Annotated in this window: 442 protein-coding genes, 3 tRNA genes and 1 pseudogene (1 of these 446 only partly in view); 176 read left to right on the top strand and 270 right to left on the bottom strand. The window is 60.9% G+C overall.

The features are described from left to right. Positions 1-94 precede the first annotated feature (94 nt). The gene (fadD2, locus tag AD666_RS15035) at positions 95-1783 is read right to left on the bottom strand and encodes a long-chain-fatty-acid--CoA ligase FadD2 (RefSeq protein ID WP_053153195.1); all 1689 of its coding nucleotides are present in this window, start codon (positions 1781-1783) and stop codon (positions 95-97) included. 223 nt (positions 1784-2006) lie between these two features. Between fadD2 and AD666_RS15030 the strand changes: the two genes are divergently transcribed. Then, positions 2007-2951, top strand: a complete 945-nt coding sequence (locus AD666_RS15030) for an alpha/beta hydrolase (protein WP_053153192.1) — start codon at positions 2007-2009, stop codon at positions 2949-2951. A gap of 62 nt (positions 2952-3013) precedes the next feature. Then, complete coding sequence (locus AD666_RS15025) at positions 3014-3484, top strand: MaoC family dehydratase (protein ID WP_003227420.1); 471 nt, start codon at positions 3014-3016, stop codon at positions 3482-3484. 131 nt (positions 3485-3615) lie between these two features. Here the strand turns inward: AD666_RS15025 and AD666_RS15020 are convergent, their stop codons facing one another. The 4 genes from AD666_RS15020 to AD666_RS15005 all read right to left on the bottom strand — a co-directional run bounded on the left by AD666_RS15020 (position 3616) and on the right by AD666_RS15005 (position 7359). After that, positions 3616-4479: an HlyD family secretion protein gene (locus AD666_RS15020; protein ID WP_053153189.1), complete on the bottom strand. Its 864-nt coding sequence runs from the start codon at positions 4477-4479 to the stop codon at positions 3616-3618. Between the two features lie 10 nt (positions 4480-4489). Further along, a complete protein-coding gene (locus AD666_RS15015; protein ID WP_003198565.1) occupies positions 4490-4696 on the bottom strand; it encodes a DUF1656 domain-containing protein in 207 nt (68 codons plus the stop codon). Next, entirely contained in the window at positions 4683-6683 is a 2001-nt protein-coding gene (locus AD666_RS15010) for an FUSC family protein (RefSeq protein WP_053153186.1), read from the bottom strand. The genes AD666_RS15015 and AD666_RS15010 overlap by 14 nt, the downstream gene beginning before the upstream one ends. Before the next feature lie 211 nt (positions 6684-6894). Next, complete coding sequence (locus AD666_RS15005) at positions 6895-7359, bottom strand: PA2169 family four-helix-bundle protein (RefSeq protein ID WP_053153183.1); 465 nt, start codon at positions 7357-7359, stop codon at positions 6895-6897. A 205-nt stretch (positions 7360-7564) separates the two neighbouring features. On the opposite strand from AD666_RS15005, the gene AD666_RS15000 reads away from it, so the two are divergent. Both AD666_RS15000 and AD666_RS14995 read left to right on the top strand, forming a co-directional pair. Continuing rightward, positions 7565-7801: a DUF3820 family protein gene (locus tag AD666_RS15000; protein ID WP_053153178.1), complete on the top strand. Its 237-nt coding sequence runs from the start codon at positions 7565-7567 to the stop codon at positions 7799-7801. A 12-nt stretch (positions 7802-7813) separates the two neighbouring features. After that, positions 7814-9001, top strand: a complete 1188-nt coding sequence (locus tag AD666_RS14995) for an aminotransferase class V-fold PLP-dependent enzyme (protein WP_053153175.1) — start codon at positions 7814-7816, stop codon at positions 8999-9001. 120 nt (positions 9002-9121) lie between these two features. Here AD666_RS14995 and AD666_RS14990 read toward each other — a convergent pair whose 3' ends face one another. The 3 genes from AD666_RS14990 to zwf are packed head-to-tail and all read right to left on the bottom strand — an operon-like array spanning position 9122 to position 11974. After that, the gene (locus AD666_RS14990) at positions 9122-9787 is read right to left on the bottom strand and encodes a bifunctional 4-hydroxy-2-oxoglutarate aldolase/2-dehydro-3-deoxy-phosphogluconate aldolase (RefSeq protein ID WP_053153172.1); all 666 of its coding nucleotides are present in this window, start codon (positions 9785-9787) and stop codon (positions 9122-9124) included. 17 nt (positions 9788-9804) lie between these two features. Continuing rightward, the gene (pgl, locus tag AD666_RS14985; RefSeq protein ID WP_053153169.1) at positions 9805-10518 is read right to left on the bottom strand and encodes a 6-phosphogluconolactonase; all 714 of its coding nucleotides are present in this window, start codon (positions 10516-10518) and stop codon (positions 9805-9807) included. After that, the gene (zwf, locus tag AD666_RS14980) at positions 10505-11974 is read right to left on the bottom strand and encodes a glucose-6-phosphate dehydrogenase (RefSeq protein ID WP_053153166.1); all 1470 of its coding nucleotides are present in this window, start codon (positions 11972-11974) and stop codon (positions 10505-10507) included. Before zwf ends, pgl begins: the two co-directional genes overlap by 14 nt. A gap of 197 nt (positions 11975-12171) precedes the next feature. Here zwf and AD666_RS14975 point away from each other — a divergent pair, with 197 nt between their 5' ends. After that, the gene (locus AD666_RS14975; RefSeq protein WP_172679636.1) at positions 12172-13032 is read left to right on the top strand and encodes a MurR/RpiR family transcriptional regulator; all 861 of its coding nucleotides are present in this window, start codon (positions 12172-12174) and stop codon (positions 13030-13032) included. Between the two features lie 130 nt (positions 13033-13162). Here AD666_RS14975 and AD666_RS14970 read toward each other — a convergent pair whose 3' ends face one another. From AD666_RS14970 to edd, 11 genes are all read right to left on the bottom strand, one after another. After that, on the bottom strand, positions 13163-14017 hold the full coding sequence (locus AD666_RS14970; RefSeq protein WP_053153160.1) for a D-hexose-6-phosphate mutarotase: 855 nt from the start codon (positions 14015-14017) through the stop codon (positions 13163-13165). A 186-nt stretch (positions 14018-14203) separates the two neighbouring features. After that, positions 14204-15550, bottom strand: coding sequence for a carbohydrate porin (locus tag AD666_RS14965; RefSeq protein WP_053153154.1), 1347 nt, complete (start codon positions 15548-15550; stop codon positions 14204-14206). Between the two features lie 135 nt (positions 15551-15685). Next, complete coding sequence (locus tag AD666_RS14960) at positions 15686-16846, bottom strand: ABC transporter ATP-binding protein (protein ID WP_053153151.1); 1161 nt, start codon at positions 16844-16846, stop codon at positions 15686-15688. A 2-nt stretch (positions 16847-16848) separates the two neighbouring features. Continuing rightward, positions 16849-17694, bottom strand: coding sequence for a carbohydrate ABC transporter permease (locus AD666_RS14955; protein ID WP_053153148.1), 846 nt, complete (start codon positions 17692-17694; stop codon positions 16849-16851). Next, positions 17687-18595, bottom strand: coding sequence for a carbohydrate ABC transporter permease (locus AD666_RS14950; RefSeq protein WP_053153146.1), 909 nt, complete (start codon positions 18593-18595; stop codon positions 17687-17689). The genes AD666_RS14955 and AD666_RS14950 overlap by 8 nt, the downstream gene beginning before the upstream one ends. A 176-nt stretch (positions 18596-18771) precedes the next feature. Then, complete coding sequence (locus AD666_RS14945; protein WP_053153266.1) at positions 18772-20058, bottom strand: ABC transporter substrate-binding protein; 1287 nt, start codon at positions 20056-20058, stop codon at positions 18772-18774. Positions 20059-20172: 114 nt separating this feature from the next. Then, positions 20173-21432, bottom strand: a complete 1260-nt coding sequence (locus AD666_RS14940; RefSeq protein ID WP_053153145.1) for an AGE family epimerase/isomerase — start codon at positions 21430-21432, stop codon at positions 20173-20175. A gap of 172 nt (positions 21433-21604) precedes the next feature. Further along, the gene (locus AD666_RS14935; RefSeq protein ID WP_053153142.1) at positions 21605-23074 is read right to left on the bottom strand and encodes an ATP-binding protein; all 1470 of its coding nucleotides are present in this window, start codon (positions 23072-23074) and stop codon (positions 21605-21607) included. Continuing rightward, positions 23064-23795 (bottom strand): response regulator, encoded by a 732-nt coding sequence (locus AD666_RS14930; protein ID WP_053153139.1) that lies wholly within the window; start codon positions 23793-23795, stop codon positions 23064-23066. The genes AD666_RS14935 and AD666_RS14930 overlap by 11 nt, the downstream gene beginning before the upstream one ends. Before the next feature lie 183 nt (positions 23796-23978). Further along, on the bottom strand, positions 23979-24938 hold the full coding sequence (locus AD666_RS14925) for a glucokinase (protein ID WP_053153136.1): 960 nt from the start codon (positions 24936-24938) through the stop codon (positions 23979-23981). Next, entirely contained in the window at positions 24935-26761 is a 1827-nt protein-coding gene (gene edd, locus AD666_RS14920) for a phosphogluconate dehydratase (RefSeq protein WP_053153133.1), read from the bottom strand. Before edd ends, AD666_RS14925 begins: the two co-directional genes overlap by 4 nt. Before the next feature lie 219 nt (positions 26762-26980). Here edd and gap point away from each other — a divergent pair, with 219 nt between their 5' ends. From gap to AD666_RS26630, 12 genes are all read left to right on the top strand, one after another. Then, positions 26981-27982 (top strand): type I glyceraldehyde-3-phosphate dehydrogenase, encoded by a 1002-nt coding sequence (gene gap, locus AD666_RS14915; protein ID WP_053153130.1) that lies wholly within the window; start codon positions 26981-26983, stop codon positions 27980-27982. 201 nt (positions 27983-28183) lie between these two features. Further along, complete coding sequence (locus AD666_RS14910) at positions 28184-28702, top strand: RNA polymerase sigma factor (protein WP_053153126.1); 519 nt, start codon at positions 28184-28186, stop codon at positions 28700-28702. Positions 28703-28764: 62 nt separating this feature from the next. Next, positions 28765-29727: a FecR domain-containing protein gene (locus AD666_RS14905; protein ID WP_053153123.1), complete on the top strand. Its 963-nt coding sequence runs from the start codon at positions 28765-28767 to the stop codon at positions 29725-29727. Positions 29728-29846: 119 nt separating this feature from the next. Continuing rightward, positions 29847-32441 (top strand): TonB-dependent receptor, encoded by a 2595-nt coding sequence (locus AD666_RS14900; RefSeq protein ID WP_053153120.1) that lies wholly within the window; start codon positions 29847-29849, stop codon positions 32439-32441. A gap of 89 nt (positions 32442-32530) precedes the next feature. Next, positions 32531-33109, top strand: a complete 579-nt coding sequence (locus AD666_RS14895; RefSeq protein ID WP_053153117.1) for a biliverdin-producing heme oxygenase — start codon at positions 32531-32533, stop codon at positions 33107-33109. 105 nt (positions 33110-33214) lie between these two features. Beyond that, positions 33215-34561 carry a CoA transferase gene (locus AD666_RS14890; RefSeq protein WP_053153115.1) on the top strand — a complete coding sequence of 449 codons (1347 nt, stop codon included), beginning with the start codon at positions 33215-33217 and terminating at the stop codon, positions 34559-34561. A gap of 85 nt (positions 34562-34646) precedes the next feature. Beyond that, positions 34647-36074, top strand: coding sequence for an arginine-ornithine antiporter (gene arcD / locus AD666_RS14885; protein ID WP_053153113.1), 1428 nt, complete (start codon positions 34647-34649; stop codon positions 36072-36074). A 31-nt stretch (positions 36075-36105) separates the two neighbouring features. Beyond that, entirely contained in the window at positions 36106-37362 is a 1257-nt protein-coding gene (arcA, locus tag AD666_RS14880; protein WP_053153110.1) for an arginine deiminase, read from the top strand. Between the two features lie 67 nt (positions 37363-37429). After that, positions 37430-38440 carry an ornithine carbamoyltransferase gene (locus AD666_RS14875; protein WP_053153107.1) on the top strand — a complete coding sequence of 337 codons (1011 nt, stop codon included), beginning with the start codon at positions 37430-37432 and terminating at the stop codon, positions 38438-38440. Between the two features lie 151 nt (positions 38441-38591). Beyond that, the gene (gene arcC / locus AD666_RS14870; RefSeq protein WP_053153104.1) at positions 38592-39521 is read left to right on the top strand and encodes a carbamate kinase; all 930 of its coding nucleotides are present in this window, start codon (positions 38592-38594) and stop codon (positions 39519-39521) included. 63 nt (positions 39522-39584) lie between these two features. Then, on the top strand, positions 39585-39944 hold the full coding sequence (locus AD666_RS14865; protein ID WP_053153101.1) for a DUF5064 family protein: 360 nt from the start codon (positions 39585-39587) through the stop codon (positions 39942-39944). A 171-nt stretch (positions 39945-40115) separates the two neighbouring features. Continuing rightward, a complete protein-coding gene (locus tag AD666_RS26630; RefSeq protein WP_172679631.1) occupies positions 40116-40292 on the top strand; it encodes a hypothetical protein in 177 nt (58 codons plus the stop codon). A 7-nt stretch (positions 40293-40299) separates the two neighbouring features. On the opposite strand, the gene AD666_RS14860 is transcribed toward AD666_RS26630, so the two are convergent. Further along, positions 40300-41193, bottom strand: coding sequence for a helix-turn-helix domain-containing protein (locus AD666_RS14860; protein ID WP_053153095.1), 894 nt, complete (start codon positions 41191-41193; stop codon positions 40300-40302). Between the two features lie 162 nt (positions 41194-41355). Here AD666_RS14860 and pobA point away from each other — a divergent pair, with 162 nt between their 5' ends. Both pobA and AD666_RS14850 read left to right on the top strand, forming a co-directional pair. Further along, positions 41356-42546: a 4-hydroxybenzoate 3-monooxygenase gene (pobA, locus tag AD666_RS14855; protein ID WP_053153092.1), complete on the top strand. Its 1191-nt coding sequence runs from the start codon at positions 41356-41358 to the stop codon at positions 42544-42546. A 120-nt stretch (positions 42547-42666) separates the two neighbouring features. Continuing rightward, positions 42667-44121 carry an MDR family MFS transporter gene (locus AD666_RS14850; RefSeq protein WP_371259594.1) on the top strand — a complete coding sequence of 485 codons (1455 nt, stop codon included), beginning with the start codon at positions 42667-42669 and terminating at the stop codon, positions 44119-44121. 63 nt (positions 44122-44184) lie between these two features. Here the strand turns inward: AD666_RS14850 and AD666_RS14845 are convergent, their stop codons facing one another. Then, a complete protein-coding gene (locus AD666_RS14845; protein WP_053153087.1) occupies positions 44185-45534 on the bottom strand; it encodes an MFS transporter in 1350 nt (449 codons plus the stop codon). A gap of 357 nt (positions 45535-45891) precedes the next feature. On the opposite strand from AD666_RS14845, the gene AD666_RS14840 reads away from it, so the two are divergent. Beyond that, positions 45892-48069 (top strand): hypothetical protein, encoded by a 2178-nt coding sequence (locus AD666_RS14840; protein WP_053153085.1) that lies wholly within the window; start codon positions 45892-45894, stop codon positions 48067-48069. A gap of 298 nt (positions 48070-48367) precedes the next feature. On the opposite strand, the gene AD666_RS14835 is transcribed toward AD666_RS14840, so the two are convergent. Beyond that, a complete protein-coding gene (locus tag AD666_RS14835) occupies positions 48368-48673 on the bottom strand; it encodes a DUF2288 domain-containing protein (protein WP_053153083.1) in 306 nt (101 codons plus the stop codon). A gap of 340 nt (positions 48674-49013) precedes the next feature. On the opposite strand from AD666_RS14835, the gene AD666_RS14830 reads away from it, so the two are divergent. The 5 genes from AD666_RS14830 (at position 49014) to AD666_RS14810 (ending at position 54021) form a co-directional block, all read left to right on the top strand. Beyond that, positions 49014-50141 (top strand): branched-chain amino acid ABC transporter substrate-binding protein, encoded by a 1128-nt coding sequence (locus tag AD666_RS14830; RefSeq protein WP_053153081.1) that lies wholly within the window; start codon positions 49014-49016, stop codon positions 50139-50141. 228 nt (positions 50142-50369) lie between these two features. After that, the gene (gene livH / locus AD666_RS14825) at positions 50370-51293 is read left to right on the top strand and encodes a high-affinity branched-chain amino acid ABC transporter permease LivH (protein ID WP_053153077.1); all 924 of its coding nucleotides are present in this window, start codon (positions 50370-50372) and stop codon (positions 51291-51293) included. After that, a complete protein-coding gene (locus AD666_RS14820; protein WP_053153074.1) occupies positions 51290-52555 on the top strand; it encodes a high-affinity branched-chain amino acid ABC transporter permease LivM in 1266 nt (421 codons plus the stop codon). Before livH ends, AD666_RS14820 begins: the two co-directional genes overlap by 4 nt. Then, the gene (livG, locus tag AD666_RS14815) at positions 52552-53319 is read left to right on the top strand and encodes a high-affinity branched-chain amino acid ABC transporter ATP-binding protein LivG (RefSeq protein WP_053153072.1); all 768 of its coding nucleotides are present in this window, start codon (positions 52552-52554) and stop codon (positions 53317-53319) included. The genes AD666_RS14820 and livG overlap by 4 nt, the downstream gene beginning before the upstream one ends. Next, positions 53320-54021, top strand: coding sequence for an ABC transporter ATP-binding protein (locus AD666_RS14810; protein WP_053153070.1), 702 nt, complete (start codon positions 53320-53322; stop codon positions 54019-54021). A gap of 172 nt (positions 54022-54193) precedes the next feature. On the opposite strand, the gene AD666_RS14805 is transcribed toward AD666_RS14810, so the two are convergent. Continuing rightward, positions 54194-55108, bottom strand: coding sequence for a LysR family transcriptional regulator (locus AD666_RS14805; protein WP_053153066.1), 915 nt, complete (start codon positions 55106-55108; stop codon positions 54194-54196). A gap of 103 nt (positions 55109-55211) precedes the next feature. On the opposite strand from AD666_RS14805, the gene AD666_RS14800 reads away from it, so the two are divergent. The 3 genes from AD666_RS14800 (at position 55212) to AD666_RS14790 (ending at position 58280) form a co-directional block, all read left to right on the top strand. Next, on the top strand, positions 55212-55811 hold the full coding sequence (locus tag AD666_RS14800) for a short chain dehydrogenase (protein ID WP_053153064.1): 600 nt from the start codon (positions 55212-55214) through the stop codon (positions 55809-55811). A 74-nt stretch (positions 55812-55885) separates the two neighbouring features. Beyond that, positions 55886-56560: a COG3650 family protein gene (locus AD666_RS14795; RefSeq protein WP_053153264.1), complete on the top strand. Its 675-nt coding sequence runs from the start codon at positions 55886-55888 to the stop codon at positions 56558-56560. 106 nt (positions 56561-56666) lie between these two features. Next, positions 56667-58280 carry an NAD(P)/FAD-dependent oxidoreductase gene (locus AD666_RS14790; protein ID WP_053153061.1) on the top strand — a complete coding sequence of 538 codons (1614 nt, stop codon included), beginning with the start codon at positions 56667-56669 and terminating at the stop codon, positions 58278-58280. 122 nt (positions 58281-58402) lie between these two features. On the opposite strand, the gene AD666_RS14785 is transcribed toward AD666_RS14790, so the two are convergent. Next, positions 58403-59497, bottom strand: coding sequence for a PLP-dependent cysteine synthase family protein (locus AD666_RS14785; RefSeq protein ID WP_053153059.1), 1095 nt, complete (start codon positions 59495-59497; stop codon positions 58403-58405). A gap of 260 nt (positions 59498-59757) precedes the next feature. Here AD666_RS14785 and nhaA point away from each other — a divergent pair, with 260 nt between their 5' ends. Beyond that, entirely contained in the window at positions 59758-60942 is a 1185-nt protein-coding gene (gene nhaA, locus AD666_RS14780; protein ID WP_053153055.1) for a Na+/H+ antiporter NhaA, read from the top strand. Between the two features lie 251 nt (positions 60943-61193). On the opposite strand, the gene AD666_RS14775 is transcribed toward nhaA, so the two are convergent. Next, positions 61194-61658 (bottom strand): glycine zipper 2TM domain-containing protein, encoded by a 465-nt coding sequence (locus AD666_RS14775; protein WP_053153052.1) that lies wholly within the window; start codon positions 61656-61658, stop codon positions 61194-61196. Between the two features lie 171 nt (positions 61659-61829). Between AD666_RS14775 and AD666_RS26070 the strand changes: the two genes are divergently transcribed. Further along, positions 61830-62114, top strand: a complete 285-nt coding sequence (locus AD666_RS26070) for a hypothetical protein (protein WP_082339786.1) — start codon at positions 61830-61832, stop codon at positions 62112-62114. Here AD666_RS26070 and pdxH read toward each other — a convergent pair. The 4 genes from pdxH to dinG all read right to left on the bottom strand — a co-directional run bounded on the left by pdxH (position 62062) and on the right by dinG (position 67263). Beyond that, on the bottom strand, positions 62062-62709 hold the full coding sequence (gene pdxH / locus AD666_RS14770) for a pyridoxamine 5'-phosphate oxidase (protein ID WP_053153050.1): 648 nt from the start codon (positions 62707-62709) through the stop codon (positions 62062-62064). The two genes, AD666_RS26070 and pdxH, sit on opposite strands and share 53 nt — an antisense overlap. Before the next feature lie 24 nt (positions 62710-62733). After that, a complete protein-coding gene (locus tag AD666_RS14765; protein ID WP_053153047.1) occupies positions 62734-63744 on the bottom strand; it encodes an OmpA family protein in 1011 nt (336 codons plus the stop codon). A gap of 116 nt (positions 63745-63860) precedes the next feature. After that, entirely contained in the window at positions 63861-65006 is a 1146-nt protein-coding gene (locus AD666_RS14760; RefSeq protein ID WP_053153044.1) for a serine hydrolase domain-containing protein, read from the bottom strand. A gap of 112 nt (positions 65007-65118) precedes the next feature. Beyond that, entirely contained in the window at positions 65119-67263 is a 2145-nt protein-coding gene (dinG, locus tag AD666_RS14755; protein WP_053153042.1) for an ATP-dependent DNA helicase DinG, read from the bottom strand. Positions 67264-67363: 100 nt separating this feature from the next. Between dinG and AD666_RS14750 the strand changes: the two genes are divergently transcribed. Further along, complete coding sequence (locus AD666_RS14750) at positions 67364-67828, top strand: CopD family protein (protein ID WP_053153039.1); 465 nt, start codon at positions 67364-67366, stop codon at positions 67826-67828. A gap of 118 nt (positions 67829-67946) precedes the next feature. Here AD666_RS14750 and AD666_RS14745 read toward each other — a convergent pair whose 3' ends face one another. The 3 genes from AD666_RS14745 to AD666_RS14735 form a co-directional block, all read right to left on the bottom strand. Next, positions 67947-68705 carry a hypothetical protein gene (locus AD666_RS14745; protein ID WP_053153036.1) on the bottom strand — a complete coding sequence of 253 codons (759 nt, stop codon included), beginning with the start codon at positions 68703-68705 and terminating at the stop codon, positions 67947-67949. Beyond that, positions 68698-68970, bottom strand: a complete 273-nt coding sequence (locus AD666_RS14740; protein WP_053153033.1) for a DUF1145 domain-containing protein — start codon at positions 68968-68970, stop codon at positions 68698-68700. Before AD666_RS14740 ends, AD666_RS14745 begins: the two co-directional genes overlap by 8 nt. A gap of 138 nt (positions 68971-69108) precedes the next feature. Then, on the bottom strand, positions 69109-69804 hold the full coding sequence (locus AD666_RS14735; RefSeq protein ID WP_053153027.1) for an OmpA family protein: 696 nt from the start codon (positions 69802-69804) through the stop codon (positions 69109-69111). Positions 69805-69996: 192 nt separating this feature from the next. On the opposite strand from AD666_RS14735, the gene AD666_RS14730 reads away from it, so the two are divergent. The 4 genes from AD666_RS14730 (at position 69997) to AD666_RS14715 (ending at position 71748) form a co-directional block, all read left to right on the top strand. Beyond that, positions 69997-70494, top strand: a complete 498-nt coding sequence (locus AD666_RS14730; protein ID WP_053153020.1) for a DUF6231 family protein — start codon at positions 69997-69999, stop codon at positions 70492-70494. 16 nt (positions 70495-70510) lie between these two features. Further along, positions 70511-70984 carry a YchJ family protein gene (locus AD666_RS14725; RefSeq protein WP_053153261.1) on the top strand — a complete coding sequence of 158 codons (474 nt, stop codon included), beginning with the start codon at positions 70511-70513 and terminating at the stop codon, positions 70982-70984. A 69-nt stretch (positions 70985-71053) separates the two neighbouring features. After that, positions 71054-71539: an LEA type 2 family protein gene (locus AD666_RS14720; protein ID WP_053153018.1), complete on the top strand. Its 486-nt coding sequence runs from the start codon at positions 71054-71056 to the stop codon at positions 71537-71539. A gap of 5 nt (positions 71540-71544) precedes the next feature. Further along, positions 71545-71748: an SEC-C metal-binding domain-containing protein gene (locus AD666_RS14715; RefSeq protein WP_053153014.1), complete on the top strand. Its 204-nt coding sequence runs from the start codon at positions 71545-71547 to the stop codon at positions 71746-71748. Positions 71749-71867: 119 nt separating this feature from the next. Here the strand turns inward: AD666_RS14715 and AD666_RS14710 are convergent, their stop codons facing one another. Beyond that, a complete protein-coding gene (locus tag AD666_RS14710) occupies positions 71868-72425 on the bottom strand; it encodes a cysteine hydrolase family protein (protein WP_053153010.1) in 558 nt (185 codons plus the stop codon). A gap of 186 nt (positions 72426-72611) precedes the next feature. On the opposite strand from AD666_RS14710, the gene AD666_RS14705 reads away from it, so the two are divergent. The 10 genes from AD666_RS14705 to pdeM all read left to right on the top strand — a co-directional run bounded on the left by AD666_RS14705 (position 72612) and on the right by pdeM (position 85781). Beyond that, positions 72612-75062: a penicillin acylase family protein gene (locus AD666_RS14705; RefSeq protein WP_053153007.1), complete on the top strand. Its 2451-nt coding sequence runs from the start codon at positions 72612-72614 to the stop codon at positions 75060-75062. Positions 75063-75211: 149 nt separating this feature from the next. Beyond that, entirely contained in the window at positions 75212-76246 is a 1035-nt protein-coding gene (locus AD666_RS14700) for a ligase-associated DNA damage response exonuclease (protein ID WP_053153004.1), read from the top strand. Next, entirely contained in the window at positions 76243-77931 is a 1689-nt protein-coding gene (locus AD666_RS14695; protein ID WP_053153001.1) for an ATP-dependent DNA ligase, read from the top strand. The genes AD666_RS14700 and AD666_RS14695 overlap by 4 nt, the downstream gene beginning before the upstream one ends. Before the next feature lie 246 nt (positions 77932-78177). Further along, positions 78178-78960, top strand: a complete 783-nt coding sequence (locus tag AD666_RS14690; protein WP_053152998.1) for a transporter substrate-binding domain-containing protein — start codon at positions 78178-78180, stop codon at positions 78958-78960. A 57-nt stretch (positions 78961-79017) separates the two neighbouring features. Then, complete coding sequence (locus tag AD666_RS14685; protein WP_053152995.1) at positions 79018-79746, top strand: ABC transporter permease; 729 nt, start codon at positions 79018-79020, stop codon at positions 79744-79746. Then, positions 79743-80453 carry an ABC transporter permease gene (locus AD666_RS14680; RefSeq protein WP_053152992.1) on the top strand — a complete coding sequence of 237 codons (711 nt, stop codon included), beginning with the start codon at positions 79743-79745 and terminating at the stop codon, positions 80451-80453. The genes AD666_RS14685 and AD666_RS14680 overlap by 4 nt, the downstream gene beginning before the upstream one ends. An 11-nt stretch (positions 80454-80464) precedes the next feature. Next, the gene (locus AD666_RS14675) at positions 80465-81583 is read left to right on the top strand and encodes a succinylglutamate desuccinylase/aspartoacylase family protein (RefSeq protein WP_053152984.1); all 1119 of its coding nucleotides are present in this window, start codon (positions 80465-80467) and stop codon (positions 81581-81583) included. A 13-nt stretch (positions 81584-81596) separates the two neighbouring features. After that, a complete protein-coding gene (locus tag AD666_RS14670; protein ID WP_053152982.1) occupies positions 81597-82361 on the top strand; it encodes an ABC transporter ATP-binding protein in 765 nt (254 codons plus the stop codon). Positions 82362-82638: 277 nt separating this feature from the next. Further along, entirely contained in the window at positions 82639-85125 is a 2487-nt protein-coding gene (locus tag AD666_RS14665; protein ID WP_053152977.1) for a ligase-associated DNA damage response DEXH box helicase, read from the top strand. Beyond that, positions 85125-85781 (top strand): ligase-associated DNA damage response endonuclease PdeM, encoded by a 657-nt coding sequence (gene pdeM / locus AD666_RS14660; RefSeq protein ID WP_053152975.1) that lies wholly within the window; start codon positions 85125-85127, stop codon positions 85779-85781. The genes AD666_RS14665 and pdeM overlap by 1 nt, the downstream gene beginning before the upstream one ends. A 25-nt stretch (positions 85782-85806) precedes the next feature. Here the strand turns inward: pdeM and AD666_RS14655 are convergent, their stop codons facing one another. Further along, a complete protein-coding gene (locus tag AD666_RS14655) occupies positions 85807-86022 on the bottom strand; it encodes a hypothetical protein (protein WP_053152974.1) in 216 nt (71 codons plus the stop codon). A 101-nt stretch (positions 86023-86123) separates the two neighbouring features. Beyond that, on the bottom strand, positions 86124-86690 hold the full coding sequence (gene dcd, locus AD666_RS14650; RefSeq protein WP_017126297.1) for a dCTP deaminase: 567 nt from the start codon (positions 86688-86690) through the stop codon (positions 86124-86126). A gap of 352 nt (positions 86691-87042) precedes the next feature. Between dcd and AD666_RS14645 the strand changes: the two genes are divergently transcribed. Then, a complete protein-coding gene (locus tag AD666_RS14645; RefSeq protein ID WP_024780123.1) occupies positions 87043-87252 on the top strand; it encodes a cold-shock protein in 210 nt (69 codons plus the stop codon). A 191-nt stretch (positions 87253-87443) separates the two neighbouring features. Here the strand turns inward: AD666_RS14645 and AD666_RS14640 are convergent, their stop codons facing one another. Then, the gene (locus AD666_RS14640) at positions 87444-88451 is read right to left on the bottom strand and encodes a DUF481 domain-containing protein (protein WP_053152973.1); all 1008 of its coding nucleotides are present in this window, start codon (positions 88449-88451) and stop codon (positions 87444-87446) included. A gap of 134 nt (positions 88452-88585) precedes the next feature. Here AD666_RS14640 and AD666_RS14635 point away from each other — a divergent pair, with 134 nt between their 5' ends. From AD666_RS14635 to AD666_RS14620, 4 genes are all read left to right on the top strand, one after another. Next, positions 88586-88963 (top strand): MGMT family protein, encoded by a 378-nt coding sequence (locus tag AD666_RS14635; RefSeq protein ID WP_371259593.1) that lies wholly within the window; start codon positions 88586-88588, stop codon positions 88961-88963. A gap of 44 nt (positions 88964-89007) precedes the next feature. Further along, on the top strand, positions 89008-90567 hold the full coding sequence (locus AD666_RS14630) for an AmpG family muropeptide MFS transporter (protein WP_053152970.1): 1560 nt from the start codon (positions 89008-89010) through the stop codon (positions 90565-90567). A 129-nt stretch (positions 90568-90696) separates the two neighbouring features. Beyond that, positions 90697-92412, top strand: coding sequence for a proline--tRNA ligase (locus tag AD666_RS14625; RefSeq protein WP_053152967.1), 1716 nt, complete (start codon positions 90697-90699; stop codon positions 92410-92412). Between the two features lie 17 nt (positions 92413-92429). Next, on the top strand, positions 92430-93383 hold the full coding sequence (locus AD666_RS14620) for a hypothetical protein (RefSeq protein WP_053152964.1): 954 nt from the start codon (positions 92430-92432) through the stop codon (positions 93381-93383). Positions 93384-93454: 71 nt separating this feature from the next. Here the strand turns inward: AD666_RS14620 and dinB are convergent, their stop codons facing one another. Then, a complete protein-coding gene (dinB, locus tag AD666_RS14615; RefSeq protein WP_053152962.1) occupies positions 93455-94516 on the bottom strand; it encodes a DNA polymerase IV in 1062 nt (353 codons plus the stop codon). A 282-nt stretch (positions 94517-94798) separates the two neighbouring features. Here dinB and AD666_RS14610 point away from each other — a divergent pair. From AD666_RS14610 to AD666_RS14595, 4 genes are all read left to right on the top strand, one after another. After that, positions 94799-94875 (top strand) — tRNA-Met (locus tag AD666_RS14610). Between the two features lie 218 nt (positions 94876-95093). Then, a tRNA-Met gene (locus AD666_RS14605) sits at positions 95094-95170 on the top strand. Positions 95171-95340: 170 nt separating this feature from the next. After that, positions 95341-97980 (top strand): bifunctional lysylphosphatidylglycerol flippase/synthetase MprF, encoded by a 2640-nt coding sequence (gene mprF, locus AD666_RS14600; protein WP_053152960.1) that lies wholly within the window; start codon positions 95341-95343, stop codon positions 97978-97980. Then, positions 97980-99269, top strand: a complete 1290-nt coding sequence (locus AD666_RS14595) for a virulence factor family protein (protein WP_053152958.1) — start codon at positions 97980-97982, stop codon at positions 99267-99269. Before mprF ends, AD666_RS14595 begins: the two co-directional genes overlap by 1 nt. Before the next feature lie 107 nt (positions 99270-99376). Here the strand turns inward: AD666_RS14595 and AD666_RS14590 are convergent, their stop codons facing one another. From AD666_RS14590 to AD666_RS14575, 4 genes are all read right to left on the bottom strand, one after another. After that, positions 99377-101137 (bottom strand): L-tyrosine/L-tryptophan isonitrile synthase family protein, encoded by a 1761-nt coding sequence (locus AD666_RS14590; protein WP_053152956.1) that lies wholly within the window; start codon positions 101135-101137, stop codon positions 99377-99379. Positions 101138-101164: 27 nt separating this feature from the next. Beyond that, complete coding sequence (locus AD666_RS14585; protein WP_053152953.1) at positions 101165-101884, bottom strand: HAD hydrolase-like protein; 720 nt, start codon at positions 101882-101884, stop codon at positions 101165-101167. After that, complete coding sequence (locus AD666_RS14580; protein ID WP_053152950.1) at positions 101881-102876, bottom strand: isocyanide synthase family protein; 996 nt, start codon at positions 102874-102876, stop codon at positions 101881-101883. The genes AD666_RS14585 and AD666_RS14580 overlap by 4 nt, the downstream gene beginning before the upstream one ends. Positions 102877-103149: 273 nt before the next feature. Further along, entirely contained in the window at positions 103150-105051 is a 1902-nt protein-coding gene (locus AD666_RS14575) for a potassium transporter Kup (RefSeq protein WP_053152947.1), read from the bottom strand. Positions 105052-105323: 272 nt separating this feature from the next. Between AD666_RS14575 and rimO the strand changes: the two genes are divergently transcribed. From rimO to tsaA, 5 genes are all read left to right on the top strand, one after another. Continuing rightward, positions 105324-106664, top strand: a complete 1341-nt coding sequence (gene rimO / locus AD666_RS14570; RefSeq protein WP_053152944.1) for a 30S ribosomal protein S12 methylthiotransferase RimO — start codon at positions 105324-105326, stop codon at positions 106662-106664. 113 nt (positions 106665-106777) lie between these two features. After that, positions 106778-107251: a GNAT family N-acetyltransferase gene (locus AD666_RS14565; protein ID WP_053152941.1), complete on the top strand. Its 474-nt coding sequence runs from the start codon at positions 106778-106780 to the stop codon at positions 107249-107251. Positions 107252-107326: 75 nt separating this feature from the next. Further along, positions 107327-108037, top strand: a complete 711-nt coding sequence (locus AD666_RS14560) for an rRNA pseudouridine synthase (protein ID WP_053152937.1) — start codon at positions 107327-107329, stop codon at positions 108035-108037. Positions 108038-108094: 57 nt separating this feature from the next. Continuing rightward, entirely contained in the window at positions 108095-108556 is a 462-nt protein-coding gene (locus AD666_RS14555; protein WP_053152934.1) for a DUF1456 family protein, read from the top strand. Positions 108557-108567: 11 nt separating this feature from the next. Next, entirely contained in the window at positions 108568-109266 is a 699-nt protein-coding gene (tsaA, locus tag AD666_RS14550) for a tRNA (N6-threonylcarbamoyladenosine(37)-N6)-methyltransferase TrmO (protein WP_053152932.1), read from the top strand. 207 nt (positions 109267-109473) lie between these two features. On the opposite strand, the gene fpr is transcribed toward tsaA, so the two are convergent. After that, positions 109474-110253 carry a ferredoxin-NADP reductase gene (gene fpr / locus AD666_RS14545; protein WP_016966062.1) on the bottom strand — a complete coding sequence of 260 codons (780 nt, stop codon included), beginning with the start codon at positions 110251-110253 and terminating at the stop codon, positions 109474-109476. Positions 110254-110375: 122 nt separating this feature from the next. Between fpr and AD666_RS14540 the strand changes: the two genes are divergently transcribed. Continuing rightward, entirely contained in the window at positions 110376-111302 is a 927-nt protein-coding gene (locus tag AD666_RS14540) for a LysR family transcriptional regulator (RefSeq protein WP_053152929.1), read from the top strand. Between the two features lie 4 nt (positions 111303-111306). On the opposite strand, the gene AD666_RS14535 is transcribed toward AD666_RS14540, so the two are convergent. The 3 genes from AD666_RS14535 to AD666_RS14525 all read right to left on the bottom strand — a co-directional run bounded on the left by AD666_RS14535 (position 111307) and on the right by AD666_RS14525 (position 113366). Next, a complete protein-coding gene (locus AD666_RS14535; protein WP_053152926.1) occupies positions 111307-111669 on the bottom strand; it encodes a diacylglycerol kinase in 363 nt (120 codons plus the stop codon). 72 nt (positions 111670-111741) lie between these two features. Then, positions 111742-112395: a response regulator transcription factor ErdR gene (gene erdR, locus AD666_RS14530; protein WP_053152923.1), complete on the bottom strand. Its 654-nt coding sequence runs from the start codon at positions 112393-112395 to the stop codon at positions 111742-111744. Positions 112396-112619: 224 nt separating this feature from the next. Further along, a complete protein-coding gene (locus AD666_RS14525) occupies positions 112620-113366 on the bottom strand; it encodes a tRNA-uridine aminocarboxypropyltransferase (protein ID WP_053153258.1) in 747 nt (248 codons plus the stop codon). Between the two features lie 184 nt (positions 113367-113550). Here AD666_RS14525 and AD666_RS14520 point away from each other — a divergent pair, with 184 nt between their 5' ends. Beyond that, the gene (locus tag AD666_RS14520) at positions 113551-113973 is read left to right on the top strand and encodes a quorum-sensing-regulated virulence factor family protein (protein WP_053152920.1); all 423 of its coding nucleotides are present in this window, start codon (positions 113551-113553) and stop codon (positions 113971-113973) included. Here the strand turns inward: AD666_RS14520 and AD666_RS14515 are convergent, their stop codons facing one another. Then, a complete protein-coding gene (locus AD666_RS14515) occupies positions 113974-114168 on the bottom strand; it encodes a hypothetical protein (RefSeq protein ID WP_053152917.1) in 195 nt (64 codons plus the stop codon). Positions 114169-114617: 449 nt separating this feature from the next. On the opposite strand from AD666_RS14515, the gene AD666_RS14510 reads away from it, so the two are divergent. After that, entirely contained in the window at positions 114618-115736 is a 1119-nt protein-coding gene (locus AD666_RS14510) for a TIGR00730 family Rossman fold protein (RefSeq protein ID WP_053152915.1), read from the top strand. Between the two features lie 45 nt (positions 115737-115781). Here AD666_RS14510 and recX read toward each other — a convergent pair whose 3' ends face one another. The 3 genes from recX to AD666_RS14495 all read right to left on the bottom strand — a co-directional run bounded on the left by recX (position 115782) and on the right by AD666_RS14495 (position 117894). Further along, positions 115782-116249, bottom strand: a complete 468-nt coding sequence (gene recX, locus AD666_RS14505; RefSeq protein WP_053152910.1) for a recombination regulator RecX — start codon at positions 116247-116249, stop codon at positions 115782-115784. Between the two features lie 8 nt (positions 116250-116257). After that, positions 116258-117310: a recombinase RecA gene (gene recA / locus AD666_RS14500; protein ID WP_053152907.1), complete on the bottom strand. Its 1053-nt coding sequence runs from the start codon at positions 117308-117310 to the stop codon at positions 116258-116260. An 83-nt stretch (positions 117311-117393) separates the two neighbouring features. Beyond that, positions 117394-117894, bottom strand: a complete 501-nt coding sequence (locus AD666_RS14495) for a CinA family protein (RefSeq protein ID WP_053152904.1) — start codon at positions 117892-117894, stop codon at positions 117394-117396. A gap of 182 nt (positions 117895-118076) precedes the next feature. On the opposite strand from AD666_RS14495, the gene AD666_RS14490 reads away from it, so the two are divergent. After that, positions 118077-118739, top strand: coding sequence for a hypothetical protein (locus AD666_RS14490; RefSeq protein ID WP_053152902.1), 663 nt, complete (start codon positions 118077-118079; stop codon positions 118737-118739). Positions 118740-118780: 41 nt separating this feature from the next. On the opposite strand, the gene AD666_RS14485 is transcribed toward AD666_RS14490, so the two are convergent. The 40 genes from AD666_RS14485 to AD666_RS14300 all read right to left on the bottom strand — a co-directional run bounded on the left by AD666_RS14485 (position 118781) and on the right by AD666_RS14300 (position 149151). Further along, entirely contained in the window at positions 118781-119314 is a 534-nt protein-coding gene (locus tag AD666_RS14485) for a lysis system i-spanin subunit Rz (protein WP_053152899.1), read from the bottom strand. Further along, positions 119296-119859, bottom strand: coding sequence for a glycoside hydrolase family 19 protein (locus AD666_RS14480; protein WP_053152896.1), 564 nt, complete (start codon positions 119857-119859; stop codon positions 119296-119298). Before AD666_RS14480 ends, AD666_RS14485 begins: the two co-directional genes overlap by 19 nt. Before the next feature lie 14 nt (positions 119860-119873). Continuing rightward, the gene (locus tag AD666_RS14475) at positions 119874-120323 is read right to left on the bottom strand and encodes a phage tail assembly chaperone (RefSeq protein WP_053152893.1); all 450 of its coding nucleotides are present in this window, start codon (positions 120321-120323) and stop codon (positions 119874-119876) included. Next, positions 120324-121223 (bottom strand): hypothetical protein, encoded by a 900-nt coding sequence (locus AD666_RS14470; RefSeq protein ID WP_053152890.1) that lies wholly within the window; start codon positions 121221-121223, stop codon positions 120324-120326. A 115-nt stretch (positions 121224-121338) separates the two neighbouring features. Continuing rightward, positions 121339-121899, bottom strand: a complete 561-nt coding sequence (locus AD666_RS14465; RefSeq protein ID WP_053152887.1) for a tail fiber assembly protein — start codon at positions 121897-121899, stop codon at positions 121339-121341. Between the two features lie 7 nt (positions 121900-121906). Next, the gene (locus tag AD666_RS14460) at positions 121907-123010 is read right to left on the bottom strand and encodes a phage tail protein (RefSeq protein ID WP_053152884.1); all 1104 of its coding nucleotides are present in this window, start codon (positions 123008-123010) and stop codon (positions 121907-121909) included. Between the two features lie 30 nt (positions 123011-123040). Beyond that, the gene (locus AD666_RS14455) at positions 123041-123550 is read right to left on the bottom strand and encodes a hypothetical protein (RefSeq protein WP_053152881.1); all 510 of its coding nucleotides are present in this window, start codon (positions 123548-123550) and stop codon (positions 123041-123043) included. Then, positions 123547-124701, bottom strand: coding sequence for a hypothetical protein (locus AD666_RS14450; RefSeq protein WP_053152878.1), 1155 nt, complete (start codon positions 124699-124701; stop codon positions 123547-123549). Before AD666_RS14450 ends, AD666_RS14455 begins: the two co-directional genes overlap by 4 nt. 11 nt (positions 124702-124712) lie before the next feature. Continuing rightward, a complete protein-coding gene (locus tag AD666_RS14445; RefSeq protein WP_053152874.1) occupies positions 124713-125312 on the bottom strand; it encodes a YmfQ family protein in 600 nt (199 codons plus the stop codon). Further along, complete coding sequence (locus AD666_RS14440; protein WP_053152871.1) at positions 125300-126340, bottom strand: baseplate J/gp47 family protein; 1041 nt, start codon at positions 126338-126340, stop codon at positions 125300-125302. The genes AD666_RS14445 and AD666_RS14440 overlap by 13 nt, the downstream gene beginning before the upstream one ends. Beyond that, positions 126330-126728 (bottom strand): phage GP46 family protein, encoded by a 399-nt coding sequence (locus tag AD666_RS14435; RefSeq protein ID WP_053152868.1) that lies wholly within the window; start codon positions 126726-126728, stop codon positions 126330-126332. The genes AD666_RS14440 and AD666_RS14435 overlap by 11 nt, the downstream gene beginning before the upstream one ends. Next, complete coding sequence (locus AD666_RS14430; protein ID WP_053152865.1) at positions 126728-127237, bottom strand: phage baseplate assembly protein V; 510 nt, start codon at positions 127235-127237, stop codon at positions 126728-126730. The genes AD666_RS14435 and AD666_RS14430 overlap by 1 nt, the downstream gene beginning before the upstream one ends. Before the next feature lie 149 nt (positions 127238-127386). Further along, on the bottom strand, positions 127387-128427 hold the full coding sequence (locus AD666_RS14425; RefSeq protein ID WP_053152862.1) for a phage baseplate assembly protein: 1041 nt from the start codon (positions 128425-128427) through the stop codon (positions 127387-127389). Positions 128428-128430: 3 nt separating this feature from the next. Then, positions 128431-129669 (bottom strand): DNA circularization protein, encoded by a 1239-nt coding sequence (locus AD666_RS14420; RefSeq protein ID WP_053152859.1) that lies wholly within the window; start codon positions 129667-129669, stop codon positions 128431-128433. Further along, positions 129656-131230 (bottom strand): phage tail protein, encoded by a 1575-nt coding sequence (locus AD666_RS14415; RefSeq protein ID WP_053152856.1) that lies wholly within the window; start codon positions 131228-131230, stop codon positions 129656-129658. The genes AD666_RS14420 and AD666_RS14415 overlap by 14 nt, the downstream gene beginning before the upstream one ends. 130 nt (positions 131231-131360) lie before the next feature. Continuing rightward, complete coding sequence (locus tag AD666_RS14410) at positions 131361-131657, bottom strand: phage tail assembly protein (RefSeq protein WP_053152853.1); 297 nt, start codon at positions 131655-131657, stop codon at positions 131361-131363. Beyond that, positions 131654-132001, bottom strand: a complete 348-nt coding sequence (locus AD666_RS14405; protein ID WP_003198314.1) for a phage tail tube protein — start codon at positions 131999-132001, stop codon at positions 131654-131656. Before AD666_RS14405 ends, AD666_RS14410 begins: the two co-directional genes overlap by 4 nt. Before the next feature lie 67 nt (positions 132002-132068). Continuing rightward, positions 132069-133565 (bottom strand): phage tail sheath subtilisin-like domain-containing protein, encoded by a 1497-nt coding sequence (locus AD666_RS14400; RefSeq protein WP_053152850.1) that lies wholly within the window; start codon positions 133563-133565, stop codon positions 132069-132071. Beyond that, a complete protein-coding gene (locus tag AD666_RS14395; protein WP_053152846.1) occupies positions 133565-133747 on the bottom strand; it encodes a DUF2635 domain-containing protein in 183 nt (60 codons plus the stop codon). Before AD666_RS14395 ends, AD666_RS14400 begins: the two co-directional genes overlap by 1 nt. After that, the gene (locus AD666_RS14390; protein ID WP_053152843.1) at positions 133744-134328 is read right to left on the bottom strand and encodes a hypothetical protein; all 585 of its coding nucleotides are present in this window, start codon (positions 134326-134328) and stop codon (positions 133744-133746) included. The genes AD666_RS14395 and AD666_RS14390 overlap by 4 nt, the downstream gene beginning before the upstream one ends. A 157-nt stretch (positions 134329-134485) precedes the next feature. Then, the gene (locus tag AD666_RS14385) at positions 134486-135502 is read right to left on the bottom strand and encodes a contractile injection system protein, VgrG/Pvc8 family (protein WP_053152839.1); all 1017 of its coding nucleotides are present in this window, start codon (positions 135500-135502) and stop codon (positions 134486-134488) included. 9 nt (positions 135503-135511) lie between these two features. Continuing rightward, entirely contained in the window at positions 135512-135724 is a 213-nt protein-coding gene (locus tag AD666_RS14380; RefSeq protein WP_053152836.1) for a tail protein X, read from the bottom strand. Beyond that, positions 135717-136100, bottom strand: coding sequence for a phage tail protein (locus AD666_RS14375; RefSeq protein WP_053152833.1), 384 nt, complete (start codon positions 136098-136100; stop codon positions 135717-135719). Before AD666_RS14375 ends, AD666_RS14380 begins: the two co-directional genes overlap by 8 nt. Beyond that, the gene (locus tag AD666_RS14370; RefSeq protein WP_053152830.1) at positions 136100-138169 is read right to left on the bottom strand and encodes a phage tail tape measure protein; all 2070 of its coding nucleotides are present in this window, start codon (positions 138167-138169) and stop codon (positions 136100-136102) included. The genes AD666_RS14375 and AD666_RS14370 overlap by 1 nt, the downstream gene beginning before the upstream one ends. Before the next feature lie 5 nt (positions 138170-138174). Continuing rightward, positions 138175-138300 carry a hypothetical protein gene (locus tag AD666_RS26795; RefSeq protein WP_256222647.1) on the bottom strand — a complete coding sequence of 42 codons (126 nt, stop codon included), beginning with the start codon at positions 138298-138300 and terminating at the stop codon, positions 138175-138177. Beyond that, positions 138297-138866, bottom strand: coding sequence for a phage tail assembly protein (locus tag AD666_RS14365; RefSeq protein WP_053152826.1), 570 nt, complete (start codon positions 138864-138866; stop codon positions 138297-138299). Before AD666_RS14365 ends, AD666_RS26795 begins: the two co-directional genes overlap by 4 nt. 161 nt (positions 138867-139027) lie before the next feature. After that, a complete protein-coding gene (locus AD666_RS14360; protein WP_053152823.1) occupies positions 139028-139534 on the bottom strand; it encodes a phage major tail tube protein in 507 nt (168 codons plus the stop codon). Beyond that, entirely contained in the window at positions 139534-140700 is a 1167-nt protein-coding gene (locus tag AD666_RS14355) for a phage tail protein (RefSeq protein ID WP_053152820.1), read from the bottom strand. Before AD666_RS14355 ends, AD666_RS14360 begins: the two co-directional genes overlap by 1 nt. 2 nt (positions 140701-140702) lie before the next feature. Beyond that, on the bottom strand, positions 140703-140912 hold the full coding sequence (locus AD666_RS14350; protein ID WP_053152817.1) for a hypothetical protein: 210 nt from the start codon (positions 140910-140912) through the stop codon (positions 140703-140705). Between the two features lie 88 nt (positions 140913-141000). After that, positions 141001-141405 (bottom strand): phage tail assembly chaperone, encoded by a 405-nt coding sequence (locus tag AD666_RS26680; RefSeq protein ID WP_082339784.1) that lies wholly within the window; start codon positions 141403-141405, stop codon positions 141001-141003. 10 nt (positions 141406-141415) lie between these two features. Beyond that, a complete protein-coding gene (locus AD666_RS26790; protein ID WP_256222646.1) occupies positions 141416-143527 on the bottom strand; it encodes a phage tail protein in 2112 nt (703 codons plus the stop codon). After that, positions 143528-144163, bottom strand: a complete 636-nt coding sequence (locus AD666_RS14335; RefSeq protein WP_053152814.1) for a phage tail protein I — start codon at positions 144161-144163, stop codon at positions 143528-143530. It lies immediately after the preceding gene. Next, positions 144160-145155, bottom strand: a complete 996-nt coding sequence (locus AD666_RS14330) for a baseplate J/gp47 family protein (RefSeq protein WP_053152811.1) — start codon at positions 145153-145155, stop codon at positions 144160-144162. The genes AD666_RS14335 and AD666_RS14330 overlap by 4 nt, the downstream gene beginning before the upstream one ends. Further along, positions 145152-145484 (bottom strand): phage baseplate protein, encoded by a 333-nt coding sequence (locus AD666_RS14325; RefSeq protein WP_053152808.1) that lies wholly within the window; start codon positions 145482-145484, stop codon positions 145152-145154. The genes AD666_RS14330 and AD666_RS14325 overlap by 4 nt, the downstream gene beginning before the upstream one ends. 11 nt (positions 145485-145495) lie before the next feature. Continuing rightward, positions 145496-146107 (bottom strand): phage baseplate assembly protein V, encoded by a 612-nt coding sequence (locus AD666_RS14320; RefSeq protein ID WP_053152805.1) that lies wholly within the window; start codon positions 146105-146107, stop codon positions 145496-145498. A gap of 3 nt (positions 146108-146110) precedes the next feature. Then, positions 146111-146623 (bottom strand): hypothetical protein, encoded by a 513-nt coding sequence (locus AD666_RS14315; RefSeq protein WP_053152802.1) that lies wholly within the window; start codon positions 146621-146623, stop codon positions 146111-146113. 36 nt (positions 146624-146659) lie between these two features. Next, positions 146660-147010 (bottom strand): phage holin family protein, encoded by a 351-nt coding sequence (locus AD666_RS14310; RefSeq protein ID WP_053152799.1) that lies wholly within the window; start codon positions 147008-147010, stop codon positions 146660-146662. Between the two features lie 94 nt (positions 147011-147104). Beyond that, positions 147105-147746: a hypothetical protein gene (locus AD666_RS14305; RefSeq protein WP_053152796.1), complete on the bottom strand. Its 642-nt coding sequence runs from the start codon at positions 147744-147746 to the stop codon at positions 147105-147107. 18 nt (positions 147747-147764) lie between these two features. Then, entirely contained in the window at positions 147765-147947 is a 183-nt protein-coding gene (locus AD666_RS26785) for a Com family DNA-binding transcriptional regulator (RefSeq protein WP_232776133.1), read from the bottom strand. A gap of 469 nt (positions 147948-148416) precedes the next feature. Beyond that, positions 148417-149151 (bottom strand): XRE family transcriptional regulator, encoded by a 735-nt coding sequence (locus tag AD666_RS14300; protein WP_053153253.1) that lies wholly within the window; start codon positions 149149-149151, stop codon positions 148417-148419. A gap of 552 nt (positions 149152-149703) precedes the next feature. Here AD666_RS14300 and mutS point away from each other — a divergent pair. Further along, on the top strand, positions 149704-152271 hold the full coding sequence (gene mutS / locus AD666_RS14295; protein WP_172679630.1) for a DNA mismatch repair protein MutS: 2568 nt from the start codon (positions 149704-149706) through the stop codon (positions 152269-152271). A gap of 134 nt (positions 152272-152405) precedes the next feature. Further along, a complete protein-coding gene (gene fdxA / locus AD666_RS14290; protein ID WP_053152788.1) occupies positions 152406-152729 on the top strand; it encodes a ferredoxin FdxA in 324 nt (107 codons plus the stop codon). A gap of 485 nt (positions 152730-153214) precedes the next feature. On the opposite strand, the gene rpoS is transcribed toward fdxA, so the two are convergent. The 8 genes from rpoS to AD666_RS14250 form a co-directional block, all read right to left on the bottom strand. Then, complete coding sequence (rpoS, locus tag AD666_RS14285; protein WP_053152784.1) at positions 153215-154225, bottom strand: RNA polymerase sigma factor RpoS; 1011 nt, start codon at positions 154223-154225, stop codon at positions 153215-153217. Between the two features lie 105 nt (positions 154226-154330). Further along, on the bottom strand, positions 154331-155179 hold the full coding sequence (locus tag AD666_RS14280; RefSeq protein WP_053152782.1) for a peptidoglycan DD-metalloendopeptidase family protein: 849 nt from the start codon (positions 155177-155179) through the stop codon (positions 154331-154333). Between the two features lie 207 nt (positions 155180-155386). Next, entirely contained in the window at positions 155387-156022 is a 636-nt protein-coding gene (locus AD666_RS14275; RefSeq protein ID WP_172679635.1) for a protein-L-isoaspartate(D-aspartate) O-methyltransferase, read from the bottom strand. A 41-nt stretch (positions 156023-156063) separates the two neighbouring features. Further along, entirely contained in the window at positions 156064-156813 is a 750-nt protein-coding gene (gene surE, locus AD666_RS14270; protein ID WP_053152778.1) for a 5'/3'-nucleotidase SurE, read from the bottom strand. Beyond that, positions 156801-157859: a tRNA pseudouridine(13) synthase TruD gene (gene truD, locus AD666_RS14265; RefSeq protein WP_053152776.1), complete on the bottom strand. Its 1059-nt coding sequence runs from the start codon at positions 157857-157859 to the stop codon at positions 156801-156803. The genes surE and truD overlap by 13 nt, the downstream gene beginning before the upstream one ends. Continuing rightward, positions 157856-158329, bottom strand: coding sequence for a 2-C-methyl-D-erythritol 2,4-cyclodiphosphate synthase (gene ispF, locus AD666_RS14260; RefSeq protein ID WP_053152774.1), 474 nt, complete (start codon positions 158327-158329; stop codon positions 157856-157858). Before ispF ends, truD begins: the two co-directional genes overlap by 4 nt. A 43-nt stretch (positions 158330-158372) precedes the next feature. Continuing rightward, entirely contained in the window at positions 158373-159218 is an 846-nt protein-coding gene (gene fghA / locus AD666_RS14255; RefSeq protein WP_053152772.1) for an S-formylglutathione hydrolase, read from the bottom strand. A gap of 8 nt (positions 159219-159226) precedes the next feature. Next, a complete protein-coding gene (locus tag AD666_RS14250) occupies positions 159227-160339 on the bottom strand; it encodes an S-(hydroxymethyl)glutathione dehydrogenase/class III alcohol dehydrogenase (protein WP_053152770.1) in 1113 nt (370 codons plus the stop codon). A 106-nt stretch (positions 160340-160445) separates the two neighbouring features. On the opposite strand from AD666_RS14250, the gene AD666_RS14245 reads away from it, so the two are divergent. After that, positions 160446-161342 carry a LysR substrate-binding domain-containing protein gene (locus AD666_RS14245; protein ID WP_053152768.1) on the top strand — a complete coding sequence of 299 codons (897 nt, stop codon included), beginning with the start codon at positions 160446-160448 and terminating at the stop codon, positions 161340-161342. Positions 161343-161507: 165 nt separating this feature from the next. Here AD666_RS14245 and ispD read toward each other — a convergent pair whose 3' ends face one another. From ispD to rpsB, 23 genes are all read right to left on the bottom strand, one after another. Then, complete coding sequence (gene ispD, locus AD666_RS14240; RefSeq protein ID WP_053152766.1) at positions 161508-162215, bottom strand: 2-C-methyl-D-erythritol 4-phosphate cytidylyltransferase; 708 nt, start codon at positions 162213-162215, stop codon at positions 161508-161510. Continuing rightward, on the bottom strand, positions 162212-162490 hold the full coding sequence (gene ftsB / locus AD666_RS14235) for a cell division protein FtsB (protein WP_030139474.1): 279 nt from the start codon (positions 162488-162490) through the stop codon (positions 162212-162214). Before ftsB ends, ispD begins: the two co-directional genes overlap by 4 nt. 170 nt (positions 162491-162660) lie before the next feature. After that, positions 162661-163950 carry a phosphopyruvate hydratase gene (eno, locus tag AD666_RS14230; protein ID WP_053152764.1) on the bottom strand — a complete coding sequence of 430 codons (1290 nt, stop codon included), beginning with the start codon at positions 163948-163950 and terminating at the stop codon, positions 162661-162663. A 162-nt stretch (positions 163951-164112) separates the two neighbouring features. Beyond that, complete coding sequence (gene kdsA, locus AD666_RS14225; protein ID WP_053152762.1) at positions 164113-164958, bottom strand: 3-deoxy-8-phosphooctulonate synthase; 846 nt, start codon at positions 164956-164958, stop codon at positions 164113-164115. Positions 164959-164962: 4 nt separating this feature from the next. Then, the gene (locus AD666_RS14220) at positions 164963-166594 is read right to left on the bottom strand and encodes a CTP synthase (protein WP_053152760.1); all 1632 of its coding nucleotides are present in this window, start codon (positions 166592-166594) and stop codon (positions 164963-164965) included. A 274-nt stretch (positions 166595-166868) separates the two neighbouring features. Beyond that, the gene (gene tilS / locus AD666_RS14215) at positions 166869-168194 is read right to left on the bottom strand and encodes a tRNA lysidine(34) synthetase TilS (RefSeq protein WP_053152758.1); all 1326 of its coding nucleotides are present in this window, start codon (positions 168192-168194) and stop codon (positions 166869-166871) included. Positions 168195-168321: 127 nt separating this feature from the next. Further along, positions 168322-169269, bottom strand: a complete 948-nt coding sequence (locus tag AD666_RS14210) for an acetyl-CoA carboxylase carboxyltransferase subunit alpha (protein WP_053152756.1) — start codon at positions 169267-169269, stop codon at positions 168322-168324. Positions 169270-169419: 150 nt separating this feature from the next. After that, the gene (dnaE, locus tag AD666_RS14205; RefSeq protein ID WP_053152754.1) at positions 169420-172941 is read right to left on the bottom strand and encodes a DNA polymerase III subunit alpha; all 3522 of its coding nucleotides are present in this window, start codon (positions 172939-172941) and stop codon (positions 169420-169422) included. Positions 172942-173020: 79 nt separating this feature from the next. Continuing rightward, positions 173021-173656 (bottom strand): ribonuclease HII, encoded by a 636-nt coding sequence (rnhB, locus tag AD666_RS14200; RefSeq protein ID WP_053152752.1) that lies wholly within the window; start codon positions 173654-173656, stop codon positions 173021-173023. Positions 173657-173667: 11 nt separating this feature from the next. Beyond that, positions 173668-174798 carry a lipid-A-disaccharide synthase gene (gene lpxB, locus AD666_RS14195; RefSeq protein ID WP_053152750.1) on the bottom strand — a complete coding sequence of 377 codons (1131 nt, stop codon included), beginning with the start codon at positions 174796-174798 and terminating at the stop codon, positions 173668-173670. A 2-nt stretch (positions 174799-174800) separates the two neighbouring features. Beyond that, complete coding sequence (gene lpxA / locus AD666_RS14190; protein WP_053152748.1) at positions 174801-175577, bottom strand: acyl-ACP--UDP-N-acetylglucosamine O-acyltransferase; 777 nt, start codon at positions 175575-175577, stop codon at positions 174801-174803. Further along, a complete protein-coding gene (fabZ, locus tag AD666_RS14185) occupies positions 175574-176014 on the bottom strand; it encodes a 3-hydroxyacyl-ACP dehydratase FabZ (RefSeq protein ID WP_053152746.1) in 441 nt (146 codons plus the stop codon). Before fabZ ends, lpxA begins: the two co-directional genes overlap by 4 nt. A gap of 107 nt (positions 176015-176121) precedes the next feature. Continuing rightward, positions 176122-177177, bottom strand: a complete 1056-nt coding sequence (lpxD, locus tag AD666_RS14180) for a UDP-3-O-(3-hydroxymyristoyl)glucosamine N-acyltransferase (RefSeq protein WP_053152744.1) — start codon at positions 177175-177177, stop codon at positions 176122-176124. A gap of 3 nt (positions 177178-177180) precedes the next feature. Continuing rightward, positions 177181-177684: an OmpH family outer membrane protein gene (locus AD666_RS14175; RefSeq protein WP_024779019.1), complete on the bottom strand. Its 504-nt coding sequence runs from the start codon at positions 177682-177684 to the stop codon at positions 177181-177183. A gap of 45 nt (positions 177685-177729) precedes the next feature. Then, positions 177730-180117 (bottom strand): outer membrane protein assembly factor BamA, encoded by a 2388-nt coding sequence (bamA, locus tag AD666_RS14170; RefSeq protein WP_053152742.1) that lies wholly within the window; start codon positions 180115-180117, stop codon positions 177730-177732. Positions 180118-180191: 74 nt separating this feature from the next. Beyond that, complete coding sequence (gene rseP / locus AD666_RS14165) at positions 180192-181544, bottom strand: sigma E protease regulator RseP (RefSeq protein ID WP_053152741.1); 1353 nt, start codon at positions 181542-181544, stop codon at positions 180192-180194. 52 nt (positions 181545-181596) lie between these two features. Beyond that, positions 181597-182787 (bottom strand): 1-deoxy-D-xylulose-5-phosphate reductoisomerase, encoded by a 1191-nt coding sequence (gene ispC / locus AD666_RS14160; protein ID WP_053152739.1) that lies wholly within the window; start codon positions 182785-182787, stop codon positions 181597-181599. Further along, a complete protein-coding gene (locus tag AD666_RS14155) occupies positions 182784-183590 on the bottom strand; it encodes a phosphatidate cytidylyltransferase (RefSeq protein ID WP_053152737.1) in 807 nt (268 codons plus the stop codon). Before AD666_RS14155 ends, ispC begins: the two co-directional genes overlap by 4 nt. Continuing rightward, complete coding sequence (gene uppS / locus AD666_RS14150; RefSeq protein WP_053152735.1) at positions 183590-184345, bottom strand: polyprenyl diphosphate synthase; 756 nt, start codon at positions 184343-184345, stop codon at positions 183590-183592. The genes AD666_RS14155 and uppS overlap by 1 nt, the downstream gene beginning before the upstream one ends. A 13-nt stretch (positions 184346-184358) precedes the next feature. Further along, on the bottom strand, positions 184359-184916 hold the full coding sequence (gene frr, locus AD666_RS14145; protein WP_053152734.1) for a ribosome recycling factor: 558 nt from the start codon (positions 184914-184916) through the stop codon (positions 184359-184361). Then, a complete protein-coding gene (pyrH, locus tag AD666_RS14140; RefSeq protein ID WP_003198235.1) occupies positions 184913-185656 on the bottom strand; it encodes a UMP kinase in 744 nt (247 codons plus the stop codon). Before pyrH ends, frr begins: the two co-directional genes overlap by 4 nt. 213 nt (positions 185657-185869) lie before the next feature. Beyond that, a complete protein-coding gene (gene tsf, locus AD666_RS14135) occupies positions 185870-186736 on the bottom strand; it encodes a translation elongation factor Ts (protein WP_053152732.1) in 867 nt (288 codons plus the stop codon). Positions 186737-186930: 194 nt separating this feature from the next. Then, complete coding sequence (gene rpsB, locus AD666_RS14130; protein ID WP_003198231.1) at positions 186931-187668, bottom strand: 30S ribosomal protein S2; 738 nt, start codon at positions 187666-187668, stop codon at positions 186931-186933. 367 nt (positions 187669-188035) lie between these two features. Here rpsB and map point away from each other — a divergent pair, with 367 nt between their 5' ends. The 3 genes from map to dapC all read left to right on the top strand — a co-directional run bounded on the left by map (position 188036) and on the right by dapC (position 192902). Continuing rightward, entirely contained in the window at positions 188036-188818 is a 783-nt protein-coding gene (map, locus tag AD666_RS14125) for a type I methionyl aminopeptidase (protein WP_053152730.1), read from the top strand. 37 nt (positions 188819-188855) lie between these two features. Then, entirely contained in the window at positions 188856-191558 is a 2703-nt protein-coding gene (locus AD666_RS14120) for a [protein-PII] uridylyltransferase (RefSeq protein ID WP_053152728.1), read from the top strand. Positions 191559-191702: 144 nt separating this feature from the next. Next, entirely contained in the window at positions 191703-192902 is a 1200-nt protein-coding gene (gene dapC, locus AD666_RS14115; protein WP_053152726.1) for a succinyldiaminopimelate transaminase, read from the top strand. A gap of 79 nt (positions 192903-192981) precedes the next feature. Here the strand turns inward: dapC and AD666_RS14110 are convergent, their stop codons facing one another. Further along, positions 192982-194628, bottom strand: coding sequence for a Na+/H+ antiporter (locus AD666_RS14110; RefSeq protein WP_053152724.1), 1647 nt, complete (start codon positions 194626-194628; stop codon positions 192982-192984). Between the two features lie 273 nt (positions 194629-194901). On the opposite strand from AD666_RS14110, the gene AD666_RS14105 reads away from it, so the two are divergent. From AD666_RS14105 to AD666_RS14090, 4 genes are all read left to right on the top strand, one after another. Beyond that, positions 194902-195264 (top strand): ArsC family reductase, encoded by a 363-nt coding sequence (locus tag AD666_RS14105; RefSeq protein WP_053152722.1) that lies wholly within the window; start codon positions 194902-194904, stop codon positions 195262-195264. Positions 195265-195297: 33 nt separating this feature from the next. Further along, a complete protein-coding gene (dapD, locus tag AD666_RS14100; RefSeq protein ID WP_053152720.1) occupies positions 195298-196332 on the top strand; it encodes a 2,3,4,5-tetrahydropyridine-2,6-dicarboxylate N-succinyltransferase in 1035 nt (344 codons plus the stop codon). A gap of 74 nt (positions 196333-196406) precedes the next feature. After that, the gene (locus AD666_RS14095) at positions 196407-197612 is read left to right on the top strand and encodes a cysteine desulfurase (RefSeq protein WP_053152718.1); all 1206 of its coding nucleotides are present in this window, start codon (positions 196407-196409) and stop codon (positions 197610-197612) included. Continuing rightward, positions 197609-198019 (top strand): SufE family protein, encoded by a 411-nt coding sequence (locus tag AD666_RS14090; RefSeq protein WP_053152716.1) that lies wholly within the window; start codon positions 197609-197611, stop codon positions 198017-198019. Before AD666_RS14095 ends, AD666_RS14090 begins: the two co-directional genes overlap by 4 nt. A 115-nt stretch (positions 198020-198134) precedes the next feature. Here AD666_RS14090 and tcdA read toward each other — a convergent pair whose 3' ends face one another. Further along, the gene (gene tcdA / locus AD666_RS14085) at positions 198135-198947 is read right to left on the bottom strand and encodes a tRNA cyclic N6-threonylcarbamoyladenosine(37) synthase TcdA (RefSeq protein WP_053152714.1); all 813 of its coding nucleotides are present in this window, start codon (positions 198945-198947) and stop codon (positions 198135-198137) included. 252 nt (positions 198948-199199) lie between these two features. Between tcdA and dapE the strand changes: the two genes are divergently transcribed. Genes dapE through AD666_RS14070 form a run of 3 tightly spaced genes read left to right on the top strand, consistent with a single transcriptional unit; the run spans position 199200 to position 201586 of the window. Further along, entirely contained in the window at positions 199200-200351 is a 1152-nt protein-coding gene (dapE, locus tag AD666_RS14080; RefSeq protein WP_053152711.1) for a succinyl-diaminopimelate desuccinylase, read from the top strand. After that, the gene (locus tag AD666_RS14075) at positions 200351-201160 is read left to right on the top strand and encodes a putative RNA methyltransferase (RefSeq protein ID WP_053152709.1); all 810 of its coding nucleotides are present in this window, start codon (positions 200351-200353) and stop codon (positions 201158-201160) included. The genes dapE and AD666_RS14075 overlap by 1 nt, the downstream gene beginning before the upstream one ends. 48 nt (positions 201161-201208) lie before the next feature. Continuing rightward, positions 201209-201586 carry a hypothetical protein gene (locus AD666_RS14070; protein ID WP_053152707.1) on the top strand — a complete coding sequence of 126 codons (378 nt, stop codon included), beginning with the start codon at positions 201209-201211 and terminating at the stop codon, positions 201584-201586. Between the two features lie 144 nt (positions 201587-201730). Here the strand turns inward: AD666_RS14070 and AD666_RS14065 are convergent, their stop codons facing one another. Beyond that, a complete protein-coding gene (locus AD666_RS14065) occupies positions 201731-201940 on the bottom strand; it encodes a cold-shock protein (RefSeq protein ID WP_053152705.1) in 210 nt (69 codons plus the stop codon). Between the two features lie 221 nt (positions 201941-202161). Here AD666_RS14065 and plsB point away from each other — a divergent pair, with 221 nt between their 5' ends. The 3 genes from plsB to AD666_RS14050 are packed head-to-tail and all read left to right on the top strand — an operon-like array spanning position 202162 to position 205833. Continuing rightward, positions 202162-204663: a glycerol-3-phosphate 1-O-acyltransferase PlsB gene (gene plsB, locus AD666_RS14060; protein ID WP_053152704.1), complete on the top strand. Its 2502-nt coding sequence runs from the start codon at positions 202162-202164 to the stop codon at positions 204661-204663. A gap of 53 nt (positions 204664-204716) precedes the next feature. Then, positions 204717-205115 (top strand): YbaY family lipoprotein, encoded by a 399-nt coding sequence (locus AD666_RS14055; protein WP_053152702.1) that lies wholly within the window; start codon positions 204717-204719, stop codon positions 205113-205115. Between the two features lie 28 nt (positions 205116-205143). Then, positions 205144-205833, top strand: coding sequence for a DUF4197 domain-containing protein (locus AD666_RS14050; protein WP_053152700.1), 690 nt, complete (start codon positions 205144-205146; stop codon positions 205831-205833). Between the two features lie 70 nt (positions 205834-205903). Here the strand turns inward: AD666_RS14050 and AD666_RS14045 are convergent, their stop codons facing one another. After that, positions 205904-208969: an efflux RND transporter permease subunit gene (locus tag AD666_RS14045; protein ID WP_053152698.1), complete on the bottom strand. Its 3066-nt coding sequence runs from the start codon at positions 208967-208969 to the stop codon at positions 205904-205906. 5 nt (positions 208970-208974) lie between these two features. Continuing rightward, positions 208975-210075, bottom strand: a complete 1101-nt coding sequence (locus tag AD666_RS14040) for an efflux RND transporter periplasmic adaptor subunit (RefSeq protein ID WP_053152696.1) — start codon at positions 210073-210075, stop codon at positions 208975-208977. Positions 210076-210168: 93 nt separating this feature from the next. On the opposite strand from AD666_RS14040, the gene AD666_RS14035 reads away from it, so the two are divergent. Next, positions 210169-210804, top strand: a complete 636-nt coding sequence (locus AD666_RS14035; RefSeq protein ID WP_053152694.1) for a TetR/AcrR family transcriptional regulator — start codon at positions 210169-210171, stop codon at positions 210802-210804. A 111-nt stretch (positions 210805-210915) separates the two neighbouring features. Here AD666_RS14035 and AD666_RS14030 read toward each other — a convergent pair whose 3' ends face one another. Further along, positions 210916-211698: a class I SAM-dependent methyltransferase gene (locus AD666_RS14030; RefSeq protein WP_053152692.1), complete on the bottom strand. Its 783-nt coding sequence runs from the start codon at positions 211696-211698 to the stop codon at positions 210916-210918. Between the two features lie 92 nt (positions 211699-211790). Here AD666_RS14030 and AD666_RS14025 point away from each other — a divergent pair, with 92 nt between their 5' ends. Further along, positions 211791-212411, top strand: a complete 621-nt coding sequence (locus AD666_RS14025; protein ID WP_053152690.1) for a hypothetical protein — start codon at positions 211791-211793, stop codon at positions 212409-212411. 24 nt (positions 212412-212435) lie between these two features. On the opposite strand, the gene AD666_RS14020 is transcribed toward AD666_RS14025, so the two are convergent. The 7 genes from AD666_RS14020 to ppc all read right to left on the bottom strand — a co-directional run bounded on the left by AD666_RS14020 (position 212436) and on the right by ppc (position 219720). Beyond that, the gene (locus tag AD666_RS14020) at positions 212436-213134 is read right to left on the bottom strand and encodes an extensin family protein (RefSeq protein WP_082339790.1); all 699 of its coding nucleotides are present in this window, start codon (positions 213132-213134) and stop codon (positions 212436-212438) included. Positions 213135-213150: 16 nt separating this feature from the next. Then, positions 213151-213972, bottom strand: a complete 822-nt coding sequence (locus AD666_RS14015; protein WP_053152685.1) for an oxaloacetate decarboxylase — start codon at positions 213970-213972, stop codon at positions 213151-213153. A gap of 32 nt (positions 213973-214004) precedes the next feature. Continuing rightward, positions 214005-214865 (bottom strand): DUF72 domain-containing protein, encoded by an 861-nt coding sequence (locus tag AD666_RS14010; RefSeq protein WP_053152683.1) that lies wholly within the window; start codon positions 214863-214865, stop codon positions 214005-214007. After that, positions 214865-215173: a hypothetical protein gene (locus AD666_RS14005; RefSeq protein WP_053152682.1), complete on the bottom strand. Its 309-nt coding sequence runs from the start codon at positions 215171-215173 to the stop codon at positions 214865-214867. The genes AD666_RS14010 and AD666_RS14005 overlap by 1 nt, the downstream gene beginning before the upstream one ends. A 203-nt stretch (positions 215174-215376) precedes the next feature. Continuing rightward, positions 215377-216054: a tRNA (adenosine(37)-N6)-threonylcarbamoyltransferase complex dimerization subunit type 1 TsaB gene (tsaB, locus tag AD666_RS14000; RefSeq protein WP_053152679.1), complete on the bottom strand. Its 678-nt coding sequence runs from the start codon at positions 216052-216054 to the stop codon at positions 215377-215379. A 93-nt stretch (positions 216055-216147) separates the two neighbouring features. Continuing rightward, complete coding sequence (gene adk, locus AD666_RS13995; RefSeq protein ID WP_053152677.1) at positions 216148-216798, bottom strand: adenylate kinase; 651 nt, start codon at positions 216796-216798, stop codon at positions 216148-216150. A 291-nt stretch (positions 216799-217089) separates the two neighbouring features. Further along, positions 217090-219720 carry a phosphoenolpyruvate carboxylase gene (ppc, locus tag AD666_RS13990; protein WP_053152676.1) on the bottom strand — a complete coding sequence of 877 codons (2631 nt, stop codon included), beginning with the start codon at positions 219718-219720 and terminating at the stop codon, positions 217090-217092. Between the two features lie 193 nt (positions 219721-219913). Between ppc and AD666_RS13985 the strand changes: the two genes are divergently transcribed. The 3 genes from AD666_RS13985 (at position 219914) to AD666_RS13975 (ending at position 221786) form a co-directional block, all read left to right on the top strand. Next, positions 219914-220258 carry a hypothetical protein gene (locus AD666_RS13985; protein ID WP_053152674.1) on the top strand — a complete coding sequence of 115 codons (345 nt, stop codon included), beginning with the start codon at positions 219914-219916 and terminating at the stop codon, positions 220256-220258. A 276-nt stretch (positions 220259-220534) separates the two neighbouring features. Further along, a complete protein-coding gene (locus tag AD666_RS13980) occupies positions 220535-220948 on the top strand; it encodes a DUF4398 domain-containing protein (RefSeq protein WP_053152672.1) in 414 nt (137 codons plus the stop codon). Between the two features lie 49 nt (positions 220949-220997). After that, the gene (locus tag AD666_RS13975) at positions 220998-221786 is read left to right on the top strand and encodes an OmpA family protein (RefSeq protein ID WP_053153250.1); all 789 of its coding nucleotides are present in this window, start codon (positions 220998-221000) and stop codon (positions 221784-221786) included. A gap of 91 nt (positions 221787-221877) precedes the next feature. On the opposite strand, the gene AD666_RS13970 is transcribed toward AD666_RS13975, so the two are convergent. The 15 genes from AD666_RS13970 to AD666_RS13900 all read right to left on the bottom strand — a co-directional run bounded on the left by AD666_RS13970 (position 221878) and on the right by AD666_RS13900 (position 238156). Then, complete coding sequence (locus AD666_RS13970; protein ID WP_053152670.1) at positions 221878-222207, bottom strand: hypothetical protein; 330 nt, start codon at positions 222205-222207, stop codon at positions 221878-221880. Continuing rightward, positions 222204-223109, bottom strand: coding sequence for an alpha/beta hydrolase (locus AD666_RS13965; protein WP_053152668.1), 906 nt, complete (start codon positions 223107-223109; stop codon positions 222204-222206). The genes AD666_RS13970 and AD666_RS13965 overlap by 4 nt, the downstream gene beginning before the upstream one ends. Positions 223110-223254: 145 nt before the next feature. Then, positions 223255-224532 carry a flavohemoglobin expression-modulating QEGLA motif protein gene (locus AD666_RS13960; RefSeq protein WP_053152666.1) on the bottom strand — a complete coding sequence of 426 codons (1278 nt, stop codon included), beginning with the start codon at positions 224530-224532 and terminating at the stop codon, positions 223255-223257. Between the two features lie 35 nt (positions 224533-224567). After that, a complete protein-coding gene (locus tag AD666_RS13955; RefSeq protein WP_053152664.1) occupies positions 224568-225119 on the bottom strand; it encodes a hypothetical protein in 552 nt (183 codons plus the stop codon). A 56-nt stretch (positions 225120-225175) separates the two neighbouring features. Next, positions 225176-225892: a TetR/AcrR family transcriptional regulator gene (locus tag AD666_RS13950; RefSeq protein WP_053152662.1), complete on the bottom strand. Its 717-nt coding sequence runs from the start codon at positions 225890-225892 to the stop codon at positions 225176-225178. A gap of 101 nt (positions 225893-225993) precedes the next feature. Next, the gene (gene lysS / locus AD666_RS13945; RefSeq protein WP_053152660.1) at positions 225994-227496 is read right to left on the bottom strand and encodes a lysine--tRNA ligase; all 1503 of its coding nucleotides are present in this window, start codon (positions 227494-227496) and stop codon (positions 225994-225996) included. 88 nt (positions 227497-227584) lie between these two features. Then, a protein-coding gene (prfB, locus tag AD666_RS26440; RefSeq protein WP_156315945.1) for a peptide chain release factor 2 occupies positions 227585-228680 on the bottom strand; the annotation gives its coding sequence in 2 pieces (ribosomal slippage) (positions 227585-228607 and positions 228609-228680; 1095 coding nt in all). Between the two features lie 139 nt (positions 228681-228819). After that, on the bottom strand, positions 228820-229821 hold the full coding sequence (locus tag AD666_RS13935) for a diguanylate cyclase (protein ID WP_053152657.1): 1002 nt from the start codon (positions 229819-229821) through the stop codon (positions 228820-228822). A 43-nt stretch (positions 229822-229864) separates the two neighbouring features. After that, complete coding sequence (locus AD666_RS13930; protein ID WP_053152655.1) at positions 229865-230875, bottom strand: chemotaxis response regulator protein-glutamate methylesterase; 1011 nt, start codon at positions 230873-230875, stop codon at positions 229865-229867. After that, a complete protein-coding gene (locus AD666_RS13925) occupies positions 230872-233139 on the bottom strand; it encodes a hybrid sensor histidine kinase/response regulator (protein WP_053152653.1) in 2268 nt (755 codons plus the stop codon). The genes AD666_RS13930 and AD666_RS13925 overlap by 4 nt, the downstream gene beginning before the upstream one ends. After that, the gene (locus AD666_RS13920) at positions 233136-233807 is read right to left on the bottom strand and encodes a chemotaxis protein CheW (protein ID WP_053152651.1); all 672 of its coding nucleotides are present in this window, start codon (positions 233805-233807) and stop codon (positions 233136-233138) included. The genes AD666_RS13925 and AD666_RS13920 overlap by 4 nt, the downstream gene beginning before the upstream one ends. Further along, positions 233804-235078 carry a protein-glutamate O-methyltransferase CheR gene (locus AD666_RS13915; protein WP_053152649.1) on the bottom strand — a complete coding sequence of 425 codons (1275 nt, stop codon included), beginning with the start codon at positions 235076-235078 and terminating at the stop codon, positions 233804-233806. The genes AD666_RS13920 and AD666_RS13915 overlap by 4 nt, the downstream gene beginning before the upstream one ends. Further along, complete coding sequence (locus tag AD666_RS13910) at positions 235075-235611, bottom strand: chemotaxis protein CheW (protein WP_053152648.1); 537 nt, start codon at positions 235609-235611, stop codon at positions 235075-235077. Before AD666_RS13910 ends, AD666_RS13915 begins: the two co-directional genes overlap by 4 nt. After that, positions 235611-237233 carry a methyl-accepting chemotaxis protein gene (locus AD666_RS13905; protein ID WP_053152646.1) on the bottom strand — a complete coding sequence of 541 codons (1623 nt, stop codon included), beginning with the start codon at positions 237231-237233 and terminating at the stop codon, positions 235611-235613. Before AD666_RS13905 ends, AD666_RS13910 begins: the two co-directional genes overlap by 1 nt. Before the next feature lie 215 nt (positions 237234-237448). Further along, positions 237449-238156 (bottom strand): tellurite resistance TerB family protein, encoded by a 708-nt coding sequence (locus AD666_RS13900; RefSeq protein ID WP_053152644.1) that lies wholly within the window; start codon positions 238154-238156, stop codon positions 237449-237451. A gap of 176 nt (positions 238157-238332) precedes the next feature. Here AD666_RS13900 and AD666_RS13895 point away from each other — a divergent pair, with 176 nt between their 5' ends. From AD666_RS13895 to AD666_RS13865, 7 genes are all read left to right on the top strand, one after another. After that, the gene (locus AD666_RS13895; protein WP_053152642.1) at positions 238333-239247 is read left to right on the top strand and encodes a LysR family transcriptional regulator; all 915 of its coding nucleotides are present in this window, start codon (positions 238333-238335) and stop codon (positions 239245-239247) included. Between the two features lie 97 nt (positions 239248-239344). Next, positions 239345-240802, top strand: coding sequence for a gamma-aminobutyraldehyde dehydrogenase (locus AD666_RS13890; protein WP_053152639.1), 1458 nt, complete (start codon positions 239345-239347; stop codon positions 240800-240802). Positions 240803-240891: 89 nt separating this feature from the next. Next, positions 240892-242043: a putative ABC transporter substrate-binding protein YdcS gene (gene ydcS, locus AD666_RS13885; RefSeq protein ID WP_053152637.1), complete on the top strand. Its 1152-nt coding sequence runs from the start codon at positions 240892-240894 to the stop codon at positions 242041-242043. Positions 242044-242181: 138 nt separating this feature from the next. Further along, positions 242182-243219, top strand: coding sequence for an ABC transporter ATP-binding protein (locus AD666_RS13880; RefSeq protein ID WP_053152635.1), 1038 nt, complete (start codon positions 242182-242184; stop codon positions 243217-243219). A 1-nt stretch (position 243220) separates the two neighbouring features. After that, a complete protein-coding gene (locus tag AD666_RS13875; RefSeq protein ID WP_053152633.1) occupies positions 243221-244168 on the top strand; it encodes an ABC transporter permease in 948 nt (315 codons plus the stop codon). Then, positions 244158-244979, top strand: a complete 822-nt coding sequence (locus AD666_RS13870; RefSeq protein WP_053152631.1) for an ABC transporter permease — start codon at positions 244158-244160, stop codon at positions 244977-244979. The genes AD666_RS13875 and AD666_RS13870 overlap by 11 nt, the downstream gene beginning before the upstream one ends. A 60-nt stretch (positions 244980-245039) precedes the next feature. Next, positions 245040-246464: a gamma-aminobutyraldehyde dehydrogenase gene (locus AD666_RS13865; protein WP_053152629.1), complete on the top strand. Its 1425-nt coding sequence runs from the start codon at positions 245040-245042 to the stop codon at positions 246462-246464. Positions 246465-246522: 58 nt separating this feature from the next. Here AD666_RS13865 and AD666_RS13860 read toward each other — a convergent pair whose 3' ends face one another. Next, positions 246523-246708: a hypothetical protein gene (locus AD666_RS13860; RefSeq protein WP_053152627.1), complete on the bottom strand. Its 186-nt coding sequence runs from the start codon at positions 246706-246708 to the stop codon at positions 246523-246525. A gap of 377 nt (positions 246709-247085) precedes the next feature. On the opposite strand from AD666_RS13860, the gene AD666_RS13855 reads away from it, so the two are divergent. Next, complete coding sequence (locus tag AD666_RS13855) at positions 247086-248714, top strand: glucan biosynthesis protein D (protein ID WP_053152625.1); 1629 nt, start codon at positions 247086-247088, stop codon at positions 248712-248714. Between the two features lie 79 nt (positions 248715-248793). Here the strand turns inward: AD666_RS13855 and AD666_RS13850 are convergent, their stop codons facing one another. The 3 genes from AD666_RS13850 to AD666_RS13840 all read right to left on the bottom strand — a co-directional run bounded on the left by AD666_RS13850 (position 248794) and on the right by AD666_RS13840 (position 252572). After that, positions 248794-249900, bottom strand: a complete 1107-nt coding sequence (locus tag AD666_RS13850) for an NADH:flavin oxidoreductase/NADH oxidase (RefSeq protein WP_053152623.1) — start codon at positions 249898-249900, stop codon at positions 248794-248796. A 247-nt stretch (positions 249901-250147) separates the two neighbouring features. After that, entirely contained in the window at positions 250148-251857 is a 1710-nt protein-coding gene (gene recJ, locus AD666_RS13845) for a single-stranded-DNA-specific exonuclease RecJ (RefSeq protein WP_053152621.1), read from the bottom strand. A 172-nt stretch (positions 251858-252029) separates the two neighbouring features. Next, on the bottom strand, positions 252030-252572 hold the full coding sequence (locus tag AD666_RS13840; protein WP_053152619.1) for a YaeQ family protein: 543 nt from the start codon (positions 252570-252572) through the stop codon (positions 252030-252032). Between the two features lie 130 nt (positions 252573-252702). Here AD666_RS13840 and AD666_RS13835 point away from each other — a divergent pair, with 130 nt between their 5' ends. Next, complete coding sequence (locus AD666_RS13835) at positions 252703-253902, top strand: CaiB/BaiF CoA-transferase family protein (protein ID WP_053152617.1); 1200 nt, start codon at positions 252703-252705, stop codon at positions 253900-253902. A 167-nt stretch (positions 253903-254069) separates the two neighbouring features. On the opposite strand, the gene AD666_RS13830 is transcribed toward AD666_RS13835, so the two are convergent. From AD666_RS13830 to ffh, 13 genes and pseudogenes are all read right to left on the bottom strand, one after another. Continuing rightward, positions 254070-254357: a DUF3509 domain-containing protein gene (locus tag AD666_RS13830; protein WP_053152615.1), complete on the bottom strand. Its 288-nt coding sequence runs from the start codon at positions 254355-254357 to the stop codon at positions 254070-254072. A 187-nt stretch (positions 254358-254544) separates the two neighbouring features. Then, a complete protein-coding gene (locus tag AD666_RS13825) occupies positions 254545-255903 on the bottom strand; it encodes a transporter substrate-binding domain-containing protein (protein WP_053152613.1) in 1359 nt (452 codons plus the stop codon). Between the two features lie 122 nt (positions 255904-256025). Then, the gene (gene thrC / locus AD666_RS13820; RefSeq protein ID WP_053152611.1) at positions 256026-257435 is read right to left on the bottom strand and encodes a threonine synthase; all 1410 of its coding nucleotides are present in this window, start codon (positions 257433-257435) and stop codon (positions 256026-256028) included. A 104-nt stretch (positions 257436-257539) separates the two neighbouring features. After that, positions 257540-258844, bottom strand: coding sequence for a homoserine dehydrogenase (locus AD666_RS13815; protein ID WP_053152609.1), 1305 nt, complete (start codon positions 258842-258844; stop codon positions 257540-257542). A gap of 132 nt (positions 258845-258976) precedes the next feature. After that, positions 258977-259708: a DsbC family protein gene (locus tag AD666_RS13810; protein WP_053152607.1), complete on the bottom strand. Its 732-nt coding sequence runs from the start codon at positions 259706-259708 to the stop codon at positions 258977-258979. 215 nt (positions 259709-259923) lie between these two features. Next, positions 259924-260106 (bottom strand): annotated as a pseudogene (locus AD666_RS26045) (tyrosine-type recombinase/integrase); the annotation flags it as partial. A gap of 103 nt (positions 260107-260209) precedes the next feature. After that, positions 260210-260728 (bottom strand): RICIN domain-containing protein, encoded by a 519-nt coding sequence (locus AD666_RS26040; RefSeq protein ID WP_082339780.1) that lies wholly within the window; start codon positions 260726-260728, stop codon positions 260210-260212. 295 nt (positions 260729-261023) lie between these two features. Next, the gene (gene xerD, locus AD666_RS13800) at positions 261024-261920 is read right to left on the bottom strand and encodes a site-specific tyrosine recombinase XerD (protein WP_053152603.1); all 897 of its coding nucleotides are present in this window, start codon (positions 261918-261920) and stop codon (positions 261024-261026) included. Between the two features lie 134 nt (positions 261921-262054). After that, positions 262055-262405 carry a 50S ribosomal protein L19 gene (gene rplS, locus AD666_RS13795; RefSeq protein ID WP_003175895.1) on the bottom strand — a complete coding sequence of 117 codons (351 nt, stop codon included), beginning with the start codon at positions 262403-262405 and terminating at the stop codon, positions 262055-262057. Positions 262406-262414: 9 nt separating this feature from the next. Further along, positions 262415-263224: a tRNA (guanosine(37)-N1)-methyltransferase TrmD gene (trmD, locus tag AD666_RS13790; protein WP_172679629.1), complete on the bottom strand. Its 810-nt coding sequence runs from the start codon at positions 263222-263224 to the stop codon at positions 262415-262417. Continuing rightward, positions 263206-263742, bottom strand: coding sequence for a ribosome maturation factor RimM (rimM, locus tag AD666_RS13785; protein ID WP_053152601.1), 537 nt, complete (start codon positions 263740-263742; stop codon positions 263206-263208). Before rimM ends, trmD begins: the two co-directional genes overlap by 19 nt. A 5-nt stretch (positions 263743-263747) precedes the next feature. Continuing rightward, the gene (gene rpsP, locus AD666_RS13780; protein WP_007927680.1) at positions 263748-263999 is read right to left on the bottom strand and encodes a 30S ribosomal protein S16; all 252 of its coding nucleotides are present in this window, start codon (positions 263997-263999) and stop codon (positions 263748-263750) included. A 230-nt stretch (positions 264000-264229) separates the two neighbouring features. Continuing rightward, positions 264230-265606, bottom strand: a complete 1377-nt coding sequence (ffh, locus tag AD666_RS13775; RefSeq protein ID WP_053152599.1) for a signal recognition particle protein — start codon at positions 265604-265606, stop codon at positions 264230-264232. 203 nt (positions 265607-265809) lie between these two features. Between ffh and AD666_RS13770 the strand changes: the two genes are divergently transcribed. The 8 genes from AD666_RS13770 to cmoB all read left to right on the top strand — a co-directional run bounded on the left by AD666_RS13770 (position 265810) and on the right by cmoB (position 274941). Beyond that, positions 265810-266622, top strand: coding sequence for an inner membrane protein YpjD (locus AD666_RS13770; RefSeq protein ID WP_053152597.1), 813 nt, complete (start codon positions 265810-265812; stop codon positions 266620-266622). Between the two features lie 12 nt (positions 266623-266634). After that, on the top strand, positions 266635-267876 hold the full coding sequence (locus tag AD666_RS13765; protein ID WP_053152595.1) for a transporter associated domain-containing protein: 1242 nt from the start codon (positions 266635-266637) through the stop codon (positions 267874-267876). Positions 267877-267994: 118 nt separating this feature from the next. Further along, positions 267995-269308: an MFS transporter gene (locus AD666_RS13760; protein ID WP_053152593.1), complete on the top strand. Its 1314-nt coding sequence runs from the start codon at positions 267995-267997 to the stop codon at positions 269306-269308. Between the two features lie 163 nt (positions 269309-269471). Beyond that, the gene (gene lon / locus AD666_RS13755) at positions 269472-271886 is read left to right on the top strand and encodes an endopeptidase La (protein ID WP_053152591.1); all 2415 of its coding nucleotides are present in this window, start codon (positions 269472-269474) and stop codon (positions 271884-271886) included. Positions 271887-272094: 208 nt separating this feature from the next. After that, the gene (locus tag AD666_RS13750; protein ID WP_053152589.1) at positions 272095-272487 is read left to right on the top strand and encodes a protease inhibitor I42 family protein; all 393 of its coding nucleotides are present in this window, start codon (positions 272095-272097) and stop codon (positions 272485-272487) included. Positions 272488-272489: 2 nt separating this feature from the next. Then, complete coding sequence (locus AD666_RS13745) at positions 272490-273158, top strand: lysoplasmalogenase (protein WP_053152587.1); 669 nt, start codon at positions 272490-272492, stop codon at positions 273156-273158. An 86-nt stretch (positions 273159-273244) separates the two neighbouring features. Further along, positions 273245-273988, top strand: a complete 744-nt coding sequence (cmoA, locus tag AD666_RS13740; protein WP_053152585.1) for a carboxy-S-adenosyl-L-methionine synthase CmoA — start codon at positions 273245-273247, stop codon at positions 273986-273988. Further along, positions 273985-274941 (top strand): tRNA 5-methoxyuridine(34)/uridine 5-oxyacetic acid(34) synthase CmoB, encoded by a 957-nt coding sequence (gene cmoB / locus AD666_RS13735; RefSeq protein WP_053152584.1) that lies wholly within the window; start codon positions 273985-273987, stop codon positions 274939-274941. Before cmoA ends, cmoB begins: the two co-directional genes overlap by 4 nt. 28 nt (positions 274942-274969) lie before the next feature. Here cmoB and tadA read toward each other — a convergent pair whose 3' ends face one another. The 4 genes from tadA to AD666_RS13715 form a co-directional block, all read right to left on the bottom strand. Next, complete coding sequence (gene tadA, locus AD666_RS13730) at positions 274970-275467, bottom strand: tRNA adenosine(34) deaminase TadA (RefSeq protein ID WP_053152582.1); 498 nt, start codon at positions 275465-275467, stop codon at positions 274970-274972. Further along, on the bottom strand, positions 275467-276843 hold the full coding sequence (locus tag AD666_RS13725; RefSeq protein ID WP_053152580.1) for a multicopper oxidase family protein: 1377 nt from the start codon (positions 276841-276843) through the stop codon (positions 275467-275469). The genes tadA and AD666_RS13725 overlap by 1 nt, the downstream gene beginning before the upstream one ends. Positions 276844-276953: 110 nt before the next feature. Beyond that, positions 276954-277817, bottom strand: a complete 864-nt coding sequence (locus AD666_RS13720; RefSeq protein ID WP_053152578.1) for a class I SAM-dependent methyltransferase — start codon at positions 277815-277817, stop codon at positions 276954-276956. A gap of 39 nt (positions 277818-277856) precedes the next feature. After that, positions 277857-278750, bottom strand: a complete 894-nt coding sequence (locus AD666_RS13715) for an NAD(P)/FAD-dependent oxidoreductase (RefSeq protein ID WP_053152576.1) — start codon at positions 278748-278750, stop codon at positions 277857-277859. A 106-nt stretch (positions 278751-278856) separates the two neighbouring features. Between AD666_RS13715 and AD666_RS13710 the strand changes: the two genes are divergently transcribed. Next, positions 278857-279516, top strand: a complete 660-nt coding sequence (locus AD666_RS13710) for a TetR/AcrR family transcriptional regulator (protein WP_053152574.1) — start codon at positions 278857-278859, stop codon at positions 279514-279516. Positions 279517-279585: 69 nt separating this feature from the next. On the opposite strand, the gene guaA is transcribed toward AD666_RS13710, so the two are convergent. The 4 genes from guaA to AD666_RS13690 all read right to left on the bottom strand — a co-directional run bounded on the left by guaA (position 279586) and on the right by AD666_RS13690 (position 284254). Then, on the bottom strand, positions 279586-281163 hold the full coding sequence (gene guaA / locus AD666_RS13705) for a glutamine-hydrolyzing GMP synthase (protein WP_053152572.1): 1578 nt from the start codon (positions 281161-281163) through the stop codon (positions 279586-279588). 79 nt (positions 281164-281242) lie between these two features. Continuing rightward, positions 281243-282712 carry an IMP dehydrogenase gene (gene guaB, locus AD666_RS13700; protein WP_053152570.1) on the bottom strand — a complete coding sequence of 490 codons (1470 nt, stop codon included), beginning with the start codon at positions 282710-282712 and terminating at the stop codon, positions 281243-281245. A 157-nt stretch (positions 282713-282869) separates the two neighbouring features. Further along, entirely contained in the window at positions 282870-283418 is a 549-nt protein-coding gene (locus AD666_RS13695; protein WP_053152568.1) for a sugar ABC transporter ATPase, read from the bottom strand. A gap of 68 nt (positions 283419-283486) precedes the next feature. Beyond that, positions 283487-284254 (bottom strand): sulfite exporter TauE/SafE family protein, encoded by a 768-nt coding sequence (locus tag AD666_RS13690; RefSeq protein WP_053152565.1) that lies wholly within the window; start codon positions 284252-284254, stop codon positions 283487-283489. Between the two features lie 215 nt (positions 284255-284469). Between AD666_RS13690 and xseA the strand changes: the two genes are divergently transcribed. The 3 genes from xseA to leuA all read left to right on the top strand — a co-directional run bounded on the left by xseA (position 284470) and on the right by leuA (position 288791). Continuing rightward, entirely contained in the window at positions 284470-285849 is a 1380-nt protein-coding gene (xseA, locus tag AD666_RS13685; protein WP_053152564.1) for an exodeoxyribonuclease VII large subunit, read from the top strand. A 3-nt stretch (positions 285850-285852) separates the two neighbouring features. Then, positions 285853-286674 carry a M23 family metallopeptidase gene (locus tag AD666_RS13680; RefSeq protein ID WP_053152562.1) on the top strand — a complete coding sequence of 274 codons (822 nt, stop codon included), beginning with the start codon at positions 285853-285855 and terminating at the stop codon, positions 286672-286674. Positions 286675-287111: 437 nt separating this feature from the next. Next, entirely contained in the window at positions 287112-288791 is a 1680-nt protein-coding gene (gene leuA / locus AD666_RS13675) for a 2-isopropylmalate synthase (RefSeq protein ID WP_053152560.1), read from the top strand. Positions 288792-288979: 188 nt separating this feature from the next. Here the strand turns inward: leuA and AD666_RS13670 are convergent, their stop codons facing one another. The 22 genes from AD666_RS13670 to trmJ all read right to left on the bottom strand — a co-directional run bounded on the left by AD666_RS13670 (position 288980) and on the right by trmJ (position 308340). Further along, positions 288980-289384 carry a hypothetical protein gene (locus tag AD666_RS13670; RefSeq protein WP_053152557.1) on the bottom strand — a complete coding sequence of 135 codons (405 nt, stop codon included), beginning with the start codon at positions 289382-289384 and terminating at the stop codon, positions 288980-288982. Positions 289385-289451: 67 nt separating this feature from the next. Beyond that, positions 289452-290243, bottom strand: a complete 792-nt coding sequence (locus tag AD666_RS13665; protein ID WP_053153244.1) for an amidohydrolase — start codon at positions 290241-290243, stop codon at positions 289452-289454. Further along, positions 290231-291379, bottom strand: coding sequence for a pyridoxal phosphate-dependent aminotransferase (locus AD666_RS13660; protein WP_053152555.1), 1149 nt, complete (start codon positions 291377-291379; stop codon positions 290231-290233). The genes AD666_RS13665 and AD666_RS13660 overlap by 13 nt, the downstream gene beginning before the upstream one ends. 291 nt (positions 291380-291670) lie before the next feature. Beyond that, positions 291671-293143: a ribosome biogenesis GTPase Der gene (gene der, locus AD666_RS13655; protein ID WP_053152553.1), complete on the bottom strand. Its 1473-nt coding sequence runs from the start codon at positions 293141-293143 to the stop codon at positions 291671-291673. Positions 293144-293245: 102 nt separating this feature from the next. Next, a complete protein-coding gene (gene bamB, locus AD666_RS13650; protein ID WP_053152551.1) occupies positions 293246-294397 on the bottom strand; it encodes an outer membrane protein assembly factor BamB in 1152 nt (383 codons plus the stop codon). Beyond that, positions 294390-295031, bottom strand: coding sequence for a tetratricopeptide repeat protein (locus tag AD666_RS13645; RefSeq protein WP_053152548.1), 642 nt, complete (start codon positions 295029-295031; stop codon positions 294390-294392). The genes bamB and AD666_RS13645 overlap by 8 nt, the downstream gene beginning before the upstream one ends. A gap of 40 nt (positions 295032-295071) precedes the next feature. Continuing rightward, positions 295072-296361 carry a histidine--tRNA ligase gene (hisS, locus tag AD666_RS13640; protein ID WP_053152546.1) on the bottom strand — a complete coding sequence of 430 codons (1290 nt, stop codon included), beginning with the start codon at positions 296359-296361 and terminating at the stop codon, positions 295072-295074. A gap of 23 nt (positions 296362-296384) precedes the next feature. After that, entirely contained in the window at positions 296385-297494 is a 1110-nt protein-coding gene (gene ispG / locus AD666_RS13635) for a flavodoxin-dependent (E)-4-hydroxy-3-methylbut-2-enyl-diphosphate synthase (protein ID WP_053152544.1), read from the bottom strand. A gap of 3 nt (positions 297495-297497) precedes the next feature. Continuing rightward, entirely contained in the window at positions 297498-298523 is a 1026-nt protein-coding gene (locus AD666_RS13630) for a RodZ family helix-turn-helix domain-containing protein (protein ID WP_053152542.1), read from the bottom strand. Beyond that, positions 298523-299281: a type IV pilus biogenesis/stability protein PilW gene (pilW, locus tag AD666_RS13625; protein ID WP_053152540.1), complete on the bottom strand. Its 759-nt coding sequence runs from the start codon at positions 299279-299281 to the stop codon at positions 298523-298525. Before pilW ends, AD666_RS13630 begins: the two co-directional genes overlap by 1 nt. A gap of 12 nt (positions 299282-299293) precedes the next feature. Further along, entirely contained in the window at positions 299294-300439 is a 1146-nt protein-coding gene (gene rlmN / locus AD666_RS13620; RefSeq protein ID WP_053152539.1) for a 23S rRNA (adenine(2503)-C(2))-methyltransferase RlmN, read from the bottom strand. Between the two features lie 28 nt (positions 300440-300467). Beyond that, positions 300468-300893 carry a nucleoside-diphosphate kinase gene (gene ndk / locus AD666_RS13615; RefSeq protein ID WP_053152537.1) on the bottom strand — a complete coding sequence of 142 codons (426 nt, stop codon included), beginning with the start codon at positions 300891-300893 and terminating at the stop codon, positions 300468-300470. Positions 300894-300985: 92 nt separating this feature from the next. Further along, positions 300986-301186, bottom strand: coding sequence for a Fe-S cluster assembly protein IscX (gene iscX, locus AD666_RS13610; RefSeq protein ID WP_053152535.1), 201 nt, complete (start codon positions 301184-301186; stop codon positions 300986-300988). 14 nt (positions 301187-301200) lie between these two features. After that, complete coding sequence (gene fdx, locus AD666_RS13605; RefSeq protein ID WP_053152534.1) at positions 301201-301542, bottom strand: ISC system 2Fe-2S type ferredoxin; 342 nt, start codon at positions 301540-301542, stop codon at positions 301201-301203. A gap of 3 nt (positions 301543-301545) precedes the next feature. Continuing rightward, complete coding sequence (gene hscA, locus AD666_RS13600; RefSeq protein WP_053152531.1) at positions 301546-303408, bottom strand: Fe-S protein assembly chaperone HscA; 1863 nt, start codon at positions 303406-303408, stop codon at positions 301546-301548. 50 nt (positions 303409-303458) lie between these two features. Continuing rightward, positions 303459-303980: a co-chaperone HscB gene (gene hscB, locus AD666_RS13595; RefSeq protein ID WP_053152529.1), complete on the bottom strand. Its 522-nt coding sequence runs from the start codon at positions 303978-303980 to the stop codon at positions 303459-303461. An 8-nt stretch (positions 303981-303988) separates the two neighbouring features. Continuing rightward, complete coding sequence (gene iscA, locus AD666_RS13590; RefSeq protein ID WP_030139597.1) at positions 303989-304312, bottom strand: iron-sulfur cluster assembly protein IscA; 324 nt, start codon at positions 304310-304312, stop codon at positions 303989-303991. Between the two features lie 24 nt (positions 304313-304336). Beyond that, entirely contained in the window at positions 304337-304723 is a 387-nt protein-coding gene (gene iscU / locus AD666_RS13585) for a Fe-S cluster assembly scaffold IscU (RefSeq protein ID WP_003185157.1), read from the bottom strand. Positions 304724-304766: 43 nt separating this feature from the next. Beyond that, positions 304767-305981 (bottom strand): IscS subfamily cysteine desulfurase, encoded by a 1215-nt coding sequence (locus AD666_RS13580; protein WP_053152527.1) that lies wholly within the window; start codon positions 305979-305981, stop codon positions 304767-304769. A 50-nt stretch (positions 305982-306031) separates the two neighbouring features. Next, positions 306032-306523 (bottom strand): Fe-S cluster assembly transcriptional regulator IscR, encoded by a 492-nt coding sequence (gene iscR, locus AD666_RS13575; protein WP_024777044.1) that lies wholly within the window; start codon positions 306521-306523, stop codon positions 306032-306034. 268 nt (positions 306524-306791) lie between these two features. After that, positions 306792-307568, bottom strand: a complete 777-nt coding sequence (gene cysE / locus AD666_RS13570) for a serine O-acetyltransferase (RefSeq protein ID WP_053152525.1) — start codon at positions 307566-307568, stop codon at positions 306792-306794. A 1-nt stretch (position 307569) separates the two neighbouring features. Further along, positions 307570-308340 (bottom strand): tRNA (cytosine(32)/uridine(32)-2'-O)-methyltransferase TrmJ, encoded by a 771-nt coding sequence (gene trmJ / locus AD666_RS13565; protein ID WP_053152523.1) that lies wholly within the window; start codon positions 308338-308340, stop codon positions 307570-307572. Between the two features lie 145 nt (positions 308341-308485). Here trmJ and suhB point away from each other — a divergent pair, with 145 nt between their 5' ends. Beyond that, positions 308486-309304: an inositol-phosphate phosphatase gene (suhB, locus tag AD666_RS13560; protein ID WP_041023393.1), complete on the top strand. Its 819-nt coding sequence runs from the start codon at positions 308486-308488 to the stop codon at positions 309302-309304. Positions 309305-309613: 309 nt separating this feature from the next. Here suhB and AD666_RS13555 read toward each other — a convergent pair whose 3' ends face one another. From AD666_RS13555 to queA, 6 genes are all read right to left on the bottom strand, one after another. Continuing rightward, on the bottom strand, positions 309614-310162 hold the full coding sequence (locus AD666_RS13555) for a glycine zipper 2TM domain-containing protein (RefSeq protein WP_053152520.1): 549 nt from the start codon (positions 310160-310162) through the stop codon (positions 309614-309616). Positions 310163-310279: 117 nt separating this feature from the next. After that, positions 310280-311194, bottom strand: coding sequence for a protein translocase subunit SecF (secF, locus tag AD666_RS13550; protein WP_053152518.1), 915 nt, complete (start codon positions 311192-311194; stop codon positions 310280-310282). Between the two features lie 9 nt (positions 311195-311203). After that, on the bottom strand, positions 311204-313072 hold the full coding sequence (secD, locus tag AD666_RS13545) for a protein translocase subunit SecD (protein ID WP_053152516.1): 1869 nt from the start codon (positions 313070-313072) through the stop codon (positions 311204-311206). Between the two features lie 63 nt (positions 313073-313135). Beyond that, positions 313136-313471, bottom strand: a complete 336-nt coding sequence (yajC, locus tag AD666_RS13540) for a preprotein translocase subunit YajC (protein WP_007956696.1) — start codon at positions 313469-313471, stop codon at positions 313136-313138. A 43-nt stretch (positions 313472-313514) separates the two neighbouring features. After that, the gene (tgt, locus tag AD666_RS13535) at positions 313515-314630 is read right to left on the bottom strand and encodes a tRNA guanosine(34) transglycosylase Tgt (protein ID WP_172679633.1); all 1116 of its coding nucleotides are present in this window, start codon (positions 314628-314630) and stop codon (positions 313515-313517) included. A gap of 14 nt (positions 314631-314644) precedes the next feature. Next, positions 314645-315694 carry a tRNA preQ1(34) S-adenosylmethionine ribosyltransferase-isomerase QueA gene (queA, locus tag AD666_RS13530; RefSeq protein ID WP_053152512.1) on the bottom strand — a complete coding sequence of 350 codons (1050 nt, stop codon included), beginning with the start codon at positions 315692-315694 and terminating at the stop codon, positions 314645-314647. A 108-nt stretch (positions 315695-315802) separates the two neighbouring features. On the opposite strand from queA, the gene AD666_RS13525 reads away from it, so the two are divergent. Both AD666_RS13525 and AD666_RS13520 read left to right on the top strand, forming a co-directional pair. Next, a tRNA-Leu gene (locus AD666_RS13525) sits at positions 315803-315887 on the top strand. Positions 315888-316174: 287 nt separating this feature from the next. Then, on the top strand, positions 316175-316498 hold the full coding sequence (locus AD666_RS13520; RefSeq protein ID WP_053152509.1) for a hypothetical protein: 324 nt from the start codon (positions 316175-316177) through the stop codon (positions 316496-316498). 278 nt (positions 316499-316776) lie between these two features. Here AD666_RS13520 and AD666_RS26025 read toward each other — a convergent pair whose 3' ends face one another. Continuing rightward, entirely contained in the window at positions 316777-317307 is a 531-nt protein-coding gene (locus AD666_RS26025; protein ID WP_172679628.1) for an RICIN domain-containing protein, read from the bottom strand. Positions 317308-317882: 575 nt separating this feature from the next. Between AD666_RS26025 and AD666_RS13510 the strand changes: the two genes are divergently transcribed. After that, a complete protein-coding gene (locus AD666_RS13510; protein ID WP_053152505.1) occupies positions 317883-319235 on the top strand; it encodes a HEAT repeat domain-containing protein in 1353 nt (450 codons plus the stop codon). A 240-nt stretch (positions 319236-319475) separates the two neighbouring features. On the opposite strand, the gene AD666_RS13505 is transcribed toward AD666_RS13510, so the two are convergent. Together AD666_RS13505 and AD666_RS13500 are read right to left on the bottom strand one after the other, a co-directional pair. After that, the gene (locus tag AD666_RS13505) at positions 319476-319835 is read right to left on the bottom strand and encodes a DUF6124 family protein (protein WP_053152503.1); all 360 of its coding nucleotides are present in this window, start codon (positions 319833-319835) and stop codon (positions 319476-319478) included. A 416-nt stretch (positions 319836-320251) separates the two neighbouring features. Continuing rightward, positions 320252-320641, bottom strand: a complete 390-nt coding sequence (locus tag AD666_RS13500) for a MerR family transcriptional regulator (RefSeq protein ID WP_053152501.1) — start codon at positions 320639-320641, stop codon at positions 320252-320254. Positions 320642-320713: 72 nt separating this feature from the next. Between AD666_RS13500 and AD666_RS13495 the strand changes: the two genes are divergently transcribed. Then, entirely contained in the window at positions 320714-321805 is a 1092-nt protein-coding gene (locus AD666_RS13495; protein ID WP_053152499.1) for an SDR family oxidoreductase, read from the top strand. Between the two features lie 82 nt (positions 321806-321887). On the opposite strand, the gene AD666_RS13490 is transcribed toward AD666_RS13495, so the two are convergent. After that, positions 321888-322757, bottom strand: coding sequence for a LysR family transcriptional regulator (locus tag AD666_RS13490; RefSeq protein WP_053152497.1), 870 nt, complete (start codon positions 322755-322757; stop codon positions 321888-321890). Between the two features lie 158 nt (positions 322758-322915). Between AD666_RS13490 and AD666_RS13485 the strand changes: the two genes are divergently transcribed. Both AD666_RS13485 and AD666_RS13480 read left to right on the top strand, forming a co-directional pair. Then, positions 322916-323890: a hypothetical protein gene (locus AD666_RS13485; RefSeq protein ID WP_053152495.1), complete on the top strand. Its 975-nt coding sequence runs from the start codon at positions 322916-322918 to the stop codon at positions 323888-323890. 125 nt (positions 323891-324015) lie between these two features. After that, positions 324016-324783 (top strand): TSUP family transporter, encoded by a 768-nt coding sequence (locus AD666_RS13480; protein ID WP_053152493.1) that lies wholly within the window; start codon positions 324016-324018, stop codon positions 324781-324783. Positions 324784-324812: 29 nt separating this feature from the next. On the opposite strand, the gene AD666_RS13475 is transcribed toward AD666_RS13480, so the two are convergent. After that, positions 324813-325769: an AraC family transcriptional regulator ligand-binding domain-containing protein gene (locus AD666_RS13475; RefSeq protein WP_053152491.1), complete on the bottom strand. Its 957-nt coding sequence runs from the start codon at positions 325767-325769 to the stop codon at positions 324813-324815. A 66-nt stretch (positions 325770-325835) separates the two neighbouring features. On the opposite strand from AD666_RS13475, the gene AD666_RS13470 reads away from it, so the two are divergent. Beyond that, positions 325836-326690, top strand: coding sequence for a sterol desaturase family protein (locus AD666_RS13470; protein WP_053152489.1), 855 nt, complete (start codon positions 325836-325838; stop codon positions 326688-326690). Then, entirely contained in the window at positions 326687-327280 is a 594-nt protein-coding gene (locus AD666_RS13465) for an NADPH-dependent FMN reductase (protein ID WP_053152488.1), read from the top strand. Before AD666_RS13470 ends, AD666_RS13465 begins: the two co-directional genes overlap by 4 nt. A gap of 40 nt (positions 327281-327320) precedes the next feature. Here AD666_RS13465 and AD666_RS13460 read toward each other — a convergent pair whose 3' ends face one another. Continuing rightward, positions 327321-328178 (bottom strand): AraC family transcriptional regulator, encoded by an 858-nt coding sequence (locus AD666_RS13460; RefSeq protein ID WP_053152486.1) that lies wholly within the window; start codon positions 328176-328178, stop codon positions 327321-327323. A 101-nt stretch (positions 328179-328279) separates the two neighbouring features. On the opposite strand from AD666_RS13460, the gene AD666_RS13455 reads away from it, so the two are divergent. Further along, positions 328280-329032 (top strand): hypothetical protein, encoded by a 753-nt coding sequence (locus AD666_RS13455; protein ID WP_053152484.1) that lies wholly within the window; start codon positions 328280-328282, stop codon positions 329030-329032. Between the two features lie 50 nt (positions 329033-329082). Here AD666_RS13455 and AD666_RS13450 read toward each other — a convergent pair whose 3' ends face one another. Beyond that, positions 329083-329649: a helix-turn-helix domain-containing protein gene (locus tag AD666_RS13450; protein ID WP_053152482.1), complete on the bottom strand. Its 567-nt coding sequence runs from the start codon at positions 329647-329649 to the stop codon at positions 329083-329085. Positions 329650-329799: 150 nt separating this feature from the next. On the opposite strand from AD666_RS13450, the gene AD666_RS13445 reads away from it, so the two are divergent. The 7 genes from AD666_RS13445 to AD666_RS13420 all read left to right on the top strand — a co-directional run bounded on the left by AD666_RS13445 (position 329800) and on the right by AD666_RS13420 (position 334114). Next, on the top strand, positions 329800-330582 hold the full coding sequence (locus tag AD666_RS13445; protein WP_053152480.1) for an aldolase: 783 nt from the start codon (positions 329800-329802) through the stop codon (positions 330580-330582). Positions 330583-330601: 19 nt separating this feature from the next. After that, complete coding sequence (locus AD666_RS13440) at positions 330602-331489, top strand: dihydrodipicolinate synthase family protein (protein ID WP_053152478.1); 888 nt, start codon at positions 330602-330604, stop codon at positions 331487-331489. A gap of 122 nt (positions 331490-331611) precedes the next feature. Next, a complete protein-coding gene (locus AD666_RS13435) occupies positions 331612-331878 on the top strand; it encodes a Rho-binding antiterminator (RefSeq protein WP_053152476.1) in 267 nt (88 codons plus the stop codon). A 142-nt stretch (positions 331879-332020) separates the two neighbouring features. Then, a complete protein-coding gene (locus tag AD666_RS13430; RefSeq protein WP_053152474.1) occupies positions 332021-333241 on the top strand; it encodes a colicin E3/pyocin S6 family cytotoxin in 1221 nt (406 codons plus the stop codon). Between the two features lie 7 nt (positions 333242-333248). Then, complete coding sequence (locus tag AD666_RS26015) at positions 333249-333509, top strand: colicin E3-like toxin immunity protein (protein WP_082339772.1); 261 nt, start codon at positions 333249-333251, stop codon at positions 333507-333509. Between the two features lie 75 nt (positions 333510-333584). Next, a complete protein-coding gene (locus AD666_RS13425) occupies positions 333585-333881 on the top strand; it encodes a hypothetical protein (RefSeq protein ID WP_172679627.1) in 297 nt (98 codons plus the stop codon). Positions 333882-333889: 8 nt separating this feature from the next. Continuing rightward, complete coding sequence (locus AD666_RS13420; protein ID WP_053152472.1) at positions 333890-334114, top strand: hypothetical protein; 225 nt, start codon at positions 333890-333892, stop codon at positions 334112-334114. 256 nt (positions 334115-334370) lie between these two features. On the opposite strand, the gene AD666_RS13415 is transcribed toward AD666_RS13420, so the two are convergent. After that, positions 334371-335072 carry a class I SAM-dependent methyltransferase gene (locus AD666_RS13415; RefSeq protein WP_053152470.1) on the bottom strand — a complete coding sequence of 234 codons (702 nt, stop codon included), beginning with the start codon at positions 335070-335072 and terminating at the stop codon, positions 334371-334373. A 303-nt stretch (positions 335073-335375) separates the two neighbouring features. On the opposite strand from AD666_RS13415, the gene AD666_RS13410 reads away from it, so the two are divergent. After that, positions 335376-336461, top strand: coding sequence for a sensor domain-containing diguanylate cyclase (locus AD666_RS13410; protein ID WP_053152468.1), 1086 nt, complete (start codon positions 335376-335378; stop codon positions 336459-336461). Here the strand turns inward: AD666_RS13410 and AD666_RS13405 are convergent. From AD666_RS13405 to AD666_RS13385, 5 genes are all read right to left on the bottom strand, one after another. Further along, positions 336445-338805: a TonB-dependent receptor gene (locus AD666_RS13405; protein WP_156315944.1), complete on the bottom strand. Its 2361-nt coding sequence runs from the start codon at positions 338803-338805 to the stop codon at positions 336445-336447. The genes AD666_RS13410 and AD666_RS13405 overlap by 17 nt on opposite strands. A gap of 1 nt (position 338806) precedes the next feature. Continuing rightward, the gene (locus tag AD666_RS13400; RefSeq protein ID WP_053152466.1) at positions 338807-341209 is read right to left on the bottom strand and encodes a hybrid sensor histidine kinase/response regulator; all 2403 of its coding nucleotides are present in this window, start codon (positions 341207-341209) and stop codon (positions 338807-338809) included. Continuing rightward, entirely contained in the window at positions 341209-341997 is a 789-nt protein-coding gene (locus AD666_RS13395) for a helix-turn-helix domain-containing protein (protein ID WP_053153235.1), read from the bottom strand. Before AD666_RS13395 ends, AD666_RS13400 begins: the two co-directional genes overlap by 1 nt. A gap of 311 nt (positions 341998-342308) precedes the next feature. After that, on the bottom strand, positions 342309-343376 hold the full coding sequence (locus AD666_RS13390; RefSeq protein ID WP_053152463.1) for an SDR family oxidoreductase: 1068 nt from the start codon (positions 343374-343376) through the stop codon (positions 342309-342311). 3 nt (positions 343377-343379) lie between these two features. Next, entirely contained in the window at positions 343380-343799 is a 420-nt protein-coding gene (locus tag AD666_RS13385; protein ID WP_053152461.1) for an ester cyclase, read from the bottom strand. A gap of 115 nt (positions 343800-343914) precedes the next feature. Here AD666_RS13385 and AD666_RS13380 point away from each other — a divergent pair, with 115 nt between their 5' ends. Both AD666_RS13380 and AD666_RS13375 read left to right on the top strand, forming a co-directional pair. Then, positions 343915-344790 carry a LysR family transcriptional regulator gene (locus AD666_RS13380; protein WP_053152459.1) on the top strand — a complete coding sequence of 292 codons (876 nt, stop codon included), beginning with the start codon at positions 343915-343917 and terminating at the stop codon, positions 344788-344790. 119 nt (positions 344791-344909) lie between these two features. Next, positions 344910-345497, top strand: a complete 588-nt coding sequence (locus AD666_RS13375; RefSeq protein ID WP_053152456.1) for a hypothetical protein — start codon at positions 344910-344912, stop codon at positions 345495-345497. Between the two features lie 56 nt (positions 345498-345553). On the opposite strand, the gene AD666_RS13370 is transcribed toward AD666_RS13375, so the two are convergent. Next, positions 345554-346099 carry a DUF4256 domain-containing protein gene (locus tag AD666_RS13370; RefSeq protein ID WP_053152454.1) on the bottom strand — a complete coding sequence of 182 codons (546 nt, stop codon included), beginning with the start codon at positions 346097-346099 and terminating at the stop codon, positions 345554-345556. 131 nt (positions 346100-346230) lie between these two features. Between AD666_RS13370 and AD666_RS13365 the strand changes: the two genes are divergently transcribed. The 3 genes from AD666_RS13365 (at position 346231) to AD666_RS13355 (ending at position 348263) form a co-directional block, all read left to right on the top strand. Next, a complete protein-coding gene (locus AD666_RS13365; protein ID WP_082339770.1) occupies positions 346231-347511 on the top strand; it encodes a colicin E3/pyocin S6 family cytotoxin in 1281 nt (426 codons plus the stop codon). Next, positions 347508-347741 carry a hypothetical protein gene (locus AD666_RS13360; RefSeq protein ID WP_053152452.1) on the top strand — a complete coding sequence of 78 codons (234 nt, stop codon included), beginning with the start codon at positions 347508-347510 and terminating at the stop codon, positions 347739-347741. The genes AD666_RS13365 and AD666_RS13360 overlap by 4 nt, the downstream gene beginning before the upstream one ends. Positions 347742-347858: 117 nt before the next feature. Next, positions 347859-348263: a DUF488 domain-containing protein gene (locus tag AD666_RS13355; protein ID WP_053152450.1), complete on the top strand. Its 405-nt coding sequence runs from the start codon at positions 347859-347861 to the stop codon at positions 348261-348263. A gap of 42 nt (positions 348264-348305) precedes the next feature. On the opposite strand, the gene AD666_RS13350 is transcribed toward AD666_RS13355, so the two are convergent. Continuing rightward, entirely contained in the window at positions 348306-348677 is a 372-nt protein-coding gene (locus tag AD666_RS13350; RefSeq protein WP_053152448.1) for a PH domain-containing protein, read from the bottom strand. A 173-nt stretch (positions 348678-348850) separates the two neighbouring features. Between AD666_RS13350 and AD666_RS13345 the strand changes: the two genes are divergently transcribed. Both AD666_RS13345 and AD666_RS13340 read left to right on the top strand, forming a co-directional pair. Continuing rightward, a complete protein-coding gene (locus tag AD666_RS13345; protein WP_053152446.1) occupies positions 348851-349846 on the top strand; it encodes a TRAP transporter substrate-binding protein in 996 nt (331 codons plus the stop codon). A gap of 198 nt (positions 349847-350044) precedes the next feature. Continuing rightward, positions 350045-351961 (top strand): isoleucyl-tRNA synthetase, encoded by a 1917-nt coding sequence (locus tag AD666_RS13340; RefSeq protein WP_053152443.1) that lies wholly within the window; start codon positions 350045-350047, stop codon positions 351959-351961. A 76-nt stretch (positions 351962-352037) separates the two neighbouring features. Here the strand turns inward: AD666_RS13340 and AD666_RS13335 are convergent, their stop codons facing one another. Together AD666_RS13335 and AD666_RS13330 are read right to left on the bottom strand one after the other, a co-directional pair. Beyond that, positions 352038-352772, bottom strand: a complete 735-nt coding sequence (locus AD666_RS13335) for an OmpA family protein (RefSeq protein WP_053152440.1) — start codon at positions 352770-352772, stop codon at positions 352038-352040. Between the two features lie 142 nt (positions 352773-352914). Beyond that, positions 352915-353367 (bottom strand): helix-turn-helix domain-containing protein, encoded by a 453-nt coding sequence (locus AD666_RS13330; protein WP_053152438.1) that lies wholly within the window; start codon positions 353365-353367, stop codon positions 352915-352917. Between the two features lie 103 nt (positions 353368-353470). On the opposite strand from AD666_RS13330, the gene AD666_RS13325 reads away from it, so the two are divergent. Further along, entirely contained in the window at positions 353471-354703 is a 1233-nt protein-coding gene (locus AD666_RS13325; RefSeq protein WP_053152436.1) for an MFS transporter, read from the top strand. Here AD666_RS13325 and AD666_RS13320 read toward each other — a convergent pair. After that, complete coding sequence (locus AD666_RS13320) at positions 354669-355844, bottom strand: aspartate aminotransferase family protein (RefSeq protein WP_053152434.1); 1176 nt, start codon at positions 355842-355844, stop codon at positions 354669-354671. The two genes, AD666_RS13325 and AD666_RS13320, sit on opposite strands and share 35 nt — an antisense overlap. A 98-nt stretch (positions 355845-355942) precedes the next feature. On the opposite strand from AD666_RS13320, the gene AD666_RS13315 reads away from it, so the two are divergent. The 3 genes from AD666_RS13315 (at position 355943) to AD666_RS13305 (ending at position 358565) form a co-directional block, all read left to right on the top strand. Further along, a complete protein-coding gene (locus tag AD666_RS13315) occupies positions 355943-356863 on the top strand; it encodes a LysR family transcriptional regulator (protein WP_053152432.1) in 921 nt (306 codons plus the stop codon). Between the two features lie 114 nt (positions 356864-356977). Then, entirely contained in the window at positions 356978-357769 is a 792-nt protein-coding gene (locus tag AD666_RS13310; RefSeq protein ID WP_053152430.1) for a DUF72 domain-containing protein, read from the top strand. A gap of 91 nt (positions 357770-357860) precedes the next feature. After that, on the top strand, positions 357861-358565 hold the full coding sequence (locus tag AD666_RS13305) for a hypothetical protein (RefSeq protein WP_053152427.1): 705 nt from the start codon (positions 357861-357863) through the stop codon (positions 358563-358565). Positions 358566-358685: 120 nt separating this feature from the next. Here the strand turns inward: AD666_RS13305 and cyoE are convergent, their stop codons facing one another. The 7 genes from cyoE to hmpA all read right to left on the bottom strand — a co-directional run bounded on the left by cyoE (position 358686) and on the right by hmpA (position 366298). Beyond that, complete coding sequence (gene cyoE / locus AD666_RS13300; protein ID WP_025211928.1) at positions 358686-359573, bottom strand: heme o synthase; 888 nt, start codon at positions 359571-359573, stop codon at positions 358686-358688. An 11-nt stretch (positions 359574-359584) separates the two neighbouring features. After that, the gene (gene cyoD, locus AD666_RS13295) at positions 359585-359920 is read right to left on the bottom strand and encodes a cytochrome o ubiquinol oxidase subunit IV (RefSeq protein WP_039591596.1); all 336 of its coding nucleotides are present in this window, start codon (positions 359918-359920) and stop codon (positions 359585-359587) included. Next, positions 359921-360547, bottom strand: coding sequence for a cytochrome o ubiquinol oxidase subunit III (locus tag AD666_RS13290; RefSeq protein WP_047228598.1), 627 nt, complete (start codon positions 360545-360547; stop codon positions 359921-359923). Positions 360548-360550: 3 nt separating this feature from the next. Next, the gene (gene cyoB, locus AD666_RS13285) at positions 360551-362581 is read right to left on the bottom strand and encodes a cytochrome o ubiquinol oxidase subunit I (protein ID WP_053152424.1); all 2031 of its coding nucleotides are present in this window, start codon (positions 362579-362581) and stop codon (positions 360551-360553) included. Positions 362582-362584: 3 nt separating this feature from the next. After that, complete coding sequence (gene cyoA / locus AD666_RS13280; protein ID WP_053152422.1) at positions 362585-363532, bottom strand: ubiquinol oxidase subunit II; 948 nt, start codon at positions 363530-363532, stop codon at positions 362585-362587. A 793-nt stretch (positions 363533-364325) separates the two neighbouring features. Then, positions 364326-364835 carry a disulfide bond formation protein B gene (locus AD666_RS13275; RefSeq protein ID WP_053152420.1) on the bottom strand — a complete coding sequence of 170 codons (510 nt, stop codon included), beginning with the start codon at positions 364833-364835 and terminating at the stop codon, positions 364326-364328. Positions 364836-365119: 284 nt separating this feature from the next. Next, positions 365120-366298 carry an NO-inducible flavohemoprotein gene (gene hmpA / locus AD666_RS13270; protein WP_053152418.1) on the bottom strand — a complete coding sequence of 393 codons (1179 nt, stop codon included), beginning with the start codon at positions 366296-366298 and terminating at the stop codon, positions 365120-365122. Positions 366299-366449: 151 nt separating this feature from the next. On the opposite strand from hmpA, the gene norR reads away from it, so the two are divergent. The 4 genes from norR (at position 366450) to AD666_RS13250 (ending at position 371032) form a co-directional block, all read left to right on the top strand. Beyond that, positions 366450-368003, top strand: a complete 1554-nt coding sequence (gene norR / locus AD666_RS13265) for a nitric oxide reductase transcriptional regulator NorR (protein WP_053152415.1) — start codon at positions 366450-366452, stop codon at positions 368001-368003. A 162-nt stretch (positions 368004-368165) separates the two neighbouring features. Beyond that, a complete protein-coding gene (locus AD666_RS13260) occupies positions 368166-369068 on the top strand; it encodes a chemotaxis protein CheV (protein WP_053152413.1) in 903 nt (300 codons plus the stop codon). 133 nt (positions 369069-369201) lie between these two features. Next, positions 369202-369951: a YkgJ family cysteine cluster protein gene (locus AD666_RS13255; RefSeq protein ID WP_053152411.1), complete on the top strand. Its 750-nt coding sequence runs from the start codon at positions 369202-369204 to the stop codon at positions 369949-369951. 109 nt (positions 369952-370060) lie between these two features. Then, the gene (locus AD666_RS13250; RefSeq protein WP_053153229.1) at positions 370061-371032 is read left to right on the top strand and encodes a D-glycerate dehydrogenase; all 972 of its coding nucleotides are present in this window, start codon (positions 370061-370063) and stop codon (positions 371030-371032) included. Between the two features lie 45 nt (positions 371033-371077). On the opposite strand, the gene AD666_RS13245 is transcribed toward AD666_RS13250, so the two are convergent. Continuing rightward, positions 371078-371980 (bottom strand): DMT family transporter, encoded by a 903-nt coding sequence (locus tag AD666_RS13245; protein ID WP_053152409.1) that lies wholly within the window; start codon positions 371978-371980, stop codon positions 371078-371080. Positions 371981-372115: 135 nt separating this feature from the next. Here AD666_RS13245 and AD666_RS13240 point away from each other — a divergent pair, with 135 nt between their 5' ends. The 4 genes from AD666_RS13240 (at position 372116) to fecA (ending at position 377040) form a co-directional block, all read left to right on the top strand. Beyond that, positions 372116-373003 (top strand): AraC family transcriptional regulator, encoded by an 888-nt coding sequence (locus tag AD666_RS13240; RefSeq protein WP_053152406.1) that lies wholly within the window; start codon positions 372116-372118, stop codon positions 373001-373003. Between the two features lie 113 nt (positions 373004-373116). Next, positions 373117-373605: a sigma-70 family RNA polymerase sigma factor gene (locus tag AD666_RS13235; RefSeq protein ID WP_053152404.1), complete on the top strand. Its 489-nt coding sequence runs from the start codon at positions 373117-373119 to the stop codon at positions 373603-373605. 4 nt (positions 373606-373609) lie between these two features. Continuing rightward, complete coding sequence (locus AD666_RS13230; RefSeq protein WP_053152402.1) at positions 373610-374557, top strand: FecR domain-containing protein; 948 nt, start codon at positions 373610-373612, stop codon at positions 374555-374557. A 143-nt stretch (positions 374558-374700) separates the two neighbouring features. Further along, positions 374701-377040, top strand: a complete 2340-nt coding sequence (gene fecA, locus AD666_RS13225) for a TonB-dependent Fe(3+) dicitrate receptor FecA (RefSeq protein WP_053152400.1) — start codon at positions 374701-374703, stop codon at positions 377038-377040. A gap of 96 nt (positions 377041-377136) precedes the next feature. Here fecA and AD666_RS13220 read toward each other — a convergent pair whose 3' ends face one another. Beyond that, positions 377137-377544: an HPF/RaiA family ribosome-associated protein gene (locus AD666_RS13220; RefSeq protein ID WP_053152399.1), complete on the bottom strand. Its 408-nt coding sequence runs from the start codon at positions 377542-377544 to the stop codon at positions 377137-377139. Positions 377545-378040: 496 nt separating this feature from the next. Between AD666_RS13220 and AD666_RS13215 the strand changes: the two genes are divergently transcribed. Then, positions 378041-378358: a DUF3509 domain-containing protein gene (locus AD666_RS13215; protein ID WP_053152397.1), complete on the top strand. Its 318-nt coding sequence runs from the start codon at positions 378041-378043 to the stop codon at positions 378356-378358. 41 nt (positions 378359-378399) lie between these two features. Here AD666_RS13215 and AD666_RS13210 read toward each other — a convergent pair whose 3' ends face one another. Further along, positions 378400-378900, bottom strand: coding sequence for a phosphate-starvation-inducible protein PsiE (locus tag AD666_RS13210; protein WP_053152394.1), 501 nt, complete (start codon positions 378898-378900; stop codon positions 378400-378402). Between the two features lie 315 nt (positions 378901-379215). On the opposite strand from AD666_RS13210, the gene AD666_RS13205 reads away from it, so the two are divergent. After that, positions 379216-379476 carry a YebG family protein gene (locus tag AD666_RS13205; protein ID WP_053152392.1) on the top strand — a complete coding sequence of 87 codons (261 nt, stop codon included), beginning with the start codon at positions 379216-379218 and terminating at the stop codon, positions 379474-379476. Between the two features lie 61 nt (positions 379477-379537). On the opposite strand, the gene AD666_RS13200 is transcribed toward AD666_RS13205, so the two are convergent. Continuing rightward, complete coding sequence (locus AD666_RS13200; protein ID WP_053152390.1) at positions 379538-380557, bottom strand: Glu/Leu/Phe/Val dehydrogenase dimerization domain-containing protein; 1020 nt, start codon at positions 380555-380557, stop codon at positions 379538-379540. Positions 380558-380743: 186 nt separating this feature from the next. Here AD666_RS13200 and AD666_RS13195 point away from each other — a divergent pair, with 186 nt between their 5' ends. Beyond that, positions 380744-381547 carry a SirB1 family protein gene (locus AD666_RS13195; RefSeq protein WP_053152388.1) on the top strand — a complete coding sequence of 268 codons (804 nt, stop codon included), beginning with the start codon at positions 380744-380746 and terminating at the stop codon, positions 381545-381547. A gap of 49 nt (positions 381548-381596) precedes the next feature. On the opposite strand, the gene maiA is transcribed toward AD666_RS13195, so the two are convergent. From maiA to hmgA, 3 genes are read right to left on the bottom strand one after another with little or no spacing between them, the layout of a single operon-like run. Next, on the bottom strand, positions 381597-382232 hold the full coding sequence (gene maiA, locus AD666_RS13190; protein WP_053152385.1) for a maleylacetoacetate isomerase: 636 nt from the start codon (positions 382230-382232) through the stop codon (positions 381597-381599). A gap of 11 nt (positions 382233-382243) precedes the next feature. Then, on the bottom strand, positions 382244-383548 hold the full coding sequence (gene fahA / locus AD666_RS13185; protein WP_053152383.1) for a fumarylacetoacetase: 1305 nt from the start codon (positions 383546-383548) through the stop codon (positions 382244-382246). A 3-nt stretch (positions 383549-383551) separates the two neighbouring features. Beyond that, positions 383552-384856, bottom strand: a complete 1305-nt coding sequence (hmgA, locus tag AD666_RS13180; protein ID WP_053152381.1) for a homogentisate 1,2-dioxygenase — start codon at positions 384854-384856, stop codon at positions 383552-383554. A 116-nt stretch (positions 384857-384972) separates the two neighbouring features. Here hmgA and AD666_RS13175 point away from each other — a divergent pair, with 116 nt between their 5' ends. Then, complete coding sequence (locus AD666_RS13175) at positions 384973-385767, top strand: IclR family transcriptional regulator (RefSeq protein ID WP_053152379.1); 795 nt, start codon at positions 384973-384975, stop codon at positions 385765-385767. Here AD666_RS13175 and AD666_RS13170 read toward each other — a convergent pair. The 3 genes from AD666_RS13170 to AD666_RS13160 form a co-directional block, all read right to left on the bottom strand. After that, entirely contained in the window at positions 385757-388309 is a 2553-nt protein-coding gene (locus tag AD666_RS13170) for a LuxR C-terminal-related transcriptional regulator (RefSeq protein WP_053152377.1), read from the bottom strand. The genes AD666_RS13175 and AD666_RS13170 overlap by 11 nt on opposite strands. A gap of 164 nt (positions 388310-388473) precedes the next feature. Further along, positions 388474-389841 carry a DUF1329 domain-containing protein gene (locus AD666_RS13165; RefSeq protein WP_053152374.1) on the bottom strand — a complete coding sequence of 456 codons (1368 nt, stop codon included), beginning with the start codon at positions 389839-389841 and terminating at the stop codon, positions 388474-388476. 22 nt (positions 389842-389863) lie between these two features. Continuing rightward, positions 389864-391657, bottom strand: coding sequence for a DUF1302 domain-containing protein (locus tag AD666_RS13160; RefSeq protein ID WP_053152372.1), 1794 nt, complete (start codon positions 391655-391657; stop codon positions 389864-389866). Between the two features lie 607 nt (positions 391658-392264). On the opposite strand from AD666_RS13160, the gene AD666_RS13155 reads away from it, so the two are divergent. The 3 genes from AD666_RS13155 (at position 392265) to AD666_RS13145 (ending at position 395454) form a co-directional block, all read left to right on the top strand. Beyond that, on the top strand, positions 392265-394238 hold the full coding sequence (locus AD666_RS13155; protein WP_053152370.1) for an S-type pyocin domain-containing protein: 1974 nt from the start codon (positions 392265-392267) through the stop codon (positions 394236-394238). After that, the gene (locus tag AD666_RS13150; RefSeq protein WP_053152368.1) at positions 394235-394492 is read left to right on the top strand and encodes a hypothetical protein; all 258 of its coding nucleotides are present in this window, start codon (positions 394235-394237) and stop codon (positions 394490-394492) included. Before AD666_RS13155 ends, AD666_RS13150 begins: the two co-directional genes overlap by 4 nt. Positions 394493-394686: 194 nt before the next feature. Beyond that, a complete protein-coding gene (locus AD666_RS13145) occupies positions 394687-395454 on the top strand; it encodes an N-acetylmuramoyl-L-alanine amidase (RefSeq protein ID WP_053152366.1) in 768 nt (255 codons plus the stop codon). Positions 395455-395496: 42 nt separating this feature from the next. Here AD666_RS13145 and AD666_RS13140 read toward each other — a convergent pair whose 3' ends face one another. The 4 genes from AD666_RS13140 to AD666_RS13125 all read right to left on the bottom strand — a co-directional run bounded on the left by AD666_RS13140 (position 395497) and on the right by AD666_RS13125 (position 398884). Next, complete coding sequence (locus AD666_RS13140; protein WP_053152365.1) at positions 395497-396408, bottom strand: SDR family oxidoreductase; 912 nt, start codon at positions 396406-396408, stop codon at positions 395497-395499. Between the two features lie 182 nt (positions 396409-396590). Next, a complete protein-coding gene (locus tag AD666_RS13135) occupies positions 396591-397493 on the bottom strand; it encodes an alpha/beta fold hydrolase (protein ID WP_053152362.1) in 903 nt (300 codons plus the stop codon). Next, positions 397493-398275, bottom strand: a complete 783-nt coding sequence (locus tag AD666_RS13130; protein ID WP_053152360.1) for a class II aldolase/adducin family protein — start codon at positions 398273-398275, stop codon at positions 397493-397495. Before AD666_RS13130 ends, AD666_RS13135 begins: the two co-directional genes overlap by 1 nt. A 153-nt stretch (positions 398276-398428) precedes the next feature. Continuing rightward, positions 398429-398884 carry a flavodoxin gene (locus AD666_RS13125; RefSeq protein WP_053152358.1) on the bottom strand — a complete coding sequence of 152 codons (456 nt, stop codon included), beginning with the start codon at positions 398882-398884 and terminating at the stop codon, positions 398429-398431. A gap of 156 nt (positions 398885-399040) precedes the next feature. Between AD666_RS13125 and AD666_RS13120 the strand changes: the two genes are divergently transcribed. Then, a complete protein-coding gene (locus tag AD666_RS13120) occupies positions 399041-399517 on the top strand; it encodes a PAS domain-containing protein (protein ID WP_053152356.1) in 477 nt (158 codons plus the stop codon). A 52-nt stretch (positions 399518-399569) separates the two neighbouring features. After that, on the top strand, positions 399570-400175 hold the full coding sequence (locus AD666_RS13115; RefSeq protein ID WP_053152354.1) for a hypothetical protein: 606 nt from the start codon (positions 399570-399572) through the stop codon (positions 400173-400175). A gap of 52 nt (positions 400176-400227) precedes the next feature. Here the strand turns inward: AD666_RS13115 and AD666_RS13110 are convergent, their stop codons facing one another. Beyond that, positions 400228-401187, bottom strand: a complete 960-nt coding sequence (locus AD666_RS13110; protein ID WP_053153226.1) for a MerR family transcriptional regulator — start codon at positions 401185-401187, stop codon at positions 400228-400230. 162 nt (positions 401188-401349) lie between these two features. Here AD666_RS13110 and folM point away from each other — a divergent pair, with 162 nt between their 5' ends. The 6 genes from folM (at position 401350) to AD666_RS13080 (ending at position 405201) form a co-directional block, all read left to right on the top strand. Continuing rightward, entirely contained in the window at positions 401350-402060 is a 711-nt protein-coding gene (gene folM, locus AD666_RS13105; protein WP_053152352.1) for a dihydromonapterin reductase, read from the top strand. Between the two features lie 19 nt (positions 402061-402079). Continuing rightward, positions 402080-402640 carry a GTP cyclohydrolase I FolE gene (folE, locus tag AD666_RS13100; RefSeq protein ID WP_053152349.1) on the top strand — a complete coding sequence of 187 codons (561 nt, stop codon included), beginning with the start codon at positions 402080-402082 and terminating at the stop codon, positions 402638-402640. Next, a complete protein-coding gene (folX, locus tag AD666_RS13095) occupies positions 402641-403021 on the top strand; it encodes a dihydroneopterin triphosphate 2'-epimerase (RefSeq protein WP_053152347.1) in 381 nt (126 codons plus the stop codon). It begins immediately after the preceding gene. A 97-nt stretch (positions 403022-403118) separates the two neighbouring features. Beyond that, positions 403119-403415, top strand: coding sequence for a DUF1244 domain-containing protein (locus tag AD666_RS13090; RefSeq protein ID WP_053152345.1), 297 nt, complete (start codon positions 403119-403121; stop codon positions 403413-403415). Continuing rightward, on the top strand, positions 403408-403746 hold the full coding sequence (locus AD666_RS13085) for a HopJ type III effector protein (RefSeq protein WP_053152343.1): 339 nt from the start codon (positions 403408-403410) through the stop codon (positions 403744-403746). Before AD666_RS13090 ends, AD666_RS13085 begins: the two co-directional genes overlap by 8 nt. Positions 403747-403947: 201 nt before the next feature. Beyond that, positions 403948-405201, top strand: a complete 1254-nt coding sequence (locus tag AD666_RS13080; protein ID WP_053152340.1) for an aspartate aminotransferase family protein — start codon at positions 403948-403950, stop codon at positions 405199-405201. Positions 405202-405270: 69 nt separating this feature from the next. Here AD666_RS13080 and trxB read toward each other — a convergent pair whose 3' ends face one another. Beyond that, entirely contained in the window at positions 405271-406233 is a 963-nt protein-coding gene (gene trxB / locus AD666_RS13075) for a thioredoxin-disulfide reductase (protein WP_003205459.1), read from the bottom strand. Between the two features lie 310 nt (positions 406234-406543). On the opposite strand from trxB, the gene cysZ reads away from it, so the two are divergent. Continuing rightward, on the top strand, positions 406544-407299 hold the full coding sequence (gene cysZ / locus AD666_RS13070) for a sulfate transporter CysZ (protein ID WP_053152338.1): 756 nt from the start codon (positions 406544-406546) through the stop codon (positions 407297-407299). A gap of 39 nt (positions 407300-407338) precedes the next feature. Continuing rightward, positions 407339-408538, top strand: a complete 1200-nt coding sequence (locus tag AD666_RS13065; protein ID WP_053152336.1) for a glycosyltransferase family 1 protein — start codon at positions 407339-407341, stop codon at positions 408536-408538. Positions 408539-408602: 64 nt separating this feature from the next. On the opposite strand, the gene AD666_RS13060 is transcribed toward AD666_RS13065, so the two are convergent. The 3 genes from AD666_RS13060 to AD666_RS13050 all read right to left on the bottom strand — a co-directional run bounded on the left by AD666_RS13060 (position 408603) and on the right by AD666_RS13050 (position 410980). Next, positions 408603-409706, bottom strand: coding sequence for an NADH:flavin oxidoreductase (locus tag AD666_RS13060; RefSeq protein WP_053152334.1), 1104 nt, complete (start codon positions 409704-409706; stop codon positions 408603-408605). A gap of 185 nt (positions 409707-409891) precedes the next feature. Continuing rightward, a complete protein-coding gene (locus AD666_RS13055) occupies positions 409892-410374 on the bottom strand; it encodes a glutathione peroxidase (protein ID WP_053152332.1) in 483 nt (160 codons plus the stop codon). 120 nt (positions 410375-410494) lie between these two features. Beyond that, positions 410495-410980: a peptidylprolyl isomerase gene (locus AD666_RS13050; RefSeq protein WP_053152330.1), complete on the bottom strand. Its 486-nt coding sequence runs from the start codon at positions 410978-410980 to the stop codon at positions 410495-410497. Between AD666_RS13050 and AD666_RS26005 the strand changes: the two genes are divergently transcribed. The 3 genes from AD666_RS26005 (at position 410949) to AD666_RS13035 (ending at position 414357) form a co-directional block, all read left to right on the top strand. Then, complete coding sequence (locus tag AD666_RS26005; protein WP_082339788.1) at positions 410949-411287, top strand: DUF3565 domain-containing protein; 339 nt, start codon at positions 410949-410951, stop codon at positions 411285-411287. The genes AD666_RS13050 and AD666_RS26005 overlap by 32 nt on opposite strands. A 61-nt stretch (positions 411288-411348) precedes the next feature. Further along, complete coding sequence (pta, locus tag AD666_RS13040) at positions 411349-413448, top strand: phosphate acetyltransferase (RefSeq protein WP_053152326.1); 2100 nt, start codon at positions 411349-411351, stop codon at positions 413446-413448. After that, on the top strand, positions 413449-414357 hold the full coding sequence (locus AD666_RS13035; protein WP_053152324.1) for an acyltransferase: 909 nt from the start codon (positions 413449-413451) through the stop codon (positions 414355-414357). A 167-nt stretch (positions 414358-414524) separates the two neighbouring features. Here AD666_RS13035 and cysN read toward each other — a convergent pair whose 3' ends face one another. The 3 genes from cysN to AD666_RS13020 all read right to left on the bottom strand — a co-directional run bounded on the left by cysN (position 414525) and on the right by AD666_RS13020 (position 418370). Further along, the gene (gene cysN / locus AD666_RS13030; protein WP_053152322.1) at positions 414525-416423 is read right to left on the bottom strand and encodes a sulfate adenylyltransferase subunit CysN; all 1899 of its coding nucleotides are present in this window, start codon (positions 416421-416423) and stop codon (positions 414525-414527) included. 9 nt (positions 416424-416432) lie between these two features. Further along, a complete protein-coding gene (cysD, locus tag AD666_RS13025; RefSeq protein ID WP_041020852.1) occupies positions 416433-417350 on the bottom strand; it encodes a sulfate adenylyltransferase subunit CysD in 918 nt (305 codons plus the stop codon). A gap of 261 nt (positions 417351-417611) precedes the next feature. After that, a complete protein-coding gene (locus AD666_RS13020; protein ID WP_053152320.1) occupies positions 417612-418370 on the bottom strand; it encodes a Nif3-like dinuclear metal center hexameric protein in 759 nt (252 codons plus the stop codon). Between the two features lie 104 nt (positions 418371-418474). On the opposite strand from AD666_RS13020, the gene algW reads away from it, so the two are divergent. From algW to AD666_RS13005, 3 genes are all read left to right on the top strand, one after another. Then, positions 418475-419641, top strand: a complete 1167-nt coding sequence (gene algW, locus AD666_RS13015; RefSeq protein ID WP_053152318.1) for a Do family serine endopeptidase AlgW — start codon at positions 418475-418477, stop codon at positions 419639-419641. 246 nt (positions 419642-419887) lie between these two features. After that, on the top strand, positions 419888-421993 hold the full coding sequence (locus AD666_RS13010) for a TonB-dependent siderophore receptor (RefSeq protein WP_053152315.1): 2106 nt from the start codon (positions 419888-419890) through the stop codon (positions 421991-421993). Between the two features lie 12 nt (positions 421994-422005). Continuing rightward, complete coding sequence (locus AD666_RS13005) at positions 422006-422725, top strand: DUF4198 domain-containing protein (RefSeq protein WP_053152313.1); 720 nt, start codon at positions 422006-422008, stop codon at positions 422723-422725. A 142-nt stretch (positions 422726-422867) separates the two neighbouring features. Here the strand turns inward: AD666_RS13005 and hisC are convergent, their stop codons facing one another. The 10 genes from hisC to AD666_RS12955 all read right to left on the bottom strand — a co-directional run bounded on the left by hisC (position 422868) and on the right by AD666_RS12955 (position 430828). After that, positions 422868-423920, bottom strand: coding sequence for a histidinol-phosphate transaminase (gene hisC, locus AD666_RS13000; protein ID WP_053152311.1), 1053 nt, complete (start codon positions 423918-423920; stop codon positions 422868-422870). Positions 423921-423922: 2 nt separating this feature from the next. Then, positions 423923-425245: a histidinol dehydrogenase gene (hisD, locus tag AD666_RS12995; protein WP_053152309.1), complete on the bottom strand. Its 1323-nt coding sequence runs from the start codon at positions 425243-425245 to the stop codon at positions 423923-423925. Between the two features lie 122 nt (positions 425246-425367). Beyond that, entirely contained in the window at positions 425368-426003 is a 636-nt protein-coding gene (gene hisG / locus AD666_RS12990; RefSeq protein ID WP_053152307.1) for an ATP phosphoribosyltransferase, read from the bottom strand. Positions 426004-426132: 129 nt separating this feature from the next. Beyond that, a complete protein-coding gene (gene murA, locus AD666_RS12985; RefSeq protein WP_053152305.1) occupies positions 426133-427398 on the bottom strand; it encodes a UDP-N-acetylglucosamine 1-carboxyvinyltransferase in 1266 nt (421 codons plus the stop codon). Between the two features lie 22 nt (positions 427399-427420). Next, positions 427421-427660, bottom strand: coding sequence for a BolA family protein (locus AD666_RS12980; protein WP_053152302.1), 240 nt, complete (start codon positions 427658-427660; stop codon positions 427421-427423). 116 nt (positions 427661-427776) lie between these two features. Beyond that, entirely contained in the window at positions 427777-428094 is a 318-nt protein-coding gene (locus tag AD666_RS12975; protein ID WP_053152300.1) for a lipid asymmetry maintenance protein MlaB, read from the bottom strand. Further along, on the bottom strand, positions 428091-428744 hold the full coding sequence (locus tag AD666_RS12970; RefSeq protein ID WP_053152298.1) for a phospholipid-binding protein MlaC: 654 nt from the start codon (positions 428742-428744) through the stop codon (positions 428091-428093). Before AD666_RS12970 ends, AD666_RS12975 begins: the two co-directional genes overlap by 4 nt. Before the next feature lie 10 nt (positions 428745-428754). Beyond that, entirely contained in the window at positions 428755-429222 is a 468-nt protein-coding gene (gene mlaD, locus AD666_RS12965) for an outer membrane lipid asymmetry maintenance protein MlaD (protein WP_053152296.1), read from the bottom strand. Continuing rightward, positions 429222-430019 (bottom strand): lipid asymmetry maintenance ABC transporter permease subunit MlaE, encoded by a 798-nt coding sequence (gene mlaE / locus AD666_RS12960; protein WP_053152294.1) that lies wholly within the window; start codon positions 430017-430019, stop codon positions 429222-429224. Before mlaE ends, mlaD begins: the two co-directional genes overlap by 1 nt. Beyond that, positions 430019-430828: an ATP-binding cassette domain-containing protein gene (locus tag AD666_RS12955; protein ID WP_053152292.1), complete on the bottom strand. Its 810-nt coding sequence runs from the start codon at positions 430826-430828 to the stop codon at positions 430019-430021. The genes mlaE and AD666_RS12955 overlap by 1 nt, the downstream gene beginning before the upstream one ends. 276 nt (positions 430829-431104) lie before the next feature. Here AD666_RS12955 and AD666_RS12950 point away from each other — a divergent pair, with 276 nt between their 5' ends. The 10 genes from AD666_RS12950 to AD666_RS12905 all read left to right on the top strand — a co-directional run bounded on the left by AD666_RS12950 (position 431105) and on the right by AD666_RS12905 (position 438101). Then, a complete protein-coding gene (locus AD666_RS12950; protein ID WP_053152290.1) occupies positions 431105-432079 on the top strand; it encodes a KpsF/GutQ family sugar-phosphate isomerase in 975 nt (324 codons plus the stop codon). After that, positions 432079-432603, top strand: a complete 525-nt coding sequence (locus tag AD666_RS12945; RefSeq protein WP_053152288.1) for an HAD family hydrolase — start codon at positions 432079-432081, stop codon at positions 432601-432603. The genes AD666_RS12950 and AD666_RS12945 overlap by 1 nt, the downstream gene beginning before the upstream one ends. A 7-nt stretch (positions 432604-432610) precedes the next feature. Then, positions 432611-433180 (top strand): LPS export ABC transporter periplasmic protein LptC, encoded by a 570-nt coding sequence (lptC, locus tag AD666_RS12940; protein WP_053152286.1) that lies wholly within the window; start codon positions 432611-432613, stop codon positions 433178-433180. Beyond that, on the top strand, positions 433167-433712 hold the full coding sequence (gene lptA, locus AD666_RS12935) for a lipopolysaccharide transport periplasmic protein LptA (RefSeq protein WP_053152283.1): 546 nt from the start codon (positions 433167-433169) through the stop codon (positions 433710-433712). Before lptC ends, lptA begins: the two co-directional genes overlap by 14 nt. Continuing rightward, complete coding sequence (lptB, locus tag AD666_RS12930; RefSeq protein WP_053152281.1) at positions 433712-434437, top strand: LPS export ABC transporter ATP-binding protein; 726 nt, start codon at positions 433712-433714, stop codon at positions 434435-434437. Before lptA ends, lptB begins: the two co-directional genes overlap by 1 nt. Before the next feature lie 155 nt (positions 434438-434592). Continuing rightward, positions 434593-436089: an RNA polymerase factor sigma-54 gene (locus AD666_RS12925; RefSeq protein WP_053152279.1), complete on the top strand. Its 1497-nt coding sequence runs from the start codon at positions 434593-434595 to the stop codon at positions 436087-436089. A gap of 76 nt (positions 436090-436165) precedes the next feature. Continuing rightward, positions 436166-436474, top strand: coding sequence for a ribosome hibernation-promoting factor, HPF/YfiA family (gene hpf / locus AD666_RS12920; RefSeq protein WP_053152277.1), 309 nt, complete (start codon positions 436166-436168; stop codon positions 436472-436474). Positions 436475-436486: 12 nt separating this feature from the next. Then, complete coding sequence (gene ptsN / locus AD666_RS12915; RefSeq protein ID WP_053152275.1) at positions 436487-436951, top strand: PTS IIA-like nitrogen regulatory protein PtsN; 465 nt, start codon at positions 436487-436489, stop codon at positions 436949-436951. 1 nt (position 436952) lies between these two features. Further along, a complete protein-coding gene (rapZ, locus tag AD666_RS12910) occupies positions 436953-437810 on the top strand; it encodes an RNase adapter RapZ (RefSeq protein ID WP_053152273.1) in 858 nt (285 codons plus the stop codon). A 15-nt stretch (positions 437811-437825) separates the two neighbouring features. Further along, the gene (locus AD666_RS12905; protein WP_053152271.1) at positions 437826-438101 is read left to right on the top strand and encodes an HPr family phosphocarrier protein; all 276 of its coding nucleotides are present in this window, start codon (positions 437826-437828) and stop codon (positions 438099-438101) included. A 7-nt stretch (positions 438102-438108) separates the two neighbouring features. Here the strand turns inward: AD666_RS12905 and AD666_RS12900 are convergent, their stop codons facing one another. From AD666_RS12900 to pmbA, 6 genes are all read right to left on the bottom strand, one after another. Continuing rightward, the gene (locus tag AD666_RS12900; protein ID WP_053152269.1) at positions 438109-438999 is read right to left on the bottom strand and encodes a ZIP family metal transporter; all 891 of its coding nucleotides are present in this window, start codon (positions 438997-438999) and stop codon (positions 438109-438111) included. Positions 439000-439018: 19 nt separating this feature from the next. Beyond that, positions 439019-439642: a superoxide dismutase gene (locus tag AD666_RS12895; protein WP_053152267.1), complete on the bottom strand. Its 624-nt coding sequence runs from the start codon at positions 439640-439642 to the stop codon at positions 439019-439021. Positions 439643-439644: 2 nt separating this feature from the next. Next, positions 439645-440085, bottom strand: a complete 441-nt coding sequence (locus AD666_RS12890) for a hypothetical protein (RefSeq protein WP_053152265.1) — start codon at positions 440083-440085, stop codon at positions 439645-439647. A gap of 27 nt (positions 440086-440112) precedes the next feature. Beyond that, positions 440113-441489 carry an aspartate ammonia-lyase gene (locus AD666_RS12885; protein WP_053152263.1) on the bottom strand — a complete coding sequence of 459 codons (1377 nt, stop codon included), beginning with the start codon at positions 441487-441489 and terminating at the stop codon, positions 440113-440115. Next, entirely contained in the window at positions 441482-441877 is a 396-nt protein-coding gene (locus AD666_RS12880) for a hypothetical protein (protein ID WP_053152261.1), read from the bottom strand. The genes AD666_RS12885 and AD666_RS12880 overlap by 8 nt, the downstream gene beginning before the upstream one ends. Positions 441878-442049: 172 nt before the next feature. Further along, on the bottom strand, positions 442050-443396 hold the full coding sequence (pmbA, locus tag AD666_RS12875; protein ID WP_053152259.1) for a metalloprotease PmbA: 1347 nt from the start codon (positions 443394-443396) through the stop codon (positions 442050-442052). 152 nt (positions 443397-443548) lie between these two features. Here pmbA and yjgA point away from each other — a divergent pair, with 152 nt between their 5' ends. Continuing rightward, positions 443549-444073: a ribosome biogenesis factor YjgA gene (yjgA, locus tag AD666_RS12870; protein WP_053152258.1), complete on the top strand. Its 525-nt coding sequence runs from the start codon at positions 443549-443551 to the stop codon at positions 444071-444073. A 45-nt stretch (positions 444074-444118) separates the two neighbouring features. On the opposite strand, the gene tldD is transcribed toward yjgA, so the two are convergent. The 6 genes from tldD to mreD form a co-directional block, all read right to left on the bottom strand. Continuing rightward, positions 444119-445561: a metalloprotease TldD gene (gene tldD / locus AD666_RS12865; RefSeq protein WP_053152256.1), complete on the bottom strand. Its 1443-nt coding sequence runs from the start codon at positions 445559-445561 to the stop codon at positions 444119-444121. 5 nt (positions 445562-445566) lie between these two features. Continuing rightward, the gene (locus tag AD666_RS12860) at positions 445567-446430 is read right to left on the bottom strand and encodes a carbon-nitrogen hydrolase family protein (protein ID WP_053152254.1); all 864 of its coding nucleotides are present in this window, start codon (positions 446428-446430) and stop codon (positions 445567-445569) included. Between the two features lie 136 nt (positions 446431-446566). Beyond that, entirely contained in the window at positions 446567-450370 is a 3804-nt protein-coding gene (locus AD666_RS12855) for a YhdP family protein (RefSeq protein WP_053152252.1), read from the bottom strand. 61 nt (positions 450371-450431) lie between these two features. Next, positions 450432-451889, bottom strand: a complete 1458-nt coding sequence (rng, locus tag AD666_RS12850) for a ribonuclease G (protein WP_041024433.1) — start codon at positions 451887-451889, stop codon at positions 450432-450434. A 56-nt stretch (positions 451890-451945) separates the two neighbouring features. After that, a complete protein-coding gene (locus tag AD666_RS12845) occupies positions 451946-452542 on the bottom strand; it encodes a nucleoside triphosphate pyrophosphatase (RefSeq protein WP_053152250.1) in 597 nt (198 codons plus the stop codon). 32 nt (positions 452543-452574) lie between these two features. Next, positions 452575-452629, bottom strand: partial view of a rod shape-determining protein MreD gene (mreD, locus tag AD666_RS12840; protein ID WP_053152248.1) — the 3' portion only. The gene runs 434 nt beyond the window's last position; only the last 55 of its 489 coding nucleotides appear in the window; its start codon lies off the right edge, out of view; the stop codon is at positions 452575-452577.

The following is a 452629-nucleotide window of genomic DNA, read 5'->3' as shown; positions in this document are numbered from 1 at the left end:
TGCTCGCGAATGCAGTGTGTCAGGCAATGAAAGTCGACTGACACACTGCATTCGCGAGCAAGCCCGCTCCCACACGTTTTATGAAACTCCCAAGTCAGGCGATATCCCGCAACTCCCGCCGCAGGATCTTGCCCACCGGCGTCATGGGCAGGGACTCTCGCAAGACGATGTGCTTGGGTATCTTGTAACCGGTGAAGTTCTCCTTGCAGTAAGCCTTGAGTTCTTCAACGCTTACACCTGCCTCGCGAGCCACCACGAACAGCTTCACCGCCTCCCCCGAACGCTCGTCCGGTACACCGATCACCGCGCAGTTAGCGACCTTCGGGTGAGCCATGACCACGTCTTCGATTTCGTTGGGGTACACGTTGAAACCCGAGACGATGATCATGTCCTTCTTGCGGTCGACGATGCGCACGAAACCGTCCGGGTCGATCACGGCGATGTCGCCGGATTTGAACCAACCCTCGCTGTCCATTACTTCAGCGGTGGCTTCGGGCTTGTTCCAGTAGCCCTTCATGATCTGCGGGCCCTTGATGCACAGCTCGCCGCGCTCGCCCAAGGGTTGTTCGACGCCGTCGTCGTTGATCACTTTCATCAGCGTGCCCGGCACCGGGAGCCCCACCGTACCCAGCCGGGACTTGTTACCGTAGGGATTGGCACTCGCCACCGGCGATGTTTCGGTCAGACCGTAGCCTTCGGTAATGCTGCAACCGGTAAGTTGCTTCCAGCGTTCGGCGGTGGCCTTGACCAGAGCGGTACCGCCAGAATTGGTGACCTTGAGATGGGAAAAATCCACGGTCCTGAAGTCCGGATGGTCCATCAGTGCCACAAACAACGTGTTCAGGCCCAGCAGCAGCGAGAACCGCCAGTTCTTCAGCTCCTTGATGAAGCCACCGATGTCTCGCGGATTGGTGATCAATACGTTGTGGTTGCCGGTGACCATCATGCACATGCAATTCGCTGTAAAGGCATAGATGTGGTACAGCGGCAATGGCGCGATCATCACTTCCTGGCCTTCGCGCAGCAGCGGATGACCATCGTCGCCGAACTGCCCCAGGCACGCCCTGGCCTGTTGCATGTTGGCCACCAGGTTGCCGTGGGTCAGCATCGCGCCCTTCGCCAGCCCGGTCGTGCCGCCAGTGTATTGCAGCACCGCGATGTCATCGAGGCTGACGTTCAGTGGCCGGATGGCCTGGCCGCGCCCCAGGCGCAAAGCGCTCTTGAAAGAAATGGCCTGGGGCAGCGAATAGTCCGGGACCATCTTCTTGACCTTGCGCACCACGGTGTTGACCAGCCAGCCCTTGGCGGTGGGCATCAGGTCGCCCATCTTCGCTTCGATCAGGTATTGCAGGTCCGTGTCGGGCAGCACTTCCTGGACTTTGCTGCCGAACAGGTTCATGTACACCAGCGCCCGGGCACCGGAATCCTTGAACTGATGGCGCATCTCCCGTGGGGTGTACAGCGGGTTGGTGTTGACCACGATCAGCCCGGCGCGCATGGCCCCGAACACGGCGATCGGGTATTGCAGAACATTGGGCATCTGCACCGCGATGCGATCGCCGGGGGCCAGGTCAGTGTGGGTTTGCAGGTAGCCGGCGAATGCCGCGCTGTAGCGCTCCAGCTCGGCATAGGTCAGGGTCACGCCCATGTTGCTGAACGCCGGGCGATCGGCGAATTTCTTGCAGGAACGCTCGAACACCTCGATGACCGACTTGTAGGCCCCCACGTCAATGTCGGAGGGCACGCCGGCCGGGCGTTTGTCATTCCAGAAATCAGGCTGCATTGTTTTTGTCCTCTTTACCTGAACTGTCCCGGGCCGCCTCCGAGCTGTGCGAGAAGCGGAGCTCTTGGGACACTAGCAGCTCTGGCCAATCAGGCAAATACGGCAATTTGTGTCATAGATTGTGTGAATCTTGCTGCCTTCGCATGGCCTGATCAGGCGGAACGCAACGGATGGGCTATACAATGCAGCAACAGCGCGCATGCTCCCCTGCAAAGGAATCGTCATGATTCATGAAACGTTCTGGCTGACCACGACCGACCACAGCCGCCTGTTCGTCAATCAGTGGCTGCCCGAAAGCGCGCCCCGGGCGGTGATCATGGTGGCCCATGGGATGGCCGAACACAGTGGCCGCTACGCACGCCTGGCCCAGGCGCTGTGCAACGAAGACTATGGCGTCTACGCCCCGGACCTGCGCGGCCACGGCCGCACCGCCGAGAACGCGATCCTGGGCCATTACGCCGACCATGACGGTTGGGCTAAAGTGGTGGGCGACCTGGCCAGTCTCAATCAGCACATCGGCCAGCAACATCCCGAGACCCCCATCCTGCTGCTGGGGCACAGTATGGGCAGCTATATCGCCCAGGCTTACCTGCTGCATCACAGTGCAAGCCTGCATGGGGCGATTCTCAGCGGTTCCAACTTTCAACCGGTGACGCTTTATCGCGCCGCTCGCCAGATCGCCCGTTTCGAACGCTGGCGCCAGGGTGCCACCGGGCGCAGCGCCTTGATCGAGTGGCTGTCGTTCGGCAGTTTCAACAAGGCATTCAAACCGACGCGTACGGCCTTCGATTGGCTCAGTCGCGACCCGGTCGAAGTGGACAAATACGTTCAGGACCCACTGTGCGGCTTTCGTTGCACCAACCAGCTATGGGTGGATCTGCTCGGCGGATTGCAGCAAATCAGCAAAGCGTCCAATCTCGCCCAGATCGATCCGGGCCTGCCGCTGATGGTTATTGGCGGCGAATGTGATCCGGTGAGCGAAGGCAAGCGTCTCAAGGATCTGGCCGATGCCCTGTGCGACGCTGGCAACCGGCACTTGCAATTGAAGATTTACCCGCAGGCCCGGCACGAATTGTTCAACGAAACCAACCGCGATGAAGTGACGACCGACGTGCTTGCCTGGATCGCCCAGGCGTTGAGCCACAAACGGCCGCCACGAAGCGAGTAGTGTTCTTGACGCGGCCCGCTGGCTGCGTTTCTCCTTTTTACCCGTTACAGGATTTGAGACAGATGACCCAGGTTACCAACATCCCTTACGAAGCCCTCGAAGTGGGCCAGACTGCCAGCTACAGCAAGACCGTCGAAGAGCGTGACATCCAGCTGTTCGCAGCGATGTCGGGCGACCACAACCCGGTGCACCTGGACGCCGAGTTCGCGGCGGCGAGCATGTTCAAGGAACGCATCGCCCACGGCATGTTCAGCGGTGCACTGATCAGCGCGGCGGTGGCTTGCGAATTGCCTGGGCCGGGCACCATCTACATCGGCCAGCAGATGAGCTTTCAGAAACCGGTGAAAATCGGCGACACCCTGACCGTGCGCCTGGAAATTCTGGAAAAATTGCCAAAGTTCCGCGTGCGCATCGCCACCCGCGTGTTCAACCAGCGCGACGAGCTGGTGGTCGATGGCGAGGCCGAAATCCTTGCGCCGCGCAAACAGCAGACCGTGACCTTGCCGACTTTGCCGGCCATCAGCATCGGCTGATGATGCACGCACCTGTGGGCGCAAGGCTTGCTCGCGATGAACGATGATACTGTCCTGAAGTTGAACCGTGTCGCCTGTATCGCGAGCAAGCTTTGCTCCCACAGACTCCCGGTTTTGTTCCCACAGGCCAATCAGCGGGCACCGTCCTGCACCTGCACACTCGCGGTCATGCCTGCACTGAGGCTGACCCCGTCCGGCACCTTGTCCAGCTTGATCCGCACTGGAATCCGCTGGGCCAGGCGCACCCAGTTGAAGGTCGGCTCAACCTCGGCCAGCAACTGGGTATCGGGGTTGGTGTTGCGGTCGGTGATGCCGCGGCTGATGCTTTCCACGTGTCCCTCCAGCGCATGGTCGGCGCTCATCAACCAGACCTTGACCGGATCGCCCACGCGGATCCTCGGCAGTTTGGTTTCTTCGAAATAAGCCTGGACATAAAACGTCGAGTCGTCGATCAGCGCCATGACCGGCTGCCCGGCGTTCACGTAGTTGCCTTCGGCCAACCGCAGGTTGGTGATGTGGCCGCTGCGTGGGGCCAGCACCTGGCTGCGGGCCAGGTTTAGCTCGGCGACCTTGGCTTCGGCCTGGGCTTCGCGCAGTTCGCCCCGGGCGATGCCCGCATTGATCTGGGCGTTTTCCCGCAGCTCGGCGCTGATGGCCTGGGGTCCAAGGGCGGCGCGGCGACTGGCTTCGTGTTCGCGCAAGCTCAGTTGCTGCTGACGGGTCTGGACCACGGCCCGGGCCTTCTCCACTGCAGCCTCGAACCGCTCGCGGTCGATGCTCAATAAAAGGTCGCCCGCCTTGACCTGCTGGTTGTCCACAGCCTTGAGTTCGCGCACCCAGCCCGATACATCAGGGGCAATCACCACCACGTCGGCGCGGATCCGCGCATCCCGGGTCCAGGGGGTGAGCATGTAGTATTGCCACAGATGAAAGCCGGCGAAGATGGCCACCGCCACCACGCTCAACGTGACGGCGACGCGTACGGAGGTCCGCATATTCAACTCCTTATAACGGCCCGAGGACCACTGTAATGACAGTCAGGACGCAGACATACAAGGCGCAGTCGAACAGCGCCTCATGCCAGATCCAGCGCCCGGCCGGCACGAGGCTGAGCAACAGGCGCAAGGCACCGGTCACCAGCAGAGCCAGCACGACATAAATCAGAAACGGGCTGAGCAACACCCCGCCGATCGACCATTCACGCAAGCCCATGGCTGTGCTCCCGTCGTTCAGGTTCGTGCTGGCGGCACCAGGCACGCCAGCTGTTTTGCAATTGCACCACCGCGCCCTGGGCCAACTTCAACGCATCGCCCGGCGGCTGCGCCGACAGCACCTTCAGGAACTCGGCGCTCGCCGGAGCCAATGCCTCGGCCTGCTCACCGTTGGGGCCCCGTTCGAGCACCCGCTCCAACGCGTCGAAATAACGCTTCTGCGCCAAGTGATCGGGCACCTGGGCAACAGCCAGGCTCAGGCGCAGGTGCAACAACTCATCACCGATGTCCAGGCCCAACAACCCATCATCCCAACGGCTGCGTGCCGGTACCGGCAGCTCAGGATAATGCCGCGCCAGCTGCAGCAACCGGTCGGCCATGCGTCCACCGAACCAGCTCTCGGCGCCGCGCAGGTTGCGATGGGTCAGGCGCACCAGGTCGTCGAGCGTCGCCTTCAGCAGTCGACGGCTGTGCCAGGCAGGATCGCGCAAGATCAACAGATTGAACGCCAGCACCGCCGCCCCCACGCCGATCATCATGGCCTGAGCATTATTGAAGAACGCGGCAACGTCGTACTTCATGGTATTGAGCGGCGACACCAGCACGATAAAGTGCAGAACGAACGAGGTGGCCGTGGCGAAAATCGGCGGCTTGGCCATGCCCAGCGCCCCCAGGAACAGCGGCACGCCCATGGCCATGCAGAGCATCGCGAAACTGCTCCACTGCGGCAGCACGATCTCGCCAACCACGAAGGCCGTCGGCACGGCCAGCAGGATGCCCCGCAGGAAACTCAGGCCGATCTGCGCACCGTTTTCGCGACTGGCAAACAGGCTGCACACCACGCAGGTGAGTAACAGCGCACCCGATGCGGCGGGCCAGGCCGTCGCCAGCCAGAAACAGCTCACGGCGAGAAACGCCAGGGCGCTGCGGGCGCCGAACACCATCGCCAGGGACAGGTCACGGTGCGGCGTGAGGGTACGTGGCGGATCCGCCGCCTCCCTGCCCTCCTGCACCGCCGATAGCGCAGCGCAGGCAGCCAGGGCGGTATCGAGCAACAAGGCGAAGCGGGCCAGGCAATAGCTTTGCGCCGAGCTGATCTCTGGATCATGGGAGGCGTCCAACACCCTGGGCCGCAAGGCGTGCAGCGTTGCGCTGTCGGCGGCGAGGGCGTGTTGCACATCGTCCATCCAAGGCTTCAAGGCCTCGGCTTCCTGCGGCTCGAGCTGCTTCCATTGCCGGCGCACCGAACGGGATATACGCAACAGCATCAGCAGCTTCTGGCTCAAGCCGCTGATGGCCCGGGCACGCTGACGGCCGAGGCGGCCTTCGAACCAGGCATGTTCACGCTGGGCGTCCACGGCGACGATTTTGCCGAGGATTTCCAACAAGCCTTTTCGCGCCTGGGCGTCGCCGGCCAAGGTGGCACGGGCGGCCTGCATCCCACTTTGCCAGGCGGCACGGGCCTGATCCGCCAGTTGCCGCTCGACCCGTAACGGCCACAGCAAGGCGCTGGTCGCCGTCGCACAGACAATGCCCAGACTGATCTCGGTGCAGCGCGCCACCGCTTGGTCGAACACGGTCAATGGATGGGAAATGGCCGGCAAGGCGATGATCGCCACCGTGTAGCCGGCCAGTACGAACGAATAGGACCAAGCGCTGCGCAGCAACGTGGAGCAGGCCGTGCACAGCCCCAGCCATAGTGCCAGCGCTAGAAGGAACAACCATGGCGCCTGGGCGAACAGCCCCATGAACACCACTGACATGACCGTTCCCACCAAGGTGCCGAGCAAACGCGCCAGTCCCTTCTGCACCACCATACCGGACAAGGGCTGAGCCACGATGAACGCGGTCATCAGCGCCCATGACGGCTGCTCCAGGCCCCAGCGCAGAGCCAGCCATAGCGCTAGCCCACCACCGAGCACGGTTTTGATGGCGAATTGCACAGCGAGGCGGTCGGGGGCAAACAAGGCCTGCAAAGTAATGGGCACGCAAGAAACTCTTCGAGGATTGCAGTAACAATAGTCGCAACGACAAATGCAGGGAGAGCGCAATTATTAGCTAGCTATCTACTTGAGTCCATAGGCAATTACCCCAGAATCGGGCAACACACTTTTACGTATCCGGAGGCAAACGCCGTGGCGCAATCGCAACCACAAAAAAACGCCAGACTAGCTGGCGTTTTTTGGTCAAGAAGCGTACTCAGCTGGCTTTCGCCCGATTACGCAGGGCCTTGACCTGATCATGGTTGCGTTGCACGCCGTGATACTGGCGCTCTACCAGGTCACGAATCCCGACCAGATTGTGCTTGTTGATCTTTTCAAGCGCTTCCTGATAGGCCTTCTTCGCATGGTCTTCGCCACGCTCGGCCTCGTTGAGCACCGCCTCTTCATCCTTGCCGGTGAACATCGACTTCACATCGACCCAACGGCGGTGCAAGTCACCGGCCACGCTGGTGGAGGTTTCCGGATCTCCGCCCAGGGAGCGAACAGCGGCTTGAAGCTCAGACGCAGCAGTGGCGCAATCGGCGGCGCGCTGAACGAACAGAGCCTTGAGTTCGGGGTGCTTGATATCTTCAGCACAGGTCTTGAAACCTTCCTGACCGTCCTTGCTGGTTTGGATCAGGTCGTTGAGGACGGAAATGGCTTCTTTGTTCATATCGGTCATTTTTCAGTTCCTTTGCTGGTGAATAAAAAACCTGCAAGGAATGTTGCATCGGCCATGCCAGGTCAAATCAAAACTCAAATCCATTAAAAATCAAATAGTTAATTTATAACCAGCCAACTGTATCCGCGTTATTTGCATGATCTGTCATTTGGCCTGCATGCAGAATGCCTGTATTTTTCAAGGCTGTTGAATCAAGACATTTGCCATGAATCCGGAAACCCTCGAACTGCTGGTTACGCGCCAGATGCCCTTTGGCAAATACAAGGGCAGAATCCTGGCCGACCTGCCCGGTCCATACCTCAACTGGTTCGCCCGCGAAGGCTTTCCGCACGGAGAACTGGGTGGCTTGCTGGCATTGATGCAGGAAATCGATCACAACGGTCTTTCCGAGCTGCTCGATCCCCTGCGCCTCAAACACGGCAAACCCAAGCCCCATCCATGACTGAGCCCCACCATGCCCGAGAATACGCTGCGCGCCCACGATGAAGCTTTCTGGCAGACCTTTGTCGGCCGCTACGATGTTGACCCCGATGGGCCGTTGAACCTGGAGAACGGCTACTTCGGCCGCATGTCGCGGACGGTGGTGGAGGAATACCAGCGCAACATCGAATTCATCAACCGCAGCAACTCGGTCTATGTGCGCCAGCATTTCGACCGTGAACATGGCGAGGCGATTCGCCGTCAGGTCGCGGAGCTGATCGATGTCGCCCCGCAAACCGTGGCGCTGGTCCGTAGCGCGGTCGACGCCCTCCACTCCTTGATCCGCAACTATAACGGCCTGGTGCCAGGCGATCAGATGCTGATATGCGACCTGGAGTACCCATCGGTCAGGGACGCCATGCGTTGGCTGGCCCGCCAGCGTGGCGTGGAAGTGATCGAACTGGTCCACCAGCACCCCGCCAGTTTCGAGAGTCTGGTAGGGACCTATCGCGAAGCCTTCATCCGCTACCCGCGCCTGAAGCTGATGACGCTGACCTACGTCAATCACCTGACCGGGCTGGTCATGCCGGTCCAGGCCATTGCCGAAACGGCGCGGGAATTCGGCGTCGACATCATTCTCGACGGCGCCCATGCCCTGGGGCAGATCGACTTCGATCTGAAGAAACTGGGGATCCCGTTCGCCGGCTTCAATTTGCAGAAATGGATCGGTGGCCCGCTGGCCCTCGGCTTCCTGTATATCGCCCCACAGCGGCTGGCCGACATCGACCCGGACATGGGCGATGCCAGTCATCCGTTGAGCGACATTCGCTCCCGCACACCCCACAGCACGCCCAACATTCCGGCCCTGATGACCCTGCCCCTGGTATTCGAAGAACACCATGCCCTGGGTGGCGCTCCGGCCAAGGGCGCACGGCTCGCCTACTTGCGTGACTTGTGGGTGAGTGCCGTGCGTGACCTACCGGGCATCGAGGTGATGACTCCGGATGACCGGCGACTCTACTGCGGCATCACTTCCATGCGCTTTACCGCTCGGACAGACCAGCAGGCGATGGCCGATCGATTGCTCAACGATTACGGAATCTTCACGGTGGTACGCAACACCCATGTTGGACCCTGCATCCGTATCACGCCGGGGTTGATCACGCTGGCCAGCGACATCGAGCGGCTGACCCAGGCCCTGATCGAGCTGAGCCATACGTAGCGGTTGCTTCCACAGCGTTTTTTCAGGGCGAACTCAAGCAAAACTCAGGGCAAAAAAAAACGGTGCGCCGACCAAGCGCACCGTAAAGCCGTAGATACACCCAACGAAATTCGGTCGGATTCAGTCCAGCAGCGCCAGGGCTTCGGCGGTGCATTCCTGGATGCGGGCCCAGTCGCCGTTCTTGATCCACTCGGGATCGAGCATCCAGCTACCGCCCACGCACATCACGTTCTTCAACGCCATGTAGCTCTTGATATTGGCCGGCCCCACACCGCCGGTAGGGCAGAATTTCACTTCGCCGAACGGACCGCCCAGCGCCTTGAGGGCCGCGACGCCGCCGCTGACTTCCGCCGGGAACAACTTGAAGCGGCGATAGCCCAGGCCATAGCCTTCCATGATGCCGGATGCGTTGCTGATGCCCGGCAGCAACGGGATCGGGCTCTGGACGCTGGCTTCGAGCAGATCGCGGGTGATGCCCGGGGTCACGATGAACTGCGAGCCGGCCGCTTCGGCAGCCGCCAGCATGTGGCGATCGAGCACGGTGCCAGCGCCGGTCACCAGCTCCGGGCGCTGCTCGCGCAGGACCTGAATGGCCTTGAGGCCATACTGGGAGCGCAAGGTCACTTCCAGCGCCGTCAGGCCACCGGCGGCCAACGCATCGGCCAGCGGCAGGATGTCCTGTTCACGGGCAATGGTAATCACCGGCAGGATCCGCGCCTTGGCGCAGAGGTTGTCGATCAGGGTAACTTTGTCCGCCATGGAAACGGTCGGGGATGGGTTTTTCATAGCGGCTGATCCTTGGTTCATGGGCACCAGTAAATCTCTAACGTAGGTTGCAGAAACGCACGGATCGGCATCTCGGCGACATTGTCACCGGCCACCGCGGTGTTCAGGGTGGTCAACTTCGATTGACCGGAAATCGACAGCACCTTGTGCTTCGCCGAAGCCAGCAAGGCGCGGCTCATGGTCAGACGCTGGTGCGGCACGGTCGGTGCCAGCATCGGCCAGCAACGACGGGATCCTTTGCGGTCCAGGGCTTCGGCCAGGTTCGGGCTGTCGGGAAACAGGGAAGCGGTGTGCCCGTCATCCCCCATGCCCAATACCAGCACGTCGATGGGCGGCAACTCGGCCAGCAAGCGATCCGCCTGTTCGGCAGCCGCCTCCAGGTTGGCGCTGGCGCTGTAGAGACTCAGGAACTGAGCCTTGGCTGCGGCCCCCTGCAACAGGTAACGCTTGAGCAAGCCGGCGTTGCTGTCGGCGTGCTCGACCGGTACCCAACGTTCGTCGGCCAGGCTCACCACCACTTTCGACCAATCCAGCGCCTGCTTGGCCAGGCTTTGGAAAAACGCCACCGGGCTACGACCGCCGGACACCACCAGGGTTGCCGCACCACGTGCCTGGATCGCTTCGCGCAATTGCTCGGCCACTTTCAACGCCAACCCTTCGGCCAGCAGCACCGGGCTCTTGAATTCAAGGGCGCTGACGCCCTGGGGCAGTTTCAGTTCAGATATCGCCATACCATGACCTCCCGTCCCGCGTGATCAGTGCGATAGAGCTCATCGGCCCCCAGGACCCGGCCGCATACGGCTTGGGCGCATCACCGGATTTCTTCCATCCAGCGATCAACTGGTCACACCACGTCCACGCGGCTTCGATTTCATCTTTACGGACAAACAGGTTCTGATTGCCGTTCATGACTTCCAGCAACAGCCGCTCATACGCATCGGGAATCCGTGCGCTGCGCCAGGTGTCGGAAAAATTGAGTTGCAACGGACCGCTGCGCAATTGCATGCCCTTGTCCAGGCCTTGCTCCTTGGTCATCACCCGCAGGGAAATCCCCTCGTCCGGTTGCAGGCGGATGATCAGTTTGTTGCTGATCTGCAGACGCTGCTCGGGAGCAAAAATGTAGTGGGAAGGTTCCTTGAAGTGGATGACGATCTGCGAAAGCTTTTGCGGCATGCGCTTGCCGGTACGCAGGTAGAACGGAACGCCGGCCCAGCGCCAGTTGCGAATGTCGGCGCGCAGGGCGACGAAGGTTTCGGTGTCGCTCTGGGTATTGGAATTGGGTTCTTCGAGGTAGCCAGGCACCGCCTTGCCCTCGCTGTGACCGGCGATGTACTGACCGCGCACCACTTGGGTGGTCAGGCCTTCCGGGCTGATGGGCGCCAGGGCCTTGAGCACCTTGACCTTCTCGTCACGGATGCTGTCGGCGGACAGGTCGGCCGGCGGGTCCATGGCGATCAGGCATAACAGCTGCAACAGGTGGTTCTGGATCATGTCCCGCAGTTGACCGGCCTTGTCGAAATAGCCCCAGCGGCCTTCGATGCCGACTTTCTCGGCCACGGTGATTTCCACGTGGGAAATGTAATTCTGGTTCCACTGGGTTTCGAACAGGCTGTTGGCGAACCGCAGCGCGATCAGGTTCTGTACGGTTTCCTTGCCCAGGTAGTGGTCGATGCGATAGGTACGGTTCTCCGGGAAAAACTGCGCCACGGCATCGTTGACCTTGCGCGACGATTCCAGGTCCGAGCCGATGGGTTTCTCCAGCACGACACGGGTGTTTTCGCTCAGGCCGACCTTCGCCAGGTTCTCGCAGATCGCGCCGTACACCGCCGCCGGCGTGGCGAAATAAGCGATGACTTGTTGGGCGGAACCGGCCTGCTCGGCCAGGGCGACGTAATCGTCAGCCTTGAGGAAATCCACGTGCAGGTAGGTCAATCGTGCCATGAAGCGCTCGACGACGGTTTCGCTCAGGTCCTTGTCGCCCACGTAGCGGCGCAATTCAGTGCCGATGAACGCCAGATGCTGCTGCTCGCTACCCGGTTCCCGCGCCAGGGCGAGGATCCGCGTGTCCTCGTGCAGCAGGCCCGCCGCATCGAGTTGGTAGAGGGCGGGGAACAGCTTGCGCAGGGCCAGATCGCCCAGCGCGCCGAACAAGGCAAAGGTGCACGGTTCAACCGTAATCGGAGGCATGATGTTTGTTCTTTTATCAAGTTAAGCTACAAATACCTTTTTTCAAGGCATCACTCAAGGAAAAATGTAGTAATAACCACAACATTTTCCGAAAATACTGATTCCGAGTGGTGGTCCGCCGGAGCCAACAGTAGGATAGGCCACCACAAAGGGTCGTATCAAAGACCCGTCTTTCCTAGGAATCTTTTATGGACCGCGTGCGAAATCTCCTGGAGCAGATCCAGAGTCGCCTTGAAGACCTCAACAAGGCCGAGCGCAAGGTGGCCGAGGTGATCCTGCTCAACCCACAGCAGGCCACCCGCTTCAGCATTGCCGCCCTCGCCCAGGCCGCGTCGGTGAGCGAACCCACGGTAAACCGTTTCTGCCGCTCGTTCGGCGTCAGCGGTTACCCGGAACTTAAGCTGCAGCTGGCGCAAAGCCTGGCCAGTGGCGCGGCTTACGTCAGTCGTGCAGTAGAAGCCGACGACAATCCGCAAGCCTATACCCAGAAAATATTCGGCAGTGCCATTGCCTCGTTGGACAGCGCCTGCCAGGCACTCGATCCAAATTTGATCAGCCGTGCCGTGGACCTGTTGATCCAGGCCCGGCAGATCCACTTCTTCGGTCTCGGCGCCTCGGCCCCGGTGGCGCTGGACGCCCAGCACAAGTTTTTCCGCTTCAACCTGGCGGTGACCGCCCATGCCGACGTGCTGATGCAACGCATGATCGCGTCGGTAGCCCATACTGGCGAGCTGTTCGTGATCATTTCCTACACCGGTCGCACCCGTGAACTGGTGGAAGTGGCCCGCATTGCCCGGGAAAACGGCGCTTCGGTGCTGGGCCTGACCGCCGAAAATTCACCCTTGGCCAAGGCCAGCACCCTGAGCCTGAACATTCCGTTACCCGAAGACACCGATATCTACATGCCGATGACTTCGCGCATCATCCAGCTCACCGTGCTGGATGTACTCGCCACCGGCATGACCCTGCGCCGTGGCGTGGATTTCCAGCCGCATCTGCGCAAGATCAAGGAAAGCCTGAATGCGAGCCGGTATCCGGTGGGGGATGAGTTCAATTGATGCGGCTCAGGAGCTTTGGCGTCTGTTAATCCCTCTTCGCGAGCAAGCCCGCTCCCACAAGGGAATGCATTTCAAATGTGGGAGCGGGCTTGCTCGCGAAGAGAGCGGTAGCAACACTACAAATCCTGAATCAAGCCCCCACCCGCGCCTGCAAGCTCAAATGCGCCCGCTCCCCCGGCGCCAGGCATAGGCTGTCCGTGCCGCCACTGGCCGCCTCGACGCACACGAACTCATTGACTTCATCCCAACTCACCCCCAACAACGGCCGGGCACCGGGATGCCACACCACCGTGTCGGTACCGTCGCCTGTGTCGATGCACAATTGGCGCTGCCAGGCACGGTCCTTGAGCTGCAACTCCCCTTCGTGCTGGAACACACGCTGACAGCCGCCTTCGATCCGCAACTCGCCTTCCTGCCGACAAACCGCGCGGCTCAGATGGTCGTAACCCTGCGCGCCATCGAGCCCAGACAGCGCTACCTCACCGACGTCACCAATACGCCAATAAGCGTGCAACGCCTGGCTCAACTGACAGGGCAGGCTGTCCTGATGCTCGGTGCTCAAGCGCAATTCCATGCGCTCGCCCAGGTCTGCATGCAGGTCGACTTGCCAATCGCACAGCTGTAACTGCCAGTGCAGGTGCACGCCGTCATCGTCGCTGCGGCTGTCCATCAACTTCCAATCGATCAAGCGCGCCCAACCATGGGACGGCCAGGCGTTCTCGCTCGGATGGCGGCCATACCAGGGCCAGCACACTGGCACTCCGCCCCGTATCGCGCCGACTTGCGGCCATTTGGACGCGCACCACAGCCACGGCTTCTGGCCACGAGGCTGGAAATGCAACAACTGCGCACCCTGGCGACTGAACACCGCCTGGCACAGCGGATGATCGATCACCAGCACATCGCGCTGGCGATAGCGCTCCCACGCAAACACCGGGCGCTCGCGCAAGGATCTGAAAAAGCGTTGTAGCGGATGCTCATGCATGTGCCGCATTCCTGGAAATCATTGAACTCTCAACCGGACAACCGGGTGAAGCGCGTTGCGGTGGCGAGGGGATGTATCCCCTTGCCCCACAGGGTGCTGTTTCAGCCAAGTGCTTCACAAAAAAAAGCGGACAGCCTTGGCCGTCCGCAAATATGCGCACATAGAGAGGAGCTTATCGCAACAGCGTTAGAACACCGACTGAATTTTCAGGCCGGCCACCAGTGCGTTATCGACTTCATCGACACCGCCCGGGTGAGTGACGTATTGCAGGTTGGGACGAACGGTCAGCCAGTTGGTGACATGGAAGCCGTAGTTGATTTCATAGTTGTACTCGGTGTTGCGCAACGGCGAGAACAGCGGATCGTCGTAGTCCGTGACACCGTTGGCCACGTTGGTCAGCTCGGCGTTTTTCTTCACGTCATCGTTGACATGGATACGGGAGAAGCCGATGCCGACGTCATCTTTCGGACGTGCGTCGAACGGCCCCTTGTACACGAACATCAGCGACTGGTAGTTGTCGACGACGTTGGTGTCCTTGTCGTGGAAAGTCGCGTTGGCCGCGATGTTCAGGCCGCGGGAAGCATCGCCATTGTGGGTGGTGAGCTGCTGCTGCACCACGAGCCAGTAGCCATGCTTGCTGCTGTGGCTGCGATAGGCGAGACCGGTGGTCGCGGCATCGTTGCCGTTTTCGTCCTCGCGTACGTCATCGGCCTTGGCCGTGCTCTTGTAGTAACCCACGCGGTATTCGCCCGGCAGGTTATTGAGTTTAGGCGACCAGACCAACTCCACCGGAATCAGCGTACCTTCAGTGCCGCTGCCGCTGAGCTTGTAGCGGTTGTTGTTTTCCAGTTGCGAAGGGTTCTGGTTGTAGGCGCCGATCTGTGCATAAAGTTCAGGCGTGATGTTGTACTTGAACCGGATGGCCGCCTGCATGATTGGCCAGTTGTACCAGATGTTGGTCGCCCAGTTGCCTGCTTGCGAACCGCAGAACGCCAGGTTCTGAAACTCGCAAGGGAAGGTGTTGAAGTCTTCACCCACGCCGTAGTAACCGGCCTTGACGTCCAGTTTGCTGTCGAAGTACTTCTGCTTGATCCACAACTGGGTCAGACGGGTGGTTTGCCCACGACCCCAGACTTCCTGGGAAGAACTGAGGGTACCGGCACGTGGATCACCGATACGGTCGTTGGAAATGTTGCGACCGTCCCGGCGAGTGAATTGGATCTTGGCTTCCGTGTCGTCCCAACCTGCCAGCTTTTCAAGATCGAGCGCTACGCCCAGGCCAAACTGGCCCGACCAGCGCGCGGTCTTGTCGTCGTTGTAGCCGCCATGGAGATTGGCGCCCATTTCGCCGACGTAATCGGCCTTGATGTCGATACCTTGCTCAAGCAGCCGGGTCCGCTCGCCGCCCCAGTCACCCGTCATCCACTTCGAATTGGCGCTGAACGCTTCGTCAGCCTGTGCGCTACCCACCAGCATCATCGCCGCAACGGCTGACAACTGGCAGATAAGCTGGGCGTTGTTTTTCTTCTTCATCCCTACTTCCCTCGTCTTTATTGTTATTGACTGTTTTTATTTTTTCTAACGCGGTTTACAACGATTGCGGTGGACGGTTTCCCACCCACCGCATACTCCTGTGGGAGCAGGCTTGCTCGCTCCCGCATTGATCTCTCATCGACCCTTGAACTGCGCAACGTTCGCCGTGCGGGTATCGCCTTGTGGCTGAGCAGTTACCCCCAGGCGTTCACCGGTCTGCGCATCAAATAGTAATACTTTTTGAGGGTCAAACTGAAGCGTCATTGTTTCCCCGGCCTGTGGAGCCACGTCCGGAGCCAGGCGACAGCAAACCTTGGTGTCATTTAGACTGACAAATACCAGGGTATCGGGGCCGGTGGGCTCGGTGACCTGGACTTCGGCGCGAATGGTCGGCAGGCCATTCGGCTCGCTACCCGCCAGCGCGATCTGCTCCGGACGCAGGCCCAGGATCACTTCGCGATCCTCCAGACCGGCGTCCTGCATGCCCAGCGGCAGCTCGCAACGGGCCTGGCCGCTGTCGAGCAAAGCCAGCAGGCGACCGTCCTTGCGTTGCAGGCGCAACGGGATGAAGTTCATCGGCGGCGAACCGATGAAACTCGCCACGAACTGGTTGGCCGGGTTGTTGTAGATCTCCTTCGGCGTGCCGAACTGCTGGATGATCCCGTCCTTCATCACCGCCACCTTGTCGCCCAGGGTCATGGCTTCGATCTGGTCGTGGGTTACGTAGACCGTGGTGGTCTTGAGGCGCTGATGCATCAGTTTCATTTCAGTGCGCATCTCGACCCGCAGCTTGGCGTCGAGGTTGGAGAGCGGTTCGTCGAACAGGTAGATCTTCGGTCGCCGCGCCAGCGCACGGCCCATGGCCACGCGCTGTTGCTGGCCGCCGGAGAGCTGGCCGGGCTTGCGGTTGAGCAGGTGTTCGATCTGCAACAGCTTGGCGACCCGGGCCACTTCTTCGTCGATGGCCGACTGCGGCATCTTGCGGATCTTCAGGCCGAATTCGATGTTCTCGCGCACACTCATGGTCGGGTACAGCGCGTAGGACTGGAACACCATGGCGATGTCGCGATCCTTGGGACTCATGCCGCTGACATCCTGGTCACCGATCATGATCGCGCCGCCGGTAATGGTCTCCAGGCCGGCGATGCAGTTCATCAAGGTCGACTTGCCGCAACCCGAAGGGCCGACGAGGATCAGGAACTCACCGTCCTTGATGGACAGTTCGATGTTCTTCAGGGTGTCGGGCAGGCCGGCGCCGTAGGTCTTGTTTACATTGCGAAGTTCGAGCGTTGCCATGATTACCCCTTGACCGCGCCGGCCGTCAGCCCGCGCACGAAATACTTGCCTGCGACCACATAGACCAGCAGGGTCGGCAGCCCGGCGATCATCGCCGCCGCCATGTCCACGTTATATTCCTTGGCCCCGGTGCTGGTGTTGACCAGGTTGTTCAGCGCCACCGTGATGGGCTGCGAATCGCCGCTGGAGAACACCACGCCGAACAGGAAGTCGTTCCAGATCTGCGTGAACTGCCAGATCAGGCAGACCATGATGATCGGCGTCGACATCGGCAGGATGATCCTGCGGAAGATCGTGAAAAAGCCCGCACCGTCCAAGCGCGCCGCCTTCACCAGCGCATCGGGAATGCTGACGTAGTAGTTGCGGAAGAACAGCGTGGTGAACGCCAGGCCATACACCACGTGTACGATCACCAGGCCGGTGGTGGTGCTGGCCAGCCCCATCTTGCCGAGGGTGAACGAAGCCGGTAGCAGCACGGTCTGGAACGGCAGGAAGCAGCCGAACAGCAACAGGCCGAAGAACAGCTGCGAACCACGGAAACGCCACATCGACAGCACGTAGCCATTCAACGCACCGATGGCGGTGGAGATCAGCACCGCCGGAACGGTGATCATGATCGAGTTCCAGAAGTAACCGTTCACCGTGGCCCAGGCCTTGGCCCAGCCGATGCCACTGACCACGGTCGGCCAGCTGAGCAGGTTGCCGGTGCTGATGTCTTCCGGCGTCTTGAAGCTGGTCAGCAACATGACCACCAGCGGCACCAGGTAAAGCAGTACGGCGAGGATCAGCACTGCATGGATCGCGATGCGACTCAGGCTGATACCCGGTTTGGCGACGAGACTAGTCATGGCGCTTGGTCCTCAGCTCGGAATACAGGTAAGGCACGATGATCGCGAGGATCGCACCGAGCATCAGGATCGCACTGGCCGAGCCCATGCCCATCTGGCCACGACTGAAGGTGAACGAATACATGAACATGGCAGGCAGATCGGACGAGTAGCCGGGGCCACCGGCCGTCATCGCCGCCACCAGGTCGAAACTCTTGATTGCGATGTGCGCCAGGATCATCACGGCGCTGAAGAACACCGGACGCAGGCTCGGCAGCACCACTTTCCAGTAGATCGTGGGCATGCTCGCGCCATCGATCTGCGCTGCACGGATGATCGACTGGTCGACACCCCGCAAGCCGGCAAGGAACATCGCCATGATGAAGCCCGAGGCCTGCCACACGGCCGCGATCACCAGGCAATACACCACGCGGTCCGGGTCGATCAGCCAATCCAGGCGAAAGCCCTCCCAGCCCCAGTCACGCAGCAGCTTGTCCAGGCCCATACCTGGGTTGAGCAGCCACTTCCAGGCAGTACCGGTGACGATCATGGAGAGCGCCATCGGGTACAGGTAGATGGTGCGGATGAAACCTTCGCGGCGGATGCGCTGATCGAGCAATACCGCCAGCAACACGCCAATGACCAGTGTGATGCCGATGAACAGTCCGCCGAAAACGGCCAGGTTCTTGCTCGCCACCCACCAGCGGTCGTTATCGAACAGCCGCGCGTACTGCGCCAGGCCGACCCATTTGTAGGTCGGAAGAAAAGTCGAATTGGTGAACGACAGGAGAAACGTCCACAGGATGTAGCCGTAAAAGCCCACCAGGACGATGAACATGCTGGGTGCCAGCACCAGTTTTGGCAGCCAGCGTTGCAGTGCATCGAACGGCGAGGCTTTGCTGAACACAGCAACAGAACTCATGGGAAGATCCAGTACTTGAAAAACTACAGTGGCATCCCTTGTGGGAGCCGCTTGTGTGGGAGCCGAGCTTGCTCGCGATGAAGGCGCCTCAGTCTTTCGACGGACCGCGTTATGTTCATCGCGAGCAAGCTTTGCTCCCACAGGCCCGCTCCCACAGGGACAGCGTTGCTACCCGTTTACTTCGCCGACTGAACCGCCGCGCCAAGCTTCTTCGCAGCATCGGCCGGGTCGGCTTTCGGGTCGTTGATATAGTTGGTCACCACGTCAAAGAACGCGCCTTGTACAGCCAGCGTGGTCGCCATGTTGTGCGCCATGCTCGGTTGCAGGCCGCCGGTCTGGGCGTCCGCCAGGAAGTCCTTGGCCGCGGTCTGGGCACAGGAGTCGAAACCGTGCTTGGCCATGTCCTTGAGCATGTCGTTACGCACCGGGATCGAACCCTTGTTGATGCTGAAGACCTTCTGGAAGTTTTCACCCAGGACGACCTTGGCGATATCCTCCTGACCGGCCGAAGTGCCCTTGTCCTTCTGCTTGAACACCGCAAGGGAGTCGATGTTGTAAGTGAAGGCCTTGTCGGTGCCCGGGAAGGCTACGCATTCGTAATCCTTGCCGGCGACTTTCTTGGCAGCGGTCCACTCGCTCTTGGCCCAGTCGCCCATGATCTGCATGCCGGCCTTGCCGTTGATGACCTTGGCCGCTTCCAGGTTCCAGTCCTGGCCCTTGCCGTCCGCGTCCATGTAGGTCGCGACTTTCTTCAGCTGTGTCAGCGCCTCGATCATGTCAGCCCCAGTCAGAGCGTCCTTGTCCAACTCGACCAAGGCCTTCTGGTAGCCCTTGGGGCCCATGACCGACAGCACCACGGCTTCGAACACCGTGCTGTCCTGCCAAGGCTGGCCGCCATGGGCCAGGGGAATGAAGCCCGCTGCCTTGAGTTTGTCGCCGGCGGCGTAGAATTCCTGGAGGGTGGTCGGCGCTTTTTCGATGCCGGCCTTCTTGAAGACTTCAGGGTTGATCCACAGCCAGTTGACGCGGTGGATGTTCACCGGCACGGCGACGTAATCACCCTCGTACTTGACGGTGTCGGAGACTTTCTTGTCGAGCAGCGAATCCCACTTCTCTTGCTTGGCAACGTCCTTCAGGACGTCGCTGTCAAGCAGGCCTGTAGATGCCCACTCCTGAATGTCCGGACCTTTGATCTGGGCAACGCCTGGCGGGTTGCCGGCCACCGCGCGGCTTTTCAGCACGGTCATGGCCGTGGCGCCACCGCCACCTGCGACGGCACCGTCTTTCCAGGTGAAGCCGTCTTTCTCGACCTGGGCCTTCAGGACATCTACAGCCGCCTTCTCACCACCCGAGGTCCACCAATGCACCACTTCGACCGTCCCTTTCGAGTCGGCGGCAAAAGCACTGAGGGGGAACAACGAGGCAATGGAAACAGCAACGGCGAGGCGATTGATCGCGTTCATCTGAGTACCTTTCTTGTTGTTATGCATGCAAGTCTGATGCTTGCGCTGCATGGATTCTAATCAGGGGAAATCCCTTCGCAGGTAACGAAGGGATGCGTCTATGTCACGACACGGTTACACAGCGACCAGGCTGGAATATTCCGCCAGGGCCGACGCCATGCTGGGCGCCAGGGGCAGTCGCGGAATCAGTACCGCCTGCCAGGCGTGATACAGGTCCGGCTTCCCCGGCCAGATATCGGCGCTTGGGCGGTTCTGTGGATCGAGCTCGTGGTGCCAGCTGCCGTTGCAACGGTCGATGAAATGGCGCTCACAGAACTCCCAGAAGCATCGGTACCAGGTTTCGTATTGAGCTTCATCGGTCCGTTTGAGCAAGGCACTGGCAGCGGCGGCCGCTTCGGCATGCACCCAATGCAGCCGATGGCGGACCACGGCGCGATTATCCCAGTCCAGCGTGTAGACAATGCCGGGCGCACCATCGACCTCCCAGCCGTGGCGGCAGTTCCGTTCGAAGAGTTTTTGCGCGTCCTGGACCAGCCAACCCGGGGTCAGCATGCCGATCCGCACCCGCGCCGCTTCGAGGTGCAACAGCAGGCGCGCCCACTCGAAACCATGGCCGGGCGTGGTGCCGTAGGGCCGGAAGCCATCAGCGGGGTTGTCGTGGTTGTATTCGCGCAGCGGTTGCCAGTCGCGGTCGAAATGTTCCACCACCAGGTAGTCGTTGGCGGCGGCATGGCCATGGATCACCCGTTCGACGATACGCAGCGCACGGGCCAGCCAGCGGGGGTCATCAGTGGCATCGGCCAGAGCAAGAAAGGCCTCAGTGGCGTGCATGTTGCTGTTGGCGCCGCGATAGGCCTCTTCGTCACGCCAGTCACGGGAAAAGGATTCGCGCAGGGCGCCCTCCTCCTCGCTCCAGAAATGCTCGTCGATGACCCGCACGGCTTCGTCCATCAACGCTTGGGCGCCGGGACGCCGGGCCACCACGGCTGAACTGGCAGCCAGGGCGACGAACGCGTGGAGATAAGCGGCTTTGCCGGCGTTGTCCTCGGTGGGTTGCGCAGTGGCGAACCAACCGCCGTGCTCGGCGTCCCGCAGCGGGCCGCTGAGGGCCTCGATGCCGTGATCCACCAGCTCGGCGAAGCCTGGCAGGCCCTGGATGTGGGCCATGGCGAAGCTGTGGGTCATGCGTGCGGTGTTCATGGTTTCGGCCTGGGCCCCGGCCGGCAAACGGCCCAGTTCGTCAAGGTTGCCGAAGCCGACCGGCAGCCTCGACGCTCTGGCGAATGCCAGCAGCCGCAAGCCTTCGGCGGCGAGCCATTGCTGGTGGGCAGGAGCGTTCAGCCAACTGCTGAAAGCCGGTTGGAAGGTGTCCATCGGGAATACCTTTTTTGTTGTTTTGACGCAGGGAGTCTAAACAAGGGGTCGGTGCGGGCAGGTAACGAAAGGGGGGAGTTATGTCACCGTCTTGTGACATTTACCTGAGAAGAGTGGTGAGGCTACTGACGTCATCGCGAGCAGGCTCGCGATGAACGATAACGCGGCGTGATCAATCAGCACTGCGCGGCAACTGCAATGTCACTCGCAACCCCCCTTCGCGCAGATTCTGCAAGCTCACCTCGCCACCATGGCTATGGGCAATGTTGCGGGCGATGCCCAGGCCCAGACCATAGCCCTGCTGTTGCCCGGCCAGGCGGAAGTGTGGTTCAAAGACTTGTTCCAGGCGCTGCTCCGGTACACCCGGCCCCTCGTCGTCGACGTGCAGGATGAATGCGGTTTCATCGTCATCGATGTGCAGGTGGGCGTTCTGCCCGTATTTCAGCGCGTTGTCGATCAGGTTACCAATGCAGCGCTTGAGGGCCAGCGGCTTGCCGGGATACGGCGCCAGCGCCCGGCCATCCTGGGTGACGCGACCGTTGCCGTTGGGTGCCACGTAAGGTTCCACCAGGCAATCGAGCACATGGTTGAGGTCCACCGGTTCGATGTTCTCGTGGATATCGGTGTCCTTCACACACTGCAGCGCGCCCTTGACCAGCAGTTCCAGCTCGTCCAGGTCACGGCCGAACTTGGCTTGCAGGTTCTCGTCCTCCAGCAGTTCGACCCGCAGCCGCAGGCGCGTGATGGGTGTCCGCAAGTCGTGGGAAATGGCGCTGAACAATTGGCTGCGTTCGGTCAGGTAACGGCTGATGCGCTCGCGCATGGCATTGAAAGCCCGCCCCACCTCTACCACTTCGCTGCCGCCGCCCTCGGGCACCGGCTCCACTTCAGCGCCCAACGACATGTTCCGCGCCGCCCGGGCCAAGCGCTTGAGGGGCCGGCTCTGCCAATGCACCAGCAAGCCGATGAACAACAGCAACAGACTGCTGGTGAGCACGATAAAGCCGACCTGCTGCTTGGGCAGGTCTTGCTCTTCGAGACTGGTGTAGGGTTCGGGTAGCAGCGAAGCGATGTACAGCCATTCACCCGGCGCCATCTGAATTTGCGTGACCAGTACCGGCGGGTTCACCGGCTCAAGGGTCAGGGCGTAATGAGCCCATGAACGGGGCAACTCATCGAGCTTGAGTCCACCATTGAAGATCCGCAGGTCTTCGGGGCTGACAAACTTGACGGAAATATCGGCGTTATTGCCCAGGGAGCGTCGCAGCACCTCGTCCACCGCCTGGAGCACCGCCAGTTTACGCGGTGTAACGGGCAGGACATCCATGCCCAGGGGTTTGTCGTTGAGCGTGACGACAAACCGCGTTCCGCCCATGCTGCGCAACTGGTCCAGCACCAGCGGCCGGTACGCGACCGGCAGCGAACGCAAATAACTGACACTGGCGGTCATCGAATGAGCGAGGCTGCGGGCGCTGGTCACCAGGCCCTCAAGCTGAGTGGCGCGCAGTTGCGACACCCAGATCAGGCTGGACAAGGTCTGGGCGAACAACACCACCAACAGGGTCAGCAGCAGCATCCGTCCCAACAACGAACGGGGCACCGGCAGCCGTCGGGCGAGTTTCCGAAGCCAGTCAGTGACCATTGCTGGCAACCACATTGGCCGCCAATTGATAACCGCTGCCGCGCACCGTACGGATCAGCCGTGGCGGTTTGTCGGTATCGCGCAGACGCTGGCGCAGCCGACTGACCGCCATGTCGACGATCCGGTCCAGCGGCATCAACTCCCGGCCGCGGGTCGCGTTGCCGATGGTGTCGCGGTCGAGGATTTCCTGGGGGTGATCGAGGAACAACTTGAGCAGGGCAAAATCGGCACCGGAAAGGATCACCTCTTCCCCGTCAGCGTGAAACAGCCGATGGCTGACCATGTCCAGCCGCCACTCGTCGAAGGCCAACACTTCGCTGCCCCCACGCTCCTGTCCGAACTGGGCCCGCCGCAGCAAGGCCTTGATGCGCGCCTGGAGCTCCCGCGGGCTGAACGGCTTGCCCAGGTAGTCGTCGGCCCCCAGCTCCAGGCCGATGACACGGTCGGCTTCGTCGGAGCTGGCGGTGAGCATGATGATCGGCACATGGGCCTGGCGCGGGTGCTGGCGAACCCAACGGCACAGACTGAAACCGTCCTCGTCGGGCAGCATCACGTCGAGGATCACCAGGTCGCTCGGCGCTTCGTTCAGCGCCTGGCGAAACCCGGCTCCATCGGGGGTAGTCCGCACCTGGAATCCCGCACGGCTGAGGTAAGTGTCCAGCAGCTCGCGAATCTCCTGGTCGTCGTCGACCAACAAAATCGATTTGTTCACTGAACTCACGGGGCCTCATCCTTGTTGTTTGGGTTGGGGCGGATTATGCCTGATGAGCCGGATCTATAAACACCGCAACCCCTTGTGGGAGCGGGCTTGCTCGCGAAAGCGGCGTGTCAGTCGACGAAAATGTTGAATGAAACACCGCTTTCGCGAGCAAGCCCGCTCCCACAGGGGATTGCATTTCAAATCTTAAACTTGTGCGGACTGCTCCAAGGCCACCCCAGCCCCCATCAGGCCAGAGTACGGTGCGGTGACCAACCAGACCGGAATCCCCTTGAAGTAATCGCTCATGCAGCCCTTGTCGGCGAAGCAACGGGCGAAACCGCTTTCGAGAAAGAAATCGGCAAAGCGCGGAACCACGCCACCGACGATGTAGACACCGCCGCGTCCGCCCAACGTCAATACGTTGTTGCCAGCCACGCGCCCCAGCCAGCGGCAGAACTGCTCGAGCACTTCCAGGGCGATGGGGTCGCCGGCCAGGCCGGCCGCGGTAATGGATTCGGGGGTATCGAGTACCGGCACATGGCCGTCCACTGCGCAAATGGCCCGGTACACCCGAGGCAAACCGCTGCCGCTCAAGGCGGTTTCGGCGCTGACGTGGCCGATCTCGTTGTAGATGTGCTGCCACAGTTGGGTTTCCCGCGGGCTGCTCAGGGGCAGGTCGACGTGGCCGCCCTCCCCCGGCAACGCGGCGAAACGGCCCTCACCCAGGTCCAGCAGCGTGCCGACGCCCAGCCCGGTGCCCGGCCCGATCACCACCGCCGGACGCATCGGTTCCGGGGTGCCTTCGCACACGACCCGATATTCGTCGGGACGCAAACGGGTCATGCCCAGGGCCATGGCCGAGAAATCGTTGACCAGCAACAGCTTCTCCACCTGCAGGGTCCGGCAGAACGCCAGGTTACTCAGGCGCCAGTGATTGTTGGTAAAACGAAACTCATCGCCGCTCACGGGACCGGCCACCGACAGGCACACCGAACCGATGGCGCCCGGCTTCAGGCCCAGGCCGCTCAGGTACACCTGGATCGCATCTTCCGGGCAGGCGTAATCCGCCGTCGCCAGCACCTGGATGTTTTCCAGGGTGTCGTTTTTCCACAGCGCAAAGCGTGCGTTGGTCCCACCGATGTCACCGACCAAAGCCAGTTTCAATTAAGCGTCTCCAGGGCAGAAGTGAAGGCGCTGGCGCCCTGCTCTGCCGAGCTGAACGCCATGCGCATGAAGCCGAACAGCTCGCGACCGGTGCCGATGTTGTTGCCCAACAGGCCCTTGGCAGGTTCGCGTGCGGCGAATTCCTCGGCGTCCACCTTCAGTTCCAGGGTGCCTTTGACGCCATCGACGCGGATGATATCCCCCTCCTGCACCCGAGCCAACGCGCCACCGACATAGGCTTCGGGGCTGACGTGGATCGCCGCCGGGATCTTCCCCGATGCGCCGGACATCCGCCCGTCGGTTACCAGCGCCACCTTGAACCCACGATCCTGCAGCACACCCAGGAACGGCGTCATCTTGTGCAGTTCCGGCATGCCATTGGAGCGCGGGCCCTGGAAGCGCATGACCGCGACAAAATCCTTCTCCAGCAACCCGGCCTTGAACGCATCCGCCAGGTCCTGCTGATCCTGGAACACCATGGCCGGCGCTTCGACGATCTGGTTTTCCAGGGCCACCGCCGAAACTTTCATCACGCCGCGCCCCAGGTTGCCTTCCATCACGCGCAGGCCGCCTTCGGGAGAGAACGCCCGAGCCACCGGACGCAGGATATTTTCATCGAGGCTTTCGATCGGACCATCGCGCCACACCAGCTTGCCATCCTCCAGGAACGGCTCCTGGGTATAGCGGCTCAGGCCGCGGCCGAGCACGGTGTTGACATCCTCGTGGAGCAGACCGGCTTCCAGCAGTTCGCGGATCAGGAACGACATGCCCCCCGCCGCCTGGAAATGGTTGATGTCGGCCTTGCCGTTCGGGTAGACGTGGCTGAGGGTCGGCACCACCTCGGAGAGGTCGGCCATGTCCTGCCAGGTCAGCTGGATGCCCGCCGCCATGGCGATGGCCGGCATGTGCAGGGTGTGGTTGGTGGAACCGCCGGTGGCGTGCAGCGCAACGATGGAATTGACCAGCGCCCGCTCGTCGACGATTTCGCCGATGGGCATGAAGTTACCGCTTTGCTTGGTCAGACGCGTGACCTGGAACGCCGCTTCGCGGGTCAGCGCATCGCGCAACGGCGTGTTCGGGTTGACGAACGAAGCGCCCGGCAAATGCAGGCCCATCACTTCCATCAGCAACTGGTTGGTGTTGGCGGTGCCGTAGAAGGTACAGGTGCCGGGGCTGTGGTAAGACTTCATCTCCGATTCCAGCAGCTCCTCGCGGGTGGCCTTGCCTTCGGCGTAGCGCTGGCGCACGTCGGCTTTTTCCTTGTTGGAAATGCCCGAAACCATCGGCCCGCCGGGCACGAAAATCGTCGGCAAGTGGCCGAAGCGCAGCGCGCCCATCATCAGGCCCGGCACGATCTTGTCGCAGATGCCCAGCATCAGCGCGCCGTCGAACATGTTGTGGGACAACGCCACCGCCGTGGACAGGGCAATCACTTCGCGGCTCGGCAGACTCAGTTCCATCCCGGCCTCGCCCTGGGTCACGCCATCGCACATCGCCGGCGTGCCGCCGGCGAACTGGCCGACCGAGCCGATCTCGCGCAGGGCTTTCTTGATCTGTTCCGGGAAGGTTTCGTAGGGCTGATGGGCCGACAGCATGTCGTTGTAGGAAGACACGATGGCGATGTTGGCGGCGTTCATCATCCGCAAGTGGTGCTTGTCTTCACTGCCGCAACCGGCCACACCGTGGGCGAAGTTGGCGCACTGCAACTTGCCGCGCATCGGCCCGTCGCTGGCTGCACCGCGAATCAATGCAAGGTAGGCCTCGCGCGTGGCGCGGCTGCGGGCGATAAGCCGTTCGGTGACCTCAAGTACGCGGGGATGCATGTGTAGAACTCCAGGCTAACGGGTGTGGCGACCTGATTGTCTATGCTGGTCAAAACCCCTCGGCGCGTTGGGCGACGGACGGTTTGATGACCACTCGGACCAGTTGATTCAGGTCACTCGTTGTAGATAAAACAAAATATTGCCATCAAAAAGGCTTGTTTTCTATTTTTATGCGAATAATCTTGTAATTCCAACAACAAATCGACGGCGGCGCAGTTAATGACTCTTCGAATCGCAATCAATGGTTTTGGCCGCATCGGCCGCAACGTCCTCCGTGCACTGTATACCCAAGGCTACCGCCGCGACTTGCAGATCGTCGCGATCAACGACCTGGGCGACAGTGCAATCAATGCTCACCTGCTCAAGTACGACACCGTTCACGGCACATTCGATGCCGATGTACAGCACGATCATGAAAGCCTGACGGTCAATGGCGACCGCATTTCGGTCAGCGCCATCCGCAACCCGGCCGAACTGCCCTGGGCCGCCGAGAAGATCGACGTGGTGTTCGAATGCACCGGCCTGTTCACCGACCGCGCCAAGGCCGCCGCGCACATCAGCGCCGGCGCCCGCAAGGTGATCATCTCGGCCCCGGCCAAGGGCGCCGACGCCACCGTGGTGTATGGCGTTAACCACGACATCCTGCGCCAGTCCCACCAGATCATTTCCAACGCGTCGTGCACTACCAACTGCCTGGCCCCGGTGGCCCAGGTGCTGCACCGCGAGCTGGGCATCGAAAGCGGCCTGATGACCACCATCCATGCCTACACCAACGACCAGAACCTGACCGACGTCTACCACAGCGACCCGTACCGCGCCCGTTCGGCCACCCAGAACATGATCCCGAGCAAGACCGGCGCCGCCGAAGCGGTGGGCCTGGTGCTGCCGGAACTGGCAGGCAAGCTGACCGGCATGGCCGTGCGCGTGCCAGTGATCAACGTGTCCCTGGTGGACCTGACCGTGCAGCTCAAGCGCGACACCTCGGCCGACGAAGTCAACGCCCTGCTGCGTCAGGCCAGTCAACATTCCAAGATCCTCGGCTACAACACCCTGCCGCTGGTTTCCAGTGACTTCAACCACAACCCGCTGTCATCGATCTTCGACGCCAACCACACCAAGGTCAGCGGCAAGCTGCTCAAGGTACTGGCCTGGTACGACAACGAGTGGGGCTTCTCCAACCGCATGCTGGATAACTGCCTGGCGTTGTGTAACGCCGAGTAAACCACGAACACGACTGAGCCGTTCTGTGGGAGCGGGCTTGCTCGCGAAGAGGGTGGGCCAGGCAACATGGGTGTTGAATGTGAAATCGCTTTCGCGAGCAGCCCGCTCCCACAGGATTCGGGAGCGGCCCTTGATTCGAGGCTTGACCATTTGCCTAGATGATAAGCATTATCATCTAGGCAAACCGAATCGGGCCCTACCGTGAGTCAATCGCACTTTCACCATGTCTTCCTCGCCCAGCGCATACCGCTGCTGCGCACCCTGGAGCGAATGGTCAACAACCCCAGCACTGCCGAAGACCTGCTTCAGGAAACGTACCTGCGGGTCACCCGTGCGTTGAACGAACGTACGGTCGATCACCTCGAACCCTTCGTCTTCCAGACCGCGCGCAACCTGGCGCTGGATCATTTGCGCGCCCGGCGCATCCAGTCCCGGACGCTGCTGGAAGATGTGCCGGTGGAGGTCGTGAACAATGTGGTCGCCCCTCAGGGCAGCGCCGAAGATGCCGCTCACGCCGGGCAGATGCTCGAACGGCTCAACGCCAGTCTGCAAGCGCTGAGTCCGCGCCAGCAGCAGATCTTCATTCTCAACCGCCTGCAGGGTTACGGTTACCAGGACATCGCCGAACGGTTGGGTGTGTCACTGAGCACCGTGCAAAAGGAACTGAAGCTGATCATGGCGATCTGTATCGGCGTGGCCGAGCGTCACGCCGATAGCTAGCTGCAAGCCACAAGCCCCAAGCGGTAAACTGCGCCACTTGCCGCCCACGACGAGGTCTTACCGTGACAGACTCTCACCGCGCCGCTGAGCCGACGACGCGCCCGGACACCGCCCATGCCATGGAGCAGGCGCTGGACTGGCTGATCCTGTTGGAGAACCCCAGCCAGGAGCAGACACGGCAATTCCAGGACTGGTTGGCGGCCGATCCGCGCCATGGCGAAGCGTTTGTCAGGGCACAGACCATCTGGGACGGCCCGCAGGTACTGGAAAGTGCGCGCCAGTTGCAGGCCCGGCCAAGGGTCACCGCGCTGTCACGTTTGCGTAGCCACTGGAAACCGCTGGCCACAGCGGCCGTGCTGTTCCTGGGCCTGTTCAATTTCAGCGACCTGCCCCTGCGCTTCCAGGCCGATCACCTGACCGTGGTCGGCGAGCGCCAGCGCCTGCAACTGGAGGATGGTTCCAAAGTTCTGCTCAACACCGACTCAGCCTTCTCCAGTACTTTCAACGGACAACGGCACATGGCCCGGCTGTACAAGGGCGAAGCGTTCTTCGAGGTACCGGGCAATCACAGCCTGCCCCTGGAAATCGAAGCCGGCCCGGTCATCGCCAGCGTCAGCGACACTGCATTCGCGATGCGCTATCTCGACGGCGTCACCCAAGTCCAGGTGCAGCGCGGCGATGTGGAATTGCGGGCCAACCGCAACGACACCCATGTACGACTCTCGGCCGGGCAAAGCATCCGCATCGGCCCCAACGGCTTCGATCGCCCGGCTAGGCTCGATGCCGGCACCGATCTGGCGTGGGTCCAGGGACGGCTGGTATTCGAAAATCGACCGCTGGACCAGGTATTGGCCGAACTGCAGCGCTACTATCCCGGCTGGATCATCAATCGCAACGAGCAGTTGGCCCATATCACGGTGACCGGCAATTACCGCCTCGACCAACCGCTGGACGTGGTGCGCTCGCTGGCCCACATCACCTCGGCACGGGTCCAGGAATTCCCAGCCCTGGTCATCCTGAACTGAATGAGCATTATTTTTACTCGATAGCGTGAGCTGGTTCGTCTCGTTATAGCCAATGCAATTGATTCGCATCTACAGATGCCGATCTGCACCTATAACAGATGCGACACGGAGCGCTATCGATGTCCTCTCGCCTTACTTGCCGGTTCCTCGCCCCTACCCGCACGTTGTCATTGCTGACCGCCGCCATCCTGATGGCCGGCAGCGTCCCGGCCGCCCTGGCCGCCACCGCCGCGCAATCGTCGACGCACAACATGGGCGACTACACCTTCACCATCGCCCAGCAACCGCTCGTTTCGGCCCTGAATGCCTTTACCGCGGTCACGGGTTGGCAGGTGGGTCTGTCGGCCGAACTGGCCGAAGGCGTCGCCTCGCCCGGCGTGAACGGTTCGCTATCGCCGGAAAAGGCTCTGGAGCGCCTGTTGGTGGGGACCAACCTCGGCTATCGCAAACTGAGCAGCAACAACGTTGTCCTGGTAAAGAACGACACCGGCAGCGTGCTGAACCTGGAGCAGGTGACCATCAGCGCCACCCGCCAGGAACAAGCCATCACCCGCGTACCCAGCACCGTCACGGTCCATGATCGCCAGGCGCTGGACCGTCACAACGTCAACACCATCAAGGATCTGGTGCGTTACGAACCCGGTGTCTCAGTGGGGGGTGCCGGCCAGCGCGGCGGTATCAGCGGCTATAACATCCGCGGCATCGACGGTAACCGGATCCTGACTCAGGTCGACGGCGTGGAAATCCCCGACAGCTTCTTCAACGGCCCCTACGCCAAGACCCAGCGCAACTATGTCGACCCGGAAATCGTCAAGCGCGTGGAGATCCTGCGCGGCCCGGCCTCAGTGCTGTACGGCAGCAATGCCATCGGCGGTGCCGTCAGTTACTTCACCCTGGACCCGGACGACATCATCAAGCCGGGCAACGACGTCGGCGCCCGGCTGAAAACCGGCTACAGCTCCGCCGACGAGAGCTGGCTCAAGTCCGCCACCGTCGCCGGCCGCAGCGGTGCATTCGATGGCCTGCTGCACTACAGCCAGCGCGACGGTCATGAAACCGAATCCTACGGCAGCCACAACGGCACCGGCCTGGAGCGCACCGCGGCCAACCCGGAAGACGTACGCGCCAACAATGTACTGGCCAAACTGGGCTGGAATTACAACGAAGATTCGCGCCTGGGGCTGGTCTACGAGAAGTACAAGGACGACCGCGACAGCGATCTGAAAAGCGCCTATGGCGGCCCCTATGCCAACGGCCAGCCGGCCATTCCCCCTTTCGTGCTGCCTGGTGGCATGTACCAGTGGCGCACCGGCAACGACACCATCAGTCGCGAGCGCTTCGGCCTGGAACACAGTTTCGCCCTCGACAGCCTGCTGGCCGACCGCGTGAAATGGAGCCTGAACCACCAGATCGCCAAGACCGACCAGAGCACCGCCGAGTTCTATTTCCCCATCACCCGCCAGGTGTTGCGCACCCGGAATACCCTCTATGAAGAAAAACAGTGGATCTTCGACGCGCAGTTGGAAAAAGCCTTCAGCATCGCCCAGACCGACCACGCGCTGACCTATGGCACCACCCTCAAGCAGCAGAAAGTCACTGGCTCGCGCAGCGGCAATGGCGTCTGCCTGGCGGTCGGCGTGGGCTGTCCGACTGTAGGAGCCATCAGCACCCGCGACGTGCTGGCAAAAGCCAGCGACTTCCCGGACCCGACCATCAATACCTATAGCCTGTTCGCCCAGGACCAGATCAGTTGGGAGAAGTGGACCTTCACCCCGGGCCTGCGCTACGACCACACCCGCCTCAAGCCGCACCTCACCGAGGCATTCCTCAGCACCGTTGACCCCACCGGTGGCGGCGAAGTCAGTGACAGCAACAAGACCTGGCATCGCGTCTCGCCCAAGTTCGGCCTGACCTACGCCTTCACCGACCAGTACACCTGGTACGGCCAGTACGCCGAAGGGTTCCGCACACCGACCGCCAAGGCCCTGTACGGGCGCTTCGACAACCCCGACGCCGGCTACAGCGTGGAACCCAACCCCGACCTGGAGCCGGAAAAAAGCAAAAGCTACGAGACCGGCCTGCGGGGGCGTTTCGACGCCGGCTCGTTCGACGTAGCCGTCTTCTACAACAAGTACCGCGACTTCATCAACGAAGATGCAATCACCCCGGGGGCCAATCAGTTGACCTTCCAGAGCAACAACATCAAGCACGCCACCATCAAGGGCGCCGAGGTCAAGGGACGCTTGAATCTGGACGTGTTCGGCGCGCCGCAGGGCCTGTATACCCAGGGTTCGGTGGCCTATGCCTACGGTCGCAACAACGACACCGGCCAACCGATCAACAGCGTCAACCCGCTGACCGGCGTGTTCGGCCTGGGTTATGACCAGGACGATTACGGCACCCTGCTCAGCTGGACCCTGGTCCGGAAAAAGAACCGCGTCGACGACAGCAACTTCAACTCCCCCGATGGCGTCAGCAGCCAGTTCAAGACACCGGGCTTCGGCATCCTCGACCTGACCGGGTTTTACAAAGTGACCGACGACGTCACGCTCAGTGGCGGGCTCTACAACCTGACCGACAAGAAATACTGGCTGTGGGACAACGTGCGCGGCTACGACAGCGTCGGCGAAGCAGCGGTGCTGAACCCCGCCAACCTCGATCGCCTGACCGCGCCGGGGCGCAATTTCGCGGTGAATCTGATCTGGGACATCTGACCCGGTCACTCCGCCAGACGAATCCTTTGCAGGCGAACGCTTGCGCCTGCAAAGGAACCGAGTACCTGCTTTCATTCAAAGGAATATTCATGAGTCCCCAACGTTCCCAACGCCTGAACCAGATCACCCACGAACCGCACAGCAAGCTCGACGCCCTGGTCAAGGCCCACGCGCCGTTCGAAACGCCGGCCAGCTTCGCTCGCTTCGTCGTCGCCCAGTACCTGTTCCAGTCGGAACTGATGGATCTGTACAACGACCCGGAGCTGTCCGCCCTGATTCCCGACCTGCCGGCCCGCTGCCGTGCCGAAGCGGCCAAGGCCGATCTGGCGGACCTTGACACTGAAGTGCCGGCGGCAGTGGCCGGCGCCGTGAAAAACCCGACCCAGGCCGAGGCCCTGGGCTGGTTGTTCGTGTCCGAGGGTTCCAAGCTTGGCGCTGCGTTCCTGATCAAACGCGCCGTGGCCCTGGGCATGAGCGAAACCTTCGGCGCCCGTCACCTCGCCGAACCGCCGGGCGGTCGCGCCGAAGGCTGGAAAACCTTCACCCGGATTCTCGACGGGCTGGCATTGACCGAACAGCAGGAAGCCGAGGCGGACAAAGGTGCGCTGGATGCCTTCAACCGGTTTACCGTGTTGCTGGAGCGGGCTTACACAACTGAACTGGCCTGAACGGTTACCACAACCTGATGTGGAATGCGTTGTACCTGAAACACCGCGCCCGCCCTCGCAAAGCATTTTGATCTATGCTCGAACCCACGTTCCGGAGGGCCTTCGATGACAGACCTGCTCACATCCATGCAAGCCGCACTCGGGTTGCCGACAACGCCGGTTCCTTTCATCGCTGAAGGCGCCCTGCCCTCCGCGTTCGACGTCACCGGACTGGCCTGCGCCAGCATCGCCGTTGCCGGCCAGGCCACCGCCGAACTCATCCGTCAGCAAACCGGCCGGCTGCCGCCGGTCGAAGTCGACCGGCGCCTGGCCTCGTTCTGGTTCTCCACCTCCCTGCGCCCCATTGGCTGGAGCGTGCCACCGATGTGGGACCCGGTGGCCGGCGACTACGCCACCGCCGATGGCTGGATTCGCCTGCACACCAATGCACCGCATCATCGTCTTGCCGCGGAAAAAGTCCTCGGCACGTGCCGTGATCGCGACGACATGGCGAGTAAAGTGGCCGGCTGGAACAAGGTCGAACTGGAACAGGCCGTGGTGGACGCCGGTGGCTGCGCCGCCGAAATGCGCTCGTGGCCGGTCTGGCAGACGCATCCCCAGGGCATGGCGGTGAACGCCGAGCCGCTGGTGCATTTGGCTGAATCCGTCGAGGCACGACCTGGACTCTGGCTCGGTTCCGTGGCGCGACCACTGGCGGGCCTCAAGGTGCTGGACCTGACCCGCGTATTGGCCGGTCCCATTGCCAGTCGTTTTCTCGCAGGCCTGGGGGCCGATGTGCTGCGCATCGATCCGCCCACCTGGAACGAACCCGGCGTGGTGCCGGAAGTCACCCTCGGCAAACGCTGTGCTCGCCTCGACTTGCATCGACCTGACGACCGAACCACGTTCGAGGCGCTGCTGAGCGATGCCGACATCCTCCTCCACGGCTACCGCGCCGATGCCCTGGAACGGCTGGGCTACGGCGCCGAAGCCCGCCGGCAGATGGCGCCGGGCCTGATCGATGTCAGCCTCAATGCCTACGGCTGGAGTGGCCCGTGGCAGCACCGTCGTGGCTTCGACAGCCTGGTACAGATGAGCAGCGGCATTGCCGAAGCCGGCATGGGCTGGAAACCGTCGGACAAACCGACACCGCTGCCCGTACAGGCCCTGGACCATGGCACCGGCTACCTCATGGCAGCCAGCGCCATTGTGCTGTTGTCCCGGCGCCTGGAGAAGGGCCAGGGTGGATCGGCACGCCTGTCGCTGGCACGTACGGCGAAGCTGTTGATCGAGCACGGCCCAGGCACCAGCACGGCGCTGCCTGCCGAGACACCCGACGATCAGGGCCTGCTGGTGGAACAGACGCCCTGGGGCCCGGCCCATCGGTTGCAGGTGCCCCTGAAGATAACCGGTTCGCCATTGCAGTGGGCCTATGGGGCGAGCGAGCTCGGCGCCCATAGAGCCCACTGGTAATCCGCCCCCTCCTGATCTGGATCAGCTAACCCGACGGCGAATGGACCTAGGCTGTGACTCTCTTCTGCAGCATTGGAGTCTCGCCATGTCTGACACCCCCGGAAAACTCCGACTCGGCGCCCTGGTCGCACTGGTCGTCGGCTCCATGATCGGCGGCGGAATCTTCTCCCTGCCGCAAAACATGGCCGCCAGCGCCGATGTCGGCGCCATTCTCATTGGCTGGGCAATCACCGCAGTGGGCATGCTGACCCTCGCGTTCGTGTTCCAGACCCTGGCCAATCGCAAACCCGATCTGGACGGCGGTGTCTACGCCTACGCCAAGGCCGGATTCGGCGACTACATGGGTTTCTCATCGGCGTGGGGCTACTGGATCAGTGCCTGGTTGGGCAACGTCGGCTACTTCGTGTTGCTGTTCAGCACCCTGGGCTACTTCTTCCCGATCTTTGGCGAGGGCAATACCGTCGCAGCGGTGATCGGTGCGTCGGTGCTGCTGTGGGCCGTGCATTGGCTGGTCTTGCGAGGGATCAAGGAAGCGGCGTTCATCAACCTGGTGACCACCGTCGCCAAAGTCGTGCCGCTGCTGTTGTTCGTGCTGATCGCGCTGTTCGCGTTCCGTCTCGATATTTTCACCGCCGACATCTGGGGCGTGAACAACCCGGACCTGGGCAGCGTGATGAACCAGGTGCGCAAGATGATGCTGGTCACCGTCTGGGTGTTCATCGGCATTGAAGGCGCGAGCATTTTTTCCGCCCGCGCCGAGAAACGCACGGACGTGGGCAAGGCCACGGTGATCGGGTTCATTACCGTGTTGTTGTTCCTGGTACTGGTGAACGTCTTGTCGCTGGGGATCATGACCCAGCCGGAACTGGCAAAACTGCAGAACCCCTCCATGGCGGCCGTGCTGGAGCACGTAGTGGGTCACTGGGGCGCGGTGCTGATCAGCGTGGGTCTGATCATCTCGCTGCTCGGCGCGCTGCTGTCCTGGGTGCTGCTGTGCGCCGAGATCATGTTCGCCGCCGCCAAGGACCACACCATGCCCGAGTTCCTGCGCCGGGAGAACGCCAACCACGTACCGGCCAATGCCCTGTGGCTGACCAACGCGATGGTCCAGCTGTTCTTGGTCATCACCCTGTTCTCAGCCAGCACTTACCTGTCACTGATCTACCTCGCCACCTCGATGATCCTGGTGCCGTACCTGTGGTCGGCGGCCTACGCCGTGCTGCTGGCGATGCGCGGCGAGACCTACGAAGGCTTCGCGGCCGAGCGGCGCAAGGATCTGATCATCGGCGCCATCGCCCTGATCTACGCGGTGTGGCTGCTGTATGCCGGCGGAATCAAGTACCTGCTGCTCTCCGCCCTGCTCTATGCCCCCGGCGCGATTCTGTTCGCCAAGGCCAAGCGCGAATTGGGCAAACCGGTTTTCACCTCTGTCGAGAAGCTGATTTTCGCCGCAGTGATCGCAGGCGCCCTCGTGGCCGCCTATGGGCTCTACGACGGCTTCCTGACCTTGTAGCTGGCTGACTGTTTTAACGGGAGGATTTGTAATGACCACGGAAAAAGTGAAGTACGGCGTTCATTCCGAAGCCGGTAAATTACGTAAAGTCATGGTGTGTTCCCCAGGCCTGGCCCATCAACGCTTGACCCCGAACAACTGCGACGAGCTGCTGTTCGACGACGTGATCTGGGTCAACCAGGCCAAGCGCGACCATTTCGATTTCGTCACCAAGATGCGCGAGCGTGGCATCGACGTGCTGGAAATGCACAACCTGCTGACCGATATCGTCGCCATCCCAGAAGCCCTGGACTGGATCCTGCAGCGCAAGATCACCGCCAACTCGGTGGGCCTGGGCCTGGTGAATGAAGTCGGTTCGTGGCTGCGCAGCCTTGAGCCACGCCATATCGCCGAGTTCCTGATTGGCGGCGTCTCGGCCGACGACCTGCCAGACAGCTTCGGTGGCAAGACCATCCAGATGTTCCGCGACTTCCTCGGGCACTCCAGCTTCATCCTGCCACCGTTGCCCAATACCCAGTTCACCCGCGACACCACCTGCTGGATCTACGGCGGCGTGACCCTGAACCCGATGTACTGGCCGGCGCGGCGCCAGGAAACCCTGCTGGCAACGGCCATCTACAAGTTCCATCCCGAGTTCACCGACGCCGACTTCCAGATCTGGTACGGCAACCCGGACCTGGACCACGGCAGCGCCACCCTGGAAGGCGGCGACGTGATGCCTATCGGCAACGGCGTGGTGCTGATAGGCATGGGCGAGCGCTCATCCCGCCAGGCCATCGGCCAACTGGCGCTGAACCTGTTCCAGCACAAGGCCGTGGAGCGGGTAATCGTCGCCGGTTTGCCGAAGTCTCGCGCGGCCATGCATCTGGACACCGTGTTCAGCTTCTGCGACCGCGACCTGGTGACGATTTTCCCGGAAGTGGTCAGCCAGATCGTCGCCTTCTCCCTGCGCCCCGATGAGAGCAAGCCCGGCGGCATCGATGTGCGTCGGGAGGAAGGCAGCTTCCTCGACACCGTGGCGGCAGCCCTCAAGTTGCCCGCATTGCGCGTGGTGGAAACCGGCGGCAACAGCTTCGCCGCCGAACGCGAGCAATGGGACGACGGCAACAACGTGGTGGCACTGGAACCTGGAGTGGTGATCGGCTACGACCGCAACACCTACACCAACACGCTGCTGCGCAAGGCCGGGGTGGAAGTCATCACCATCAGCGCCAGCGAGCTGGGACGGGGTCGCGGCGGCGGCCATTGCATGACCTGCCCGATCCTCCGCGACCCGATCGACTACTGACTTTGAGCCTGGGCCGGTGTTGACCGAACACCGCCCAGGGGATTACCGAAACCCAAGGAGATCCATCATGGCGTTCAACATCCACAACCGTAACCTGCTCAGCCTCGAACACCACACCCCCCGCGAATTGCGCTACTTGCTGGACCTGTCCCGCGACCTCAAGCGGGCCAAGTACACCGGCACCGAACAGCAACACCTCAAGGGCAACAACATTGCGCTGATCTTCGAAAAAACCTCGACCCGTACCCGCTGCGCTTTCGAAGTGGCCGCCTATGACCAGGGCGCGAACGTCACTTACATCGACCCCAACTCTTCGCAGATCGGCCACAAGGAGAGCATGAAGGACACCGCCCGCGTGCTGGGGCGCATGTACGACGCCATCGAATACCGGGGCTTCAAACAGGAAATCGTCGAAGAACTGGCGAAGTTCGCCGGCGTGCCGGTGTTCAACGGCCTGACCGATGAATATCACCCGACGCAAATGATCGCCGACGTGCTGACCATGCGCGAGCATGCCGACAAGCCAATCCATGAAATCAGCTACGCGTACCTGGGCGATGCACGGAACAACATGGGCAACTCACTGCTGCTGATCGGCGCCAAACTGGGCATGGACGTGCGCATCTGCGCGCCGAAAGCGTTGTGGCCCCATGACGACCTGGTGCAACGCTGCCATCAGTACGCCGAGGAAAGCGGCGCACGCATCACCCTGACCGAAGACCCGAAAGCGGCGGTCAAAGGCGTGGACTTCATCCACACCGACGTCTGGGTGTCCATGGGTGAGCCGGTCGAAGCCTGGGCCGAACGGATCGAGCAATTGCTGCCCTACCAAGTCAACGCCCAACTGATGAAAGCCACCGGCAACCCACGCACGAAGTTCATGCATTGTCTGCCGGCGTTCCATAACAGTGACACCAAAGTCGGCAAACAGATCGCCGAGCAGTATCCACACCTGGCCAACGGCATAGAAGTCACCGACGACGTGTTCGAATCACCGGCCTGCATCGCCTTCGAGCAAGCGGAAAACCGCATGCACACCATCAAGGCGATCCTGGTGTCGACGTTGGCGGATCTCTGAACCACGCGCCGCCCCCTCTGTGGGAGCGGGCTTGCTCGCGAAAGCGCAGTATCAGCCAACACATCGATAACTGACACACCGCTTTCGCGAGCAAGCCCGCTCCCACAAGGGCATGCGTTGTCAGTTCCATTTTTTGTAGAAGGACAACACCATGCGCATCGTCGTTGCCCTGGGCGGAAACGCCCTCCTGCGTCGGGGTGAGCCCATGACCGCAGACAATCAACGCACCAATATCCGCATCGCCACCGAACAGATCGCCAAGATCCACCCCGGCAACCAGCTGGTCATCGCCCACGGCAACGGCCCGCAAGTCGGCCTGTTGTCGTTGCAAGCCGCGGCCTACACCTCGGTGACGCCTTATCCGCTGGACGTGCTGGGGGCCGAAACCGAAGGCATGATCGGTTACATCATCGAGCAGGAACTGGGCAACCTGCTGGACTTCGAAGTACCGTTCGCGACCCTGCTGACCCAGGTGGAAGTGGACGCCAATGACCCGGCCTTCCAGAACCCGACCAAACCCATCGGCCCGGTCTACAGCCAGGAACAGGCACAGAAACTGGCCGCCGAAAAAGGCTGGGCCATCGCCCCGGACGGTGACAAGTTCCGGCGGGTGGTCGCCAGCCCGCGCCCCAAGCGCATCTTTGAAATCCGTCCGATCAAATGGCTGTTGGAAAAAGGCAGCATCGTGATCTGTGCCGGCGGCGGAGGCATCCCGACGATGTACGACGCCGACGGCAAGCTGCAAGGGGTCGAAGCGGTGATCGACAAAGACCTCTGCTCGGCGCTGCTGGCCGAACAGCTGGAAAGCGATCTGCTGGTGATCGCCACGGACGTCAACGCCGCGTTCGTCGACTTCGGTAAGCCAACCCAGAAAGCCATCGCCCAAGCCCATCCCGACGAAATGGACAAGCTCGGTTTCGCCGCCGGCTCCATGGGACCGAAGGTACAGGCTGCCTGCGAGTTTGCACGCAACACTGGCAAGGTGGCGGTAATCGGTTCACTCTCGGACATCGACGCCATCGTCCAGGGCACCGCCGGCACCCGTATCGGCACGGCGACACCCGGCATCGCTTATCGATAACAGGAAACTTGCGGGGCAGATCCAGGGTCTGCCCTTCTCCAGGCTTTCAAAGGAGAGATGTTTATGGCCATGTTCCAACCCGGTCACCTGCACATGGAACGCCATGCGCTGAATAAGGACGATTTCAGCTACAACCTGTGCATCGATTATGAAACGGCGCAGGATCCCAAGGAGGGCGAAGGCATGTCGTTCCGCTTGCACGGCACGGTCGAGGACAAGACCGTGGACGAGACGTTCTTCCTCGCCAAGGACCTGGCCTTCGACTTCGCCCGCCACGCCACGCGCATCGCCCAGACATATGGCCTGCCCAAGCACGCCAGCATCGGCTCGATGCACAAGTATTACGATGAAATGTTCGAAGACGTGCGCAAACAACTGGATGTGAAACCGGGGGATCCGGTGCGGCCTGAGCACTTGGCGTAACCCACTTGAAGGTCACGCCGAGCCCTGTGGGAGCGAGCCTGCTCGCTCCCACAAGGGGGATATCGGTGTTCTGAATATCGGATTACATCCCGTGCTGTTCGAGTGGCAACTCCCCCACGCTGACCTATGCTCAACGTAGTACCCCCGGGTATTCGTTCAGAGGTCACCGCCATGAACATCAGAACAAAAAGGCGCTTCGCCATTTTCATCACCTGCGCTGCCACGCTTGCGCTCTATGGCACCGCGGCCTATCGGGTCGAACAGGCCAGGCAACAACCCCGCGAATACGCCAGCTGCAACCTGGAACGCTGTATTCCCCACAACGCGACCCTGAACGCCCTGCGCTGAAGCGGGTTCAGTCGTCCGGCTGATCGGTCTTGAGCCGGTCGCGGAAGGCCTTGGGTGAAATACCGACCCGCCGGCGAAACAGCCGGGTGAAATTGGTCGGGTCGGAAAACCCGAGCATCTCTGAAATCTCGTAGATAGTCAGGCCGGTATAGGTCAACAGTCGCTTGGCTTCCAGCAATTGACGCTCATGCATGATCTGCAACGCCGGTTGCCCCGCCAGCTCGCGGCAGGTGCCGTTGAGGTGCGACACCGAAATGCCCAGGCGATGAGCCAGGTCCTCGACCTTCACGTGCTGGCGATAAGTTTCTTCCACCAACTGGATAAACCCGTTGAGGTATTCCCGGGCCCGCTGTGGACGCTGGGCCTTGGTGCGCCGCTGCATCACCTGGCGACTGACCCAGACCATGATCACGCTGACCAAGGCGTGCATGAGCATTTCCCGGGCCGGTTGATGCCCCAAATATTCGTCCTGCAAGGCACTGAACAGGCTGTTGAGGTATTCGGCGTTGTCCCCGGCCGGATAGCTGTCGGCCTGGGCCAGGATATTGACCGAATGGCCAAGTTGCGCCTGCAAATGCGTCACCAGCGGCGCCGCCAGGGTCACCACGTAACCCTCCACATCCTCGGAAAAACGAAAGCCGTGGACCGACAGTGGCGGCAGGATCTGCACCGTGGGCGGGCTGAGCAGCGCGCGCTGCCCCTCGATTTCCAGCTCCGCTTGTCCCTGGTACACAAACAGCAACTGGCAGAGATCGGCATGCCTGTGCGGTTTGATTTCCCATTGATGCTCGCGGCTGCGCTTGGAAATGGTTTCGCAATGCAGAAGATCCGGCGTCGGCCAATCCTGGCTTTCACCGTAGAGTTTGAACACCGGGATCGAAGGCAGGTCGGTTTTCTTCATAACGAGGATCGGCCTTGGGTTGCGGGCGATAATCGCACCGATTGGCAGAAAGTACAGGAATCGGCTCAGTTTTCCCCTTCAATCGACAGGTCTGCAAGCAAAAAATGCACGTACCAATCATCACCGACCCTGGTCGCGTGCTTCGTGAGAGTCATAACAACAATGAGAACCCTCAAGACCCAAGTCGCCATTATCGGCGCCGGCCCCTCTGGACTGCTGCTTGGCCAGCTATTGCACAATGCCGGAATCGACACGTTGATCCTCGAACGCCAGGCCCCGGATTACGTCCTGAGCCGCATCCGGGCCGGGGTGCTGGAGCAAGGCATGGCCGAACTCCTGCGCAAGGCCGGCGTCGGCCACCGCATGGACGCCGAGGGCCTGCCCCATGACGGTTTTGAACTGGCGCTCAACGGTCGTCGGGTACACATCGACCTCAAGGGCCTGACCGGCGGCAAACATGTGATGGTCTACGGCCAGACCGAGGTGACCCGCGACCTGATGGCCGTGCGCGAAGCGGCTGGCGGCCGCACGCTGTATCAGGTCGACAAGGTCCAGCCCCACGACATCCAGACCGACCACCCCTTCGTTACCTTCGAGCATCAAGGGCAAACCTGGCGCCTGGAGTGCGACTACATCGCCGGTTGCGACGGTTTTCACGGCGTCACCCGGCAGTCGATTCCGGCGGAAAACCTCAAGGTCTTCGAGCGGGTCTACCCGTTCGGCTGGCTCGGCATCCTGGCCGACACGCCACCGGTCCATGAGGAACTGGTCTACGCCCGCCACGAACGCGGTTTCGCCCTGTGCAGCATGCGCTCCAGGACCCGCACCCGCTACTACTTGCAAGTGCCCGCCGAGGAACAGATAGCGGACTGGCCGGACGACCGTTTCTGGGCCGAACTCAAGCGCCGCCTGCCCAGCGACCTGGCCGAAGCGCTGGTGACCGGTCCTTCCATCGAAAAAAGCATCGCGCCACTGCGCAGCTTCGTGGTCGAACCCATGCAGCACGGGCGCCTGTTCCTGGTGGGCGACGCTGCTCACATCGTCCCGCCCACCGGCGCCAAGGGGCTGAACCTGGCGGCCAGCGATGTCAGCACGCTGTTCGACATCTTGCTCAAGGTCTATCGCGAGGGGCGCGTGGACCTGCTGCGGCAGTATTCGCCCATCTGCCTGCGCCGGGTCTGGAAAGCCGAGCGCTTCTCCTGGTGGATGACCTCGATGCTGCATCGTTTCGACGACGATGCCTTCGGCCAGCGTATCAGCGAAGCGGAGCTGGAATACTTCGTCGACTCCGAGGCCGGGAGAAAAACCATCGCAGAAAACTACGTCGGGCTTCCTTACGAGCCTATCGAATAGCCGCCTACCGATTTACACTGCGGGCTCCGGCCCCGGCGTGACGCCCGCAGGTTTACCTTGAATCACCTCAACACTGCCCAAGCCCAACAACCCGCCATTCACAGCATCCTGATCGCACTGATGCTGGCGATTTTCCTGGGTGCCCTGGACCAGACCATCGTCGCCGTCTCGATGCCTGCCATTTCCGCCCAGTTCAAGGATCTCAGCCTGCTGGCCTGGGTGATCTCCGGCTACATGGTGTCCATGACCGTGGCGGTGCCGATCTACGGCAAGCTCGGTGACCTCTATGGACGGCGCCCGCTGATGCTGTTCGGCATGGGCCTGTTTACCCTGGCCTCGCTCTTCTGCGGGCTGGCGCAAAGCATGGAGCAGTTGGTACTGGCGCGGATCGTCCAGGGCATCGGCGCCGGCGGCATGATTTCCGTCAGCCAGGCAATCATCGGCGACATCGTGCCGCCCCGCGAGCGGGGTCGCTACCAGGGCTATTTCAGCAGCATGTACGCGGTAGCCAGCGTCGCCGGGCCGGTGCTGGGTGGCTACATGACCGAGTACCTGTCGTGGCGCTGGGTGTTCTGGATCAACTTGCCGCTGGGCCTGGGCGCCTGGCTGGTGGCCCGGCGCACCCTGGTCGGGCTGGCGGTGCCGCAACGTACGCCGATCATCGACTACCTGGGCACCGTGCTCCTGATCATCGGCCTGACCGCGTTGCTGCTGGGCATAACCCAAATCGGCCAGGGATACGCCTGGCACAGCCAGGACGTGCTGGCGTTGCTGGGTGGTGCGGTGGTGGCACTGGCAGTCTTCGTCTGGCATGAGCGCCGGGCAAAGGAGCCCCTGTTGCCAATGCACTTGTTCGTCAACCGCAGCGCGGTGCTGTGCTGGTGCACCGTTTTCTTCACCAGTTTCCAGGCGATTTCCCTGACCGTGCTGGTACCGTTGCGCTTTCAGAGCGTGACCGGTGCAGGCGCCGACAGCGCAGCGTTGCACCTGTTGCCGCTGGCGATGGGATTGCCCATGGGCGCGTATTTCGCGGGGCGGCGCACATCGGTCACGGGCCGTTACAAACCGATGATCCTCAGCGGCGCCCTGCTCTTTCCTTTCGCCATTCTCGGTATGGCCTTCACACCACCCGGCGCGTTCTGGCTCAGCAGCCTGTTCATGCTGCTCGGTGGCATCGCGTCCGGCATGCAGTTCCCCACCTCGCTGGTGGGCTCGCAGAATTCAGTGCAACAGCAGGACATCGGCGTCGCCACCAGCACCACCAACCTGTTCCGTTCCCTGGGCGGCGCGGTGGGCGTGGCGCTGATGTCGGCGTTACTGCTGGCGTTGCTACAGGACTCCAGCTTTGCCCAGCTCAGCGGTTCGGCGCTGCTGGGCGAAGGACATTCGGGCAACGTCCTGCTGGACGGCCTGAACGCCGCTCCGGGCGCGGCGCAGAACGCCTTGCGCCAGGAGTTGCAGAGCACGTTCCAACACCTGCTGTTGATCAGCGCGGCGGTATCGCTGCTGGGGCTGGCGGCCGCGGTGGCGATGCCCAATCAACTGCTACGTGGGCGGGATGAGAAAGTGCGGTAACCAGGCTTAGCGCAGAAACCCGTGGCGAGGGGTTGTGCAGGGCTTGCTTCTTGTGTGCGGCATTTATGCTGTCGCCGCTGTGCCCACCGGGTCGACCACCCCACTCATCCCCTGCTTCATCCTCTTCGCATCGCGGGTGAAACAACGCGACGCCAGGAACAGGAACAGCATGGTCATGAACAACGCCACCGGGATCAGGTACATCGCGTCATGCAAGCCAATGGCCTTGAAGGCCTCGGTCATCTGGTCAACGCCGGCCGCGGCCATGGCGGTGCGGGCGAAATAATCCGACAAGCCACCGACCACCACCGGCCCCAGGCCACCGCCGAGCAGGTACAGGCCGGCGAAGAACAACGCCATCGCTGTCGCCCGCAAGCGCGGTTCCACCACGTCCTGGATCGCGGTGTAAACACAGGTATAGAAGGTGTAGGCAAACAGCCAACCGACGCTGAACACCGCGACGAACACGCCGATTTCAATGCGTCCGGCGTGCAGCGCCCACGCCGTGGTGAGCGTAGAGATCACCAGGCTGAACGCCGCGAACAGCAGGCGACCGTTGGGCACCCTTTGATGAATCTTGTCGGCGATCCAGCCCCCCAGGGTCAACCCGAACAGCCCGGTCACACCGACCATGATCCCCGTGGCAACGGCGGCCTCATGCAATGGCATCAGGAAATAGCGTTGCAGCATCGGCACCAGGAAGGAGTTGCAGGCATAGGTAGCAAAGTTGAAGCACAACCCCGCCAGCACCAGCCACAGGAACGTGGGAATCGCCAGCACCCGACGAATCGGCCGGTCGATTTTTTCCTGCGACACCTGCACGGTTTCCGCCGCGCCGCGCTTGGGCTCCTTGATGAAAAACATGAACACCGCCAGCACCAACCCCGGCACCGCGGCGATAAAGAACGGGGCCCGCCAACTGTCGAAGGCCTTGACCATCGCCCCGATGGTGAAGAAGGCCAACAGCAGCCCGATTGGCAACCCCAGCATGAAGATACCCATGGCCCGCGCCCGGCGGTGGGCCGGAAACAAGTCGCCGATTAACGAGTTGGCCGCTGGCGCATAACTGGCCTCACCAATCCCCACCCCCATGCGCACCACCAGGAATGCCCAGAAGCTGCCCACCAGGCCATTGACCGCCGTCAGCCCGCTCCAGGCCGCCAGCCCCCAGCCCATCAACCGGCTGCGCGAACCGGTATCGGCCATGCGCCCCAACGGCAGGCCAGCGATGGCGTAGACGATGGTGAAGGCCGTACCGATGATGCCAATCTGGAAGTCGCTGAGGCTCCACTCCATGCGAATCGGCTCGATGATGATGGCCGGGATGGTGCGGTCGAAAAAGTTGAACAGGTTGGCCAGGAACAACAGGAACAGAATGCGCCAGGCATTCGCCGCTTGGGTCGAGTTCTGCATGGGTCCGTCTCTTTATTGTTATGGGGCAACGGCGAGGCATCCGGGCCCTGAATCTGCAATCTAGATAGCGCAGCGCGGGCTGTCTCCAATCATTCGCCCCGCTGATACCGGGCCATGGGTGCGGCGGGTTTATTGACGGCAATCAAGTGACTGTGACAATTGCCATCATTTTGCCCAATCCTGATTAAAGATCATCCCTCGCTGGCCGATCCAACATGAATAGATTTACCCGAGCGCTGTCAGGCTGCTGTCCTGAACGCTTGGGCCGACCTTCGCGCCAACCAGGGCGCGAGCTCCCATCAGCGATGGTTCGATGACAACGATTGTCGAGCCGAACAGCTCAGGCATACGCGCACCATGACCTCAAAAAAAACCTCCACTGCGTTATCCGATCTGACCCTGAGCCCGGCCGCCAACGGACCTGAAACCTCAAAGTCCCCGGGTGGCCTGCGCGCCCTGTCGTCCCAGCAGTACCTGTACTTCACCGAAACAAACACCGACCGTATCCTCGATAACCTCGACGGCCTGCGTGACACCGTTTTCCCGCGCCCTGCGCATCTGGTGGACGAGGAAAGCGAACGCGACCAGCAGGAATTCCCGTCGGTGTGCCTGATCGGCCTGGGTCGTTGCGGTTCAAACATTGCCCTGGATGTGGCGGAGCTGGTGTACAACGCCCGCAAGTTCTACCTCAACGAATTCAATGCCGAGGACAAGGGCTACAACGACAAGGGCTACCGGCCTGCACAGTGGATCCGCACCAACCTGCGCCTGGGCACAGGCAAGGCAACCAAGCCGGTGTTCCTGGTGGAGCCTCTGGTCATGCTCGGCGACCTGGACAAGGACATCGCCGGGCGCATCCGCTTCTCGCGCAAGGGCGAAAAAAGCGGCTTCCTGCGTGACTACAGCAAGATGAAAATCATGGACCTGTCGGAGGTTCATGCCGGGGGTGCCGGTAACGCTCCCATCCTCGGCCAGTACCTGGCCAAGATCATCCTGAACAAGGACACCCAGCGCTTTTCCAGCCCTGACTGGAAAATGATCCACTCGTACCTGATCGACAGCTGCGGCATCAAGGCCAACCAGTCGCGCCTGTATTTCTCGATCTTCAGTGCCGGCGGCGGTACCGGTTCAGGCATGGCGTCGGAGTTCGGCCTGGCCCAGCAATACTCCTACATGAACAAGACGTTCGACACCAAGCCGATGGACGAGCATGACAGCAAGAGCGGCCACTCTTTCGTCTTCGAGCCGATCTTCACCAGCGGCATTTGCGTGCTGCCGAACATTTCCGATCACCGCAGCGAAATGTCCGAGGCATTGCACATCAACGCCGGACGCCTGCTGTGCAAATACCTCTCGGAAGAATGGGATTTCTCGTACAACTTCGCCAATGAAGACAGCAGCGAAGCCAGCGTCATGGGCCGTATCCGTCCCTGGAACGCGATGATGCTGATTTCCAACGACATCATGCGCTACGCCGAAGAAAGCGATGACGGCAACATCCAGAACATCGATGTCAATGCCATGGAGAAGCACGCCAACCAGTACATCTCCCAGCAGATCTTCAACATCCTGACGGCCCAGGCCGTCACCACCGACTACGACCAGAACTATTTCCGTCGCGCCGGTATCGATATCGGCGAAACCATCCGCCTGGATGCCAACGACCTGTTCATGAGCCTGGCCGGCCCTGTGGCGATTGCCTACGCCGAATCCGTCGTTCCGGAAACCCCGGCACCCAGCAACGACAAGTTCAAGGTGTTCGATAAAGAGCCGCCACGCCTGAACATCGATGACCTGTTCTTCCGCTCCATCGATCTGCCGCATTTCAACAAGGTGACCCAGGCCATCGAAGGCATCAGCCTGCTGCCGATCGAATCCAAGCGCTACCGGGCCTCGCTGGAGCAGTACAAGAACTCCGGCTACGATGCCGCGGCCCTGCACGACCTGCATTTCTTCAAGAACTGCTCGTCGGTGGTCTCCATCGTCTCGCTGCCCAAGGACTACAAGCTGTCCTATATGGACCTGAACCGGCTCAAGACCCACCTCAACAGCCTGTTTCCCAATACCACCCTCAAGCGCTATGCCCTGGTGATCGGCGCCTCGGCCAACCTGTCGCTGACCACCCTGATCGCCAAGAGCCCATGCCTGTCGGACGATTTCCTGACGCTGATCGTGGCCTTCATCAAGCGCTGCTTCGCCCGCAACCCGTATCGCTTCGACGACACCCTGGACAACTCGATCCTGGACTTCATCATCAACGAAGACTTCGACGAGGAACGGATCGACGACCTGCTCAACGAATTCGAGAACCCGGCAAAGATCCTCGACACCAACTGGTATGCGATCAAGCCGATGTACGAAAAGAAATACCGCGAGCTGATCAGCGACAAGGAGAAGTTCGTGTCGATCAACGATATCCGCCTGTCCCGGGACTGCGTGAAGAAGGCCATCAAGTACCTGCGCGAGATCTACCGGCACCGCATTGGCAAGACCAAGGTTATTTCCCTTAATAACCATACCGGGCGGACTTACTGAGCCAGGCTTGGTACCGCGTTGCCCCGAATCGCGAGCAGGCTCGCTCCCACATTTGACCGCGTTTCTTCCTGATGGACGCGGTCCCTGTGGGAGCGAGCCTGCTCGCGATAGCGATCTTGAATCCGTTACCGTTACAACATTCAGAAACAATTAAGCAGCCCACCGGCTGCTCAATAAACTGTTCCCGTTACGTATACGTCACCCTCCCCTGTGGCGTTTCACCACGGCACGGCGCCATCACGCTACTCAGCTACACACTTTCCTCTCACTCAATAAGCGCACTTATTTGGTGCATCGATCATTTCGACGCCCTTTCCTGGATCATGATCCAAGGAGAAACCACCACCGCCCAGAGCAGCGGATCGCGCTCCACGAAATCCAGCGCCCGCGTTTCAGACAGCTTGGCGACATGCCCGGCGGCCAGCCAGGCGGCGACTTTGTCCCCTTCGTCCTGGGCCACGGCCTCGGCGGCGGCGATCAAATCCAGTGCCGGGTCGACCCACAATAGGGCACCCTTGGCAAAGAACGGTTCCAGCTCCTTCCAGGTAATGGAGGCCGTTTCACCAAGCAGCTTGGCATAGAGGGTGCTAGGTTCTTGATTCATGGGCACTGTCCGGAAAAGAAATCGGCGCGAATGATAACGTCGGTGGTCCGGCAGAAAAACCCGGTAGCAACAGGAGTGACCATTGAAAAGAAACAGCATTGCCAGGGATTGCCGATCAGACCGGACACCGCCCGCCGCTTTTCTGTCTTTTTCTTTCAATAAAGCGACACCCTCTGATTTTGTCCCCAAGCGCCAGCTTCCCTTGCCAACAACGGGCGCTCTACACTGTACCGGTACAGTTGCCGGGGGCATTTTCCGTGGGGATATCCAGCATATCTGACCCGGTTCTGCCGCTGCGGCGCCAGGACTATAAAAACTACAACAGCATGAGTGGAGCACTATGACTAAGGCTACTAAGCAGATTTCCAAACTGTTTGCCGCTATGGTTCTGGCTGGGGTTGCCAGCCATTCGTTCGCCGCCGACACCATCACGATCGGCATCGCCGGTCCGAAGACGGGTGCAGTCACCCAATACGGCGACATGCAATTCGCTGGCGCAAACCAAGCCGTCAAGGACATCAACGCCAAGGGCGGCGTCGATGGCAAGATGCTCGAAGTCAAGGAATACGACGACGCCTGCGACCCTAAACAGGCCGTTGCCGTGGCGAACAAAGTGGTCAACGATGGCGTCAAGTTCGTCGTCGGCCACCTGTGCTCCAGCTCCACCCAGCCAGCTTCGGACATCTACGAAGACGAAGGCGTGATCATGATCACCCCGGCCGCCACCAGCCCGGACATCACCGCCCGTGGTTACAAGATGATCTTCCGCACCATCGGCCTGGACAGCGCCCAGGGTCCTGCCGCCGGCAACTACATCGCCGACCACGTCAAGCCGAAAGTCGTGGCTGTCCTGCACGACAAGCAGCAGTACGGTGAAGGTATCGCCAGCGCCGTGAAGAAAACCCTCGAAGCCAAAGGCGTGAAAGTGGCCGTGTTCGAAGGCCTGAACGCCGGCGACAAGGATTTCTCCTCGATCATCCAGCGCCTCAAGCAGAACAATGTCGACTTCGTCTACTACGGCGGCTACCACCCTGAACTGGGCCTGATTCTGCGTCAGTCCAAGGAAAAGGGCCTGAAAGCCAAGTTCATGGGGCCTGAAGGCGTCGGCAACGAGTCCATCGCCCAGATCGCCCAGGACGCTTCCGAAGGCCTGCTGGTGACTCTGCCGAAGTCCTTCGATGCCGACCCGGCGAACAAGGCCGTCGTCGATGCCATCAAGGCCGACGGCAAGGATCCAAGCGGTCCGTTCGTGTTCCCAGCCTACTCCGCCGTCCAACTGATCGCCGAAGGCATCAAGGCCGCCAAGAGCGACGACACCGCCAAGGTCGCCGAAACCATCCATAAAGGCACCTTCAAGACGCCGACCGGCGACCTGTCGTTCGACGAGAAGGGCGACCTGAAGGACTTCAAGTTCGTGGTTTACGAATGGCATTTCAACAAGCCGAAAACTGAAGTCTCCCCTCAGTAAGCCAGGCATTACTGGTCAACAAGCCCACTGTGCAAGCAGTGGGCTTTGTTTTACGAGGTTTATGGGCCAGGCACCCGCGATCCGGGCGCTGGTTCACCTGAAAATCTTAAAACCGTCACCAGCGGTTCGCTGGCAAACGCTTGGAGCAAATGTGATCAGAGAACACAGCACCGGGCCGGAACATGACTCCACCAGTGAAATGCGTATCGGGTTTTTAGGAGCGCTGTAATGCCTGAGATCTATCATTTTTTCCAACAGCTGGTTAATGGCCTGACCATTGGCAGCACCTATGCCTTGATAGCCATTGGCTACACAATGGTTTACGGCATCATTGGAATGATTAACTTCGCCCATGGCGAGGTCTACATGATCGGTTCCTATGTGGCCTTCATTGCCCTTGCCGGGCTGGCCATGATGGGTATCGATTCACTGCCGCTGTTGATGACCGCCGCGTTCGTGGCATCGATCATCGTAACCAGTGCCTACGGCTACAGTATCGAACGCGTTGCCTATCGCCCCTTGCGTAGCAGCAACCGGTTGATCCCGCTGATTTCCGCCATCGGCATGTCGATTTTCCTGCAGAACACCGTATTGCTGTCCCAGGACTCCAAGGACAAATCGATTCCCAACCTGATCCCGGGGAGCTTCTCCTTCGGCCCGGGCGGCGCCGAAGAAGTACTGGTGTCCTACATGCAGATCCTGGTGTTCGTCGTGACCCTGGTCGCCATGCTCGGGCTGACCCTGTTCATCTCCCGTTCCCGCCTTGGCCGCGCCTGTCGCGCCTGCGCCGAGGACATCAAGATGGCCAACCTGCTGGGCATCAACACCAACAACATCATCGCCCTCACCTTCGTCATCGGGGCCGCGCTGGCGGCTGTCGCCGCGGTACTGCTGAGCATGCAGTATGGCGTGATCAACCCGAACGCCGGTTTCCTGGTGGGCCTCAAGGCCTTCACCGCGGCGGTACTGGGTGGCATCGGCAGCATTCCGGGCGCGATGCTCGGCGGGCTGGTGCTTGGGGTAGCCGAAGCGTTCGGCGCCGATATCTTTGGCGACCAGTACAAGGACGTCGTGGCGTTCGGTCTCCTGGTCCTGGTCCTGTTGTTCCGGCCGACCGGCATCCTGGGCCGTCCGGAGGTTGAGAAAGTATGAACAAATATCTTAAACAGGCGCTGTTCAGCGCCGCGCTGGTCTGGGCCGTGGCCTTCCCCGTGCTGGGCCTCAAGCTGAGCATCGTCGGGGTCAACCTCGAAGTGCACGGCACCGGTCCCCTGACACTGAGCGTGATTGCCCTGTGCTCGGTACTGATGTTCCTGCGGGTGCTGTTCAGCCAACAGGTCGGCACGCTGCTGCGTTCCAACCGCGGACCGCTGGTTTCACCCAAGGTCAGCCAGTTCCTGACACTGCCACGCACCCAGCGCCAGATCATCATCGGCCTGATCGTGGTTGCCCTGGTCTGGCCGTTCTTCGGCTCCCGGGGCGCGGTGGATATCGCCACGCTGATCCTGATTTATGTCCTGCTGGGACTGGGCCTGAACATCGTGGTCGGCCTGGCCGGGCTGTTGGACCTGGGCTACGTGGGTTTCTACGCGGTCGGTGCCTACAGCTACGCGCTGCTGTCCCATTATTTCGGCCTGAGCTTCTGGATCTGCCTGCCGATCGCCGGCTTGATGGCGGCCACCTTCGGCTTCCTGCTGGGCTTCCCGGTGCTGCGGCTGCGGGGCGACTACCTGGCCATCGTGACCCTGGGCTTCGGCGAGATCATCCGCTTGTTCCTGCGTAACCTCACCGACCTCACCGGCGGCCCCAACGGCATCAGCAACATTCCCAAGCCGACGTTCTTCGGTCTGAGCTTCGACCGCACCGCGGCCGAGGGCATGCAGACCTTCCACCACTTCTTCGGGCTGACTTACAACCCGGTGAGCAAGGTGGTGTTCCTCTACCTGGTCGCACTGCTACTGGCCCTGGCCGCGCTGTTCGTCATCAACCGCCTGCTGCGCATGCCCATCGGTCGCGCGTGGGAAGCGTTGCGTGAAGACGAAATCGCCTGCCGCGCACTGGGTCTCAATCCGACCGTGATCAAGTTGTCAGCCTTTACCCTCGGCGCCGCATTCGCCGGTTTCGCCGGCAGTTTCTTCGCCGCCCGTCAGGGCCTGGTGACGCCGGAGTCCTTCACCTTCATCGAGTCGGCGATCATCCTCGCCATCGTGGTGCTGGGCGGTATGGGCTCGCAGTTGGGTGTGATCCTGGCCGCGATCGTGATGATCCTGTTGCCTGAAATGATGCGTGAATTCAGCGAATACCGCATGTTGATGTTCGGCGCCTTGATGGTGCTGATGATGATCTGGCGTCCTCAAGGTCTGCTGCCTATGCAACGCCCCGAACTCAAACTAAGAGCGGAGCCGCACAAATGAGCCGCGAGATCCTCAAAGTTGAAAATCTGAGCATGCGCTTCGGCGGCCTGCTGGCGGTCAATGGCGTGGCCCTGACCGTGAAAGAAAAACAGGTCGTGGCACTGATCGGGCCGAACGGCGCGGGCAAGACCACCGTGTTCAACTGCCTGACCGGTTTCTACCAGCCTACCGGCGGCACCATCCTGCTCGATGGCGCGCCGATACAGGGCCTGCCGGGCCACAAGATCGCCCTCAAGGGCGTGGTGCGCACCTTCCAGAACGTGCGGCTGTTCAAGGACATGACGGCGATCGAGAACCTGTTGATCGCCCAGCACCGGCACCTGAACACCAACTTCTTTGCCGGCCTGTTCAAGACCCCGTCGTTCCGCAAGAGCGAGCGCGAGGCGATGGAGTACGCCGAGTACTGGCTGGAAAAGGTCAATCTCAAGGAATTCGCCAACCGCACCGCCGGCACCCTGGCCTACGGTCAGCAGCGTCGCCTGGAAATTGCCCGCTGCATGATGACCCGCCCGCGGATCCTCATGCTCGACGAACCGGCCGCCGGTCTGAACCCGAAGGAAACCGAGGACCTGAAAGCCCTGATCAGCGTGCTGCGTGAAGAGCACAACGTCACCGTGCTGCTGATCGAGCACGACATGAAGCTGGTCATGAGCATTTCCGACCACATCGTCGTGATCAACCAGGGCACGCCTCTGGCCGACGGCACGCCGGAGCAGATCCGCGACAATCCTGAAGTGATCAAAGCCTACCTGGGGGAAGCGTAAATGCTGCAGTTCGAAAACGTTTCCACTTTCTACGGCAAGATCCAGGCCCTGCACAGCGTCAACGTGGAAGTTCGCCAGGGCGAAATCGTCACGTTGATCGGTGCCAACGGCGCCGGCAAGTCCACTCTGCTGATGACGCTCTGCGGTTCGCCACGGGCCCACAGCGGCAGCATCCGCTACATGGGTGAGGAACTGGTAGGCCAGGACTCGTCGCATATCATGCGCAAGAGCATCGCCGTCGTGCCGGAAGGCCGTCGGGTATTCGCCCGGCTGACCGTGGAAGAAAACCTCGCCATGGGCGGATTCTTCACCGACAAGGGCGACTATCAGGAACAGATGGACAAGGTGCTGCACCTTTTCCCACGCCTGAAAGAGCGCTTTACCCAGCGTGGCGGCACCATGTCCGGTGGTGAACAGCAGATGCTCGCCATTGGCCGTGCGCTGATGAGCAAGCCCAAGCTGCTGCTGCTCGACGAGCCGTCCCTGGGCCTGGCGCCGATCATCATCCAGCAGATCTTCGACATCATCGAACAGCTGCGCAAGGATGGCGTGACGGTGTTCCTCGTGGAGCAGAACGCCAACCAGGCATTGAAAATCGCTGACCGTGCCTATGTGCTGGAAAACGGCCGGGTGGTGATGCAGGGCACCGGTGAAGCGCTGCTGACCGACCCGAAAGTGCGCGAGGCCTACCTGGGCGGCTGAGCGGTTGCGGTAAACCCAAAAAAACGGCCTTCGGGCCGTTTTTTTGTCTGGGCCACTCGCCACAGGGTTGCGCGTATCTAAAAACAAAGAGGCCCAGGGATCGTTGTCGATCGATCACCTGATCGCCAAGCGCTACGCCCACTGACTGCGACTGGAACGCCTGTGGAGCGGGCTATCGCTGTAGCCGATCCAGCACCTCGCCACTGCGCTTGAACCAATCGATCAGATAGTCGGCCAGCACCTGGGTGCGCTTGGGCAGGCCGCCCTGGTACGGGTGGACCAGGTACATCGGCATGCGCCGGGTCTGGTAATCGTGCAGCACATTGCGCAGGCGCCCGTCGGCCAGTTCTTCATGCAGCAGGTAGGATGGCAGCCGGGCAATTCCGGCACCGGCCAAGGCCGCTTTTTTCAACAGGCTGTAGTGATTGCTGGCGAACGGCCCGCAGACACGCACCCGCAGCAGCTCATGCCGTTGGTGGTACAGCCATTCCTCGCGGCCGCTGTAATGGCTGTTGAGCAGGCAACGATGTTCGGCCAGCGCCTGGGGCGTCTGGGGTTCGCCGTATTGATCGAGATAGGCCGGGCTGGCGCAGGTCATCTCATGCCAGGCCAGCAGCGGTCGCGCCACCAGCCGTTCATCGATGGCGGCATCGGAACGGATCGCCAGGTCGAAACCATCCCGGGACAGATCGCGGTAGCCGTTGTTGAGTTCCAGTTCGATCTGCACGTCGGGATAGGTGCGGGCAAATTCCGTCAACAACCCATCAAAGAAGGTTTCCCCCAGCGAAACCGGAACCGTCATGCGCACCGGACCGCAAATGTCATCCTTCAACCGGGCCAATGCCTGACGCGCACGCTCCACCTGCACCAGCAATGCCTGGGCCTGGGGCAGCAACGCCGCCCCCGCCGCCGTAAGACTCAGGCGTCGCGTGGTGCGCTGCAACAACACCACCGAAAAACGGCTTTCCAACAGACTGATGCGCTTGGACAACTGCCCCTTGCTGCACCCCAACTGCTGGGCGGCCAGAGTAAAACTACCCGCCTCGATCAACACGGCGAACGCCGCCAGGTCATCCATTTCGCTCATTGGATTGTTTCCAGATGAAAACCAAAGGTTGCCTATTAGCATGATTATCAGCGTAAAGAATCCCTCTAGACTGAAAACTCGTTCAACCCAGTGAGGAATCCCCATGAAAATCCTGTTGATCGGCGCCAACGGCACCATTGGCTCGGCCATCGATAACGAACTGTCGCCGCGTCACGAAATCGTCCGCGTCGGCCGCCACAGCGGTGACTTGCAAGTGGACATCAGCGACAGCACCTCGATTCGCGCCCTGTTCGAAAAGACCGGGCGCTTCGATGCGCTGGTCTGCGCGGCGGGCAATGTCACCTTCGCCCCCTTGGGCGACATGACGGAGGAAAGCTTTGCCCTCGGCCTGACAGACAAGCTGATGGGCCAGGTCAACCTGCTGCTGATCGGCCGGGAATTCGCCAATGACGGAGCCTCCTTTACCTTCACCAGTGGCGTGCTCAGCCATGACCCGATCAAGAGCGGCGCCTCGGCGGCCTTGGTCAACGGCGCTCTGGACAGTTTCGTCCGCGCAGCAGCCATCGAGTTGCCAAGAGGCTTGCGAGTCAACTCGGTGAGCCCGAACGTGCTGCTGGAGTCCATGGACAAGTACGCTGCCTATTTCCGCGGCTACAAACCGGTGGCCGCCGCCGACGTCGCATTGGCCTACGCCAAGAGCGTCGAAGGCCTGCAAACCGGCCAGACCTTTCACGTCGGTTAAATAAGAGCTCGCCTACGGGTTGTGGTGTAGGACCAGTCTGAGTAACGTGGCGGCACCTGTCTGGAGACCCAATGATGCGTGCCGCCCGTTCCGTTCTGCTTGTTGCCCTCCTACCACTCTTCGCCGGCTGCCAATTGCTCGACGGCACCCGCCAGAGCGCTTCCCACGCTGGCCAGATGCGCATGCAGGGCGAGCTCACCGCGGCCGATGGCAAGCTGATTTTCCAGCCGTGCCAGGAACAACGTCGCTACCTCGTCAATGACAGCGGCGCTACCAGCGTGCTGCAACAAGCCGCGACCCTGGCCAATGACCAGGGCAAGCTGTTTGCCGATATGCGAGGCCCTATTGTCTCCAGTGCAGCGGCCGGTACGGACAGCCAGTTCAACGTAGAGCAACTGTATCGCCTGGAGCGTTCAAGCACGGCGTGCGATGACGAGAACTTCAAGCGGCTGGTCCTGCGCGCCGCCGGTCATGGCCCCGAGTGGAGCCTCAACGCCAGCGGCAAGGGCATGGTACTGGAGCGTGAAGGCCAACCGACACTGGCGGTGCCCTACCTGGAAGAGCAATTGGGTGATGGCCGCTTCAACCTCAGCACCGAAGCCAACGGCCAGACAGTCGAACTTTGGGTCGCACCGCAACGCTGCGTCGATCCCGTCACCGGAAGCGTCCAGCACATGAGCGCCGAAATCCGGGTCAACGGCCAGGTCCAGCGCGGCTGCGCCTACTTCGGCGGTGCCCGCGACGACTGATTCGACGAGCGACCGTTTTAACCTCACGGGCGTTGCGGATTGCAGCTTATAATCGCCGGTTTGAACGCCCTGGCGCAGTTGTGCGCCCCGCGAACCGGATCCCGTCATGTTACGAATCACCGAACTCAAGCTGCCGATCGATCATCCCGAAGAAGACCTGCGCGCTGCCATCGTGCAGCGCCTGGGCATCACCAACGATGATCTGCTCGACTTCACCCTGTTCAAGCGCAGCTACGACGCGCGCAAGAAATCCTCCGAGCTGTGCTTCATCTACACCCTCGACCTGACGGTGCGCGATGAGGCCGGCCTGCTGCGCAAGTTCGCCGATGACCGTAACGTCAACGAAGCACCGGATGTCAGCTACAAAATGGTCGGCCAGGCACCGGCGGACCTGAGCGAGCGGCCGATTGTGGTGGGTTTCGGCCCATGCGGGATCTTCGCAGCGCTGTTGCTGGCGCAGATGGGTTTCAAGCCGATCATCCTCGAGCGCGGGCCGGAAGTCCGCCAGCGCACCAAGGACACCTGGGGCCTGTGGCGCAAAAGCGTGCTCAACCCTGAATCCAACGTGCAATTCGGCGAAGGTGGCGCGGGGACGTTCTCCGATGGCAAGCTCTACAGCCAGATCAAGGACCCGAAGTTCCTCGGTCGCAAAGTGCTGCACGAGTTCGTCAAGGCCGGCGCGCCGGAAGAAATCCTGTACGTCAGTAAGCCGCACATCGGTACGTTCCGTCTGACAGGCGTCGTGGAAAACATGCGAGAGCAGATTCGCGCCTTGGGCGGCGAAGTACGCTTCCAGCAGCGGGTAACCGACGTCCTGATCGAAGACGGCCAACTGGTCGGCGTGGAACTGGCCAGCGGCGAACGGCTTTACTCCCGGCACGTCATCCTGGCCTTGGGCCACAGCGCCCGCGACACGTTCCGCATGCTCCACAGCCGTGGCGTGTACATGGAAGCCAAGCCGTTCTCGGTGGGTTTCCGCATCGAACACCCGCAGTCGCTGATCGACAGTGCGCGCCTGGGTAAATACGCCGGCCATCCGAAACTCGGCGCCGCCGACTACAAACTGGTGCACCACGCCAGGAACGGTCGTTCGGTGTACAGCTTCTGCATGTGCCCGGGCGGGACCGTGGTGGCGGCGACCTCCGAACCGAATCGCGTCGTCACCAACGGCATGAGCCAATATTCGCGCAACGAGCGCAATGCCAACTCCGGCATCGTTGTCGGCATCACCCCGGAAGTGGACTACCCCGGCGGACCGCTGGCCGGGATCGAGCTTCAGGAACGCCTGGAATCCCACGCCTTCGTGCTCGGTGGCAGCAACTACGAGGCCCCGGCGCAATTGGTGGGTGACTTCATCGCCGGCAAACCGTCCACCGCCCTGGGCAGCGTCGAGCCCTCCTACAAGCCAGGGGTCTCGCTGGGTGACCTGGCGCTGGCCCTGCCGGACTTCGCCATCGAGGCCATCCGCGAAGCCCTGCCGGCGTTCGAGAAACAGATTCGCGGCTATTCGCTGCATGACGCCGTATTGACCGGCATCGAAACCCGTACTTCGTCCCCACTGCGCATTACTCGCAACGAATCGTTGCAGAGCCTGAACGTGAAGGGCTTGTTCCCGGCGGGTGAAGGCGCCGGTTATGCAGGCGGGATCCTGTCGGCAGGCGTGGACGGGATCCGGATTGCCGAGGCGGTGGCGCGGGATCTCCTCGGCCTCAAGACCTGACACCAACCTTTGCGGGAGCGAGCCTGCTCGCGATGGCGGTGGATCAGTCAGACATTATTTGACTGCTCTGCCGCTATCGCGAGCAGGGCTCGCTCCCACAAGGGGCGGCAGCGTTTTCAAGCTCAAATCCCCGCCCGCAACACACTCTCCGGCAGCGCCTCCCCGCGCTCTACGCTCGCCGCCACTGCATCCATCAATCCGCTCAACTCATATCCCTGTGCCTTGAGCCAGGCCGGATCGTAATAGGTCGTGGCATAACGCTCGCCGCCATCGCACAGGATCGCCACGATCGATCCCGACTCCCCTATCTCCTTCATCCGCTTCGCGGCGATCAGCGCACCGATCAGGTTGGTGCCGCTGGACCCGCCGACCCGCCGACCCAGGCGTTGCGCCAGGTAATGCATGGCGGCCAGCGATAAAGCGTCCGGTACCTTGACCATCGCATCGATGACCTTGGGCAGGAACGACGCCTCGACCCGTGGACGGCCAATGCCTTCGATCCGCGAACCGCACTCCAGGCGCAGGCTTGCATCGCCGCTGCGGTAGTAGTCAAAGAACACCGAGCGCTCAGCGTCGGCACACAGCACCCGAGTACAATGCTGGCGATAGCGCACGTAGCGCCCCAGAGTCGCGGTGGTGCCCCCGGTGCCAGGGCTGGAGATCAACCAGCTGGGCTCCGGATGCCGCTCGAAACGCATCTGCTGGAAAATCGACTCGGCGATGTTGTTATTGGCCCGCCAGTCCGTGGCGCGTTCGGCGTAGGTGAACTGATCGATGAAATGCCCGTCATGCTCACGCGCCAGTCGCTCGGACTCGGCGTAGATCTGCGTAGGATCCTCCACCAGATGGCTCTGGCCTCCGTAGAAAGCGATCTGTGCGATTTTTTCCCGAGAGGTGGTTGCTGGCATCACCGCGATGAAGGGCAGGCCCAGCAGCCGGGCGAAATAGGCTTCGGAAATCGCCGTCGATCCGCTGGACGCCTCGATCACCGGCGCGCCGGGCTTGAGCCAGCCGTTACACAACGCGTAGAGAAACAGCGAGCGAGCCAGGCGGTGCTTGAGGCTGCCGGTGGGATGGCTGGATTCATCCTTGAAATACAGCTCGATGCCCGGAAAGCCAGGCAGTGGCAACGGGATCAGGTGGGTATCGGCGCTGCGCTGGAAGTCGGCTTCAATGATGCGAATCGCTTCGCGTGCCCACTGGCGGGGGTCGTTCATGTGTTTTCTCGCAGATCGGTTCGACGCGGGGAAGCCTGACGGCCAGGCACAACGCATATTCGGAAAAGCCAGTCCCAAGCTTAGGAAAAAAACTACATCGCGCACAGGTACAGCTAAGGTCCAATATGCCCGGCATCTGCCCGAACGAACCTCAGGCGCCGTAACGTCATATAACAAAAAAGAATATAACTTTTGTTTTAACAACTAACGGTACGGGTTAGGGTGTGACCACTTTTTGATTGACGACATGGAGAGCGATCTTGCCTCTACGTAATTCTCTGACACGTTTTTTTCAGCTGGAAGCCGCCAGCGGCCTGCTGCTGATCGCCGCTGCCGTACTGGCCCTGGTCATCAACAACTCGCCCCTGTCCTGGCTGTACGGCGGCCTGCTGGACACCCCCGTAGTAGCCCAGATCGGCGCGCTGAAGATCGCCAAGCCCCTGCTGCTGTGGATCAACGATGGTCTGATGGCGATGTTCTTCCTGCTCATCGGGCTAGAGGTCAAGCGCGAGGTACTCGACGGCCAGTTGTCAAAACCATCGCAGATCGTCCTGCCGGGCGCCGCAGCCATCGGCGGCATGGTGGTGCCTGCCCTGATCTACTGGTTTCTCAACCGCGACAATCCTGCGGCCCTTTCGGGCTGGGCGATTCCAACGGCCACCGACATCGCCTTCGCCCTGGGGGTCCTGGCCCTTCTGGGCAAACGCGTACCGGTGTCGCTCAAGCTGTTCCTGATGACCCTGGCGATCATCGACGACCTCGGCGCCATTATCATCATCGCGATCTTCTACTCGGGCGCCTTGTCGACGCTCTCGCTGATGCTGGCAGCGGCGTGCATCGCCGTGCTGGTGGCAATGAACCGAATGGGAGTGGTCAAGCTTGGTCCCTACATGGTCGTAGGCCTGATTCTCTGGGTTTGCGTGCTCAAGAGTGGTGTGCACGCCACGTTAGCCGGCGTCACCCTGGCATTCTGCATTCCACTGCGCACGAGAAACGCCGAGACCTCGCCGCTGTTGTCCCTGGAGCATGCCCTGCATCCCTGGGTCGCGTACGGCATCCTGCCGCTGTTCGCCTTTGCCAATGCCGGCCTGTCCCTGAGCGGTGTCACCGTCGAGAGTTTCACCCATCCCGTGCCGATGGGCATCGCCATCGGCCTGTTGCTGGGCAAGACCGTCGGTGTGTTCGGCCTCACCTGGCTAGCGGTGAAAGCCGGTATCGCCGGCCTGCCCGCCGGCGCCAACTGGGGTCAGATACTGGGGGTGGCGATTCTGTGCGGCATCGGATTCACCATGAGCCTGTTCGTTGGCTCCCTGGCGTTCGAGCCCGGCGCAAGCCAGTACGCCGGCATGGATCGGATGGGCATCCTCACCGGCTCGATCCTCGCGGCAGTGCTGGGTTACGGGGTGACCGCAGCGGCCAGCCGCAAGCACAAAGCCTTGTCCTGACGCATCCTTGAAGACCGATCGCTACGCCTTTTCGCGGCGTAGCGATCCCTCACCCGGTCGATTCGCCCCCTCAAGATCAGACGTTCCAGCAAAGCAGTCCGACAATGCTCGGCAAGCGACCACCGAACGCCCCTGGCCACCGGGTCAGCGTCCGTCCCGCACGAATAGACCATGACCTTCGGCCAATTCAACGAAGGGCATAAAAAAACCCCGATCAGTCACCTGATCGAGGTTTTTCCTTCCCGCTGCGCTTAGTGCGTAACGCGGCTCACACCGTTCACGGTGGCGATACGAACCCGCTCGCCCACACGGAACACTTCGTTTTCCTGAACCTCTTGCACGTAGGCGCGCATGCTGCCGTCGTCTTCGCGAACAGTGATTTCCACACCCTGGGTGCGGGTCAGGCCTTCTTCGGTGGCGGAGCCGATCAGGCCACCGGCCACGGCGCCAATCACCGCGGCGACGATACTGCCGCGACCGCCACCAATGGCGCTGCCGCCGACACCACCGACCACCGCACCGGCGGCACCGCCGATCGGGGTCTTGGTGCCTTCGATCTTGACCGGACGCAAGGCTTCGATGGTCCCCATGCGAATCGTCTGCACGCGACGCGCTTCGTCACGGGAATAGGAGTCACCGGTCAGGCTCGACTGACAACCAGTGAGCAACATCGCCATCGTGGAAAAGGAAGCAACCAGCAAAACAGACTTACGCATAGCATCAGACTCCAAAAGACAGGTATTCATTAAACTCCGCAGCTTGACGCCTGTCACGGCTTCGCCGGGATAAAATTGTTTTCATTCAGGTGGGATACAGGCATACCCGAGAAATTCCACAAAACAGTAGCGCCAATTTACGAAACCTGCGTCGTTGGCCCAAGGATTTCCATGGACTATTTCATCATCGCGGCCACCACCCTCGCCGGTTTGTACTTCCACTGGTGGCTGTACGTACGGATCAAACGCTGGGTGGATCGTGACCTGGCGCTGTCATTGGCAGGGCGGGACGAGGGGAAGAAGGATTACATGCTGCAACAATTGGATCGCGCCCGGGCGCTACGGATCAAGCGCCGGGACCTGCCGCAATGGCTCCAGGCCGCTGCGGCAGATTATCCAGCCCCTACGGGGCCAGACGCTCGCGAGTCCAGTCCGCCCCTTCCAGGCGGTAGTTGAGACGATCATGCAGGCGACTCGGGCGGCCTTGCCAGAACTCGATGCGTTCAGGCAACAAACGGTAACCGCCCCAATGCTCGGGACAATGCGGCTGACTGTCGCTGAAACGCTGCTCCGTGGCCTTGAGCAAGTCCTCCAGCTCATGACGCCCGGCAATCACCCGGCTCTGGGGTGAAGCCCAGGCGCCGAGACGGCTGCCTAGAGGACGTACCTGATAGTAGGCATCCGATTCCTGCGCCGTCACCTTCACCACCCTGCCTTCGATGCGCACCTGGCGCTCAAGGGTTGGCCAGAAAAAGGTCATGGCCGCAAACGGATTCGCGGCCAGGTGCTGCCCCTTGGCACTGTCATAGTTGGTGAAGAATGTGAAGCCCTGTGCGTCCAGGCCCTTGAGCAGCAGGATGCGGCAGTGAGGACGTCCGTCGGCATCTACCGTCGCCAGGGTCATGGCGTTGGCCTCCACCGGGGCCTGTTCCGTTTTCACCGCCTCAGCGAACCATTGGTGGAACAGCGCAAACGGCTCGGCCGGGGCTTGCGCCTCGGTCAGGCCGTTACGGGTGTAGTCGCGGCGCATATCAGCCAGCGTTTGGGTCATGGCGCACTCCTTGTGGTTCGCCCATCACTGCTTGGAGGTATCGGCGGCCGCGACTTTCTTGGTATCGGTGGCGGCTTTGGCCGGTTCGGGTTTCTTCGCCGGGGTGGCCTTCTTGGCTGGAGCTTTCTTCGCCGGAGCCTTGACCGGAGCCTTGGCCGGGGTCTTCTTGACCGGAGCTTTTTTGGAAGCCGCAGTCGTAGTCTTCTTGGTGACAGGCGCAGGAACCGGGACCGCAGGCTTCACATCCTGGGCCGCCACCATCGTAACCGGCGCAGGGGCTGGCATGTTGTATTTGCCCAGCAGTGCGACCAGGGTATTTTGCGGCGTAACCAACAGCTCCACACGACGGTTCAAGGCACGGCCCTCCACACTGTCGTTGGCAGCACGCGGCTCTACAGAGCCCATGCCCCGCAACATCAGGCGATCACGCTGCAAACCGCTGAGACGGAAAATCGCTGCCACGGACTGGGCACGTTCCTGGCTGAGTTTCAGGTTGGCCGGTGCCGCTCCCGAAGTATCGGCGTGACCGAGAATCAGCACGGCCGCTTTCGGGTCGGCTTCGAGGACCTTCGCCACGCGGGTGAACGGGCCGAGGGTCACCGGCAGCAGCATGGCCGGTCGGTCCGGGTTGAAGGAGCTGTCGACCGGTGCGGTGACCACCAACACGTTATCGCGACGCTCAAGCTCGAGCTTGCTGTCCTTGATGGCCGTGCGCAGCTTCGGCTCGTAGTCGTCGAGCCAGGCCTGGGTGATTTTCGGGTCGGGCATCGGTGCCGCCTTGACGGTTTCCTGCTCCTTATCGCCAAACGGCCACCACCACTTGCCGCCGCCTTGCGTTTCAGCTTTCGCAACGTCGGCAGGAGCCTTGGCCTCCGGCTTCAGGGGAGCCGCAGGCGCCGCTTCCTTGGTCGCCACTTTGTCGGACGAGCCAAATGGCCACCAGCCACCACCTCCCTCGGCATCATTCTGTGGAGTTTGCGCGCAACCGGTAACAACGAAGCACAGCGCCAGAGCGAGGGTTTTATTCGATGACATTGGATATCCACAAAATGATGTAAATGAAAATACAGCCCCCTGCTCGGGGCGCATAAACAGACGCTTTGAAACAAAAAAGGACACGAGGTTCCTGTGCCCGCTTTCTCGAAGAAGCTTTATAGACATGTGGCAAGCACCCTCGCCAGGTTCTGCGCGCGCGGGTCCATCAGCACATAAGGGCCAAGCGTATTGGTCACAAAACCGAACGCCACGTCATGCTCCGGATCGGCAAAGCCGATGGAGCCCCCTGCCCCCGGATGACCGAAAGCCCGTGGCCCCAGGCCGTAGGTCGCGTTCGATACATCCGGCTGGTCGAGCATGCAACCCAGGCCGAAACGGGTCTGGGTCAATAACGTTTTGTCGTCGCCGAAACTGTGCTGGCGGGTCAGCTCATCGAGCATTTCGCCTTCCAGCAGGCTGCCGTCCAGCAGGCCAGCGTAGAACCCTGCCAGGCTACGGGCATTGCCATGGCCGTTGGCGGCCGGCTGCTGCATACGCCGCCACTCCGGTTTGTTGGTGCTGGTCATGATCGAGGGCGGGTTGGTGAAGGCTCGCGTGGTCATCGCCGTGGGCTCACGCATCGTCACTTGTAACAGCCGCTGTGCGGCGGCATCGCCGACGTTGCCTTTGCCCCGTGCGATGTGGGCCACGCGGTGAAACTCCGCATCGGCCAGCCCCACATGGAAGTCCAGGCCCAGCGGCCTGGCAACCCGGGCCACGATGGACTCGCCAGGTCCGCGGCCATCCGCCCGTCGCAGCAATTCGCCGACCAGCCAGCCATAGGTGATCGCGGCGTAGCCATGGCCCTCGCCGGGTGTCCACCAGGGCGTTTCGGCCGCCAGCGCATCGACCATGGTCTGCCAGTCATACAGCGCCTCGGGCGCCAGCAACTCACGCAGCGCCGGCAGGCCGGCCTGATGGCAGAGCAATTGACGCAAGGTGATGGCTTGTTTGCCAGCGGCGGCAAACTCGGGCCAATACCGGGCGACCGGGGCGTCCAGTTGCAATTTGCCCTCGGCCACCAGTTGCAGGGCCGTGACGGCAGTAAAGGTCTTGGTGCAGGAAAACAGATTCGCGATGGTATCGCTGTGCCAGGCTTCGTGGCCGTCCTTGTCGGCCGTACCGGCCCACAGATCGATCACCGTCCGACCGCCCACCTGGATGCACAACGCCGCGCCGCGCTCCTGAGGATCATCGAACAACGCCGCGAACGCTTCACGAACGGCCTCGAACTGAAGTTCATAATGACCTTGAATCTGCACTCGCAACTCCTTTGAAACAAAGACTTTTAGCGTGGCCGCATTGTTTCAGCCATTGAGCTTTTTGAAAACCTTCATGGGACGGCTGGTCATGAACGTTTATTCGCCGTGATCATCAGGAAATTTCCCGCCGGAACGGCGGCAACGCGTTGAGGATGGCCTTGCCATAGCGCTGGGTCACCAGTCGGCGATCGAGCAAGGTGATGGTGCCGCGGTCCTCTTCGGTGCGTAGCAAACGGCCACAGGCCTGGACCAGTTTCAGCGAGGCATCCGGTACCGAGATCTCCATGAAGGGATTACCACCGCGAGCTTCGATCCACTCGGCCAGCGCGGCTTCCACCGGGTCGTCCGGGACCGAGAACGGGATTTTGGCGATGACCACGTGCTCGCAGTAGGCACCGGGCAGGTCCACACCCTCGGCAAAACTCGCCAGGCCGAACAGCACGCTGGAATCCCCGCCATCGACCCGCGCCTTGTGCTTGTTCAGGGTTTCCTGTTTCGACAGGTTGCCCTGGATGAACACCTGCTTGCGCCAGTCGCGGTCGAGACCGTCGAACACGTCTTGCATCTGCTTGCGCGAGGAAAACAGCACCAGGGTGCCCCGCGAGCCTTCCACCAGTGCCGGGAGGTCACGAATGATGGCAGCGGTGTGGGCGGCGGCATCTCGTGGATCGGCTCTGAGATCCGGTACGCGCAACACGCCCGCGTCGGCATGATGGAAGGGACTCGGGACCACGGCGGTCACGGCCGTTTTCGGCAGGCCTGCACGCATGCGAAAGCGATCGAACGTGCCCAGGGCGGTCAGCGTGGCGGAAGTCACCAGCGCACCGTAGGCCACGTTCCACAGGTTACGGCGCAACATGTCCGCCGCCAGGATCGGGCTGGCATTGACCTCGATATCGAACAGCGAACCGCTCTCGGCCAGCGTCAGCCACCGCGCCATCGGCGGATTGTCTTCCGGATCTTCGGTGGTGAACGCCGTCCAGAGCTCCCAGTTGCCCTGGGAGCGGGACAGCAGGCTGCCAAACAACGGGTACCACTCCTCGGCCTGGTTGCTGGCGATACCGATGTTCACCTCGCCGTCCATGCCTTCCTTGAGCAGGTCGGTCAGGCGCGTGAACAGGTCGGTCAGGCGGGCGAAGCCCTTCTTGAGCTCGATGCCCATTTCGCGCATGTGCTCGGGGATGATCCCTGCGACGAAACGATGCCGTGGCCGCTCGCGGCCCTCGACGTCCTCGCCGGGTTTGAAGTCGGCGATCTGCTCGCAGGCGGTGAACATGAACTGCTGGTTCGTCTTGATCTCCCGCGCCAGTTCCGGCACCTGCTCGATGAACTTGCCCAGATCACCCGGCAACGGATGCTGGGCCAGCAGCTTGGTGAGGTTCTTGGCGGTGGTTTCCAGCCAGTCGGCGGTGGAACGCAACCGGGTGTAGTGGGCGAAATGCCCGATGGCCTTGTCCGGCAAGTGGTGGCCCTCGTCGAACACGTACACCGTGTCGCGAGGGTCCGGCAACACGGCGCCGCCCCCCAGGGCCAGGTCGGCCAGGACCATGTCGTGGTTGGTGACGATCACATCGACCTTGCCCATGCCTTCACGAGCCTTGTAGAACGCGCATTGGCCGAAGTTCGGGCAATGACGGTTGGTGCATTGGCTGTGGTCGGTGGTCAGGCGGGCCCAGTCGGCATCTTCCAGTGTGGTGGGCCAGCTGTCGCGGTCGCCGTCCCACTTATTGCCGGCGAGCTTCTCGATCATGCTGGTAAACAGCTTCTGGCTGGCTTCGTCGACCTCGATCTTGAAGCCTTCTTCCTCGAACAACTGGGCCGTGGCGGTCTGTGCCTGGCCTTCCTGCAACAGCATGTCCAGCTTGGACAGGCACATGTAGCGCCCGCGGCCCTTGGCCAGGGCGAAACTGAAACTCAATCCGCTGTTGCGCATCAGGTCGGGCAGGTCCTTGTAGACGATCTGCTCCTGCAGGGCGACCGTGGCCGTGGCGATCACCAGGCGCTTCCCGGCAGCCTTGGCGGTGGGAATCGCCGCCAGGCTGTAGGCGACGGTCTTGCCGGTACCGGTGCCCGCCTCCACCGCCACGACGGCAGGCTCGCCATTGCGCCGGCCTTCATCGTCGGTGTCGATGTCACCCAGTACTTTTGCCACTTCGGCAATCATCAGGCGCTGGCCGTAACGCGGCTTGAGGCTCTTGGCTTCGAGAAAACGCGAATAGGCGCCCTGGATCGTGGTTTTGAGTTCGGTGCTGATCATGAATGGTCGGGCGCTGGAAAACGCTGGATAAATTTTCAGTGGTTCGGATCGGCGGCTATCATACCCCGCTAATCAGTCCCGCGCAGAACGGAGTAACTCAATGACACTTTTTGCCTTCATCTACACCCTGCATTTATTGGCGGCCCTGACCTGGGTCGGCGGGATGTTCTTTGCCTGGATGGTCCTGCGCCCCGCCGCGGTGACGGCCCTGGAGGGTCCTGCCAGGCTCAGGCTGTGGGTCGAAGTGTTTCAACGTTTTTTCGTTTGGGTCTGGGTCGCGGTGGTGATTTTACCGATCAGCGGCACAGGTTTGATCCATGTGCGCTTCGCCGGCTTCGAAACCGCGCCGCGTTACGTGCAGGTCATGATGGGGTTGTATGTGGTGATGACGGCGTTGTTTATCCGCATCCAGGGCTTGCAGTTGCCGTCGTTGCGTAACGCGGTGGTGGCGCAGGACTGGCCGGCGGGTGCGGCGGTGCTGGGCAAGATTCGTCGCTTGGTGGGTATCAATCTGTTGATCGGGTTGCTGGTGGTGGCGCTTGGCGCGGCGCGACCGATGTTCTGAGTATCATCAGGCGTTGCACCGCACCTGTGGGAGCGGGCTTGCTCGCGAAGACGGTGGATCAGTCAATATTGAATAACCTGACACGCCCTCTTCGCGAGCAAGCCCGCTCCCACAAGGGCTAGAAGCGTTGCACGGTCACCGCACCCGCAGCGCCGGCAGGCCCGGGCTGGCCATCGGCGCCGGGGCGACCGTTTTTGCCACCGTCGGCGGTGTAGACCAGGCAGCCCTTGGCCTTGCCGCCGGCGCCGGGTTTTCCGCCCGGTCCTGGCGCGCCGCCTGCGCCACCGTCCACCGCGACCTTGATCTGCGCCTGCGGGTAGTCTCGGGGCAGTTCGAGGCGCACCAGAGCGCCGGCCGCGCCAGGCTGGCCATCGCTGCCATTGCTGCCGTCGGCACCGCGCCCCGCCGAACCCCAGGTGCACCCCGGGGCCTGTCCGTTGGCGCCGTCAAGGCCTACATAACCCGGCGCGCCGGTACCACCGCGGGCATCCACCGACAACAGCGGTGCGTTCAAGGCATTGAAGCGCAGGTTGAGGTTGCGCCCCGGCAGCGCTGCCTTCGTATAGGTCCCTGGCGCACCACGGGAAGTAATCTGGCTGCCATCGGCCAGTTCAGCCTGGGTCACGCTCATCTCCAGCGCCTGCTGCGACGGCACGATGGCGATCCGCGCCTCACGCCCCAGGTGCAGTTGGTCAATCGACAATTGAGTCACATTCGAGGGCACCAGCAATGTCCCGTAATCAGCCACCTCCAGCCGCTCCAGCGTCAGGGTGCTGGTGGTATTGGGCAGGCGCATCAGCGAATGACTTTCCACCTGGAGCACTTGGGCAGACGCCCACGGACAGACGAGTGCAGCGAGCAGACACAATTTACGCATGGGGAGCCTCCGCGGCGGTCGGAAGGGTTTGCAGGTGAAAAATGCCGAACAGCAACACCCTGAGGCAATCACGGCCAGGCGCGGGCGAGTGGCGAAAACTGGCCCTGAAGAACAGCAGCTCCAACAGATGGACCGCCAGCAACAGCGCGCCGGCAAGATTGACCAGCAGGTGCAGCGGATAAACGAACGGCAGGACCAGATTGACCAGCACCACCAGCCAGAACAGCAGGGTCAACAAGCGCCCCAACCCGCAAAACACCTTCATACGCCCCTCGGTGGGAATTATTCTTTGCATGCACAGTAACGGCTTGCCCACAGGTTAAGCCAGAGGCCGCGGCAAATTTAATCCAGGGGACAAGAGCGCTTGCCGGTGCGAGGGAGCGTGCCCCCTCGCACCGGGCTTTCAACGGTTGATCTTGATTTCCGTACGGCGGTTCATGGCTCGCCCGTCGGCAGTCTTGTTGTCCGCCACCGGCTGGCTCTCACCGGCACCGGCTACCGAGACGAAGCTGGCGCGAGGCACGCCGCTTTCAACCAGGTAGTTGACCACTGAATTGGCCCGCTTCTCTGACAAGCGCTGGTTGTAGGCATTGCTGCCAACGCTGTCGGTATGACCGGTCACCCGCAGTTGTACGGTTGATGATTCCTGTTTCAGCCGGGTCGCAACGGCGCTCAGTGTCTCCATGTCGGACGGGGTCAACGTGGCCTTGTTGAATTCAAAGTGCACATCGCGGATCACGATGGTTTCTTCCCTGACCACAACCGGTTCTTCAACCACGGGCGCCGGGGCTGGCGGCGGGCAACCGTCGGCATCGACCTGCACGCCCTTCGGCGTGCCTGGGCACTTGTCGCGGCTGTCCGGCACGCCATCGCCATCTTCGTCGCCGTCGCCATGAGCCCAACACCAGGCGCCCGCCACAGTGCCCGCCACCAGCGCACCAGGGCCGATCCAGGAACTGCTTTCGATGGCGCCCAATCCCGCGCCAACGACACCACCCGTGGCCGCACAGATCGGCCAGTCGGTTTTTTGCAAACCTGCGCAACCAGTCAACACACTGGTTAGCAGAACCAGGGGTAACACTGTCCGAACGCTGTTCATTGGTTCTTCTCCTTGAGGAATCGGCTTTGCACCGATTCAGGGGAGTAAAGACCCGAGTCGGGTTCCGCGCCAGCACCTGACTATCCTAGGGTTTGCCTCGCATTTGCGGCCGTTCGGCACTTTTAAGCGCAAACCGCTCTAGGCCATGTGGTCTGAGCAGGCTATCGTGAGGGCTCTGATTGAGGAATCTCGATGACCGCTGCCATTTCTCCACGCACGCCCCAGCAAGCCCTGGCCGCCGTGCTTGACCGCTACGCCCCCCGAAAACTGTTGCTGATCGGCGCCAGCGACTTTCCCGCGCTGCAAGCATTTCAACAGGCGCACCCCGATACCCAAGTGGTTCTGGCGGCCCCTGGCCCGCTGCCAGCGGACGTCGCCACGCAACGTTTCGACCTGGCCCTGGCGCTCGATTGCCTGGAGCATTTGCCCAAGCGCGACGGTCTGAACCTGCTGGGCGGGATCCGCAACCTCAACGCCAGCCGTATCGCCGTGCTGGCGGACCTCAAAGCCTGTGGCTGGCAGGAAACAGACTTCTTTTCCCTGGCCCTGCAGGCCAGCGAGCGGTTCCAGCGCGGGGAGCAGGTGCTGACCCTGTTCACCTACGATCTGCTTGAATACAAACAGGTCCCGGACTGGCTCAACTCACGCTTTTGGGCCAACCCGGAAAACTTTGGAAAATATTGGTGGTAGAGCTGTGAACATAAGCCTGCAGACAACCATCTGCCCCTGTGGCAGTGGCAACCCACTGGACGCGTGCTGCGGCCATTATCACGACGGTCACCCGGCGCCCTGCGCCGAAGCCTTGATGCGTTCGCGCTACAGCGCCTACGTGCTCGGTCTGGTGGATTATCTGGTGGCGACCACCCTGCCTGCCCAGCAGGACGGGCTCGACCGCCAGGCCATGAGCGAATGGAGCGCCAAGAGCACCTGGCTCGGGCTGGAAGTGGAAAGCAGCGAGGTCTTCGGCGGCCAACCGGAACACGCCTTTGTCACGTTCACGGCGCGCTGGCACGACGGTCAGGGGGAACACAGCCATCGCGAGCAGTCTTCATTCGTGCAGAACGGCGGGCGCTGGTATTTCATCGACCCGACCGTACCGGTCAAGACCGGACGCAACGACAGCTGCCCTTGTGGCAGCGGACACAAGTTCAAGAAGTGCTGCGCGAGCTATTTCCGCTGATACAGGAATCGTCCGATGCCTCTTGCGTTCGCCGGCGGGCTAGACTGCAGATAGACCAGAGGCGCGGACATGACCTACTCATCCCCCTTGCTACGCATCGCCTGCCTGCTGCTCTTCATCGGGCTCGGCAGTTGTGCCTCCTGGCAGGGTGACGAGCCTCCCGAACCGCAGGTGCATCTGGTCAAGGTCGAAGTCATCCGTGCGCGGTTGCTGGAACAGCGATTCATGCTGCACTTTCGGGTCGACAACCCCGGCGACAGTGACCTGACCGTGAGAGGCCTGACGTACCGGATCCATCTCGCGGACCTGCTGCTGACCGACGGCGAGCACGAACATTGGTTCACGGTGCCCCCGCGAGACAGTGGCTACTTCAAGGTGCCGATCCGGACCAATCTGTGGCCACAGGTGCGGGAGGTGGTGAAATTGCTCGAGAAACCCCGGCAGCAGATCCCCTATCGTCTGGAAGGTGAGCTGGAAACCGGATTATTCATCGCTCACTACGTGCACCTGGAGCGCAATGGCGTGATAATCGCCGCCGATTTAATTGCGGAGTGACACCGATGACCCAACAACCCCACGTCCATGGCCCCGATTGCAATCACGACCATGACCATCACCACGATCATGACCACGGCCACGTCCATGGCCCGCACTGCGGCCACGCCCACCAGGAACCGGTGCGCAACGCCCTGAAGGATGTAGGCCGCAACGACCCTTGCCCATGTGGCAATGGCAAGAAATTCAAGAAGTGCCACGGGGCTTGACTCAACGGTTCTCCAGTTGAATCGCCATCGCGAGCAGGGCTCGCTCCCACAGAATCGGCGATAAGCATGTGGGAGCATGGCTTGCCCGCGATGACGCCGGCGCAGCCAATGCCGCAGTATCAGCCTGCTTCCAGAATCAGCCTTGCGCTGACCACCGTCGCATACTCTCCATGCAGGTTGCCCAGTGACATCGCGTGCACTTCATCCGCCGAACGGGCGTTACCGAAATAATCGGCCTTGTCGAACGTGAAGCATGCGTCTTCGACGACCCACGTTTCGAAGCCCAGGTTGCCGGCCGTGCGCGCCGTGGACTCCACCGAGTTATGCGTCGCTACGCCCACGACCACCAATTGCCCGATCCCGACGCTGCGCAGGTCCGCCTCCAGCCGGGTGCCGCTGAATGCGTCCGGTACCTGTTTTTGAATAAGCCATTCTCCGGCAAGCGGCGCGAATCGCTCCTGCACCTCCACGCCCGATTGCCCCGGCCAGAACACCGAATCCGGCGAGCGGGACAGGTGATGCACATGGATCACAGGACGCGCCGAGTGTCGCCAGAGCACAAGCAACTCAAGCATGCGCAGTTCCGCCTCGGGATTGTTACGCGGACCGAGCCTGGGATGCAGGATGCCTTTTTGTTGATCGATGAGCATCAGCGCCGCGTCTTTCTTTAGCTCCATGCCGGTTTTCTCTCTGGCGGTCATTGAAACGCCACACTTGAGCATCCTCTCGTCCCGAGGGCAAGTCACAGCGAGGGGCTTTCATCGACAAATCCGTAAATATCCCCTGCCCCCGCTTGCGCGGCCCTCTGCTGCTCACTAACGTAGCGCCTTTCGTTTGGTGCCCCCTCCCGCAGGAGCTTTGCCATGGCCTCGCCAGCCTCTAATTTCTTCTTCCCCCGACTCGGCGTTGCCGCCGCGGTGGCCGGTGTGCTCGGTTTGAGCGGTTGCCAGGCCTGGAACACCCAGGACACGGTCCCGCCCACCTCAGGCGTGCAGCCGCTCAAGGGGCTGGCGCAGAACGTCACGGTCCGGCGCAATGCCATGGGCATGCCGCTGATCGAAAGCAGCAGTTTCCATGACGCGCTGTTCGCCCTCGGCTACGTCCACGCCAGCGACCGCATCACCCAGATGGTGACCCTGCGCCTGCTGGCCCAGGGACGGTTGTCGGAAATGTCCGGGGCCGAGCGGCTGGACGTTGACCGTTACATGCGAGCCGTCAACCTGAAGAAAAGCGCCGACGAGCTGTACAAGGCATCGTCACCGCGGCTCAAGCGCTTCTTTGAAGTCTATGCCCGAGGCGTCAACGCCTACCTGTTCCGCTACCGCGACAAGTTGCCTTCGGACCTGGCCGCCACGGGCTACAAGCCCGAGTACTGGAAACCGGAAGATTCGGCCTTGATGTTCTGCCTGCTGAATTTCAGCCAGTCCGCCAACCTGCCGGAAGAAGTCGCCAGCCTGGTATTGGCCCAGACGATCACGAACGACAAACTGGCCTGGCTGACCCCATCCTATCCGGACGAACCACTGCCCCTGGATGAAGCCGGCAAGCTCCAGGGCATCCGGCTCAACGGCCAGGTCCCGGGCTTGAACGAAATCAGCAACGCCAGCAGCCAGTTGGCGGCGCTGAACCTGCCAGGCGCAGGGTCTTCGAATGACTGGGTCATCTCCCCGCAACGCAGTCGCAGCGGCAAGAGCCTGCTGGCCAGCGACAGCCATGGCCCCTTGAGCACGCCTTCATCGTGGGCGCCGGTGCAGATCCGCGCACCCAAGTACCAGGCCGCCGGGCTTTCCGTGCCGGGCATCCCGATGATCCTGGCGGGTTTCAACGGCAAGGTGGCCTGGAGCATGACCAGCGTGCAGGGGGACAACCAGGATCTGTTCCTGGAGAAAATCCGACGCCAGGGCAACAGCCTGTCCTACGAGGTCAACGGTAAATGGCAGCCGGTGAGCGTGCGTAACGAAACCTACTTCGTCAAAGGCCAGCGACCGATCCGGGAAGCCGTGTTCGAAACCCGCCATGGCCCGCTGCTCAACAGCGCCCAAGGCACCGCAATGGCCAATGGCTTTGGTCTGGCCTTGCAGACGCCGGGCTTGACCGACGACAAGACCCTCGACGCACTCTTCGACCTGTCCCGTGCACAGAATGCCGAGAAAGCCTCCGATGCCAGCCGCGAGATACGCGCCCTGGCGACGAACCTGATCTTTGCCGACGCCAGCCACATTGGCTGGCAGGTCACCGGTCGCTATCCGAACCGCCGCGAAGGCGAAGGCCTGCTGCCGTCGCCGGGCTGGGAAGGTCGCTATGACTGGGAAGGTTACGCCGACCCGATGGCACATCCCTACGACCAGGACCCGGCCCAAGGCTGGCTTGGCAACGCCAACCAGCGGGTCATTCCCCACGGCTACGGCATGCAGTTGTCCAACTCCTGGGCCGCACCGGAGCGTCGCGAGCGCCTGGCCGAACTGGCCGGTGCAGGCAAGCATGACGCCCGCAGCCTGACCGCGATGCAATACGACCAGACCACGCCATTCGCGGCCAAACTCAAGAAAGTCTTCGAGGCGCCGGGCATGGCCCTGCCGCTCAAACAAGCAATCGAGGCATTGCCAACGGCTGAGCGGGCCAAGGCCCGCGAAGCGTACACCCGGCTGATGGCATTCGACGGTCGACTGAGCCCGGTCTCCGCCGATGCGGCGATCTATGAACTGTTCCTGCAGCAAAGCATGCAACAGATCTTCCTCGACGAACTGGGCCCGGAAAGCAGTCCCGCGTGGAAAGCACTGGTCGCCAACGGTCAATTATCCTACTCGGCTCAGATCGATCATCTGCTCGGTCGTGAAGACAGTTCGTTCTGGGACGATGTGCGTACGGCGCAAAAGGAAGACAAGGCCATCATCCTGGCCCGCAGCCTGGCAGCCACCATCACGGCCGGGGAAAGCCAGTTGGGCGGCGACCACAACGCCTGGCAGTGGGGCAAATTGCATCGCTACGAGTGGAAGAATGCCGGCGGTCAAACCGTGCGCGGCCCGCTGCCGGCCGGTGGCGACGCGACCACGCTCAATACCGCGACATTCGCCCTGGGTCAGGATTTCAACACCACCCAGGCGCCGGCCACGCGCTTTATCGTTGACTTCGGCCAGCCCGAACCGTTGCTGATCCAAGGTGGCATCGGCCAGTCAGGCAACCCGGCCAGCCCGAACTACATCAATGGCATCGATCCATGGATCAAGGGTCAATACCAGAGCCTGCCACTGCAACCGCAGAACTTCGACCGGGCGTATGGCAAGACGCGGTTGACCCTCGCTCCCGGGAAATAAAGCGTTCCCCGTTGCAGGGAGGCTTGTTGTGGCGAGGGAGCACGCTCCCTCGCCACTGTTAACGCCAACGCCTCATCGTATTCAAACCCGATAGAACTTCTCCCCGCGCGCCCACCTCTACCTGACAAGCCCATCGCCCCGGTGATTGCATGGATCTTGTCATTGCCCGCCCCGAAGGCCTGTATTGCCCGCCTGGAGATTTCTACATCGACCCCTGGCGACCAGTGGAACGCTCGGTCATCACCCATGCCCACGGCGACCATGCCCGCAGCGGCAACCAGCATTACCTGGCCGCGGCCCCCGGCGAAGGCATCCTGCGTTCGCGGCTGGGCCAGGACATCAACCTGCAAACACTGCCCTACGGCGAACGCCTTCATCATCACGGCGTGACCTTGAGTTTCCACCCTGCCGGCCATGTGTTGGGGTCGGCTCAGGTGAGGCTGGAATATGAAGGCGAGGTCTGGGTGGCATCCGGGGACTACAAGGTGGAACCCGACGGCACGTGTGCCGCGTTCGAACCGGTGAAATGTCATACGTTCATCACCGAATCCACCTTCGGCCTGCCGATCTATCGCTGGCAGCCCCAGGCGCAGATATTCGATGAAATCAACCAGTGGTGGCGCGGCAACATAGCGGCCGGCCGGGCCAGCGTGTTGTTCTGCTACTCCTTCGGCAAGGCCCAGCGAATTCTCCACGGCATTGACGCAAGCCTCGGGCCGATCCTCGCCCACGGCGCGGTCGAACCGTTGAACCGTGTCTACCGCGACGCCGGGGTGTATTTGCCACCCACGATTTATGCCGGCGACATCAAAAAGAACGACCCGATCATGGCCCAGGCCCTGGTTATCGCCCCGCCCTCGGCCGGTGGCAGTACTTGGATGCGTCGCTTCGGGGATTACAGCGATGCGTTCGCCAGCGGCTGGATGCGCCTGCGCGGCACCCGCCGGCGAAGGGGCGTGGACCGGGGATTCGTGCTGTCCGATCACGCTGACTGGCCCGGTCTGCTATGGGCCATCGAACAGACCGGTGCGGAGCGAGTCATGGTCACCCATGGGGCGGTTGGCGTGCTCGTGCGGCACCTGTGCGAGCTCGGCCTCGACGCCCAGGGGTTCACCACCGAATATGGCGACGATGAAGAAGACCTCGTCACCGCCCCGTCCCACCCCGACGAGGACGCGTCATGAAGGCCTTCGCCGAATTGTATGCCGATCTCGATGCGACCACGTCCAGCAATGCCAAGCTGGCCGCCATGCGGAACTACTTCACCCAGGCCCCACCCCAGGATGCGGCCTGGGCCGTGTACTTCCTGTCCGGCGGGCGTCCACGGCAATTAGTGCCGGTGAAAATCCTTCGGGAACTGGCAGTGCAAGTGTCCGGGTTGTCACTTTGGCTGTTCGAGGAAAGTTACCAGGCCGTGGGCGACCTCGCGGAAACCATCTCGCTGGTGCTACCGGAGTCGCCGCACCGTTCCGACGAAGGCCTGGCGGTATGGATCGAAGAAAAACTGCTGCCCTTGCGCGGTGAATCGCCTGAGATACTGGCGGTGCGGCTACCGGCACTGTGGGCGCAACTCGATCGGCCGAGCCTGATGCTCTGCATCAAGCTCATCACGGGCAGCTTCCGGGTCGGTGTGTCCAAGCTGCTGGTGACCCGGGCGCTGGCTGCAATGGCAGGGCTGGACAGCAAACGGGTGGCCCAGCGCCTGGTGGGTTACACCGACCTGTCCCATCGCCCGACAGCCGACAGCTACCTGAAGCTGATCGCGAGCGAATCGGAGGATGAGCATGCCCAACGTGGCGGCCAGCCTTACCCGTTTTTCCTGGCCCATGCGTTGTCCGCCCCGGTGGAACAGTTCGACACCCTGCTGGGTCCGGCCAGCGACTGGCAAGTGGAATGGAAGTGGGACGGCATCCGATCCCAGGTGATCAAGCGCGACGGCCATTTGTGGGTCTGGTCTCGGGGTGAAGAGCTGGTGACCGAACGCTTCCCCGAGCTTCATCCCCTGGCCCAGGCGTTACCCGATGGCACGGTGATCGACGGCGAGATCGTGGTCTGGAAATCTTCGCAGCCGCTCAATGATCAGGCTTTCGACCCGGATACCCCCCTGCAACCATCGGTACAGCCCTTCGCCCTGCTGCAACAGCGTATTGGCCGCAAGACCTTGAGCAAGAAAGTCCTCGAAGACGCGCCCGTGGTGGTGATGGCCTACGATCTTCTGGAGTGGCAAGGGGAGGATTGGCGCAGCCGTCCCCAGGCCGAGCGACGCGAGCGACTGGAGGCACTGATTGTCCAATGTCACAGCCCGGTCCTGTTGCCGTCGCCGGTCGTGACCGGCCAGGACTGGCTCGACCTTGCCCGCCAGCGCGAAGCGTCCCGCAGCCTGGGTGTCGAGGGCATGATGCTCAAGGCCCGTAACGCGTTGTATGGCGTCGGCCGGACCAAGGACATGGGTGTGTGGTGGAAATGGAAAATCGACCCGTTCAGCGTCGACGCCGTGTTGATCTACGCCCAGCGCGGCCATGGCCGCCGCGCCAGCTTGTACAGTGACTACACCTTCGCCGTATGGGACAACCCACCGGGCAGCCGCGAACGCAATCTGGTGCCCTTCGCCAAGGCGTATTCGGGGCTGACCGATGAAGAAATGCGCCAGGTCGACAGCATCGTACGCAAGACCACAGTGGAGAAGTTCGGCCCGGTAAGCAGCGTAACCCCCACCCTGGTCTTTGAATTGGGCTTTGAAGGCATTGCCTTGTCCAAGCGCCACAAAAGCGGGATCGCCGTACGGTTCCCAAGGATGCTGCGCTGGCGCCAGGATAAAACCGTCGAAGACGCCGATACACTGGCTACGCTTCAGGATCTGCTGAAATAAGCCTCTTGCGGTTCCGCAGGAGAGCACAGCCTGCTCTCCCGTCTCGCTCCATCCCGGTGCGCTTTTTAAGGTACGCTGCACGCCCTTGCACCATCCCGTTCCACCGGCCGTCGGCTAAGCTGTTAAACGCTTGTTCGGTACTCTGGTTCGGAAATTGCTATCTTTTTGCCGTCTTACCGTTCGCACCTTTACCGGTAACAAAACTTACGCGCCTCATGCGCTCATTTTGGTTTTAGGGACTCGATAATGAAAAAAGCACTGCTGACCCTTTCTGCACTGGCATTGTGCATGGCCGCCGGCGCCGCCACGGCCAAGGAATACAAGGAACTGCGTTTTGGTGTCGACCCGTCCTACGCCCCGTTTGAATCCAAGGCCGCCGATGGCAGCCTGGTAGGTTTCGATATCGATCTGGGCAATGCGATCTGTGCAGAACTGAAGGTCAAATGCAAATGGGTCGAAAGCGATTTCGACGGCATGATTCCTGGCCTTAAAGCCAACAAATTCGACGGTGTGATCTCTTCCATGACCGTGACTCCAGCCCGTGAGAAAGTCATCGACTTCTCCAACGAGCTGTTCTCCGGCCCAACCGCTTATGTCTTCAAGAAAGGCTCGGGCCTGAGCGAAGACGTCGCTTCGCTCAAGGGCAAGACCGTCGGCTACGAGCAAGGCACCATCCAGGAAGCCTACGCCAAGGCCGTGCTGGACAAGGCCGGCGTCAAAACCCAGGCCTACCAGAACCAGGATCAGGTCTACGCCGACCTGATCTCCGGCCGCCTCGATGCGGCGATCCAGGACATGCTCCAGGCGGAGCTGGGCTTCCTGAAGTCGCCAAAAGGCGAAGGTTATGAAGTCAGCAAGCCGGTGGACAGCGAGTTGCTGCCTTCCAAGACCGCCATCGGTATCAAGAAAGGTAACAAAGAGCTGAAGGCGCTTTTGGACAAAGGTATCAAAGCGTTACACGATGACGGCAAGTACGCCGAAATCCAGAAAAAACACTTTGGCGATCTGAATCTGTACAGCGGCAAATAATGCGTAGCGCCCATCCGGCCTCGGATGGGCGCTTTTTTTCTGCCAAAGGCATTCTTCATGTTCGAACAACTCCTACAAAGTCTGGGGCTCTCGGCCTTCAGCTTGCAGGGCTTCGGCCCCCTGCTGATGCAAGGCACCTGGATGACCATCAAGTTGGCGGCCTTGTCCTTGCTGCTGAGCGTCCTGCTCGGCCTGCTGGGTGCCAGCGCCAAGCTGTCCCCCGTCAAACTGCTGCGTATCCTGGCCCAGCTCTACACCACGCTGATTCGTGGCGTGCCAGACCTGGTGCTGATGTTGCTGATCTTCTACAGCCTGCAAACCTGGCTGACATCTTTCACCGATTTCATGGAATGGGAATACATTGAGATCGACCCATTCGGCGCCGGGGTCATCACCCTGGGCTTCATTTATGGCGCGTACTTCACCGAAACCTTCCGCGGCGCGATCCTCGCCGTGCCAAGGGGCCAGGTCGAAGCCGCCACGGCGTATGGCCTCAAGCGTGGCCAGCGTTTCCGCTTCGTGGTGTTTCCGCAAATGATGCGCTTTGCCCTGCCGGGTATCGGCAATAACTGGATGGTGATGCTCAAGGCCACCGCACTGGTGTCGATCATTGGCCTGGCCGATCTGGTCAAGGCTGCCCAGGATGCGGGCAAGAGCACCTACCAGCTGTTCTACTTCCTGGTGCTGGCGGCACTGATCTACCTGCTGATCACCAGCGCCTCCAACTTCATTTTGCGCAGGCTTGAACGCCGTTATGCCGCCGGTGCACGGGAGGCCGTGCGATGATCGAGCTTTTGCAGGAATACTGGCGACCGTTCCTCTACAGCGACGGTGTCAACGTCACGGGCCTGGCGATGACCCTGTGGCTGCTCAGCGCTTCGTTGCTGATCGGCTTCGTGGTGTCGATTCCGCTGTCCATCGCCCGGGTTTCGCCCAGGTTCTACGTGCGCTGGCCCGTGCAGTTCTACACGTACCTGTTCCGCGGCACGCCGCTCTATATCCAATTGCTGATCTGCTACACCGGCATCTACAGCATCGCGGCGGTGCGTGAGCAGCCTCTGTTGGACAGCTTCTTCCGCGATGCGATGAATTGCACGATCCTGGCCTTCGCGCTGAACACCTGCGCCTACACCACGGAGATTTTCGCCGGTGCGATTCGCAGCATGAACCATGGCGAAGTCGAAGCGGCCAAGGCCTACGGCCTGACCGGCTGGAAACTGTATGCCTACGTGATCATGCCTTCGGCACTGCGGCGTTCGCTGCCCTACTACAGCAACGAAGTGATCCTGATGCTGCACTCGACGACGGTGGCATTCACCGCTACCGTTCCAGACATACTGAAAGTCGCCCGGGACGCCAACTCGGCTACCTTCCTGACCTTCCAGTCATTCGGGATCGCCGCGTTGATCTACCTGAGCGTCACCTTTGCGCTGGTGGGGTTGTTCCGCCTCGCCGAACGTCGCTGGCTGGCCTTCCTCGGCCCGACTCACTAAGGTTCACGCAAATGCGCCACCAGATACATGACTTGCTGGCCCCGGTGCCGGGGACCGCACGCAAAATCCACAGTTTCCACTTCGGCCCGGAAAAAGCCGCCGGCAAAATCTATATCCAGTCGTCACTGCACGCCGACGAATTGCCCGGCATGCTGGTGGCCTGGCACCTCAAGCAACGCCTGGCGGAACTGGAAGCCTCGGGCCATCTGCGCCATGAGATCGTCCTCGTTCCGGTGGCCAATCCCGTTGGCCTTGAACAAGTGCTGATGGACGTGCCCCTGGGCCGCTACGAGTTGGAAAGCGGACAGAACTTCAACCGCCGGTTCGTCGACCTGAGCGAAGAAATCGGCAATGAAATCGAAGAGCTGCTGACCCAAGACCCACAGCATAATCTGATGCTGATCCGCACCAGCCTGCGCGACGCCCTTGCCCGGCAAACCGCCGCCACCCAGCTGCAATCCCAACGCCTGGTACTGCAAAGGCTGGCCTGCGACGCCGACATGGTACTGGACTTGCACTGCGACTTCGAAGCCGTGGCCCACCTCTACACCACGCCCGAAGCCTGGCCCCAGGTCGAGCCGCTGGCCCGCTACATCGGCGCCGAAGCCTGCCTGCTGGCGACCGACTCGGGAGGCCAGTCATTCGACGAATGCTTCACCCTGCTCTGGTGGCAACTCAAGGAACGCTTCGGCGACCGGTTCGAGATTCCCCTGGGCAGCTTTTCGGTCACCGTCGAATTGCGCGGCCAGGGCGACGTCAACCACGGGCTGGCGAGCCTGGACTGCCAGGCCCTGATCGAATACCTGATTCGCTACGGCGCCATTGAAGGCGAACCGATGCCCCTGCCGGACCTGCCGTATCCAGCCACCCCCCTGGCCGGCGTCGAGCCGGTGGCAACGCCCGTCGGCGGGCTGTTGGTCTACAGCGCCCTGCCGGGGGAATACCTGGAGGCGGGCCAACTGGTGGCGGAAATCATCGATCCGGTCAGCGACACCGTCACCCCCGTCCACTGCCGCAATGCCGGGCTGCTGTACGCCCGCTCGCTGCGCCGCATGGCCACCGCCGGCATGGTGATTGCCCATGTCGCCGGCACCGAAGCCTACCGTAGCGGTTACCTACTTTCGCCTTGAGGATGCACGTTCCATGTACAAACTGACCATCGAAGGCCTGCACAAAAGCTATGGCCAGCACGAGGTACTCAAAGGCGTTTCCCTCAAGGCCCGGACCGGTGACGTCATCAGCCTGATCGGCGCCAGCGGCTCGGGCAAAAGTACCTTCCTGCGTTGCATCAACTTCCTTGAACAACCCAACGACGGTGCCATGAGCCTGGACGGCCAATCGATCCGCATGGCCAAGGATCGGCACGGTATGCATGTGGCCGACCCGAATGAGTTGCAACGCATCCGCACGCGTCTGGCCATGGTGTTCCAGCACTTCAACCTGTGGAGCCACATGACTGTGCTGGAAAACATCACCATGGCGCCACGCCGGGTGCTGGGGGTCGACAAGCAGGAGGCCGAGGCCCGTGCCCGTCGCTACCTCGACAAGGTTGGCCTGCCGGCGCGGGTCGCCGAGCAATACCCGGCGTTTCTTTCCGGCGGCCAGCAACAGCGGGTGGCCATCGCCCGGGCCCTGGCGATGGAGCCGGAGGTGATGCTGTTCGACGAACCCACTTCCGCCCTGGACCCCGAGTTGGTGGGTGAAGTGCTGAAGGTCATCCAGGGCCTGGCCGAAGAAGGACGGACCATGATCATGGTGACCCATGAAATGAGCTTCGCCCGCAAGGTCTCGAACCAGGTGCTATTCCTGCATCAGGGGCTGGTGGAAGAAGAAGGCGCGCCGGAAGACGTACTGGGCAACCCGAAGAGCGAACGGCTCAAGCAGTTCCTCAGTGGCAATCTGAAGTAGCCCTTCCCTGGAAAAGACTCTATAGGAAAGGCTATGGAGCAAGGCACTGCGGGGGATCACACTGTGGGAGCAAGGCTTGCCCGCGATGAAGGCGATGCGGTCTGTCATAGACCGAGACGCCTGTATCGCGGGCAAGCCTTGCTCCCACAGTGCCTTGTTCCCACAGAGCCTCGCTCCTGCAGTCTCATGCTCCCACAAGCCCTGCGCCGTCATCTTTAAACCTTTCGCCTTTCGGCGTGGTCACTGAGAGAGGACTTTCAGGGCGCACGCGGCAGGCATGGCAACCTCCAACAATTTCGCAAACCAGTGGTTCAGCGCTCGCGGCTGGAAGCCGTTCGCCTTTCAGAAACAGGTATGGGCCGCAGTCAAGCGAGACGAGTCCGGGCTGCTGCACGCCAGCACCGGCGCCGGCAAGACCTACGCCCTGTGGTTTGCCGCCCTCAACCGTTTTGCCCGCCCCGCATCAACGCCAGATAAACCGCGCAAGCGCAAGCCACCGGCCGAACCGTTGACCATCCTCTGGATCACGCCGATGCGCGCATTGGCTGCCGACACCGGCAAGGCTCTAGAAGCGCCCCTGCAAGCGTTGCAAATTCCCTGGAGCGTCGGCCTGCGCACCGGCGACACCAGCGCCAGCGAACGGGCCCGCCAGGGCAGGCGCCTGCCCACGGCGCTGATCACTACGCCCGAAAGCCTGACCCTGATGCTCGCCCGCGCCGATTCGCAGAGCGCTACATCGACGCTGCGCATGGTTGTGGTGGACGAATGGCATGAACTGCTGGGCAACAAGCGTGGCGTGCAACTGCAACTGGCGCTGGCCCGCTTGCGACAGTGGCACCCCGGACTCATCGTCTGGGGCGTGTCCGCCACCCTGGGTAACCAGGCCCATGCCGAGCAGGTCTTGATCCCACAGGGCAACGGAATCAGCGTGCAGGGCGCGAACGAAAAAGCCCTGCTGGTCGATACGCTGCTGCCTCCCGCCCTCGAACGGTTTCCCTGGGCCGGACACATTGGCCTGAAGATGCTGCCCCAGGTCGTCGCCGAAATCGAGGCCAGCAACAGTTGCCTGGTCTTCACCAATACCCGGGCCCAATCGGAAATCTGGTATCAGGCCATTCTCGAAGCCCGGCCGGACTGGGCCGGGCTGTTTGCATTGCACCACAGCTCATTGTCCCGCGATACCCGGGACTGGGTGGAGCGCGCACTCAAGGATGGCGAACTCAAAGCGGTGGTCTGCACCTCCAGCCTGGACCTGGGCGTGGATTTCCTGCCGGTGGAGCGGGTGCTGCAGATCGGTTCGGCCAAGGGCGTGGCGCGGCTGATGCAGCGGGCCGGACGTTCCGGCCACGCGCCCGGACGGACCTCACGAATCACGCTGGTGCCGACCCACAGCCTGGAGTTGATCGAAGCCGCCGCCGCGCAGGACGCCGTGGCCCAACGGCGTATCGAACCTCGCGAATCTCCCCACAAGCCGCTGGATGTGCTGGTGCAACATCTGGTCAGCATGGCGCTGGGCGGCGGCTTCGTGCCCGACGAATTGTACCGGGAGGTGCGCGGCGCCTGGGCCTATCGCGACCTGAACGAAGCCGAATGGACCTGGGCGCTGGCATTCGTGCGCCATGGCGGCCTGTCATTGACCGCCTACCCCGATTACCGACGGGTCGAACCGGACGAGCAAGGCATTTGGCGCGTCCCCGATGCGCGCCTGGCCCGGCGTCATCGCATGAGCATTGGCACCATCGTCAGCGACGCCAGCCTGCAATTGAAGTTCTGGAGCAAGGGCGGAGGCGGCAAAACCCTGGGCAGTGTGGAAGAAGGTTTCATCGCCCGTCTGCGACCCGGTGACGGGTTCCTGTTCGCCGGACGATTGCTGGAATTGGTCCGAGTCGAAGATATGACCGCCTATGTGCGACGCAGCCAGGCGAAAAAAGCTGCCGTTCCGCGCTGGAACGGTGGACGAATGCCGCTCTCCAACGAGCTGGCCGCCGCCGTCGTGGCGCGCCTGAGCGAAGCCGCTGCGGGTCGCTTCGAAGGCCCGGAAATGCAGGCCGTACAACCTTTGCTGTTGACTCAGCAGCGTTGGTCCGGATTACCCACACAAACCACTTTGTTGGCCGAAGCCCTGAAATCCCGGGAAGGTTGGCATCTGTTTCTCTATCCGTTTGCCGGCCGCCAGGTTCATCTGGGGCTCGCCAGCCTGCTGGCTTGGCGCGTCAGCCGGCAGCAACCGGTGACTTTTTCCATCGCCGTCAACGATTACGGCCTGGAACTGCTCAGCGCCACGGCGGTGGATTGGTCGCAGCGCCTGAACCGGGAGCTGCTGAGCGCCGACAATTTGCTGGCCGATGTTCTCGCCAGCCTGAATGCCGGGGAACTGGCCCTGCGACGCTTCCGTGAAATCGCCCGGATCGCCGGCCTGGTCTTCGCCGGCTACCCCGGCGCACCGAAAAGCACCCGGCAGGTCCAGGCTTCCAGTGGGTTGTTCTTTCAGGTGTTCAAGCAGTACGACGCCGACAATCTTTTACTGGCCCAGGCCGGCGAGGAAGTCTTACGGGAAGAATTGGACATACGCCGATTGGAGCAGACCTTGGAACGCCTCAATACCTTGAAGCTGGATCTTTACGCTATCAAGCGCCCCACTCCGCTGGGGTTCCCTTTGCTGGTGGAACGGTTCAGGGAAAGCATGAGCTCGGAAAAACTGGCCGATCGCATCCGCCGGATGGTCAGCGAGCTGGAAAAAACCGCCGATCGTGGTGACCGCTGATGCCTGCACCCTATCCTGTCAGCCTCGCCGGCGAGGAACTCTGGTTACTGCCGCAGAAAGCCCTGTACTGGCCCGCCCAGGAAATCCTGATGGTGGCGGATGTACATTTCGGCAAGGCCGCCGCCTATCGCAGCCTCGGCCAGCCGGTGCCCCACGGCACCACCGCCAGCAACATCGCCATGCTGGACGCCTTGCTGGATAGCCTGCCGTGCCGTCAGTTGATCTTCCTCGGTGATTTTCTCCACGGCCCCGGCTCCCATGCGCCGGCGACCTTGAAGGCGCTTGCCGAATGGCGTGAACGACACCCGCACCTGGCGATGACCCTGATCCGCGGCAACCACGACAAACGTGCCGGTGACCCGCCGCCGACGCTGAACATTCGCGTCGTGCCGGAGCCGTTGCTGCTGGGCCCCTTCGCCGTGCAGCACGAGCCCCATCCACACCCGAGTCGTCATGTCCTGGCCGGACATGTGCATCCGGTCTATCACTTGAGCGGCAAGGGTCGGCAGCGCCTGCGCCTGGCGTGTTTTCGCCTGGGTAGCGAAATCAGCCTGCTACCGGCCTTTGGCGCGTTCACCGGAGGCTTACGTGTCGAACAGGACAATGACTGCAGAATTTTCGTGATCGGCGACGACGAAATATGGCCCATCAACTGAAAGAGGTTGATGGGCCAGCATTCGATCAGGCGGTAGGCACAGGAGGCGGCTCGTCCGGCAGCACAGGTTCGCCAGTCTCGTCAGGGTCAGCAGGCTGTTCGTTGGGGGTATCGGGATCGGGCTGGCCAGGAATGCCGCCCGCCGCTTCGACAGGGTGGGCCAGCAGGGACCAGGCCAGGACGCCGATCTGGTTGGGCTCAAGCCTTGCCAGTTCGGCACTGATGCGCGGATCGATCTTCATAGAGCAACTCCTGAGCGAAAGCCCGCTGCTCAGACGCAAAAACGGGCAGTACACCCCAATAGAGTGTCTGCCCGTCCAGGAATTCCGACAGCTCGTCAGAATCAGGTGCGCGGCAACGTCACGCCGCGCTGGCCCTGGTACTTGCCGCCACGGTCCTTGTAGGAGACTTCGCATTCTTCATCGGATTCGAGGAACAGCATCTGCGCTACACCTTCGTTGGCGTAGATTTTCGCCGGTAGGGTTGTGGTGTTGGAAAACTCCAGGGTCACGTGGCCTTCCCACTCCGGTTCCAGCGGCGTGACGTTGACGATAATGCCGCAACGGGCATACGTGCTCTTGCCCAGGCAAATGGTCAGCACGTTACGTGGGATGCGGAAATACTCGACCGTACGCGCCAGCGCGAAGGAGTTCGGCGGGATGATGCAAACATCGCTCTTGATGTCGACGAAACTCTTCTCATCGAAATTCTTCGGATCGACGGTGGCCGAGTTGATGTTGGTGAACACCTTGAATTCATCGGCGCAGCGCACGTCGTAACCGTAGCTTGAAACACCGAACGAAATCAGCCGGTCGGCGCCTTCGCCACGCATCTGGCGCTCCACGAACGGCTCGATCATGCCGTGCTCTTGCGCCATGCGGCGAATCCACTTGTCCGATTTGATGCTCATGGCGGGTGTCCTGATAGCGAGGTGGAGAAAAACTGTCCGGCATCTTACCGGGGCATGGGACGGGTTCAAAGTGCAGCGAGCAAATCTCGCCGATCCGCCTTGATTTCCGGGGCCTGCCGGCAATCGTGCGCGCCGTCAGTCACTAAAACCGAGAAACCTTCGCAAAGACCATTGGCACGTTACGGAAAAAGGGTTAAGGTGGCGTCACTGTGCTGCTTGTGTCACTGAGAATCTCTACACGATATGTTGAATTTCGATCCAACCATCTACAAGAATTTTTCCTGCTCTTTGCACTCAGTCTCGGCCAGGGTTCTTCCTGAGTCGCAGTTATCTTTGTCCAAGGAGTTACACCATGTCTAATCGCCAAACCGGTACCGTCAAGTGGTTCAACGATGAAAAAGGCTTCGGCTTCATCACCCCACAATCCGGTGACGATCTGTTCGTACACTTCAAAGCTATCCAATCCGACGGCTTCAAAAGCCTGAAAGAAGGCCAACAGGTTTCTTTCGTCGCTACCCGCGGTCAGAAAGGCATGCAAGCTGAAGAAGTAACAGTTATCTAACTGTTCCTGATCCAGCAAAAGCCCCGCCCTCAAAAGCGGGGCTTTTTTATGCCTGCCTGCTTTAACCAGGCACAAAAAAACTGTGGGAGCGAGCCTGCTCGCGATAGCCATTTGTCAGTCAGCCTCGGTATGGCTGATCTGCCGCTATCGCGAGCAGGCTCGCTCCCACAGGGTTTATCCCTGGCCCGGGGTTACCAGGTCACGCCAAACCCGGCCGTATAGCGGGTCTTGCTCAGGTCGCTATCCTCGGTGCCCTCGATGACATCCTTCTCGGCCTTGAGGTTGAGCGACGCCCAGTCGGTGACCTTGTAGCGCAGCCCCACCTCGGCATCGTAGGCGTACTCCGCGACACCGGACAGTGGCTTGCCCACTTCCCCATTGGTGAAGAACTCGACGCGCTTGCCCATGAGGTACCGGTTGTAGTCCCACTTCATGGCGACGGAATAGAAATTGTCCTTGCCGCCGTCCCGGTACTCGTAGTCCGTGCGGTTCAACAGCGAGCCCAGCGAGAACGCCCCGAGTTCGTCGTCCCAGAACTGATAGCCCGGACCGGTACCCACCACGCGCTGGCGGGCCAGGTCTTCGACCTTGTCGCGCTTGTAATTGAGGCGCCCCTGCCAGAACCATTTGTCCGTCAGGAACCGGTCGAGAGAATATTCCAGCCTCCAGTTGTCGGCCGAGACCACGTCGTCCTGGAATTCCCGGTTGTACTCGCCCTCGGCGGTATGCCGCCATCGGCCATGGCGCGCCGAGGTCTTGAAGTCGATGTCGTAATCGTCGGTATCGTTTTCCGCGCGTTGATAATCCAACGCGGCATCGATGTTGCCCTTCCACACCAGGTCTTCGACCACTGGCTTGGGCTTGAGGATCTGCTGGATACTGGCCAACTCCACCGTCTTGGGCCCTTCGCCGTTGGCCAGGGTGACCTTGCCGTCGTCGGCCGCTTGCAGGGCCTTGGCTTTTTCACCGGTGTAGGCGTCCTGCTTGACCAGTAGCTGCTGGTCGCTCTCAAGGGTCTTGACCTGGTTCCAGTCGATGGGAACGGCACCTGCATAATCGGTCTGGATCAGCAACTTGCCGCCATCGAAAACGGTGATTTTTCCGCTGAGCTTGTCGCCGTTCTTCAGCCAGACGGTATCGGCAAGCAAGGGCATGGAGGCGCTGGTGACAGCTAGGCATAACAGGGTTCTGGACAACATAAGCGATAATGGGCTCAAGTTTTCGGTGAAAAGGCGGCATTATCCCCCGGGATGACACCTCAGCAACGACTGACCCGCGTAGGGGGAATGAGTTCATTTCTCAACCGCTCCTGTAGGAATTAATCTACGGACGGATACATTTCTCAGGAAAACCTAACGTGACTGATCTTCCTGCGGCCCCCGAAGATGCCGCGCAAATCCGCCGCACCACCCTTTACCTGACCCTGGCGCAGGTACCGGCCGGCAAGGTGGTCACCTATGGTCAGCTCGCCGAGATGGCCGGCCTGGGGCGGGCAGCCCGCTGGGTTGGCCGGACTCTCAGCCAGCTGCCGGACGACACCCGGCTGCCCTGGCATCGGGTGCTGGGTGCCGGCGGTCGGATCAGCCTGCCGGCGGGCAGCGCTTCGGGGGACGAGCAACGCGCCCGGCTGCGCCTGGAGGGCATCAGTGTCCTGAACAATCGTGTTGATATTCGGCGTCATGGCTGGCGCCCGGTAGAGCACAGCGGTTAGAGTGCGCGCTTTGTTTTCGCAATTTTTGAGGCAGACTCCAGCCCATGCCCCGTAAAACCTGGCGCGCCGCCCTCGCCGCCTATGCCAGTCCTTCGACGCTCGTGCTGTTGCTGCTTGGCTTCGCCGCCGGCTTGCCCTACATGCTGGTGTTTTCCACGCTTTCGGTCTGGTTGCGCGAGGCTGGCGTGGCCCGCGAAACCATCGGGTATGCGAGCCTGATCGGCCTGGCGTATGCCTTCAAATGGGTCTGGTCGCCGTTGCTCGACCAATGGCGCCTGCCACTGCTGGGAAAACTCGGGCGACGCCGTTCATGGCTGGTACTTTCCCAGGGCCTGGTGATCCTGGGCCTGGTCGGCATGGGGTTCTGCGATCCGCAGAAACACCTGTCCTGGTTGATCGCCATCGCCGTGATCGTGGCCTTCGCTTCGGCTACTCAGGATATCGCCGTCGATGCCTATCGCCTGGAAATCGTCGACGACACGCGCCAGGCTGCCCTGGCCGCCAGTTACATGTCCGGCTACCGGGTCGCTGCGCTTCTGGCCACCGCCGGCGCGCTCTACTTCGCCGAGGGTTTCGGTTCCACCGGTTTCAGCTACAAACACTCGGCGTGGGCCGGCACGTACCTGTTGTTCGGCGTGTTGATGGTCCCGGCTCTGCTCACTTCGGTGTTCATGCGCGAACCACCGGTACCGCTGCGCACGCAACTGCAGGCCGGACGCTATACGTTCGTCCACCAGTTGGCGTCGGTGTTCGTGTTGATCGTCCTGCTGGTGTCGGTCCCGGCGATGTTCACCCAACTCTACAACACCGACTTCGCCAGCGTGCTGTTCGAGGGCGTCAGCCTGCTCGACCTTTTGCTTGAAGACCGCGCTTTCCTGCGGGCCATCCTTTATATCATCCTGACGGCGATGTGCCTGTCGAGCATGGGGCGCCGCGGCCTGGCACCGGTGCTCACGCCCGTCAACGACTTCATCCTGCGCTACCGCTGGCAGGCCCTGCTGCTGCTCGGGCTGATTGCCACCTACCGGATGTCCGACACGGTCATGGGCGTCATGGCTAACGTTTTCTACATCGACCAGGGCTTCAGCAAAGACCAGATCGCCAGCGTCAGCAAGATTTTCGGCCTGATCATGACCCTCGTCGGAGCCGGCATGGGCGGCTTGCTGATCGTTCGCTTCGGCATCCTGCCGATTCTGTTCACGGGCGGCGTCGCTTCGGCCGCGACCAACATCCTGTTCTTGATGCTCGCCGACATGGGCCCGAACCTGAAGATGCTGGTGCTGACCATCTCCCTCGATAACTTCAGCTCCGGTCTTGCCACCTCGGCGTTCGTGGCGTACCTGTCGAGCCTGACCAACCTGAAGTTCTCCGCCACCCAGTACGCCCTGCTCAGCTCGATCATGCTGCTGCTGCCACGCTTGATCGGTGGCTATTCCGGCGTAATGGTGGAGAAGTTCGGCTATCACAACTTCTTCCTCATCACCGCCTTGCTCGGCGTACCGACCCTGCTGTTGATTGCCCTGCACTGGTTCCAGGAAAATCGTCGCCAGGGCCCGATCGACCCCGTGGAGTCGACACCCACCCGGCCGGCGGAAGAATCGTAGGAAACTTCACTAAACGCTGGGGAAACCGGCGTTAGTAACAGGCAACCGGCCACGCGCCTGTACGCCAGGGCATCTCCTCCGTACAATGCTTCGTCATTTCCAGTTATCAGCAACCGACAACGGCCAACCATGCGCACCAGTCAATTTTTGCTCGCCACACAGAAAGAAACGCCTTCCGACGCGGTCGTGATCAGCCATCAGCTGATGCTGCGTGCCGGCATGATCCGCAAACTTGCCTCGGGCCTGTACACCTGGCTGCCGATGGGCCTGCGGGTGATGCGCAAGGTAGAAGCCATCGTGCGCGAAGAAATGGATGCCGCCGGTGCCCTGGAAGTGTTGATGCCCGGAACCCAGCCGGCCGAGCTGTGGCAGGAATCGGGACGCTGGGAAGAGTACGGCCCCGAGCTGCTGCGCCTCAAGGACCGTCACGGTCGTGACTTCTGCGCGGGGCCGACTCACGAGGAAGTGATCACCGACCTGATGCGCAACGAGCTGAGCAGCTATAAGCAGTTGCCCATCAATCTGTATCAGATCCAGACCAAATTCCGTGACGAGATCCGTCCACGCTTCGGCCTGATGCGTGGTCGTGAATTCATCATGAAGGACGCCTATTCGTTCCACGCCGACCTGGCGTCGCTGCAGGTCACCTACGACCGCATGCACCAGGCGTATTGCAACGTGTTTACCCGCCTGGGCCTGAAATTCCGTCCTGTCGAAGCCGACAACGGCTCCATCGGCGGTGCCGGCTCCCACGAATTCCACGTACTGGCCGAGTCCGGTGAAGACGACATCGTCTTCAGCAGCGGTTCCGACTATGCCGCCAACATCGAAAAAGCCGAAGCCGTGCCACGGGAAACCTCCCGTCCCGCACCGACCGAAGAGCTGCGTCTGGTGGATACGCCAAACGCCAAGACCATCGCTCAGCTGGTGGAAGGCTACAACCTGCCAATCGAGCGCACCATCAAGACCCTGATCGTGCACGCCGAAGAAGAAGGCAAGCTGATCGCCCTGATCGTCCGTGGCGATCACGAGCTGAATGAAATCAAGGCTGCCAATCAGCCAGGCGTCGCCAGTCCGCTGGTCATGGCCTCCGACGCCGAACTGCGCGATGCCATCGGTGCCGGAGCCGGCTCCCTTGGCCCGTTGAACCTGCCGCTGCCGATCATCATTGACCGCTCGGTGGAACTGATGAGCGACTTCGCCATCGGCGCCAACATCGACGACAAGCATTATTTCGGTGTGAACTGGGAGCGCGACCTGCCGGTTCCCACCGTGGCCGACCTGCGCAACGTCGTGGCCGGCGACCCGAGCCCGGACGGCAAGGGCGTGCTGGAAATCAAGCGCGGCATCGAAGTCGGCCACATCTTCCAGCTGGGCAACAAGTACAGCAAGGCGATGAAGTGCGAAGTGCTGGGTGAGAACGGCAAGCCGGTCACCCTGGAGATGGGGTGCTATGGCATTGGCGTGTCCCGCGTAGTGGCGGCGGCCATCGAGCAGAACAACGACGAGAAAGGCATCATCTGGAGCGACGCCCTGGCGCCGTTCCAGATCGCCCTGGTGCCGTTGCGCTACGAGACCGACCTGGTACGCGAAGCCACCGACAAGCTCTACGCCGAACTGACGGCCGCCGGCTTCGAAGTACTGTTGGACGACCGCGACAAGAAAACCAGCCCCGGCATCAAGTTCGCGGACATGGAACTGATCGGCATCCCGCACCGGATCGTCGTCAGCGATCGCGGCCTGGCCGAAGGCAACCTGGAATACAAGAGCCGTACCGAGGCCGAGCCGCAAGCGCTGCCGGTCGCCGACGTGCTGTCCTTCCTCCAGGCCCGTATCCGCCGCTGACACCAGATAGAGACGTCATGTTCAAGCGAAACACCTTAGGCCTCAGGGGCGTCGCACTGTGCGGCGCCCTGCTGGTCAGTGGCTGTGCCAATCAAATGTCGCAACGCAGCGAGCACGAGGAACGGGTCGAGCGCAAATTGCTCGACCACAGCCTGCAGATCGATGCAGGCGAACCCAAGGTGCTCGACCTGCCGCAGCGCCGGGTGCGCATCAACGAGCAGAAGACCTTCGAAGTCACCGAGTTCGAAGTCACGCGCCATTACGACCGCTACACGCCCTACCAACCCTGGCGGGAAATCTATGAGATCCCCCTTGGCGCCGTGGCGCTGGTGGCCGGTATCGGCGCAAACGTGGTCAACGTGATCACCTTCGGCAACGTGCCGGACAGCGCGACCCACGACTGGATCAGCTACGGTGTTTCCGGACTCAACCCGTTCATGAACGTGCCGTCCCATGGCCGTGCCCAGCAGAACCTGGCCGGAATCGACGAAGTCCAGCGTGACAAACGCACCGAATACTCTAGCCTGCCCTGGAGCGAACGCCCGGTGCAGGTCAAGGCTGCCCGGCAAACCTTCGAGCTGAGCACCGACCGTAACGGCGTGCTGCGCTTGAATCTGTTGGAAAGCCCCTTCGCCGAATATGACCCGAGCCATTTGGGTAAATTGCAGATCAGCGTGACGGACGCCCTGGACGAGGTCCATACCGACTCCTCCCTGAGCGTCAGCAGCAACCTGCGTAACAAGTTGGTTGAAGCCCATGCGCTGATTTATGACGATCTGGAAGACGACGAAGTGAGTCAATGGGTCCACCGGGTCAAGCGCCTGTCGGAACTGGGGCTGGAAGAAGAGGCCAGCGAGCTGGAACAGAGCCTCATCGAATTGACCCGCAACGATCCGGAACTGCAGACCGAATTCCTGAAAGCCCTGACCAAGGATGGCGGCCGACTGGTGGCGGATCCGGGCGCGAACTGAAGCACAACCTTTGTGGCGGGGGATTTGTCCCTTCACCACAAAGAAGCGCCTGGTGCAGCCCCCCCGCAACCTCAGCGCTCAAACAACTCCAACTGCTCGAACCCACCCCGTAAATCTTCCAGCCGTACCCCAATACCCAGCAGTCGCACCGGTTTGCCCCCACGGTTGAATGCCTGGGTCAACAGCAACTGATAGCTGCCCAGATCCCGCCCTGCCCCGGCCTGCTCCAGAGTCGTCTGGGTAAAGTCGTGGAACTTCACTTTGACAAACGGTTTGCCGGGCCGATAGCTGCTATCGATTCGCGCCATGCGCCCGCTCAGGGTTTGCATCAGTTCCGGCAGTTTGTCGAGACAACTGGCCAGATCAGGCAAGTCGACGTCATAGGTGTTTTCCACGCTGATGGATTGCCGTCGGCTGTCGTTGTGCACCAGGCGCTCGTCAATACCACGAGCGAGGTTCCACAGCCGCTCTCCGAAACTGCCGAACTCACGCACCAGCGCCAACTTGTCCCACTGGCGCAGTTGCAAACAGTCGGCGATCCCAAGCCTGTTCAGTTTATCGGCGGTCACCTTGCCGACGCCATGGAGCTTGCTGACTGGCAGGGTCGAAACGAAGTCCTCGACCTGGTCCGGCGTAATGACGAACAAACCGTTGGGTTTCTTCCAGTCACTGGCGATCTTGGCCAGGAACTTGTTCGGCGCGACCCCGGCGGACACCGTGATATGCAGCTGGTTGGACACCCGTCGACGGATGTCCTGGGCGATCCGCGTGGCGCTGCCGCCGAAGTGAGCGCTGGCGGAGACGTCCAGATAGGCTTCATCCAGAGACAGCGGCTCGATCAGGTCGGTGTAATCGCTGAATATCGTATGAATTTCCTTGGACGCTTCCCGATACGCATCCATCCGCGGCTTGACGATGATCAGGTCCGGACACAGTTTCAAGGCATGCCCGGACGACATGGCCGAACGTACGCCGTACGCCCGAGCCTCGTAGTTACAGGTTGCGATCACGCCCCGCCGATCCGCCGACCCGCCGACCGCCATGGGCTTGCCGGCCAGCCGCGGGTCATCGCGCATTTCGATGGCAGCATAGAAGCAGTCGCAGTCGACGTGGATGATTTTGCGTTGCGTCATGGCGAAGCGGAATGTGAGGCAGATCGGACCGCCAGTATCGCATCCGAACCTGTATATAGCACCAGTAGTTTGAAAGATCCTTCGCGGAGGCAGGAAATGCCCACGCGGAATTTAATTTCCTCAATTGCAACGCCCCCTCCAATAGCCTCCAGCCCTTGCCGGGCCTGCGTCACAGGGCAGTCACAATGCATTCTTCCGAGGCTAAGCACTTGAAGCGGAACAGTTTTTCCCGGACCAAGGGTTGACAGCCGTTCAATCCTCTGTAGAATGCCGCCTCACAGACGCGGGATGGAGCAGCCTGGTAGCTCGTCGGGCTCATAACCCGAAGGTCGTCGGTTCAAATCCGGCTCCCGCAACCAAACGTCTGAAAAAGGCCATTCGAAAGAATGGCCTTTTTTGTGCTCGATAGTTTTTCAGTTACTCACACTTGTGGGGCTGAAGACTCGAGTTGTAGGACAATTTCCTTTTTAATTTCGAGCATTTAGCCGCATCGGCTGCGAATGGGCCGTTAATTTGACCTTGCTCTGTTTTAACGGTTGACACCTGAGCTTTCGCCTGTAGAATGCCGCCTCACAGACGCGGGATGGAGCAGCCTGGTAGCTCGTCGGGCTCATAACCCGAAGGTCGTCGGTTCAAATCCGGCTCCCGCAACCAAACGTCTAAAAAGAGGCCATTCGAAAGAGTGGCCTTTTTTGTGCCTGTTGTTTTTTGCGTTTGGTAAAAATCGACTTCATTACAAAAGTTTTGTAATTATTTTCTGCCGCAGGGATTGGTAACCTGGCCGGATACCCCCATCCTGTCGCGCATAGCTCAAGAGGTGATTGATGCGCGCCCACTCTGACCCGCAAGACACTGTTACCGCGACACAACCGATCAAGGCCGAACGACTGCGCTGGCTGGACCGGATCAGCCAGTACCGCCAGCCCTTGGGCCTCGCCGTCACGCTGTTGCTGTTTGCGATTGCACTGATTGCCTGTCGTCATCTGCTTAGCGAACTCGATCTTTACGCGCTACACGACTCGATCCTCGACGTGCCTCGCCCGGCCCTGCTTGGCGCCATAGCCGCCACGGTCACAGGTTTCATCATTCTGTTGGGCTACGAATGGTCCGCCAGCCGTTATGCCGGCGTGACGCTCCCTTCCCAGACATTGATCCTTGGCGGGTTTACCGCGTTTGCCATCGGCAATGCGATTGGCCTGTCACTGCTGTCGGGCGGTTCGGTGCGCTACCGATTGTATGCCCGCCATGGCCTCGGAGCGGCGGATGTCGCCCACATGACGTTGTTCGCCAGCCTGTCCCTGGGCTGTGCGCTACCGCCGCTGGCGGCCCTGGCCACTCTCAGCAACCTGCCCGCTGCCTCCGCGGCGCTGCACCTGCCCGCGACTTTGCTCGCAGCGATCTCCGTGGCGGTGTTGCTGGTCATGGGTGTGCTGGCCGTCGGTATCTACCGCCGACGCCTGCCTGAACAGCCTCATCGAGACAGCCTTCTGGTCAAGGCCGGACGTCGCACCCTTCGCCTGCCGGGCCGACGCCTGACCTTCCTGCAACTGATCATCACGGCACTGGACGTGGCCGCCGCCGCCACTGTGCTGTATCTGCTGCTGCCCGAGGCGCCGCCCTTCGGCGCATTCCTGTTGGTGTACCTGCTGGCGTTAGCCGCCGGCGTGCTCAGCCATGTGCCAGGCGGCGTCGGGGTGTTCGAAGCGATCCTGCTCGCTGCCTTCGCCGACAAACTGGGCGCCGCGCCGCTGGCCGCCGCCCTGCTCCTGTACCGTCTGATCTACGTGTTGCTACCCATGCTGGTGGCCTGCGTACTGCTGCTGATCAGTGAAGCGCAACGACTATTCCAGACCCGCCAGACCTTGCGGGCGGCGTCCGGTCTGGCGGCGCCGATCCTGGCGGTGCTGGTGTTCCTGTCGGGCGTGGTGCTGCTGTTTTCCGGCGTGACCCCGGAAATCGACACCCGCCTGGAGCACATCGGTTTCCTGATCCCCCATCGACTGGTGGACGCTTCCCACTTCGGCGCCAGCCTGGTGGGTGTCTTGTGCCTGTTGCTCGCCCAGGGCTTGCGCCGTCGCCTGTCGGCCGCCTGGATGTTGACCACCGTGTTGCTGCTGGTGGGCGCCCTGCTCTCGCTGCTCAAGGGCTTCGACTGGGAAGAGGCGACGCTGCTGACATTGACGGCCGCCCTGCTGGCTGTTTTCCGGCGTTCCTTCTATCGTCCGAGCCGCCTGACCGAGCTGCCTTTTTCCCCGTTGTTTCTGATCGCCAGTCTCTGCGTGCTGGGCGCTTCGATCTGGTTGCTGTTGTTTGCCTATCAGGATGTCCCGTACAGCCATCAACTGTGGTGGCAGTTCACCCTGGATGCCGATGCCCCACGGGGCCTGCGTTCGCTGCTGGGGGCCGCAGTGCTGCTGGTAGTCGTGTCACTGACCTGGTTGTTGCGTACGGCGCGGCCGGTGATCCATCTACCCACGGCCGAGGAGTTGGAGCGCGCCAAGGCGATTCTCATGACGTCTTCGCAACCCGACGGTGGCCTGGCCCTGACGGGCGACAAGGCGTTGCTGTTTCATCCCAACGATGAGGCGTTCCTGATGTATGCCCGCCGCGGCCGCAGCCTGGTGGCGCTGTACGACCCGATCGGACCGACCCAGCAACGGGCCGAAATGATCTGGCAGTTCCGTGACCTGTGCGATATCCATCACGCCCGGCCGGTGTTCTATCAGGTGCGCGCCGAGAACCTGCCCTACTACATGGACATCGGCCTGACGGCGATCAAGCTGGGTGAAGAAGCGCGGGTCGACCTCAAGCGTTTCGACCTCGAGGCCAAGGGCAAGGAGATGAAGGACCTGCGTTACACCTGGAACCGTGGCACCCGGGACGGCCTGTCCCTGGAAATCCACGAGCCGGGCCAGGCCCCGATGGACGAACTCAAGGTGATTTCCGATGCCTGGTTGACCGGCAAGAACGTGCGCGAAAAAGGCTTCTCCCTGGGTCGTTTCAGCAATGACTATCTCAAGCATTTCCGCATCGCGGTGATCCGCTTCGAGGGTCGTCCGGTGGCCTTCGCCAACCTGCTGGAGACCCACAGCCACGAGCTGGCCAGCCTCGATTTGATGCGCGCCCACCCCGACGCCCCGAAGCTGACCATGGAATTCATGATGGTCGGCCTGATCCAACATTACAAAAACCATGACTACGCCCGCTTCAGCCTCGGCATGGTCCCGTTGTCGGGCCTGCAACCGCGTCGCGGCGCACCACTGACCCAGCGTCTGGGCTCGATGGTGTTCCGCCGTGGCGAGCAGCTCTATAACTTCCAGGGGCTGCGCCGCTTCAAAGACAAATTCCAGCCTGACTGGGAACCTCGTTACATGGCTGTGCCTGCCGGACTCGATCCGCTGGTGGCGCTGGCCGATACCGCCGCCCTGATTGCGGGCGGCCTGACTGGACTGGTGAAACGCTGATGATGCAACGCTCCTGGCGATATGTAGTGGCCGCCCTGCTGGTGCTGGCGGTGATCCTCGGTGGCGGTTACTGGTATTGGAACCGCCCGGCCCCACAACCCACTCTCGAACAACTGACGCCCGCCGATGGCGCGCCGATGACCCGGGTCATTCCAGGTACCAAGCCTCGCGCCCAGGTCCTGGTAGCCGTCAATGAAGATCAGAAACTCAGCGATACACAATTGACGACCCTGAGCCGCAGTGGCTCGGCGCAGATCGTCCAGGTGATCCTGCCCAAGGACTGCATGCTGCAGGGGCGCGCCCTGCAAGCCGGCCTGAGAGAACTTCAAGGACCGGCGACGCTGGTCAGCGGCATCGGCCCGGGGGCCGTGCTGGCCTGGCGCTGGCTGGCCGAGCAGAAGGACGACAAGGCCAAGGCCGTCTCGGTGGACCTGGCCCTGGAAAAACCCGGTTGCACCCACCTGCTGCCCAAAAGCGCGGCCCACGGCCACTGGCTGGTAGCCTGGAACGACAACCCCGACGACACCAGCGCTGCTTTCGTGCGGGATCAGAAGAATGCCGAAACCAGCATCAGCGACTACGACATCAACTTGCCGCAAGTGCTGAACAACGAACTGCGCAAAATCCTGGTGGGCGCGGAAAAAGGCAAGGGCGGCCTGGCCATCCCGGTGGTCGAAGTGCCCGCCAGCCAGGCCAGGGATACCGTGACCCTGTTCCTCTCCGGCGATGGCGGCTGGCGTGACCTGGACCGCGACGTGGCCGATGAAATGGCCAAGCTCGGCTACCCGGTGGTGGGCATCGACACCCTGCGCTACTACTGGCAGCACAAGAGCCCCGAGCAAAGCGCCGTGGACCTCACCGAACTGATGCAGCATTACCGCCAGGTGTGGGGGACCAAGCGCTTCATCCTCACCGGTTATTCGTTCGGCGCCGACGTGCTGCCAGCCATCTATAACCGCCTGCCAGCCACCGAACAGCAGCGGGTCGATGCAATCATCCTGCTGGCCTTCGCCCGCACGGGCAGCTTCGAGATCGAGGTCGAAGGCTGGCTCGGCAACGCCGGCACCGAAGCCGCCACCGGCCCGGAGATGGCCAAGCTCCCCGCCGAAAAAGTAGTGTGCATCTACGGTGGCGAAGAAGCCGACGAAAGCGGCTGCACCGACAAGACCGCCGTGGGCGAGACCGTCAAACTGCCGGGCGGCCATCACTTCGACGAAAACTACCCGGCCCTGGCCAGGCGCCTGATCGACGAGATCAACGATCGGCAGCCCAAGCCCGCCGATCAGTAATTCGATACCGGCTTAACGACAAGCCCCTGCCGCCTTACAGCCTGCAGGGGCTTTTCGTTTTGGCGGTGCCAGCACCTTCGCGACCAAGCGCCCACTGAGGGGTGGTCTTAGTAGACCTGAACCCGCCACAACTCCCGCGAAGCGGAACCCGCCGACATCGGCAGCCGCCCGTGCAGCGTTCGATAGTTGTCGATCAGTACCAGATCGCCCTCGCTCCATTGATGGGCAATCAGGCACTCCGGGTCGTAGACCAGGCTGTTGACCCGATCCAGCAACGCCTGTTGAGCCTCCTCGTCATGATCCTGCACAGACTGGCTGAGAGTCTGCAACGTCGAATCGGTGCCTTCCTGATAACGCAGGATGAGTTCGCCGCTGCGGGGATGATGATCCACAAGGCTGTACATGCGTGGCGAACCGCCGAAGTAGGTCATTTTGGTGTAGTAGGTGATGTTCACCGCCTGCCATTGCCGGGCGACCTGTTGCCCGACCTTGCGCAACACGTTCCGGCTGTCGACGATGGTGGTCTGGCCTTCGCCCGGCAGCGGCGCCGTCTTGCAATACAACATGAACTTGCTGGCGCAGAATTTCGGGTTGCGCTGAACCTGAGCGTCGCTATCGGGCAGCATGTTCAAGTCCCAATGCAACGGTGTTTTCTCCAGCGAGTGCACCACACCTTGCGGTTTGTCCGCTGGCTTGACCACGTGTACAGCGCCGAAGGCCCATTCGTACAAGGTGCCAAAGCGTTCGCAACTGCGGGCGAAACTGTCCTGGCCCTCGAAATGGCAACCCTTGAGGCAAACAAAGCCGAAGGTTTCCACCAATGCCTCCAATAACCCCGTGGACAGTCGTTCGAAACCCAGCCCCAACGGATCCCGCACCACCAGGCCGAAGAGCGGCAGCTTTTGCAGCTCGTACTCGAAGCCTTGTGCCTGGGGACCTTCCGTCTGGTGGTAAAGCCACGGCCGCCCCTGCCAGGTGACCAGCACATGCTGGTCCAGGTCGACCTGGGCCCGGGCGCGCAGGCTCTGGCTCCCGTCGAGGTTACATACAGGCACGGCGTGCCAGGGACTGTCGACGCGACTCAACCCTTCGGCCAGCCCGACGGTAAATTTGGGCCCGGTATTGCTGTACTGATGGACCGACAATCGGATGTCATCGGGGAAGAAGCGATCCACCGCAGCATTCAAGGCCTGGCCACGCAGCATCATCTGATAGGCCTTGTAACTGATTTGCTGCAGGTACTCGTCCTCGCTCTGCCCTTCCTCGCGACACAGGCGCAGGTCGTTGTAGAGATGACTGCACAGATTGTCGTGGGTCCGACCGAGGGCTTCATCATGCTGGCTCTGTTCGATCAGGTCCCCCAGGTTTTTCCAGGGTAATCGGGCCTGCTTGACCAGGCTGGCGCGCACCGCCTCCGCACTTTGAGCCTGCGGGAACAGGTCTTCCATGCTGACCCACTCAATGGTGTGTGTCGTACACAGCTCACGCAGCGCCCGGTTATAGGCCGCACGAACGTCATCGCTCACCCCGACGATGTCATTGAACGTCGTGCCATCGCTGAGGATCGATACCACGCACCCAGGTTCATGCAGCGCGGCAATGGCCTGCCCCAGCTGATCGAGGCGTTCGATGGCCATGACCTCGCCATAGTCCGGCAGCACACCGAAGGTCTGGTCGATGGCATTGGGGGATTTGCAGGGAAAACCCGGCAGGATCAAGCGTACCGGACGGCGCTGATCGAAGCATTGCCCCAGCCGGAGTGCCAGACAGTCCCGGCCCTGTGTTTCGAAACGATCATCCGTACCCTTGAACAGGTAACCGGCCAGCAAATCGCTGACGGCCGTGATCCAGGCGTCTCTATGTTCCATGGAACAGCTTCCTTGAGAGTGGGTGTATCAACAGGTTTTGACGGTATCGCCATGCTCGGTGAACGCCTGCACGGCGCCACGGTGTTGCTTGAGGATGTGTAACAGCCCGGCCGGCTGTTCACAGTAGAAGTCGGGGGCCCGGGCCTGCCCGGCACACGTCGGACCATAGCCCCAGGCGACCATTGCCGAGGGCATGCCCGCGGCACGGGCAGTCTGCAGATCGATCTCCGTGTCTCCGACGAACAGACAGTGTCGGGGATCAACCGACAACCGTCGCGCGGCTTCCCATGCCACCACCGGCTGGGGTTTGAGCGAGCGGCCTGCACGGTGTCCCAGAATCGCGTTGAAAGCCGTGCGCGCGAGCAGCGACTCAGCGACACGGCAGGCCATGTCCTCGGCTTTGTTGGTCACGATCGCCAGTGGCAGTTGTAGCTCTCGACAGCCTTCGAGCATTGCCAATACACCACTGAAGGGCTTGGAAAACTGCACCAGATGATCCTGGTACAGACCCACATAACGCTGGTGCAGCATGCCCGCATCGGCGATACCAAACTGCGTCGCCACCGCCTCGATCATCGCAGTGGTACCACCGCCGATATAGCCCCGCACCGTTTCTGTTGTCAGCGATGGGCACCCGTGCGCCAGCAATACCTGGTTCAGGCACCAGGTGATGTCCGGCAAGGTGTCTACCAGGGTCCCGTCCAGATCGAAGAGCACGGCATCGATCCGCAACCGAGACGTTCTCATTGGGCACTGGCGTAGTGACAAGGACGCCCCTTGCGAAATACCAGCCGATGGAAGCGCTCGTCGACATTGCTGCGTTTTTCGAGGGTCACCACACCCCGTCGCTTGATTGCCACCGAATGCCAGGGCGTACGCCACAGGTCACTGGTCGGAACGAGGCGGATACCGATTTTCGTCGATACCGCCAGTTGCGGGTGAATCGACAGGCGCAGGCAATCCGGATAGCGCGCCTGCAATAATGCACTCCAGGCCTCACTGCGCTGGATCACTCGCTGAGAGGCCGGCTTGGCGATCTTCTTCACCGCGTTGAGGCTCATGCCGGCGAATTCATCAAGCCCCGAATAATCCTCGGACAGGAAACGATGGATACCGCAGTACATCAGCATCATGTGCGGATCGTCCTTGAAGCGCTGTTGCAACAGGATCAATGACTGACCGTGTTCGATCATCATTTCTTCGCGCATCGCGTCCAGGCAATCAAGTTGAGGGTAGGCATTCCTGAGATCGAAATGGGCAAAAGTGCCGCCGTAGTGCTGTTCGGCGTAATCCTGGATCGAGTCGGTATACGCCTTGACGTCCGCATCGGGGACACGCACCAGATCGGCAAACACATAACCATCCGAGCAGATGTGGATCAACGCACCGGGTGCATAAATCGCCTGGATCTGCGCGCACAGGCGATAGAGCTCATCGATGGCATGGTATTCAGCCAGGTCGGGCAAGTGGCTCAGGGTTTTCTTGCGGCTGGGGGATTTTCCGGGAAAGGCCGGCAAAACCATTTCAACTTTGCGACCGCTTTCGACTGCCCGCATGACTTTCGCAAGATGGGGCTCCAACACTTGCAAGGAAAGTTCGTCGCTTTCCCCGGGGGCGAGGCTACGACGGCGAAACAGGCATTCGAGAATCTGTTGGGCAATGTTCCGGGACGAGACAGGCTGATGCTCATGCACGCCCTGACCGCCCACCTGTTGAGCAACGGTGGTTGAACCCTGCATAGACAATCCTTGTTTGATAGTGACGGCAGCCAAATCCTTGGCCACCGGCAGATACTCCTTGATCTGCGGGCGGGTAAAAAATCCTACAGAAAGCAAACACTTGTCAAATTTTTCCGAAGCGCCACAGGACAGTGCTGTCACGGAATACCGGGACAGATGCCGCAAAAAAGCCCCCGCTGCCGCAAGGCAACAGGGGCTTTTGATTGACCGCTCCCACGCTCGGCCAGGAACGTTCAGCGCCCCAAAGCGCTGAACACAAATCGTCGGTGGGCGCTACATCTCGACCTGCGTCCCCAATTCAATCACCCGGTTCAACGGCAGATTGAAGAACCGCAAATTGCCATTGGCATTCTTCAACATGAAAGCGAACAGCAATTCACGCCAGCGGGCCATGCCTTCGAGCTTGGAGGCGATGACCGTCTCGCGACTGAGGAAATAAGTGGTGCGCATCGGGCTGAAGTCCAGGTCATCCAGATGGCAGAGCTTGAGCGCCTCAGGCACGTCCGGCTCGTCGGTGAAGCCGAAATGTAAAATGACCCGGAAGAAGCCTTCGCCGTAGGAATCGACCTCGAAGCGCCGTTGTGGCGGTACACGAGGGATGTCTTCGTACACCACCGTCAACAACACCACTTGCTCATGCAACACCTGGTTGTGCAGCAAGTTGTGCAACAGCGCGTGGGGCACGGCATCGGAGCGTGCAGTCAGGAACACAGCGGTGCCCTGGACCCGGTGAGGTGGTTGTACACGGATGCTGCTGATGAAGATCGGCAACGGCAGCGCACCCTCGTCGAGGCGCTCCACCAGCAACTGCTTGCCGCGCTTCCAGGTGGTCATCAGCACGAACAAGGCAATACCGGCAATGACCGGGAAGGCCCCGCCCTGGATGATCTTCGGCACGTTGGCGGCGAAGTACAGGCCATCCACCAGCAGGAAACCGAGCAATACCGGCACCGCCAGCACAGGCGGCCATTTCCATAGCAACAGGATCACGGCCGAGACCAGAATGGTGGTCATCAGCATGGTGCCGGTCACCGCCACGCCGTAGGCCGAGGCCAGCGCGCCGGACGATTCGAATCCCAGCACCAGCAGCACCACACCCACCATCAACGACCAGTTCACCGCACCGATGTAGATCTGGCCCTGTTCGGCGCTGGATGTGTGCTGGATATACATGCGCGGGATATAGCCCAGTTGGATTGCCTGGCGGGTCAGGGAGAACGCGCCGGAAATCACCGCTTGCGAAGCGATCACCGTGGCCAGGGTCGACAGCCCCACCAGCGGCAGCAACGCCCAGCTGGGCGCCAGCAGATAGAACGGGTTGCGCGCCGCCTCGGGATCCCCCAGCAACAACGCGCCCTGGCCGAAATAGTTGAGCATCAACCCCGGCAACACCAGGAGAAACCAGGCGCGGGCAATCGGTTTGCGGCCGAAATGGCCCATATCGGCGTAGAGCGCTTCGGCACCGGTCAGCGCCAGTACCACGGCGCCGAGGATCGCCACCCCCATGCCTGGATGGACCACAAAGAAACGCACTGCCCAGGCCGGGTTCACCGCCAACAGCACTTCCGGTTGCTGACTGATGCCGTAGACGCCCAGCGCACCGAGCACCACGAACCAGGTGACCATGATCGGGCCGAACAGGATGCCGATCCGCGCGGTGCCATGGCGCTGGATCAGAAACAGCGCGATCAAAACCACCAGGGACAGCGGCACAACCCAATGGTCGATGCCCTCGAACGCCAGCCCCAGGCCTTCGATGGCCGAGAGCACGGAAATCGCCGGGGTGATCATGCTGTCGCCGTAGAACAGCGCGGCGCCGATCAGACCGCAGACCACCAGCAACGTGCGCAGCCGGGCCCGGCTTCCCGCCGCCCGCCGTGCCAGGGCGGTGAGCGCCATGATGCCGCCCTCGCCCTGGTTGTCGGCACGCAGGACGAACATCATGTACTTGATCGACACGACCCAGATCAGCGACCAGAAAATCAGCGACAGGATCCCCAGCACCCCGTCATGGTTGACGGGTACGCCATAGGCACCGGAAAACACTTCCTTGAGGGTGTACAACGGGCTCGTGCCAATGTCGCCATAAACCACTCCGACCGCCGCGACCAGCATGCTAAGCGGGTTTGCGGCCGAATGCCCGGCCTCCACCGCCTGACTACTTGCCTGCCCCATCCAATACTCCTGATTCCCAAAACCCGTCTTCTTATACGCAACATGTTTTGTCACGCCCATGCGTCGCTTTACATCTAGTTACAGGTATTCAGTTGACTGTAAAAAGCAACAAAGCGCAAAGGCGCGAAGCATAGCGCAGCACTCGTCGTTTTTCCCCGCATAAAGCTGGTCAAGTGACGCATCCATCGCTAGAATTGCGCACTTTTTGATCAGAGGCGCGTCAGGCGCCCTGTCTCCGCATCAGAGACGATCCCCCTACACCGAGGTTAGACATGTCCACCACTACCGCGCCAGCCAATCCCAAGGTCGGCTTCGTTTCCCTGGGTTGCCCGAAGGCCCTGGTCGACTCCGAGCGCATCCTGACCCAGCTGCGCATGGAAGGTTATGACGTCGTATCCACGTACCAGGACGCCGACGTGGTAGTGGTCAACACCTGTGGCTTCATCGACTCGGCCAAGGCCGAGTCCCTGGAAGTGATCGGTGAAGCCATCAAGGAAAACGGCAAGGTCATCGTCACCGGCTGCATGGGCGTGGAAGAAGGCAACATCCGTGACGTGCACCCGAGCGTGCTGGCCGTGACCGGCCCGCAGCAGTACGAACAGGTTGTCAGCGCGGTACACGAAGTGGTGCCGCCGAAGCAGGACCACAACCCGCTGATCGACCTGGTACCACCACAAGGCATCAAGCTGACCCCACGTCACTACGCCTACCTGAAGATTTCCGAAGGCTGCAACCACAGCTGCAGCTTCTGCATCATCCCGTCGATGCGCGGCAAACTGGTCAGCCGCCCGGTGGGCGATGTACTCGACGAGGCACAACGCCTGGTCAAATCCGGCGTCAAGGAACTGCTGGTTATCTCCCAAGACACCAGCGCCTACGGCGTCGATGTGAAATACCGAACCGGTTTCTGGAACGGTGCTCCGGTGAAAACCCGCATGACCGAACTGTGCGAAGCCCTCAGCACCCTCGGCGTCTGGGTTCGTCTGCACTATGTCTATCCGTACCCGCATGTCGACGAGCTGATCCCGCTGATGGCCGCCGGCAAGATCCTGCCGTACCTGGACATCCCGTTCCAGCACGCCAGCCCGAAGGTCCTCAAGGCCATGAAACGCCCGGCGTTCGAAGACAAAACCCTGGCCCGTATCAAGAACTGGCGCGAAATCTGCCCGGACCTGATCATCCGCTCCACCTTCATCGTCGGCTTCCCCGGCGAAACCGAAGAAGACTTCCAGTACCTGTTGGACTGGCTGACCGAAGCCCAGCTCGACCGCGTCGGATGCTTCCAGTACTCCCCGGTCGAAGGCGCACCGGCCAACGACCTGAACCTGGACGTGGTACCGGACGACGTCAAGCAGGACCGTTGGGAGCGCTTCATGGCGCACCAACAGGCCATCAGCTCGGCGCGCCTGCAAATGCGCATCGGCCGTGAAATCGAAGTGCTGGTGGACGAAGTGGACGAACAAGGCGCCGTGGGCCGCTGCTTCTTCGATGCTCCGGAAATCGACGGCAACGTGTTCATCGACAACGGCAGTCATCTCAAGCCGGGCGACAAGGTCTGGTGCAAGGTAACCGATGCCGATGAGTACGATCTGTGGGCTGAACAGAGCAACTAACCTGTCGCTTCCACAGTAAATTCTGAAAGCCCTGCTCTTGCGACAAGATGCGGGGCTTTTTTACGGCTATCGTAAGGAGACCACGGGATACTCAGCACAAGGAACAGGCGGGCATGCGCCAGCATTCGGTCATTCACACCCCAAAACCCAGCGATTACCAGGAGCTGACCCAAGTATGGGAGGCTTCGGTGCGAGCCACCCATGATTTTCTGCCGGACAGCTACATCGAACTGCTGAAAAACCTGGTGCTGACCCGTTACCTGGACGCGGTGATGCTGATCTGCACCCGGGACGCTCGACTGCGCATCACCGGGTTCGCCGGTGTGGCGGCCGGCAAGGTCGAGATGCTGTTCATCGACCCGCAACATCGGGGCCAGGGACTGGGCAAGCAGTTGTTGCATTACGCCATGGAACATATGAACGCCGATCAGCTGGATGTCAACGAACAGAACCCACAGGCCCTAGGCTTTTACCTCAAGCAAGGGTTCGAAGTGGTCGGCCGTTCGGCACGAGACGGCATGAACCAGCCGTACCCGCTGCTGCACATGCGCTACCGTCAGCCCGAGCTGAAGGTCCAGAGCGGCTGAACGAGGCAAATCGACGCGCGATTAACCGGCGCCAGACAGGTACAATGACTGCCCTCTTTTCGTTACGGCCCTGTCATGACTGACCCGATTCGCCTCTCCAAACGCCTTATCGAACTGGTCGGCTGCTCCCGGCGGGAGGCCGAGCTGTTCATCGAGGGCGGCTGGGTCACCGTGGACGGCGAAGTGGTCGACGAACCGCAGTTCAAGGTCACCACGCAAAAAGTCGAGCTTGATCCGCAAGCCAAGGCCACCGCGCCGGAACCGGTCACCCTGCTGTTGAACGTTCCGGCGGGCATGGACGTGGACACCGCCATGGCCGGCCTGGGCCCGCAGTCCCTGAGCGAAGAACATCGCTTCGGCAAACGTCCGCTCAAGGGTCATTTCCTGCGCCTGACCGCCAGCGCCGACCTGCAGGCCAACGCCAGCGGTCTGCTGGTGTTCACCCAGGACTGGAAAATCCTCCGCAAACTCACCGCCGACGCGTCCAGAATCGAGCAGGAATATGTGGTGGAAGTCGAAGGCGAGATGGTCGCCCATGGCCTCAATCGCCTGAACCATGGACTGACCTACAAGGGCAAGGAGTTGCCTGCGGTCAAGGCCAGCTGGCAGAACGAGAACCGCCTGCGCTTCGCCATGAAGAATCCGCAGCCGGGGATCATCGCGCTGCTTTGCCAGGCGGTCGGCCTCAAGGCGACGGCCATCCGCCGCATCCGCGTCGGCGGCGTGTCCATCGGCAAGGTGCCGCTGGGTCAGTGGCGCTACCTGTCGGCCAAAGAGAAATTCTAATTTTCCGATGCCCCGCCGAGCCGGGGCGTCCACTGCAGATCGATCAGGATTGCATACATGATTCACAACGACGTACTGCGCAGCGTGCGCTACATGCTCGACATCAGCGACAAGAAGGTCATCGAGATCATCAAGCTCGGCGGCCTGGAGGTGTCCCTCGCGGACCTGGCAGGCTATCTGAAGAAAGATGATGAAGAAGGCTTTGTGTTCTGCCCCGATGAAGTCATGGCGCACTTTCTCGATGGCCTGGTGATCTTCAAGCGAGGCAAGGATGAGAGCCGGCCGCCATTGCCCATCGAAGTACCGGTGACCAACAACATCATCCTCAAGAAGCTGCGGGTGGCCTTCGAATTGAAGGAGGATGACATGCACGCGATCCTCAAGTCGGCGGATTTTCCGGTGTCCAAGCCGGAACTCAGTGCACTGTTCCGCAAATTCGGCCACACCAACTATCGTCCGTGCGGCGACCAGTTGCTGCGCAACTTCCTCAAGGGGCTGACGCTGCGCGTTCGCGGCTGACGTCACGACACATGACCTACACCGTCTCCCCCATCGGCTTCGTACGCTCCTGTTTCAAGGAGAAGTTCGCCATCCCCCGGCAACCGCAACTGGCACCGGCCGCGCGGGGCGTGCTGGAGCTGGTGACGCCGTTCGATCAGGGCGACGCGGTGCAGGGCCTGGAGCAGGTCAGCCATGTCTGGTTGCTGTTCCTGTTCCACCAGGCCCTGGAAGACAAACCGCGGCTGAAGGTTCGCCCGCCGCGCCTGGGCGGAAACAAGTCCATGGGCGTATTCGCGACCCGTGCCACTCACCGTCCCAATGGCATCGGACAGTCCGTGGTCAAGTTGGATCGGGTCGAAGCCGGTCGGCTGTGGATCTCGGGAATTGATCTGCTGGACGGCACCCCGGTCCTGGATATCAAGCCCTACGTGCCCTATGCCGACATTGTCGGCTCGGCGACCAACACCATCGCCCAGGCCGCGCCCGGGTTGATCCCGGTGCAATGGGCGGATACGGCGTTGCTCCAGGCCCGAAGCCATGCCAATCGCCTGGAAGAACCCTTGGTAGAACTGATCGAACAATGCCTGGCCCAGGATCCGCGTCCGGCGTACCAGATACCTACGGCCGAACGGGAATACGGAGCGCAGTTCTGGGACCTGGATGTGCGCTGGCATTACCCGCAGCCAGGGTTGATCCGGGTGCTTGAAGTCATTCTCGCGAAGAGATAACCGCCGGAAACGAAAAAGCCCGCGCTGCCTTCATCAGGTAGCGCGGGCTTTTTCGTGGGCTGTCAGTCAGACCGAGTCGTCATCATCGCGAGCAGGCTCGCTCCCGCAAGGTCCGGGGTGACCGTAGCCCTTGTATACACTACAAATCCAATGTGGGAGCGAGCCCTGCTCGCGATAGCGGCCTGTCAGACGCCGTAAATCTTCAGCTTATTTCTCTACAAACGCCCGCTCGATCAGGTAATCACCCGGCTCACGCATACGTGGCGAAACGGTCAGGCCGAAGCTGTTGAGCACTTCGCTGGTTTCTTCCAGCATGCTCGGGCTGCCGCACAGCATGGCGCGGTCGTCCTGCGGGTTGATCGGTGGCAGGCCGATGTCGCGGAAGAGCTTGCCGCTGCGCATCAGGTCGGTCAGGCGGCCTTCGTTTTCGAACGGCTCGCGGGTCACGGTCGGGTAGTAGATCAGCTTTTCACGCAGGGCTTCACCGAAGAACTCGTTCTGCGGCAAATGCTCGGTGATGAATTCGCGGTAAGCGACTTCGTTGACGTAGCGTACGCCGTGGCACAGGATCACTTTTTCGAAACGCTCGTAGGTTTCCGGGTCCTGGATGACGCTCATGAACGGCGCCAGGCCGGTACCGGTGCTGAGCAGGTACAGGTGCTTGCCCGGCTTGAGATCGTCCAGCACCAGGGTGCCGGTGGGTTTCTTGCTGATGATGATCTCGTCGCCTTCCTTCAAGTGCTGCAGTTGGGAAGTCAGCGGACCGTCGGGTACTTTGATGCTGAAGAACTCGAGATGCTCTTCCCAGTTCGGGCTGGCAATCGAGTAAGCGCGCATAAGCGGGCGGCCGTTGGGCTGCTGCAGGCCGATCATCACGAACTGACCGTTCTCGAAGCGCAGGCCCGGATCGCGGGTGCACTTGAAGCTGAACAGAGTGTCGTTCCAGTGATGAACACTGAGGACACGCTCGTGGTTCATGTTGCTCATGTACGGGGGACTCCTGGAAATGATGCCTGCGCCGGGAAGGAGCGCAATTGCATCGCATTCTAATAGCGGCGACAATATCTGTTAAATGGATTATTAAGATAAGGGTTATCGGTTATATCGATATGCGATTTACTCTACGTCAACTTCAGGTTTTCGTCGCCGTTGCCCAGCAGGAAAGCGTTTCCCGTGCTGCGGACCTGCTCAATCTGTCGCAATCGGCGGCCAGCACTTCCATCACCGAACTGGAGCGTCAATCCAGTTGCCAGTTATTCGACCGAGCCGGTAAACGCCTGAGCCTCAACGCCTTGGGCAAACAGTTGCTGCCCCAAGCGGTGGCGCTGCTGGACCAGGCCAAGGAGATCGAGGACCTGCTCAACGGCAAGTCAGGCTTCGGCTCCCTGGCGGTCGGCGCCACCCTGACCATCGGCAATTACCTGGCGACCCTGTTGATCGGCGGTTTCATGCAGCGCCATCCGGAAAGCCAGGTGAAGCTGCATGTACAGAACACTGCCAATATCGTGCATCAGGTTGCCCACTATGAAATTGATCTGGGTCTAATCGAAGGCGATTGCAGCCACCCGGATATCGAAGTGCAGAGTTGGGTGGAAGACGAACTGGTGGTGTTCTGCGCGCCGCAACATCCACTGGCCAAACGCGGCCAGGCAACCATGGACGAATTGACTCATGAAGCCTGGATTCTGCGCGAACAGGGCTCCGGCACCCGACTCACCTTCGACCAGGCCATGCGTCATCATCGCAGCGCGCTGAACATTCGCCTGGAGCTGGAACACACTGAAGCCATCAAGCGCGCGGTGGAATCCGGCCTGGGCATTGGCTGCATCTCACGTCTGGCCCTGCGCGATGCCTTCCGGCGCGGCAGCCTTGTGCCAGTGGAGACGCCGGATATGGACCTGGCGCGACAGTTCTATTTCATCTGGCACAAGCAGAAATACCAGACCTCGGCCATGCGCGAATTTCTCGAGCTGTGCCGGGCCTTTACGGCCGGGGCACAGCGTAGCGACGAAATCGTGCTGCCGGCCATTGCCTGAGCATTTAAAGCAGCACCAGGCCCCACACCAACGCAATCATCGTCAGGGCGACAAGCTGGGCAGCACTGCCCATGTCCTTGGCGTTCTTGGACAGTGGGTGCAATTCCAGGGAAATGCGGTCGATGGCCGCTTCCACCGCTGAATTGAGCAATTCCACGATCAAGGCCAACAGACAGACCGCAATCAACAGCGCCTGCTCGACACGGCTGACGTTCAGAAAGAACGACAGGGGAATCAGGACAACATTGAGCAGAACCAATTGACGGAACGCCGCTTCGCCGACGAAAGCCGCGCGCAGACCGTCCAGGGAATAGCCGGAGGCGTTAAGGATGCGTTTCAGGCCGGTTTGGCCTTTGAAAGGTGACATAGAGTAGGCAACTGATTGAAAGAAGGTGGAAAAGCTAATCCAGGCCTGGTCAAAAAAGCGTGAATGGACACGCTATGGCTGCGGCGAAATTGACTCAAGTTGTTGCAACAACAAAGCCGCCTGGGTTCGGGTGCGCACATTCAGTTTACGGAAGATCGCCGTCACATGGGCCTTGATAGTGGCCTCGGACACATTCAATTCATAAGCGATCTGCTTGTTCAATAGCCCTTCGCAGACCATGGTCAGCACGCGAAACTGTTGCGGCGTAAGGCTGGCCAGGCCTTCACTGGCGGCCTTGGCTTCCTCGGACACACTCACCGCCTCGAACGCCTGGGGCGGCCAGGCGGCGTCGCCATCCAGCACCGCCTTCACAGCCTTCTGAATCGCTTCAAGTGAACTGGACTTGGGGATAAATCCGCTGGCGCCGAACTCCCGGGCCTTGACCATCACCGAGGCCTCTTCCTGGGCCGAAACCATCACGACAGGAATCTGTGGGTATTGACCGCGCAACAGTACCAGACCGGAAAAGCCATAGGCGCCGGGCATGTTCAGGTCCAGCAGCACCAGATCCCAGTCGGCCTTTTCGGTCAACCGGCTCTCCAGCTCCGCGATACTGGCCACCTCCGTCAGCCGGACATCCGGGCCCAGGCCCAGGGTCACCGCCTGATGCAACGCGCTACGAAAGAGCGGATGGTCATCGGCAATCAGGATTTCGTATGTGGCCATTGTTCAAATGATCCTGTTTTTTATGGCAGACCCGATGCAATCGCGCCCTGCCAGAGCCACTCAAGACACCGTCATACGGCGGGGTCCAAAGGGAGCACGTTCAACGCCAAGGCGTCGCCATCACAGCGTTTCTTACCCTCGGCCGTGCCCCGGTCGGCGCCAAGCATGCCCAGCGAAACCGGGGTGGTCAAGCAGCATGGCCACCCTGCCTTCAGTATGGGCCACTATTGGGCCAATACTGGTTGGGCCATACGGATAAAGGGCATCAGCTCAGCGTGAGCCGGGGTCGATACATTCACTTCCTGCTGCCCTTTGGCACCCAGGTAGTGCTGGCTGAACACATCGAAATAGGCGTCCAGGGCCGAGGCGGCGTCACGGTCCCCCGCGAGCTCCAGGCACAGTGCCGCCACTTCGGCCGTACACAGATGCTCGCTGCGGGTGGAACGGCGCAAGCGATAGCGCGACAGCTTGTCAGGTAGCAGGCTCAGGATCGGCAAACGGTCGAAATAGGGACTTTTTCGGAAAATCTTCCGCGCCTCCGTCCAGGTCGCATCCAAAAGAATGAACAGCGGACGCCTGGAATGATCGATCTCGACCGTGTGGGTGACCCTCGACGGCTCGACGTACTCACCGGGAAACACCAGGTAGGGTTGCCACTGGGGATCGTTGAGCAAGGCCAGCAACTGCGGGTCGGCTTCGGTGCGCGACCAGATGAACGCATGATTGTCGCGAACAACGTCGGCTATCAGCCAACCGGTATTGCTCGGTTTGAACACTTCCTTGTTGGTCATGATCAGACAAACCCCGGAGCGGGATTCGACATTCGGGCGCCAGGCGCAAAGGCAATGGCTTTCGATCACCCGGCAAGCGCTGCAACGGGGAGCGCGCCAGCCCCGGGCCTGGAGCGGCTTGATGCCCTCATCGATGCGCTGGTCGCGCAGGCGGGCTACGGCGTTGGGGGCATGATTCATCATGGGAAACGCCGACAGGCAGGAAAACTCGACACGAACGACACTCGGCAGGGCAATGAAGGCCGGCAGTTTACCAGAGCGCGCAAGCCTGTACCGTGCACCCGTGCTCCCCTATAATCCGCCGCCACTGAACGCACAGTCACGTGACCGGTCGAACCACCTGTCACTGAACCAGGAGAGTTTCATGCTGCGCCTTATCGTCCCCACTGTTGCCGTTCTGCTGGCGACGTCCTTCAGCGCTCAGGCTGCCTCGCTGAAAGAACTCGAACTGAACAAGATGCTGCAGAACGTGGCCAGGGAAAGCAGCGTCGGCACGCCACGGGCCATCAATGAAGACATTCTCGACCAGGGCTATACGGTCGAAGGCACTGAATTGATCAACCATCTCAGTGTGCAAAGCAGCCATGCCCAACAAATGCGCGCCGATCCCAAGGCCGTGTATTTCCAGCTGGGCGCCAAGGTATGCACCAACCCTGGCTTCCGCAAGCTGATGGCCCAGGGCGCGACCATGCGTTACGAGTTCACGGAAGTTAAAACCAACCGCCCGGTCGCGACCGAACGCTTCCAGGAATCGGATTGCCCGAAACCGGCCAAGACCAAGAAGTAATCACCCCGTGCGTGCGCGCCGTTGCTCATCGTCGGCGCGCAGTTCCGCCACCAGCGCCTGCAGATAACGCGAGCGCCACGTCCGGCCCTCCAGCCGGCGGCAACATTCTTCCTCAAGACTGACTTGATTGGCCTGGGCCGCTTCCAACAGCGCCAGATACAACTGCCTGTCGAGTTCCAGAGTCACCCTGGTCATCTTCTCCCGCCTCCATGCCCGATCCGCTTCAATCCATCGAGAGGCCCGGCCATGGGCATCGAATAGCATTGGCGCGCCTGTTATCAGTAAATCAGAGCGGCACGCACCCGGCGTTCAATCAGACGAGCGGCATGGTATTTCCAGTGTATGCATCCGGCGGTTGCCAACGGTCACTTTTGGGCGCCATGATCTGGACGTGAAGGTCAACTAGATTGATGAGTATCGCTTTGCTTTGGGCAGAACGAGGCTGCCCCAGAACCTTGCCGTGAGATTGTTTTTTAATCCAAGGGAAAAACAGAACCCGATGGATGGCTCGATCGCTTTGCAGCAGACCGCATCGAGCCAAATCGAACGCTCGGGCACCGCCTGGACGACAACGACACACGAAGTGTCGTGGCCCTGACGAATCTCTCGTCCGGGCCGGGGTTCTGTAAGAAGGAGAAGCTTGAATGCCTTACAAACCGAATGACCTGCTCAGTCGTCATTTTGAGAACCATGGCCACGACCTTACCCGCAAGGTCGAAGAGCAACTCAACCTGGTATCACCCGACAGTCCCAACCTTCCCATCTACCGCGACATGATCCTGACCGTGCTGCGCATGGCCCAGGAAGACCACAACCGCTGGAATGCCAAGATCACCCTGCAGGCGCTGCGGGAGCTGGAACATGCATTCCGTACACTCGAACAATTCAAGGGCCGCCGCAAGGTGACTGTCTTCGGCTCGGCCCGAACGCCCATCGAACACCCCCTGTACGGCCTGGCCCGGGAGCTGGGTGCAGCGCTGGCCCGCTCGGACATGATGGTCATCACCGGTGCCGGCGGAGGCATCATGGCCGCGGCGCACGAAGGTGCGGGTCGGGAACACAGCTTGGGATTCAACATCACCCTGCCCTTCGAACAGCATGCCAACCCGACCGTCGAAGGCACACCGAACCTGCTGCCGTTCCATTTTTTCTTCACCCGCAAACTGTTTTTCGTCAAGGAGGCCGACGCTCTGGTGCTCTGCCCCGGCGGTTTCGGCACCCTCGACGAAGCGCTGGAAGTCCTGACGCTGGTGCAGACGGGCAAGAGCCCGCTGGTGCCGGTGGTCTTGCTGGACGTTCCAGGGGGTAAATTCTGGCAAGGCGCCCTGGACTTCATTCGCGAACAATTGGAGGAAAACCGCTACATCCTGCCCACCGACATGAAACTGATGCGACTGGTATTCAGCGCCGAAGACGCCGTGGAAGAAATCAACCAGTTCTACCGCAACTTCCACTCCAGTCGCTGGCTCAAGCATCAATTCATTATCCGCATGAACCACAAGCTCAACGAGCAAGCCATGGAGCAGATGCAGGTGGAATTTGCCGACCTGTGTCTGAACGATCGTTTTCACCAACTGACCTACAACGGCGAAGAATCCGACGAGGCGCGGTTCAGTCATTTGACGCGATTGGCATTCAACTTCAACGCCCGAGACCATGGCCGCTTAAGAGCGCTGGTGGATTACATCAACCTGCCGGAGAACTGGGCCCAGCCCTACCCCAGAGCCCGCCTCCGTACCTGGGAGACGATCAAGGTCACCTGAGCCCATAAAAAACGGCCCGCTATCGAAACAGCGGGCCGTTTTTTATCAATCGTCCAGGCCGCGACCGCTGAACAAGCGGTTGATCATCTCCATGGAGTAACCTCTGTACGCCAGGAAACGCCCTTGCTTGGCCCGTTCTCGTGCATCAATGGGAAGATGCCCCGAGAATTTGCGACGCCAGGTATCCGTTAACTGATCCTGCCAATCGATGCCACTTTCGCGCAAGGCTTGTTCGATGTCCGAGCGCTGCAAACCACGCTGCCCCAGCTCCTCGCGAATTCGTAACGGACCGTAGCCCGAACGGGCGCGGTACGCGACAAAACTTTCGAGATAACGGGTTTCCGAGAGCAGGCCCTCTTCCGTCAAGCGATCCAAGGCTGTTTCGATCAACTCATCGGGAGCGCCTCGCTGACGCAGTTTACGCGTCAGCTCGACTCGACCGTGCTCGCGCCTGGCGAGCAGGTCCATCGCAGTTCGCCGCACCGCGACGAGGGTATCGAGTACGGCGGTCATCGGATCGATCAGATATCAGCGTCAGCCAGGTCGTCAGCGGTCTCACGGCTGGACAGCGCCTTGACGTCCGCCACGGGGCTCAGCAGCTTGTCGCGCAGTTGCTTCTCGAGGGCTGCCGCCACTTCCGGGTTATCCGCCAGGAACTTGGCCGAGTTGGCTTTGCCCTGACCGATCTTGGTGCCGTTGTAGGCATACCAGGCGCCGGATTTTTCGACGAAACCGTGCAGCACGCCCAGGTCGATCATCTCACCATTGAGGTAAATGCCCTTGCCGTAAAGAATCTGGAACTCGGCCTGACGGAATGGCGAAGCGACCTTGTTCTTCACGACCTTGACGCGGGTCTCGCTACCCACCACCTCATCACCTTCCTTCACCGCGCCGGTACGGCGGATGTCCAGACGGACCGAGGCGTAGAATTTCAGCGCGTTACCACCGGTAGTGGTTTCCGGGCTGCCGAACATCACGCCGATCTTCATGCGGATCTGGTTGATGAAGATCACCAGGCAGTTGGCATTCTTGATGTTACCGGTGATCTTGCGCAGGGCCTGGGACATCAGGCGAGCCTGGAGGCCCACGTGCATGTCGCCCATTTCACCTTCGATTTCAGCTTTTGGCACCAGTGCCGCCACGGAGTCGACGATGATCACGTCGACCGCGTTGGAGCGCACCAGCATGTCAGTGATTTCCAGGGCCTGCTCACCGGTGTCCGGCTGGGAGACCAGCAGGTCATCGACATTGACGCCCAGCTTGCCGGCGTATTCCGGGTCGAGGGCATGTTCGGCGTCGACGAAGGCGCAGGTCGCACCGGCTTTCTGGGCCTGGGCAATCACGGACAGGGTCAGTGTGGTTTTACCGGAGGATTCAGGACCGTAGATCTCGACGATACGACCTTTCGGCAAGCCGCCGATGCCCAGCGCAATGTCCAGACCCAGGGAACCGGTGGAGATGGAAGGAATAGCCTGACGGTCCTGATCGCCCATACGCATTACGGCACCCTTGCCGAATTGACGTTCGATCTGACCCAAGGCCGCAGCCAAGGCTTTCTTCTTGTTGTCGTCCATTAAAGTCCTCACGTAATCAATAAGGCCTGACGGCCAACACCTGTATAAGTAGCCAGTATTATTCCACAGCGATTCGGGATCGCCTACCCCTGATTTGAGATTTCTACGGCGGCATGTTGCAACAACCCCTCTAGCGCGGCCTTCACCGTTTGTCGGCGGACCTCGTCGCGGTTGCCGGGAAAGAATCGCTGCTCGCTGAAGACCGCGTCGCCGACGCCCCACGCGAGCCACACAGTGCCCACCGGCTTGTTCGGCGAACCGCCGTCCGGCCCGGCCACACCACTGACCGCCACGGCAAACCGCGCCAGGCTCTTATGCCGGGCACCCTCTACCATGGCCTCGACCACCTCGCGACTGACCGCCCCCACCGTCCCGAACAGATCGGCCGGTACGTTCAACTGCTGCGTCTTCTGACGATTGGAGTACGTGACGTAACCCGCCTCGAACCAGGCCGAACTCCCCGGAATACGAGTGATCGCTTCGGCAATCCCGCCCCCGGTGCAGGATTCGGCCGTGGTGACATGGGCATTGAGCAACTGCAAGCGCCTGCCCAGCTCAGCGGCCAGTTCGGTAATCTCGTCCATGGTGCTCTCCTGATTCGACGCAATGGGGCCTACCGTACACGAGCGTTCGAACGTTGCAAGGTTCGGAGAATTCCAGTCACAAACGCTTTATTTTTGTGATGCTATGGACCGCCTGGCGAAACGCTATGGGAGTTGGCAAAAGCTCGCTATATTCAATCGCCTAGACCAACCGGAACGATTGAATGAAAACCAAGGATCTCAGCCGCCTTGCGGTTGATGGGGTGCTTTGTATAAGTCTCAAGGACCGACAGGACCGTAGGACATTATTGCTTGAAGTCATGAACAACTCAGGGCTGAACATAGAATTCATCCTCGTCGATCCCGACAAGGAGAACCCGGCGAGGGGTTGTTTTGAGTCACATGTGAAATGCGCGACCATTGCATTACAGCGCAACTATTCAAGCGTCCTGATCTTGGAAGATGATGCGCTTCCATACACTTTTTCCGCGAATAAAGTCCAAAAGATAAACAACTTCATTACCACAGAAAATTTCTCAATTCTGCATCTTGGCTACACGATGGGAAAGATCTGGCTCACTTGGAACCTCTCCATCGCCCGAGGTCGTGTCACCGCGCTTCACGCCTACGTTCTCAGTAGACGAGGCTGCCTGGAATTTTCAAAACTTGAGTACCGTTCGGAACCCATCGACAGAGCCGTAAGAGCCAGTATCAAACAGCATTGCGTCTTCCCAATGATGTTCGGTCAACAACCTGCCCACCTTGCGTCGAGCAACATAGAAGCCATTGCTCCCAACGATGACCTATTCTGGAAGAACAACTGGAACAGACATATCTGGTCCGCGGCAAAAAACTTATACATGACGCTTTTCAGAGTTAAGTTATAAACCCACCGTCTGGTACTTCCGGATTTCGATGACTCTTCGGTTTACTGACCTAACGCCCTGACGTAAGCCTGACAGGCCTGCAACGCTATCAGTCCGCGGTCGCCTTCATTGGTGATGGCGATAATTCGTTGAGCATGCGCCGGGTCAAGTCGGGCGCGTGGGGCGCCATGATCCACGCCGCCGGAGCCGGTGGCGGCAGGCACCGCGCAACCGGCGGTATCATCGGCATCGAGGAGGACTGACAGCCGCACATCGGCAGTAGCAAGGCGATCGCGCAAGCGATCCTGGTCACGTTGGGCATCGCTCAGGGCTCGGTAATGGGTTTGTTCGCTGGTGGAGAGTCGTTGCTCCAGGGCGAGGCGTTTTTCCTCCTCGGCCTTTTGTTGCGCTGCCGCCGCCTGGGTTATCTGATTGAGCGCCTCGGCCCGGGACTGCGCCATTTGCGCCAACTGTCGGCCATAGCGCCAATCCTGGAACCGCCACGCCAACATCGCAGGAGCCGCGACTAACAGAGCCAACAACACAACGACGCCAAGGTTACGGGCAGAAAACGGCATCAAGTTGAAGACTGGCATAAGACTGCCCTCGCCCGCGCCCAGAGTTGCAAACGATCCTCCAGACCGTTCAAGCCACCGTTGATACGCCGGGTAATGCTGTTGAATTGGTCACGATCAGCCAGTTCATTCAAGCCGTTCTGTTCCCAGAACCAGGCAGCCGACTCGGACGCCCATTGGGGCTGCTCAAGCAGTTCCGGCAACGCCAGCAAGCGTTCATCGCCGAACAGGCCGAGGCTGCATCGCTGGTAGTTGTCATGCCCGGTAATCTGGATCAGCCCCCGGCCACGGTACTTCTGTCCGTCACCGTCGGCCTGAGGTGTATTACCCAGGCGAACAGCCAACACGCCGGTGTCGTATTTGCTCAGGTATTGCTCATTGCCCAGTTCCCGTACGTAACGGAGTTGTCCCGACTCATGGCCGACTTGTGCCAGGAATGCAGCGATGCGTTTAGGCGTGTCGATCCAATGACGGGACATTGCGCTGTTAAGCGCGGAAACGAAAACGCCCGCTTGGGAGCGGGCGTTGGGCATGATGTCGATAAGTTGCTCTTGTGTAACGTCCATAGTCCGACCGTCGATTACTGAAGTTGCGTCGCTAGCCAAGACGGGGCGACAGGACGATGTTCAGCAGCAGGAAACAGTTCATCCTGCGGCCAGTCCCTCAGGGCACGTCGATAGGCCTGGAGTTGGGTGTATTGATTCTGGTCCAGTGTCGTGCCACCGCCATCGTCCATCTCATCGCGGTCCCGGGCTACGAGGCGGTCGGTCAAGGCGAGTTGGCCGTTGCGCCAGTCATATTCGTTCGCAGCGGCTTGATCTGCCGCCAGCGGAGGCGGATCCACCAGAATGGGGTAGCCGTTGTCAGGATTGACTGAGATTCTCTTGGGCGAAACCGCCAATTGCTGAAGCAGCGAGAGCCAATAAGCCTTGGGGATCTCTATGACATCCAAAGGGATGTCCACATCATTGATACCCGGAATATAAGCACCGCAGGTACTTGGACTGAACAACACGGTGAATTCGTTCATTCAATAACCCTTTGCGAAATAAGTAACACCCCAGCCAGCGGCTACCTGGCCCAAGTAGTTTCTGACCTTAAGGCGTACCCCTTGGCGCGTCGCCGTTCCTCCCACCATGATCACAATGGCCGCATCGCCGCCTGCATGAGTCGCCACGACCGAGACGAAGGCGTTGGGGAATGAAATGGGAAACGTAACAAAAACCTCACCATTGGCATCAGTCGTACCGTAGCCCCATTGATCAATGTTTCCGCTGGCATATTTTTGATAACCCGGATTACCGAGCTGCCCCGAAAACAGCGAGGTGTACTTCAGAAGAACTGTGCCGCCTATCAATCGCCATTGATTGTCCAGTTTGACGAATTGCGCCGTTTCACCACGGGCCAGATCGATCGGTCCCAACGCCGCACTTGAAGCGCCTATCGTATCGGCCGCTAATGCCGTCGAAACGGTGACTACGCCTGCCCCCACATTGATGAGGGTGAGCGTCGCCCCATGCAGGATTCCCGTTGTGCCAGGCAACGTAGCGCTGATAGGCGTCGCGCTGGCAAAACTGACTGCGCCACCGACATGAGCCAACGTCAATTCGGTGTTGGTCGCATACGCTGCAAAGCCGGAATACTGCAACCCGCTGCGCCTTACAAACTCTGTGGTCGCGACAGACCTATCACTGTCGAATTGCGCGGCGGTAGTGAACAGCCCGCTCCCCTGCAATGCGGTCAGAAGTTGATTGCTCTGTTGTTCTGAAGGGGTCAGTCCCGCGGCTTGAATAACATTGATGATCTCTTGGGTGACGCCGTTTCCCCAACTGGCAGGAATCAACGATCCCGGTGTCCCAGTCAAGGGATTCTCATCTACAAACCGGCCGTTCATCAGACCCGCGCTGGGCACACTTTTTGGATAATCCACCTTTTCTCCCCTTGATACTCAACCGACCGAAAACAGGCAGCCGGAAACCTCAACTGATGAAGTTTCAAAAGTGCTTGAAAAGATCGAAAGATATTAGCGATTGACCAGTGATGCCTTAAACAGCAGACGCCGGCGCAACCGGCCATTTGATATCGGTTGGGAAACCAGCCTGATGTTGGATGCGGTTCAATTCGACGCTATAGAGTTTCCATTCCATTAATGTCAATTGTTCTTGGTCGGTGGCGTCACCGATGTCCTCGGCATACTGGAAAGGCGCGATCTTCTGAACCGCGTCCCGCAGCAGTTTGTCGCGCTTTGCCAGGGCTTCGCGCTTGACATCAGCGAGTTGCAGCGTCTCGTCAAATATCCACGCATTGTCACGCCAAACGTAGTAGTTACCCGGCCAGGGCTCGGCCGTTAACGAGTCCGGCAATTCGCCAAACTCGGTCCATTCCACGTGTGCGCCGTTGTCTTTGCGATAGACCGTACCGCGCCAGTCCACCATCTCACGTGGAACACCGTTAACCATCACCCAAGAATGATGATCCTGGGCGGGTGGAAGCTCGAAGGAAAGCTGAATACCGTTACTGGGTATTTGGATACCCATGCCAGGGGTTACGAAAAGCTCTACCGGACCGGAGAGGACACCGGCCTCGTTAAATAGATAAATGAACATAGTCACCTCAGATCAACTTTATTCGGGCGGGATAGGCGATGTTCCGAGGGCGTGTTTCGGCTGCAAATATTCCTATGTTCCCTACCGCCAAATTTGGCTCCAGATCGAACGCCGGGTTGGGATACGTAGTGGCGATTACCCCGCTAGCGGCGAAGTAATTGACAGTACTTCCTACATCCCATGCACTATCAGGAATAGCGGGAGCAGGACGAGCCGAACTACCTGTTCCAGTAGGTAAATAATGGTTATGCCGCTGAAGAGCATCTATTTGACTAGTTCCTGGAGCACGACTGACATCCGTTCCTTTCCCCTCATCCAGAATTCGCAAAAACTCTCCCCGGATATCAGGAATTCTGAAAGTCGTAGCGCCATCGCCTGTTGTCCAGGCGCCTTCGTTTCCCACTCTGGAACCTTCGCCCACCAAAACACCAGACAACTGCGCGTAATCCCACAACCAGGGCCAATCACTACGCACCAACAAATTTCCATTGAGCACCGCATACCCGCCAGGAATGACCTGGCGCGTACTTTCAAAGGAGATGCGCCCCAGGGCAGTAGCATCAAAGCGACTCACCGGCCACCAGACTCCCGCCTCATCGCTGCGCAAATGCCACCAGTCCCCACTTCCCATCAACACAAGAAATGGATAACCGCTGGCAGCCAGATGCGTGTGAAACCGAATCCTGTCGCTACCGGCGGCTCGCACCATCAGCCGATTCCCGCTGTTGTCCACACGTCGCACGATCACATCGCGGATGCCAAGCGCCGCGTTCGCCGCGGGAAGCGTGACCGTGCTTGCACCGGCTCCGGCATCGATCAACACGAGTCCAAGTTCCTCGGCCGTCAGCGCTTTCGAGGCCGATAACCGCGTCACCACCGAACGCATCGGGCTGCTACGCCCGACAATGGTTTGCAGCGCTTTGATCAGTTGCCCCGTGTCCGCTTCGGACGGGGTCATGCCGGCGGCGGAGATCACACTCAGGATCTCCTGGGTAACGCCATTGCCCCACACCGCCGGAATCAGCGACCCAGGCGTGCCGGCCAGCGGATCTTCGTCCACGAACCGACCGTTCACCAGCCCAACGCTGGGAACACTTTTTGGATAATCCATGTTTTATTTCTCTGTGAGCGGATGAAAAAATCACGCACGCAAACGCAGCGCTTCAATAGCCATGAGGACTTCGTCAGCCATCGCTTTGGCCAGGTCCGATTGGCCCTTCGCGACATGTGCGCGAATCTGCGCCTTGGCCTTGAGTCGCAGTTCACGAAGCGCCAGCAGGTTCGAGTCGAACTCGGCAGCCTTGGCGAGTATCTGGTCTGCCGCCTGCCTGGCGGTGCGTCCCTTGATGACCCATGCAGAAACGGCCAAGGGAACTGCCTTCTTCGGGTAGCCCTCATCCCGGAATACCTGGGCGTCGAGGGCTGCTTGTCGATATTCCATCGCGCGCAGCGGATCACCGGCCAGGGCGCGACGAACGCTGTCCGCCGTCGCATCGATCTTGTCGCACAGCCGCTCGCCTTCAACGCGCCGCAACTCAGCGGCTTTTTCCTCGCTGAGTACCCATTGGCCGTCCTCCCAGGTATGAGCGGGGGATGGCGAGACTGGGCGAAGCTCATCGTCATAATGATGCAGTTCTTGAATGACTCTCATCGAACCAACTCCCAGGACAGGTGAACGTTGACCGCGTTAACGAAATTAACGGCGATACCCACGCTGTAATCAGTCAGCGCCTGATGCCCCTTGATGCCCATGCTCAATAGCAATTCGTCGCTGTCGGCAATGTTTGCACCCAACGTGTGCTCGGCCTGAAAACACTGCCACAGCGAACGCAACTGGGAATGATCAAAACTGGCGGTAACCGTGGAGACCGTCACATCGTTGACGACGTTGTTGGAAAACAACACACACATGTAGGGGGTTCCCCACCCACCCGCCTGGTTGCCAATACTTTGCGCGGCAGGGGACAAATAGCTGTAATTACCGCCAACCCAACCCGCCTGGGCAAACGACAGCGAAGTCACCGCGGTCGAAGAAGGCGTGGGGTTGCCCGCAATGAGCTTTGCCGCGCGCGCATGGGGATCAAGCGGCAGATACACCACGCCAGTGCCGTTTACGGTTTGAGTCCAACTCAGTTGGGTGCGGTTGTAGATCGTGCGGATTGTTGGCAAGGAGCCCGGCACCCCGGTCATCACCCAAGCCAGGCAAATGTCCAGCGGTGTGGACGGAAATCCACCACCGGACGCGCTATTGGGCGTGCCCTTGAGCGATTCCGGAGTCGCGTCGTACAGCGTTCCGCGCTGCAGATAAAGCGTCAGCGCGTTATCCATCACCTGTGCTCTGAGGAAGTAGCTGGAGCTGGGCAGAAGATCAGCGCTGCTCCACGCCGACGTGATGTAGGTACGAGAACGGCCCAACTGCGCGCTAACAACTTCCTGGCCGATACTGATGTAAACCCCCGCCGGAATCGAAACCCGTCCTCCGCTGGTAGAGATTGCTATCGGGGTAACGGCGATACGCGAGTCAGCCGTGGCGATCGCGGGCAGAGGCAGGGAGGCCAGGGGCAAGGCCAAATCCTGATTCCACCCCTTGGCCGCCACGGACTGGATGGCCTGAAGCAACTGATCATTTTTCGTCTCGTCCGGCGTCAGCTCCCCGGCCTTGATGACATTCACGATTTCCTGCGTGACACCATTGCCCCACGCCGCCGGAATCAACGACCCCGGCGTTCCCATCAGCGGGTTCTCATCCACGAACCTGCCATTCACCAGCCCGGCGCTGGGGACACTCTTCGGATAGTCCATTCGTTTATTTCCTAGTCATAGTTAATGTGAACCTTCGTATGCGCCGGCGCACTACGATGAATCAGGCACTCCAGCGCCGACCCTGGATTCACGCCAAACCGCTCGCCCCAATAACTCGCGCCAAAACGTCGCCCGAGCAGCAACCGTCCACCGGTGTTGAGGGTCCACATGAATTGCGCCTGCCAGGTGCCGAAGTGCGCCTCGCCGAAACGGGCGCGGCCCATGCGGGGGGCTTTGTGTTCGGTGATGGTGGCGTTGGGGTAGCCCTGGGTTCTGGCGATTTCGACGTAGTACGCAATGGCCTGGCTGCCGACCGCCAGTAACCGTCGGCGCACCGCCAGGCGGCGATCGTCATACAGCGGTGTGGCGCCCAGGCACGGATCCGGCAGGTTCATTACCCGCTCCCAATCCGGCACCAGTTCGCTCACGCCCGCCGGGTCCATTTCGTGGAGCAGGTCGGCGGCGCGGGCGTCGAGGCGGGCCAGTTCCTGGGCGATACCTCCCAGCACGTTTTCCAGTTCCGGCACTCGCTCCGGGTCCCAGGCAGGGCCGCTGGGCAGCAGGCTGCGCAGTTGGGCCTGGTACTGTCCGGCGGTTCTTATTCCAGCCATACGCAGCCTCCGAAGGTCAGCAACTGATTGCTGGCGGCGGTCACGTCGGCGCTGGGCGCGGTGAGTTTGTGGTCGGTCTCGCCGGTGGCGCTGCTGATGGCTTCGGCGATGTGAGTCAGCAACAGTGTTTCACCGAGGCCGGCTTCGCGATTGTGCAAGTCACGCAACTGCGCTTCGATGGCCGCACGCACCGTGCTGGTGTCCGGGGTGATACGCAGTTTGTAAGTCACCGGCACCTGGGTCGGCGCCAGGACATGCACCTCGGCGGTCACCGGGCGCAGCGGTTCGATATAGGCCCGGACTTCCTCCAGTTGATCGGCGGTGGGAATCGGTTGCGGATCGTCGTCGCGCATCACGAACAAGCCAACCGTGCCGGGCCCCAGGTAGCTGCCGCGGCACCAGGCGCGGGTGATGCCGGGGCATTCCAGGGCCCAGGTTTCATAGTCTTGCGCCGAGCCGCCGTGGGGAATGATGCGGTAGGAGCGGATCACCCGCGCCCGCAGGGACTCGAGGCTTTCCCGGGCGACGCCGCCGGTCAATCCTGGCGCCAACACGGTGAAACTGCTGCCGACGCCCAGGATCGGTTGCACCGGTGTCAGGACCAGGCCGGCCTCGGCATTGCCCAGGCTGCCGGCGTCCAGTGCGGCGACAGTGGCGGTGTTCAGGCCATTGCCGGTGGTGCGGGCCGTCGTCACTTTGTAGGTGCGGCCGTCGTTGGCTTGCAGCAGCGTGTCGACGTCCAGGACCGCTCCGGCAGTGGCCGTGAAGCTGACGCTGCCAGTGGCCACCTGGGCCGCTTTGCGCGCCTGGTTCAGGCGCAGGGCAGCGATGCGTTCCAGGGTGGACTCGTCGGCCTTGTCCGGCAGGATCTGCTCGGCGATCCAGTCCAGATAGCCATACAGGCCATAGGCGGCGCCGCCGAGGGTGCGGGCCAGCACCTGGGCATCGGACTGGCGCAGCGAATCGCTGGCCAGGTCGCTTTGGGCGCGCTTGATCAGCACCGGCAGCGAAGGGGTTTCAAACGGCATAGGTCACCTGCCAACTGTTATCGGGGTTGATGTCCAGGCGCTCGCCGTCGGCCAGGGTCAGGACCGTGCGCAGGTTCAGGCGCTGGCCGTCGAGGCGTTCGCTGATGATCTCGATGGCGCTGCAGTGGCCGTCGTCGATCAGCCATTGCAAGGCTTCCCGGGCATAGAATTCGGCGTCGAGCTGGGTCTGGCGGGTCAGCTTGACCCGTCGCAACAACCACAGCCGCGAGCCGATGCGGTCATCGGCGACGGTAGGAAAGGTGTCGCCCCACCAGCCAAAACGCTCTTCGTCATCGACGGCATCGTCGTCAGCGGCGCGGCGCCAGGTGAACAGGCTGATCAGCACCGAACGGGTCAGCGCGGCACGCAGGTTCTGGCTGATGAACATCATTGGCCTCCCGCCGGCGCACCGGTCTGACCGCTGCCGGCCTGTACGCCGACATGCACGTGCTTGATCTGGCTGATGCCACCTGCGACCTGGTCGCCCTGGGAAACGATCTTGCCGGTGTGATTGATCACGGGACTGTCGATGTTCACCGCGCTGCTGGCGCGGATATTCAAAGTCGCGGTATCGATGTCGATGACGTGGCCGCGCTTGAAGTGAATCCGATCGCCTTCGTCGGTGTAGATCGCCACTTCGCCGGGGGCCAGGGCCTTGAGGCGAAAACGGCGGTCGGCAACCACCAGGACCACGGCATGGGAACGGTCACCGCCCAGGAACGTGGCGATACCCTCGGCGCCGGCGAGAGGGTTGCTGGTGAAGCCGTAGGGTTCGAAGTGTTCCATGTCGTCGTTCACTTCGCCGGCGGTGAGGCGCATTTGCAGCGATTGAAGCTTGGAGGCCGAGTTGGCGAGCACGACAGTGCCGCGCGCCAGGAGGCGGGTCAGTAGGCTCATGAGAGGGTCCTTTGGAATCACAAAATATGTCAGCCCGCGCGGAACATTGTGGGAGCGGGCTTGCTCGCGAAAGCGGCAGCACATTCACTCTCGATGCAAGCTGAACCACCGATTTCGCGAGCAAGCCCGCTCCCACAACGGTGTCGATCTCAGGATTTGGGCGGCACCGGGTTCGCGTCGAAGGTATGGGGCGGGGCGACTTGCAACGTGGTGATCGAGCCTTGCGCTGACAGCGAATAGGTGACTTTGGAAATCAGCATGTCGCCATCGAACCCCAGCACCGGGTCGATCACCCGCACCAGGGTGTTGTGCCGCCACAAGTCGCCATTGGCCTGGCGCCAGCCCTGTACACGGTAGGTCGTGGTGAGGGCACGGCCGGTGCGGATGGCGCTTTCCCAGTCGGCCCGTTGCTGGGCCAGTTCGAAGGTCAATTGGGCGCTCTCGCTGATCACCGTCACCCGCTTGCGCTTGAAACTCAGGTCGGTAGCGGTGCCGGAGACTTCACTCACCGCCGCCCCGCTCTGTTGGTCGTTGCCCTTGTGCTGGCCAATGACGCGGTACTCGGAGAACACTTGGCTGTAATCCATCGGTGCGTTGCCCGACAGAATATTCTTGCCCAGTTCCAGCACATCACTGGCCCGCCCGGCGCTGCCGGGTTTGGCCAGCAGCACGCGCCCTTCGGCGTCGTCGGTGGAAAACACCCGGAACAACGTCAGCAGGCGATCAATGGACTGGAAGACCGTTTCTCCGGGCACGATGCTGTGCTGGCTCAACCGAGCGGTTTCCGGGATCTCGCTGACTACCCCGACGCCATATTGCGACGCCAGGGCCTGGACGATGCTCAGTACCGTCTGGCCGCGCCATTGGGTCGGGCGATTGATCGCCGCGCAGTCCACCAGGTCCTGGGTCTTGGAACCGCCTTCGATGCTCAGGCTGATCTGGCGTCCGTCATAGCTGATCGGTGCCTTGAACACGTAGCCACTGAGCACCAGGTCGGAACCGATGCGCACCTGGCATTCGTCACCGGGGCGGATCGGTACCGCCTGGGTCTGCCCCGGCCATTGCCAGGTAATGTCGAGTTTGAATGTGCGGAACTGACGCTCCAGGTCCGCACTGATTTCCACGCTTTTCCAGCCACCGTAATCCAGTCCGCCGACGGTGAGCGTGACAACATTGTCGAGCTCGCTCATGGCTTACTCCCCCGAGACTTTCAGGTCATTGGGTGGCAGGAAACCAGGGTGGGCGACGCCGTTGCGCTGGGTCACTTCGGTGACTCGGGTGGCATCGGCGAATTGCTGATACGCCACCACCAGCGCCGGCAGACTCTGCTTGAACGACAGGTTGATCAGCCTGACACCCGAAGAAGCCACTGCCGTCAAGTGCGCAGCCATTTGCTGACGCAGGTTATTCAAGGCCTGGTAATGTTCCGGATCGGCCTTGAGGGAGGCCTGCCAGATGGCATCGTTGAGGGCATCGCGCAGGGCCAGTACATCGTCGGCCACCGGCACGTCCCGACGCCGGATCGGCTGCACGGCCTGCTGCGCCACCGATGGGGTGGCGCCCAGCTTGACCACCGGCGCCGCCACAGGCATCGCCGCAATCCATTGCGCTGCCTGCACCAGCAGCGTGTCCTGCACCAGATCGGCCACGGCCTGAGCCGCCGCCGTGGTGTCCTTGCCGGTGGTGAGCTTGGGCGCGTCCGTCTTGCGAATGGCTTCCACCTGTTGTGACACGCTGGCAATCACGCCGCGATAGCCGTCACGGGCGAAGTCCTTCAACTCCCGGATATCCCCCAACAGTCCCTTGAACTCCGCCGCCACTTCCTTGGGCAGCTCCTTCACCGCCTTGACCAGATCGCTGAGTTGCCGATAGGTCTCGATCAACGGCTTGAGCTCCTGCTCGATGACGCCGTACACCTCTTTGAGGCTGTTGCGCAGGTCGGCGATGCCGATTCGCGCCGCCTTGATCAACGTCATGGCGTCTTCGAAGCGCCGCACCGCGGAACCCAGCAGACTGTCAGCCGACACCAGCAGCAGTTTCTGGCTGTTGATGGCAGCCGAGGGGAACTGCAGCGGTTGGTCGGGATAGAACTTCAAGGCAAAGGTCACCAGCCCGCCGTCCTGGCGGGTCTGGGTCATGTCGCACTCGCCGACCTTGACTTGCAGGCGCCCCAACCACGGATGCACCAGTTCGCCGCTGCCCTGCTCCAGCGCCTTGAGCAGCTTGTCGCGCTGCTCCAGGCAATCGGGGCCGACGATGAACGCGGTCAGTTCATGAATCCTGGCCTGCTGGCCCAGCCCTTCGAAGAACGGCTGGTCGCGCTGGGGATATTCATGCAACTGCCCCTTGTGGCCGACCGGGGTCTTCGCCTGGTCGACCCAGAACCCGACGCCACGAAACGACGCCGGCAACAAACGATCACGCCAGCTCATTGGAGCCTCCTGTGGAAAGTGAGCGATAGCCGATGCGCGAATTCACCGCCAGGCCCGGTTGATTGGTCTGTGGTGGATCGGCGCGCAAACCGGCCGGCGCGTTTTCGAAGCGTACGGTCAGGCCGCCTTCGAGTTGCGTTCGGTTGTTGGCAGCGCTTTGTTGCACCAGAGCGCTGGAGGTTTGCGGCAATGCACCCGGCGCCAGCGCCGTTTTCGCCACCGGGTTGCCGGATGGCGGCGCAAGACTGGACGACAGGCCCGAAGGCTGTTCACTGGCTCCGCCAAAGAATGCCGGCGCCAGTTCGCCCTTGCCTTCGGCATTGGTCTTTTGCTGCGCTTCGGTCAACCCCTGCACCTTGCCGGTGAAGGTGGTGATGATTTCCCCGAAGCCACCGTTGAAAAACGCCTTGATCGGCGCAATCACGCCCTGCAACTCGTCCCACCACTGGGTGAACCACTCGCCCACCGGCCCCCACTGCTTAACGAGCCCTTCGATGGGCGACCAGTCGAACAAACTGCTGAACACCGCCAGCATGAGCGACACCTGGTTGCGAATGCCTTCGCCGATGCCGGCAAAGACCTCGACGATGCTTCCCCAGTTCGTCATGACCAGGCCCAACGGCGTCCAGTTGAACAGTCCCTGGAGCGCGTCCATCACCGGCACCGTCAATGCCTTGAGTAAATCCCAGATGGCTGAGAACAACCCGGTCAGGGGCGTCCAGTTGCTGATGATCAACCCCAGGGGTGACCAGGCGAACAAGGTCTGCATGAACCCGATGACTGGCGTCGCCGCCGCCACGAGCACATTCCAGAGCGCACCGAAAAACGCGCTGATCGGTCCCCAGTTGCTGATCACCAGTCCCATGGGCGTAAAGGCGAACATCGTCCTGAAGAACTCGGCCATCGGCAGCACGATGGGCGCAAGCCTTTGCCACAGCCCGGCGAAAAACGCCGAGATCGGCTCCCAATAGGCGATGATCATCCCGGCTGCCAGGGCGATGCCCATGGCGATCAGGCCGATGGGATTCATCTTCAGGGCCAGGTTGACCACTTCGAGGGCCTGACTTGCGCCAGTGACCGCCGTCTGGATCGCACTGAACGCCACGGCCCCGGTGGCCAGGCCCTGCACCAGTTGCGGGTTGTCCTGCAGCACCTGGCTCACGCCGCTGACCATCGGCTGCAAACCGATCGCCACCGCGTTGATCGCCGGCCCCAGCGCCGAACCGAACTGTACCGACACGTTACTGATGGAAGTCTTCAATCCATCCAGGCTCTGTGCCGCCGCGCGGGGCGCTTCAGGTGCCTGGAGAGCACCCGTCGCCACGTTCACCTCGGTGACTTCGCTCTTGAGCGCCGTCGCCGACCGCAGCCCCTCCATGAACGGCTTGGCGAGGCCACCGTCCGGGAGCAGGCCTGAAATATCCAAGCTGCCCAGGCCCGTTGCATCGAGGTTCTGCTTGAACAGTTGGACTTTCGCCCGAAGGCCGGCGAGCTTGGGCGACAGCTCATCGATGCCGGTCAGCAGCACCGCCCTTTTCTCTACCTTTTGTGTGTCTGCCATCACTGCACCTGCTGCATCGCATTGATCCGTTGCGCGTGCTCCAGGGATTCGCGGAGCACATCCAGTGGCCTGGCCATCATCTGTTCGGGGTCAACCTTCCAGAACCAGGCCAGGTCATAGGCGGCTGCGATCAGGTCGCCGATGGCTGCGACGCCGCACTCATGAAAAAACTCGCGACGGCCCAGCTCAGCGCGTTGAGGTCAGCCAGGTCCAACTGGTTGACCGACGACGGCGGGATGCCGGCGCAGACCGCGATGTATTTGGCCGCGACGTCCATGTCCAGGCTCACTTCTTCGCTCTTGTCGATCTTGTACGGCAGCGCCTTGATCGCGCGGACCTCCTGCACCGTCGGGCGGCGCAGGGTCAGTTCGTGCAACGGCTCGCCGTGGGCCTCGATGGCCACGCGCAACGTCACGACATCCGTCATTGCCAAGTCCCCTTGATGCCCTCGAATTTCAGCTCGATGGTGGCATCGTCGCCCTTGGACACCGGCTCTTCCACCAGGTAGGCGCCGGCCAGTACATAGACTTTGCCGTTGTTGAATTCACAGGTGACGGTCATGTCGGTGCCGGCCACCAGCTGCTTGAGCGGGAAGTCCGCGGTGTGCAGGGCCGTCACCTTGAAGGACGGCGCGATGTCGGTTTCCTTGTAGAAGCCCGGCACGACGGTTTCGCGTTTGGTGAACATCAGAGGTGCTTCACAGCCGCCGTTGATGGTCAGTTGAGCGCCGTCCACTTTGACGTAGCAGGTGCCCGCAATCAGTTGACCCATGGTGTTTCTCCCTTCAAATAAAAAGCCCACATGAAGTGGGCTGAATTCAGCTGTCCGAACACTATGTTCAGGCGACGTCGTCGTATTGCAGGCGGAACTGGTTGAGCAGCGCGAACACTCGCAAGCCGTTGATGTAGTCCGGCGGGAACAGCACGTTGACCCGGCTCGGGTCCTGGCTGTCGCGCTCGACGATCAAATGCTCGGCGAACAGTTCGGCGTTTTCCACGTGGCCTTCCAGTTCGAGCTTGGCGTACTGGGCAATCAGCTCACCGCGAATGGTGCTCGGCGTGACGATGGGCTGGCCTGCGCCGAAACGGGTGCCGTCGGAAGCCAGTTTGTGGCGACCGTACTTGCTGGTGATCACGCTTTGCAGGCGGCGGACGATGAACGCCGACTGGTGCATGGTTTCGCTGTCCAGGTAGGAGTTGTCGGCCTGGCCGAAGGCATTCTTCTGATAGGTGGTGATGGAGCGCTGGATGCGAACGTAGCCACCTTCGTAGTACGCCGTGGCGATGCCGTAGTTGAGCAGCGACTGACGCTCGGTCAGGGTGAAGCGTTCGCTGGCCGGGGCCGGATCCAGGCCTGGCAGGCTACCGCTCTGGGTCGGACGGCTGGCGTCGGCCGAGATGAACACCGCGGTACGCGCGGCCAGTGCAGCGGCCTGGACCCAGAACGGTTGCGGTACGCCCGGCTCCAGGGCCTGGAGGGTCATGTGCTGGTCATTGCGTGCCTGACCGGCAGCCACCAGCGTGCCGATAGTACCGCGCTTGGCGCTGTAGACATGGCCGAACAACTGCTTGGCCCAGGACCAGCGACCGGTGCTGTCATCCATGACCGCTTGCCAGGTGTTCAGACTCGACACGTCGGACCATGGCATGGCGATGAACTCGAACGGCTCGTCGCCCAGGGCCGCGACGGCAGCGGTCTGGTCCGGCACACCAGCGCCGCCGGTCATGGCGGTGACGGCCGTGGTCAGGCCCGCCGGCGTATCTTCGCCGTTGCTCTTGCCGAGGCGATTGAATTGCAGGCTGATGTCGTTGCCGCTGTCGCCGGTCCATTTGGCGCTGAGGGTCACGACGCCATCGACGGCCGCGGCAGTCACCGGCAGGTCGGCTGCTGCGTTGACCTTCTGGGCCAGTGCCGTGGCAGCCTGGGCAGCGGTGGCGCCATTGACGATGGCAGCCTGGACACGCACACCGCCCACATACAGGTTGAGCACACCACTTTCGGTGGCGGTACCGGTGAGGGTCAGCACGCCCTTGGCGATGGCACCTTCGACGTTGTGCAGGGGCAGGCACCAGATTTCGCCGAGAGGATCGGTCTTGCGCCAGGTTTCGTACATCGAGGCGAGCATCGAGCCCTGCCCACCGATGCTTTTCGCCAGGGCAGCGCTGGAAACCAGCACCAGTTTGCCGACGTCTGCCGGCGGTACGTTGTCGTTGACCTGGGCCACGATCAGCCGGCGCATGGCCGACGACGCGCTATTGGCGGCCGAGTTGTCCATTTCGGCGTAGAACAGCGGAACACGAATGTCCGCGGGAATGTTGCTGAATCCGATCGCCATTATTTGGCTCCCTGTGGTTTTGCCGTTTTCACGGCTTTGGTAGTGATATCGCCATCGGCCAGACGTCGACGCCACCAGGCGTTGTCCGGCACTTCACGGCCCTCGAGGGGCAGCAAGTCGCCCGCTTCCGGGTCCGGTACAGCCCGGCCCGGGGCCGGCAGCACGGTGATGCGTTTGCTCATGGGGTTACGTCTCCAGAGAAAGTCAGTTCCAGGCGCCCGTCGGGGCCGGGATGTTTCAGGTTGGGGTCCGCCGGATCGATGGCATCGACCCGCACGGTGACCCCGGTAAAGGACGACAAGCCGTCCAGTTCACGCTCGTGCCAGCTTTCGGCAGGCTGGCTCGCCAGATTGCGGCCCAGCTGGAACTCGGCGAAAAAGCGCAGCCGGTACAACACACGGCTGCCATTGACCGAAACCGGCTCGCTGCCGTCGTACTCGATGCCGACGTAATCGCTGCCCGGCTTGAATCCCACCAGCGCGCGCCACAACTCGGCCCGTAGCTCATGCAACAGTTCCAGCGCTTTTGTCGGGTCGCTGGCGTCAAGCACCAGCACGACGTCGAAGCGATCACGCACGGTTTGCAGCGTGACGTTCTGCGCGGTATTCCGGCCGGCGCTGTCGGCGCTCGGCAGCACATAGGCGCAAGGGGATTGCAGCGGCGTGTCGGCCAGCAGCATGGCGAGGTCGAAGCCGGCCGCCACGCGACGGGCGAGCGTGGGGCATTGCTCACGCAACTGCGTGAGGATCGGGGTGATCTTCATGGAGGGGCTCCAGCATTATTGGGATGTGCAATGAATGCCTTGTGGGAGCGGGCTTGCTCGCGAATGCGGCCGGACATTGACGCTGATGTCGACTGGCACACCGCTTTCGCGAGCAAGCCCGCTCCCACAGGGCCGGTGTTGTCTCAGCGGGTTGGGGTCAGGCCCTGGCGTCCAGGCAAGTCGCCTCGATCAGGCAGCGGTAGCTTTTTTCCCGATTGCCGGTGGCGGTGACCTTGTCGATGGACCAGCGACCGCGCATGAAATCCGGCCAGGTGGGGTCCAGCAGCACGATGCCTTCGGCGGACAACCCCGGGTTGCCCGGGCACTCGATCGCTACCTTGAGGGCTTCGCGCATCATCCTGCGCACTTCGCCTTCGCAGGCGGCGCGGGCATCGGCGGCGCTCTGGAAGCGCTGGCGCAGGGTCTTGAACGGCGCGATGCCGCTCTCCTCGACCTGCAGCTTGCCTGCCGCCGCATCCCACCAATGGGTCTTGCAGCCTTGGTACTTGGCCCGGGCGCCTTCATCCAGCTTGGCCGAGATGAACGCGTGGTCTCCCGGACGATTATCGGTGGTGACCGAGAGTTTCATTTCCGGCAGTACCTTGCCCGATAACGACTTCGCCTGACCGCGCCTGGCGAGCACATACAGCTCGTTGATCGGCTTGGCGACGGCATCGTACCGGCGGGCCAGCCGCGTCAGGAAACCCATATCGGTTTCGTTGGACTGGTCGATGTGCTCGATTTGGATCAGCGACAGCTCCGGCGCCACGCGGGGCGAAAATCCATGTCTGGACGTCAACTCCCGAAACAGCGCGCCCAGGGTCGTGGGGCCATGGCTGACGGACCGGCGTTGCTTGAATCCGGTCTCATCCGCCGCACTGAACGGCGCCGCCATGGCCACCAGCGTCAGGCGCAGGGGAAACAGGGTCGGCGTACGCCGGGTAATGACGAACTGGCCTTTATCCACCAACCCCGATTCCAGGTAGCCGACCCGCAACCCGATTTTCCCGCCCAGGCTGGGCAGGCCTTCAAGTCCCTCCAGGTCAAGGGTGAGCGTCAGTTGGTCGGACTCGAAACCTGCCGCGTCGACATGACTCCAACCGAGCAATCGTTCGTTGAGCAGCGCGGCATTGGCGCCGTAGATTTCCACGGCAGGCGTGAAACCCAGTGACATATCGCCTCCTTAATCCCAGGCCGAAACCGGTATGGACGCGACGGGCTTGAGGTCCACTTCCGGCAACACCACCCACACACCCGCCGGTAACACCGGACCCCATTCGGCCAACTGCGGATTGAGGCGCCAGAGCGCCTCTTCGGTGGCGTCGTCACAACGCTCCAGCTCGCGGTAGAGCAACAGATTCACCGAATCACCGGCGATACTTCGAACCCTACGCATTGGCGAACTCCGTCAAGTCGACGACCCAACCGACCACCATCGCCGTGCCGTCATCGATGATGTCGGTCTGGGTTTCGGTCACCTTGTTGATCTGCCACAAGCCCCAGTTGCGTCCGATGCCATCCACCAACGGCAACGGCACACGTTGGGCCTGCAAGGCTCGCAACTCATCGAGGCGATCCATGGCCGTCGCGTACATGGATTTACCGGTGATCTTCAGCTCTTGCAGGCCTTGGCCGACCTGGCTGGACTTGGGCTTGCTGGTGAGAATATCGATGCTTTTCCAACCGCCGTCCGATGTGCGCAGCAGGCTGTGATAAGCGAAATTCCTGGACAGTCCGAAAATGAAACTGCCGAGGGCCATTTGTTGACGCATCACGTACCTCCGTCGGTCAGGGCCGCATCACTGCGCATGGCCAGGGTGTTGGGCTGGGCGGCCAGTCCGAACTGACCCGCGATCTGCTGAACGACCAGATTGGCCAATTGACTGGCACTGGCCTGGTCCTGGCCGTTGATGTAGATGTTGGCGGTCATGGTGTTTTGTTGGGTGGTGGTCTGGGTGTTGCTCAGGTCCTTGCTGACCTGATCCGGCGACTTGAGGCGATCAGCCCCGGTATAGATAGCCTCACCCAGGGATTCGCCGCCCTGGCTGCCGAAATAGGAACCCAGCGCACCGCCGACCAATGCACCAATGGCGGTGCCGATCACCGGAACGAAACTGCCGAGCATCGCGCCGGTGGCGGCACCGGCATAACCGCCCGCCAGCCCGCCAAGGCCGGCTCCGGCCGCCCCCGAAGCCGCCTTGTAGTCACCGGCCTCCAGGGCCTTGATGCCGTCGTAGCCGGCACTCGCCAGCGCCAGAGGCGCGCCCAGCCTGCCGGTGAAAGTTTTCGCTCGAGCAGCGGAGATTGCCAGTCGACTGCGCATATCCGGACGGGAAGTTTCGGTTTTTCCGGCGTCCGGCCCGCCGCCCTTGGCTTGACTTCCAGGCGGATCGCTGGCCGGTGGCTGGATCGCCGAGTCCGGTTTCAGCAGTGCTTCGCGGGTCGAGGCAACACCCGACGTCACTTTGTCCACAATGGCGCCGCGAAACGGCGACGCGAGCGCCGCGCCGAACAAGGCCAACGCCGCGGTGACTTTCGGCAGCGACTCGGCGACGGTGCTCAACCCCGTCGCCAGCGCGTCCACGCCAAGCATTGCCAGGTCGGTAATGGGCGCCACGGCGCTACCGATGGCGGTATCGAGACGGGTCACGCTGGCATCCAGCGCATTCCAACGCGCCTGCGAGGTGTTTCCCCGGACGTCTGCGGTTTGGGCCATCGCCCCCTTGTCACCGTCGCCCTTATCGGAGGCCACGGTGAGCGCGGTCTTCAAGTCCTGGGGCGACTTCATCAACTTGCCGATGCCCTCGTCGCCTTCAAACAGCGTCTTGAGCAATAAGGTCTGCTGCTCGGCAGGTTTGCTTTGCAGCGCCGCCAGCACATCCTTGATCGCACCCGATGCGTCCATGCGCAGCCTGCTGGCAAGTGCCGCCGGTTCGATGTCCAGTTGAGCCCAGGCCGTTCGCTGTTCCGGCGTGACCTTGTTGCCCTTGCCCAACGCGGCTCCCAGGATTTTCAGCGAGGTGCTCGCTTCGTCCTTGCCGACAGAGGCGCTCAACAGCGCGGCTGCGATGGCGGCGATCTGCTCGGGCGTCATGCCCGCTTCGATGCCCGCCTTGCCACCGCGCTGGGCAACCGAACCGATGTCCGCCGCCGAGGTCTGCAAACTGGCACTGGCGCCAAGGCGGTTGGCCGCGTTACCCAACTCGAGACTTTTCCCTCGATCCAGGTTCAATGAAGTGCGCAAGCCAGCCATAAGCGCGCCGGCGTCCTTCAGCTCGATCTTGTAGGCCGACGCCATCACCGCACTGTCGCGGGCGAAATCCGTCAGCACCTGCTGGCGGTCTTCCGGTTTGATATCCTTGACCAGCCCTGCGTTGACCGCCGCCAGCTGGATTTGCGCCAGTTGCACAGCGGTCGCCCCGCTGGATGCGGTTTGCTTTTCACCGGCGATCTTCTGGTTTTCGTTGGACATCACCTGCAGTTGTTCCGGCGACAACTGCAACTTCTGGTTCAGGTCAACCATGGCCGTCTGCATCGCCATGGCAGGCTTGAGGACGTCGGGGGGCGCCAGCTGATCGACCTCGGCCTTGAGTTTCGACTTCGGTTCCGCACCCGCCGCTGGCGCTGCTGCACTCGTCTTGAACAGCGACTGTTGCCCCAAGAGCGTGGTGTTCAGCGATGCCAGCGTCTCGCGCAGTTTCATTTGCTCCGACACCAGCAGCCGGATGTCGAGGCTGGCGGTGCTCAACGCCAGATTCAGCCCCGACGCTTCGGCCACACCGCCGAGTGTCGGCATCTCGACGCTCGCCGCATAGGACAGCGAATATTTACTGTCTGCCATCCGCTCTACTCCTGTTTCATGCCAAGGCGAGTGATCGCGATGTCGTAGCGGCGCAATGCCTTGCCGGCGTCCCACTCCAGGATTTCCGCCTCACTTACCGAGTAAATGAGCGGCACCACATCGAGGATCACTTCGATGTCGCGTTCCGAAAGAAGTCCGCCGGTTTGTTTAAAAAATCGTCGATGCGCACCTGAAGCTGAGTCCAGTCCGGCACGGTCAACAGGTCCAGGTCGGGAAGCATCAGGCCTGTGCAATGGGCGGTGATGAATTCGGCGCGTTCCTTGGCCGTCTTCAGCTTCTTCATCGCCTTGGTGGCCCGCAGCACCGGCATTTCCAGGCTCAGGGACGTCAGGCTGCGTCCCGCTACGTCGAGGGGTTGCAACAGCTGCACCTGGTCAGGATCGACCTCGGTGGTGGGCTCGAGAAAGTACGAGGCCGGGCGAGTCGACATGTCGTGCACGTACTGCGCGATGCTCACGTAGTCCGGGCGTTTGAGCTGGTCGAGCTCCTTGACCGAAAGGCCGGTGGCCAGTTTGGCCAGCTCGAAGAACTGATCGTCTTCATCTTCGCCGGCACGGGCCAGGGCTTCTTTCTGTGCGGCGTAAAACAGGGGTTTGAGTTGAAGTTGCTCGATCTGCGACCCATCGTCACCGGTGAGCGGCGACAGCAGGACGTGAACGGGAGGCGTCCAGGACATGGGATGGAATTCCTTGGAAGGTCATGGAGGGGGAGTCCCTTGTGGGAGCGGGCTTGCTCGCGAAGAGGGCGGCACAGTCAACCAACATGTCGCCTGACACACTGCCTTCGCGAACAAGCCCGCTCCCACAAGAGGTCTGCGTTCAGTCGGTTGGCATCCGTTTAAGGCAGCAACACCGCACGGCGAGCATCGCCGAGGATGTCGACGCCGTTGAGCACGAACTTCTGGGTGCGCACGTCGATGTCGATCACCGGGATGCCGTTTTCCAGCCGGTTGTAGGTGCGGCAGGACAGCTCCAGGTTGGTCTTGGGCTTCTCGTTCATCTTGAGCGCAGTCTCCTCCAGCGACTTCAGCTTGCCGCCGACGGTGTGATAGGTGAACCAGGTGTTGCCGTCCTGATCCTGGCCGGCTTCGCGCACGTTCAGAAGGATGTCGTCGCCCACGCTCACGCCCAGCGCCAGCATGATTTCCGGGCCGACACCTTGCAGCGTCAGCTTGGCCGTCAGCGCTTTGCCGCTCTTGGCCATCTCTTCGGCGATGAAGCGCCCGCCGGTCATCGCCTCCATTTCGAACTCGATCTTCGGCGGGGTGAACTCTTCCACGGTCGCCGACAACGGCAGGCCCTGCAGGGTGGCCGCGATGGCCTGTCTTACGCGGTTGGTAAACATTAGAGAACATCCTCCAGGAACTGCTCGATGATTTCATCGCGGGCGTTGAGTTGATAAATCATGTGTTCGTTCGGCGCGTAGCGGCCGTAGTCGATCACCACGTACCAGGTGCCGTTCTTGTACTTCTCGACGCTGTTCAGTTCCGGATGCAGGTAGACACTGCCACCGGGAATGGTTTCGTCGGCCACCAGGGTTTGCAGCCAGTCGTTGATGCGCTTGACCTCCTGGTCCATGAACGACTTGGTCAGGTTCTTCGCCATGGCCTTCTGGCCGGCTTTCACCAGCTTGCGGCTGATCGCATCTTCCAGTCCCACATAGCTGATGAACTTGCCGGTGACCGAGCGGTTGCCCAGCAGCGAGAAACCGCCGAGGACGGTCCGGGCGTAATAGCTGACGCCGTAGCGGTTGAGCAGATCGCCTTCGGTGGAGGTGTCGAGGATGTTGTATTCCACGGTGCGGGACACGTCTTCGGCAAAGGTCACCTGGTTGCCCGGGCTCTCCCATTGCTTGACCTTGGCGAGGGCGGCGATGGCCAGGCTCGACGGGGCCAGGAAAACGTTTTTCTTCGCAGCCTTGGAGTACACCGCCGGCATGTTGTGCACCACCAGGCAACGGTCGAAACCGAGGTCGGCACCGCCCAGTTCCTGGCTGTAGGTCACCTGATCGGGCACCGAGGCGTCTTTGCCATCGAGCACCACACGGGCCTTGATGCGCTTGCCGAACGAGGCGAATTCGCTGGCCACGGCCTTGGTGCCGGTAAAGCCTGGCGCACCGATGATGGTCAGGTCTTCAGCGACCCCACTCAACGCGGCCAAGCCCAACTTGCGCCCGGTCTGCGCCTCGATGCCGCCGATCACATTGTTCTGCGTGTCGGCCAGCGTGGCGCCCTCTTCGACGATCACCACGTACACCGGCACCTTGACCACTTTAAGGATCTGGTAGACCGCCTGGAACAGCGTGCCCGCCTCCGCACCGGTCGGGTCCAACTGAGCTTGGGTGGTGAAGCTGTTGATGCGGAACGGGGTGTTTTTCGGAATCAGCGGGTTGGCATTCGGCGCGGTGCCGACCAGGCCGATGACGTTGTCGCCCAGGCCACCCATGGCCTCGGGGGATTCGGTGGCATTGACGGTGATGCCGTTGTGCTCGAAGTTCAAAACCTCAGCCATGGTTATTCAGCCTTCTTGGCGGCGGCCTTTGTGGCCGGGTTGGGTGTAGAGGCCGACTCAACGGCCTCGGTTTTTTTCAGCGCCAGACGACCGGCGCTGCGCAGCGCACTGGCTTCCACATCGAGCAGGTCGAGCTCCTGGCCGGCGGTCGACCAGTGGCCGCCGCCGGTGGAGAATGGAAGGAGTACGGTGTAGGTTTGGCGTGGTGCCATTTCTATTTCTCCAGATATGAAAAAGCCCCTTGGGAAGGGGCTTTGGGTTGTTTGACGGATAAGAAAACGCCCCGTCGGTGCGGGGCGTTTATTGGTTTTGCTCGGAAAGCCAAGACGGTACAGCCGGTCGGGCCTTTGGCAAAGGAAAGTCAGGCGTTTGTGGCCAATCGCGAAGTGCCTGACGATAGGCGAGCAGCTCTGAAAATTGTTCGAGCGTCAGAGTAGAGGTGGCTCCAAGGTCCTGCTCGTCCCGATGACGCGCAACCAGCCACTCAGTGGCCCCCAGTTCGAAATTGCGCCATACCCGCTCAGCATCGGCCAGCGCCGAAGAGTCGTCTATCGAAGGAGGAAAAAACGCCCCCTCGATGAATGTCCAGCCCGGCCGCGTGTTGGCTGGGCAGACTAGCCAAAGCAGATCTGGGTGAAAGCGCTCGGCGGGGTCGAGATCGGTCGTTTCGACCACCGCCCCATTCTCAATTCTTGCCCACGACATAAAAGCCCCCTCAATAATTGATGAACACACAGCCGTCGGCACCGGCCTGAGATCGAGTCCCGATTCGGCCGCCTCCCCCCATACCGGGTTGAGTCAACGTGGTCGTGTCAACTGCGGCGAAAATACTCTCCCCGCCCCCTCCCGCACCGCCAATCGCGCCATTAGACGCCGCATTACGCACCGGTGGATTACCGGCCCCCAGCGCGCCGTTGAAATCACCGCCAGAGCCGTAGCCCGCGCCGGCACCGCCAATCACCAACCCTCCTGCACCGCCTGTTGCCGAACAATGAGTACCAAAGGAAGACGATCCGCCCGGATTGCCGACCGTGTTGGCCGCTGTCACGTATGCACCTCCTGCTCCCACGGTCACCGTGATTGTTGAGCCTGGCGTGACGGAGACGAGCCGGTGACTGACACCTCCTGCACCGCCGCCACCTGCACCGGTTTCCAATGCCCCGAAGGCGCCGCTTCCGCCACCACCGCGAACCTCTGCGAAAACCTTCCAGACATTCGCTGGTACCGTCCATTGATAGACGCCGGCAGCCTTGTAATAGACTTTTGCGCGATAGGGCAGATGGACACTTTGCGCGATTTCATTCCAAATCGGCTGTTCCCCGGCAGTAACCCTGTGACCGATGTACGCCCGTGTCGGACTGCTTGCATTGAAGTTGATGATCGCTAAGAAAGTCTTATAGCTGGACGTGATATAGCCACCGCCCACAAGCACCGTCATGGAGGTCCCGCCAATACCGCTGGTTTCTGGTGGACCACCGATGGATGCTTCTGGGTGCCCTAGCGTAAACGCTCGGTAGAGCCCAGGCTTTATATCAGCGGAGAAATCAGTGATCAGGGGAATTTTCGCTGCGTCCGAGCCAAGTCCGAACGTGTCCAGAACCGTCCGAACGCGTTCGACCGACGTCACATGCTCCCACGGTGTCCACAGTCCGGCACTGTTGCGCGTACGCATGGCACCTACTGGCATGGTGGTATTCACCAGCGAGTCCCACCATTGAGTCGCCATGTTAGAGCTGCCACGCTCCATATGAAAAATCGTCCCGTTCGGAATGACCGCCGCAGTCCCATCCATCATCGGCTTGGTACCCGTGGAGACAGCGGAAATCATGTAAACGCCTGTCTGCAAGATGTCATCGATGTTCCCCGTATAGTTAAACGCGGAAGAACCCAAGCCAAATTGAGCCATGATGGCGCGTACGGCGGCGGACGTAGCAACCTTGGTGCTGTTGTCAGTTCCCAGTACTGTTGGAGCCGTCGGCGTGCCCGCAAAGGCCGGCGAATTCAATGGCGCAAACCCCTGCGTCACATTCTGAAATGTCAGCGCCGTGGTACCCAGCACGATCACACCATCGGTAATCAGCTGCCAGACAGTATTGGCAAGCGTCGTCCCCTCCTCCACCGAAACAATCAACCCGGACGTCACCTCGGCACTTACGTCAGCATCCTTCGCTCGTACCCACGTGCCATTGGCGACGACATAAAGACCATTGTCTTTCGCCAACGTCTGGGCTTTAACAAGCACCCGATCTCCGGCGACGGCGGCCACTCCATCGATCATCTGCGCGCCACTCAAGACAACATTGATGGTCGTCGCCACCCGCACAGACTGTTTCCTGTCGAGCTTGGCCAGCTCGTCAGCGACATAGCTGGCGACCCAAGCCCGCGTCGCCTTGACCACCGTATCGTCGATCAACAACGTCACCAGCTCGGCATTGCTGGTCTCGAAAATCGAGCGGATGTAGAACTCTTTCCCCGAACCGGAAGTCGCCAACACCGGCTTGAACGACTCCGGATACTTAACAATCGCGTACAAAATCCCGGTATCAGTCCAGATCCCCGCTTCACGCACATACCAACCGCCCACTTCAGGCGGAATAGTCACTTCGGCCAACAACCAGCTCGGGTTCTTCTCATCCTGAAACAATGCATTGAGTGGCCCGCGCCATACTTCGCGCTTGAGGGCCGTGGCGGTTGCCGCCGGGTTGTAGACCGCGCCGCCGCCGTCGCCGACGGAAATCTGCGACAGTTTGATCGGTGTGCCCGCCGCCTTGCAGGCGGTTTCGTAGGCGATGCCTGCATCGGTGAGCAGGGTGTAATAGTCAGCCATTCAGGCCCCCTGTGGATAAATGGTGGAGGTTTCGACGGTGTAGAGTCCGGCGGCCATGAAGGCCTGGCCCGAGGCTTCGAGCCCTTCGATGACAACCGGATAAACCGTGGTCAGTTCGCCGCACAGCGTCGCGGCGCCGATGACGTGGCGGCCGAAGGCGCTCAAGCCGACCGAAACCGTCAGGGTGTCGCGTTCGCTTTTGGCATCAGCCAAGCGCCGGTCGAGACGGGCGTCGATGGCTTCGCTGTAGGGTTGCTCGGTAAACGCCCTGACGGAAAAACTGTAGGGCGGACCAGGTGGCGTCTGTTCGTACCAGGCGCGCACTTCAGGTATGAGCTGCAAACCCTTGGCGGCATTTTCCAAGGCCTTTCGCGTACCGGCCTGTCGTGCGGTGGGCCAGGCGAGTTCAACCGTGAGACGCTTTTCAGCCTCCGGTGCCTGGGAACTCCATTCATTGACCCCACGATCCGCCGCCAGATACGGCAGAAACGCCATAGGCGTCGCGGCTGGATTCATCAGGTCGGGGAACGGCGGCTCGATGCGTTCGAGCAACCGGGCGAAGCCGATATCCAGGGCCTTTTCCAGCGGTGAGCTGTTGGCCGGCAGCAGGCTCGGGCGAGGTGTGTCGTCTTTCATAGCGTGTCCACCTCGACCTCGACGCCCGTACAGTACGGCGCCTGGAAAGCCGTGGTCACGATAGGCTCGAGGGGTTCGAGAATCTCGAGACGGACCGCGCCGGCGCTATGCAGGGTGTAGTCGATCCAGCTCGGATCGACCCGGCCTTCCAGGCGATGACACGCCTCGGCATAGGCCCGTAGTTGCTGTTCTGCGGCGAGCCGGGTCAGGCCCGAATCCGGGCCGGGATTGATCTTCGCCGCGACACGGATTTTGTAGGGTTTGATCTGCGCGGATTGGACGATGACCAGGTCCGTTTCCGGTCGTACATCGGGCCGGGCGAAATGCTGGCGGACGCTGTCGAGCAGGGCCTCGGATGGTGTGCCGTCGCCCTCTCGGGACAGCACCGTCACAGTAACCTCCCCTGGCGCCGTGCGGCGTCCGTTGCCGTCCTTGACCTGCGCCGCATGACCGTTAGGGTCGAAGGTGTAGGTGACCGTCACCACACCCGCCGCCGTGTTTTCCACGTTCACCGCCGGGCGTTCACCCAGGGTGAAAATCTCCCGACGATATTGCATGCGCGAACCCGCCGCCGGGGCGTGGGGGGCCAGGTAGTAACGCAGTCGGGCGTCATCGTCGCTTTCGTAGACCGGGGCGATGGGCGGGAATGCCGACGGGGCGCCCGGATCCAGCAGTTGGCGCTCCAATCCCATGTCGGCGAGACGTGCATCGAGGTTGGTCCCGGTGGCCCACCACGCCAGCATCTGCTTGATGCGGGCGTTGTACTTGCGTTCGTGGGTTTGCAAGCGGACGCAAAAGGCCTCGAGGGCCAGGGTCAGCAGTTCGCTTTCGTTCTCCAGGCTGGTGGCAAGCTTGGCGGCGCTATCGGGCGAACGTGCGCCGACGTATTCGACGACGAACGTCTTGAACTCCGCGAGCAGGTCTTCGAAGGCCTCGACAGTGACGATGGCCGGTTCGGCCAACTGGTTCTGACCAGGGATCAACATGCTCATGTCACCACCTCGAAGGTCTGTTTGCGGTTTTTCCAGATGCCGGCGAAACGCAGCAGCAATCCGGCCCCGTGTCGGCTGGCCACAATGACTTGCGGCTCGAAGTCGTCGATGCCGTTGTGGGGGTTGTAGAAGGCTTGGGCTGCGTGGCTCTGGGCGAGGATCAGCAGGTCATCGCCGAGGTTCTGCCCCAGCAACTGCGTGAGTGCGCAGCCGTATAGAGGACGTTTCTGGCGAGTCCCCAAAGGCGTGGTCAACGCCCGGGTGGCGCGCTGCACGAACTGCAGCCAGTCGTCGACCGTGGCGCCGGTATTTCGATCGATTCCAATCATGAGGAAATCTCTTATGCGGTACTGATGACGCGTCCTTGGTGATCCACCACCGAGCCGCTCAGGTGCACACCGGAAGCGTCGAGCCGAATGCCGACGGCGCCGACTTGCAATTCGATAGCCTCGGGTGTCATCGCCAACCGCGACGGGCCAATGTTCAACTGCAGGGCTTCGCGTGAACCGCTGAACGCCACCGGGCCGTTTTGCCAGTGCAGGACATGGCTGGCATGGTCGTAGCCGTTTTCCGTACCGTCCTGATAGAGCCGACGCGTCAGCGAGGCTTGTGTCGAGACGGGTGGGAACTGGCCGCCGTTGAGGCCGAACAACGCCACCGATTGCCCGCCGCCATCGCCACCGCCATGGTTGAGCAACAGGCATTGCTCGCCCACGGAAGGGATTCGCGACTCGCTCTGGGCGCCGGCGCTCGGGTTGAAAAAGCGGATCGCCGGAGTCAGCAACCCACCATGGCTGACCTTGCAGGTGTTGCTGGTTGCATCGACTTCCTGGCAAACGCCGATGCGGCAGAAACTCTCCGCACGTCGATGCAGGTCTTCCAGCTCGGTTTCCATCTGTGCCAGACGCTCGATAATCGGCCCCAGATGCATCTGTAACAGCCCATCGAACATGGCTCAGCCCTCGAGTGCGGTGTATTGATTCGGGTCGTCGATGTTCGACACTTCCCAAGTACGGGCAAATTTCGGGATGCCCAACGGGTCTTCCTGCAGCGTCGGGCCGAGGTACAGGGTCTGGGTGAACGAGAGGGTCCAGGCGGTGTATGGCCGGGTCCCACCGCTGAAGACGGACGCAACCCCCTCGACATCCGCCGGCCGACTGCATTGCTCGGCCGACAGGTTCCAGCGGTTGTCGACGATCACCCGTTTCAACTCACTGGCCAGATCGCAAGCCGCCAGACCCGTGTCGGGCGACACGACTTGCAGGGACAGCGTCAGGACATGAGCGATACGTCCGTCATTGGCACGGTTGCCTGAGGCATCGCGCTCGATGGCGATCAAGACCCAAGTCTGATCGCCTGTGTCGTCAAAATCCTGGGGGCTCCCGACCTTCAGGGCGGGAAGTGTGGTACGCAGCGTTTCGGCCATGGCGGAGAACAGCTGCGAGGGTTTTTCAATGAGAGCAGGCATGGGATGGCCTCCTTCTGTGAATCGGCGGCACCGGGCTCACTGTGGGTCGGAACGGGAATCCGGTGGTGGTACTTCGCACACGCCGATCCGCTTGGCGACCCAGCGCTCGTACAACCCGATGGCCACGTCGGCACCGGCCATGGCGGTCAGGCAACCCAGGGCGCAAGCACTCCAGATCGACATGCCGAGGGCATACAGCAGCATGATTGCCGAGACACCGCAGATCACGCAGGCACCGGAGCGCAAGGCCAGTCGGCGTAACAGCGACCAGCCACGGGCCCCTTCCTTGTCGGCACGCCACATCTCGCCGGACACCCCGCCCACCAGGGCGAGCAGGATGACCAGCCAGATCGGCATGTCCAGCAACGCTTGTTGCTCGTTTGTCATTCATGTCTCCTGGGGGGATTGGTGGGATTCAAAACGCTCAGGGTGCACATGGCCTCCCAAGCCATTAGGCTGAATGAAAAAGATGCGGCTCCTCTCAACGCGTAATCAGCATGTCCAGGCTGGTGGCATCGCAGGCGTTGGTGGATTTCCTGTCGATTACCAGGTAGAGCGAAGAGGTCGGCGTAACGGCCACGCTGTTCAACATGAACGTGGCGCTGCCACCGTTTGCAAGACTGCCGGACTGGAGCACGGTGTCGCCCAGGTTGAGCGACCAGCCGACGCCGTCCCCGCATGCGTTGTGCAGGTCGTTGATTCGTCCGAGTACATTGATGTTGCCGGAAACAGGACTGGCCCAACGAATGATGCTCTGGCTGTTCGCCCCTGGATGCGTGGCCACGTCTCCCTGCTTGAACACAAAACTGGTTCCGGAGCCGGTGAAGGTGAAGTTCTGCTTGACGCTGGCGACGTACGCGCCAGTGGCGTCGTCTCGCCAACAGGTTGACGGCTTGGCGCTGCATTCCATGTTGAACGTTGGCAAGAGCGTGTAATTGGCCGAGGCGTTGACCGTCGTTTTGTTTTGCATGAAAGACCACGGCGAACCGGCCGGCGACTGTTCGGTCATCAAGTACATGTCCCTGGCAAGATTCCACGACAGCGCGGTATCGGCACGGGAGTTCGGGGAGATGAAGGACGACAGAAGCCCAATCGCCAATAGAAGTTTTTTGGAGAGTTGCATTTTTTACCTCGGTAGATGTCATTGAGCGTTGGTTGCACGGCTTACCCCGCACGCTGTTCGCTCGACGGCGTTTACTCGAGGCTCTACGGCCTTCACATGATTCAACGTCCCGCATCGGGAGCATTTGATCTGGAGTTCGGTGTGCTCGCCCATACGGGCCAGAAGTCGTTTGCACTGACCGCATCTGAAATCCTTCAGCATTGAAAGCCCTCCATTGGCGGTGGTGATGTGTTTGAACGCACCTCACGGTGCAGGCATTCCAAAAAGCCCGGTTGCCCAGGCTTTTCAGTAATGCGCTTGATCTTTCGGCGCGACTGGCGCGGTACGGATCCATTCAAATTGTTCCTCCGGCCGCGGTCCCTGCCCGCCGGATAACTGCTTCTGGTGCTTTACGCTGCACACCTGGGCCAGTTGCCAACCCTCTGAACCGTTGAGGCCGGTTCATCGCTGCCTGTGGGTAAAACTAAAGAGCGGTTGTTGCCAGCCACTTTGTCGAGCGGCTTGGACACAGAATATGCATGTATGCATATCCAGTCAATGCGTAAATGCATTTATTTATGCACGGCAAATGCACGAACGCATCGAGGCTCAATGAATACGGGGGATCAGGGATTTTTCAGTGCGAAAAAAAACCCGCACGGTGGCGGGTTTTTATCGGATGGCAGTGAGGTTAACGGGCGTACATGCCCCACCAGAAGACGTGACCAAGAATGACGATCTGCTCATCCTGCATTTCCTGGAAGCTGTAGTCCTCGTCTGGATGCTCGTCGCGGTTGAAGCTGCGCAGACGGATGCCGGTAGGCAGGCGGTAAAGCTGCTTCACCCGCAGCTGGCCGTTGTGATTGATAGCATAGAGATCGCCATCGACAATATCGCCGATCCCGCACTTGCCCGCGTTCACCCCGACTGTCGCGCCGTCGCGCAACACCGGCAACATGCTGTTGCCACGAACGGTCACGCATTTGGCCTGGTCGAACTGCACGCCGTTATGCCGCAGGCTGCGCTTGCCGAAGCGCAGGCTTGAGCGCTCGCTTTCCTCGATGACGAATCTTCCTGATCCAGCAGCCAATTCAACCTCACGCAGAAAAGGGACCGACACCTCGTCTTCTTCGACAGGGGTATCGTCGTCCCACAGGCTAATGTCCTTGAGTTCGGAATGCGACGCCTCGCGGCGGCTGTTGCCAGGGGGCGACACATCCGCGCGCCCGCGCAACTGGTCGGTGCTCACGGCAAAGTATTCGGCGATCTTCGAGATGTGTTTATCCGAAGGATCGACAATCTTGCCGCTGAGGATCCGCGAAAGTGTGGATTGAGGCACGCCGGTACGACGGTGAAGCTCCGTGGGGGAGATCCCGTGCTGATCGAGCAGTGCTCTTAATACGGTAGAAACGTTGCGTTTTTGCATAACGCGCATGATGCTTGTTCTTTTTGCAGAAGACAAATGCTGATTTGCATAAATCTGCATATCCGGGCGAAAACCTGTGGGAGCAAGGCTTGCCCGCGATGACTTAGGCACATTCAACATCGTTGCAAGCTGACCCTCCGCTATCGCGAGCAGGCTCGCTCCCACAAAGGGATCGAGGCTGTACGCAGCATCGGCGGACGACTCGCCCCCACAGGTCTTTCGCGATCTATTTGTCCAATATCAGCCATATGTCGGTTTTTTCTGGCAATCAGGCAGCACAACTCAAACACCAATCGAAAGCACTCCATCTGGGTCGCCCCCGACCGGCCATGTTAACCTTGCGCCCATTGCGGAAAAGCCGGGCGATCCTGATGCAGTCAGTTAAGCCATAACCCCGTGGGAGCCGAGCTTGCTCGCGATGGCGGCAGATCAGTCAACATCATTGTCGACTGACATGCCCAATCGCGAGCAAGCTCAGCTCCCACAGGTTTGCGTCGCCCACTCTTGCCCCACACCCTTCGATGAGTTTGCCTGACACCGATGAATACAGCCGTGAACGACCTGTCCTCCCACACGCCGATGATGCAGCAGTACTGGCGCCTGAAGAATCAGCACCCCGATCAGTTGATGTTCTACCGCATGGGCGACTTCTACGAGATCTTTTATGAGGATGCGAAGAAGGCCGCCAAGTTGCTGGACATCACCCTGACGGCACGTGGGCAATCGGCGGGCATGGCGATTCCAATGTGTGGGATTCCTTACCACGCAGCGGAAGGTTATCTGGCGAAACTGGTCAAGCTCGGCGAGTCGGTGGTGATTTGCGAGCAGGTGGGCGATCCGGCCACCAGCAAAGGGCCGGTGGAACGCCAGGTGGTGCGCATCATCACCCCCGGCACGGTCAGCGATGAGGCGTTGCTGGATGAACGCCGCGACAACCTGATCGCGGCGGTGCTGGGGGATGAGCGCCTGTTCGGCATGGCGGTGCTGGATATCACCAGTGGCAACTTCTCGGTACTGGAAATCAAGGGTTGGGAGAACCTGCTGGCGGAGCTGGAGCGGGTCAATCCGGTGGAGCTGTTGATTCCCGATGACTGGCCCAAGGACCTGCCGGCGGAAAAACGCCGTGGCGTTCGTCGCCGGGCGCCGTGGGATTTTGAGCGCGATTCGGCGCTGAAAAGTCTCTGCCAGCAGTTTTCCACCCAGGACCTCAAGGGGTTCGGCTGCGAGAATCTGACTCTGGCCATCGGTGCGGCCGGCTGCCTGTTGGCCTACGCCAAGGAAACCCAGCGCACCGCCCTACCCCATTTGCGCAGCCTGCGCCATGAACGCCTGGATGACACGGTGGTGCTGGACGGCGCCAGCCGGCGCAACCTGGAATTGGACACCAACCTGGCCGGCGGTCGCGACAATACCCTGCAATCGGTGGTGGATCGCTGCCAGACCGCGATGGGCAGCCGCTTGCTGACCCGCTGGCTGAACCGTCCGTTGCGGGACCTGACAGTACTGCTGGCGCGCCAGTCCTCGATTACCTGCCTGCTGGATCGTTATCGCTTCGAGCAGTTGCAGCCGCAGCTCAAGGAAATCGGCGACATCGAGCGCATCCTGGCGCGGATCGGCCTGCGCAACGCCCGTCCCCGGGACCTGGCGCGCCTGCGCGATGCCCTTGGCGCCCTGCCCGAACTGCAAGTGGCGATGACCGACCTCGAAGCTCCGCATCTTCAGCACTTGGCGCGCATCACCAGCACTTACCCAGAACTGGCCGCGCTGTTGGAAAAAGCCATCATCGACAACCCACCCGCGGTGATCCGTGACGGTGGCGTGCTGAAAACCGGTTACGACGCCGAACTCGACGAGCTGCTGGCGCTGAGCGAGAACGCCGGCCAGTTCCTCATCGACCTCGAAGCCCGGGAAAAGGCCCGTACCGGCCTGAGCAATCTCAAGGTCGGCTACAACCGAATCCACGGCTATTTCATCGAATTGCCGAGCAAGCAGGCCGAACAGGCTCCGGCCGATTACATCCGTCGCCAGACCCTCAAGGGCGCCGAGCGCTTCATTACTCCGGAACTCAAGGCCTTCGAGGACAAGGCGCTGTCGGCCAAGAGTCGCGCCCTGGCCCGCGAAAAAATGCTCTATGACGCGCTGCTGGAAGATCTGATCAACCAATTGCCGCCCCTGCAGGACACCGCCGCCGCCCTGGCGGAGCTGGACGTTCTGAGCAACCTGGCCGAGCGCGCATTGAACCTTGACCTGAATTGCCCGCGCTTCGTCAGCGAACCGTGCATGCGCATCAGCCAAGGTCGTCACCCAGTGGTCGAGCAGGTACTGACCACGCCGTTCGTGGCCAACGACCTGAGCCTGGACGACAATACCCGCATGCTGGTAATCACCGGTCCGAACATGGGCGGTAAATCCACCTACATGCGCCAGACAGCCCTGATCGTGCTGCTGGCTCACATCGGCAGTTTCGTACCGGCGGCCAGCTGCGAGTTATCCCTGGTGGACCGCATCTTCACCCGGATCGGCTCCAGCGATGACCTGGCCGGCGGGCGCTCGACCTTCATGGTGGAAATGAGCGAGACCGCCAACATCCTGCACAACGCCACCGAGCGCAGCCTGGTGCTGATGGACGAAGTCGGACGGGGCACCAGCACCTTCGATGGCCTGTCCCTGGCCTGGGCGGCGGCCGAGCGATTGGCACAACTGCGCGCCTACACATTGTTCGCGACCCATTATTTCGAGCTGACGGTGCTGCCGGAAAGCCAGCCGCTGGTGGCCAACGTCCACCTCAACGCCACTGAACACAACGAGCGCATCGTATTCCTGCACCATGTACTGCCCGGCCCGGCCAGCCAGAGCTACGGCCTGGCGGTTGCGCAGTTGGCCGGTGTACCAGGCGAAGTGATTGCCCGGGCCCGCGAACATTTGAGCCGCCTGGAAACCTCCAGCCTGCCCCACGAGGCGCCGCGTCCGACAAAAGGCAAACCGGCGGCCCCTCAGCAAAGCGACCTCTTCGCCAGCCTGCCGCATCCGGTGCTCGACGAACTGGCCAAGCTTGACCTGGACGATCTGACCCCACGCCGGGCACTGGAATTACTCTATACATTGAAGACACGGATCTAACGCACGGGCGTTCAAGCTGTTAGAATCTCGCGCGGTTTGGAATGCTGAGGACTATTAGCCTGGTCCGCACCCAAGCCTGGCGAGCCCTACCGTGAAGAGGGACCCGCTGCCGCCGCCTGAGGAGAGAATTAGAAATGACCTTCGTCGTCACCGACAACTGCATCAAGTGCAAGTACACCGACTGCGTAGAAGTGTGTCCGGTGGACTGCTTTTACGAAGGCCCGAACTTCCTGGTCATTCACCCGGACGAGTGCATCGATTGCGCCCTGTGTGAACCGGAATGCCCGGCACAAGCCATTTTCTCGGAAGACGAAGTCCCGGCTGGCATGGAGGACTTCATCGAGCTGAACGCCGAACTGGCGGAAATCTGGCCAAACATCACCGAGAAGAAAGACGCCCTGCCGGATGCCGAAGAGTGGGATGGCAAGCCTGGCAAGATCGCGGACCTCGAACGCTGATCGTCCCTGTGTACGTCTTGAAGGCCCCTTGCGGGCCTTTTTGCTGCCCGGACCCAAATCGCAGGCAAAAAAAAGGGGCGGTTTGACCCGCCCACATTTTTTCCCTAATCCCTTTGTTCCCTTTCATCGTCCTGATGAATCGCGTCCTGCGATGTCCTTCCTTCCCCATCGTCCGTGACGGGTGTGTCTGTCCGTCGACACAGGACTGATATTAGTGTTTTCCCTGGCGAGTGCAATTCACCTCAAGCGGGCCGACAGTTGCTGTCATCGTTCGTTCATAAAAAAATAACCTTTAAAATCAATCCAGTATAAAAATTCATGCGCTTTATTGTCCTCTATCCCCGGCCATGAGAAACCGAACGCTTACACAACACTAGGCAAAAGCTTACAAACCAAACCGGAAAACAGCGCAGGATCAGAAAAGCGCCGCCCAGAAACGGCAAAGCCCCGAACCGGTCGGGGCTTTTTCTGCTGTAGCGGAGTGGTTACTGGAACAGCGACTCGCTCGACAAACCATTCTTCTCCAGGATTTCCCGTAGACGCTTGAGGCCCTCTACCTGGATCTGCCTGACCCTTTCCCGAGTCAATCCAATTTCCAGGCCGACATCTTCGAGGGTGCTGCTTTCGTGACCGCGCAGGCCAAAACGTCGGATCACCACCTCCCGTTGCTTGTCCGTCAGCTCCGAGAGCCACTGGTCGATGCTCTGGGACAAGTCGTCGTCCTGCAGCAGTTCACAAGGGTCGGTGGGACGCTCGTCGGTAAGGGTGTCCAGCAGGGTCTTGTCCGAGTCTGGCCCCAGCGAGACATCCACAGAGGAAACCCGCTCGTTGAGCCCAAGCATTCGCTTGACCTCGCCCACCGGTTTTTCCAGCAGGCTGGCGATTTCTTCCGGTGAGGGTTCATGATCGAGTTTCTGGGTCAGCTCACGGGCAGCCCGCAGGTAGACGTTCAGCTCCTTGACCACATGAATCGGCAGCCGGATCGTGCGGGTCTGATTCATGATCGCCCGTTCGATGGTCTGGCGGATCCACCAGGTGGCGTAGGTCGAAAAACGGAAGCCCCGCTCAGGATCGAATTTCTCGACAGCGCGGATCAACCCCAGATTGCCCTCTTCGATCAGGTCCAGCAGTGAAAGCCCACGATTGACGTAGCGTCGAGCGATTTTCACCACCAGGCGCAGGTTGCTTTCAATCATGCGTTTTCGACCGGCCGGGTCGCCCTTTTGCGACAGGCGCGCAAAATGTACTTCTTCCTCGGGGGAGAGTAGCGGCGAAAAACCGATTTCGTTGAGGTACAGCTGAGTGGCGTCCAGCGCCCGGGTGTAATCGATGTACTTATGTTGTTTAAGCGAAGCGGAGTGTCTGGATTTGGCGCGAACGGAAGGTGGAGATGACGCCCCTTCATCATTCGACATCGAATCCATAGCGATGCCGGTCTCCATCAGGAGAACCTCATCGTCGATGTCAAACTCCGGCACTTCTTTACTGAGAGCCATTGTTATAGTCCTTTGGTGAGTTCGACCTCAAGCTCGAGCGGCGCCTTTATCCTTGGCAACGCTGGAGCCTGTTCCCTCTACGTGACGGAACAGGCTGACAACCAATCAACGACGTGGCAGGAATTGCAGCGGATCTACCGGTTTACCTTGTCGGCGAATCTCAAAATGCAGTTTCACCCGGTCTGTACCCGTCGACCCCATTTCGGCAATTGTCTGTCCGACCTTGACCTGCTGCCCCTCCCGAACCAACAGCCTGCGGTTGTGACCGTAGGCACTGACGTAGGTATCGCTGTGTTTGATGATCACGAGTTCGCCGTAGCCCCTCAAACCACTCCCGGCGTACACAACCGTGCCATCAGACGCGGCTAAAACAGGCTGTCCCAAATCCCCGGCGATATCAATTCCTTTATTCAAACTACCGTTTGAAGAGAATTTCCCAATAAGAACGCCATTAGAAGGCCATCCCCAGCCTGTCGGGGCGGGGCCTGCCGGAGGCATCGGCGCGACCTCCGGTTTGCTCGCGACGGACGGTACGGTGGCCGTCCCGGCGCCGACCGGCCGGCGAATGACCGTGGTTTTACTCGACGACGAAGGTGTCGACCCTGACTGGGTGACCACCGCGGTCGGTGTTGAACCGCTGCGCCCATCGAAGCGAATCGTCTGACCTGGATGGATCGTATAAGGCGCAGGAATGTTGTTTCGCGCTGCCAAGGCTTTGTAGTCCCAGCCGTAGCGAAAAGCGATGGAAAACAACGTATCGCCCTTACGGACTACATACTGACCGGTCGTTACTGTAGGACGTTGGGGCGCAGCAGTGGTGTTGCGATCGACAACCCGGACGTTACCCGACGGTGTACTGGAACAACCGACCAGCAAGGTACTCAAGACAAGGCCAGTCACCAGGCGCTTAAAGCTCGTGATACCCATACGCTGCGCAATGACTGTGAGACTCACCCGCTGCTCCCTTTGTGGTGGCTGAAAAAATGGAAACTGCCTGTCCAGGCAGTGGTGGTGCGAGTAACGGGCGCATCCATCCTTCTATTAATGAAGCACGGACGTTGCCGCACACGTTTGCTCGCCGCCGTTGAAGCCTGTTCGATGAACCGATGCCGCTGTAAGACACAGCAAGCGTCACGGAATTCAGCCGCTGTTTATAAATGCTCAGGCCAATGGCCCATTGAGTAATGGTACGAACCGCACCGCTCCCAGAACGTGCCGCGAGAAGCCATGTTCCTCTCGTACGATCAGCATCAGTTGCTGCACTTCGCCGGCACCCACCGGGATGACCATGCGTCCACCGGGAGCGAGTTGATCCAGCAGGGCCTGGGGAACATCCGTCGCCACGGCAGTGACAATGATTCCGTTATACGGCGCGAGGGCCGGCCAACCTTCCCAGCCGTCGCCCCAGCGAAACACCACGTTGCGCAGGTTAAGCTCCACCAGGCGCTCCTTGGCGCGGTCCTGCAACACCTTGATCCGTTCTACGGAAAACACCCGCTCGACCAACTGCGACAATACCGCCGTCTGGTAACCCGAACCGGTACCGATCTCCAGAACCTTGTCCAGGGGCCCCGCCTCCAGCAGCAACTCGCTCATGCGGGCCACCATATAAGGCTGGGAAATGGTCTGGTTGTGTCCGATCGGGAGAGCCGTGTCTTCATAGGCACGATGGGCGAGGGCCTCATCGACGAACAGATGCCGCGGCGTGCGGCGGATTACTTCCAGCACCTGGGCATTGGACAGCCCCTCTTCGTAGAGCCGCTGGATCAGGCGTTCACGGGTGCGCTGCGAGGTCATGCCGATCCCGCGGCGCAGCATATCGTCTTGCTCGCGAGCCATCAGCGCAACCCCTCCAGCCAGCCATCGAGATGTCGGAAGGCATCATTGAAGGTGCGATCGAGCTGCAACGGTGTAATCGAGACGTAACCTTGCATCACCGCATGAAAATCCGTGCCCGGCCCGCCATCCTCGGCATCCCCGGCGGCGGCGATCCAGTAGCCGGCCTTTCCGCGTGGATCGACCACGTGCATGGGCCTGGCGGCGCGGGCGCGATGGCCCAGGCGAGTCAGCTGGATGCCCCGGACGTGGTCGAGGGGCAGGTTCGGGATGTTCACGTTCAACACCGTACGCGGTGGCAGGTCCAGCTCGCCGTGGGCTTGCACCAGTTTGCGGGCGAAGTAGGCGGCGGTGGGCAGGTTGTCGACCTGCCGGGAAACGAACGAGAAGGCAAACGACGGGTGTTCGAGGAAACGACCCTCCAGGGCGGCGGCGACCGTGCCGGAATACAGCACGTCATCGCCCAGGTTGGCGCCCAGGTTGATGCCTGAAACGACCATGTCCGGCGCACGCTCCAGCAAACCGTTGATGCCCAGGTGCACGCAATCGGTCGGCGTACCGTTGAGACTGATGAAACCGTTATCCAGATAGCAGGGGTGCAACGGACGGTCGAGCGTCAGCGAGCTGCTGGCGCCGCTTTTGTCCTGGTCCGGGGCGATCACCACGCACTCGGCAAAATCTGCCAGCGCAGCATAGAGCGCGGCAAGACCGGGTGCTGTTACCCCGTCGTCGTTAGAAATCAGAATACGCATGGGCTGTCCGTCTGCCCTACCGGCACCAGATCGACGAGTTCGCGCACCAAGGCAGTGGCGAAACATCCGGCCGGCAGGACGAATTCCAGTTGCAGAATGTCTAGCGAGGGATAATGCCACGACAGCCCGCCAATGGGCAGTCGCAGGATGCGACGTTCGTGATTCATTCCCGCGTTTATCAACCAGTCCCGCAGGTCGGCCTCTTCCTCGGCGATGGCCTGCTCCAGCTCGAAAGTCGCGCCGGCGGCCGGCGAAGGCCCCTCGCCCCACTGTGGCCCGGTCGGATGCAGGTCGAGGATAGCCAGGCGCGGATCGCTGCATTCAGCCTCCGCGGCCGGGAAAAAGCTGCGGCTGTCGGTGAAGGCCAGCAAGTCACCCACCTGGGCCAGTTGCCAAGTGCCATCGGCCACCCGGGCCGCAAGTACCCGGTTGAACAAATAACTGCGGGCTGCCGACAGCAGCCGCGAACGCACGTTGCGCTGTTCCGGCAAGGCCTTGCGCGCCGCCCAGGCACGGGCATCGACGACGTTACCGCCGTCATGGCCAAAACGCTGAGCGCCAAAATAATTGGGAATGCCCTGGCGGACAATCTGTTGCAGGCGCGCATCGATAGCCGCTGCATCCCCCTTGAATTGGGTCAGGCGCAAAGTGAAGCCATTGGCCGAGTGCGCGCCACGCTGCAGCTTGCGTTTATGCCGAGCGGTCTTGAGGATTTTCAGCGTGTCATTCTCTGCCGACGACAGGTCCGGATCGGCCTTGCCGGGCAACTGGACGCTGAACCATTGGCGGGTCAGGGCTTGACGGTCCTTGAGCCCGGCATAGCTGACGGTGCGCAACGGCACGCCGGCCGCCTTGGCAATCCGTCGGGCAGCCTCTTCCGTATTCAGGCCGCGTTTCTCGACCCAGATCCACAAATGCTCGCCATCACCGGTCAACGGGATGTCGAGGACTTCATCGACCTGGAAATCTCCGGCGGTGGCTTTCAGCACCGCACTGCCCAGCGACTCGCCATAGGCCCGCGGGCCCAACAGTTCCAGTTCGGTCATGGGCGCAGCAACAAGGCAACGGAATGAACGGCGATGCCTTCTTCACGACCGACGAAACCAAGCTTCTCGGTGGTGGTGGCCTTCACATTCACTTGATCCAGTTCGATCTGCAGATCCTCGGCGATCAGCCGGCGCATCGCTTCGATGTGCGGCGCCATCTTGGGAGCCTGGGCAACGATGGTGTTGTCGACATTGCCGACTTTCCAGCCCTTGGCGTGGATCAGCGAGACGACATGGCGCAGCAGCATGCGGCTATCGGCGCCCTTGAATTGCGGGTCGGTGTCGGGGAAGTGCTTGCCGATGTCGCCCAGGGCGGCCGCGCCGAGCAACGCATCGCTCAAGGCGTGCAGCAGGACATCACCGTCAGAATGCGCGAGCAGCCCGAAGCCGTGTGCGATCCGCACGCCGCCCAGCGTGATGAAATCGCCCTCAGTGAACCGGTGAACATCGTAGCCGTGGCCAATACGCATAAAAAAACGCCCTGATTTCTGTCAGGGCGTGATTCTACCTGCATTAGGCGCTTAGAGCGCGTGCATGATGTTGCAGATGATCATCGATGAAACTGGCGATGAAGTAATAGCTGTGGTCGTAGCCCGGTTGCAGGCGTAACTCCAGCGGATGCCCGGCCGTCCTGGCCGCTTGCTGCAAGGCTTGCGGCTTGAGCTGGTTGTCGAGGAAATCATCGCGATCGCCCTGGTCCACCAGCAATGGCAGTTTCTCGTCGGCCTCGGCAATCAGCGCGCAGGCGTCCCATTCCCGCCATTTGGAGCGATCCTCGCCCAGGTAGCGGGAAAAGGCTTTCTGGCCCCACGGACAGTCCATCGGATTGTTGATGGGCGAAAACGCCGACACCGAACGGTAACGACCAGGGTTGCGCAAAGCGCAGACCAGTGCGCCATGCCCCCCCATGGAATGACCGCTGATGCCGCGTTTATCCGACGCGGGGAAATGAGCCTCAACGAGCGCAGGCAATTCCTGCACCACATAGTCATGCATCCGATAGTGTTGCGCCCAGGGTTCCTGCGTGGCGTTCAGATAGAATCCCGCGCCCAGGCCGAAGTCCCAGGCGCCGTCCGGATCGCCCGGCACTTCGGCACCACGGGGACTGGTATCCGGCGCAACGATGATCAATCCCAACTCGGCAGCCATGCGCTGGGCCCCGGCCTTCTGCATGAAGTTCTCGTCGGTGCAGGTCAGACCGGATAACCAGTACAACACAGGCAACTTGCCGCCCTGCTCGGCTTGCGGCGGCAGGTATACCGCAAAGACCATGTCACAGCCGAGCACTTCGGAACGATGCCGGTAACGCTTGTGCCAGCCGCCGAAGCTTTTCTGGCAGGAAATGTTTTCCAGACTCATGACCGACCTCAGAAATGAATAACGGTGCGGATGCTCTTGCCTTCATGCATCAGGTCGAATGCCTTGTTGATATCTTCCAGGCCCATGGTGTGGGTAATGAAAGTATCCAGCGGGATCTCGCCCTTCTCGGCCATTTCCACGTAGCTGGGCAACTCACTGCGCCCGCGCACGCCGCCGAATGCCGAACCACGCCAGACGCGTCCGGTCACCAGTTGGAACGGACGAGTGGCGATTTCCTGGCCGGCACCGGCCACGCCGATGATCACCGACTCGCCCCAGCCCTTGTGGCAGCATTCCAACGCGGCACGCATCAGCTGGACGTTGCCGATGCACTCGAAGGAAAAGTCCACGCCGCCATCGGTCATGTCGACGATGACCTCCTGGATCGGACGGTCGAAGTCCTTCGGGTTGACGAAGTCGGTGGCGCCCAATTGCCGGGCGATTTCGAACTTGGACGGGTTGATATCAATGGCGATGATGCGCGAGGCCTTGGCCTTCACCGCTCCGATCACCGCCGACAGGCCGATACCGCCCAGACCGAAGATGGCCACTGTGTCACCGGGCTGGACCTTGGCCGTATTGATCACCGCGCCAATACCGGTGGTGACACCGCACCCCAGCAGGCAGACTTTTTCCAACGGTGCATCCTTGGCGATCTTCGCGACGGAGATTTCCGGCAGCACGGTGTATTCGGAGAAGGTCGAGGTGCCCATGTAGTGGAAAATCGTCTCGCCCTTGTAGGAAAAGCGCGAAGTGCCGTCAGGCATCAGACCTTTGCCCTGAGTGGCGCGAATCGCCTGGCAGAGGTTGGTCTTGCCCGACTTGCAGAACTTGCACTGCCCGCACTCCGGTGTGTACAGAGGGATCACATGGTCCCCCACCGCCACCGAGGTCACGCCCTCGCCGATGGCTTCGACGATAGCGCCACCTTCGTGGCCTAGAATCGACGGAAAAATCCCTTCCGGGTCGGCGCCCGACAAGGTGTAGGCGTCGGTGTGGCAGACGCCGGAGGCCACCACGCGCAGCAGCACTTCACCCGCCTTGGGCATGGCGACGTCGACTTCTACGATTTCCAGGGGTTTCTTGGCCTCGAAGGCAACGGCGGCGCGCGACTTGATCATCGTGTTTCTCCAGCAAATAAAAACGAGACCGGAGTGTAATCCGCCGCCATACAAGGAATAATCCAGTCAAAAGCAAAACATTATTGCCACACAGGGATAATCTTTCATGTCTGACAATCGCTGGGAAGGCATCGACGAGTTCGTCGCCGTGGCTGAATGCAGCCAGTTCACCGCAGCAGCCGAACGTCTCGGGGTATCGTCCTCCCACATCAGTCGACAAATCGTACGGCTCGAAGAGCGCCTTCAAACACGACTGCTGTATCGAAGCACTCGTCGCGTCACCCTGACCGAGGCCGGCCAGACTTTTTTGCAACATTGCCAGCGCTTGCAGGATGGACGGGAGGAAGCCTTGCGAGCGGTGGGGGATCTGGCCAGCGAACCCAAGGGCATGTTGCGAATGACCTGTGCCGTGGCCTATGGCGAACGTTTCATCGTGCCCTTGGTGACCCGGTTCATGGGGCTGTACCCGCAATTGCGAGTGGACATCGAACTGAGCAACCGGCCGTTGGACCTGGTTCATGAGGGGCTGGACCTGGCGATTCGCCTGGGTCGCTTGCAGGACTCACGCTTGATCGCGATACGCCTGGCCCCACGCCGCATGTACCTGTGCGCCTCGCCGTCCTATCTGGAGCGCTACGGTCGGCCCCATAGCTTGTCGGAACTGAGCCGTCATAACTGTCTGATCGGCAGTTCCGACCTCTGGCAACTGGAGCAGAACGGGCGGGAATTTTCTCAGCGTGTGCAGGGAAACTGGCGCTGCAACAGTGGGCAAGCGGTGCTGGACGCGGCACTGCAAGGCGCGGGCTTGTGCCAACTGCCGGACTATTACGTGCTGGAGCATTTGCAAAGCGGCGCGTTGATCTCGTTGCTTGAAGCCCATCAGCCGCCGAATACGGCAGTGTGGGCGTTGTATCCACAGCAGCGGCATCTGTCGCCGAAGGTGCGCCAGTTGGTGGATTACTTGAAGGAAGGGTTGGCTGAGCGGCCGGAATATCGGGGTTAGGCTCGACCGGTTTCTGTCCGTGGTTTATCCCGCGCCGGGGCTATCGCCTTCGCGGGCAAGCCCGCTCCCACATTTGGCCTCAGTGGATACCTGTTTTTTGAACAACCGAGATCCAGTGTGGGAGCGGGCTTGCTCGCGAAGGGCGCGGCACGGTATTGGAATTGATCAGCGACGGCCAGCCCAGTGCCGACGCAACCACTCCAGATCCTCGGGACGGGTGATCTTGATGTTATCCGATCGCCCTTCGATCAACCGAGGTGCCTGCCCTGCCCACTCCATCGCCGAGGCCTCATCGGTAATCACGACATCCGCCACCAGGCTGTCAGCCAACGCCCGATGCAAGGCGCCAAGGCGAAACATCTGCGGCGTGTAGGCTTGCCAAATCACGCTGCGATCAACGGTTTCCAGCACCCGACCGTGCTTGTCGACGCGTTTGAGGGTGTCACGCGCCGGAACGGCCAGCAGACCGCCGACCGGGTCGTTCGTCAACTCGCTGAGCAAGGTGTCCAGGTCGCCACGGGATAGATTGGGCCGGGCGGCATCGTGCACCAGCACCCAATCGTGATCGTCGGCGCCCTGGCCATGAAGATGCAGCAAGGCGTTGAGCACCGAATCCGAACGCTGGGCTCCCCCGTCCACACGCTGGATGCGCGGGTCGCTGGCGCAGGCCAGGGTCGGCCAGTAGGGATCATCGTGCGCAACACTGACCACCACGCCCTTGACGGTCGGATGATCGAGGAAACAGCCGAGGCTGTGTTCGAGAATTGTGCGGCCACCCAGTTGCAGGTACTGCTTGGGACGGTCCGCGGCCATTCGGGCTCCGATGCCCGCGGCAGGAATCACGGCCCAGAAGGCCGGCAAACGAATACTCATTGGGCCAACTGGTAGAGGGTTTCGCCCTCCTTCACCATGCCCAGCTCATGACGAGCCCGCTCTTCAACGGTCTCCATGCCTTTTTTCAGCTCCATCACTTCGGCGTCCATCACCCGGTTGCGCTCCAGCAAGGCCTCATTCTCGGCGTGCTGGTCGGCAATCTGCTGAGTCAGCTCGGCCACTTGCGCAAGGCTGCCATTGCCCACCCAGAGACGGTACTGCAGGCCGGCCAGCAACAGAAGCAAGACGAGGAACAACCAATTGGGACTGCGCATCGAATATCGGGTATCCAGTGAAAAAAGACCGCCATGCCAAACTTTGAAGCATCTGATAGCACGAAGCCTGGAAAACCAGGCTTGTGCTTGATAAGGCATCAGATTAGAGGGAAAGCCACCGTTATGACGACTTTTCCGACGCAATCCGTTGTCTTTTTACCATTTACCGCTTAACCGCGAAACTCGGCGCGACCGTTGTACTTGGCCTTGCCGTTCAACTGCTCTTCGATACGCAGCAGTTGGTTGTACTTGGAAACGCGGTCGGAACGGCACAGCGAACCGGTCTTGATCTGGCCCGCCGCAGTGCCCACGGCCAGGTCGGCAATGGTCGAATCTTCGGTTTCGCCGGAGCGATGGGAGATCACGGCGGTGTAACCGGCGGCCTTGGCCATCTGGATGGCTTCCAGGGTTTCGGTCAGGGTGCCGATCTGGTTGAACTTGATCAGGATCGAGTTGGCGATCTGCTTGTCGATACCTTCTTTCAGGATCTTGGTGTTGGTCACGAACAGGTCGTCGCCCACCAGCTGGGTCTTGGCGCCGATCTTGTCGGTGAGGATTTTCCAGCCGGCCCAGTCGGACTCGTCCAGACCATCTTCGATGGAGATGATCGGATAGCGCTCGGTCAGGCCCTTGAGGTAATCGGCGAAACCTTCGGCAGTGAACACCTGGCCTTCGCCGGACAGGTTGTACTTGCCGTCTTCGAAGAACTCACTGGCGGCGCAGTCCAGGGCCAGGGTCACATCGGTGCCCAGCTTGTAGCCGGCGTTGGCAACAGCTTCGGAAATCACTTTCAGCGCGTCTTCGTTGGAGGCCAGGTTCGGTGCGAAACCGCCTTCGTCGCCAACGGCGGTGCTCAGGCCACGGGCTTTGAGCACGGCCTTGAGGTGATGGAAAATCTCGGTGCCCATGCGCAGGCCTTCGGAGAAGGACTTGGCGCCCACCGGCTGGACCATGAATTCCTGAATGTCGACGTTGTTGTCGGCGTGCTCGCCGCCGTTGATGATGTTCATCATCGGCACCGGCATCGAGTAGACGCCCGGAGTACCGTTGAGGTTGGCGATGTGAGCGTACAGTGGCAGGTCCTGGTCCTGAGCGGCGGCCTTGGCGGCGGCCAGGGAAACGGCGAGGATCGCGTTGGCACCCAGGGAGGCTTTGTTCTCGGTACCGTCGAGCTTGATCATCGCCAGGTCGAGGGCTTTCTGGTCGGCAGGATCCTTGCCCAGCAGCAGGTCACGAATCGGACCGTTGATGTTGGCGACGGCCTTCAGCACGCCCTTGCCCAGGTAACGACCCTTGTCGCCATCACGCAGCTCCAGCGCTTCGCGCGAGCCGGTGGAAGCACCGGACGGCGCACAGGCGCTGCCGATGATGCCGTTGTCGAGAAGCACGTCCGCTTCGACAGTGGGGTTGCCACGGGAGTCGAGAACTTCACGACCTTTGATGTCGACGATTTTTGCCATTGTTGTAAACACTCCAAAGTTGACGAAAACGCTGTGGGAGCACGGCTTGCCGGCGATGGGGGCCTCAAGGGCGCCATCGCTGGCAAGCCATGCTCCCACAAGAGCAGTGCGGCCAGCGGGCCAGAGCGATAATCGAGCGGTACTTTACCGGAGAAAACCGGGTTACGCGGTTTCTATCGTCGGAAAACCCTTGACCAGCTCATCCAGAGCCTTGAGCTGAGACAGGAAAGGTTCCAGCTTGTTCAAGCGCAAGGCACACGGACCGTCGCATTTGGCGTTGTCCGGATCCGGATGCGCCTCGAGGAACAGGCCCGCCAGGGACTGGCTCATGCCGGCCTTGGCCAGGTCGGTGACCTGGGCACGACGACCGCCGGCAGAGTCGGAACGGCCGCCCGGCATCTGCAGTGCGTGGGTCACGTCGAAGAACACCGGGTATTCGAACTGCTTCATGATGCCGAAGCCGAGCATGTCCACCACCAGGTTGTTGTAGCCGAAGCTCGAACCGCGCTCGCAGAGGATCAACTGGTCATTCCCGGCCTCTTCGCACTTGCTCAGGATGTGCTTCATTTCCTGGGGCGCGAGGAACTGGGCCTTCTTGATGTTGATCACCGCGCCGGTCTTGGCCATCGCGACCACCAGGTCGGTCTGGCGCGACAGGAAGGCCGGCAGCTGGATGATGTCGCAGACCTCGGCGACGACAGCGGCCTGGGCAGGCTCGTGGACGTCGGTGATGATCGGCACGCCAAAGGCTTGCTTGATGTCCTGGAAAATCCGCATGCCTTCTTCCAGGCCCGGACCACGGTAGGAGGTCACGGACGAGCGGTTGGCCTTGTCGAAGCTAGCCTTGAACACGTAGGGAATGCCCAGTTTCTGGGTGACCTTCACGTATTCCTCGCAGACCTGCATCGCCATGTCGCGGCTTTCCAGCACGTTCATGCCGCCGAACAGCACCATGGGCTTGTCGTTGGCAATCTCGATGTCGCCGACGCGGATGATCTTCTGAGCCATCGTCTTATGCCTTTTTCTGGTGTTGAGCCAAAGCGGCCTTCACGAAACCGCTGAACAGCGGATGGCCGTCCCGTGGCGTCGAGGTGAACTCAGGGTGGAACTGGCAAGCGACGAACCATGGATGATCCGAGGATTCCACCACTTCCACAAGCGCGCCATCACCGGAGCGACCGGAGATTTTCAGGCCAGCTTCGATCAGTTGCGGCAGCAGGTTGTTGTTCACTTCGTAGCGATGGCGGTGACGCTCGACGATCACGTCCTTGGCGTAGCACTGGTGGACCAGGGAGCCAGGCTCGAGCAGGCATTCCTGTGCGCCGAGGCGCATGGTGCCGCCCAGGTCGGAGGCTTCGGTCCGCACTTCCACGGCACCGGTGGCGTCTTCCCATTCGGTGATCAGCCCCACGACCGGATGGCCACTGGCGCGATCGAACTCGGTGGAGTTGGCGTCTTTCCAGCCCATCACGTTACGGGCGAACTCGATGACCGCCACCTGCATGCCCAGGCAGATACCCAGGTAAGGCACTTTGTTCTCTCGGGCGTATTGCACGGCGGTGATCTTGCCTTCCACGCCCCGCAGGCCGAAGCCACCCGGTACGAGGATCGCATCGGCGCCTTCGAGCAGGCCGGTGCCCTGGTTCTCGATATCTTCGGAATCGATGTAGCGCAGGTTCACTTTGGTGCGGTTGCTGATACCGGCATGACTCATCGCTTCGATCAGCGACTTGTAGGCGTCCAGCAGTTCCATGTACTTGCCGACCATGGCGATGGTGACTTCATGCTCCGGGTTGAGCTTGGCATCGACCACGGCGTCCCATTCGGACAGGTCGGCGCCGGCGCATTGCAGGCCGAAACGCTCGACGACGAAATCGTCCAGGCCCTGGGAGTGCAGGATGCCCGGAATCTTGTAGATGGTGTCGGCGTCTTCCAGGCCGATGACCGCACGCTCTTCAACGTTGGTGAACTGGGCGATCTTGCGGCGCGAGGAAATGTCGATCGGGTGATCGGAGCGGCAGACCAGCACGTCCGGTTGCAGGCCGATGGAACGCAGTTCCTTGACCGAGTGCTGGGTCGGCTTGGTCTTGGTTTCGCCGGCGGTGGCAATGTACGGAACCAGCGTCAGGTGCATCAGCATCGCGCGCTTGGCGCCGATTTCGAAACGCAACTGACGGATGGCTTCGAGGAACGGCTGGGACTCGATGTCGCCCACGGTACCGCCGATCTCGACCATCGCCACGTCGGCGTCGCCGGCGCCCTTGATGATGCGGCGCTTGATTTCATCGGTAATGTGCGGGATGACCTGGATGGTCGCACCCAGGTAATCACCACGACGCTCCTTGCGCAGCACGTGCTCATAGACGCGGCCGGTGGTGAAGTTGTTGTTCTGGGTCATGGTCGTGCGGATGAACCGCTCGTAGTGGCCCAGGTCCAGGTCGGTCTCGGCGCCGTCGTGGGTGACGAACACTTCGCCGTGCTGGAACGGGCTCATGGTGCCCGGGTCGACGTTGATGTACGGGTCCAGCTTGAGCATGGTGACCTTAAGTCCCCGCGCCTCCAGGATGGCCGCCAATGAAGCCGAGGCAATGCCTTTCCCCAATGAAGAAACAACACCGCCCGTGACGAATATGTAGCGCGTCATGAAAAACCCTAGAAGTCTGCGTTAAAGCGGTCCGAGCCGCCGGGGAAAGCGAAGGAAGGCCGAAGCCCCCGATCACCTGCATTAATCACAGTGCACCTTTCAAAAAAACCGCCGCGTTGGGACAGACCGGAAGAGAAATCACCGGTACGTTGCTCGCTACACATTTTTTGGAATCGCCCAGCAAAGACTGCTTGGTAATCGGCAACTCCTGCAATTCAGGCGAATCCACAGAAGTTGTATCAAGAAGGGAGCGTAGTCTACCGGAAAGCCCCTTTCAGCTCAAACCCCGATCTTGCCCTGGTGGCTGCCAACGCAATCGCCAATTGCCATCCAGGTCTGCATCCAGCCCCGGAAGGCCGGCCACCGCCAGCAATTGCTCACCCCGATACAGCAGCGGCAATCGGCCGCGAACGAACCCCGGCACGCCACGTTCGTTAAGCAGGCGCTTGAGATCCCGATGACCGCGTCCAGGCAGCATCATGATTTCACCGCCCTGACGATAGCGCACACACAGCGGCCCTGCAGGGGGATAGCCCTCGACAATCACTTGCCCATTGCCCGGCAGGTTCAGGGGCTCGGCGATCAGCGGCCAGTCGAGGGCGCCTCGGAGCGGGCCCCGCCAGTGGTCGGGTAACCACCAGACCCGCCCGCCCGTACGGTGCAGCTCACCACCGGCCAGTCGCCAGATCGGTCGGGCATCGTCCCCGGCATCGCGCAGCGAATCCCAGCCGGCCCAATGATCGCTGTCGGGCAGCATCGTCATCGACGCCAGCCAATGGCTCAATGCATTGCGTTGGCGAGCGGGCGACAACGCCTGCAACGGCGCCAGCTCCAACGACCGCAATCCTAGCCAGTCGAACGCTCCCGGAGTCGTGGCGTGACCCAGGTCGATTCGCGCCAGGTCATCCAACAGGCCTTGGGCTTCGCTCAGGTGCGCGGCACCGCGCGCCAGGGTAGACGAAGCTTGAGGCCACTGCTGCGTCAACACGGGAAAAACCCGCTGACGCAGATAATTGCGTGCATAACGGTGATCATCGTTGGACGGGTCTTCAATCCAGCTCAGGCCGTGCTGCCTGGCGTAGACTTCCAGTTCCGCGCGTGACACATCGAGCAACGGACGCAACAAATGCCCAGCCCCCAGGGAACGCTGCCTCGGCATCGCCGACAACCCCCTCACCCCCGTGCCCCGCAACAAGCGAAACAGCAGGGTTTCGGCCTGATCGTCGCGGTGCTGGGCGGTGAGCAGCACTTCATTGTCCTGAAGCGCCGCGATGAACGCACCGTAACGCGCTTCCCGTGCTGCGCGCTCGACACTGGCGCCAGGCCGCACCTGGACGTTCACCACCTCAAGCGGAACGCCAAGGGCTTCGCACACCGAACGGCAATGACCAGGCCAGGCGTCCGCGACAGCCTGAAGGCCATGGTGGACATGAATAGCGCGCAGGGTGGGCAGGGTTTGAGTGTTGGCGAGAGACGCGAGCAGGTGCAACAGGACGGTGGAGTCCAGGCCACCGGAGAAGGCGATGCGCCAGGTGGCGGCGTTGCGCCAGGGTGTTAGTTGGGTAAGGAGGCGGGTGGGTAGATCCGCACGGGAGTTCATTGGATGTCAGCCCTGCATAAACCAATGTGGGAGCGAGCCTGCTCGCGATAGCGGCGTTGCATGTGCCGACGTCATCGCGAGCAAGCTTTGCTCCCACAGGCTCGCTCCACAGGGTATTGGAGTCGGCTTAGAGACCGTAGCTCATCAACCGCTCATAGCGACGGGCCAGCAGCGCGTCGTTGTCGAACTTCTTCAGCATCGCCAACTGCGAGCTCAGCTCGGTGCGAATCAGTGCAGCCGCGGCAGCCGGGTCACGGTGAGCGCCGCCCACGGGTTCGTTGATCACCTTGTCGACGATGCCCAGGCCTTTGAGGCGCTCGGCAGTGATGCCCATGGCTTCGGCGGCATCCGGCGCTTTCTCGGCGGTTTTCCAGAGGATCGAGGCGCAACCTTCCGGCGAGATCACCGCGTAAGTGGAATATTGCAGCATGTTCAACTGATCGCAGACACCGATAGCCAATGCACCGCCGGAACCACCCTCACCGATCACGGTGGCGATGATCGGGGTTTTCAGCCGTGCCATGACCCGCAGATTCCAGGCAATCGCTTCGCTCTGGTTGCGCTCTTCGGCATCGATACCCGGATAGGCGCCCGGCGTGTCGATGAAGGTCAGGATCGGCATCTTGAAACGCTCGGCCATTTCCATCAGGCGGCAAGCCTTGCGGTAGCCTTCGGGACGCGGCATGCCGAAGTTGCGGCGTACTTTCTCGCGTACTTCGCGACCTTTCTGATGGCCGATCACCATGACCGGCTTGTCTTCCAGACGGGCCACACCACCGACAATCGCGGCGTCATCGGCAAAGTGACGGTCGCCGTGCAGCTCATCGAATTCGGTGAAGATGTGTTCAATGTAGTCCAGGGTGTATGGACGACGGGGATGGCGTGCCAGGCGCGCGATCTGCCAACTGGTCAGCTTGCCGAAGATGTCTTCGGTCAGCGTGCGGCTTTTGTCCTGCAAACGGGAGATTTCATCGCCGATATTCAGCGAATTGTCATTACCGACCAAGCGCAACTCTTCGATCTTGGCTTGCAGGTCGGCGATCGGCTGTTCGAAATCTAGAAAATTCGGGTTCATAGGCGTCCGTCTTGGGTCGACGTCCAAGAGAGCTTGGGCCGGCCGGTTGTCTATTCGCGCCCTACCTTAAGGGAGAGGCGCGTTCAGGTCGAGATTAAAAATTCAGGTTGGGGTCAGGGCCACTCCGAGTCCAGGAGTGGCACCTGGCCGTCAACGGTATTGGAGGAAGACGTTGTCTTTGCCGAACTGGTCACGCAAGGCTTGAATCAACGCATCCGCCGGATCGATCCGCCAGCCTTCGCCAAACTGCAGCACGGCCTTGGCGTCGGGGCGCACGTATTCCATGGTGATCGGGCAGGCACCGCGATGGCGGGTGAACAACTCTCCCAGCCAGCGTAGCTGATCGCCCTTGAGATCCTGGGTCTGCAACTTCAAGCGCAGGCTCTCGGCCAGGTTGGTACGGGCATCCTCCATGCTCATCACCCGCTTGACCCGCAACCGCAGGCCACCGGAAAAATCATCGTTGCTGACCTCGCCTTCAACCACCACCATCGCGTCGGTCTGCAACAGCGACTGGGCCGAATGGAACGCATCGGCAAACAGCGAAGCCTCGATGCGCCCGGAACGGTCGTCGAGGGTGATGAAGCCCATCTTGTCACCCTTCTTGTTCTTCATCACCCGCAGGGCAATGATCATTCCGGCGACGGTTTGCGTATCGCGGGCCGGCTTCAGGTCGATGATGCGCTGACGGGCGAAGCGGCGGATCTCGCCTTCGTATTCGTCGATCGGGTGACCGGTCAGGTACAGGCCCAAGGTGTCCTTCTCGCCTTTGAGGCGTTCCTTGAGGGTCAGCTCCTTGGCCTTGCGATGGTTGGCGTAGACATCGGCATCTTCCTCGACGAACAGCCCGCCAAACAGGTCGGCATGTCCGCTGTCGTGGGTCCGGGCGGTCTGCTCGGCGGCCTTGATCGCTTCTTCCATGGCCGCCAGCAACACGGCGCGGTTGCGGTCGATGTTGGCTTGGTAGGCCTTGGGTTCATCGTGGAAATAGGGACCCAGCCGATCCAGCGCGCCGCTGCGGATCAAACCGTCCAGGGTGCGCTTGTTGATGCGCTTGAGGTCGACCCGTGCACAGAAATCGAACAGATCCTTGAACGGCCCGTCCTGGCGCGCCTCGGTGATGGCCTCGACCGGCCCCTCGCCCACGCCCTTGATCGCGCCAAGACCATAGATGATGCGGCCTTCCTCGTTCACCGTGAACTTGAACTCCGAAGCGTTCACGTCCGGCGCGTCGAGGCGCAGCTTCATGGTCCGCACTTCCTCGATCAAGGTCACGACCTTGTCGGTGTTGTGCATATCCGCCGACAGTACCGCGGCCATGAACGGCGCCGGGTAATGGGCCTTCAACCACGCGGTCTGGTAGGACACCAGGCCGTAGGCGGCGGAGTGGGATTTGTTGAAGCCGTAGCCGGCGAACTTCTCTACCAGATCGAAGATGTTACCGGCCAGGTCTGCATCGATGCCGTTCTTGGCGCAACCTTCGATGAAGCCACCGCGCTGCTTGGCCATTTCCTCGGGCTTTTTCTTACCCATCGCCCGGCGCAGCATGTCCGCGCCGCCAAGGGTGTAGCCCGCCATGACCTGGGCGATCTGCATCACCTGTTCCTGGTACAGGATGATGCCGTAGGTCGGCGCCAATACCGGCTTGAGGCCGTCGTACTGGTAATCCGGGTGTGGGTACGCCAGCTCGGCGCGCCCGTGTTTGCGGTTGATGAAGTCGTCCACCATGCCCGATTGCAGCGGGCCCGGACGGAACAGAGCCACCAACGCGATGAGGTCTTCCAGGCAGTCGGGCTTGAGCTTCTTGATCAGCTCCTTCATGCCTCGGGATTCCAGCTGGAACACCGCCGTGGTCTCGGCCTTCTGCAACAGACTGTAGGTCGGCTTGTCGTCCAGCGGAATGAAAGCGATGTCCAACGGCTCTTCGCCAGCCCTGGCCCGGTCGCGGTTGATGGTTTTCAGCGCCCAGTCGATGATCGTCAGGGTCCGCAGGCCAAGGAAGTCGAACTTCACCAGGCCCGCTGCCTCGACATCGTCCTTGTCGAACTGGGTGACCAGGCCATCGCCCTCTTCATCGCAATAGATCGGTGAAAAGTCAGTCAGCTTGGTCGGCGCGATCACCACGCCACCGGCGTGCTTACCGACGTTACGCACCACGCCTTCGAGCTTGCGGGCCATTTCCCAGATTTCCGCGGCCTCTTCATCGACCTTGATGAAGTCCCGCAGGATTTCTTCCTGCTCATAGGCCTTTTCCAGGGTCATACCGACTTCGAACGGAATCATCTTCGACAGGCGATCGGCCAGGCCATATGACTTGCCCTGCACCCGCGCCACGTCTCGCACCACCGCCTTAGCCGCCATGGAACCGAAGGTGATGATCTGGCTTACGGCGTTGCGGCCGTATTTCTCCGCCACGTAGTCGATCACCCGGTCACGGCCATCCATGCAGAAGTCGACGTCGAAGTCGGGCATGGATACCCGTTCCGGGTTGAGGAAACGTTCGAACAGCAGGTCATATTCCAGCGGGTCGAGGTCGGTGATCTTCTGTACGTAGGCCACCAGCGAGCCAGCACCCGATCCACGGCCAGGCCCCACCGGCACGCCGTTGTTCTTGGCCCACTGGATGAAGTCCATCACGATCAGGAAGTAACCGGGGAACCCCATCTGGATGATGATATCCAGTTCGAAATTCAGCCGGTCGACGTAGACCTGGCGCTTGGCTTCGTAATCTTCGGTCGTGTCCTTGGGCAGCAGGACACTGAGGCGTTCCTCCAGGCCGTCGAAGGACACCTTGCGGAAATACTCGTCGATGGTCATCCCATCGGGAATCGGGAAGTTGGGCAGGAAGTGCTTGCCCAGCTTCACTTCGATGTTGCAGCGCTTGGCGATCTCGACGGTGTTTTCCAGCGCCTCGGGCAGGTCGCTGAACAACTCGGCCATTTCCTCGGCGCTCTTGAGATACTGCTGGTCGCTGTAGTTCTTGGGCCGGCGCGGGTCGTCGAGGGCCCGGCCTTCGCCGATGCAGACGCGGGTTTCGTGGGCTTCGAAATCTTCCTGCTTGATGAAACGCACATCGTTGGTCGCTACCAGCGGCGCGCCGATCCGGTCGGCCAGGGCCACCGCGGCATGCAGGTGTTCTTCGTCGTTGGGCCGGTTGGTACGCTGAACTTCGATGTAGAAGCGATCCGGGAATACGTCCATCCACTCCCGGGCCAGGGTTTCGGCTTCCTCGTTGTTCCCGCTGAGCAGCGCCAGGCCGATTTCGCCCTCCTTCGCCGCCGACAGCATGATCAGACCTTCGCTGGCCTCGGCCACCCACTCGCGCTCGATGATGATCGAGCCGTTGCGCTGACCATCGATAAAGCCACGGGAAATCAACTCGGTGAGGTTTCGGTAGCCGACGGCGTTCATCACCAACAGGCTGATACGGCTCAACGGCGCATCCGGGTCCTTGCTCGACAGCCACAGGTCGGCGCCGCAGATCGGCTTGATCCCACCGCCCATGGCCGTCTTGTAGAACTTGACCAGCGAGCACATGTTGTTCTGGTCGGTGACCGCCACGGCAGGCATGTTCATGCCGGCCAGGGTCTTGATCAGCGGCTTGATCCGCACCAGACCGTCGACCAGGGAGTATTCAGTGTGCAGGCGCAGATGAACGAATGAAGCCGGCATAGTGATCCTGCGTAAAGTCATGAAAACAACAAGGCCCGGATTGTACCGGGCCTTGTTCTGAGTGGCGAATGTCCGTCAGTTATGGCGCAAAACTTTCGATCAGCCCCTCACGCGCCTCATACGCCAGCCGCACCGGAGCGAACGAGCGCCGATGAATGGGCGTGGGGCCCAGGCGTGCCAGGGCTTCCAGATGAATGGGCGTCGGGTAACCCTTGTGGTTGCCGATGCCGTAGCCCGGATAGATCAATTCAAAGGCGGCCATTTCGCGGTCGCGGCTGACCTTGGCCAGGATCGATGCCGCCGCGATGGCCGGCACCTTGCCGTCGCCCTGGATGACGGCTTCGGCGCGCATCGACAGCTTCGGGCAGCGATTGCCATCGATCATCGCCAGTTTCGGCGTGATGTGCAGCCCCTGCACGGCCCGCTGCATGGCAAGCATGGTGGCGTGCAGGATGTTCAGCTCATCGATCTCTTCGACTTCGGCTCGGGCGATGCACCAGCTCAGGGCTTTCTCGCAGATCTCGTCATAGAGGGCTTCGCGTCGAGCCTCGGTAAGCTTCTTCGAATCGTTGAGGCCCAGGATCGGCCGGTTCGGATCGAGAATCACCGCCGCCGTCACCACCGCGCCACACAACGGCCCACGCCCGACCTCATCGACGCCCGCCACCAACTCTTCCACCTCGGCGACGAGATTGAAGTCCAGACCCATCTGCATCTTCGGGTTACTCATGATTTTGCGCCGATCAGAGTCAGTACCGCATCCGCTGCCTGATTGGAGGCATCACGGCGCAAGGTACGGTGGATTTCATCGAAGCCCCGGGTCTGCTCCTCGCCATCCTCGATCAAGGGTAATAGCGTATTGGCCAGCGCCTCGGGCGTAGCTTCGTCCTGCAGCAACTCAGGCACCAACAGGCGCTGGGCCAACAGGTTCGGCAAGGAAACGTAGGGGCTCTTGACCATGCGTTTGAGGATCCAGAACGTCAACGGCGCCAGGCGATAGGCGACCACCATCGGGCGTTTGTACAACAACGCTTCAAGGGTAGCAGTGCCGGACGCAATCAACACGGCGTCACAGGCCGCTAGTGCCTGATGGGAACGACCATCGAGCAACGTGACCGGCAGATCGCGCCCCGCCAACAGCGCTTCCAATTGGACTCGGCGCTGTGGACTGGCGCACGGCAGGACGAAACGCACCCCCGGACGCACCGCCCGCAGCCGTTCGGCGGCGTCGAAGAACAAGCCACCCAGGCGACTCACCTCACCGCCGCGGCTACCCGGCATCAGGGCCACCAGCGGCCCCTCAGGCAGGCCCAACGCCTGGCGCGCCTCGTTGCGGTCGGCCTCCAGGGGAATGGTATCGGCCAGGGTGTGACCGACAAAACGCACCGGCACACCCTTTTCCTCGTAGAACCGGGCTTCAAACGGCAACAACGTCAGCATCAGATCGCAACCTTCGCGGATCTTCAGCACACGCTTCTGCCGCCAGGCCCAGACCGAAGGACTGACATAGTGCACGGTCTTGATCCCGGCCTGACGCAACTTGAGCTCGATATTGAGGGTGAAGTCCGGCGCATCGATGCCGATGAACACATCCGGCTTTGCTTCAATCAAGGTCTTGATCAGCGCCTTGCGGCGCGCCAGCAACTCTCGCAAGCGGCCGAGCACCTCCACCAAGCCCATCACGGAGAGGCGTTCCATCGGGAAATAGGAGTCCAACCCCTCGGCTTGCATCAACGGACCGCCGACACCGATAAACTCGACTGCCGGATGCTGCGCCTTGAGTGCACGCATCAAGCCGGCACCCAGAATGTCGCCGGAAGCCTCTCCCGCCACCAGCGCGATACGCAGATTAGCCATGATTAACGGGTGATGCCGCGGGTCGAAGACTGGATGGAGTCGCGGAATATCGCGACTTCAGGGTGCTGGGCCGCAGCCTCGGCCAGCTCGGCCAGCGCCTGCTCGACGGTGAGCCCCTGGCGATACACAACCTTGTAGGCACGACGCAACGCAGCAATAGCCTCTTCGCTGAAGCCGCGACGACGCATGCCTTCGAAGTTCATGCTGCGTGCTTCGGCCGGATTACCGAATACCGTGACGTAGGCCGGAACGTCCTTGCCAATGGCGGTGCCCATGCCGGAAAAACTGTGGGCGCCGATATGGCAGTACTGGTGCACCAGGGTGAAGCCGGACAGGATCGCCCAGTCGTCCACATGAACATGGCCAGCCAGCGCCGTGTTGTTGACCAGGATGCAATGGTTGCCGATAACGCTGTCATGGCCGATGTGTGCATAAGCCATGATCAGGTTATGGTCGCCCAGGGTCGTTTCGGAGCGATCCTGGATGGTGCCACGGTGAATCGTCACACCTTCACGGATCACGTTATGGTCACCGATGACCAGGCGGGTTTCCTCACCTTTGTATTTGAGATCGGGCGTGTCCTCGCCTACCGAAGAAAACTGGTAGATGCGGTTGTGCCGGCCGATCCGGGTCGGCCCCTTGAGAATTACGTGGGGCCCGATCACCGTGCCCTCGCCGATTTCCACACCTGCGCCGACAATCGACCACGGGCCGACCTCGACATCGGCGGCCAGGACGGCCGTCGGGTCGATGATTGCGCGAGGGTCGATCAAACTCATAGTTTGCGTTCCGCACAGATGATTTCAGCGGAGCAGACTGGCTTGCCGTCGACCGAAGCCTGGCATTCGAATTTCCAGATCTGGCGCTTGCAACTGATGAACTTGGCCTCGAGGATCAATTGATCGCCCGGAGTGACCGGCTGACGGAAACGCAGCTTGTCGGAGCCTACGAAGTAGTAGAGCGTACCGTCGGCGGGTTTTACGTCCATGATCTTGAAGCCAAGGATCCCGGCAGCCTGAGCCATCGCCTCGATGATCAACACGCCCGGCATGATGGGATGCGCGGGGAAGTGACCATTGAAGAACGGCTCGTTGATGCTGACATTCTTGTAGGCGCGAATGCGCTTGTCCTCAACATCCAGCTCCACTACCCGATCCACCAGCAGGAACGGGTAACGGTGAGGCAGGTATTCGCGAATCTCGTTGATGTCCATCATTTCGGGGGGAAGCCTATGTAAAGATTGGGAGCGCGGGTTGCCACGCACTCCGCTGGCAAATCAAGGAGGCAGTCTAACGGCTGTGCACACTTGACATGAAAATGGTATCAGCCATCTGATGAAGCATTACCGTCAGGGGTCACGTCCCCCACACGCTTTTCCAGCTGTCGCAAGCGTCGAGCCATGTCGTCGAGCTGCCGGATACGGGCCGCGCTCTTGCGCCATTCGGCCGCCGGCTGCATGGCGGTGCCGGAAGAATAAGCACCCGGCTCGGTAATCGAGTGAGTCACCATGGTCATCCCGGTCAGGAAAACGTTGTCACAGATCTCGATATGCCCCACCAGCCCTACGCCGCCGGCGAGCATGCAATGCTTGCCGATTTTGGTGCTGCCGGAGATCCCCACGCAGGCCGCCATGGCGGTGTGATCACCGACCTGGACGTTGTGGGCAATCTGGATCTGGTTGTCCAGCTTGACGCCATTACCGATGATCGTGTCGGCCAACGCACCACGGTCGATGGCAGTGTTGACGCCAATCTCGACGTCGTCGCCGACCGTCACGCCGCCGATCTGGGCAATCTTCTGCCAGATGCCTTTTTCGTTGGCAAAACCGAACCCTTCACCGCCCAGCACCGCGCCGGACTGGATGACCACGCGCTTGCCGATGCGTACGTCGTGGTACAGGGTGACCCGGGGAGCCAGCCAGCCGCCCTCGCCGATCTCGCTGCGAGCGCCGACGAAACAATGAGCCCCCAGCGTGACTCCCGCACCGATGCGCGCCCCACTTTCGATGACCACGAAAGGACCGATGCTGGCGGTGGGATCCACCACGGCATCGGCAGCAATCACCGCAGTGGGATGAATGCCGGCAGCCGCCTTGGGCTTGGGGTCGAACAGATGGGAAATCCGTGCATAGGCCAGGTACGGGTCGGGCACGATGAGGGCATCGCCGGTAAATCCTTCGGCATCGGCAGCCTTGAGCAACAGCGCGGCAGCCCGACTGTCGGCCAGGTATTTTCGATACTGGGGATTTGCCAGGAAGCTCAATTGAGCTGGGCCAGCCTCTTGCAAAGTGGCCAGCCCAGTGATTGCCTTCTCCGGGTCGCCACGCAGGGTGGCGCCGAGGAACTCGGCCAGTTGGCCAAGCTTGATAGTCGCTGTCATGGATTACTTCAGCTGATTCATGCGCTCGATAACCTGGCGCGTGATGTCGTACTGAGGTTTGACATCGATCACCGCGCCACGCTCGAACACCAGGTCAAAACCACCTTTCTTGATGACTTCTTCCACGGCACTGTCGAGCTTGGGCTTGAGCTGCTTGAGCATTTCACGGTCGGCCACGGCTTTGGCTTCGTTCAGTTCCTTGGACTGGAACTGGAAGTCACGGGCCTTTTGCTTGAATTCAAGCTCCAGACGCTCGCGCTCGCCCTGGGCCATCTTGTCGCCACCGGCTACCAGACGATCCTGAATGCCCTTGGCGCTGCTTTCCAGGCTCTTGAGCTTGGTCAGCTGCGGGCCGAACTTCTTCTCGGCATCCACGGCGTACTTCTTGGCCGCATCGGATTCCAGCAAGGCCATCTGATAGTTCAGCACGGCAATCTTCATGTCGGCAAATGCCGGACCTGCGACCAGTACGGTCGCCAGGAGAACCAATTGAGTCAACTTACGCACGATGTACTCCTACAAAATCCATTGTCGTTATCTTGGGTCAGACGCTTAGAACGTCTGGCCGAGGGAGAATTGGAACACTTGGGTTTCAGCTTCATCCGGTTTCTTGATCGGCATCGCCAGGGCGAAGCTCAAAGGACCGAGCGCGGTGACCCAGGTCACGCCCACACCCACGGAACTGGCCAGGTTGCTGAGGCTGACTTCGTTGCACTGAGTATTGGACTTGCTGCCATTGGTGTTGGTCGTGGTTTCGCACTTGGAATCAAACACGTTACCTACGTCCCAGAATACTGAAGTGCGCAACGAGCGTTGATCCTTGACGAACGGCATCGGGAACAGAACCTCGACACCACCTTGAATGAGCACATTGCCGCCGAACGGCAGTGGATCCTGGTCCGGGTCCAAGTCGGTACCTACGTTACCTGTCCTCGCTACGCCACGGCTCGGAGTACTGCGTGGACCAAGGGTACTGTCCTTGAAGCCACGAACCGAGTTGAAACCACCTGCATAATAGTTCTCGTAGAATGGCAGCCCTTCAGTGGAACCGTAGCCGTCACCATAGCCCAGTTCGGTGTGCAGGCGCATGGTGTAGTTGTCGGTCAGCGGTTGGAACAGCTGGCCACGATAATCAAGTTTGAAGAACGACAGGTCACTACCAGGCGTCGTCGTTTCCAGCACCAGGCTCTGGGAATGACCACGGGTCGCCAGCACGCCCTTGTTCAAGGTCGACTCGGACCAGCCGGCGGACGCCTTGAAGTTCAGGTAACTGTCGCCCTCCCTGTTGACGAAGTCGAAGATCTCGTCAACGGTGTAACGACCGGTGTTGATCTTGTCCTGCTGGGCAGTCAGACCGAACGTCAGGCGCGAGGTCTCGCTGATCGGATAGCCGATGTTGGCGCCGACACCGTAACTGTCGACGGCATAGCTGGAAATATCGGAGTCCAGCTCGTCATAGTCGGTGGTGCGGTAGAAGGCGTTATAGCCCAGGCTCACACCGTCAGCGGTCCAGTAGGGGTCCACGAAACCGAAGTTGTAACGGGTCTGGTATTCGCTGCGGGTCAGGCCGATGCTGACCTTGTTACCGGTACCCAGGAAGTTGTTCTGGGTGATCGAGCCACCGAGGATCAGGCCCGCGCTCTGGGCGAAACCGACACTGGCGGTGATCGAGCCGGAAGCCTGCTCTTCGACGCTGTAGTTCACATCGACCTGATCATCGACGCCCGGTACCGCCGGGGTCTCGACGTTGACTTCCTTGAAGAAGCCCAGGCGCTCCAGGCGGGTCTTGGACTGGTCGATCAGGTAGGTCGAAGCCCAGCCACCTTCCATCTGGCGCATTTCGCGACGCAGCACTTCGTCCTCGGACTTGGTGTTGCCACGGAAGTTGATGCGGTTGACATAGGCACGCTTGCCCGGGTCCACGGCGAAAGTGATGTCGACGGTATGGTCTTCGTCGTGCGGCTGCGGCACGCCGTTGACGTTGGCGAAGGTATAGCCTTCGTTACCCAGTCGACGGGTGATCAGTTCGGAGGTGGTGGTCATCAGCTTGCGCGAAAACACCTGGCCCTTCTGCACCAGCAACAGCGACTTGACCTGGTCTTCCGGCACCTTCAGATCACCGCTGAGCTTGACGTCGCGAACGGTGTACTTCTCGCCTTCGTTGACGTTGACGGTGATGTAGACGTGCTTCTTGTCCGGGGTGATGGACACCTGGGTCGAGGCGATGTCCATGTTGATGTAGCCACGGTCCAGGTAATAGGAACGCAGGCGCTCCAGGTCACCGGAGAGTTTCTCACGGGCGTACTTGTCATCGTTCTTGAAGAACGACAACCAGTTGGTGGTCTTGAGTTCGAACAGGTCGATCAGGTCTTCGTCGGGGAAAACCGTGTTGCCCACCACGTTGATGTGCTGAATGGCCGCCACGGTGCCTTCGTTGATATTGACCTTGAGGCCAACGCGGTTGCGCGGCTGCGGCACCACTTCGGTGTCGACGGTGGCGGAGTAGCGGCCCTGGGCGACGTACTGGCGCTGCAGTTCGTTACGGACGCCTTCGAGGGTCGCGCGCTGGAAGATCTCGCCTTCGGCCAGACCGGATTGTTTGAGGCCCTTCATCAGGTCTTCGGTGGAGATCGCCTTGTTGCCCTCGATCTCGATACTGGCGACCGAAGGCCGCTCCACCACCGTGATGACCAGGACATTGCCGTCGCGGCCCAGCTGGATATCTTGAAAGAAGCCGGTCTTGAACAGCGCGCGAGTGGACTCCACCAGGCGCCGATCATCCGCCTGCTCGCCGACGTTCAACGGCAAGGCACCAAACACGCTACCCGCGGAGACCCGCTGGAGGCCGTTGACGCGAATATCAGAGATAGTGAAGGACTCGGCGTGAACTTCGGCGATCATCAACACGGTAATTACCGCGGTTAGCAGCAGACGTTTCATGAAGTCCTTTCTTATTCCAACTGGCAATAAACAAACTGCCGCAAAATGCGGCAGATTCGCAATTCAGCGAAGCGTTACAGACGACCCAGATCGTTGACCAGGGCAAGCAACATCACCCCGACCACCAAGCTGATACCGATCTGTATCCCCCAACCTTGAACCCGATCCGACAAGGGACGACCACGCGCCCACTCGATCAGATAAAACAGCAGATGCCCCCCATCCAGTACCGGGATAGGCAGCAAATTCAGAACCCCCAGGCTAATGCTCAGATAAGCAAGGAAATTCAGGAAATCAGCGACGCCCGACTGGGCAGAAGCGCCCGCCACTTTAGCAATGGTTATCGGTCCACTCAAGTTTTTTACCGAGAGCTCACCGAACAACATTTTCTTCAGCGAATCGAGGGTCAGGACACTCATGGTCCAGGTACGACGCGCACCCTCGCCAATCGCCGCGACAGGCCCGAAACTGACCTCGCGGATCATTTCCGGTGGCCACTCGACGGCCTTGACACCCGCCCCCAGGTAGCCGCTCGGCGCCTTGCTCTCGCCACGGGCAGCCAGGGCGACCGGGACGTCGATTGGAACACCGTCGCGCTCGACGCGCAGCACAATTCTGGTATCAGGACGTACACGAACCGCATCGACCACCTGCTGCCAGTCGCTGACCGGTTGTCCGTCGAGGGCCAGCAGGCGATCACCGGTCTTGAGGCCCGCGGCCTGGGCCGGACCTTTGGGATCGAGCTCGGCCAGGATCGGCGGCAGCGCCGGGCGCCAGGGGCGAATGCCCAGGGAGCGGATCGGGTCCGGCTCATCGGCGCCCTTGAGCCAGTTATCCAGAACCAGCTCCCGAGGGGAATCTGTTGTCGAACCTTGCTCACGCACCGTGAGCTGCATCGAACCGCTCTCGCCCAGGCGACGAACCAGCTGCAGATTGACGGCAGCCCAGCCGGAAGTCGGCTCGCCATCGATCGCCACGATCTCCTGTCCCGCGTTCAGCCCCGCGCGCGCCGCCACGCTGCCGGCCTCGACCGCGCCGATGACCGGCCGCACCTGCTCACTACCCAACATGGCCAGCGCCCAGAAAAACACCAGCGCCAGCAGGAAATTGGCGATCGGACCCGCCGCCACGATGGCGATACGCTGACGGACGGTCTTGCGATTGAAGGATTGGTCGACCTGATCGGCAGGCACCTCACCCTCGCGCTCGTCGAGCATTTTTACGTAACCGCCCAACGGGATAGCCGCCACAACGAACTCGGTACCCGTCTTGTCATGCCAACGCAGCAACGGCATGCCAAAGCCGACTGAAAAACGCAGCACCTTCACGCCACAGCGACGCGCGACCCAGAAATGACCGAATTCGTGAAAAGTGACCAGCACGCCCAGTGCAACCAGGGTGCCGACAATCATATAGAGCGCGCTCATCTGCTTTCTCCGCAATCCAGTCCAGGGCTGACCTGGCTAACGTATCGCAACCTCAACGCCCGTAGCGCTTCAGCCATTGGCCCGCCAGCTCGCGAGCCTTGGCGTCGACAGTGAATACCGCGTCGAGATCATCGAGGCGAACCACAGCCTCGAGGTTCAAGACCTCTTCGATGATACTCGCGATCTCGAGGTAACGGACACGCCCATCGAGAAACGCGGCTACCGCCACTTCATTGGCCGCGTTCAGCATGGCCGGTGCGCTGTCCCCTGCCTCGGCGGCCTGTCGGGCCAGGCGCAGGCAAGGGAAGCGCTGCTCGTCGGGCGCCTGGAAATCCAGGCGAGCGATGGCGAACAGGTCCAGCGGCGCCACGCCCGAATCGATCCGCTCCGGCCAGGCCAGCGCATTGGCGATGGGGGTACGCATGTCCGGGTTGCCCAACTGGGCCAGCACCGAACCGTCCACATAATCCACAAGGGAATGAATCACGCTCTGGGGATGGATCACCACCTCGACCTGGGACGGCTTGGCATCAAACAGCCAGCAGGCTTCGATCAGTTCCAGCCCTTTGTTCATCATGCTGGCCGAATCCACGGAAATCTTGCGCCCCATGGACCAGTTCGGATGAGCACAGGCCTGCTCAGGCGAGACATGCTCCAGTTCCGCCAGGGGTGTCTGCCGGAACGGACCGCCGGACGCCGTCAGCAAAATTCGCCGGACCCCCACCGCCCCCAGGCCGCGGGAAAAATCCTGCGGCATGCATTGAAAGATCGCATTGTGCTCACTGTCGATCGGCAGCAGCACCGAACCACTTTTCCCGACGGCCTGCATGAACAGCGCGCCGGACATGACCAGCGCTTCCTTGTTGGCGAGCAGGATCTTCTTGCCCGCCTTCACCGCCGCCAGCGTGGGACGCAGGCCAGCCGCACCGACAATCGCCGCCATCACCGCATCGACCTCAGGATCGGAGGCCACCTCGCACAGCCCTTCCTCCCCGACCAGCACCTGGGTCTGCAGGCCGGCCGCGCGCAGGTCGTCCTGCAACGCCCGCGCCACGCCGGCCTCCGGCACCACCGCGAATCGCGGGGCATGGCGTATGCACAAGGCCAGCAATTCGCTCAGCCGGGTGAAGCCACTCAAGGCGAAGACCTGATAACGCTCTGGATGCCGGCCAATGACGTCCAGCGTGCTAAGACCGATCGAACCGGTGGCACCCAGTACAGTGATCTGTTGAGGGCGACTCACGGCGCGGCCATCCACAGCAGCACGGCAAAGATCGGGATCGCAGCCGTCAGGCTGTCAATGCGATCCAGCACACCGCCGTGGCCTGGCAACAGGTTACTGCTGTCCTTGATCCCGGATTGGCGCTTGAACATGCTTTCGGTCAGGTCGCCGACCACCGATACGAATACGATCAGCGCGGCGCCGAACAGGCCGATCAGCAGCTGTCCAGCCGTCCATTCGCGCACGACACCGACCACGGTCGTAATCACCAGGCTCAGGGCCAGGCCACCGTAGACGCCTTCCCAGCTCTTGCCGGGACTGACCTTCGGCGCAAGCTTGCGTTTGCCGAACGCCTTGCCGGAAAAATAAGCACCGACGTCGGCGCCCCAGACCAGCACCATCACAGCCATGATCTGCCAGTTGCCCAACGGACCCTGCTTGATCCAGATCAGCCCTTGCCAGGCCGGCAGCAGGATCAAGAGGCCGATGGTCAGCTTGGTCGCCGCGTTGGCCCAGTGATGGGTGGTCCGAGGATAGGTCAGTACCAGGAACGTTGCAGTGGCCCACCACAGCACCGACGCGCCCAGCACCCAGGGCGCGATGCCCGGCACCACGTACATGACGAATAGCATGGCCGCCACGGCCGCCGCATAGGTCATGCGCGCAGACTGCGCGGCGAAACCCGCCAGCCGGGCCCACTCCCATGCTCCCAATGTCACGACCAGGCCGATGAACAGGGCAAAGCCAGCCCCTTCGAGCAGGAAGAAACCACCCAGAGCGATGGGCAACAGGATCAGGGCTGTGATGATTCGTTGTTTGAGCATTAAACCCGGGCTCCAGCTTCGATCTGCTCGCTCGTTTTACCGAAACGACGCTGACGGGAAGCGAAATCGGCCAACGCAATGCGCATGGCTTCGTGTTTGAAGTCCGGCCAGAAAAGGTCGGAGAAGTACAGCTCGGCGTAAGCCAGCTGCCAGAGGAGGAAATTGCTGATGCGGTGCTCGCCCCCCGTGCGGATGCACAGGTCCGGCAATGGCAGGTCGCCCGTGGCCAGGCACGTTTGCAGCAGATCGGGCGTGATGTCTTCCGGCCGCAGATGTCCGGCCTGGACTTCGCGCGCCAACCGCTGGGCAGCCTGGGCAATGTCCCACTGGCCGCCATAGTTAGCGGCGATCTGCAGGACAAAGCGGTCGGCACCGGCTGTCGCTGCCTCGGCTTCGCGCATCGCGGCCTGCAACTCCGGATGAAAGCGCGAGCGATCACCGATGATGCGCAGACTGATGCTGTTCTCGTTGAGGCGCTTGGCCTCACGGCGCAAGGCCTTGAGGAACAGTTCCATCAAGGCGCTGACCTCATCGGCCGGACGCTGCCAGTTTTCACTGGAGAACGCGAACAGGGTCAGCACTTCAACCCCGGCCTCCGCGCACACCTCGATGACCGCGCGAACCGCATCGACCCCCGCCTTATGCCCGGCGACACCGGGCATGAAGCGTTTCTTGGCCCAACGGTTATTGCCGTCCATGATGATCGCCACATGGCGCGGCACCGCGAACGACCCGGCCTGCTTGGTCTTTTCCATGAAAACGAGACCCTTATACGGCCATCAGGTCTTTTTCTTTCTGCGCCAAATCCGCATCGATCTTAGCCACATACTTCTTGGTCAGGTCGTCGATCTCGCCCGCGGCGCGGCGCTCTTCGTCCTCGCTGATTTCCTTTTCCTTGACCAGGTCCTTGAGCGAACTGTTGGCATCGCGGCGGATGTTGCGCACGGCGACACGAGCCTCTTCAGCCACATCGCGGGCCTGCTTGGTGAAGCCCTTGCGGGTTTCTTCGGTCAGGGCCGGCATGGAAATCAGCAGCAACTCACCCAGGTTGGTCGGGTTCAGGTTCAGACCGGCACTGCCGATGGCCTTGTCGACCGCAGCGAGCATGTTGCGCTCGAAGGCCACGACCTGCAGGGTGCGGGCGTCCTTGACCGTGATGTTGGCCACTTGCTTGATCGGGGTGTCGGTACCGTAGTAAGGCACCATCACGCCCTCGAGAATGCTCGGGTGCGCCTGGCCGGTGCGGATACGACCGAAGTTGTGCGCCAGAGACTCCAGGGACTTCTGCATGCGCTGTTCGGCGTCTTTCTTGATTTCATTGATCATTGTTGAACTTCCTCGATCAGGGTTCCTTCGGCGCCGCCATGCACGATATTCAGCAGGGCACCGGGCTTGTTCATGTTAAAGACACGCAGCGGCATCTTGTGATCGCGGCACAGGCAAATAGCCGTCAGGTCCATGACACCCAGCTTGCGATCCAGCACTTCATCGTAGGTCAGATGATCGAACTTCTCGGCATGCGGGTCCTTGAACGGGTCAGCGGTATAGACGCCGTCGACCTTGGTCGCCTTGAGCACGACATCGGCATCGATCTCGATCGCTCGCAGGCAGGCGGCCGAATCCGTGGTGAAGAACGGATTGCCGGTACCGGCAGCAAAAATCACCACTTCCTTGGAGTTGAGGTGGCGCATGGCTTTGCGGCGATCATAGTGATCGGTCACGCCAACCATGGAAATGGCCGACATCACGATGGCCGAGATATTGGCACGCTCCAGCGCGTCACGCATAGCCAGGGCATTCATCACAGTGGCCAACATGCCCATGTGGTCGCCCGTGACCCGATCCATGCCAGCCGCGCTCAGGGCCGCGCCACGGAACAGGTTGCCGCCGCCGATGACCAGGCCGACCTGGACACCGATCCCGACCAGTTGGCCGACTTCCAGGGCCATGCGATCCAGCACTTTCGGATCGATCCCGAACTCTTCCGAGCCCATCAGGGCCTCGCCGCTAAGCTTGAGTAGAATGCGTTTATAGCGAGCCTGATAACCACTGCCCTGCTGAGCCATTGCGAATCTCTCCTGCGGCGTATTTTCAAAAATTCTTTGCAAGCTGTTTGCAGCCTGCCTTCAGCCTAGCTTGACGCTGACACAGCGTCATCGGAACACGGCTTTGTAAGCCAGTTCCGACAGGAAACCAATATAAATCGGCGTCCTCATCCAAAAAGAGGCTGCGCGCGTGAGCGGGCAGCCTCTTCTGGGCGACAGTTGTAAAAACCTGTCTTATTGCTTGGCGGCAGCAGCCACCTGGGCGGCAACTTCTTCAGCGAAGTTGTCGACCGGCTTCTCGATGCCTTCGCCTACTTTGAAGTAGGTAAAGGATACGATTTCAGCGCCGGCTTTCTTCGCCAGGTCACCCACCTTGATTTCCGGGTTCTTGACGAAAGCCTGCTCAACCAGGCTGGCTTCGGCCAGGAACTTGGAGATACGGCCAGCCACCATTTTCTCGGCGATGTCAGCAGGCTTGCCTTTGAGCTTCTCTTCGTTCAGCTGCAGGAAAACCGCTTTTTCACGCTCGATCGCTTCGGCCGAAACGTCCGAAGGCAGCAGGAATTCAGGGTTGGTCGCTGCTACGTGCATGGCGATTTCTTTCGCCAGCTCGGTGTCGCCGCCCTTGAGGACGACAGCCACGCCGATCTTGTTGCCGTGCAGGTAAGTACCGACCACGTCACCTTCAACGCGAACCAGACGACGGATGTTGACGTTCTCGCCGGTCTTGCCAACCAGAACCAGACGCGCTTGTTCCTGAGCTTCGATCAGCGGAGCAGCATCGGTCAGCTTGTCAGCGAAAGCTTTTTCAACGCTGGCAGCGACGAATGCCTTGAAGTCGTCCTGCAGAGCCAGGAAGTCGGTCTGGGAGTTCACTTCCAGCAGAACGGCGGCCTTGCCGTCGTCCTTGATGGCGATGGCGCCTTCAGCGGCAACGTTGCCGGCTTTCTTGGCAGCCTTGATGGCGCCCGAAGCACGCATGTCATCAATGGCTTTCTCGATGTCGCCGCCAGCCTTGGTCAAGGCTTTCTTGCAATCCATCATGCCTTCGCCGGTACGCTCGCGCAGTTCTTTGACCAACGCTGCAGTAATCTCTGCCATTTCAAAATCCTCTTGGATAGGTTTTCAACCATTCCACCCGACCGAACGGGCGATCAATTCTTCCTGAAAACCATTGCTTATAAACCGCGGCAGGTTACAAACAGGTAGCGGTGCCGGCGACAAATGGTTTTCGAGGTGGCAAAAAGGGGGCCAAGCCCCCTTTTTGCTTACTGAGTCAACGCCAGGGGCGTCGATTACTCAGCGGCTGCTGCCGGAGCTTCTTCAGCGAAGACTTCGGTGCCGCCATTAACGTTGTTGCGACCACGGATAACAGCGTCAGCCATCGAACCCATGTACAGCTGGATGGCGCGGATGGCGTCATCGTTGCCTGGGATGATGTAGTCAACACCTTCCGGGCTGCTGTTGGTGTCGACAACGCCGATGACCGGGATACCCAGCTTGTTGGCTTCGGTGATCGCGATGCGCTCGTGATCAACGTCGATCACGAACAGTGCGTCAGGCAGACCGCCCATATCCTTGATACCGCCCAGGGAGCGGTCCAGCTTCTCAAGATCGCGAGTGCGCATCAGCGCTTCTTTCTTGGTCAGCTTGGCGAAAGTGCCGTCTTCGGATTGGACTTCGAGATCACGCAGACGCTTGATGGAAGCGCGGATGGTCTTGAAGTTGGTCAGCATGCCGCCCAACCAGCGGTGATCGACGTACGGCGAACCGCAACGTGCTGCTTCTTCAGCAACGATCTTGCCAGCGGAACGCTTGGTGCCGACGAACAGAATCTTGTTTTTGCCCTGGGCCAGGCGCTCTACGAAGGTCAGTGCTTCGTTGAACATCGGCAGGGTTTTTTCAAGGTTGATGATGTGGATCTTGTTACGCGCGCCGAAAATGTACTTGCCCATTTTCGGGTTCCAGTAACGGGTCTGGTGGCCGAAGTGCACACCGGCCTTCAGCATATCGCGCATGTTGACTTGGGACATGATAGTTCCTTGATAAGTCGGGTTTGGCCTCCACGTATCCCAATGACCAACCAGCGACTTATATAAGCCGAAGGCACCCAGGTCATCGTGTCGACACGTGTGTGGATTTAAGCTTGCGGGGTCATCCCCGGAAAGCGGCGCATTTTATACCACAGCAAGGGCGAAAACGAAACCCGGATTCTGAAAACCTGTGGCTAGGGGATGAAGGGAGCAAGCTTTGCTTACTCAATCCACTCACCACAGAGCGCCAGGTCGGGAGCGCTTTGCCCCGATCGTCTGTTAGAATCGCGTCTTTAAGGGCCGCCCGGATCATCATCCGCCGCCCATTTCGTTTCGAACAGCGCCGCCGGGCGCAGAGAGAGCCTGTATGACCGTCACCCTCAAGACCCCCGAGGACATCGCGAAAATGCGTGTCGCGGGCAAACTCGCCGCCGACGTGCTGGAAATGATCGCCGACTACGTCAAGCCCGGCGTCACCACCGAAGAACTGGACCGCATCTGCCACGACTACATCGTCAACGAGCAGAAAGCCATCCCCGCGCCGCTCAACTACAAAGGCTTTCCGAAGTCGATCTGCACCTCGATCAACCACGTGGTCTGCCACGGCATCCCCAACGAGAAGCCGTTGAAGGATGGCGACACCCTGAACATCGACGTCACCGTCATCAAAGACGGCTATCACGGTGACACCAGCCGCATGTTCCATGTCGGCAACGTGCCGGAATGGGCCCAACGCCTGTCGAAAGTCACCCAGGAATGCATGTACATGGCCATCGAGCTGGTGAAACCGGGCTGCCGCCTGGGCGACATCGGCGAAGTGATCCAGAAGCATGCGCAGAAGAACGGTTTTTCCGTGGTACGCGAATTCTGTGGCCACGGCATCGGCAAGGTCTTTCACGAGGAACCGCAGATTCTGCACTACGGCCGCGCCGGCACCGGCATGGAACTGCAGGCGGGAATGACCTTCACCATCGAGCCGATGATCAACCAGGGTCGTGCCGAAACCAAGGTATTGGGCGACGGCTGGACGGCCATCACCAAGGACCGCAAGCTGTCGGCCCAATGGGAGCATACCCTGCTGGTCACCGAGACCGGGTACGAGATCTTTACCCTGCGCAGCGACGACACCATCCCTCGCGTTTCCGCCTGAACCGACACCAGCTATAGATAGAAAGGAAAGCCATTCGATGCCGCAGGTGGATCCCGAACTCTTCGACCGCGGCCAGTTCCAGGCTGAACTGGCCCTGAAGGCAAGCCCCATCGCGGCCTTCAAGAAGGCGATCCGCCAGGCCCGTGAAGTGCTCGACCAGCGCTTTCGCAATGGCCGGGATATCCGTCGGCTGATCGAGGACCGTGCCTGGTTCGTCGATAACATCCTGCAAAGGGCCTGGGAGCAGTTCAACTGGAGCCCCGACACCCACATCGCCCTGGTGGCGGTGGGCGGCTATGGTCGTGGCGAACTGCACCCCTATTCCGACATCGATCTGCTGATCCTGCTGGACGGCGCCGACCACGAAGTCTTTCGCGACTCCATCGAGCGCTTCCTGACGCTGCTCTGGGACATTGGCCTGGAAGTCGGCCAGAGCGTGCGTTCAGTGCAGGAATGCGCCGATGAAGCCCGTGCCGACCTGACGGTCATCACCAACCTGATGGAAAGCCGCACCATCGCTGGCCCCGAGCACCTTCGCCAGCGCATGCTCGACGTCACCAGCACGGCGCACATGTGGCCCAGCAAGGACTTTTTCCTGGCCAAGCATGCCGAGCAGAAGGCCCGCCACCACAAGTACAACGACACCGAGTACAACCTGGAACCCAACGTCAAGGGCTCCCCCGGCGGACTGCGGGATATCCAGACCATCCTCTGGGTTGCCCGTCGCGAGTACGGAACCCTGAACCTGCGGGCCCTGGCTGGCGAAGGGTTCCTGGTGGAGAGCGAAAATGCCCTGCTGGCGTCGTCCCAGGAATTTCTGTGGAAAGTTCGCTACGCCCTGCACATGCTCGCCGGACGCGCCGAGGACCGCTTGCTGTTCGATCACCAGCGCTCCATCGCGGGCCTGCTGGGCTTCGAAGGAAGTGATGCCAAGCAGGCCATCGAAAACTTCATGCAGCAGTACTACCGGGTGGTGATGAGCATTGCCCAGCTTAGCGAGCTGATCATCCAACACTTCGAGGAGGTCATCCTCGCGCCGGAAGACGCCGAGCCACCACAACCCATCAACGCCCGGTTCCAGTTGCACGATGGCTACATCGAAGCACGCAACGCGAACGTGTTTCGCCGCACGCCTTTCGCCATGATCGAAATTTTCGTGCTCATGGCCCAGCAGCCGGAAATCAAGGGAGTGCGGGCCGATACCATCCGCCTGCTGCGGGAGAACCGTCACCTGATCGATGACGACTTCCGCCACGATATCCGCAATACCAGCCTGTTCATCGAGTTGTTCAAATGCAAGATCGGCGTGCACCGCAATCTGCGGCGCATGAACCGTTACGGGATCCTGGGACGCTATCTGCCGGAGTTCGGTTTCATCGTCGGGCAGATGCAGCACGACCTGTTCCACATCTATACGGTCGACGCCCACACCCTGAACCTGATCAAGCACCTGCGTAAGCTGCAATACACCCCGGTATCCGAGAAATTCCCGCTGGCCAGCAAGCTCATGGGCAAGCTGCCCAAGCCCGAACTGATCTACATGGCCGGGCTGTATCACGACATCGGCAAAGGTCGTCACGGCGACCACTCCGAGATCGGCGCCGTGGATGCGGAGGCGTTCTGCCAGCGGCATCAACTGCCGGTCTGGGACAGCCGGCTGATCGTCTGGCTGGTACAGAATCACTTGTTGATGTCGACTACGGCCCAGCGCAAGGACCTGTCCGACCCGCAGGTAATCCACGACTTCGCCCAGACCGTCGGCGATGAAACGCGCCTGGACTACCTTTACGTACTCACCGTGGCCGACATCAATGCCACCAATCCCACGCTGTGGAATTCCTGGCGTGCCAGCCTGCTGCGCCAGCTTTACACCGAGACCAAGCGCGCCTTGCGTCGCGGCCTGGAAAACCCGGTGGACCGGGAAGAACAGATCCGTCGCACCCAAAGCGCGGCCCTGGACATCCTGGTGCGCGGCGGCACCGACCCGGACGATGTCGAACAGCTCTGGTCGCAATTGGGCGATGACTATTTCCTGCGTCATACCGCAGGCGACGTGGCCTGGCACAGCGACGCGATCCTGCAGCAGCCAGCCGACGGCGGCCCCCTGGTGTTGATCAAGGAAACCACCCAGCGCGAGTTCGAGGGTGGCACGCAAATCTTCATCTATGCCCCGGACCAGCATGATTTCTTCGCCGTGACCGTGGCCGCGATGGACCAACTCAACCTCAACATCCACGATGCCCGGATCATCACGTCCAGCAGCCAGTTCACCCTCGACACCTACATCGTGCTGGACACCGATGGCGATTCGATCGGCGACAACCCGGCACGGGTCAAGCAGATTCGCGACGGCCTCACCGAGGCCCTGCGTAACCCGGCGGACTATCCGACCATCATCCAGCGCCGGGTACCACGCCAGCTCAAGCACTTCGCGTTTGCACCCCAAGTGACCATCCACAACGACGCCCTGCGCCAGGTCACGGTACTGGAACTCAGCGCCCCGGACCGTCCGGGCCTGCTGGCGCGGATCGGGCATATTTTCCTGGAGTTCGACCTGTCGTTGCAGAACGCCAAGATCGCCACCCTGGGCGAGCGGGTGGAGGACGTGTTCCTCATCACCGATGCGCATAACCAACCGTTGTCCGACCCGCAGCTGTGCAGCCGCCTGCAGGACGCGATCGTCCGGCATTTGAGCGTCAGCCAGGAACCCGATATCAGCCCGACGCGCATCAACATCTGAACCAACAAAACTTCCCTTTGTGGGAGCGGGCTTGCTCGCGAAAGCGGAGTGTCAGTCGACTTCGCTACAGCTGATACACCGCTTTCGCGAGCAAGCCCGCTCCCACACACAAAGGACAGCGCCCCACTTTCGAAGAGGCCCTCGATGAACAACGCTCTGAACCAGTTGCAGCCCTACCCGTTCGAAAAGCTCCGTGCCCTGCTGGGCGGCGTCACGCCAAACCCGGACAAGCGCCCGATCGCCCTGTCCATCGGCGAGCCCAAACATCGCTCGCCCAGCTTCGTGACTGAAGCCCTGGCCAGTAATCTGGAAAAAATGGCTGTATACCCGACCACCCTCGGCATCCCGGAACTGCGTGAAGCCATCACCGGCTGGTGCGAACGTCGTTTCAATGTACCGAACGGCTGGATCGACCCGGCGCGCCACGTGCTGCCGGTCAACGGCACCCGCGAAGCGCTGTTCGCCTTCACCCAGACCGTGGTCAACCGTGGCGACGACGCATTGGTCGTCAGCCCGAACCCGTTCTACCAGATCTATGAAGGCGCCGCGTTCCTGGCCGGGGCCAAGCCGCATTACCTGCCGTGCCTGGACGAAAACGGTTTCAATCCGGACTTCGACGCCGTGTCGCCAGACATCTGGAAACGCTGCCAGATCCTGTTCCTGTGCTCCCCTGGCAACCCGACCGGCGCCCTGATTCCGGTGAATGTACTGAAGAAGCTCATCGCCTTGGCCGACGAGCACGATTTTGTGATCGCTGCGGACGAGTGCTACAGCGAACTGTATTTCGACGAACAGAGCCCGCCGCCGGGCCTGCTCAATGCCTGCGTCGAACTGGGTCGCAAGGACTTCAAGCGTTGCGTGGTGTTCCACAGCCTGTCCAAGCGCTCCAACCTGCCAGGCCTGCGCTCCGGCTTCGTCGCTGGCGACGCGGACGTGCTCAAGGGCTTTTTGCTGTACCGCACCTACCACGGGTGCGCGATGCCCGTTCAGACCCAACTGGCGAGCATCGCTGCATGGAACGACGAAGAACACGTGCGGGCCAACCGGGCGCTGTACCGAGAGAAATTCGACGCCGTGCTGGAAATCCTCAGCCCGGTGCTGGACGTGCAACGTCCTGATGGCAGCTTCTACCTGTGGCCGAATGTGGCTGGCGATGACGCAGCGTTCTGCCGCGACCTGTTCGAACAGGAACACGTGACCGTGGTGCCGGGATCCTATCTGTCCCGCGATGTGGATGGCGTCAATCCAGGGGCCGGGCGCGTGCGCATGGCCCTGGTTGCGCCGCTGGCGGAGTGTGTGGAAGCGGCGGAGCGGATTCGGGCGTTCATCCAGCGTCGGGGGTGATGGACCGTTTCGGTTGAACACTGAAGTTCTGTGGCGAGGGGATTTATCCCCTCACCACAATGAGTCCTGCGCAAAACTACTATTTACCCAACCCCAAATTCGCCTCCGCCAGATCCAACTCCCCCAGCACCTCACGCAGTACATCATCCCCGATCTGGTGATGACGACTGAGGCGATACAACTCCAGCCGTTGCGCCCGATAAGCCTTCAAGCGCAGCCGGCGCTCCAGCAGGTCCATTTCGAATGCCAACGCCTGGGCCTCGGCGGAGTCGTTGAACACGTCGAGCTGATGACGATACTCGGACATCAACCGCGCCTTGACCTCAGTAGCCAGCGCCGCCTGGGCCGCATCCGGTGTACTTGTCGCCTCGCTCGGCTCCTCCACTTCCAGCGCGCGGATCGCCGCTTCAGCGGTCTTGCGCCAGGCCTCGCGGACTTCGTTGCGGCGCTTGTCATCGGGGCTTTTTTCGATGCCCTTCAGTAACAGCGGCAAGGCAATGCAGGCCGCGATCAATGACAACAGGATCACCCCGGCGGCAATGAAGATCAGCAGGTCCCGCTCGGGAAACGCCTCGCCCGCGCCCAACAGCATCGGCACCGACAGCACGCCCGCCAGGGTCACCGCGCCGCGCACGCCACCGAACGTCAGCAGCCAGCAGGAGCGCGCGGTGGGCACCAGTGTCAGTTCCCCCTGGCCACGCCAGCGCCGCAACAACCCGGACAGGCGCCAGATGCTCTGCACCCAGACGAACCGCAGCACCAGCAGCACCAGGAAAATCACCACGACATCCAGGCAGCGATAGAACAGGGTTGGCCACAGCGTGGTTTCGTGGCTGGTCACGGCCTTGATGATGTCCGGTAACTGCAAGCCCAGCAGCAGGAAGATCAAACCGTTGAAGGCGAACTCCAGCAACGTCCACACACTGCGATTGAGCAGCCGCGTGCCGGTCTGGCGTGGCAGCAGGTCGAGCCAGCTCTGCATCATCCCCGCCGCCACCGCCGAGAGAATGCCCGAGGCGCCCAGTCGCTCTGCCACCACGTAGGCGGCGAAGGGTAGCAATAACATGAACACCACATGGGTGGCCGGGTCGTCCCAGCCCCGGGCGACCATCCAGGCTCGCAGGCGTCCCATCAACCAGCTCAAGGCGACCCCGACGAGCAGTCCACCTACCGCCACCAGCACGAACGTCAGGCTGGCATTGGCCAGGGAAAACACCCCGGTGATGGCCGCCGCCAGGGCGAACTTGAAGGTCACCAGGCCCGACGCATCGTTCATCAGCGCTTCGCCCTGTAGCATGTGCATCAGCGGTGCGGGCAAGCGATCCCGGGCAATCGCCGAGACAGCCACGGCATCGGTAGGCGACAACACCGCCGCCAGGGCAAAGGCCACCGGCAACGGGATACTCGGCAGGAGCCAATGAATGAAGTAGCCGGCGCCCACCACCGTGAACAACACCAGCCCCACCGCCAGCGTCAGGATCGGCCCACGCAGGCGCCACAGCTCCCGCTTGGGCATGCGCCAGCCATCGGAGAACAGCAGCGGCGGCAGGAAGAGAAACAGGAACAGCTCAGGATCAAGGGCCACGTGCAGGCCCAGGGAGGGCCAGGCCAGCACGGCTCCGGCGCCGATCTGCACCAGTGGCAGGGGCAGTGGGATCAACCGTCCGATCAGGCGCGACACGCCCACCAACATCAACAGGATCAGGACGGTATAAGCGCTTTGCATAACGGTTTCCACTTGCAGCGACACACATCCGGCAACAGCTTGCCGTTGAAGTGCCATATTAACCGCCTAGGATTAACTTGGCCGTTACACCTATGTCGCAGCAGCTCTTTAGTGCGCAAGCGGTGGGAGCAAAGCTTGCTCGCGATGAAAGCACCTCGGTCCGCCAGGAGATCGCGTCAACGCTCATCGCGGGCAAGCCTCGCTCCCACAACCGTCCGGTCATGGCATAATCCTTCACCTTTTATTTCCAGCACCTGCAAAGGGGGCAGTTCCTTGACCGATTCAAGCAAAACGTTGCACCTTTTCGGCATCAAAGCCTGTGACACGATGAAAAAGGCGCGCACCTGGCTCGATGAACACGCAGTACGCTATGAATTTCACGACTACAAGACTGCCGGCATCGACCGTGAGCACCTGACCCAATGGTGCAACGAGCATGGCTGGCAAGTGGTGTTGAACCGTGCCGGTACGACCTTTCGCAAGCTCGACGACGAACGCAAAGCCGATCTCGACCAGACGAAAGCCATCGAACTGATGCTCGCCCAACCCTCGATGATCAAGCGCCCGGTGCTCGATCTCGGTGACCGAACCCTGATTGGCTTCAAGCCTGATATCTACGCGGCGGCGCTTCAGTAAGCCTGCCCTGTCCATTTTTTTGAGGTAACGTTCATGTCCACTACTCTGTTCAGCCTGGCCTTCGGTGTCGGCACTCAAAACCGTCAAGGCGCCTGGCTGGAAGTGTTCTACGCACAGCCACTGCTCAATCCGTCGGCCGATATCGTCAAGGCCGTCGCGCCGATCCTGGGTTACAGTGAAGGCAACCAGGCCATCACCTTCACCACCGCTCAAGCCTCGCAACTGGCCGAAGCCCTCAAGGGCGTCGATGCCGCGCAAGCCAAGCTGCTGACTCGCCTGGCCGAGAGCCACAAGCCTCTGGTCGCCACCCTGCTGGCCGAAGATGCCCAACTGAGCTCCACGCCTGAGGCCTACCTCAAGCTGCACTTGCTGTCCCATCGCCTGGTCAAGCCTCACGGCCTGAACCTGGCCGGCATCTTCCCCCTGCTGCCGAACGTCGCCTGGACCAGCCAGGGTGCAATCGACCTGAGCGAACTGGCCGAGCACCAGCTCGAAGCCCGCCTGCGCGGCGAGTTGCTGGAAGTGTTCTCGGTGGACAAGTTCCCGAAAATGACCGACTACGTGGTTCCGGCCGGTGTGCGCATCGCCGATGCCGCGCGGTTGCGTCTGGGCGCCTATGTGGGCGAAGGCACCACCGTGATGCACGAAGGTTTCGTCAACTTCAACGCCGGTACCGAAGGCCCGGGCATGATCGAAGGTCGTGTCTCGGCCGGTGTGTTCGTCGGCAAGGGGTCGGATCTGGGCGGCGGCTGCTCGACCATGGGCACCCTGTCGGGCGGCGGCAACATCGTGATCAAGGTCGGCGAAGGCTGCCTGATCGGCGCCAACGCCGGCATCGGCATCCCGCTGGGCGACCGCAATACCGTGGAATCGGGCCTGTACGTGACCGCTGGCACCAAGGTCGCGCTGCTGGACGAGAACAACCAACTGGTCAAAGTGGTCAAGGCCCGCGACCTGGCCGGCCAACCGGACCTGCTGTTCCGTCGCAACTCCGAGACGGGTGCGGTGGAGTGCAAGACCCACAAGTCGGCCATCGAGCTGAACGAAGCACTGCACGCGCATAACTAAGCCGCTTCACCGTCACCTGTGGGAGCACACTTACCCCCACAGGTGACGGCGTCACTCCAGCAGGGCCCGAAAGCATGTTGATTCCCTCCCCCTGGCGTGCCGATTTCCCGGCCATCGCCGCCCTTCAACGGCAAGGCCAGACCTACCTGGACAATGCCGCCACCACGCAAAAACCCCAAGCCCTGTTGGACGCCCTGGCGCACTACTACGCCAATGGCGCCGCCAACGTGCACCGTGCGCAGCATTTGCCGGGCGCCCACGCCACCCAGGCGTTCGAGGACAGCCGCCTCAAAGTGTCGCAATGGCTTAATGCGGGGAGCTGCGGGCAGGTCGTCTTTACCCATGGCGCCACTTCGGCGCTGAACCTCCTGGCCTATGGGCTGGAGCCTCTATTCGTTCCGGGCGATGAGATCGTCATCAGCGCCCTGGAACATCATGCCAACCTGTTGCCCTGGCAGCAGTTGGCCGAGCGCCGTTCGCTGAAGCTGGTGGTGTTGCCACTCGATGCCTGTGGGGTGATTGACCTCGACGCAGCCGCTGAACTCATCGGTCCGCGTACACGGCTGCTGGCGGTGAGTCAGTTGTCCAACGTGCTGGGGACCTGGCAACCCTTGCCGGCGCTGTTGGCGCTGGCCAAGGCCCAAGGGGCGCTGACGGTAATCGATGGCGCGCAGGGCGTGGTCCACGGTCGCCATGACGTGCACGCCCTGGGTTGTGATTTTTACGTATTTTCCAGCCACAAGCTCTACGGCCCCGAAGGGCTCGGCGTCCTGTTCGGTCGCGATGAAGCTCTTGGCAAGCTGCGTCATTGGCAATTCGGCGGCGAGATGGTGCAGCAGGCCGATTACCACAGCGCCAGTTTCCGCCCCGCACCGCTGGGCTTCGAGGCCGGCACACCGCCCATTGCCAGCGTGATCGGCCTGGGGGCGACCCTGGATTACCTGTCCGGTCTCGATGCCCGAGCGGTCGTCGATCACGAGACGGCGCTGCACGACTATCTGCTCCACGGCCTGCTCGCGCGCAACGGCGTGCGTCTGGTAGGCAACCCACGCCTGGCGCTGGTCAGTTTCGTGGTCGAGGGCATTCACAACGCCGACCTCGCCCATCTGTTGACCGAGCAAGGCATCGCCGTACGCGCCGGACATCATTGCGCCATGCCGCTGTTTAAGCATCTGCATTTGTCGGGGGCGATCCGGGTGTCGCTGGCGCTGTATAACGACTCCGCCGACATCGAACGTTTCTTCGAAGCAATGGATCAGGCCCTGGAGATGCTGCGATGAACCTGCCGGACGACGCCGTCGCGGCGCTGCAGATCTTCCAGGACGCCTCAGGCTGGGAACAACGCGCCCGGCTGTTGATGCAATGGGGCGAGCGCCTGCCACCCCTGAGCGACGCGGACAAATGCGAGGCCAACCTGGTCAGCGGCTGTGAAAGCCAGGTGTGGTTGGTGGGACGGTTGCAGGATGGTCACTGGCAATTCCGCGCAGCCAGCGATGCGCGGTTGATCCGGGGGTTGGTGGCGTTGCTGCTGGCGCGGGTCAACGGACTGTCCGCCGCCGAATTGCAGCAGGTGGATCTGCCGGGCTGGTTCAATCAGCTGGGATTGTCACGCCAGCTTTCATCTTCGCGCAGTAATGGGTTGAATGCGGTATTGCAGCGGATGGTTGAGTTGACTCGGAACCGCTAATAGCTTCGCGAGCAAGCCCGCTCCCACAGGGGATCTCATCGAACACAAATCTTGTGTACACCCCATATCCACTGTAGGAACGGGCTTGCTCGCGAAGAGGCCATCAGCGACACCCTCAAGTCTGAGGCTTGACCCGGTCAGCCGGCCGCCGCACACCCGCGACGATCTTATCCACAGCCTTGGTCGCCGCGACCATGCCGAACGTTGCCGTCACCATCATCACCGCGCCAAACCCGCCGGCGCAGTCGAGCTTCACGCCGTCGCCGACAAAACTCTTCTGCAGGCAGATGCTGCCATCCGGCTTCGGGTAGCGCAGTTGCTCGCTGGAGAACACGCACGGCACGCTGTAGTGGCGGGTCACGGTGCGGGAAAAGCCGTAGTCGCGGCGCAAGGTCGAGCGCACTTTGGACGCCAGCGGATCGTTGAACGTGCGGTTCAGATCGCAGACCTGGATCAGCGTCGGGTCGATCTGCCCGCCCGCGCCACCCGTAGTAATGATCTGGATCTTGCGGCGCTTGCACCAGGCGATCAGTGCCGCCTTGGCATTCACGCTGTCGATGCAGTCGATGACACAGTCGATGTTCGGTGTGATGTATTCGGCCATGGTGTCACGGGTGACGAAATCCGCCACCGCGTGCACCGTACAGTCGGGATTGATGCCGCGCAGCCGCTCGGCCATCACCTCGACCTTGGGCTTGCCGACCGTGCTGTCCAGGGCGTGCAACTGACGGTTGGCGTTGCTGACGCAGACGTCGTCCAGGTCGAACAGGGAAATCTCGCCCACACCGCAGCGGGCAATGGCCTCCGCCGCCCAGGAACCGACACCGCCCACCCCGACAATCGCCACGTGGGCCGCCCTCAGGCGCTCCAGACCTTCGATGCCATACAACCGAGCGATGCCGGCAAACCGTGGATCTTCTGTACTCATGACCGTTACCCCAAAAACCGGCGCGCATTATAGGGCACCGGAAACCAAACAGTCGTCGTTTTGCTATAAGATAACCGCCATCTTGTGAGTGCTGGCCGAACACTAACCAACGGCCGGACTCAGACCTGTCGGAGCGGGCTTGCTCGCGAAGGCGGTATATTCAGTCATCTATCAATTGCCTGACACACCGCCTTCGCGAGCAAGCCCGCTCCCACAAGGGTCCCGCCTTTATTCCCTGATCCGGAGCTTTCCATGACGGCCCCCGCCGACCTCTCGCCGACCCTGCAACTCGCCTGCGACCTGATCCGCCGCCCGTCCGTGACGCCGGTGGATGCCGATTGCCAGAAACTGATGATGCAGCGTCTGGGCAACGCGGGCTTTACGCTCGAGCCGATGCGCATCGAAGATGTGGATAACTTCTGGGCCAGCCATGGCAAGCATGACGGACCGGTGCTGTGTTTCGCCGGGCACACCGATGTGGTGCCCACCGGTCCGGTGCAGGCATGGCAGCTCGACCCGTTCGATGCGGTCATCGATGAACACGGCATGCTCTGTGGCCGTGGCGCAGCGGACATGAAAGGCAGCCTGGCGGCCATGGTGGTGGCAGCCGAACGTTTCGTCGCCGATTACCCGGACCACAAGGGCTCGGTGACTTTCCTGATCACCAGCGATGAAGAAGGCCCGGCACACCACGGCACCAAAGCCGTCGTGGAGCGCCTCAAGGCCCGCCAGGAGCGACTGGACTGGTGCATCGTTGGCGAACCGTCGAGCACCACCCTCGTGGGCGACGTAGTGAAGAACGGCCGACGCGGCTCCCTCGGCGCCAAATTGACCGTGCGCGGTAAGCAGGGCCACGTGGCTTATCCACACCTGGCGAAAAACCCGATCCACCTGGCCGCGCCAGCCCTGGCGGAATTGGCCGCGGAACATTGGGATCATGGCAACGACTTTTTCCCGCCCACCAGTTTCCAGATCTCCAACCTCAACGCCGGTACCGGCGCCACCAACGTGATCCCCGGTGAGCTGGAGGCGGTGTTCAATTTCCGTTTCTCGACCGAATCCACCGTCGAAGGCCTGCAACAGCGCGTCGCCGACATTCTCGACAAGCATCAATTGGACTGGCACATCGACTGGGCGCTGTCCGGCCTGCCGTTCCTCACCGAACCGGGTGCGTTGTTGGACGCCGTATCGTCGAGCATCAGGGACGTCACCGGCCGCGAAACCCACGCGTCCACCAGCGGCGGCACCTCCGATGGTCGCTTCATCGCCACCATGGGCACCCAAGTGGTGGAGCTGGGACCGGTCAACGCGACCATCCACCAGGTCAATGAGCGTGTGCTGGCAGCCGATCTCGACGTGCTGACCGAGATTTACTACAAGACGCTGATCAAGTTGCTCGCCTGATGCTCGCCTGTCCGATCTGCAGTGAACCGCTCAATTCGGTGGATAATGGTGTGGCCTGCCCGGCCGGCCATCGGTTCGACCGCGCACGCCAGGGCTACCTGAACCTTTTGCCGGTGCAGCACAAGAACAGTCGCGACCCGGGCGACAACCAGGCCATGGTCGAAGCCCGTCGCGATTTCCTCAACGCCGGGCACTACGCGCCGGTGGCCCGGCGGCTCGCCGAACTGGCCGCAGAACGAGCGCCGGGGCGTTGGCTGGACATTGGCTGTGGCGAGGGTTACTACACCGCGCAGATCGCCGACGCCTTGCCCGAGGCCGATGGCTACGCCTTGGATATCTCCCGCGAGGCGGTCAAGCGCGCCTGCAAACGCAACCCGCGCCTGACCTGGTTGATCGCCAGCATGGCCCGGGTTCCGCTGGCGGACGGTTGCTGTCAGTTCCTGGCGAGCGTGTTCAGCCCATTGGACTGGGAGGAAGCCAAGCGCCTGCTCAGCCCCGGTGGCGGCCTGATGAAAGTCGGCCCCACCCGCGGCCACCTGATGGAACTGCGCGAGCGGCTGTATGACGAAGTGCGCGAATACACCGATGATAAGCATTTGGCCCTGGTGCCGGCGGGCATGGCGCTGGATCACAGCGAAACCCTGGAATTCAAGCTCACGCTCGACAACGGCCAGGACCGCGCCAATCTGCTGGCGATGACGCCCCACGGCTGGCGCGCCAGCGCCGAACGCCGCACCAGCGTGATCGAACAGGCCGAGCCGTTCGAGGTCACCGTGTCGATGCGCTACGATTATTTCGTTCTTCAATAACCGATCAAATCCGCGAATGGATTTTTCAAGACCGCAGCGAGGACATCCATGCGCCAACCTGATATCGAGATTTACCTCAAGGACGCCGACGTCGACCACAAGGCCATCGCCGCCTGGCTGAGCCAGACCCTGGGCCCGTGCAGCGACTGGACCCAGAAGGGCCAGACCTACAAATGCAAGGCCGGCAACATCCCGGTTACCTGGCTGCCCAAGGCCGTCGGCAAATGGAACAGCCTGTACCTGGAAAGCGACCAGACCCCATGGGACGACGACATCGCCTGCGCCCGCGCCGCCTACGCCGCGCTGAACGTCGAAGTGCGCTGCGCGCCCGGTTCGTGGGTGGAAGAGGAAGGCGAGGATTCAGCTGATCGCTGGATTCGGATCAGTGCCGATGGGGAAGAGGAGATTACCTGGCGAACGGCTTGAGGTAGTCTGCTTCAATGTGAACGCAGATCTCATGTGGGAGCGGGCTTGCTCGCGAGTGCAGTGTGTCAGGCAATGAAAGTATCGACTGACACACTGCATTCGCGAGCAAGCCCGCTCCCACAATGAGTTCTGTGTAATCAGGGTTTACAACCCCACCACATCCTCAGCCTGCAAGCCCTTCTGCCCTTCCACCACCGCGTATTCGACCTTCTGGCCTTCGGTCAGCGAACGGTGGCCTTCGCCACGGATCGCACGGTAATGCACGAATACGTCTGCTCCGCCCTCACGCTGGATGAAGCCGTAGCCTTTCGCGTCGTTGAACCACTTCACGTTGCCGGTTTCACGTGCTGCCATGATGCTCACTCCCATTCTTATTTTTAGGTCGGCTGTTCGAACTTTCGCCACCGTCCAGCCGTCCATGAGGGAGGCGGAGGCAGCCAGCCGACCGAGTATAAGACAGCCGCAAAAACTCTCAACTGACTTTACTTCGCCGCTTTTTTGCCGATTTTCGATGAATCCTGCAAACTAGCGAGCCCGAGCATCCGCTCGGTTTCATCCACTCACGCAGAAGCCGTATGACCCGTTCTCCGCTCCGCCGTCTTGTGTTTGGCACCCTGCGCCGACTGCTGTACCTCTGGGTTCGCTCCGAAACGATCAACCAGTCGTCCTTCACCCTCAATCTCGACCGCAGCCGTCCGGTGTTCTACGTCCTGCAAGACCCTTCGCTCACCGACCTGGCGGTGCTCGACACCGAGTGCACCAAGGCCGGCCTGCCCCGTCCGGTATTGCCGGTGTCGGTGGGCCAGCTGTTGGAACCGGCGGCATTTTTCTATCTGACACCGGCCCCGGACTGGCTCGGGCGCCAGGACAAACGCGGCGCGCCGCCAACGCTGACGCGGCTGGTCAACGTGCTGAGCCATGACGCCGCCGAAGATGCGCAGATCATTCCCGTGAGCGTGTTCTGGGGCCAATCACCGGACAGCGAGTCCAGCCCGTGGAAGCTGTTGTTCGCCGACAGCTGGGCGGTCACCGGGCGTCTGCGCCGCCTGTTGAGCATCATGATCCTGGGTCGCAAGACCCGCGTGCAGTTCTCCGCGCCGATCCACCTGCGCGAGCTGATCGAGCACGACAAGGGCCACGAACGTACCGTGCGCATGGCCCAGCGGATTCTGCGGGTGCATTTTCGCAACTTGAAAGCAGCGGTGATCGGGCCCGATATTTCCCACCGACGCAACCTGGTCAAAGGGTTGGTGAACCAGCCGCTGGTCAAGCAGGCGATTGCCGACGAGGCCGAACGGGAAAAGATTTCTGCCGAGAAAGCCAAGGCCCAGGCCCTGCGCTACGGCAACGAAATCGCCTCGGACTATACCTACACCGCGATCCGCTTCCTCGAAGTGGTGCTGAGCTGGTTCTGGAACAAGATCTACGATGGCATCAAGGTCAACCACATCGAGAATGTGCAAGCGATCGCGCCCGGTCACGAGGTCATCTATGTGCCCTGCCACCGTAGCCATATCGATTACCTGTTGCTGTCGTATCTGCTGTTCCGAAACGGCCTGACGCCACCGCACATTGCCGCCGGCATCAACCTGAACATGCCGGTCATCGGTGGCCTGCTGCGCCGTGGCGGAGCGTTTTTCATGCGCCGTACGTTCAAGGGCAACCCGCTCTACACCGCTGTGTTCAACGAATACCTGCACACGCTGTTCACCAAGGGCTTCCCGGTGGAGTACTTCGTCGAGGGCGGTCGCTCACGCACCGGACGCATGCTGCAACCCAAGACCGGCATGCTCGCCATCACCCTGCGCAGCTTCCTGCGCTCATCGCGCACGCCCATCGTGTTCGTGCCGGTCTACATTGGCTATGAGCGGGTACTGGAAGGCCGCACCTACCTGGGCGAACTGCGCGGAGCCAGCAAGAAGAAGGAATCGATCTTCGATATCTTCAAGGTCATCGGCGCCCTCAAGCAACGCTTCGGCCAGGTGGCAGTGAACTTCGGCGAACCGATCAAGCTGGCCGAATTCCTCGACGGTGAGCAGCCCGGCTGGCGCCAGCAGGAACTCGGCCCGCAATTCAAGCCGGCCTGGCTCAACGCAACCACCCATCGCCTGGGCGAGCGCGTGGCGCGGCACCTGAACGAAGCCGCCGCGATCAACCCGGTCAACCTTGTGGCGTTGGCCCTGCTGTCCACCAGCCGCCTGGCCCTGGACGACCGCGCCATGGCCCGTGTATTGGATTTATACCTGGCGTTGCTGCGCAAAGTGCCGTATTCGCCCCACACCACCCTGCCCGCGGGCGACGGCCGGGCGTTGATCGAGCACGTCAAGGGCATGGACCTGCTGTCGGAACAGAGCGATGCCCTCGGCAAGATCCTGTATCTGGACGAGCAGAACGCGGTACTGATGACCTACTACCGCAACAATGTGCTGCACATCTTTGCCCTGCCGGCGTTACTGGCCAGTTTCTTCCAGAGCACTTCGCGCATGAGCCGCGAGCAGATCCTGCGCTACACCCACGCGTTGTACCCATACCTGCAATCGGAGCTGTTCATCCGCTGGTCGCCGGAAGAACTCGACGGTGTAGTCGACCAGTGGCTCGAAGCGTTCGTTGAACAAGGCCTGCTGCGTTTCGAAAAGGACCTGTACCTGCGCCCGGCCCCGAGCTCGCGGCACTTCGTGCTGTTGACGCTGCTGTCCAAGAGCATCGCCCAGACCTTGCAGCGCTTCTACATGACCGTCTCGCTGCTGCTCAACAGCGGCCAGAACAGCATCAGCGCCGAGGAACTGGAAGATCTCTGTACCGTGATGGCCCAGCGCCTGTCGATCCTTCATGGCCTGAACGCCCCGGAGTTCTTCGACAAGAGCCTGTTCCGCCACTTCATCCAGACCCTGCTGGACCTCGACGTGCTGCGCCGGGACGAAGCGGGCAAGCTAAGCTATCACGAGCTGTTGGGCGAACTGGCCGAAGGCGCCGCGAAACGGGTGCTGCCGGCGGAGATTCGCCTGTCGATCCGCCAAGTGGCGTTGCATCGCAGTGAAGACGCGGCGGATCAGGTTGCCCCGGTGTCCCGGGACTGATCTTCCCACAGGCGCCAGTTCGTCGACTGGCGCCTTCAATCAAGGACTGCCCCATGAACAAGCTTCTTATCATTGCCCTCGCCGCACTCCTCAGTGCCTGCTCCAGCGCGCCACTGGCGGGCAAGCACAGCCTCGACGGCGAAGTGTTTTATCTGCAACGCATCGCCCTGCCCCCCTCCGCGATCTTGAGCGTGAGCCTGCAGGACGTATCCCTGGCCGATGCCCCGGCCGTGGTGCTCGATGAACAGAGCGGCCCGGTCAACGGCCAGGTCCCGCTGCCGTTCCACCTCAGTTATGATCCGGCCCTGGTCAAGCCAGGCCATCGTTATGCCGTCAGCGCTCGGATTGAAGTCGACGGTCAACTGATGTTCGTCACCACCGAACAACACACCGTGCACCTCGATGGCAACGATCCACAACCATTGAAGATCCGCGTCAACGCGGCACGCTGATTCCTTTTACTTCACCAAGGACGCTCTCATGTTCCGTTCCACCCTGCGTTTCACCGGCCTGTGCGCCGGCCTGTTGTTCGGCGCCCATGCCATGGCCCTGTCCCTGGGCGATCTGTCGCAATCGGATGCCACGGGCGGTCTCAAGGATGCCTTGACCCAAGGCGCACAAATCGCGGTCAAGCAACTGGGCACGCCCGGCGGTTTCAGCAACAACCCGGACGTGAAGATCGAATTGCCGGGCAAGCTCGGTAAAGTTGCCAGCAAGATGAAAGCTTTCGGCATGGGCGATCAGGTCGATCAGCTGGAAACCAGCATGAACCAGGCTGCCGAGGCCGCGGTTGTCCAGGCCCAGCCGATCCTGGTCAACGCAGTGAAAAACATGAGCGTGAACGACGCCAAGGCTATTCTGAGCGGTGGCAACGATTCAGCCACCCAGTACCTGAACAAGAGCAGCCGCGAACAGATCCGCGCCAAGTTCCTGCCTATCGTCAAGCAAGCCACCGACAAGGTCGGCCTGGCCCAGAAATACAACGCCTTCGCCGGCCAGGCCGCGACCTTCGGTGTGCTGGATGCGAAAAGCGCCAACGTCGAAAACTACGTGACCGAGCAAGCGTTGGATGGCTTGTTCGAAATGATCGGCAAGCAGGAAGCCACCATTCGCGAGAACCCGGCAGCGGCGGCGACCAGTCTGGCGAAGAAGGTGTTCGGCGCGCTCTGACACCTAGCACAAAACACCTGTGGGAGCAGGCTCGCTCCCACATTGTTTTTTGGCGGTCAGAGAACTGCAGTCAGGTTTTCTTGACCCTGAACCACGCCGCATACAACGCTGGCAGGAACAGCAGCGTCAACGCCGTCGCCACAATCAGCCCGCCCATGATTGCCACGGCCATCGGGCCGAAGAACAGGCTGCGTGACAGCGGGATCATCGCCAGCACGGCCGCCAGTGCGGTAAGCACGATAGGCCGGAAGCGACGCACCGTGGCTTCGATGATCGCCTGCCACGGCGTGAGGCCGGCCTCGATGTCCTGTTCGATCTGATCCACCAGGATCACCGAGTTGCGCATGATCATCCCCGACAGCGCAATGGTGCCCAGCATGGCGACGAAGCCGAACGGCTGGCGGAATACCAGCAAAAACAGCGTCACGCCGATCAGCCCCAGGGGCGCCGTGAGAAAGACCATGGCCGTACGCGAGAAACTGCGCAGTTGCAACATCAGCAGCGTCAACACCACCACGATGAACAGCGGTACACCGGCGTTCACCGATTTCTGGCCACGGGTCGAGTCCTCGACCGTGCCCCCGACCTCCAGCAAATAGCCGTCCGGCAATTCGGCCTGAATCGGTTCCAGTGTAGGGAAGATCTGCTGCACCAGCGTCGCCGGCTGCTCCTTGCCGTAGATATCGGCCCGCACGGTCACGCTCGGCAGCCGGTTGCGGTGCCAGATCACACCTTCTTCGAAGCCGTACTCCAACGTTGCGATCTGCGACAGCGCCACGCTGGCGCCATTCTCGGTGGGCACCGCCAGGCTTGGCAGCAGCGACAGTTCGGTGCGTTCTTGCACGGTGCCACGCAGCAGGATCTCGATCAGCTCGTTGTCTTCCCGGTACTGGCTGACGCTGGAGCCGATGAGGGAGCTTTGCAGGAATTTCGACAAGTCGACGGTGCTCACACCCAAGGCCCGGGCACGCTCTTGATCGATATTCAGGTACACGACCTTGCTCGGTTCTTCCCAATCCAGATGCACATTGGCCACATAGGGATTCTCGCGAACCTTCGTCGCCACTTTGCGTGCCAGGGCGCGGACCTGCTCGATATGTTCGCCGGTGACCCGGAACTGCACCGGGTAACCCACCGGCGGTCCGTTCTCCAGGCGCGTGACCCGTGAGCGCAGGGTCGGGAATTGCTCGTTCAGCGTGGTGATCAGCCAACTGCGCAACGGCTCACGGTCCTCGATGGTCTTGGCCAGCACCACGAATTGGGCGAAGCTCGACGCCGGTAACTGTTGATCCAGAGGCAAGTAGAAGCGCGGTGAACCAGTACCGACATAGGCCACATAATTGTCGATGCCCGGATGGTCCTTGAGCATGGCTTCAAGGCGCTTGACCTGCTCGGCGGTGTTGCTCAGGGAGGCACCCTCCTCAAGCTTCAGGTCCACCATCAGCTCCAGCCGGCCCGACGCCGGGAAGAACTGCTGCGGAACAAAACGGAACAGCACCACCGAGCCCACGAACAGCAGCACAGTCAACATGATCACGGTTTTGCGTCGCCGTACGCACCACTCCACCAGTCTCCGGACACGCTGGTAGAACGGGGTGGCGTAAGGGTCCGGATGCCCGTCACCGGTGCCGTGCTTGGCCGCATGAATTTTCGCCAGGTCCGGCAGGAGTTTTTCCCCCAAGTAAGGCACGAACACCACCGCCGCCACCCAGGACGCTACCAGCGCGAGGGTCACGACCTGGAAGATCGAACGGGTGTATTCGCCGGTGCCCGATTGCGCCGTGGCGATCGGCAGGAAGCCCGCCGCCGTGATCAGCGTACCGGTGAGCATCGGGAACGCCGTGCTGGTCCAGGCGAAGCTGGCGGCCTTGATCCGGTCGAAGCCCTGCTCCATTTTGATTGCCATCATCTCGACTGCAATGATGGCATCGTCCACCAGCAGCCCCAGCGCCAAGACCAACGCGCCCAGGGAAATCTTGTGCAGGCCGATCCCCAGGTAATACATCGCTGCGAAAGTCATCGCCAGCACCAGCGGAATCGCCAGGGCCACCACCATCCCGGTGCGCAGCCCCAGGGAGAAGAAGCTCACCAGCAACACGATGACCAATGCTTCCACCAGCACCCGGACGAACTCGCCGACGCCTGTCTTCACGGCCGCCGGCTGGTCAGACACCTTGCGCAGCTGCATGCCGGCCGGGAGATTGTTCTGGATTCGAGCGAACTCGGCCTCCAGGGCCTTGCCCAGGATCAGGATGTCGCCACCCTCCTTCATGGCCACGGCCAGGCCGATGGCGTCTTCGCCCATGAAACGCATGCGTGGCGCGGGTGGATCGTTGAATCCACGACGCACATCCGCCACATCGTCGATACGGAACGTACGGTCGCCGACCCGGATCGGAAAGCGGCGGATCTCTTCTACCGTCTGGAAATTCCCCGATACCCGCAGTTGCAACCGTTCCGTGCCCGTTTCGAAGAAGCCGGCGGTGGACACCGCATTCTGTTCTTCGAGGGCCTGCTGAACGGCTGCCAAAGGCAAGCCCAGAGTCGCCAGCTTCACGTTTGACAGCTCGATCCAGATCTTCTCGTCCTGCAGGCCGATCAGCTCGACCTTGCCCACGTCTTTGACCCGTTGCAGTTGGATCTGCACGCGGTCGGCGTAGTCCTTGAGCACGCCGTAGTCGAAGCCGTCGCCGGTCAGGGCGTAGATATTGCCGAAGGTGGTCCCGAACTCGTCGTTGAAGAACGGTCCCTGAATGCCCGGCGGCAAAGTATGGCGAATGTCGCTGACCTTCTTGCGGATCTGGTACCACAGCTCGGGGATCTGCGCTGAATGCAGCGAGTCGCGGGCCATGAACGTTACCTGGGATTCGCCCGGGCGGGAGAAAGAAACGATGCGCTCGTAGTCGCCGGTTTCCATCAGCTTCTTTTCGATGCGCTCGGTCACCTGGCGGGACACTTCCTCGGCCGTGGCGCCCGGCCAGTTGGTGCGGATGACCATGGCCTTGAAAGTAAACGGCGGGTCTTCACTCTGACCCAACTTGGTGTAGGAAAGGGCACCAACGATAGCCAGCAACAGCATCAGGAACAGTACGATCTGGCGGTTACGCAGCGCCCATTCGGAAAGATTGAAACCCATCGGGATTACTCCTTGGCCGCCAGATTGACCACGCGGTTGGAGCGATCCACCGGCCGTACCTGCTGGCCGTCGAGGAGCACATGCACGCCGGCCGCCACCACCCAATCATTGGGGTTCAGGCCTTCAAGCACCGGCACGGTCTTTTCGCCGAAGGCGCCAACGCGCACCGGGACTTTTTTCAGCGTGTTGTCGGGGTTGACCACCCAGACATAGGTCGCGCCGTTCTCGGCGGTGAGCGCCGAAAGTGGAACCGACAGTGGCACCTTGTCCGCGGCCTGGATAAACACCCGCGCACTCTGGCCCAGCTCAGCCGGAACGCTGCCCGACGTGAACGCTACGCGAGCAGCGAACGTTCGGGATTTGGGGTCCGCTGCCGGCGAGAGTTCTCGAATATGCCCACTGAAGCGCTGGTCGGGCTGACTCCACAGCTCCACCGAGACAGGCTGACCAATCTTGAACCGACCGAAACTCTGTTCCGGCAGGCTGATCAGCACTTCACGTTCGCCATCGGTGGCCAGGGTGAAGACGGTCTGCCCGGCCGACACCACCTGTCCGACTTCCACCGAACGCCGCGCCACCACACCATCCTGGGGCGCGCGCAGGACCGAATAGCTGGCCTGGTTGTTGGCGACGTCGAATTCGGCCTGGATCTGCTTGAGCCGGGCAGCGCCGGAACGGTAGAGATTTTCGGCGTTGTCGTACTGCGAGCGACTGACCATCTGCCGATCCAGCAAGGTCTTGTAGCGGTCACGTTCAGCACGCACCAGGTTGAGATTAGCCTCGGCGGCGGCGACCTGGGCCCGGGTAGCTTCCAGTTGCAGGCGCACATCCTGGGGGTCCAGTTCGGCCAGCGGTTGATTGGCCTTGACCCGCTGGCCTTCTTCGACCAGTCGTCGGCTCACTTTACCGCCGATGCGAAACGCCAGGTCCGGCTCGAAACGAGCCCGCACTTCTCCGGGATAGCTTTGCGTCGCCTGAGCCGAAGGCTCCGGTTTGACCACCATGGCGGGGCGCACGGCGACGGACACCGGCTCGTCATGGCCACACGCAGACAATAAAAAAACCAGACTGACTGGCAGGGCGAGGGACGACGCATAGCGGAACATGACGAGAGACCTTTCGCTAAGGGTGCTTGGAATAATTATACTGGCGAGTATGTTATTAATAGCAAACTCACCAGTCCAGTATTAAAGCGAAGAATGTCGAACAATCTTTCCCCGCCCAGCGGCCCTGGCCGTCCGAAGGATCTGGCCAAGCGCCAGGCCATTCTCGATGCGGCAAAACGGCTGTTTCTCAGTATGGGATATGCCAGCACCAGCATGGACGCGGTGGCCGCCGAGGCGGGCGTGTCGAAGCTGACGGTCTATAGCCATTTCAACGACAAGGAAACACTGTTTTCCGCTGCCGTGATCGCCAAGTGTGAAGAGCAGGTACCGCCGCTGTTTTTCGAATGGCCTGAAGGCGTGCCGATTGAAAACGTCCTGCTGAACATCGCCCGTGGCTTCCATCAACTGATCAGCAGCGCTGAATCGGTGAATCTGCACCGGCTGATCATGGCCCTGGGCAGCCAGGATCCGAAACTCTCGACGATTTTCTACGAAGCCGGTCCACAGCGGATGCTCTGCGGCATGGAACGGTTGTTGGGCAAGATGAGCCAGAGTGGCGCCCTGTCCATCGACAAACCCCGCCATGCCGCCGAGCATTTCTTCTGCCTGATCAAGGGTGCACCGAATTTCCGGCTGTTGTACGGCTGCGGCGCGCCGCTGGATGCCGAAGCGGCCGAGGCCCATGTGCGGGAAGTGGTGGGGTTGTTCATGCGGGCTTATCGCCCTTAGGTATTGGGTGGCTGGAAGGGCCTGTGGGAGCAAAGCTTGCTCGCGATAGCAGCTTCGCATTCAACATTCATACTGGCTGGTCCGCTATCGCGAGCAAGCTTTGCTCCCACATCAGGGCTTGAGCGCCTTCTTGGGATAGATATCGTAACGACTGGACTTGCCCTCCAGCCCATGGCTCGGCTTAGGTCCTTCGATGCACGGCGCCTTGCGTGGGCGCTTGACCACCACCCGATGGGTCGCCAGGGCCAGGGCCGCTGCCAGCAATGCAGGGGCATCTGTGTCATCCCCCACCAGAGGACGGAACAGACGCATCTCCTTCTTCACCAGAGCGGTTTTCTCACGGTGGGGAAACATCGGGTCCAGGTAGATCACCTGGGGCGGCTCGCCTTCCCAGTTACGCATCAACTCGATGGAATTGCCCTTGAGCAGGTGCATACGAGCCACAATGGGGGCCACGTCGAAATCCTCGGCCCCACGAGCCAGCCCGTCCTCCAGCAAGGCACCGATCAGTGGCTGGCGCTCGATCAGGCTCATGTCACAGCCGAGGCTGGCCAGCACGAAGGCGTCCTTGCCCAGCCCGGCCGTGGCATCCAGCACGCGTGGACGTACACCCTGGGCGATACCGACCGCCTTGGCGATCATCTGCCCGCTGCCGCCGCCATACAACCGGCGATGAGCCGCCCCGCCCTCGACGAAATCCACCCGCACCGGCCCCGGCGCATCCGGCCCCAATTGCTGCAATTGCAGCCCCTGCTCGCCGATCTGCAAGGCAAACTCGCTCTCATCCACCTGAAGGGGCAGCCCAAGCCGCTGGGCCCAATGCTCAGCCTGAGGCTGGAAGGCCGGGGCCAGGGCCTGGACGTGGATGCGGCAGGCCGCAGGTTGCTCGCTCATGGAAAACACACTCAAAAAATTAAGGATCGGCAAAAACGGCCGATAACAACGGTGAACGGCATTTTGCCAGAGCTGAGCGTCGACCGAAAAAAATGTCAGACATTCAATCCACATCGATAGGCGTTATCTCCCCTTACGGCGATTACAGCCTGCGTAACACCCAAGCGCTGAGCGGTGTCAGTCACCTGTGGCAGGATTTCTTTGCCCGGGCCCTGGCCGATCAACTGGGTGAAAACGCACCGGCGCCTGGCAGCTATCAGCCCGTCGCCCTCGATGAAGCGGTTGAACCGACCCTCGGCGCCGAGTTGCTGGATCACATCGTCAGCCAACGCACTCTCGACGTGAAAGACACCCCGGTCAAACCACCGGAGCCGTTGTTCCTGCCCATCGCTGAGTTCGAACTCGACTTGCTGGACAAACCGTTCCCACCCTTCCCGCCAGAAGAGATCACCGCCCAGCAAAAACAGCAGAACTTCGAGAGCCACTGGGTTCGCCCGATCGTCCTCGCCGCCGGCCAACCGCTGCCCGAACCTGGCCCGGCTCCACAGCCACGCCCGCTGCACCTGCCGATTGCCGAGTTCGAACTGGACCTGCTGGACAAGCCCTTCCCGCCATTCCCGGAAGAAGAAATCGTGGCCCAGCAGAAAGCCCTGGATTTCGATACCCGCTGGGCACGCCCGATCGTATTGCAGAACCTGCGTATCGCCGCCTGACGGGTGCCCTGTACACAAATACTTCTACCGACAGATCCACCACGGCCCCACGTCCAGATGGAAATGGTTGCGGTGCGCCGCGTTGTAATCCGGGCTCAAGACCACACTGAACATGTCACAGGCGCCGTCGCGTACCTGGCGCAGGAAGCGAGCGTCGTTGCTGTCTTTCGGCCAATCCCTGAGCACGCTGATCGTGCGACCGTTCGCCAGGCGAAACCCAGCGATGTCCAACGCACTGGCCGTGGCATGCTGGCTGCGCGCACCGGTTTCCCGACCGTACATGTTGCGGCAGGCGAAACTGCCCAGGTGATCCACCCGCGTCACTTTCTGCCCGTAGGCACCTATAGCCGCCGGCTGCAATGCATGGCGCTCGAACAGGGCGAACGCCACCGCCAACGGACAACTGGCCAGGAAGCTGCTACTCAATGCCACCTCGCCACCCTGCACCCTCAACACGTTGGTCAGCGGACAATCAGACTTGGCGCCACTGTCGGCCTGGCGAGCGGTCCGCAACCCGGATGTCGCGAGGGCCTGGTCGCACAGCTGCGGGTCGTTGCGCAGGGCCATGAGCTTGTAGCGGGTCAGCAGGTTCGGCGGGACGTTGACATCCAGGGGCGCCCAGGGATTCCACTGCGGCGGCAGCGACAGCCAACCCCGCCATACCGCGAATAACGCAACGCCCACCAACAGCCCCACCACCAGCAAACCTTTCAGAACCCGCACGGCCATGCCTCGATCATCAGCCCTTGAACAGCTCGTTGGCCTGCTTGAACGGCATCGAGCGTTTTGTAAAGGTGAACGTGCCCTGCTGCTGGATTTCCTCGGCAGCGCGGAAGAATTCGCCATACGCCGCCAGGGCCAGGGCCGAACCGACGCTGATACGCTTGACGCCCAATTCGCTCAGCTGCGCAACCGTCAAGTCCAGCGCCCCGGACATCAACACGTTGACCGGCTTCGGTGCCACGGCCTGAACCACGGCGAGCACTTGCTCGGCAGTGCTTAACCCCGGGGCATACAACACATCGGCACCTGCGTCGGCGAACGCCTTCAATCGACGAATCGTGTCATCCAGATCGGGATTGCCGTGCAGGAAGTTTTCCGCGCGGGCCGTCAGCAGGAAAGGAAACGGCAGGCTGCGCACCGCGTCGGCTGCGGCCTTGATCCGCGCCACGGCATGGTCGAAGCAATAGATCGGGCTTTCTTCGCGCCCCGTGGCATCTTCGATGGATCCCCCGACCGCACCGGCGTGCGCCGCACGAAGCAGGTTGCGGGCGCAATCCTCGGGCCCATCGGCAAAGCCGTTCTCCAGGTCGACCGCCACCGGCAAGTCAGTGGCCGCCACGATGGCCCGGACATTGGCAAGCGTGTCCTCCAGCGCCAGGGCACCATCGGGCCGGGCCAGGGAGAAAGCAAAACCGGCACTGGTGGTCGCCAGCGCCTCGAAGCCGAGCGTTGCCAGCATTTTCGCGGAACCGGCATCCCACGGATTGGGAATGACAAAGGCCCCTTCGCGTTCATGCAAGGCCTTGAACGCCTGGGCTCGACGGGTTTGTGCATCCATGAATGTCGCTCCTGAGCAGAGAAGATATCGCCTCAGAGCAAACCCAGTTGCTCGGCGGCGGGCTCTCTGTATAGCTCAGGCAGGGCCGGCAGGCCAGGCAATCGAGACATCAATCGCCGGTGGAAATGTTGTGCGAGTTTCGCCGCCAGCAGGTTATCGGAGGTATGCAAGAAGATATAAGGCGTACGCCCTTCTTCGATCCAGCCGGCGATTTTCTCCACCCAGGGCGTCAGGAACGGCTCGTTGGCCTCCAGCACCGGATGACCGATGAAACGCACTTGCGGGTATTGGGTGAAAGCTGCCGGGCGGGGCGGCACCCGTGGCTTCTTCGATTGAGCATGGAGCACCGCCGGATCGGTCGAGGTGCAACTGAACAAAGCCCGTGGGTCGAGGCAGATGCGCTCTACGCCACGGTCCAGCAACAAGCGATTGAGACGCCGCTCGGCATCGCCTTTGGCGAAGAATTCATCGTGGCGGACTTCTACCGCCAGAGGACGCTGCAAGGCGTCGATGAACCCGGCCAACTCGGGCAGTCGATTCGGGGTGAAGGCCTTGGACAGTTGCAGCCAGAACGGCGAGACACGCCCGCCAAGCGGGCTGAGCAATTGCAGGAAGGTATCGACGGCCGCCTGGTGCTCGCGCAGATCGCCAGCGTGGCTGATGTCACCGGGAAACTTGGCGGTGAAGCGAAAATGCTCAGGCATGACATCGGCCCAGCGCTGCACGATAGCCGCTGACGGGCTCGCGTAGAAGGTGGTGTTGCCTTCCACGGCGTTGAACACTTGAGCGTAGAGATTCAGGAAATCGGAGCTTCTGGCATCCTGGGGATAAAGGTAATCGCGCCAGGCGTTTTCGCTCCAGGACGGACAGCCCAGGTAATAAGGCAATACCATCAGATGTAGAGGTCGAGCCCCAGCACTTCCATATCCCAGTCGACGAAACCGGCGGTGCTCAAGTAGCTCGCCAAGGCCGTCGCCACGCTTCGAGTCATGGCGCGATGGTAAATCATGTCTTGCTGGCGGGCGGGAAGATTGCTCAGGCGCTGTGCGGAGGCTTTGGCGGCACGGGCAGCCAATTGCTCTTCAGACGGAAACTCCAGTTCGCCATCGAAGTCGTCGAAGGTCTCCTGATCAGCGATCTTGCCCGTACGGGGCCTGCGCTTGATGGGATAGGACTGAGAAGAAACGCCGTCTATACGCATAACAGAATGCTCGGTATCAATGATGGCAATTTAGCGGCACTTTTAAAGCCGCGCAAATGCGCAAGTGATAACTAGAACACATAAAGGCCAAAAGGTTTAAAAACCGGGTAAAAAAATGACGACTGGTAATATTGGGTGTGACTTTTGGGGTCCAGTTCATTTTGTGGGAGCAAGGCTTGCTCCCACCGCCTTTAAAGCCGGGGTTAGCGTTCGGATTTAGGCGTGGCGACCTTGTCCCGCAGGTAAACCGGCTGGGCATCATCGGCCGGAATGGCTTCGCCACGCTCCCAGGCAAAACGCGCCAGGGTGAGCAGGTCTTCGGCGTGAGGCAACGAGGTGGCGTCCTGGCCGCTGAGCTTCACGGCAATTCGCTCGCCGTAGCCCCAACCGGTGCCGGCGCCGAACCACTCCCCCTCGGCGCCTGCCGGCAACGCCGCGACTTCGGGTGGCAGAACCGCTTCGGCCCCCACCAGGCGCATCTCGCCAGCGGTTTCCCGGTAGCAGCCCCAGTACACCTCATCCATGCGCGCATCGATGGCAGCCGCCACCTGACGGGCGCCATGCTCGCGCAATGCCCGCTGGGCCAGCACCGCCAGGTTCGAGACGGGCAGCACCGGGCGCTCCAGGGCAAACGCCAGCCCCTGCACCACGCCGATGGCGATGCGCACGCCGGTGAAGGCCCCTGGGCCACGACCGAAGGCAATTGCATCCACCGCCTGCAAGGTCGTGCCGGCATCGCTGAGCAATTGCTGGATCATCGGCAACAGTTTCTGGGCATGCAGGCGCGGAATCACCTCGTAATGGCTCGTGACCTTGCCGTCGTGCAGCAAGGCAACGGAGCAAGCTTCAGTCGCGGTGTCCAGGGCCAGCAAGGTGCTCATCGGTGTGTCCGTCAATCAGGTAGGAAAAAGTGCGCCAGTATAAACAACTCCGGCCCGCAAGCGGGCCGGAGTCGAGACAGCGGATCAGATCTCTCAGCTCAGCGCTTCAAGCACTTTGCTGGTGATCGCGTCGACCGAACCGACGCCCGGGATGTGGCTGTACTTTGGCTTGCCCTGGGTCTTGGTGGACAAGTCCTGGTAGAAGGCCACCAGTGGCTTGGTCTGGGAATGGTAGACCGACAGGCGATGACGCACGGTTTCTTCGGTGTCGTCCTTGCGCTGCACCAGTTCTTCACCGGTGATGTCGTCCTTGCCAGCCAGTTTTGGCGGGTTGTAGACGGTGTGGTAGACGCGGCCCGATGGCTCGTGAACACGGCGCCCGGCGATACGCTGGACGATCTCTTCGTCATCCACGGCGATTTCCACGACATGGTCCAGTTCCACACCGGCTTCCACCAGGGCTTCGGCCTGTGGAATGGTGCGTGGGAAACCGTCGAACAGGAAACCGTTGGCGCAGTCGGGTTGAGCGATACGATCCTTGACCAATGCGATGATCAGGTCATCCGACACCAGGCCGCCAGCGTCCATGATGCCCTTGGCCTTGATGCCCAACTCAGTGCCGGCCTTGACCGCCGCTCGCAGCATGTCGCCGGTGGAGATTTGCGGGATACCGAATTTTTCAGTGATGAACTTAGCCTGAGTACCTTTACCGGCCCCGGGAGCTCCCAGCAGAATGACGCGCATCGATGTGCTCCTCAATTTTTTTATGTAAAACGCTCGGATTCGCCTCGTGGGGCCAATCTCGGAAAACTGGATCGTGGCCGCCCAAACGGCCAAGGGCTGCTCAAGATACACAGCGGGCCCCACCCACACAAGCCGCCGAAAGTCGGAGGAACCCCCGCCCGGCGCGACCTTTGGAGGAGGTGGCGAACGTCGCAACCGGGCAACAAACTGTCGCCTGGCCGACCTGCTCATGCACACGCCAGGCACTGCCCGGCGAAACCGGGCGTGCCCTGGCAAGACGTCCGACGGACCTCAACCGGTGTTGCGCAAGCCTGCGGCGATCCCCGCTACAGACACCAGCAACGCCTGTTCCACGGGGCTGCCCTGGGCAACGTCCTGCTGCCTCGAGCGTGCCAGGAGTTCGGCCTGCAACAGGTGCAACGGGTCCAGGTAGGTGTTGCGAAGACTGATGAATTCCAATGTCTCTGGGCTATGTGCCAGTAGCTGCGACTGACCGGTCAAACCCAGGACCACGGAGCAGGCCTGCGACAATAGGTCGCGTAAGTGCGCACCCAAAGGTTGCAGTGCCGGTTCCACCAGACGCTCGTCGTAGGAGCGCGCGATATCGGCATCCGCCTTGGCCAGCACCATTTCCAGCATGTCGATGCGGGTGCGGAAGAAGGGCCACTGCTCGCGCATCTGCCCCAGCAACTCACCCTCGCCACGCTCCAGCGCCTTGCCCAGGGCGGTTTCCCAGCCGAGCCAGGCCGGCAACATCAGGCGGGTCTGGGTCCAACCGAAGATCCAGGGAATCGCCCGCAGGCTTTCGATGCCTCCAGCCCGCCGCTTGGCCGGTCGACTGCCCAGGGGCAGGCGGCCCAACTCCTGCTCCGGCGTGGACTGGCGGAAATACTCGACGAACTGCGGGTTTTCCCGCACCACGGCGCGGTAGGCCTTGACGCCGTCGGCCGCCAATTCATCCATCAGGTGCCGCCACTGGGGCGTGGGCGGCGGCGGTGGCAGCAAGGTCGCCTCCAGCACCGCTGCGAGGTAGAGGTTGAGGTTTTGTTCGGCGATGTCCGGCAGGCCGAATTTGAAACGAATCATTTCACCCTGTTCGGTGGTGCGGAAACGTCCCGCAACCGATCCTGGCGGCTGCGACAGGATTGCCGCGTGGGCCGGGCCGCCACCACGCCCCACGGTGCCGCCACGGCCATGGAACAGCAGCAATTCGACTTGCTGTTCGCGGCATATGTCCACCAGCCGTTCCTGAGCCCGGTATTGGGCCCAGGCCGCCGCCGTGGTTCCAGCGTCCTTGGCCGAATCGGAGTAACCGATCATCACTTCCTGGGGCCCTTGCAACCGGGAACGGTAACCCGGCAACAGCAACAACCGCTCGATTACCGGCCCGGCGTTGTCCAGGTCCGCCAGGGTTTCGAACAGCGGCACCACCCGCATCGGCCGCAACACGCCCGCCTCTTTCAGCAGCAGCTGGACCGCCAGCACATCGGAAGCCGCGCCAGCCATGGAGATCACATACGACCCCAGTGATGCCGCCGGCGCCGCCGCGACTTCCCGACAGGTCGCCAGGACTTCCGCCGTATCCGCCGAAGGCTTGAAATTGGACGGAAGTAGCGGGCGACGGTTGTTCAGCTCATCCAACAGGAAGCCGATGCGCTGCTCCTCGTCCCATTCCTCGTAGCGGCCAAGCCCCAGGTAATCGGTAATTTCGGTCATGGCAGCGGTATGACGCGTCGAGTCCTGGCGCACATCGAGGCGCACCAGGAACAGCCCGAACGTCACCGCCCGGCGCAGGCAGTCGAGCAGCGGCCCGTCGGCGATCACGCCCATGCCGCACTCATGCAGCGACTGGTAGCACAGCTCCAGGGGATCGAGTAGCTCGCGGTTGTTCTGCAGCACCTCCGCCGGGGCCGGCGTAGCGACTTTGAGCGATGCCTGTGCCCAATTACGCGTGGCCCGCAGGCGCTCGCGCAATTGCTTGAGCACCGCACGATAAGGTTCGGCACTGTCGCCGGCCTGGGCACGCAAGGCGTCGCTGGCCTTTTGCATGGACAGGTCGGCCGCCAGTTGATCGACGTCGCGCAGGTACAGATCGGCCGCCATCCAGCGCGCCAGCAACAAGACTTCGCGGGTCACTGCGGCCGTGACATTCGGGTTGCCGTCGCGGTCGCCGCCCATCCAGGAAGCAAAGCGCACCGGCGCAGCCTCCAAGGGCAGGCGCAGGCCGGTGGCGGCGTGCAGGGCCTGGTCGGCCTTGCGCAGGTAATTGGGGATGGCGTGCCACAGCGAATGCTCGATCACTGCGAAGCCCCACTTGGCTTCATCGACGGGAGTCGGCCGGGTACGGCGGATTTCCTCGGTGTGCCAGGCTTCGGCGATCAATCGCTGAAGACGCTGATGAATCTGCGCCCGTTCGACAGTAGTCAGGTCCCGATGATCCTGGGCCGCCAATTGCGCGGCGATGGCGTCGTATTTCTGGATCAGTGTGCGGCGGGCCACTTCCGTGGGGTGCGCCGTGAGGACCAGTTCGATCTCCAGCCGGCCCAATTGCCGTGCCAGGGATTCGGCACTGTGTCCCTCTGCCCGCAACCGCGCCAGCAGTTCCGGCAACACCCGCGCCTCGAACGGCGCGGGCTTGGATTCGTCGCGCCGGTGGATCAGTTGATACTGCTCGGCGATGTTGGCCAGGTTCAGGAACTGGTTGAACGCCCGTGCCACCGGCAGCAGTTCATCCTCGGTCAACTGATTGAGGCTGGCGCTGAGTTCGGCATCCGCGGAGCCACGCCGATCGGCCTTGGCGCCCTTGCGGATCTGCTCGATCTTGTCGAGAAACCGGTCCCCGTACTGTTCGCGGATGGTGTTTCCCAACAACTCGCCAAGCAGGTGAACATCTTCGCGCAAGCGTGCATCGATATCGGTCATCAGCAGTTCTCCAGCAAAAAGGTCCGGGCAGCTATCGGGTTAGACACATGAGTCAGAGAGTGCCGATACCAGTCGTTTATGACAAGCGACGAAGGGTCTTTAAACCTTGTAGGGCAAAGCTAGTCTCATAAGTAAGCCACACGACGGCTTGCCACTCACCGCGCCTGCCACGAGCAGACTGATTGAGGCCATCATGAAAATCCGTGAGCTCGCCCAGCACTGGGAAGAAAACGCCAAGGGCCACCTGACCCAGACCGGCTACACGATACATCTGGATGTAGAAGCCGCCGCACGCCTGGCGGCGATCTGCGATATGTACCCCAAACGCCAGCCCGAAGAACTGCTCGGCGAGCTGATCGGGGCAGCCCTGGAAGAACTGGAAGCGAGCTTCCCGTACGTCAAGGGCTCACAAGTGGTCGCCACCGACGAAGAAGGCGACCCGCTATACGAAGACGTCGGTCCTACGCCGCGATTCCTCGCCCTCTCCCGCCGCCATCTGCATCAGCTTTCGTCGCAGAACGACAAATCGAAGCACTGACCCATCCTCCCTCCGTGCCGCCTCCCGGCGCCATGATTTGGCGCTGGGAATACCGCTGCGCGCCTTGAAAGTTCAGCTTTTTTAACCCTGACCGATTGGTCAGCAATACTTTTTGGCGATTGGCCATCTTCGCTGAACTTTTGAAAAACGCCCCGTGTCACACCGAATAACCATACTGGAACGGTTGTTTAAATAAACGCGCCCTGGCCCCCCCAAAAAACAGACGTCAGGCTTGGCGTTTCAGCATGGATTTGTAGTTTTCTCAGGAGTTTCCCAATGGAGTTGAAGCCTATGAATACCTGCACTGCCAAACCCTCAGCCAATGGCCTGCGCGGCCTGAAATTGGCCACCCTGGCCATCGGTAGCAGCTTCATCCTGGCCGGTTGTGCCGGAAATCCACCGTCGGAGCAGTACGCGGTAACGCAATCGGCGGTCAACAGCGCCGTCAGCGCCGGCGGTACCGAATTCGCCGCCGTGGAAATGAAGTCCGCCCAGGACAAGCTCAAGCAGGCCGAGATCGCCATGCACGACAAGAACTACGCCGAAGCCAAGCGTCTGGCCGAACAGGCCGAGTGGGACGCTCGCGTAGCCGAGCGCAAGGCTCAAGCCGCCAAGGCCGAACAGGCTCTCAAGGATTCCCAGAAAGGGGTTCAGGAATTGCGTCAGGAAGGCATGAACAAGATTCAGTAAGCCACTCATGCCGCGACCACTGTTATTGATAAAAGGACGACAGACTATGATGCACAAACATTTGATGATGCCCGCCCTGCTCGCCGCCTGTGTATCGCTGGCCGCTTGCTCCCATGACCCGAACGTGAACCTGGAACAGGCCCGCACCAACTACAACGGCCTGCAGGCCGATCCGGCAGCCACCAAGGTCGCCGCACTGGAGACCAAGGAAGCCGCCGATTTCCTGGCCAAGGCCGACAAGGCCTATCTGGACAAGGAAGACGAGGCCAAGGTCGACCAACTGGCCTACCTGACCAACCAGCGCGTTGAAGTGGCCAAGCAGACCATCGCTCTGCGCACCGCCGAAGCCGAACTGAAAAATGCCGGTGACGAACGCGCCCGCGCTTTGCTTGAGGCTCGCAACGCCCAGATCAAGCAACTGCAAGACAGCCTCAACGCCAAGCAGACCGAGCGCGGTACGCTGGTGACCTTCGGCGACGTGCTGTTTGCCACCAACAAATCTGACCTGCGCGCAAGTGGCATGACCAACGTCAGCAAACTGGCCCAGTTCCTCCAGGAAAACCCGGACCGCAAAGTGATCATCGAAGGCTATACCGATAGCACCGGTTCGGACTCCTACAACCAATCATTGTCCGAGCGTCGCGCCAGCTCCGTGCGCACCGCACTGGTGAAAATGGGCGTCGACCCGGCCCGCATCGTGACCCAGGGTTATGGCAAGGAATTCCCGGTGGCCGACAACACCAGCGTCTCGGGCCGTGCCATGAACCGTCGGGTGGAAGTGACCATTTCCAACGACAATCAGCCAGTGGCTCCGCGTTCGACCATGAGCGCCAACTGATCGGCTGAGTGCAACGCAAAAGCCCCGCCTGACTGCATCAGGCGGGGCTTTTTACTGGCTGCATACTCGGCCAATATGGGAGCGGGTTGAGTTACGGCTGGAGCTTCTGCGGCGTCTCCTGCCCCATGCACCGCACCGCGCGCTTCTTGTTGTTGATCAGCACACCGGTCAGGCCCTTCTGTTCGGTGTCGAACAGCACCAGCACGCCGTCGATGCATTGGGCCACCTGGGGCGCCGGCTCCAGGGAGACCTTGTAGTCTTCACCCGGCACGGTCTTGAGCATGGTGAACTCGTTAAGCAACAACGCATCCTCGGGCTTGGCGAAGTGCAGGTAGCCGTAGTACCAGAGCACCGCGACGGTGCCGAGGATGCTGCAGATACCGGTGATGATCAGGGGAATGGCGTTACGTTCTTCGCTCATTGCGGGCTCTCAGGAGATTCAACGGATGTTTTCGGATAATTCGGGACCTCGCCCAGGCGGCGCAGGCCGTCGAAATGCCAGGGGTCGTCGAGGTAGCGCAACATCACCGTACGCCAGGTCGGGTCGGCGAACGTCTGCACGTGGCCACCGCGGGTCAGTTGCAGGACCCGGGGCGGCGGTGCAGCTTGATACAAGCGGATGCCATTGGAAAGCGGCACGATGGGATCATCCAGGCTGTGATAGATCAATTTTGGCACACCGTTCAATTGCGCCACGGAACTGATCGCGCTGTCGCCGTCTGGCACCAGCCAGGACAACGGCACCTGGAACGGCCAGGTCAGCCACGATGTACTCAGGGCAAAGCGCCCGACGTCACGGTAACTGGCGGGCACGCCATCGAGCACCAGGGCCTTGAGCTGCCGTTGCCGCTCGGGATGTTCCACCAGGTAATGCACCGCCAGCGCGCCGCCCAGGCTCTGGCCGAGCAGCACCAGCGGCTTGCCCTGGACCTCGGGGGACTGATCGAGCCACTTGAACGCTGCGTCGATGTCCTGGTAAATCGCCGGCAGGCTCGGCTCGCCTTCGGACAAGCCATATCCCCGATAGTCGACCATCAGAACCTGATAGCCCTGCTCCGGCAGCCACCAACTGCCACCGAGGTGCCAGGCCAGGTTGCCGCCGTTGCCGTGCAAGTGCAGCACCGTCCCCTTGACCTCGACGCCTTTCTTGACGGGCAGCCACCAGCCGTGGAGCCGCAGGCCGTCGGCAGTGGTCAGCGTGACGTCACGGTAGTCGAGCCGGGCCCGCTCCGGGGTGAAGGGCTGGCCGCGCTCGGGGTAGAACAGCAGGGAACTGCAACCGCTCAGGGCCAGCAGCAGGCAGATGATGCCGAGGGTTCGCATCCGGTGAAGCCTCGTAACACTTGAAGTTGAAACACGGTCCCTGTGGGAGCGGGCTTGCTCGCGAATGCGTTGAGTCAGTGACCTATGTATCGACTGACACACAGCCTTCGCGAGCAAGCCCGCTCCCACAGGGGGTTGGGGTGACTCAAAGAATATTGGAATAATCCGCTTCGATCCGATCCAGGCTCAGATGGTTCAGGAAGTTGGAAAAACACATCCACGCCGACAACGCATTCATGTCGCGGAACTGATCGGGCAGGTATTTGGGCGGCACGACCAGGCCTTCGTCCACCAGTTGCCGCAGGGTACGCATGTCCTCCAGGGTGGTCTTGCCGCAGAACAGCAGCGGCACTTGCTCCAGCTTGCCCTTGCGCACGGCCAGCTGAATGTAGTTGTAAACCATGATGAAGCCCTTGAGGTAGGACAAGTCTTTGGTGAATGGCAGACCGGTTGGCACCGAGCCACGGAAAACCCGACTGGCGTTGCCGTAGCTTTCAGCCATCTCGAAACCCTGCTCGCGGAAGAACTCGAAGATCTGGAGGAAATCGGCGCCCTCTTCCACCATATGGATCGCCCGGGTGCGGTTGGTGAGTTTGCGCAGGCGGCTCGGATAGGACGCGAACGTAATAATCTCCATCAGGATCGCCAGGCCTTCCTGGGTGACCGTGGACGAGGGCGGACCCTTGGAGAGGAAGGTGCAGATCGGCTGGTTCAAGCCGTTGAGGGTCGTCCCGACGTGGACCAGGCCCTCATGGACCTCCAGGGCCCGTACGTCGCGCTCGTTGAACATCGCATCGGTACGGATCTTGATGTAGTCGGCGCCCGCCGCCGCGTCGGCGACGATGCCATCGGACTCGAACACCCGGATGGTTTCCTCGGCCTCGCCGAACACCCGGTTGAGCCGGTGTTGCAACAGGTTGACCGCGTCCTTGGCACTGAGGACCTTTGGCTCGTCCTTCAAATCCCCACGGCCATCGATGTTGTTCAGGTAATCGGACAGCATCAGGCCCAGGTCGGACAGGGTCGGGTCACCGGCATGGAAGGCGTCGGACGCGGCGCCGTACAGTTCCTGGGAAATCAGCCCGAAATCCTCGGTGCCGCGGGCCTCGAGCATGCGCACCACCATGCGGTATTCCTTGCACATGCGACGCATGATCTGGCCGACCGGGTTGAACTGCCCGAGCTGACGGGTAATGTCCCGTTCGATGTTCTGGAATTCCAGCTTCACCCCGCTGGAGTCGAAGGACAACGGTCGGTTGAGGTAATAGTCGCGGTCCACGGCGGGCAGTTCCTTGCCCTTGGCCTTGAGAAAACCCTTGCGGATGTTCTCGTCCCACTTCACCGCGTCGAGAATGCGAATCGGCGTTTGCGCCAGCACTATGCGATCGGACAAGGTGCGTATCGTCTGCTGGTAATCGTCCACCCGAAACTCCTGATAAAAACGTCCGTTGAATACTGTTATTGGGCTTTGAGCCGTTGGTAGCGCACGGCCTCCGAGAACACGTCGGAATTGGCCGGGTCGTCGAGGTAACTGAAGACCTTGCGCATGTCGCTGTCCACCAGCACACCCTCTCCCTCTTCGCTGTGGTTCGACTGGCCGCTGAGAAGCTTCTGGCCGATGGCCTGATTGATCTGTTCCATGTCCAGGTTGTAGACCACCAGTTCCTGCTTGTCGGTCAGCTCGAACCCAGCGATTACGAAATGCCCGCCGTATCGGGCCGGCACCTTGGCCGACAGGTACCAGCGGCTGCCGTGACGGGAGACGGTCAGGGGAATGGCTTCGCGCTCATGGGGCCGAGCCCGGAAGTAAGTGATGGCCTGGTAGCGGTGCTTGCCGACTTTCGTCAGCTCCAGGTTCAATGGCTCGCCCCAGGCGTTGGTACTGGTCCAATGACCGAGCAGGCCTTCGGGCGCAGCTTCGCTGTCGGGCAACGGCGCCTTGAAGGATACCAGGCAACCGCTGAGCAGCAGCAACGACACGGCCAGTACCACGGCACGCCAGGCTTTCATTTGAACTCCCTATGGCAGGCGCCCTCACCACAAGGACAGTGGTGCTCCTGAACGGGTTACACCGACGCCAATACCAAGTGCATATAGCGGGTCAAAATGCCGAGCATGTCCTCATCTGCGACGGGCTCGGCGCCATTGAGCAAGCCCTGATATTCCATCCGTCCGATAATAGCCGTCAACACTTTGGCATCCTGTTGCGGATCGCGCGAGCCCAAGACCTGGAAAATCTGACAGGTCCCCTGCAGCAGGATTTGCTGGTGAGAGCGCACCAGCTCAGCCAGCCGTGGGTTGAGCAGCGCTTCCTGGCGAAAGGCCTGTTCGGCCATCAGGTATTCGCGACGGGTATGCAGTTGGTGCTGCACGTAGTCGGCGGCCAGGCGTGCCATATCGTCCGCCAGTTTCGTACGGGATTCGGCACTGCCGTCTCCGTAAGCGACCATTTCCCGAAGCAGGCCTTCCTTATTGGTCCACAGCTTGGCCAGGAACGCCGCGCTGCGTTCCACGTACTGGGCGAAGGTATCGGTGAGCAGGTCATCGATGTCCTTGAAATAGTACGTGGTGGCCGACAATGGCACGCCCGCCTCGGCGGCCACCGCACGGTGTCGTACCGCTCGCACGCCATCGCGCACGACAATGCGCATGGCCGCGTCGAGAATCTCCTGGCGACGCTGTTCACTGCCCTGTCGGCTGGCCTTGCGGCCCTGGTACTGAACACTTTCAGCTACAGCGGTGGCGATGCCCGCTGCACCTTCTTGAACCATTGCACGATTCACGACAGGTCTTTCCTCGCTATTTCAAAAGAACCAATTGATACGTTTGTACCAGACAGGCATTAAAAAGCCGCCTGTGAGAGGCGGCTTTTTAATTGAAGCACTTACGCTTGGGGCCGCATGTGCGGGAAGAGAATGACGTCCCGGATCGACGGCGAGTTGGTCAGCAACATCACCAGGCGATCGATGCCGATGCCTTCACCGGCGGTCGGCGGCATGCCGTATTCAAGTGCCCGGACGAAATCGGCGTCATAGTGCATGGCTTCGTCGTCGCCGGCGTCCTTGTCGGCCACCTGGGCCATGAAACGCTCGGCCTGGTCTTCGGCATCATTGAGCTCGGAGTAGGCATTGGCGATTTCGCGGCCGCCAATGAACAGCTCGAAACGGTCGGTCACGTTCGGGTTCTCGTCGTTGCGGCGAGCCAGCGGCGAGACTTCGAACGGGTACTGGGTGATGAAATGCGGCTGTTCCAGCTTGTGCTCGACCAGCTCTTCGAAAATCATCACCTGCAGCTTGCCCAGGCCTTCGAAGCCCAGCACCTTCGCACCGGCTTTCTTGGCGATTGCACGCGCCTTGTCGATGTCGTTGAGATCATCGGCGGTCAATTCAGGGTTGTACTTGAGGATCGAGTCGAACACCGACAGGCGCGCGAATGGCTCACCGAAGTGGAACACCTTGTCGCCGTAAGGCACGTCGGTGGTGCCGAGCACCAGCTGCGCCAATTCGCGGAACAGCTCCTCGGTCAGGTCCATGTTGTCTTCGTAGTCGGCGTAGGCCTGGTAGAACTCGAGCATGGTGAACTCGGGGTTGTGCCGGGTCGAAACGCCTTCGTTACGGAAGTTGCGGTTGATCTCGAAGACCTTTTCAAACCCACCGACCACCAGGCGCTTGAGGTACAGCTCCGGCGCAATGCGCAGAAACATTTCCATGTCCAGGGCATTGTGGTGGGTTTCGAACGGCTTGGCCGCTGCGCCGCCGGGAATGGTCTGCAGCATCGGCGTCTCGACTTCGAGGAAGTCGCGCTTCATCAGGAAACTGCGGATGTGCGCAATGACCTGCGAACGCACGCGGAACGTCTGACGTACGTCTTCGTTGACGATCAGGTCGACGTAGCGCTGGCGGTAGCGTTGTTCGGTGTCGGTCAGGCCGTGGTGCTTGTCCGGCAGCGGGCGCAGGGACTTGGTCAACAGGCGCACGTCGGTCATTTCGACGTACAGGTCACCCTTGCCGGAACGGGCCAGGGTGCCCTCGGCGGCAATGATGTCGCCCAGGTCCCAGGTCTTGACCGCCGCCAGGGTTTCTTCCGGCAGGGTCTTGCGGTTGACGTAGACCTGGATGCGCCCGGTCATGTCCTGGATCACCATGAACGAACCGCGATTGAGCATGATACGACCGGCCACCTTGACTGGAATCGCCGCCTCGGCCAGCTCTTCCTTGGTCTTGTCCGCGTACGTCTTCTGCAGCACGTCGCAATAGGCGTCGCGGCGGAAGTCGTTGGGGAAGGCCTGGCCCTTGGCACGCTCGGCAGCAAGCTTTTCCTTGCGCAGGGCGATCAGGGAGTTTTCTTCCTGTTGCAGGGCTTGCGGGTCGAGTTCTAGGTCGCTCATGTCTTTAAGGATTCCATCACAGGTTCGTTGCCACCGGCCGGGGCCGCGCTTTCATGAAAGCGTGCCCGCCCGCCGCATGGGTGTCGCGTTACAGCCCTTGTTTGAGGCTCGCTTCCAGGTATTCGTCGATGTCGCCGTCGAGCACCTTGTCGCAGTCACTGCGTTCGATGTTGGTGCGCAGGTCCTTGATGCGCGAGGCATCGAGGACATAGGAACGGATCTGATGACCCCAACCGATGTCGGACTTGCTGTCTTCCAGCGCCTGGGACGCCGCGTTGCGCTTCTGGATCTCCTGCTCGTACAGGCGGGCCCGGAGCATCTTCATCGCGGTGTCTTTGTTGGCGTGCTGGGAACGTTCGTTCTGGCAACTGACCACGGTATTGGTCGGTACGTGGGTGATCCGTACGGCCGAGTCGGTGGTGTTGACGTGCTGGCCACCGGCACCTGAAGAACGATAGGTGTCGATGCGCAGGTCCGCCGGGTTGATCTCGATTTCCACCTTATCGTCGATTTCCGGGGAAACGAACACCGCCGAGAACGAGGTGTGGCGACGGTTGCCGGAGTCGAACGGACTCTTGCGCACCAGACGGTGCACGCCGATCTCGGTGCGCAGCCAGCCAAAGGCGTATTCGCCCTTGATGTGCACGGTGGCGCCCTTGATCCCGGCGACTTCACCGGCCGACAGTTCCATGATGGTCGCGTCGAAACCGCGTTTGTCAGCCCAGCGCAGGTACATGCGCAGCAGGATGTTGGCCCAGTCCTGGGCTTCGGTACCGCCGGAACCGGCCTGGATGTCCAGGTAGGCGTTGTTCATGTCCATCTCGCCGCTGAACATGCGGCGGAATTCCAGCTTGGCCAGGGACTCGCCGAGGCGGTCCAGCTCGGCGACCACGTCACCGACCGCGCCTTCGTCGTTTTCTTCGACGGCCATGTCCAGCAGGTCGCGGCAATCGGCCAGGCCACCGGACAATTCATCCAGGGTCTCGACGATCTGCGCCAGCGCGGCGCGCTCGCGGCCCAGTTCCTGGGCGTATTCAGGCTTGTTCCAGACACTCGGATCTTCAAGCTCGCGATTGACTTCGGTCAGACGCTCATGCTTTTGATCGTAGTCAAAGATACCCCCGAATAGTTTCGGAGCGCTCGGACAGGTCCTTGATAGTGTTCAGGATCGGGTTGATTTCCATGGCGGGCAACACTCGTTGGCGAACTTTTGAAAGCCGGCGAGTATAACGTAATCAAGCGTCGACGGCAGCCCGCCTGGCAGCTTTGGGGCAGTTCAAGCCTTGCTCCTGCAAGTTCGCCCCTGACCGCCCCCCCTTGGGCCTACTCCACACCGACCCGGTTACGACCACTGTGTTTGGCCATGTACAGGCCCTTGTCCGCTGCTGAAATCAACTGCCGGCAATCGCCACCCTGCTGCGGAGTCACGGTCGAGACGCCGATGCTGACGGTCAGGTTCTCGCCGCCGTCCGGGGTGGCGTGGGGAATGTTCAGGGCAACGACGCTCTGGCGCAGTTTCTCGGCCATCAGCCGGGCGCCGCCGGATGCCGTGCCGGGCAATACCAGGGCAAACTCCTCGCCGCCGTAACGGGCCGGCAGGTCGGACGGCCGGCTGCACGCCTCGCGGATCGCCGTGGCGACTTTGCGCAGGGCTTCGTCACCGTCCAGATGGCCGAAGTTGTCGTTGTAGGACTTGAAGTAATCCACGTCGATCATCAATAGCGACAGCTGGGACTGGTCCCGCATCGCCCGTCGCCATTCAAGTTCCAGGTATTCGTCGAAATGCCGGCGGTTGGACAATCCGGTCAGGCCATCGGAATTCATCAACCTTTGCAGCACCAGGTTGGTGTCGAGCAGTTGCTGCTGGCTAACCCGCAGGGCGCGGTAGGCCGCGTCGCGTTGCAACAGCATCATGTAGGAGCGCGAGTGATAGCGGATACGCGCCACCAGCTCGATGTTGTCCGGCAATTTGACCAGGTAGTCGTTGGCCCCGGCGGCGAACGCCGCACTCTTGACCAGCGGGTCTTCCTTGGTAGACAGGACGATGATCGGGATGTCACGGGTCGCCGGGTGGTTACGGTATTCGCGCACCAGGCTCAGGCCATCGAGACCGGGCATCACCAGGTCTTGCAGAATCACCGTCGGCTTGATGCGAACGGCATGGGCGATAGCCTGGTGCGGGTCGGAGCAGAAGTGGAAGTCGATGTTGTTTTCATTCGAAAGCCCACGCCGCACCGCCTCGCCGATCATCGCCTGGTCGTCGACGAGCAGGACCATCGCGGCGTTTTCATCGCGCTTGAAATCGTCGAGCTGTAATTCATTCATGGGGCTCACCTGAGTGCGGCCTGGGCCAGGACTGCTGGGATTGTCATTTTGCAAAAATCTCTACCAAGCGGGGGGCTATGGCGTCCAGGGCAAGAATCTGCGTCGCCGCGTCAATGGCCGCCGCGGCCTTGGGCATGCCGTACACCGCACTGCTTCGCTGGTCTTGAGCGATGGTCACGCAACCTTGCCGGCGCATCAGTTTAAGCCCTTGCGCACCATCGCGGCCCATGCCGGTGAGCAGGATACCCACCGCATCACCGTTCCAGAAGTTGGCGACACTCTCGAAAAACACATCGATGGACGGCCTGTAGATTTCATTCACCGGCTCGGCGGTGTACGCCAGGGTGCCGTCCTTCAACAGGCGCAGGTGATGGTTGGTACCGGCCAGCAGTACCGTGCCATTTTGCGGCGATTCGCCGTGTCGTGCCAGGCGGACGTTGTGTCCGGACACACTGCTCAGCCATTCGGCCATGCCCGCGGCAAACACCTCGTCCACGTGCTGGACCAGGACGATGGCCGGGGCGAAGTGCCGTGGCAACGCCTTGAGCAAGACTTCCAGCGCCGCCGGCCCGCCCGCCGATGAGCCGATGGCCACCAGGCTCTTACGAGACGCAGCGGCGCGTTGAGACGAGAGTGCGGGACGCTCACGGTGACCGCGCTCGCCGATCAACCAGCCGATGTTGGTAATCTTGCGCAGCAAGGGTGCCGCCGCGTCTTCGGGATTGCCGACACCCAGGGCCGGTGTATCGACCACGTCCAGCGCGCCATTGCCCATGGCTTCGAACACCCGATGGACATTCTGCTGGCTGTCGCCGGTGACGATCAGGATGGCGCAGGGGGTTTCGGCCATGATCCGGCGCGTGGCCTCCACGCCATCCATGACCGGCATGAGCAGATCCATCAGGATCAGATCCGGGGTGTATTCGGCGCACCGCTGCACCGCCTCGGCGCCGTTGGCGGCCACCCAGACCAGTTGATGGGCCGGCTCGAACGCCAGCGCGCGGCGCAGAGCTTCGACCGCCAGGGGCATGTCATTGACGATGGCGACCTTCAAGTACGTGCCCCTCCGATCAGTTCGACCACGGCATCGAGCAAGGCGTCGTCATGAAAGCTCGCCTTGGCCAGATAATAATCGGCTCCGGCATCCAGGCCACGGCGGCGATCTTCTTCGCGGTCTTTGTAGGACACCACCATCACCGGCAGCGATTGCAGGCGGTTGTCGCGTCGCAGCAGCGTCACCAGCTCGATGCCATCCATGCGCGGCATGTCGATGTCGGTGATCAGCAGGTCGAACGCCTCCGAACGCAGCGCGTTCCAGCCGTCCATGCCGTCCACCGCCACGGCGACGTCATAGCCACGATTGAGCAGCAGTTTGCGCTGCAACTCACGCACGGTCAGGGAGTCGTCCACCACCAGGATCCGCTTGCGGGGGGCTTGGGTCCGGTCCTGACGGGCGATGCGCTCCAGGCGACCGGTATCGAGCAGCTTGTCCACCGAACGCAAGAGGTCTTCCACGTCGATGATCAGCACCACCGAGCCGTCGTCCAGCAGCGCTCCGGCGGAAATGTCCTGGACCTTGCCCAGACGTTCGTCCAGCGGCAGGACCACCAGGGTCCGCTCGCCGATGAAGCGCTCCACCGCCACCCCGTAGCTCGTCTCCCGCTCGCGAATCACCACCACTTTGAGGGTCTGGCCGCTGCTCTGCGTGGCCGGCCGACCGAGCAACTGGCTGGCGGCGACCAATCCGACGTGCCGGCCTTCGTGCCAGAAATGCTGGCGCCCCTCGACCTGCACGATGTCTTCCGGCGCCAGGTCGCACATGCGGTCGATATGCGCCAAGGGAAAGGCATAGGCTTCGGCACCGACTTCCACGACCAGGCTGCGCACCACCGAGAGCGTCAGCGGCACCTCGAGGTGGAAACGACTGCCCTCGCCTGCCGTCTGCTCCAGCACCACCGCCCCTCGCAATTGCCGGACCATATGCTGGACGGCGTCCAGGCCGACGCCACGCCCGGAGACTTCGGTGACCTTGTCCCGCAGGCTGAAACCGGGCAGGAACAGGAATGCCAGCAGTTCCTCTTCGCTCAAGCTGGCGGCTGTGTGCTCGGGAGAAAGGCCGCGCGCGACGACGCTGCGGCGTACCCGTTCAAGGTCGACGCCGGCGCCATCGTCCGACAGTTCAAGGACCAGCAGGCCGGCCTGATGGGAAGCGCGCAGCCGGATCAGGCCTTCGGCAGGCTTGCCCGTCAGTAATCGCTGATCCGGGGATTCGATGCCGTGGTCCACCGCGTTGCGCAGCAAGTGGGTCAACGGCGCTTCGAGCTTTTCCAGGACGTCGCGGTCGACCTGGGTTTTTTCGCCTTCGATCTCAAGGCGCACCTGCTTGCCCAGGCTGCGACCCAGGTCGCGCACCATACGTGCCTGGCCCGACAGCACGTCGGCAAAAGGTCGCATACGACAGGCCAGCGCCGTGTCGTACAGCACTTGCGCCCGTTGGCTGGCCTGCCAGGCGAATTCGTCCAGCTCGGCTATTTTCTGTGCCAGCGACAGTTGGGTCTCGGCCAGCAGCCGCCGGGCGTCCCCCAGAGCCTCCTGGGCCTGGAGGCTCAAAGCCTGGTCCTTGAGGTGCACGTTCAGCTCTTCCAGAGCACGCAAGCCGTTGTCCTGCTGACGCTTGAGCCGCTGCATCGTTGCCAGCCAGGGCCTGAGGCGCTGGGTTTCCACGAGGGATTTGCTCGACAGGTCCAGCAAGCTGTTGAGGCGCTCAGCCGTGACCCGCAGGACCCGCTCACCACTGTCGGTGATCCGCCTGTTCCGGGGAGCCGGTTCCCCTGGCACGTCGGGCGCAATTTCGGGCACCTCGACACGAACCGGTTCGACGGGTATCTCGATCTGTGCCGGCGCTATTGCCGCCGGAAGCGGTACCGCGTCCGGATCGAGCAGACGCGTCATCATCGCCACATAGGCATCGACGTCCGCGGCGCCGACATCGTGGCCCGGTGTCGCGATACGCGTCAGCAAATCAGTGCCTCGCAGCAAGGCATCGATGTGTTCGGCACCCAATACCAGGCGCCGCTCCTGGGCCCCCACCAGGCAATCTTCCATGACGTGCGCCACACTGACACCGGCGTCCACCCCGACGATGCGCGCCGCCCCCTTGAGCGAGTGAGCCGCACGCATGCAGGATTCGAGGTGGTCGGCCTGGGTCGGGTCGCGTTCCAGGGCCAGCAGACCGGCGCTCAGCACCTGGACCTGGGCTTCGGCTTCCAGGCTGAACAGTTCCAGCAACGAGGCATCGCGCATCTGATCGGGGGTCATGACAGGCTCCGGGCCATGGCGGTCAGCAAGTGTTCCTCGTCCAGCCAACGCAGGCTGCGCCCCCTGAAAGGCAACACGCCGCGGGTGTACGTGTCATCCGATGGCGACGCGGCCGCCAGGATGCGTTCATCGATGGCATGAATGCCGTCCACTTCATCCACCGGCACCACCACCGGCCCACCCTGGGCCGCGACGATCAGCATGCGCGGCATGACCCGTGCGCCGGGCACAGCCAGCGGGCCTGGCTCCAGGTCCAGCAGTTCCACCAGCGACAGGCAAGCCACCAGTGCACCACGTACATTCGCCACGCCCAACAAGGCTCGCGAGCGCTGGTGGGGCAATGAATGGATCGGTTGCATCGGTGCCACTTCCACCAGGCTGCGGGTGGTCAGGCCCAGCCACTCTTCGCCCAGGCGGAACATCAGCAACGAGCGGGTGACGACATCGGTGTCCACCGGACCATGAACCTGCTCGTAGCCATCCTGTTGCAAGGCATAGCGGTCGAGCAGCCGGGTTGCGGCCGCCGAATACACCGAGCAGTTGCGACAGTGGATATGTTCGGCCAGTAGAGGACAGGATTTGTCGCCATGCACGCCGATGCGGTTCCAGCAATCGTCGATAGCCTGGGCATCGTCATGGGTGACGCTCTGAAAAGCCGAACCGCTCATGGTTTACGCTCACTGTCAGCCGCGCGACCGCCACGGGCAGCACGTTCCTGCAATCGACGGGCTCCGACCGCGTCTCCCTGGGAAGCCAGCAGCGCCGCCAGATGGACCAGGGCTTCGGCATGTTGCGGCTCAAGATACAGCGCCTTGCGATAAAAACCCTGGGCTTCGAGTGCGCTACCGGCCATGTCGCTGAGCAGGCCCAACCAATAGAACACCTGGGCTTTGGGTGGATGGCTGCGCAGATACTGCTCGCAGGCCGCACGGGCCTCGGCGCTTTTGCCGCTGTTGGCAAAGGTGGCGATATCGGCCAGCAAAGTCGCGGCGTCACTGCCTTTGGACTCGGCAAGGGGGGTGACGTTTGCCGTAAACGGCCGAGGCCGGACGACCGGGGGCGTACCCGGAGGAGCGACTCGGGCAGGCTGACGAACCGGAAGCGGTGTCGGCATCAGCGTGGGCAACGGCTGCGGATCGGGCGCGCCCTGGCGACTGAAGGCGAACGATTGGGGCACACCGATCGAACGCATGCCCAACCGTCCGAGCAGACTGCCCTCAGCGGGCCCGATAAACAACACGCCGTCCTGATGGGTCAGGCGCTTGAGCACCTCGAATACCAGGCGCTGGGTCGGCTGGTCGAAATAGATCAGCAAATTGCGGCAGAACACAAAATCGTACGGGGCCTCATTCACCAGCAACGCCGGGTCCAGCAGGTTACCCACTTGCAGGCGCACCTGTTCGCGGACACGCTCGTCGAGGCGGTAGCCTTCCTCATCGGCGCTGAAATATCGCTCGCGAAAAGCCAGGTCTGCGCCCCGGAACGAGTTCCTCCCGTAACGCGCGCCCCTGGCTCGCTCTACCGACAATGGGCTGACGTCCAGCCCGTCGACCTTGAATTGATGGGGCTCCAGGCCCGCATCGAGCAAGGCCATGGCAATGGAGTAGGGTTCTTCACCCGTGGAACACGGCAAGCTGAGGATGCGCAGCGCACGCAGGTGTCGGATCTCGGCCAGGCGATTGATGGCCAACCGGGCCAGGGTGGCGAAAGATTCCGGGTAACGGAAGAACCAGGTTTCCGGGACGATTACCGCTTCGATCAACGCCTGCTGCTCCTTCGGCGATTGCTGCAGGTACTGCCAGTATTGATCAACCGTACGCCCAGGCTCGGCAACGCTGCGCTGGCGTACCGCCCGTTCGATAATGGCGCTGCCCACCGAGCCGACATCCAGGCCGATGCGTTCCCTGAGGAAGTCGAAAAAACGCTGGTCATCGCTCATGGCCGGGCCTCAAGCGCGTCAGGACTCAGTGGCGGCATGGGAAACAGTACGGCGCGGACTGATTCATCGAGCAGGTCATCGACCCGTACCCATTGCAACAGTCCCTGGGCGTCTTCGCGCACCGGCCCCAGATACGGCGCCTGGCGATTGTCCAGGCCATAGGGCTGGAACTGCGCCGGGTCGCAGCGCAAGGTGTCGGTGGCCTGTTCCAGGATCAGCCCCAGGACCTGCCCCGCCTGCAGTCCATCGGGGTGATAATGCACCAGCACCAGTCGCGTGCTGGTGCGGGTCTCGGCGCGCTGGCCGAAGGTCAGGCTGCGCAGATCGATCACCGGCACCACCGCCCCCCGCCAGGCAAATACCCCTGCCACCCAGGCCGGCGCCTGGGCAATCGGCTTGAGGGGCATGCGCGGCAGCACTTCCACTACATCAGTGGCTTGCAGAGCGTAACGCTCGTTACCGATGCAGAACACCAGGAACAGGATCTGACGGGCCGCAGGCGCGGCGCCACGTCTGGCCTCGAAGTCACTCATCAGACTTTGAAACGCGAGACGCCGCTGCGCAGCCCCACGGCTACCTGGCTCAGCTCATCGATGGCTGAACTGGCCTGGCGCAAGGACTCGACGGTCTGACTGCTGGCATCGCCCAGTTGCACCAGGGCGTGGTTGATCTGCTCGGCGCCGGTGGCCTGGGCCTGCATGCCTTCATTGACCATCAGCACTCGCGGCGCCAGCGCCTGGACCTGATGGATGATCTGCGACAACTGCTCGCCCACCTGCTGCACCTCGGCCATGCCACGGCGCACCTCTTCGGAGAACTTGTCCATGCCCATCACACCCGCCGACACGGCGGACTGGATCTCGCGCACCATCTGTTCGATGTCATAGGTGGCCACGGCCGTCTGGTCGGCCAGCCGCCGTACCTCAGTGGCGACCACGGCGAAACCACGCCCGTACTCGCCGGCTTTTTCGGCCTCGATAGCCGCATTGAGGGACAGCAGGTTGGTCTGGTCGGCCACTTTGACGATAGTGGTCACCACCTGATTGATGTTGCCGGCCTTCTCGTTGAGGATCGCCAGCTTGGCGTTCACCAGGTCGGCGGCACCCATCACTGAATGCATGGTTTCCTCCATCCGCGCCAGGCCTTGCTGGCCGGAACCGGCGGCCACCGACGCCTGGTCGGCGGCGGTGGACACTTCGGTCATGGTGCGCACCAGGTCGCGGGAGGTGGCGGCGATTTCCCGGGACGTCGCACCAATCTCCGTGGTGGTGGCGGCGGTTTCCGTGGCCGTGGCCTGTTGCTGGCGGGAGGTGGCGGCGATCTCCGTCACTGAGGTAGTGACCTGCACGGACGAGCGTTGAGCTTGGGAAACCAGCGAGGTCAGCTCGGCCATCATGTCGTTGAAACCGGTTTCCACCGCACCGAATTCGTCCTTGCGCGCCAGGTTCAGACGTCCACTCAGATCACCACTGCGCATGACGTCGAGGATTTCCACGATACGGTTCATGGGCGCCATGATTGCCCGCATCAGCAGCAGGCCGCAAAGGATCGCAACGACCAGCGCGACGAGGAACGACAAGCCCATGGCGACCTTGGCTGCCGAGACTGCCTCGCCAATGGTCTCGGTGGCTTTTTCTGCCAGCTCACGATTACGCTCGATGATGCGATTCAAGTGGGTGCGGCCGCCGATCCATGCCGGCGTCAGCTCTTTGTCCAGCGTCCGCCGCGCGCCTTCGTAGTCCTTGCGCTGATAGAGGTCCAGGACTTTCGCCATGGCCTGGTTGAATGCCTGGTGCTGGGTCTCGAACTCATCGAAAGAGGCTTGGTCGGCCGGGTTCTGGATCAGCTTTTGATAGTTCTGTATTTCTTCACGCAGGTGCTGCTCGAAGCCCTGGTAACGGGCCTTGTCCTCGGCGGTGATCTCCCGATTCCCCGAAAGACCGACAATCTGCTGGGTCAGCACATAGCTGTCTACCCAACCACCCCGGATCATGGAGCTGTAATACACGCCCGGCACCGCAGCGGCCCGTACCTTTTCTTCACTGTCCTGGATCTTGAACAACCGCGAATACGAGACAACGACCATTAACAGCATGATGGCGATGATCACCGCAAAACTCGCCAGGATGCGTTGGCGCAATGTCCAGTTCTTCACAGTAAAACCTCGGGGAACTTTGAAATGCTGGGGAGTATAGCCGAGGGTTGCATGATGCCGCGTGGGTTGGATGGTGCCTCAGCAAACGACGCAGCCCCCTTGTGGGAGCGAGCCTGCTCGCGAAGGCAGCGTCCCTGTCATCTACCATGTTGGATAAAGGTCCGTTTTCGCGAGCAAGCCCGCTCCCACAAGAAGCAATGTGCGCCGAACGATGGTTATACGGCAGCCTGCCGCACCTGATTCTCCAGCTCCACCTTCAATCCCGGCTCCAGCTTGAGCTGCCGTGCCAGTTCATCGAGGTAGGACTTCTCCATGAAGTTTTCCTCGTCCACCAGCATCACGCTGGCGATGTACATCTCGGCGGCGATCTCCGGCGTACTGGCGGCGCGGGCAACGTCAGCAGGGTCCAGGGGTTTGTTGAGTTCGGCATGCAGCCAGCGCTGCAATTCCTGATCGTTGTCGAGCTTGGTGAACTCGCCCTCGATCAGCTGCCGCTCACGCTCGTCCACGTGGCCGTCGGCCTTGGCCGCCGCCACCAGTGCCTTGAGAATCGCCTGGCTATGCAGCTCGACCTGCGCCGGGGGCACCCGGTCCAGCGTCTGCGGTTCGGTTTTCATGACACCGCCCTGCTGGGCCTGCCAATTGCCATACGCCTTGTAGGCGATCACGCCCAGGGCCGCCAGACCACCATAGGCCAGGGCCTTGCCACCAAAATTGCGCGCTTTCTTGTTGCCCAGCAACAAGCCCATGGCCCCGGCCGCGAGGGTTCCACCCCCTGCGCCGGAAAGCAGGCTTCCCAGGTTGCCGCCCCCGAGCAACCCGCCCAGGCCACCGGACGACTTGCCCTGGGAACCGCCAGCCTTTTTTTCCAACATTTCCTGACCGGACTTGAGTAGCTGGTCGAGCAATCCACGAGTGTTCATTTGCTGCCTCCACGCATTCGGGGTAACCGGATCATTAAGGCCATCAGCCTAGACCGAAAGTGCCCCTGTACCTCGACTGACATTGCTTCGGAATGTTGCCTGCCTGATCGCCTTCCATTGAAAAAAACGATATACACTTCGATCCATCGATAAAACCGCCCCACAGGGTGCTTTCCATGATGACGTTGCGCCAGATTCGCCATTTCATCGCCGTGGCCGAAACCGGCTCGATCTCCTCCGCCGCACAGACAGCGTTCATCTCGCAATCCACCCTGACCCTGGCCATCCAGCAATTGGAACAAGAGCTCGGCGTCGGCCTGTTCAATCGCCACGCAAAAGGCATGACCCTGACTCACCAAGGGCATCAATTCCTGCGCCAGGCCCATTTGATCCTGGCCACTGTCGATAACGCCAAGCGCAGCCTGCAGCACAGCACCGACCAGGTGGCCGGTCACATCACCATCGGGGTTACCAGCCTGGTCGCCGGCTATTACCTGGCGGATTTGCTGACCCGTTTCCAGCGCGCCTACCCCAACGTGGACATCCGGGTGATGGAGGACGAACGGCGCTATATCGAGCATCTGCTGGTCAGCGGTGAAATCGATGTCGGGGTGCTGATCCTGTCCAACCTTGAAGACCGTCACGCCTTGCAGACCGAGGTGCTGACCCATTCACCCCACCGCTTATGGCTACCGGCACAACATCCGCTGCTGGAACACGACAGCATCAACCTGACCGATGTCGCCCGCGAACCGCTGATCGAACTGAACGTCGACGAGATGGACCGCAACGCCCAGCGCCTGTGGCGCGGCGTCGGGTTGCAGCCGAAAATCACGCTGCGCACCGCCTCGACCGAAGCGGTGCGCAGCCTGGTCGCGGCGGGGCTGGGCGTGTCGATCCAGCCGGACATGACTTACCGCCCGTGGTCACTGGAAGGCGACATCATCGAGGCCCGTGCCATTGCCGATCTCAACCAGACCCTGGACGTGGGCCTGGCCTGGCGCCGGGGTACGGCGCGACCGGCCATGGTCGAGCCGTTTCTGACCGTTGCGCGAGAGAACCCCCATGGGGGGCGCAAGCCATCGATTTAATAGAATGCCTCCTTGAGTATTTAGAATTTGTCGGTATTGACGCCGCGCACTAGTCCTGCTTCATTCCCGAGGCCGTCTGGAAAACGAGAAAGCGAACATGACTGGCATGCCCCCTGCGTTGTGTACCGCGCTGTTGATCGACGGGGAACTGGTCGCAGGCCAGGGCTTCGTCGAGCCGATCCTCAACCCGGCGACCGGCGAGATCCTGGCCCACATCGCCGAAGCCAGCACCGAACAGGTCGAAGCTGCCATCCTGGCCGCCCACCGCGCCGCTGACGGATGGGCGCGCACCACGCCACAACAACGTGCCAGCCTGCTGCTGGACATTGCCGGCGCCATTGAAAGGAACGCCGATCAACTGGCCCGTCTCGAATCCCTGAACTGTGGCAAGCCGCTTCATCTGGCCCGACAGGACGACCTGGGTGCCACGGTGGACGTATTTCGTTTCTTCGCCGGCGCCGTGCGCTGTCAGACCGGCCAGCTCAGCGGCGAGTACCTGCCTGGCTACACCAGCATGGTGCGCCGCGACCCGATTGGCGTGGTGGCGTCCATCGCACCGTGGAATTACCCGATCATGATGGCCGCGTGGAAAATCGCCCCGGCCCTGGCCGCCGGCAACACCCTGGTATTCAAGCCATCGGAACACACACCGCTGTCGATCCTGAGCCTGGCGCCGGTACTGGCCGAGATCCTCCCACGGGGCGTGATCAACATCATCTGCGGAGGCGGCGAAGGTGTGGGCAGCCATCTGGTCAGCCATCCCAAGGTGCGCATGGTCTCGCTGACCGGGGATATCGTCACCGGGCAGAAAATTCTCCAGGCGGCGGCCAGGACCCTCAAGCGCACGCACCTGGAACTGGGCGGCAAGGCGCCCGTGATCGTGTGCAACGACGCCGACCTCCAGGCCGTGGTCGAAGGCGTGCGCACCTACGGCTATTACAATGCCGGGCAGGATTGCACCGCTGCCTGTCGGATCTATGCCCAGGACGGCATCCACGATCGGCTGGTGGCCGAACTTGGCGCAGCGGTCAGCAGCCTGCGCTTCGCCGGCAAACGCGATGCCGATAACGAAATCGGCCCGCTGATCAGCACCCGCCAGCGCGACCGCGTCGCCAGTTTCGTCGAGCGTGCCCTCGGCCAACCGCATATCGAGCGCATCACTGGCGCGGCAGCGCATTCGGGGGCGGGCTTCTTCTACCAACCCACACTGCTGGCCGGCTGCAAGCAAAGCGACGAAATCGTCCAACGCGAAGTATTCGGCCCGGTCGTCACCGTGACCCGTTTCGACGAACTCAGTCAGGCGGTGGACTGGGCCAATGACTCGGAATACGGCCTGGCCTCCTCGGTATGGACGCAGAACCTGGACAAGGCGATGCAAGTCGCGGCAAGGCTGCAATACGGCTGCACCTGGATCAACAGTCATTTCATGCTGGTCAGCGAAATGCCCCACGGCGGCCTCAAGCGCTCGGGCTATGGGAAAGACCTATCCAGTGATTCGCTCCAGGATTACAGCGTCGTTCGCCACATCATGGCCCGCCACGGCCAGCATTTGTAGTGATCGGCACTACTCTAATAACAGGCCTTCAATGGCGCTTCACCCGTTAAAACACTGCCCCGATCATAATTAAAGCAAGAGGGATTTCCATGTACGCGCACAAGACCGTATTGCTCAGCGCAATCACCACGGCGCTGCTGACCAGCGTCGCCCTCCAGGCCGCCGAGCTGCCCAAGGCTGTTGGCGCTGGCGAAGGCCAACTGGATATCGTCGCCTGGCCGGGGTACATCGAACGCGGCGAAAGCGACAAGGCCTACGACTGGGTAACCGGTTTCGAGAAGGAAACCGGCTGCAAGGTCAATGTGAAAACAGCCGCCACGTCCGATGAAATGGTCAGTCTGATGAGCAAGGGCGGCTACGACCTGGTCACCGCTTCCGGCGATGCCTCGCTGCGTCTGATTGCCGGCAAACGCGTGCAACCGATCAATACGGCGCTGATTTCCAACTGGAAGAACCTCGACCCACGCCTCAAGGATGCGCCATGGTACGTGGTCGACCAACAGACCTACGGCACCCCGTACCAGTGGGGGCCGAACGTGCTGATGTACAACACCGACGTGTTCAAGCAACCGCCCACCAGCTGGAGCGTGCTGTTCAGCGCCCAGGACCTGCCGGACGGCAAGCCGAACAAAGGTCGCGTACAAGCCTACGATGGCCCGATCTACATCGCTGACGCGGCGCTCTACCTCAAGACCGCCAAGCCCGAGCTGGGCATCAAGGACCCGTACCAACTCGACGAAGCGCAATACAAGGCCGTGCTGGAATTGCTGCGGGCCCAGCAACCGTTGATTCACCGCTACTGGCACGACACCACCGTGCAGATGAGCGACTTCAAGAACGAAGGCGTGGTGGCGTCCGGCGCCTGGCCGTATCAGGTCAACGGCCTGATGAACGAGAAACAACCGATCGCCTCGACTATTCCAAAAGAAGGCGCCACCGGCTGGGCCGATACCACAATGCTCCATGCCGACGCCAAGCACCCCAACTGTGCGTACAAGTGGATGGACTGGTCGCTGCAACCGAAAGTCCAGGGCGACGTGGCGGCCTGGTTCGGCTCCCTGCCAGCGGTGCCGGCAGCGTGCACGGGCAATGAACGGCTGGGGGCCGAAGGCTGCAAGACCAACGGCTTCGACCAGTTCGACAAGATCGCCTTCTGGAAAACCCCACAGGCCGAGGGCGGCAAGTACGTGCCCTACAGCCGTTGGACCCAGGACTACATCGCGATCATGGGCGGGCGCTAGCTTCATCAGCCGGCCACAAGAGCGGCGGATGAACGCTGCTCTTGTGGCGAGGGGACGCCATGTTCCCGATCCAAATAGCTCGTGCCCGGCAACCGGGTAATGATTCAACACAAGCCCCGCTTTCTGGAGCACCGCACCATGACACTTGCAGTCCAGTTCACCCAGGTATCCCGTCAGTTCGGCGAGGTGAAAGCCGTCGACCGGGTTTCCATCGACATCCAGGACGGTGAGTTCTTTTCCATGCTGGGCCCTTCCGGCTCGGGCAAGACCACTTGCCTGCGGCTGATCGCCGGTTTCGAACAACCCAGCACCGGTTCGATCCGCATCCATGGCGAAGAAGCCGCCGGGTTGCCGCCCTACCAGCGCGACGTGAACACGGTTTTCCAGGATTACGCCCTGTTCCCCCACATGAACGTACGCGACAACGTCGCCTATGGCCTGAAAGTCAAAGGTGTCGCCAAGGCCGAGCGCATCCAGCGTGCCGAAGAAGCATTGCAGATGGTCGCCCTGGGCGGCTATGGCGAGCGCAAACCGGTACAGCTGTCCGGCGGCCAGCGCCAGCGCGTGGCCCTGGCCCGTGCGTTGGTCAATCGTCCGCGGGTGCTGCTGCTGGACGAACCCCTGGGCGCTCTCGACCTCAAGCTGCGCGAGCAGATGCAGGGCGAATTGAAGAAACTGCAACGCCAGTTGGGCATCACCTTCATTTTCGTCACCCATGACCAGACCGAAGCCTTGTCGATGTCCGACCGCGTGGCGGTGTTCAACAAAGGCCGCATCGAACAGGTCGATACGCCGCGCAACCTGTACATGAAACCGGCGACCACCTTCGTCGCCGAGTTCGTCGGCACCTCCAATGTGATTCGTGGCGAACTGGCCCGGGAACTGAGTGGTTATCCACAACCGTTTTCGATCCGCCCGGAACACGTGCGCTTCGCCGAAGGCCCGTTGGCCGGCAATGAAATCGAGGTCCACGGATTGCTCCATGACATCCAGTACCAGGGCAGCGCCACGCGTTATGAGTTGAAACTCGCCAACGGCCAGACTCTGAACCTCAGCCAGGCCAATACCCAATGGACCGACAACGCGGTCCGGCATCAGGCCGGCCAGCCACTGCGTGTTCGCTGGGCCCGTGAAGCGATGGTTGCGCTGCATGACACCGTCGGCGGCGAGGCATGAGATGAATACCCTGACCCTCCACCCGGCGCCCGCTTCCGGTTCGCTGTTGCGACGCTTTTCCAACCTGCTGTACCGACGGCCCAACCTGTACCTGTCGATGCTGCTGATTGCGCCGCTGATCTGGTTCGGCGCGATCTACCTGGGTTCGCTGTTCACCTTGCTGTGGCAGGGCTTCTACACCTTCGATGACTTCACCATGGCGGTCACGCCCGACCTGACCCTGGCGAATTTCACCGCACTGTTCCAGTCCTCGAACCTGGACATCTTGCTTCGTACCCTGGGCATGGCCATCGTCGTGTCCATTGCCAGCGCCATCGTCGCGTTCCCGATTGCCTACTACATGGCGCTCTACACCAGCGGCAAGACCAAGGCATTTTTCTATATCGCGGTGATGCTGCCCATGTGGGCCAGCTACATCGTCAAGGCGTACGCCTGGACGCTGCTGCTGGCCAAGGGTGGCGTGGCGCAGTGGTTCGTCCAGCATCTGGGCCTGGAACCGGTCTTGCAGTTCGTGCTGGGGCTTCCCGGCATCGGCGGCAGCACCTTATCCACCTCACACCTGGGACGTTTTCTGGTCTTCGTCTACATCTGGCTGCCGTTCATGATTCTGCCCATCCAGGCCTCCCTGGAACGTCTGCCGCCCTCGTTGCTGCAGGCCTCGGCGGATTTGGGCGCCAGGCCGCGCCAGACCTTCATGCAGGTGATCCTGCCCCTGTCGATTCCGGGCATTGCCGCCGGCTCGATCTTCACTTTCTCGCTGACCCTGGGAGACTTCATCGTGCCGCAACTGGTAGGCCCACCGGGCTACTTCATTGGCAGCATGGTCTACGCCCAGCAAGGCGCCATAGGCAACATGCCCATGGCCGCGGCGTTCACCCTCGTGCCCATCGTGTTGATTGCCATCTACCTGTCTATCGTCAAGCGTCTGGGGGCTTTCGATGCACTCTGACTCATCTCGAGGGCAGGCGTCCCGGGGCCTGCGCGTCGCGGCGTGGGGCGGACTGGTCTTCCTGCACTTTCCGATCCTGATCATTTTCCTCTACGCCTTCAACACCGAGGACGCGGCCTTCAGCTTTCCTCCCAAGGGCCTGACCTTGAAGTGGCTCAATGTCGCCTTCTCGCGCCCGGACGTACTGGAGGCCATCAAGCTGTCGCTGCAGATCGCGGCCATTGCCACGCTGATCGCCATGGTGCTTGGCACATTGGCCTCGGCGGCGCTGTACCGCCGGGACTTCTTCGGCAAGCAAGGGATTTCGCTGATGCTGATCCTGCCGATCGCCCTGCCGGGGATCATCACCGGCGTTGCCCTGCTGGCCACCTTCAAGACCTTGGGGATCGAGCCCGGGATGTTCACCATCGTGGTGGGACACGCGACCTTTTGCGTGGTGATCGTCTACAACAACGTCATCGCCCGCCTGCGTCGTACCTCCCACAGCTTGATCGAGGCATCGATGGATCTGGGAGCGGATGGCTGGCAGACCTTTCGCTACATCATCCTGCCCAATCTGGGCTCGGCGTTGCTGGCCGGTGGGATGCTCGCGTTTGCCCTGTCGTTCGACGAAATCATCGTCACCACCTTCACCGCCGGTCATGAACGCACGCTGCCCCTATGGCTGCTCAACCAACTCAGCCGTCCCCGTGACGTGCCAGTGACCAACGTGGTGGCAATGCTGGTGATGCTGGTCACCATGCTACCCATACTCGGCGCCTACTACCTGACCCGTGGGGGTGAGAGCGTGGCGGGTAGCGGAGGGAAGTAAATACCACTGGGGAAGCAGGCTCCCACCTAGATCACAAACAAGTTTCAGGAGGACAAGAACATGCAAACCAAACTGCTGATCAACGGCCATCTGGTGGCCGGCGAAGGACCCGGCCAGGCGGTGTTCAACCCGGCGCTGGGCCGGGTACTGGTGGAGATCAACGAAGCCAGCGAAGCCCAGGTCGACGCGGCGGTGCGTGCCGCCGACGGGGCGTTCGAAAGCTGGTCACAGGTTTCACCCAAGGATCGCTCCCTGCTGTTGCTCAAACTGGCCGATGCCATCGAAGCCCATGGCGAAGAACTGGCCAAGCTGGAGTCGGACAACTGTGGAAAACCCTTGAATGCCGCCCTCAACGATGAGATTCCCGCCATCGCCGACGTTTTCCGCTTCTTTGCCGGCGCCAGCCGCTGCATGAATGGCTCGGCGGGGGGCGAGTACCTGCCGGGGCACACCTCGATGATCCGTCGCGACCCGGTGGGCGTCATCGCCTCCATTGCGCCTTGGAACTACCCGTTGATGATGGTCGCCTGGAAAATCGCTCCGGCCCTGGCCGCTGGTAATACCGTGGTACTCAAACCGTCGGAACAAACCCCACTGACGGCGTTGCGCCTGGCGGAACTGGCGTCGCAGATTTTCCCCGCCGGCGTGCTCAATGTGGTATTCGGCCGTGGGCAAACCGTCGGCCAGCCGCTGGTCACTCATCCAAAAGTCCGCATGGTCTCGCTGACCGGTTCCATCGCCACCGGCTCGCACATCATTTCCAGCACAGCCGACAGCGTCAAACGCACACACATGGAACTGGGCGGCAAGGCACCGGTGATCATCTTCGACGACGCCGACATCGATGCGGCGGTGGAAGGCATTCGCACCTTCGGCTTCTACAACGCCGGCCAGGACTGCACGGCGGCCTGCCGGATCTATGCCCAGCAAGGCATCTACGAAAAATTTGTCGAGAAACTCGGCGCGGCGGTCGCCAGCATCAAATATGGGCTGCAGACCGCGCCAGACACCGAGATGGGCCCACTGATCACCGCCCAGCACCGCGACCGCGTGACCGGCTTCGTCGAGCGGGCCATCGCCCAATCGCACATCCGCCTGGTTACCGGCGGCAAGGCCGTGGACGGCAATGGGTTCTTCTTCGAGCCGACGATACTGGCCGATGCCCAGCAGGACGACGAGATCGTGCGCCGGGAAGTCTTCGGTCCAGTGGTATCCGTCACACCGTTCCTGGACGAAGCGCAAGTGCTGACCTGGGCCAACGATTCGGACTACGGCCTGGCCTCATCGATCTGGACCGCCGACATCGGCCGCGCCCATCGCCTGTCGGCACGGCTGCAATACGGCTGCACCTGGGTGAATACCCACTTCATGCTCGTCAGCGAAATGCCCCATGGCGGTCAGAAACGTTCCGGCTATGGCAAGGACATGTCCATGTACGGACTCGAGGACTACACGGTGGTGCGGCATGTGATGTTCAAGCATTGAAGCGCAATGCAATTGCAACCACGACCAGACGATAAAATCGGGTCGTGGTGCTGGTATTTCAAAACCTCGAAACACTCCTCATCGCGTCCAGCAGACAACGCATCGCGATCCTGTCGTTCTCCGACAGTTCGCGATAGCGTTCCACCAGTCGCAATTCCTCCAGGCTCAGCCGCCGTGGCCGACGTCCATTCTGCAAACAGGGAAAGAGCCCCAGCATTTCGACAATGCCCTTCATTTTTGTCATGAACCTTGTCCTTCTCACGTCGGGTTGGATGCTCCGAATCCTGGTAGCGCCTTTTTTGGATTGACGGGCTGAACCGTCTTCATGGGCTAAGCATAGGGATGATTCACATCGAGAAAAGTGATTTTTAGAGTAATTAGTCAAAAATGGCAGATAGGCCCGATAAAAAAGAAATATCTGTAAGAAAATTTAACCAATCCACGCTTTCCTCTCTCACCCCGCCCCACGTATCCCCTATGATTTTGCGCCCCAGTGAACCGATGCGGTTCTCAGGCATCTGTTCTTACGTTTGTCGCGTTTGGCCAAAGGCATGTCCGAACTCCTTTACCAGTCCCTGTTGCCAGGTACGGCTCGGGAATATTTCGAGAAAGGTTGTATTTATGCATCGCAGGAACCTGCTCAAGGCCTCCATGGCTTTTGCCGCCTACACCGGACTTTCCGCTTCCGGGCTCATGGCCGCCCGTGCCTGGGCCGCTGACCAGACGGCAGACGGCGAAGCCCGCCCCTTCGATTTCAAGGGGCTGAAAGACCAGGCGAAGCGGCTGGCTGAGCGTCGCTACGTCGACACCAAGCAAGTGTTACCCGAGACATTGGCGCTGATGTCGCCATTGCAGTTCAATGCCATCCGCTACGACGCCAATCATTCACTGTGGAACAAGGTGGAAGGTCGTCAACTGGACGTGCAGTTTTTCCACGTGGGCATGGGGTTCAAGCAGCCGGTGCGCATGTACAGCGTCGACCCGAAAACCCGCCTGGCCCGCGAAGTGCACTTCCGCCCGGAGCTGTTCAACTACGAGAAAACCACGGTCAACACCTCGCAACTGAAAGGTGACCTGGGATTCGCGGGGTTCCGTGCGTTCAAGGCTCCAGAGCTGGACCGCCACGACATTGTGTCGTTCCTGGGCGCCAGTTACTTCCGCGCCGTGGATGCCACGGGGCAGTACGGGCTCTCGGCCCGTGGCCTGGCGATCGACACTTATGCCAAGCGTCGCGAGGAGTTCCCGGACTTCACCCAGTTCTGGTTCGAAACCCCGGACAAGAACAGCACCCGTTTCGTGGTCTATGCCCTGCTCGACTCCCCCAGCGCCACGGGTGCCTATCGGTTCGACATCGATTGCCAGCCGACCCGGGTGGTCATGGAGATCGATGCCCACATCAACGCCCGTACCGCCATCGAGCAACTGGGCATCGCACCGATGACCAGTATGTTCAGCTGCGGCACCGTCGAGCGGCGCATGTGCGACACCATCCACCCGCAGATTCACGACTCTGACCGACTGGCCATGTGGCGCGGCAATGGCGAGTGGGTCTGCCGCCCCCTGAACAATCCCGCCACCCTGCAGTTCAACGCCTTCGCCGACAAGAACCCGAAAGGTTTCGGCCTGGTGCAGACCGACCACAGCTTCGAGAGCTACCAGGACACCGTGGACTGGTACAGCAAGCGCCCGAGCCTGTGGGTCGAGCCTACAACTGCTTGGGGCGAAGGCTCTGTCGATCTGCTGGAAATTCCTACGACCGGCGAAACCCTGGATAACATCGTTGCCTTCTGGACACCGAAGAAACCAGTGGCCGCCGGTGACTCGCTGAACTACGGCTACAAACTCTACTGGAGCGCCCTGCCGCCGGTGAGCACCCACCTGGCGCAGGTCCATGCGACGCGTTCGGGCATGGGCGGCTTCATCGAGGGCTGGGCTCCGGGCGAGCATTACCCCACCGTCTGGGCCCGCCGTTTTGCCGTGGACTTCAACGGCGGCGGAATCGACCAGCTACCGCCGGGTACCGGCATCGAACCCGTGGTGACCTGCTCCCACGGCGAGGTAAAGGACTTCAACGTGTTGGTGCTCGATGCCATCAAGGGCTATCGCATTACCTTCGACTGGTACCCCACTGACGACCGCGTGGATCCGGTGGAAATGCGCCTTTTCCTTCGCACCAAGGACCGGACCCTGAGCGAGACCTGGTTGTATCAGTACTTCCCGCCGGCGCCGGATAAACGCAAGTATCCCTGAACATAGTTCGGGTGTCGGGGCTGGCCCGATAAACAACAAGCCCCGGCCAGAACGGCCGGGGCTTGTTGTTTATCGGCATTCAGTCCCGCAGATCCGACTCATGGATCGGCTGGTCCCGGTGCGTCGCCCGTTGGTACTGCGCCGGCCAGACAGCCTTGCGCCCGCCCAGGTCATCATCGGCATGCAGCGCCCAATACGGATCGCGTAACAATTCACGGGCCAGGAAGATGATATCGGCCTGACAGGTCCGCAGGATGTGCTCGGCCTGGGCCGGCTCGGTGATCATGCCTACAGTGCCGGTGGCGATTTCCGATTCCTTGCGCACCCGTTCAGCGAAACGGGTCTGGTAACCCGGACCGGTCGGGATTTCCGCGTTCGCCGCGGTGCCGCCCGATGACACGTCGATCAAGTCAACCCCCAATGCCCTGAACCGGCGCGCCAGCTCGACGGTTTCGTCGGGGTTCCAGCCGTCCTCGACCCAGTCGGTAGCCGATACGCGCACGAACACCGGCAGCTCCTGTGGCCAGACGGCCCTGACCGCCTCGGTGACTTGCAGCACCAGCCGGATACGGTTTTCGAACGAACCGCCATATTGGTCGCGGCGCTGATTGCTCAACGGCGAAAGGAATTGATGCAACAGGTAACCATGGGCCGCATGGACCTCGACGACTTTGAACCCGGCCGTCAGGGCGCGCCTGGCGGCCGCCACGAACGCCTGGATGATCCCGCTGATCTGCCCCTCATCCAACTGGACCGGCTGGGTGTGTTGCGGGTCGAAGGCAATGGGCGAAGGGCCGACCGGCGTCCAGCCGCCGTCCTCCGGCTTCACGCTGCCATGCTTGCCCAGCCACGGCCGCCAGGTACTGGCCTTGCGCCCCGCATGGGCCAGTTGAATGCCCGGCACGGAACCCTGGGCGGTGATGAAACGCGTGATGCGTTGCAGGGGTTCGATCTGTTCGTCGTTCCACAACCCCAGATCCTGAGCGGTGATTCGCCCGTCGGCAGTGACGGCGGTGGCTTCGGTGAAGACTAGGCCGGCGCCACCCACGGCACGACTGCCGAGGTGCACCAGATGCCAGTCATTGGCCAGGCCATCGGCGCTCGAATACTGGCACATCGGGGATACCGCGATGCGATTGGGCAGGGTCAATTGGCGTACGGTGTAGGGTTCCAGCAGCAGACTCATGGGGCACCTCTCGAATCAGTGGGCAGGCTCCAGGGTTCTGTTTGAAAAGTCGACGAGTGACAAAGGGTGTTGCACCCGCCCCCGCGGGCAAAGAAATGGACAAGACGTCACAACGGCTATCAACCAGTGCTTAGAGCCTAGTCGACAACCGGGGACAAGGCAGGGTTCCTCGCCTGGATTTCTGGAAGACCGCGGGGTGTTCATCGCGGGCACGCCTTGTTCCCAACACCTTGTGCCCGCCGTTCCTCTAGCGCGGCTCGATATGAGCAATCATCAACTGCACCGTTTCCTGACCGCGGAACTCATTGAGGTCGAGCTTGTAGACCAGCTGGACCCAGCGAACGGTCGGGTTGGGCCAGATCTCGCGATCGATGCCAAAGGCAATGCCATCGAGCTTCACCGAGCCGCATTCGCTCTTGAGTACCACTTTCAAATGCCGCTCGCCCACCACCCGCTGTTCGACCAACTGGAACACGCCATGAAACATCGGCTCGGGGAAGTGCTGGCCCCAGGGGCCGGCGTGACGAAGGGCCCGGGCGAGCTCGAGGTGGAATTCTTCCACCGCCAGGGTGCCGTCCGACAACAGGCGCCCGGTCAGGTCCTCTTCCCGCAGTTGCCTGCGCACTTCAGCGTCGAACGCCTCGGCGAACTGTGAGAAATTAGCCTCCGGCAAGGTCAGACCGGCCGCCATGGCATGTCCGCCGTACTTACTGATCAGCGTAGGATGTTGCGCCGCCACGACACTCAAGGCATCGCGGATATGAAACCCCGGCACCGAGCGACCGGACCCCTTCAGCAACCCGTCCCCGGCGTCGGCAAAAGCGATGGTCGGGCGGAAATAACGCTCTTTCATCCGCGAGGCGAGGATGCCGATGACGCCCTGGTGCCACTGCGGATCGAACAGGCACAAGCCAAACGGCATCGTGTCCACCGGCAGGTCCTTGAGCTGGGCCAATGCCTCACGCTGCATGCCTTGTTCAATGGACTTTCGGTCCTGGTTCATGCCATCCAGTTGCGCGGCCATGTCCCGAGCCAGGGCCGGGTCGTCGGTCAGCAGGCATTCGATGCCCAGGCTCATGTCGTCCAGACGTCCGGCCGCGTTCAGACGCGGACCGAGGATAAACCCCAGGTCGGTCGAGGTGATGCGCGAGTGATCGCGGCGAGCCACTTCCAGAATGGCCTTGATACCCGGACGGGCGCGCCCGGCCCGAATGCGTTCCAGACCCTGGTGCACCAGGATCCGGTTATTGGCGTCCAGGGGCACCACGTCAGCGACGCTGCCCAAGGCCACCAGATCCAGCAGCTCGCCGATGTTCGGCTGAGGTTTGCTGGCGTACCACCCCAGGCTGCGCAGACGCGCGCGCAAGGCCATCAGCACATAGAAAATCACTCCGACGCCCGCCAGTGCCTTGCTCGGGAACTCGCAGCCCGGCTGATTAGGATTGACGATGGCATCGGCCGCCGGCAGCTCGGGGCCGGGCAAGTGGTGATCGGTAACCAGCACTTTGAGCCCCGCTGCTTTTGCCGCCGCCACGCCCTCGACGCTGGAAATGCCGTTGTCCACCGTAATCAGCAACTGTGGCTCGCGGGTCAGGGCGACCTGGACGATTTCCGGGGTCAGCCCGTAGCCATATTCGAAGCGATTGGGCACCAGGTAGTCGACATGGGCCGCTCCCAGCAGGCGCAGTCCCAGCATGCCGACCGAACTGGCCGTCGCGCCGTCGGCGTCAAAGTCACCGACAATCAGGATCCGTTGGCGCTGCTCCAACGCTGTCACCAGCAGATCCACCGCAGCGTCGATGCCTTTGAGCTGCTGAAAGGGGATCAGGCGCGCCAGGCTCTTGTCCAGCTCGGCCTCGGATTGAACGCCCCGCGCCGCGTACAGGCGAGTCAGCAGGGGCGGCAGATCGCCGAGGAACGGCAGGGTATCGGGCAATGGACGGGGTTCTATGCGCATGGGATAGCAGACATTTCTCTATGAGTCGTGGGATGTATTTTGGCAAAGGGATCCGAGTGGGAGCGGGCTTGCTCGCGAAAGCGGCAGGTCAGTCAATGCGAGGCGATATGATCCACCGCTTTCGCGAGCAAGCCCGCTCCCACAACAGTTCACTTGATACCGACTTACTGGCTCAACCGCGCTCGCCCAGCAGCCACTGCAATTGGACTTCATGCTGGCCACGGTCGTCGGTCACGAAAATCGTCCCCTCGCTGATCATCACATCCCACTTGATCACGCGGGGCATGTCCTGGGCCAGGGTTTCCAATACCTCCTGAGGCACAGCCGCGATGTTGACGTTCTTCAGGGCTTTGACCGCCGGCACCACCTTGCCCTCCCAGACCCGCAGACTGCCGTAAGCCAGCAGACTGGTGCGTTCGGTACGGCGCGAGCACCAGGTCAGGCGCTCGGCATCGGGCTGGCCCACTTCGATCCAGTGCAGCACACGGTCATCCAGGCTTTTTTCCCACAGGGCGGGTTCATCGACATCCGACAGACCACGGCCAAACGCAAGCAGCTCGTTGTACCAGAAGGCGTAGGCCAACAGGCGCACGGTCATGCGCTCCTCGGTTTCCGAAGGATGACGAGCGATGGTCTGCTTCACATTCTCGTAGACGCCGCGGTCGAGGTCGGTGAGGTTCAGTTCAAACTTATAGGTCGTGGACGGCTGGGCCATGAACGGGCTTCTTGATACAGGGAAAGGCGGCAAGTCTAACCGATGATGCAGGCAATCCACGAATTGCCGATCACTGACCCGCGGTGATAAAACGCTTTATCCGTTCTGCCTTTGTCCTACAGGATTGCCTATGTCGCTCACTGCCAAACCCCTTGCCGGCGTCAAAGTCATCGAACTCGGCACCCTGATCGCCGGGCCTTTCGCCTCGCGAATCTGCGCCGAATTCGGGGCAGAAGTGATCAAGGTCGAATCGCCCGACGGCGGCGACCCACTGCGCAAGTGGCGCAAGCTGTATGAAGGCACGTCCTTGTGGTGGTTCGTCCAGGCCCGCAACAAGAAATCCCTGACCCTGAACCTCAAGCACCCCGACGGCCTGGACATCCTGAAAAAGCTGATCGGCGATGCCGATATCCTGATCGAGAACTTTCGCCCCGGGGTGCTGGAAAAGCTGGGCCTGGGCTGGGACATGTTGCATGCGCTGAATCCGAAACTGGTGATGGTTCGCCTGTCGGGCTTTGGCCAGACCGGCCCGATGAAGGATCAACCGGGATTCGGTGCGGTGGGCGAGTCCATGGGGGGCCTGCGCTACATCACTGGATTCGAGGATCGCCCGCCGGTGCGCACCGGGATATCCATCGGTGACTCCATCGCGGCCCTCTGGGGAGTGATCGGCGCGCTGATGGCCCTTCGTCATCGAGAAGTGAACGGCGGCACCGGGCAAGTGGTGGACGTGGCCTTGTACGAGGCGATCTTCGCCATGATGGAAAGTATGGTGCCGGAGTTCGACGTGTTCGGCTTCATCCGCGAGCGCACCGGCAACATCATGCCCGGCATCACCCCGTCGTCCATTCACACCAGCGCCGACGGCAAACACGTGCAGATCGGCGCCAATGGCGACGCGATTTTCAAGCGCTTCATGCAGATTATCGGGCGTGACGATCTGGCCAACGATCCACAACTGGCCAGCAACGACGGTCGGGACAGTCGCCGCGACGAGCTGTACGGGGTGATCGATCGTTGGGTCAACTCACTGCCCCTCGACAGCGTTATGGAACAGTTGAACCGGGCCGAGGTGCCCGCCAGCCGCATTTTCAGCGCCGAAGATATGTTCAGCGACCCGCAATTCCTGGCCCGGGAAATGTTCTTGCAGGCCCGGCTGCCGGATGGCAAGCCGTTCAAGATGCCAGGCATCGTACCGAAGCTCTCCGACACGCCGGGCACGTCCGAATGGGTCGGCCCGTCACTGGGCGAACACAACGCCCAGGTGCTCGGCGAGCTGGGCTACGATGCGCAGCAGATCACCCGCCTGCGTGCCGAGGGGGCCATTTAGAAAAAACGGACAAAAAGAAACCCCGAGAAGTGGGGAGACAACTCGGGGTTAAACGAGACCATCTTGTGGTCCGTGCAACAAGCGACAAGCACCGGAGCACAATGCTTGATCTTGCTGGTAAAGAGTCTGACTCATCAAGACGTAGGAAGGTTCCCACGACCTGCCATTCAATTCGCGGCGGCCATGACCTTGTCGCGAGCCAGGTTACGCAGTGCCGCGGTCACACAGGGCTCCAGGCGTCCCTCGGCAATCAGCACATCACGATGCAGGCCATCGACGACATCCGTCAGTTGACGCTTGTCGGTCAATTGCGCCTGATTGAACATCCGTTCAACCATGATGCCCCCGGAGGCGTTCCTGAGCGTCACCAGGCATTCGCCCCTGGCGCCGGAAGGCGTCAGCGTGACCTGATACGGGCTCAAGGCCTCACCCAGCAATAGGCTGATACTTTCCATTCGATCACCCTTCAATAGTCCGAAAACAACTGCATGTGCACAGTAAGTGACCGTGAGCCGCAGCAGAAAGTTCTTCAGCGCACCGAAACGGCTCGCTTCCGACCTGTCCGATCGAGCATGCGCGTGCAATATGACAGGCAAATAACTGCCTTCGGTGTAAGGCGACACTTGTCGTGCCGCCGCGTTTTCATTCAGAACGATGCCAACGCCGCCCCGCATCGCTCCAGCCACCCAGCAGACCTCGCAACTGCCCATCGGCGCCGTAAAAGGGTACCGACCAATGGTAGGTATTGCACAGTCGGCCATTGAACAGCAGTTGCCGGTCGATGAACCGTGACTGGCCGGTTCGCAGCTGCTGCATCATTTCTCCATGCAGCAACTCGGCAGTGGCCGGTGGGAACGCCGCTGAGTCCACCAGGCGCGTACCTCGCAGCTTTTCGAAGCGGATCGCGAAATGCTCTTCGTAACTCTTGTTGCACATCAGCAGGCGCCCCTCCAGATCACGGATGAAAATCGGGTCGGGAATGGCATCCATCAACGCCCGCTGAAGCATCAACTGGTCGTTGAGGACGGTCTCGGCCTTGAGGCGCTGGTCAATCTGCATCTGCAGACGCCGGTTCCATAGCAACGACAACAGACCGAACACAGCGATCACCACCACGCACCAATACCCCCAGCGAGACACGCGTAGCCACAGCGATGGCGCCTGGCCAGGCAGGACGCCTGCCATCCATTTGGTGCGCAGGGCACGCATTTCTTCGGCGGGGAACGCCTCCAGGGCCTTGTTCAGAATACCCAACAGGGGCAGCAGATCCTGACGGACAGCCAGGTAATCCGGTTCCCACTTACCATCCAGACTGTTTCCCACCTTTAACTGCCCGGCCGGATATAAATGGACCCCGGTTTCGTTTTCGATGGTGGCGTGGGCCTCGCCGCTTTCCACCAGCGCCCTCGCCTCCCCGTAAGTCTTGACCGTGTGCAGTTCAATCGTGGGGTATTCGCGCCTGATTTCCGCCTCCAATGCATGACGGGCCGGCAGTGCCAGCACCTTCCCTTCGAGCTGTTCCAGCGAATGAAGCTCGGAGTCCCCGTCACGTCCCACCAATACCCAGCCAGAACCACCAAATGCGTGACTGAAATTCAGAAAGTCCCGACGCTCGTCATTCATCGCCAGGGTGGTGGTCATATCGGCTTCGCGCCGCTCCAGCATCGCCAGCAACTGGTCTGGAGAGAATGATTCGCGGTGTACGAATTCGAGTCCGGTCATGTTCGCGATCCGCTGGAGAATGTCGTGGTTCAATCCGCTCCACTGCCCCATTTCATTTTTGAACAGGTACAACGGAAACTGCATCGAAGCCACGACGACCCTGGGGTTCTCCTCGATCCACTTCAGTTCCTGTGTGTTCAGCGCCAGCCGCTCGCCGGCATTGGACGGCCGTGATTCGAGGGCCGCCAGTTGCGCCGTGCTCGCCAACGTCATCCAGCACGTCAGGGCCAGACCTGTCATCCAGCTCAGCGCTGGTTTGCATTTGATAAAAAACAACATCTGCCTTTCCTTCGAGATGGCTCGCCCCGTCCCTCCAAGGGGCGAAAACCCGATCAGTTTGGCATGCAGAAACAAGAAAGCCCGTCAGGAGACGGGCTTCAAAATGTGACAGGTTTCAGCGGTCAGAGTGGCTTGCCACGGTTGCCATGCTGGCTGACAAAGGCCTGCACGGCTTTCAAGTCGTTAGGCAGCACGGTGCAGCGCTCTTCTCGCTCAAACAAATCAGAAAGATGTGCAGGTAGTTCAAGCGCTTTTCCTACGCCTGCTTTCTCCACCGCGTCCGGGAACTTGACCGGGTGAGCGGTGCCCAGCACCACCATCGGAATGTCCAGGCTGCGACGGCACTCGCGGGCAGCCTTCACGCCGATGGCCGTGTGCGGATCGAGCAGTTCGCCGGATTGCTCGAATACCTCGGCGATGGTTTCGCAGGTCTGCGCGTCATCCACGGCCAGGGAGTCGAACAGCTTGCGGGCCTCAGTCCAGCGCTCGGGCTCGACGCTGAAGCCGCCGCCCTGCCTGAAGCTGTCCATGAGGCCGGCAATCGCCGCACCGTTGCGTCCATGCAGGTCGAACAGCAGGCGTTCGAAGTTCGACGACACCATGATGTCCATGGACGGCGACAGCGTGGCGTGCAAGGTTTCCTTGACGTACTGGTTACCGCTCATGAAGCGGTGCAGGATATCGTTGCGGTTGGTGGCGACGATCAGCTGATTGATCGGCAGGCCCATGTTGCGAGCCAGGTAGCCGGCGAAAATATCACCGAAGTTGCCGGTAGGCACCGAGAACGAAACCGAACGAGCCGGGCCGCCCAGTTGCAGGGCCGCATGGAAGTAGTAGACGATCTGGGCCATGATCCGCGCCCAGTTGATCGAGTTCACCGCCACCAGGCGTGTGCCCTTGAGGAAGCCCTGGTCGGCGAAACTGGCCTTGACCATCTCCTGGCAGTCGTCGAAATTACCTTCGATGGCGATGTTGTGGATGTTTTCGCCGAAGATCGTTGTCATCTGACGACGCTGGACTTCCGAAACCCGGTTGTGCGGGTGCAGGATGAAGATATCGACGTTCTCGCACCGCTTGCAGCCTTCGATGGCGGCCGAACCGGTGTCGCCAGAGGTTGCGCCGATAATCACCACACGCTCGCCACGCTTTTGCAGCACGTAGTCCAGCAGGCGACCGAGCAGTTGCAGGGCGAAATCCTTGAACGCCAGGGTTGGACCGTGGAACAGTTCCATCACCCATTCGTTACCGTTGAGCTGACGCAACGGCGCAATGGCGTTATGAGAAAAGACGCCATAAGTCTCTTCCAGGATTTTCTTGAAATCGGCATCCGGGATGCTGCCGGCGACGAACGGGCGCATGACCCGGAAGGCCAGTTCGTGGTACGGCAGGCCCGCCCAGGAAGCGATTTCCTCCTGGGTGAAACGTGGCAGGTTTTCCGGCACATAGAGGCCGCCGTCCGTGGCCAGGCCAGCCAGCAGGACATCTTCGAAATTCAGGGCCGGTGCCTGGCCGCGGGTGCTGATATAGCGCATAAGGGCAAACCTTTGGTTTGAGCTTCGAGCCTCAAGCTGCAAGCTTCAAGTTAAAACCGATCGGCTCTTACTTGCAGCTTGCCGCCTGGGGCTTGCAGCTTTGATTAATTCAGATGCTCAACGCGGATGCGGACCACTGGCCCCACCACGCCCTGGAGTGCTTCCAGCGCAGCGATCGCGTCGTTGATGCGCTGCTCGACCACACGGTGGGTCAGCAGAATCATCGGCACCAGGCCGTCGTGCTCCTCGACTTCCTTCTGCATGATCGACTCGATGTTGATACCACGCTCCGAAAGAATACTCGCCACTTGCGCCAATACGCCCGGATGATCCTTGGCCTGGATACGCAAATAGTAGGAGCTTTCGCACGCTTCTATCGGAAGAATCGGGTGAGCCGACAGCGAGTCTGGCTGGAAGGCCAGGTGTGGCACACGGTTTTCCGGATCCGAGGTCATGGCGCGAACCACGTCCACGAGGTCGGCCACCACCGAAGAAGCGGTCGGTTCCATGCCGGCACCTGCACCGTAAAACAATGTCGAGCCGGACGCATCGCCGTTGACCATCACCGCGTTCATCACGCCGTTGACGTTGGCGATCAGGCGGTCGGCCGGGATCAGCGTCGGGTGCACGCGCAGTTCGATGCCGCTGGCGATGCTGCGCGCCACGCCCAGATGCTTGATGCGATAGCCCAAGGCTTCGGCATAATTCACGTCGGCGGTGGTCAGCCGGGCGATACCTTCGGTGTAGGCTTTGTCGAACTGCAACGGAATGCCGAACGCGATGGATGCCAGGATCGTCAGTTTGTGCGCCGCGTCGATGCCTTCCACGTCGAATGTCGGGTCCGCCTCTGCGTAGCCCAGAGCCTGGGCTTCGGCGAGTACGTCCTCGAAGGTGCGCCCCTTCTCGCGCATCTCGGTGAGGATGAAGTTACCGGTGCCGTTGATGATGCCGGCAACCCAGTTGATCCGGTTGGCCGAGAGGCCTTCGCGGATCGCCTTGATGACCGGAATACCACCGGCCACGGCGGCTTCGAAAGCTACAATTACGCCTTTCTCGCGAGCCTTGGCGAAAATTTCATTACCGTGAACAGCGATAAGCGCCTTATTCGCGGTGACCACATGCTTGCCATTGTCGATGGCCTTGAGTACCAGCTCGCGGGCAACGGTATAGCCGCCCAACAGCTCTATGACGATGTCGATCTCAGGGTTCGTGGCCACTTCGAAGACATCGTTGGTAATCGCAATACCGGTCGTCTGGAACTGAGGCTTTGGCGTGCGCATGGCAATTTGTGCCACTTGAATCCCACGCCCGGCACGACGAGCAATTTCCTCGGCGTTGCGCTGAAGTACGTTGAAGGTGCCGCCACCGACGGTACCTAACCCACAGATGCCTACTTTGACCGGATTCACTCTTGACTCCCCATGAAACGGCCGACACAAGGTCGGCCGTGAAATACAGCCGCGCAGCTACGCGACTTTGTGTTTAACGGCCCGACGAAGATTTTCGCCGAGCCGTGATCTTCAACAGCGGATCGTTCATGCTCATTTCGCGCCAAGAGCCAGTTTGGCGACTTGTGGCGCCGGCTGGTAGCCCGGAATTACCTGACCGTCGGCCAAAACAATTGCCGGTGTACCGTTCACACCTATTGACTGACCGAGTGCAAACTGCTTGGAGACCGGGTTTTCGCATTTGGCGGATTTGATCTCCTTGCCATCGACCATCTTGTCCATGGCCGCTTTCTTGTCCTTGGAACACCATACCGCCTGCAACTGCTCATCGCCTGGCGACCCCAGGCCCTGGCGCGGAAACGCGACATAGCGCACTTCAATGCCACGCTTGTTCAACTCCGGTACTTCGGCGTGCAGCTTGTGGCAATACGGGCAAGTGGTGTCGGTGAACACGGTGATGTGGGACTTGGTCTCGCCCACTGCCGGATACACCACGGTTTCGGCCACCGGGATGCCGTTGATCAGCTTGGAAATGCCCTGGCGCTCGGTGAGCTCCGTCAGATTGACCGGCTTGCCGTCCTTGAGCTCGAACAGGTTGCCCTGAACGATGTACTGACCGTCGGCGCTGGCGTAGAGCACACGACTGCCCTTGAGCTTGACCTCATACAGGCCGGACATGGGGCTGGCGGAGATGGCTTCGATCGGTACTTCGAGCTCAAGGTTCTCCAGGCTCTTGCGAATAGCCTTGTCGGCCGCATCGTCGGCGATAGCGAAGGTGCTGGCCAGCGCAAGGGCGGCAGCGGTGAACATATGGATCAAGCGCATGAGGACTCCTGAGGCGGACAAATGGGACGGGGGAACGCCAAGGCAAAATCGGGTCCCAGCCGCCCACTGTGCAAACCGCCCAAGCCTACCACATAAGGCTGGCGTGACCGAATGCCGGTGATACAAGGCATTGGCGAGCGCTTTACTGTGGGAGCAACTGTCTTGGGTGATTTATTTAGCCATTCTTTTTCAAGGCAGCAAAAGCTCTCACAGCTCTTGGCGTGCAGATCCTGCAACCGCGCCCGGGCGACACGGGTGTAGATCTGAGTAGTGGACAGGTCGCTATGGCCGAGCAACATCTGCACCACGTGCAGATCGGCGCCGTGGTTCAGCAGGTGCGTGGCGAAGGCATGGCGCAAGGGGTGGGCCGAGAGGGATTTATGGGTCCCCTGCGCGGCCGCCCCATAAACGCTGCCAGCGGTTGCCGGCGACCAGAGCTATCACGCCGAAGCTCTGCGCCGCTATTGTGATCGCTAACGAAAGCAATGTTACCTTTCGCACTTAACTTCCCATTCGTACTAATTTAAATACCTGATTTGTCGTTCCCTTATAGGGCCAGGCGATAATACGCGTACCAATTCCTGTATTGGAACCACGGACATCCAGAACGCGACCATTATATTGATTTTTAATAACATACAAGCCAGAGCCCGCTGTATCAAAATCCCAAAAATGTTGTGGTCGAAAAAGAATTGGGCGTACTGCTGCAAATACATCATACTCATCGGCCACAAAGAGAGATCGTTCCCTTACATTATGTTGATTTGTAATTATGTGTGCGCTGTACTCGGCTTCGTATGTAATACGCCATAAATTTTGAAGAGTATTATTGTCAGGCCATAGAGTGACTATCCGTGGCTCGGCCATACTATTCGTATCCATTTGGATAGTAAGACCGTGATTTAAATTTGTCGCAATTTTATAAAGCCCCTCTACTGTTACTTTTGCCTCAGGCTTCTGGTCATCGCCGTATTTCCGTTCAGAGGCTTCATCGTTATCCTGAGCGGTTTTATCTCGCATGATAAATCTCCTGAGGTCGTCGTGTGGCAGGGGCCCTCCCCGAGCCACCCTCTCCCGAAGTGGCCCCACGCAGTGTTCAATACCGGGGGAAACATATTTATAGAGCCGTTGCTGAATATTTTTACCAGTCTTGCCGAACCGGTCTACTGTCAGAACTTACAGGCCCATAGATGAATTACGAATAGCGAGATGAGTTCTTGGAATACGGCAACTTCACTTAATAACCGTTTGGTAACCCACCAATTCGACAGAGCGTGTGATCGCCCACTCAAAGTAAGCTTGTGTAACAACAGCTTCAGCCACGCGGATGATGCTTCGCGTGCAGGTCCTGCAGCCGCGCCCGGGCGACATGGGTGTAGATCTGGGTAGTGGACAGGTCGCTATGACCCAACAGCATCTGCACCACCCGCAGGTCGGCACCGTGGTTGAGCAGATGCGTGGCGAAAGCATGACGCAGGGTATGGGGCGAAAGGGACTTGCCGATCCCGGCCACTTTGGCTTGGTGCTTGATACGGTGCCAGAACGTCTGGCGGGTCATCTGCTCGCCGTTACGGCTGGGGAACAAGACATCGCTGGGGCGCCCGGCCAGCAGCTCATTGCGGCCATCACGCAGGTAACGCTCCACCCATACAATCGCCTCTTCACCCATCGGCACCAGGCGCTCCTTGCTGCCCTTGCCCATCACCCGCAGCACCCCCTGGCGCAGGTTGACCTGTTCCAGCGTCAGGCTGACCAACTCGGTGACCCGCAGGCCACAGGCATATAACACCTCCAGCATGGCCCGATCACGCTGGCCGATGGCTTCGCTGAGATCCGGTGCCGCCAGCAGGGCCTCCACGTCGGCTTCGGACAAGGATTTAGGCAGCGGACGCCCCAATTGCGGCATTTCCACCCGCAGGGTCGGGTCGACCGCGATGAGCTTTTCCCGCAGCAGGTAGCGATAGAACCCACGCAGGCCGGAGAGAAATCGTGCGGTCGAGCGGGGTTTGTAGTTTTGCTCCAGGCGCCACGACAAATGATCGAGGATCAACTCCCGCCCGGCATGGGCCAGCTCCAGGTTTCTTTCCTGCAACCAGCCATTGAACAACGCCAGGTCGCTGCGATAGGCACCTCGGGTGTTATCCGACAAGCCCTTCTCCAGCCAAAGGGCATCGAGAAACTGGTCTATCAGGGGGTGATCGATCGCAGGCATAGACACTCATGAAGGACTGGTGGCGCGCACGCACCGGAATGGAAAGCGAAAGTATGCAGGGTGCTCAAAGACCAAACTCCAGGCAACAAAAAAGCAGCCCGCAGGCTGCTTTTTTTTTGCATCGGACGCTGGACTTAAGCCAGTTTTTCCTTGATGCGTGCTGCTTTACCGGACAGGTCGCGCAGGTAGTACAGCTTGGCTTTACGCACGTCACCGCGACGCTTGACAGCCATGCTGTCGATTTGCGGGCTGTAGGTCTGGAAAGTACGCTCTACACCAACACCGTTGGAGATTTTACGAACGGTGAAAGCACTGTTCACGCCACGGTTGCGCTTGGCGATAACGACGCCTTCGAATGCCTGCAGACGGGAACGGTCACCTTCCTTCACTTTCACCTGAACGACGATGGTGTCGCCTGGGGCAAAGGTAGGGATTTCTTTGGTCATCTGCTCTGCTTCGAGTGCAAGAATGATTTTGTTGGTCATGCTGTGCTCCTAAGGCAAGTCTTTGGACTTACCATCGATACGTTGTGAACTATCGTCCCGCTCGTGGATATATTCCTCGAGCAGCTTCTTCTCTTCTCCAGAAAGCGAGCGGCTTTCCAGAAGATCGGCGCGTCGTTCCCAGGTCCGACCAAGGGACTGCTGTAAACGCCAACGCCGGATGTGCGCGTGGTTGCCACTCAGCAACACGTCGGGAACACGCTGATCCGCATACACCTCCGGTCGGGTGTAATGCGGGCAATCCAGCAGACCATCCGTAAAGGAATCTTCCTCAGCGGAATCCGCATGCCCTAAAGCTCCAGGCAGCAGTCGTGTAACCGCATCGATCAGGACCATCGCCGGCAGCTCGCCGCCAGACAGTACATAGTCACCAATCGACCACTCTTCATCGACATGAGCTTCAATGAAACGCTCGTCAATGCCTTCATAACGACCGGCAATCAGGATCAATGCATCCGAATTCGCCAGTTCGCGTACCGCCGACTGAGTCAGCTGACGGCCTTGGGGCGACAGGTAGATCACCTTCGCACCCACCCCGGCTGCCGCCCTGGCCTGAACCAGTGCATCTTCCAGGGGCTTGATCTTCATCACCATGCCCGGACCACCGCCAAACGGGCGATCGTCCACAGTGTGATGCCGATCCGTGGTGTAGTCCCGCGGATTCCAACAGGTCAGCTGCAAGAGCTCCTGTTTCACCGCGCGGCTGGTTATGCCGTACTCGCTGATGGCGGAAAACATCTCGGGAAACAGCGTGATGACTTCAACGCGCAAATTGGCCACGTTCAGAAATCCGCATCCCATTCCACCTTCATCTCGCCTGCCTCCAGGTCGACGGCCAACACGCACTGCCCGGTATAGGGCAACAGGCGCTCGCGATCATCCAGGCTGCCGACGCAAGGCTTGACCACCATGACATCGTTCGAACCGGTCTCGAGCAGGTGATCGATTTTCCCGAGCAGTTGCCCGAGTTGGTCGATGACCTTCAGACCCACCAGCTGGTACCAGTAGTACTCGCCGTCGGTCAGTTCAGGGAACAGGTTGCGCGGCACGCAGATCTCATAACCGGCCAGAAGACGTGCTTCTTCGCGATCATCGAGACCCTTGAGCTTCGCGACCAGGAACTTGTCGTTCCCGCGTCCGCTGACCAGCTCAACCTGTTTCACGCTGCCTTCGCGCTTGAGCGTCCAGGCCTTGTAGTTCAACAGGTTCTTGATCGGATCAGTAAAGGAATAAACCTTCACTTCGCCGCGAACGCCATGTACAGAATAGATTTTGCCGACAACGATCAGATCATCAGCATCTTTTGGCGTCGCGTTCATATTGCTCAGGCCGCAGCCTTAGCCGATTCCTTCAACAACTGAGCAACACGCTCAGAAGGTTGTGCACCAACGCTCAGCCAGTAGGCAACGCGCTCTTGGTTCACGGACAGACGAACTTCCTGACCACGGGCGATAGGGTTGAAGAAACCAACCTGCTCTTTGTGGGAACCGTCACGCGGGTTGCGGCTGTCGGTTACGGTCAGGTGGTAAAACGGGCGCTTTTTGGAGCCGCCAAGGGCAAGACGGATTGTTAGCATGTGAACATCGTTCCTGTAGTCGGTGCTGCAAATCTAAATGCACAGCGGGCATGGGTGCCCGAAAGGCCGCATATTCTAAGGAATATCCAGACTTTTGCAAATGACTTTTTCCGGCGAGTGCCGGCCTGCCATTCAGATCTGCCACGTTCAGCGCCCGCCGGAGACGGGTCGGCTGGAGATCCCGCGTCCCCGCGGGCAACGCCGGCAGGATTGCCGGCGCCTGGGATTGGTTACAGCTTGGGCATGCCGCCGCCGGGCAACATACCGCCCATGCCGCGCATCATCTTGGCCATCCCGCCCTTGGCGGAGAATTTCTTCATCATCTTCTGCATCTGCTTGTGCTGCTTGATCAAGCGACCGATATCCTGCACCTGGGTACCGGAGCCCATGGCGATCCGACGCTTGCGCGAGCCGCTGATCAGGTCAGGGTCGCGGCGCTCGGCCGGGGTCATGGAGTTGATGATGGCTTCCATCTGTTTGAACTGCTTTTCGGCCGCGCTCTGGGCGTTGCCCATCTGCGCCAGGTTCACGCCACCGATGCTCGGCAGCTTGTCCATGAGGCCGCCGAGGCCGCCCATGTTCTTCATTTGTTGCAGCTGGTCGCGGAAATCCTCGAGGTCGAAGCCCTTGCCCTTCTTCAGCTTCTTGGCCAGTTTGTCGGCCTTTTCCTTGTCGAGGGTCTGTTCGGCCTGCTCGATCAGGCTGAGCACGTCGCCCATGCCCAGGATGCGCGACGCGATACGCTCGGGGTGGAACGGTTCGAGCGCTTCGCTCTTCTCGCCCATACCAATGAACTTGATCGGTTTGCCGGTGATGGCGCGCACCGACAGCGCAGCACCGCCACGGGCGTCACCGTCGACCTTGGTCAGGATTACACCGGTGAGCGGCAGCGCGTCACCGAACGCCTTGGCGGTGTTGGCCGCATCCTGGCCGGTCATGGCGTCGACCACGAAGAGGGTTTCCACCGGATTGACCGCGGCGTGCAGTGCCTTGATCTCGCCCATCATCTCTTCATCGATGTGCAGGCGACCGGCGGTATCGACGATGACCACGTCGATGAACTTGAGCTTCGCTTCCTTGATAGCCGCCTGGGCGATGTCCACCGGCTTCTGGCTCAGGTCGGACGGGAAGAACGTCACGCCGATGTCGTTGGCCAGGGTTTCCAGCTGCTTGATCGCCGCCGGACGATAAACGTCCGCCGACACCACCATCACTGACTTCTTCTTGCGCTCCTTGAGCAGGCGCGCCAGCTTGCCGGCAGTGGTGGTCTTGCCCGCGCCCTGCAGGCCGGCCATCAACACCACCGCTGGCGGCACGGCGCTCAGGTTCAGGTCTTCGTTGGCAGCGCCCATCAGGCTTTCGAGTTCAGCCTGGACGATCTTCACGAACGCCTGGCCCGGCGTCAGGCTGCGTGACACCTCGGTGCCGACGGCGCGTTCCTTGACCGAATTGACGAAGTCCTTGACCACTGGCAGGGCGACGTCGGCCTCAAGCAACGCCATGCGCACTTCGCGCAAGGTGTCTTTGATGTTGTCCTCGGTCAGTTTCGCCTTGCCGGTGACATGGCGCAGCGTCTGCGAGAGACGGTCGGTTAGGTTTTCAAACATGCGCGATCCTTTCAGGCCCGGATGAGGCCGGGATAATGGCGGCCCAGACCGTGAAAAAATGTGCTCGGCGAGCCTGCGGCGTGGGCAGGTCGCGGATTATAGCGAAGAAGCGTGCGGCGTACACCTGGTGACTCCGGTGGTCTTTCGTACGGTATGGGTTCTATGCCAAACTCAGCGACTTTCGGGCCTGCCTAACAGGATTTATGCTCCCCTTGTCACCCAGCTTGCTTGCCTCCCTCGCCGCCGCCTGCCTTTATGCCGCTGCGACCCTTTACCAAGGCACCCGCCTGGCCTCCGGCGCCAGGGCGAACAAGCGCCTGCTGGTCACGCTCGGCGTGTTGGCGGTGTTCGGCCACGCGGCCAGCCTTTATACCCATCTGATGACGCCGATCGGCCTGGGCCTGGACTTTTTCAATGCCGCCAGCCTGATCGCCGTGGCCGTGATCGGCCTGACGCTGCTGGCCTGCTCGCGCATCCCGGTGGAAAACCTGCTCGTGCTGCTGTTCCCGCTGGGGCTGGCCACGGTGCTGCTGGCGCAGTTCGCGCCATCGGGTACGGTCCAGATCATCGATGAGGAGCCGGGGATCCTGGCTCATATCCTGCTGTCGATCCTGGCCTATGGATTATTTACCATCGCGGTGTTCCAAGCCTTGCTGTTGCTCGTACAGGACCACCAGCTCAAGCACAAGCATCCGTCCGGGCTGATCCGCAATTTCCCGCCCCTGCAGACCATGGAGAGTCTGCTGTTCGGTTTCCTCTGGGCCGGCTGGACCCTGCTCTCGCTGTCGCTGATCTCCGGCTGGCTGTTCGTCGAGAATCTGTTCGCCCAGCACCTGGTGCACAAGACTCTGCTGGCCTGCCTGGCCTGGGTGGTGTTCAGCGTGCTGCTCTGGGGCCGCAACCGTCTCGGCTGGCGCGGCCATAAAGCCATTCGCTGGACCCTGGCCGGTTTCTGCCTGCTGATGCTGGCGTATTTCGGCAGCAAACTGGTCCGTGAATACATCCTGCATATCTGACGGACGGCGCTGATGGATAGGTTGCCCGCGGGGCCGCTGTTGGCCGTACTGGTGGTGCTGATCCTCTGGTCAGCCCTGTTCACCGCCATCGAAGCTGCCCGGCAGCACCTGCTGGCCAAACGCAGGGCTTCGCGTGCCGGCGATAAACCGTCGGCGAGACTGAGCTTTCCCCTGACCAGCCTGATCCTGTGCAATACCCTGTGCCGCACCCTGGCGGTGGTGATCTGCACCTTGCTGGGTATTTTCACCTGGCTGGAAAACGGCCCGTGGGTCGCGTGGCTCGCCAGCGGTGCGATGCTGCTGGTCTTTGCCGATTACCTGCCGCGCATCCTGGCCACCCGTCACCCCGATGCGGTACTGGCATTGGGCAACGCCTTGCTGGGCGTGCCCTTGAAAATGGTCTATCCGCTCGCCTGGTTGTTGGACGGCCTCAGCAAATTGCTGCTGCGCCCCTTTTCCCGCAAGGCTGTCGTCGTGCAGCAAAGCGACGACGAAATGCCGACGCCGCCGCGTACCGAACAGGAACATGAACATGGCACAGGACGCCCCCACGGGGCTCCCGGCATCCATGCCCTGGACAACATCACCGTCAACGACATCCTGGTGCCCCGCAGCGAAGTCGACGGCATCAACCTCGATGACCCCATCGAGGAAATCATCGAACAACTGCTGCTGAACCGTCGAACCCGGTTGCCGGTCTTCCACAGTGACATCAACCAGGTCGAAGCGGTGCTCAACACCCGCCAGGTCCGCCATTTGCTGGCGGACGCAAGCCTGACCAAGGAAGCGTTGCTCGCCGCCTGCCACGAACCTTACTTCGTACCCGAAAGCACGCCGCTGCAGCTGCAACTGCTGAACTTCCACAAGCAACAGCGACGCCTGGGCATGGTGGTGGATGAATATGGCGAGGTGCTGGGCATCGTTACCCTGGAAGACATCCTTGAAGAGATCGTCGGCGAGTTCGAAAACGAGCACAACCTCGACAACCCGCACGTTCATCCCCAGCCCGATGGGCGTCTGATGATCGATGGCGCGGCGTCGATCCGTGAATTGAACAGAGCCCTCGGTTGGCACTTACCCTGCGACGGTCCCAAGACACTCAACGGGCTGGTGACCGAAGCGCTGGAAACCATCCCCGAAAGCCCGGTATGCCTGAAGATCGGTCGCTACCGGCTGGAAATCATCGAAACTGTGGACAATCGTGTCAGCCAGGTGCTGATGTGGCATAACGGGTCGGTGCCAAGCGTCGCCTGAGTTCTGGATAGAATCACTGCGGGAACAAGCCCTGCTTCTGCAGCATTCAGGTCTTCCCCAAAGCGTTCAACAATAATAAATCGCTCCAACGGAGCACATGACTGTCAGGGATAACTGCATGACGACCACTACCCTCAACGACACCGCGGCGGCCCAGCCGACGAACTCCACCACCCGCGTGGCGACTGCAAGCTTCATCGGCACGGCCATCGAATTCTATGACTTCTACGTGTATGCCACGGCTGCGGCCCTGGTGATCGGGCCGGTGTTCTTCCCGCAGACGTCGGGTACGGCACAGATGCTGTCGTCCTTCCTGACCTTCGGCATCGCCTTTCTCGCACGGCCGCTGGGTTCGGCGCTGTTCGGCCATTTTGGCGATCGGATCGGGCGCAAATCCACCCTGGTGGCCTCTCTGTTGTTAATGGGCATCTGCACCACCCTCATCGGCGTGCTGCCCGGCTACGCCAGCATCGGCGCCTGGGCACCGATCCTGTTGTGTCTGCTGCGCTTCGGCCAGGGGTTGGGGCTGGGTGGTGAATGGGGCGGCGCCGCGCTGCTCGCCACCGAGAATGCCCCCAAGGGCAAGCGGGCCTGGTTCGGCATGTTTCCTCAACTGGGCCCCTCCATCGGTTTCCTGGCGGCCAACGGGCTGTTCCTGAGCCTGGCCATGGGTCTGGACGACGAACAGTTCCGCTCCTGGGGCTGGCGCATTCCATTCCTGCTCAGCGCCGTGTTGGTGATCGTCGGCCTCTACGTGCGCCTCAAGCTCCATGAAACACCGGTCTTTGCCAAGGCCATGGCTCGCCAGGAACGGGTGAAAGTGCCGTTGGTGGAACTGTTCAGCCAATACTGGGCCCCGACACTGCTGGGCGCGGCGGCGATGGTGGTGTGCTATGCGTTGTTCTATATCTCCACCGTGTTCTCGTTGAGCTATGGCGTAGCCACCCTTGGCTACAGCCGCGAGACGTTCCTCGCCTTGCTTTGCTTTGCCGTGCTGTTCATGGCCGCCGCCACGCCATTGTCGGCCTGGGCCAGCGATCGCTTGGGTCGCAAACCGGTACTGATCGTCGGAGGGGTGCTGGCGATTGCCTCGGGATTTCTCATGGAGCCGCTGCTGACTCACGGTTCGACCTGGGGTGTCGCCCTGTTCCTGTGCATCGAGCTGTTCCTGATGGGCGTGACCTTTGCCCCCATGGGCGCTCTACTGCCAGAGCTGTTTCCCACCCATGTGCGTTATACCGGCGCCTCGGCGGCTTATAACCTGGGCGGCATCGTCGGTGCCTCGGCCGCACCGTTCTTCGCCCAGAAGCTGGTGGCGATGGGCGGCTTGAGCTATGTCGGCGGCTATGTGTCGGCGGCAGCGTTGCTGAGCGTGATCGCCGTGCTGTGCCTGAAGGAAACCCGCCATAACGATTTGAACCAGATCGCCTGAAACCCGCGTGGCGAGGGGCCCACCCCTCGCCACCCCCCCCTGTCGCCAAACCTGTCACAAACCTGAACACCTTCCAATGAAATAATCGCTAACAGTCCCCGCCCATTGAAACCGTCCTCTACCTGCCCCATCTAAGACGCATATTCCATTGCGCAGGTGCCCCATGAGCGACCAGCACTCTACTGAAGCCACGAACGACTACGCGGATTCCGAACACATCGAACACACCGTTTCCGGCACCGGCCTGGCGCTGCCCGGCCAGAGCCTGCCGGACAAGGTCTACATCATTCCCATCCACAATCGCCCGTTCTTCCCGGCCCAGGTCCTGCCGGTCATCGTCAATGAAGAGCCCTGGGCCGAGACCCTGGAACTGGTGGCCAAGTCCGAACATCATTCCCTGGCGCTGTTCTTCATGGACACGCCCCAGGAAGACCCGCGTCATTTCGACACCTCGGCGCTGCCGCTGTACGGCACCCTGGTCAAGGTGCACCATGCCAGCCGCGAAGCGGGCAAACTGCAATTCGTTGCCCAGGGCCTGACCCGCGTGCGCATCCGTACCTGGCTCAAACATCATCGCCCGCCGTACCTGGTGGAAGTCGAGTACCCGCACCAGCCGAGCGAGCCGACCGACGAGGTCAAGGCCTACGGCATGGCGTTGATCAACGCGATCAAGGAGCTGCTGCCGCTCAATCCGTTGTACAGCGAAGAACTGAAGAACTACCTCAACCGCTTCAGTCCCAACGATCCCTCGCCCTTGACCGACTTTGCCGCCGCCCTCACCTCCGCCACCGGCAATGAATTGCAGGAAGTACTCGACTGCGTCCCCATGCTCAAGCGCATGGAAAAAGTCCTGCCGATGCTGCGCAAGGAAGTGGAAGTCGCGCGGCTGCAAAAAGAGATCTCCGCCGAGGTCAACAGCAAGATCGGCGAACATCAGCGCCAGTTCTTCCTCAAGGAGCAGCTCAAGGTCATCCAGCAGGAACTGGGGCTGACCAAGGACGACCGCAGCGCCGACCTCGAACAGTTCGAGCAACGCCTGGAGGGCAGGGTGCTGCCGGCCCAGGCCAAAAAACGCATCGATGAGGAAATGACCAAGCTGTCGATCCTGGAGACCGGCTCACCGGAATACGCCGTTACCCGTAACTACCTGGATTGGGCCACCTCGGTGCCGTGGGGCGTCTACGGCCAGGACAAGCTCGACCTCAAGCATGCTCGCAAGGTCCTCGACCAGCACCATGCCGGCCTGGACGACATCAAGGACCGCATCCTGGAATTCCTCGCCGTGGGTGCCTACAAGGGTGAGATCAGCGGTTCCATCGTGTTGCTGGTGGGCCCGCCGGGCGTGGGCAAGACCAGCGTGGGGAAGTCCATCGCCGAATCCCTCGGCCGGCCGTTCTACCGTTTCAGCGTCGGCGGCATGCGCGACGAAGCCGAGATCAAGGGTCATCGCCGTACCTACATCGGCGCCCAGCCGGGCAAGCTGGTGCAGGCCCTCAAGGACGTAGAGGTGATGAACCCGGTGATCATGCTCGACGAGATCGACAAGATGGGCCAGAGCTACCAGGGCGACCCGGCCTCGGCCTTGCTGGAAACCCTCGACCCGGAGCAGAACGTCGAATTCCTCGACCATTATCTGGACATGCGCCTGGACCTGTCCAAGGTGTTGTTCGTGTGCACCGCCAACACTCTGGACTCGATCCCCGGCCCGCTGCTGGATCGGATGGAAGTGATTCGCCTGTCCGGCTACATCACCGAGGAAAAAGTCGCCATCGCCAAGCGCCATCTCTGGCCCAAGCAGTTGGCCAAGGCCGGCGTATCCAAGGGCAGTCTGACTATCAGCGACAGCGCCCTCAAGACCCTGATCGACGGTTATGCCCGTGAAGCCGGGGTGCGCCAGTTGGAGAAGCAATTAGGCAAGCTGGTGCGCAAGGCGGTGATGAAGCTGATTGAAGATCCCAAGGCGGTCATCAAGCTCGGGCCGAAAGACCTCGAGGCCTCCCTGGGCAAGCCGGTGTTTCGCAACGAACAAGTGTTGTCCGGCGTTGGAGTGATCACCGGCCTGGCCTGGACCAGCATGGGCGGCGCCACGTTGCCCATCGAAGCGACACGCATCCATACCCTCAATCGTGGCTTCAAGCTCACCGGGCAACTGGGAGAGGTGATGAAGGAATCGGCGGAGATCGCCCACAGCTACGTCAGCTCGCACCTGAAGCAGTTCGGCGGTGACCCGAAGTTCTTCGACGAGGCGTTCGTGCACTTGCATGTACCGGAAGGCGCTACTCCCAAGGATGGCCCGAGCGCCGGCGTGACCATGGCCAGCGCACTGCTGTCCCTGGCCCGCAACCAGCCACCGAAGAAAAGCGTCGCCATGACCGGCGAACTCACTCTCACCGGGCACGTGCTGCCGATTGGCGGCGTGCGGGAAAAAGTGATCGCGGCGCGACGGCAGAAAATCTTCGAGCTGATCCTGCCCGAAGCCAACCGGGGCAACTTCGAAGAACTGCCGGACTACCTCAAGGAAGGTGTCACGGTGCATTTTGCCAAGCGGTTTGCGGATGTGGCGAAGGTGTTGTTCTGAGGGTTTTATAGACGCTGTACCGGCCTCATCGCGAGCAGGCTCGCTCCCACAGGGTTTGGTGTGGATCACAAATGCTGTGAACACCACAAATACCCTGTGGGAGCGGGCTTGCCCGCGAAAACGTCATCAGCCACAACCCCTGCTCACCTGACACACCTAGTAGCATCTTCGGTTATGCTCCCCATTCGTCGTGAACGCCGGAGCCCCTATGTCCCCCACCCGCCTGCTCGTCCCCTTGAGCCTCGTCTTGCTGAGCGCCTGCGCCACGCAGTCGAAACACAACGTGACCGTGGAAAAGCTGAGCGAATGCCCGGTTCGGCTCAACAACGGACAGAACCTGATCCTGAGCCTGCCCAGCAATCCCAGCACCGGTTATCGCTGGGCAGTCCAGGATTCGGCCGGCGGTGTTCTGAAAGCACTGGGCCCCGAGGTATACCGCAACCCGGAGGACGCCGGCATCGTCGGAGCTGCCGGGGTTTCAACCTGGCGCTTCCAGGCATTCAACCTGGGCACCGGCCGGCTGCGCCTGACTTATCAACAGCCCTGGGCCCCTGAAGTGCCGCCCGTGGAGACCTTCGACTGCGCTATCGCGGTGAAATGAGCATGGGCTGGCTGATCCTCGCTCTGATGGGAGCGGCCACCTACCTGTATGGCCTGAGCGTGCATGCCTCGCTGCTGTGCCTGCTGGTCAAGCCGATGCCGGTGTTGGCGCTGCTGGGCTGGCTGCACGACGCGCCGCCCGGCGACTATCGACGCGGGATCAGTCTGGGGCTGATTTTTTCGCTGGCGGGCGATGTGCTGCTGGCGTGGCCGGGCGACTTGTTCGTGTTCGGCCTTGGCGCGTTTCTCCTGGCGCACCTGGCCTACCTGAAAGCCTACCTCAGCGATTGCCGCCAGCCCGCATTGCTTACGCTGGCCCTGGCCTTGGGCATCGGCGCGGTGTTGTTGGGGATCCTGATATCCAGCGGCCTCGGGCCGTTGCTGGTTCCAGTGATTGTCTACGGCCTGGCCATCAGCGCCATGCTCTGGCGAGCCCTGGCACGCCTGGGTGGTGCGGTACCCAAGCGCTCGGCGTGGCTGGCCGCTGCGGGAGCGCTGGCGTTCGTCTTTTCCGACAGCCTGATCGGCATCGACCGGTTCGTGACCCCCTTCCCCGCTGCGCCTTACCTGATCATCATCAGTTACTGGCTAGGCCAGTGGGGCATCACCGCCTCGGCTTTCCCCCGCAAGTCCTGCCGAACCACTGGCGATAGCGGTCTGTCGGCAAGCTGATCCGTCGCCGTCGCGAGCAAGCTCGCTCCCGCAGCTTTTTTGGTTAAAATGCCGGCCTTTTCACCACCCATGCCGCTGGAATCGCCGTGAGCAAAGAGTCCGACCGCCTATTCGCCCAACCCCTGGCCCAAGTGCCTGACTTCGCGTTCAACGAGGACGTGGTGCGGGTGTTTCCAGACATGATCAAGCGTTCGGTACCAGGCTACCCGACCATTGTCGAAAATCTTGGCGTACTCGCCGCGCAGTTCGCCCAGCCGGGCAGCGTCCTCTATGACTTGGGGGCGTCCCTGGGCGCGGTGACCCAGGCGTTGCGCCGCCATGTGCGCACCGACGGTTGTCGGGTGATCGCTGTGGATAACTCGGCGGCCATGGTGGAGCGCTGCCGCGAATACCTCAACGGCCAGAACTCGATGTTCCAGGAGCTGCTGCCGGTGGAAGTCATTGAAGGCGACATCCTGGCCCTGGACTTCCAGCCGGCTTCGGTGGTCGCGCTGAACTTCACCCTGCAATTCATTCCGCGGCCGCAGCGCACCGAGCTGCTGAGCCGAATCCGCCAATCCCTGTTGCCCGGTGGCGCCCTGATTCTCTCGGAAAAACTGCGTTTCAACGACCCCGAGGAACACGCCCTGCTCACCGACCTGCACGTGGCGTTCAAGCGTGCGAATGGCTACAGCGAACTGGAAATCGCCCAGAAGCGCAGCGCCATCGAAAATGTCATGAAGCCCGACAGCCTCGAAGAACACCGCGAACGCCTGCTGGCGGCCGGGTTCTCGAAAGTCGTGCCGTGGTTCCAGTGTCTTAACTTCGCCTCGTTGATTGCCCTGCCATGATCGATCTGTCTCCCCTCGCCCGCCGTCTGGCCGGTACCCCCCTGGCCGACTGGGCCGCGACGCTGCAGTCGCAGCTCGATATCAAGATGCATAAAGGCCATGGCGATCTCGAACGCTGGCAGAACGCCCTGGATGCCCTGCCGTCGCTGCAACCGACCCGGGTCGACCTGCTGAACAGTCTGACGCTCGACACCGATTGCAGCGATGAAACCCGCGCCCAGATGCGCACCGCCCTGATGGGCCTTTCCCCATGGCGCAAAGGCCCGTTCGATCTGTTCGGCGTGCACGTGGACACCGAATGGCGTTCGGACTGGAAGTGGTCACGGGTGGCACCGCACCTGGACCTCAAGGGCAAGCGCATTCTCGACGTGGGATGCGGTAACGGCTACTACATGTGGCGAATGCTGGGGGCCGGGGCCGACACCGTAATCGGCGTCGACCCCAATTGGCTGTTCTTCTGCCAGTTCCAGGCGGTGCAGCGCTACCTTTCGCAGCCCAACGCCTGGCACCTGCCGTTCCCCTTCGAAGATCTGCCGCCGGACCTCGAAGGCTTCGATACGGTGTTTTCCATGGGCGTGTTCTACCACCGCCGCTCGCCGATCGAGCATTTGCTGGCCTTGAAAGACTGCTTGGTGAAGGGTGGTGAGCTGGTACTGGAAACCCTGGTAATCGAGGGCGACGAGCACCAGGTACTGGTGCCCGAAGACCGCTACGCGCAGATGCGTAACGTCTGGTTCCTGCCGTCGGTTCCAGCCCTGGAGCGCTGGCTGCGCCGGGCCGGGTTCAGCGACGTGCGGTGTGTGGACGTGAGCCTGACCACCGTCGAGGAACAGCGCAGCACGGAGTGGATGAAGTATCAATCACTGAGTGACTTCCTCGACCCCGAGGACCACAGCAAGACCATCGAAGGCCTGCCGGCGCCGATGCGGGCGGTGATTGTGGCGCGTAAATAAATAGTCCAAATAACCCCAAAACCCTGTTTCAGTCTGCCGGTTTGGCTCTACGCGCCTTGAAAAACTCGCTCAGCACCGTGCTGCATTCCTCAGCCAGTACCCCACCCTCGAACATCACTCGGTGATTCAGGAAACCCTGGCTGAAGAACTGTCCTTGGCTCTGAACGATACCGGCCTTGGGTTCCAGGGCGCCGTAGACGACTCGGGCAATGCGTGAGTGGACGATCAGGCCGGCGCACATGCTGCACGGTTCCAGCGTGACGTAGAGCGTACTGCCGGGCAGGCGATAGTTGCTCACGGCCTGGGCCGCGGCGCGGATGGCGACCATTTCCGCATGAGCACTCGGGTCGTGGCCGCTGATCGGGCAATTGAAACCGCGGCCAATGATCTCGCCATCCTGCACCAGCACCGCCCCCACCGGCACCTCGCCCAGGGCCGCACCTTGCGCGGCGAGGGCCAGGGCTTCGCGCATGAAGTCCTGGTCACGGCTGCGGTCGATGATCCGGGCGGGACGAATCTGGCGCATCACGCCACCTCGATGGCGGCCATCAGGCCGGTTTCCATGTGATCGATCACGTGGCAGTGGAACATCCATACCCCAGGGTTATCCGCCACCAACGCCACCTGTGCCCGCTCGTTCTTGCCCAGCAGGTAGGTGTCGGTGAAGTAGGGAATGACCTTGTGCCGATTGGACGCGATCACCTTGAAGCTCATTCCGTGCAGATGGATCGGGTGCTGGTACTGGGTCATGTTCTTCAATTCGAAAATGTAACTCTGGCCTTTCTTCAGCGTGGCGATCGGCCGATCAGCGCAGGTCTTGTCGGTAATGTCCCAGGCTTTGCCGTTGATCTGCCACAGACTCGGCGGCTTGCCGTTGTCCACATTGACCGACACCGAACCGACCCACTCGAAATTGAAGTTGAGTTTCTCGGCATTGGCCAGGTCCGGCTCTGACACCGGGTTGGCCGGCAGCGCGGGCGGCCAGGCGGTGGGCGCATCGTTGTTGGGCACCGAACGCAGGGTGCCCAGTCGCACCGGGCCATTGCGCAACGACAGTTCTTGCCCGGCCGGTGGTGCCTTGATCGCCAGGCAGATGCGCATGCCCGGGCCGAGCCAGTATTCCTTGCCCAGCGGCCGGGGATCGACGGGATTGCCGTCCAAGGCGTAGATCTGTGCTTCGACACCTGGAATGTTGATGCGGTAGGTCAGCGTGTTGTCCAGGTTGAGCAAGCGTACCCGGGTAATCTGCCCGGCAGGCAGGTCGATCACCGCCTGCGGCACGCCGTTGATCGTCGCCAGACGCCCAGCCGTACCACCACGGGCGGCTTCACGGGGAATGCTGAATTCAACGAACTGACCTTGCTCGTCCACATGCCAGCTCTTGAGGCTCAGGGTCTGCTCGTACTTGAACCCGGTGGGCTCGCGTTCCTCGACGATCAATGGCCCCACCAGCCCCCGCCCGAGCTCTTCGCTGCTGTTGACGTGCGGGTGATACCAATAGCTGCCGGCGTCCGGCACACGGAACTTGTAATCGAAGTATTCCCCCGGCAGCACCGGGAGTTGCGAGACATACGGCACACCGTCCATTTCCAGTGGCAGGCGGATGCCGTGCCAATGGATCGTGGTCGCCACCGGCAGGTGGTTGATGAAGCGCACCCGCAGCCACTCGCCTTGGCGCACCCGCAACTCAGTGCCCGGCGCCGACGGGCCGAACGCCCAAGCCTGGGTCTTGTGCCCGGCCACCAACTCGACATCCAGGGGCGCCGCGATCAACTCATAGTCATGGCCAGCGTCGGCATCCGCCCGCTTACCCAACCAATACCGCGATGCGCCTCCCGCGCCTACGCCCACGACAACAAGACCGACCAGGCCTCCGAGTATTTGGCGACGGGTGAAGGACATGTACGCAACTACCTCTGAATCCGCGACGGACCGGTGGGCCCGCAAAAGGCGAATACGATACACCTGCACTTGAGAAATATTAAGTGAAGGATTGTCGCGGATAAGTAATGTCAGCTCGCCGGTTTGCGTGCCGTGACAATCCATGCCGCGCCGTCAATCACCACCGACCGTTCGCCGGGGAGACCCGCGAAGGCGGCGCGAACCGCGGCCCAGGCGTGGGCGCGGATGTCGTCGGGCTGATCCGCGAGCACAAGCGACAGCGGGCCACCTTCGAATGCCATCTTCACCGCGTCGTCGATCGCCGCGTCCCGAGTCTCGCCTTGGCCGAACGAGATGGAAGCATCGAAGGGCGCGATAGTGATATCGGTGAAGCCGGCCGCCGTCAGGATGCGCTCCACGCGCCCCCGGTCGCCGAACGAGAATGGGCCGGGCGCTTCGGGACCGGGGGGCGCGGGCAACGGGACAATGTCCTTGATCGCTATCATGGGCAGACGCACCCAATCATTCTCGGCCACGCCGCGCCAGCAGACGAAAGCGACCCGCCCGCCCGGTCGGAGCGCGCGTCGCATATGAGTGAACGCCGCTGTCGGATCGTCGAAGAACATCACGCCGAAACGCGAGAACAGGATGTCGAACGCGCCCTCGGGCAGCTCGTCGCTGCTGGCGTCGGCCACATGGAACAGGACCGGCGTGTCCTGTGGCGCAAGCGCGCGCGCACGACCGATCAACGGCTCGGATATGTCCACGCCCAGCACTTGGCCGCCCGCGCCGACGCGGGCGGCCAGATCCAGACTCGATGCGCCCGCGCCACAGCCGACGTCCAGTACACGCTCACCCGTCGCGGGCACGGCGGCTTCGATCGCGGCCTGGCCAAATGCTGCAAACATGGCGTCGAGCCGGGCCTGGTTGACGGCCCAATACTCTCCGCTTTGGCCATTCCAGTCGGCGACCTGATAGGCTTTTTGCTCTGTCATGACATTTCCTCGTACTGTCCGAGAAGAGAATCTGCGCTTTCAAACCAACATCGATTGCTGAGCGGAGATACCCGCCGTCGCGCCGTGCGCTATTGCCTGGGTGACGGAGGCCATGAGGGGATTGGCGAGATCGCCCGCGGCGTAAATGCCGGGCATGCTGGTTTCGCGGCGCTCGTCGACCTTAAGGGCAATGCCGAAGGGCGTATCCACCGTGGCGAGGCCCAGTGATTCATGCAGCCTCGCGGACGGCGTGTTGCGCGGATGGGCGAACAAGATGTCGACCGCGACAGAAGGGCCGGCGTCGAGCCTGACGGTGGTGTTATGGCTCTCGTTATGGTCGATTTCGGTGATCCGGCCATCGACGACAGGGACGCCGCGACGCGCCAGATCGGCCCGAACGTCGGGTGGCATGTCATGCCCATTGGCAAAGACCGTCAATGTGTCGGTCCAGTCGTGGTACAGCCTGACATAAGTGTGCGACTGCGGGCCGGACCAGACGAGGCCCCAATGCCTGCCGGCAACTTCAAAGCCATCGCAATAGGGGCAGGGCACGATGGAGGAGCCCCAGCCGTCGGCAAAGCCGGAAACTTCAGGCATCTGGTCGACGACGCCATAGCTCAGGATCAAACGACGCGCCCTGAGGCTTTCGCCATCGCCAGTGAGCACGGAAAAATCGTCGATGGCGCCGGAGACGCTCTCGGCCCGGGCATTGACCAATTGGACCGTGGGGTAGCGCGCCAGCTGCTGCCGCGCCTCGGCCAGTATCTCCAGCGGTGACTTGTGATCGTGGCCGAGCAGGCCATGCGAATGGTCGGCGAAGCGATTACGCGGCAGTCCGGTGTCGAGAACGGTGACCTTGCGTCGGGCACGGCCGAGCTGCAAGGCGGCGGCAAGACCGGCAAAGCTGCCGCCGATAATGATGACGTCATTCATGGTGATGGGCTCCGCGCTGTGGACAAAGGGAGATTGGCTTGCAGCTTTAAGATACTTTGAAGTACCATAATCCAAGGATTACGATACTGTCAAGTACTGGAATTTTATGACTGAAAACAGCCAGAACCGGCGCGGCCGACCCGTCAACGAGGCGCTTGGCCAGACGATCATCGACGCCGCGTTCGAACTTTTCGTGGAATTGGGGTTTCAGGCGACGACCATGGACAAAGTCGCCCAGCGGGCGAAGATATCCAAGCTAAGCATCTACCGGCACTTCGAGAACAAGGAGGCGCTGTTCAGCGCGGCCATCGCGACCCGCTGCCATCAGTTTGCACCACAGGCCCTTTTTGAAGGCGTCGACGGTTCGGCCGAAGACCAACTCATGGCGGTGGGATCAATCCTGCTTCGCACGCTGTTGAACCCGGACGTGCGCAGTGTCGAAGCCATGATCATGGCCGACAAGACGAACCAAGCGTCGTTAAGCAAGCGCCAGTACGAAGCCGGCCCCGCCTATGTCATTGCCCAGATCGAAATCCTGTTGCGTCAGTTGCATGCGAAGGCGATTTTGAATGTGCCCGATCCTCGCCAGTCCGCCCGCTTGTTTGCCGCACTGATCAAAGGATCCGATCTCTTGAACATCGCCCGCTTCGATGAAGCGAGAGCAGAGGACGATAACGAAATCGAATCCTACTGCCGGTCGGCCGTCGCCATGTTTATCGCCGCACACGCGACGCGAGCTGCCGACAATCAGACAGCGCCAGGCTAAAAATGCAAAAAGCCCGCATTACGCGGGCTTAGAGGTGCTCCTTGCTGCCGGCCTATGCCGGACGCAGGATCATTCCCACTCAATCGTCGCAGGCGGCTTGCTCGACACGTCATACGTCACGCGGGAGATGCCGTCGATCTCATTGATGATCCGCCCGGAAACGGTCTCCAGCAGCTCGTACGGCAGGTGCGCCCAGCGGGCGGTCATGAAGTCGATGGTTTCCACGGCACGCAGGGCCACGACCCAGGCGTAACGGCGGCCATCGCCCACCACGCCGACCGATTTCACCGGCTGGAACACCACGAATGCCTGGCTGACCTTGTGGTACCAGTCGGCTTTGCGCAGTTCTTCGATGAAGATGTGGTCGGCGCGACGCAGCAGGTCGGCGTATTCCTTCTTCACTTCACCGAGAATCCGCACGCCCAGGCCTGGGCCGGGGAATGGGTGGCGGTAGACCATGTCGTACGGCAGGCCCAGTTCCAGGCCCAGGCGACGGACTTCGTCCTTGAACAGCTCGCGCAGCGGCTCGACCAGCTTGAGGTTCATTTCTTCCGGCAGGCCGCCGACGTTGTGGTGAGACTTGATCACGTGGGCCTTGCCGCTCTTGGCGCCGGCCGACTCGATCACGTCGGGGTAGATGGTGCCCTGGGCCAGGTACTTGATGTTGTCCAGCTTGCAGGATTCGGCGTCGAACACGTCGATGAAGGTCCGGCCGATGATCTTGCGCTTCTTCTCCGGGTCGGACTCGCCGGCCAGGTTGGCCAGGAACTGTTCCTCGGCGTTGGCGCGGATCACCTTGACGCCCATGTTCTCGGCGAACATGGCCATCACTTGCTCGCCTTCGTGCAGGCGCAGCAGGCCGTTGTCGACAAAAACGCAGGTCAGCTGATCACCGATGGCCTTGTGCAGCAGCGCGGCAACCACCGAAGAGTCGACGCCGCCGGACAAGCCCAGCAGCACGTTGTCGGTACCGACTTGGGCGCGGATGCTGGCGATGGCGTCTTCAGCAATGTGCGACGGCGTCCACAGGGCTTCGCAACCACAGATATCGAGGATAAAGCGCGACAGGATGCGGCCGCCCTGCTTGGTGTGGGTCACTTCGGGATGGAACTGCACGCCGTAGTACCGGCGATCATCGTTGAACATGCCGGCGATCGGGCAGCTCGGGGTGCTGGCCAGGATATGGAAGTCTTCCGGCATCTTGGTGACCTTGTCACCATGGCTCATCCACACGTCCAGGCCGAACAGGCCGTCGGCGTCGATGTGGTCTTCGATACCGTCCAGCAGGCGGCTCTTGCCGACCACGTCGACACGGGCATAACCGAACTCACGCAGGTCGGACCCTTCTACTTTGCCGCCCAGTTGCTCGGCCATGGTCTGCATGCCGTAGCAGATGCCGAAGACCGGCACGCCCAGGTCGAACACCGCTTGCGGGCAACGCGGGCTGTTGGCTTCGTGCACGGACTCGGGGCCGCCGGCGAGGATGACGCCTTTGGGCGCGAATTCGCGAATCGCTTCATCATCCATGTCGAACGGATGCAGTTCGCAGTACACGCCGATTTCACGCACGCGGCGAGCAATCAGTTGGGTGTACTGGGAACCGAAGTCGAGGATCAGGATGCGGTGAGCGTGAATGTCGAGGGCCATGACTCATTCTCATGTAGGGAATCAGAAACAACTCGGGGCTGAATGAACAGCCCCGGTGATTACGTTTTTGCTGAAGGCCTTAACCTACGCGGTAGTTCGGCGCTTCCTTGGTGATCTGCACGTCGTGGACATGGGACTCGGCCATGCCGGCACCGGTGATGCGTACGAACTCAGGCTTGGTGCGCATTTCTTCGATGTTGGCGCTACCGGTGTAGCCCATGGAAGAACGCAGGCCGCCCATCAACTGGTGAATGATGGCGGTCAGGGTGCCTTTGTACGGTACGCGACCTTCGATGCCTTCCGGTACCAGCTTCTCGGCCCCCGCGGAGGAGTCCTGGAAGTAGCGGTCGGAAGAGCCCTGGGCCTGGGACATCGCGCCCAGCGAGCCCATGCCGCGGTAAGCCTTGTAGCTGCGACCCTGGAACAGTTCGATCTCGCCTGGTGCCTCTTCGGTACCGGCGAACATGGAACCCATCATCACGCTGTAGGCACCGGCCACGATGGCCTTGGACAGGTCACCGGAGAAACGGATGCCACCGTCGGCAATCAACGGGATACCAGTGCCTTCAAGGGCTGCGGCGACGTTGGCAATGGCGCTGATCTGCGGCACGCCGACACCGGCGACGATACGGGTGGTGCAGATCGAGCCAGGGCCGATACCGACCTTGACCGCGTCGGCGCCGGCTTCGGCCAGTGCCTTGGCAGCGGCGCCGGTGGCGATGTTGCCGCCGATCACCTGCACGTCAGGGAAGTTCTGCTTGACCCAGCGAACGCGGTCGATCACTCCTTTGGAATGACCGTGGGCGGTATCGACGACAACCACGTCCACGCCGGCATTGACCAGAGCGGCGACGCGATCACCGGTGTCCTTGCCGGTGCCGACTGCGGCACCGACGCGCAGGCGACCTTGGTCGTCTTTGCTGGCCAGCGGGTAGGCCTTGGCTTTTTCGATGTCGTTGACGGTCATCATGCCCTTGAGGGTGAATTTGTCATCGACGATCAGCACACGCTCGATGCGGTGCTTGTGCAGCAATTCACGGACTTCGTCCTTGCTGGTGCCTTCCTTGACCGTGACCAGGCGCTCTTTCGGCGTCATGACCTGGCGGACGGTGGCGTCCAGGCGATTCTCGAAACGCACGTCGCGGGAGGTGACGATGCCGACCAGGTCGCCATCGTGCAGCACCGGAACGCCGGAGATGTTGTGCATGCGGGTCAGTTCGAACAGATCGCGCACCGTGGCATCAGCCTCGATGGTGATCGGATCCTTGACTACGCCAGCCTCGAACCGCTTGACCTTGCGCACTTCGGCGGCCTGCTGTTCGATGGTCATGTTCTTGTGGATGATACCGATACCGCCTTCCTGGGCCATGGCGATGGCCAGACGGGCTTCGGTCACGGTGTCCATGGCGGCGGAAACCAGTGGGATATTCAGCTCGATGCCACGGGTAAGACGGGTTTTGAGACTGACTTCGTTAGGCAGCACCTCGGAATAACCGGGCACTAGGAGAATGTCGTCGAAGGTCAGGGCTTCTTGGCTGATACGCAGCATCGCGGGGGCTCCCGAGCGGGAAAATGGAAGCGCGCCATTATACTCATGCACCCCGCCGGGCTCAATGTAAAACTCTGTCTATTATTAGCGGGCTGATTGATGGGCTGGAACACCACCTGGCTACCTGCATACATCACTGTGGGAGTAACCAATCGCTCTACAGCTCCACCCGCACCCAACTCACCGGCTGATCCAGCCAATCGGCAAATTCATCCAGAAACGCTTGCTTGAACCCCGCCTCCAGCCAGTTGTTGAAAATGAACCCCAGGTTCGAAAAGGCGCACGGTTGCAAGAACAGGAACCCATTAATATCGTCTTCATGACCGCATTCAGGGCAGATGAAATTGTCGGTGCGGCCCGGCATCCAGTCTTCCAGGCTTTCGAACAGCGCCTCGCCGATTTCCTTGCGGCATTCGGGGCAACCGGCTTCTTCGAGAAAACCCTTGGCCGGTGTATAGATGCAGCGCTTGGTGATGATCTCCAGACCATTGATCGCGCCGCCGAACGGCAAGACGTCGGGATGCAGGACTACCTCGCGGGCACCCGGGGCGATGGCATGGCCCATGCGATTGCCGGTGCGTCCGCACGTGGTCAGTTGTTCCTCGACGATATTCTTGCGCACCAACCAGCGAAGGATGGCCCGGGCCCGAGGTTCGTGGACCGGCAGCGTGGAAATTCTCGGAACGATGATGCTTTGCGAATTCATGGTACGGCCTGGCGGTATGCGTTGCGGTGCGATGGGAGGCCGGCAGCTTAATCCCTGGCCGAGCCAGGTCAAGCGCTCAGGTATCGCATGATCAAGGCGATGCCGCTGGCGAGAACCAGCCAGGTTACCAGACGCACGAACGCCTCGCGGGACATCCTCATGGTCAAGTGACGCCCTATCCACAAACCCAGCGCCATGGCCGGCAACAAACACAGCGCCAGTAGCAACAAGGGTAGTTCGGCATACACGCCTGCGACAGCGAACAGACTCAGCCGCACCACGGTGCTGCAGCTGATCAGCGCACTTTGAGTGGCGCGTGCAGGCTCCTTGGGCAGCCGACTGTTCAGGTAGATGGCATACAAGAAGCCACCGCTGCCGAACAAGGCTCCGAACAATCCGCCCACCGTGCCCATCGGAATCGCCCACAGGGCCGACAGTTGCGCGGGCCGGGCCTTTATCCACAGGCTGTAGATCGCATAGGTACTGATGAACAGGCCCATCAACAATAGCAACAGATCGGACTTGAGGTTGAGCAGGAAAATCACCCCGAGGGTGCAGCCCACCGCCATGCACGGCAATAGCCGAAGCAGCTCCGGCCGGGCCACATCCCGGCGTGAAGGCAGCAGGTTGCCGAACGCGGCGACAAAGTCCATCAGCACCAGCAGCGGCACGATCTTCGACAACGGCATGAACAGCAACAGGATCGGCGCGGCCACCAGTGCCGTACCGAACCCGGCGATGCCGAACACGATGTAAGCCAGGGCAATGGCGAGGCCGATGACCAGCCAATCCATTGGAGCGAAGGCCCACTGGCCCAACCACGGCAGAAGATTCATCCGGCACTTCCTTGCTGACGAAGCGGCGACTTTAGCCAGAGGTCAGTGGCTTATCCAGCATTTATGATGGCTGTACCGTCGCTTTCGCGAGCAAGCCCGCTCCCACAGGATCGACACTGTACGGGTGGGAGCGGGCTTGCTCGCGAAGAGGACGACTCGGTCTAATTGTCTCGACACATGGAGCTTGAGCCACAAATGCCCTTATCATGCCGCCCATGATTAAAGATCCCTTTGCCCGACTGGGCCTGGACCGAGAGGTCCTGACTGTCAGCCAGCTCAACGGCCGTGCGCGGGTGTTGCTTGAAGACGTGTTCAGCAACATCTGGGTCGAGGGCGAGATTTCCAACCTGGCCCGGCCGGCCTCCGGCCATGTGTATTTCACCCTCAAGGACAGCGGCGCCCAGGTGCGTTGCGCACTGTTCCGGCAGAACGCCGCGCGGGTACGCCAGGCGTTGAAGGACGGGCTGGCCGTCAAGGTGCGCGGCAAGGTCTCGCTGTTCGAGGGCCGTGGCGACTATCAACTGATCCTCGACACCGTGGAGCCGGCCGGCGATGGCGCCCTGCGCCTGGCCTTCGATGCCCTGAAGGAAAAACTCAGTGCCGAGGGCCTGTTCAGCGCCGAGCGTAAAGTCCCATTGCCGGCCCATCCGCAACGTATCGGCATCATCAGCTCGCCCACCGGTGCGGTAATCCGCGACATCATCAGCGTCTTCCGCCGCCGCGCGCCGCAAATCTCTCTGACGCTGATCCCTACCGCCGTCCAGGGCCGCGAGGCCACTGCACAGATCGTCCGCGCCTTGAAATTGGCAGACGCGCGGGGCTTCGATGCGCTGATCCTGGCCCGGGGCGGCGGTTCGCTGGAAGACCTGTGGTGCTTCAACGAGGAAGCCGTGGCTCGGGCGGTGGATGCCTGCGTCACGCCCATCGTCAGCGCCGTCGGCCATGAAACCGACGTGTCCATCAGTGATTTCGTCGCCGACATGCGTGCTCCCACGCCCTCCGCCGCCGCTGAATTGCTTGCGCCGGATGCCGGCGATCTGGTGCGCCGGGTCGAAAGCCTGCACCGCCGATTGGTGATGCGCATGCGCGACCGCCTGATGCGCGATCAACTGCGCCTCGAAGGCCTCATGCGACGCCTGCGCCATCCGGGCGAGCGCCTGCGCCAGCAGGCCCAGCGCCTCGACGACCTGGACATGCGTCTGCGCCGGGCCTTCGAGCGCAGCCTCGATACCCGCCGCGAACGACTGATCCGTCTGGAAACCCGCCTGGCCGGACAACATCCCGGTCGACAACTGGCGTTGCTGCGCCATCGCCTGGACAGCCTCGCCACCCGCCTGCCCCGGGCCATGAATGAAGGCCTGAAAGCACGACGTCTGCAATTGCAGAACCAGATGCAGACCCTGCACATCGTCAGCCCCCTGGCGACCCTCGGCCGCGGCTACAGCATCCTGCTGGACGAACGAGGCCACGCGATCCGCAGCGCTGGCCAGACCCAGACCGGCCAGCGCTTGACCGCCCGTCTCGGCAAAGGCGAACTGCTGGTGCGCGTCGAAGACAACCACCTGACTCCCGTCACCCTTTCTTTACTGGATTGATCGATGTCGCGATTCCTGGCGCCACTGCTGTTGCTCTGCCTGACCTTCAACGCCCACGCCGACAGCTACATCACCCGCCTGTTGAACAAACCGGTACCCGGCGGCGTGGCCGTGGTCGATCTGGGCAATGCGCCCCAGGCGCCGAAAGCCACTTACCTGGGCAAGCCGTTGCTGGTGGTCAAGGAACAGCAAAACTGGCTGGCGATTGTCGGCATTCCGCTGACGGTCCAGCCCGGCACCCAGCAGATCAAGAGTGGCGGCAGCATCCAGCCATTCGTGGTCGGCTATAAAAAGTATCCTGAGCAGCACATCACGTTGAAGAACAAGCGCCAGGTCAACCCGAACCCGGCGGACCTCAAGCGCATCGACGCCGAAATGGCCGTGCAGTTGAAGGCCTACCGCAGCTTCAGCCCGAACATCCCGAGCAACCTACTGCTGGACAAACCGGTGGATGGCCCGCTGTCGAGCAAGTTCGGCGTGCGCCGCTTCTTCAACGGTGAAGAGCGCAACCCCCATGCCGGCCTGGACTTCGCCGTCCCCGCCGGTACGCCGATCAAGACACCGGCAGCTGGCAAGGTGATCCTCACCGGCAATTTCTTCTTCAATGGCAACACCGTGTTCGTCGACCACGGCCAGGGTTTCATCAGCATGTTCTGCCACATGTCGAAGATCGATGTGAAAGTCGGCCAACAACTGGCACGAGGCACGGTGGTGGGCAAGGTCGGCTCCACCGGTCGGGCGACGGGGCCGCATATGCATTGGAATGTCAGCCTGAACGATGCGCGGGTGGATCCGGCGATTTTCATTGGGGCGTTTCAGCCCTGAAGAATTGTGGTACGGCTACTGGCCTCGTCGCGAGCAAGCCCGCTCCCACAAAGATCAACACTGCACCTGTGGGAGCGGGCTTGCTCGCGAAGGCTTCAGCTGTATCACCCGATACTCAAGGATTGCCAAGCCAGAAACATAGACGCAATAAAACTACAATTCCCGCCGGAATACGCGATTAAATCTCGCCAAACCTTCCCAAAGCAAAACTTCTCTCAATTTTTCCCGACTGCTTGCGATCCTTCCCCCACGCGGTTAGGGTTGAGGGCATGAAAACCTCTCACACCCTCATCCAGCTTCGCCAGCACCGCAGTCTGTGCCTCGTCAGCGCACGACTGCCGGGCTGACTCGCGTCACCTCGTCCAGGCTGTGAAGCCACCCCTTCGAACCACCGGCAGGCCGCCTTTTTCCGGCCACGATAATAAAGGATTCCGCTCATGAGCATGCTCAAAGACCCGTCTTCCAAATACCGTGCGTTCCCGACCATCAACCTGCCGGATCGCACCTGGCCGTCGAAGACCATCACCACCGCGCCGATCTGGTGCAGTTCAGACCTGCGTGACGGCAACCAATCGCTGATCGAGCCGATGGACGCGGTCAAGAAGCTGCGCTTCTGGAAAACCCTGGTCGCCGTTGGCGTCAAGGAAATCGAAGCGTCGTTCCCAGCTGCCTCGCAGACCGACTTCGACTTTGTGCGCACCCTCATCGAGGAAGGCCACATCCCGGACGACACCACCATCCAGGTGCTGACCCAGGCCCGTGAAGACCTGATCGCCCGTACCTTCGAATCCCTGCGCGGCGCGAAGAAAGCCATCGTTCACCTCTACAACGCCACCAGCCCATCGTTCCGCCGTATCGTGTTCAACCAGGACAAGGAAGGCGTGAAGGAAATCGCGGTGAACGCGGCCAAGCTGTTCGTCAAATACGCCGCCCAGCAGCCGGAAACCCAATGGCAGTTCGAGTACTCGCCGGAGACCTTCAGCGCCACTGAGCTGGAGTTCGCCAAGGAAGTCTGCGACGCCGTGATCGAAGTGTGGAACCCGACGCCCGAGCGCAAGGTGATCCTCAACCTGCCGGCCACCGTGGAGGTCGCCACCCCGAACGTCTACGCCGACCAGATCGAGTGGTTCCACCGCAACATCAACCGCCGTGACAGCGTGCTCATCAGCCTGCACACCCACAACGACCGTGGCACCGGCGTAGCCGCCACCGAGCTGGGCCTGATGGCCGGCGCCGACCGTGTCGAAGGCTGCCTGTTCGGCAACGGCGAGCGCACCGGCAACGTCGACCTGGTGACCGTGGCCCTGAACCTCTACACCCAGGGCGTCGACCCTGAACTCGACTTCTCCGACATCGACGGCGTGCGCAAAGTGGTCGAAGAGTGCAACCAGATTCCGGTCCACCCACGTCATCCATACGTTGGTGACCTGGTCCACACCGCGTTCTCCGGCTCTCACCAGGACGCTATCCGCAAGGGCTTCGCCCAGCAGAAACCGGACGCTCTCTGGGAAGTGCCGTACCTGCCGATCGACCCGGCCGACATCGGCCGCAGTTACGAGGCGGTGATTCGCGTCAACAGCCAGTCGGGCAAGGGCGGCATCGCCTACCTGCTGGAGCAGGAATACGGCATCAGCCTGCCACGTCGCATGCAGATCGAATTCAGCCAGGTGGTGCAACGCGAAACCGATCGCCTGGGCCTGGAGATGACTGCCCAGCAGATCCACAGCCTGCTGCAACGCGAGTATCTGCAAGCCAACACCCCGTATGCGCTGGTCAGCCATCGCCTGCAGGAAGAAAACGGCCACAGCGCCGTGGAAGTGGAAGTGGCCAGCAAAGGCCAGGGCGAAACCAACCTGCACTGGCGCGGCAAGGGTAACGGTGCGCTGGAAGCCCTGGTGGCCGGCCTGCCGATTCCCGTGGAAATCATGGACTACAACGAACACGCCATCGGCGCCGGCACCAACGCCAAGGCGGCGGCGTACATCGAACTGCGCGTCAACGGCGAGCGTCCGGTGCACGGCGTGGGCATCGATGAAAACATCACCACCGCCAGCTTCAAGGCGCTGTTCAGTGCACTGAACCGTTCCCTGAGCCAGCCTGAGGCCAAAGCGGCTTGATCCATCGCTGACATGCAAAAAGGCCCCTAGGTGCGAACCTTGGGGCCTTTTGTTTGGCCGGTAGTTTTATGCTGATTGTTCTGGCCTCTTCGCGGGCAAGCCCGCTCCCACATGGGATTTGTGATGATCACGGATCCACTGTGGGAGCGGGCTTGCTCGCGAAAGGGCCCTACCAGACGACAAGCATCTCAGGCGTGGGTATCAACCCCAACCGTCATAGCCTGCAACAACGCGCCGCGCAGGGTCTGCAAGGCAGCCTGGGTGCCCATGATCTGGGTCTGGATAGCCATTGCCTGCTGAGCCTTCTGCTCTTCACTGGCCTGGCTCTTCTGCACGCGGGCCAACTGCGCTTGCTGTTGGGCCAACAGCTTTTCGGTCTGCTCGATCTGCTTCTTGATCTGCTCGATGATATCCACCCCCTTGCTGGCGGGTGCACCGGCGACGTTGGCGCCGCTGGTATCGACCTTCAGTGACGTTTCCTTTTCGCTGCCGGCCTTCGTCGATGCAGTCGTATCGTCAGTCGCCCCTTTGATCGAGACTTTAGGCGTCGACATCGCGTAAGGGCTAGCAATCGTTGCGCTGATAGTGGTCATAAGTGTTCTCCTTGGCTGCCCGTTTATCGGCCTGCCCTGACACTTCTTGAGGGCTGAATCGTTTCAATCAGATGAATTCGAATCGGTCGGCATCCAGGTTCGCCGGGAAACGCGTGCGATACGCCGCCAGATCCGCCGCATTCAGACTCACCATGAATACGCCGTCGGCCTCCCCTACGCTGAGCAAGGTTTCGCCCTGGAAATCCAGCACCTGGCTATCACCGGCGTAGGCGAAACCCTTGCCGTCGGTGCCGATGCGGTTCACCGCCGCCACATAACACAGGTTTTCGATCGCCCGTGCCGGCAGCAGGCGGTTCCAATGCAGGCGCCGGGCGCCCGGCCAGTTGGCTGTGTACAACAGCAGGTCGGTGTCCTCGGCGTCACGACTCCAGGCCGGGAAACGCAGGTCGTAGCAAATCAGCGGGCGAACCCTCCAGCCCTTGAGCTCAAACAGCACCTGGCGGTCGCCCGGCGTGTAGTGGTTGTGCTCGCCGGCCATGCGGAACAGATGACGTTTGTCGTAATGCAGCACTTCGCCGTCCGGTCGGGCCCAGAGCAGGCGATTGCGGTGGCTGCCGTCGGCGGCCTGGACGATCAGGCTGCCGGTGATCACCGCGTCCAGCCGCGATGCCTGGGTCCGGAGCCACACGCTGGTGGGCCCCTGCTCCGGCTCCGCGAGCGCCTCGGACTCCATGGAGAAACCGGTGGTGAACATCTCCGGCAGGATGACCAAGTCCGCGCCGCTTGCCTGTTCCAGCAAGCCTTCGAAATGTTCGAGGTTGGCCTCGCGGTCATGCCACGCCAGGGTGGTCTGGATCAACGCCACATTGAGATTGGGCAACGCACTCAGATCACGCATAGCTTTTGCGCCGCTTCGCGCAGCGTCTCCTCACGTTTGGCAAAGCACAGCCGCACCAGGCGCTGGCCTTGAGGTGGGTTCTGGTAGAACACCGACACCGGAATCGCCGCCACACCGTGCTCGCGGGTCATCCAGACTGCCATGTCGACGTCGTTCAGGTCCGGGCGGATCCGGGAGTAGTCCACCAACTGGAAATAAGTGCCGGCCACCCGCTTGAAGCTGAAACGCGACGGGGCCAGCAGATCGCAAAACAGGTCGCGCTTGGCCTGGTAGAAGCCGGGCAATTGTTCGACATGTTCCGGATGATCGGCCATGTAGTCGGCCAGGGCATACTGCAAGGGCGTGACGCCGCAGAAGCTGACGTACTGGTGCACTTTGCGCAGCTCGGCCGTCAGGGCCGGTGGCGCCACGACGTAGCCGGTCTTCCAGCCGGTGACGTGATAGGTCTTGCCGAACGAACTGATCACAAAAGCCCGCTGATACAGCTCCTCATGGGCCAGGACGCTGACATGGGGCACGCCGTCGAACACCAGGTGTTCATAGACCTCGTCGCTGACCAGATAGATGTCGCGATCACGGATCAGCGCTGCCAACTGGTCCAGTTCGGCGCGGCTGATCAGGGCGCCACTGGGGTTGTGCGGCGTGTTGAGAATGATCATGCGCGTACGCGGGCTGAGCGCTTCGCCGAGCTTCTGGAAATCGATGGCAAAGTCATCCAGGCCCAGTTGAACGTGCACGCAACGCCCACCGGCCAGTTGGACGGCGGGTTCGTAACTGTCATAGCTGGGATCGAATACGATCACTTCGTCGCCGCTTTGGACCACCGCCGCGATGGCGCAGAAAATCGCCTGGGTCGCGCCAGGGGTCACGGTGACTTCCTGATCGGCATCGACACCGGCACCGTAGCTGCGGGCAATCTTCGCCGCGATCTGCTGACGCAGGGCCGGCAGGCCGGTCATGGGTGAGTACTGGTTATGGCCCTGAGCGATATGCCGGCCCACCGCATCGCGCAAGGCCTGCGGTCCATCGAAGTCGGGGAAGCCTTGGGACAGGTTCAGCGCACCGGTCTGTGCGGCAAGCTGGGACATCTGGGTGAAAATCGTGATGCCGACATTCGGCAACTTGCTGGTGATCATCAAGGCTTCTCTGCGTCTGCACCCGGCTCTGGCGCGGCGCGGGAGAGGTCGAGGATAGCCCAATCGCCGGGCATGAAAAAGGGTGCCGGTGGGCACCCTTTTTCATGCCACTGTCACACATGGTGCAAGTGCGTCCTGTGGGAGCAAGGCTTGCCCGCGATAGCTACACCGCGGTGCAATAGTTGGACCGCGTCATCGTTCATCGCGGGCAAGCCTTGCTCCCACAGCATTGCTCCCACATCCTCACTCCAGCAGGCCTTGCTGCCACAGGGGGTCGGCGCAGGCTTTCGATCAGCGCTTGTCCCGGCGCTTCTTCTCGGCCTTCTTGTGGTGGGACATCAAGCGGCGCTTCTTGTTGACCTGACGGTCGGTGAGCGTGTTCTTGTTGCCTTCGTACGGGTTCTCGCCGCCCTTGAACTCGATGCGGATCGGCGTGCCGACCAACTTCAGGACGCGGCGATAGGTGTTCTCCAGGTAACGCACGTACGACTTGGGCACTTTCTCGATCTGGTTGCCGTGGATCACGATGATCGGCGGGTTGGCGCCGCCCAAGTGAGCGTAGCGCAGCTTGATCCGGCGGTTGTTGACCATCGGTGGCGCGTGCTCGCTGACCGCATCTTCCAGGATCTGGGTCAGGCGATTGGTCGGCCAGCGGGTGACCGCCGACTTGAACGAGTTCTGCACCGACGCGTAGAGGTTGCCCACGCCTGTGCCGTGCAACGCCGAGATGAAATGGATATCGGCGAAGTCGACGAAAAACAGCCGGCGCTGCAATTCGACCTTCACGTAATCGCGTTCGCTCGGGGTCATGCCGTCCCACTTGTTGATGGCGATGACCAGCGCACGCCCGGCTTCCAGGGCAAAGCCCAGCAGGTTCAGGTCGTGATCGACCACGCCTTCGCGGGCGTCCATCACGAAGATCACCACGTTGGCGTCCTTGATGGCCTGCAGCGTCTTGACCACGGAGAACTTTTCGACTTCTTCGTGGATCTTGCCGCGCTTGCGCACACCGGCGGTGTCGATCAGCGTGTACTTCTCGTCGTTACGTTCGAACGGGATGTAGATACTGTCGCGGGTGGTGCCGGGCTGGTCGTACACGATGACCCGGTCTTCGCCGAGCATGCGGTTGACCAGCGTCGACTTGCCCACGTTCGGGCGGCCGATGATCGCGATCTTGATCCCGTCCTTTTCGCTCGGGCCCGGAATGCGCTTGGCTTCCTCGCCTTCGGCAACGATTTCTTCCTCGCCCTCTTCGGGCTCGTCTTCATCGTCTTTCGGGAAATCCGCCAGGGCAACTTCCAGCAACTGGCTGATACCGCGACCGTGGGCACCGGCAATCGGAATCGCCTGGCCCATGCCCAATGGCGCGAACTCGGCGCGGGCCATGTCCGGGTCAATGTTGTCGACCTTGTTGGCGACCACATGGGAGCGCTTGTTACGTTTGCGCAAATGCTCGGCGATCATCTGGTCGGCAGCGGTAAAACCGGCCTTGGCGTCTACCAGGAACAGCACAACATCCGCTTCTTCAATGGCCAGCAGCGATTGCTCGGCCATTTTCTCGTCCATACCGTGTTCGTCACCGGAGATGCCGCCGGTGTCGATCAGAATGTAGGTACGCCCTTGCCACTTGGCCTCACCGTACTGGCGATCACGGGTCAGACCGGACAAGTCGCCGACAATGGCGTCGCGAGTCCTGGTCAGGCGATTGAACAAGGTGGACTTGCCGACGTTCGGTCGGCCCACCAGGGCGATTACGGGAACCATGCGGCTCTCCACTTCGTTATTTCAGAAAATACAAAAGCCGCTGCGAGGCAGCGGCTGGTGCTCAGGTGAAGCCGCCTGGGGAATTTATCCCCAAGCATAGTCTTACTTGATGGTCAGGGCTTCCAGTTTGCCGCTGTTGCCATACACATAGATCATGTTGCCTGCCACCAGCGGACGGGCACGCAGGCCGTCGCTGTCGATGCGCTCGCGGCCGACGAAACGGCCGTCCACCTGGCTCAGCAGGTGCAGGTAACCTTCCAGGTCACCCACAGCCACGTAGCTGGAGAACACTTCCGGGGCCGACAACTGGCGACGGGCCAGGGAATCGTTGCTCCACAGTGCGGTGGTGGAACGCTCGTCGACGCCTTCAACCGTGCCCGAAGACAGGCTCACGTAGACGCTGCCGAAACCCTGGGCGACGCCGGCGTAGCTGGACGCATCGCGCTGCCACAACGGGCGGCCGGTTTCCAGGTCCAGTGCCGCGACGCGGCCCTGATAACTGGCGACGTACAGCGTGCCACCGGACAGCAGCAGGCCGCCGTCGATGTCGACCACGCGCTCCAGCTCCGAACGACCTTGCGGGATGGCAACACGTTGTTCCCACACCGGCACGCCGTTGGAGATATCCAGGGCGACCACTTTACCGGTGGACAACCCGGCTACCGCGAGACGGTTGGTGACAACCGGCGCGCTGGTGCCCCGCAGGGTCAGTACCGCTGGAGTGCTGTCATACACCCAGCGCTGGTTGCCGCTGGCGGCATCCAGGCCGATCAGGCGGTCATCCTGGGTCTGGACCACCACCACGTCACCGTTGGTGGCCGGCGGTGCGAGCACTTCGCTGGTCACGCGGGCACGCCACTTTTCTTCACCGCTGCTGGCGTCCAGGGCGACGATCTCGCCCTTGAGGGTGCCGATCATGACCAGCCCATAGCCCACGCCAACGGCGCCGGACACAGGCAGCTCAAGGTCCTTCTCCCACTTCACGTCGCCGTTCAGGCGATCCATTGCCATGACCACGCCCGTGACGTCGCCGGCATAGAGGGTGTCGCCGTCGATGGCCGGCACCAGCATGTTGTAGGTTTCGCCCTGGCCGTCACCGATGGTGCGGCTCCACTGCTTCTGCAGCACGACTTCTTCTTTGAAGTCGGTCAGTTCGGCCGGCGGCAGTTCTTTCTTGCTGTTGCTGCTGCAACCCGCGGCCAGAATGGCCAGAGCCAGCAATGCTGCATGTTTCCACTGGATCACGTCACGCATCCCCTTTGGCCAGGTCGTCCAGCTTGATTTGCAGGCCACCGACTGCGGCTTCGTCCGACAGCGCAGCCTTGGCTTTTTGGTAGGCCGCATGGGCCTCGTCGGCACGACCCAGTTGCACCAGCAGGTCGCCCTTGAGCTCTTCGCGAGTAGCCAGGAAGGCTTTGTCGGCATCACCGGCAAGCAGCTTCAACGCGTCTTCGGCTTTGCTCTGCGCAGCCAGTACCTGGGCCAGGCGCTGACGCGCCACTTCGCCCAGGGTCGGGTTGGCCGGCTTGTCGACGATGCCCTTGAGCTCGGCGGCGGCGTCATCCAGCTTGCCGCTGTCCACCGCAACCTTGGCCACGAACAGATGGCCATATTGGGCGTAAGCCGTGCCACCGAATTCCTTGTCCAGCTTGCCGGCCAGGTCCGCCACGCGGGCAGCGTCAGGCTTGCCATCCGGGGTCAGCGTGGTTTCCAGCAATTGCTGGTAGAGCATCGAGGCGCCTTGCGACTGGTTGCTCTGGTATTTCTGGTAGGCCTGCCAGCCGAACACGATGACCAGCGCCAACAGGCCGCCAGTGACCAGCGGCTTGCCGTTGCGCGTCCACCAGTCCTTCAAATCCGCCAGCTGTTCATCTTCGGTACTCGACACCCCAATACTCCTTAATCGCTAAATCGGCTGTTTGACAGCTTCAACCCTGCACGACGCAGGTGGCCAGGTGTGCAGCAAGTGCATCCCAGGCAATACTTTGTTGTTCGCCCTGGCCACGCAGGGGTTTGAAACCTACCACTTGTTGGGCCAGTTCGTCGTCACCCAGGATCAGTGCATACAGCGCACCGCTCTTGTCGGCCTTCTTGAACTGGCTCTTGAAGCTGCCGGCGCCGGCGTTGATCTGCAGGCGCAGGTTGGGCAACTGGTCACGCACCCGCTCGCTCAGGGCCAGGGCCGCCAGTTCCGCCGCTTCGCCGAAGGCGCAGAGGTAGACGTCAACCTGGCGGGCCAGCTCTTCAGGCACCTTGTCCAAGGCTTCGAGCATCAGCACCAGGCGCTCGATACCCATGGCAAAACCCACGCCGGGGGTCGGCTTGCCGCCCATCTGCTCCACCAGCCCGTCGTAGCGGCCGCCAGCGCATACGGTGCCCTGGGCGCCGAGCTTGTCGGTGACCCATTCGAAAACGGTCTTGCTGTAATAATCCAGGCCACGCACCAGCTTGGGGTTGATCACGTAGGGAATGCCGACAGCGTCGAGACGCGCCTTCAGCCCTTCGAAATGCGCACGGGACTCGTCGTCGAGGTAATCGGCCATCTTCGGCGCATCGGCCAGGATCGCCTGGGTATCGGCATTCTTGGTGTCCAACACGCGCAGTGGGTTGGTCTTGAGGCGGCGCTGGCTGTCTTCGTCGAGCTTGTCCAGGTGCGCGGAGAGAAACTCCACCAGCGCTTCGCGATAGCGAGCGCGGGATTCACTGGTGCCCAGGCTGTTGAGCTCGAGCTTGACCGCGTCACGCAGCCCCAGCTCGCCCCACAGGCGCCAGGTCAGCACGATCAGTTCGGCGTCGATGTCCGGCCCTTCGAGGTTGAACACCTCGAGACCGATCTGGTGGAACTGGCGATAGCGGCCTTTCTGCGGGCGCTCGTGACGGAACATCGGGCCGACGTACCAGAGCTTCTGCACCTGGCCACCGCCGGTGATGCCATGCTCAAGCACCGCGCGCACGCAGGCCGCCGTACCTTCGGGGCGCAGGGTCAGGGAATCGCCGTTGCGGTCGTCGAAGGTATACATTTCTTTTTCGACGATGTCGGTCACTTCGCCGATGGAGCGCTTGAACAGCTCGGTGAATTCGACGATGGGCATGCGGATCTGGCGATAACCGTAGTTATCCAGCAAACGCGCCACGGTGCCCTCGAAATAGCGCCACAGGGGCGTCTGTTCGGGCAGGATGTCATTCATGCCACGGATGGCTTGCAGGGACTTGCTCACAGAATTTCCTTAGATTCGTTCGATCAGCCGCGTGCGATGACCGCTGCGTCGGCTTCGACCTTTTCGGCCGCCTTCTCGCGGATCAGCTTTTCCAGCTCGTCCACCAGATTGTCATTCGTCAGTTTCTGCGACGGCTTGCCGTCGATGTAAATCAGGTTCGGTGTACCGCCAGTCAGGCCGATATGGGCCTCTTTGGCTTCACCCGGCCCGTTGACCACGCAACCAATCACCGCGACATCCAGCGGCACCAGCAGGTCTTCGAGACGCCCTTCCAGCTCGTTCATGGTCTTGACCACATCGAAGTTCTGCCGCGAGCAACTCGGGCAGGCGATGAAGTTGATCCCACGGGAACGCAGGTGCAGGGACTTGAGAATGTCGTAGCCGACTTTCACTTCCTCAACCGGATCGGCCGCCAACGAAATGCGGATGGTATCGCCAATCCCCTCGGCGAGCAGCATACCGAGGCCGACGGCGGATTTCACCGTGCCCGAACGCAACCCACCGGCTTCGGTGATGCCCAGGTGCAGCGGCTGGACGATTTCCTTGGCGAGCAGGCGATAGGCTTCGACGGCCATGAACACGTCGGAGGCTTTCACGCTGACCTTGAAGTCCTGGAAATTCAGGCGCTCGAGGTGCTCGACATGGCGCAGGGCGGACTCTACCAGCGCGGCCGGGGTCGGTTCGCCGTATTTCTTTTGCAGGTCTTTTTCCAGAGAACCGGCGTTGACGCCGATGCGGATCGGAATGCCCCGGTCGCGGGCGGCATCCACCACGGCGCGCACGCGGTCTTCGCGACCGATGTTGCCCGGGTTGATGCGCAGGCAGTCGACGCCCAGTTCAGCCACGCGCAAGGCAATGCGGTAATCGAAATGAATGTCGGCCACCAGCGGCACCTTGACCAATTGCTTGATCTTGCCGAACGCCTCGGCGGCATCCATGTCCGGCACCGAAACCCGCACGATATCGACGCCTGCGGCTTCCAGGCGGTTGATCTGCGCGACGGTGGCAGCCACGTCGTTGGTGTCGCTGTTGGTCATGCTTTGCACAGCGATAGGCGCATCGCCGCCCACGGGCACGTTACCGACCCAGATCTTGCGGGATTCGCGACGTTTGATTGGAGATTCGCCGTGCATGACTTATTGACCCAGCTTCAGGCGAGCAGTCTCGCCAGTGGTGAACGGAGCCACGTCGACCGGCTGGCCGTTGTAGCTGACCTGCGCGCCACGGGCATAGCCCAGGCGTACGGCAAAGGGGGGCTTGCCGTTGACTGAGGTGCTATCGCCCTTGCGCTTGAGGCCGCTGAACAACACCTTGCCGTTGCCGTCGGTGATCTGCGTCCAGCAATCGGCCGTGAATTGAATCTGTATCTGGCCTTCGCCGGCGGCAGGCACCACGGGCGCAGCCGGGGTGACGGGAGGCGCCGTCGGAGCTGCCACGGTCGGTGCTGGCATGGCCGGCGCCGGCGCCGGCGTTGCGGGGGCTGCGGGGGCCGGTGCAACCGGCGCGCTGGAGGTTGCCGCAGGCGCGGTCGGGGCCGTAGGTGTCGCGGGAACGCTCGGCTCGGCGCCGGCTTCGGCATCGGCGCCGTCCTGGCCTTGCGGCAGCGCCAGGCTGGTTTCGCCTTCGGTTTGGCCTTCCAGCACCGCCTGATCTTCCGGTTCGTCCAGCGGGTGAATCCGGGTGGTGCCGTCGGCACCCTCCACTTCCACATGTTCCGGGGCCATGGCGACCGGCTCCTTGGTACGCAGGGACGTCTGATCCTGCCACCAGATGAAACCGCCACCAATCACCGCGATCAGCAGCAACAGGCTGACGATTCGCAAAATGGTGTGGGAAACGCGAACCGGCTCCTCGATGCGACCCAGGCTGTGCACGCTGCTGCCCTGGGCGTCGGAACCGGTGTATTGATCGAATTGCTGCACCAGTACGGTCTGGTCCATGTCGAGCAACTTGGCATAGGCACGGATGTAGCCCCGGGCAAAGGTGTGCCCTGGCAGCTTGTCGAACGCGCCCGATTCCAGATTGCTCAGGGAAGCCACGGTAAGATTGAGCTTGAGGGCCACTTGGGCCAGCGACCAACCATTGCTTTCGCGGGCTTGACGCAGGGTCTCACCGGGATTTACGCGAGTCGCTGCTACAACTTCGGGATGCGCCGCTTTCATCATTGCTCCGACAGGTATTGCTGATATTCCGGCGTACCGGGATAGAGTCTTTTGAGTTGCAGGCCGTAGCTGGCGGCCTTGTCGCGATCTTCAAACACATGGGCCAGCCGAACGCCGAGCAATAGACTACGTGCATTTTGCTCGCTCAGCAGGCTAAAACGTTCGTAATAGTCGCGTGCGGGCACATAATGCCTGTCTTCGTAAGACAACTCAGCCATTTCCAATAGTGCCCGCGGCTGCTGGCGGTTGAGCCGCAACGCCTTTTCCAGCTGCTGGCGGGCCAGGTCGCGCTGACCGAGTTTTGCAGCGGTCATTCCTAGGTTCTCGAACACCCGCGAACGTTCGGGATAAAGCGTATCGGCGGCGGCCTGCTCGAAGCGCTCGTAGGCCTCTTTGTAGCGCTGTTGCTCGTAGAGGAAACTGCCGTAATTGTTCAGAATCCGCGCATCCTGAGACCGGGCGGACAATGCCTTGCGAAAATGTTCGTCGGCCAGCTCGGGCTCCAGCTCGGCCTGGAACACCAGGGCCAGGGCCGCGTTGGCATCGGCGTCGGAACTGTCCAGCTCCAGGGCTTTCTTGAGCGGGACCTTGGCCCGTTCGGTCATGCCCTGCTGCAGGTAGCCGATGCCCAGTTGCACATAGGCCACACGGGCCTCATCGCGGCCCTTGCTGGTCTTCATCGGGTTGTAGTCGCCCGACAAGACACACCCGGCGCAAAGCCCGGTCAACAGCAACAGCAGCGCGAAGCGCAGGGACATGGAGTTCCTCTCTTAGTGACCGTTCGCAGCGTTCTGCACCGCATCGTCGGCGTTCAATTCGCGCACGGCGATGTAGCGTTCGCTGCGACGGGTGCGATCCAGCACCTGTCCGACCAATTGACCGCAGGCCGCGTCGATGTCTTCGCCACGGGTGGTGCGCACGGTGACGTTGAAGCCTGCGTGATGAAGCTGATCCTGGAAGCGACGAATCGCATTGTTGCTCGGACGCTCGTAGCCGGAGTGCGGAAACGGGTTGAACGGGATCAGGTTGATCTTGCATGGGATGTTCTTGAGCAGCTCGATCATCTCGACCGCATGCTCGACCTTGTCGTTCACATCCTTGAGCAGGGTATATTCGATGGTCAGTACACGTTTTTCACCCAGGGCCGACATGTAGCGCTGGCACGAGTCCAGCAGCATCTTAAGCGGATACTTCTTGTTGATCGGCACCAATTGGTTACGCAATGCGTCGTTGGGTGCGTGCAGGGACAACGCCAGGGAGACGTCGATGTGCTTGGCCAGCTCATCGATCATCGGCACCACGCCGGAGGTGGACAGGGTCACCCGGCGCTTGGAGATGCCGTAGCCCAGGTCATCCATCATCAGGTGCATGGCGGCGACGACGTTGTCGAAGTTCAGCAGCGGCTCACCCATGCCCATCATCACCACGTTGGTGATGGCACGGTCGACGGTCGCCGGGACGCTGCCAAAGGATTTGTTGGCAATCCACACCTGGCCGATCACTTCGGCGGCGGTGAGGTTGCTGTTGAAGCCTTGCTTGCCGGTGGAGCAGAAACTGCAATCCAGGGCACAGCCTGCCTGGGACGAAACGCACAAGGTGCCGCGCTTGCCCTGGGGAATGTACACGGTCTCGACGCAGCTGCCGGACGCCACGCGCACCACCCACTTGCGGGTACCGTCGCTGGAAATGTCCTGGCTGACCACTTCAGGGCCGCGAATCTCGGCAACCGCCTTGAGTTTTTCACGCAAGGCCTTGCCGACATTCGTCATGGCATCGAAATCGTCGACGCCAAAGTGGTGAATCCATTTCATCACCTGGCCGGCACGGAAACGCTTCTCCCCGATCGAGTCGAAGAATTTCTCCATTTCCGGCTGGGTCAGGCCCAACAGGTTGGTTTTGCCGTTCGATGTAGTCATGGATTCACCTTCACTCAAAAGCCTGGGCTTAGCGAGTGGTTACTTCAGTAGCGGAGAAAAAGTAAGCGATTTCGCGAGCAGCAGCGGCTTCGGAGTCAGAACCGTGAACGGCGTTGGCGTCGATGGACTGGGCGAAGTCAGCACGGATGGTGCCTGGAGCGGCTTCTTTAGGGTTGGTAGCGCCCATCAGCTCACGGTTGCGAGCGATAGCGTTTTCGCCTTCCAGCACCTGAACGACAACCGGACCGGAAGTCATGAACGCAACCAGCTCACCGAAGAAGCCGCGCTCGCTGTGCTCAGCGTAGAAGCCTTCGGCTTCGGCCTTGGACAGTTGCTTCATTTTCGAAGCGACAACGCGCAGGCCAGCGTCTTCGAAACGGGAAACGATCTTGCCGATCACGTTTTTAGCAACGGCGTCAGGCTTGATGATGGAGAAAGTACGTTGAACAGCCATGGTGTAACTCCAGAAACGGTAATGTGCGAAAAATTAAACCCGCGAATTATACGCGGGTTATCGGGTATTGCCTAACTGCGTACAGTACAGACTCAATCTGCTTCTTCGATCCAGGCGGCTTGGATGGCCTCAAGCACTTTCTCGCCGCCACGGGACGGATCATCGCTGAACTCCGGCAAGGCCAGCACCCACTGGTGCAGATCGACGAAGTTCACGTAACGCGGGTTTACATCAGGCTTGGTCTCGGCCAGCTGGATCGCGATCTCCAGCACATCAACCCATTTCAGACTCATGTTGGATTCCCGGATCAGTGCGGCGCTTCGGCAGCGTGGTTGAGCGAGTATTTGGGGATTTCGACGGTCAGGTCTTCCGTACCGACGATAGCCTGGCAACCCAGGCGCGATTGCGCCTCCAGCCCCCAGGCCCGGTCGAGGAAGTCCTCTTCCAGTTCGTCCGCCTCTTCCAGCGAGTCGAAGCCTTCACGGATGATGCAATGGCAAGTGGTGCAAGCGCAGACGCCGCCGCAAGCGCTTTCCATTTCAATATCGTGTTTATGGGCCAATTCAAGGATAGAGATCCCAGGCTCAGCCTCCACCACCATGCCCTCGGGGCAGAACTTCTCGTGGGGCAAAAAAATCACCTGTGGCATCAATTACTCCTCGATTTCATTCAGGTTACGCCCCGCCAGGGCGGCTTTGACCGTTGAGTCCAGGCGGCGGGCGGCAAAGGCATCGGTGACGCTCGACAGACGCTTGGTCTGCTGCTCGATGGCATAGCCATCGGTGCCTTTGATCAATTCGGACAATTCCTGCATCTGCATTTCGATGACCATGCGCTCTTCGGCGTCCAGCAGACGGTCGCCGTCAGCCTCAAGGGCGCCCTGCACGGCTTCGATCAGGCGCTGGGCGTCGACTTGCTGCTCGCGCAACACACGAGCCACTTTGTCATCGCCAGCGTACTGGAAGGAATCCTTGAGCATCCGGGCGATTTCGCCGTCGGTCAGGCCATAGGACGGCTTGACCTGGATGCTGGCCTCGACGCCAGAGCCCAGCTCGCGAGCGGAAACGTTGAGCAAACCATCGGCATCGACCTGGAAAGTGACGCGGATCTTCGCCGCGCCAGCCACCATGGCCGGAATGCCGCGCAATTCGAAACGCGCCAGGGAGCGGCAGTCGCTGATCAGTTCACGCTCGCCTTGCAGCACGTGGATCATCATGGCCGACTGGCCGTCTTTATAAGTGGTGAAATCCTGGGCGCGGGCCACGGGAATGGTGGTGTTGCGCGGAATCACCTTCTCCATCAGGCCGCCCATGGTTTCCAGGCCCAGGGACAGCGGGATCACGTCGAGCAACAGCAGTTCGCCGCCGTCGCGCTTGTTGCCGGCCAGGGTATCGGCCTGGATCGCGGCGCCGATGGCAACCACCTGATCCGGGTCGATTTCGGTCAGCGGCTGGCGACCAAAGGCCTCGGCGACGGCTTGGCGAACCCGAGGCACGCGGGTCGAACCGCCGACCATGACCACGGCCTTGACGTCTTCGATCTCGACGCCGGAATCACGCACGGCGCGGCGGCAGGCCTTGAGGCTGCGGGCCACCATGGGTTCGATCAGCGCGTCGAAGGTTTCGCGGCTCAGGGACGCTTTCCACTCGCCGTAGACCACTTCAACGCTTGCGGCGTCGGTCAGGGCTTCCTTGGCCGCGCAGGCGGTTTGCAGCAAATGGCGTTGCGCACCCGGATCCAGGTCGGCGGACAGGCCCGCCTGCTCGATGATCCAGCCGGCGATGGCGTGGTCGAAGTCATCGCCGCCCAGGGCGCTGTCGCCACCGGTGGCCAGGACTTCGAATACACCGCCGGTCAGGCGCAGGATGGAGATGTCGAACGTGCCGCCGCCCAAGTCATAGATAGCGACCAGCCCTTCGGCGTGTTGGTCCAGGCCATAGGCCACCGCCGCGGCGGTCGGCTCGTTGAGCAGACGCAGCACGTTGAGACCGGCCAACTTGGCCGCGTCCTTGGTAGCCTGGCGCTGGGCATCATCGAAATAGGCCGGGACAGTGATAACCGCACCCACCAATTCGCCACCCAACGCGGCCTCGGCGCGCTGGCGCAACACCTTGAGGATATCGGCCGATACTTCCACCGGGCTTTTCGGCCCCTGCACGGTTTCGATGAACGGCATGTGGGACTCGCCGCCGACGAAGCGGTACGGCAACTGATCGCCCAATTGCTTGACGTCGGACAGACCACGACCCATCAAGCGCTTGACCGAGACAATAGTGTTCAACGGATCGGTGGCCGCAGCCAGCTTGGCCGATTCGCCGACTTCGACGTGGTCGGCGTGATAACGCACGGCAGACGGCAGGATCACCCGCCCCTGCTCGTCGGCCAGCGGCTCGGAAAGACCGCTGCGTACCGCAGCGACCAGGGAATTGGTGGTACCCAAGTCGATTCCGACAGCCAGGCGACGCTGGTGCGGTTGTGGACTTTGGCCGGGTTCGGCGATCTGCAGTAGGGCCATCGTAATCAGGACTTATCTGTAATCAGGCGTGCGACCGGAGCGGCACTGGGTTAATCGTCGAGGCGCTCTTCCAGCTGGCGCACTTCGTAGGTGAGCTTGTCGAGGAACTGCATGCGCCGCATCAGGCGCTCGGCCTGCTCGCGTTGCGCGGCATCGTTCCAACAGGCTGCGAAGCTGTCGTTCAGTTGCTGCTGGGCGTCTTTCAGGCGGCGCTTGAAGGCGGTGACACCGGCCAGGTCGGCACTGTCCTGCAAGTCTTCGAGCTCTTCGCGCCACTGCATCTGCTGCAACAGAAACTCGGGATCGTGAACCGTGACTTCCAGGGGCAGTTCATGGCCGCTGATGGCGAGCAGGTAACGTGCGCGCTTGGCCGGGTGCTTGAGCGTCTGGTACGCCTCGTTGAGGTTCGCGGACTGCTCGAGCGCCCGTCGCTGCTCAGCCTCGGAGGCGTCAGCGAAACGATCCGGGTGGACACCACGGGCCAGTTCCAGATAACGCGCGGACAACTGATCGAGATCCAGCTGAAAAGCAGGCTGCAACTGGAACAAAGCAAAATGACAAGGAGTACCCACAAGCCGCCTCAGATATTGAAGCTTTCGCCGCAGCCACATTCACCGCGCACGTTGGGGTTGTTGAACTTGAAGCCTTCGTTCAACCCTTCCTTGACGAAATCCAGCTCAGTGCCGTCCAGGTACGTCAGGCTTTTCGGGTCGATGATCACTTTTTGACCATGACTCTCGAACACCTGGTCGTCTTCGCCGACTTCGTCGACGAATTCCAGTACATAGGCAAGGCCGGAACAACCGGTGGTGCGAACACCCAGGCGGATGCCCTCGCCCTTGCCGCGCCCCGCGAGGGAGCGCTGTACGTGCTTGGCGGCTGCTTCTGTCATCTGGATAGCCATGGAAAACTCCTTACCTGTCGCGGTTCAGATCAAGCCTTTCTTCTGCTTGTAGTCGCGAACGGCGGCCTTGATGGCGTCTTCAGCGAGTACCGAGCAGTGGATTTTCACTGGCGGCAGGGCCAGTTCTTCGGCCAGCTGGGTGTTCTTGATGGTTTCGGCTTCGTCGAGGGTCTTGCCCTTCATCCACTCGGTGGCCAGGGAGCTGGACGCGATGGCCGAGCCGCAGCCGTAGGTCTTGAACTTGGCGTCTTCAATGATGCCCTGCTCGTTGACCTTGATCTGCAGACGCATCACGTCGCCGCAGGCCGGGGCGCCGACCATGCCGGTGCCGACATCAGGATCCTGCGCGTCCATCTTGCCGACGTTGCGCGGGTTCTCGTAGTGGTCGATGACCTTTTCGCTATATGCCATTTGCTTCAATCCTCATCAATGAGTCGCTCTGGTGGCGACTTCTTCAGTGCGCCGCCCACTCGATCTTCGAGATGTCGACGCCGTCTTTGTACATGTCCCAGAGCGGCGACAGAGCTCGCAGCTTGGTCACGGCCTCGCAGACTTTCTGCGCGGCGTAATCGATTTCTTCTTCGGTGGTGAAGCGGCCGAAGGTGAAGCGGATCGAGCTGTGGGCCAGTTCGTCGTTGCGGCCCAGGGCGCGCAGTACGTACGAAGGCTCGAGGGACGCCGAGGTGCACGCCGAACCGGACGACACAGCCAGATCCTTGAGCGCCATGATCAGCGACTCGCCTTCAACGTAGTTGAAGCTCAGGTTCAGGTTATGCGGGACGCGGGCGGTCATGCTGCCGTTGACGTAGAGCTCTTCCAGGTGCTCGACCTGCTTGAAGAAGCGGTCGCTCAGGGCCTTGATGCGCACGCTCTCGGCGGCCATGTCTTCCTTGGCAACACGGAAGGCCTCGCCCATGCCGACGATCTGGTGGGTCGCCAGGGTGCCGGAACGCATGCCGCGCTCGTGACCGCCGCCGTGCATGGTCGCTTCGAGGCGAACACGCGGCTTGCGGCTCACGTACAGCGCGCCGATGCCTTTCGGGCCGTAGGTCTTGTGGGCGGAGAACGACATCAGGTCGACTTTGAGCTTGGACAGGTCGATGTCGACCTTGCCGGTGGACTGGGCCGCGTCGACATGGAACAGCACGCCTTTGGAGCGGGTCAGTTCGCCGATGGCCGCGATGTCGTTGATGGTGCCGATTTCGTTGTTCACGTGCATGATCGAAACCAGGATGGTGTCGTCGCGCAGGGCGGCTTCGACCATGGCAGGGGTGATCAGGCCGTCTTCGCCGGGCTCGATGTAGGTGACTTCGAAGCCTTCACGCTCCAGTTGGCGCGTGGTGTCCAGGACCGCCTTGTGTTCGATCTTGGAGGTGATCAGGTGCTTGCCCTTGGTGTGGTAGAAATGCGCGACACCCTTGATTGCCAGGTTGTCGGACTCGGTGGCACCGGAGGTCCAGACGATCTCACGCGGGTCGGCGTTGACCAGGTCGGCGACCTGGCGACGGGCGTTCTCGACCGCTTCCTCGGCTTTCCAGCCGAACACGTGGGAGCGGGACGCCGGGTTGCCGAAGTTTCCGTCGACCAGCAGGCATTCACTCATTTTTTGCGCGACACGCGGATCAACCGGGGTGGTCGCAGAGTAATCAAGGTAAATCGGCAATTTCATGGACTCTCTCCTAAATCAGGCTGGCTGGCGCTCCGCTTGCTCTGCGGCGGTCATTCGACGGCGGACGCTTCAATCTTGTCCAGGTGCGGCGCCTTGCCATTGCAACGGCGCTGGTCCTGACGCTGGGCTACTTCCTGCACCTCACGACGAGTGACAAGGTCAGCCAAGCTGATACCGCTCAGAAATTCGTGGATCTGCAAGCTCAGGTCGCACCACAAGTGGTGGGTCAGGCAAGTATCGCCGCCATGGCAGTCGCCAAGGCCCTGGCATTTGGTCGCATCGACCGATTCGTTCACGGCATCGATCACCTGGGCGACCTGGATGCCTTGCATGTCACGGGACAGCTGGTAGCCACCGCCTGGACCGCGAACGCTGGACACCAGGTTGCTGCGGCGCAGTTTGGCAAACAACTGCTCGAGATAAGACAGGGAAATGCCCTGGCGCTCGGAGATATCGGCCAGGGACACCGGCCCGTGCTGCGCGTGCAATGCCAGATCCAGCATCGCGGTCACGGCGTATCGGCCTTTTGTAGTCAGTCGCATGGACAATTACCACGGAGTTCGGAATGGGGGCGAGTATGCAATTCCCGAGTATTTAAGTCAAGTATAAGACCTAGTGGGTTACTCGGGTTTACCCGCGAAAGAGCGGGCGCATGATAGCAAAGGCTTGGCGGGCAGGACCAGCGATACCGCGTTATCGTACTTCGCGAGCAAGCCCGCTCCCACATTGGATCACCGATGCACACACAATCGGCGCACTACAGGGATCAAAATGTGGGAGCGGGCTTGCTCGCGAAGAAGCCAACCCGGTCTAGCCGGCTTGACTCTGATCCTTATCCTTCACACACGCGAAGTCTTCCTCGCGCAGTTCAGGCAGGTCCTTGGCACAATAGTTACTCCCCAGCTCCTTCAGGGCGCCGCACATCCCCTCCAGGCGCCCGTCAACGGCTTGCAGGTGATCGAGCAACTGATTGATGGCCCGAGCGACCGGGTCGGGCATATCTTCGCCGACGCCGTAGGCATCGAAGCCGATCTTCTCGGCCATGGCTTTGCGGCGGGCGTCCTGCTCCTCGTCGGACTTGACGATGATCCGCCCCGGGATACCAACCACGGTCGCGCCAGGCGGCACGGCCTTGGTGACCACGGCATTGGAGCCGACTTTCGCCCCCGCGCCCACCGTGAACGGCCCGAGCACCTTGGCGCCCGCACCCACCACCACGCCATCTTCCAGCGTCGGGTGACGCTTGCCCTTGTTCCAGCTGGTGCCGCCCAGGGTGACACCCTGGTATAGCGTCACGTCGTCGCCGATCTCGGCGGTCTCGCCAATGACGATGCCCATGCCGTGGTCGATGAAGAACCGGCGACCGACCTTGGCGCCCGGATGAATCTCGATGCCGGTGAGCCAGCGACCGAAGTTCGAGACCAGCCGCGCCAGCCACTTCCAGCCCATGTTCCACAACGCGCCGGACAGGCGGTGGATCCAGATCGCGTGCATTCCCGGGTAGCAGGTCAGCACTTCAAAGGCGTTGCGCGCCGCCGGGTCACGATGGAAAACGCTTTGGATATCTTCACGCAAACGATCGAACATTTTATTCCTTCCGCTTAATCAGCTCGCCACGGGCCGCTTTCTGGGTTTCCGTGAGGATGCCGCGCAATATATTCATCTCCGCCCGGCTGACCGAGCTTCGTCCGTACAACCGACGCAGGCGTGCCATCAAGTGCCGAGGCTTGTCCGGGTCGAGGAATTCGATGTCCACCAGGGTCTGTTCCAGGTGCTCATAGAATCGCTCCAGTTCATCCATGGTCGCCAGTGTCTCACTGCGCGGCGACGTCACCTCGGTTTTTTCGACCTTGCTGGGCTTGCCTTCGGCCGCCAGCCAGGCCATGCGCACTTCGTAGCTCAACACCTGCACCGCCGCCCCGAGGTTCAGCGAACTGAAACCGGGGTCGGAAGGGATATGCACGTGAAAGTGACATCGGTGCAGCTCTTCGTTGGTCAGGCCGGAGTCTTCACGGCCGAACACCAGGGCGATTTCAAAGCCTTGCGCGGCCTCTTCGACCACTTTCGTGCCGCATTCGCGGGGGTCGAGCAGTGGCCAGGGAATGCGGCGATCACGGGCGCTGGTACCGAGCACCAGGTTACAACCCACCAGAGCGTCTTCCAGGGTGGCGACGACCTGCGCATTGGCCAGGATGTCACCGGCGCCGGAGGCCCGGGCGTCGGCTTCGTGATGGGGAAACACCCTTGGCTCGACCAGCACCAGGCGCGACAGGCCCATGTTCTTCATGGCCCGCGCAGCCCCGCCGATGTTACCCGGATGGCTGGTATTGACCAGGACGACACGAATGTTCTGCAACAAGGGAGGCGCTCTCGAACACGATAAAGGGGAGCAAATCTTACATAAGCACCTACCGTTAAGCTATGAAAGCGAACGCCAACCTTCTCCTGATAAAACTTTCTGATAGAATGCCCGGCTTTCTTTAACAACCTTAGGTGACACATCCATGCAGCCAATGCTGAATATCGCGCTGCGCGCCGCCCGCAGCGCCAGTGAACTGATCTTCCGCTCCATCGAGCGCCTGGATACCATCAAGGTCGATGAAAAAGACGCCAAGGACTACGTGTCCGAGGTGGATCGCGCCGCCGAACAGAAAATCGTCGACGCCCTGCGCAAGGCTTACCCGAACCACTCGATCATGGGTGAAGAGACCGGCATGCACGCCGGTACCGGTATCGAGGGTGAAGAGTACCTGTGGATCATCGATCCACTGGACGGCACCACCAACTTCCTGCGCGGCATCCCTCACTTCGCTGTCAGCATCGCCTGCAAATACCGTGGCCGCCTGGAACACGCTGTCGTGCTGGACCCGGTTCGCCAGGAAGAATTCACCGCCAGCCGTGGCCGTGGCGCCCAGTTGAACGGTCGCCGCCTGCGCGTCAGCGGCCGCACCAGCCTGGACGGCGCCCTGCTGGGTACCGGTTTCCCGTTCCGTGACGACCAGATGGACAACCTGGACAACTACCTGGGCATGTTCCGCGCCCTGGTCGGCCAGACCGCCGGCATCCGCCGCGCAGGTGCCGCGAGCCTGGACCTGGCTTATGTGGCTGCCGGTCGTTTCGATGCGTTCTGGGAGTCGGGCCTGTCCGAGTGGGACATGGCGGCAGGCGCCCTGCTGATTCAGGAAGCGGGCGGCCTGGTGAGCGACTTCACCGGCGGCCACGATTTCCTTGAAAAAGGCCATATCGTTGCCGGCAACACCAAATGCTTCAAGGCTGTGCTGACGGCCATCCAGCCGCACTTGCCGCACTCGCTGAAGCGCTAAGCGACGGGCTATGAAAAAGCACCTTTCGGGGTGCTTTTTTTGTGCCTGTGATTCTGTGGATGAACCCGATCCTTGTGGGAGCGAGCCTGCTCGCTCCCACAAGGGGCGTGTGCCGGACATGAAATTTGAGTTCACTGAAGATCCAGTGTGGGAGCGGGCTTGCTCGCGAAAGCGGTGGGTCAGTCGATGTCTGGTTTGAATGCCAGTCCGCATTCGCGAGCAAGCCCGCTCCCACAGGGTTGAGTGATGGTCCCTGGAATCCGGGCATAAAAAAAGCACCCCGAAGGGTGCTTTTTTGTAGCGGTTGGATCACTGGGCTGGTTCGTTCTGCCCCAGGATCAGTTGGCCTTCCTTGTTCACCGGGATCTGGTTGCCCGGGTCGCGGTCCATGCGGACTTTGCCTTCCTTGCCATCGAGCATGTAGCGAACGTCGTAGCCTACCACCTTGTCGCTGATGTCATTGACGGTGTTGCAGCGCGTCTGGGTAGTTGTGTAGGTGTCGCGCTCCTGCATGCCTTCCTGAATCTTGTTACCGGCATAACCACCACCGGCCGCACCTGCCACGGTGGCGATTTTCTTGCCGGTGCCGCCGCCGATCTGGTTACCCAACAGGCCACCCGCCACGGCGCCCAGTACGGTGCCGGCGATCTGGTGTTGATCCTGGACCGGTCTCTGACGGGTCACGGTAACATCCTTGCACACTTCACGCGGGGTCTTGATCTGGGTTTTGACCGGCTCCACGGCCAATACTTGCGCGTACTCAGGACCACTTTTCACCAAGCTGTAGGTGGCGACCGCACCACCGGCAGTTACACCGACAGCACCCAATACCGCACCAACCAGCATCGATTTGTTCACTTGAACCTCCAGGCCATCACAAGCGGAATAATCCGCGCTTCTCCCAGCCTTGGAGCATAAAAAAAGGCGCGAGTTCAACTCGCGCCTTCCAAGCGGTGACGGACGGGGCGACAGGCCCTATGGGCGGTCGTCCACCTCCGTTTCGGTGGCCGCGGGAGGAATCAGGTCCTCGGTGCTCAGGTTCAGCCAGATCAGCACCACGTTGGCGATGTAGATCGACGAATAAGTACCTGCCATCACACCAATGAACAGTGCGATGGAGAAACCGAACAGGTTGTCGCCGCCAAAGAACAGCAGCGCCGCAATTGCCAGCAACGTGGAGATCGAAGTCGCCATGGTCCGCAACAGGGTCTGGGTGGTCGAGATGTTGATGTTCTCGATCAGCGAGGCCTTGCGCAGCACACGGAAGTTTTCACGCACCCGGTCGAACACGACGATGGTGTCGTTGAGCGAGTAACCGATGATCGCCAACACCGCCGCCAGCACCGTCAGGTCGAAGGTGATCTGGAAGAACGACAGGATGCCTACGGTCACGATCACGTCGTGGATCAGCGAGACAATCGCACCCACCGCGAACTTCCACTGGAAGCGAAAGGCCAGGTAGAGCAGCACACCGCCCAGCGCCATCAGCATGCCGAGGCCGCCCTGGTCGCGCAGCTCTTCACCGACCTGCGGACCGACGAACTCGACACGCTTGACCTGGGCCGGGTTGTCGCCGCCCGCTTTCTGCAAGGCCTCGGCAACCTGATGGCCCAGCTGCGGGTCTTCACCCGGCATACGCACCAACAGGTCGGTGGTGGCACCAAAGCTCTGGACGACCGCTTCACCGTAGCCCGATGTCGCCAGCTGCTCGCGCACTTTGGTGACATCGGCCGGACGCTCGTAGGTCAGCTCGATGAGCGTACCGCCGGTAAAGTCCAGGCCGTAGTTCAGGCCCTTGGTGGCCCAGCTGAACAACGCCAGCACGGTGAGAAACAATGTGACGCCGAACGCAATGTTGCGGACGCCCATGAAGTTGATTGTACGTAACATGGCAGCCCCTTAAATCCACAACTTCTTGAAGTCACGACCGCCAAAGATCAGGTTGACCATTGCGCGGGTCACCATGATGGCTGTGAACATCGAGGTAAAGATCCCGAGGGACATGGTCACTGCGAAGCCTTTTACCGGGCCGGTGCCCATGGCAAAGAGAATCCCGCCGACCAGCAAGGTGGTCAGGTTGGAGTCGAGAATCGCAGTGAATGCCCGGCCGAAGCCTTCGTTGATTGCCCGCTGGATCGACATGCCCGCGGCGATCTCTTCACGTATCCGCGAGAAGATCAGCACGTTGGCGTCCACCGCCATACCCATGGTCAATACGATACCGGCGATACCCGGCAAGGTCAGCGTGGCGCCCAGCAGCGACATCAGCGCCAGCAGCATCACCATGTTCACCGCCAGCGCGACAGTGGCGATGAGGCCGAAGAATCGGTAGATGGCGATGATGAACAGCGACACGAACAGCATGCCCCACAGGGATGCATCGATACCCTTGGTGATGTTGTCGGCACCCAGGCTCGGGCCGATGGTGCGCTCTTCCGCGAAATACATCGGCGCGGCCAGGCCACCAGCACGCAGCAGCAAGGCCAGTTCCGAGGATTCGCCCTGGCCGTTCAGGCCGGTAATGCGGAACTGGCTGCCCAGCGGCGACTGGATGGTCGCCAGACTGATGATTTTCTTCTCTTCCTTGAACGCTTGCACCGCGACGTCTTTCTCGACACCGTTGACCACCTGCTTGGTGTAGGTGGTGGTCGGCTTCTGCTCGATGAAGATCACCGCCATGCTGCGACCGACGTTGCTGCGCGTGGCGCGGCTCATCAGTTCGCCGCCGTGGCCGTCGAGGTGGATGTTCACCTGTGGGCGACCCTGCTCGTCGAAACTCGCCTGGGCGTCGGTGACCTGGTCGCCGGTGATGATCAGGCTGCGCTCGATCTGCGCCGCCGGGCGATTGCCCTCGCGGAACTCGAAACTTTCGGAAGTGGCCTTGGACGCACCCGGTTCGGCCGCGAGGCGGAATTCCAGGTTGGCGGTCTTGCCGAGGATACGCTTGGCTTCGGCGGTGTCCTGCACGCCGGGCAGCTCGACGACGATGCGGTTGGCGCCCTGGCGCTGCACGATCGGTTCGGCCACACCCAGCTCGTTGACCCGGTTACGGACCGTGGTCAGGTTCTGCTTGATGGAGTATTCGCGGATTTCCGCCAGCTTGGCCGGGGTCATCGCCAGACGCAGCACCGCCTGACCATTGAGGTCGGCCGGTACGATGTCGAAATCGTTGAAGCTTTTGCGGATCAGTGCACGGGCCTGCTCGCGGGTATCTTCATCGCTGAAGCCCAGCTGAATGGCACCGTTGAACGCCGGCAGGCTGCGATAGCGCACGCGCTCTTTGCGCAACAGACTCTTGACGTCGCCTTCGTAGACTTTCATCCGGGCGTCGAGGGCCTTGTCCATGTCCACTTCCAGCAGGAAGTGCACACCACCGGACAAGTCCAGGCCCAGCTTCATCGGATGCGCGCCGAGTTTGCGCAGCCATTGCGGGGTGGTCTGGGCCAGGTTCAGGGCCACGACGTATTCGTCGCCCAACGCCTTGCGCACCACGTCCTTGGCCGGCAGCTGGTCTTCAGCCTTGACCAGACGCAACAGGCCGCCCTTGCCGTTTTCGGCAATGGAGGCAGCCTTGACCTCGATATTGGACGCCTTGAGCGCCGCGCTCGCACGGTCCAGATCCGCCTGGGTGACCTGCAACGCCGTGCTGGCGCCACTGACCTGAATGGCCGGGTCATCCGGGTAGAGGTTGGGAGCGGAATAAATCACACCGACCACCAGCACCGCCAGGATCAGTACGTATTTCCACAGAGGGTATTTGTTCAGCATCACGCCGCCCGCTTATGACGCGGGGCGCCTTGCGCGCCCCGTCGATTGAAGAGAAGTTGTTACTTAGATCGCTTTCAGCGTGCCTTTTGGCAGCGTGGCCGCGATGGCGCCCTTCTGGAACTTCATTTCAACAGTGTCGGACACTTCCAGTACCACGAAGTCATCAGCCACTTTGGTGATCTTGCCGGCGATACCACCGGTGGTCACCACTTCATCGCCTTTCTGCAGGCTGCTGAGCAGGTTCTTCTGCTCTTTGGCGCGCTTGGCCTGTGGACGCCAGATCATCAGGTAGAAGATCACCAGGAAGCCGACCAGGAAAATCCACTCGAAACCGCCACCCATAGGCGCAGCTGCAGGGGCAGCGGCATCAGCCATGGCGTTAGAGATAAAAAAGCTCATTTAGCACTCCAGTTGCAAGTATTGAATCTTAGGATCGGAAAACTCAGTCCAAGGGCGGAACAGGCAACCCGCGCTTGGCATAGAAGGCCTCGACGAAGGCGGCCAATGTACCCTGTTGAATAGCCTCGCGCAAACCAGCCATCAGCACCTGGTAATGGCGCAAATTGTGGATCGTATTCAACATGCTACCGAGCATTTCGCCGCACTTGTCCAAATGATGCAGATAAGCGCGGGAGAAGTTCTTGCACGTGTAGCAATCGCAGGTCGGATCCAGCGGCGAATCATCATGGCGATGGAACGCGTTACGGATCTTCAGCACGCCCGTGTCGACGAACAGATGCCCATTGCGAGCATTACGGGTTGGCATCACGCAATCGAACATGTCCACCCCGCGGCGCACACCCTCAACCAGATCTTCCGGTTTGCCAACGCCCATAAGGTAACGAGGTTTGTCAGCCGGCATCTGGCCCGGCAGGTAATCCAGCACCTTGATCATCTCGTGCTTGGGCTCGCCCACCGACAGGCCGCCAATCGCCAGGCCGTCGAAGCCGATCTTGTCCAGGCCTTCGAGCGAACGCATGCGCAGGTCCTGGTGCATACCGCCCTGGACGATGCCGAACAGCGCCGCGGTGTTGTCGCCATGGGCGTTCTTCGAGCGCTGGGCCCAGCGCAACGACAGCTCCATGGACACCCGCGCCACGTCTTCATCGGCCGGGTACGGCGTGCATTCGTCGAAGATCATCACGATGTCCGAGCCCAGGTCGCGCTGCACCTGCATCGACTCTTCCGGGCCCATGAACACCTTGGAACCGTCCACCGGGGAAGCGAAGGTCACGCCCTCCTCCTTGATCTTGCGCATCGCGCCCAGGCTGAACACCTGGAAGCCGCCGGAGTCGGTCAGAATCGGGCCTTTCCACTGCATGAAATCGTGCAGGTCGCCGTGGGCCTTGATCACTTCCATGCCCGGACGCAGCCACAGGTGAAAGGTGTTGCCCAGGATGATCTCCGCGCCAATCGCCTCGATGTCCCGTGGCAGCATTCCCTTGACCGTGCCGTAGGTGCCCACCGGCATGAACGCGGGGGTTTCCACCGTACCGCGCGGGAAGGTCAGACGACCGCGACGAGCCTTGCCATCGGTGGCGAGCAACTCGAAGGACATGCGACAGGTGCGACTCATACTGTTTCCTCGGGTCCGCGTGGCGCGGGGTTACGGGTAATGAACATCGCATCACCGTAGCTGAAAAAGCGGTATCCATGCTCGACGGCGGCCTTGTAGGCGGCCATGGTCTCGGGATAACCGGCGAACGCCGAAACCAGCATCAACAGCGTGGATTCGGGCAAATGAAAGTTGGTGACCAGGGCATCGACCACATGAAACGGCCGGCCCGGGTAAATGAAAATGTCGGTGTCGCCACTGAACGGCTTGAGCACGCCATCGCGAGCGGCGCTTTCCAGGGAACGCACGCTGGTGGTCCCCACCGCCACCACCCGTCCGCCGCGCGCGCGGCAGGCCGCCACTGCATCGACCACTTCCTGACTCACTTCCAGCCATTCGCTGTGCATGTGGTGGTCTTCGATGCGATCGACCCGCACCGGCTGGAACGTCCCGGCGCCGACGTGCAGCGTCACGAACGTGGTCTCCACGCCCTTGGCGGCAATCGCCTCCAGCAACGGCTGATCGAAATGCAGCCCCGCCGTCGGCGCCGCCACCGCCCCCAGACGCTCTGCGTACACGGTCTGATAACGCTCGCGGTCCGAACCTTCGTCCGGGCGATCTATATAAGGAGGCAACGGCATGTGCCCGACGCGGTCGAGCAGCGGCAACACCTCTTCGGCAAACTTCAGCTCGAACAACGCATCATGCCGCGCCACCATCACCGCCTCGCCCCCGCCGTCGATCAAAATCGATGAACCCGGCTTGGGCGACTTGCTGGAGCGCACATGGGCCAGCACACGATGACTGTCCAGCACCCGCTCCACCAGAATCTCCAGCTTGCCACCGGAGGCTTTCTGGCCAAACAACCGCGCCGGAATAACCCGGGTATTGTTGAACACCATCAAATCGCCCGGGCGCAAATGCTCAAGCAAATCAGTGAATTGACGGTGAGCCATGGCACCGCTGACCCCATCCAGGGTCAACAGTCGACTGGCGCGACGCTCCGCCAGAGGGTGGCGAGCGATCAGCGAATCAGGGAGTTCGAAGGTAAAGTCAGCAACACGCATGATGGGGTTCGTCTAGCAGGGCCGGAAAGTCTAGCGGAAATATCAAAAATTGACCATGAAACGTGATTGACCAACGGTAGTCACCTCTCTATACTTCGCCGCCATTGAGCCCTGATGGCGGAATTGGTAGACGCGGCGGATTCAAAATCCGTTTTCGAAAGGAGTGGGAGTTCGAGTCTCCCTCGGGGCACCATCTTAAAGAAAGACCTTGAAATTCAAGGTCTTTTTTTTCGTCTGCAGGAAAGTCACCGATCCATTTGTGGCGAGGGGATTTATCCCCGCTGGGTCGCGAAGCGGCCCCAACCACCAAATCTGTGGCGAGGAAGAATCTGTGGCCATTAGGAGCCCGTGGCGAGGGAGCTTGCTCCCGCTTGAGCGCAAAGCGCTCACCAAAATGTCACAGCCCCCACCGATGCTCCGCCTTGCGACGCCCAATTGATCTACCGCCCCTCCTCACCCGCTGACAAAGGACTTCACCCCATGGAATTGCTGCTGGAAACGGTCGCTCTTTACTCGCTGAAGCTGGCTTATGAGACAGAGGGGCACAGCCCGATTTTACGGGATGACCACCTGATGGCGAATTATGATCGGGAGGTGTTTGGGTTGTTGGTGCGCAAGGGGGACGTTGCTGCTATCCAAGGCAAAGTGGAGCATTGCCTGAATCTGGCGTTGGAAGCCATTGGGGACGGGGTACTGGGACGGGAGCTGCGACGCTTGGCCGCAGACCTCAGCGCCGAACAACCGATGGAGCAATTGGATACACCCCTCACTGCACTTAAGCACTATCTGAAGGACATTCAATGAGCAAACACCAAGTGGGCGCTGAAGCCTATCTTGATCTGTACATCGTTTGTTTTATCGGATTTCAAAGGCTGGTCCCGCCCTCGCTCGAGAAAACAAAAAGACATTACCACTCCTTCAAGCTTTTCCAAGTTCACGGTCCATATGCGATAGTCCTCGGGCTGCAGCCCAATCACCTCGGACCCTGTGTGCTACGGGACTGTGCACGCCTCCAGATTCGTTCCTTCTATAAGCCTTACTTGAGCCACCAGAACCAGCCACGAAAAAATCCAACAATGACTCTAAATGGCATGCATTTTTTTAAGCCTAAACCTCTGCCCCCCATGATAGGGTGGAGAAATTATAATATTAGTACCATCTACAACACTACCATCCTGCACATCCAGCATCTCATCACCATAATGAGCATTAACAATGTAAACTACGTCGTCACCTGCATCGGCAAAATACCAAATATGCAAAAGACTATCCGCACCGGCGAGTTCCGCTACAACATTCTCAAAAGGGTTTTGTGGACTGCCAGGAACCACTCCGAGCCGGAGAGAATCATCTCTGTCGTTGAATATACTATATAAATACCCACTCCCCTTGATAGGTACAATATTCCAAATGGATTCGCGCTCATTGTTATCCCTATTCAATCTTACATTAAAAACAAAAGCTTCCCCTTCTATCGGAGAGATATCAACAATACTCGTATTATTTATTGCCGTATAGATTTTATAGAAACCCTCATCAACGGTTATTATGTCTTTATATTCCTTGAGCTTTTGCTCAAGCGCCCTGAGATCACTAGAGGGAATTTCACGCATGATCACTCTCCTTATATAAACAACCAATAAAAGCGCAGCAAAGCACAGCAAAACCCCGACAACCATAAACTAAACGAACTTGCAATTCCGCCAACTGTCAGGAATGACAGTTTTATAGACTCTTTCCAAATAAGGATCGTACTTTAAATGCAACTAGTATCTTGACTGACACCTATCATGCCCATATTTGATTCTATAGAGTCGCGTCCGGGCAGGGCACGTCAAGGTTTAGGATCGTTTGATCAAGTCACGCAGTTGGCGCTAGCGATTGTCATCGCGTGTCTGCCGTAGCGCAGCCGGTGCATCTTGTCGGCACGGGTGTAGATCAGCTTCCAGCTCTTTTCTGGCTTGAAGTTCTGCGGGTTGATCTCTTCGGGTTTAGCAGCCGCGGTAATACGAGGTGGCAAGAGGTAAGCGCGAATTGGGTTCTAGCTAGTATCGGCGGGGTTGGATTGCAGTGGTTAGACGGTACGCAGGCGCTGTCTCCCTTCAACAATCACTCCTTCCATAGACGCGAACCCTCCCGGCTGAGGTATAAAAGCAGCCACGCACCAATGCATACAAAGGACTGAAACGTGAGCACGCTGCAATTCTGGTTGGATAAGTTGAGGAACAAGCAGGCGCCCGCGTCCATTTGGGCCGACCATCGTCGAAACGAGGCGCTGGAAGCGCTCGCCGGTGCAGGGACCCACAATAGTTGGATTGAACTGAGCCGCCATCCCAACGGTTTCGTTCGCGAGATCGCGGTTAGGGAGCTGTGTGCCCGGCCATCTCCTGAAGCGCTGGTGGCGTTGATAGACCGGTTGAATGACTGGGTGCCGCAGATTCGGGATCTCGCCACGGTTGGTCTGGAGCATTACCTGTCCCCTGCTCACGTCCAGGCATTGCTATTCGCGACGGAGCAGCTAATCGCCCTGGCCGTACGTCAGCGGGCCGACCACGGCAGAACTCTTAAGTCCACACGCGCTGTTTTGCAGTTGGCCGCGGTACGGGATGAGGTCTACGCGAATTTTCTGACGAGGCACGGTAAAGCTGCCCGCTATTTGTTTGAGCTTTTGCTGGACAGCGATCCGAATCCTGAGGAGCTGCTGCGCAGCGCCCTTGCCCACCGTGAGGTGACCGTGCGATTGCTGGCAGTGTCCACCTGCCAAAAGCTACCCAATATTCAGGCTCGGCAGTTGCTGCTCGAAGCCCTGTCTCAACCCGGTGCAAAATTTCGCGTCTGGGTGTTGCGTGCATTGCTCCCTTTGCTTGACGAGCCTCGCCCTGTGCTGCGTGAGGCGTTGCTTGATGCATCCGCCTCGATCCGTAGCCTGGCGCGCTGGGCGGCGCCAAGCAGTGGTGTTGATGCGCATGCGGTCCTTGCCGACCGACTGGAGCAGGATCTACCCTGCAAGAAGCGAGATTGGCTCGGCGTGCTTGGACTTGCGAAAGAGCTCGGCGTTGAGCTGGATCCGCAGTGGCTGAAAGAAGCACTGTGCTCTCGTTATCCCACGGTGAGACGCGCCGCCATTAGCGTGGTGTCCGATGATCAACTGCCCGAATTGTTCAAAGCACTCGATGATCCATTGGACTCGGTTTTTTCCGCAGCCATCGATCGGCTCAAAACGCTGCCATGGGCTTTGGTGAAGCTTGGGTTAGATACCCAACTGGATCGGAGCTGGCATGAACTTTCAGTGATGCGCCGAAACGCACTGCTCCAATTGCGTCCATTATGGCAGCAAGCGGCGTATCTGTTGGACAAGCTGGATACCGAGCCAGCAATCCAGGCTTTTTGGCTTCGACAATTAAAAATATGGTGTGATCGTCAGTATCAAATGGTCGATCCGGTAACGCCCAAAATCGAGCGAACGGTGATTGTAGAAAGACTACAGAAACTGGCTGCCCAGAGCCTTATCGATGGTAATAGCGTTGGTCGCGTTGTTTAGCTAGTACCCGAATTTTTATGGACCCTCGATGAATCCGTTCGCCACGGGCATGCTGAAATGGACCTGTTCCTTCGTTGCCTTCCGAAGGAGACAATGTCTTCTGGCCTTGCCATCGGCCACACCCAGGGAAATAGGCCAAGATATCAGGTAGAAGAGGCTCGCGAATTTTCCGAAAAAGGGAGCGAAAAAGGGGGACGGATATTTTTCCGAAAATAAATCCGTTCCCCTTTTTCTGGCCCGCTACCTCACCTCAACAATATCCAACACCCGATTCGCCATCAGCTCACTCAGCTCAATCACCTGCTGAATCCCCAACGCCACATGCCGCCGCGATCCATCGAGATCGAACGCCAGATCACTGATCATGGCATTGGCCGAAGCCAGGTTCTCGCTGAGGCTGGCAAGCAAGCATTCAGAATCCACATCAGAAGCGATGCGGAAGATGGTGTTGGGATTGTCGGACGTTTCTTTGTCAGGCTTGGGATTCAGATAGAAATCCAACGCTCGCGTAGCAGCGTCGTCGATTTTCTTGTTGCGCGCAGTCTGGGCGCGGGAGACATGTTCGTCCGTAACTGGGGGGTTGGGTGTAATTTTGACCATGGTCTTAGCTCTCTCTGGTTGAGGCTACGACCCGCTCGCGACTAAACGATGGGAGGCAGCTGTACGCAGGTTAGTCGACCGACGAGCTAAGAAATCGGCGCGCCCAAGGGCGCCCTGCGCACAGCCACCATCAAGTTCAGGGATGGGGATACCTGACTGAAGGACGCTTGAGCGACTTAGCTACGACGGGCGACTAAACCCGATCACTGATGAGCAGTGACAGGACTCAAACTACCGACGCCACCCCAGGCGCACAAGCCGGCGGATTCTGGCGTAGTTGTAGGCAACGGCGCAAGGCGATGTCGGCTGAGCAATGGAGGAAGGATCTGATCGCGCCACGGACGTCAGTCAATTCTGACGTCGTTTTCTCTTCAACGGTGTAAGCGATGATTTGCTGGCCTTCTGAAGAACAACCTTCAGTCGGCAGACTTGCTCATCTGCTGAAGCTCAAGCTGCCTGGCAGCACTGGTCTCAAGGTTCGCACGCTCCTGATCCAGATACTGATAAATGCCTTGGAGGTTGGCGATTTTCTGTTTGATCTCCGCCATCTTCCTTTCAATCAGCTTGGCGCCCTCAGCACAGTCGATCAGCTGGTTGCGCTGCGCATTCAGAATCTCGCCTATCTCCCCCAGGGAAAACCCCATGCTTTGTGCACGCTGGATAAAGTCCAGGTCCTGCAGGGTTTGCGCTGAGTAATCGCGATAGTTATTGGTTCGCCGCAGTGGTGAGATCAGGCCGATTTGCTCGTAGTAACGCAGCGTATGGCGGCTGGCGCCGCTGCGGGCTTCGAGTTCGCCGATTTTCATGAAAACACCGCTTGACTGTAGAGTTGGGTCGACAGTTTACGCTTGGCTCCTCACCTTAACCAGGAGCAGGAAATGAGCGTGGAGTGCTTTGTCACGGGGGGTACCGGCTTTATCGGTCAACATTTGGTGGCGAACCTGAGTGCCAAAGGTCACACCGTTCGGGTATTGATGCGTCGCCCGAAGCGGCTGGCGGCACTGCGCGAGCAAGTCGCTCATTTGGGCGGGGACGCATCCCGGGTATTTGCCGTCGCTGGGGATCTGGAACAGGACAACCTCGGGTTGAGTCTTGCTGACCGGGAAGTGCTCAGGCAGGCCAAAGTCGTCTTCCACCTGGGCGCGCACTTCGCTTGGGGGCTGTCATTGGAGCAGGCTCGGGCGGTGAATGTGGAAGGGGCAAAGCGCGTGGCGCTGTTGGCGGCTGAGCAAAACAGTCGGTTGGTGATGATCGGCGGCTACATGCTGAAGAATCATGAACATCTGCAACGCATCGGCATCGTTCCTCATAATCCGCCGCTGACGGATTGGCCTGCGGTCTACCGGCGTGTCGGCAGTTACGAGGCGAGCAAGCTGGAGGCGCATTTTGCAACCTTGGCGCTCATGTCTGCCAAGGGCGGGGAGATGACCGTGATCCACCCCTCGACGGTGTGCGGTCACAGCCGCACGGGGCATATCCTTGACGGTCAGCCGCTGGTGGCGCTTATCCGCAACCTGGTGCAGGGAAAGCTCACCGCAGTGCCCGGTACAGCCGAGCACTGGCTGCCCATGGTCACCGTGGATTATCTGGTCGAGCTGGTAGCGGCCAGTGCTTTTGATCCTGCCATGGCGGGCCAGGAACTGCTGGCGCTCGATGCCCAGACGCCCAACTTACGGGAACTCCTGGCAGAGGTGGCGCAGCCCATTGGCCTGAAGTCTCCCAAGCATTACATTCCGCTGCGATTGCTGAAGTGGCTGCTGAGGATTCCTCCCGTCGCGCGGTTCTTGAACACGGACGTCGAAGCCTTGGACTTTATCCAGATCACGCGTTTTGATACGGCGGCGGTCGAGCAGTTTGCTAACCGGCATGGGATAGCCAAACCGGATATACGGCAGTCGTTGCGGCACACTGCAACGTTCGTCCATTCCTATTGCCTCGGTAAAGAAGAGGCATTGATTGTTGGGCAGTGATACGCCCCATTCTCTCTGGGATCAGCCAGCATCGGTATAGGAGCAGCAAAGCCTGACGGGAAAGCCGTTTTGTAAAGTCACGTCAAATTTCTTTAAATTCTTCTATCAACAGTTCGACAAACTTATCTTTCGCACGATGAACCTCAACGTTCTTGTTCCAAATAAAATAATTTTTTACTGGGAGCAAATCGTCAAACACATACCCACTGATGTTTCCGATACTTTTGAATTGTTCGAACATTCCTCTCGGGACTAACGAAGCCCCTGCCCCAGAGCTGACGCAGCCGAGAATGGTGCCATAACTGGCTATGTTGGTGATGGGGCGCGACACCTCGTGCATCCTCAGCCAATTTTCCAGTGCCCCTCTATAAGGGCACCCTTCGGGCCACATGAATATGTCCATACCACCTAAATCCTGCGGTGTACGTATTTCCCCCGCCATGGCAGAAGCGATCAATACAAGCTCCTCCCTGTAAATCTCGGTGATTGCAATATCGGGATGCTCAGGTCTGACAGCGATGATTGCTCCATCTAGCTTAAGGCTAACCACATCGTTTAATAACTGCGACCAATCGCCGGTACTAAAGTGCATTTGCACCAGAGGATAGAGATGATGATACTTTGACAAAAAGCTGGGCAATCTACCTGTAGCGGACGACTCAATGGCACCAATCTTCAAACTTCCCGATGGCGCCGCCGAAGGGTCAAGCGCTCTTTGTGCTTCCTGACACAGAGACAATATTTTATTCGTGTAATCAAGAAACAATCTGCCGGCAGGACTGATAACGAGCCCCCTACCCTTTCTTATAAATAGTGAAACGCCCAGCTCTCTTTCTAAAAGTTTTACTCTGTTGGTGATGTTTGACGGAACGCAGTGCAACAGCTCAGCTGCGCGGACAATGCTGCCTTGATCGGCCACTGTCTTGAACATCGTTAGCTGGGAGAGCTCCATGCCACTACTCACTCAAAGTGAACGATTGGCTGAGTATAAGTCACTTGTTGCAAGCCCTCAAGTCGTTTAGCGTTCAGGATTCTGGTTTATAAGGATGATTAATCAGAACCAATTAATACGCACCAAACAATCCGATCGGTCTTCAAGGAAAAGACACAATGAACCCAGCAGCGCAGCAACGTCGCCTCGATATATTTGAAAGAAGATCCATGCAAGAGTTTGGGGAGTTTTTTATCGAGGCGCTACCCAAGCACATACGAAACCTGAAAATTCCCGGACGAGTGATTTTTGAAAATCACCGCAGGGAGCCTGTACCAGCACACATAATGCAAATCTCCGAACTTCAAGATTCCATGCTTGAGGTGCTTCGCCATCCGATTACACAAGAAGCTCACTTTCATACAGAAAGTGTATTCAGAGCTTTCCTCAGAAAACAAACGGTAGACCCCAGCGTTCTCATGTTTTTCAATGGGTGGAATGAAACTCACAAAACCACCAGCTTGGTTTCGGCCAAAATCATCATGCGATTATCAGCGGACGCGATATCTTTACCTGCCGAAAAACGAGTTGGATATCACATCGTCATGGCACATATGCATGAAGTCGCGAAAGTCGATTTCGGGCTTGGGCATCAGGGTCATGATGGCATGTACGAATATATGACCGCAGCTTTTGGTGCGAAAGGATGGATGGAAGATCAATATAAAGTGAAAGAATGTAACGAATTTTCAGATTTTCTATACAACACCGGAATTGCGGAACATAACTCAGCTCTTAATTCAGCCGCACACAAGGGATCGATCATGGATGCCATGATGGTTTCGATTGCTTCAGAGCTATGGAATGGGCGGGAGTATAATTTCATTGCTCAATATATAGAGGACAAATTACTTGCGGCAAGTCCAGGCCTGAGAACGGACATCCCGAGTTTTCGCAACGCTAAAAGTTATGTAATGGGTCATTCTGGTGAAGTGGAGAACAAGCATGGATTGCATGCTTTAGCTGCAGCGCAGGCTTATGGCCGGACGGTAGATATCCCCTTTAAGCCAGGCCGATTAAAGGGAATTATGCTTAGTTACAATGAACGAGTAGGAAAAGCTTTTGCAGCGATGCACTGTGCCCTAACCTCATAGACAAACGCAGACGTGATATTTCGCAGCAATACCGATCCGTAGGCTAATCGGCATCCAAGAGAAGGCTGCTTCAAGCTAAGGGAATGCCACGGGCATTGGAAATTCAAGTCACGAAAGGATCTCCTATGGACCTTGACCAAGCCATCATCGCGCTAGGCTTTTTTGCCTTTTGCGGCGGCTTGATAGATGCAGCGGTAGGCGGTGGCGGGCTTGTTCAGGTGCCAGCACTTTTACATGCCCTGCCCCAGCAAAGCCTGGCCACCGTTTTCGGCACCAATAAACTGGCCGTCCTCGCAGGTAATGCGAGTTCAATATTCAGCTACTTGAAGAGAATAACCATCGTGTGGAGGTTGATGCTTCCCACCATGTGCTCAGCCTTTGTTTTTGCTTTCCTTGGGGCCGCCGTAGTATCTATTGCGCCGAAAAGACTGATGGAGCTCGTCGTTTTCTTCATCCTGATAACCATGGCTATTTATACTTTCAAGGAGAAGAAATTAGGCTTGGTGGGTTCCAACAAACCTTGCGGAACGAAGGAGATTGCATTCGGGATACTATTTGGTGGGCTGATTGGATTTTATGACGGTGTCTTTGGCCCAGGTAGCGGCAGTCTTCTGCTTTTTATTTTCGTCAAGTTCTTTGGCTTCGACTTTTTAAACGCATCGGCATCGGCAAAGCTGGTTAATTTGGGGACGTTTAGCGCCGCACTTATGTTTTTTGTTCCGTCTGGCAATGTGTTATGGACTGTCGGAGGCGTGGTTGCTCTTTGCAACATGGCAGGTTCTCTCGCCGGTGTTTTTTTGGCGCTGCGTTATGGAAGTGGCTTTATAAGAGTTTTCTTTCTGGTGCTGCTTATTTTCCTGATAGGCCGAATGGGGTTGACTGTTTTTTCGTAGACAATCACATAGGATCCAGCGAATGGGTGTTACGACCGCCACCGCCCTCGCGCATGCAAATACGCCGCCGTATCGCTATACCCCAACCGTGCGGCAATCTCCGCCAGCGGTTCGCCTTGCAGCTCCAAATGCAGTTCCAGTTCGGCGCGCACTTGATCGAGTACTTGTCGGAAGGTGGTGTCCTGCTCCTGCAAACGCCTGCGTAGCGTTCGCGGCGTGTGGTTCAGCGCCTGGGCCACGCTGACGAGGTTGGGCACTTCGTTTCGCCCCAACGCACGCCACACGCTTTCAGCCACCGTTGCCGACCAACCGGTGAAATGTCGATGGGCGGAGATGCGACGGTCCAATTCCTGGGTCAGCAATTCCAGCATGCCGTGATGACGCGTTTGCATCGGCAGCGTCGCGGTTTGGTCGTGGAAGTAGAAGCGGTTGGCCGGGCAATCGAATTCCAGATGTTCGCCGAACCACTGGACGTACCGGGCATGGTACGGCGGCCGCGAATGGGCGAACTGCGCCAGGATCGGTTTGACCGGCTGGCCGGTCCCGCGCTGCAGTTGCGTGACGGCCATGACCCCGTAGTGCTCGACGATGTAGCGCGCCACTTCGGTGGGCGCATTGACCCGCAGTTCGATGCCCATGCCCTTTTCATCGTCCAGCAGCCGCATGCTGTCCGCGTCCGACGCCAGGGGCACGTACTTGGCCCAGAGGCGCAAGGCTGACAAGACGTCCGGGCTGTAGAGGCAAAGGTACGCCAGGACGTGCACATCCTGGAGGGTAAACAGCGAGAAGAGTTTCAGGCCGATGGCCGGGTCGATATTCGCAGCGTCGCGCCACAGCTGGTCCAGCTCGACGAGGCTGTAGTCTCGGTTCTTGCCAGGGGCCTGGGCATCCAGGAAACGCTCCAGCACCTGGCCGAGCTTGCCACGGTGAAAGCGCTGCGCCGAGCGATTGGCCGCTGTTCCCGTGATTCTGTCCGTTTCGCGCATAGGGAGCACCGAGCCCTCGGTTTCTAATGAAATGGCATTGCCCTTTGGGCCTAATTCGAGAGTGCCATGAATACAATAATGCTCGCTAATCATCCAACGCTCATCGTGGCCGGGATCTTCCTCGCCTTCGTCTTACTGGAGCTCGCCTGCTCCGCGTTCAAGCAATCGAACGGCAGCCGGCGTGACGTGCTCATAGAGGCGATTGGCTCCGGCATCCTGGTGACCATCACGTTTCCCACGGTGATGTGGTTGAGTGCAAAGATCCTCAGCCTCACCGTGCCGGAGCTCAAAGATGCCCTCATCACCCTGCCCTGGCTGGCCGGGTTTGCGCTGTTTCTGCTGCTGGACGACATGACGCAATACTGGTGGCATCGCCTGACGCATCGAGTGCCGATGTTGTACGCCTTGCACCGGGCGCATCATTCCGCGCCGTACATGAGCATCCGCATCGTCTATCGCAACAACAGTTTCTATTACTGGCTGATGCCCGGTATCTGGCTCAGCGGCATGTTGATTTACCTGGGCCTGGCGCCGGTGTATTACATCTACCTGATCGTGAAGATGACGGTCATCTTTGCTGCCCACAGCAGCGTGCCATGGGATGAAAAACTCTACCGGATCCCGGCGTTGCGCCCTGCGGTCTGGGTGCTGGAGCGCGTCATCTCTACCCCTTCCACGCACTCGGCGCATCACGGCCTGACCGCCGAAGACGGTGTAACCCATTACAAGGGCAACTTCGGCAACTTGTTGTTCGTCTGGGACATGCTGTTCGGAACGGCCAAGATCACCCGGCGACGCCCACCCGCCTACGGTATTGAAAACCTGTCGCCGATCAGCTGGACCGAGGAATTGTTCTGGCCACTGGCACGCCGCCGTCATGCGAAACCTGCAGCCAAGACAAATGAGGAGGTAGCCCCATGAACCGCCATTTAGTCATCATCGCCGGTTCCCAGCGAGAGGGCAGTCAATCCTTGAAAGTGGCCGAATTTCTATATCGCCGGATAGAAGAACTTGAGCTTTTCGATTCCGCTGAGGTGATAGACCTGGCACACCAGCGGCTCCCCCTTTGGCCGCAAGAAGATACCCAGTCCATTTGGAACTCACTGCAATCAAGCCTCAGGAAGGCGACGGCGTTAATCGTTATCTGTCCTGAGTGGAATGGCATGGCGTGCCCTGCTTTGAAGAATTTCTTCGTGTATGCGGGCATCGAGGAACTCGGTCATAAGCCGGCCCTACTGGTGGGGGTGTCTGCAGGCGTTGGAGGCGCTTACCCGATTTCGGAGTTACGGGCTTCGAGTTATAAAAACTGCCGAATCGTTTACCTGCCAGAGCACCTCATTATCAGAAATGTGGAGTCGGTCATGGAAGGTGATACGCCGATTGGAGAAGAGGACAAGCGGATGCGCAAGCGCGTGGATTGGGTGTTGCGGATGCTGGGCCAATATGAAGCGGCGTTTTGTTCGATACGTACTGCAGTGACTCAAGTGCCGGGGTTTTCTTCAGGAATGTGATAAACCAGCGCAACGTCCGCGAGCCCGGTCCGACACTTGATCAACGGCCGGCTGCCAGCCACTCCCGAGGCGAGACCCCCACCTTGGCTGTAAAAGCCCGCGACAGTGCCGACGGCGTCGTATAGCCAAGCTCTTCGGTCAAACGCTTGATGGACTCACCTTGACGCAAGCGGCTCTGGGCCAGGGCGATACGCCAGCTGGTCAGGTAGTCGGCGGGGGTTTGGCCGACCACGTCGCGAAAGGTGTTGGCAAATGCCGTGCGTGACAGGCAGGCGCGTTCCGCCATGCGTTCCAGGGTCCAGGCGGCGCCGGGGTCTTCGTGGATGGCCACCAGAGCGCGGGCCAGGCGTGGGTTGGAGAGCCCGGCGATCAGGCCTGGCCGGATGCCGGCTTCATGCTGGTGGTCGAGCAGCCAGCGCAACAATTGCAGCACCACGACTTCGAACAGTCGGTCGGCAAGCATCCGTTGGCCGCAACGCACATGGTCGGTCTCGGCGAACAGCAATTCCAGGGCGGCGTGCAGACCTGGGACCTGGGCCAGCGGCAGGGCAATCAACGGAGGCAGCGCCCGGGCCAGGGGGTTGAGTGAACCGCCCTCGAACATAAGTCGGGCACAGGTGAAGTCGGCACCTTCCGCTGGGGGATTGTGGAATTGATGGGTGAGCGGGCAGGGATAGAACAGCAGCGAAGGCTCTTCGAAGCGCATCGAGGGCAGGCCTTGCCCACCGGAGTGAGTGACTTTCAATTGGCCCCGGCGCAGCACATGCAGGTAACCGAACCCTTCCCGCGCATCGAAGCGATTCACACCGCACAGGGCGCCGGTGTGATGCAACTGCGCCTGCACACGGAAATGGTCGAGGATGCCGGAGAGGCGATCGATGGTCGGATGCGTTTGCATTTTGAACGAATAGCTACGTTATGTGTACGTTAAGAGCCAAATAGTACAGAGCGTCCCCCTACACTGCCAGCACCACACATCACATGGCAGAAGGGCCCATTATGAAACTCATTCGATCCCACCTCCTTTGCGCTTCGTTGCTGCTTGGCTTGAGCGCCAGCGTCAGCGCCCATGAAACAGCCCATCAAGGCGGCATCGTCAGCCAACCGATGAAATCCGTGCAGGCGCCGTTCGATATCGTCCATACGAAGATCAGTACCCAAGGCAACGTGGCGATATTTCACATGGCGGTGTCCGGAAAGGCCGGCAAGGTACACCCCGCGGCCAGCGGCAAACTGGCAGGCAGCACTGTGTTCTCTTATGTCTGGCCCACCAGCCTGGACCCTTCAGTCATCGGTTTCGAGCCAAAGTCCGGGATCCTGGCGTTCGCCGTCACCTCACACCCGGACTTCGACGACACGCCGCTGTTCGACGAGAACCACGACGGGCGCCTGGATAACGATGGTGACCTTTGGCATTCCCACTGGGTGGTGCTGCAGCCCGACCCGGCCTGTGGAAAAGATTCACTGAAGGTGGTGGACATTCCCGAAGGAGCCAAGCCCCGTGTGCCGAAGACTTGGCCGGGGCTGCCGATCCTGATCGACAGCCCCGGTTGGACCCCGACCATCACCCGGCAAACCGTCGAAGTGCGGGTGCCGTTCGACGACATCGGCGCGGTAGAGGCCGGTGCTTTCGATGGCGTCACGGCGGCCCTTCGGGTGAACGCCAGCGTGCACAACCCACTGCTGTGCGTGGCCGACGTGTTCAAGGTGGCGTCGGGCGATCTGTCCCTGCCCGGCAAGGTCAATCGGTGAAATCGGCCCGCCCTCGCCGGGCGGGCTCGCATTGGCGGAGTGACGCGGCGTTATGCGTCCTCCCCCTTCTCCCCCGATTCATCGCTGTGCACCACCACCAACAACTGCGCCTGGACATCCCCCACCGAACGCAACCGATGGGGTTTCTGCGCATTGAAATGCAAGGCATCGCCGCGGTTCAGCAATACGCGCTCGTTCATGAAATCCACTTCCACCTGGCCCTCATGCACGAACAGGAATTCCTCCCCCGTGTGTTCCTTGAACGCGTGATGCGCGGTGAAATCGCTCGCGGGATAGAGGATGAAGGGCAGCAGGCTGCGCTCGGACACTTGATGGGCCAACACCGCGTATTCGGAGCTGCCGCTGCTCGCCGCCAGCGATTGACGGTCTTCACAGCGCACCAGGCTGTAGCTGTCGAGGGAGACGCTGTCTTCGGAGAACAGCTCCTCGACTTTCACGCTCAGGGCCTTGGCGAGTTTGAGCGCCGTGGCGATGGAGGGCGTGCTCAAGCCCCGTTCCACCTTGGACAGGTAGCTCTTGGTCATCCCGGTTTTTTCGGCCAGGACGTCGAGTGTCATGCCGAGTTTTTTCCTGAGCAATTTCAAGCGAATGGACATAGGTAACCAACATTTCCAGAGAAACGGACAATCAAAGGTTGCAAATGACACTTTGTGTCATATAGTATTTTTTGTGTCATTAGCACCTTCCTTTCACAGCTTCCATGACGCGGATCAAGAACGGTCAAAGAACGAATCAGGAGAACGGGTATGAGCAAGACACTGGCGACGCCCAAGGACCAGTTGGTCCAGCATGCTGTTAACCAGATGCAGAAAACACTGCCGGATAATACGTGGACTGTACGACAAAAGCTGGCCCTGACCTGCCGCATCCTGTTTGAGAACGGTCACGACTCAGGGCTGGCGGGGCAGATTACCGCGCGCGGGCCGCAGCCGGGCACCTATTACACCCAGCAATTGGGCCTGGGCTTCGATGAGATCACCGCCGGTAACCTGTTACTGGTCAATGAAGACCTCGAAGTGTTGGAAGGCCATGGCATGCCCAACCCGGCCAACCGCTTTCACACTTGGGTCTACCGCGCCCGGCCGGATGTGAATTGCATCATCCACACCCACCCGACCCACATCGCTGCGCTGTCGATGCTGGAGGTGCCGCTGCAGATTTCCCACATGGACCTCTGCCCGCTGTACGACGACTGCGCGTTCCTGGAGGGCTGGCCGGGGGTACCGGTGGGTAACGAGGAAGGCGAATTGATCGCCGGTGCCTTGGGTGACAAGCGCGCCATTCTGCTTTCCCACCACGGCCAGTTGTCCACCGGCGCCACGGTGGAGGAAGCCTGCAACATCGCCCAACTGATCGAACGCGCCGCGAAGCTGCAATTGCTGGCGATGGCCGCCGGCGAGGTGAAACCGATCCTGCCTCATCTGGGCCGCGAAGCCCACGACTGGATCGCCCGCCCCAAGCGCCACGCGGCCGCCTTCAACTACTACGCCCGGCAGACCTTGCGTCAACACGCCGATTGCTTGAACTGAACCCACCAGGAGCGAAGCCATGTCTACCCCCAACATCCACGGCATCATCGGCTACACCATCACGCCCTTCTCCACCGACGGCCAGGGCTTGGACCTGGACGCACTGGGCCGGTCCATCGACCGTCTGATCGACAGCGGCGTGCATGCCATCGCGCCCCTGGGCAGCACCGGCGAAGGCGCCTACCTGAGCGACGCCGAGTGGGACCAGGTCAGCGAGTTCAGCATCGCTCGCGTCGCCGGCCGGGTGCCGACCGTGGTCAGCGTGTCTGACCTGACCACCGCCAAGGCGGTACGCCGCGCACGCTTTGCCCAGGCGAAGGGCGCCGATGTGGTGATGGTGCTGCCGGCCTCTTACTGGAAACTGAGCGAGGCGGAAATCCTCGCGCACTACCAGGCCATCGGCGCCAGCATCGACTTGCCCATCATGCTCTACAACAACCCCGCCACCAGCGGCATCGACATGTCGGTGGAGCTGATCCTGCGGATTTTCAACGCGGTGGATAACGTCACCATGGTCAAGGAGAGCACCGGCGACATCCAGCGTATGCACAAGCTGCAGTTACTGGGCGAAGGCCAGGTGCCGTTCTACAACGGTTGCAACCCTCTGGCGCTGGAAGCCTTCGCCGCCGGGGCAAAGGGCTGGTGCACCGCCGCGCCGAACCTGATCCCGCAGCTCAACCTCGACCTGTACGCCGCCGTTCTCGCCAACGACCTGACCCAGGCCCGGACATTGTTCTATCGTCAGTTGCCGCTGCTGGACTTCATCCTCAAGGGCGGCTTGCCCGCCACCATCAAGGCCGGTTTGCGCAACCTCGGCCTGGAAGTCGGCCACCCGCGCCTGCCGGTGTTCCCGCTTGATGAAGCGCGCAACGCCCAACTGCAGACAATGTTGAAAGAACTGCTCTGATCCTGCGCACTACCCTTGCGACCGGACAGGTGGCGCCCATGGACGCCACCTGTGCGGGACCGTCGAAGGCTACGCTTGGCAGGGCTACGTTATTCCCGCACTGCAACATTGCGAGGCATGAGATGCGTATCTACAAACCCTTGGATTGTGATCTGCATGATTATCTGGAGATTGCCTGCCTGTACGGCTATGCGCTGGACATCGAACTGACTGACGGCCAGCGGTTGACAGCCCGTGCGATCACCACGCGCACCTCGCCGACGCGAGAGGAATTTCTCGAAGTCGAAACCGCTGATGGTCGCCTGGAGATCCGCCTCGATCAGTTGTTGGCGATTACACCGCAGGACAAGAACGCCAGGTTTGGCCGTGTGGTGCTGGCGAATGGCTGAGGGCTGCATCAGGTCTTTACCTGCCGTCCTTACCTGCATTGAGGAAAACAGCCCCATCACTCACAGAAACCTCCTACATCTCCCTCCATAGCTCCCGCGTTAGCGTCTGTCCTGCCTTTTATCGGACGAGACGCACCACGTCGTGACACGCAAACAAGACATCCCCCAAGTCCGAAACCCGCCCGGCGGTGACGGGCACTACGTCACCTATCGGGACATGACCGCCACCGAACTGGCCGAGCGCGAAACCCGACAGCGGGCTTATGAAGCCATGCTTGCCCGACAGGCCGCTTACGTACAGGCGCGGTGGGCCACAGCGAGTAACAAGCCGTTATCCAGCGTAACCGGAAGCGTGTTTGCCAAGAGCTGCACGCTCCCCAACGGCATCATCGATTACAGCAACCCCAACGGCTACGTCCCGGCAGACCTGGTCAAACAGTACGGCGACCTGATGTGGCTCGGCGGCCGGAGCGCCGACCCATCCGGCACGGTGCCCCTCAAGCAGATCGGCGCGGGTGCGGTTCCGGCTACGTTGGGCAGGCTCGCGCTGGGCGGTTCGGCAGCTTCTACGGCGGCTAGTGCTGGCGGCACCGTCGGCGCAGCGCTACTGACCGGCATCGTTGCTTTGCTCTGGCCCTCCAGCCTGGGCGACAGCGCGCTCTATAGCGAAGACCAGCTGAGAAACCTCAAGCAAGCCCGCAGCCGCATGCGCCTGAGCATCGAACAGCAAGCCGATGGCAGTCTCAAGGGTTATGGTTTCTATACGGGGCACAATCGCGACTGGGAAATGGTCGACGTTGTCCAGTTCACCCCACGAGCCGACCAGTTCGTCGCTGACCTGGGCGATGGCGTCGAACTGATCTGGACGCCGGCTACCAATCCGTCCGACACCCTTGGCATTCCAGCCCTGGAGGCTGCGCCTCAGGCACCGCCTGTATGGATCTACCCGCCGACACCGATGGCCGACAGCATCATCGTCGACCCGATTTATCCACCGGAGTACAGGGACTTCATTCTGGTGTTTCCGGCGGATTCGGGTGTTCGGCCGGTTTATGTCGTTGTCTCTGTCAGACGAAGCGGTAACGCCGATCATGACTATCATCCAGCGCCAGATACCGAAGAAATTACCGGTTTTTCAAATCTCAAAGCCGCAAAAAAGAAAACACCAAAACAAGCAGGGGCAGGCCTAAGAGAGCGGTGGGTTGATTCTAAAGGAAGGACTATTTATGAATGGGACTCCAGACATGGTGAGCTCGAGGCATACCGAGCAAGCGATGGAAGCCATTTAGGCGCGTTCGATCACGAGACGGGTGTACAGGTAGGTCAGGCTAGAAAAAACCGCAACATAAAAAAGTATTTGTGAGAACACGATGGGCTTAAAACTAAGATTGGATTGGTATGACAAAAAAACCGAATTGGGTGAAGGCGAAGAATACTCGAAAGACTTAGGGGACGATTTGTCGGCAATCATTGCGCTGGATCTGGAAAGCGAACCAGAAATATATGACGGTGGTTTCGATTTGCTCGCTGAATGGATACCCATCATCCAGCCCTTCTTTGAACACCCAATCAAACCAGAAAAATTCGACTATCAAATTGCTTTTCGATACAGAACCAGTTGGCGAAAATAGCTTACCAACTAATGCAATGCTTAACTTTGCAACGACCGAGGATCTTATTCATCAGCACAGTTCCATGAGGATCAAATGGGACTCAAACTAAGACTCGAGTGGTTTAGCAAGCAAACCAAATTCTACAAGGAGGGTAAAAAAGTGAAGCCCATCGTTGAAATTTTTGATATAGCCACGGAAGAATTAATACAGACTGTGGAAATCCCAGGCGTCTATTTAGACCCGTTGGCTGCGCTAATGGGCTGGACAAAGCCTGAGGATTTTTGCTTTGTCTACGACCTGTTACCGCAGCAGATAAAAACGATAGAAGAGTGGACTCATACAACACTTGATGGTGATAACCGAATAATTCAAATCGTCTGCCTAGAATAGATAGAAGCATGAAACACAAAATAATGGGTATCATTGACGGAGATGATTTCGCCACATACGAAACAACATTTGGCATCGACGGCGAAGCCCTGGCAAAAATAATGAACTGGAGCCAGAAAGAAGATCATTTGTACGACTATGAGCTGAGTGCAGCTCAAATTGAAGCCTTGGAAAAAGCGTGCTCAATCGAGCTTCCTAGCAACCTGTTGCTTTTCCTGACCAGCAGCAATTAGTTGGCAGCGTGGTCCTGATCCTTTTACGATGAACTGCGTTGGGCGGTTTGGGCCTGCTACGCAGCCCCGCGGGAGAACTGCCTGCCGTCCCCTTTCAATAAGCGCCGGCGTGCGTTCGTCGTCAGGACGGCGGATAGGCCTCGTTGAACACCTTGCAAAATCTTCCGCCTTCGAAAAGAGCAGCTGTACATTGATTTGCCCTTGCTGTGTTGCCTGGCTGGCCCAACCGCCTAGCAGAAGTCTCTTGGATGGCGCTTCAGATCGCCTGCCGCGTACAGATCCATCCATGCATTAATCCCGCTTGAAAGAACTGCACAGGGGCGTCAAACCCGGCGGCCTTTATAAGGCCCGCGACCTGTTGCGCAGGCAGGATCGCAACGTTCCTGGCGTAGGCAGTACGCGCTCGCTCCAGCCCTTCCGGCCGAAGACCATCGGAGGACATCAGCGTCAGCCAACTGCGTAACAGCACCTCATAGGCAGGCGATTCGGTATCAGAGGCAAGGTCAGCGTTCGCCAATATTCCATGAGGTTTAAGGCGGCGGGCAATCTCGTGAAAGAACGTGGTGCGAGCGCCTCCATCTAACAAAAATTGGGATACCAGCAAGCAGGTAGCAGCGTCGTAGCTGGCCTCGGCGGCGAGCGTGTCAAGGTAGCCTTCGTGAAAATGGCAGCGTGCAAGAAAGCCATTTTGAACAGCCTTCTGACGACAGACCTCAAGCATGGCGCCCGAGGGGTCGACAGCAGTGAAATGCCAGCCTGGGAAGCGCTCTGCCAGATGGGCAAGTTCCGCCCCTGTGCCAACGCCTACGCAGAGTATCCGGGCATCTTCCGGCAGACCGGTAAATTGAGATTCGAGCAGCAAATAGAGGGCGGCGCGAATCGGCGCCATCCCTTCCCATTGCTTGTCGTAGCTGACAGCTTGCTGGTCGAACACTGTCTTGAGTTCTTCATTGCGCATAGGGCACCTTGGGTCGTGACAGACGCATCGCGTTAACCGCGGTATTGCTTCTAGTATCCCTGCCCTGTCAAGCCCTGCACATTTGCGGCCGCAATGCCATGGATCAGCACCGGACCAGGAACCCAGCCGAACACTTCCGCCAGCTCAGAAGCTGCCCCCACAGCATGCCCAGCAAAAAATATTTCCCTCCCATCCCCTCCCGCAAAACTCCCATCCGCTCCAGCAAAGCCCCCGGCAAATCCGCCCCCCGATAATCCCCCCTTCGCTCGCACTCCCCTCACCCGTCAGCACCGTGTAACGCCCATGAACCTACGCATCTTCATCCGTAGCTATTGCCTCAACTCCAGGCTCGCCACAAATACGCTGATCCAACTGCACCGGGCGCTTTCGTTCCTGGCCGGTTACTTGGCGCGGCAGGGCTTCGACTCCAGGACATGGCCGGCAACCCGTGACGCGGACACGCTGGAGCAGCGCGGTAGCGCCGTTTGCCCGGAGCTGGCAGCAACGGTCTTCAGCCACGCACGGGAGGGGGTCGTTCTGGTGGATCCGTACGGCCGGGTCATCAGCGTGAACGAGGCCTTCACGCGGCTCACCGGTTATGGACAGGACGAGGTCAGGGGCCGGGATCTGAATTCACATCGTATGGTACGGCGGCTCACGGCGTTTTATGCGCCGATGAAGACTGCGCTGGATTTCCACGGGCACTGGTCCGGGGAAATCCAGAGCAGCCATAAGGACGGTCGGGAGATGACGTCGCGCATCAGCATCAGTGCGGTGCATGACCGTCACGGGAACGTTCAGCATTACGTGGCGCTGTTCAGCGACATGACGCAGGTGAAACAACGTCTTCAGTTGCTGGAACGCGATGCTCGTTTTGATGCGCTCACGCAGTTGCCCAATCGGCTACTGTTGGCCGAACGGATGCGTCAGGCATTGGGCAAGGCGCGTATCCATCAGCACAAGGTCGCCATTGCGTTTATCGACCTCGATGGGTTCAAGGCGCTTAACGACAGTTACGGCCATGACTGGGGGGATCGGGTGTTGCAGATTGTCGCGGCGCGGATCAATGCGACGCTGCGTGAAAGCGACACGCTGGCGCGGCTCGGTGGCGATGAGTTTGTGGCCGGGCTAGTGGGTTTGCAGGAGGTGGAGGACTGCGAGCCGTTGCTCAAGCGCATGTTGCAAGCGGCCAATGCGCCGATCCTGATTGGCGCGCAAACGGTGGAGATCGCCGCGAGTATCGGCGTGGCATTTTTCCCCGAGCATGGGCAGGAGGTGGATGCGCTGATCAGCAAAGCGGATCAGGCGATGTACTTGTCGAAGAAGGCCGGCGGCAACCGCTTGGCGTTTTGTCCCACGCGTTTTATTTCGCTCAATAGCGAAGCCTGAAGGTGGTGCCGAGGGTTCTTTCGCTGCCGGTCATCACGCCGTAGTCTCCGGCCCCCAGCAATGAGTAAACGGCGGTGATGTAGTGACGGTCGAAAGCGTTGTGCATCCAGCCTTCCACTTCCCAACCCCGGTCCTGGCTGCGCAGCCCCAGGCGCAGATTGGTAATGCCGTAGCTGGGTTGATAGCTGCCTTCTCCACCTTCGAGGGTGCCGTAGTAGCCGGTGCGAAAGCTGTAGTCGACGCCGCTGTAGACTTCCAGTCCGTAGGGCAGCGGATGGCTATGGTCCAGGCCGCTGCTGAGGTTCCATTCCGGGGCGTTGTAGAGGCGGTCACCGCTGAGGTCGCAGGTCCATTGGCCGGTCTGCGGTGGGCACGGTGCGTTGGGGAAGCTGCGATAGCGTGCATCGCTCCAGGCCAGGCCCAGGCGCCAGGTGAGTCGGGGGGCCAGTTGCCAGGCCGAATCCAGTTCGACGCCGCGCAGGCGGACCTTGCCGACGTTGATCAGGTTGTCCCGCAGCGGTGGCGCGAACATCGACGTCGGTGGGCTGTAGGTGAGCGCCTGGTAGTTGTCGACATCGGTCTGGTAGACGGCGAGGTCGAGCATGGCCCGCTCGTCCCAGAAGCGCATCTTCAGGCCCAGTTCCAGTGAGGTGGCGCGTTCCGGCTCGAAGGTGGGCGCGGTCAACGGGCCGACCACGTCGAAGTTGATGCCGCCAGCCTTGTAGCCCCGCGACCAGCTGACGTAGCCCATCACCGCATCGCTGAAGCGGTAGCTGGCGCCGAGCAGGCTGGAGACGTTGTGTTCTTCGATCGAATCCTCGCGGTAATAACCACGGCCGAGGGCGATGTCGCGCAGTAATTGTCCACCGCCCTGAAAGATCGGAGGCAAGCCCGTCAGCGGCGCAAGGTTGCTGACATCACGGGAAACCCAGCCGTCCTTGCGCTCCCGACTGTAGCGCAGGCCGCCGGTCAGTTCGAGAGGGTCGACGGGGCGCCAGGAAACCTGGCCGAAAATCGCCCGGCTGTCACCCTTCTGCTCGCCGTCGTAGTGTTGCCGGGCGCCGTCCAGAAGCAGCGACGGCACTTGGCTCGGATCGGTAAAGGTGATGCCGTAGAGTTTCTGCAGTTGCTCCAACTGATCGCCGACGAACCAGGGCGCGGCGTCCTTGCCGAACTGAACGTCGATGTCCCGGTCGAGCTGCTGGCGCAGATAATAGAGCCCGGCGACATAATCGATGGACGAGCCGACCGTGCCCGATAGCCGCCACTCCTGACTGAACTGCTGGTGCCCCAGTTCCGTCTCGGACTGAGCGACCGACAACGTAGTGCTGTCGCCGTCGCGGGTGGCGCGGTAGTCCCAGTCACGGTAGGCGGTGATGCTTGTAAAACGCATCGCGTCATCCAGATCCCAGTTCAGTTCCAGCGAGACACCGTTCTGCTGGGTTTTCGGACGCCCCGGTGCGTCGATACGCACCTCGCGTTGATAAGGGTCGGGCTCGGACAGCGGATAGCCGAGAAATTGAGCGCGTTTGCGCGTCTGCTGGCTGTAGTGATTGACCAGCAGCACATTACCGGCCTCGTTTTGCCGGGCATGGTCTGCGATCAGGCGGGCGCTGAAGTCCGTGGTCGGCGTCCACAGCAGTTGTCCGCGCAGGCCCTGGCTGTCGGCGTCACCGAGGCGGGAGCCGTTTTCCATGTTTTCCACTTGCCCCTCCTCCGAGCGGTCGAAAACATTCAGCCGCCCCGCCAGGACATCGTCGCGCAGCGCCCCGGAAATCATCCCACGATACTCCCGCAGGCCGTGGTCTCCGTAGCTGGCCTCAAGGTTGGCCTCGGGTTGGAACGTCGGTGAGCGGGTGATGATGTTCAGCGCGCCCGCCGTGGTGTTCTTGCCGAACAAGGTGCCCTGGGGCCCGCGCAGCACTTCGATGCGCTCAATGTCCATCAACTCGGTGAAGGCCATGCCCTGGCGCGCCTGGTACACACCATCGACGTAGGTGCCGACACTGCCTTCCAGGCCATCGTTGTAGGCGGTCGCGCCGAACCCGCGCAGGCCAAAACCGGCATAGCGGGCGTCATGCCCGGACACCACCAGTCCGGGCACACGCTGCTGGATATCTTGCAGCGTGTGCAGGTTGGCCTCGTCCAATTGCTCGCCGTAGAGAACGTTGATCGGGATGGGCACCTGTTGCGGGTCTTCCTCGCGACGGCGGGCGGTCACCGTGGTTTCGTCGAGGACGATGGCGTCGAGCGACGGCGCAACCTCTTGCACGGCGTGGACGGACGCCCAAGGCAACATCGCCAAGCCGCCGAGCAAGAGCAGCCGGTAACCCCGATTGAGCACCCTAGCGCTCCCGGACCATCGTGCGCTGCACCGTGTCCAGGCCCGTGAGCGTCTTGACCCACGCCAATAACTCGCGGCTGTCGGCGGGCTTGAGCAGGACTGCATCGAACACCAGGTCTTGCGGATAGGCCTGTGGCCGGCGCGCCGGCACTGCCGAATAGAGCATCACCGGCAGAGGGCGGCAGCGCTCGCGGACCTGGCGCAGCAGTTCCCAGCCGTCCATGCCGGGCATCATCTGGTCACTGATCAACAGATCGACTGGCTGCTCCGCCAGGCAGGCCAACGCTTCTTCTCCATTGGCCGCGATGCTCACGTCGAAGCCGTAGCCGGCCAGCAGGTCATAGAGCCATTCGTTGTTCTGCTCGACATCGTCCACCAGCAAAACATGCTTGCCCTGGCCGTCAAACGGCGCGGCGTGATTATCGACGATGCCGATTTCGAGGTCGTGCTCGTGGGCGCACTTGAGTTGCAAGCGAAAGCTGAAGCGACTGCCGCCCTGCTCGGTGGCCTGTGGTTCCAGGCGGCTGCCCATGCGCTCCAGCAGTTGCGTGACGATCGACAAGCCGAGCCCGCTGCCTTCGTAGCGTTGCGCATTGCGCCCGCGCTGGAACGGTTGCAGCAGTTGCTCGAACTCTTGCGGATCGATGCCAATGCCGGTGTCGATCACGCTGAAACACAGCTCGACGGTGTCAGGGCCGGCGCCCGGACAACCGCCCACTTCAAAACGAATCTGGCCGTTACGGGTGAATTTCGCTGCGTTTGCCAAGAGGTTCATGAGGATCTGCCGAAGGCGTTTGAAATCGGCCTCGACCAGCGCCGGCAGATCGTCGGCCACATCGGATTCAAAGGTGTTGCCCTGCCGTGCGGCAAGGAAACCCGCTTCCTCGGCAATCTCCCTGAGAAAGCCGTACAGGTAGCCCGGTGCCAGGCTCAGTTGCATTTGCTCCAGCTCGCCTCGGGAGAACTCAAGCATCTCGTCGATCAACTCCAGTTGCTGTCGGGCATTGCGTTCGATGGTGGCCGGGTACTCGCGGTTTGGCCCGCCGTGCAGCAGGCGCGCATAGTCGATGATGCGCACCAGCGGCGAGCGCAGGTCGTGGCTGATGCGGGCCATCAAGGCACTGCGGGCCGCCAGGGATTCGCGCAACTGCGCCGTGCGCAGGGCTACGGTGCTTTCCAGGCGTTCGTGCTCGGCCTGGCGTTGTTGGTCGAGACTGGACAGCGCGTGCCTTTCCCGCTGGCGACTGCGATTGACTTCCATGATCAGCGTACACACCAACAAGGCCACGCCCGGCAGGGTCGACGACAAACTGTGTTTACTTTCCGGCGACTGCCAGGGCAACTGCTCCTGCGGGAAGAAATAGCGCATCAGCAATTGCCCCAGCAGCAGCCCCGGCACCAGCCACGCCATCCAGTCGTAGCGCAGCCGTTTGCGCCAGGCCATGAACAACGTGGCGAGCAGCACCGCATAAAAACTCAAGAGCGACAGCTGGATGAACTGCGCGCCCTGGACCGGATCGACCTTCAACCACCAGGCTCGGCCAAAGGCGCACCCCAACAGCGGCATCCAATAGCTCCAGCCAATGACTTTTGGCAACTGGGAAACCTGCAACAGCACGCGCATGTAGGCGAGGAACAGGATGAACGAGATCACGCTGGCGCCGGCCAGCAACTCGCGGGTCCAGCCGAGTGCCGAGGCCCAGTAGATCAGGTAGCCGTTCACCAGGCAGGTCAGCAGGATGTAACTGAGTACCGCGCCGGCATTCACTGTCAGCAATCGGGAGCGCAGGATCGCGCCGACAATCAGCCCGAACGGGACGACCAGCAGGACAATGCCCAGGGTCAGTCCATCGCTCAGGTACGTCTGCTGCTGACTGCGCAGCAATGCCGGCTCGGACCACAGCTGCGGCTCCAGCAACATCTGGAAGTGGCTGGTGACGCGGACGAACAACGTTGCGCCCTGTCCGGCCGCCAGCGAAACTGGAAACGCCGGCTGCCGCGCCGCCGGCTGGGGCCATTCGGCCAACGGATAGGCGGCACCGGCGTGGGCCTCCCGCCAACGTCCGTCGGCGTATTGAAAGACACGAATGTCTTCCAGGCGCGGCGCGCCGATCACCAGCAGGCGCGAACAGGCCACATCGCTGGAGTTGGTGAGTTGCAGTTTCAACCAGAAGGCCGAGCGGCTGTAGCTTTGCGCTGGCCACTGCGGAGTCGCGGCATGAAATCGCGCTTCGGGCAGTCGGGCGACGTCCTCCACGCTCAACCTCGCCTGGGCGTCCTCGACGATCTGCATCGCCGGCATCAGGTCCTGATAATCAGCCTGACAAAGGTCCACGGGCGCCGCGCGCAACAGGCCGGCGGCCAGCAGCGTCGTCACCAGTAATAGAACCTGCAGAAGCCGCATCAGGCGGACCCGGCCGACTCGGTATCAGCGATGCCCAGGGTCTGCTGGCGAAACTGGCTGGGCGTCATGCCGATTCGCTGCCGGAAGGCCGTGGTGAAGTTGCAGGCATTACGAAAGCCGATCAACTCGGCGACGTCCTGCACGCTCATGGCGCTTTCGGACAGCAGCTCCTGGCCGCGACGCAGCCGAGCATCCCGGATGTAGGCGAACACGGTCAGGCCCAGATGCTCGCGAAATATCCGGGAAAGGCGTTTCTCATGGGTGCCGACTTTTTGCGCCAGCGCGACAAGAGAAGGCATGTCGTCGAGGTGGTGTTCGATCAATCGCATCGCAGCCCGCAGCACGATCCCGTCGCCTTCCGGCTCCGGTGCCGCCGGGCTGTCCTGGCTCGCCGGCGGCGCGCGCCAGGTCAATTGCAGGTGGATCCTGATACGCGCCAGCACTTCCTCGGGGGCGCAGGACTTGGGAATGTAATCGACCCCGCCCACGGTCAACCCTTCCAGACGTTCGAAGGTGCTGTTGGCCGAAGACAGAAAAAGAATCGGCGTCTGCCGGGTCGACGGGGCCTCGCGCAGTAGCCGGCAGAGGCTGAAACCGTCCATGTGCGGCATGTGCACATCCAGTACGATCAGGTCCGGACGCAATGCCAGCGCCCGCTGATAACCCTGTTGGGCATCGCTGGCCAGGGAAATGCGCCAGGGTTGCGCCTTTAGCAGAACGACCGTTGCCCGGATGTCCTCGGGTTCATCGTCGATAAGCAGGATATGCGGCAGCGGCCCGGATGACACAGCCGCGTCCCCTGCCGCCCGCCTTTCGTATCGCCCGTCGTCCATACGCTGCGTTCTCTTATCGTGCTTTTGCCAAACCCCTGCCGAAAAAGCAAAAGTATCGCAAAGGCAATCGATGGATCGGTAAAAATCGTTATACCGATAGCGGCAGGTCAGGTGAAGACTTGAAGGCGTCGCGCATGGACGACAGCCCTTTCCTCAAGGCTCGACAAAAAAGGTCCTGCACGGAGCAAGACTTGTCTCTCGAAAGACAAGGGTTTATCCGGTAGCTCCTACTGGGTCATGCAGGCAGCATCGATCCGGTATCCAGATCAATAGTCAGTCATGACCACAGGCTTTTCTTTCCTCACGCCACGCGCACTCGGCTTCTCAAACCCACCCTGCTCTCGATACCACGCCACCGTGTCCGCGATGGTCACCTCCAATGCTCGAAAACTCAGGTCCAGCTCCTGCACGCTCTTGAGGTGGTTGAAGCAGGTGCGGTTCTCCTCTCGCCTCATGAGACGCAACGTGGCCATGCTCAATAAGATCGGTTTGCCAGTCACCCGCGCATAAAGCTCCTGCACCGCAGCCAAGGTGTACAACAAGGGGAACGGCAGCTGTCGATCGGGCGTCTTGACGCCCGCCACGCGTCCCAACAGCGGCACCAATTGACGCATCGTGATATGCCGACCCGCCGCAAGGTAGCGCTCGCCTCGCCGGCCTTGTCTGGCAGCGGCAATCATTGCCCAGGCGACATCCCGGGCATCGACCACGGAAAAGCTCCCCGGGATCAGGCCAGGCAACTTGCCGTTCACGACATCCTTGAGCAGTTGGCCCGACGAGGTCGGCCCGATGTCGCCGGGGCCCCACATCCAACCGGGCAGGACCATGCAGGCGTGCATGTCGGGATAGGTGTCCAGGAATGACAACACCACGCGGTCAGCCAGGATCTTGCTGCGGTAGTAATTATCGGCATCGGCGTCAGCACGCAGACAGGTCTCGTCGATGGACGAGCAGGGTTCGCCGTCAAGCACGGCGATGGATGAGGTGTGGACAAAGCGTCGTATGCCGGCGCGGTAAGCGTGGTGAAGCAGGTCCCGGGTGCCGTCGACGTTGATCTTTTCGAGTGCTTCCCAGTGGTTGCCACCCTTGTAGTTATCGCGAAAGAACGCCGCCGTGTGGAACACGGTGTCGCAGCCTTGTAACGAGGCGGCGAAGGCCGCGACATCGGCCATGTCTCCGACCACCCATTCCAGATCGGGAAACTCGCTGAACTGCTGTTCACCTTTGGCCCTGGAGCGCACCAGGGCTTTGACGGTGCAGCCACGGGCAACCAGTTCCCGTACCAGGTTGTTGCCCAGCAGGCCCGTGGCGCCGGTCACGAATACGTTGCGCATGGTTCAGCCCTCATCCTGTCCGTAGGACAGCAGCAACACTGCAGTGTCGAAGAACACCTCTTCATGGGTCGCCAGCCCATCCTTGAAGATGAAGTGCGCCGCAAAGTGCGTGGTGATCGGGCGACCATGGGGCGGAATCACGCGGTCTGCCAGCACCAGGGGAGCCGTAAAGGTGCCGGACAGGACAGCGACCAGCGCCAATCGATCATCGGCGACCATGAACGGAGTGAGAGTTACTTCGGCATCGGGCAGCGCTTCGAACAGCGCGAGTTCGCGTTTGCGCATGGCCTCGCGACCGATTTGCACCCCCATGCCGTCGAGGTAGATGAAATCTTCGCTCACTAAAGCGAGCATCGCCTCCACATCACGGCGATTGAAGGCTCTCGAGGCGCGTTCCGCATAGTCGTTGGGGCCGGTGGTCATACAATCCATTCCATTCATTTCGAAGGGCGTAGGTATACCGTCGGGCCCGCTTTTGAAAAACAGCGACTGCTGCATAATGGCTTTGCATATATGCAGATCAGGGAAGACGGGACGCATGGCATCGCAAGCAAATTGGGACGATCTTCGGCTGCTGTTGGCGGTGTCGCGACGTGGCAGCTTTCTTCAAGCGGGGCAGTTGTTGGGGATCGCGGCGTCTACGGTGTCCCGCCGGCTGACTCAGTTGGAGGCGGCCCTGGGTGAGCCGCTTGTCGAGCGGGGCGTCGAAGGTTGCTGGTTGACCTCGCGAGGCCAATCCCTGGTGGACGTTGCCCTGGCGGCAGAAGCGGGGTTGCGGCGACAGACCTTTGCGAGCCTGCCCGGGCGACAGGCAGAGCTCAGTGGCAGTGTGCTGGTCAGTGCCGGGGAAGGATTCTCGTCCTCAGTGCTGGAAGCCGCGAGCCGCTTCACAGCCCTGCATCCACGTTGCTCGGTGGAGCTGCAGTTGAGCGCCGAGTTCCACAAGATCGTCCGCGGCGTGGCTGACGTTGCGGTTCGCACCGCTCACTTGGGCGAGCCTTCGCTGATTTACAAATCCATAGGCCGGGTCGCCTACGGCGTCTTTGCGCAGGCCAGCTACGTCGAACGGTTACCTGGGTTGACACCTGCCACTGCGCCCCCAATCGGACTGCTTCCCCCTCTGGACATGTTGCCCCAAATGCGCGCCGCAAAAGCCGCCGGCCTGGCGCGCGCGCAGATCAGCGTGAATTCGTTCACCGCACAGCTCGAGGCGGTGCGGCGGGGACTGGGGGTAGGCGTTCTGCCCCGTATCCTGGCACGGGACCTGGTCGAGGTGTTTGCCCAGTTGCCTATTCCCGATCTGGAGGTCTACCTGGTGAGCCGGCCCCAGGCGTTGAAGCAGGCGCATATCAAATGTTTTTTCGGAATTCTGGAGCAGGTGTTGCTTGAGAGCGTATCCGAGGGAAATGACTGAGTGGAAAGGCTGGCGAGGTCCCGTGCTTTAGCCTGTCTCGTTTTTACTTACGACCTGCGCAAACGTTTTTTTCATCTAGGCTAAATGGTTCAAACCGGGACACAAGGACGCTTTCCATCATGGACTTGGACGACGACATCAATCCGTTTGGTCATCTGGCGGTAGATCCCGTCATGCCGCATTTAGGCAGGCTGTTTCGGGTTGTCCGAACGGCGGCTTATACCGTTCCGGCAGGTTTATTCAATGCTCCCCTGACCGCGCAGGTACTCACCCGGCTCCCTTCCCCCGGCAACTTTGATGAATTGATGGTCGAGAATGGGACTCCCAGGCACCTGGAGGGATTGGCCGCCTTGGCCGCTGTCAGGTACCGAGCCGTTCCCTGGCCTGTCAGGCGAGGCGACGATGCCACTGTCGACTTTTATGACGGCAACGGCGAGCCGTTCGATGTAAAGACCCCTGCACCTGGACATAACATTCAAGCCGCCGCAGATTCCGTCGCACATGAGCTCGAGGGGGGTGGACAAGCCGGTGTAAATGACGTCTACGTACCCAGAGTAGTCATGGACACCACGTTTCTCTCTAACGGCGAGCATGCTGCACTTTGGGGATACCTCGCGCCTTACGTTAACGAACGTCGCCTGATCGAGGTGTGTCTGCCCTATACCTTGCCGAGGCTGGCGGGAGGCACGTGGCACTGGTTGCCGTGACTGGCAATGAACTGAATGGGGACCGTCGAACTCACCGTCTCGCCCCCCAGCTCAGATCACACTTGCAACATCCCGCGAAACCCTCTCGCCGCGTAATACGACTGAACCCCGTTGTGGTAGATGAACACCCGCCCATAACGGCAGTCCCCGAATATAGCCCCACCCAGCGCACGTACCTCGGGGGGCGTCGCCAGCCAACTGGACGTTTTCAAATCAAACGCCTCCAGCGCCTGGAGTTCGCGGTACTGCTCTTCGGTCAATAGCGCCACCCCCATCTCGGCGGCCATGTCCAATGCGCTGCCCTGGGGCTTGTTTTCCTTGCGAGCATCCAGGGCAGCACGGTCATAGCAGAGGCTTCGGCGGCCGGCGGGGCTTTCCCTGGCGCAGTCGCAGAACGTGACGCGCCCGGTTTTCCTGTCGTGGCCGATCACGTCGGGCTCGCCTCCGCTGGCCTCCATGGCCTGGAGGGTTTTCAGGCCGGTGGGGTTGCCTTCGAGCCGGGCCAGGACGTCGGACCATTTGAGGTCCGGGTGGCGATGGGGGTTCTGTTCGAAGCGGGACTTCAGGGTTTGAAGCAGGGCGGTTTGTTCTTGTTTTTTCATGGGTGGGGTCCATTGGTTTGGAGTTCCGCTGATCGTTCCCAAGACCTGACATATACCGCAAAGGTCCTTCCGTTGCCGGTCGCGCCAGCCCTCACCAGAATAGCCCGCCTGGATAAACTGCAAGGATTGCAATGCGCTTGATAAGAAGTGCGGATAAGGGCGTCGAGCAGACCGAGCCCCCGCATATTGCCGCTCGAAAGGTGAACGATGCACTGATGCGCGGTCGGCATACCATCGACGGGTTGGATAACTTTGGAACCCCGTCCCGAGTCGCCAGCGACAGCGAGATTGTCGAGGCTGTCAGCAATGGAGAGTTGCTGTTGGTCAAGCCACGCTCTTCCGATTCCGGGGGCGGCTGGATGCCTCGCGCATCGCCAGCACCTGAACCGGTTCAAATTGCCTTGGATCATTGGCCGCCAAACAAGATTCGCGATGACCAGGTATTCGCCAAATCCTGCGTTGCGACGAACTGGTGCCGCACCAGCGCCGGTACGACCAGGGAACCCGCTTCGAACTTTGGCCGGGTGATGGTTGCCGGCGCCATGCTCTTTCCATCCGCCAGCACTGCCATTGCCTCAGCATTAGGTGCGGATCTGGCATTGGGCCGCATCGCCGGCGGCGGCATCCTGCAACAGCGCCTTAACTGGATGATACGTGGCGCGGGTGGACCGGCCAGTGTGTTCATTCTCGGCATGCTTCCTGCCAAATTGGCTGACGGCACGCTTTACAGCGACGATCAATTACGTCGCATAGATCACGCGTCCACGCGGGTGCGCTTTCAATTTCGCAGCGACCCGGAAGGTGCGTTGCAGGTTTATGGCATCCATAGCCGCGCAGCGGGCGACGATTCGGTGCGCACGGTGCAAGTGGCGTGGAACGCCGACAAAACCGCAATGGAGGCCAAGCTCAATGGCCTCACCATTCTATGGACACCTCAACATGGACCGCTTGGGTCGATCCCACCGCTGATTTTCCCCGAAAACATCGGCGAACGACTGGGTACGATCCTCGTGCATCCGATTCCGGAAGATGTCGACAGCCAGATTGATGGGCTGCCGGGAGAGGATATTACTGCAGACGACTGTATTCTGGTTTTTCCTGCGGATACGGGATTGAAGTCGCTTTATGTGGTGTTTTCGAAGCCGGTACCAGGTGACCATAAATATTATCCTCCCCCAAAAAGCCTGGTTGCGTTTCCCGATGCCAGGATTACGCCTCGCAAAACGCCCTTAAAAGGTGGAGGAGGCCTACGAAAACGATGGAAAACAAAGAACGGAACTATCTTCGAATGGGACAGCCAGCACGGGACAGTTGAAAAGTACAACAAGCGTGGCAAGCACCTGGGGGAATTCAACTCAGAAACAGGTGAACAAACCAAAGATGCTGACGATACCCGGGAGGTAGAACCTTGAAATACATCATCGAAGCTTTCGAAATAGAATCTGAGTGCTTGGCATTTGAAGTGGAATTGCCTGAGGGCTGCGACTCGCAGCTGGCACAAATCATGGGATGGTCGGAAGCACAGCGCGGTGACGAGGGTTATGACCTTAGTGCCAGCCAGGCTTCGGCTCTTGAAGTGTTAGCCGACAGGCAGTTTTATGATGGTGATCACCTCTTCCAGCTCACCTGCAATATTGACTGACACAGGTGACTTCCCAATCCAAATGCAGGGATGTTTATCGATGCTTGCCCCGCGCAATTCCGCCGATAATCCTCATGGCCTATTCTGACCTCATCTTGTTTTTACTGGCCCGCCACCATGATCCACTGCAAACGAGCCTACGACGCGCCCGCCCAGGATGACGGCAAACGCATCCTGGTCGACCGCCTGTGGCCGCGCAATTGCCGCAGGGACGAGTTGTCCATCGACGAGTGGCTGCCCGACGTCGCGCCTTCCCACGCATTGCGCAAAGCCTTCAAGACAGGCGACCTTTCTTTCGCGCAATTCAGGACGGCCTACCGCCAGGAACTGACCGCACAACCGCAACATTGGTGGAAGCTGGTGGACTTCGCCCGCAACGGCAACCTGACGCTGGTGTACGCCGCCAGGTCCACGGTTGAAAACAACGCCGCGGTGCTGGCCGAATGGCTAGAGGATGAGTTGGAAAAACGGGGCGACATGAGTTCGCCCGCTTGTTATCTGCCAGAGTTTCCGGGGCACTAGTGGCAGGTCCCTACGGGAACACAGCAGCAAGGCCCTGGGCAATCAGCCCAGGAGGTACTTGGAGATCAGTCTGGAGATTTCAACGATGCCCGTCTTGCCCGTGAATTCGAATTTCACTTTGCCCAGGGACGAGAAGTAGATTTCCAGTTCGGAATCCAGGTCGAACGTGCCGGAGGTTTCGATCGAGTAGGCAACGATGTTTTTATAAGGCAGAGATGTGAAGTCTTTCTTGCTGCCGGTAATGCCCTGCACGTTCACCGCGATGATGCGTTTATTGGTGAAGACCACGCCGTCGCGCATGGATTTGTAGGCATCGATGACCTGCTCACCGTCCAGCAGCAGCGCCGTGACACGCTCGGCGTATTCGTCGTTTTGCTTGAGCTTGAAGAAGCCTTTGTTGTTGAAGTCGATCATGGGTCGGTCCTTGTCGAGTTGAAAGCATTCCAGGCTTGCCGGGCCCGAGCTACCGGATTCTGCGTGAGCGGACAGGGATATCACAAGGACATTGGTTTCTTCTCCTAGACTTGCCCTTGTCTCGTCTTCCGATGAGTTCGTACTGTCCATAAAAACGCAGAGGGAACCTCGCAATGCTCAAAGCTTTTTGGAAAGTATTTGTCTGTAGCCTGGCTGTCGGTACGTTGGGCACGGCGCTGGCGGCCGAGCCGATCGTGATCAGGTTTTCCCACGTCGTGGCCGAACAGACGCCGAAGGGCCAGGGCGCGTTGATGTTCAAGAAGTTGGTGGAGGAGCGCCTGCCGGGCAAGGTGAAAGTCGAGGTGTACCCCAACTCCACGCTGTATAACGATGACAAGGAGATGGAAGCCCTGCTGTTGGGGGAGGTGCAAATGATTGCGCGCTCGCTCGCCAAGTTCGAGCAATACACCAAAACCGTGCAGCTGTTCGATCTGCCGTTCCTGTTTGACGACATGGCCGCAGTGGAGCGTTTTCAACTGAGTCCCGAGGGCCAGAAACTGCTCAAGTCCATGGAGAGCAAGAACATCACCGGACTGGCTTATTGGCACAACGGCATGAAGCAATTGTCGGCCAACAAGCCTCTGCGCAAGCCTGAAGATGCCCGTGGCCTGGTGTTTCGGATACAGAACTCCGAAGTGCTCGCCGAACAATTCAAGGCCGTGGACGCGAAGGCCCAACCGATGATTTTTTCGGTGGTCTATCAGGCCCTGCGCGCGGGCGTGGTAAACGGTACGGAAAACCCCTATTCGAACTTCTACAACCAGAAACTGCATGAAGTGCAGAAGTACGTCACCGAAACCAACCACGGCGCACTCGATTACATGTGGATCACCACCTCCGACTTCTGGAACGGCCTGCCGTCGGACATCCGCACCGAACTGGACAAGATCGTGGCAGAAGTCACCACCTACACGAACGGTGAAGCCGAACGCCTGAACCAGCAGGACAAACAGCGCGTGCTCGACGCCAAGACCACCGAGATCATTACCCTCACCCCAGAAGAGCGCAATGCCTGGCGCGAAAAGATGAAACCGGTGTGGGCCAAATTCGAAAAGGAAATCGGGCCGGATCTGCTTAAAGCGGCGCAGGCGGCCAACCAGGCCCAATGACCCTTGCGGGAGCAAGGCTTGTGAAAGCAAGGCCTGTGGGAGCAAGGCTTGCCCGCGATGAAGCCAACTCGGTCTTGGCAGCACCCCCAGCAATCGCGAGCAAGCTTTGCTCCCACAGTAAAACTCGCCTCCATCCCTGCGCCAGAGCCCATTGCGTTATGATCCCCGCCTCCACCTGAACCCGAGCTTTACCCACGCATGCCGTTCACCACTGACATCCCTCCTGTCCTGCCCCCCGTCCTGGTCGGTCCGCTGCTGCGACGGCTGGAGCCCAGGCGGTTGGTGATGTGGCTGGTGGGGACACGCTCGCTGGCGTTGACGCTACGGCTGGACGGCATGGGCGATCTGGCGTTGGATGCCTCGCGTTGCACGGTGGTACCGGTGGGTCAGCAGGCCTTCGTGCATCTGATCGATGTACGCCTCGACAGTCCCTTGCCCGAGGATGTGGTCATCGACTATGACCTGCTGGTGGAAGGCGCGCCCATCGCCGAATGGGCACCGCACCTGTTGTATGGCGCAGCACAACGCCCGAACTTCGTATTGCATTCGCGCATTGGGCAGTTGGTCCACGGCTCATGCCGCAAACCTCACCATCGGGCCAACGACGGCTTGCTCTGTGTCGACCGACTGCTGGCCGAGGCCCCGGCGCAACGGCCGGCCTTGTTGATGATGAGTGGCGACCAGGTCTATGCCGATGACGTCGCAGGACCGATGTTGCGGGCAATTCACGCGCTGATCGAACGGTTGGGACTGTTCGAGGAACGCCTGGACGGTGCCGTGGTGGAAGACAGTGCACGGCTCTACCGCCACCCTGCCAGCTATTACCACCGCGCCGATCTGCTGCCGGCGCTGGAAAGCAACGAGACCCTGCGCGAACGGTTTTTCGGAGGGGCCCGCAAGCCGATCTTCACCAGCAGCAGCGCCGACAATCATCTGGTGACCTTCGCCGAAGTCATGGCGATGTACCTGTTAGTCTGGTCCCCGGTGCCATGGACGCTGATCGATCCGCAGCCGCCCGAACTGACTGCCGAACGCCGCCAGCGCTACGAGCAGGAACGCCTGCGCATCGACGATTTCAAGGCTGGGCTGGGTGGCGTGGCCCGGGTGTTCGCGCATCTGTCGTGCCTGATGATTTTCGACGACCACGACATCACCGATGACTGGAACCTGTCCGCGCAGTGGGAGGAAACGGCCTACGGCCATCCCTTCTCCAAGCGCATCATCGGCAACGCATTGATCGCCTACATGCTCTGCCAGGGCTGGGGCAATAACCCGGACGCGTTCGAGGCGACGATCCGGCAAACCGTGGCCTTGAGCGACACGGCGCGGGACCGCTATCTCGACAGCGAGCCCCAGGACAAACTGATCGACGGGCTGCTGGGCTTCCAACAATGGCATTACGTGCTGCCCAGTACCCCCGCCCTGGTGGTACTCGACACCCGCACCCGTCGCTGGCGCAGCGAGCGTAACCTCAGGCATCCCTCTGGCCTGCTGGACTGGGAAGCCCTGAGCGAGCTGCAACAGGACTTGCTGGATCATCCATCGGCGATCATCGTTTCACCGGCGCCGATCTTCGGGGTGAAGCTGATCGAAACCGTGCAGCGGGTCTTCAGTTGGTGCGGTTACCCATTGCTGGTGGATGCTGAAAACTGGATGGCGCATCGCGGCGCGGCCCAGGTGATCCTGAACATTTTCCGACACTCCCGTACACCGGGGAGTTACGTGGTGCTGTCAGGAGATGTGCATTATTCCTTCGTCTATGAGGTGTTCATCCGACACCGCAAGGGCGGCCCGCGCATCTGGCAGATCACCAGCAGCGGCATCAAGAATGAATTCCCGCCGACCCTGCTGGAGTGGTTCGACCGTCTGAACCGCTGGCTCTACGCGCCCCGCTCGCCCCTGAACTGGTTCACCCAGCGCCGACGCATGCGCATCATTCCTCATACCCCGGAACATGCCGAGACCGGGGAGCGATTGTGGAACTCGGCGGGCATCGGCCAGGTGTTCTTCAATGAACAGGGGCAGCCGGCTCAAATCTACCAGCACAATGCCGACGGCAAACCGCCTACGCGCATGTTGCCGCCGAAATCCCCTCCGGCCCGAGAATGGGAATGAGCCGCCTGGGATGATGAAGGCATGAAAAAAACGGGGGCCATGTTTCCATGGCCCCCGTTTCATTTGCCGTCAGCAATCATGGGTATTGCTGGTAAGTTTGCCCCTGCTGCTGTGGAGCTTGGTATTGCTGGCCTGGAATCGCCTTGAGGTTGACCTCGACACGACGGTTCTGCGCACGGCCGTTGACGTCGGCATTGCTGGCAACCGGGTTGTCCGGGCCGGCGCCACGCGCACTCAGGTTCGCACTGCTCACGCCTTGGGAGGTGAGGTAGGTCGCCACGCTTTGCGCACGACGCTGGGACAGGTCCATGTTGTGCTGGCGGCTACCGGTACTGTCGGTGTAGCCCACGATTTCGATCTGGTTCTGGTTGAACTCCTTGAGGGAGTTGGCCAGGTTGTTCAGCGGCTGATAGAAGCTGGGCGCGATGTTGGCCGAGTCGGTGGCGAAGGTGATGTTGCCCGGCATGATCAGTTTGATCTGGTCACCCTGGCGCTGCACTTCCACGCCCGTGTTGGCCATACTGGCTCGCAGTTTCTTTTCCTGCTGGTCGGCGTAGTACCCGTAACCGGCAGCGGAAGCGCCCACGACCGCGGCGCCGATCAATGCACCTTTGCCACGGTTATTGTGATCGATGGCCGCACCGGCCAACGCGCCCGCCAGGGCCCCCAGGCCGCCGTACTTGGCAGTTCTGCTCATCCCTGAAGAATCGGTAGAAGCCTGACCCTGGTTATCATAAGGGTTAGGCGACGCGCAGCCGGACAACAGGGCCACAGCGGTAGCGACAACAATCAAGCGACGCGGGGTGAACATGGGAAAAAGCTCCTGGTTTTTCGGTCTGATGTGCCAGGGCACGGGCAATCGACTCTGGCTGGCGTTGGAACGCGGCAAAGGTTGAAAATTCCGTGCAATGGCGAAGGTTTACCAAGAACTTACAAATCGAAACGGCCCCCCTTCAAGCCTTGATCACGCGACGACGATGGCAATCGCCCGCCTCGAGTTTCCTGCCATCAAGCGAACGAACCTCGAGCAACGCCACCGGCTCGTCCCGCTCATTGTCCAGCAGCACCGAGTGCGTTTCCCCGGCCTTGAACAAATGTCGCTCACCCCACTGGCGCAGGGAAACCACGATGGGGAATACCTCGCGCCCCTTTTGCGTCAGTACATATTCCTTGTAGGCGCTGCCATCGGAGGCAGGCCTCGTCTCCAGCACCCCCACCTCCACCAGCGCCTTGAGGCGCGAAGCGAGGATGTTCTTCGCCAGCCCGAGGTTCTTCTGGAATTCACTGAACCTGCGCACGTCGTCGAATGCGTCGCGAACGATCAGCAGCGACCAGCGATCCCCAATGACCTCCACCGCCCTGGCCACCGGGCATTCATGGCTGCCTGACCCTGTCTGCTGCGTCATCTGAATCACTCTCGCCGGAAAACTGGTTGCAGATTAAAACCGAAACAGTTAGAAATCAAATGAGTGGTTTCAAATCAAAACCTGAATCTGCCAAGGAAGCACCATGACTTCACATGATTCCACCCTCCCCCAGTCGGACCGGACAACCGCTCCCGGGCTCACCCGGGGGATGACGCTGCTGTTCTCCCTGGCCTGCGGCCTGGCCGTGGCGAATGTCTACTTCGTCCAACCGTTGCTCGACTCCATTACCCAGGACCTGCGGATCGCCCCTGGCTTGGCCGGCACCGTGGTGACCGCTACCCAGGCCGGCTACGCCGTGGGCCTGGTGTTCATCGTTGCCTTGGGAGACCGGGTCAATCGCAAGCACCTGATGGTCTGCCAGACGCTGCTATCGGCCGTGGCACTCGCTGTCGCCGGGTGCGCCAGGCAATGGCCGGTGCTGTTGGGGGCGATGGTCATGGTGGGGATGCTGGCGGTGCTGGTGCAGGTCATTGTCGCCTCTGTCGCCGCCCTTGCCTCGCCGCAACAGCGCGGCCGCGCCGTGGGGTCGGTCACCAGCGGCGTGGTGGTGGGCATTCTGCTGGCCCGTTTGGTGTCGGGGGGGATTGCCGACCTGGCGGGATGGCGCATGGCGTATTTCGTTTCGGCGGGACTGATGCTGATCCTGTGCGTCGTGCTCGCCAGGACGGTCCCGGCGATCAGCACACCCAGGCCCGACATGTCCTATGCGAGGTTGATCGGCTCGTTGTTCGCACTGTTCGTCACGGAGCGCACCCTGCGGACCCGGGGCCTGCTTGCCTTGTTGATCTTCGCCGCATTCAGTGTGTTATGGACCGCGATGGTGTTGCCTCTCAGCGCTGCGCCGCTGTCATTGTCCCATACCCAGATCGGCCTGTTCGGCCTGGCCGGCGTGGCCGGTGCCCTGGCCGCCTCGAAAGCCGGACGCTGGGCCGACCGGGGACTGAGCCGACGCACCACGGGCATTGCCCTGGCCTTGCTGACGCTGTCGTGGCTGCCCACGGCCTTCCTCCAGGTATCATGGCTGGCATTGATTGCCGGGGTGATCATGCTGGATTTCGCCGTTCAGGCCGTGCACGTGACCAACCAGAGCCTCATCTTCGCCGCCCGCCCCGATGCGCAGAGTCGCCTGGTGGGCGCGTACATGTGCTTCTACTCCCTCGGCAGCGCAGTGGGCGCCAGCGCCGCGACCCAGGTCTATGCCCAGTGGGGCTGGGGCGCGGTCTGCCTGTTGGGCGCGCTGATCAGTGCGACGGCCCTCGCCTGGTGGGCCTGGACCGACCTCATGCCTGCGCGAGCACCCGGCTCACGCCCCTGACGATCATTTCCACTTCCCGCTCGTCGACCGTCAACGGCGGCAGCAGGCGGATGACCTTGCCACGGGTGACGTTGATCAGCAGGCCATGGTCCTGCGCTGCGCGCAACGCCAGGTCGCGGACCGGCTGCTTGAGTTCGATGCCGATCATCAGGCCCTGGCCGCGAATCGCCAGCACGTTCGGGTTATCCGCCAGTTCCGCCCGCAGCCGGCTCAGTAACCGTTCGCCCTGGCACCTGGCGTTATCCACGAGGTCTTGCTCTTCGATGATGTCCAACACCGTGCAGCCAACCCGACAGGCCAGCGGATTACCACCGAACGTACTGCCATGGCTGCCGGGCGTAAACAACTCGGCCGCCTTGCCCCGGGCCAGGCAGGCACCGATGGGCACGCCATTGCCCAGGCCTTTGGCGAGGGTCATGACATCCGGCACGATGCCCTCATGCTGGAACGCGAACCACTGGCCGGTACGGCCGATGCCGGTCTGGATTTCATCGAGCATCAGCAACCAGGCCCGGCGGCTGCACAACTGCCGCAAGGCCTTGAGATAGCCCGGCGGTGCGAGTTGCACACCGCTTTCGCCCTGGATCGGCTCCACCAGCACCGCGACGATGCGTTCGCCGTGGACTTGCTGGATGGTTTCCAAAGCCTGGAGATCACCGAACGGTACCTTGATGAAATCTCCCGGCAACCGATTAAAACCCAGCCGCACCGCCGGACCGTCACTGGCAGACAAGGTGCCCAGGGTGCGCCCGTGAAACGCATTCTCCATGACCACCACCAGCGGCTGCTCGATGCCTTTGTGCCAGCCATACAGACGTGCCAGCTTCAACGCTGTTTCGTTGGCCTCGGCGCCCGAGTTGTTGAAAAACACCCGTTCCAGCTCGCAGAGCTGCGTGAGTTTATGCGCCAGCCGTTGCTGCCAGTCGATGCTGTACAGGTTGGACGTGTGCAGTAACAGGCCGGCCTGTTCGCTGATCGCGGCGACCAGTCTGGGATGGGAATGGCCCACGTTGGTCACCGCCACGCCGGCCACCGCGTCGAGGTATTCACGACCGTTCTGATCCCACAGACGCGTCCCCAGCCCGTGGGTGAAATTCAGTGCCAGGGGTTGATACGTGGTCATCAGGCAGGCGGCAGTCATGACGTCAGGCTCCATCGGGTGGTTTTTTCCAGTATCGTTAGCCACCTGAATTGGATAAACAGCACTTTACTTCAATCATTTAAAAGCCAGGCTTGATAATGGATCTGTTCCAGGCAATGGGCGTTTACGTCAAAGTGGTGGAAACCGGTAGCCTGACGGCAGCAGCCCAGGCGTGTGAAATGTCCACCACCATGGTAGGCAATCACCTTCGCGCATTGGAGCAACGCCTGGGCGTGCGGCTGCTCAATCGTACGACCCGTCGTCAGCGTCTGACGGAATTCGGCTCGACCTACTATCAACGCTGCCTCGAAGTACTGGGGCTGGTGGCCGACTCCGAACGCCTGGCGGAGCAGACCCAAGGCGAACCCACTGGCACCTTGCGCATCACCGCACCGCTGACCTTCGGCACCGAGCGTCTCGCGCCGGCATTGGCCGAATTCAGTCAACGTTATCCACAGGTCAAGCTCGACGTGGTTCTGACCAACCAACGCCTGGACCTGCTCGACCATGGCTTCGACGCCGCCATCCGCCTCGGCCTGCCCGACCCGAAACTGATCGCCCGTCCGTTGGTGGACTACACCTTGACCATCTGTGCCTCCAGGGCTTACCTGGCCCGGCGAGGCACACCGGAACAACCGGCCGACCTGCAACATCACGATTGCCTGTCGTTCGCCTATTCCGCCGGAGACGAATGGCGATTCGCCCAGGACCATTGGCCCATCAACGGCCCCGAGGGTGAAATCAAGATACCGGTGAACGGGCCGATGCTGATCAACAGTTCCTCGGGCCTGCATCGCGCCGCCCTGGCCGGCATGGGCGTGGTGATGCTGCCTGATGCATTGGTGGAACAAGACCTCAAGGAGGGGAATCTGGTGGCGCTGTTACAGGATTACCAACTGCCCCACCGGCCGATGAACCTTATCTATGCCCAGGATCGCTATCGGTTGCCGAAGCTGCGCAGTTTCGTGGAATTTACGTTGGGGCAATGGGGGAAATTTCCTGACGAAACGCCGATGTAGCCTGCAGAAGCTACTTTGAGCAAAGTAGCCTCTGCAGGCTACATCGGAAAAGTTTGCAGCTTTGAGGCACGTGCAGCGGTCGTAAGGGTAACGCTTGCAACCGGGCCATCGAACTTGTCGACTTCACTCCCCTCTCCCTCAGCTTTTTACCTGGGCTGCGCTGGCTGGTCACTGCCCCGAGAGCAGTGGCCAGCTTTCCCCAACGAAGGCACGCACCTGCAGCGCTACAGCGCCCGCTTCCCGGCCGTGGAGATCAACAGTTCGTTCTACCGTCCGCACCGCCCCGCCACCTATGCAAAGTGGGCCGACAGCGTTCCTCCGGGTTTTCGGTTTTCGGTCAAGGTGCCCAAGCAGATCACTCACGAACGGCGGTTGCGCGATTGCGAGGGGCTGGTGGATGAATTTCTCGGACAGTGTTCGCAGTTGGGTGAAAAACTGGGCTGCCTGTTGATTCAGTTACCGCCGTCGCTGGCCTTCGAGGCCACCGCGGAGGGGGCATTTTTCAAAGCCTTGCGCGATCGTTATCAAGGCCATGCCGTGCTTGAGCCCCGGCATCCGAGCTGGCTTGCGGAGCACGTCACGGCACTGCTGCAAGACGAGCACATCGGTCGCGTCGCCGCCGACCCATCGCCCTTACCCGGCTGCGGTCAACCTGCGGGATGGCGTGGGGTTCGTTACTACCGACTGCACGGCTCACCGCGAATTTATCATTCGTCCTATGAAGACATCTGGTTGGGACAGCTTGCCGGCCAATTGAACAGCGAGCCCGATACGCCGACCTGGTGCATTTTCGACAACACGGCCAGCGGTGCCGCGATACCCGATGCGCTGCGATTGGAGACGCTGATGGGCAGCTCAATACTGGCCCCGACAATAAAAGACGACCTGCCGCCGGTTCAACCGTGACAATGCCGCCCGCCTCCAATAGATTAGGCGACCGAAAAAAAGCGCCATACCTTTCTCGCCTCATCCCGCTAACAGAAGTAGTGAAATTTCAATGTCCGATTCCAACACCGCTGAATCCGTAGTCACCCTGTCGTCCAAAGCGGAATACGAAAACTCCATCAATCTTTCACAGCATCTGCCCCAGGCCAAAAGCATCAGTGAGATGGTGCTCGACGCCTTCCAGTCAAACCGCGAAAGCGATCAGATCCGCGAACTGCGCAGCGCCATCCGTCAGGCTCACGATGCGTTCGACGATGACAAAGCCTACGAGCTCATGGGCCAGCTCAAGCAACTCAAGGATGCCGAAGCCGCCGATTTCGCGGCCCTGGAAGACCTGAGCAGCCGCTTCCCCATCAGCCGCATCCTGTCGAGCTACAAGGACGATCCGGCGTTTCAGGAACTGGTTTATGGCCTGGCCCTGAAAGTACTGAACCAGACACACCAGGCCATCAGCAATCCGAGCGGCAGCAAGGGCAAAGCCTCGCGCGCCAAGAAAGAAGCGGAAGTATTTGTCATCAGCAAAGACGGCATCAGCGTCACCCTGCCCCTGCGCACACCACGCTCCAAGCCGAACGTCGACCGCGAAGCCTTCGAATTCCTGGGTTTCAATTTCGTGGGCGAAGGCGACGACGCCGAGCTGGAAAGCGAAACCTTCCTGGACAACGAAGGCACCGAACACCAGGCGACCCGCAAAAGCATCGTCACCGCCCTGCAACAGCAAAAGGCATTCGACGGCTACAGCATCGCCCAGCAGTAAAGCGCCCCCCGCTTTCCTGTGGGAGCGGGTTTGCTCGCTCCCACAACAGCCCAGAAAAACGTCCAAGAAAAAGCCCCGCCCTTCTCACGAAGGCGGGGCTTTTTGTGCAGCGTCTGAAGCTTAAGGCGCGTAAGTCAGCAGCAGCTCACTCGGCACTTTGAAGTCCAGGGACATCATGACGCTCAAGGCAGTGATGGTGAAGATCGAGAACACGAACAGCTTGCGTGCCCAGACCGTGTCATCCACCGCCTTGTAGCCGGTCCAGGCCATGTACAGCCAGTACATGCCCATGGCAGCGGCGACAGCGAGATAGCTCATGCCAGCGTAGCCGCTGAAGGTCAGCATCAGGGTCGCCACCAGGAAGGCCAGGATGTAGAGCAAGATGTGCTTCTTGGCCACGCGAATGCCGCGCTTGACCGGCAGCACCGGAATCGACGCTGCCAGGTAGTCATTGAAGCGGAAGATCGCGATGGCGTAGGAATGCGGCATCTGCCACAGGCTGAACATCACCAGCAGCGTCAGCGCGGCCATGTCGAAGCTGTTGCTGACCGCCACATAGCCAATCACGGGGGGCATCGCCCCCGACAGGCTGCCCACCAGCGTGCCGTGAACCGACTTGCGCTTGAGGTACAGGCTGTAGAGGCCAACGTAGATGACGAACCCGATGACCGCAAACAGCGCCGCCAACGGGTTCGCCACCCGATACAACAACGCCACGCCCGCGACTCCCAGCACTGTGGCGAACGCCAGGGCCAGTTGCACCGGGATCAGCCCCTGGACCAGCGCACGGTTTTTAGTGCGCTCCATCTTGATGTCGATGTCGCGGTCGATGCAGTTGTTGAACACGCAACCGGACGCTACCACCAGGGACGTGCCGATCATCGCCGCCAGGAAAATGGCCAGATCGACATGCCCTTTCGAGGCCAGGAAAAACCCGCCTGCCACAGAAAGCACGTTACCGAAAATGATCCCCGGCTTGGTGATTTGGATAAAGTGCTTTAAGGACATCCGGACTTTCCTCAGTGCGCCATCATGTTGGTGTGGATGCTGAACATGATCCACAACGACAGGCCGACCAGCAGGACGATCACCAGCGCAGCGAAGACAAACGCAATCACGTTGTTACGCTGTGCGGCGGAGCGATCCAGGTGCAGGAAGTACACCAGGTGCACCAGGACCTGGACCACGGCGAAGATCAGGATGATCCACAGGGTCAGGCTCTTGGGCAGCGACGGGTACATCACCAGGCCAAACGGAATGACAGTCAGGATCACCGACAGGATGAAACCGATGGCGTAGGACTTGACGCTGCCGTGGCCGGCGTCGTGGCCATCATGGGAATGAGCGTTAGCCATTTACAGGGTCCCCATCAGATAAACAACGGTGAATACGCAGATCCACACCACATCCAGGAAGTGCCAGAACAGGCTCAGGCAGCTCAGACGGGTCTTGTTGGTGGCGGTCAGGCCATTTTTATGGACCTGGTACATCATGATCGCCATCCAGATCAGGCCGCTGGTCACGTGCAGACCGTGGGTACCGACCAGGGTGAAGAACCCGGACAGGAAACCGCTGCGGCTAGGGCCGTAGCCTTCGGCGATCAGGATATGGAACTCGTTGATCTCCATGGCGATAAAGCCGGCACCCAGCAGGAAGGTCATGGCCAACCAGCCCAGTACCTGGGTTTTCTTGCCCTTGAACAACGCCAGCATGGCGAAGCCGTAGGTGATCGAGCTGAACAGCAGCAGCGCGGTTTCACCCAGTACGTACGGCAGTTCGAAGATGTCGTGGCCCGACGGGCCACCGGCGACGTTGTTAACCAGCACCGCGTATACCGCGAAGATCGACGCAAACAGAATGCAGTCGGTCATCAGGTAGAGCCAGAAACCGAATACGGTCATCTCGCCCGAGTCGTGGTGATGGTCATCGTGCCCATGGTCATGACCATGGGCGTGTCCAACATTGGTCACTAAGTTCGACATGGTTTAAGCCTGTTCCAACGAGGTTTCAACACGGGTGGCGGTGGCTGGGACTTTCCCGGCCGCGACCAGACGTTTGTGCTGCTCGGCTTCGATGCGTTCGATGACATCCACCGGCACCATGTAGCCCTGATCGTCACGGGCGGCATGAATGGCGAAATACACCACGGTGCCGACCAGGCTGGCGATGGCCAACCACCAGATGTGCCAGATCATCGCGAAACCGAACACGGTCAACAGGCCGCCCATGACCACACCGGTAGCGGTGTTGTTAGGCATGTGAATCGGCGAGTACTTGGCCGGAGTCTGGTACGCAGTACCGTTTTCCTTGGCTTCGGTGAACGGGTCGATGACGTCCGCTTTCGGCAGCACGGCAAAGTTGTAGAACGGCGGTGGCGAAGAGGTCGACCATTCCAGGGTATGGGCATTCCACGGGTCGCCGTGTTCGCACCGGTTCTCTGCCTTGTTGCGGTCACGCACGCTGACGTACAGCTGGATCAGCTGGCAGGCGATACCGACCGCGATCAACACCGCACCGAACATGGCGACGTACAGGTACGGCACCCACTCAGGGTTGGTGGTGGTGTTCAGGCGACGGGTCATGCCCATGAAGCCCAGTGCATAGAGCGGCATGAACGCGACGAAGAAGCCAGTGATCCAGAACCAGAACGCGCCCTTGCCCCAGCCTTCGTGCAGCTTGAAGCCGAACGCTTTCGGGAAATAGAAGGCGAAGCCGGCGATGTAGCCGAACACCGCGCCGCCGATGATCACGTTGTGGAAGTGCGCAATCACGAACAGGCTGTTGTGCAGGACGAAGTCAGCACCTGGGATGGCCAGCAGTACGCCGGTCATGCCACCGATGGCGAAGGTCACCATGAAGCCCAGGGTCCACATCACATGGCTGGTGAAACGCAGGCGGCCCTGATAGATGGTGAACAGCCAGTTGAACAGCTTCACCCCGGTCGGAATCGAGATCAGCATGGTCGCCAGGCCGAAGAAGGCGTTGACGCTGGCGCCCGAACCCATGGTGAAGAAGTGGTGCAGCCAGACCATGAAGCCCAACACCGAGATCGCGCCCGAAGCGTAGATCATCGAGTGGTGGCCGAACAGTTTCTTGCCGGAGAAGGTCGAGATGACTTCGGAGAAGATACCGAACGCCGGCAAGATCAGGATGTACACCTCGGGGTGACCCCAGGCCCAGAACAGGTTCACGTACATCATCGGATTTCCACCCAGTTCATTGGTGAAAATGTGGAAATCCATGTAGCGGTCAAGCGTCAGCAGTGCCAGGGTAGCAGTCAGGATCGGGAAGGAAGCGACGATCAGGACGTTGGCCCAGGTGCAGGTCCAGGTGAAGATCGGCATGTCCATCAGTTTCATGCCAGGGGTACGCATTTTCAGCACGGTGGCCAGGAAGTTGACCCCGGTTAGCGTTGTTCCCAATCCGGATAGCTGTAGCGCCCAGATGTAGTAGTCCACACCGACGCCTGGACTGTACTGCAGCCCCGACAACGGCGGATAGGCGACCCAACCGGTCTTGGCGAACTCGCCGACACCCAGGGAAACGTTGATCAGCACCACGCCGGACACCAGCAGCCAGAAGCTGAGGGAGTTCAGGAAAGGGTAGGCCACGTCGCGCGCACCGATTTGCAGCGGCACTGCCAGGTTCATCAGACCGGTGAAGAATGGCATCGCCATGAAGATGATCATGATCACACCGTGGGCGGTGAAGATCTGGTCATAGTGTTCAGGCGGCAGGTAGCCAGGCGAACCCTCGGTGGCCATGGCCAACTGGGTACGCATCATGATGGCATCGGCAAAGCCGCGCAGCAGCATGACCATGGCGACGATGATGTACATCACGCCGATTTTCTTGTGGTCGACGGACGTCAGCCACTCGGTCCACAGGTAGGTCCACTTCTTGAAATAAGTGATCCCGGCGACCAGCGCCAGACCACCGAGGGCGATGATGGCGAGGGTCACCATGACAATCGGCTCGTGGAACGGGATCGCTTCCCAACTTAATTTACCAAACATCGTTTACTCCTCTGCCCCGGCAGCTGAATGCGAGCTCATGTCCATCCCTTCCATGTTGTGCGCCACTTCCTTCTCTTTCTTCTCGTGGTGCATTGGCTTGCCCGGGTTCATCCCTTCATATTTGTCGATGATGGTCTGGAACAGGTTCGGCGTAACCGACGAGTAGAGTTCGACTGGGTTGTTCTGGCTCGGTTTGGAAAGGGCTTCGTATTCAGCTTTTTCAAGCTGCTTAGGTGCCTTCTTCACTTCGTTGACCCAGGCGTCGAATTCTTCCTGAGTCGTGGCGACTGCCTTGAACTTCATGCCGGTGAAACCCGCGCCGCTGTAGTTGGCGGAGATACCTTCAAGTTCGGTGTTCTGGTTGGCGATCAGGTGCAGCTTGGTCTGCATGCCCGCCATTGCGTAGATCTGGCCACCCAGGCCCGGGATGAAAAACGAGTTCATCACAGTGTCGGAGGTGACTTTGAAGTTGATCGGCGTGTGGGCCGGGAACACGATCTTGTTGACGGTGGCGATGCCTTGTTCCGGGTAGATGAACAGCCACTTCCAGTCCATCGACACCACCTCGATGGTGACCGGCTTGACGTCGGAGTCCAGCGGACGATACGGGTCCAGGGCGTGGGTCGACTTGTAGGTGACATAACCCAGGGCAATGATGATCAGCACCGGGATGGTCCATACGGCCACCTCGATCTTGGTCGAGTGCGACCACTTCGGCGTGTACACGGCCTGGGTGTTGGACGCGCGGTATTTCCAGGCGAACAGGAACGTCATGACGATGACCGGCACAACGACCAGCAACATCAGCAGCGTGGCGGTGATGATCAGGTTTCGTTCATCCAGGCCGACCTGGCCCTTGGGATCGAGCAAGGTCATGTTGCAGCCTCCCAGCAGCAACGTGCCGAGCAGCGGCAACAAGCCTAGTAATCGGGGGTACCTGTTTTTACTCATCTCACGACCTCTAAAGCAGCTTGCGCAATGCAGTTGGGTTTTGATCGCCAACACTTCACCCTGCCAAGGGTTGGCATTTTCTTGGATTTGAATAAGGGCTGTCCGTCGAGCGTCAGACGCTGTTCGACACATCCTGGGCCAGCAGTGAGTTCTTATTCGAATTCGTCGGTAAAAGGCCTTGTTACAGCCCAATTCCATTTGGTGCGGGTAGTTGGAAGGCACCGACACCTGGGATCGCATGGGGCGGGACGCCCTTCGACCACCTCTCGCGCTCAAGCCTGAGCCGGGTCGGATATTCGGTGCGGGCGATTGTAGTGAGCTGGAGCGCTGTAGACCATGTCTCATCCCGAAATAATTTTTATCCGAACCGGCAACAATCTATGGCGGATTCTGCAACAGACGCCCATGTTATCGAAAACAGTTCTCAACAAGAACCCCAAAAAACGTAGGTCTACTAAGCCCGATTTAGACAGGCCACAAGGGATTCACAGACTTTTCAGGCCACGCAAGTGCCCAGTTTTCGGGGGCTTTGCCCCATGGCGCGATATTGTTAAAAATGCCTGCCCTGCGCGGGAAGGCGGTGGCGAAAGCGGGGCACTCGAGGCCTTTTTTTGTTACAGGACAACGCGACTATTGGCGTCGTGGAAGACGTGTCATCGGCAGGATGTGTGACAACGTGTCGCAGATTGTCGCAGAGCATTCTTGTCCGGGATCAAGGCCATCGCCTTGGACGACTGAAACGAAAAACGCCCCGGCTCTTCGGAAGAAAAACCGGGGCGTTTCCGTCAGGCATTCAGCGAAGCGATTTGCGGTTGCGCGACACCAACAGCGGCACCAGCACCACGATCAGCACGAAGGCCACCAGGGCCCATTGCGCCAGGGACAAGCCCAGGATCGGCGGATAGGGCGTGGAGCAGAAACCGTCGACCTGGAAACCCAGCGGGAAGATCTTGGCCAGCGGCAGGTCGTCGACGATCGGCTGCAGCACATCGACTCCGCAGCTCACCGCCGGAAAGAACTGGGTATAGACGTGATGCCCCGCCACTCCCGCACCGGCCAGGGCACAAAGCACCACGATGCCTTCAAGGATTGTCAGGCTGCGACGGGTGCGCATGGCCGCGCCGATAAAGGCGAAGATCGCGATCAGCAACAACGCATAGCGCTGCAGGATGCACAGTGGGCACGGCGCTTCACCGAGGGCCACCTGCATGTACAACGCGCCACCGATCAGCGCCAGGCAGATCACTCCCAACAGCACCAGGTAGCGCCGTTCACGGCCCAACCGGATCATTTCCTCACTCATTGCGTTTCCCTTATGTAGGCATGGATCGACGCACAGCCCAGAGACACTCGGCGCGCTGGCGGATGGCCGAAGTCTACACGCTGACCATGACAGTGAACGAGCGGCTGGCGTCAAGTTTGGGAGGGAATAAACAGGAGGTGGGTTAAGTGCGGATTAATCGCTAGCAGGCTCGCTCCCATATAGGTTCCGAGTGAACGCCAAGTCTGTGCTCACAGCAGATCAAATGTGGGAACGAGCCCGCTCGCGATAGCGGCGACCCGGTTTCCCGGGTCAGCCGCCTGCTTTCATTCCAGCGCAGCCGCCGGCCCGAAGAACTCGTAGCGGCTCTGCTCATCTGGCACGCCGAGGTTCTTGAGGTGGCGCTTGACCGCCGCCATGAAGCCCTTCGGCCCGAGGAAGTAGGCATCCACATCACGCTGCTCCGGCAGCCATTTGGCCAGTTGCTCCTGGCTCAATAACCCCACCTTGTCGGCCGGGCTGGAACCGTCGTCTTCGTCGTAGCAATAGAAGCGCTTGAGCTGCGGGTGTCGCTTGGCCAGGTCGTCGATCCAGTCACGGAAGGCATGCACCCGGCCGTTGCGTGCGCAGTGGATGAAATGCACCGGTCGCTCGGTTTGCAGTGCCGCCTGCAACATCGCCAGGGTCGGGGTGATGCCGACGCCGCCACTGATCAGCACCAGGGGCTTGTCGCTGTCAGTGAGGTAGAAATCTCCGGACGGCGGGAACAGCTGGATGCTGTCGCCGATGTGGAAATCGTCATGCAAGTGGTTCGACACCCGCCCACCCGCTTCGCGCTTGACACTGATCCGGTACTGACCGTTGTCCGCCAAGGCCGACAGGGAATAGTTGCGCCGTACTTCTTCACCTTCCAGCAGCAGTTTCATGCCGATGTACTGGCCGGGCTCTGCTACGAGGATCGGCCCTTTATCCGCCGGTTCGAAGTAGAACGAGGTGATCTCCGAGCTTTCCTGCACCTTGGCGGTCAGGATGAACTCGCGCTCGCCACGCCAGCCGCCCGGTGCCGCGGCTTTCTGGTCGTACATGCCGGCTTCGGCACCGATCAGGATATCGGCCAGCTGGTTATAGGCCGCGCCCCACGCTGCAATCACCTCGGGGGTAGCGATTTCCTCGCCCAGCACCTCGGCAATGGCTCGCAACAGACAGGCACCGACGATCGGGTAATGTTCTGGCAGGATCTGCAAGGCCACGTGCTTGTTGACGATTTTCGCCACCAAGTCGCCCAACTGGTCGAGCTGGTCGATGTGTCGCGCATACATCAATACGCCATTGGCCAAGGCGCGGGGCTGGTCGCCGCTGGCCTGGTGAGCCTGGTTGAATAGCGGACGCACCTGGGGATATTCGGACAGCATCATGCGGTAGAAATGGGTAATGAGCGCTTCACCACCGCTTTCCAGCAATGGAACGGTGGAACGAATGATGGCGCGTTCTTCTTGGCTGAGCATAAGGTGACTCCATGCAAGGACTTGATAACAACTACCTTGTCCTATCAGATTTCATGCCATGATTAATTTCATTATTTATCAATAACTTAAAATAAAAGTAGTCATAAAGACACAAGTACCGATATAGTCTTTCGGACTACATGGAGTCTTTATGACCGCAACCTCCCTTCTTACAGCCTTGTTGCCCCTGGTGGCGGACCTGTCCCGGGAACTGCCTGAAGGCGAGCGCTATCGCCGCCTGCTGGGGGCCCTGCGCGCCTTGTTGCCCTGCGACGCCGCCGCACTGCTGCGCCTGGACGGAGACTGCCTGGTGCCCCTGGCGGTGGACGGCTTGAGCACCGACACCTTGGGCCGACGCTTCCGGGTCAGCGAGCACCCGCGCTTCGAGGCGCTGCTGGCCAACCCGAACCCCACCCGTTTCGCCACCGACAGCGATCTGCCCGATCCGTACGACGGGCTGGTGGAAGGCCTCGACGATCATCTGGAAGTCCACGATTGCATGGGTTGTCCGTTGTTCGTCGACGAGCGCCCCTGGGGCCTGCTGACCCTCGACTCTCTGGATCCAGGCCGCTTCGAGCCGATCGACCTGAGCGCCTTGCAGGCCTTCGCCAGCCTCGCCGCAGCCACGGTCAGCGCGGCCGAACGCATCGAGCGCCTGGCTTTGAAAGCCGAAGACGAACACCGCCGCGCCGAGGTTTATCGCCAGGCCAGCGGCCAGCAACACCGGGACATGGTTGGCCAAAGCAAAGCCCATAGGCGCCTGATGGAAGAAATCAACCTGGTGGCCGGCAGCGACCTGACGGTGTTGATCACCGGCGAAACCGGCGTCGGCAAGGAACTGGTCGCCCAAGCCATCCATGCCGCCTCGAAGCGCGCGGAGCAGCCGATGATCAGCCTCAACTGCGCCGCCCTGCCGGACACATTGGTGGAAAGCGAACTCTTCGGCCATGTGCGCGGCGCGTTCACCGGGGCCACCAGCGACCGGCGCGGCAAATTCGAGCTGGCCGATGGCGGCACCTTGTTCCTCGATGAAGTGGGCGAGCTGTCCCTCACCGTCCAGGCCAAATTGCTCAGGGTTCTGCAAAGCGGCCAGTTGCAGCGCCTGGGCTCGGACAAGGAACACCGGGTCGATGTGCGCCTGATCGCCGCCACCAACCGTGACCTTGCCGAGGAGGTGCGAAACGGTCGCTATCGGGCCGACTTCTATCATCGCTTGAGCGTCTATCCCCTGCAGGTACCGGCCTTGCGGGATCGCGGGCGGGACGTGCTACTGCTCAGCGGCTTTTTCCTGGAACAGAACCGCTCGCGCATGGGCCTGGGCAGCCTGCGCCTGAGCAGCGACGCCCAGGCCGCACTGCTGGCCTACGACTGGCCGGGCAACGTGCGCGAACTGGAACACCTGATCGGCCGCAGCGCCTTGAAAGCCTTGGGACGATGCCCGGCGCGACCGAAGATCCTCAGCCTGGGTGCCCAGGATCTGGACTTGCCCCAAGTCACTGCACAGAACCCTACCCCTGCCAACGCCCCTGCGCAGGACGGGGGACCTGTGGCAGGCGACTTGCGCGAAGCCGTGGATGACTTCCAGCGCAAAATGATCGGCGCCAGCCTGGAGCGCCATCAACACAACTGGGCCAGTGCCGCCCGGGAACTGGGCCTGGACCGGGCGAACCTGGGTCGGATGGCCCGGCGGTTGGGGCTCAAATAGCCCCCTCAACCGCCACAGGTGTGTATTCACAGGCCGCTGGCAGGAATTCGGATGTCGACAGCTTTTATCCTAAAGCCTGCCCCTGACAAGTCGATAACCCAATATCACCAGCTGTTCTGGCGAACTTCATGCTCGCCCCACCTTTTTACACAGAAGGTTTTTATGTCTTCCAACAAAGCCCGCGCAGATTCACTTTCGCTTCTGCTGTTTACCTTGCGCAGCGGCAAGCTGATGGCAATCAACCTGCTCAAGGTCAGTGAAATCATCCCGTGCCCGCCACTGACCAAACTGCCGGAGTCGCACCCCCACGTAAAAGGCATCGCGACCTTGCGTGGCACTTCGCTGTCAGTGATTGACCTGAGTCGAGCCATCGGCGAGCGGCCACTGGAAGATCCGGATGGCGGATGCCTGATCGTCACCGATGTCAGCCGGTCCAAGCAGGGCCTGCACGTACAGGCAGTCAGCAAGATCGTGCATTGCCTGACCACCGACATCAAACCGCCGCCTTATGGCTCCGGGGGTAATCGTGCGTTCATCACCGGCGTGACCTCGGTGGACGGCACGCTGGTACAGGTACTGGACATCGAAAAAGTCATCCACGGCATTGCCCCGGCGCAGATCGAAACCGCGCCTACCGAGCTGAGCATGGAAGACGCCGAAGTGCTGGGCAACGCGCGGATCCTGGTGGTCGACGACAGTCAGGTAGCGCTGCAACAATCAGTGCACACCCTGCGTAACCTGGGCCTGCAATGCCACACCGCCCGCAGCGCAAAGGAAGCCATCGAGTGTCTGCTGGATTTGCAAGGCACAGCAGGGCAGATCAACCTGATCGTTTCCGATATCGAAATGTCGGAAATGGACGGTTACGCCCTCACTCGCACCCTGCGTGAGACACCGGACTTCGCTCATCTCTACGTGCTGCTGCATACCTCCCTGGACAGCGCCATGAATGCCGAGAAGGCCCGGTTGGCCGGGGCCAACGGCGTGCTGACCAAGTTCTCTTCGCCGGAACTGACCAAGTGCCTGATCACCGCGGCCAAGGCGGTTGCCGAGCAGGGCCACTGACAATCAGGCTTCCACAAAACGGCGGGAGCCAAGCCTGCTCGGCTCCCGCAGGAATGTATGGCGCACAACTTGCTTCGGCCCGGCCCGTCACGGCGTTTTTCTGTCGCCCTTTTCATTCCCGATCGGTCGCTCAATGAACACACGGTTTTCCTGCGTAGGCTGCGGCAAATGCTGCAGCGATCACCATGTTCCCCTCACCCTCGACGAGGCCAGGATGTGGGCTCACGACGGAGGCCAGGTTATCGTCCTGGTGGAAGCGTTCCTGTCCAATGGGCTCGGCCTGCCGGCGGCGCAGCACGAACATGCGCAACGTCGCTCGGTGGTGGTCCGCAGCGGCACCACCGAAGCGTTCGTAGCGATCACCTTCGCCGCCTACAATGCCGGCCGTTGCCGCAATCTTGACGAAGAAAACCTGTGCCGGATCTATGAACGCCGGCCGTTGGTCTGTCGTATCTATCCGATGGAGATCAACCCGCACATCCCGCTCAATATCGCCGTAAAGGAATGCCCGTCAGAATCGTGGGAGACCGGACCGCAGTTGATCGTGGGAGGCGAGCTTGTGGACCGTGAACTGGCCGGGCTGATCGAACGTTCGCGTCAGGCCGATCGCGAGGATATCCGGATCAAGGAGCGCATCTGCGCAGCGCTGGGCATCCACACCGCCGCGTTGAAGGGCGATGGGTTTACCGCGTATCTGCCAGACATGACTGCCTTTGCCGCGACGATCGATCGGGTGCGTTTGCAGCCGCTGGAGCAGCAAGCCGGTGAATGGCAATTCCACCTGTCTGGTGAGGACATAGCCGGTCAGGTCATAGCCTGTGGGGCGCAGGTCGTGACGGGCACGCCGCTGGACTATACGTTTATTTCATTGCGGGCAGCGTAACGCCTGTGGGAGCGGGTGCCTGACTGCGCCCAATCGATACTGCCTCTCGCCTAACCCTCGCCAAGAATGTTAGCGTGCTTGGTATCCTCTGCCAGACGAGCCTTGCATGATGAAAAAAACCGTACTTGCCTTCAGCCGTATCACGCCCCAGACCGTCGAGCGCTTGCAACAGGATTTCGACGTGATCGTGCCCAACCCAGCGAACGGCGACATCAATGCTCAGTTCAACGAGGCCTTGCCCCACGCGCATGGCCTGATCGGTGTCGGGCGCAAGCTCGGACGCGAGCAGCTGCAAAGCGCCGCGAACCTGCAAGTGGTGTCCAGCGTGTCGGTGGGCTATGACAACTACGACCTGGCCTATTTCAATGAACGCGGCATCATGCTCACCAACACCCCCGACGTGCTCACCGAAAGCACCGCCGACCTGGCTTTTGCCTTGCTGATGAGCAGCGCCCGGCGCGTCGCCGAGCTGGATGCCTGGACCAAGGCCGGCCAATGGCAGGCCACGGTCGGTCCGCAACTGTTCGGCAGTGACGTGCACGGCAAGACGCTGGGCATCGTCGGCATGGGCAACATCGGCGCGGCCATCGCCCGGCGTGGCCGCCTGGGCTTCAACATGCCGATCCTGTACAGCGGCAACAGCCGCAAGACCGAACTGGAAAACCAGCTGGGCGCACAATTTCGCGAACTCGATCAGTTACTGGCCGAAGCGGACTTTGTCTGCCTCGTGGTGCCCTTGAGCGAGAAGACCCGTCATCTGATCGGCCAGCGCGAACTGTCGCTGATGAAGCCGAGCGCCATCCTCGTCAACATCTCCCGCGGCCCCGTGGTGGATGAACCGGCGCTGATCGAAGCCTTGCAGAACAACCGCATCCGCGGCGCCGGGCTGGATGTCTACGAGAAAGAGCCCTTGGCCGAGTCGCCGCTGTTCCAGTTGAAAAACGCCGTCACCCTGCCCCACATCGGTTCGGCCACCCACGAGACACGTGAAGCCATGGCCAATCTCGCGGTGGATAACCTGCGCAGTGCGCTGATGGGCGAGCGGCCACAGAACCTGGTCAACCCTCAAGTCTGGAAATGACGCCCGTGGCAGGCCCGGTCTGGCGGGCCTGCCATCGCTGTCGATTCAGCGTGCGCCCCAGGCAACCTTCGCGGTCACTGGCCGGGGTTTGCGGAACACCAGCACGTTGCCCAGCATCACCAGCACCAGCCCGACCAGTGCCGGTGCCGTCCACTGGTAACCTTCGGCAAACGCCGAGACGTTCAAGGCCACCACCGGAAACAGCACCGTGCAATACGCCGCCCGCTCCGGCCCCATGCGCCCCACCAGCGTCAGGTACGCGGTGAAACCGATCACCGAGCCGGGAATCACCAAGTACATCAGTGAGCCGATATAGCGGGTGTTCCACTCCATGTCGAAAGGGATGCCGTTGAACAGGCACCACACAGCCAGCATCGTCGCGCCATAAGCCATGCCCCAGGCATTGGTCGTCAACGGCTTGAGCCCGGCTTTCTGTTGCAGGCTCGACAGCATGTTGCCCGCCGAGAAACACAAGGTCCCCAACAGCGCCAACGCCAACCCCAGCAGCGTCTGCGGGCTCGCATGATGGCCGGCCAGCTCCGGCCAGAACAGCATGCCCAACCCCGACAACCCCAAGGCGCCGCCCAACAGCACATTTCGCGCGATCCGCTGGCCGAAGAAGATCCGGGCGTTGAGGGCGTTCCACAGCGTGGCGGTCGAAAACACCACGGCCACCAGGCCACTGGGAATCCATTGGCTGGCGGTGAGGAAACACATGAAGTTGATGCAGAACAGACACAGGCCCTGGGCCAGGCAAATCAGATGGCCGCGCCGACTCATCGCTTGCAGACGCCGACTGAGCAAAAGCATTGCAAACAGGATCAGCGCCGCGAGAGCGAAGCGATAGACGATCGACACGGGAATCGCAACGACGCCCAACTGCAGTTTCAACGCGATCCAGGTGGTGCCCCAGATCAATACGGTAAGCAAGTACAGCGAGAGATTCATGACGGCGGCTCCTGACAGTGGCCACCAGTGTCACGCCAAGGGCCGACGGCCAGTTGCGTAAACTTGCGGTTTTGTCAGTGGGCGGGCTGGCATGGGACGGCCTACGGAGTAGGATGCAGGCTGGAGAGAACGATCATGTCCACACTGCAAACCCTGCAAGTCTTTCAAGCCCTCAACAGCTCACCCAATGCTCGCCTGGAGTACAGCGCCGAGCTGGGGGATGGCATGGCGGCCGCGTTATGGAGCAATCATCACGACGCCCGGGACTACGAGGCGCCGACTCATCATACGCTGTCGTGCTACATCGCCGGTGGCACCGGTACCTTTCGCCGCGAGCGCCCCGAGACTACGGGGGCACCGGACAAGCTCTGTGTCCTGCCGGCCGGCCATGAATCGGCCTGGGTCATCAACGGTGACATCCGCCTCGCCCACCTGTATTTCAGCCCCGAGCAGTTCGCCCTCGGTTGCGTCACGTTGCTGGACCGAGAACCCCGGCAAGTCCAATTGCACGAAGCGACCTTTCTCGACGACCCGCAACAAGCTCAGCGGTTTCGCCAGTTGATCGGCCTCGACTGGAACGAACCCGCCGAACGCCTGCTTTGCACCAGCCTGGCCCATGACCTGCTCGGTCATTTGCTGCTGAGCCAGGTCAGCCCGCGCCAGGGGCTACGCCTCAAGGGCGGACTGGCCGCTCACCAGCGACGCTTGCTGGTGGACTACATCGACAGCCACCTGGCCGATGCCATCAGCCTTGGGCAACTGGCGGCGTTGTGTGCCTTGTCCGAGTATCACTTTGCCCGAATGTTTCGCGAGAGCTTCGGACTGCCCCCTCATCAATACGTGCTTGCGCGGCGTCTTGCCCGGGCGCGACACCTGCTACGCACCACCTCACACCCCTTGGCGGATGTCGCCCTGGCTTGCGGATTCGCCAGCGCCAGTCATTTCACCCACCGTTTCCGCCAGGCTCTGGCAGCCACGCCTGGAGAGTATCGACAGGCCTTTTTGCGCCAGACACTCAAGTAACCGCTTCAAAAAGGATCCGATTCTCATCCCGATTGCCGTAGCCCCCGTCGCGCCCCTACAATGCGAACAATTCTTGTTCTCTAACGTAGTCGATCGCTGTCGGAGTGTCCCCGTTGCCGCCCGCCCCCACCGTCGAAGTGCTTTACACCGCCCATCACAACTGGCTCAACGGCTGGCTGCGACGCAGGCTCGGCTGCCCCGACAGCGCCGCCGACCTGGCACAGGACACATTCATTCGGGTACTGACCACTCGCGATCCACAACCGATCCTCGAACCGCGGGCCTTTCTCACCACCATCGCCAAACGCGTGCTGTTCAACCATTACCGACGCCAGGACCTGGAACGCGCCTACCTCGAAGCCCTGGCTCAATTGCCCGAGCAGGTGGCGCCGTCGGAGGAGGATCGGGCGATCATTCTGCAAACCCTGCTGGAACTCGATCAGCTGCTCGACGGCCTGCCGCGTGCAGTCAAACGCGCCTTCCTGCTGGCTCAGGTCGATGGGCTGACCTACAACGAAATCGCCCGCGAACTGGGCATCTCCCTGGCGACGGTCAAACGACATCTGAACAAGGCAGCGATGCGCTGCTATTTCGCGCTGTGAACCCATGAATATGCCTCCCAATGTGAGCACGCGCGTCGCCGAGCAGGCGGTCCACTGGCTGCTGGAAATGCAGCAGGGGCCACTCACCCCGCGTCAGCAACAGGCCTGGGAGCAGTGGCTCGATGCCCACAGCGAACATCGCCGTGCCTGGGAGCATATCCAACGCGTCAATCAACGACTGCGCAGTGTGTCCTCCCCCTTGGCCCACGCGGCCCTCAATGCACCGAAGCGCAGTACCCGGCGCCAGGCGCTCAAGCTGCTATCGATACTGGGCGCCGGTTCGGCCCTGGCCTGGGGCCTGCGCGAACGCCAAGTGCTGCCCCCGCTGCTGGCAGACTATCGCAGCCCGGTGGGCGAGCGTCGTCGCCTGACCCTGGATGACGGCAGCCAGTTGCAGCTCAACACCGGCAGCGCCGTGGACGTTCGCTTTGACGCCCAACGCCGCGTGATTCGCCTTCTCGAAGGGGAACTGCAACTGGCCAGTACCCGGGATCCTCGTCCGCTGCACATGATGACCGCCCACGGGCTGCTGGAAACTCATGGCGCTCGATTCAACGTCCGCGAATTTGCCGACCACACCCAGGTGGCGGTGTTCGAAGGGCAAATGCAAGTCCGCGACCGGCATGGGGCCTCACTCTTACTGACGGCCTCGCGACAACTGGGCCTGGGCGTCAACGGCCCCGGCCCGGTCACGGCACTGGACGCCAACAGCGGTGCCTGGACCGAGGGCATGCTGGTGGCGTCCCACATGCGCCTGGCGGATTTCCTCGACGAACTCAGCCGCTACCGGCGCGGCCAGTTGCACTGTGACGAAGCGGTCGCCAACCTGCTGATTTCCGGAAGCTACCCACTGGACAACAGCGAACGCATCCTCGACCTGCTGGAAGTCAGCCTGCCGGTGACTGTGCGGCGGTTTACCCGCTACTGGATCAGCGTCGAAGCTCGCAGCTGAACATGACGAGTGCAGGCGTCGCCTTCGAACGAACCCGGATGCGCCCGGTTTCAAAAAAATGAAGTTCCGGTGAGCCGTTTTCGACACCTCGGGTGACAGAGAAGTAAAGCCACTTTGACACAACCTTCTCAGGACCCTCCTTCATGCAGCAACTTCCTAGCCGCCTCACTCCGATCACTCGCACCCTGCGCCGACTGCTATTGGGGGCGAGCCTGAGCCTCGTTGCGTTACCGCCAGTGCAGGCAGCCGAAACCAGGGCCTACCACATCGCGCCGTCCTCGCTGGAAGAGGCCCTCAATCAGTTCGGTCGAGAAGCGGGGGTCTTGATTTCCTTCGGTTCGCAAGTGACCAGCGGGTTGAAAAGCCGCGGCCTGGAAGGCAGCTACAACCCCGAACAGGCCCTGGATGCGTTGCTTGAAGGTACGGGCCTGCAAGCCCGTCCCGAAGGCGACAACGCCTTCAGCCTGCAACCGGTCAGCGACGCCGCGCTGGACCTGGGGACCACCACCGTGGTGGGCGACTGGCTCGGCGATGCCGCGCAGGTCAACGTGTTCGAGCATCCCGGCGCCCGTGACGTCATCCGTCGCGAAACCTTCGAACGGCAGGGCGCGACCCAGGCCCGCGACGTGCTCAACCGTATTCCCGGGGTCAACGCACCCGAGAACAACGGCACCGGTAGCCACGATATGGCGCTGAACTTCGGCATCCGGGGCCTCAACCCACGCCTGGCCTCACGTTCCACGGTGTTGATGGACGGCATCCCGGTACCCTTCGCCCCGTACGGGCAGCCGCAGCTATCGTTCGCCCCGGTCAGCATGGGAAACATGGACGCCGTGGATGTCGTGCGCGGCGGCGGTGCGGTGCGCTATGGTCCGCAGAACGTCGGTGGCGTGGTCAACTTCGTGACCCGGGCGATTCCCGATGCGCCGACGGTCAAGGGTGGCTTCCAGACCGAGACGAGCCCGTCCTCCAGCCACGACGGCTTCAAGACATCTTCCAACCTGTTGGCCGGCGGCACCGCCGACAACGGCCTGGGCGGTGCGCTGCTGTATTCCGGAACCCGTGGTGGCGATTGGCGCGAACACAGCGACACGCAAATCGACGACCTGATCCTCAAAGGCAATTACCAGCTGGACGATGCCAACAGTTTCAATGCCATGGCCCAGTACTACGAGGGTGAGGCCGATATGCCCGGCGGCCTGAATGTCGCCGACTACGATGCCGATCCGTACCAGTCCACTCGACCGAACGACCGGTTCTGGGGACGTCGCACCCTGGTCAACGTCGGCTACCGCTACCAGCAAGACCGCCGGGAATTCACTGCCAGCACATTTTTCACCAAGACCTTGCGCAGCGGTTACCTGGATCAAGGCTCGTTCCTCTCCCTGTCGCCTCGCGAATATTGGGTGCGTGGCCTGGAAACCCGATTCGCCCAAGGCTTCGACCTCGGCCCGACACGCCACGAAGTCGGGGTCGGCTACCGTTACATCAACGAAGCCGGTCACGAGTTGCGCTATCGCACCCCCATCGCCAGCAATGAGTTGCCGACGACCGACAGCCGAAACGACCGAGACACCCGTGGCGGCACGCAAGCCAATGCGTTTTTCATCGATGACCGGATCGACATCGGCAAGTGGACCATCACACCGGGTATTCGCTACGAGATGATCGAATCGCAGCAAACCAACAACCTGACGAATGTGAAGTACAAAGGCGACTACAACACCGCCCTCCCGGCGCTGAACGTGCTGTATCACCTGACTGACGACTGGAACTTGTATGCCAACACCGAAGGCTCCTTCGGTAGCGTGCAATACAGCCAGATGCCCAACCGTGTCAGCAGTGGCGAAGTGAAACCGGAGAAAGCCCGCACCTGGGAGCTCGGCACCCGCTATGACAATGGCAACCTGAAGGCAGAGATTGGCGCATTCCTGATCAACTTCGACAACCAGTATGAAAGCAACCAGACCAACGACTCGGTGATCGCCCGCGGCGAAACGCGTCACCAGGGCCTCGAAACCAGCATCAACTATGCCCTCGATGGCCTGAGCCCGGCGCTGGCCGGTTTCGATGTCTACGCCACCTACGCCTTCGTCGACGCCACGATCCGCGAAGACGGGCCGAACAAGGGCAACCGCGTGCCGTTCTCCTCGAAACACAAAGGCACCCTGGGGATCGGTTACACCGAAGGTCCATGGAAGCTCAACCTGGACAGTACCTACCAGAGCGCGCAGTTCGCCGACAACGCCAACACCCGCACCGAAAGCGCCGACGGCAGCACCGGCAATATTCCCGGCTACATGCTCTTCAGCAGCCGTGCCGCTTACGATTTCGGCCCGCAGCTGTCGGACCTGAATGTCGCCGTGGGGGTGAAGAATATGTTCAATACCCAGTACTTCACCCGCTCCTTCGACGACAACAACCGGGGCAAGTACGTAGGGGAACCGCGCACGTTGTATGTGCAGACATCCGTAGCATTCTGATCGGCACGCAACCCGCGTCCTGTCCATGACACCGCAGAAACGAAACGGGCCTGCGATTGCAGGCCCGTTTAGCAGGTCAGTGAATTTGAATCAGGCTCAGCCGTTCAGGGCAGCCCGCTCGTTTTCCAGGAATTCTTCCTCCAGCATCGCATCGGCCAGTGCCACGGACTCGGTCTTGACTGCCGCGGTGCGCTTGCCGCGCAGCTTGCCGAACAAATGTTCCAAGGCGTTTTCAAGCTTGGTTGCCGCGCCTTCGATCGCTGCCTCCAGCGAACCGGCCTTGTGCGTCACGGAAACAGGCTGATGGCCCTTTGGCCGAGCTTCGATCTGGCAACGCATATCATGGGGTCCGGGCTTGTCGCCGTTCTCATCCCCCAAGTGAACCTCGACCCGAGTCAGGTCGTCTTCATAACGTTCGAGCGTGCTTTCAATGGTTGTACGTACCCACTCCTCCAGTCGGATGCTGCTTTGAATATGGTTATCGCTGTTGACTTGGATTTGCATAGTTCATCCCTTATCTCGGCTAGCTCGCCAGGGGCCTGTCGACGTTGGCGTAACGGCCCCTTGAGTACAGAGTCGGGCTGGCGGAGGAACAATTCAAGCCCTTGAGAAAGATAAATATTCATTTGCAAATAAAGGCGGACAACGGGCGAAAGCGCTGTTAATGTCGGGAATTGCCTCGCCCCACCGTCCCCCTCGCAGCCCCTCTTTCCTGCACCGTCAACGATCATTGCGCCCCGAAACGGGCAGTCTTCGCAGCCGCTCCCGGAGTGCTGCGGATCGATGCGCCAGGAACCATTGTCCGAAGATTTTTCCGGCATGTCCCTTGCTACCTTTCAGGCAGACGCAGGCGCAAGCGATAACTATCAAATGGCCACCCACCTGCCGTCTTGAAACAGAGGATGAACACGAACATGGAATGGCCGATGGTCCGGTATTGCGAACTAATCCCGATCAGGGCCGGTCAACAACTGCACGTTCAATCAGGCGGTGACGCATCATGGACAACCCTTTTCAGATCATTACCGACGCTTTTGCGCCGCACTATCAGGTCAACCTGAGCATCCAGGGCCTCGACGGCAGCATTATGCTGACCTTGTCCAAGGCCGGACGGATCGTCGCCCGGCGCATGATCAGTGCCCAGCAACGCAACGATCCGGAACGCCTCAAGCGGCTGGTGCAAAGCATTCAGTTCGGCATCGCCATCGAGCAGGGCCACAGCGCCGTGGCCATCCTCGAAGCCATGACCGGCGGTGACAACGTCAGGCTGCCACCCCGGCAGGCACAACCCCAGGGCGCTCCCGCCGCCAGCCTCTAGGCTTGGTGCTCGCAGTGCCTGCGCGACGTTTCGTGCACGTCCTAAATCTCACCCTTCTCCACTTCGGCATGCTCACTGGAACCCGCACCGACCTTACGGTGCGGGGGTTCGATCTTCACCGAAGGGAATTGCGAAGAGGCGTAGCGCACCACCAGGATCGAGAACGCCAGCAGCAGGATGCCACCACACAGGTAGATGATGCCGAGGTCCGGCGGGCTGTGATGGGAAACGTTGGAAATCAGCAAACGGGTCAGCGCGGTGATGGCCACGTAGATCAGAAACCGTACTGGCATGTGATTGGTCTTGAAATAGATCCCGACCATCGCCCCCAATTCCAGGTAGATGAACAGCAGGAGGATGTCATCGATCTTGATGTGTCCCTCTTCGATCATCTGCAAGAACTCCATCACCGCCGCCCACGCGGTGACCGCCCCGATGGCGAACAACGCCAGGTAATGAAACGTCTCGACGAACAGATTGCCCAGGGACTCGGCCACTTGATGCACGTTTTGCCGCAAATTCTCGGCCCAGTTGATTTTCACGGTGTGGTTTCCTTAGGTCGTTTCGACCGGATGATGCGGGTTGGACGTGACGGTTTTTCTGCATGCAGAAAAAAGGCCAGCGGCTAGGAATGAGATGGCGATGGGCCGTGTTCCGACACTTTTTGCAGGAGCTCGTGCCGGCCTCATCGCGAGCAGGCTCGCTTCCCCCCTCGCTCCGCACCGTCAAGACAAATACCGAAACCGGTCTACATTAAAAAGCCACTACCCAACGGGAAAGGATTTCGCGTATTCTCTTGCCTGTATATAAATACAGTACTCAGAAAACAACCAATGTGAAGGCATGTGAGGTGGTGAATGGCCGTCGAAGTGGTATACCGCAGCAGCCGAGATCTGGAGCGCTTGTTCATGGATAAAGCCGAAGCTGACCGTCATGACAAAATGCTGGAACTCGCCGAGCTGCTGGCCGAAGTGTTGCAAAAAGCCGTTCCATCGCTGAACGAGCAGCAGGTAGAGGAAGTTGGCATCTACATGGCGAAGAATCGCGATGTGTTCGCCAAGGCATTCAAGAGCCAACCGGATGCATTGTCCGAACTGCTCAACCCTGGCGCCGAATAAAAAAGATCGCGGCCTTCCAGCAGCGCACGCTGTCGGAAGGCCGCGATCTTTTCTTATCGGTTCATTTGTACAGCAGACGCTCCGCCAGTTCGTCCGCTACCCGCGCCGGTGAGCGCTTCTCTGCCTGGGCATGGGCGAAGACTTCGGTCAGCCGGGCGCCTATTTTCGACAGGTGGGCCGTAATGGTCGGCAGCTCTTCGCCGCGATGTTTCAGGGCCACGTAGATCAGGCCACCGGAATTGATCACATAGTCCGGCGCATAGAGAATCCCACGTCTTTCCAGTTGATCGGCCACTTGCAGGTTGCTCAACTGGTTGTGGGCCGAGCCGGCCACGGCCGAGCAGCGCAGTTGCGCCACACTGTGGCTGTTGAGCACGCCACCCAGGCCACAGGGCGCAAGAATGTCGCAGGGAGTGCTGAGTAATGCGTCGTTGGCGATGGGATGGGCGCCCAATTGCTCCATCGCCAGCTGCACCTTGCCCGGGTCGATGTCGCTGACCAGGAGTTCAGCGCCCGCCGCGTGCAGTTGTTCGGCCAAGGCATAACCCACGTTGCCCAGGCCCTGGATGGCCACGCGCAGGCTTTCCAGATTATCGCTGCCCAGGCGCGCCATGGCCGTGGCGCGGATGCCGGCAAACACCCCCATCGCTGCATGAGGCGCAGGGTCTCCGGATGCTGTGGTGCTGGTGACATGGCGGGTCTGCTGGGCAATGCAATCCATGTCGGCCACCGATGTGCCGCTGTCGATGGCAGTGATGTAGCGACCATCGAGTTGCTCGATGCAGCGGCCGAAGGCTTCGAACAGCGCGGCCCGGCTCTGGACATGGGCCGGGCGCATGATCACTGCGACGCCGCCGCCCACCGGAAGGCCGGCCAGGGCTGCCTTGTAGCTCATACCCTGGGCCAGGCGCACCGCGTCGACGACGGCGCTTTCGTCGTCAGGGTAAGACAGATAACGACACCCTCCCAGGGCCGGCCCAGGACGGCTGCAATGAATGGCAATGACCGCCTTCAACCCGGTCGTCGGGTCTACGCTCAAGTGCAGCGATTCAAGGCGGGAGCTTTGCATGAGAGCAAACATCGAAAGGCTCCCGAATCACTTTTGTTTGTTCCGCCAGTATAGGCGTGTAGTCGAAAAATGCTGGAGCACGCCGGAATAAGCCGTACCACGTGTCAGTCTTTTCGGAAATAACCAGAACAATGACAGTCCGGGACTGGACGAAACCCCATGGCAGAGCTAAAAACGAGGCAATGCCCGGAGACTGTGATGAAACCGCGCCAAGCTTTTTTCGACTGCCTGCACCGCTCGCCACCGGCGCTTTTCGAAGCGGCGCTCTGGATAGCCGCCGAACATGATCGCGATGTGGACGTGCCGGCCTTGCTGAAAGATTTCGTGGACCTGCAACATCGGGTCAGTCAAAACCTGCCGATGCTCCCTGTCGCGGAACTGGGCCAGCCCCTGTTGCGATGCCTCAATGACCTTGGGTTCGCCCAGGATGACTTCACCCCACTGCGTCCTCGCGCCGCGTTACTGCACAAGGTGCTGGCGCGTAAACGCGGGCAACCGTTGGCGCTTTCCCTGATTGCCCTGGAGCTGGCGCGACGTCTGGAAATTCCGATGGTCGGCGTCAACTTCCCCGGACATTTCCTGCTGCGCGTGCCCGGCGCCGACCATTTGCTCGACCCTTGCGGCGGCCGCCGGCTTTATCCCAATGACTGCAGGGAATTGCTGCAACGCCAATACGGGGCGAACATGCCGCTCAAAGCCGAACACCTGGTCACCGCCGAACCGGTACAGATGTTCCAGCGGTTGTCACGCAACCTACGACAATTGCATCTGACCAACGACGAGTTCATCGATGCCTTGATCGACGCCGAACGGGTATTGGAACTGGGGGATGCCAGCGCCGCCGATTACCTGGCCCGCGCCAGCCTGTACCAGCGGCTCGACTGCCCCAATGCCGAACGCTTCGACCTGGAACATGCCCTGATGCTCAGCGAAGACCCGATTCAGCGGATCCGGCTGACGGAACGGCTGGGGCACTTGCCACCGAACTCGATCGTACATTGAGCACAGCACCCTCGCGAGCACAGAGAATGCTGTAGCCGTGGGAGCAAGCTCAGGGAGTGTCCGGCTGGTTGGCCGGGTGCGCTTGCCGGAAGGCGGGGTGTGAAGCCGCCAATGCCGCGACGCGACGAATCCGAGGGTAGGTCTGCAACGAAACGTTGAACCGTTCGGCCGCATACAACTGCGGGATCAAATAAACGTCCGCCAGTCCTGGCTCGGCGCCGAAACAATAGCCGTCGTCGCCGATCAACTGTTCCACCGCCGCCAGGCCCTGGACGATCCAGTGCCCGATCCACTCCGTCACCTGAGTTTCGTCGTGCCCCCACTGCCGCAGCTTGTTGAGCACGCTGACATTGTGCAGTGGATGAATGTCACAGCCGATCAGCGCGGCGACACCTCGCTCATGGGCCCGAACCGTCAGGTCCGGGTTGAGCAACGGCACCTGTGGATAACGTTCCTCCAGGTACTCGATGATGGCGGGCGACTGTACCAGCAGCGCGCCCTCGTCGGTGCGTAGCGCCGGTACACGCCCCTGCGGGTTGACCGCCAGGTAGGCCGGTTGGCGATGCTCCCCGCCTGGCGGTGCGATCAGGTTGACCGGCAAGGCCTGGTAATCCAGCCCCTTGAGCGCCAGGGCAATACGTACCCGGTACGAGGAAGTCGAGCGGTAGTAGGTGTAGAGCTCCATGCCCCTGCTCCTTAACGCGCCGGCAGGATCTTGCCGCGGCACTCGCCGAAACCGATGGACGCGACGCCCTCCCTGCTGCAACGGGCTCGCAAAATGATTTCATCACCGTCCTCGAGGAATTTGCGTATTTCGCCGGAGGCCAGTTCGACCGGCTTTTTACCGCCTTCGGTGATTTCCAGGAGACTGCCGAACTGTCCGCTTTCAGGCCCCGACAAGGTGCCCGATCCAAACAGGTCGCCCGCCTGCAACTGGCAACCGTTGACGCTGTGGTGGGCGATCATCTGCGCCACGGTCCAGTACATGTACCGCGTGTTGCTCAGCGTCAGGCGATGGGCCGGCAGGTTCCGCTCGCGCATGGTTTCGGTCAGCAGCAGCACTTCCAGTTCGATGTCGAATGCCCCGCCAGCCTGATCACGCTTGTCCAGTAGATACGGCAGCGGTTGTGGATCGCCTTCCGGGCGCGCCGGTTGCGGGCGTCGGAACGGTTCGAGGGCTTCGGCCGTCACCACCCAGGGCGACACGCTGGTGAGAAAACTCTTCGACAGGAACGGCCCCAGTGGCTGGTATTCCCAGGCCTGGATATCCCGCGCCGACCAGTCGTTGAGCAGGCAAAAACCACCGATATGTTCAGCAGCGTCACCAATGGCGATGGGCTCGCCCAAGGCGTTGCCCTTGCCGATCCAGATGCCCAGTTCCAGTTCGTAATCCAGCCGCGCACAAGGGCCGAAAGTCGGTTCCGTCTGACCGACAGGCAGGGTCTGGCCCTTGGGGCGACGCACATCGGTGCCGCTGGGGCGCACGGTTGAGGCGCGACCGTGATAGCCGATAGGAACGTGTTTGTAGTTGGGCAGCAATGGATTGTCGGGGCGGAACAGCTTGCCGACATTTTGCGCGTGCTCGATGCCGACATAGAAATCGGTGTAGTCATTGATCCTGGCCGGCAGGTGCATCTGGCAGTCCGCCGCCAGGGGAAGCAGTTTTTCACCCAGGCCCAGGATCTGGTCACGCTGCGGACTGTCTTCGCCCAACAGCGTCAGCAGCCGCTCGCGCAAGGCCACCCGGGCGGCGCGGCCCAACTCGAAGAAAGCGTTCAACTGGGCATTGCCCATGGCCTCGACCGCTTCGCGGGCCATGCCATCGAAGAGGCCCGCCTCGAGCGCAGCCTGCAGGTCGAAGATATGATCGCCGATGGCGACGCCGCTGCGCGGGGCGCCATTGCCCGTGCTGAAGATGCCTAATGGCAGGTTCTGCAGGGGGAAATCGGCATGGCCATTGGCGGAGGCGACCCAGCTACGGGCAGCGGATACTTGGGTCATGGTTTATCTCCGGGTCGGGTCGAACGTGACAGGCAGCGAGGCCCAGCAGGCATCATAGTCGGTTTGCAATTGCGGGCAGTCCAGGGCGAAACGAGTCGGACGCAGCACCTGGCTGGTTTCGAACATAAAGGCCATGGTGTTGTCGATCTTCGCCGGCTCAAGCGCGGCATTGATCGCCCTGGTGCAGGTTTCGCCGTCCGGACCATGGGCGCTCATGCAGCTGTGCAAGGAGGCACCACCGGGCAGGAAACCTTCGGCCTTGGCATCGTAGGCGCCTTGGATCAGGCCCATGAATTCGTTCATCAGGTTGCGATGGAACCACGGCGGACGGAAGGTGTTTTCCGCCACCATCCAGCGCGGCGGGAAGATCACGAAGTCGAGGTTGGCCAGGCCGTGGACGCTGGTCGGCGACGTCAATACGGTGAAAATCGAAGGGTCCGGGTGGTCGAAACTGACCGTGCCAATGGTGTTGAAGCGGCGCAGGTCGTACTTGTACGGCACGTTGTTGCCATGCCAGGCCACCACATCAAGCGGTGAGTGATCCAATTCGCAAGCCCACAATTCGCCAAGGAACTTCTGCACCAGCGTGGTCGGTTGCGCAACGTTCTCGTAATGGGCCACCGGTGTGAGGAAGTCACGTGGATTGGCCAGGCCGTTGCTGCCAATGGGCCCCAGGTCCGGCAGGCGAAGCGCTGCGCCATGGTTTTCGGCTAGGTAACCACGGGCCTGCGGGTCGAGCAGTTCGACCCGGAACTTCAGTCCGCGAGGCAGCACGGCGATTTCCAGCGGAGCCAGTTCCAGCACACCCAACTCGGTGGCGATCCGCAGCCGTCCCAGCTGCGGCACGAGCAGCCATTCACCGTCGGTATTGAAGAACACCCGCTCCATGGAGCGATTGGCGCGGTAATGATAAAGACTGATGCCGGCCGGCTTGTCCTGATTGGCATTGGCCGCCATGCGCACCAGTCCGTCGATGAAGTCGGTTGGCTCTGCGGGGATGTCCAACGGGTTCCAACGCAGGCGATTGGGCGTGACGTCCCCCAGCGGACCACCATCGAGCTGGCGTTCCAGTCGGGTAAAGGCCGGATGGTTGGCCGACGGCCGGATGCGGTACATCCAGGTGCGTCGCGCTTCGCTGCGGGCCATGGTGAACGCCGTACCGGAAAACAGCTCGGCGTACAGTCCGTACGGGGCTTTCTGCGGGGAGTTCTGGCCAACGGGCAATGCACCCGGCAGCGCTTCACTGGCGAATTCGTTGCCAAAGCCCGATTGATAGATCAGGTCCGATGCAGCGGGATCGACGTTCATGGAGCCTCCTGAACACCTGTTATTTTTATCGTAATCGAATTACGCATAACGTAATTTGCTCGACAGCGACCGTCAAGCTATAAAGACGCCCATTCGCCTCTGGACCCTGCGCCTCCATGGAAAACCCGCTCAATAACGGCAAACAGAAAGTCCGCTCGGCCGAAGTCGGTACCGACATTCTCAAGGCCCTGGCCGAACTCTCTCCATCCACCTCGCTGTCGCGCCTGGCCGAACACGTGCAGATGCCGGCAAGCAAGGTTCATCGCTACCTGCAAGCCTTGATCGCCAGTGGTTTTGCCGAGCAAAACACGGCGACCAACCATTACGGCCTGGGGCGCGAAGCGCTGCGGGTGGGCCTGGCGGCGTTGAACGGCATGGACGTGCTGCAGGTGGCAGCCCTGCCCCTGGCCGAGCTGCGGGACGACCTTAACGAAACCTGTTTCCTGGCAGTGTGGGGTAACCACGGTGCGACCGTGGTACGGATCGAACCTGCCGTGCGAGCGGTGACTGTGGTCACGCAACTGGGCTCGGTACTGCCGTTACTCAGCTCGTCTACCGGCCTGGTGTTCAGCGCGTATCTGCCGGAACGTGAGACGATCGAGTTGCGTGAGCAGGAAGTGAAGAGTACCCATGGGCATCTCCTGGCCGATGATCAGGCCTATGGCAGCCTGTGCGAGCAGATTCGCAGTCGCGGCCTGCACCATGTGCACGGCTTGCTGATGCCGGGGGTGGATGCATTGTCCGCCCCGGTCTTCAATGCTGTCGGCCAGGTGGCTGCCGTCATGACCATCGTCGGTCCGACTTCACTGTTCCATGCCGACGAACATGGCCCGGCGGCGCAACGGTTATTGGCGGCCACTCGGGCCGTGAGCTGGCGGATGGGCTACGAATGCGATGGCGCTAGCTCATGACCCCCATGCCCTTGGCCTTCGCCACCGCTTGAGTACGCCGCTGCACACCCAGTTTGCTGTGGATCCGACGCGCGTGGGTTTTCACAGTGTGCAGCGAGATAAACAGCTGTTCGGCAATCTGTTGGTTGGAATGACCTTGCGCAATCAATCCCAGCACTTCCAGCTCCCGCTGGCTCAGTAATGTTTCTTCAGCCACGCTCACATGCGTCTCGAGAGGTTGCGCCGCCTGTGACCAGCGCAACAGCTCCGGCTGGCGCAGGCCCAGTTCGTGCAATGCCTGCTCTGCCCGCCAGCAGGCGACTCGTTCAAGTCCTTCCCGCATGAGTGCGCGCGCCAGGGCATGATCGGCGGACAGCCAGGCAACTTCCGCCAGAGCCAGGTGCAACTCGGTCTCCAGCCCATGCATGCCGCAGCGCTGCGCCCGGTCGATCATTGCCTTCAGGCGCGCCTGCGGGTCTTGCGCCCGATGCAGATAGACCTCGGTGAGCACCAGCAGGTATTCAAGTCGCGGGATCAGCTCCAGCGTCGCCGGAGGCGCTTGCTTGGCCTGGGGCCCATGAAAATGGCGAAGGACTCGGGTCAGGGCCTCATGGGCCAGTTCCGGGCGCCCTTGCTGCAACCAGAACTGGCAACTGGTTTGCAGCAACACGCCTCGATAGACCGTGTCGGGGATGTTTCGCTGCTGCATAATCCGCTCTGCATCACGCAACTGCATGAACGCCTCACCGTAATCGCCCCGGTTGACGGCCAGGTTGGCTTTACCAAGGAAACCATAAAGCACTTGTTTGTCCTGGTAGCGCATCGCTGTCTCCAGCCCCAACTGGAATTGCTCGGTGGCCTGCTCATCGAAGCCCATGCGCAGTGCCAGGCGTCCACGGCGCAAGGCGATGCGCCCCAGGAGCGCCGAAAAATCCTGGCCCGACTTATCAAGCAACGCCTGGACCGCACTCAGCAGAGCGTCGGCTCGATGAGGTGCGCCACGCTGCTCCAGGATCTGGGCATGGTCCAGCTCCAGCAAACCTTCGAACACCAGCGAGCCATGAGCACGCGCCAGGCATAACGCCTGGCGACTGGTCCACTGGGCGCTGGCCAGTTCGCCCTTGAGCAGCGCCTGCTGCGTCAATCCCGACAGGCATAGCAACTGCAAGGCCCAGGTGTTCGGGTCCAGGTTGGCCTGGGCCTGGAGAAAGTGCTCGCAGGCTCGTTCGCCGTCGCCCGACAAATGCAACAACCAGCCCCGAAGCACCTGCCAGCGAGCCACCAACTCTCTCTGTTGGCAGGCCTGTGGTTGCGGCAGGAAGCGGGTCAACTGCTCGATGCACACCGATGCCTGGTCGAAACGTCCGGCGAACAGCAGCGCGGCAGTGACCAACCCCACCGACTGCGGAGTGCTCAGCGTCAGCGCCTCGCCTTGCTGGTCATGCAGGTCGAGCAACAACAGCACATTGTTGCGCTGCAGTAGATGCTCGAAACTCAGGTGCTGCAGGAAACTGATGGCCGTTTCGAACTCCTCGGCCTGGATGGCCTGCTCGAACGCCATCTGCCAGTCCTGCTCGGCGGCGAACCACTGGCAGGCCCGTCGATGCCAGGAACGTCCCTGCGGCCAGGGCTCGTCACGTACCAGCCGGGCCAGGGGCGGATAGACCTGCAACCAATCCGAGGATTGTTCCCACGGTTCAATGAAACACCCCAGGTCCAACAACAGGGGAAGACATTCCACCCCGACGGTGTCCCCGAACAGGTGCTCACAAAGACGGGCATTGAACCGCGGCAGATGCGCCAACACGCGCCAGGCTTGCGCCAGGTCCGCCGTCAGCGTGCTGAACAGCTCGTATTCAAGGTAGTCGAGCAGGGTCCCGGGCCGCCCTGGCGACGCGTGGCGGCGCGCCCATTCACAGCGTTCGAGCAAGGCGATGCGCACCCCGGCGCACCAACCACCGCTGCGCTGTATGACTTCGCGGGCCGTGCGGATCGCCTGGGGTGCGGGCAGGTGACCGAGCAAGGGGAGGATATCGTCGGACGTGAAGACCAATGCCTTGGCATCGAACTCGTACAGCTCGTCATCGAGCAGCAGGCGCGTCCAGTTGCAGTGTGGACGTCGGCGGCCATTGAGCCACAGGTGAAGCAACGGACTGCCGGCATTCAACAAACGGTCGAGCAAGCGGTCCAGTTCGGGGTTCGGCACTCGGCAGTAATCGTCCAGGAACAGCCAGGTGGGGGTTTGCAGACGGGCCAGATGATTTAGCAGCCCCGCTTCATCCATCACTGGCAAGCCGAGGGCTTGCGTCAGGCGCTCGCACATCTGCGCCCCATCCAACGCAGCGCCTGCCAGTGGCAACCAGTGCAATCGGCAGTCGCTGGGGGCTTGCAGGAAGCATTCGGCGAACAACGCGCTCTTGCCGCTACCTGCCGGGGCGCACAGCAATTTCACCCGCGCCCCCGAGGTCAGCAGGGGCTCGCTCAGGGACCTGCGCGACACATGCGTCGCAGACAGGCGAGGCAGCAATCCAGGACGGTCCGGGCACGGGGTCATGGCGGTCATGTGTGCAGGTCCTTTTTATTGTTCTTCCACCACCCTAGTCCTGTGTCGTCCACCTTTGGAGAAGTATTCAGCGCGCTGATTGGCTCCCATAAAAAAACGACCGACAGATGCGGCTGCCGGTCGTTCGTGATGATCAAATCAGGCAAAACCCCATCCATCACACCTTAACGCACGCCTGAAGAGCGTAGCGCCGCCGGCGTGTAGTCGGCCGCACGGGCCTCGAAACCATATACGTAACTGTGCTTTTCTTCGTTCTTCATGCCCAGAGCAATGTAGCGACCGGCGATCAGATCGTAGAGCGCCTCGAGGGTGTAACCCGGGTTCTGATGATCGTAGTAGAACTGGGCATGCCCTTCGGCCACGCGCCACAGTTGGCCGCGACCGTCATAGTGATCCACCAGCGCGGCCTGCCAGCTGTCCTCGTCGATGTACATGTGGCGCTTGGCGTAGATGTGCCGCTCGTTGGGCTTGACCGTACCGATCACTTCCCAGACCCGGTGCAACTCATAACGAGTCAGGTCCTGGTTGATGTGTCCGGCCTTGATCACATCGTCGTACTTGAGAGTGGGCGAGTCGAGCTTGTAGCTGTTGTACGGAATGTACATTTCCTTCTTGCCGACCAGCTTCCAGTCGTAGCGATCCGGCGCTCCGGAGAACAGATCGAAGTTATCGGAGGTGCGCAACCCGTCGGCCGCCGTGCCCGGACCGTCATAGGCCACTTGTGGCGCGCGTCGCACACGACGCTGGCCCGCGTTGTAGATCCAGGCCAGACGCGGCTCCTTCACCTGGTCCAGGGTTTCATGCACCAGCAGCACGTTGCCGGCCAGGCGTGCCGGGGCGGTGACTTCCTGCTTGAAATAGGTCAGCACGTTGCTGGCCTTTTCCGGATCGGCGTCCTTGATCAGGAACGGCACGGCAATTTCTTCTTCAAAACGGATCGGCGTGAAACTGCCGTTGGTCTGTGGCGTCGCCTGAGTGATGACACGCCGCAGGTTGCCACCGTGATAACGAGTGACGTGGTTCCACAACACTTCCACACCGTTCTTGGGAATCGGGAAAGCGTAATAGCGGTTACCGGTGAAATTGGCCAAGCCGTTGCCGTCGTTGATTGCAGTGACGTTAAGTGCGCTGCGCTTGACCGACTCGTAGATTTCCGGCGGCAGGCCCACGCTGCGATGAGTCGGGTACACAGGGATCTTGTAGGTTTCGGGGTAGCGCTTGAACATTGCGACCTGGCCTTCGGACAGCTTGTCCTTGTACTTGTCCACGGTCGCGGCGGTGATGGTGAAAAGCGGTTTTTCATTGGCGAACGGGTCGGCCAGGAACCCCTTGCTGTCTACCGCACCGGCGTTCTTGGGAATGCCGCCGGTCCAGGCCGGGATCGAGCCGTCGGCGTTACCCGCCTTCTCAGCCCCCAGCGGCGTGAGGCTCGTCCCCAGCTTGTTGGCTTCTTCCGGCGAGACCGCCGCCATCACATTCGCAGCCAGCAGGCTCAAGGCCAGGGCACCGCATTGCAGGATCATCTTGCGCATTGGGTTTTCCTTGTCAGCCAGATCAGAAGTTCACGCCGAAGCTCAGCGCGAGGAAGTCGCGATCTTCGAGAACGTTGTAATCGCCGCCAAAGAAATCGGTGTAGCTCAGGCTGGCGGTGTAGGTGTTGCGGTAGTCGGCATCGACACCAACGCTGACGGCCTTGGCGCCTTCGTTGAAAAGCCCGTTGGGGCCGTAGCCGGCCACGTCATGGGACCAGGACAGATTAGGCTTGAAGTTGATGCCGGCGACGACGTTGGAGTAATCGAGGATGGCCCGGGCGCGATAGCCCCAGGAGGTCGACGTGACGAAGCCGTCGGTGTCACCGTTGAATCCGTACTGACCGTAGACCGAGTCGCGGCCATAACGCAGTTTGTCCTTGGACTCCAGCCCGCCGACGTGCACCACCGCCGCCTCGCCCACCAGGGTCAGGCGATCGGCGCCCAGCACTTGGTCGAAGAAATGCGTCATGGTGCTCTGGACCTGGGTGATTTCCTTGCGCCGGTAACCGGTATTATCCGCCCCTGCCGACGTGGCAATGGGGGATGCGGCACCACCGGCGATTGGATTGAGCAAGGCCAGGGTCAGGTCGTTGGTGTTGAGCTGTACCGGCGCGTTGGGGCGGTAGCTGATTTCCCCGGTCCATGCGGTGCCGGTGGGCAGCGTGGTTGAGAAGCTGGCGCCGTACAGGCGGATATCCTCGGGGTATTCCAGGTAGTACTGGCCACGTCCCAACATCACGCTTTGCGCCAGGCCGGCGCCGCTGCCCGGAAAAATACCGTTGGCAATCGCGACCATCCCGGGCAACGCCGCCAGCGTGGAAGCACCGGCCGTGGTGGTGCCGACAGTTGGCGTGCGGCTGTGATAGTTCATGAAATACAGGCCGTACTCGGTGTCATCGCCGAGCCAGCGCAACGCCGTACCCCACTGGCCGGAGTCCCGCGCATCGCGGTCACCGCCCCGAGGGATGATCACCCCTTCGTCGACCACTTGAATGCCCTGGCCGAACAGCTGGGTCAGCGGCACGAACGGCGCGATCGCCGGGCTGCCCACCGTGTAGCCGGTGGTGCATCCGTCGGCGACAACATCGTTGCCGAAAAACGTGCCGCAGTTATCGACCACCGTCTGGTCCCACTCCAGTTGGTAGAACCCCTCGAGGGTGAGTTTGTCGGTCAGGCCCTGGGAAGCGAACAGCATGTTCACCGGGATCAGGCCTTCCTTGATCTCGGCGCCCGGACGGCGGAACGCAGAAACGTCCACCGGGTTGATGCTATTGATCGAGTTGCCGATGAAGGTGCTTTCGCCCCAACTCACCACTTGCTTACCGGCGCGCACGGTGCCCGGCAGGTCGGCGATGGAGTAGTTGTGATAGACGAAGGCGTCGAGAAGCTCGGCTCCGGAGGACTTGGCGCCTTCCTTGCGATTGCTGTCGCTGATGTCCTTGAACTCGCGGCCTTCATCCTTGAGCTCGAAGTCATACCAGTACTTGCCGCGCACGAACACGCCGGTGTCGCCGTACTTGAGTTCGAGGTCGTGCAGACCTTTGAATATTTTGGAAAAGGTCTCGCCTTTCTTGAAATTCAGCCGCCCATCATCACCGGTGGACGATTGGCCCCGACCGCCGTTGACCGTGCCAACCAGGTCCTTGTCGGCATCGCGCATGCCCCAGCTCGCGCCCACGGACAACGAGGAGTCGAACTGGCCTTCGATCTCGCCAATGTTGAATGAAACGGCCTGCGCCTGGGCGCAGCAACCCAAGGCCACCGCAACGGCCAGCGCTTGCGGCTTGAAGATGGCGCGCATTGTTATTGTTGTCATGCGTCTTCCCCGGTGAGTGACAGAGCCTTCACCCTACTGCCGGCCGGGGCGGGCGATAAGCGCACCAAGGAGGTATTCGCGCTGTCGCTCGAAAGGATTACAGCTCTTGTGGGACGGGGCTTTGCGTCGTCCATGGACGCACTGGATGATGGGTCATCAGCGCCACGCATACCTATCCCAGCGGGCAGCACTATTGCGCCTGATGCAACAGTGCATGTCCGGATCCGGGCTGTTTCCCGGCCCGGTCAGTCCTTATGCTGGCCGGGCTTGCAGGGTAACGGGCCTGCAACATCCGCCATGGCATCCCTCACGCCTGGCGCACCGTCATTCGGATGGATGGGTGTATCGGTCCATCAACCCGTGCTTGCCGACGTTGATTTGTAGCTCCTTTGCAACGTCATGCTTAGGCCGCTGCTTTGTTGCAGCGGCCTTTTTTATGTAGGTCTATTCGTGGAAAAAATTCAGTATTCCTACAGCTCTGTCGGAATCTCTCACCTGCCTGGCTTTTGAATCAGAACTCATAATCTTGCTCGTCGCCTCAGATGGGGACGACATACAGAGTTGTGGTGTCTGTAACCACTCACAAGCGCATCGAAAGGAACTCGATATGCAGCAAGAAAAAAACATTCTGGTTAATAGAGGCATACCTCGTAGCACTTCTTCACCCTTTGGCTTCGGATTTAGCGGTGGGAGTGTGCCAAATCGCGACCATTGGGACCGCGCATACGACGCAGTCGATCATGCTATTGACTGGCTGATTGACAGCAATGAAGCTACAGAGAAACTTTATACTGAAAACCTGCAAAATATCACTTATATAACAGATACCGAACTCGCAAAAACAAGAGCAGCTGTCATTGCCGTAGTCCCCCCTGACACTGACACGCTCGAGATTGAATCAAGAACACTTAGGCTACAACTTTTCAAAGCCAGGAACGATCACCAAGAACACATAGCAATAGCCAACTTATATTACGGGCATGATCCCCTGACCCACCCCGCCCAAGATTCTCGCCTTCAGGGTTTCGAACTTCTTGGGCGACGCGGAGGGCGCACAGCCTATTACGACGCGATTGCCAAATGGAAAGTTTCCTATGCCGCGGCTTACGAGGCAAAGTTTTTGGCTGAGCAGATAAGGCTAATGGATGCTCGCTTAGCTTCTATCGATCATGCCATCGCCGAGGCCAAGAAGGCCCAAGCAGTGGCCGCGGCAAATGCTGCTGCTCGGGCAAGGGCCCAGGCCGAAGCTAAACGTGCGGCGGAACGAGCACGGCTGGCGGCAGAGACACAGCGCCTGGCAGCGGCTGCCGCAGCTCACGCTAAAGCCCAGGCCGAAGCCAAACGCGCAGCTGAAGAGCAGGCACGCAAGGCAGCCGAAGCCGAGGTTCAACGTGCGGCCCAGGCACAAACAACACGCCCAGTCCTGGCTGGTCGCACATTCCTGCTGCCGGGCGCGGCAACCGCAGTCGGCCCGGTATTCGCCATCTCCGGCAGCACCTTGGCCATAAGCCCGGCAACAACCCTGGCCATCCAGGCTGCGCTACGCTCCACCGTCTCGGCGATTGTCGAAGTCGTCGCCGCAACGGCCGGCCCGGCAGTCGGCGGCATTGCGGCATTGCTTTATCCCTCGGAACTGGGCAACAGCGATCTGTATGCCCTGAGTGTCCCGCTGTCAGAACTCGCGCCGGACAACACCGATGACTTGCACCTCGTCGCCACATCAACAAGGGAAATGACGCTCCCCGTCGTCCTCGGCTCCAGGACCGTCGCAGACAAAACGGAGTTCGTCGTCGCGGCCCCTTCAAGGGTTTCCAAGCACTCCAGGGTGCCGGTCAGACTCGCCACGCTCGATGCGCAAGCCAACACTTACAAGTCCTACCTCCCGAACGCCGACATCGGAATGACATGGACGCCTATCGTCACACCGGGCGATGCTTCTACGGCGCTACCGGCAAGCGTTTCGAACGCCACGATCTATGACGGCGCCACTCCCGTCGCCGGAAACGGGCGAATCGATAGCCACCCGGAACTGGATCGCTACAGCTTTGGCGGGTTTGTCACAGTGTTCCCGGCTGACTCGGGCATTCCTCCGCTGTATACCGTATTCAGCAGTCCTTATGAGGGAGCGACGACCACAGGGGAGCACAGTGGACGCAGATTCAATCCCGAGCAGGCGGGTGGGCCGATTCTTGAATTGGATTGGAGGACGGCGACCATTACCCGGAAAGGAGTTGAAGAAGTGAAGCTGCATATTGCTCGGCTGAGCCCGTCAGATGCCAATGGCGTCATGATCGAACGGCTTGAAAGTATTCTCAGCGGAAAAGTTGGTATCACTGATACAGATCGGCGGTACTACACGCATGAAATCAGGGAACTCGAAAGATTTCGAACCCTTGGCTTGGCTGATGATTTTACACCCGAAGAAAACTCTCCCTACTGGAATAATACCCATACCGCAACACTCGAAGATTACAAAATCCAAGATCGCGTGTCATTGCTTTATACTCCGGACGCTTTAGCCAAAGCGGACCTACAGGACCAGAAAAATTATCAACAGCTTCTGAAGGAGATGTCGCAATGAGCACCGTTGAACAAATAGTCAAAAATGAATCATTAGAAGAGATTGTCACGGTCTTCGCACTGCTGAAAGCGAACCCACATCTGGACATGTTGATCAGGCGTCATAATCCGGAGCTTATACAACACGGCGAGCTTGAAAAAATTTACACCAAACTTTTCGAAGCGGGAATACTCGAAAGCGGCGAAAAAGGACTATGCATCAAAGGTCCTAATTGGAAAGCACCAAAATTCTTTACAGAAAAACGATACACGTAACACTACCCGCACCCTGAAGGCGCCGTCGCCTAAACAGCGGCGCCTTCTTCCTGACCTCGATTTTCTTACAAACCAAACGCCTATTCCCACATCAAACCCAGACCTTCACTACATGCCAACCCCACGATCATTGTTAGCCTGAAACCGGTCCCAGTTTGTCGCTTCGACCTTATTCAGTTATCAGTGAGCTCTTTATGTTTCCAATAAACTCCAGCAGTTATCGTTCAAGAAAAAGCTATAACAACCGCATTCGTTTCCTGGTCTTTCATTACACGGCCGCCAATTTCTCTTCTTCCATCAACGCTCTGACCGGCCCGTCGGTCAGCGCCCATTACCTGATCCCGGATTTTACCGACCCCACTTATTTGAAAGCAGGTTTCAACGAACCACAGATTTTCAATCTGGTGGACGAGCAGCACCGCGCCTGGCACGCGGGCGTGAGTAGTTGGGGTAATCGCAATAATTTGAATGACACCTCCATCGGCGTGGAGATCGTGAACCTGGCCGCCGATCACCAGGGACAGTTCACGTTTCCTCCTTATCAGCCGCAGCAGATAGAGGCCGTGGAGCAGTTGGCGCTCGACATACTCAAGCGCTATCCCGACATCAGCCCGGTCAACGTAGTGGCCCATTCAGACATCGCCGCCGGCAGAAAAAGCGATCCCGGCCCGATGTTTCCCTGGCAGGCGTTGTACGCCAAGGGCATCGGAGCCTGGTTTGACGAGCCGACGCAAAGGGCCTATCTGGAGGCTTACCAATGCAACGGCTTGCCCCCTCGCGAGCATTTGCTCGGCTTGTTCAAGAAATATGGGTATGACATTTCGGCCGCCACGACAAGTGCGGGCTTCCAGCGCCTGGTGCGCGCCTTTCAGCTGCACTTTCGCCCGGCCAGATATGATGGGCTGATGGACTTCGAGACCGCTGCGAACCTGGCGGCGTTGGTGAATAAGTATTTTCCCTGACCGACGTTGCCGTCGCTGACGGCAACCGGTCGAGGTCACGAATCAAACGGCGTAGCGTTGCAGATTCGCCATCATTTCCTTCAAGGCTTCCAGGTTGTCATTGGGATGCACGGCGTTTTCGAAGTCACAGATCTGCTGCCAGTGGGCGGCGACGTCCTCGGGTGAAAAGCCCTTGCCCGGATCGAATCCGGCGCCGAGGCTACGCTCCCAGCGAACCTTGCCCATCCAGCCGCCGCCCACCTCGAACAACCCGGAGGTTTCTTGGCATGCTTCGCTGGCCAGATACACCACCAGTGGGCTGACCAGTTCAGGCTTGAGTTGCTCGAACACCTGCGGCGGCATAAGGCCTTCGGTCATACGGGTTCCGCCGGTAGGCGCGATGGCGTTGACCAGGATGTTGTGCTTGCGCCCCTCAATGGCCAGGGTCCGCGTCAACCCGTAGAGACCGAGCTTGGCCATACCGTAGTTGGACTGGCCGAAGTTGCCATAGATACCGGACGTGGAAGCCGTGAAGATCACCCGGCCATAATTCTGCTCGCGCAGGTGTGGCCACGCGGCACGGGTGACCTTGTAGGCGCCCTCGACATGGACGCGGTAGACCAGGTCCCAATCGGCGTCATCCATTTTGTGAAAGGTCTTGTCCCGCAGGATACCGGCGTTGTTGACCACTACATCGACCCGGCCGAACACGTCGAGCGCGTTCTGTACCAGCTTGTCGCCATCGGTGACCGAATCGTGGTTCGCCTCGGCGATACCACCGGCTTCGCGAATCTCAGTCACCACCCGGTCTGCCGCCGAGGCATTGGCCCCCTCCCCCTGGGCGGAACCACCGAGGTCGTTGACCACCACCCGGGCCCCCTGCCTGGCGAACAGCAAGGCATGAGCCCGCCCCAGGCCACCGCCAGCGCCGGTGACGATCACCACTTTATCTTCGAAGCGCACAGATTCACTCATGGGCAGAACTCCAGCAGGCCGAATGGTTTGCAAAGCCCGAGTGTCCGGTACAGGGGGGACGGTCTTCAATCAACTCGGCTGAGAGTGAATGGTGGGCGATAAGGTGAGGGGATGATGCTTGCGCGCCTCGCTGGGCAAAAAATGCCTTGGCTTGGCTCAACGTCATCGCCCTGAAACAGAAGTCACGAGTACACCCTTTGCCGGACCGGACCGGCGATTCCTGCACGAAACGCCAGGTAATGCTTGAGTACCTGCACCGGGGCTTCGGCCTGGGGGTAGTGGCCGATGTCAGGCAACAGCACCGTGTCCGCATTCGGAATCAGCGCCTCATAGCGCGCCACCATGTGCGCACCGGAAATCGGATCGAACGCGCCATCTATGACACGCATAGGCACTTCGCCACGCTGCATCGCCTGCACCCAGCGATCACGCTGCACACGGCGCTCGGGAATGTAGCGGATGAGCTTATGCATGATCCGCGGTCCGTCATGGCTTTGCACCAAACTCCAGTAGTCGTCCAGTTCGCTTTCGCTGGGACCTGTCCACGGACCGAAGATTTGCCGGAAACTCTTGGCGATATCCTCTCGGGAAACAGCCCGGCCCACCAGCCAGCCCAAAGGGCTGAGCAACAACTTCTGCACCAGCACCGGACGATGGGTTTCGGGAAACAGGCCACCATTGAGGAACACACAACTGGCAATGTCGATCCGCGCCTCGCAATGGCGAGCGATCAACTCCTGGGCCACGCTGTCCCCATAATCGTGAGCCAGCACGTGGACCGCTTGCCTCACATTCAGATGCGCCAGCAGTGCCTGCTGCAGATCGGCCTGTTCCAGCAGGCTGTAGACGTGGTCCACCGGCTTGGCCGAATCGCCGAACCCGAGCATGTCGCAGGCGATCACCCGATAACGCTGTGCCAGGGGCTGCCACAGGTAATGCCAATCCCAACTAGCCGTGGGGAATCCGTGGATCAACAATAATGGCTCACCCTGCCCCGCCACCCAGTACCGAATGGCGTGCCCCCGGAACATGAAGGTCTGCCCACGCTGGCGCCAGATACGCAGGGGAACCTGTACCATGGGCATCAGTTTTTATAACCCGGGTCTTGCTGATCGAGTTTGCGCAGCAATGCCGGCCAGGCCAGCACACCCCCCATGCCCTGCGCGCTCTTGGTGACCCCGGCGATCATCGCCCGGGCACCGGCCAGGATCGGCGGCTCAATGGCAATCAACTCCGCCCCGCCGTTCTGCGCCAACACCTGGATCTCACAGGCGCGCTGGAACGTGAACATCATCAGGAAGGTATCGGCAATGGTGCCGCCACAGGTCAACAACCCGTGGTTGTGCAGCATCATGAAGTTGTTGTCGGCCAGGTCGGCCTGCAGGCGAGCCTTCTCTTCGGGGTTGAGTGCCACACCTTCGTAAGGGTGATACGCAAGGCTCGACAATACGAACACCGATTGCTGGCTGATGGGCAGCACCCCTTGCTTCTGTGCCGATACGGCGACACCGGCGGCGGAGTGAGTATGCAAAACACAGGCTACATCGTGCCGCGCCTCGTGCACCGCACTGTGGATCGTGTAACCGGCCGGATTGATCTCGTAAGGGCTGTCCATCAGTTTGTTACCGGCCAGGTCGACCTTGACCAGGCTCGACGCGGTGATTTCATGAAACATCATCCCGAACGGGTTGATCAGGAAATCTTCGGTGCCGGGAACCTTTGCGGAGATATGCGTGAAAATCAGATCATCCCAGCCGTGCAACGCGACCAACCGGTAACAGGCGGCCAGGTCGACCCGAGTCTGCCATTCCGCTGCACTGACTTGTTCCTTGATGCTGAGTGTCGATTGGATGGGCGCTACGCTCACGGCTCTGACCTCTGGCTTATCGTTATAAGGTGTCACGAACAAGCCGTGCACAAGAGGATGAGTCTAGTCAGCTATGATGAGGGTGCTAGTTGCCTTTGCAGCCAGCTTACTGACCGAGCGAGTCACACCGCCCGGTGCGCAGGCCACCTTCCTTCAGCGACGCAATACCTCGATCAATTCCCCCAGCCATGGCTCGGCATCGGTTTCCGGGGTGACGCTTTCGCTGGCATCCAGACGCAACATGGGCAACACCTCGGACACTCCAATCTCGGCGAACAACTCACGCATCTGCTCGCCACCGCCGCAGAATGTATCGCCGTAGCTGGCATCCCCCAGACCGATCACAGCGCCGGGCAAGCCACGAAAAAATGCGGGCAACTGATCGCGAATGGTCGAATACAAGGGGATCAGGTTATCCGGCAGTTCCCCCATTCCGGTGGTGGATGTCACGGCCAGCAGAGCCTGGGGGGCGAATGCCTGGATGTCCGCCAAGGTCGCTCGGGGATTGCACAACGTTTCGAAACCGGCCCCACCGAGCAGTGTGGCGGCGTGCCGGGCGACTTCTTCGGCAGTGCCGTATACCGAGCCGCAAAGGATGGCGATTTTCATCAGCGTGGTCCTGAACCTGATATGAAAAAGAGTCGGGATAGTAACAGGCTGAGCGATAAGGCTGCGATTGACGTCCAACTGCATAATGGCCATTGGACAGCCCATCGGTTTCTTCTAAAATGCTGTATTTCCAAGGATTTCAAAAGGACGAGATCCATGATTAACGGGCAACTGATGCAACTGGTGATAAACGCTTCCAATGACGGAATCGTCATCGCTGAAAAGGAAGGCGACGAAGACAATATTCTGATCTATGTGAATCCGGCCTTCGAACGACTGACCGGTTATAGCCGCGACGAAATCCTGTATCAGGATTGCCGCTTCCTGCAATCGGGTGATCGCGACCAGCCAGCGCTGGAGCATATACGCAGAACATTGAAACAAGGCGGCGCCTGCCGGGAAGTGCTTCGCAACTATCGCAAGGATGGCACTGCGTTCTGGAACGAATTGTCGCTGTCCACGGTAAAGAGCGAAGCGGATGGCAATACCTACTTCGTCGGCGTACAAAAAGACGTGACAGCCCAGGTCAAGGCGCAAAAGCGCATCGCCCAGCTGGAAAAGGAACTGGCGGACGCCAGGGCCACGATTGCGCGGCTGGAAGCGACAAACGGCTCAAACAAAACGGCGAATTAAGAGTCAATCGCTACACTCGACCGTAAACATGTAAAAACATTCCGAGCACACCATGCAGCGCGACGCCCTTTTGACCCAGGATGAGCTGGACTTCATCCGGACCATGCAGCACAACCCGCAACTGAACGAACGGGATGTCACGTCGAGCCTGCTGGTCAATGGCGGATCGCAGATCCGTGACCTGCTGACGCGTCTGGCGGCAAACGAACAGGTCACGCTGCAAGCCCATTTCGATAACCAGCAGATGACTTTCCCGTTGCATCTGGTGGAGGACGAATTTCACGCGATGCACTTGCGTCTGGGCGTACCGAGCATCTACGAAGACGGTCCGAAGGTGCGTCCCTGGCGCCTGGCGCTCCAAGAACCGGTGGCGCTGGAGAACGCCAAGGGTCAGCCAGTACCTTTATGGGTCCACGAGGTGTCGTGCAAGGGGGTGCTGCTTGAGAACCGCAGCCGCATCAAGCCACCGAAGCAATTCGCCCTGTGGTTCAGCCCATCAGGCTACGAAAGAATTTCATTGCGCGGCACCTTCGAACGGGAAACCCATCAGGGCCTGTATGCCTACCATCTGAGCCAGGATGACCAGGACGAGACCGAGCGCCTGCGTCAGTACATTCTCCAACAACATCGTCTGACCCACCCGGCCATGCATGTGTAGGCTTCGTCCGGCCAGGGCCTGAAACATTCGTTCGGCCCGTGTTCATCTGGCCTTATGTGTCCAGGTTTCCCGCCAATAGTTGACGCAGGCGCTGGCGCATCACCGTCCCCTCATTACCCAGGCAGCCGATGGACGACCCCGCCAGACTGTCCTGGATCAAATCGGAAGCATCGCCCGCCAGCATCAAGGGACAATCCAGGCTCATCGCCAGTTTGTTCAAGCGCTTGGATAGCTCAGGCGCCGGCGCATGGTTGGACACCAATACCAACGCCACAGGCTTTACCTTCTGGCACACCAGGGCCAGCTCATCGAACGGCTGCCCGACCGTCAATAATCGGATGCCCACTTCCGCCTTGGAGAGGAACAGCGCCGTGATCAATAACTCCAGTTCGCGGCATTGACCGGCGATGGCCGTGATCAGAATACGTCGCGATGGGGAGTCACGCTTGAGTAAAAGTCGCTGCGCGACGCGCGAACGCAGGAAACCGTCGTAGAACAGCCATTCGCTGGCTTGCCCGAACTCCTGCTGGCGTTGCAGCAGTTGTCCCCACAGCGGCATCAATATGTTCTGGAATACGATCGGCACCGAATAGGTGGAAAAGATCTGCCCATAGACGCGGTCCAGTTGCATATCGTCAAAGTTACTGACTGCATCGGCCACCTGCTGTTGCCACTGGGCATAGTCACTGATTACCCGACCGGATGGGATAGAGGGGATGCCCGATTTCACCGAATCGGCCCTGGCCAGGAGTTTGCTCACCTTGCTTACCGCCACGCCACGATCGATCCACGCCAGGATGGTGCGGACCTTCTCGATGTCCCCCAGGGAATACAGGCGGTGGCCGCTTTCGGTACGCGTCGGCTGGATCAGACCATAGCGGCGTTCCCATGCACGCAATGTCACCGGGTTCACGCCGGTCAGTCGAGACACCTCGCGAATTGGAAACAGATCCTCCCGTTCCATAGCGTGTGAAGCCCGGAAAAGGATCTTATCGTCGGACACTACGCTCATCTTGGAAGTCATCCATGGCGAATTGGATCCTATCTTACTCCTTCTTAGTCATACGATGACAAGCGCAACGCTGATCGACCCGCGGATTTGTCAAAGGCGCTCGTAGGTACAGGTCCACAGCGGCTGTTATAGTTTTGGACCTGCTTTGAACCGAGCCGTCCCATGCCCAGTGCAAACGCTCCGATCCTGCTCACCGGCGCAGCCCAGCGCGTTGGCTTGCATTGCGCCCAGCGCCTGCTTGAAGAAGGCCATCCGGTGATCGCCACCTATCGTACCGAGCGCCCGGGCGTACAAACGCTGCGGGATCTCGGTGCGACCGTGCTGTACGCCGATTTTTCCGGCGAAGCCGGGATCCTGGCCTTTATCGAACAACTCAAGCAGCACACCGACCGGCTACGGGCTATCGTGCACAACGCCTCGGCGTGGCTGGCCGAACCCCCCGGCGACGAAACCAGCGCCTTCACGGCCATGTTCGGTGTGCACATGCTCGCGCCGTACCTGATCAACTTGCATTGCGCCGAGATGCTTCTACGCTCGACCCCGGCGGACATCGTGCACATCAGTGATGACGTCACCCGCAAGGGCAGCAGCAAACACATAGCCTATTGCGCCACCAAGGCCGGCCTCGAAAGCCTGACCCTGTCGTTTGCGGCGAAGTACGCACCGGCCATCAAGGTCAACGGTATCGCCCCGGCCCTGCTACTGTTCAATGCCGATGACGATGCGGATTACCGCGCCAAGGCCCTGGCGAAGTCAGCGCTGGGCATCGAGCCCGGCAGCGAAGTGATCTACCAGAGCCTGCGTTACCTGCTGGACAACCCCTATGTCACCGGCACTACCCTGACCGTCAACGGCGGGCGGCACGTCAAGTAGCTTGTTTCGAGGAGTCATCATGGCGCTAACCCTGCCCCAGAATTACCGCGAGATTCTCATCGGCCTGGGCGAAAACCCGGAGCGCGAAGGGTTGCTGGACACGCCGCTGCGTGCCGCCAAGGCCATGCAGTACCTCTGCCATGGCTATGAGCAAAGCGTCGAGCAGATCGTCAATGGTGCCCTGTTCGCTTCGGACAGCGATGAAATGGTGATCGTCGCCGACATCGAACTCTACTCCTTGTGCGAACATCACCTGCTGCCCTTCATCGGCAAGGCCCATGTGGCTTATATTCCTACAGGCAAGGTCCTGGGGCTGTCGAAAATCGCCCGGCTGGTGGACATGTTCGCCCGTCGCCTGCAGATCCAGGAAAACCTCACCCGGCAGATCGCCGATGCGGTGCAGCAGGTGACCCAGGCCGCCGGCGTGGCGGTGGTGATCGAAGCCCAGCACATGTGCATGATGATGCGCGGTGTCGAAAAACAGAACTCGACCATGAACACTTCGGTCATGCTGGGCGCCTTTCGCGAGTCCAGCACCACCCGCCAGGAATTCCTGCAATTGATTCGACGGAGCAACTAAATGCCACAACTCCAGCCAGCCATGGCGCGCATCCGGGTCAAGGATCTGCGCCTGCGTACCTTCATCGGTATCAACGAGGACGAAATCCTCAACAAGCAGGATGTATTGATCAACCTGACCATCCTCTACCCGGCCCAGGACGCGGTGCGTGATAACGACATCGATCACGCCCTGAACTACCGCACCATCACCAAGGCGATCATTGCCCACGTGGAAGGCAATCGCTTCGCCCTGCTCGAACGCTTGACCCAGGAATTGCTGGACCTGGTCATGAGCAACGAATCGGTGCAATACGCCGAAGTGGAAGTCGACAAACCCCACGCCTTGCGATTTGCCGAGTCGGTCTCGATTACGTTGGCGGCAAGCAGGGCGACTTCGTAGTCGCTTCAAGCAGCAAGCCACAAGCGGTAAGCTTGGCGACCTCAATCCACCTTGCAGCTTGAAGCTTGCCGCTTATAGCTGTCTCGCAGAGACCACCATGACCGACCAACAACGCCTCGAACTCGAAGCCGCCGCTTTCCGTCGGCTGGTAGCCCACCTGGACAGCCGCAAGGATGTGCAGAACATCGACTTGATGAACCTCGCCGGCTTCTGCCGCAACTGCCTGTCCAAGTGGTACAAGGCCGCCGCTGACGAGCGCCGGATCGAGGTCAGCCTCGACGACGCCCGTGAAGTGGTCTACGGCATGCCGTACGCCGAATGGAAAGCCCAATACCAGAAAGAAGCCAGCGCCGAACAACAAGCGGCGTTCGCCAAAGGAAAACCCGATGCCTGATCTGAACTCCTTCCGCGCCCGCCTCAAAAGCGGCGAGCACGCTTTTGCCGACACCCTGACCTTCATCACCGATGATTATGAATACCAGCCACAAGCTTTCACCAACGGCGACGTGAAAAATGCCGCCGGTCAAAACGAAGGCTCATGCAAGACCCTGGGCCTGGCGCTGCTTGAAAGCCTGAGCGACGAAGAAGCCCTGCTGGCGTTCGGCGAACATTACCGCTCGGTGCTGGCCACGCCCGAAGGCAATGATCACGGCAATATCCGTGCGCTGATGGTTCATGGGCTGGCGGGTGTGAAGTTCGATGAGTTGCCGCTGCAACGGCGCTGATCGATCCTACCTGTGTGGTGAGATCCGCTCTTGTGGCGAGAGGATAAATCCCCTCGCCACAAGAGCTGCATACATCCTTACTGACGAACACCTCGCCACATCCCGACTTTTAAGATTGACCCGGCAACTTTATTTCGTTTGTCGGCGCCCTGCTCTCACGGCTTAGATAACGCAACCCTATTCACCTACGAGCCGTCGTCCATGAGCAGCAGCGAAACCATCAGCCAGTCGATTTCCACCGTGCATCCCATCAGCCTCAGCCACGGCCGAAATGCCGAAGTCTGGGACACCGACGGCAAGCGCTATATCGACTTTGTGGGCGGTATCGGTGTGTTGAACCTCGGCCATTGCCACCCGCATATCGTCGAAGCCATCCGCGAACAAGCCACCCGACTGACTCATTACGCCTTCAACGCTGCGCCCCATGCCCCTTACATTGAATTGATGAAGCGGCTGACGGCGTTTGTGCCGGTGGAGTATCCGGTCAGCGGCATGCTCACCAACAGCGGCGCCGAGGCTGCGGAGAATGCCCTGAAGATCGTACGCGGCGCCACGGGTCGCAGCGCCGTCATTGCGTTCGACGGCGGTTTCCACGGCCGGACCCTGGCGACCCTCAACCTCAACGGCAAGGTGGCACCGTACAAGCAGAAAGTCGGCGTGCTGCCTGGGCCGGTGTATCACCTGCCCTATCCCAGCAAAGACAACGGCGTGACCTGTGCCGAAGCGTTGAAAGCGATGGAGCGGCTGTTCAGTGTCGAGATCGACGTCAACGACGTGGCCTGCTTCATCGTCGAACCGGTGCAGGGCGAAGCCGGTTTTCTCCCGCTGGACATGGCCTTCGCCCAGGCACTGCGACAGTTCTGCAATGAGAAGGGCATCGTGTTGATCATCGATGAAATCCAGTCCGGTTTCGGGCGCACCGGCCAGCGCTTCGCATTCTCGCGCCTGGGCATCGAGCCGGATCTGATCCTGCTGGGCAAGAGCATTGCCGGCGGCGTGCCCCTGGGCGCGGTAGTGGGGCGCAAGGCGTTGCTGGACAACCTGCCCAAGGGTGGACTGGGCGGCACCTACTCAGGCAACCCCATTGCCTGCGCCGCCGCGCTGGCAACCCTGGACACGATGACCGACGAGCGCTTGCGGGCCTGGGGTACGCAGCAGGAAGAAGCGATTGCCAGCCGCTACGAATCGTGGCGCAGCCGCGGACTCACGCCTTACCTGGGGCGCTTGACGGGCGTCGGCGCCATGCGTGGCATCGAGCTGGCCCACGCCGACGGCACCCCGGCGCCGGCACAGTTGACGCAACTGTTGGCCCTGGCGCGGGAAGCGGGCTTGCTGCTGATGCCCAGTGGTAAATCGCGGCACATCATCCGGTTGCTGGCGCCGTTGACGACCGAGGCGAAAGTGCTGGAGGAAGGGTTGGCTATTCTGGAAGCTTGCCTGGCGAAACTGGTGTGAATACAGAACCCTGTGGGAGTGACAGGCATGAAAAAACCGGCCGAAGCCGGTTTTTTCATGCCTGACGAATCAGAACGAAGCGTTCTGCAAACCGTCCAGGTAGCGCTCAGTGTCCAGGGCCGCCATGCAGCCGGCGCCGGCCGAGGTGATGGCCTGGCGGTAGACGTGGTCGGCCACGTCGCCGGCGGCGAAGATGCCTTCGACGCTGGTGGCGGTGGCGTTGCCGTCGCGGCCGCCCTTGACCACCAGGTAGCCGTCCTTGAGTTCCAACTGGCCTTCGAACAGCGAGGTGTTCGGAGTGTGGCCGATGGCAATGAATACGCCATCAACCTTGATCTCGTCGAAGCTGCCGTCGTTGTTCTTCAGGCGAGCACCGGTCACGCCCATGTTGTCGCCCAGTACTTCGTCCAGGGTGGCGTTGAGCTTGAGGATGATCTTGCCTTCGGCTACGCGGGCATTGAGCTTGTCGATCAGGATCTTCTCGGCGCGGAAGGTTTCACGGCGGTGGATCAAGGTGACCGTGCTGGCGATGTTGGCCAGGTACAGGGCTTCCTCGACGGCGGTGTTACCGCCACCGACCACGGCCACAGGCTTGTTGCGGTAGAAGAAACCGTCGCAGGTCGCGCAGGCGGACACGCCTTTGCCCATGAAGGCCTCTTCCGACGGCAGCCCCAGGTAACGAGCGCTGGCACCGGTGGCGATGATCAGGGCATCGCAGGTGTAGGTGGCGCTGTCACCAGTCAGAGTGTACGGCTTGGCGGCAAAATCCACGGCATTGATGTGGTCGAAGACGATTTCGGTTTCGAAGCGCTCGGCGTGTTCTTTCATGCGCTCCATCAGGGCCGGACCGGTCAGGCCATGGACGTCGCCCGGCCAGTTGTCGACTTCGGTGGTGGTGGTCAATTGACCGCCGGCCTGCATGCCGGTGATCAGCAGCGGCTTGAGGTTGGCACGGGCCGCGTAGACTGCGGCGCTGTAACCGGCAGGGCCGGAACCGAGAATAATCACTCGCGAATGACGAACTTCAGACATGACCTGCTCCTGTTGACCGGACCTCGCGGACCGGAACGCCGGGTGAGCGGCGGGAATAAAAAAGGACCGTTGATGCACTTGGGGAAGGCTTTGGTTCGACGGCCCTGAAAAAGAATGGGTGCAGCGTATCGAGGGAGCGAAGATTAAGGAAATACGGTTTAACAATCCAGCTCATAGCTGCGTTCTATCCGCAGCGGACCCGTCGATAGGACAGCCCGTGCAACAATCCTGTTACAGGCCATGTAGACGCTTTCCCAGGCGGGGCAAAGCCGGTAAGGTCGGCGCGTTCAACTTTCGTTCGGAGCTTCCCATGCCCGCCCCCGTCCTGTCCGGCCCGCAATATCTGCAAGAAGGTCTCAAGCTGGTCCTCAGCCCGGGCTTGCGCCTGTTCGTGCTGTTGCCGCTGGCGATCAACCTGCTGTTGTTCATCGGTCTGATCTACCTGGCCGGTCACCAATTCAGCCTGTGGGTCGACACCCTGATGCCGTCGCTGCCGGACTGGCTGAGCTTCCTCAGTTACATTCTCTGGCCGCTGTTCGTGGTCCTGGTGATCCTGATGGTATTTTTCACTTTCACCATGCTCGCCAATATCATCGCCGCACCGTTCAATGGTTTTCTCGCGGAGAAAGTCGAAGTGGTGATCCGGGGTACCGATGATTTCCCGGCCTTCAGCTGGGGCGAACTGGTCGCCATGGTGCCTCGCACCCTGGCCCGGGAAGCCCGCAAGCTCGGCTATTTCCTGCCCCGGGCCCTGGGCCTGTTCGTGATGTCGTTCGTGCCGGTGCTCAATCTGGTGGCCGCACCGTTGTGGCTGCTCTTCGGCGTGTGGATGATGGCGATCCAGTACATCGACTACCCGGCGGACAACCACAAGCTGGGCTGGAACGAAATGCTCGCCTGGCTGCGGGAAAAACGCTGGCAGAGCCTGGGTTTTGGCGGCAGCGTGTACCTGGTGCTGCTGATCCCGGTGGTGAACATCCTGATGATGCCGGCGGCGGTGGCTGGGGCGACCTTGTTCTGGGTGCGCGAGCAAGGCGCCGAGACCGCGCTGGCCCGGCAAGGCTGAGCCGTCACAAATCCATCATCCTGACGTCACAATGGCGACATGGCCCCGGCCGACACTGGGGTCATGATCACACACCTGCACGTTACCCTCATTACCGAAACCTTCCCGCCGGAAATCAATGGCGTGGCCAACACCCTGGGTCGCCTGTATGACGGCTTGCGTGCCCGCGGACACCGGGTTGAGCTGGTACGACCTCGCCAGGCCACCGACCCACGCCAGCCCGGAGATGAACACGTGTTGCTGTGTCGAGGCTGGCCGTTACCAGGGTATCCAGGCTTGCAGTGGGGCCAGGTCTCCATGCACAAATTGCTGCGCCGCTGGAAACGTCATCGACCGGATGTGCTCTACATTGCCACCGAAGGGCCGTTGGGGTTGTCGGCACTGCGAGCGGCACGACGCCTGGGCATCTCGGTGGTCAGTGGTTTCCACACCAACTTCCAGCAATACACCCAGCAGTACGGTCTCGGATTGTTGAGCCGCGTACTCACCCATTACCTGCGCTGGTTTCATAATCGCACCGCCGTGACGCTGGTACCCAGCCTCAGCCAGCGGCTGGAGCTGGAGCGCCGCCACTTCGAACGCGTTTCGCTGCTGTCCCGCGGCGTGGACAGCCAGTTGTTTCATCCGATCAAGCGGTCAGCAGCCCTGCGTGACGCCTGGGGCCTGGACGATGATGACATTGCCGTGATCCATGTCGGACGTCTGGCGCCGGAGAAGAACCTGGGGCTGCTCAAGCGCAGTTTCGAGACATTGCGCGGCGCTTTCCCGGAGCGGCGCCTGAGGCTGGTGGTCATCGGTGACGGCCCGCAGCGGGCCGCGCTCGAACAGGAACTGCCCGAAGCGATTTTCTGCGGCACCCAGCGGGGCGAAGCACTGGCGAGCCATTATGCGTCGGGGGATGTGTTTGTCTTTCCGAGCCTGACCGAAACCTTCGGCAATGTCGTACTGGAGGCGCTGGCGTCCGGGTTGGGTGTGGTGGCCTACGATCAGGCCGCAGCGGCGCAGCATATCCGCCATGGCTATAACGGCGTACTGGCCATGCCGGGAGATGAAGAAGCGTTCTGTGATGCAGCCCGCTGGTTGCTGGAAGAGCGCGAGACCCTGCGCTGCGTGAGGCTCAATGCTCGTCAGCACGCCAGCCGCCAAGGTTGGGCGTCGGTGATCGAGCAGTTCGAGGCGCAGTTGCGGGGGGCTTTTGTCGGCGAACAGGTGATGCCTGCTGCGCCGACCGTGCCCTGAACCTCCAGTGATGCCGGAGCCGCCATCGCGAACCAGCTCGCGATGGCGTCAGCGCAAACGCCGCTCAGACCAACGTCATCAATGCCTCGCGACTGAACGGTAGAATCTCCTGCTCCCGTCCGTCGCGCACTTTCCGAGCCCAGTCCGGGTCCACCAGCAGCGCACGTCCTACCGCCACCAGGTCGAACTCATCATTGTTCAAACGTTCCAGCAGCTTTTCCAGACTGGCCGGCTGCGCGACTTTGTCGGTATTGACCATGAACTGCAGGAACTCACCATCCAGGCCAACGCTGCCCACGGTGATGGTGGGCTTGCCGGTGAGCTTGCGGGTCCAGCCGGCCAGGTTCAGCTCGGAACCTTCGAACTCCGGCTCCCAGAAGCGTCGCGTCGAACAGTGGAAAATATCCACGCCGGCCTCGGCTAATGGCTTGAGGAATTCGCCCAGGGCTTCGGGGGTCTGCACCAGACGCGCCGTGTAGTCCTGCTGCTTCCATTGGGAAAACCGGAAAATGATCGGGAACCCTTCGCCCACCGCCGCACGCACGGCACGGATCAATTCAATGGCAAAACGCGAACGGTTGGCCAGGCTGCCGCCATAACCGTCGGTGCGCTGGTTACTGCCTTCCCAGAAGAACTGGTCGACCAGGTAACCGTGGGCGCCGTGAATCTCCACGCCGTCCATGCCAACGCGCCGGGCATCCTTTGCCGCTTGGGCAAAGGCGGCGATGACGTCGTCGATGTCCGCCTGGGTCATGCCATGCACCACGACTTGACCGTCCTTGAGCTTTTCCGAGGGACCGTAGCCCGGCACGCTGGCGTCCGGCTCGGTCCCGATGCGGCGCACGCTGCCGACGTGCCATAGCTGTGGCACGATCTTGCCGCCTTCGGCATGGACCGCATCGACCACCTGCTTCCAACCGGTCAGCGCGTCTTCACCATAGAAGTGCGGCACGTTCGGATAGCCGTTGGAAGCCTTGTGCCCGACCGTGGTGCCCTCGGTGATGATCAGGCCAACGCCGGCTGCCGCGCGACGACGGTAGTACTCGACCACTTTGGCATTGGGCACGCCACCTGGCGAAAAGGAACGGGTCATCGGGGCCATCACCACCCGGGTCGGCAGCTCGAAGGCGCCGAGTTGGAAGGGCTTGAACAAGGCTTCTACTGGCATGGGGCACTCCATGGAAATGGGATCGCAGGTCTATATGACGGCGATAATATGCAGCGCCAGCAGTGGTGGGTAGCACTATTGATTGGAGTGATTAAGAGTCAGAAGGCAGCGCTGGAGTATATCCACCGCAATACCTGTGGCGAGGGAGCAAGCTCCCTCGCCACAGTGGACCATGCCCGCCTGGGTCAGCCCAGCGCTTTTTCTATCGCCTGGATCACGGCAGGGTCATCCGGCGCCGTGCGTGGCGAGAAGCGCGCCAGTACGCGGCCGTCCTTGCCCAGCAGGAATTTCTCGAAATTCCAGGTGATCTCCCCTGGAAACTCGGCACCCTCGCCCGCCAGCAGGCGATAGAGCTGATGGCGATCGGGACCGTTCACGTCCAGCTTGCCGGACAGCGGAAACGTTACCCCATAGTTGAGGCTGCAGAACGATTGGATCTCCTGCTCGGTACCCGGCTCCTGCCCGGCGAATTGATTGCACGGCAGGCCCAGCACACTGAAGCCCTTGTCCTTGTAGCGCTGATGAAGCTCCTCCAGCGCCTTGTACTGCGGTGTCAGTCCACATTTGGAGGCGACGTTGACCACCAGCACGACTTGCCCCTTGAAGGGCGCCAGAGCAAGCTCCTGACCATTCAGGGCTTTTAGTTTCAGGTCGTGAAAAGCACTCATGACGAACTCCACATTAGGCTCTAGCCAATCTTTCAAAACAACTGTGGGCGATGCTAACAGCAAGCGACAAAAAAGGCGCCGCAAGGCGCCTTTCCCGTTCACCTGAGCGTAGCGCAGAAATCAGTGATGATGGCCGCCTTCGCCATGGACGTGACCATGAGCAATTTCTTCCTGGCTGGCGTCACGGATGTCGACGACCTTGACCTTGAAGTTCAGACGCTGGCCGGCCAACGGGTGGTTGCCGTCGACGGTGACGTCGTCGCCTTCCAGGTCACGGATAGTGACGATCTGCATCTGACCATCGGGCGCCGAAGCGTGGAACTGCATGCCCACTTCCAGCTCGTCCACACCTTCGAACATGCTGCGGCTCAGCGTGCTGACCAGCTCGGCAGAGTATTCACCGTAAGCGTCTTCCGGCTCGACGGCAACGTTCAGCTCATCACCGGCGGTTTTACCTTCCAGGGCTTTTTCCAGGCCCGGAATGATGTTGCCTGCGCCATGCAGGTAGACCAGCGGAGCGCCGCCGGCAGAGCTGTCGATGACCTCACCAGCGTCGTTGGTCAGGGTATAGTCGATGGAGACAGCCTTATTGGCGGCGATCAGCATGGGGCAAGACCTTTTGCAAAAGAATGAAGAACGGACAAGTCTAAACAAGGATTTGCCCGAAAGCGAACGGAACCCGGACAAACGGGCTCGTCCGAACAGACCAACGGTCACCGGTTTCCATCAGGACGAGGACGGCCACTGGGTGGTCGAGCTGTCCTGCGGACATACACAGCATCTGCGCCACCAGCCACCGTGGCAAGCCCGGGCCTGGGTTCTGGACCCACTGCAACGTATTGAAAAAATAGGCCAGTCCTTTGATTGCGGCTGGTGCGCGCAGGCCTCGGTTAGCGATAACCTTGGCGACTGAATTCGATGGCAGGGGCCAACCATAGGCCTCGCCCTTTGTCATGCACCTCTAGGGAATCGGCATGCAAACTTTTTTTATCGCGCCCACCGATTTTGGTGTGGGTCTGACCTCCATCAGCCTCGGGCTGGTGCGTACGCTGGAACGGGCCGGGCTGAAAGTCGGCTTTTTCAAACCCATTGCCCAACCCCATCCTGGCGACACCGGGCCGGAACGCTCCACCGAACTGGTGGCCCGCACCCACGGCCTCAAGCCGCCCCAGCCCCTGGGCCTGGCCCACGTCGAGCGCATGCTTGGCGACGGACAGCTGGATGAATTGCTGGAAGAAATCATCACCCTCTACCAACAGGCAGCCGTCGGCAAGGACGTGCTCGTCGTAGAAGGCATGGTGCCCACCCGCAGCGCCAGTTACGCCGCCCGGGTCAACCTGCACCTGGCCAAGAGCCTGGACGCCGAGGTGATCCTGGTATCGGCCCCGGAAAACGAAGTGCTGACCGAACTTTCCGGACGCGTGGAGCTACAGGCGCAATTGTTTGGCGGGCCGAAGGATCCGAAAGTCCTCGGGGTCATCCTGAACAAGGTGCGTACTGACGAAAGCATCGAAGCGTTCAGCGCAAGGCTGCGGGAACACTCCCCCCTGCTGCGCAGCGGCGATTTCCGCCTGCTGGGCTGTATTCCGTTCCGACCTGAACTCAACGCCCCCCGCACCCGCGACGTCGCCGACCTGATGGGCGCGCAGGTGCTCAATGCCGGCGACTACGAAACCCGGCGCATGAGCAACATCATCATTTGTGCCCGCACCATGCGCAACACGGTGGAACTGCTCAAGCCCGGCGTGCTGGTGGTGACCCCTGGCGATCGCGACGACATCATCCTGGCCGTGAGCCTGGCGGCGATCAACGGCGTACCGCTGGCCGGCCTGCTGCTGACCAGCGACACCCTGCCCGACCCACGCATCATGGAGCTGTGCCGAGGTGCCTTGCAGGCGGGCTTGCCAGTCTTGTCGGTAAGCACCGGCTCCTATGACACCGCCAACCTGCTCAATGGCCTGAACAAGGAAATTCCAATCGATGACCGCGAACGTGCGGAGATCATCACCGATTTCGTCGCCAGCCACCTGGATGCCCAATGGCTGCACCAGCGCTGTGGCACGCCTCGGGAAATGCGCCTGTCGCCGGCAGTGTTTCGCTATCAACTGATCCAGCGCGCCCAGGCTGCCAACAAACGCATCGTCCTGCCCGAAGGCAGCGAACCGCTGACCGTACAGGCCGCCGCCATTTGCCAGGCCCGGGGCATCGCCCGCTGCGTGCTGCTGGCCAAACCGGCCGACGTCGAAGCGGTGGCCCGGGCCCAGGGCATCGAACTGCCGCCAGGGCTGGAGATTCTCGATCCGGACGCGATTCGTGAGCGTTACGTCGAACCCATGGTGAAACTGCGCAAGAGCAAGAGCCTGAACGCACCGATGGCCGAGCAACAACTGGAAGACACCGTGGTCATCGGCACCATGATGCTGGCGCTCGATGAAGTGGACGGCCTGGTTTCCGGGGTGATTCACTCCACCGCCAACACCATCCGCCCGGCCTTGCAACTGATCAAGACGGCCCCGGGTTGCTCCCTGGTGTCGTCGGTATTTTTCATGCTGTTCCCCGAGGAAGTGCTGGTCTACGGCGACTGCGTGATGAACCCGCATCCCAGCGCTGCGGAGCTGGCTGAAATCGCCCTGCAAAGCGCCGACTCGGCCGCCGCGTTCGGCATCACGCCACGGGTGGCGATGCTCAGCTATTCCAGCGGCGAATCGGCCAGTGGCGAAGAGGTGGAAAAGGTCCGCGAGGCCACATTGCTGGCCCATGAGGCGCAGCACGGACTACTGATCGACGGCCCGCTGCAATACGACGCCGCCGCCAACGAAACCGTGGCGCGGCAACTGGCCCCAAACAGCCAGGTGGCTGGCCGGGCGACGGTGTTCATCTTCCCGGACCTGAACACCGGCAACACCACCCACAAGGCCGTGCAGCGCAGCGCCGATTGCGTCAGCCTCGGGCCGATGCTGCAAGGCCTGCGTAAACCGGTGAACGACTTGCCCCGCGGCGCCCAGGTCGATGACATCGTGTACACCATCGCCTTGACGGCGATCCAGGCTGCCAACCGACCCATGGATATTTAAATGCTGGACTTCCTGCCCGCCGCCCTGCGCGGCGTCATCGCTTCGCTGCTGTTGGCGCTGAACACGATCCTCTGTTGTACGCCGCTGTTCGTCGTGGCGATCTTCAAACTGTTGCTGCCCTTCCCCGCCGCCCAGCGCTTCACCGATTGGTTGATGAGTCATATCCACGAGGCCTGGATCAGCAACAACAAAGGCTGGATGAACCTGCTGCGCCGCACCCGCTGGCACCTAAGCGGCCTGGAAGGGCTGGATTACCAGCACTCGTACCTGATCACCAGCAACCATCAGAGCTGGGTCGACATCATGGTGCTGCAATACGTATTGAACCGGCGCATCCGCCCGTTGAAGTTCTTTCTCAAGCAGGAATTGATCTGGGTACCCGTGATCGGTCTGGCATGGTGGGCCCTGGGCTTTCCGTTCATGAAGCGCTACTCCAAGGCTTACCTGGAAAAGCACCCGGAGAAGAAAGGCAAGGACTTGGAAACCACCCGCCGGACCTGCGCGAAATTTCGCGACAATCCCGTAGGGATTTTCAATTTCGCCGAAGGCACCCGCTTCACCGAAGACAAGCACGCCCAACAGCAGTCACCGTTTCGCTACCTGCTCAAGCCCAAGGCCGGCGGCATCGCGTTCGTGCTCGATGCCATGGGTGAACAATTGGAGTCGATCATCAATGTGACGATCCATTATCCGGGCGGTCGTCCGGGCTATTGGGATTTGCTGTGCGGCAAGGTCGACGAGGTGGTGGTGCATTTCCAGGAGCTGACAATTCCGCCACAGTTCGTTGGCAAGAACTACGACCAGGACGGCACCTATCGTCTGGAGTTCCAAGGCTGGATCAACCAGCTGTGGCAGGACAAGGATGCATTGCTTGAGCAGATGCATCAGGAATTCCCAAGCCGCCGCTGACTCCCCCTTGTGGGAGCGGGCTTGCTCGCGAAAGCGGACTGACACTCAAAACAGATGTTGACTGATACACCGCATTCGCGAGCAAGCCCGCTCCCACAGGGTCCGAGTCAATGAAAAAAGCCCGCCGATGATTGCTCACCGGCGGGCTTTTCATTTGCGGCTGACGCTTAGATCGCGCCCCGCTTGCGCAGCAACTCCAACACCTGCTTGACGCTCTCTTCCAGTGTCAGCGACTGGGTATCGATTACCAGGTCGGCATCCAGCGGCACGTCATATGGGAAGGATTCACCCGGGATGTTGTCGCCGGCGGCGGCATACAGCCCTTGCGGATCACGCTGAGCACACACCGTCGGCGAGGCCTGGACGTAGACCGTCAGCAGACGTTCACGACCGATCAGATCCTTGGCCTGCTCACGCCCTTCGGCGCTCGGCGCAACGAAGGCCGCCAGGGTCAGCAGGCCGGCTTCGTTGAACTGGCGGGCGACGTGAGCCGCACGGCGCCAATTTTCGGTGCGCCCGGCACGATCCTGCGGCAGGCCCTTGTTCAGGTCATGGCGCAGATTCTGGCCGTCGAGTACGAAGACCGCACGGCCCATGTCGAACAGCTTGCGCTCCACGGCATAAGCCAAGGTGCTCTTGCCGGCGCCCGACAGGCCGCTGAACAGCACCGTCGCCGGCTGCTGGCCGAAGCGCTGGGTGCGCTCTTCCACCGACACATGGGCCAGCTTGCCGTGGTGGCTACTGCTGCCGTGGGCCAGCGGCTGGGCAACGATCATGCCGGCGCCGACGGTGCCGTTGGTCAAGCGATCGATGACGATGAAAGCGCCGGTGGTGCGGTTGCTCTCGTAGCCGTCCAAGGCAATCGGCGCATCCAGGGCGATCTTCACCTTGCCGATTTCATTGAGCTGCAACGCGCTGGCCGGACCTTCTTCCAGGGTGTTCACGTCGACCCGGTTGACGATGCTGGCAATCGAGCCCGGCACGTAGCTGGTGGCGCGCTTGATGTCGTATTTCTTGCCCGGAAGCATCGGCTCCTCAGCCATCCACACCAGCATGGCTTCGAAGCTGTCGGTGACCGGCGGCACGTTGTCGGCATGCACCAGCAGGTCGCCACGAGAGATATCGATCTCGTCTTCCATGGTCAGCGTCACCGCCTGGCCAGGGCCGGCGTGTTCCAGCTCGCCTTCGAAAGTGACGATGGATTTCACGCGGCTGCTCTTGCCCGACGGCAGAACGACCACTTCGTCGCCCTTGTGCACAATGCCGCTGGCGAGGGTGCCGGCGAAACCGCGGAAATTCAAGTTCGGACGGTTGACGTACTGCACCGGGAAACGCAGGTCGGTGAAGTTGCGGTCGCCCGACACTTCCACGGTTTCGAGGATCTCCATCAGCGACTGGCCGGTGTACCACGGCGAGCGCTCGGACTTGTTCACCACGTTATCGCCCTTGAGGGCGGACATGGGCACGAAATGCAAGGTGGTGGGCTTCATCTTCAAGCCCTCGGCGAACTTCAGGTAGTCGGCCTTGATCGACTCGAACACACCCTGGTCGAAGTCCTTGAGGTCCATCTTGTTGATGGCCACGACGATGTGCTTGATGCCCAGCAACGAGGCGATGAAGCTGTGGCGACGAGTCTGGGTCTGCACGCCGTAGCGGGCATCCACCAGGATGATCGCCAGGTCACAGGTGGAAGCACCGGTGGCCATGTTGCGGGTGTACTGCTCATGGCCGGGAGTGTCGGCGATGATGAACTTGCGCTTGGCGGTAGAGAAATAGCGGTACGCGACATCGATGGTGATGCCTTGCTCGCGCTCGGCCTGCAGGCCGTCGACCAGCAGCGCCAGGTCGATGTCGTCACCGGTGGTGCCGACTTTCTTCGAATCGCGGGTGATGGCTTCCAGATGATCCTCGTAGATCATCTTGGAGTCGTGCAGCAGGCGCCCGATCAGGGTGCTCTTGCCGTCATCGACGTTACCGCAGGTCAGGAAGCGCAGCAGTTCCTTACGCTCGTGCTGGCCCAGGTAGGCGAGGATGTCCTCGCTGATCAAATCAGATTGGTGCGACATGACAACCCCTTAGAAATAACCCTGACGTTTCTTATCTTCCATCGAGCCTGCGCCATCGTGGTCGATGACCCGGCCCTGGCGCTCGGAAGTTCGCGTCAGGAGCATTTCCTGAATGATGTCCGTCAGGCTTTCAGCCTCGGACTCCACCGCGCCCGTCAACGGGTAGCAGCCAAGGGTACGGAAACGCACTTTCTTCTTGACGATACGGGCCTTTTCTTCCTCGGACAGGTGTTCGAGGATGCGCTCGTCATCGATCATGATCAGCGTGCCGTTCTTCTCGATGACTTCGCGCTCGGCGGCGAAGTACAGCGGTACGATCGGGATGCCTTCAAGGTAGATGTACTGCCAGATGTCCAGCTCGGTCCAGTTCGACAGCGGGAAGACGCGAATCGACTCGCCCTTGTTGACCTTGCCGTTGTAGACATTCCACAGCTCGGGACGCTGGTTCTTCGGGTCCCAGCGGTGCTTGCTGTCGCGGAACGAGTACACGCGCTCCTTGGCGCGGGATTTCTCTTCATCGCGGCGGGCACCACCGAAGGCGGCGTCGAAACCATACTTGTCCAAGGCCTGCTTCAAGCCTTCGGTCTTCATGATGTCGGTGTGCTTGGCGCTGCCGTGGGTAAAGGGGTTGATACCCTGTGCCACGCCGTCCGGGTTCACGTGGGTAATCAGGTCCAGGCCCATTTCCTCGACCATGCGGTCGCGGAATTTGTACATTTCCTGGAATTTCCAGCGGGTGTCGACGTGCATCACCGGAAACGGCAGCTTGCCAGGGAAAAACGCCTTGCGTGCCAGGTGCAGCATCACGGCGGAATCTTTACCGATGGAGTACAGCATCACCGGGTTATCGAACTCGGCGGCCACCTCGCGGATGATGTGGATGCTTTCCGCCTCCAGCTGTTTCAGATGCGTCAGTTTGTCGACCATGGCTACTCACGAAAACTTTCTTATGAACGGCCAGCGGGCCGTGTTCGAGCGAAGAATCCTAGCACAGCGACCTCTTCTAATCAGGGCGCCTACTAGATCGAAACAGCATATGGATATGCCTGGGGGTTCGGGTGTTGCAATGCCCTGTGCGGGAGCACCTCTGCGGGAGCAAAGCTTGCTCGCGATGACGTCGGCACATGTAACGCCGCTATCGCGAGCAAGCTTTGCTCCCACAGAGTGAACCCACGGGATCTGGTTGCTTCAAATCGGATTCGGGCAATCGATAAAGATATGCTCCAGCGCAAACCGCCTCGCCAGGTAGTCACCCAGCGCCTGGACGCCATAGCGCTCGGTGGCATGGTGCCCGGCGGCGATGAAGCTGATGCCGTTTTCCCGGGCACTGTGGAAGGTCTGTTCCGACGCTTCGCCGCTGAGGTACAAGTCGACGCCGGCCAATACCGCCTGATCGATGTAGCCCTGGCCGCCACCGGTGCACCAGCCGACCCGGCGGATCATCTGGTCGCCTTCGATCAGCAACGGCTCACGGCCCATGACCTCCTGGACCCTGCGCGCGAAATCCCGAGCCGTCATCGGTTCGGACAAAGAGCCCACCAGGCCGACGACCTTGGGGTTTTCCGGATCCAACGGCCCTTCGACGGTGATCTCCAGTTGCCGGGCCAATTGCACGTTGTTCCCCACTTCGGGATGCAGGTCCAACGGCAGGTGATAAGCCAGCAGGCTGATATCGTGTTTGAGCAGGGTCTTGAGGCGACGCTGTTTCATGCCGGTGATACAAGGGTTCTCGCCCTTCCAGAAATAGCCGTGATGCACCAGCACCAAGTCCGCATCGGCGTCCACGGCGGCATCGAGCAGGGCCTGGCTGGCGGTCACACCGCTGACGATCCGCATCACTTGGGGCGCCCCTTCGACCTGCAGGCCGTTGGGGCAGTAATCGGTAATCCGGCTGCTTCCCAGGTAGCGGTCCGCTTCTTCGACCAGGGTGCTCAGGGCTACGGCCATGAAAAGACTCCTAAATATCCCGTTCAGAGGCACGCGCGGCCTCGTATAATGCGCGACATTATGGGCGGTCCCATCCCGCCTGCAACCTTCGTAGGACGTGTTTAATGCTCAAGGCGCTGCGTTTTTCCGGCTGGCCGCTGTTGGCTGGCGTGCTTGTTGCTCTACTGATAATCCAGCGTTACCCGGAATGGGTCGGCCTGCCCAGCCTCGATGTCAATCTGCAACAGGCACCGCAGGCCAAGGCGCCGCAACAGGGGCCGGTGTCTTATGCCGACGCCGTGACCCTCGCCGCGCCAGCGGTGGTCAACCTGTACACCACCAAAGTCATCAACAAGCCCAGCCATCCACTGTTCGAAGATCCGCAGTTCCGACGTTTCTTCGGCGACAACTCGCCCAAGCAGAAACGCATGGAGTCGAGCCTGGGTTCGGGCGTGATCATGAGTCCGGAAGGTTACATACTGACCAACAATCACGTCACTGCCGGCGCCGACCAGATCGTAGTCGCCCTCAAGGACGGTCGTGAAACCCTGGCCCGCGTGATCGGCAGCGACCCGGAGACCGACCTCGCGGTCCTGAAGATCGACCTCAAGAACCTGCCCGCTATCACCATCGGCCGCTCCGACAGCATCCGCATCGGCGACGTCACCCTGGCTATCGGCAATCCGTTCGGTGTCGGCCAGACCGTGACCATGGGCATCATCAGCGCCACCGGGCGCAACCAGCTCGGCCTCAACAATTACGAAGACTTCATCCAGACCGATGCCGCGATCAACCCCGGCAACTCCGGCGGCGCGCTGGTGGATGCCAACGGCAACCTCACCGGGATCAACACGGCGATCTTCTCCAAATCCGGCGGCAGCCAGGGCATCGGCTTCGCCATCCCCGTGAAACTGGCAATGGAAGTGATGAAATCCATCATCGAACACGGCCAGGTGATTCGCGGCTGGCTGGGCATCGAAGTGCAGCCGCTGACCCAGGAACTGGCTGAGTCCTTCGGCCTTTCCGGGCGTCCCGGCATCGTGGTGGCGGGAATCTTCCGCGACGGTCCGGCGCAGAAGGCCGGCCTGCAACTGGGCGACGTGATCCTGAGCATCGATGGCGAACCCGCCGGCGATGGCCGCCGTTCGATGAACCAGGTGGCGCGGATCAAGCCCACCGACAAGGTCACTATCCAGGTGATGCGTAACGGCAAGGAGCTCAAGCTCACGGCTGAAATCGGCCTGCGTCCGCCACCGGCACCGGTGCCCGTGCCGGCCAAGGAAGAACAGTAACGCCCCCGCCTCTCGTGGCGAGGGAGCTTGCTCCCGTTGGGCTGCCCAGCAGCCCTGAAGCCTGCTTTCTCGAAACAGCAGACTGACCACATCCCGACACTCCCGCTGCTGCCCACAGCACAGCGGGAACGGTGGTGCTTGCCCTATGCACACTTTGCGGCTTGGTTTTCGCCCAAAACACAGATAGCATAGATTCTCATTAGTAGTGTTATATTGTTTCAATTATCAAAATTGGAACAACATAACATGTCATCTTCCAAACGGATTTCTCTCGCCAGCCTGGCCTTGGGCCTGCTCGGTAATCCGGTTTTCGCCGAAGACTCCTTGCCTCTGGAACTGGAAACGATCAGCGTGAGATCCGATTACGAATCCCCCACCGGACCGGTGGCGGGCTACCGCGCCACCCGCTCCGCCAGCGCAACCAAAACCGATACCGCCCTGCGCGATATTCCGCAATCGATCAGCGTGATCCCCGCCAGTGTGCTCCAGGACCTGGGCAGCACCCGTGTCGAACGGGCACTGGAGTTCGCCGGTGGCGTATCGAAACAGAATAACTTCGGCGGGCTGACCCTCTACGAATACAGCGTGCGCGGGTTCACGACATCGGAATTCTACAAGGATGGCTTCAGCGCCAACCGAGGCTATCCGAGCACACCGGATGCGGCCAATATCGAACGCATCGAAGTGCTCAAGGGGCCGGCGGCCAGCCTGTACGGGCGTGGTGATCCGGGTGGCACGGTGAACATCGTCACCAAGAAGCCCCAGCCCGAAGCGTTCACCACGCTGCAAACCAGTGCCGGCAGCTGGGATCGCTACCGCACCGCCCTGGATGTCAACACGCCTCTGGACGCCGAAGGCAACCTGTTGTCACGGGTCAACCTGGCGGTCGAAGACAACCACAGCTTCCGCGATTATGTCGGTAGCAAGCGGGTCTTCGTTGCTCCCTCCTTCAGTTGGCAATTGAATCCCGACACCCGACTCCTGGTGGAAAGCGAGATCGTGCGCCACAGCTCGACGTTCGACCGCGGCATCGTCGCACCGAACAACCGCTGGAGCGGCGTTTCCCGTTCCACGTTCCTGGGCGAACCCAACGACGGTGACATCGACAACCACAACAACATGCTCCAGGCCGCTCTGGAGCATCAGCTCAGCGACGCATGGCAACTGCGCCTGGCCAGCCACTACAAGCAGGGTGAGCTCTGGGGATTCGCCTCCGAAGCGCGCCCGCTCAATGCCGACGGGCACACCGTGAACCGACGTTACCGTGAGCGCGATAACGATTGGCACGACAGCATCACCCAACTGGAACTGCGCGGCCTGTTCGATCTTGGCCCCTGGCAGCATGAACTGCTGATCGGTACTGAATACGAGGACTACCGCAAGAACGAGCGCGTGACCACCATCAACGGTGGCACCTATCCCATCGATATCTATCAACCGATCTACGGGCAGCCAAAACCCAACGGCCTGCGCACCGGCACGGATTTCTTCGAGCATGTGCAGAGCCGGGCACTGAACCTTCAGGACCAGATTGTCTTCACCGACAAGCTGCGAGGCATGCTGGGCGTACGTTACGAGCATTTCGAACAGAGCATCGACGATCACACCCGCAACGTCACCGACCGCCAACGCCACGACGCCCTGACGCAACGCGCCGGCCTGCTGTACCAACTGACGCCCGAAGTCGGGCTGTTCGCCAACGCCTCCACTTCGTTCAAGCCCAACAACGGTCTGGACGCCAACGACAAGTCCTTCGATCCGGAAGAAGGCGTGGGTTACGAAGTCGGGATCAAAAGCGAACTGTTCGATGATCGCCTGAGCAGCACCCTGGCGGCGTTCCATATTGAAAAGGAAAACGTTCTGGCGCTGGACCCGGCGACCGACACCAACCGGGCCATGGGCAAGGCACGCAGCCAGGGGATCGATTTGCAAGTGACCGGTCAGGTGACCGACGCCATACGGGTCATCGGCGCCTTTGCCTACATCGATGCGCAAGTCACCCAGGGCGACAAGACCCTTCCCACAGGCAGCCGGATCCTGGGCGTTGCCAAGCGCAGCGGCAGCCTGTTGGGGGTGTACGAATTCCAGAATGGCCATCTACGCGGCTCGGATGTCGGAGCGGCGTTCACCTACGTCGGGGATCGCTCCGGACAGGCCGGTAGCGATTTCGAGTTGCCGGCCTACCACACCGTGGACCTGCTGGCCCATTACAAGGCCAGCGATCAGGTCACCGTGGGCCTGAACCTGAACAACCTCTTCGACGAGAAATACTACGAGCGCTCCTACAGCAACTACTGGGTCAACCCCGGAGAGCCACGCAACTTCACCGTCAGTCTCACCCTCGATCTGTAAAAGGAAATCAGCATGAAATACCCCAAGACTCTCGCCCTTCTCGGCCTGCTCCTGGCAACACAGGCTTCGGCCCATGGCCTGTGGACCGAACAACGGCGTGGCAATATTGAGGTGATCTATGGTCACGGCGCCGAAGACAATGCCTTCAAGGCGCAAAAAGTCAGCGGTGCCTGGGCCTATGACCTGGGCGGCAAGATGATCCCGGTGACGGTGGAGCGCCTGCCGGACCACGCCCGCCTGAAACCGCTCACGTCACCGGCTGTGTTGGCAGTGGCGTTGGACAACGGCATGTGGTCCCAGACCGCCGACAAGAAATGGATCAACGAAGGTCGCAGCAAGGTGCCCGGTGCGATCGAGTCGACTCATACCTTCAAATACAGCCTGGCGATTTATGAGCCAGGGGCGAAGCTGCCGAAGCTGGACGCGGTGAAGTTCCTGATCCTGCCGGAAGTCGACCCGCTGACCGTAGGTCCGGGCCAGTCGCTGCCGGTACGGGTATTGCTGGACGGCAAACCGGCGGCAGGCGTGAAACTGGTGGGAGATTACCGCAGCGCGCCAGACACTGTGTCCGCTGAAACCGACACCGAAGGCCGCGCCAAGGTGCTGGTGCGCAATGAAGGGTTGAACGTGATCGCCGCGCAGATGGAGATTGCGCTCAAGGACAACAAGGACGTAGCGACACGCGGCGTGTTCACCTCGCTGACGTTCGTCGGCGAACCGCATCACGATTAAAGTCCTGCCTGCACAAAACCCTGTGGGAGCAAGGCTTGCCCGCGATGACGGAATGCCAATCGACTGAGATGTCGACTGATAGTCCGCCATCGCGGGCAAGCCTTGCTCCCACAGGTCTGTGACTACCCTTAACGGGGAGGCTTCAGAGCTCGCCGAGGGCCTCGATCAGCGCCTGGTTCTGCTCCGGCGTGCCGATGCTGATCCGCAGGAACTGGGCGATCCGCTCCTGCTTGAAGTGCCGCACGATCACGCCCTGCTCCCGCAGTTTCGCCGCCAGCCCTGCCGCATCGTGCCGGGGATGACGGGCAAAGATGAAGTTGGCCGCCGACGGCAGCACCTCAAAGCCCTTGGCCTGCAGCTGCGCCACGACCCACTCACGGTGCTCGATGACCAGCCGGCAGGTCTGCTGGAAATACTCACGGTCATCGAACGCCGCCGCGCCACCGACATTAGCCAGGCGGTCCAACGGATAGGAGTTGAAGCTGTTCTTGATCCGCTCCAGCGCCTCGATCAGGTCCGGATGGCCCACGGCCAGGCCCACCCGCAACCCCGCCAGCGAGCGGGATTTGGACAAGGTCTGGGTCACCAGCAGGTTCGGGTAACGGTCCACCAGGGCGATGGCCGTCTCTCCGCCGAAGTCGATATAGGCTTCGTCGACCACCACCACCGAATCCGGATTCGCCTTGAGGATCTGCTCCACCGCCTCCAGTGCCAGCAGGCAACCGGTGGGGGCGTTCGGGTTGGGGAAAATGATGCCGCCGTTGGGACGGGCATAGTCCGCCGGATCGATCCGGAACTGCTCGTCCAGCGGTACGGCATCGTATTGAATGCCATACAACCCGCAATACACCGGATAGAAGCTGTAGCTGATATCAGGGAACAGCAGCGGCTGATCGTGTTGCAGCAGACCGTGGAAAATGTGCGCCAGTACCTCGTCCGAACCGTTGCCCAGGAAGACTTGGTTGGCCTGCACGCCGTAATACCGGGCCACGGCGTTTTTCAGCAAGTCGCTGTTGGGGTCCGGATACAGGCGCAGGTTGTCGTTCAGCTCGGTCTGCATCGCGGCCAGGGCCTTGGGCGATGGGCCGTACGGGTTCTCGTTGGTATTGAGTTTGACCAGCCGGGTCAGCTTCGGCTGCTCGCCCGGCACGTAGGGCACCAGGTTCTTGACGAACGGGCTCCAGAATTTACTCATGTTCAGTTCCCCTGCTCATCAAGAATGCGGTATTCGGCGCTGCGGGCGTGGGCGCTCAGCGATTCGCCACGGGCCAGCACGGAAGCGGTCTTGCCCAGTTCGGAGGCCCCCTGCTCGGAGCAGAAAATGATCGATGAACGCTTCTGGAAGTCGTACACCCCCAGCGGCGAGGAGAAACGCGCCGTGCCGGAGGTTGGCAATACGTGGTTGGGGCCGGCGCAATAGTCGCCCAGGGCCTCGCTGGTGTGGCGACCCATGAAGATCGCGCCGGCATGACGGATCTGCGGCAACCAGGCCTGTGGATCAGCCACTGACAACTCCAGGTGCTCCGGCGCGATACGGTTGGCCACCTCGATGGCCTGCTCCATGTCATCGACCTTGATCAGCGCCCCGCGACCATTGATCGAGGTGTTGATGATCTCGGCGCGATCCATGGTGGGCAGCAGCTTGTCGATGCTGGCCGCGACTTTGTCGAGGAAGTCGGCATCCGGGCTGACCAGGATCGCCTGGGCGTCTTCGTCGTGCTCAGCCTGGGAAAACAGGTCCATGGCGATCCAGTCCGGATCGGTCTGGCCGTCACACACAACGAGGATCTCCGAAGGACCGGCGATCATGTCGATGCCAACCTGGCCGAACACGTGGCGCTTGGCCGTGGCGACATAGATGTTGCCCGGTCCGACGACTTTGTCGACCCGCGGCACGCTTTCGGTACCATAGGCCAGCGCCGCCACGGCCTGGGCGCCCCCAATGGTGAATACTCGGTCAACCCCGGCGATGCAGGCCGCAGCCAGCACCAGCTCATTGATTTCACCGCGCGGGGTCGGGACCACCATGACCACTTCGGTCACACCGGCGACCTTGGCCGGGATTGCATTCATCAACACCGAGGACGGGTACGACGCCTTGCCCCCCGGTACGTACAGGCCGGCGCGGTCCAGCGGCGTGACCTTCTGGCCCAGCACCGTGCCGTCGGCTTCGGTGTAGCTCCAGGAGTCCTGTTTCTGCCGTTCGTGATAGCTGCGCACGCGGGAGGCGGCTTTTTCCAGGGCTTCGCGCTGAGGCACGCTGATGCGAGTCAGGGCCAGTTCCAGGCGCTCGCGCGGCAGGATCAAGTCGGCCATGGATGCCGCTTGCAGGCCGTCGAACTTCTGGGTGAATTCCACCAGGGCCTCATCCCCACGCTCGCGCACGGCCTGGATGATGTCCAGCACCCGCTGATTGACCGAGTCGTCGGACACACTTTCCCAGCTCAGCAGATGATCCAGATGACGGGCAAAATCCGGGTCGGCAGCGTTGAGTCGGCGAATCGAAGTGGGAGCGGTCATAGCGAGGGCCTCATTAATGGCAAATGCTCAGGCGCCCTAAGCTACCAGTCCATTCGCGTGGGCACCTGAGAAAATTGGCTATGACACGGATAGACGGGCGCGACCGCAGTCGCGCAGGTATATCAGCCGCGGTGTCGCGATTCCACTGCGTTGCGCAGGGTATCGATCAAAGCCTGGATGCGCGCGTGCTGCATTTTCATCGACGCCTTGTTGACGATCAGTCGGGAGCTGATCTCGGCGATGAAGTCCTGGGGCTCCAGACCGTTGGCCCGCAGGGTGTTACCCGTGTCGACCACGTCGATGATCTTGTCCGCCAGGCCGATCAGCGGTGCCAGCTCCATCGAGCCGTACAGCTTGATGATGTCGACCTGACGCCCCTGCTCGGCGTAATAACGCTTGGCAACGTTGACGAACTTGGTGGCCACCCGCAAGCGCCCCTTGGGTTCCGGCACGCCGACCTTGCCGGCGGTCATCAGCTTGCAACGGGCGATTCGCAGGTCCAGCGGCTCGTACAAGCCCTGGCCGCCGTACTCCATCAATACGTCCTTGCCGGCAACGCCCAGATCGGCTGCGCCATGTTCAACGTAGGTCGGCACATCGGTGGCACGCACGATCAGCAAGCGCACATCGGCCTGGGTCGTGGGGATGATCAGCTTGCGGCTCTTGTCCGGATTCTCGGTCGGCACGATGCCCGCTTCAGCCAGAAGCGGCAAGGTGTCGTCAAGGATGCGGCCCTTGGACAGTGCGATGGTCAACATGGGAAACGTCAGTCCTTATCAAGGTACTCATGCCCGGTCGCAAGCGGCGCCGGACACACATCGAGGGTGCAAACACCCTCGATCTGAAACGAAATCAACGGGCAAATCCATATGCCCATGCAGCCGGGACTAGCCCGGCACGCGGCGGATCTTGGCGCCCAACATCTGCAGTTTCTCTTCAATGCACTCGTAGCCACGGTCGATGTGGTAGATGCGATCGATCAGGGTATCGCCTTCAGCGACCAGGGCCGAGATGACCAGGCTGGCCGAGGCCCGCAGGTCGGTGGCCATGACAGGCGCACCCTTGAGCTTCTCGTTACCGGTGACGATGGCGGTGTTGCCTTCCACCTGAATCTTGGCGCCCATGCGGTGCAATTCATACACGTGCATGAAACGGTTTTCGAAGATCGTCTCGATCACCGCGCCGGTGCCTTCGGCAATGGCGTTGAGGGAGATGAACTGGGCCTGCATGTCGGTCGGGAACGCCGGGTACGGAGCGGTCCGCACGTTCACGGCTTTAGGCCGCTTGCCGTGCATGTTCACTTCGATCCAGTCTTCACCGCAGGTCACTTCGGCGCCGGCTTCCTTGAGTTTTTCCAGGACAGCTTCGAGGATGGTCGGATCGGTGTCCTTGACCTTGACGCGGCCGCCGGTAACGGCAGCGGCCACCAGGTAGGTACCGGTCTCGATCCGGTCCGGCATCACCTTGTAGGTGGCCGAGTGCAGGCGCTCGACGCCATCGATGGTGATGGTATCGGTGCCGGCGCCGCTGATCTTCGCGCCCATGGCGATCAGGAAATTCGCCAGGTCGACGACCTCGGGCTCACGCGCGGCGTTCTGCAGTACGCTGCGGCCTTTGGCCAGTGCGGCGGCCATCATGATGTTCTCGGTCCCGGTCACACTCACCGTGTCGAAGAAGAAGTGCGCACCGCGCAGGCCACCCTCAGGCGCCTTGGCCTTGATGTAACCGCCTTCGACGTCAATGACCGCGCCCATGGCTTCCAGGCCACGGATGTGCAGGTCCACCGGACGCGAACCGATGGCGCAACCGCCCGGCAAGGCGACTTCGGCCTCACCGAAACGGGCAACCATCGGGCCCAGTACCAGGATCGACGCACGCATGGTCTTCACCAGTTCGTACGGGGCGACCAGGGTCTTGATGGTGCGCGGGTCGATTTCGACGCTGAGCTTCTCGTCGATGACAGGCTCGATGCCCATGCGGCCGAACAGCTCGATCATCGTGGTGATGTCGTGCAGGTGCGGCAGGTTGGCCACGGTCACCGGACCGTCGCACAGCAAGGTTGCGGCCAGGATCGGCAGGGCGGAGTTCTTTGCCCCGGAAATACGGATTTCGCCATCAAGACGAACGCCGCCGGTAATAATCAGTTTATCCATTGGAATCTCGACGCCCTTGGGCTCAGGTGCGCTCGGCCCAGGCCGCGCGGCTGAAAAATTTCATAGTGACCGCGTGGATGCTGCCATCGGCGATCCATGGGTTCAAATGGGCATAGATGCTCTGCTGACGCTTCACCGGGCTCAACGCCGCCAGTTCATCGCTGATAACGTTCAACTGGAAATTGCAGCCTTCGCCTTCAACTTCCACCTGCGTACCTGGCAGCTTTCCTTCAAGAAAGTGCTTCACTTCGTAAGCCTGCATGCTCAACCTCAATCGGCGCCCAGTGCGCGCGGGTCGCACATCATACAAAAAAGCCCCGCGCCTGCGAACCCCGCGAAGCCGGACTCTGACGGGGGGCTTGTTTCAAAGGGTACGGCTCAGGAATGTACCAGCAACTCGGTCAGTTCACTGACCTGGGCGATCTCACGCATGTCATCGGGCATGTTACGGATGCTCCAGGCCTTGCCGGCCGCCTGAGCGTCCCGCATGAAGCACAGCAGCAGAGACAGCCCGACACTGCTGGACTTGTGCACCGCCGAGCAGTCGATAACCAGCTCGGCGGCGCTGGCGGACTTGATCAGCGCCTGGCCCTGCTTGCGCAGGGCCGGACCGGTACGGTAATCCAGCACACCGCTGAGCAGCAATTCGCCACCCTCGCCCAGACGGACGGCAGACTCGCTTACCGTCTCGTTCATTGTTCCTGCTTCTCTTTGGCTTCTTCGGCCACTTCCTTGGCCTTGGCGACTTCACCCGCCCAACCGTTGATGGTCTTGTCCAGGTCGTTGCCATTGCGCTGCATCGCGTCGGCGAACTGGTCACGGAACAGCTTGCCGATATTGATGCCGTTGATGATCACATTACGCACCTTCCACTCGCCGTTCAGCTTCTCGAGTGTGTACGACACCGGGTAGATCGCGCCGTTGTTACCCTTGACCTGCATGTCGACGCTGGTGCGGGTGCCGCTTTCATCCTTGGCCGGCGAAACGGTGATGCCCTGGTTGTTGTATTCGAGCAGGGCGTTGCCATAGAACTGCATCAGGCTGCGCTTGAAGTTTTCCTGGAAGCGGGTCATCTGCTCCGGGCTCGCCTTGCGCGAATACTTGACGGTCATGATGCTGCGGGAGATACCGTCGGCGTCCACCACGGGACCGACGATACCATTGAGCGCATCATAGAAGGCGCCAGGGTCCTGCTTGTATTTCTCCTTGTTGGCAGAAAGATCGGCCAGCAACCGGTTCGTGGTGTCCTGGATGATGTCGTGCGCCGAAGGCGCCGCCACGGCGTTGGCCATCAGCGGCAGGGCCGCCAGCAGGACCAACAGGGTGCGTCGCAGGATAGAAATCATCGAAAGCTCCTTATTTAGCGTCTTTGCTAACAGTATTGAGCAGGAATTTCCCGATCAGGTCCTCGAGCACCAACGACGATTGCGTATCGTGGATGGTGCCACCATCCTTGAGCAGGGTTTCCTCCCCGCCCACGCTGATACCGATGTATTTCTCGCCCAGCAGACCGGCGGTGAGGATGGATGCAGTGGAGTCGGTCGGCAGGTTATCCACCCGCTTTTCCAGCTGCAGCGTCACCCGGCCGGTGAACGTGTCGCGGTCCAGATCGATTGCCGTGACCTTGCCAATCGTCACGCCGGCCATGGTCACTTTGGCTCTGACCGTCAAACCGGCGATATTGTCAAAATAAGCATAGAGTTTATAGGTATCGGTGTTGGCGGTCGGCGCCAGGCCACTGACCCGCAGGGCCAGCAGCAGCAAAGCCAGGATGCCAGCCAGCAGGAAAAGGCCGACACCGATTTCCAGGGTGCGGTTTTGCATCAGAAATCTCCAAACATCAAGGCGGTCAAAATAAAGTCAAGGCCCAGGACTGCCAGCGAGGCGTACACCACGGTCTTGGTTGTGGCACGGCTGATCCCCTCTGACGTGGGCTCACAGTCATAGCCTTGAAACACGGCGATCCAGGTCACCACGAAGGCGAATACGGCGCTCTTGATGATGCCGTTGAGCACATCGTCGAGGAAATCGACGCTGTTCTGCATATTGGACCAGTAGGAACCTTCGTAGACCCCCAGCCAGTCGACAGCCACCCATGAGCCTCCCCAGATCCCGACGACGCTGAAGATCATTGCCAGCACCGGCAGGGAAATGAAACCGGCCCAGAGGCGTGGCGCGATGATGTACTTGAGCGGGTCGACACCGATCATTTCCAGGCTCGACAACTGCTCGGTGGATTTCATGTTGCCGATCTCGGCCGTCAGCGCCGAACCCGCGCGTCCGGCGAACAGCAACGCGGTGACCACGGGACCGAGCTCGCGCAACAGTGTCAGGGAAACCATCTGCCCGACCGCTTGCTCGGACCCATAGCTGGACAGGATATTGAAACCCTGCAGTGCCAGTACCATGCCGATGAAGATCCCGGAGACCACGATGATCACCAGGGACATCACGCCCACCGAATGCAATTGCTTGACCAGCAGGCCAAAACCACCGCCCGTCGCGTTGCGACCGAGCAGAGCATGGACCAGAAACAGCGTCGAGCGACCCAGTACCGCCAGCACGTCGATGCCGGAGTGGCCGAACAGGCGAATTCTTTCTATCAGCGATTTCTTGCGCATCAGCGCTTCCCCAGCAGATCGGTACGGTAATCCGTGGCCGGAAAATGGAACGCCACCGGGCCGTCCGCATCGCCCTTCATGAATTGGCGAATGCGTGGGTTGTCCGACTCCTTCAGCTCTCGAGGCGTACCCTGCCCCAGCACCTGTCCATCACCCACCACATAGATGTAGTCGGCAATGCTGGCGGTTTCGGCCAGGTCATGGGATACCACGATGCTGGTGATGCCCAGCGCATCGTTGAGCAGGCGGATCAGGCGCACGAGCACGCCCATAGCAATGGGGTCCTGCCCGACGAAGGGCTCGTCGTACATGAGGATCTTCGGGTCGAGGGCAATCGCCCGCGCCAGTGCGACTCGGCGCTTCATGCCGCCGGACAGTTCGTCCGGCATCAGATCGATGGCGCCACGCAACCCGACCGCCTGCAACTTGAGCAGGACGATGTCGCGGATCATTTCTTCCGGCAGGTCGGTGTGAACCCGCAGGGGAAAAGCCACGTTCTCGAACACATCCAGGTCGGTGAACAGCGCACCGCTCTGGAACAGTACGCCCATGTTCTTGCGCGCATCGAACAGGTCACTGCGCGACAATGTCGGAATATTCTGGCCGTTGACCCAGACTTCGCCGGCGCTGGGGCGCAACTGGGCCCCCATCAGGCGCAGCAGCGTGGTTTTGCCGCACCCGGAAGGTCCCATGATGCCGGTGACCTTGCCGCGCGGGATGCGAATATCGATATTGTTGAAAATGCTGCGCGTCCCTCGCTTGAAGGACAGCCCCTTCAGCTCGACCGCGTAGGCGTTGTCGGCACTCATCTAAACTCCTTGCGATGCAGCCTCAGATCCGGATGCCTGGCCAGTCGGCCAAATTGTCGCGACTGCCGGGCATTCGAACCGGCGGCGAACTATATCACTGCAACGGTCGGGCGCCCAAGGGTTACCCCCCTCCGGTTAAGCGTGGATTAAGGTAAAAGCCCCGGTTTTATGGCAAACCTTGCGAGGCGTTCGCACAAAGCATGACGAACTAGCGTGAGGGAATTGTTCATTGCCGCTATAATCGCCGCCTTTTCATCGGGCTATACGATTTCTGACATGAGCCAATCCAGCGACCTGATTCAATCGGCACAACGTACCATCCGCCTCGAGCTCGAAGCCGTGCAAGGCTTGCTGCCCCATATCGACGCTGATTTCGTACGCGCCTGCGAGATGATTCTGGCCAGCACGGGCCGCGTCGTCGTCGTTGGCATGGGCAAGTCCGGGCACATCGGCAACAAGATCGCCGCGACCCTGGCCAGCACGGGCACCACTGCATTTTTCGTCCATCCTGCCGAGGCCAGCCACGGCGACATGGGCATGATCACCCGGGACGATGTCATCCTGGCCCTGTCCAACTCGGGCTCGACCAACGAAATCCTCACGCTGTTGCCGCTGATCAAGCGCCTTGGCATCCGGATGATCAGCATCACCGGAAATCCGGACTCCCCCCTGGCCAAGGCCGCCGAAGTGAATCTCAACGTACATGTCGAGCACGAAGCCTGCCCGCTGAACCTCGCCCCGACCTCGTCCACCACCGCGGCCCTGGTCATGGGCGACGCCCTCGCCGTGGCGCTGCTGGAGGCCAGGGGGTTCACCGCCGAGGATTTCGCTTTTTCCCATCCCGGCGGCGCCTTGGGTCGCCGCCTGTTGCTGAAAGTCGAAAACGTGATGCACGCCGGCGAAGAGTTGCCGCACGTCCAGCGAGGCACGCTCCTCAAGGACGCCCTCATGGAAATGACCCGCAAGGGACTGGGCATGACAGTGATTCTCGAAACCGACGGCAAGCTCGCCGGTATCTTCACTGACGGCGACCTGCGTCGCACCCTCGACCGCCCCATCGACATCCGCAATGCAACCATCGACGAAGTCATGACCCTTCATGGCAAGACGGCCCGCGCCGACATGCTCGCCGCCGAAGCCTTGAAAATCATGGAAGACCACAGAATCAACGCACTGGTAGTGGTGGATGACGAGGACCGCCCGATCGGCGCCTTCAACCTGTCCGACCTGCTGCGCGCCGGAGTAATGTGATGACGACCGACCTGCTGCTACGAGGCAAAGATATCAAGCTCGCCGTTTTCGACGTTGACGGCGTACTCACCGATGGCCGCCTGTACTTCCTTGAAGATGGCAGCGAATTCAAGACCTTCAACACGCTCGACGGTCAGGGCATCAAGATGCTGATGGCCGCCGGCGTGCAGACCGCCATCATCAGCGGCCGCAAGACTCCCGTGGTCGAGCGACGCGCGAAGAACCTCGGCATCCCCCATCTATACCAGGGACGCGAGGATAAACTGGTGGTACTGGACGAGCTTCTGGGCCAGCTCAATCTAAGCTACGAACAGGTCGCCTATCTGGGTGACGACCTGCCGGACCTGCCGGTGATCCGCCGTGTCGGCCTGGGAATGGCGGTGGCCAACGCCGCCGGTTTCGTGCGCGAGCACGCCCACGGCGTCACCACGGCACGAGGCGGCGAAGGCGCGGCCCGTGAATTCTGCGAACTGATCCTGCGCGCCCAGGGCCGCCTCGAAGCGGCCAACGCCGCGTACCTGTGAGCCATTTATGCTGAGCAAGAAGATTCGCACCATCGTGGTGTTCGGCTGTATCGCAGCGATTTTCGCGGCGGTAGGCTACTGGAACATCAGTCCGGAACGCTTTCTCGACCGGCCTGCGGCCCAGGTCGAAGAGAAGATAGACTGGTACGCGACCAACACGCACACCCTGCAGTACCTGCCCGACGGCAAGGTGCAGTACGAAATGACGGCCGACAAGGTCGATCATGTGAAGGCCACCGACATCACGTTGGTGACCACGCCGGACCTGAACATGTTTCGTGGCACCGATTTCCCGTGGCATGTGCAAAGCAAGCACGCCGAAGTCAATTCCGGTGGCACCGAAGTGGAGCTCATCGACTCGGTACGCGTGGCCCGCACCGACGAGAAAAACCGTACGACCATCATCACCACAAGTCGCATGACCGTGTTCCCGCAGCAGGAATATGCGCAGACCGAGCAACCCGTTAGAATCGACGGCGCCGGCGGTGTATCGACCGGCACGGGAATGAAAGCGTATCTGAAGGAAAGCAGGATACACCTGCTATCGAACGTAAGAGGACAGTATGAAGCTCGCTAAAACCCTCCCTATTTTGCTCAGTCTGGGCGCAGCACTGGGAAGCGCGAGCGCCTGGTCCCTCCCCAACGACCGCGACCAGCCTATCCGCATCCAGGCCGACGACGCTCAGCTTGACGACAAGAACGGCGTGGCGACCTATAAAGGTGACGTGATCATCACCCAGGGCTCGATGAAGGTGACCGGCAATACCGTGACCATCACCCGCACCCAGTCCGGCGATATAGACGTGGTGACCTCCGTGGGCAACCTGGCCTATTTCGAGCAACTGCAGACAGCCGGCGACACCAAGCCCGTCCAGGGCTACGGCGTGACCATCCAGTATCACGCCTCCCAGGACCGCGTTGTGCTGATCGACCGCGCCAAGGTCATCGACAAGGACAACAACGTCACCCAGGGCGAAAAAATCGTCTACGACACCAACAAGAAACTCGCCAGCGCCGGTCGCGCCACCGGCAGCAAGGTGACCGAGCAGCGCCCACGGATCGACATGGTCATCCAGCCGAAAAAGAAAACCGAGCAGAAGGCCCAGTAATGGCAACTCTGAAAGCTCAGCACCTGGCCAAGAGCTACAAGGGCCGCCAGGTTGTGCGTGATGTCAGCCTGTCCATCGACAGCGGGCAAATCGTCGGCCTGCTCGGCCCCAACGGCGCGGGCAAAACCACCTGTTTCTATATGATCGTCGGCCTGGTACAGGCCGATCAGGGCCGCGTACTGATCGACGACCTGGACGTCAGCCACCAGCCCATGCATGGCCGGGCGAAAGCCGGCATCGGCTACCTGCCTCAGGAAGCATCGATCTTCCGCAAGCTGTCGGTGGCCGACAACATCATGGCGATCCTCGAAACCCGCAAGGATCTCGACAAAGCCGGCCGCCGCCAGGAGCTGGAAAGCCTGTTGCAGGAATTCCACATCAGTCATATCCGTGACAACCTGGGCATGAGCCTCTCCGGCGGCGAACGACGCCGGGTGGAAATCGCGCGAGCCCTGGCCACCGCGCCGAAATTCATTCTGCTCGACGAACCGTTCGCCGGCGTGGACCCGATCTCGGTAGGCGACATCAAGCAGATCATTCACCACCTCAAGGCCAAGGGGATCGGCGTGCTGATCACCGACCACAACGTGCGTGAGACCCTGGACATCTGCGAAACCGCCTACATTGTCAATGACGGACAACTGATCGCCGAGGGCGACGCGGCGACCATCCTGGCCAATGAACTGGTCAAGGAAGTCTATCTGGGTCATGAGTTCCGCTTGTAGGCATAACGTGTTTGGTAAATTGGCCCGGCACCGCTGATTTTATTGCTAGGCAAACACTTCAGTTTCAGGCATATAATTTGCTTAAGGTTTGGCGCTCCGGCGCCATGTAGTGGATGGCGCATGTGCGCCGGCGAATAAGGTGTTAAGCCCCTGCCATGAAACCATCGCTAGTCTTGAGAATGGGCCAGCAGCTGACGATGACGCCGCAGCTGCAACAGGCTATCCGCTTGCTCCAATTGTCGACCCTGGACCTGCAACAGGAAATCCAGGAGGCCCTGGAATCCAACCCGATGCTCGAGCGCCAGGAAGAAGGCGACGACTTCGATAACACCGATCCGCTGGCCGACAACGTCGAGCAGAAAACCAGTACCGAGATCCAGGAACCGTCCTATCAGGAACAATCCGCCCCGACAGTGGACAATCTGGAGGATGGCGAATGGAACGAACGCATTCCCAACGACCTGCCCGTGGATACCGCTTGGGAAGACGTCTACCAGACCAGTGCCAGCAGCCTGCCCAGCAGCGATGACGACGAGTGGGACTTCACCACCCGCACCTCCGCCGGCGAGAGCCTGCAAAGCCACCTGTTGTGGCAGTTGAACCTGGCACCAATGTCGGACACCGATCGCCTGATTGCGGTGACCCTGATCGACTGCATCAACAACCAGGGCTACCTGGACGAGACCCTCGAAGAAATCCTGGAAGCCTTCGATCCCGAGCTGGACATCGAGCTGGACGAGATCGAAGCCGTCCTGCACCGCATCCAGCAGTTCGAACCGGCCGGCATCGGCGCCCGCAGCCTCGGCGAGTGCCTGCTGCTGCAACTGCGCCAATTGCCCGCCAAGACGCCTTGGCTGGCCGAAGCCAAGCGGCTGGTTACCGACTACATCGATCTGTTGGGCGGTCGCGACTACAGCCAGCTTATGCGGCGCATGAAACTCAAGGAAGATGAACTGCGCCAGGTGATCGAACTGGTCCAGAGCCTCAACCCGCGGCCGGGCTCGCAGATCGAGGCCACCGAACCCGAATACGTGGTCCCCGACGTGATCGTGCGCAAACACAACGATCGCTGGCTCGTGGAGTTGAACCAGGAAGCGGTCCCCAAGTTGCGGGTCAACGCCCAGTATGCAGGGTTTGTAAAGCGCGCCGACACCAGCGCCGATAACACCTTCATGCGCAACCAGCTGCAAGAAGCGCGCTGGTTCATCAAGAGCCTGCAAAGCCGTAACGAAACCCTGATGAAAGTCGCCACCCAGATCGTCGAGCATCAGCGCGGTTTCCTGGAGTATGGCGACGAAGCCATGAAGCCATTGGTCCTGCATGACATCGCCGAGGCGGTGGGCATGCACGAATCGACGATTTCCCGCGTCACCACTCAGAAATTCATGCATACCCCGCGGGGAATCTATGAATTGAAATACTTTTTCTCCAGCCACGTCAGTACCTCCGAAGGCGGCGAATGCTCGTCCACGGCCATCCGCGCGATCATCAAGAAACTGGTGGCGGCGGAAAATCAGAAAAAGCCGTTGAGTGACAGCAAGATCGCTGGTTTACTGGAGGCACAAGGCATTCAGGTGGCCCGCCGTACCGTCGCCAAATACCGCGAATCCCTCGGGATCGCGCCTTCGAGCGAACGCAAGCGGTTGATGTAACAGGCCACGCCACAGCGTTCCAGTGGCAGGTATTTCTGCCTGCCGCTTTATGCACTGGCAACGAAGGAGAAGCTGTATGCAAGTCAACATCAGTGGACACCAACTGGAAGTGACCGAACCTCTTCGTCAATACATCGGCGAAAAACTCGACCGACTGGAGAGGCATTTCGACAAGATCACCAACGTTCAAGTCATCATGACCGTCGAAAAGCTGCTGCAGAAAATCGAAGCCACGTTGCATATCCCCGGTGGAGAAGTGGTCGCCAACGCCTCGCATGAAGACATGTATGCCGCGATTGACCTGCTGACCGACAAACTGGATCGCCAACTCAAAAAGCATAAGGAAAAGACCCAGAGCCTCCTCCAGGGCGCGACCGGTCGTTAATCTCCCCAATCCATGATTCGACTAGAAACCATCCTGACCCCCGGCCGTTCCAAGGTGAACGCGCCGGGAGGCAGTAAAAAGAAAGCTCTCGAACAGATTGCAAACCTGATCCATCACGAAGTCGAGGATCTGGAAATGCAGGACGTCTTCGAGGCCCTCGTTGCCCGAGAAAAGCTCGGTTCGACCGGTTTTGGCAACGGCATCGCCATTCCCCATTGCCGCCTCAAGGGTTGTACCGCACCGATCAGTGCGCTGTTGCACCTTGAAGCCCCTATAGATTTCGACGCCATCGACGGCGCACCGGTCGACCTGCTGTTCGTATTGCTGGTCCCCGAAGCGGCCACCGATGCACACCTTGAACTGCTACGTCAGATCGCCAGCATGCTGGACCGCAAGGAAGTTCGCGACAGACTGCGCAGCGCATCGAGTAACGAAGCCTTGTATCAGGTTGTCCTGGACGAACAGAACGGTCATTAACATGCGCCTGATCATCGTCAGTGGCCGCTCCGGCTCCGGGAAGAGTACAGCCCTCAATGTACTCGAAGACAACGGCTATTATTGTATCGACAACCTGCCGGCAGGCCTGCTGCCGGAGCTGGCCGAGCGCGCCCTGATCCATACCGAACTGGCGCAACCGCTGGTGGCGGTTTCCATCGATGCACGCAATCTGCCCAGCCACCTGTCGCGGTTTCCCGAACTGCTCGCAGAAGTACGCAGCAAGCACATCCAATGCGATGTGCTGTACCTGGACGCCGATGAAGAAACATTGCTCAAGCGCTTTTCCGAAACCCGTCGCCGCCACCCGCTGAGCAATGCCAGCCGTTCCCTGGCCGAAGCCATCCACGACGAAAGCCAGTTGCTGGGGCCGATCGCCGACCTGGCGGACTTGAAGCTCAATACCACGCACCTGAACCTTTATCAGCTGCATGACACCATCAAATTACGTCTGCTGAACCAGCCCGAGCCAGGCACGGCGTTCTTGCTGGAGTCATTCGGGTTCAAGCGTGGCATGCCAGTGGATGCCGACCTGGTGTTCGATGTGCGCTGCCTGCCCAACCCGTATTGGAAGCCGGAACTGCGCGACCAGTCCGGGCTTGACCAGCCAGTGATCGACTACCTGGAGGCCCAGGCGGATGTAGAGGAGATGTTCCAGGACATTTCCGCCTACCTGCTCAAATGGCTGCCCCGCTTCGCCGCGAGCAATCGCGCCTATGTCACCATCGCCATCGGCTGTACCGGTGGTCATCATCGTTCCGTCTACCTGACTGAGCGCCTGGGTCGCCTCCTGCAGCCCTCCCTGAAGAATGTCCAGGTTCGCCACCGCGACCTCAGCTAAAGGATTCACATCGCGATGCCAGCTCAGGAAATTGAAATCATTAACAAACTGGGTTTGCATGCCCGTGCGTCAGCCAAGTTCGTGGGTGTAGCGGGTAGATTTCCTGGTACAGAGATCAGAGTCGGACGAACGAAAGATGCCACGATCGACGGCAAGAGCATCATGGCAATGATGATGCTCGCCGCTGGCAAGGGCACCAAGATCTACCTGGAAACCAAGGGCGAAGAGGAGCGGGAAGCGATGGATGCGCTGGTGGCCTTGATCAACAATTACTTCGACGAAGGCGAATAACCCCCTGTCACGCCAACGCCGTATCCAGCACCATCATCAGGCAAAAACCCACCAACAATCCCAGGCTCGCCAGTTTCTCGTGACCATTGCGGCGGGATTCGGGAATGACCTCGTGGGTCACCACCAGCAGCATCGCCCCAGCCGCCAACGCCAGGCCCAGGGGCAAGAACATCTCGGCCAGGCTCACCACCCAGGCGCACAGCAGCGCAAACACGGGCTCGACCAGCCCTGACGCCGCACCAATCAAGAACGCCTTGACCCGCGACATGCCCGCCGTAGCCAGCACCAGCGCGATCACCAGCCCTTCGGGGACATCCTGCAAGGCGATACCCATCGCCAGGCTGTCAGCATCGGGCATGCCGCCCCCTGCCGACACGCCCACCGCCATGCCCTCTGGAATGTTGTGACCGATGATGGCGAACACGAACAACCAGATCCGCCGCGCAATGATCGGACGTCCTGGCGCCGCCACCAGCCTCTCGGGGCTGGCCGAAACCTTGCGGTCCACCAGGTACAACCCGAACGCCCCCGACAGAATGCCAAAGCAGGTAAGGCCGCTGGCGGCCCAAGGCGTGAATCCCAATTGCTGCGCCGCGGCAATGCCCGGCACGATCAGCGAAAACGCCGTGGCAGCGAGCATCACCCCGGCACCGAAGCCCAGTAGCGAATCGCCCACGGCCTGGGGCATGCGCCGGATGACCAGCACCGGCACGGCCCCCAGCGCGGTGCCCAAGGCACAGAGCCCGCCGCCTTGAAGGGCCCGCAGCAGCCTGGACTCCAGGTCCAGCCACGCCAAGCCCTGGGCCGCCAACAACATCATCCCGGTCAACACCAGCAATGACCCCAAGGCATAGCGGAACATCCGTCCGCTTCCAATCGCCAGTGTTTGAGTGTCCATAGTCAGCCTTGGAAGGTGTTCATGAAGGACTCGACGCCAGCGCCGCCTGATAGCGTCGGGCGACTTCAGGCCAATTGATCACGTTGTAGAAAGCGTTGATGTATTCGGGCCGACGGTTCTGGTACAGCAGGTAATACGCGTGCTCCCACACGTCCAGGCCCAGGATCGGCGTATTGCCGTTCATCAGCGGGCTGTCCTGGTTGGCGCTACTCTCCACCACCAAGGTCTTACGCGGGGTCACGCTCAGCCAGGCCCAGCCGCTGCCGAATCGGCTCAGCGCAGCCTTGGTGAATGCTTCCTTGAATCGCTCCAGCCCCCCCAGTTGTGTCTCGATCGCTGCGCCAAGCGCACCGTCCGGTTGGCCGCCGCCCTCAGGGGACATCACTTCCCAGAACAAGGAATGATTGGCATGGCCGCCGCCCTGATTGATCACCGCCGCCCGTAGGTTCTGTGGCAACTGCTCCACGCTGGCCACCAGTTTTTCGATGGGCCATTGGGCGTACTCGCTGCCCTCCACCGCGGCGTTGAGGTTATTGATATAGGTCTGGTGGTGTTTCGTGTAGTGGATCTCCATGGTTTTCGCATCGATGTGCGGTTCCAGGGCGTCGTAGGCGTAGGGCAGCGCAGGCAAGGTAAAAGCCATTTTCAATGAACTCCATAATGAAGAGGGGCATTGCGGTGCAAGGGTGACGTGTCTTTGCTGTGGAGCAACCGTTGGGTGCGGGGGTACTCGCCATGCTCACTGATGAAACCCAGCAGTTCGACATAAGTCCTGTGGCTCTGGCGCATCGCGGCCGCACGCAGGGCCGCCGGCATGCACTCGTCTTGCAGGGTCTGCAGCAACCGTTGATGGATGGCGCACAAGTATTCGGCGCTCTCCTCTGGCTGGTTCAGGCGCAGGTGCAAGTCCGCCAGATTGTGGTGGGAGACGACGCAGGCGGCCACGGCCTCATCGGCGTCAGGCCAGCGTTCATAAAGCACCTGGGCCAGGGCCAGGGCTTGCAGGTAGGCTTCGCGGGCATCCACCAGTTCGCCCAGCATGAAATGACGATTGGCTCGTTCGATTGTGCGTTTCCAGTGCTCCATGATGAGTCCTCCACACAGGGATCGGAATTACACACCACCCGCCGTGAGCTTCTCGGGGTCCAGCAAGACCTCCAGTTCGCTACGCGACAGGTCAGTGTGTTCCAGGGCGACATCGATGACCGGGCGGCCTTGTTGATAAGCCGTCTTGGCGATTTGCGCGGCTTTCTGGTAACCGATGATCGGGTTCAATGCTGTAACCAGGATCGGGTTGCGCGACAGCGCCTCCTTGAGCCTGGCCTCGTTGACCTTGAAAGTGGCAATGGCCTTATCCGCCAGCAACCGGCTGACATTGGCCATCAAGGCGATGCTGCTCAGCAGGTTCTGGGCGATGATCGGCAACATCACGTTCAGTTCGAAGTTGCCCGACTGGCCGGCCACGGTGATCACCGTGTCGTTGCCGATCACCTGGGTCGCGACCATCGCGGTGGCTTCCGGGATCACTGGGTTGACCTTGCCGGGCATGATGGAAGAGCCCGGCTGCAAGCCCTCCAGCTCGATCTCGCCCAGGCCAGCCAGGGGCCCGGAATTCATCCAGCGCAAGTCGTTGGCGATTTTCATCAACGACACCGCCGTGGTCTTGAGTTGCCCGGAAACCGCCACCGCGGTGTCCTGGGAACCGATCAGGGCGAAGAAGTTCTTGCCAGGCGTGAATTGCACCTGAGTCAGCAGGGTCAGCTGTTGGCTGAACAGCTCGGCGAAGCGAGGGTGGGCATTGACCCCGGTTCCCACCGCCGTGCCCCCCTGGGCCAGGGCCTGCAGGCTTGGCAGCAGCTCCTGCAAATGGCCGATATTGGCTTTCAACTGCTGCGCCCATCCCTCCAGCACCTGGCTCAGGCGGACCGGCATCGCATCCATCAGGTGGGTACGACCGGTCTTGATGAACGGATGAACCTCCATCGCCTTGTGCTCGATCACCTGGACCAGATGTGTCAGCGCCGGCAACAACTGCTCATGCAAGGCCAGTGCGGCGCTGACATGAATGCAGGTGGGGATGATGTCGTTACTGCTCTGCCCGCAGTTGACGTGATCGTTCGGGTTGACCGTCTCTCCCAGTAACCGGCTGGCAAGGGTGGCGATCACTTCGTTGGCGTTCATGTTCGAACTGGTGCCGGAGCCGGTCTGGAAGATATCCACCGGGAAGTGATCCATGAAATGACCTTCGAGCAGCCCTTGCGCCGCATCGACAATGGCTTTGCCCTGAGCCGCGCTGATCTGTCCCAGCTCCACGTTGGCCCGGGCGGCGGCGGCCTTGGCAAGGATCAGTGCGCGAATGAACGGCGCAGGCATGCGCTGGCCGCTGACGGGGAAGTTATCCACGGCACGCTGGGTCTGCGCGCCGTACAGGGCATCTGTCGGGACGTGGAGCTCGCCCATGCTGTCGCGTTCGATACGGGTATTACTCATCGGGAAATCCTTGTACCGGTTCATTAAGAGAGAGGGAGGGTGCCAAGACGCAGGTCGCCAGCGCCCAGGCATGGCTCTGCCAACGCCTCAGGCGACATTGGCAGAGTGATTGGCGTTCGAGATCGCGCAATGGGCGCCAGGCCTGATCGAGACAGAGCGCCCGCCAGTGCCAGGGCAGCGCGATATCCGAGGCGGTGTCGAGCAGCAAGCGAAAGGCCGTTTCGCCGATCATCCATGGCGAAGTGGCGGTACAGCAGGCCAGATAGCGCCCTTCGGCCAGGTAGTGCTCGATCAACCGCGGTTCGTCCGGGTTCATCGCACATCGGATCTGACGACTCATCCAGCGCCAGCTTTCAAGGTAAGGCTGTTCGTGCAAGGCAAGACTCATGACCGGGGCTCAATCGGCTAATGAGATTAATTATTAGATGATAATAAGAATCAACACAAGCCTTGAGAGAAAACACATTTTTGCCAGGCCCTGGGTCCAAACAGGGTCAAGCGGACATAAAAAAAGCGCGTCACCCGCTAGGTTGACGCGCCGTCCTTATTGCGATGACAGGTCAGCTGCCCGCCACCGTCATCCGCTCGATCAGCACGGAACCGGTGCGGATGTTGCTGCGCAGTTCCAGGTCGTTCCCCACGGCCAGGATCTGCTTGAACATGTCGCGCATGTTGCCGGCGATGGTCACTTCCTGGACCGGGAATTGGATCTCGCCATTTTCGACCCAGAACCCCGCCGCGCCACGGGAGTAATCCCCGGTCACCATGTTCAGGCCATGGCCCATCAGTTCGGTCACCAGCAACCCACGTCCCATGCGGCGCAGCAAGGCCGCCTGGTCCTCTTCGCCATGGCTGACGAACAGGTTGTGCACGCCACCGGCATTGGCGGTACTCGGCATACCGAGCTTACGGCCCGAATAGGTGCCCAGGATGTAGGACACCAGCTCGCCCTTCTCCACGAACGGTTTGGCATAGGTCGCCAGCCCATCGCCGTCGAAGGCCGAACTGCCCATGGCCCGCATCAGATGCGGACGTTCATCGATCGTCATCCATTCCGGGAACAGTTTCTGCCCCAGCGCACCTTCGAGGAACGAAGACTTGCGGTACAGGTTGCCACCAGACACCGCCGACAGGAAGCTGCCGAACAGCCCACCGGCCAGCTCGGCGGCAAACAATACCGGCACTTCGCAGGTGGGTACCGGGCGAGCGCCCAGACGACTGGCTGCTCGCTGAGCGGCTTTCTGACCGATGCTCACCGGATCCGCCAACAAGTTGCCCTGACGGTTCACGTCATACCAATAGTCGCGCTGCATCTGGCCGTCGGCCTCGGCAATCATCACGCAGCTGAGGCTGTGACGGGTCGAGGCATAACCACCAATGAAACCGTGGCTGTTGCCGTACACCCGGCAACCTTGATGGGTATTGAGCGTGGTGCCATCGGCGTTCCTGATCCGGCTGTCGGCGTCGAATGCCGCCGCCTCGCAGCGCAATGCCTGCTCGATGGCCTGCTCGGGCGTAATGTCCCAGGCGTGGAACAGGTCGAAATCCGGCTGTTCCTTGCACATCAGCGCGGCATCGGCCAGGCCCGAAGCTTCATCTTCGGACGTGTGTTTGGCGATTGCCAACGCAGCGGCGACGGTTTCACGAATGGCATCGGGGCCACTGGCCGACGTGCTGGCCGAACCCTTGCGCTGCCCCACATACAAGGTGATACCAAACCCTTGGTCGCGGTTGAATTCGACGGTTTCCACCTCGCGCTGGCGCACCGACGTCGACAGGCCCTGCTCCAGGGACACTGCCACTTCGCAGGCACTGGCGCCCTGTCGCCGGGCTTCGGCGAGGATCTGCTCGACTTGTTCCTGCAGTGCCGGCAACGCTTGCGGACCGACGCTTTGAACTGCACTCATGGTGTTCTCCACTCAAATTCTGCTTTCGGTCGGGGCCTGCGGGAAAAGTGCCTGCGCGACTTTTCATACAAACCCGAGGCCTTCGAGCGACCGGGCCGGACAAGCGGCCCCCGACTGGTTATCATGGCGGCGTTTCTTTGCGGACTGCCCCCATGGTTGATTCTTACGACGACTCCCTCTACGAGGGTGAAAAAAGCAAATCCCAGGTCAAGCGCGAGCTGCATGCTCTGGTTGACCTTGGCGAGCGCCTGACAACACTCAAGCCCGACTTGCTGGCCAAACTGCCCCTGACCGACGCCTTGCGCCGGGCCCTGGCCGATGCGCCCAAGCACACCGCGAACATCGCGCGTAAACGGCACCTGCAGTTCATCGGCAAACTGATGCGCGATCAGGACACCAGCGCCATCCTGGTTCTGCTCGATCAACTCGATGCCTCCACCCGACAGTACAACGAACGCTTCCACAACCTGGAACGCTGGCGCGATCGCTTGATCGCAGGCGATGACGGCACCCTGGAAAAATTCGTCATCGACTACCCGGAGGCTGATCGCCAGCAACTGCGCTCCCTGATCCGTCAGGCCCAGCACGAGGTGGCGCATAACAAGCCCCCGGCCTCGAGCCGTAAAATCTTCAAGTACATCCGCGAGCTGGACGAAACCCAACGCGGCCTGCGCTGAGTAACGTCAGCGGGTGGAGGCTCAATACTCCACCCGCGGCTCCTGTCATGCGCCCGTGCCACCCACGGTAATCGCATCGATCTTCAAGGTCGGCTGGCCGACACCTACGGGCACCGATTGCCCATCCTTGCCGCATGTGCCCACGCCACTGTCCAGTGCCAGGTCGTTACCGACCATCGAAACCTTGCTCATTGCCTCCGGTCCGTTGCCGATCAGCGTCGCCCCTTTGACCGGTGCGGTGATCTTGCCGTCCTCGATCAGGTAGGCCTCGCTGGTGGAGAACACGAACTTGCCGCTGGTGATGTCCACCTGGCCGCCACCGAGGTTGGCGCAGTAGATGCCTTTTTTCACCGAGGCGATGATCTCCGCCGGATCGCTCTGGCCACCCAGCATGTAAGTGTTGGTCATGCGCGGCATCGGCAGGTGCGCGTAGGACTCCCGCCGACCATTGCCGGTGCGGGCCACGCCCATCAGCCGAGCGTTGAGCTTGTCTTGCATGTAACCCTTGAGCACGCCGTTTTCAATCAGCGTGGTGCACTCGGTCGGCGTGCCTTCATCATCGACGCTCAAGGAACCGCGACGCCCGGCCAGGGTGCCGTCATCGACGATCGTGCAGAGTTTCGAGGCAACCATTTCGCCCATGCGTCCGCTGTAGGCCGAACTGCCCTTGCGGTTGAAATCGCCTTCCAGGCCATGCCCCACCGCTTCATGCAGCAGCACGCCGGACCAGCCTGACCCCAGCACCACCGGCAATGTGCCGGCCGGCGCCGGAATGGCTTCCAGATTGACCAGTGCCTGGCGCAACGCTTCGCGTGCGTAGCTCATGGCGCGGTCTTCGCTGAGGAAATAACGGTAATCTGTGCGCCCGCCGCCACCATGACCACCGCGCTCGCGGCGACCGTTCTGCTCGACGATCACACTGACGTTGAAGCGCACCAAAGGCCGAACGTCCGCCGCCAGGCCACCGTCGGTGGAGGCCACCAGGATCCGCTCCCAGACGCCGGCCATGCTCACCGACACCTGCTGGATACGCGGATCGAGGGCTCGAGTGGCAACGTCGATGCGCTTGAGCAGCTCGACCTTTTCAGCGCGGCTCATGACCTCCAGCGGGTTGTCCGGCGCATACAGCTGCGCAACATCCCGGCTGCTGAAAGCCTGGACCTTGCCGTTCTGCCCGGCTCGGGAAATCGAACGGGCGGCACGGGCGGCGGCGCCGAGGGCTTCCAGGGTAATGGCGTTGCTGTAGGCAAAACCGGTCTTTTCCCCGGACTGGGCCCGCACGCCAACGCCCTGGTCAAGGTTGAAGCTGCCTTCCTTGACGATACCGTCCTCCAGCGACCAGGACTCGGAAATCTGGCCCTGGAAATACAGGTCGGCGGCATCGATGCCCGGCCCGGCCAGGTCGCCCAGCACGCCCTGAAGGCTTTCCAGGGTGACGCCGCCAGGGGCTAAAAGGTGTTCGCTGACTGAGGACAACAACCCGCTCATATGTTCTACGCCTTGAATTCGTCGTCTTGGACAGGCCGCTGTCGAGCGCCCTGCGAGAAAAAGCGCCGATGGCTCGCCACCGGCATGCGCGCCCGGATGGACGCTTGTTCGTTGCTGTCCAGTTCGGCCAGCAGCACGGCTTCACCTTGATCCTGTTGCGCCAGCACCCGTCCCCAAGGATCGACAATGGCGGCGTGGCCGAAGGTTTCACGCGGTCCTGGATGCACGCCGCCCTGGGCGGCCGCCAGCACGTAGCACTGAGTTTCGATGGCCCGGGCGCGAATCAGCACCTCCCAATGAGCGGCGCCGGTCACCGCGGTGAACGCCGAGGGTGCGCTGATCAGTTCCGCCCCGGCAGCCCGCAGCTCGCTATAAAGCTCCGGAAAACGCAAGTCATAGCAGACCGTCAGGCCGACCCGCCCCACTGGCGTATCGGCGACCACCACGTTACTGCCGTAAGCATAGTCATCCGACTCGCGATAGCGTCCACGATTGTCCGCCACGTCCACATCGAACAAGTGCAGCTTGTCGTAGCGCGCCACCACCTGGCCCTGATCGTCCACCAACAGCGAACAGGCATGCGCCTTGGCCTCAGGCCGATCCACCGGCGGCAAGGGCAACGTCCCGGCCACGATCCATAACCTGAGGTCGCGGGCGACCTGTTTCAACCAGGGCAGGATCGGTCCCTGACCAAAGGCTTCGGCGCGACCGATGTCGGCGACGTCCCGCCGGCCCATGGCGGCGAAGTTTTCCGGCAGCACCGCCAGCCGTGCACCACCGACGGCCGCCCGTTCCAGTAGCACCCGGGCACGCGCCAGATTGGCGAGCACATCGCTCTGGCTGACCATTTGGATTACTGCGACTGACATGGTGCTTCCCCTTGTCGTTGTCTTCCCCTGTGGGAGCGAGCCTGCTCGCGATAGCGGTGGATCAGTCAACATGCATGTTGGATGTACCGGCCTCATCGCGAGCAGGCTCGCTCCCACAGGGAATGGTGTCGATCCGTCAAAACGGCTTGTCAAAGGTGATCTTCGGCTCTTTCCAGGGTCCCTTGACGTCGTATCTTACGCTGGCAAACCGCGCCACGCGGTCACCGATCAGCTTGTCGATCAGAAACAATGCGCCTCCCACCGCCGGGGCGCCCACGATCAGCGCGGCAATCGGCAGATTGTTGGTCACCGGCAGCGTCACCAGCAGCTTGGCATCGACCCGGTCGGCCACCATGTCCAGCGTACCGTTGAGCTCCAGGTTGCTCGATGGGCCCGTCAGCATGATGGGTTCGCGGGTCACGTAAACGCCATTGCTCGCCACCAGCAGTCCCTTGACCCGGTCGTAGCTCAGCCCCTTGCCGAACAGATCGGAGAAATCCAGGCGCAGCCGCCGGCCGATGGAGTTGAAGTTCAGCAGGCCGAAGACCCGCAGTGCCTGGGCGCTGCCTTCGACCTCGACGAACTGGCCCTTGCTCAGCGAAGCATCGAGGCTGCCGGAAAAGCGCTTGGTGGCGACCCAGGCCGGTGATCCGGGCCAACGGCCATCGACATCCAGGCGGAATTCCTGGCTGGTCACGCTGGGAGCGAACCCCCAGCCCTTGAGCACGTCGGCCAGGTTCTTGCCGCTGATGCGCCCCTTGTACCAACTGCTGGTGGAGCCAGGCGCGCCCTCCCAGCCACCACTGCCGTTCAGAACCATCCCCTTGAGACCCATGTCCAGATTGTTCAGCGCGATGCCCTTGGCGGTCGGCCTTACTTTCAGAGACCACGCACCAATGAGATCAGTGCCCTGGAACAGCTGATCGATGGTGATATCCATCGCCGGGATCCGCGAAGGATCGACCGATGCCAGTGGGTCCGGTGCGTTCTCGTCGGCTTGTACCGTCGGATCCGCGGCCGGCAAGCGGACGTAATCGAGGTTGATACCGATCGGGGCAGCCTTCGCATCCGGCAGGTTGACATTGCCCTTGGCCTGCTGGCTGTCGAGCCGCAAGGCCCAGGCGTCCGCTTTGCGATCGAGCTGCAGCGACGCCTGGTCCAAGGTGGTGCCCATGGCCGTAAGCTTGCCTACCTTCAGGTCAGCACCGCTGAGCAACTGCCTGGCGCTGCCGCCCGGGTCCTGCCCGGCGTACTTGTTCACCAGATCCTGCCAGGGTTCCACGTCCAGCGCCGGGAGCGTCCCTCGCAGCCGAACCCCTTTGGCGCCCGGCAAGACTGCATCTCCATCCCCCAACAACAGTTCCCCGCGCCCTTCGGCAACCTTCCCGTTCGGTGCCGCATAGGTGAAGCTGGCCACATCGCCATAATCCACCCAGTAGCGTCGCTCCGCCCCTTGCAACGTCATGCGCAACACCGTATCGCGACCGGCATCTGCTGCCAGGCCAAAGGGTGCCGGCAGATTCACGGCCACGCCCTTGAGGTTGGAGTTGACCGATAACTGGCTATCGGCGCCGTCGAGAATCACCTGCAACTGGTACGGAATGATTCCGGTGACCGGCAATGGCTGGGTGACGTTCAGCCAGTCGGTGATTTTCTTGACCTCCACCCGCCCGGACGCCGCCACCCGGGTGTTGAGCGCACCCGCACGGCCTTCGGCATAGATCTGCGCCGTCACGGGCCGGTCGAACGCTTGGGCAGCGATGTTCTTGCCGCTCAGTCCCTTGCTGCTGTCGAAGCGGAAATCCCCCTTGAGCTGGGTGAGCTCCAGCGCCGGTTCACTGAGCTTGAGCCGGGCCTTGTCGGTACTGAAGTCCACCAGGATCTTCGGCTGCTCACTTTTGACCAGGGGGATGTCGAGCTTCACGCGGCCTTGCAGGTCGCCGTCGCCTTCCCAGCCAGCGAACGTCTCGGCGGTGCCGATCGGTGCCGTCTGCAGTATTTTCAGGCCGTCTTTCAGGCCCCCGGCGAACCCGCCGTCCAGCAGCAGATGCGAGGGTTGCCCGCTCGGGACATGGGGGATTTCCACCGACACGTCCTTGACCTGGGTGTCCAGCAATTGCCCCTGGGTGGCGTAGATGCGCACGCCGCTGTCCTCGACGAAGACGTCGCCGTTGACCTTGCTGACCGAAGGCCAGCCCGGCTGGAACGCCAACTCGGCGTCGTGCACCTTGAAAAACAGGCTGATGCTGCGGGCCGCGTCACCGGCACCGTGGTTCAGCGAACCTTGATACTGGAAGAAGCCCTGGTCCACCGCCCCTTTGACGATGGCCGTACGCAACCACTCGTCCAGGGCCGGGCTCAGGACCGCCGGCAGGTACTTGGCGGTGTAGCGCCCGTCGCCATCCACCAGGCCGACCCGCAGGTCCATGTAGTCTTCCTGGCTATGATCCAGATGCAGTCGGATCAGGAAATCGCCTGCGATCCTGCCCTCTTCTCCCAGCACCTTCAGATACGGCGCGATGAGAGTGAAGCTTTGCTTGTCCAGCTTCCAGGTCAGCCGGGCGTTGGCCTGCAGATACTGCCAGGGCTTGGCGAAAATCGGGTCCAGGTGCAGGACAAAATCCTTGCTGTCCATGCGCAGTTCACCGCCACCGAGGTCGCCACTGAGGCTGCCCGAGACATTGCGCGCCGCCGGTGCACCGCGATAGGCATCGAACCCCACTGTATCCAGATTGGTGGCGAAGCTGACCTTGCGATCGCCGGCGTTCTGTGGCCGGTAGTCCACCAACACGTTGCGCAAGGCGCCGGTCACCTTGAGCCGGTCGATCGTCGTTGCGACGCCTTCGGGCAAGGGTGCAAGAGAATGGATCAGAGGCGTAAGCGGGGTCAGGTCAAGGCGATCGGCCTGCAGATGCCAGAGCTCTTCGGCCTTCTCGGTGGCGGCGCTCTGCTGCAATTGCAGGCGCGACGTCCAGCGGGTCTCCCCCAGGCTCATGGCCAGGGAATCGAACGTCGCGGTGAAGCCGTCCGCACCGCGCTGGAAATACCCATCGAGCGCCAGGTTGCGGATCTGCACCGGCGTGCGTTCGGCATAGGCACCCGTGAGTTCCGGGGCGTTCAACCGTACGGCCGCGCTTTGCAGCGTGCCGTCTCCCCAGCTCAGCCATATTTCGCCGCCGGCCTTGATCCGGGAAAAATTCCACTGCCGGGTCAGGCCGTTCGGTAGCCATTTCGACCAGTCACTCTGGGGCAGGCTCAGGTAGGCATCGGCCCGTCCGTTCCTCCAGTCGCTGGCTCGAATACGGGTGCGCAGGTTGAGCGCCACCGGCTGGCCGTCGGGCAGGGTCAGGCGGGCATCCAGACGCTGACGGGTGGCTCCGGTCTTCAGACTCAGGCCGACATAGGTCAGGGTCAGTGGCGCTTGCTCCAGCGGTTGCAAAGTGACTTGACTATCGAGGATCGACAACCTGGAAATCACCTGCATGCGTTCCAGCAGTTGCTGCGGGTCGACTGGCTGATCACCCTTCACCGGCAGGCCTTCCAGGGCCCATTGGCCGTCGGCGGCTTCCTTGAGACTGATCTTGAGACCGCCAAGCTCCAGATGAGCGATGCGTGCCTGACGCGCCAGCAGACTGTCCCACACGTCGGGCACGGCCCGCACCTGGTCCAGGTGCAGCGCATTGGCACCCTCCCCAACCGTCACGTCGTGAGCCGACAGAACAGGGGACAAGGCACTCCAACCACCTTCCAGGCTACCGATGCGTACGGGCAAGCCCAGGGCATCACTGGCGCGGGTCTCGACTTCAGCGCGATATTCCGCCACCAGGGGCGCCAGTTCCCGGCCGAGGCTGACATACAACGCCAGGAGTACCAGCAGCAGCGCACAAAGGCCCAGCCCCCAACGGGTCAACGCGGCTAAAATGCGTGTCAAACGCTCCATGTCAGCAGACTCCCCTGGCAATGGTGTTCACGTCAGCGAGATCGCTGTTTCAGGAGCCACGTCAGAGCAGCACAACGTCGTATTGTTCCTGGGAATACATGGTTTCGACCTGGAAGCGAATCGTACGCCCGATAAAAGCCTCCAGTTCCGCGACATTACCCGACTCCTCATCGAGCAGGCGGTCCACCACTTTCTGGTTCGCCAACACTCTATAGCCAGTGGCCTGGTAGGCGCGCGCCTCCCGGAGAATTTCCCTGAAGATTTCGTAACACACGGTTTCCGGGGTCTTCAGCTTGCCCCGCCCCTGGCAGGCGCTGCACGGCTCGCACAGCACCTGCTCGAGGCTTTCGCGGGTGCGCTTGCGGGTCATCTGCACCAGGCCCAACTCGGTGATGCCGATGATGTTGGTCTTGGCGTGGTCGCGCTCGAGCTGCTTCTCCAGCGTCCTGAGTACCTGCCGCTGATGCTCCTCATCCTCCATGTCGATGAAGTCGATGATGATGATCCCGCCCAGGTTGCGCAGGCGCAATTGGCGGGCAATGGCGGTGGCCGCTTCCAGATTGGTCTTGAAGATGGTTTCTTCGAGGTTGCGATGACCGACGAACGCCCCGGTGTTGACGTCGATGGTGCTCATGGCTTCGGCCGGATCGACCACCAGGTAGCCACCGGACTTGAGCGGCACCTTGCGCTCCAGGGCCTTCTGGATCTCGTCCTCGACGCCGTACAGATCGAAAATCGGCCGCTCGCCGGGATAATGCTCTAGGCGGTCGGCAATTTCCGGCATCAACTCGGCTACGAACTGGGTGGTCTTCTGGAAGGTTTCCCGGGAGTCGATGCGGATTTTCTCGATCTTGGGGCTGACCAGGTCCCGCAGCGTGCGCAGCGCCAGGCCCAGGTCCTCGTAAATCACGCTGGGCGTGGCAATGGTCTTGATCTGGGCGGCGATCTGGTCCCAGAGTCTGCGCAGGTAGCGGATATCCATGAGGATCTCATCGGCCCCGGCCCCTTCGGCGGCAGTGCGCAGGATAAAGCCACCGGCTTCCTTGATGCCTTCCTTCTCCACGCAATCGCTGACCACCTGCTTAAGGCGTTCGCGCTCGGCTTCGTCCTCGATTTTCAGCGAGATGCCGACGTGGGCGGTGCGTGGCATGTACACCAGGTAACGCGACGGAATGGACAGTTGCGTGGTAAGCCGTGCGCCCTTGGAACCGATGGGGTCCTTGGTCACCTGCACCACCAGGCTCTGGCCTTCATGAACCAGGGCGCCGATGCTCTCCACGGCCGGGCCTTCGCGCATGGAGATTTCCGAGGCATGGATGAACGCTGCGCGGTCCAGGCCGATATCCACGAACGCCGCCTGCATGCCCGGCAACACCCGCACCACCTTGCCCTTGTAGATATTGCCGACGATGCCGCGCTTCTGCGTGCGCTCGACATGCACTTCTTGCAACACACCGTTTTCAACCACCGCCACGCGCGACTCCATCGGCGTGATGTTGATCAGGATCTCTTCACTCATGGCAGGGTCTCGTTCAGGCATGTTCACGATAATGGCCGCATCAGGTCAGACGGCGCTCATTGCGCGCTCAAGGTTTGCCAACAGGGTATGCCGAAATGGCCCAACAATTCTGCCGTTTCACACAGCGGCAGGCCGACCACCGCAGAATAGCTGCCCTCGAGCCCGGTAACGAACACCGCGCCCAGCCCCTGGATGCCATAGCTGCCGGCCTTGTCCCGAGGCTCGCCGCTGGCCCAGTAGGCAAGCGCCTCCTGCTCGGTGATGGCGCGAAAGCGCACCCGACTGCGCACGACCCGGGACTCGCAGCGTTGCCCATCCAGCACGGCAATGGCGGTCAACACTTCGTGATCGCGACCGGACAATGCCATGAGCATTGCCACGGAGTCCGCCTGGTCCAGCGGCTTGCCAAGGATCCGCCCGTCCAGCACCACGGCCGTGTCGGCCCCCAATACGCAGCCATCCGTACTGACTTTCAAAGCACGTCGCCCAGCCGCGGCCTTGCCGCGCGCCAGGCGCTCGACGTAGGCCGATGGGCTTTCGTGGTCCAGGGGAGTTTCGTCAATGTCGGCGCCGACAGTCGTAAAGGCCACACCAATCTGGGTGAGCAGCTCACGTCGACGCGGTGAGCCTGAGGCGAGGTAAAGCGGTTTCATCAAGACACTTCCCTCTTACATGCCCGAACGGATCAGTTGATCTTGAAACGCAGGCGCAGACCGCGCAAAGCGAAGCTGACCCAGGGC

The sequence above is a fragment of the Pseudomonas sp. Pf153 genome (assembly GCF_001269775.1).
In the GTDB taxonomy this organism is placed as follows: Bacteria; Pseudomonadota; Gammaproteobacteria; order Pseudomonadales; family Pseudomonadaceae; genus Aquipseudomonas; species Aquipseudomonas uvaldensis.
Note: the sequence above shows the minus strand (reverse complement) of the source record. Positions and strands in the feature narration are given on the sequence as shown.

What these genes read in the sequence shown, in the direction of transcription:
- AD666_RS14400 (WP_053152850.1), bottom strand. Translation starts at nt 133,565, where the DNA reads ATGGCGATCGGATTCAGCAACATTCCCGCGGACATTCGTGTTCCGCTG.
- AD666_RS14765 (WP_053153047.1), bottom strand. Translation starts at nt 63,744, where the DNA reads ATGTCATCGAATAAAACCCTCGCTCTGGCGCTGTGCTTCGTTGTTACC.
- AD666_RS14830 (WP_053153081.1), top strand. Translation starts at nt 49,014, where the DNA reads ATGACTAAGGCTACTAAGCAGATTTCCAAACTGTTTGCCGCTATGGTT.
- AD666_RS13765 (WP_053152595.1), top strand. Translation starts at nt 266,635, where the DNA reads ATGGATAGGTTGCCCGCGGGGCCGCTGTTGGCCGTACTGGTGGTGCTG.
- AD666_RS13450 (WP_053152482.1), bottom strand. Translation starts at nt 329,649, where the DNA reads ATGTCCATTCGCTTGAAATTGCTCAGGAAAAAACTCGGCATGACACTC.
- livG (WP_053153072.1), top strand. Translation starts at nt 52,552, where the DNA reads ATGAGCCGCGAGATCCTCAAAGTTGAAAATCTGAGCATGCGCTTCGGC.
- AD666_RS14380 (WP_053152836.1), bottom strand. Translation starts at nt 135,724, where the DNA reads ATGCGTAGGGTTCGAAGTATCGCCGGTGATTCGGTGAATCTGTTGCTC.
- AD666_RS14385 (WP_053152839.1), bottom strand. Translation starts at nt 135,502, where the DNA reads ATGTCACTGGGTTTCACGCCTGCCGTGGAAATCTACGGCGCCAATGCC.
- AD666_RS13875 (WP_053152633.1), top strand. Translation starts at nt 243,221, where the DNA reads ATGAATACCCTGACCCTCCACCCGGCGCCCGCTTCCGGTTCGCTGTTG.
- xseA (WP_053152564.1), top strand. Translation starts at nt 284,470, where the DNA reads ATGATTAAAGATCCCTTTGCCCGACTGGGCCTGGACCGAGAGGTCCTG.
- AD666_RS14450 (WP_053152878.1), bottom strand. Translation starts at nt 124,701, where the DNA reads ATGGACTATCCGAAGAGTGTCCCCAGCGCCGGGCTGGTGAATGGCAGG.
- folE (WP_053152349.1), top strand. Translation starts at nt 402,080, where the DNA reads ATGGCGCTAACCCTGCCCCAGAATTACCGCGAGATTCTCATCGGCCTG.
- AD666_RS14460 (WP_053152884.1), bottom strand. Translation starts at nt 123,010, where the DNA reads ATGGATTATCCAAAAAGTGTTCCCAGCGTTGGGCTGGTGAACGGTCGG.
- AD666_RS13985 (WP_053152674.1), top strand. Translation starts at nt 219,914, where the DNA reads ATGAAAATCCGTGAGCTCGCCCAGCACTGGGAAGAAAACGCCAAGGGC.
- AD666_RS13840 (WP_053152619.1), bottom strand. Translation starts at nt 252,572, where the DNA reads ATGGCCCAGCCGTCCACGACCTATAAGTTTGAACTGAACCTCACCGAC.
- AD666_RS14955 (WP_053153148.1), bottom strand. Translation starts at nt 17,694, where the DNA reads ATGACTAGTCTCGTCGCCAAACCGGGTATCAGCCTGAGTCGCATCGCG.
- AD666_RS14320 (WP_053152805.1), bottom strand. Translation starts at nt 146,107, where the DNA reads ATGTTCGATGGGCTGTTACAGATGCATCTGGGGCCGATTATCGAGCGT.
- tsf (WP_053152732.1), bottom strand. Translation starts at nt 186,736, where the DNA reads ATGGCAGAGATTACTGCAGCGTTGGTCAAAGAACTGCGCGAGCGTACC.
- cyoA (WP_053152422.1), bottom strand. Translation starts at nt 363,532, where the DNA reads ATGAGTAAAAACAGGTACCCCCGATTACTAGGCTTGTTGCCGCTGCTC.
- AD666_RS13955 (WP_053152664.1), bottom strand. Translation starts at nt 225,119, where the DNA reads ATGAAAGCCTGGCGTGCCGTGGTACTGGCCGTGTCGTTGCTGCTGCTC.
- AD666_RS13925 (WP_053152653.1), bottom strand. Translation starts at nt 233,139, where the DNA reads ATGACCCCCGATCAGATGCGCGATGCCTCGTTGCTGGAACTGTTCAGC.
- AD666_RS13290 (WP_047228598.1), bottom strand. Translation starts at nt 360,547, where the DNA reads ATGTCGAACTTAGTGACCAATGTTGGACACGCCCATGGTCATGACCAT.
- rlmN (WP_053152539.1), bottom strand. Translation starts at nt 300,439, where the DNA reads ATGACTACATCGAACGGCAAAACCAACCTGTTGGGCCTGACCCAGCCG.
- AD666_RS13870 (WP_053152631.1), top strand. Translation starts at nt 244,158, where the DNA reads ATGCACTCTGACTCATCTCGAGGGCAGGCGTCCCGGGGCCTGCGCGTC.
- lpxD (WP_053152744.1), bottom strand. Translation starts at nt 177,177, where the DNA reads ATGACAGCGACTATCAAGCTTGGCCAACTGGCCGAGTTCCTCGGCGCC.
- mlaE (WP_053152294.1), bottom strand. Translation starts at nt 430,019, where the DNA reads ATGCGCAAGAAATCGCTGATAGAAAGAATTCGCCTGTTCGGCCACTCC.
- AD666_RS13230 (WP_053152402.1), top strand. Translation starts at nt 373,610, where the DNA reads ATGAATATGCCTCCCAATGTGAGCACGCGCGTCGCCGAGCAGGCGGTC.
- ppc (WP_053152676.1), bottom strand. Translation starts at nt 219,720, where the DNA reads ATGACCGATATCGATGCACGCTTGCGCGAAGATGTTCACCTGCTTGGC.
- lptC (WP_053152286.1), top strand. Translation starts at nt 432,611, where the DNA reads ATGCTGAGCAAGAAGATTCGCACCATCGTGGTGTTCGGCTGTATCGCA.
- AD666_RS13910 (WP_053152648.1), bottom strand. Translation starts at nt 235,611, where the DNA reads ATGAGTGACTTCGAGGCCAGACGTGGCGCCGCGCCTGCGGCCCGTCAG.
- AD666_RS13320 (WP_053152434.1), bottom strand. Translation starts at nt 355,844, where the DNA reads ATGACTGCCGCCTGCCTGATGACCACGTATCAACCCCTGGCACTGAAT.
- AD666_RS13970 (WP_053152670.1), bottom strand. Translation starts at nt 222,207, where the DNA reads ATGAGCGAAGAACGTAACGCCATTCCCCTGATCATCACCGGTATCTGC.
- AD666_RS13370 (WP_053152454.1), bottom strand. Translation starts at nt 346,099, where the DNA reads ATGAAAAAACAAGAACAAACCGCCCTGCTTCAAACCCTGAAGTCCCGC.
- AD666_RS13825 (WP_053152613.1), bottom strand. Translation starts at nt 255,903, where the DNA reads ATGTTGTTTTTTATCAAATGCAAACCAGCGCTGAGCTGGATGACAGGT.
- leuA (WP_053152560.1), top strand. Translation starts at nt 287,112, where the DNA reads ATGAGCATGCTCAAAGACCCGTCTTCCAAATACCGTGCGTTCCCGACC.
- AD666_RS14695 (WP_053153001.1), top strand. Translation starts at nt 76,243, where the DNA reads ATGAAGGCCTTCGCCGAATTGTATGCCGATCTCGATGCGACCACGTCC.
- fabZ (WP_053152746.1), bottom strand. Translation starts at nt 176,014, where the DNA reads ATGATGGACATCAACGAGATTCGCGAATACCTGCCTCACCGTTACCCG.
- surE (WP_053152778.1), bottom strand. Translation starts at nt 156,813, where the DNA reads ATGCGTATTCTGATTTCTAACGACGACGGGGTAACAGCACCCGGTCTT.
- AD666_RS13145 (WP_053152366.1), top strand. Translation starts at nt 394,687, where the DNA reads ATGTTTCCAATAAACTCCAGCAGTTATCGTTCAAGAAAAAGCTATAAC.
- queA (WP_053152512.1), bottom strand. Translation starts at nt 315,694, where the DNA reads ATGCGTGTTGCTGACTTTACCTTCGAACTCCCTGATTCGCTGATCGCT.
- adk (WP_053152677.1), bottom strand. Translation starts at nt 216,798, where the DNA reads ATGCGCGTCATTCTGCTGGGAGCTCCCGGGGCCGGTAAAGGTACTCAG.
- AD666_RS12905 (WP_053152271.1), top strand. Translation starts at nt 437,826, where the DNA reads ATGCCAGCTCAGGAAATTGAAATCATTAACAAACTGGGTTTGCATGCC.
- AD666_RS12925 (WP_053152279.1), top strand. Translation starts at nt 434,593, where the DNA reads ATGAAACCATCGCTAGTCTTGAGAATGGGCCAGCAGCTGACGATGACG.
- AD666_RS13155 (WP_053152370.1), top strand. Translation starts at nt 392,265, where the DNA reads ATGCAGCAAGAAAAAAACATTCTGGTTAATAGAGGCATACCTCGTAGC.
- AD666_RS14800 (WP_053153064.1), top strand. Translation starts at nt 55,212, where the DNA reads ATGAAAATCCTGTTGATCGGCGCCAACGGCACCATTGGCTCGGCCATC.
- AD666_RS14940 (WP_053153145.1), bottom strand. Translation starts at nt 21,432, where the DNA reads ATGGACACCTTCCAACCGGCTTTCAGCAGTTGGCTGAACGCTCCTGCC.
- AD666_RS14735 (WP_053153027.1), bottom strand. Translation starts at nt 69,804, where the DNA reads ATGAACAGCGTTCGGACAGTGTTACCCCTGGTTCTGCTAACCAGTGTG.
- AD666_RS14415 (WP_053152856.1), bottom strand. Translation starts at nt 131,230, where the DNA reads ATGGCAGACACACAAAAGGTAGAGAAAAGGGCGGTGCTGCTGACCGGC.
- AD666_RS14805 (WP_053153066.1), bottom strand. Translation starts at nt 55,108, where the DNA reads ATGAGCGAAATGGATGACCTGGCGGCGTTCGCCGTGTTGATCGAGGCG.
- AD666_RS13165 (WP_053152374.1), bottom strand. Translation starts at nt 389,841, where the DNA reads ATGCGCAAGATGATCCTGCAATGCGGTGCCCTGGCCTTGAGCCTGCTG.
- AD666_RS15020 (WP_053153189.1), bottom strand. Translation starts at nt 4,479, where the DNA reads ATGCGGACCTCCGTACGCGTCGCCGTCACGTTGAGCGTGGTGGCGGTG.
- AD666_RS14990 (WP_053153172.1), bottom strand. Translation starts at nt 9,787, where the DNA reads ATGAAAAACCCATCCCCGACCGTTTCCATGGCGGACAAAGTTACCCTG.
- AD666_RS14425 (WP_053152862.1), bottom strand. Translation starts at nt 128,427, where the DNA reads ATGAGCGAGCTCGACAATGTTGTCACGCTCACCGTCGGCGGACTGGAT.
- AD666_RS13835 (WP_053152617.1), top strand. Translation starts at nt 252,703, where the DNA reads ATGTCGCTCACTGCCAAACCCCTTGCCGGCGTCAAAGTCATCGAACTC.
- cyoE (WP_025211928.1), bottom strand. Translation starts at nt 359,573, where the DNA reads ATGTCCTTAAAGCACTTTATCCAAATCACCAAGCCGGGGATCATTTTC.
- bamB (WP_053152551.1), bottom strand. Translation starts at nt 294,397, where the DNA reads ATGCGTGACGTGATCCAGTGGAAACATGCAGCATTGCTGGCTCTGGCC.
- AD666_RS13710 (WP_053152574.1), top strand. Translation starts at nt 278,857, where the DNA reads ATGACTGAAAACAGCCAGAACCGGCGCGGCCGACCCGTCAACGAGGCG.
- der (WP_053152553.1), bottom strand. Translation starts at nt 293,143, where the DNA reads ATGGTTCCCGTAATCGCCCTGGTGGGCCGACCGAACGTCGGCAAGTCC.
- cysD (WP_041020852.1), bottom strand. Translation starts at nt 417,350, where the DNA reads ATGGTCGACAAACTGACGCATCTGAAACAGCTGGAGGCGGAAAGCATC.
- fecA (WP_053152400.1), top strand. Translation starts at nt 374,701, where the DNA reads ATGCAGCAACTTCCTAGCCGCCTCACTCCGATCACTCGCACCCTGCGC.
- AD666_RS13630 (WP_053152542.1), bottom strand. Translation starts at nt 298,523, where the DNA reads ATGAAAGCGGCGCATCCCGAAGTTGTAGCAGCGACTCGCGTAAATCCC.
- AD666_RS14630 (WP_053152970.1), top strand. Translation starts at nt 89,008, where the DNA reads ATGCCCCGTAAAACCTGGCGCGCCGCCCTCGCCGCCTATGCCAGTCCT.
- yajC (WP_007956696.1), bottom strand. Translation starts at nt 313,471, where the DNA reads ATGAGCTTTTTTATCTCTAACGCCATGGCTGATGCCGCTGCCCCTGCA.
- AD666_RS14015 (WP_053152685.1), bottom strand. Translation starts at nt 213,972, where the DNA reads ATGGATGCACAAACCCGTCGAGCCCAGGCGTTCAAGGCCTTGCATGAA.
- AD666_RS14515 (WP_053152917.1), bottom strand. Translation starts at nt 114,168, where the DNA reads ATGACCAGGGTGACTCTGGAACTCGACAGGCAGTTGTATCTGGCGCTG.
- AD666_RS14465 (WP_053152887.1), bottom strand. Translation starts at nt 121,899, where the DNA reads ATGTTCATTTATCTATTTAACGAGGCCGGTGTCCTCTCCGGTCCGGTA.
- pta (WP_053152326.1), top strand. Translation starts at nt 411,349, where the DNA reads ATGCAAACTTTTTTTATCGCGCCCACCGATTTTGGTGTGGGTCTGACC.
- AD666_RS14070 (WP_053152707.1), top strand. Translation starts at nt 201,209, where the DNA reads ATGCGCCAACCTGATATCGAGATTTACCTCAAGGACGCCGACGTCGAC.
- maiA (WP_053152385.1), bottom strand. Translation starts at nt 382,232, where the DNA reads ATGGAGCTCTACACCTACTACCGCTCGACTTCCTCGTACCGGGTACGT.
- AD666_RS14405 (WP_003198314.1), bottom strand. Translation starts at nt 132,001, where the DNA reads ATGGGTCAACTGATTGCGGGCACCTGCTACGTCAAAGTGGACGGCGCT.
- AD666_RS14665 (WP_053152977.1), top strand. Translation starts at nt 82,639, where the DNA reads ATGGCAACCTCCAACAATTTCGCAAACCAGTGGTTCAGCGCTCGCGGC.
- guaA (WP_053152572.1), bottom strand. Translation starts at nt 281,163, where the DNA reads ATGGCCCTCGACATTCACGCTCACCGCATCCTGATCCTCGACTTCGGT.
- AD666_RS14485 (WP_053152899.1), bottom strand. Translation starts at nt 119,314, where the DNA reads ATGCCAGTCTTCAACTTGATGCCGTTTTCTGCCCGTAACCTTGGCGTC.
- AD666_RS14075 (WP_053152709.1), top strand. Translation starts at nt 200,351, where the DNA reads ATGCTCGCCTGTCCGATCTGCAGTGAACCGCTCAATTCGGTGGATAAT.
- AD666_RS13770 (WP_053152597.1), top strand. Translation starts at nt 265,810, where the DNA reads ATGCTCCCCTTGTCACCCAGCTTGCTTGCCTCCCTCGCCGCCGCCTGC.
- AD666_RS14050 (WP_053152700.1), top strand. Translation starts at nt 205,144, where the DNA reads ATGTTCCGTTCCACCCTGCGTTTCACCGGCCTGTGCGCCGGCCTGTTG.
- dapC (WP_053152726.1), top strand. Translation starts at nt 191,703, where the DNA reads ATGAACAACGCTCTGAACCAGTTGCAGCCCTACCCGTTCGAAAAGCTC.
- AD666_RS14710 (WP_053153010.1), bottom strand. Translation starts at nt 72,425, where the DNA reads ATGGAGCTAAAGAAAGACGCGGCGCTGATGCTCATCGATCAACAAAAA.
- AD666_RS26070 (WP_082339786.1), top strand. Translation starts at nt 61,830, where the DNA reads ATGGACTATTTCATCATCGCGGCCACCACCCTCGCCGGTTTGTACTTC.
- AD666_RS14730 (WP_053153020.1), top strand. Translation starts at nt 69,997, where the DNA reads ATGACCGCTGCCATTTCTCCACGCACGCCCCAGCAAGCCCTGGCCGCC.
- AD666_RS13935 (WP_053152657.1), bottom strand. Translation starts at nt 229,821, where the DNA reads ATGAATGAATTACAGCTCGACGATTTCAAGCGCGATGAAAACGCCGCG.
- tgt (WP_172679633.1), bottom strand. Translation starts at nt 314,630, where the DNA reads ATGTCCTTCGAGTTGCTCGCCACCGATGGCAAGGCTCGTCGCGGTCGT.
- AD666_RS13920 (WP_053152651.1), bottom strand. Translation starts at nt 233,807, where the DNA reads ATGAGCGGTTCGGCTTTTCAGAGCGTCACCCATGACGATGCCCAGGCT.
- cyoD (WP_039591596.1), bottom strand. Translation starts at nt 359,920, where the DNA reads ATGGCTAACGCTCATTCCCATGATGGCCACGACGCCGGCCACGGCAGC.
- AD666_RS13330 (WP_053152438.1), bottom strand. Translation starts at nt 353,367, where the DNA reads ATGACGCAGCAGACAGGGTCAGGCAGCCATGAATGCCCGGTGGCCAGG.
- AD666_RS13255 (WP_053152411.1), top strand. Translation starts at nt 369,202, where the DNA reads ATGAACACACGGTTTTCCTGCGTAGGCTGCGGCAAATGCTGCAGCGAT.
- AD666_RS14510 (WP_053152915.1), top strand. Translation starts at nt 114,618, where the DNA reads ATGCCTTACAAACCGAATGACCTGCTCAGTCGTCATTTTGAGAACCAT.
- AD666_RS13135 (WP_053152362.1), bottom strand. Translation starts at nt 397,493, where the DNA reads ATGCCCATGGTACAGGTTCCCCTGCGTATCTGGCGCCAGCGTGGGCAG.
- arcD (WP_053153113.1), top strand. Translation starts at nt 34,647, where the DNA reads ATGTCTGACACCCCCGGAAAACTCCGACTCGGCGCCCTGGTCGCACTG.
- recJ (WP_053152621.1), bottom strand. Translation starts at nt 251,857, where the DNA reads ATGCGCATAGAACCCCGTCCATTGCCCGATACCCTGCCGTTCCTCGGC.
- ydcS (WP_053152637.1), top strand. Translation starts at nt 240,892, where the DNA reads ATGTACGCGCACAAGACCGTATTGCTCAGCGCAATCACCACGGCGCTG.
- hmgA (WP_053152381.1), bottom strand. Translation starts at nt 384,856, where the DNA reads ATGAACGTCGATCCCGCTGCATCGGACCTGATCTATCAATCGGGCTTT.
- AD666_RS14580 (WP_053152950.1), bottom strand. Translation starts at nt 102,876, where the DNA reads ATGCAGGGTTCAACCACCGTTGCTCAACAGGTGGGCGGTCAGGGCGTG.
- AD666_RS14440 (WP_053152871.1), bottom strand. Translation starts at nt 126,340, where the DNA reads ATGCCGTTTGAAACCCCTTCGCTGCCGGTGCTGATCAAGCGCGCCCAA.
- AD666_RS14090 (WP_053152716.1), top strand. Translation starts at nt 197,609, where the DNA reads ATGAACCTGCCGGACGACGCCGTCGCGGCGCTGCAGATCTTCCAGGAC.
- AD666_RS13170 (WP_053152377.1), bottom strand. Translation starts at nt 388,309, where the DNA reads ATGACCGCCATGACCCCGTGCCCGGACCGTCCTGGATTGCTGCCTCGC.
- erdR (WP_053152923.1), bottom strand. Translation starts at nt 112,395, where the DNA reads ATGGCCACATACGAAATCCTGATTGCCGATGACCATCCGCTCTTTCGT.
- ndk (WP_053152537.1), bottom strand. Translation starts at nt 300,893, where the DNA reads ATGGCTGTTCAACGTACTTTCTCCATCATCAAGCCTGACGCCGTTGCT.
- mprF (WP_053152960.1), top strand. Translation starts at nt 95,341, where the DNA reads ATGCGCGCCCACTCTGACCCGCAAGACACTGTTACCGCGACACAACCG.
- AD666_RS13125 (WP_053152358.1), bottom strand. Translation starts at nt 398,884, where the DNA reads ATGAAAATCGCCATCCTTTGCGGCTCGGTATACGGCACTGCCGAAGAA.
- AD666_RS13495 (WP_053152499.1), top strand. Translation starts at nt 320,714, where the DNA reads ATGAGCGTGGAGTGCTTTGTCACGGGGGGTACCGGCTTTATCGGTCAA.
- ftsB (WP_030139474.1), bottom strand. Translation starts at nt 162,490, where the DNA reads ATGCGCAGTCCCAATTGGTTGTTCCTCGTCTTGCTTCTGTTGCTGGCC.
- cyoB (WP_053152424.1), bottom strand. Translation starts at nt 362,581, where the DNA reads ATGTTTGGTAAATTAAGTTGGGAAGCGATCCCGTTCCACGAGCCGATT.
- AD666_RS13390 (WP_053152463.1), bottom strand. Translation starts at nt 343,376, where the DNA reads ATGCGCAACGTATTCGTGACCGGCGCCACGGGCCTGCTGGGCAACAAC.
- bamA (WP_053152742.1), bottom strand. Translation starts at nt 180,117, where the DNA reads ATGAAACGTCTGCTGCTAACCGCGGTAATTACCGTGTTGATGATCGCC.
- AD666_RS13505 (WP_053152503.1), bottom strand. Translation starts at nt 319,835, where the DNA reads ATGGTCAAAATTACACCCAACCCCCCAGTTACGGACGAACATGTCTCC.
- AD666_RS14005 (WP_053152682.1), bottom strand. Translation starts at nt 215,173, where the DNA reads ATGCGTATAGACGGCGTTTCTTCTCAGTCCTATCCCATCAAGCGCAGG.
- AD666_RS12880 (WP_053152261.1), bottom strand. Translation starts at nt 441,877, where the DNA reads ATGAGTCTTGCCTTGCACGAACAGCCTTACCTTGAAAGCTGGCGCTGG.
- hpf (WP_053152277.1), top strand. Translation starts at nt 436,166, where the DNA reads ATGCAAGTCAACATCAGTGGACACCAACTGGAAGTGACCGAACCTCTT.
- AD666_RS13480 (WP_053152493.1), top strand. Translation starts at nt 324,016, where the DNA reads ATGGACCTTGACCAAGCCATCATCGCGCTAGGCTTTTTTGCCTTTTGC.
- ispD (WP_053152766.1), bottom strand. Translation starts at nt 162,215, where the DNA reads ATGAGTATTCGTTTGCCGGCCTTCTGGGCCGTGATTCCTGCCGCGGGC.
- AD666_RS14065 (WP_053152705.1), bottom strand. Translation starts at nt 201,940, where the DNA reads ATGGCAGCACGTGAAACCGGCAACGTGAAGTGGTTCAACGACGCGAAA.
- AD666_RS13050 (WP_053152330.1), bottom strand. Translation starts at nt 410,980, where the DNA reads ATGCTGATCGCCGCCAATAAGGCTGTCTCCATCGACTATACCCTGACC.
- AD666_RS13400 (WP_053152466.1), bottom strand. Translation starts at nt 341,209, where the DNA reads ATGCGGCTTCTGCAGGTTCTATTACTGGTGACGACGCTGCTGGCCGCC.
- AD666_RS13895 (WP_053152642.1), top strand. Translation starts at nt 238,333, where the DNA reads ATGATGACGTTGCGCCAGATTCGCCATTTCATCGCCGTGGCCGAAACC.
- AD666_RS14820 (WP_053153074.1), top strand. Translation starts at nt 51,290, where the DNA reads ATGAACAAATATCTTAAACAGGCGCTGTTCAGCGCCGCGCTGGTCTGG.
- AD666_RS14705 (WP_053153007.1), top strand. Translation starts at nt 72,612, where the DNA reads ATGGCCTCGCCAGCCTCTAATTTCTTCTTCCCCCGACTCGGCGTTGCC.
- AD666_RS14795 (WP_053153264.1), top strand. Translation starts at nt 55,886, where the DNA reads ATGCGTGCCGCCCGTTCCGTTCTGCTTGTTGCCCTCCTACCACTCTTC.
- rimO (WP_053152944.1), top strand. Translation starts at nt 105,324, where the DNA reads ATGTCCACCACTACCGCGCCAGCCAATCCCAAGGTCGGCTTCGTTTCC.
- AD666_RS14490 (WP_053152902.1), top strand. Translation starts at nt 118,077, where the DNA reads ATGAAAACCAAGGATCTCAGCCGCCTTGCGGTTGATGGGGTGCTTTGT.
- rimM (WP_053152601.1), bottom strand. Translation starts at nt 263,742, where the DNA reads ATGAACGCGACGCCAAAAGATGCTGATGATCTGATCGTTGTCGGCAAA.
- AD666_RS14895 (WP_053153117.1), top strand. Translation starts at nt 32,531, where the DNA reads ATGAGTCCCCAACGTTCCCAACGCCTGAACCAGATCACCCACGAACCG.
- AD666_RS13520 (WP_053152509.1), top strand. Translation starts at nt 316,175, where the DNA reads ATGGAATTGCTGCTGGAAACGGTCGCTCTTTACTCGCTGAAGCTGGCT.
- AD666_RS13355 (WP_053152450.1), top strand. Translation starts at nt 347,859, where the DNA reads ATGATCCACTGCAAACGAGCCTACGACGCGCCCGCCCAGGATGACGGC.
- ispG (WP_053152544.1), bottom strand. Translation starts at nt 297,494, where the DNA reads ATGCACGGCGAATCTCCAATCAAACGTCGCGAATCCCGCAAGATCTGG.
- AD666_RS13245 (WP_053152409.1), bottom strand. Translation starts at nt 371,980, where the DNA reads ATGAATCTCTCGCTGTACTTGCTTACCGTATTGATCTGGGGCACCACC.
- AD666_RS12955 (WP_053152292.1), bottom strand. Translation starts at nt 430,828, where the DNA reads ATGAGTGCCGACAACGCCTACGCGGTCGAGCTGAAGGGGCTGTCCTTC.
- AD666_RS13900 (WP_053152644.1), bottom strand. Translation starts at nt 238,156, where the DNA reads ATGAACACTCGTGGATTGCTCGACCAGCTACTCAAGTCCGGTCAGGAA.
- AD666_RS14890 (WP_053153115.1), top strand. Translation starts at nt 33,215, where the DNA reads ATGACAGACCTGCTCACATCCATGCAAGCCGCACTCGGGTTGCCGACA.
- AD666_RS14860 (WP_053153095.1), bottom strand. Translation starts at nt 41,193, where the DNA reads ATGAAGAAAACCGACCTGCCTTCGATCCCGGTGTTCAAACTCTACGGT.
- AD666_RS13220 (WP_053152399.1), bottom strand. Translation starts at nt 377,544, where the DNA reads ATGCAAATCCAAGTCAACAGCGATAACCATATTCAAAGCAGCATCCGA.
- AD666_RS13665 (WP_053153244.1), bottom strand. Translation starts at nt 290,243, where the DNA reads ATGCGTGATCTGAGTGCGTTGCCCAATCTCAATGTGGCGTTGATCCAG.
- AD666_RS14970 (WP_053153160.1), bottom strand. Translation starts at nt 14,017, where the DNA reads ATGCATGAGCATCCGCTACAACGCTTTTTCAGATCCTTGCGCGAGCGC.
- AD666_RS14540 (WP_053152929.1), top strand. Translation starts at nt 110,376, where the DNA reads ATGCGATTTACTCTACGTCAACTTCAGGTTTTCGTCGCCGTTGCCCAG.
- algW (WP_053152318.1), top strand. Translation starts at nt 418,475, where the DNA reads ATGCTCAAGGCGCTGCGTTTTTCCGGCTGGCCGCTGTTGGCTGGCGTG.
- lon (WP_053152591.1), top strand. Translation starts at nt 269,472, where the DNA reads ATGAGCGACCAGCACTCTACTGAAGCCACGAACGACTACGCGGATTCC.
- AD666_RS13965 (WP_053152668.1), bottom strand. Translation starts at nt 223,109, where the DNA reads ATGCGAACCCTCGGCATCATCTGCCTGCTGCTGGCCCTGAGCGGTTGC.
- AD666_RS13485 (WP_053152495.1), top strand. Translation starts at nt 322,916, where the DNA reads ATGAACCCAGCAGCGCAGCAACGTCGCCTCGATATATTTGAAAGAAGA.
- AD666_RS13035 (WP_053152324.1), top strand. Translation starts at nt 413,449, where the DNA reads ATGCTGGACTTCCTGCCCGCCGCCCTGCGCGGCGTCATCGCTTCGCTG.
- rnhB (WP_053152752.1), bottom strand. Translation starts at nt 173,656, where the DNA reads ATGCAGATGGGTCTGGACTTCAATCTCGTCGCCGAGGTGGAAGAGTTG.
- murA (WP_053152305.1), bottom strand. Translation starts at nt 427,398, where the DNA reads ATGGATAAACTGATTATTACCGGCGGCGTTCGTCTTGATGGCGAAATC.
- tsaB (WP_053152679.1), bottom strand. Translation starts at nt 216,054, where the DNA reads ATGAGCACCTTGCTGGCCCTGGACACCGCGACTGAAGCTTGCTCCGTT.
- AD666_RS13890 (WP_053152639.1), top strand. Translation starts at nt 239,345, where the DNA reads ATGACTGGCATGCCCCCTGCGTTGTGTACCGCGCTGTTGATCGACGGG.
- AD666_RS13720 (WP_053152578.1), bottom strand. Translation starts at nt 277,817, where the DNA reads ATGACAGAGCAAAAAGCCTATCAGGTCGCCGACTGGAATGGCCAAAGC.
- hisC (WP_053152311.1), bottom strand. Translation starts at nt 423,920, where the DNA reads ATGAGTAAATTCTGGAGCCCGTTCGTCAAGAACCTGGTGCCCTACGTG.
- trxB (WP_003205459.1), bottom strand. Translation starts at nt 406,233, where the DNA reads ATGTCTGAAGTTCGTCATTCGCGAGTGATTATTCTCGGTTCCGGCCCT.
- AD666_RS14845 (WP_053153087.1), bottom strand. Translation starts at nt 45,534, where the DNA reads ATGCAGAACTCGACCCAAGCGGCGAATGCCTGGCGCATTCTGTTCCTG.
- AD666_RS14040 (WP_053152696.1), bottom strand. Translation starts at nt 210,075, where the DNA reads ATGTTCCGCTATGCGTCGTCCCTCGCCCTGCCAGTCAGTCTGGTTTTT.
- AD666_RS13005 (WP_053152313.1), top strand. Translation starts at nt 422,006, where the DNA reads ATGAAATACCCCAAGACTCTCGCCCTTCTCGGCCTGCTCCTGGCAACA.
- hisD (WP_053152309.1), bottom strand. Translation starts at nt 425,245, where the DNA reads ATGACCGCTCCCACTTCGATTCGCCGACTCAACGCTGCCGACCCGGAT.
- AD666_RS26785 (WP_232776133.1), bottom strand. Translation starts at nt 147,947, where the DNA reads ATGCTGAAGGATTTCAGATGCGGTCAGTGCAAACGACTTCTGGCCCGT.
- folX (WP_053152347.1), top strand. Translation starts at nt 402,641, where the DNA reads ATGCCACAACTCCAGCCAGCCATGGCGCGCATCCGGGTCAAGGATCTG.
- AD666_RS13435 (WP_053152476.1), top strand. Translation starts at nt 331,612, where the DNA reads ATGCGTATCTACAAACCCTTGGATTGTGATCTGCATGATTATCTGGAG.
- AD666_RS13440 (WP_053152478.1), top strand. Translation starts at nt 330,602, where the DNA reads ATGTCTACCCCCAACATCCACGGCATCATCGGCTACACCATCACGCCC.
- AD666_RS13725 (WP_053152580.1), bottom strand. Translation starts at nt 276,843, where the DNA reads ATGTCCTTCACCCGTCGCCAAATACTCGGAGGCCTGGTCGGTCTTGTT.
- frr (WP_053152734.1), bottom strand. Translation starts at nt 184,916, where the DNA reads ATGATCAATGAAATCAAGAAAGACGCCGAACAGCGCATGCAGAAGTCC.
- AD666_RS14835 (WP_053153083.1), bottom strand. Translation starts at nt 48,673, where the DNA reads ATGAATCAAGAACCTAGCACCCTCTATGCCAAGCTGCTTGGTGAAACG.
- AD666_RS14325 (WP_053152808.1), bottom strand. Translation starts at nt 145,484, where the DNA reads ATGATTGGAATCGATCGAAATACCGGCGCCACGGTCGACGACTGGCTG.
- rplS (WP_003175895.1), bottom strand. Translation starts at nt 262,405, where the DNA reads ATGACCAACAAAATCATTCTTGCACTCGAAGCAGAGCAGATGACCAAA.
- AD666_RS12945 (WP_053152288.1), top strand. Translation starts at nt 432,079, where the DNA reads ATGACGACCGACCTGCTGCTACGAGGCAAAGATATCAAGCTCGCCGTT.
- arcC (WP_053153104.1), top strand. Translation starts at nt 38,592, where the DNA reads ATGCGCATCGTCGTTGCCCTGGGCGGAAACGCCCTCCTGCGTCGGGGT.
- AD666_RS13115 (WP_053152354.1), top strand. Translation starts at nt 399,570, where the DNA reads ATGCAGCGCGACGCCCTTTTGACCCAGGATGAGCTGGACTTCATCCGG.
- AD666_RS14625 (WP_053152967.1), top strand. Translation starts at nt 90,697, where the DNA reads ATGCGCACCAGTCAATTTTTGCTCGCCACACAGAAAGAAACGCCTTCC.
- ptsN (WP_053152275.1), top strand. Translation starts at nt 436,487, where the DNA reads ATGATTCGACTAGAAACCATCCTGACCCCCGGCCGTTCCAAGGTGAAC.
- tcdA (WP_053152714.1), bottom strand. Translation starts at nt 198,947, where the DNA reads ATGAGTACAGAAGATCCACGGTTTGCCGGCATCGCTCGGTTGTATGGC.
- AD666_RS14390 (WP_053152843.1), bottom strand. Translation starts at nt 134,328, where the DNA reads ATGAAGATCACCCCGATCCTCACGCAGTTGCGTGAGCAATGCCCCACG.
- AD666_RS13810 (WP_053152607.1), bottom strand. Translation starts at nt 259,708, where the DNA reads ATGCGCTTGATCCATATGTTCACCGCTGCCGCCCTTGCGCTGGCCAGC.
- cysN (WP_053152322.1), bottom strand. Translation starts at nt 416,423, where the DNA reads ATGTCGCACCAATCTGATTTGATCAGCGAGGACATCCTCGCCTACCTG.
- fahA (WP_053152383.1), bottom strand. Translation starts at nt 383,548, where the DNA reads ATGACCCAAGTATCCGCTGCCCGTAGCTGGGTCGCCTCCGCCAATGGC.
- AD666_RS13085 (WP_053152343.1), top strand. Translation starts at nt 403,408, where the DNA reads ATGCCTGATCTGAACTCCTTCCGCGCCCGCCTCAAAAGCGGCGAGCAC.
- AD666_RS12970 (WP_053152298.1), bottom strand. Translation starts at nt 428,744, where the DNA reads ATGATTTCTATCCTGCGACGCACCCTGTTGGTCCTGCTGGCGGCCCTG.
- dinG (WP_053153042.1), bottom strand. Translation starts at nt 67,263, where the DNA reads ATGATCAGCACCGAACTCAAAACCACGATCCAGGGCGCCTATTCGCGT.
- rng (WP_041024433.1), bottom strand. Translation starts at nt 451,889, where the DNA reads ATGAGTGAAGAGATCCTGATCAACATCACGCCGATGGAGTCGCGCGTG.
- AD666_RS12885 (WP_053152263.1), bottom strand. Translation starts at nt 441,489, where the DNA reads ATGAGTAATACCCGTATCGAACGCGACAGCATGGGCGAGCTCCACGTC.
- AD666_RS14035 (WP_053152694.1), top strand. Translation starts at nt 210,169, where the DNA reads ATGTCGAACAATCTTTCCCCGCCCAGCGGCCCTGGCCGTCCGAAGGAT.
- hscA (WP_053152531.1), bottom strand. Translation starts at nt 303,408, where the DNA reads ATGGCCCTACTGCAGATCGCCGAACCCGGCCAAAGTCCACAACCGCAC.
- AD666_RS14690 (WP_053152998.1), top strand. Translation starts at nt 78,178, where the DNA reads ATGAAAAAAGCACTGCTGACCCTTTCTGCACTGGCATTGTGCATGGCC.
- AD666_RS13380 (WP_053152459.1), top strand. Translation starts at nt 343,915, where the DNA reads ATGGCATCGCAAGCAAATTGGGACGATCTTCGGCTGCTGTTGGCGGTG.
- AD666_RS14155 (WP_053152737.1), bottom strand. Translation starts at nt 183,590, where the DNA reads ATGCTCAAACAACGAATCATCACAGCCCTGATCCTGTTGCCCATCGCT.
- dapD (WP_053152720.1), top strand. Translation starts at nt 195,298, where the DNA reads ATGTCCACTACTCTGTTCAGCCTGGCCTTCGGTGTCGGCACTCAAAAC.
- AD666_RS14525 (WP_053153258.1), bottom strand. Translation starts at nt 113,366, where the DNA reads ATGAATCATGCCCCCAACGCCGTAGCCCGCCTGCGCGACCAGCGCATC.
- AD666_RS13110 (WP_053153226.1), bottom strand. Translation starts at nt 401,187, where the DNA reads ATGAGCGTAGTGTCCGACGATAAGATCCTTTTCCGGGCTTCACACGCT.
- AD666_RS14560 (WP_053152937.1), top strand. Translation starts at nt 107,327, where the DNA reads ATGACTGACCCGATTCGCCTCTCCAAACGCCTTATCGAACTGGTCGGC.
- pdxH (WP_053153050.1), bottom strand. Translation starts at nt 62,709, where the DNA reads ATGACCCAAACGCTGGCTGATATGCGCCGCGACTACACCCGTAACGGC.
- AD666_RS14700 (WP_053153004.1), top strand. Translation starts at nt 75,212, where the DNA reads ATGGATCTTGTCATTGCCCGCCCCGAAGGCCTGTATTGCCCGCCTGGA.
- AD666_RS14680 (WP_053152992.1), top strand. Translation starts at nt 79,743, where the DNA reads ATGATCGAGCTTTTGCAGGAATACTGGCGACCGTTCCTCTACAGCGAC.
- AD666_RS14475 (WP_053152893.1), bottom strand. Translation starts at nt 120,323, where the DNA reads ATGAACGAATTCACCGTGTTGTTCAGTCCAAGTACCTGCGGTGCTTAT.
- AD666_RS14355 (WP_053152820.1), bottom strand. Translation starts at nt 140,700, where the DNA reads ATGGCTGAGGTTTTGAACTTCGAGCACAACGGCATCACCGTCAATGCC.
- AD666_RS14810 (WP_053153070.1), top strand. Translation starts at nt 53,320, where the DNA reads ATGCTGCAGTTCGAAAACGTTTCCACTTTCTACGGCAAGATCCAGGCC.
- AD666_RS14360 (WP_053152823.1), bottom strand. Translation starts at nt 139,534, where the DNA reads ATGTTTACCAACCGCGTAAGACAGGCCATCGCGGCCACCCTGCAGGGC.
- AD666_RS13205 (WP_053152392.1), top strand. Translation starts at nt 379,216, where the DNA reads ATGGCCGTCGAAGTGGTATACCGCAGCAGCCGAGATCTGGAGCGCTTG.
- AD666_RS14575 (WP_053152947.1), bottom strand. Translation starts at nt 105,051, where the DNA reads ATGGGGCAGGCAAGTAGTCAGGCGGTGGAGGCCGGGCATTCGGCCGCA.
- AD666_RS13325 (WP_053152436.1), top strand. Translation starts at nt 353,471, where the DNA reads ATGACTTCACATGATTCCACCCTCCCCCAGTCGGACCGGACAACCGCT.
- ispF (WP_053152774.1), bottom strand. Translation starts at nt 158,329, where the DNA reads ATGCGTATTGGCCACGGCTACGATGTTCACCGGTTCACTGAGGGCGAT.
- AD666_RS14750 (WP_053153039.1), top strand. Translation starts at nt 67,364, where the DNA reads ATGACACTTTTTGCCTTCATCTACACCCTGCATTTATTGGCGGCCCTG.
- AD666_RS13215 (WP_053152397.1), top strand. Translation starts at nt 378,041, where the DNA reads ATGGACAACCCTTTTCAGATCATTACCGACGCTTTTGCGCCGCACTAT.
- pgl (WP_053153169.1), bottom strand. Translation starts at nt 10,518, where the DNA reads ATGGCGATATCTGAACTGAAACTGCCCCAGGGCGTCAGCGCCCTTGAA.
- AD666_RS14900 (WP_053153120.1), top strand. Translation starts at nt 29,847, where the DNA reads ATGTCCTCTCGCCTTACTTGCCGGTTCCTCGCCCCTACCCGCACGTTG.
- hisG (WP_053152307.1), bottom strand. Translation starts at nt 426,003, where the DNA reads ATGTTGACCATCGCACTGTCCAAGGGCCGCATCCTTGACGACACCTTG.
- AD666_RS14715 (WP_053153014.1), top strand. Translation starts at nt 71,545, where the DNA reads ATGACCCAACAACCCCACGTCCATGGCCCCGATTGCAATCACGACCAT.
- AD666_RS12900 (WP_053152269.1), bottom strand. Translation starts at nt 438,999, where the DNA reads ATGGACACTCAAACACTGGCGATTGGAAGCGGACGGATGTTCCGCTAT.
- AD666_RS13260 (WP_053152413.1), top strand. Translation starts at nt 368,166, where the DNA reads ATGTCTTCCAACAAAGCCCGCGCAGATTCACTTTCGCTTCTGCTGTTT.
- AD666_RS14370 (WP_053152830.1), bottom strand. Translation starts at nt 138,169, where the DNA reads ATGGCAGACAGTAAATATTCGCTGTCCTATGCGGCGAGCGTCGAGATG.
- AD666_RS14275 (WP_172679635.1), bottom strand. Translation starts at nt 156,022, where the DNA reads ATGACCTCGCAGCGCACCCGTGAACGCCTGATCCAGCGGCTCTACGAA.
- AD666_RS13860 (WP_053152627.1), bottom strand. Translation starts at nt 246,708, where the DNA reads ATGACAAAAATGAAGGGCATTGTCGAAATGCTGGGGCTCTTTCCCTGT.
- AD666_RS14745 (WP_053153036.1), bottom strand. Translation starts at nt 68,705, where the DNA reads ATGCGTAAATTGTGTCTGCTCGCTGCACTCGTCTGTCCGTGGGCGTCT.
- recX (WP_053152910.1), bottom strand. Translation starts at nt 116,249, where the DNA reads ATGACCGCCGTACTCGATACCCTCGTCGCGGTGCGGCGAACTGCGATG.
- pyrH (WP_003198235.1), bottom strand. Translation starts at nt 185,656, where the DNA reads ATGGCTCAGCAGGGCAGTGGTTATCAGGCTCGCTATAAACGCATTCTA.
- AD666_RS12845 (WP_053152250.1), bottom strand. Translation starts at nt 452,542, where the DNA reads ATGAAACCGCTTTACCTCGCCTCAGGCTCACCGCGTCGACGTGAGCTG.
- AD666_RS13975 (WP_053153250.1), top strand. Translation starts at nt 220,998, where the DNA reads ATGCACAAACATTTGATGATGCCCGCCCTGCTCGCCGCCTGTGTATCG.
- AD666_RS15030 (WP_053153192.1), top strand. Translation starts at nt 2,007, where the DNA reads ATGATTCATGAAACGTTCTGGCTGACCACGACCGACCACAGCCGCCTG.
- AD666_RS13090 (WP_053152345.1), top strand. Translation starts at nt 403,119, where the DNA reads ATGACCGACCAACAACGCCTCGAACTCGAAGCCGCCGCTTTCCGTCGG.
- arcA (WP_053153110.1), top strand. Translation starts at nt 36,106, where the DNA reads ATGACCACGGAAAAAGTGAAGTACGGCGTTCATTCCGAAGCCGGTAAA.
- AD666_RS13425 (WP_172679627.1), top strand. Translation starts at nt 333,585, where the DNA reads ATGGGACTCAAACTAAGACTCGAGTGGTTTAGCAAGCAAACCAAATTC.
- iscU (WP_003185157.1), bottom strand. Translation starts at nt 304,723, where the DNA reads ATGGCATATAGCGAAAAGGTCATCGACCACTACGAGAACCCGCGCAAC.
- AD666_RS14555 (WP_053152934.1), top strand. Translation starts at nt 108,095, where the DNA reads ATGATTCACAACGACGTACTGCGCAGCGTGCGCTACATGCTCGACATC.
- hmpA (WP_053152418.1), bottom strand. Translation starts at nt 366,298, where the DNA reads ATGCTCAGCCAAGAAGAACGCGCCATCATTCGTTCCACCGTTCCATTG.
- AD666_RS26040 (WP_082339780.1), bottom strand. Translation starts at nt 260,728, where the DNA reads ATGCGAGATAAAACCGCTCAGGATAACGATGAAGCCTCTGAACGGAAA.
- rpsB (WP_003198231.1), bottom strand. Translation starts at nt 187,668, where the DNA reads ATGTCCCAAGTCAACATGCGCGATATGCTGAAGGCCGGTGTGCACTTC.
- AD666_RS26790 (WP_256222646.1), bottom strand. Translation starts at nt 143,527, where the DNA reads ATGGCTGACTATTACACCCTGCTCACCGATGCAGGCATCGCCTACGAA.
- AD666_RS14220 (WP_053152760.1), bottom strand. Translation starts at nt 166,594, where the DNA reads ATGACGCGCTACATATTCGTCACGGGCGGTGTTGTTTCTTCATTGGGG.
- pilW (WP_053152540.1), bottom strand. Translation starts at nt 299,281, where the DNA reads ATGTCCCTGCGCTTCGCGCTGCTGTTGCTGTTGACCGGGCTTTGCGCC.
- AD666_RS14410 (WP_053152853.1), bottom strand. Translation starts at nt 131,657, where the DNA reads ATGACGGATGTCGTGACGTTGCGCGTGGCCATCGAGGCCCACGGCGAG.
- AD666_RS13080 (WP_053152340.1), top strand. Translation starts at nt 403,948, where the DNA reads ATGAGCAGCAGCGAAACCATCAGCCAGTCGATTTCCACCGTGCATCCC.
- AD666_RS13855 (WP_053152625.1), top strand. Translation starts at nt 247,086, where the DNA reads ATGCATCGCAGGAACCTGCTCAAGGCCTCCATGGCTTTTGCCGCCTAC.
- AD666_RS13455 (WP_053152484.1), top strand. Translation starts at nt 328,280, where the DNA reads ATGAAACTCATTCGATCCCACCTCCTTTGCGCTTCGTTGCTGCTTGGC.
- AD666_RS13345 (WP_053152446.1), top strand. Translation starts at nt 348,851, where the DNA reads ATGCTCAAAGCTTTTTGGAAAGTATTTGTCTGTAGCCTGGCTGTCGGT.
- AD666_RS13850 (WP_053152623.1), bottom strand. Translation starts at nt 249,900, where the DNA reads ATGAGTCTGCTGCTGGAACCCTACACCGTACGCCAATTGACCCTGCCC.
- pobA (WP_053153092.1), top strand. Translation starts at nt 41,356, where the DNA reads ATGAGAACCCTCAAGACCCAAGTCGCCATTATCGGCGCCGGCCCCTCT.
- secD (WP_053152516.1), bottom strand. Translation starts at nt 313,072, where the DNA reads ATGCTGAACAAATACCCTCTGTGGAAATACGTACTGATCCTGGCGGTG.
- tilS (WP_053152758.1), bottom strand. Translation starts at nt 168,194, where the DNA reads ATGAACTCCCGTGCGGATCTACCCACCCGCCTCCTTACCCAACTAACA.
- AD666_RS13150 (WP_053152368.1), top strand. Translation starts at nt 394,235, where the DNA reads ATGAGCACCGTTGAACAAATAGTCAAAAATGAATCATTAGAAGAGATT.
- AD666_RS14840 (WP_053153085.1), top strand. Translation starts at nt 45,892, where the DNA reads ATGACCTCAAAAAAAACCTCCACTGCGTTATCCGATCTGACCCTGAGC.
- zwf (WP_053153166.1), bottom strand. Translation starts at nt 11,974, where the DNA reads ATGCCTCCGATTACGGTTGAACCGTGCACCTTTGCCTTGTTCGGCGCG.
- AD666_RS14590 (WP_053152956.1), bottom strand. Translation starts at nt 101,137, where the DNA reads ATGGAACATAGAGACGCCTGGATCACGGCCGTCAGCGATTTGCTGGCC.
- AD666_RS13580 (WP_053152527.1), bottom strand. Translation starts at nt 305,981, where the DNA reads ATGAAATTGCCGATTTACCTTGATTACTCTGCGACCACCCCGGTTGAT.
- AD666_RS14420 (WP_053152859.1), bottom strand. Translation starts at nt 129,669, where the DNA reads ATGAGCTGGCGTGATCGTTTGTTGCCGGCGTCGTTTCGTGGCGTCGGG.
- AD666_RS14645 (WP_024780123.1), top strand. Translation starts at nt 87,043, where the DNA reads ATGTCTAATCGCCAAACCGGTACCGTCAAGTGGTTCAACGATGAAAAA.
- fdx (WP_053152534.1), bottom strand. Translation starts at nt 301,542, where the DNA reads ATGCCACAGGTGATTTTTTTGCCCCACGAGAAGTTCTGCCCCGAGGGC.
- fadD2 (WP_053153195.1), bottom strand. Translation starts at nt 1,783, where the DNA reads ATGCAGCCTGATTTCTGGAATGACAAACGCCCGGCCGGCGTGCCCTCC.
- cysZ (WP_053152338.1), top strand. Translation starts at nt 406,544, where the DNA reads ATGCCCGCCCCCGTCCTGTCCGGCCCGCAATATCTGCAAGAAGGTCTC.
- AD666_RS13340 (WP_053152443.1), top strand. Translation starts at nt 350,045, where the DNA reads ATGCCGTTCACCACTGACATCCCTCCTGTCCTGCCCCCCGTCCTGGTC.
- AD666_RS13475 (WP_053152491.1), bottom strand. Translation starts at nt 325,769, where the DNA reads ATGCGCGAAACGGACAGAATCACGGGAACAGCGGCCAATCGCTCGGCG.
- AD666_RS13335 (WP_053152440.1), bottom strand. Translation starts at nt 352,772, where the DNA reads ATGTTCACCCCGCGTCGCTTGATTGTTGTCGCTACCGCTGTGGCCCTG.
- AD666_RS14790 (WP_053153061.1), top strand. Translation starts at nt 56,667, where the DNA reads ATGTTACGAATCACCGAACTCAAGCTGCCGATCGATCATCCCGAAGAA.
- AD666_RS13760 (WP_053152593.1), top strand. Translation starts at nt 267,995, where the DNA reads ATGACGACCACTACCCTCAACGACACCGCGGCGGCCCAGCCGACGAAC.
- tadA (WP_053152582.1), bottom strand. Translation starts at nt 275,467, where the DNA reads ATGCGCCAGATTCGTCCCGCCCGGATCATCGACCGCAGCCGTGACCAG.
- AD666_RS13750 (WP_053152589.1), top strand. Translation starts at nt 272,095, where the DNA reads ATGTCCCCCACCCGCCTGCTCGTCCCCTTGAGCCTCGTCTTGCTGAGC.
- AD666_RS26025 (WP_172679628.1), bottom strand. Translation starts at nt 317,307, where the DNA reads ATGCGTGAAATTCCCTCTAGTGATCTCAGGGCGCTTGAGCAAAAGCTC.
- rapZ (WP_053152273.1), top strand. Translation starts at nt 436,953, where the DNA reads ATGCGCCTGATCATCGTCAGTGGCCGCTCCGGCTCCGGGAAGAGTACA.
- AD666_RS14850 (WP_371259594.1), top strand. Translation starts at nt 42,667, where the DNA reads ATGCTGGCGATTTTCCTGGGTGCCCTGGACCAGACCATCGTCGCCGTC.
- AD666_RS13350 (WP_053152448.1), bottom strand. Translation starts at nt 348,677, where the DNA reads ATGATCGACTTCAACAACAAAGGCTTCTTCAAGCTCAAGCAAAACGAC.
- AD666_RS15005 (WP_053153183.1), bottom strand. Translation starts at nt 7,359, where the DNA reads ATGACCGATATGAACAAAGAAGCCATTTCCGTCCTCAACGACCTGATC.
- AD666_RS13500 (WP_053152501.1), bottom strand. Translation starts at nt 320,641, where the DNA reads ATGAAAATCGGCGAACTCGAAGCCCGCAGCGGCGCCAGCCGCCATACG.
- AD666_RS13275 (WP_053152420.1), bottom strand. Translation starts at nt 364,835, where the DNA reads ATGAGTGAGGAAATGATCCGGTTGGGCCGTGAACGGCGCTACCTGGTG.
- AD666_RS13715 (WP_053152576.1), bottom strand. Translation starts at nt 278,750, where the DNA reads ATGAATGACGTCATCATTATCGGCGGCAGCTTTGCCGGTCTTGCCGCC.
- plsB (WP_053152704.1), top strand. Translation starts at nt 202,162, where the DNA reads ATGACCCGTTCTCCGCTCCGCCGTCTTGTGTTTGGCACCCTGCGCCGA.
- trmD (WP_172679629.1), bottom strand. Translation starts at nt 263,224, where the DNA reads ATGGGATGCGGATTTCTGAACGTGGCCAATTTGCGCGTTGAAGTCATC.
- AD666_RS26630 (WP_172679631.1), top strand. Translation starts at nt 40,116, where the DNA reads ATGAACATCAGAACAAAAAGGCGCTTCGCCATTTTCATCACCTGCGCT.
- AD666_RS14110 (WP_053152724.1), bottom strand. Translation starts at nt 194,628, where the DNA reads ATGCAAAGCGCTTATACCGTCCTGATCCTGTTGATGTTGGTGGGCGTG.
- AD666_RS14565 (WP_053152941.1), top strand. Translation starts at nt 106,778, where the DNA reads ATGCGCCAGCATTCGGTCATTCACACCCCAAAACCCAGCGATTACCAG.
- AD666_RS13175 (WP_053152379.1), top strand. Translation starts at nt 384,973, where the DNA reads ATGGAAAACCCGCTCAATAACGGCAAACAGAAAGTCCGCTCGGCCGAA.
- tsaA (WP_053152932.1), top strand. Translation starts at nt 108,568, where the DNA reads ATGACCTACACCGTCTCCCCCATCGGCTTCGTACGCTCCTGTTTCAAG.
- dapE (WP_053152711.1), top strand. Translation starts at nt 199,200, where the DNA reads ATGACGGCCCCCGCCGACCTCTCGCCGACCCTGCAACTCGCCTGCGAC.
- AD666_RS13670 (WP_053152557.1), bottom strand. Translation starts at nt 289,384, where the DNA reads ATGACCACTATCAGCGCAACGATTGCTAGCCCTTACGCGATGTCGACG.
- AD666_RS14775 (WP_053153052.1), bottom strand. Translation starts at nt 61,658, where the DNA reads ATGCGTAAGTCTGTTTTGCTGGTTGCTTCCTTTTCCACGATGGCGATG.
- AD666_RS13830 (WP_053152615.1), bottom strand. Translation starts at nt 254,357, where the DNA reads ATGGAAAGTATCAGCCTATTGCTGGGTGAGGCCTTGAGCCCGTATCAG.
- ffh (WP_053152599.1), bottom strand. Translation starts at nt 265,606, where the DNA reads ATGTTTGAAAACCTAACCGACCGTCTCTCGCAGACGCTGCGCCATGTC.
- AD666_RS14335 (WP_053152814.1), bottom strand. Translation starts at nt 144,163, where the DNA reads ATGAAAGACGACACACCTCGCCCGAGCCTGCTGCCGGCCAACAGCTCA.
- AD666_RS13880 (WP_053152635.1), top strand. Translation starts at nt 242,182, where the DNA reads ATGACACTTGCAGTCCAGTTCACCCAGGTATCCCGTCAGTTCGGCGAG.
- xerD (WP_053152603.1), bottom strand. Translation starts at nt 261,920, where the DNA reads ATGCCTGCGATCGATCACCCCCTGATAGACCAGTTTCTCGATGCCCTT.
- AD666_RS13415 (WP_053152470.1), bottom strand. Translation starts at nt 335,072, where the DNA reads ATGCGCAATGAAGAACTCAAGACAGTGTTCGACCAGCAAGCTGTCAGC.
- dnaE (WP_053152754.1), bottom strand. Translation starts at nt 172,941, where the DNA reads ATGCCGGCTTCATTCGTTCATCTGCGCCTGCACACTGAATACTCCCTG.
- AD666_RS13460 (WP_053152486.1), bottom strand. Translation starts at nt 328,178, where the DNA reads ATGCAAACGCATCCGACCATCGATCGCCTCTCCGGCATCCTCGACCAT.
- AD666_RS26680 (WP_082339784.1), bottom strand. Translation starts at nt 141,405, where the DNA reads ATGTCGTGGGCAAGAATTGAGAATGGGGCGGTGGTCGAAACGACCGAT.
- AD666_RS13140 (WP_053152365.1), bottom strand. Translation starts at nt 396,408, where the DNA reads ATGAGTGAATCTGTGCGCTTCGAAGATAAAGTGGTGATCGTCACCGGC.
- AD666_RS13200 (WP_053152390.1), bottom strand. Translation starts at nt 380,557, where the DNA reads ATGTTTGCTCTCATGCAAAGCTCCCGCCTTGAATCGCTGCACTTGAGC.
- lpxA (WP_053152748.1), bottom strand. Translation starts at nt 175,577, where the DNA reads ATGAGTTTGATCGACCCTCGCGCAATCATCGACCCGACGGCCGTCCTG.
- AD666_RS13195 (WP_053152388.1), top strand. Translation starts at nt 380,744, where the DNA reads ATGAAACCGCGCCAAGCTTTTTTCGACTGCCTGCACCGCTCGCCACCG.
- AD666_RS14250 (WP_053152770.1), bottom strand. Translation starts at nt 160,339, where the DNA reads ATGATCAAGTCGCGCGCCGCCGTTGCCTTCGAGGCCAAGAAACCCCTG.
- AD666_RS14395 (WP_053152846.1), bottom strand. Translation starts at nt 133,747, where the DNA reads ATGAGCAAACGCATCACCGTGCTGCCGGCCCCGGGCCGGGCTGTACCG.
- AD666_RS12980 (WP_053152302.1), bottom strand. Translation starts at nt 427,660, where the DNA reads ATGCAGGCTTACGAAGTGAAGCACTTTCTTGAAGGAAAGCTGCCAGGT.
- AD666_RS14445 (WP_053152874.1), bottom strand. Translation starts at nt 125,312, where the DNA reads ATGGCTGGAATAAGAACCGCCGGACAGTACCAGGCCCAACTGCGCAGC.
- guaB (WP_053152570.1), bottom strand. Translation starts at nt 282,712, where the DNA reads ATGCTGCGTATCAGCCAAGAAGCCCTGACCTTCGACGACATTCTCCTA.
- AD666_RS13385 (WP_053152461.1), bottom strand. Translation starts at nt 343,799, where the DNA reads ATGACCACCGGCCCCAACGACTATGCGGAACGCGCCTCGAGAGCCTTC.
- AD666_RS14535 (WP_053152926.1), bottom strand. Translation starts at nt 111,669, where the DNA reads ATGTCACCTTTCAAAGGCCAAACCGGCCTGAAACGCATCCTTAACGCC.
- folM (WP_053152352.1), top strand. Translation starts at nt 401,350, where the DNA reads ATGCCCAGTGCAAACGCTCCGATCCTGCTCACCGGCGCAGCCCAGCGC.
- AD666_RS14455 (WP_053152881.1), bottom strand. Translation starts at nt 123,550, where the DNA reads ATGAGAGTCATTCAAGAACTGCATCATTATGACGATGAGCTTCGCCCA.
- AD666_RS13660 (WP_053152555.1), bottom strand. Translation starts at nt 291,379, where the DNA reads ATGATCACCAGCAAGTTGCCGAATGTCGGCATCACGATTTTCACCCAG.
- AD666_RS14435 (WP_053152868.1), bottom strand. Translation starts at nt 126,728, where the DNA reads ATGTTCATCAGCCAGAACCTGCGTGCCGCGCTGACCCGTTCGGTGCTG.
- AD666_RS13010 (WP_053152315.1), top strand. Translation starts at nt 419,888, where the DNA reads ATGTCATCTTCCAAACGGATTTCTCTCGCCAGCCTGGCCTTGGGCCTG.
- uppS (WP_053152735.1), bottom strand. Translation starts at nt 184,345, where the DNA reads ATGGAAAAGACCAAGCAGGCCGGGTCGTTCGCGGTGCCGCGCCATGTG.
- fdxA (WP_053152788.1), top strand. Translation starts at nt 152,406, where the DNA reads ATGACCTTCGTCGTCACCGACAACTGCATCAAGTGCAAGTACACCGAC.
- rpoS (WP_053152784.1), bottom strand. Translation starts at nt 154,225, where the DNA reads ATGGCTCTCAGTAAAGAAGTGCCGGAGTTTGACATCGACGATGAGGTT.
- fghA (WP_053152772.1), bottom strand. Translation starts at nt 159,218, where the DNA reads ATGAGTCTGGAAAACATTTCCTGCCAGAAAAGCTTCGGCGGCTGGCAC.
- AD666_RS13695 (WP_053152568.1), bottom strand. Translation starts at nt 283,418, where the DNA reads ATGAATTCGCAAAGCATCATCGTTCCGAGAATTTCCACGCTGCCGGTC.
- AD666_RS14210 (WP_053152756.1), bottom strand. Translation starts at nt 169,269, where the DNA reads ATGAACCCGAATTTTCTAGATTTCGAACAGCCGATCGCCGACCTGCAA.
- AD666_RS14720 (WP_053153018.1), top strand. Translation starts at nt 71,054, where the DNA reads ATGACCTACTCATCCCCCTTGCTACGCATCGCCTGCCTGCTGCTCTTC.
- AD666_RS14585 (WP_053152953.1), bottom strand. Translation starts at nt 101,884, where the DNA reads ATGAGAACGTCTCGGTTGCGGATCGATGCCGTGCTCTTCGATCTGGAC.
- AD666_RS14785 (WP_053153059.1), bottom strand. Translation starts at nt 59,497, where the DNA reads ATGAACGACCCCCGCCAGTGGGCACGCGAAGCGATTCGCATCATTGAA.
- AD666_RS15000 (WP_053153178.1), top strand. Translation starts at nt 7,565, where the DNA reads ATGAATCCGGAAACCCTCGAACTGCTGGTTACGCGCCAGATGCCCTTT.
- AD666_RS26015 (WP_082339772.1), top strand. Translation starts at nt 333,249, where the DNA reads ATGGGCTTAAAACTAAGATTGGATTGGTATGACAAAAAAACCGAATTG.
- AD666_RS14010 (WP_053152683.1), bottom strand. Translation starts at nt 214,865, where the DNA reads ATGGTATTGCCTTATTACCTGGGCTGTCCGTCCTGGAGCGAAAACGCC.
- AD666_RS14315 (WP_053152802.1), bottom strand. Translation starts at nt 146,623, where the DNA reads ATGCCTGCTCTCATTGAAAAACCCTCGCAGCTGTTCTCCGCCATGGCC.
- AD666_RS14300 (WP_053153253.1), bottom strand. Translation starts at nt 149,151, where the DNA reads ATGCAAAAACGCAACGTTTCTACCGTATTAAGAGCACTGCTCGATCAG.
- AD666_RS14310 (WP_053152799.1), bottom strand. Translation starts at nt 147,010, where the DNA reads ATGACAAACGAGCAACAAGCGTTGCTGGACATGCCGATCTGGCTGGTC.
- fpr (WP_016966062.1), bottom strand. Translation starts at nt 110,253, where the DNA reads ATGAGCAACATGAACCACGAGCGTGTCCTCAGTGTTCATCACTGGAAC.
- AD666_RS13490 (WP_053152497.1), bottom strand. Translation starts at nt 322,757, where the DNA reads ATGGAGCTCTCCCAGCTAACGATGTTCAAGACAGTGGCCGATCAAGGC.
- dinB (WP_053152962.1), bottom strand. Translation starts at nt 94,516, where the DNA reads ATGACGCAACGCAAAATCATCCACGTCGACTGCGACTGCTTCTATGCT.
- AD666_RS14740 (WP_053153033.1), bottom strand. Translation starts at nt 68,970, where the DNA reads ATGAAGGTGTTTTGCGGGTTGGGGCGCTTGTTGACCCTGCTGTTCTGG.
- tldD (WP_053152256.1), bottom strand. Translation starts at nt 445,561, where the DNA reads ATGAGCGGGTTGTTGTCCTCAGTCAGCGAACACCTTTTAGCCCCTGGC.
- AD666_RS13690 (WP_053152565.1), bottom strand. Translation starts at nt 284,254, where the DNA reads ATGAATCTTCTGCCGTGGTTGGGCCAGTGGGCCTTCGCTCCAATGGAT.
- AD666_RS13120 (WP_053152356.1), top strand. Translation starts at nt 399,041, where the DNA reads ATGATTAACGGGCAACTGATGCAACTGGTGATAAACGCTTCCAATGAC.
- AD666_RS14655 (WP_053152974.1), bottom strand. Translation starts at nt 86,022, where the DNA reads ATGAAGATCGATCCGCGCATCAGTGCCGAACTGGCAAGGCTTGAGCCC.
- AD666_RS13365 (WP_082339770.1), top strand. Translation starts at nt 346,231, where the DNA reads ATGCGCTTGATAAGAAGTGCGGATAAGGGCGTCGAGCAGACCGAGCCC.
- AD666_RS12860 (WP_053152254.1), bottom strand. Translation starts at nt 446,430, where the DNA reads ATGTCAGTCGCAGTAATCCAAATGGTCAGCCAGAGCGATGTGCTCGCC.
- AD666_RS13315 (WP_053152432.1), top strand. Translation starts at nt 355,943, where the DNA reads ATGGATCTGTTCCAGGCAATGGGCGTTTACGTCAAAGTGGTGGAAACC.
- AD666_RS14245 (WP_053152768.1), top strand. Translation starts at nt 160,446, where the DNA reads ATGTCTGACAATCGCTGGGAAGGCATCGACGAGTTCGTCGCCGTGGCT.
- AD666_RS13410 (WP_053152468.1), top strand. Translation starts at nt 335,376, where the DNA reads ATGAACCTACGCATCTTCATCCGTAGCTATTGCCTCAACTCCAGGCTC.
- AD666_RS14945 (WP_053153266.1), bottom strand. Translation starts at nt 20,058, where the DNA reads ATGAACGCGATCAATCGCCTCGCCGTTGCTGTTTCCATTGCCTCGTTG.
- AD666_RS14620 (WP_053152964.1), top strand. Translation starts at nt 92,430, where the DNA reads ATGTTCAAGCGAAACACCTTAGGCCTCAGGGGCGTCGCACTGTGCGGC.
- AD666_RS12855 (WP_053152252.1), bottom strand. Translation starts at nt 450,370, where the DNA reads ATGGAGCGTTTGACACGCATTTTAGCCGCGTTGACCCGTTGGGGGCTG.
- AD666_RS14120 (WP_053152728.1), top strand. Translation starts at nt 188,856, where the DNA reads ATGCCGCAGGTGGATCCCGAACTCTTCGACCGCGGCCAGTTCCAGGCT.
- AD666_RS13160 (WP_053152372.1), bottom strand. Translation starts at nt 391,657, where the DNA reads ATGACAACAATAACAATGCGCGCCATCTTCAAGCCGCAAGCGCTGGCC.
- AD666_RS13055 (WP_053152332.1), bottom strand. Translation starts at nt 410,374, where the DNA reads ATGAGTGCTTTTCACGACCTGAAACTAAAAGCCCTGAATGGTCAGGAG.
- norR (WP_053152415.1), top strand. Translation starts at nt 366,450, where the DNA reads ATGACCGCAACCTCCCTTCTTACAGCCTTGTTGCCCCTGGTGGCGGAC.
- AD666_RS14045 (WP_053152698.1), bottom strand. Translation starts at nt 208,969, where the DNA reads ATGGGTTTCAATCTTTCCGAATGGGCGCTGCGTAACCGCCAGATCGTA.
- AD666_RS12950 (WP_053152290.1), top strand. Translation starts at nt 431,105, where the DNA reads ATGAGCCAATCCAGCGACCTGATTCAATCGGCACAACGTACCATCCGC.
- AD666_RS12890 (WP_053152265.1), bottom strand. Translation starts at nt 440,085, where the DNA reads ATGGAGCACTGGAAACGCACAATCGAACGAGCCAATCGTCATTTCATG.
- lpxB (WP_053152750.1), bottom strand. Translation starts at nt 174,798, where the DNA reads ATGGCTAATCTGCGTATCGCGCTGGTGGCGGGAGAGGCTTCCGGCGAC.
- yjgA (WP_053152258.1), top strand. Translation starts at nt 443,549, where the DNA reads ATGGTTGATTCTTACGACGACTCCCTCTACGAGGGTGAAAAAAGCAAA.
- AD666_RS13465 (WP_053152488.1), top strand. Translation starts at nt 326,687, where the DNA reads ATGAACCGCCATTTAGTCATCATCGCCGGTTCCCAGCGAGAGGGCAGT.
- lptB (WP_053152281.1), top strand. Translation starts at nt 433,712, where the DNA reads ATGGCAACTCTGAAAGCTCAGCACCTGGCCAAGAGCTACAAGGGCCGC.
- AD666_RS15015 (WP_003198565.1), bottom strand. Translation starts at nt 4,696, where the DNA reads ATGGGCTTGCGTGAATGGTCGATCGGCGGGGTGTTGCTCAGCCCGTTT.
- AD666_RS14430 (WP_053152865.1), bottom strand. Translation starts at nt 127,237, where the DNA reads ATGAGCCTACTGACCCGCCTCCTGGCGCGCGGCACTGTCGTGCTCGCC.
- rseP (WP_053152741.1), bottom strand. Translation starts at nt 181,544, where the DNA reads ATGAGCGCGCTCTATATGATTGTCGGCACCCTGGTTGCACTGGGCGTG.
- AD666_RS13060 (WP_053152334.1), bottom strand. Translation starts at nt 409,706, where the DNA reads ATGCCAGTAGAAGCCTTGTTCAAGCCCTTCCAACTCGGCGCCTTCGAG.
- kdsA (WP_053152762.1), bottom strand. Translation starts at nt 164,958, where the DNA reads ATGGCTCAGAAGATCATCCGCGTCGGCGACATCGAGATTGCCAACGAC.
- livH (WP_053153077.1), top strand. Translation starts at nt 50,370, where the DNA reads ATGCCTGAGATCTATCATTTTTTCCAACAGCTGGTTAATGGCCTGACC.
- AD666_RS14365 (WP_053152826.1), bottom strand. Translation starts at nt 138,866, where the DNA reads ATGTCCTGGACGCCTCCCGTTCACGTCCTGCTGTCGCCGCTCACCGGT.
- AD666_RS14995 (WP_053153175.1), top strand. Translation starts at nt 7,814, where the DNA reads ATGCCCGAGAATACGCTGCGCGCCCACGATGAAGCTTTCTGGCAGACC.
- AD666_RS14030 (WP_053152692.1), bottom strand. Translation starts at nt 211,698, where the DNA reads ATGAGCGAGCAACCTGCGGCCTGCCGCATCCACGTCCAGGCCCTGGCC.
- rpsP (WP_007927680.1), bottom strand. Translation starts at nt 263,999, where the DNA reads ATGCTAACAATCCGTCTTGCCCTTGGCGGCTCCAAAAAGCGCCCGTTT.
- AD666_RS13680 (WP_053152562.1), top strand. Translation starts at nt 285,853, where the DNA reads ATGTCGCGATTCCTGGCGCCACTGCTGTTGCTCTGCCTGACCTTCAAC.
- AD666_RS12895 (WP_053152267.1), bottom strand. Translation starts at nt 439,642, where the DNA reads ATGGCTTTTACCTTGCCTGCGCTGCCCTACGCCTACGACGCCCTGGAA.
- AD666_RS26005 (WP_082339788.1), top strand. Translation starts at nt 410,949, where the DNA reads ATGGAGACAGCCTTATTGGCGGCGATCAGCATGGGGCAAGACCTTTTG.
- gap (WP_053153130.1), top strand. Translation starts at nt 26,981, where the DNA reads ATGACTCTTCGAATCGCAATCAATGGTTTTGGCCGCATCGGCCGCAAC.
- AD666_RS14595 (WP_053152958.1), top strand. Translation starts at nt 97,980, where the DNA reads ATGATGCAACGCTCCTGGCGATATGTAGTGGCCGCCCTGCTGGTGCTG.
- secF (WP_053152518.1), bottom strand. Translation starts at nt 311,194, where the DNA reads ATGTTACGTACAATCAACTTCATGGGCGTCCGCAACATTGCGTTCGGC.
- pdeM (WP_053152975.1), top strand. Translation starts at nt 85,125, where the DNA reads ATGCCTGCACCCTATCCTGTCAGCCTCGCCGGCGAGGAACTCTGGTTA.
- AD666_RS14495 (WP_053152904.1), bottom strand. Translation starts at nt 117,894, where the DNA reads ATGGACGAGATTACCGAACTGGCCGCTGAGCTGGGCAGGCGCTTGCAG.
- AD666_RS13240 (WP_053152406.1), top strand. Translation starts at nt 372,116, where the DNA reads ATGTCCACACTGCAAACCCTGCAAGTCTTTCAAGCCCTCAACAGCTCA.
- cysE (WP_053152525.1), bottom strand. Translation starts at nt 307,568, where the DNA reads ATGTTCGATCGTTTGCGTGAAGATATCCAAAGCGTTTTCCATCGTGAC.
- AD666_RS13065 (WP_053152336.1), top strand. Translation starts at nt 407,339, where the DNA reads ATGGCCCCGGCCGACACTGGGGTCATGATCACACACCTGCACGTTACC.
- mlaD (WP_053152296.1), bottom strand. Translation starts at nt 429,222, where the DNA reads ATGCAAAACCGCACCCTGGAAATCGGTGTCGGCCTTTTCCTGCTGGCT.
- AD666_RS14350 (WP_053152817.1), bottom strand. Translation starts at nt 140,912, where the DNA reads ATGGCACCACGCCAAACCTACACCGTACTCCTTCCATTCTCCACCGGC.
- AD666_RS13305 (WP_053152427.1), top strand. Translation starts at nt 357,861, where the DNA reads ATGTCCGATTCCAACACCGCTGAATCCGTAGTCACCCTGTCGTCCAAA.
- truD (WP_053152776.1), bottom strand. Translation starts at nt 157,859, where the DNA reads ATGACCGAACTGGAACTGTTGGGCCCGCGGGCCTATGGCGAGTCGCTG.
- iscX (WP_053152535.1), bottom strand. Translation starts at nt 301,186, where the DNA reads ATGAGTCTGAAATGGGTTGATGTGCTGGAGATCGCGATCCAGCTGGCC.
- AD666_RS14025 (WP_053152690.1), top strand. Translation starts at nt 211,791, where the DNA reads ATGTCAGACATTCAATCCACATCGATAGGCGTTATCTCCCCTTACGGC.
- AD666_RS13250 (WP_053153229.1), top strand. Translation starts at nt 370,061, where the DNA reads ATGAAAAAAACCGTACTTGCCTTCAGCCGTATCACGCCCCAGACCGTC.
- AD666_RS14640 (WP_053152973.1), bottom strand. Translation starts at nt 88,451, where the DNA reads ATGTTGTCCAGAACCCTGTTATGCCTAGCTGTCACCAGCGCCTCCATG.
- AD666_RS15025 (WP_003227420.1), top strand. Translation starts at nt 3,014, where the DNA reads ATGACCCAGGTTACCAACATCCCTTACGAAGCCCTCGAAGTGGGCCAG.
- AD666_RS14330 (WP_053152811.1), bottom strand. Translation starts at nt 145,155, where the DNA reads ATGAGCATGTTGATCCCTGGTCAGAACCAGTTGGCCGAACCGGCCATC.
- edd (WP_053153133.1), bottom strand. Translation starts at nt 26,761, where the DNA reads ATGCATCCCCGCGTACTTGAGGTCACCGAACGGCTTATCGCCCGCAGC.
- AD666_RS13865 (WP_053152629.1), top strand. Translation starts at nt 245,040, where the DNA reads ATGCAAACCAAACTGCTGATCAACGGCCATCTGGTGGCCGGCGAAGGA.
- AD666_RS14520 (WP_053152920.1), top strand. Translation starts at nt 113,551, where the DNA reads ATGCTGCGCCTTATCGTCCCCACTGTTGCCGTTCTGCTGGCGACGTCC.
- suhB (WP_041023393.1), top strand. Translation starts at nt 308,486, where the DNA reads ATGCAGCCAATGCTGAATATCGCGCTGCGCGCCGCCCGCAGCGCCAGT.
- map (WP_053152730.1), top strand. Translation starts at nt 188,036, where the DNA reads ATGACCGTCACCCTCAAGACCCCCGAGGACATCGCGAAAATGCGTGTC.
- AD666_RS14935 (WP_053153142.1), bottom strand. Translation starts at nt 23,074, where the DNA reads ATGGTCACTGACTGGCTTCGGAAACTCGCCCGACGGCTGCCGGTGCCC.
- lysS (WP_053152660.1), bottom strand. Translation starts at nt 227,496, where the DNA reads ATGAGCGACCTAGAACTCGACCCGCAAGCCCTGCAACAGGAAGAAAAC.
- AD666_RS14965 (WP_053153154.1), bottom strand. Translation starts at nt 15,550, where the DNA reads ATGAAGAAGAAAAACAACGCCCAGCTTATCTGCCAGTTGTCAGCCGTT.
- dcd (WP_017126297.1), bottom strand. Translation starts at nt 86,690, where the DNA reads ATGAGCATCAAATCGGACAAGTGGATTCGCCGCATGGCGCAAGAGCAC.
- AD666_RS12975 (WP_053152300.1), bottom strand. Translation starts at nt 428,094, where the DNA reads ATGAACGAGACGGTAAGCGAGTCTGCCGTCCGTCTGGGCGAGGGTGGC.
- AD666_RS14685 (WP_053152995.1), top strand. Translation starts at nt 79,018, where the DNA reads ATGTTCGAACAACTCCTACAAAGTCTGGGGCTCTCGGCCTTCAGCTTG.
- AD666_RS14055 (WP_053152702.1), top strand. Translation starts at nt 204,717, where the DNA reads ATGAACAAGCTTCTTATCATTGCCCTCGCCGCACTCCTCAGTGCCTGC.
- AD666_RS13980 (WP_053152672.1), top strand. Translation starts at nt 220,535, where the DNA reads ATGGAGTTGAAGCCTATGAATACCTGCACTGCCAAACCCTCAGCCAAT.
- AD666_RS14675 (WP_053152984.1), top strand. Translation starts at nt 80,465, where the DNA reads ATGCGCCACCAGATACATGACTTGCTGGCCCCGGTGCCGGGGACCGCA.
- AD666_RS14960 (WP_053153151.1), bottom strand. Translation starts at nt 16,846, where the DNA reads ATGGCAACGCTCGAACTTCGCAATGTAAACAAGACCTACGGCGCCGGC.
- AD666_RS14480 (WP_053152896.1), bottom strand. Translation starts at nt 119,859, where the DNA reads ATGGACGTTACACAAGAGCAACTTATCGACATCATGCCCAACGCCCGC.
- lptA (WP_053152283.1), top strand. Translation starts at nt 433,167, where the DNA reads ATGAAGCTCGCTAAAACCCTCCCTATTTTGCTCAGTCTGGGCGCAGCA.
- AD666_RS13915 (WP_053152649.1), bottom strand. Translation starts at nt 235,078, where the DNA reads ATGAGCGATGACCAGCGTTTTTTCGACTTCCTCAGGGAACGCATCGGC.
- AD666_RS14865 (WP_053153101.1), top strand. Translation starts at nt 39,585, where the DNA reads ATGGCCATGTTCCAACCCGGTCACCTGCACATGGAACGCCATGCGCTG.
- AD666_RS13445 (WP_053152480.1), top strand. Translation starts at nt 329,800, where the DNA reads ATGAGCAAGACACTGGCGACGCCCAAGGACCAGTTGGTCCAGCATGCT.
- AD666_RS14375 (WP_053152833.1), bottom strand. Translation starts at nt 136,100, where the DNA reads ATGCGTCAACAAATGGCCCTCGGCAGTTTCATTTTCGGACTGTCCAGG.
- AD666_RS14670 (WP_053152982.1), top strand. Translation starts at nt 81,597, where the DNA reads ATGTACAAACTGACCATCGAAGGCCTGCACAAAAGCTATGGCCAGCAC.
- pmbA (WP_053152259.1), bottom strand. Translation starts at nt 443,396, where the DNA reads ATGAGTGCAGTTCAAAGCGTCGGTCCGCAAGCGTTGCCGGCACTGCAG.
- AD666_RS13020 (WP_053152320.1), bottom strand. Translation starts at nt 418,370, where the DNA reads ATGGCCGTAGCCCTGAGCACCCTGGTCGAAGAAGCGGACCGCTACCTG.
- AD666_RS14950 (WP_053153146.1), bottom strand. Translation starts at nt 18,595, where the DNA reads ATGAGTTCTGTTGCTGTGTTCAGCAAAGCCTCGCCGTTCGATGCACTG.
- cmoB (WP_053152584.1), top strand. Translation starts at nt 273,985, where the DNA reads ATGATCGATCTGTCTCCCCTCGCCCGCCGTCTGGCCGGTACCCCCCTG.
- AD666_RS13420 (WP_053152472.1), top strand. Translation starts at nt 333,890, where the DNA reads ATGAAACACAAAATAATGGGTATCATTGACGGAGATGATTTCGCCACA.
- AD666_RS13375 (WP_053152456.1), top strand. Translation starts at nt 344,910, where the DNA reads ATGGACTTGGACGACGACATCAATCCGTTTGGTCATCTGGCGGTAGAT.
- AD666_RS14095 (WP_053152718.1), top strand. Translation starts at nt 196,407, where the DNA reads ATGTTGATTCCCTCCCCCTGGCGTGCCGATTTCCCGGCCATCGCCGCC.
- AD666_RS14875 (WP_053153107.1), top strand. Translation starts at nt 37,430, where the DNA reads ATGGCGTTCAACATCCACAACCGTAACCTGCTCAGCCTCGAACACCAC.
- AD666_RS13745 (WP_053152587.1), top strand. Translation starts at nt 272,490, where the DNA reads ATGGGCTGGCTGATCCTCGCTCTGATGGGAGCGGCCACCTACCTGTAT.
- thrC (WP_053152611.1), bottom strand. Translation starts at nt 257,435, where the DNA reads ATGCGCTATATCAGCACCCGCGGCCAGGCACCGGCCCTGAATTTCGAA.
- iscA (WP_030139597.1), bottom strand. Translation starts at nt 304,312, where the DNA reads ATGGCTATCCAGATGACAGAAGCAGCCGCCAAGCACGTACAGCGCTCC.
- iscR (WP_024777044.1), bottom strand. Translation starts at nt 306,523, where the DNA reads ATGCGACTGACTACAAAAGGCCGATACGCCGTGACCGCGATGCTGGAT.
- recA (WP_053152907.1), bottom strand. Translation starts at nt 117,310, where the DNA reads ATGGACGACAACAAGAAGAAAGCCTTGGCTGCGGCCTTGGGTCAGATC.
- eno (WP_053152764.1), bottom strand. Translation starts at nt 163,950, where the DNA reads ATGGCAAAAATCGTCGACATCAAAGGTCGTGAAGTTCTCGACTCCCGT.
- AD666_RS13470 (WP_053152489.1), top strand. Translation starts at nt 325,836, where the DNA reads ATGAATACAATAATGCTCGCTAATCATCCAACGCTCATCGTGGCCGGG.
- AD666_RS14305 (WP_053152796.1), bottom strand. Translation starts at nt 147,746, where the DNA reads ATGCAACTCTCCAAAAAACTTCTATTGGCGATTGGGCTTCTGTCGTCC.